Source organism: Jiella mangrovi (assembly GCF_017815135.1).
GTDB classification, from domain to species: domain Bacteria; phylum Pseudomonadota; class Alphaproteobacteria; order Rhizobiales; family Rhizobiaceae; genus Jiella; species Jiella mangrovi.
Window position 1 is genome coordinate 113803 of sequence record NZ_JAGJCF010000001.1, and the last position, 461373, is coordinate 575175.

Below are 461373 nucleotides of genomic sequence, written 5' to 3' on the forward strand. Positions count from 1 at the left end.
CAGCACATGCACGTCGCCGCCGAGCTTCGACGCGGCAGCGAGCGCCTTGGCCGTCTGTTCGGAGAGGGTCTGGTTGTCGTGCTCGGCGATCAAGAGAGTGGTCATCTGGTTTTCCTCCGCGCCGACAGTCCCTCGTCGTCGGGACTCGATCAGGCGCTCAATCCGGTCAATTCGCTAGGGTTCTTTCCGTCAAACACGGGTTCGGGCGGCCAACTTGCGGCCGGCAACCCGGTTCTTCAAAGAACGCCGGCCTCGTTCTTCAGCTTGCCGAGAAGCTCATCGACGGAGGCGACCTTGACGCCGCCCTCGCGCTTCTTCGGCTCCTCGGTCTTGAGGATCTCGAGGCGCGGCGCGAAATCGACGCCAAAATCGTCCGGGCTCTTCTCCTCGATCGGCTTCTTCTTGGCCTTCATGATGTTCGGCAGCGAAGCGTAGCGCGGCTCGTTGAGGCGCAGGTCGGTGGTGACCACCGCCGGCATCTTGAGGTCCACCGTCTGGAGCCCGCCATCGACCTCGCGCGTGACCTTGGCTCGGCCGTCGGCGATGGTCACGTCATTGGCAAACGTGCCCTGGCTCCAGCCGAGCAGCGCCGCCAGCATCTGGCCGGTCTGGTTGGCGTCGTCGTCGATCGCCTGCTTCCCGACGATGACGAGATCCGGGCTCTCGGCCTCGACGACGCCTTTCAGGATCTTGGCGACGGCCAGCGGCTCGGTCGGCTGGTCGGTCTTCACCAGGATGCCGCGATCGGCGCCCATGGCGAGCGCGGTGCGGATCGTCTCCTGCGCCTGCTGCGGGCCGACGGAAACGGCGATCACCTCGCTCGCGGTCCCGGCTTCCTTCAGACGGATGGCCTCCTCGACGGCGATCTCGTCGAAGGGATTCATCGACATCTTCACATTGGCGAGCTCGACGCCCGAACCGTCGGACTTGACGCGGATCTTCACGTTGTAGTCGACCACGCGCTTGACTGCGACGAGAACTTTCATGGGCGGGGTCTCTCCTTCGAGGTCTTTGGTAAGCGGCGATATCGTTGGCGCACTTTTTGCGCATAGCGGGGCCGCTTGGCAAGCGTCGTCCGGCCATGGGGGCGATAGAGGCAGGCTGAGGCCGAATTCTACCGGCTGCCGCCCGGAACCCAGAGCACGTCCGCCCTGCCCTCGTCATTGGCGATGCGCGCGCCGACGAAAAGATGGTCGGACAGACGGTTCACGTAGCGGATCGCCGTATCGGCCACCGACTCCCCCTCCTTCGTGGCCAGAGCGATCATCAGCCGCTCGGCCCGCCGGGCGACGGTGCGGGCATGATGCAGATGGGACGCGGCCGGCGAACCGGCGGGCAGGACGAAGGATTTGAGCGGCGACAGCCGCTCGTTCATCTGATCGATCTCGGCTTCCAGACGCTCGACCTGGGAATCGACGACCTTCAAGGGCTCGAACTCCAAAGGCTTGCCGGTGTCGGGCGTTGCGAGTTCCGCGCCGAGATCGAAGAGTTCGTTCTGGATGCGCGCCAGCATCGCGTCGAGGGCTTCTTCCGCATGAAGACGGGCTAGCCCGATCACGGCGTTGAGTTCGTCGACGGTGCCATAGGTCTCGACCCGAAGATCGGCCTTGGAGCGACGCTCGCCGTTGCCGAGCGTGGTTTCGCCCTTGTCGCCGGTGCGCGTGTAGATCTTGTTCAGCCGGACCAAGCCCGCCTCCTGTCGATGCGTGTTTCCCGGATCTACCCTCGTCAGTGCTTGGCGAGCAGCAGGACCCCGACGATGAGAATGACCGCGAGCCCCTGCAGCATGACGCGGGCGCGCATCAACTTCTGCGAGGTATTGCCGGAGCCGCCGCGCATCATGTTGAAAAGGCCTGCGAGCAGAACCCCGGCCGTCACGATCATCACCAGAAGGGCAAGGTAGGTCAGAAAGCTGGACATGCCGTCCTTTCGGCTTGGAAACGAGAGGTCTTCCACAGATCATATAAGCCGGCCCGCCGTTCTAGCGAACCGTACCCGCCGCGACATTCGCGTCAGTGGCCAGACCTGCCGATCGCCCGGCTGGTTCCGACCCGCCCCATCGCCGCCGCGACGCCGACGCCCGTCAGAAGCAGCCCGCCAAGCTGGATCGGCGTCAGCGTCTCGCCGAACAGGAGATAGGCCATCACCGCGGTGACGCCCGGCGTCAGATACATCAGCGAAGCGACCTTGGAGACGGCTCCCTCGCGGATCAGGATCATCATCAGAAAGATTGCCCCGATCGAGAGGACGACCGTCAGCCAGGCCAGCGCGAAGACGACCTCGCCGTTCCACTTGACGGCCATGGTCTCGGTCAGGACGGCGAGTGCGAAGCTGGGGATCAGGGCGCCGAGATACTGAAAGACGGTACCGGTGCGAACATCGATACCCGTGGCAAATCGCTTCTGCCAGATCGTGCCGACCGAGATCGCGAGCGCCGAGAGGCAGGCCGGCGCGACATTGACGAAGTGATAGTCGCCGCCCGCTCCGAGCTTCGGCAAGATCACCAGCGTCACGCCCGCAAGGCCGAGGAAAAGCCCCAGCGCATGGCGCGGGCGGATCGTCTCGCCGAGCGCCGGCGCCGCGATGATCGCGGTGAGGATCGGCTGCAGCCCGACGATCAGCGCGACGACGCCGGCGTTCAAGCCATGGCGGACGGCGAAGAAGACGCCGCCGAGATAGACGCCGTGGATCAGGCTGCCGGCGACCATCGAATGGGCGGCGAGCCGCGGGCGCGGCCAGGCAGCCCCGGTCGCAAACGCCATCACGAAAAGCAGTGCCAGCGCGAGGGCAAAGCGTATCGAAAGAAAGGTGAACGGTTCGGCATAGGGCATCGCGTAGCGCGCGCCGATGAAGCCGGTCGACCAGAGCAGCACGAAGACGGCCGGAAAGAAGGGAAGGAAACGCTGCACGTAAGAACGGGAAGTTCGAAAAAACCGTAACCGCGGCCGCAGCCGCTTTTCCACGCTCCTATAAGCCACTTGGCGGCCCCTTCACAATCGCCGGTCAAGCGCCCGGTCGGCGATGGGCGGCGTCTGGCGGCCTGCCGGTCCGGGAGAATAAATCGGGCCTGCGGGCGGCGAACGGTGCGCGACGAATGACTTCATCGGCACAAATGCGCGCAAGCAGCGCATCGCGCAATCTCATATCCCCGGACGCAAGTACGCGTGAGCCGGGGCCGGATGGTTAAAATCGTCCCGTTCATGCAAGGCCCCCCGAAACATCTTTCCTGCACCCTCTGCCGGAAAGATCGACGCGGGAATCATTTTGGTAACGATGACCTACCAGTTCAACTCAGTCGGATCCCCGGCGGCTGACCATACGCAAGGCTCCGCCGCCTCCTCGCCGTCAACGCGAAGATCTTCGGCTGCGCCGGAAGAGCTTCGCGCCTCGCTCGCCGGAGCCAGCCGTTCGCCCGCGATCACGCCGAGCTACATCGAAGAGCTCAAGGCGAAAGCCGAGGAGCGGGTCGCCAATGCCAATGCGATACGCAGCCGCATGCAGCTCGAGGGTCTTGCGGCAAAGGCCTCTACGGACCTGATCGCCGCCGCGACGTCGAGCGATGGCAGCGAAGCGAGCGCCGCCGCCGGCCCGGCAAGTGTCGCCGCTGCGCAGAATGCCTATCGCAACGGCGGCGCCTTCTGACGCGCCGGACGGCGCTGGCCCATTCCAGCGCCAGGCTCTTTAAGCCGCCTGCTTCTGCCCCTCGTCGACGAAGCGGGCGAGATTGGTGGCGATGGTCGCCGCGCCGTTCAGGCGCTTCTCCGGCGTCGGCCAGTCGCGAATCAACACGATCGACTGGTCCGGCCGGATCTTCGCCGAGGCCCCCTGCTCGCCGATATAGCGCACCAGCGCCGCCGGATTGGCAAAGGTCTTGTCGCGGAACTGGATGACGACGCCCTTCGGCCCGGCATCCAGCTTCTCGATATTGGCCTTGCGGCAGAGCGCCTTGATGAACACCACCTTGAGCAGATGCTCCACCTCGCTCGGCAGCGGCCCGAAGCGGTCGATCAGCTCGGCGCCGAAGCCATCGATCTCGCGGGCGTCGCCGAGATCGGCAAGCCGGCGGTAGAGCGTCATGCGCAGCTGCAGGTCGGGGACATAGCTCTCCGGGATCATCACGGCGGTGCCGAGCGTGATCTGCGGCGACCATTGGCCGTTCGTCTCGGATTCCGTGCCCTTCATTTCGGCGACCGCCTCTTCCAGCATCTGCTGGTAGAGCTCGAAGCCGACCTCCTTGATGTGGCCGGACTGCTCGTCGCCGAGAAGATTACCCGCCCCGCGCTGGTCGAGATCGTGGGAGGCGAGCTGGAAGCCCGCTCCCAGCGTGTCCAGCGACTGCAGCACCTTGAGCCGCCGGTCGGCGCCCTTGGTCGGCGTCTTGTTGGCCGGCAGGGTCAACAGCGCATAGGCCCGCTGCTTCGACCGGCCGACGCGGCCGCGGATCTGGTAGAGCTGGGCGAGGCCGAACATGTCGGCGCGGTGGACGACGAGGGTATTCGCCGTCGGGATGTCGAGGCCGGATTCGACGATGGTCGTCGCCAGAAGCACGTCGTACTGGCCTTCGTAGAAGGCGTTCATGATGTCGTCGAGCTCGCCCGCCGCCATCTGGCCGTGGGCGACGGCGACCTTCAGCTCGGGCACATGGGTGTCGAGGAACTCCTTCACCGAGGCGAGGTCCGAGACGCGCGGGCAGACATAGAAGCTCTGACCACCGCGATAGCGCTCGCGCAAAAGCGTCTCGCGCACCACCATGGCGTCGAAGGGCGATACGAAGGTGCGCACCGCCATGCGGTCGACCGGCGGGGTGGTGATCAGCGACAGTTCGCGCACGCCGGTCAGGGCGAGTTGCAGCGTGCGCGGGATCGGCGTCGCCGACAGCGTCAGGACGTGGACGTCCGACTTCAGCTCCTTCAGCCGCTCCTTGTGCTTGACGCCGAAATGCTGCTCCTCGTCGATGATCAGAAGGCCGAGCGACTTGAAGTTCACCGCCTTGCCGAGAAGGGCATGGGTGCCGACGACGATGTCGAGCGTCCCTTCCGAAATGCCCTTTTTGACGTTCGACAGCTCCTTCGCCGTGACCAGCCGCGAGGCCTGGCCGACCTGGATCGGCAGGCCGCGAAACCGCTCGGAAAAGGTCTTGTAGTGCTGGCGCGCGAGCAGCGTCGTCGGCACGACGACGGCCACCTGCAGCCCGTTCATCGCCGCGACGAAGGCGGCGCGCAGCGCGACCTCCGTCTTGCCGAAGCCGACGTCGCCGCAAACGAGGCGGTCCATCGGCTTGCCGGCGGCGAGATCGTCGGTGACCGAATCGATCGCGCCCAGCTGATCCTCGGTCTCCTCATAGGGGAACCTGGCGGCGAACTCGTCCCAAAGCCCTTCCGGCGGCAACAGCCGCGGCGCGCCGCGCATCTCGCGTTCGGCGGCGATCTTGATCAGGCCGCCCGCCATGTCGAGCAGCTTCTTCTTCAGCTTGGCCTTGCGGGCCTGCCAGGCGCCGCCGCCGAGGCGGTCGAGCATGGCTTCGGAGCCCTCGCCGCCATAGCGCGACAGAAGCTCGATGTTTTCGACCGGCAGGAACAGACGGTCGTCGCCGTGATAGCGCAGTTCGAGGCAGTCATGCGGCGCGCCCGCCGCCTCGATCGTCTTCAGCCCGACGAAGCGGCCGATGCCGTGATCGACATGGACGACGATGTCGCCCTCGTCGAGGCCCGAGACCTCCGAGATGAAGTCGGAGTTCTTGCGCCGCTTGCGGCCGCGTCGCACCAGCCGGTCGCCGAGAATGTCCTGCTCGGCGACGACGACGAGATCGTCGCTCTCGAAGCCTGCCTCAAGGCCCAGAACGGCGGTGACGACGAAGTTCTTCGGCGCCTCGCGAACCTGTTTCAGATTCTCCACCGGCTTGATCGAGCCGAGCCCGTGCTCCTCCATCACCTGGGTCAGACGGTCGCGCGAGCCTTCCGTCCAGCCGGCGAGGAGCACCCGCTGCCCCGATGCGCGCAGCTTGGCGACATGATCGACCGCCTCGGCGAAGACGTTGACGCCCTCCGCGGTGCGCTCGGTGGAGAAGTTGCGGCCGCGCCGATAGTCGAGATTGAAGGCCTGGCGGCCGAGAACGTCCGAGACGCCATAGGCCGAAAATCGCACCGGCTCGGCGCTGGCAAGGCCGCCGGCGAGCTCGTCTTCGTCGAGATAGAGTGCATCCGGCTCCACCGGATTGTAGGGCACCCCGCCCTCGCCGCCGGTCTCGCCGCTCTGGCGCTTCCTCGCCTGATAGTGATCCGCAATCAGCGTCCGCCGCTCGGCGACGGCTTCCATCGTCAGATGGTCGAGAACGAAGGCAAAGCCCCGGCAATGGTCGAACAGCGTGTCGAGCCGCTCGTAGAAGAGCGGCAGCCAGTGTTCCATGCCGGCGAAGCGCTTGCCTTCCGAAATCGATTCATACAGCGCGTCGCCGCGCTGGGCGGCGCCGAAGCGCTTGATATAGTTCGAGCGGAAGCGGCTGATCGTCGTCTCGGTCAGCGACACCTCCGAGACCGGCGACAGTTCGAAGCGCTTCAGCTGCTTCGTCGTCCGCTGGCTCGCCGGATCGAAGGCGCGCACCGTCTCCAGCGTATCGCCGAAGAAGTCGAGCCGCACCGGCTCCTCGGCGCCCGGCGCATAGACGTCGAGAATGCCGCCGCGCACCGCATATTCGCCGCGCTCGCGCACCGTCGAGACCCGCTCGAAGCCGCCCCGCGTCAGTGCGGTCACGATCCGCTCCATCGGCATCTGTCCGCCGGCACCGACCGAGATTGCCTCTTCCGCCAGCAATTCGGCCGGCGGCATCTTCTGCAAAAGCGCATTCGCCGTCGTCAGGATCACCGCCCGATGCGGCGCCTCGCGCAGGGCAGCAAGCGACGCCAGCGCCGCCAGCCGGCGCGCCGCCGCCTCGGAAGACGGGCCGACGCGGTCGTAGGGCAGGCAATCCCAGGCCGGCAGAGTGAGGACCGGCAGCTCCGGCGCGACGAATTTCAGCGCCTCTTCCACCTCCGGCATCCGGCTGCCGTCGCGCATGACGAAGACCAGCGGCCGCTTCTTGGCGCGCTGGCGCGCGACGTCGGCGAGGACGAAGGCCTCAGAGCCTTCCACCACGCCGCCGATATCCACCGCGCGGTCATGTTCGAGCGTCTTCTTCAGCTTGTCCGGCAGGCTCACTTGGCCTTCTCCGCCCCGACCGACAGCCCACCGGGGGTCTCACCGACATGAAACTCCCGGATCTGCCGGAACACGGCCGTGTCGAAATTGCCGGGCGTCTCCGCCTCTCCGGTCAGCCATGAGAAGATGTCGCGATCGGGCGCTTCCATCAGCTGCTCGTAATCGTCGAGCTCTTCGTCGCTCAATTCGGCAATACGCGCATCGGCGAACTGGCCGAGCACGAGATCCATCTCCCGGATCCCGCGATGCCACGAGCGGAAAAGCGCCTTGCGGCGGCGAATGTCGAGATCGCTCGATGAGCGCTGCATGCCTGTCATGGGAAGATCGCCATTTTGCCGATGAAAACGCGCCAAAACGGCCACACCCGTCTGGATGGCGCCTGTTTTGTCACGTGTCAGAATTTGCCACGAGATGTAGGGGTTAGTGCTCCGCGCGTCTACCCGTCCTCGCCGCCCGGAAAACCTCCCTCGCGGACCCGGCCCTGAAACGAGCGGCTGACCGGCAGCTTCGCCCCGTCGATCGTCTCGACGACGAGATTGCGACCCTGCCGGCAAACGCGGCGGACCGCGTGGCGGGCGACCCAGTGGGAGCGGTGGAGCTGCAGCCCGTCGATCTCCGAGAGTTCGGCCAGCGCATCCGAGAAGCGGATCAGCACCAGCGCGTGGCCCGCCGCCGTATGGGCCTCGACATAGTGATCGGCCATGGAGAGATGGTGCAGATCGGTGCCGAGCCGTTTCGGCAGGCGCTTGAGAAACGGATTGTCGCGCGCGGTCGTCCGGTCCTGTGGGCCCGCCGGCGAAGGCTCGTCGCGGTTCGTTCCGGCGCCCGGCGTTTCGCCGGCGTCGCCCTCGCGCCCCGGCCGCAACCCGACGAGGGCCGCGATCGCCGTCACCGTCACCACGACGTCGAGGGCGATCTTGCCGAAAAGCGCCGCCGACATCGTGTCCTTGCGGACCACGACCTCGACCGCCACCACCACTGCGACGACCGCCGGCGAGGCAAAAAGCCCCGCAAGCGCGAAACGCAGCGGCCGGGAGCGGATCCAGCCTTCCAGCGCCCGCGAGAAGAAGACGATGAAGAGGCTCGCCGTCGCCGCGCTCGCGGCGCCCTTAAGAGCGTTCACGGCCAGAAGGCCGGGAAGGTGGGCGAGTGTCTCGCCGGGTTCGATCGCTCCGACGGAAACGATCACCGCCACAGCGCCGACGATGCCGAAGAACAGAGGCAAACGGATCACCTCGCGCCATTGGCGAAGCGTGGACGGGACATCCGGCCAATTCACGAAAGCTGTGCTCCCTCTCACGAAGACGCGCTGGAAGGCAGCGCCCGTTCCGGCGATCTCCGGGCAACCCGCGAGCCGCCGTCGCCGATGCGAGCCGGCCCCTGAACCCCGTTTCACAGGAGATCCGCAATGCCCCATAGCATCCTCGACATCGTCGCCGGAACCCCGTTCTGGGTGTGGCTGGTGCTCGTCCTCTGCGTCGCCCTCGGCCTGTCGTCCAGCCGGCCGCGAACCGTTTCCGTCCGCCGGCTGCTGGTCCGGCCCTTGGCGCTTTTCGCGGTCTCGGCCTATGTGCTGTTCGCCGGCGGCTCCGCCGGACACCTCGCCGTCGCCGTCTGGGTTCTCGCCGTCGCGGCAGGGGCGAGCCTCGCCTTCCTCCGTGCGCGGCAGCTGCCCGTCCACCCCGTCGAGGACGCTCCTGGCAAGGTCGCGATCGGCGGAGACCTTCTGCCCCTCGTCGCCGTTCTGGCGCTGTTCGTGATCGACTACGGCTTCGGTGTCCTGTCGAGCCTCGACCCCGCCCTGACGGCACGTCCCGAGGTTCCCACCATGCACGCGGCCCTCGGCGGCTTGTTTGGCGGCCTCTTCGTCGGCCGCGGCCTGACGCTCTTCTGGAGGGCGCAGCCGCTCGCGCAGGCCGCGTGAACCGGCGGGCTCGCGCCCATGCGGCGGGGGGCCCACGGCGGTCGACCAAAGGCAAGCGCCGCCAATGACGCTTCGATCTCCCCCCTTGTGGGGGAGATGGGTGGCAACCCAGAGGGGGGTATGGCGCCGGCGTCGGGACAGGATGGCGCGGCGTCGCCCCCCTCTGCCTGCCGGCATCCGGGGCGAGCCAGGGGTCTCGCCCGTCCTTCGGACCCCCCACAAGAGGGGAGATCGATGCTTCTCCGACGGCGCATGCCTTCGAGCGATCGCCCCGTGCGGCGTCCACCCGCTTGCAAAGACGGCGCGATCCGGTCAAATCCCGCCCCATGCGCCCGTCCCTCCTCGATCCGCTCTTTGCCGCCGTGACGACCCTCGACGGTGTCGGGCCGAAGCTCGCCGGCCTGTTGCAGACGCTGCTGGTCCGCCCCGGCGAGACGCTGCGCATCCGCGACCTGATCTTCCACCTGCCGACCGGCCTCGTCGACCGGCGCAAGCGCGCCGAGATCGCCACCGCGCCGGAAGGCGCGATCGTCACCCTGACCGTCCGCATCGACCGGCATCAGGCCCCCGGCCGGGCGCAGAAGTCGGTGCCTTACCGGGTGTTCGCGACGGACGAGACCGGCGAGATCGCGCTCACCTATTTCCGGGCGCAGCCGGCCTGGATGGAGAACCTCCTGCCCGTCGGCGAGACGATGATCGTCTCCGGCAAGGTCGAGTGGTTCAACGGCCGGCCGTCCATGGTGCATCCGGACTTCGTCGCCAGCCTCGAGCGGGCCGAGACGATGAGCCTCGTCGAGCCGGTCTATCCGATGACGGCGGGGCTGTCGGGCAAGGTCCTGCGCAAGGCGATCGGCCAGGCGCTGGAGCGCGTGCCCGCCTTTGCCGAATGGATCGAGCCCTCGGTCGTCAGGAGCCAGAGCTTCCCGGCCTTCAACGAAGCCCTGAAGCGCCTGCACGATCCGGAAGACGCCGCAGACATCTCGCCCGAAAGCCCCCCCTGGCGCCGCATCGCCTATGACGAATATCTGGCGAGCCAGCTGGCCCTCGCCCTGTCGCGCCAGAACCAGAAGGCCGTCCCCGGCCGTGCGCTGACCGATCCAGCCGGCCGGCTCGCCAAGGTGCGCGCCGCCCTACCCTTCGCGCTGACATCAGGCCAGGAACAGGCCTTTGCCGAGATCGCCGCCGACATGACCGCGCCCGATCGCATGCTGCGGCTCCTGCAGGGCGACGTCGGCGCCGGCAAGACGGTCGTCGCGCTGATGGCAATGGCGGTGGCGGCGGGCTCCGGCTGCCAGTCGGCGCTGCTCGCCCCGACGGAAATCCTCGCCCGCCAGCATTTCGCCGGGCTCTCGAAGCTCGCAGACGCCGCCGGCCTGTCGATGACCCTTCTCACCGGCCGGGACAATGGCAAGGCGCGGGCCGCCAAGCTGGAGGCCATCGCGAACGGGGCCACCGATATCGTCATCGGCACCCACGCCCTCTTTCAGGAAGACGTCACTTACAAGGACCTCGGCCTCGTCATCGTCGACGAGCAGCACCGCTTCGGCGTCCACCAGCGCCTGTCCCTGACGAAGAAGGGCCGCGGCGCCGATCTCCTCGTCATGACCGCGACGCCCATCCCGCGCACCCTCGTCCTCTCCGCCTTCGGCGACATGGAGGTCTCGCGCCTTTCCGAAAAGCCGAAAGGCCGCAAGCCCATCGCCACCGTGGCGCTGCCGACGGACCGCATCGCGGAGGTGGTCGAGCGCATCGGCAACGCCATTGCTGGCGGCCAACGCGTCTACTGGGTCTGCCCCCTCGTCGAGGAAAGCGACAAGAGCGACCTGATGGCCGCCGAGGAGCGCGGCCGCCAGCTCGCCGAGGTGTTCGGCGGGGAGACCGTCGGCGTCGTTCACGGCCGCATGAACGCCGAGGAGAAGGACACCGTCATGGGCGCCTTCAAGCGCGGCGAAAAGCGCCTCGTCGTCGCCACCACCGTCATCGAGGTCGGCATCGACGTGCCCGAGGCCACCATCATCGTCATCGAACACGCCGAGCGCTTCGGCCTCTCCCAGCTCCACCAGCTGCGCGGCCGCGTCGGCCGCGGCGACAAGCCCTCCGCCTGCGTCCTCCTCTATCGCGGCCCTTTGGGCGAGACGGCAGCCGCCCGCCTCAAGGTCATGCGCGAAACCGAAGACGGCTTCCGCATCGCCGAGGAAGATCTGAAACTCCGCGGCGAAGGCGACCTCCTCGGCACCCAGCAATCCGGCCTCCCCTTCTTCCGCATCGCGAGGACGGAGCACCATGCGGATCTGATGGAGGTGGCGCGCGACGACGCACGGCTGGTGCTGGCGACGGACCCGGAACTGAGGGGCGAGCGCGGGGAGGCACTGCGCGGGCTGCTGTATCTGTTCGGGAAGGATGAGGCGGTAAGGTTGCTGCGGTCGGGTTAGTGCAGCGAACTATGATCAGAAATTTGCCCGTCACCTGCCGTGAACCGTCAGCCGCCTCAGTGCGAGCGAGATGAGTCGCTCGTCGAAGAGATTGAGTTTCCGCTGGGCTGCCTGCTCGCCGCCATCCCAACTCCTAAGCGCTTCGCGGACAGCCGAGACCTCCGGTTTTGCGCCTTGCTTCAAGAGCCAGTCGACAGTCCCTAGAAGCTCCATGCCGAGCGGAGACTCAAAACCATCGATCATTCTGGCCGTCGCCTCCAAAGCGGCACGATAGGCCTTGCCTTCAATGGCAAGGTAAGTCGCAACTTTATCCTTCTTGGAGTCCTCGAACCAAATCACTTCGAAGGGGTCAGCATCCGCAATTCGCTTCGCACAGTGCAAATAGCTACCGTCGAGTCCATTGAGGAGGTGACCGAGCTTTAGGGCGTACGGCCCGTAGCGGTGCGCGCGAAAGTCTAAATTTAGGGGGTTTGCGGCGCCGGAAATTTCAATCTGGCGTTCGAGGAGATAGGCTAACTTCTGAATCTCCAGGAGGGTGCATTCGATGCCGAGGATCCAGTAGCGGCGAACGAGTTCGGCCACCAGTGCGCGGGCCGGGGTCAACCTCTCCACACCCGCGCGCTTCGCTACATTCTGATACGTTCCTGTGGGCTCGAAGACAATGACCTCGACGTCCGGAAGCGATCCGAGCGCCGTCTCGATCTTCGGACGAACGCGCGACCAATCGAGTCCACCGTTTCCACTTCCGAGGGGAGGCAGCGCAACCGAACGAACCTTATGCTCAACAAGGAAGCGCCGAAGGTCGTTCAATCCCTCTTCGATCCACTCCATCTTGGACGGGTGCCGCCAGTGCTTCTTGGTCGGAAAGTTCACGACCCAGCGCGGGCCATTCACAAAATCGGAGCGCTCAGTGACGAAGACCTTCCCGACCTCCACCTCGCCCTTTTTGCAGGCGGCGGAATACTCCCTGAAATTAGCAGGAAACGCCTCCTTGAACATCAAGGCAATACCCTTGCCCATCACACCGACCGTGTTGACCGTGTTAACGAGTGCCTCTGCCGGCGAATCAAGAAGGTTGCCTTGAGCGAAAGTGATCATCAGAAATACCAATTCGGGCTTTTGACCACACGCATTTTCAGTCCCCCTAGGTCGACCATCCTCTGGACGCCAGCCACCGTCTCGTCGTCGTAGCACATGATGCCGGCTAGAGCTTTACATGGCATGTTGCGGTGAACGAGCGCCTCCGCTTGGTACCGCTCAAATTTTCCTGGGTCGTCCGGGTCGCGCTTGAAGTCCCGGTTCCGCAGGATTGTCCAATCGATCTCGGTTAAGTCGCTCAGATCGGTGAAATACCGTGCCATTTGAAGATAGGCATGCCGGTCCGTGAAGACGAACGGCATGCCAAGTGCCTGCAAGTCCAGCAGCGAAGAAACGGCGATGACGATCTCGGAGTTGCTGCGCCGACGAATGCCTCCGTATCCCGTCTTAATGTTATACAACATCGGCGAAAAAGGCGTGAAATAGAACGGCACATAGTCGCTCAGCATGCCACCAGGTGGGCACGGCACCGGATGGTTCCGCCGCTTCCCGATCAGTTCCGCGTTCCCGATGGACACGTAATTTGGGTCCCGAATGTCCGAGTTGTCGCAATGCATGCCGTTGGCGAGGAGCCAACGCACGTTGTCCCGGTGAAGGATTCTGAAGATGAGGGCCTTTTCCTGGGATAGCTTTGCGGACATCAAACTACCGGGCTGACAAATCGGTAGCCGGCCGCGACAGATCTGGGTTACCCACGATGCACGAAACCAGCAGGTACGGCATCTCCGCCGCTGCTAGTGGTTAGCATGCTAGCCTCACTATTTCCAGCGCGCGAGTGGTTTGCACAGCTCTCTTGGACGCCACTTACCTTGATACAAACTCGAAGAAGAAACGAAGTAATACCGAGTTGTCCTTTCGCGGAGCATCCAGCTGGCCGACCATAGTGACTGGCGCCACGAGACAGACGCGGAAGCATCAAGCCACCCTTTTCCCCAGCAATCGCTCCGCCCTCCCCTCCGTATCGTCATAGACGAGATCGATCATCGTCAGCCCCAAGGCGTGCGGCTTCGTCCGGCGCTGCTGCCAGATGCGGAGCGTACTGGCCGGGACTTGAAGCGGCGCGGCAAAGTCGGCCTGGCTGACAGCAAGCCGGGCCCGCGCGGCCTTCAGCTTGGCTGCGTAGTCGAGCGGGGCGGCGGGAAACTCGCTCCAATCCGTGTTGTCGTCGCAGGTATCATCCATAGCGCTTCACCTCGCCTTCGTTCGCCTTCCAGACCGAGATCACCCGAAGACCGTCGTCGCGGAAAGTGTAGACGCATGGTGAGCCCTCCTCTCCGATCCGATTTGACGCCTCAGCCCGACAAACGGCCAAGGGGTAGCCCTGCCGGCGATGTCCCGGACGTTTCGCCTCGACTCTCCCGTGGAAGGACAGGCGCCGTCAACACCGCGTCGTCATTCTCGGGCTCCGTCCCGAGAATCTAGAGATCGTCGGGCGCGTTTCGTCTCAACCGCTAAAGTAGGAAGCCGCCGACCTTGCGGCATCCGCCCCTGGATTCTCGGGACGGGGCCCGAGAATGACGGCGCGGAATGAGTCGCGGCCGTCCTGCGTCGATGAAACGTTGTCTACCCGCTGCGTCTTGCGCAAGGCAGTGCGAGGCCCCCCTCTGCCTGCCGGCATCTCCCCCACGAGGGGGGAGATCAGGCGGTTTTGGCGACGGCGCTTTCCTGCGCATCGGCAATGTCGGAGCGTCTGCGCGTGGCCGCCGCGACGGCGCGTGGTCGATCTCCCCCCTTGTGGGGGAGATGCCCGGTAGGGCAGAGGGGGGTGAGCGACGCGTCGTCCTCGCCGGCGGAACAGGCCGAGGCGCGACGCCCGTCGCGCAACGATCCGAAGGGACACCGCCCATGCCCTCCCAAAGCCTCGAAACCGTCGTCGCCGAGATCGCCGCCGAGATGGCCGCGCGGCCCGATCGCGGGCAGGTGGCGACCTATATTCCGGAGCTCGGGCGGGTCGATCCGAACCAGTTCGCCATTGCCGTCGCGCTGCCCGACGGGTCGGTGGTCTGCGCAGGCGATTGCGCAACGTTCTTCTCGATCCAAAGCGTCTCGAAGGTGTTCACCCTCACCCTCGCCTTGGGTCTGGCAGGCGACCGGTTGTGGAACCGGGTCGGGCGCGAGCCTTCGGGGAGCCGGTTCAATTCGATCGTCCAGCTGGAGCATGAGCGCGGCATTCCGCGCAATCCCTTCATCAATGCCGGCGCCATCGCCATCACCGATTTGATCCTGTCCGGCCACAAGCCGCGCGAGGCGCTGGCGGAGATCCTGCGCTTCATGCAGTTCCTCGCCGATGACGACAGCGTCTATATCGACCAGGCGGTGGCGGCGTCGGAAGAGCGCACCGGCTTCAACAACCGGGCGCTGGCCAATTTCATGAAGGGGTTCGGCGTCATTGAGAACCCGGTCGAATACGTGCTCGGCGTCTATTTCCACCATTGCGCCATCGCCATGACCTGCCGCCAGCTCGCCAAGGCCGGAACCTTCCTCGCCCATCTCGGCAAGAACCCGGCAACGGGAAATTCCGTGGTCACGGCCGAGCGCGCCAAGCGCATCAACGCCGTCATGCTCACCTGCGGCCATTATGACGGTTCGGGCGAATTCGCCTACCGGGTCGGCCTGCCGGGCAAGAGCGGCGTCGGCGGCGGCATTCTGGCGGTGGTGCCGGGCAAGGCGTCGGTGGCCGTCTGGTCGCCGGGGCTCGACGCCTCGGGCAACTCCCATCTCGGTCGCATCGCGCTGGAACGGCTCACGGCCCGCATGGGCTGGTCGATCTTCGGGGCGCCGGCTGACATGGGCGTCGGGTAAAGTCCACTCCCGCCCGCACTACAGCATCTGGCCGGCCGGCTTATCGAAAACCGGATTCCACTTTTTCGCCCGGCGCTCTAATCGAAACTCTGGCCATTCCAGCGCACGGTCCCGCCGCCGCCGCCATGGGCATTGAGGAAGATCGCAGGGATGCGCCCAGACCGGACTTCGACATTGGCTCCGAGCATTTCGTGAACCTTCACCAGAAGGTCTCCACGTCGGATGAAAAAGAGCACCGAGCAGACCTGCATGCCGCAGGCGTTGCTTCGAGCCCGGCCGCAGTCGATCGCGTCGTGCGAGATGATCAGATCCGCGCGACCGTCACCGTTCAGGTCCCGTTCGATGACGCCCGCAGGATCGATGGAGCCGCGGCCGTTCTCACAGGCGCCGGCGATCTCCTCCTTCACCAGCCATTGCGCCGCCTTCGACCGCGCCAGAGCGTCCGGCATGGCGAAAGCGACGAGGGAAGCGACGAGGGCCGTGGCGAAATTGCGGAACATCGAGAGAGCCCGAACTGGCGGAGGTCAAGTTGGCCAATCTTAACCCAGGATTGCATGAACGCAAACCCACAAGTTCGGCGCGGCGCACCGGCACCGTCAGGCTGCCGGCTCGATCTCGCGTTCGCGGCGGTGGCGGGCCTCGACGAGCCGCGCCGCCTCGTCCAGCGAGACCTTGCCGCTCGGCTCGTCCGGCATGACGAGACCGGAGGAGACGACGAGCTTCAGGGCGTTCTCGATGCTCATGTCGAGGATCCTGAGGTCCTTGCGCGGCACGAAGAGCAGAAAGCCCGACGTCGGGTTGGGCGCCGGCGGCAGGAAGACGGCGATCATCTCGTCGGAATGGTCCGAGAGCTTCCTCGCCACTTCGCCCTTCGCATCCGTCGCGACGAGAACGATGCACCAGACGCCCTTGCGCGGATATTCCATCAGCGCGGCGGTCTTGAAGGAGGTGGAGCGGTCGGCGAGCACCGTCTCGAAGATCTGCTTCAGCGCCATGTAGACCGTGCGAACCAGCGGCGTGCGCGACAACAGACGCTCGCCCCAGCCGATGATGGTGCGGCCGATGATGTTGGCGGTGAGGAAGCCGATCAGCGTGATCAGGATCAGCGCGACGATGAGGCCGAAACCGGGAATGGCGAAGGGCAGGTATGAGTCCGGCCAGTAGCGCGCCGGGATGTAGGGTTTTACCCAGGAGTCCACCCAGCCCATGAAGGACCAGGTGATCCAGGCGGTGATCGCCAGGGGCGCGCAGACGATGAAGCCCGTCAGGAAGTAGTTTCGGAGCCGCATCATGCTTCAGGAAACCTTTCGACCCCAAGGCCGCAGAAAGCGGCGATCATCTCCGACTGGAATCTTTCAGGCCGAGCATCGTTCCGCCGGAAGGCGAAAGCAAGTCGTCATTCGCAGACGCAGCATAACCGATCGTCGATGACGATCATTCGACGGTGACGGATTTTGCCAGATTGCGCGGCTGATCGACGTCGGTGCCCATCTGGATCGCCGTGTGATAGGCGAGAAGCTGCAGCGGGATGGCATAGACGATCGGCGTCAGGATCTCGGCCATCTTCGGCAGGACGATGCAGCGCGAGCCTTCCACCGGGCCGTTCGCCGCGCCGCTCGCGTCGGTCAAAAGCACGATCTCGCCACCGCGCGCGGCGACCTCCTGGACGTTGGAGATGGTCTTTTCGAAGCTGCGGTCGTGGGGCGCGATGACCACCACCGGCATGGTGTCGTCGATCAGCGCGATCGGCCCATGCTTGAGCTCGCCGGCGGCATAGCCCTCGGCATGGATGTAGCTGATTTCCTTCAGCTTCAAGGCGCCTTCCATGGCCAGCGGGAACGAAAAGCCGCGGCCGAGGAACAAAGCGTGGCGCTTGGTCGCCATCTCGCGCGACAAAGCCTCGATCCGCTCTTCGGTGTGGATCGCTTCCCGGGCGAGCCTCGGCGCCTCGGCAAGCACCCGCGTCAGCTCCAGCTCTTCGTCGGCGTCGACGACGCCGCGATCGACGCCGGCGCGCACGGCAAGGCTTGCCAGCGCCATCAGCTGGCAGGTGAAGGCCTTGGTCGAGGCTACGCCGATCTCGGGACCGGCCAGCGTCGGCAGGACGACGTCGGCCTCCCGCGCCATGGTCGAGCCCTCGACATTGACGACGACGGCGGTCTTCAGGCCCTGAGACTTGGCGTAGCGCAGCGAGGCCAAGGTGTCGGCGGTCTCGCCGGACTGGGAGACGAAGATCGCCAGATCGACATCGCCGAGCGGGCTTTCGCGGTAGCGGAACTCGGAGGCGACGTCGAGATCGCAGGGAATGCGGGCATAGCGCTCGAAATAATAGCGGCCGACAAGGGCGGCGTAATAGCCGGTCCCGCAGGCCGACAAAGCGATGCGGCGGATCTTGGAGAAGTCGAGGTCCTGGCCCTTGGGCATCTTCGTGCGGCCGGTGGTCATGTCGACGAAGGCGCCGAGCGTGTGGGAGAGAACCTCCGGCTGCTCGTAGATCTCCTTCTGCATGAAGTGGCGGTAGTTGCCCTTGTCGACGTAGTGAGCCTTGCCGGTGGCGCGGATGATCGGGCGGTCGACCGGTTGTCCCTCGCCGTCCATGATCTCCGCGTCGCTGCCGGTCAGAACCACCCAGTCGCCGTCTTCCAGATAGCGAACCTCGTCGGTGAAGGGCGACAGGGCGATGGCGTCGGAGCCGAGGAACATCTCGCCTTCGCCGGCGCCGATGGCCAGAGGCGGGCCGTTGCGCGCGCCCATGATCGTTGCCGGCAGATCCTCGAAGATCACCGCCAGCGCATAGGCGCCGGTCACCCGCTCCAGCATCGCCTGCATGGCATGGCGGTGGGACAGGCCCTCCTTGCGCAGCTTAGCCAAAAGCTGGACGACGACCTCGGTGTCGGTCTGGGTCTCGAAGCTCACGCCCTCGGCGGCGAGCTCGCGCTTGATCTCGGCGAAGTTCTCGATGATGCCGTTGTGAACGACGCCGACCCCGCCGGAAAAGTGGGGATGGGCATTGCCTTCCGTCGGCGCGCCGTGGGTCGCCCAGCGTGTGTGGCCGATGCCCGTCGTGCCCGAGCGCGGCTCGGCCTTCAGCTTGTTCTGGAGATTGACGAGCTTGCCCTCGGCGCGAAGGCGGGTGAGCCGGCCGTCCTCGATGGTGGCGACACCGGCGGAATCGTAACCGCGATATTCCAGCCGCTTCAGGGCATCGACCAGCCTCTCGGCGACAGGGTCCCGGCTGACGATGCCGATGATTCCGCACATGGACTGATCTCCGTTGGCTCGGGAAGACGATGGGCCGCGACGACACCAGGTCGGTCGTGGCTTCGGCCCTAATATGTCGCTCTTAGCCCAGGTCGCTGGCGGGGCAGAATAACGATTGATGACTTGACGTTACGATTGCTTTTTCGCCGCCGGCGACGGTTTGGCGGCGGTTCTGGCCGGCCGCGACGGTTTTGCGGCAGATGCCGGCTTTGCAGCGCCCGCCGGCCTGTCGGCTTTGGCCGCCGCGGTGGCGGCCGTCGGCTTTGCCGCAGCTTTCGGCGCGGCCTTCACCGCCGGCTTCGCGTCCGCCTTTGCGGCTGGCTTCGGACCGTTCTTCCCGGCCTTGGCGGCGCGGTTGCGCTCGTTGATCTGGCGGCCGCGATCCTCCTTGTTCACCTGCCGCTCGCGAGCGATGGCGAGAGCCCCGGCCGGCACGTCGTCGGTGATCACGCTGCCAGTGCCGACATAGGCACCGTCGCCGATCGTGACGGGGGCGACGAGAGAGCTGTCGGACCCGATGAAGGCATCGGCGCCGATCGTGGTGCGATGCTTCAGCGCACCGTCGTAATTGCAGGTGATGGTGCCGGCGCCGACATTGGTGCGGGCGCCGATCTCGGCATCGCCGATATAGCTGAGATGATTGACCTTGGCGCCCTTGCCGAGCGTGGCGTTCTTGACCTCGCAGAAATTGCCGACCTTGGAGCCGGCCTGTAGGTCGGTGCCCTCGCGCAGCCGGGCGAAGGGGCCGACCGAGACGCCGGGAGCGATCGTTGCGCCGGTGAGGTGCGAGAAGGCGTGGATCACCGCCCCTTCCCCCACGCTGACGCCCGGCCCGAAGACGACGTTCGGCTCGATGGTCACGTCCCGGCCGAGGGTGGTATCGTGGGCGAAGACCACCGAGGCCGGGTCGATCAGCGTCACGCCCTCCTCGATCATCGCGTGGCGGCGGCGCAGTTCCTGCCAGGTCGCCTCGACGGCGGCGAGTTCGGCGCGGTTGTTGACACCTGCCACCTCGAAGGGCTCGGCCTCGATGGCGCGCACCTTCAGGCCCTCGCGGCGGGCGATCTCGACGGCGTCGGTGAGGTAGTATTCGCCCTTGGCGTTGTCGTTGCCGATGGCATCGAGGATCGCCAGCGCCTTGTCGCCGGCCAGCGCCATGACGCCGGCATTGCAGAAGTCGATCGCGCGCTCGGCGTCGCTGGCGTCCTTGTCCTCGCGAATGGCCAATAGCTCGCCGTCACGCTCCAGAAGACGCCCGTAGCCGGCGGGATTTGCAGGGCGGAAACCGATGACGCAGATGTCGGTGCCGGCGATCAGCGAGGCGCGGGCTCTTGCCAGGGTTTGCGGCCGGATCAGCGGGGTATCGGCGAAGAGCACGAGAATGTCGTCGGCGCCCGCCTCGATCGCGGCGCGAGCGGCGAGAACCGCATGGCCGGTGCCGAGGCGCTCTTCCTGCACGAAATGGTCGGCATCGTCGCGATCCTTCCGCACGGCGGCAATCACCGCCTCGCTGTCACGGCCGGAGACGACCGCGATCCTGTCCGATCCCGCCTTGCCGGCAGCGGCGACGACATGACGGACCATGGCAAGCCCCGCCACCTCGTGCAGCACCTTGACGCGGGCGGATTTCATCCGCGTGCCCTCGCCCGCGGCGAGGATGATCGACAGGCAGCGTCTTGCCATGAAAGCCTCTGAACACTTCAACGGTGAATGTCGCCGCCGCTTAGCATGAAGCGCAGCGAAAACGCGAGCAGGGCCGCCCGCTATGGTTCATCCGATGGTCTGGAGCGCCGGGAAGGTCTCGAGCAGCCAGAAGGACATCGACTGCATCCCGCCGGTGAGAAACAGGACGCCGGTGACGACGAGAAGCCCGCCCATGGCTTTTTCGACCATGCCGAGATGGCGGCGAAAGCCGCTCAGCCAGCGCAGGAAGGCGCCGGAAAAGGCGGCGGCGAGGATGAAGGGGATGCCGAGTCCGGCCGAATAGAAGGCCAGCATCGTCGCGCCCTCGCCGACCGTGCCTTTTGCCCCGGCAAGACCGAGGATGGCGCCGAGCACCGGCCCGATGCAGGGCGTCCAGCCGAAGGCGAAGGCAAGGCCCATCAGATAGGCGCCGACGAGGCTTCGCGGCTTGTCCGGCGCCTGCAGCCGGGCTTCGCGGGAGAGGAAGGACAGGCGGAAGACACCGAGGAAATTCAGGCCCATGACGATGATGGCAATGCCGGCGACGATGCCGAGCCAGTCGAGATTCTGGCGCAGGAAGAGGCCGATGGAGCTGGCGCCGGCGCCAAGCGCGACAAAGACGGTGGAAAACCCCAGGACGAAGATCACCGCCGAGCCGATCAGCCGCGCAAAGCCGGTCGAGGCGACGGCCGGGCCGGACTTCAGGTCGTCGGCCGAAACGCCGGCCATGTAGCAGAGATAGGGTGGGACGAGCGGCAGGACGCAGGGCGACAGGAACGAGAGGGCTCCGGCCAAGACTGCCGTCGGGTATGTGAGATCTGCGACCAAGACTCATGCCCTTCGTTCGGTGGCTCGGCTGGAAGGCGGCAAGATTTTCGCCCTTTCGACCTGCATTGGGCGTGGACGAAGCGAAGACGATAGCGCCGAGGCACCCCCCTCTGCCCTGCCGGGCATCTCCCCCACAAGGGGGGAGATCAGGCCGTCATCGACCGCCCCGCCCGACTTGCAGCTTCATCAGGCTTGCTGCGCCATCGACGAAACAGCCGCCCGACGTCGACGCTAGCGCCAAGTGATCTCCCCCTTGTGGGGGAGATGCCCGAAGGGCAGAGGGGGGTGCCCCGCCAGCTCTGGTCACGGCGTTGAAAAGCCTGACTATAACTCACCCCAAGCTCTTCAATGCCGCGTCCAGCTTCTCCGCCTCGACCCGGTAGCCCTCGCGTTTCTCGCGTTCCTGCTCGACGATCTCGTCGGGCGCGTTGGCGACGAAGCGCTCGTTGGAGAGCTTCTTGTCGATGCGGCCGATCTCGTCTTCGGCCTTCCTCTTCGCCTTGGTCAGACGCGCGCGCTCGGCCTCGACATCGATCATGCCGGCGAGCGGCAATGCGAAGGTCGCACCGGCGACGATCACCTGCGCCGACTGGGCCGGCGCCGAAGCGGCCGTCGAAACGTCGCCGAGCCGTGCCAGGCGGCGCAGCTGCAGGTCGTGGCGCTTCAGCCGGGCTTCTGTCTCGGGATCGGGCGCGACCGCGACGAGGGAGGCTTCCGCCCCCGGCGGAACGTTCATCTCGGCGCGGATCGAGCGGATCTCCGAGACCAGCGTGACCAGCCAGTTGATGTCGCTCGCAGCTTCCGGATCGGCGAAGTCGAGCGACGGCCACGCCGTGTGGCAGAGCAGCGTTTCGCGGCCCTTGTCGCCGGCAGTCACCTGCCAGAGCTCTTCCGTCATGAAGGGCATGAAGGGGTGAAGCAGCGCGAAGACCTGATCGAGCACGAAGCCGGTGACGTGACGAACCTCGTCCGCCGCGTCTTTGTCCTCGCCATTGAGGGTCGGCTTGGAAAGCTCGACATACCAGTCGCAGAAGAGGTTCCAGACGAAGCGGTAGATGGCGCTCGCCGCATCGTTGAAGCGATAGCCGGCCAGCGCCTCGTCGGTCTCGGCGATGGTGCGCGACAGTTCGGTGACGATCCAGCGGTTGATCGGCTGGGTCAAGCTCGACGGGCTGAGCGCTGCGCCATGCACCGCGCCGTTCATCTCGGCAAAGCGCGTGGCGTTCCACAGCTTGGTGCCGAAGTTGCGATAGCCGGCGATGCGCTGCGGGTCGAGCTTCACGTCGCGGCCCTGGGCCGCCATGATGGCGAGGGTGAAGCGCAGGGCGTCGGCGCCATACTCGCCGATGAGGTCGAGCGGGTCGATGACGTTGCCCTTCGACTTCGACATCTTGGCGCCGGACTTGTCGCGCACCAGCGCATGGACATAGACCGTCTCGAACGGCTCGCGCTCCATGAATTCGAGGCCCATCATCATCATCCGGGCGACCCAGAAGAAGATGATGTCGAAGCCGGTGACGAGAGCGGACGTCGGATAGTAGGTCGATAGTTCCTTCGTCTCGTCGGGCCAGCCGAGTGTCGAAAAGGGCCACAGCGCCGAGGAAAACCAGGTGTCGAGGACGTCCTCGTCCCTTGTCAGGAAGCCGTCGCGCTTTTGCGGATCGGCCGCCATTTCGCGGGCTTCCTCGTCGGTGATCGTTTCGTTGACGACGTAGTGCGACAGGGCGGCGGCGACGGCCTCCTCCTCGCTCTTTTCGACGAAGATCGAGCCGTCCGGGCCGTACCAGGCCGGAATGCGATGGCCCCACCAGAGCTGGCGCGAGATGCACCAGGGCTCGATGTTCTCCATCCACTGGTAGTAGGTCTTCGACCAGTTCTCCGGCACGAACTTCGTCCGCCCCTCGCGCACCGAGGCAATCGCCGGTTCGGCCAGCGTCTTGGCGTCGGCGAACCACTGGTCCGTCAGCATCGGCTCGACGACGACACCTGAACGATCCCCGAAGGGCTGCATGATCTTCTTGTCCTCGACCATGATCATCAGGCCGTCCGCGTCGATCTCCGCGACGACCTTCTCGCGTGCCGCGAAGCGGTCGAGGCCGCGATAGTCGTCCGGCACGAGATTGATGTCGTCGACGACGGAGGAATCCGGCGTCTCGCCGGAGGTCACGATCTCCGCCGCGCGGGCCGCCGCCTCGGCGTAAGCCTCGCCATCGGCGCGCATCGCGCCCTTCTCGTCCATCAGACGGTAGCAGGGAATGTCGTTGCGCCGCGCGACCTGATAATCGTTGAAGTCATGGGCACCGGTGATCTTCACCGCGCCCGAGCCGAAAGTCATGTCGGGATATTCGTCGGTGATGATCGGGATCAGCCGGCGGTGCTCCTTCGGCCCGACCGGGATCTCGCAGAGCTTGCCGACGATCGGCGCATAGCGCGCGTCGTCCGGGTGGACGGCGACGGCACCGTCGCCGAGCATCGTCTCGGGGCGCGTCGTGGCAATGGAAATGTAATCCCGCGTCTCGCGCAGGGTCTCGTTGCCGTCGGCGTCCTTCTCGACATACTCATACGTCTCGCCGCCGGCCAGCGGATATTTGAAGTGCCACATATGGCCGTCGATCTCGCGGTTCTCGACCTCGAGATCGGAGATCGCGGTCTCGAACTTCGGGTCCCAGTTGACGAGACGCTTGTCCTTGTAGATCAGGCCTTTGCGGTAGAGCTCGACGAAGACGTGGAGGACCGCCTTCGACAGGCCCCCGTCCATGGTGAAGCGCTCGCGCGACCAGTCGCAGGAGGCGCCGAGGCGCCTGAGCTGGCCGAGGATCGTGCCGCCGCTTTCGCCCTTCCACTCCCAGACCTTGTCGATGAAGGCCTCGCGGCCGAGCTCGCGGCGGGTGACGTTCGCCCCCGACGCCGCCATCTGTCGTTCGACGACCATCTGCGTGGCGATGCCGGCATGGTCGAGGCCCGGCTGCCAGAGGACGTTCTTTCCGCGCATGCGCTGGGTGCGCACGAGAATGTCCTGCAGCGTGTTGTTCAGCGCGTGCCCCATGTGGAGCGAGCCGGTGACGTTGGGCGGCGGGATGACGATCGAATAGGGCTCGGCGCCCTCTTTTGCCCCGGCGCCGGCCTTGAAGGCCCCGGCCTCCTCCCAGCGGGAGGCGATCCGCGGCTCGATGGCGGCGGCGTCATATGTCTTTTCGATCATCGAATGTCCAGAAAGCGATTACGCGTTGCTCTCCGGTTAGCCACCCGAGATGGAGGCTGTCAACGCGAAGCGGGGCGAGCACCACCCGGCGCCCGCCCCGCTTCGATGAATTCGGCGTGTGAATTTGTCTCTGCTCAGCGTTTGCTGCCGCGGGCGATCCGCTCGATTTCCTCGCGCACGAGGCTCTCGACCAGACGCGGGAGATTTTCGTCGAGCCATTCCTGCAGCATCGGGCGCATCACCTCGCGCACGATCGCGTCGACGTCCGAGAGATGTTCGTCGCGGATGGCCGAGGCGAGATCTGAAAAGGACGCAGCCACCCTTTCGCCCGCCTCTTGCGAAATCAGCGCATGGGCGACCCGCATCCCCTCGTCGAGCGGACCGGCAACGGGCTTGTCGTCAGGCTCCTGATCGAAAGCCGCCGAGAGAACGTCGAAGCGGGCCTGCGGGGTGACTTCGCGATCCTCGCTTGCCGTCTCGACTTCCGGGTCCGCCGGCTCGGCTTCCGGTGCGGCTTCAACGTCCCCTGCGATCGCGCCCAGCAGGAGTTCGTCGGCAAAGCCCTCCTCGTCGAACTCGTCGACGAACATGTCGGCTGCCACCTCGACATAGCGGTCGTTTGCGGCGACCGCCTGCGGCCATTCCGGAAGCGCTTCGGCAGATTCTGGAGCCGGACGGCGGATGCTGCGCGGTGCGTTGGCCGAAACCCGGGCGGCTTCCGAGACCTGCGAAGCGGGCTCGGGCGTCTCGTCTGCCTCGAAATCCGTGACGGTCGCCAATTTTTCCGCTCTCAGGCGCGCATTGGCGACTTCGTCCGCCTGGCTCGCCATCTGGGGCAACGTCCGGCTCGAGCCTTCATCCAACGGCTGCAGATCCCCCGTCCCCTTGGCAAGGGCGTCCAAAGTCGAGGCCTGGCGCGCAAGGCGCTCGTCTCCCGTCTCGATGATGCGGCGGATCGAGGCGAGGATTTCGTCCATCGACTGGTCTCGGGCCGGCAGCGCGTTGCTCATGAATGGCTCCCGCAATGTTAGCGACGATCGGTTTGTATCGCCCGAATCATGCGTGAAGCCTATGTCGTTAACCTCCGCAGGTGAATCCCATGCGGCCAAACGCGCCAGGGTTTCACCAGATTTCCGTCCCGGTCCTTGCGTCAAATCGTCCAGCGGGACCATACCAAGGATAAGGTATCGCCCGGATGGCGTGTTCGCGGAGCGTGAGAATGCACACTTCGCCTTTGCGTACGGGCGACTATGTCCCTGCCGACTTCCATGGCCCGCACCTCATTTGGCCGGGTTATGGACCAGACCCAACAAGGACCTCGCCTTGACACAACTGAACAGCCAAGATGCGGCCGCACCCGATTCGCGCCGCTGGCTCACCTTGTCGATTCTGCTCCTCGCCGGCTTCATGAATCTCATCGACGTGACGATCGTCAACGTGGCCATTCCAAGCCTCAAGGCCGATCTCGGCGCGAGCGATTCGCAGATCGAATGGGTCGTCGCCGGCTATATCGTCGCCTTTGCGCTCGGGCTCCTGCCGCTCGGCCGGCTCGGCGACGTCGTCGGCCGCAAGCGCATGTTCCTGATCGGCATTTCCGGCTTCACCCTCTGCTCGGCTTTTTGCGGCATCAGCCCGTCGGTCGATCTCCTGATTGCAGCGCGGCTGCTGCAGGGGCTGACTGCAGCGATGATGATGCCGCAGGTGCTGGCGCTCGTTCAGGTCACTTTTCCGCCCGAGGAGCGCGGTTTTGCCTTTTCGTTCTTCGGCGTCACGGCCGGGATCGCCTCGGTCGCCGGTCCGCTTGCCGGCGGGGCGCTGATCTCGGCCAATCTCTACGACCTCGCCTGGCGGCCGATCTTCCTGGTCAACCTGCCGATCGGCATTTTCGCCGTGATCGCGGGCTGGCTCCTGATCCCCAACGTCGCGCCCGGAAAGCGCGAAAGGATCGACGTGATCGGCGTCCTACTTGCGGCCGCAACCGTCTTTTCCATCATCATTCCGCTGGTCGAAGGCCGCGAAGTCGGCTGGCCGACGTGGTGCTTCGCGATGATGGCCGCATCGATCGTGACGGCGACGGCTTTCGTCTTCTGGGAGCGACACCGCGAGCGCCGGAAGGCGACCCAGCTTCTGCCGATGAGCCTCATTCGGAACCGGCACTTTCTGCTCGGCCTGTCGATGACATCGAGCCTTTTTGCCGGGATACCGGGCTTCTTCTTCATCGTCGCCGTGTTTCTGCAGGTGGGCTTCGGCTATACGCCGCTGCAGTCGGGCCTTGCGACGGTGCCATTTCCGGTCGGCGTCTTCCTCGCCTCGCTGATCGCCGGGCAGTTCGGATCGCGAAAGGTCAAAGCGCGGCTGATCGCGGGCGCCCTGACCCTCGCCGCCGGCATGGCCGCGCTCTACGCGGTGGTCGGCACCGTGACCGACAGCGTCAGCCACTGGAGCCTGCTCGGCCCGCTCTTCCTGTGCGGTCTCGGCATGGGAACGACGGTCGCGCCGCTTTTCGCGACGATCCTGACAGTCGTCGAGGCGCGTGATGCCGGCTCGGGCTCGGGGGCTCTGCAGTCCTTCCAGCAGATCGGCGCGGCCCTCGGCGTCGCCGTCAACGGCCAGATCTTCTTCAGCGCCCTGGCCAGCGCTGGCGAGGGTCCGGCGTCCTACCGCGATGCCTTCCAGACCTCGATCATCTTCGAGCTGGCGATCTTCCTGCTGCTTGCGTTTCTGTCGAGCCGTCTGCCCATCGGTGCCGATCCCAAGCGATCGTCCGATCCCCATTCGGCGTCCGGACGGGGCGATCATGCGATGATCGAGAGCTGACGCGCCGATGCGCAAGGCAGCGGCGATGTCAGATGCCCGATGACACAAAAATGCCGGCGCCTCGAACAGGCAGCCGGCATCAACGCTCATGGATCGACGAATGATCGTCGGCTGCCTGAAAGGAGCCTCGGTCAGCGGCCGTCCGGTGTCCGCAGTCCGAACCACTTGTCCTCGACCGCGATATAGTGGTCGTTCGGATTGTAGGTGGTCGCCGCAAGCTTCAGCCTGCTCTGGGTGAGAAGTCCTACGGAGGACAGAAGCGTATAGGCGGCGACGACTTCGTCGCGCTGGGAGCCGACGAGCAGGATCTGCGCCGAAATCAGGTCGGCCTGCGAATCCAGGACGTCCAGCGTGGTACGCTGACCAACGTTCCGCTCCTCGATCACGCCCTGAAGCGCCAGCCTGGCCGAGCGCACCTGTGCCTGATAGCCGGTGATGTTGGCCTTGGCCGCCTGCAGCTCCGCCCAGCTGGTGGCGACGGCCGCGCGGACCTCGTCGCGGTAGCCATCGACCTCGATCCTGCGCTGGCCGAGGGTTTCCTTGTACTGGCGAACCAGGGAACTCGCCGAGCCGCCCTGATAGATCGGAATGGTGATCTGCGCCCCGACCGTCGCGGCCACTTCGTTCTGCGTCGTGACATTGACGCCCGGCAGCGAGTTCGGATCGGTCCTGTCCGCCGCATAGGTGTCGGAAACCTCGCCCGTCAGACTGACCTGCGGCAGCAGCGCGCCCTCAGCCGACTTCACCTGATAGGCCGCCGCATCGACCGTGGCGAGCCCCGCTATGATGGCCGGATGCTGGCGCTGGGCCATGGCATAGGCCTCCGCGACCGAACGCGGCAACAGGCGCATCGGCGCGCTGGCCGGAGCCAGCTTGCCGGGCGCGTCACCCACGGTCTCAAAATAGCTCGCCTCGCTCGATGCGACCGAGGACAAAGCGCTGTTCAGGAGGGCCGTCGCGAGAGCCTGCTGCGATTCGGCCTGGGCGACGTCGGTGCGCGTGCCCTCGCCGACCTCGAAGCGGGCGCGGGCCGCGCGAACCTGTTCGTTGAGGAAGCCGAGATTCTGACGCCTGAGATCGGCAATCTGGCGGTCGCGAATGACGTTCATGTACGCGGTCGCTGCGTCGAGCAGAGTATTCTGCTCGGTGTTCGTCAGATTGAACTGGGCGGCGCGCACCTGGGCCTTTGCCGAACGGATATTGTTCGGGGTCTGGAAGCCGTCGAAGATCGTCTGGTTTATCTGGATGCCGGCGCTCGAGGAATAAGTGTGCTCGTTCGTCGTCCCCAGATTGTCGCCTGTGGTGGTGCGGCTCTTGGAGGCGCTGAGAGTACCAAAACCGGAGATCGTCGGCCTCAGGCCCGCCTTCGCCTGGGGCACGCTTTCATCCGTGGCGCGCAGCTGCGCCCGGGCCGCGTTGAGGTCCTGATTGTTCGAATAGGCTTTCGCCAGTGCGCCCGAGAGAGTCTCTGCACTGAGCGGCAGCGTGGCGCCGAGCGTCACCGACGCGGAAAGGAGGGCGAGGAAAGTGAACTTCTTCAGCACCACTGATACTCCGGGCTGCTTCGCAATACGGCCAGCGCGGGATCGCCGAAACGAACCACCCTCGCCTGACCGCCTTTGCAGAAGTTAATAACCTATGCCGTAAATGAATATGTCGCATATCGGCACAGGCCGGCCGGTTTTCGCCCGACCGGGGCAAATCTGCAACGCAAACTCTCAAAGCTTAGAAAACGAATTCGGCCTTGCGCCGGAAGCTCGGCAGCGGCTTGATCGAGCAGTTGAACGCGAAGCGCTCCGAGACGACGCCCTCGTGATCCTTCACGTAGAGCATGGCGTCGGCAGCATTCCCGACACCGCGAACGACGACCATCCGGCCGCCAGCCTTCATCTGGTCGTAGAAGGTCGACGGCAGCGTCTCGACCGAGCCCTGGAAGAAGATCACGTCATAGGGCGCTTCGGCCCGGCAGCCTTCGACCAGCGTGTTCTCGACGACGGCACAGGTCACATAGTCGAGCCGGGCGAGGTTGTCGGTCGCGGCCGAAGCCAGCGCCGAATCCTCCTCCAGCGCGACGACGGAACCGGCGAGATGAGAGATGATCGCGGTCGAATAGCCGGTGTTGCATCCGACATCGAGGACCACGTCGTCCTTTTCGATGGCCGCAAGCTGCAGGAGCTTGGCCAGCGGCGAAGGCTCCATCACGTATCGCCCGTCGCCGAGCGGGACGTCGTCATCGACATAGGCGAGCGGACGGCGCGATGCCGGCAGGAATTCCTCGCGCGGAACCTGCAGAAAGGCCTTCAGGATCTCATGGCCGGTGACGTCGGTCGTCCTGATCTGGTTGTCGACCATCTTGATGCGGGCCGCCTCGAAATCCATCGCCGACTTCCTGTTTTTGCCAAACCACTGCGTTCCGAGCACTGCATCCCGAACGCGCCCGTTCAATAGTCGCGAGACCTGAAAGGCGCAAGCGCGGACAGCCAAGACCGTGACGGGAAACTCACGCGATCGCCTCGCGGCGCCCGATCGCCAGGCGCGCCTAGAGGGTCTGAACGCCGTCTCGCGCCCGGCCTGACGGGCGCGAGATGGCGATCTTCAGGCCAGCCTCACTCGGCCGGCTGCGGGCGAGAATGCCGGTTCGCCTCGCCGGCAAGGCGCTCCTCTGCGGCGTGATCGATCTCGAGGTCGTCCTCGCTTTCGATGCCGGCATTCGGATTGTCGAAGACCGCCTGGTCGAATTCGCCCTCCATCCTGGCCACGATCGTCGAGACGACCGCGTCGCCGGTGATGTTCACGGCCGTGCGGATCATGTCCATCAGCCGGTCGACACCGAGGATGAGCGCTATACCCTCGATCGGCAGACCGACCTGATTGAGAACCATGGTCAGCATGACCAGTCCGACGCCGGGAACACCCGCCGTCCCGATCGAGGCAAGAACGGCCATGGCGATGACAGTCAGATAGCCGACGAGCCCGAGCTCGATTCCGTAGACATTGGCGAGAAAGACGGTGGCGACGCCCTGCATGATCGCCGTTCCGTCCATGTTGATCGTCGCGCCGAAGGGAACGGTGAAGGAGGCAACGGAATTCTTCACGCCGATGCGCTCGGACACGCATTGCAGGGTGACGGGGATCGTCGCGTTGGAGCTCGCCGTCGAGAAGGCGAAGATCTGGGCCGAGCGCATCTTCTTCATGAAGGTGAAGGGATTGAGCCCCGAGAGCACCTTCAACAGGATCATGAGCGTCATGAAGAGATGCAGGAACAGCGCGCCGACCAGCGTCACCACATAGGCCATCACCGGCACGAAGAGTTCGATGCCCTGTTCGGCGAAGGTCTTGGCGATCAGGCAGAAGACGCCGTAGGGCGCGAACGCCATGACGATGGAGACGATCTTCATCATCACCTCGTTCATGTATTCGCAGGCCTGGACGAAAGAGACCGACCGCTCGCCCAGCATGACGACGGCGACACCCAGAACGATCGTGTAGAAGATGATCTGCAGCATCTCGCCCGAGGCGAAGGCCTGGACCGGATTGGTCGGCACGATGCCCGCAAACACGTCCCAGACCGAAGGAGCCTCCTTGGCGGTGATTCCGCTGGCGTCGATCCCCTGCATGTCGAAGCCCTGCCCCGGCGCGATGATCAGCGCCAGGAGGATCGCCGTGCCGATCGCGATCGCGGTCGTCATGATGTAGAGGCCGAAGGACTTCGTTCCCACGCGGCCGAGCACCCGGATGTCGCCGATGCCGGCAACGCCGCAGATCAGCGAGAAGAAGACCAGCGGCACGACCAGCATCTTCAACGCATTGACGAACATCTTGCCGATCATGGCGAAGAAGCCGCCGACCACGTAGTCGTTCAAGAACGCCACGTCGACAGTGTTGAGAGCAGCACCGACGACGATGCCCGCGAGCATGCCGATCAGGATTTTCATGGTGAGAGACATGCGGGGGCCCTTTCCGCGACGATCCGGCCGGATGCACTCCGGCGCTCGACTAATCGCAGCGTGACAACCGTGTCTTAAAGAAAAAAACCAAGCACGCGACAGATTCGCGCGGACCGTTGCCCCGCTGCGCTAAACTGTAGTCCCGATGCGCAAACATAAGGCACTGCGCATCAGTTGAGCTATCGTGCTAGGCTTTCGGTGTACCGTCAACTCTATTTTGCGGAATCGCACAAGTACTGATGCCACCCACGAAAGGCCCGCTCCACCCGCAAGGCGCATCGGTCGAACAAGCGGGGCCGGCATCAAGAGCAGCGCCACGACGATCAGGCGGCCCTGACGTCGGCCTTCTTCTTGGCGCGGGCATCGCGGATGAGCGTCTCCTGGCGACGCATCCGCGCGATCTCGGCCGACGTGCCGCGGGTTTCCGAATAAAGCGCGAGGCTCAACTCGTCGGCATCCGGCGGCGTGATCGACAGATCGCGATATTCGGCCGCCGCGGGATCGGCCCAGATCCGGTCGGCCATCTTCTTGGCGCGGCGATAGACCAGCACCATCGTCAAGAGCGCCTTGGCTTCGGAAAAGAGATAGCGTGGATAGAAGACGAGCGGGTTTTCAAGCTTCATGCCGTGCCGGCGGTCGCCCCTCGACTTCACGCGGATGGTGCCGCCCTCGAGAGGGTGGCAGCCATAGACCTTGAAGAAGCGGCTATAGGCGATGATCCGGAACAAGAGCATCATCTTGCGTGTCGAGCCCGTCGCCCGCATCCGCTTCATGATCCGCTCGACCTGATCCCACGTATAGAAGCGGTCCCAAGCCTCGCGATAGACCTGGTCCCATTCGGCGTCCGACATCGTCCGGTGATGGGTGACCCGGTGGTTGAGATCGTATTTGTTGAGGTCGGGGTCCATCCACTCGCCCTTCCTGAAGAGCGTCTGATGGTCTTCGCTGCCCGGCAGCGGCGTCAGATTGGTGAAATAGATCAGATCGATCGGCAGTTCGTTCTTGATGACGTCGATATCATGGAGGATCGATTCGCGCGTGTCGTTCGGAAACCCGATAATGTAGCCTGCGGTGATCATCACCGAGCGCTTTTTCCACTCCAGGAACATCTCGCGATATTCGACGATCTTGTTCTGGTTCTTCTTGGCGGCGATCAGATTGTCGGGATTGATGTTTTCCATCCCGACGAAGACCTGATCGACGCCGGCCCTCACCGCCTTCTCGATGAAGCCCGGGATCTTGTGGCAGCGCGTATCGACCTGAATCTGCATGCGGATTCTGATACCCTCGGTTTCCGCGAGATGGATCAGGCGGTCGAAACAGGCCTCCCAATTGCGGTTGCGGGCCAGATTGTCGTCGGTCACGAAGAACAGATCGACGCCGATCGCCCAGTTGGCCCGGACGATTGCCTCGAGGTCGTCGGCGGAGCGAAACCTGCTGACGCGCCCCTGCACGTTGATGATCGTGCAGAAGGAGCACTGGAACGGACAGCCACGGCCGATGTCGAAGGAGGAGTAGAGCCCGGAGGTCTTCTCGACATGGCTGCGCTCGAGAAACGGGATCTCGGATCCTTCGAGACCCGGCAGGTCCGCGCCGTAGTGATAATAGGGCTGCAGCCTGCCGGCATAGGCGTCGCGCAGCACCTGGTCGAAGCGGCCACCCTCCGCCTCGCCGACGAAGAAGCTGATGCCCATGCGGCTGGCCTCCTCGATCTCGGGAGGCGTGGATTCCAGCATCGAGAGCGAACCGGCCACGTGGAAGCCGCCGAGGCAGACCGGCACCCCCTTTGCCAGAAACGGCCGCGCGAGGTCGACGGCCCGCGGAAACTGGTTCGACTGCACGCCGACGAGCGCGAGCAGGCCCCGGCCGCCGTCGGCTGTAATCATCTTCATGATCCTGGCAGGTTTGATGACGGTGTTGGTCTCGTCGATCGTGTGGATCACGACCTCGACGTCACCCAGAACCTTGCGGGCAATGCAATCCTGCGCGATGCCGTTGAGACAGGCGAGCGAATTCGACGGGATCATCGAGCGCCGCCACTGCAGCGGATAGCCGTCACTGTCGTAATGGGTCGGCTTGACGAAGACGATATGAAACTTGCCCGCTGCGGTCATTCGGGAAGATCCTCGCGCTTGAAGACCAAGCCCCACAGGCCTGATCTTCAGTTTCGTGAAGATCATGTTGAAATTTTACGATTTCCGCAAGGACAGATAGAAATTTATCGCAGGAACTGAATGACGCTTTTCATTTCATTCATAGATCATAAGTACACAATATAAAAATCACGCCGCGCTATTCACGTAAACCCGAACCCCGTTTTCCGAACGCACCGTCAGCCGCGACACGGGCTGAGGCTCGTGGCCGGGAACCGGACGAAGCTCGAAGCGGCGCATGATCTCGGCGAGAACGAGCGTCGCCTCCTGAAGCGCGAAGGAGGCTCCCACGCACACGCGCGCTCCCATCGAAAACGGCATATAGGCGCAGCGCTGCGCCTCTTTCGTTTCGGGAAGGGTAAAGCGCTCCGGCTGGAAATCGTTGGGGTTCTGCCAGTATTTCGTGTGCCTGTGCATCAACCAGATCGGCACCACGACGGGCGATCCGCAGGGAACTTCCTGATCGCCCAGGGTCTCTTTCGTCATGGTATCACGCGACAGATAGGCGATCGGCGGGTAAAGGCGCAGCACCTCGCGGAAAACGTCCCGCGTCTTTTCAAGGCGTTTCATGTCGGAAAATTCCGGCACGCGCTCGCCGAGCACCGCCCGCGCCTCGGCCCGCATGTCGGCCTGAACGTCCGGCCGGTTGGCAAGGCAGTAGAGCGCCCAGGCGATGCCTGCCGCCGAGGTCTCGTGGCCGGCGAGGAACAGCATGGCGATCTGGTCTAAGAGTTCATCGCCCTCGAATTTCGTCCGGGTGACGGGGTCCTCGGCCGTCATCAGCACCGAAAGGATGTCGTCGGACGGCACCTCGCGCCCCTGCCGGACGGCTTTCAGCCGCCGCTGCAGCGGGCCGTTGAGAACGGCACGGATTTCCTTCGCCATCTTGCGCGCCCGCCGGTTCGACCACAGCCAGTGTATCGGCACTCCGACGAGGCCGATCATGCCCTGGGCGAAGGCGATCGCCTGGAATTCCTCGAAGGCCGCGAAGATGCGCTTGGAATCCTCCGACGACATCGGCTCCGAGAAGATCGTGCGGAAGATCACGTCGCCGGCGAAATGCGTCATCTCCGCGTCGATGGCGACGGGCTCGCCGGTGTCCGCCTGGGCCAGAAGGCGGGCAATGCTGGCGTCCGATGCGCCGCGCATCAGGGTGAAGACGTTCCTCACCCCGGCATTGTCGAAGGCCTGATCGACGATCCGGCGGTGCCGCTCCCAGGCTTCGCCATTGGAAACGAAGATGGAGTAGCCGGAGAGCTTGCGCATCATCCGCTCCATCAGGGCGCCCTTCGGAAACTCCCGGTAGCGTTTCACCAGGATTTCGCGGATGAGGTCCGGATCGCGGACATTGTAGAGGTCGCGCTTGGCCATGAAGGGCAGCGAGGGGATGCGATGACGGCTGACGCCGACGAAATCGTAGCTGCCTTTCAGGAACAGGCCGAGGCTCGAGCGCAAATGGCCCCTGATCCGTTCAAGCGGGGTTTCCGGATGGTCGTCCTGCGCCTGCGGCAGGGCGGGGCGAAACTCTTCGCTCATCGTGATGCGACACTCGTCTCGATCGGGCGCGGGCGGGTGACCAGCTCGAAATAGTCGAAGCCGTGGCCGCGCTCGGATGGTTTCAGATACTGGAAGTGGAACTCGAGCGGCCGCAGGCGGATGCGACGGAAGGTTTGCGCTTCGAGAATGTCGTGGAAGTCCGGCTCGCGGGAAATGACCCGCGGCGACCGCCGGCCGAGATCGACGCCTTCGAGAAGCGGGATGCGGCAGCTGGAACCGGGATCGGACCCCGAGGTCACGTCGAGGAGAAGCAGCCTTTCGCTGGTTGCGATGTCGGCGAGGTCCCGCCGAAAGCCCCCGTCGCCCCCGAGCAGCGTATAGAGCGGAACGGTGTGGCCGAGCGTCAGGAGTACGATCTTCGGTCCCTTTACACCCGTTGGCAGTTTCGAAAGCAACCTTGCCCCGGCGCGAACGAGATAGATAGCACCGAGGCTGTGGCCAACGATCAGAATCTCGTCGACCTCCCCTTGCTTCCAGACCTCGAAGATGCGCCGGGCAAACTGCTCGGCCCTGTCCTCGGAGCGCTCGAACCGTCCGTCCGAGGCGCCGAGCAGATAGCCGAGAAAGCGCGTCACCCACCAGACGTTCAGCCAGATGCGGAGGCGACGCCAGGCTTCCAGAAGCGCGAGGACGACGAGGATGGCGACAGCGACTGATGCCGCCATCGAAAGCCAGGCCGGGGCGTCGAAGGCGGACGCGGCCATCGCGGCGATGGCGACACCGAGACCGATCGCGGCGAGACCGACGAAGACCGACAGGACGAGCAGTGCCGGCGTCATCAGGATCGCCACGAAGAGCGCCCAGGCCGGCCGGTAGAACCGCTTCAGGATGCCGCGCCGCCAGGTGGCGAAGGCGAAGCGGAACGCTTCGAACGCAAGCCGGATCTGCTGGCGGGGAAACCAGTAGCGCCGGACGATGTCCGTCCAGAGCAGCATCTCGTAGCGTGTCTCGACGCGCGGCCCGGCCGGCTCCTGGCTCGAACGAACGGTCCAGCGCCCCGAGGCGAGAGCTTCGTCTTCCGGCTCGGCGATCGTGATGCTGCGCGCCCATCGCGCCGATGCCTCGCCGAGGCCCTCGCGAAAATGCCCGTGATAGACCGGCGTTCCGCGCGGATCGAAGCCGTGAATATAAAAGACGTGGCGGCGAAAATCGACGGATTGCGCGTCTTGGCCAAGCGTCGGATCGCTCATTTGCGTCGGGGCGCCCTGATCTCGCCGACGGCCGCGTCATCTGATCTGCCGCAAGGAGAACCTGACGAAGCCATCGCTGAAAATGATTCGGAATTCACTAGTACCCCAGTGACCGCGCAAATTCATGTGACGCCCTGTGGACAAGCCCGCGCCACGCTCGCCGCCCCCGGGAGGGGCGCCCCACCGGAACCGGCAAGCTTTGCGGTCCAGCTCGTTCTTATCGCGCTTCTTGTGGCGCCTTTTCGTGGCATCGGCACGTCGGACCTTATTGCCGGGCGATCCGACGGGCCGCGCCAAGGCTGGCCTATTGCGCCGGCGTCCCGCTTTCCGATGAGCGCGCGGCCGCAGATCCCGGCTCATGGTCCGCGCTGCGCGCCTTTTCCGCTTTCCGCACGGCCTGTCGCCGGCGATAGGCGCGGCGTAGCGCCCGCGCCCTCACCTTCAGCCAGAACCCCATGTCCTCGACGGTCTCGACCTGCCCCTCGTAGATCTCGGCCAGCGCCTGGCGAAACTGCTCGTAGCCGAACCGCGCTTCGCCCTCGACGGTTCGCGTCAGCGCCATCCAGGCCGGTGAGATCAAAAGCGTGATCGCGGTCACCGCCAAAGCGAGCCGGTAGACGTCGTCCCCGATCGCCCGCGAAGCGTAGGCCGCGGCGGCCAGGACGAAGGAGAACTCGCCGATCTGCGCCATCGAGAGCCCCGCCTCGATCGCCGTCTTGTGAGACAGGCCCGCAAGGCGGATCAGGACGACGTTGAAGAAGGTCTTGGCGAGGATGACGAAGATCGCCGCGACGAGGACGAGTTCCCAATTGGCGACGATGTAGTCGAGATCGATCAGAAGGCCGATCGACAGAAAGAACACGACGAGCAGGATGGACTGGATCGGCTCGACGACGTGAATGACGGGCGAGCGCAGGGTCGAGGCGCCGACCACGAGACCGGCGATGAAGGCGCCATAGGCCGGCGACAGGCCGACGAGACCCGAGACGGAGGCGAAGGCGAAGCAGAAGGCGAGCGAGCCGAGGGCGAGGATCTCGACATTGTCCTCGATCGCCGCTGCAAAGGGCAGCTTCAGTTTCGGCCGCCTTCCCAGATACCAGAGCAGCCCGGCGAGAACCACGACGGCGACGGCGATCTTCAGGCAGAGGCTGAACCAGGCGATCTCGCCCTCGCCGCCGAGCGAGGTCGCGACGAGCAGCATCGGCACGACCGCCAGATCCTGGGCAATCAGGACGCCGACGGCGATCCGGCCCGGCTCCGAGCGCAATTCGCCGATGTCTTCCAGCATCTTCATGGCGACGACGGTGGAGGACAGGGCGATGATGAAGCCCAGAATGAGCGCCTCGGCGAAGGTGGCGTTGGAGATCAGCTTGAGCCCGAAGGTGATCGCCATGGCCGCCGCAAGCTGCCCGCCGGCGATCAGAAGCGCCGGTCTGAGCGTCGCCACGAAGGCCTTGAGCGACAGCTCCATGCCGATGAAGAACAACAGCATCAGAACGCCCATCTCGGCGAGCATCGTCACATTTTCGTCGGAGGTCGAGACGAGTCCGACCCCGGAGGGCCCGAGCAGCACGCCGGCGAGGATGAAACCGACCAGCGGCGGCTGCCGCAATCGCATCAGGCCAAGCCCCGCCAGGACGGCGACGAGGATGACGAAGGCAATGACGGTCAGATCACCGGCGTGGCCGGCTGCGGTCTCTTCCACTCAGTCTCTCCAATCGGCGGGACACATGCGATTCGACAGCATGAATCGATTTGCCAACAGAGGCGAGAACCTTGTCGCCGGTTTGTCGATCATCACCATCAGACCCTTATCTTCTTCGCTGTAATGTTCCGCGCAGCTTTTCCGCGACCATCCATGCCGAAGCTTTGCGCATTGCCGGTTGTTCCGATGGATCTTTTTCGCGCCCGATCGCTTCCCCATATGAAGTGTCGAAGCGCCATGTCGCGCCGATCGTGACCGGGGAGAATATTCAGCCATGAGCGCAACATACGCCCATGCCGACGCCTTGAATGACGTTGACCACGTTCGCCGTCTGCGGCGCGTGGCAAAGGTTGCGCGGCTAATGGATACGGCGATCCGTATTCCCGGCACGGGCATCAGCTTCGGCGGCGATTCGATCGTCGGCCTTATTCCCGGCGTCGGCGACGCCGCGACGGCCGCGGTGTCGCTGTGGATCGTCAACGAGGCGAGGCGCCTTGGCATGCCGGCCCACAAGCTGGCGAAAATGCTGGCCAATGTCGGCCTCGACTTCGGCCTTGGCGCGGTGCCGCTGGTCGGCGACGTCTTCGACGTCTTCTTCAAGGCCAACCGCAAGAATCTGGCGCTCATCCTCGATCATTTCGGCGAGGACGGCCTGATCGACGAGCGCGGCGATGTGCGCCCGATGAAGGACATCACACCGAAAGCCGGCACGCGCCGGTAAGGCGTCAGTCCGCCATGGTCTCGAGGCTGGCATAGCCCTCGGCGGCGTCGCCCTCGTCGAAGGGCGTCGTCACCTCGACGAATGTATCGGGGTAAAAGCCGTTGAAGCGCGTGCGCAGGGAGAGCGAATAGGCGCCGATATGGCCAATCTCGATCCAGTCGCCGGTATCGACGGTTTCGGGCAGCCAGAACGGCCGGGACAGGATGTCCACCGAATCGCAGGTCGCGCCGCAGACCTTGAAAGCGGCGATCTGTTTGGGATCACCGTTCCGCGCCTGTCTTGCGGGGTCGGGGATGAAGCGCGCCGGCAAGGTGATCTTGCCGGTCCATGAATCCGACAGCGACGCCCAGATCCCGTCATTGATGTAGAGCCGCTTGCCCTTTCGCAGGAGCACGCGGACGATGAGTGAGAAGGCCCGCGCGACGATGACACGGCCCGGCTCGGCGACCAGCGGCATGTCGCCGAAGCCCCATTCGTCGATATCGGCGTTCAACCGGGTCATGATCTCCGAAAATCCCGGCATCTCCTTCTTCTTGCGGCGCGGATCGTGGCCGTATTCGGCCGGAAATCCGCCGCCGACGTCGAGGCCTGCCAAGGGCACGTCGGCGCGGTTGCGGACCCAATCGGCTGAAGCGAGCGCCCGCTCATAGGTATCGGGATCCTCGATCTGCGAGCCGACGTGGAAGCAGATCCCGACCTTGAAGCCGATCCTGTGGCACCTTTGCAGTAGCTCGACCGCGTGAGCGGGCGCTGCGCCGAACTTCTTCGACAATTCGTAGGCAGCGTGCCCCTTGGTCTGGAGGCGGACGAAAAGCGTGATCGTTCCCGGATCGATGTCGAGGGCCCTGACGATCCTCAGGATCTTCGCCACTTCGTCCTCGTGATCGAGGGACAGCACCCTGATCCCGTAGGTCTCGAGCGCCAGGCGAATGTCCGACTGCGCCTTGACCGGATGCATGTAGAGCATCTCGGCGTCGCTGCGTGCCGCCCGCACCGCGGCGAATTCGCCCGGCGAGGCGACGTCGAAGGTCGAGATGCCGGCCTTCGCCAGGGTCTCCAGGACCATCGGCTCGCCATTGGTCTTCACGGCATAGGCGGTCCCGCCCGGAAAGGCGGCAACGAAGGCCTTCGCGTCCGCAGCGAGGACATCGGGACGAAAGCAGTAGACCGGCACGTCGGGGCGCAGAGCCAGGGCCGCGTCCTTGGCCGTCGAAAAGCTTTGCAATCTGATGTCTCCTGAATGGTGGCGGGCGGGAAGATGGTGCGTGCGGCGCGAAGGTCGAACCGGAATGCCGACGCGACACGGCATATTTTCATCTTGCGGGCCGTTCGTCCCGAACGCTACCGATGCGCAGCGGCACGTTCGAGCCGACAGATGAAGCGAAAGGTTTCAACGAATGCTCAACCGCCATCCGACAGCCACGGCTTCGCTCACACGGATCGTCGGCGCCGTCTCCGCCGGTCGCTCGACCGCCGGGCAGGAGATCGCCGCCGCAAAGGACAGGATCGCCGAGGCGGACGGCGAGATCGCCGCCTTCCTGCGCAAGGCTCCTGCCGAAAGCCTCGAACTTGCCGCAGCCGCGACGGGCCCGCTCGCGGGCGTCGCCATCGGCGTGAAGGACATCTACGACACCCGCGACATGGCAAGCGAGAACGGCTCCTCGATCTATGCCGGGCACCGCCCCGTCACCGATGCCGCCCTCGTTTCGATGGCGCGCGTTGCGGGCGCTGCGATCATCGGCAAGACGACGACGACGGAATTTGCCAGCCTCGACCCGACGCCGACGCGCAATCCGCGCAATCTGGACCACACGCCTGGCGGATCGTCCTCGGGCTCGGCAGCGGCGGTCGCCGCCGGCATGATCCCCCTCGCCTTCGGATCCCAAACCGGCGGCTCGGTGATCCGGCCTGCCTCCTTCTGCGGCGTCGCAGCGCTCAAGCCGAGCTTTCGCCTGTTGCCGACCGTCGGCATGAAGACCTTCTCCTACACGCTCGACACCGCCGGCTTCTTTGCGGCGACGGCCGAGGATCTCGCCTTGGCGACGCGTCTCCTCACCGGACGAGACCTTGTCGAGGGACCCTTCGGCGAGGGCGGCGGGCTGAGGGTCGGCATTTATCGCAGCAGCGTCGACGATAACGTCGATGCCGAAATGCATGCGGCCGTCGAGGCAGCCGCTCAGCTCCTGGAGAGATCCGGCGCCCGCATCGTCGAAGTGGAGGAGCCTGCGGCCCTCGCCGAGGCCCGCGCATCCCATGAGACGGTCCAGGGTTTCGAGGCGGTGATGGCGCTGTCGGACGAGTTCCGCAATCACCGCAACAGCCTTGGGCCGAAGCTCGGCGCCGTTCTCGACCAGGGCGCTGCGATCACGCCCGGCGACTACGACGTGGCGCGCCGCGCGGCGCGCATCGGACGAAAGGCAGCCTCCTCGCTCTTCGAAACCGTGGACGTCCTCATCGCGCCGTCCGCGCTCGGTCCGGCGCCGAAGGGACTCGAGAGCACCGGCGACGCGCTGATGAACAAGCTGTGGACGCTGACCGGCAATCCGGTCGTCAACGTTCCGGGCTTTGCCTCGTCCGCCGGCCTGCCGCTCGGGGTCTCGGTCGTCGCCCGCTTCGGCCGAGACGCACGGGCCCTTGCCGCGGCCGCTCTACTTCAAGATCTGATCGCCGGACAATAAGGTCGAAATCATGAGATAATCAGGACGGGAAAAACCTCCCGCTTCTGTGCCGAATCGGGACAGTGATTATCGGAATTCTCACCCCGACTTCGCGCTTGCATCCGCAGCTTCACAGGGATCTTGGAGGTATTCGCCCTTTCCATGCCGCGGTGCAGCGACGATTTTGCCTTTACGTGGCGATTCTATCCGTTAACCTGCCGCGGTGAATGCAACGGGGAGCCACACATCATGCAACTCACGCGTTCTCTCAACTTCATCATGGTCTGCGCGGCATTCGCTTTTGTCGCAGCGATGGTGGCGGGCTACCTGCCCTGAGGACCAGCCCGGATGCCGGTTGACCATCGCGGCGTCCCGATCCCCCAATGGGCGCGGGACGAGAGGTCTTCGGACGGACAGGGTCCCTGCTCACCGAGCAGGAAGAGATACGAAAGGCCGGGGAAACCCGGCCTTTTGCTTTTCCATCGGCAGACCCGAACCGGCGGCCGGCTCAGGCCGCGGCCGCCTTGGCCTGAAGGCTGGCCGGCGCCGTCGCGCGAAGGCCCAGGATGTGGCAGATCGAATAGACGAGATCGGCCCGGTTCATCGTGTAGAAATGGAAGTCGGAAATGCCGCGCCTCGTCAGATCGAGCACCTGCTCGGCGCAAAACGCCGCCGAGACGTGCGAACGGGTCTGCGGGTCTTCCTCCAGGCCTTCGAAGCGTGCAGCCAGCCAGGCCGGAATGCTGGCCCCGGTCGCGCTGGCAAAGCGGGCGATCTTGGTGAAATCGTGAATCGGCGCGATGCCCGGCACGATCGGAATGTAGATGCCGGCCTTGCGAACGCGCTCGACATAGCGCTCGAACACGTCGTTATCGAAGAAAAACTGGGTGATGGCGCGGGTGGCGCCATTGTCGACCTTGCGCTTGAGAAGATCGATGTCCGTGGCGAAATCCGGGCTCTCAGGGTGCTTTTCCGGATAGGCCGAGACCGAGATCTCGAAATCGTCGATCGCCCTCAGCCCAGCGACGAGCTCGACCGCGTTGCGGTAGCCGTCCTCGCGCGCGACATAGGCCCCGCCGACGCCCGCCTGGCTGTCACCGCGCAAGGCGACGAAGTGCTTCACGCCGGTGTCGCGGTACTGGCGAACCACCTCGTCCACTTCACTCCGGGAGGCGTCCACACAGGTCAGATGCGCCGCGGGAACGAGGCTGGTCTCCGTCAGGATCCTCTCGATCGTATGGTGGGTGCGCTCTCGCGTCGAGCCGCCGGCACCATAGGTCACGGAGACGAATTTCGGCTGCATCGGCGCCAGCCGCTCGATCGAGCGCCAGAGCGTTTCTTCCATCTTTTCCGATTTCGGCGGAAAGAACTCGAACGAGACCCTTATGCCCGAATTCGACAGAGCATTGATCTGGCTCATGGCGGTGTTTCCTCAGCTTGTCATTGACGTGTTTTCGGGCGTCTTTCCGGCGACCAGACGACGCTGGTCCTCGGCGAGAAGGATCGTGACGGTCAGTTCGGCCGGAGCCGCCGCCAATTGCGATTTCAGATTGACGAGGGACCGGACCCTCAGTCCGGCCGCCTCGACATAGGCTGTCAGCGTCTGGTCGGAGAAGCCGAGCCGCAGATGAGCATAGTCGCTGCGCATGAATTCCAGTTCGTGCGGCGCAAAGTCGATGATCGCGATCCGCCCGCCCGGTGACAGCGCCGTCGCCGCCTCACGCACGGCGCGCGCCGGATCGTCGAGATAATGCAGCACCTGATGAATGACGACGAGATCGAAACCGCCCCGCTCGATCGGCAGATGATAGACGCTGCCGAGGCGGACCTGGGCGTTGGCGATGTTGGCTTCGTCGAGTTTGGCACGTGCGACCGTCAGCATTTCGCGGGACGAGTCGATGCCGATGGCCCGTTCGCATCGGGGCGCGAGAACCTCGAGCATTCGCCCCGTCCCCGTTCCGACGTCGAGCAGCGTGTCGAACCTCTTGCGACCGAGCGCATTGACGAGGGCCGCCTCGACTTCTTCATCCGAGACATGCAGCGAGCGAATCCGGTCCCACGCCTCCGCATTGCGAGAGAAATAATCGGCTGCGCGCTCCGCCCGCTTCGCGCGGACGTCCTCCAGCCGCTCGGCATCGCGGGCGAGCGCCGGGTCCTGCGCATCGACCCAGCCGACCAGCGCACGCATCACCGGCAGCGCCAGGGGATCGTCCGACGCACGAAAGAACGCCCAGGACCCTTCCTGATAGCGCGAAATCAGCCTTGCCTCGGCGAGCAGCTTCAAATGGCGGGAAATGCGCGGCTGCGACTGGCCGAGAATCGTCGTAAGCTCGCTGACGGTCAGATCGGCGCGGGAGAGAAGAACAAGCAACCGCAACCGCGTTGGTTCCGCCGCTGCCCGCAGCAGTTCGACATAAGGCTCGAAGGGAAAATTCGGCACGTCCAGCATCGGCTACTCAATCTTCATATAAAGATATGTTTATATGATATCCACTCGCCTTGCAAGCTGTTTTGCAAGTCGGCGCCCCACATCCGCCAGCCTTCTCCCCCTGCATTTCTGTTATCGCTTCCATCGCGGCTCCACCCGGGCCTTACGCCAGCATCATTGATCCGAAGGAGGCACGCGATGACCCCGCCTTCCCGCCGCCCCGGCGAACTGTCGTTTTCCAGCCCCCTCCCCGCTGCCGAGGACGCCGGCCTCGTCTTCATCGGTCGACTGCGCTCGGCCATCCACTCGCCCGACCAGTGCCCGAAAAACCGCCGGGCCGCTCTCGAGGCCGGAATTGCCGGGCGTGTGGAGGTCGGTACACCGTTCCGCGAGGCGCTCTTCGGGCTGAACGTCGGCGATCACGTCTTCTGCCTGAGCTGGCTGCATGGCGCCTCGCGCGACCTCGCTTTGCAAAAACCCCGCCATCTCGATGCAGCGCGCGGCACCTTCTCTCTTCGCTCGCCCGTCCGTCCCAACCCGATCGGCCTTCACTTGGCAAGGATCGAGGCGATCGACATCGAAGCGGGCGTGATCGCCATCGACGCGATCGATGTCGTCGACGGAACGCCCCTCCTCGACATCAAGCCGTATTACGCATCGATCGACCAACCGAGCGCGACCTGAGGGAGCGAGATGGCGACGGAGCGGCAGAAGCGCATCGCAAGAGCGGTCACCGAGACGATCCCGCGGGCGCCCTTTCTCGACGCCGAGGCAATCCGCGAGGCGGCGCGCTCGCGCCACATGCGCAACCTCTCCCCGCAGACCGCCGTCTGGCTGACGGCCGTCGCCCGCATCCGCCACGAATACACCGACTATGACGAGCTGATGGACGACGGATACGACCGCGATGCGGCCCGGTACTTCGTCGCGGACGCGATCAACGCGGTGCTCGACCGCTGGGGGGCCCGGCGACGGGTGGATCCGGACGATCCAACTGACGTCGAAGCGCAAATCCTTGCCGAGACGAGCGACGAACCATTCACCGAGTGAACATCGCGTAGTCCCGGTCGAGCGTCCCGGCTGCGCTCCAAAGTCTGGTGATCGCTCGGTCTCAAACGCGGCCTGCCAAGGCCGGTCGCCCGACGAGCTTCGGAACGCTGCGAATCCGGGTTGCCGAGTATCGCGGCCTGCGGTCGGCATAGCCCGTCTGTTCGACAAACCTCACAAAGGCCTCGATGTCGATCGGGCGGGAGATGTGAAACCCTTGAGCATAGTCGACGACGGGACTCTTGCGGCGGAGATAATCGAGCTTTTCTTCGCTCTCGATTCCTTCGACGACGATCACCCTGCCAGCGGCATGGATCATCTCGACGGCAAGATCCAGCATGCGCGCCGCCATCGTGCCTTCTTGCGCCATGGCGAAAGCCCGGTCGATCTTGACGCCGTCCACCGACAGATCGACGAGGTTCTTGATGTTGGAATAGCCGGTACCGAAATCGTCGATCACGACACGAATTCCCGACGAGCGCAGCTTGTCGATCTGCGACTGCATCGTCCTCACGTCGATTTCCTCGCTCTCGACGAGCTCTGCCACCACCACGAAGCGCTCTTTATCGGCGATGAAAGGCCGGAAGACGTCGAGAAGGTGCGGATTGAGAAGATCGTTCGGGAAAACGTTGAACGTGACCATGAGCGGGGTATTGCCGGGCACGGTGTTCGAAAGCTCCCGCCAGGCGCGATCGACGACCATGCGGGTGAATTCCAGCGTCAGCCCGTTCTTTTCGACCAGCGGAATGAAGCAGTCCGGAAAGACGGTGCTTCCATCGACGTCACGCCAGCGGGCCAGCACTTCGCAGGCTGCGACCTTGCCAGTCTCCACGCTTATGATCGGCTGGTACAAGCACTGGACGGTGTCTGGACGCAGATTGCGCAGGAAACGCGATTCCAGCGACCACCAGCGCGCGAGCGCCTCGCGAACATGGCTTGAGACCCCCATGGCGGCAAGCATGGCCAGGAGGATTGCCACCACCACGTAAGGCCAGCCGGCCAGCAGCGGAACGAGCAGCGAAGCCTCGACGACCGCACAGATTCTCCCCCCCGCTCCGCAATATACCCGGCGCAGGATCGGCCAGCCGGATGTGAGATCAAACTCGTCCGCAAGCTTGCTTTTGGGAAACGGAACGCTGCTGCCGCGACGATGCCAATTCCCGTCGGAGCCGAGGAAAAGCACCTCCGAACTCAACCAGTCGACGTCCGGAGCTTGGGAGGGCACCTCCCAGAATACGACGGCGAAGGATCCGCGGCGCGCGATCGATGCGACCACGCCCGGAAATCCGAACTGGTCCAGCTTGCGTTCCGGCCAGACGTCGATATTGGACATCCCGGTCGGCGTGCTGAGAGCTGGCGGGCCGAGGAAAATCGGCTCGTCCAACAGCCCTTTGCTCACAGAGCAACGAACCTCGTCGCCGTTCATATACAAGAATTCACTGAGGCCGTCCGGCATCAGGGCAATACGGCGCATTCCATCGACAAACCCCCGGCCGCACGGCACGCCGCCGGTCTCCGTGTCCAGGCGCTCGAAGACGACGTCCAGATTCTGCTTCATCGACAGAATGGGTGCGAGACTCTCCTGCCCGTCTTCCTCCATCTCGGATTCCAGAACTTGCAGAAACATCCCGGCAGCGCCGAGAAGCAGTGCGGCGAAAACGACAATACTCGTCAGAAGGGCCGCCATTTTCTGGCGCCTTGAAGAAGCGAGATTGACGATAAGTCTTGCCATAGCGACGCCCGTTGTCCGCAAGCATCCAGACCATCAAACCATCAATGAGCGATTAATTTGATAATGCAATTGTCGCAGTTGTCGAACATTTTGCGGCGGATCAAAGCAGTTTCGCCGACAATAATGGGCCCCGCCGTCAAATCATTTGGAAGAGTTGTAAGTTTCCGCCCAAGTTACAATTTTCAATTGAAACTATCCGGAATCCGCAACCTCCGCGCAACCGTCAGGGTCGATTATAGGCAAACGCCACCCGGCGTTTCAAAGACACACAGCGTCCTTGTGCGTTGGAGCGAACCAACGGCGCACGAGGGCGGCGCTCAACTCAGCGACATCAAACGCATCCGTCACGCCGGGCAGATGCCATTGGAGCGCCGTGCGTCCGAATGGACGCACAAAGGACGCTTCTAACCTTTCGAATCACCGCATCATGCTTCACAAAAAATCGATTCCGATTTTTGGGCCGATGCTGTCGAGCTTCGACGACAGAGAACAAGAAAAGCCCGTCCGGGGGAGGATCCGGACGGGCTCTCAAAAGTCAGCAAACGTTTGGGAGGAGTTGTTTGCCTGAAAAGCTTGTCGCATGCTGCACGCCCTGCAACCAGCGCAATGATTTCATGGCTGCCATGCCGTTTTTGCACAGCGCGGCATGGATCGGCAGGTGCGCCGTCAGAACGTGCGGCGACAGCATCGTCCCGAAAATCCGGATCGACTGTCGGACAGCACGATGGGTCGATCGAGACACTGGAGGGTTCAGTCCGCATCCAGACGGACGAAGGACGCTGTGACCGGGATGCTGCCGCAAGCTTCTGGCCAAATGCTTGCGCGCTCTTGGTAAACTCTGGCTCGAGTTCGCTCGCGGGCTGCCACGATGCATGGCTGCAGCGCTGACCGAACCGTCGGGTCGCTCCAGTTTGCCTCGGCAGCAGCCCCTCCCCCGGGACCACTCCGGCAGCGTCTCGCGGTGCAGCCGGTCACACAGGGTCGGACCGCTGACGATGGTTGCTCCCTATCACTGGGCGCATCGCTCGAATGCTCGCGATCCGTTTCAAATCATGACCCGACGGAACATCGTGCTCACTGATCGGCGAAATGGTTAGCATGCCCTGCCTTATCGTTGCCAAAAAGCCTCCCATTCTGCGGCGAGATGGCACAGGCGCATCGGGGCGCCTGGAGCAACATGCCGGGGACAAATTTGATGCCGAACGACACTGCAGTGCCGGGTAACGGGGCGAGTTCTTCCGCGACGAGCGGCCTCAGCCGGCGCTCCTTCCTCGCCGCCGCGGCGGCTCTCGGGCTTTTGCCGGCGACGGGCCGCGCCCATGCCGAAGATGATCTCCTGACATTCAGGCAGCCACAGCCCTTCTCGTTCCAGCTTCTTGCCGACCGTGCACGGCGCATGGCGATGCAGCCCTATATCGCGCCGCAGCCGCGCGATCCGAAGGTGTTGGACCAGATCGACTTCGACGCCCACTGGAAGATCAAGTTCCGCCCCGAGGCGACGCTCGAGGTCGCCGGCGGCAAGGCGCCCGTCCGGCTCTTCCATCTCGGCCGCTACTTCCAGCTTCCCGTTGGCATCCATGTCGTCGAGAACGGCAAGTCGCGCGAGCTGCGCTACGATCCGAAGGTCTTCGAGATGCCGGCCGACAGCCCGGCCCGCAAGCTGCCGACGGACATCGGCTATGCCGGCCTCCGCGTGATGGCAGCAGACCAGACGAGCGACTGGCTGGCCTTTCTGGGCGCCGCCTATTTCCGCTCGGCGGGCGAGCTCAACCAGTACGGCCTCTCCGCCCGGGCGCTTGCCATCGACGTCGCCATGCCGACGCCGGAGGAATTTCCCCGCTTCACCGACTATTACCTCGAACCCTCGACGACACCCGGCCGCGAGCTCGTCATCACCTGCCTCCTCGATTCACCGCGCATGACCGGCGTCTTCCGAATGGATGTCGGCAAGGACGGCCCCGTCGTCATGGACATCGACAGCCGCTTCTTTGCGCGAGACGACATCGCGCGGGTCGGCCTTGCGCCGCTCACCTCGATGTTCTGGTTTTCCGAAACCGACCGGCCGGAGCGGATCGACTGGCGGCCCGAGATCCACGACAGCGATGGCCTGGCGATCTGGACCGGGGACAACGAGCGGATCTGGCGGCCTTTGAACAATCCCGCCTCGGTGCGCACATCGAGCTTCGCCGACAGGAACCCGAAGGGCTTCGGCCTTCTGCAGCGCGACCGCTCCTTTGCCAATTACGAGGACGACGGCGTCTTTTACGAAAAGCGGCCCAGCGTCTGGATCGAGCCGAAGGACGGCTGGGGCCGGGGCGAGGTGCAGCTCGTCGAAATCCCGACGGACGACGAGATCCACGACAACATCGTCATCTACTGGCTTTCCGATCAGCCGGTGAAGAAGGGCGCCGAGATCCCCCTCTCCTACCGCCTGACCTGGGCCAAAGACGAGCCGCATCCGGCCGAAGTGAGCGCCGTGACCGCGACGCGGATCGGCCGCGGCGGCATTGCCGGCCAGCCCCGCCCCAAGGGCGTCGTCAAGTTCGCCGTGGACTTCGATGGCGGCCACGTCGCCAAGCTCGCCCGCGACACCGAGGGCGTGACCGCCGTGGTCTCCACCTCGCGTGGCGAGCTCTCCAATATCGACTGCTACTCGGTCAAGGTCGGCACCGCCTGGCGCATGACCTTCGATCTCAAGGCGGACACTCTCGATCCCGTGGATCTGCGGGCTTATCTCAAGCGCGGCGACCAGACCCTCACCGAGACCTGGCTCTACCAGTTCCTGCCCAAGCCCGACTCGGCCGCCTGATTTTTTCGCACCGTCGCAAGCGTCCCCCGCAAGCCATTTTGCGGGGCAAGCTCGTTCCAGGCGACCTGCTTTGCCCCTGCGAAGGTGGACTTCGATGAAGCAGGATCCCTTGCTCACGCCAAGTTCATGGGGAGCGAAACCGTTTCTTCACGATCTCCTCGATCAGCACTCGAAACCGCCTGCCATCGCCGAAAACGCAACGGCACTTTAAACAAGTTGGCCTTACCGTTCGGCTGACCGCGCGAGTTTCTGCGATGTTCCGTCGAACGGATCGGACATCGTCTGTCGCCGGTGCTGCGATCGACCGTTCAGGAAGGTCGGGATCACGACGTGATCTTGAGGACTTTCCATCGCTCGTCGCAAATGCCCAATCGGTTAGGCCGGCGCCACAGCAGTGTCCGGACGGGAGCAGGAGCACACGGAATGCATCCGATCGCCATTCTGGGAGCCGGCATTGCCGGACTGACGGCCGCCGACGAGCTGCAACGACGCGGCCTGCCGGTCACGGTCTACGAGGCCGGGAAATCCGTCGGCGGCATGATGGCATCCTTCAAGGATGCGGACGGCTTCACCTATGATTTCGGCGCGCATTTCGTGAACAACCGGCTGGCGGCAGAGCTCGGCGCCGCCGACATCTGCCGGCCGGTGCGGCACTACGGCGAAGCGGTGCGCCTCGGCGGCTCGTCCTATGGCTACCCTTTCGGCCTGATGCGCTCGCCACGTTTCGTCAAAGGCGCGATGGCAAGCCGTCTCAGGTCGCATCGCGTTAAATCCGCCGAAGACTGGTTTCGCCGGCATTACGGGGATGCGCTGGCCGAAGCCGTGGCGATCCCGATTGCGGAGGCCTGGTCCGGCCTGCCTGCCAACGAGCTTGCGCCGGCGGTCGGTGAAAAGATGTCGAACGGGGCGCTCAAGACCCTTTATCTCAAGGCCGCTTCGCGCCTCACCAATCGGGCTGTCTGCATCGGCTATTCCCATGAGCGGCCGGAAAGTGCGGCGATCCATCACGTCTATCCCGAAGGCGGGATTTCGCGGCTCCTGGAGCCCACGCTCGAACGGGTCCGCCATCTCGTCAGGCTGGAATCGCCGGTGGAAAAGATCCTCGTCGAGGACGGTGCCGTGCGCGGCCTTCGCGTCAAAGGCGAGACGATCGAGGCCTCGGCGGTCATCTCGACGGCGCCGGTCCACGTCCTGCCCAAGCTGATCGAAGGCACGAGTGCGCTCGACCACCTCGCGCGCTTCCGCTATCGGCCGATGATCTTCGTCAATCTGCATTTCGACGGCCGCGGCCATCTGCCTGACACCATGCTGTGGGTGCCGGATCGCAAGATGCCGTTTTTCCGGCTGACCGAGACGCCGATCTCGATGCCCTGGCTCGCGCCCGAGGGCAAGACGCTGATCACCTTCGACATCGGCTGCGCGGTCGGCGACGAGCTCTGGGCGATGTCCGACGACGACCTTGCAAAGCTCTGCCTGTCGGGGATCTGCGAGCTTTTTCCGCACCTGCGCGGCAAGTATCTGGGGCCCGGCGGCATCATGAAGACCCCGGTTTCCTATCCAGTCTACAGCCTTGAATACGAGGAAGACCGCCAGCGCTTCGCCCGCTCTTCTGGCATCGACGGACTTTGGAGCATCGGACGCAATGGCGAATTCGCCCACATCCTGATGGAAGACGTCTACTGCCGGACAAAGAGGCGGATGGAGGAAGTCGCATCCTATGTCAGCCCGCCTCGGGCGACGGACAGGGCCGTGCGGCAGCTGCAGATCATGGGAAAACGGATGGCAGAGAGCGTCGGCGGCAAGACCGAAGCGGCCTGAGCCGGCTGACGGAACGGCCAGCCGAGGAGATTTGCCAATTCAACGCCAGGGCGTCATGAGACTGTCACGGCGGGCCAGTTACTCACCGAACCGAAGCGGCCTTCGCGAGCGTCGAAGGCCAATCTGGAAACGATCTCGGAGAGTTGTCCCCCATGATCCGTAAAGCCGGCCTCGTCGCCATCACCCTTGCCACCCTTCTCGCCTCAGCGCCTGCCTTCGCCGCCTCCGGCAAGCTGGTCCTCTACACAAGCCAGCCCAATGCCGACGCCCAGGCGACGGTCGATGCCTTCAAGGCGAAGAACCCCGACGTCACCGTCGAATGGGTGCGCGACGGCACCACCAAAATCATGGCCAAGCTGCAGGCGGAGTTCGCCGCCGGCAATCCGCAGCCGGACGTGCTGCTCATCGCCGACAGCGTCACCATGGCGGGGCTGAAGCGCGACGACCGGCTGATGGCCGATACGGACGTCGATACGACCGGCTATGAGACCGGCCTCTACGACAAGGACAAGACCTGGTTTTCCACCAAGCTGATCACCACCGGCATCGTCAACAACACCCGCGCCGCCATGACCCCGACGTCCTGGAAGGACCTGACCAAGCCGGAAGCCAAGGGTCAGGTGACGATGCCGAGCCCGCTCACCTCCGGCGCCGCCCTGGTCCATCTCGCCACGATCACCCAGAACCCCGCCCTCGGCTGGGACTATGTCGAGGCGCTGGCGAAGAACGGCGCGACGGCATCGGGCGGCAATGGCGGCGTCTTCAAGGCCGTCGCCGGCGGTCAGAAGGCCTATGGCGTCGTCGTCGATTATCTGCCGATCCGCGAGGCCGCCAAGGGCTCGCCGGTCAATTTCGTCTTCCCGACGGAGGGCGTCTCGGCGGTCACCGAGCCGGTGGCGATCCTGAAGACCGCACAGAACCCGGAAGCGGCCAAGGCCTTCGTCGCCTTCCTCCTGTCGGATGACGGCCAGAAGCTCGCCGCCGACATGGGCTATCTCCCGGCCAAGGAAGGCATCGCGCCGCCGAAGGGTTTTCCTTCCCGCGACAAGATCAAGCTGATGCCCTTCGATGCCGACAAGGCCCTTGCCGACGCGGAGGCCAACAAGAAGCGCTTCGCCGAGATCTTCGGCGGCTGACAAGTTGATCGCATTGTCGAACCGCAGGCCGGACGGCGAGAGCCTCGCTTTCGCCGTCCTCGTCGTCTTCGTGCTGGTCGTTTCGATCCTGCCGATGGGGCGGCTGCTCTTCGAAGCGATCGCGCCCGGCGGCAGGCTCGACGCAGCGCCGCTGCTGGAAGTGCTGACGGCTCCCTCGACCCTCACCGCGACGGTCCATTCCCTCGTCACCGCGCTCGGCGGGACGGCGATCTCCCTCGCCCTCGGCACGCTTCTCGCCCTTGCCGTGGCGCTGACCGACATGCGCGGAAAAGCCGCCCTCGTCTTCGCCTTCCTGCTGCCGCTGATGATCCCGCCGCAGGTCACGGCGCTGTCCTGGGCGCAGCTTGCCGGGCCGTCGAGCCCGCTCCTGATCACCCTCGGCCTCGCCCCGCCGCTCGGCGCGCCGAACCCGCTCTACAGCGCCGAGGGCATCATCCTCCTCCTCGGCATCCAGCACGCGCCGCTGGTCTTTCTCGCCGTCAGGGCGGGCCTGCGCGGTCTGCCGCGTGAGATGATCGAGGCCGCGCGGGCCTGCGGCGCCGGCCGGGTCTTCGTGCTGCGGACCATCATCCTGCCGATGATGACGCCTTCGCTGGTCGCCGGCGGAGCGCTGGCCTTCGTCTCGGCCATCGGCAATTTCGGCATTCCCGCCCTTCTCGGCATCCCCGCCGGCTATACCGTCCTGCCGACCCTCATCTACCAGCGGCTGGCAAGCTTCGGTCCGTCGATCATCTCCGACGTCGCGGTCCTCTCCATTCTGGTGGGCGCTCTCGCCTTCGCCGGCTTTGCCGCGCAGTCGCTCCTGATCGGCAGGCGTGACTTCCGCAGCGTCGGCGCGCCGTCTGAGGCGCTGCGCTACCGCCTCGGCAAGGCGCGGCTGCCGGTGGAGATCTTCGCCTGGGCGATCATCGTCCTCATCCTCGTCATTCCGCTGATCGCGCTGATCGCGACATCCCTCGTCAGCGCCTACGGCGTGCCGCTTTCGGCAACGACGATGACCCTCGGCAACTATGCCGAGGTGCTGTTGCGGCAGGACGCGACGGTGCGGGCCTTCCGCAACTCCTTCCTCCTCGCCGGCGGCGCCTCGCTCCTCCTGATGCTCCTCGCCGTGCCCTTCGCCGCGCTGATCGTCTGGCGCGGCGGACGGTTTCTCAAAAGCCTCGCCATGCTGGCGGAGGTGCCCTACGCCCTGCCTGGCATCGTTCTCGGCATTGCCGCGATCCTGATCTTCATCCGGCCGCTGCCGATCCTCGGCTTCAGCCTCTACAACACCATCTGGATCATCTTCTTCGCCTATCTCGCCCGCTTCCTGACCCTGTCGCTGAGGCCGGTCGTCGGTGCCGTGCAGCAGCTCGACCGGGGGCTCGACGAGGCGGCGCGTATGACCGGCGCCTCCTATCTCTTTCGCCTGCGCACCGTGCTCTTCCCGCTGCTCGCCCCGGCGGCGGCGGCGGGCGCGGTCCTGACCTTCATGACCAGCTTCAACGAGCTGACGGTCTCGGCGCTGCTCTGGTCGGCTGGCAACGAGACGCTGGGCGTCATCGTCTTCAATCTCGACGACGGCGGTTTCACGGTGCTCGCATCGGCGGTCGCGGTGGTAACGGTGGTGGTGATCGTCGCCATCATGGGCGCAACGGCGCTGTTCGCCCGCAAGCTCCCGCGCGGCGTCCTGCCCTGGGCAAATTGAGACGGCTGGATCGATAAGGACCGACGAGACGCAGGAACGCGCCGCCCATAACGAGGGCGCGCGGCGAAGCGGTGGTCAGGCCGCCGCCGGATAGCGCGCTTCCATCGCCGAGGCCGGCAGCAGCCAGCCGTCCCCGACGGCCACGCGGACGCTCTCGCCGATCGAAAGGCGCCGGTCCGAGGGCAGCGGCAGGAGCACGCCCGGCGCCGCCTCCGGCTCGATTTCGTAGAGCGTATGCGCGCCCTTGAAGACAGCCTTGCGGATCGTCGCGGCAAAGCCGGCCTCGCCGACCGCCAGATGCTCCGGCTTCAGCGCCAGCCGGGCCGGCCCCGAAGCCGGCGAAGCCTCACCAGCCCGCACAAGCGCCTCGCCGCCGAACAGGCGGATGCTGCTCCGCCCCTCGCCCGCCGGCCCGACCACGGCGCAATCCACCACCCGTCCATTGCCAACGAAGCGGGCGACGCCCTCATTCGCCGGCTCGGCATAGAGCGTCGCGGGAGCCGCCACCTGCAGGATTCGGCCTTTTTCCATGACGGCGATGCGATCGGCCATGGCCATCGCCTCGGCCTGATCGTGGGTGACATAGACCATGGTCGCCCCGGTCCGGGCGTGGAAGGCGCGAAACGTCTCCTCCATCGACGCCCTCAGATGAACGTCGAGATTGGCCAGCGGCTCGTCGAGGAGGATGACGTCCGGGTCCATGGCGAGGCAGCGGGCGAGCGCCACGCGCTGGCGCTGGCCGCCGGACAGCTCCGCCGGCCGCCGTCTCTCGAAACCGGAAAGCTCGACCGCCGCCAGCGCCTCGACGACCTTGCGGGCCCGCTCCGCCTTGCCGAGCCCGCGCACCCTGAGCGCATAGCCGACATTCTCGGCGACCGTCATATGCGGCCACAGCGCATAGGACTGGAAGACGATGGCGACGTTGCGCTTCTCGGGCGGCACATGCGTGCCCTCGCCGGCGACGAGCCGGTCGCCGAAGCGAATGGCGCCGCCGCTCAACGTCTCGAAACCGGCAATCAGCCGCAGAAGCGTGGTCTTGCCACAGCCCGACGGCCCGAGCAGCGCCACGAACTCGCCCTCGGCGATCTCGAGCGAGACGTCGTCGACGGCGGCGGCGGCGGCGGCGCCGAAGCGCTTCACCGCACCGCGAATGGAAATGGCAGTCATCCACGCTCTCGCTTCGGAGGGATCAGAACAGGCCTTCGATCTCGCCCTTGTCGTTCAGATAGATCGATTCGGCCGCCGGCTGCGAGGGCAGGCCCGGCATGGTCATGATCTGTCCGCAGATGGCGACGACGAAGCCGGCGCCGGCCGACAGCCGCACTTCACGGACATGGACGGAGAAGTCCGTCGGCGCGCCGCGCAGCGTCGGGTCTGTGGAGAAGGAATATTGCGTCTTCGCCATGCAGACCGGCAGATGGCCGTAGCCGGCCTCCTCCCAGGCGGCGAGCTGGTCGCGCACCGACTGGTCGGCCGTCACCTCCGAGCCGCGATAGATCTTCCTTACGACGGTCTCGATCTTCTCGAACAGGCCCATCTCGTCGGGATAGATCGGCTTGAAGGCGGCGGTGCCGCCATCGGCGAGCTCCACCACCTTCTCGGCAAGGCCGGTGATGCCGGCCGAGCCGTCGGCCCAATGGCGGCAGACGATCGCCTCGGTGCCGAGCCCGGCGACATAGTCCTTCACCGCCTGAATCTCGGCCTCGGTGTCGGCGGAGAAGTGGTTGATCGCGACGACCACGGGAACGCCGAAGCCTTTGACGTTCTCGACATGCCGGCCAAGATTGGCGCAGCCGGCCTTCACCGCTTCGACGTTCTCGGCGCCCAGATCGGCCTTGGCAACGCCGCCATTCATCTTCATCGCCCGGACCGTCGCCACGACGACGGCCGCGGCGGGCTTCAGCCCGGCCTTGCGGCACTTGATGTCGAAGAACTTCTCGGCTCCCAGATCGGCGCCGAAGCCGGCCTCGGTGACGACATAGTCGGCAAGCTTCAGCGCCGCCTTGGTGGCGACCACCGAGTTGCAGCCATGGGCGATATTGGCGAAGGGGCCGCCATGCACGAAGGCGGGATTGTTTTCCAGCGTCTGCACGAGGTTCGGCTGGATCGCGTCCTTCAGGAGCACCGCCATGGCGCCGTCGGCCTTGAGGTCGCGGGCGGTGATCGGCGTCTTGTCGCGGCGATAGGCGACGATGATGTCGCCGAGGCGCTTTTCGAGATCCTTGAGATCATTCGACAGGCACAGGATCGCCATCACTTCCGAGGCGACGGTGATGTCGAAGCCGGTCTCACGCGGAAAGCCGTTGGCGACGCCGCCGAGCGAGGCGGTGATCTGGCGCAGCGCCCGGTCGTTCATGTCGAGGACGCGCCGCCAGGTCACCCGGCGGGAATCGATCTCCAGTTCGTTGCCCCAGTAGATGTGGTTGTCGATCATCGCCGACAGGAGATTGTGCGCCGTGGTGATGGCATGGAAATCGCCGGTGAAATGAAGGTTCATTTCCTCCATCGGCACGACCTGGGCATGGCCGCCGCCGGCCGCCCCGCCCTTCACCCCGAAGCACGGGCCGAGCGAGGCCTCGCGAATGCAGATCAGCGCGTTCTTGCCGATGCGGTTGAGCCCGTCGCCGAGACCGACGGTGGTCGTCGTCTTGCCCTCGCCGGCCGGGGTCGGATTGACGGCGGTGACGAGGATCAGCTTGCCGTCCGGGCGGCTCTCAAGGGACTTGAGGAAAGGAGCCGAAACCTTGGCCTTGTCGTGGCCGTAGGGAACGATATCCTCCTCCGACATTCCAAGGCGGGCAGCGATCTCCTTGATCGGCTTCTTCTTCGCGGCCCGCGCGATGGCGATGTCGGAGTTGTTTTCGCTCACGGCTCTCTCCCTAGGATCGGTGGTTTTTGATCACCATACGCAAGGCGCTGGCCCATTGCCACTGGCGATAGAACAGGAAATCCCGCAACCGCGAACCGGTTCATGACGCAGCGTCATTTTTTGAGTTGAGGACAAAGAAAAGCCCGGCGTGGGAGGAGATCGCCGGGCCTTTCTCTACTCTGATCTGCAGACTGCGGCGTTCAAGTCAACGCGGAACGCCACCGCCTGCCATGAGAGCGGATCGCGCAGCCAACCCCGTGGGAGGAACGGAACGGCCGCTGCTTGGTATCTGCTCTAACACGGACAAGTTAGCACAGGTTCCGCCCTTTGCCTGTGTCCGCGATGCTACGATTCCATTGCAATCAGGCTGGCATTGCCGCCGGCTGCGGCAGTATTTACCGAGATCACCTGCTCGCGGGCGAAGCGAACCAGGTAGTTCGGCCCTCCCGCCTTCGGGCCCGTTCCCGAAAGCCCCGATCCGCCAAAGGGTTGCGAGCCGACGATCGCGCCGATGATATTGCGGTTCACATATTGATTGCCGATCGGTAGCCGGGCAATGACTTTTTCCGCCGTCTGGTTGATCCGGCTGTGGACCCCCAATGTCAGGCCGTAGCCCGTCGCCTCGATGGCATCGAGGATCCTGTCGAAATCCTTCGCCTTCCAGCGAACGACGTGCAGGATCGGGCCGAACACCTCGCGATCCAGCGCCTCGGGGCGATCGATCTCGATGACATGCGGCGCGAAGTAATGCCCCTTTTCGGAAAGGTCGGCCGGAACCTCGCCGCGGTAGCGGATTTTCTGCTCGCGCCCCATGCGCTCGACATGCTCGCGAAGCATGGCAAGCTGATCGGCATCGATCACCGGGCCAAGGTCTGTCGCCAGCTCGCGCGGGTCGCCGACGGTGAGTTCCCTTGCGGCTCCGACGATCATCTCCAGAATGCGATCGGCGACATCGTCCTGCAGATAGAGAAGCCTGAGCGCCGAGCAGCGCTGACCGGCCGAACGGAAGGCCGACAAGACGACATCGTCGGCTACCTGCTCGGGCAGCGCCGTCGCATCGGCGATCATCGCGTTGATGCCGCCGGTCTCGGCGATCAGCGGCGCGATGGGGGCGTTGCGGGCAGCGAGCGCCCGGTTGATCGCAAAGGCCGTCTCGGTGGAACCGGTGAAGGCGACGAGCGCCGTCAGATCGTGGGAGGTCAGCGCCGCCCCGGTCTCGCCGCCGCCCGGCGCGAGGTACAGGTGCTCCCTGGCAAAGCCCGCCTCGTGCAGGAGTGCCACGGCCCGGGCCGCGATTAGCGGCGTCTGCTCGGCCGGCTTGGCGATGACGACGTTGCCGGCGGCGAGCGCCGCCGCCACCTGGCCTGTGAAGATGGCCAGCGGGAAGTTCCAGGGCGAAATCGCCACGGCAACGCCGCGCGAGCGGTAGGTCAGGCGGTTTTCCTCGCCCGTCGGGCCGGGCAGGTTCACCGGCTCGGCAAAGAGCCGCATCGCCTCGTCGGCATAAAAGCGCAGGAAATCGACGGCCTCGCGCACTTCCGCGATACCGTCGTCCAGCGTCTTGCCGCCCTCGGCTCCGAGGATCGCCAGAAGCTCGGCCTCCTTCGCCTCCATCAGGGCCGCGGCCTTTCGCAAGGCGTCGGCGCGCTTTTGCGCCGGCACGGCTTCGGCGGCGCGCGCGTAGCGCGCGGCTTCTGCCACGAGGGCGGAGGCGGCTTCGGCCGAGAGGTGGTGGCTCTTGCCGAGGATCGCTCCGTCGACGGGCGAGACGATGTCGGTGGCCTGCGAGCCCTTCTTCGCGGCTGCCGCTTCGCAGGCAGCCTCCAGACCATCGACCCGGAACTTGCCGCGCTGTTCGATCAGACCATCCAGTGCCCGGCGGTCGCCCACCTCGATGCCGGCGGAGTTCTTGCGTGGAGAGAATAGATCCTTCGGCAGGCCGATATTCGGATGCCGCGCCGGCCCGCCCTCGAGCATCGCCCGCGGCCGGGTCAGAAGATCGTCGACCGGAATGTCCTCGTCGCCCACCATGGCGACGAAGGAGGAGTTGGCGCCGTTTTCCAGGAGCCGGCGAACGAGATAGGCGAGCAGATCACGGTAGCCGCCGACGGGCGCGTAGATGCGGCAGGCGACGGGCTTTGGGCCGGAACGGCGCATCGTCTCGTAGAGCGCCTCGCCCATGCCGTGCAGGCGCTGGAATTCGAAGCCGGTCTGGTCGTTGCCGGCCATTTCGAGAATGGTGGCGACGGTCAGCGCGTTGTGGGTGGCAAATTGCGGATAGATCCGCGCCCGGCGCTCCAAGAGCGCCTTGGAGCAGACGAGATAGGACAGGTCCGTCGCCGGCTTGCGGGTGAAGACCGGATAGCCGTCGAGGCCCTTTTCCTGGGCGTATTTGATCTCCGTGTCCCAATAGGCGCCCTTGACGAGGCGCACCATCATGCGGATTCCGGCGGCTTCGCAAAGCCCGTCGATATGCTCGATCACGCCGAGCGCCCGCTTCTGATAGGCCTGGATCGCGAGGCCGAAGCCCTCCCAGCCCCTGAAGTCGAAGCGCCTGACCAAGGCGTCGATGACGTCGAGCGAGAGTTCGAGGCGCTCGGCCTCCTCGGCATCGATCGTCAGGTTGAGGTCGTAGCCGCGCGCCTGTTCGGCGAGCGCGATGACCTTCGGCAAAAGCTCGTCGAGGATGCGCTCGCGATGCAGCGGGTGATAGCGCGGATGCAGCGCCGAGAGCTTGACCGAGATGCCCGGCCGGTCCGGCAGCTTCTTGTTGCCGGCCTTGCGGCCGATCTTTTCGATGGCATTGGCATAGGAGCGATAATAGCGCTCGGCGTCTTCCATCGTGCGGGCGCCCTCGCCCAGCATGTCGTAGGAATGGCGGTAGCCCTTGGATTCAAAGCCCCGGGCCCGCTCCAGCGCGTCGTCGATGGTCTCGCCGAGGACGAAGTGCCGGCCGAGGAAGCGCATGGCCTGCCGCGTCGCCTGGCGCACCGCCGGGCCGCCGAGCCGCTTGACCATGCCGGCCATCACACCCTGCGGCGTCTCGCCGGGGCGGATGATCCGCGCCGAGATGCCGAGCGCCCATGCGGACGCCGCCGTCATCAGCCGGTCCTCGCCGCCCTCGTGATTGGCCCAGTCGCCGGCACCGATCTTCTCCTCGATCAGCCGGTCCTGCGTCGCCGCGTCCGGCACGCGCAGCAGCGCCTCGGCAAGGATCATCAGGGCAAGCCCCTCGCGGCTCGACAGCCCGAACTCGCGCAAAAAATCCTCGACCCCGCCGATGCCGCCGGCCGCCTTGCGGATGCCGGTGATCAGCCCCCGAGCCCGCTCATCGACCTTGTCCTCGTCATGGGACCAGCGGCCCGACGCCTTCAGAAGCGCCGAAACGGCGGCCTGGTCGTCGGTCGAAAACGGCGCGGAAAAAGGCGGCGGAAAATCTCCGCCCGTCCGTTTGGAAGCTGCAGTCGCCGACATGGGCCGCTCCGATTTCGAAGTCACGGGAATTGACGCGAATTGCGAGAGCTTAAGGGCGGGGGCGAGCACACGCAATCGGGGCAATGGTCAAGGGGCTGGGATGGTTCAGACGGGTAGGATAGGAAGGAAGGCGGACGGTCCGTTATCAGGATCAAAATGAATGAAGCTGCCATGGCCTCGGAGGTTCAAGCCTATGGAGAAAGTCGAGACCGAGGAATTCTCCGTCATAAGGGGGCAATACTTCGAGGCGGTCACGGTCGTCGCCGGGGCGATTTCCTTCAAGCGCGAACCTGAAGAGTTGTTCTCGCCACAGATGAGCGTGTGGACCAGCGATCCGGACGAGGCAATGTCACCAAGCGAGCGGTTGTCGACGACACTGCAGCACTACGATCCATCGCAGATCGAGCGTCGGGCCGTCACGTTCGGCGGTATGAGTGGAGAGTTCAGCCGCATCGATGATCAGTTGAAGGACTACGAGACCGACGAGAGTCGCCCGTGGTATCGACTGCGTGTCCTGCTGGTCTCGAGCGATGGATCGACTTGGTATCATGCGACGGCAATGGCCGGCGACCAAGATCTCCCGCTGGTTCAGGCGGAGTTGGACCGGGCTTTGCATTCCATCACGGTCAAGGTCACAGGTGAACGGGCAGTCGAGGTTCGGGCGAAAGCACGCGACGAAATGAACGCCGTTTACGCTCGAATGGCCGAACAGGCCCGAGCTGACCGCGAACGGATCGACGCCGGCGGCTCGGTGACGGCAAAGGTTGCCCCTCCGGCAAAGGACGTTGAAGCCACCTTTGATACAGCCGTTGCCTTTGCAGGCGTGACTGACAAGCGCGAGGCGCTGCGGCGCATCGCCATGCCGACCCTGACATTGATCGAAGCCGGCAGAAGTGATCCCGACCTGGTGGGCCGGAGTCGTGTGGGCGGAGGCCCCGACCTTCCCGAAGGCGCCGAGTGGCCGCGCGACGCAAGCGGGTTCCATCTGAACTTCCTGGCCCAGATCGACCTCACCGACCTGCCAGATCTTTGCGAAGACCTTCCGTCCAGTGGTCTTCTGTCATTTTTCAGCGGAACGGACTTGACCGACGGAACCGTATTCTTCACGCCGAGCGTCAAGCCACTCGTCGCTCATGAACTCCGCGAGGACGTGGAAGAGATCTCCATCGCCGCAATGCGAATGGTCTGTTGGGATGGCGACGCGGGACGGCTTGTCCCTGAGACAACAGAGGACGGCGACCTTTCCATCGTCTCGGATCCGTTCGGACGCATGACCTTCCTGCGAAAGGGAGAACCGGTGATCGTGCTGGCATCGGAGTACGAAATCAGCCGGTCACGGCAATCCTTGCGGTTTGGCCGATCACTCACCGTACCCTTTGGTATCCCTGACACCGTTCCCGAAGCATATCTCGAAGCGGGGTTGGAAGACCCGGCCGACTTCTGTATCGCGCTCGCGGATGCCTTCAAGCTCGGCGATGGACCTCAGCAACAAATGTTCGGCGTGACTGGAGTTCGTGAGCTTTCGGCGCATCAGCAGAACGCGGTCGATCATGCCCGCAGATCCGGCCGACAGGATCTCACGTCACCCTCGGACTGGTTCATCCTCTTCAAGATCGCGTCGGGTGGTGAGGCCGGTTTCAGCTTCAGCGATCATGGCGATTTCATCTTCATGGCCAACCGGCAGGCCACGAGGAAGGGTGACTTCTCGCATGTCTACGCCTTCGTTGAATCGGGGTGACGTATTCGTCGATAACCCAATCCGCGGAGGCCACGGATGTCGACTTCAAGGATTCCGACATCAGACTTCGAAGCTGCTCAACGGGTCGGAAGCGACCACCCACGGCCCTTAAGTCGCCGCTCCCACGGCGCCCTGAACCCTTCTGCCGTCTCCCCTGCCTTCGTCTCCCGCCCGTCCATCAAAACCTCGATCTCCGGATAGAACCACCGTTCCCCCGGACAGCCCTCGAGCCGGCCGATCTCGCGGCCGTCGTCGCGTATGACGACGAAGGTCGGTGTGAAGATCGCCGGCATCAGGCCAAGGGTGCCGCCGGTGCGGGTCTCGGAGATGAGGAGGACTGCTAAGCGCCGAAGGCGCCGTCGATCGTGTGCATGGCTCCGGTCACGAAGCCTGCCTCGGGACCTGCGAGCCAGGCGGCCATGGCGGCGACCTCTTCGGGGCGGCCATGGCGCTTCAGGGCCATGAATCCGTGCATGAGGTCGCGCATCGGTCCGTCCGCGGGATTGGCGTCGGTGTCGATCGGCCCGGGCTGGACGATGTTGATGGTAATGCCGCGCGGCCCGAAATCGCGCGCCAGACCCCGCGCCAGCCCCTGCAGGGCGGACTTGCTCAGCGCATAGGACGCCATGCCGGGCACGGGCATGCGGTCGCCGTTCACCGAACCGATGACGATGATCCGTCCGCCCTCCGGCATCCGCCGGGCGGCCTCGACCGAGGCATGGTAGGGCGCATGAACATTGACCTTGAACAGGCGGTCGATCGCGTCCGGATCCTGCTCCAGCGCGTCTCCGAAGATCGCAAAGCCGGAATTGACGATGAGAACGTCGAGCGGGCCGCTGTCGCGCACCGTCGCGATCACGGCGTCGCGGTCGGCGCTGTCAGTGCGGATTGCCTTGCTGCCGGTCTGCGCCGCCAGCGCTTCGGCCGCATCCTTCGAGCCGGCATAGGTGAAGGCGACGGTCGCCCCGTCCGCCGCGAAGCGTCGCACCATGGCAGCGCCGATTCCCCTGCTTCCGCCAAGAACCAGAACCGTCTTGCCCTTGAAAGTCGTCATGTGTCGCATCCTTGCGATTTAATTTAGGAATCGCTACATAATTGGCCGCCAGGAGGTCGTCAATGAATTTTGTATCAGGCAGTACAAAAAAGCCGCGCGCTCGCGGTCGCCCCCGCCGGTTCGATCCGGAACAGGCGGTCGCCGTCGCGCGTGATCTCTTCCATTCCCGCGGCTACGACGCGGTCAGCGTGTCGGACGTGACCGAAGCACTCGGGATCAACCCGCCGAGTTTCTACGCGGCTTTCGGCAGCAAGCAGGGTCTCTACGCTCGCGTTCTCGAGCGATACGCGCTCGATGGAGCGATTCCCTATGCGGAGATCCTGCGGGACGATCGCTCCGTGGCCGAGAGCCTTTTGGCGTTGCTCGAGGAGGCGGCCCGGCATTACGGCGCGAACCCTGCGGCCGCCGGCTGTCTCGTCGTCGAGGGAACACGCTGCAATGACGTGGGCGCGCGCAACGCGGCTCTCGCCTACAACATCGCGGCGGAGGAGCAGATCCGCGACTATGTCGCGGCGCGCCATCTGGACGCTGCGGACAGCGTGACGGACTTCGTGGCGACGACCATGTTCGGCCTGTCTGCCAAGGCGCGCAATGGGCACAGCCTCGACCAACTTCTGGCGAGTGCCAGGCTGGCCGGATCGGCCATCGAATTTGCCCTGCGCGAATAGGGCATGATTGAACGACCGCCCTTGATCGCAGCGCGCGACGCCTTCGGAAGCCGCGAAGGGTCAACAGCGGCTCGACTGCTCGCGGGCGTCGGCTCTTGTCTGACCGATCGGCTTGAACAGGTGGAAAGCTTAAAGTCCGCTTCCGATAGGGTTTAGGTTCAAACTGGACGTGGCGCCTACCGTTCCTCCGGCGCCTTATGCTCGTTCCGCAGCGCCGACAGGAGAGCGTCCCGCAGCGATGGGAAGGATGCGAAGCCGGTTTCGTCATTCAGGTGCCCGCCCCCGGCGACCACCTTCAATGGGACACCCAGATGATCGGCTACCTCTTGAGACCGTGCCAAAGGAACATAAGGGTCGTCGTCTCCGGCCCAGCAGCAGCAAGAGGTGCCTCGGAGCTGCCGGATGGTCTTCCACTCGAACGGTTCGGCAAAGAACGATGCGTTGATGGGATCGTAATCCGGCAGACCAAGCGCGCCCGCGAACGGAGCGGCTAGGAACAAGCCTGCAAAGGGTTCGGTAGCCCTTTCAATAACGCGCAACGCCATGGCCGCGCCCAGACTATGACCCACGAGGATGGTTCCCTTCACCGAGTGTGGAACGGCTTCGGCGTAAGCCGCCATCCACGCATCGATGGACTGCCCCTCCGGCGTGGGGAAGCGAGGTCGCACCACATCCGTCCCGTTGCGTTCGAGTTCGGCATGAAGCCAGGGGAACCAGTTTGTGTCTGGCCCTCCATGTGCCCCATGCAACACAACGACGCGGCCCTTTGCCATACCAATGTCCTGTCACCCAAGCTGATATGCGACCTGCCATACTCGCGACCTTCATGATAGCCAAGAGCGCCATCCGTGCGTCCTGCCTTCCTCGGCCCTCTTAGAGCTCGGTGAGTATCCGCTTCCGGGCGAGCGCCCATCGCTCTGGAAGGACGATCTTGGATCGAAATCTGCCACCTTGAGGACGACGCGTTCACCGCACCGACGGCGCGATGGTGCGGCCAGCCGTAGCCTTGGCTTTCGCCTCCCGCCCGTCCAGCAAGGCCTCGATCTCCGGGTAGAACCACCGCTCGCCCGGATAGCCCTCGAGCCGGCCGATCTCGCTTCCGTCGTCGCCGACGAGGACGAAGGTCGGCGTGAACACCGCCGGCGTCAGGCCGAGGATGCCGCCGGTCCGGGTCTCGTAGATGTCGACGCGGCGCAGAGGCGCGATCTGGCCGATGCGGCTCGAAGGGTAGCCGGGCGCGATCTCGGCGTCGAACTTGCGGCAGAAGGGGCAGCCAGGCTGCTCGAACATCAGAAGTTCGGCGGCGCGGACGGGGGTGGAGAGCATCAGCGCGCCGCACAGGATCGCCGTCAGGGCGAGGACGATCGTTAGGGATCGCGACGGGGCGGATGCGAGGAGCCGGCTCATGGGAGCCAATCTAAGCAGAAGGGCCGCGTCGCCCAGCGATCGCGGCCCTCGATGACGTCGCAGGATGAGCCCTGCTCAGCGATAGATGTCCATCACCTCGTTCAAAAGCGCGATCGCCTCTTCCTTCGCGCGCTGGAAGGAGTTGCGGCCGATGATCGAGCCGTTGCCGCCACCCTCGCGGATGGCGCGGACCTCCTCCAGGAGCTCCGGCGTGTTCTTGGCGGCGCCGCCGGAGAACACCACGACGCGCTTGCCGTTGAAGGCGGCCTGCATCACGTGCTTGACGCGGCCGGCCATGCTCGCGCTGTCGACCGGATATTTCTCGTAGGTCGATTTCGCCGCGTCGAGATCAATGTGGGACGTCGGCAGCTTGACCTTGATGATGGTGGCGCCCATCAGCGCCGCCATGTGGGCGGCATAGGCGATGATGTCCGTGCCGGTCTCGCCGTCCTTGGTCACCTTGCCGCCGCGCGGATAGGACCAGACGACCGAAATCAGGCCCCGCGACTTGGCGTAGTGGCTAATCTCGCGCAGCTCCTCGATCATGTCGTAGGAGCACTCCGACCCGGGATAGATGGTGAAGCCGACGCCGATGCAGCCGAGGCGCATGGCATCGTCCACCGTGCCGGTCAGCGCCTGGTCGTTGTTGGAGACCAGCGAATTGCCGCTATTGACCTTGAGGATCAGCGGCACCTCGCCGGCGAAGGTGTCGGCGCCCTGCTCGAGCAGGCCGAGCGGCGCGGCATAGCCGGAAACGCCGGATTCGATGGCGAGCTCGTAGAGATAGTGCGGATCGTAGGCCGCCGGGTTCGGCGCGAAGGAGCGGGCCGGCCCGTGCTCGAAGCCCTGATCGACCGGCAGGATGACCATCCGGCCGGTGCCACCGAGCTTGCCATGCATCAAGAGCCGGGAAAGGTTGCTCTTCAGCCCTGGAGTCTCGCCTTCGTACCAGGAGAGGATGTTGCGTACGACTTCAGTTCTGAGCATGATATCGATGTCCTTGGGCAAACGACGGGAATTGAAAAAGCACGGCGGGCCAATGCTTGTCGTTTCTTTTGTAGGCAGAACTCTCCGACGTCCAGACGACACGGCCAATGCCAATCGATTAAAATTCCTCCCGCCGGGGAAAGCTTCGAAAATTTCTTCTCCACGAAGCAATTTCGCCGATGCCCTCGCCGCTTGATTGCGGCAGAGCGACCAGAATCAGGCGGTCGCGTGGAAAGCTCCGGCAGCGCGAGCGAACGTCCCAATCCGGTTACCGGGCAAGCCGTTCCGCTTTTGCGGGTTGAAGCCGACATTTCGCTTTTATTTGACGACGAAACCGTCTAGCGCGGCGCCAACCCGCCCCAAAGCCAATCGGGGCCCACGCCCGGTGCCCTTGCGCCCCGCGCGCCACAGGAGTTGCAAGCGAATATGGCCGATACCCAGCATAAGGTTCACGCGAAGATCTCCGGCCCCGTCGTGATGATCGGCTTCGGCTCGATCGGCAAGGGCACGCTGCCGCTGATCGAGCGGCACTTCGACTACGACCACAACCGCCTCGTCGTCGTCGACCCGGACGAGAGCGTGCGCGGCCTGCTTGACGAAAAGGGCATCCGCTTCGTCAACGAGGCCGTGACGCGCAAGAACTACGAGGAGCTTTTGACTCCGCTTCTGACCGAAGGCGAAGGTCAGGGTTTCTGCGTCAACCTGTCGGTCGACACCGGCTCGCTCGACCTGATCAAGCTGTGCCGCAAACTAGGCGTTCTCTACATCGACACCGTCGTCGAGCCCTGGCTCGGCTTCTACTTCGACAAGAACATGTCGAATGCCGAGCGCACGAACTATGCCCTGCGCGAGACCGTTCGCAAGGAAAAGAAGAAGCATCCCGGCGGCACGACGGCCGTCTCCTGCTGCGGCGCCAATCCCGGCATGGTCTCGTGGTTCGTCAAAAAGGCGCTGGTCGACATCGCCAGGGACACCGGCATGGAGTTCACCGAGCCGACGTGGGACGACCGCGAGGGCTGGGCCAAGCTGATGAAGAAGGCGGGCGTCAAGGGCGTCCACATCGCCGAACGCGACACCCAGCGGGCGAAATCGCCCAAGCCGATGAACGTCTTCTGGAACACCTGGTCGGTGGAGGGCTTCCTGTCGGAGGGCATGCAGCCGTCCGAACTCGGCTGGGGCACCCATGAGAAGTGGATGCCGAAGAATGCCAGCCGCCACAAGAAGGGTTGCCAGGCGGCGATCTTCCTCGAGCAGCCGGGCGCGAACACCCGCGTCCGCTCCTGGTGCCCGACGCCCGGCGCGCAATACGGCTTCCTGGTGACCCACAACGAGTCGATCTCGATCGCCGACTACTTCACCCATCACAACAAGGACGGCGACGTCACCTTCCGGCCGACTTCGCACTACGCCTATCATCCGGCGAACGACGCGGTGCTTTCGCTGCACGAACTGTTCGGCGCCGCCGGCAAGATCCAGCCCGAGCTGCACGTCCTCAACGAGGACGAGATCGTCGACGGCATCGACGAGCTGGGCGTCCTCCTCTACGGCCACGAGAAGAACGCCTACTGGTATGGCTCGCAGCTCTCGATCGAAGAGACCCGCCAGCTCGCGCCCTATCAGAACGCCACCGGCCTGCAGGTGACCTCGGCCGTCCTCGCCGGCATGGTCTGGGCGCTGGAGAACCCGGAAGCGGGTATCGTCGAGGCCGACGAGATGGATTACAAGCGCTGCCTCGAAGTGCAGCTGCCCTATCTCGGCCCGGTGAAGGGCTACTATACCAACTGGAACCCGCTGGTGGACCGGCCCGGCCTCTTCCCCGAGGACATCGACGAGAAAGATCCCTGGCAGTTCAAGAATATTCTGGTGCGCTGAGCCGGTCCGTGGCGCGGCTGCCGCGCCACGATTCTTGTGGTAACGGGGGAAAACCTGCGCTTTGCGGCGATTTTCCCTTGACCCTTTCTCCGTGCCGTTCTGAAACACTTTCGAAGGGCCTGAAAGAGGCGAGGCGAAGGCGGGCGTTTCGACGCGACCCGCTCATCGTTGCAAACGAGGTTTTGTCGATGCGGACACCCAAGACGGCTATTCTGGTCACCATGGTCGCGCTGGCGCTCGGCGCCTGTCAGAGCAGCGAGCGCGCAGTCGTCGCGCCGCAGCCGCAGGGCGTCGAGGGCCGCTGGAACGCCCTTGGCGGCCCCATCGCCTACACGGCGACCTTCAACAATGGTCGCTTCGCTTCGGTGGAGCAGGGAACCGGCGGCGTTCTTGCGACGGGCACCTATTCCAATCTCGGCCCCGGCCAGATCAACATTCTCTACACCTCGCGGACGAAAAACGTGCAGCAGTCGGCGAATTGCAATCTCGTCCAGCAAAACCGCCTCGCCTGCGCCGCATCCAACGGCACAAGGTTCGAATTCGCCCGCGCCTGAAGGACCGCCGGTTCCGCTCAACACAGCGATGCAGGCTTGATGGTGGCGCGATGACAGACCGTTCGGCCTCCAGCCGGACGGTCTTTTCGTCTGGCGCATTCAAATCCGGCTCAAAATCCTTATATCGAAATGGCGTGTGGCTGGTGCCGCGGGCAGGTTTTCAGTAGGTCCGTTTCCGGCCTTCGACGCGTCGTCGAGCGGTCCGGCGCTGCAAGTCCAATGCAATTCGTTCGGGATGACAGGATGAACGCCCTCACCAAGACGGTCGCCGAACGCGCGACCGGCCCCCTGCCAGCCGGCCACCCGCCGGTCAAGACGACGAAGATCGGCGTGCTGCTCGTCAATCTCGGCACGCCCGACGGCACCGACTTCAAGCCGATGCGGCGCTATCTGAAGGAATTCCTGTCCGACAAGCGGGTCATCGAGTGGCCGCGCATCGCCTGGTATCCGATCCTCTACGGGATCGTTCTCAATACGCGGCCGAAGAAATCGGGCGCGGCCTATGCCGAAATCTGGAACACCGAGAAGAACGAGTCGCCGCTTCGCACCTTCACGCGGGCACAGGGTGAAAAGCTCGCCATCCGCATGGCCGGCCATGGCGAGGTCGTCGTCGACTGGGCGATGCGCTACGGCAAACCGTCGATCGCCGAGCGCGCCGATTATCTGATGGATCAGGGCTGCGACCGCATCCTCGTCTATCCCCTCTATCCGCAATATTCCGCGTCGACGACGGCGACGGTGAACGACAAGTTCTTCGAGCACATGATGGCACAGCGCTGGATGCCGGCGGTGCGCACCGTGCCCGCCTATCATGACGAGCCGGTCTATATCGACGCCCTCGCCCGCTCGATCGAGACCCATCTCGCCACGCTCGATTTCGAGCCCGAGCACGTGATCTGCTCCTATCACGGCATCCCGCAGAGCTATTTCCGCAAGGGCGACCCGTATCACTGCCATTGCCAGAAGACCTCGCGCCTCCTCGACGAGAGGCTCGGCTGGCCGAAGGGCCGGCTGATGACCACCTTCCAGTCCCGCTTCGGGCCGGAGGAATGGCTGCAGCCCTATACCGACAAGACGGTCGAGAAGCTCGCGAAAGAGGGCGTTAAGTCGATCGCCGTCCTCAATCCCGGCTTCGTCTCTGATTGCCTGGAAACGCTGGAGGAGATCGCCGGGGAAGCCGGCGAGATCTTCCACGAGGCCGGCGGCGAGAACTTCGCCCACATCCCCTGCCTCAACGATTCCGAGCCCGGCATGGACGTGATCGAGGCGATGGTGCGCAGGGAACTGCGCGGCTGGCTCGACTGAGCGGCGCTCTTTGCTTCTGGGCTGCGAGGCCTTCCGACGTCTCTCCGGCATCTGTCCAATTTATTTGACAGTGCGACTTGGAACTGCCCGCGAAGTATGAAAGCCTTGCGGCATCGCCGGTTTTCGACCCCGCGCGCCGTCATCCGGCCAGCCGGGCCATCCGGCAAGGCAACGGGCGATCGATGGCATGGGCGGCAACGGCGGGATCGAAACGGATCAGGGCGCCGGCAAGCCCTTCACCGTGCCGCTCGAAGAAGCCGTACCGCGCTCCCTCTGCACCGATTGCGGCATCTCCCGCACGGCAGAGCCCGGCCGCTGCGGCAGGGCCTGCCAGTTCATCAAACCCGACTACCCCGCGCTCGAAGCCCGCATCCATGGCCGCGCCCGCGATCCCGACCGCCCGGACGAGCTCCATTTCGGACCGTTCCGGCGGATGGTCCGGGCGCAGCTTTCCCCGTCCCGCGAGGACGCCCAATGGACCGGCATCACCACCCGCATCGCCGAGCGTCTGCTCGAGACCGGCGCCGTCGACGCCGTCCTGACCATGGCGCCGGACCCCGAGGATCGCTGGCGGCCGGTGCCGGTGATCGTCACCAAAGCCGAAGGCCTGGCGGCGTGCCGGGGCATGCGCATGGGCTACGCGCCGCTTCTCGCGCTGATCGAGCCGGCCCGCGACAAGGGCTACAAGCGGCTGGCGGTCATCGGCATCCCCTGTCAGGTCTATGCGCTGCGGGCACTGGAGGCCGAACTCGGCCTCGACGCGCTCTTCGTCATCGGCACGCCCTGTTCCGACAATACCACCACCGAGCGCTTCCACGAGTTCCTGGCGCTCCTCGCCGATGATCCGGGCACGATCACCTATCTGGAATTTCGCGCCGACTATCACGTCGAGCTGCGCTTTGCCGACGGGCGGACGAAGGAAATCCCCTTCCTGAAGCTGCCGATCTCGCAGCTGCCGCCGGATTTCTTCCCCCTCACCTGCCGGACCTGCGTCGATTACACCAACGTCCTTGCCGACGTCACCGTCGGCTACATGGCCGGCGAAGGCGACCAGTGGCTGATCGTTCGCAACGAGCGCGGCGAGGAGCTTGTTTCGCTCCTTGGCGACGAACTCGCGACAAAGGAGCTGCGCAGTAAGGGCAAGCGTCAGGGCCCGGTGAAGGGCTTTCTTCAAAACACCCGCCTTGCCGCCGGCGGCCTGCCGCTGCGCCGAATGCCGGACTGGCTGCGCCCGATCGTCGGCTGGCTGATGCCGAGGATCGGCCCGCGTGGCCTGGAGTTCGCCCGCGCCCGCGTCGAGATGAAGGCCGTCGAGACCGTGCTGCATCTGCGCCGCCAGGTGCCGAAGCGCATGCGCACGATGATACCCGATCACGTCTGGCGCCTCGTCGCGCCCTACGAGCTGGCGCCGCTTCCCGGCGAACACTCGCCAAGGGATGAGATACCGGACGAGCCGCGACGGCTGGAGCCCTCGACGCTAGGGGCGGCAGCGGCAGAGATGGAAACGCCAGAGAACGACACGCCTCGATGAACCGTCTCAAGGCGCGCTTATTCCTCCCGCTCGCACTGGCCTTCCTCGCTTTTGCGGCCATCGGCCTGTCGCTCTTGAAGCTGCATTCTGCCGAGACCGGCGTCTCCGTCGAAACGACGACCATCGGCGATACACCGGCGACGATCTTCCGGCCTGAGCGCAAACCGCTCGGTCCGGTGGTCGTCATCGCCCACGGCTTTGCCGGCTCGCAGCAGCTGATGCAGAGCTTTGCGCTGACCTTCGCCCGCAACGGTTATGTCGCGGTCACCTTCGACTTCCTCGGCCATGGCCGCAATCCCAGGCCGCTTGGCGGTAGCATCACCGAGGAAGACGGCGCCACCAGAGCGCTGGTCGACGAGACGGCTGAAGTCGCGGCCTTCGCCAGAACCCTCGGCGACGGCCGGCTCGCGGTCCTCGGCCATTCCATGGCGTCGGACGTCGTGGTCCGCTTCGCCGAAGCTGAACCCGACGTCGCCGCCACCATCGCCGTCTCGATGTTCTCCCCCGTCGTGACCGCCACCGAACCGCAAAACCTCCTCGTCATCGTCGGCGACTGGGAGGGCATGCTGAAGCGCGAGGCGCTGCGGGTGGTCGGCCTCGCCTCGGCGCCGCAGGAGGCCCAGCCCGGCGTTACCTATGGAGACTTCGCCGCCGGTACCGCCCGTCGCGCCGCCTTCAGCCCGAATGTCGAACATGCGAGCGTCCTGTTCAGCCAGGCAAGCCTCGGCGAAGCCCTCTCATGGCTCGATCAGACGTTCCGGATCGGCCGCACCGCCCCGGCCGACATCGCCGCGCGCGGCCCCTGGATCATGCTGCTGATCGCCGGCTGCGTTCTTCTCGCGCGCCAGCTGGCACCGCTGCTTCCCCGGCTTGCGGCTCCCCCGGCGGGCGCGGGCCTCAAATGGCGGCGCCTGTGGTTGCCGGTGCTCCTGCCGATGGTCGTCGCCCCGCTGCTGCTGCGGGTTTTGCCGACGCATTTCCTGCCCGTCCTCGTCGGCGACTATCTCGCCGTCCATTTCTTCGTCTACGGTGCTCTCACCGGACTGTGCCTTCTCTGGCTGAGGCGCGGCGATGGCCCTTTCCCGGCTCGACCGACACTTTCCCCGATGCTGCTGATCGCGGCGCTTGCCGTCGTCGCCTTCTATCTTGTCGCCCTCGTCTGGCCGATCGACAGCTTCGTCACCTCCTTCGTGCCGACGCCTGCCCGCGCGGCGCTGATCCTCGCCATGGCCGTCGGGACCCTCGCCTATTTCCTCGCCGACGAATGGACGACACGCGGAGACGGCGCGGCGCGGCTTGGCTATCCAGCCTCGAAGCTCGCCTTCCTGGTGTCGCTGGCGCTTGCCGTCGCGCTCGATCTGGAACGGCTGTTCTTCCTGATCATCATCGTCCCGGTCATCGCGCTGTTCTTTCTGGTCTTCGGCGGCTTCAGCGCCTGGACCTACCGGGCGAGCGGCCATCCCTTCGTCGGGGCGCTCGCCAATGCGCTGGCCTTCGCCTGGGCGATCGGCGTCACCTTCCCGCTGCTCGCGGGCTGACGCCCCAAAGCGTCGGCCCGGCCGGCAAAGCCTCGACCACCGCGCCCTCCGCCCCCGTCATCGCGTTGTAATGCAACCATAATACCTCTTCTCCCTGCTCCGAAGAGACGCGTCCTGCGCTCCACCTTCGGACGCGTGACACCAACGGTTCAGCTGACAGGACAAGTCATGGCGATAGATGCGGATGCCGGTCGAGGTGGCGAGGCCGGTGGCGGATGGGATCTATCCCGCCTCGGGATCGTCTTCATTATTTTGATGGTCGCCGTGACGGCCTATTTCCTCTGGTGGGCCGCGGGCTACACCGAAGGCAACTTCCCGATCGTCCTCGTCCTCGCGACGATCTTCGGCGTCTTCATGGCCTTCAACATCGGCGGCAACGACGTCGCCAACTCCTTCGGCACCAGCGTCGGCGCCGGCACTCTGACGATCCAGCAGGCGCTGGCGATTGCCGCGATCTTCGAGGTTTCGGGCGCGATCATCGCCGGCGGCAGCGTGACCGACACCATCCGCGACGGCATCGTCGATCTGTCACGCATGGCGGTCGAGCCGGCCGATTTCATCTATATCATGATGTCGGCGCTGATCGCCGCGGCGCTCTGGCTGCTCTTCGCCTCGAACCGCGGATGGCCGGTCTCCACCACCCATTCGATCGTCGGTGCCATCGTCGGATCCTCGATCACACTCGGCATCCTGTCGAGCGGGTCTGATACCGCCTTCTCCCTCGTTCAGTGGGGCAAGGTCGGGCAGATCGTGATTTCCTGGGTTCTCTCGCCGGCGCTCGGCGGCATCATCGCCTATCTCCTCTTCCGGGAGATCAAGAAGCATGTCCTCGCCTACAACCAGGCGGCCGAGGAGAAGCTCGATCAGATCCGGCAGGAAAAGCGCGAGCATGCGAGGCAGCACAAGGAGGCCTTCGAGCGACTGTCGGAAATCCAGCAGATCTCCTACACCCACACCATGGCCCGCGACGCCCATATCCTCGCCGACCGCGACTTCGATCCGGAGGATCTGGAATCCGACTACTTCCGCCGCATCCAGCAGCTCGAGCGGCAGCGCCGGGAGCTCAATCCGCACCGCGCCATCGAGACGCTGGTACCGCCGATCGCCGCCGTCGGCGCCATGGTGATCGCCGGCATGCTGCTCTCCAAGGGTCTCGGCAATCTGAAACTCGATCTCAGCCTTCTGCAGGACGGCCTGATCATGGTCATGGTGGGCGCTGTCGTCTGGCTCGGCGTCTATGTCCTTGCCCGATCGCTCAACGACCGGCCGCTCGGCCGCTCGACCTTCATCCTGTTTTCCTGGATGCAGGTATTCACAGCCGCGGGCTTTGCCTTCAGCCACGGTTCCAACGACATCGCCAACGCCATCGGCCCCTTCGCCGCGATCCTCGACGTCTTGCGCACCGGTGAGGTCGGCCAGAGCGCGCCGGTGCCGACGATCGCCATGATCACCTTCGGCGTCGCGCTGATCGCCGGGCTCTGGTTCATCGGCAAGAACGTCATCCAGACCGTCGGGCATAATCTGACGACCATCCACCCGGCCTCTGGCTTTTCGGCCGAGCTGTCGGCCTCGGCCGTGGTGATGCTCGCCTCGATCCTCGGCCTGCCGGTGTCCTCGACGCACATCCTGATCGGCTCGGTGCTCGGCATCGGCCTCGTCAACCGCCAGACCAACTGGGACCTGATGAAGCCCATCGCCTTTGCCTGGGTCGTCACCCTGCCGATCGCGGCAGTCCTCAGCGGCCTCGCCTTCATGGTGCTGCGCACCGTGCTTTGAGGGCCAGGCGGGCGATCGGTCGAAGTCGGGACGCAAACTCGCGATTGGCCTGATCTCTCCGCCCGCAAGGGGAAGATCGAAGCGGGTGTGGCGACGCTCGCTTTCGAGCGAGCAACCTTGCCTTGCGATCGCAACGCGCGATAGTCACCGGGGGCCTCGTCGCATCGACCAGCCGGCACTCTCGCCGGCGCTCCCAGGAGATCGCCATGCTCACCTCCGGCAGCATCCTCGTGCTCGTCGTCCTCGTCGTCGGGATCGTCGTCCTGTTCTCGACGATCAAGATCGTGCCACAGGGCTACAACTACACGGTCGAGAGTTTCGGCCGCTACACCCGCACCCTCAATCCCGGCCTGAGCATCCTGATCCCCTTCGTCGAGCGGGTCGGGCGCAAGATGAACATGATGGAGCAGGTACTCGACGTGCCGACGCAGGAGGTGATCACGCGAGACAACGCGTCGGTCGCGGCGGACGGTGTGGCATTCTACCAGATCCTCGACGCCAAGGCGGCGGCCTACGAGGTGTCCGGGCTCGACAACGCCATCCTCAACCTCGTCATGACGAACCTTCGCTCGGTCATGGGGTCGATGGATCTCGACGATCTCCTGTCCAACCGTGACACCATCTCCGAAAAGATCCTGCGCGTCGTCGATCAGGCGTCCCATTCCTGGGGCATCAAGATTACCCGCATCGAGATCAAGGACATCAACCCGCCGAAGAACCTCGTCGACGCCATGGCGCGCCAGATGATGGCCGAGCGCGAGAAGCGCGCCGACATCCTCGAAGCCGAGGGCTCACGCAATGCGGCGATCCTGCGGGCGGAGGGCGAAAAGCAGAGCCAGATTCTGCAGGCGGAAGGCAAGCGCGAGGCCGCATATCTCGAGGCCCAGGCCCGCGAGCGTTTGGCAGAAGCCGAGGCGACGGCAACAAGGCTCGTCTCGGAGGCGATCAGCGCCGGCGATGTCCAGGCACTCAACTACTTCGTCGCTCAGAAATACACCGAGGCCCTGTCGAAGCTCGCCTCCGCGCCGAACCAGCGGGTCGTCCTGATGCCGCTCGAGGCCTCGTCGCTGATCGGCTCCGTCGCCGGCATTGCAGAGCTCGCGCGCGGCGCCTTCGGCGACGATGTCGGCCCGACCGTCCAGCCGACGCAGCCGCGCGCCCGGCCACAGCGCCCGGGATTCACCGTGCCGCCGAGCGGCTCGGGCGGCCCGCCGGCGGCCGAGTGACGCCCATGGACGCCTTGATCGAAACCTTCCTTACCTATGGCTGGTGGATCGCCGGCCTCGTGCTTCTGATGCTCGAAGTCGTCGCGCCCGGCGTCTATCTCGTATTTTTCGGCGTCGCCGCCCTTGTCGTCGGCACCAACGCCTTCTTCGTCGGCGGCTCCGGCTGGTTCGACTGGCCGCAGCAGGTGATCGCCTTCATCGTCGTCTCAACGGTCTGCATCTATCTCGGCCGCCGCTGGTACGGCACGGCGTCCGACACCGACGACGCCTCGCCGCTCAATCGCCGGACGAGCCGGCTGATCGGCCGCGAAGCGCGGCTGTCAGAGGCGATCGTCGCCGGCCGCGGCCGGGTGGCGATCGAGGATTCCTGGTGGAGCGTCTCGGGGCCGGAGCTGCCGGCGGGCGCGCGGGTCAGGGTGACGGGCGCGGACGGGGCGGTGCTCGAGGTCGAGCCGGCGGAGTGAGGGAGGCCACCGCGCTGCCGTTCCGGCTGCGGATGCGCGCCCAGCCCAACCGCTTCGTCATCCCGGGCCCGGACCCGGAATCCGCTCATCTGCCGCCAAGGCTGCCGGTTCGGTGCAGAGGCATCGACATGGAGAAGGTCAATCCTCATTCGCAGTGTCGGCGGTTTGGAGTGGGTCCCGGGTCGAGCCCGGGATGACGAGGTGGCGGTGCAGGCGCCCCATCGACGACCCTCATCGGCCACGGTCGCCACCGACGCCTCGATCTCCCCCGCTTGTGGGGAAGATCGCGGAAGGCTCATCATCGAGCGAAAGGCCCGTTTCAGTCAGATGCCACCCCCTCGCCCGATTGATCCGCCGCCCGTCTGCAGCTACCCCTTGAAGGAGATGACCTTCGCCAGGGCGACCCCTTCATGACAGAACGCTATCCCCGTGATCTTCTCGGCTACGGCCGGACGCCGCCCGACCCGAAATGGCCGAACCCCAACGGCACGGGGCCTGCCAAGATCTGCGTCCAGTTCGTCGTCAATTACGAGGAGGGTGGCGAGAGCTCGATCCTCGACGGCGATCCGGCTTCGGAATCGCTTCTGTCCGAGATCGTCGGGGCGCAGCCCTGGCCGGGGCAGCGCAACCTGAACATGGAGTCGCTCTACGAATATGGCTCGCGGGCCGGCTTCTGGCGGCTGTGGCGGATGTTCACGAGCCGCGACATGCCGGTCACCGTCTATGGCGTCGCCGTCGCGCTGGAGCGCAATCCGGAAGCCGTCGCGGCGATGCGGGACGCGGACTGGGAGATCGCCAGCCATGGGCTGAGATGGCTGGAATACAAGGATTTTCCAGAAGACGAGGAACGCCGTCACATCGAAGACGCCGTCCGCATCCACACGGCCGTCACCGGCTCGCGCCCCCTCGGCATCTATCAGGGCAAGCCCTCGGCCAACACGCTCAAGCTGGTGATGGAGGAAGGCGGCTTCGCCTATTCCTCCGACAGCTATGCCGACGACCTGCCCTACTGGGTGGAGGGGCCCAACGGCCCGCATCTGATCATCCCCTACACCCTCGACACCAACGACATGCGCTTTGCGACTCCGCAGGGCTTCAACTCGGGCGATCAGTTCTTCACCTATCTGAAGGATGCATTCGACGTGCTCTATGAAGAGGGCGAGGCGGGCCAGGCGAAGATGCTGAATATCGGCCTGCACTGCCGGCTCGTCGGCCGCCCCGCCCGGGCCGCGGCCCTCGCCCGCTTTCTCGATTACGTGCAGTCGAAGCCCGACGTGTGGGTCGCCAAGCGGATAGAAATCGCCGACCACTGGCGCGCGCATTTTCCTCCCGCGCCGCGCTTCAGGCCAAGCCGCATGGTGAGGGAAGATTTCGTCGGGATCTTCGGCGGTGTCTTCGAACATTCGCCCTTCATCGCAGAGCGCACCTTCGCCGCCGGCCTGGGCAATGCCAACGACACGCCGCCAACCCTTGCGGCGGCCATGAGCCGGGTTTTCCGGCTCGCGAGCCAAGACGAGCGGCTCGGCGTCCTCAAGGCGCATCCCGATCTGGCTGGCCGGCTGGCGCTTGCCGGCGACCTCACCGATCAATCGAAGGCCGAGCAGAAGGGGGCCGGGCTCGACCAGTTGAGCGAGGACGAGCTTGCCCGCTTCACCGAGCTCAACGATCGTTATGTCGAACGCTTCGGCTTTCCCTTCATCATCGCCGTGAAGGGCCGAGACAAGACCGAGATCCTGTCTGCCTTCGAGGCGAGGATCGCCAATGATGCCGGCGAGGAGTTCGCCACCGCCTGCCACGAGGTCGAGACGATCGCGCGGCTGAGAATTTCCCAGATTTTCGACGAGAAAGCCCAGTGAGTTCAGAGCGTTTCATCACAGCCGAACCCCTTGCCGAAGCGGCGGACCTGACGCGCAGATATGTCGATCTCGCTCAGCCGCGTCTCGGCACCGCCGTGACCTTTGCGAGCGACGACTTCTTCGCCGACAAGTCCCGCATGATCGATCCGGCGCCGCCGGTCTTCTATCCCGATCGCTTCGACGATCATGGCAAGTGGATGGATGGCTGGGAATCGCGGCGCAAGCGCACACCCGGTCACGACCACGCCGTCATTCGCCTCGGCCAGCGCGGCACCATCGCCGCGATCGACATCGATACCTCGTTCTTCACCGGCAATTTCCCGCCCGAAGCCAGGGTCGAGGCGGCCGATACGCTCGATGAGCCGGGCGAAGCGGACTGGACCGAGATCGTACCGCGCTCGGCGCTTCGCGGCGACAGCCACAATCTCTTCATCGTCGAGGCCTTCGCCCCCATGCGCTGGTTGCGGCTGAACATCTATCCCGATGGCGGCGTTGCGCGCTTGCGGGTCTACGGCACGATCGCCAAGGACTGGAGCCTCATCGGCCCGGACGAAACGGTCGATCTCGTGGCAATGGAGAATGGCGGCACCGCCGTCGCCTGGAACGACGCCCATTACGGCCATCCGGCCAATCTCCTCGCCCCCGGCCGCGCCCCGGTCATGGCCGATGGCTGGGAGACGGCGCGCCGCCGCGTTGCCGGAAACGACTGGTGCGTGCTCAAGCTCGGCACGGCCGGGAAGATCGAACGGATCGCCATCGACACCAACCACTTCAAGGGCAACTTTCCCGACCGCTTCACGCTGCGCGCAGGACATCTCGGCGACGTGACGGCGCAGGACGCGATCGATGCCGCCAGCCGGGATTGGCCGCTGATCGTCGAAGAATCGAAACTCAAGGCGCATCACGTCGAAAAGTTCGCCGCCGCCCCGCTCGACCAGCCCGTCACCCATGTGAGGCTCGACATCTTTCCCGATGGCGGCGTCTCGCGGCTGCGGATCTGGGGAAAGAAGGCCTGATGGCCGGCCGGATCCTGCGCCCCTGCCCTCTGACGAAAGCGGCCTTCGCGCCCTTCGGCGACGTCATCGAGATGGCGGATGCCGAAGAGCGGCTGATCAACGGGGGCACGACCACCCGCTATCACGACCTCGCGACGGTCGACGTCGGAGCTGAGGGGGGCAGGCCGCTGATCTCGATCTTCCGGGGTCAGCCATTCGCCTTCCCGATCGCGATCACGATGTTCGAACGCCATCCGCTCGGCAGCCAGGCGTTCTATCCGCTTTCCGGCCGGCCTTGGCTGGCGGTCGTCGCCGCAGAAGACGGCGGCAGGCCGGGCGAGCCCCTCGTTTTCATCGCGAGCGGAACGCAGGGCGTGAACTACGCCCCCGGCGTCTGGCATCATCCGCTCCTCGCCCTCGACGAGACTTCACAGTTTCTCGTGGTTGATCGCGGCGGAACGGGCGACAATCTCGAAGAAGCGATCCTCGCCGAACCTTTCCACATCGAACGATAATCGTTGCGCCGGCAATGTATTCAGCCGCCCGGCTGACGAAACCATGGCTGAACTCACTCGTTGGACCTTTAAGACGGTTTTGCCACACCGGCAAATCGCCCGCCGGGCAACGCCCCGGCGGCAAGAAACGAACGAGCCGCAAGGGAGGCCAACATGGCGAACGCAGCCGCAAATTTCGCGCATTTCGATCATCCGCAGCACGGGACCTATCGGAACCCCGAAGATGTCCTGAAAGACAGCCGCCTGTCTGACGGTGAAAAGCGGACAATCATCGACGAATGGCGCTCGTCGCTGAAGCATATTCTGGTCAACGAACCCGACGCCCCCGAGGTCGAAGCCGTCAACAAGGCGCTCGACGAGGCGGCTGCGAAGCTTTGATCTGACCGATCTCGGCTTACTCTTCGAGCCTGACCTCGCCGCCACGTAGTTCCGCACGCTCCGGCACCGGAATCATCACCGGTGTTCGGCAGTGCCGGAAATGCGTGCGGGCTGATCGCATACCGCTTGATCGCAAACGTCTCGCGAAAAACATCGTCGGCATTCTATCAATCTCAATTATATTTGGGACTAACGAAATAGTCGGTAATGCAGACTTCGTATTTCCATTTTCCCATTGACAATCGCCCCTTCAATGCGGCGATTTAGCGCAGTACATACTGAGAAACTTCAAGGCATAATACTTGCAGAAATAAACGATAAGTTGTGCGATCGGCGGGGGGCGCGGGTCGTTGAGGAGATCTGGGAGGATCGAATGGGATCGCACGTCCCGAAAGCGGCACATTTCAATCATCCAGTCCACGGGACTTACACCTGTCCGAACGAGCTTGTGACGGACAAGCGGCTGTCGGAGACCGAAAAGCAGATGGTCATCGAGGCCTGGAGCAACTCCCTGAAACACGGAACCTTCGAAGAGCGCGATATTCGCAGCATCAAGGCCACCGCCAGAACATTGAGCTTTGCTGCGACGCGACTCGCAGCGGGCAACACGCAATCGCGAGGTGGCTGACGCGGCGCTTCGACAAGAAAGGTGACTGCCGGTGTCCGCAGCCGCCTTTTTCGTTTGACCAAGCACACTAGCTTGCCGGGTGAGCGGCACGAAACGCCGCGAGAAACCGGGACGGGACACCCAAACATGCCCAAAAGCATCAACCCCGCGAATGGGGACGTCATCGAGGACTATGCGGAACACAGCGACGCCGATGTGGAGCGGGCGCTGGAGAACGCCGAACTCGCCTATCGCGACTGGCGCCGCACGCCTTTCAGCCGCCGCGCCGCTTTGTTGAACCGCACGGCCGACATCCTCGAGAAGCGCAAGGACGAACTCGCCCGCATCGCAACCCTCGAAATGGGCAAGCGGCTCAAGGAAGCCGTTGCGGAAGTCGAAAAATGCGCGCTTGGCTGTCGCTACTATGCCGAGCATGGCGAGGCGATGATCGCCAATGACGAGCGGCCCGGACCGGCCTCGCAGAACTATGTCGCCTATCTGCCGATCGGGCCCGTGCTGGCGGTGATGCCCTGGAACTTCCCCTACTGGCAGTGCTTCCGCTTCATCGCCCCCTCGCTGATGGCCGGCAATGTCGGCCTGTTGAAGCATGCCTCCAATGTCAGCCAGTGCGCGCTCGAAATCGAAAAGGTGATGCTCGAGGCGGACGCCCCGCAAGGCGTTTTCCAGACGCTCCTGATCTCTTCGAAGAAGGTCGAGCCGATCCTGCGCGATCGCCGCATCCGGGCGGCGACGCTGACGGGCAGCGAGGGCGCGGGCTCGGCGGTCGCCTCGACCGCAGGCTCCGAAATCAAGACGACGGTGCTCGAACTCGGCGGCTCCGATCCCTTCATCGTCATGCCCTCGGCCGATCTCGACAAGGCCGTCGATGTCGGTGTCACCGCCCGCATGCAGAACAACGGCCAGAGCTGCATCGCCGCCAAGCGTTTCATCGTCCATGCCGATGTCTATGACGATTACACCGCCCGTTACCGCGAGAAGCTCGAGGCGATGACCGTCGGCGATCCGATGGACGAGGCGACGGATATCGGCCCGCTTGCGATGCGATCGGGCGTCGAGGATCTCACCGACCAGATCGATCGGTCGGTGAAGACCGGCGCAACCTTGACGACCGGCGGCGCGATCGAGGGCAAGGGCTGCTACTTCAAGCCGTCGATGCTCGAAAATGTCGGCGAGGAGGCTCCGGCCTATCGCGACGAGCTGTTCGGTCCCTGCGCGATCTTCTTCAAGGTGACCTCGATCGACGCTGCGATCGATCTTGCCAACGATTCCGATTTCGGGCTTGGCGGCTCGGTCTGGACCAACGAGGCGGGCGAGATCGAACGTTTCGTCCGTGACCTCGACCAGGGCAGCACCAACGTCAATCGCATGACCGCCTCAGACCCGCGACTGCCCTTCGGCGGCGTGAAGCGGTCCGGTTACGGCCGTGAGCTTTCCAAAGAAGGGATCCACGCTTTCATGAACGCAAAGACCGTGACGATCGCCTGAGCGGGCATCCGCGCCCTTGGTGCCGATCCTCGCTGCGCAGTCACCCGGCACGTTGCCGGGCGGCATGCCAGGACGACGAGTGGCGGCGCGACTTGGAAGGACGGATCGAATGACGGCCGGCGAGCAGCCGTGAGGCAGGCTTGCCGGTTGCCTATGTAAAAGGCATAAAATCGACGCGAAGACTGCCGTCAGTCCCTCGTCATTCGTCTGGCGGGCGGCCCGCGGCTGCCCCGCCAGACAAGCGAACGGACACGGCGCATGAGCACGACCCAACCGCAACATTTCATGGCAGATCCATTGCTAGAAACGCTGACATCAAAAGCCGCATCGGCTCGGCAGACCGGAATTCGAAACCTCTTCGCCGAAGATCCGAGCCGCTTTAAAACCTTCTCGGCCTCGACCTCCAGGCTTCTCCTCGACTATTCCAAGACGTCGATCGACACAGAAAGCCTTTCGGCGCTGTTCGATTTCGCCAGAGCGCGCCAGATCGAGCAGAAGCGCGACGCGATGTTCGCCGGCGAGCGCATCAACGCCACCGAAAACCGTTCCGTTCTTCACGTCGCTCTGCGCGCCGAGCCCGCCGACGGCTACCGCGCCGACGGCGAACCCGTCAGCGCCGAGGTGATGGACGTCCTCACCGCGATGGCGAATTTTTCGACGAAGGTCCGCAACGGCGAGATCGCCGGCTCGAACGGCGACCTAATCACCGACGTCGTCAATATCGGCATCGGCGGCTCCGACCTCGGGCCGGTGATGGCGACTTTGGCTCTTGCCCCCTATCACGACGGCCCGCGCACCCATTTCGTCTCGAATGTCGACGGCGCCCACATGGCCGACACGCTGAAGGGCCTCGAGCCCCGATCGACATTGTTCATCATTGCGTCGAAGACCTTCACGACGATCGAAACGATGACCAACGCCGCGACGGCGCGTCGGTGGATCGTCGCAACGCTCGGCGAAGCGGCGGTCGGCGATCATTTCGCCGCCGTCTCGACCGCCCTCGACAAGGTCAACGATTTCGGCATCGGCCAAGAGCGGACCTTCGGCTTCTGGGAATGGGTCGGCGGGCGCTATTCGATCTGGTCGGCGATCGGCCTGCCATTGATGCTGGCCATCGGGCCCGAGAATTTCCGCGCCTTTCTCGCCGGCGCACGCGAGATCGACCAGCATTTCAAATCCGCACCGCTGGAAAAGAACCTGCCGGTGCTTCTCGGCCTCGTCGGCTACTGGCACCGGGCGCTGATGCACTATCCCACGCGCGCGATCATTCCCTACGACCAGCGGCTGTCGCGCTTTCCCGCCTATCTCCAGCAGCTCGACATGGAATCGAACGGCAAGGGCGTCGGTCTCGACGGCAAGCCGGTCGTCATTTCGGGCCCGGTCGTCTGGGGCGAACCCGGCACCAACGGCCAGCATGCCTTCTTCCAGCTGATCCATCAGGGCACCGATGTCATTCCTGTGGAATTCCTGGTCGGCGCCACCGCCCATGAAAGCTCGGAGATGTCGGTCCATCAGGACCTTCTCCTGGCAAATTGCCTCGCCCAGAGCGAGGCGCTGATGAAGGGGCGGACGCTGGAAGAGGCCACGCGCCAGCTTCTCGATGCCGGCCGGTCCGAGGAGGATGCGGCGCAGATCGCTCCGCACCGCGTGTTTTCCGGCGATCGCCCGTCGCTGACCATTCTCTACTCGACCCTCGACCCGGCGACCCTCGGCTCGCTGATCGCGCTTTACGAACATCGGGTCTTCGTCGAGGCCCAGCTCTTCGGGATCAACGCATTCGATCAGTGGGGCGTCGAACTCGGCAAGGAACTTGCCACCAATCTTCTTCCGATCGTCACCGGAGAGACCGCCGCGACAAGCCGCGACGGCTCTACCCAGGGGCTCGTCGCCGCCATTCAGACCATGAGGAAAGCCTGATGTCCGCCACACCCAAGATCGAGCCGATGGGCGCGAAGGTTCCCGAGCCGCGCCAGAACGACCCCGATACCCTGGCCCGTCAGATCGTCGAGAAGCTGACCTACTCGATTGGAAAGCATCCCGAGCAGGCGCGCAAATACGATTGGCTGAGGGCGACGACCCTCGTCGTGCGCGATCGGATCATCGATCACTGGTTCGCCTCGACCGATCGGGTCCGCGAGAGCAAGGACAAGCGCGTCTATTACCTGTCGATGGAGTTCCTGATCGGGCGGCTCCTGCGCGATGCCATCAACAACCTGCAGCTGACGGAGCCGGTCCGCGAAGCGCTGAAACGCTACAATGTCGAGCTCGACATGGTGGAACTGCTGGAGCCCGACGCGGCGCTCGGCAATGGCGGCCTCGGCCGCCTCGCTGCCTGCTTCATGGAGTCCATGGCGTCGACGGGCGTGCCGGGCGTCGGCTACGGCATCCGCTACGTCCACGGTTTCTTCCGCCAGGAGATCGCCGACGGGGCGCAGGTGGAGCTGCCTGAGACCTGGCTCATGCACGGCAATCCGTGGGAGTTCGAGCGGCGAGATTCGTCCTATGAGATCGGCTTCGGCGGCAAGGTCATCACCCAGAGCGAACCCGGCAAGCCGCAGCGCCACGTCTGGCGCCCGTCCGAGCGCGTGCTTGCCGTCGCCTTCGACACGCCGATCGTCGGCTGGCGAGGAAGTCAGGTGAATACCCTGCGCCTGTGGAGCGCTCAGGCGGTCGATCCGATTCTGCTCGATGCCTTCAACGACGGCGATCACATCGGCGCCCTGGTCGAATCCAACAAGGCCGAGGCGATCACGCGGGTGCTCTATCCGGCCGATTCCCATCAGGCTGGCCAGGAGCTTCGCCTGAGGCAGGAATACTTCTTCTCCGCCGCTTCGCTTCAGGACATCATCCGCCGCCATCTCAGCGAGAACGAGAGCCTCGACAATCTCGCCGACAAGGTCGCAATCCAGCTCAACGACACGCATCCGGCAGTTTCCGTCGCCGAGCTGATGCGGCTTCTCGTCGATGTTCACGGCTATGTCTGGTCCAAGGCCTGGACCATCACCCGCGCCACCTTCGGCTACACCAACCACACGCTCCTGCCGGAAGCGCTCGAACACTGGCCGATCAGCCTGTTCGAGCGGCTGTTGCCGCGCCAGATGCAGATCATCTACCAGATCAATGCCGACGTCATCCGGGAAGCGGCCCAGGACAAGGGCTTCAACGACCAGCAGATCGCGGCCATCTCGCTGATCGACGAGGGGCATGGCCGGCGTGTGCGGATGGGCCAGCTCGCCTTCGTCGGCAGCCATGCCGTCAACGGCGTCTCGGCGCTGCACACCGAGCTCATGAAGGAGACGGTGTTCAACAACCTTCACGAACTCTATCCCGACCGCATCCAGAACAAGACCAATGGCGTCACCCCGCGGCGCTGGCTGATGGAGTGCAACCCCGGCCTCACCGGGCTTTTGAAGGAGGCGATCGGCCCCGCTTTCCTCGATGACACCGAAAAGCTCGCCGACGCCGACAAGCTCGCCGACGACAGCGCCTTCCGCGACAGGTTCACCGCCGTCAAGCGCGAGAACAAGGCGCGGCTCGCCGATATCATCTCGGACCGGCTCGCCATCACGCTCAACCCGGACGCGATCTTCGACATCCAGGTCAAGCGCATCCACGAATACAAGCGCCAGTTCCTCAACATCATCGAGGCGATCGCGCTCTACAACCAGATCCGCGCCCATCCGGAGAAGAACTGGACGCCGCGCGTCAAGATCTTCGCCGGCAAGGCCGCGCCGAGCTACGTCCAGGCCAAGGAGATCATTCACCTCGCCAACGACGTCGCGCGGGTGGTCAATTCCGACCCCGCCGTGCGCGATCTCCTGAAGATCGTGTTCATTCCCAACTACAACGTCAGTCTCGCCGAAATCATCATGCCGGCCGCCGATCTGTCCGAACAGATCTCGACGGCGGGGCTGGAAGCCTCGGGCACGGGCAACATGAAGTTCGCCCTCAACGGCGCGCTGACGATCGGCACGCTGGACGGCGCCAATGTCGAGATGCTCGAACATGTCGGCGAGGACAACATTTTCATCTTCGGCCTCAAGGCCGACGAGGTCGCCCAGCGGCGGCGCGAGGCGCATAGCGGCCGCTCGATCATCGACCGCACGCCGCTCTTGCGCGAAGCCCTGGACGCGATCTCGAGCGGCGTCTTCGCGCCCGACAATCCCGCGCGCTATCACACCCTCGTCTCCAACCTCTACAACAACGACTGGTGGATGATCTGCGCCGACTTCGAGGCCTACTGGAACGCCCAGCGGAGCCTCGACGCACTCTTCCTGAACCAAAGCGAGTGGCAGTCCAAGGCGATCCACAACACCGCGCGGATGGGCTGGTTCTCCTCCGACCGGTCGATCCGCGAATATTCCAAGGACATCTGGCAGGCCGGCCCCGGTCAGCGCCCATGACCCAGGCGGGCTTCCCGCCTGTCTGCGAAGGACGGGCTTCGGCCTGAACAGCAGGAACCAGGAGAGGCGCCTGCCCGGCCCTCTCCAGTGGCAGCCAACCACCGCGGCTTGACCTGTCATGCCGCGGTGGTGGATCGCTGCATATCCTCCTTGACTTGAACCGCCCTATCCTCACTGTCTGTGAACCAATGACGCGCATAACCGCGGCTCACGAAAAGCCGATCCGCCAAACGCACAAGGCGGCCTCGGATAGAAGAGCCACCGCAAGGGAGGGAAAATGCCGGACTCAAGACCGATCGCACCGCTGGCGCGCGACGCCATGGCATATGTTCTGGCGGGCGGGCGCGGCAGCAGGCTCCTGGAACTGACCGATGCCCGCGCGAAGCCCGCCGTCTATTTCGGCGGCAAGACGCGCATCATCGACTTCGCCCTTTCCAACGCGATCAATTCGGGCATCCGGCGCATCGGCGTCGCCACCCAGTACAAGGCCCACAGCTTGATCCGGCATCTCCAGAACGGCTGGAACTTCCTGCGGCCGGGCCGCAACGAAAGCTTCGACATCCTGCCGGCCAGCCAGCGCGTCTCGGAAGACCAGTGGTATGCCGGCACGGCGGACGCCGTCTATCAGAACATCGACATCATCGAATCCTACGCGCCCAAGCACATCGTCGTCCTTGCCGGCGATCACATCTACAAGATGGACTACGAGATCATGCTCCAGCAGCATGTGGATTCCGGCGCGGACGTGACGGTCGGCTGCCTGGAAGTCCCGCGGATGGATGCGGTCGGTTTTGGCGTCATGCATGTCGACGAGGACTTCCAGATCACCGACTTCATCGAGAAGCCGAAGGATCCGCCGTCGATCCCCGGCCGGCCGGACGTCGCGCTCGCCTCCATGGGCATTTACGTCTTCGAGACCAATTTCCTGATGGACCAGCTGCGCCGCGACGCGTCCGATCCCCACTCCCAGCGCGATTTCGGCAAGGACATCATTCCCCATATCGTGCGCCACGGCAAAGCCGTCGCCCATCGCTTCAACCGCTCGGTCGTGCGCTCGGCGATGGAGCCGGACAACGAGGCCTACTGGCGCGACGTCGGCACCGTCGATGCCTACTGGCAGGCCAATATCGACCTCACCGACATCGTCCCGCCGCTCGACATCTACGATCGCGACTGGCCGATCTGGACCTATGCCGAGATCGTGCCGCCGGCAAAATTCGTCCATGACGAGGACGGGCGACGCGGCACGGCGATCTCGTCGCTGGTTTCCGGCGACTGCATCATCTCCGGCGGCTCGCTCAATCGCTCGCTGGTCTTCACCGGCGTGCGGGTCCACTCCTATTCCCATCTCGACCATGCCGTCGTCCTGCCGCAAAGCCACATCGGCCGCAGCGCGCGGGTCAGCAACGCCGTCATCGATCGCGGCGTCGTCATTCCCGACGGCCTCGTCATCGGCGAGGATCCCGAACTCGACGCCAAGCGCTTCCGCCGCACCGAAAGCGGCATCTGCCTCGTCACCAAGCCGATGATCGAGCGTTTGAGTTACTGACCACCCGATGAAAATCCTCTCGATTGCCGCGGAAGTCTTTCCGCTGATCAAGACCGGCGGGCTCGCGGACGTCGCCGGCGCCCTGCCCTCAGCGCTTTCCGGGCACGGCTGCGACGTCACCACCATGCTGCCGGGCTATCCGGTCGTCCTCAAGGCGATCGAGGCCGCCGGGGCCAAGGTCGAGGTCCTGCCGCTGGACGACGTCCTGGGCGGCACGGCGCGGCTCCTTGCCGTCAAGCTGTCCGGCATGAAGCTCCTCGTCCTCGACATGCCGGAGCTCTACGATCGTCTGGGCGGGCCCTACACCGACACGGCAGGGCACGACTACGGCGACAACTGGCGGCGCTTCGCGGCCCTGTCGAAGGCAGGCGCGATGGTCGCGCAGGGCGCCATCGACGGCTATCTGCCCGACATCGTCCATGTCCACGACTGGCAGGCCGCGCTGACGCCCGTCTATCTTGCGGCATCCAACCGCCCGCGGCCGAAGACGGTGCTGACGATCCACAATCTGGCCTTTCAGGGAAACTACCCCTCAGGTATCTTCCCACAGCTGGGGCTGCCGGCGGCGAGCTGGTCGATCGAGGGCGTCGAATATTACGGCAATGTCGGCTTTCTGAAAGGCGGTCTCCACGCCTGTGACGTGGTGACGACGGTCAGTCCGACATATGCCAAGGAAATCGTTACCCCCGGCGGCGGCATGGGGCTCGACGGGCTGCTGCTCGGCCGTGGCTCGCGCCTCGTCGGCATCGTCAACGGCATCGACACCACCGTCTGGGACCCCGAAGCCGATCCGGCCATCGCCGCGCCCTATTCACCCGCCGACATGAAGTCCCGGCTTCACAACAAGCGTGCCCTCGAGGGCGAGTTCGGGCTTCGCCGCGAGAACGGGCCGATCTTCTCCGTCGTCAGCCGGCTGACCTGGCAGAAAGGCCTCGATCTCGTCGCCGAGATCTGCGACGAGCTCGTCGAGCGGGGCGTGCGCCTCGTCGTCGTCGGCTCCGGCGAGGCGATCATCGAGGGCACTTTTCAGGCTGCCCACTCGCGCCATCCCGACCGCGTCGGCGTGCGGATCGGCTATGACGAGACCCTGTCGCACCGGGTGCAGGCCGGCGCCGACGCGATCCTCATCCCCTCGCGCTTCGAGCCCTGCGGCCTGACCCAGCTCTACGGGCTTCGCTATGGCTGCATACCGGTCGTCGCGAAGGTCGGCGGCCTTGCCGACACCGTGGTCGACGCAAACTATGCCGCCGTCAGCGCCAAGGCGGCGACGGGCGTCATCTTCACGTCACCCGAGCGCGACTCCCTCCTCGCAGCCGTCGACCGCACGCTCGAGCTCTACGAAGACGCCCAAGTCTGGCGAACGATGCAAGCGGCCGCTATGAAGGCGGATGTTTCCTGGGAAAAGAGCGCGGCGCTCTATGCGGGTATCTACCGCGATCTGACGAAAGAGTAGACGAGACGATGATCGAGACGATCGCCACCACCCCCTACGACGATCAGAAGCCCGGCACCTCCGGGCTGCGCAAGAAGGTCCCGCATTTTCAGCAGCCGAACTATGCGGCAAACTTCATCCAGTCGATCTTCGATGCGCTGCCGCTCGACGGCGGCGAAACCCTCGTCATTGGCGGCGACGGCCGTTACTACAACCGCGAAGTCATCCTGATGGCGATCCGCATGGCGGCCGGCAACGGCTATGGCCGCGTCGTCGTCGGCAAGGATGGCATCCTCTCGACACCGGCCGCATCCAACCTCATCCGCAAACGCGGCGCATCGGGCGGCATCATCCTTTCGGCAAGCCACAATCCCGGCGGCGCGAAGGGTGATTTCGGCATCAAATACAACGGCTCGAACGGCGGGCCCGCCCCCGAGAGCGTGACGGCCAGGATCTTCGAGAAGTCGAAATCGATCCAGCGCTACCGTGTGTGGACCTCGACCGCGCCGGATATCTCCAAACTCGGCGAGACGACGCTCGGCGACATGGTGGTCGAGGTGATCGATCCCGTCGCCGACTATGCCGAACTGATGGAGAGCCTGTTCGACTTTGCCAAGATCCGCGATCTGATCGCCTCCGGCTTCCGCCTGCGCTTCGACGCGATGCACGCCGTGACGGGGCCCTATGCGACCGAGATCCTGGAGCGACGCCTCGGCGCGCCTCAGGGCAGCGTCGTCAACAATGTGCCGAAGGAGGACTTCGGCGGTGGCCACCCGGACCCGAACGCCGTCCACGCAGCCGAGCTGATCTCCCACCTGATGGCCAACGACGGACCCGATTTCGGCGCCGCATCGGATGGCGACGGCGACCGCAATCTGATCGTCGGCAAGGGCGTCGTCGTTTCTCCGTCGGATTCGCTGGCGGTTCTTGCCGCCAATGCCCCCCTGGCTCCGGCCTATGCCGGGGGTCTTGCCGGCATCGCCCGCTCCATGCCGACCAGCCAGGCCGCCGACCGCGTCGCGCAAAAACGCAAGATCGGCATCTACGAGACACCGACCGGCTGGAAGTTCTTCGGCAATCTCCTCGACGCCGGCAAGGTGACGATCTGCGGCGAGGAATCCGCCGGCACCGGCTCCGACCACGTGCGCGAGAAGGACGGCGTGTGGGCGGTCCTCCTGTGGCTGAACATTTTGGCAGAGCGGCGCGAGAGCGTTCAGGACATCCTGGACAAGCACTGGGCCGAATTCGGCCGCAACTTCTATCAGCGCCACGACTACGAGGAGATCGACGCCAAGGCTGCCAACGGGCTGATGGAATCGCTTCGCGATCGCCTCGCCTCGATGGCCGGCCAGCGCTTCGGCACGCTCGTCGTCTCCGAAGCCGACGACTTTTCCTACAAGGACCCGATCGACGGCTCGGTCTCGACCAGCCAGGGCGTGCGCATCATCTTCTCCGGCGGCTCGCGGATCGTCTATCGCCTGTCAGGCACAGGCACCGCCGGCGCGACGCTGCGCGTCTATATCGAGCGCTTCGAGTCCGACCCGTCGAAACACGCCCTCCCGCCCGAAGAAGCGCTGAAGGAGCTCATCGCGACGGCGGACGTGATCGGCGAGATCAAGAAGCGTACGGGGCGCAGCGAGCCGGACGTGGTGACGTAAGCAGGGCGAAGCCGGGCCGTCAGGCTGCGACGGACAAAGTTCACGCCGCCGCACCATCCCGTTCATTCTTGCCGTTGCAAGACTTCAAGAGCGTCCCGCATCGCGGTTCTTGCTGCGGCACGTGCGATCTTTGGCCGGGCCTCTGACGCTTGTTCCGAATGAGGCGTCATGGCCTGCGAGCGAGTTGGCGGGCCCCGGATTCCATCCCTTGCCTACCCTTCTGCTCGGCAGATTCTGGCGCCCGAAACGGCGCCGGGCGGGACAGACCCCGAAGGATCTGTCCCGCCCGGCTTTGTCTGAAACGGGATGCCCCCCGCTCTTATCCGCCGCTGGCCAGACGCGGCGGGCCTTTCAGCGCGTGCTCGTCGCGGTAGGGGTCCGGCGTGTTGACGTCGGTTTCCTTTTCCGTCTCGTACCACTGGTCCGCCCGGTAGAGCACCAGCTTGTCACGCCCGAGGCCTCTCAACAGCGAGTACATCATGATCAGGAGCACGATGGCGAACGGAAAGCCGGCGACGACCGCTGCCGCCTGAAGCGCCTTGAGACCGCCCGCGACCAGCAGCATCGCCGCGATCGCACCTTCCGTGACGGCCCAGAACAGGCGCTGGATGCGAGGCGGATCAGCGTGACCGCCGGCGGTGAGCATGTCGATTACGAAGCTCGCGCTATCGGACGAGGTGACGAACCACACGACGATCATCACGATGATGATCGCGCCGATCAGCGGCGTTCCGGGGAAGAACTCGATCAGCTTGAAGATCGCGTCGCCATAGCTTTCCTTGGTGGCCTCGATCAGGCCGGGATTGCCGTCGAGCTCCATCTTCACGGCCGTTCCGCCGAAGGCGGTGAACCAGAAGAACAGGATCGTGGTCGGGATCAGCAGGACGCCGAGCAGAAACTCACGGATCGTGCGGCCGCGCGAGATGCGGGCGATGAAGATGCCGACGAAGGGCGACCAGGAAATCCACCAGGCCCAGTAGAACAGCGTCCAGTCCACCTGCCAGTTGGTGCCCGAATAGCTCTCGACCCAGAAGCTCCAGTGGACGAGACCGTTCAGATAGTTGCCGACATTCTCGATGAAGCTGTCGAAGATGAAGAGCGTCGGCCCGACGATCACGACGAAGGCGAGGAGCGCGAAGCTCAGATAGATGTTGAAGCTCGAAATGCGCTTGATGCCGCCGTCGAGACCGAGCATCACCGAGATCGTCGCAAATGCCGTGATGATGGCGATCAGCGCGAGTTGCACGAAGATGTTGTTCGGCAGGCCGAGAAAGGTTTCGAGGCCGGAATTGATCTGCATCACGCCAAGACCGAGCGACGTGACGACGCCGAACATCGTGCCGAAGACGGCGAGGATGTCGACCGCATGCCCCCACGGCCCATAGATGCGCTCGCCGATCAGCGGATAGAGCACCGAGCGGATCGAAAGCGGCAGGCCCTTGCGATAATGGAAATAGGCCAGCGACAGGGCGACGATGCAGTATATGCCCCAGCCATGCAGGCCCCAGTCGAAAAAGGCCAGAACCATGGCCTGTTTGGCCGCCTCGACGCTTTCCGCCTCGCCGACGGGCGGTGCGAAGAAGTGGTAGAGCGGCTCGGCGACGGCCCAGTAGAGCAGGCCGATGCCGATGCCGGCCGAAAACAGCATGGCGATCCATGAGAGCAGGCCGTATTGCGGCGTTTCGGTCTGGGCTCCGAGGCGGATGTCGCCATAGCGCGAGAATGCGATGTAGACGGTGAGGACGAGGGAGAGATTCGTGACGAGGATCAGGAACCAGCCGAAATAGTCGGCGATCCCGGATTGTGCGCCCTGAAACACGGTGTTCGCCGTTTCCGGGAAACCGGCCCCGAAGATCAGGAAACCAAGGATCAACGCTGCCGATATAAGAAATACAGGCCGGCAGACATGGGGAAACGGGCCAAGGCTGCCCGTCTTCACTCCCGTGCCGCCGCCCGACGGCCTGTTCTGCTTTTCATCTATCGTGGTATTGCTCAATGTCCCACCATACTCTCGTTTCCAACAATCACTGCTTGTTAACTGACGCGCTCGTTCGAGGCGTCAAGGCAGCGTTTGTTCGAGAGCATGTCGAAGACGGATGCGGAGCTCTGCAACCGAAACGCTCTGATCGGCGTTAGCGCGTCAGGTGACAGGTGGATGGAGACGACCGTGATCAGAAGTATCTTGAAGGCAATCATCGTCGGGTGGATTGCCAAGAAGTTCCTGGAAAGAGACGAGCAGCCGCGGCGCGGGCCGGGCACGCCCCCGCGTCGGGCCTGAGTGCCTGACAACAGGCGCATCAGAACCGAGCGATAGAGTAACGAGGCGGTCGGCCGGAAGGTCGGCCGCCTTTTCAGCGTTTCAGGCTGATTTTATGCCTGCGCCGATGAAAAAGGGGCCGGTTCTGTGCGATAGTATCTCGACGACGTGCTGGTTTTCGTCCGGACATGTCGATTCCGCCTCGACATACCAGCCACGGGCCGTCCAGTTTCGCCCGGCCGCGATGTCTCCGGCCGCCACCACCGGCTCTGACGAAAGATCTACGGCGTAGAAGTCGAAGCAGTTCTCGCCGCGCCTTGCAACGAGAAAACATCCGCCGCTGATCGCCTCGTCGCGATAGAAGGTGCAGAACCGGTCGTTCCGCACGCTCCAGTCGCCGGCCCAAAGGCCGAGCCGATCCCGATAGGAGAGCGTTCCGCCCTTGGCGTAGGCTTCGGACCATGGCGTGGCATCGGCATAGACACCTTCGAGATTGCGCCCGGAGAGTGCCGAAATCAGTCCGGCATCATCGAGGCTGCCGGCCGGTCCCGCCGCGGCGATCTCTTCGGCCCCCAGGACCGAAGTGAAAAGCAGAAAGGCGAGAAGGCCGACCGCCACGAGGCGGGCATAGTGGAAGATCGCGGATGGCGAAGTCTGTGCCGAGACGCCTTGGGTGCTCATTCTTTTCCTCCCGCTTCTTGTCCGGCACATTGGCAATCTTCGTCTCGCTATTCCAGTGGAAAGCATGTCTGAGGAAGCATTCCGGGCGGCCGCGCCTCGCCGCTTGCGCAAACGAAGCTGCCATGGCGCGCCGTGCAAAGCGAGTTCATGCATCAAGCCAGAAAGGCGATGAACCGGCCGGCGACGATCGCGGCGGTCCATATCCCGAGCGACAGCCCCGCGGATGCGACCAGCCCCGCGGTCGCGATTCCCGTCTCCCGCATTCGCCGGAACGACGGGGTCAGCCGAAGCACGGCGACGTGGCACAGCCCCGCTGCCACAAGAACGAGCTTCAGCCGAAAAGCCGGATTTGCGGCATAGTCGAAAGGCTGGACGGAAAACAGGACGAAGCCGGACAGCAACGCCGCGCAAAGGCCCGCTCCCGCGATCGGCGGAACGAACCGCGTCAGCGGCAGGACGAAGGCCCGCCTCGCCCGCGCCAGAATGGCGAGGTCGAGGACCGCGATGGCGCCGAACAGCGTCGCGAAGCTCAGGATATGAACCGCGTTGACCAGCGGATAGACGATGCGCGACGTCTTCAGCGCCTCGGCAGGCCAGGAACCGGCGATCAGGCCGAGCGCGTCTTCCAGCATCGGGCGGAGCGCCTCAGGCTTGCGGCTTCATGCTCTTCTCGCGGCGCGGATAAACGTCGTAGGTCTTGCCGTTCACGGTGATTGTCTCGGCCTTGAAGCGCTTCTCGTTTGCGTCTTTCGAGCGATGCCCGGTGAAGCTCGCGCGATCGCCGGGCTTTGCGACACCTTCGACGAAGCCGGCGCGTTCGGTGGCATAAGGCGGCGCGAGATCGACGTCCCAGAGGCCGTCGGCGTTCTCGACCTCGAGATGGGCATGCGGGTTTCCGAGCGAGATGGACCTGATTTCCCCAGCCAACCGGCTTTCGGCCGTTTCGGTCCATCCCCACCCGTGATGGGCGGCGGCGCTCAGCGGCACCGCGAGCGACAGGACGAGACCGGCGAACAATGCGGGTGTGGGGTTGAGCTTGAACAAACGAGGCATCGTCGGGCTCCCTCTCCTGGCGCCGGTGATGAGTTGGCGGCAATGCTTGCGCAAAGGTCGCCTCTGTTATTAAGCACGGAGCGCGCGACGCGATCCGTAAAGCTGCCGTGATCGTGGTTTTGACCCGTCTCGGACTTGATTTACCGGCCGAGCCGTTGTATCCGCCGCATCGTCATAGCCCGGTTTTTCAGCTGGGGGCTGAACGGAAGGCTGCCGGTTCGCCGGCTTGACGGCGCGAAAATGTCGCCTGCTTCCCGTGTCTCCGCTCTCGACCGCTCTCGATACCGCCTTTCCGATCCGGCCTCACGGCCACTTTGGGAAGTCGCAGAGGCTTAGCCGCTGGATCGGGCTCAACGATGGAAGATTTGGAAAGGCGTTAGCGAATGGCTCTCTACGAGCACGTATTCCTCTCGCGCCAGGACATCTCGAACCAGCAGGTGGACCAGCTGGTGGAGACGTTCAGGGGCATTCTGGAAAACAATGGCGGCAAGGTTCTCAAGGTCGAGAACTGGGGTCTGAAGACCCTCGCCTATCGTATCCGGAAAAACCGCAAGGCGTATTACACGCTTCTCAACATCGACGCCCCCTCGACGGCCGTCGACGAGATGGAGCGCCTCATGCGCTTCAACGAGGACATCCTGCGCTACATGACGATCCGCGTCGAGGAGCACGAGGAAGGCGCTTCGGCGATGATGCAGAAGCGCGACGATCGTCCGCGCCGTGGCGGCGACCGTGATCGCGGCGACCGCGGTGATCGTGGCCCGCGCCGCGACCGTGACGAAGATCGTCCTCGCCGTCCCCGCGATAACGATTCGGAGTAAGGTCACATGGTCGATATCGCACAGCTTCCCACCCGCCGTCCGTTCCACCGTCGGCGCAAGTCCGATCCGTTCTCCGGCTCCGAGTCGCCGAAGATCGACTACAAGGACGTCCGTCTCCTGCAGCGCTACATCTCCGAGCGCGGCAAGATCGTGCCCTCGCGCATCACGGCCGTCTCGCAGAAGAACCAGCGCGAGCTGGCCCGCGCCATCAAGCGCGCGCGCTTCCTCGGCCTTCTGCCTTACGTCATCAAGTAAGCGGCGCGCCGGCCACAGGCCGGCGTCCTTTGCGCCCGACGGCCGCCAAGGCGGCCGGATCGGAAAACAGAACTGGAGTCGCGCGCGAACCATCGGGCGCGGCATCCGACCATCACACGATCATTGCGGCGCAGGTCGTCGGCGGTGATCGAGTTGGGGCCGCTTGCGGCCTCTAACTGCCGCCAGCGCAGGACAGCGACCCGGACGATGACCTTTTCGAAACTCCTGATAGCCGCGGCAGCGGGCGCAGCAAGCGCATTGCTCTTCGTCGGCCTGGTGTTCCAGTCCGGCTCGGCCGTCACCCTCGCGCTCGCGGCCCCCATTCCGATCTTCATCGCCAGCCTTGGCTGGGGGAGCGTGGCCGGACTCATAGCCGCCATCGTCGCGGCCGGTGTTGTCGTCGCCATCTCCGGCCTCTTTTCCGGCGGCGTCCTTCTGTTCGTTTCCATGTCCCTGCCGGCCGCAATTGCTGGCCATCTCGCCGGCCTCGCCAAGCCCGCTGCAGAACCGGAAACCACCCTGCCTGCGCCTGCCGGTGCACAGCCCGGCCTCGAATGGTATCCGCCGGAGCGTATCCTGTTCGCGATCGCGCTGATGTCCGCCGCCGCCTGCATCGGGCTCGGCTGGTATCTCGGCTACGACGTTGCGACACTCAAGCCCGAAATCATGGATGCCCTGCGCCAGAGCAACAGCACCGGCCAGATCAACGACGTCGAGATCGATGCCGTGGCGAGCCTCCTCCTTTCGCTCGTCCCCCTCGTGCAGCCGGCGATCCTGACGCTGATCCTGGCAGTCGGGCTGTATCTCGGCGCATGGGTCACCCGAGTTTCCGATCGGCTTCCCCGTCCCCGCGACGACCTGCCGACATCGCTGCACCTGCCGCCGATCGCGCTTGCCGTATTTGCCGTGGGCCTTGCCGGCAGCTTTCTCTCGGGGCCGGCCGAGCAAGTTGCGTTGGTTCTGTGCGGGGCTTTTGGCATGGCGTTCACCTTTGTCGGCCTCGCCAGGCTTCATGCTCGCACGCGTGGCCGATCCAACCGGGGGCTGCTGCTCTTCGTTTCCTATGCGGCGATCACGATCCTCTCGTTTCCGCTCTTCGTCTTCACCTGCCTCGGCGTCTACGACACGGTCAGGCGGATGCGCGCGGGTCCACCTCAAACTCCTTGAAACACACGAAAGACAAAGGAACTCCACCATGCAAGTCATCCTCCTCGAGCGTATCGCCCGCCTCGGCCAGATGGGCGAGACCGTCAAGGTCCGCGACGGCTACGCACGCAACTACCTCCTGCCGACCGGCCGGGCGCTTCGCGCCAACGAAGCCAACCGTGCCCGCTTCGAGGCGCAGAAGGCCCAGCTCATCCAGCGCAACGAAGAGCGCAAGGCCGAGGCCAAGGGTGTCGCCGACACGCTGGACGGCCGCTCCTTCATCGTCGTGCGCACCGCCGGCGAAACCGGCCAGCTCTACGGTTCGGTCTCGACCCGCGACATCTCGGAAATTCTTGTTGCCGAAGGCTTCAAGGTCGGCCGCAATCAGGTCGAACTCAACCAGCCGATCAAGAGCATCGGCCTGCACAAGGTCGAGGTGAGCCTGCATCCCGAGGTCGCGGTCATGGTTCAGCTGAACGTCGCGCGTTCGCCGGATGAAGCCGAACGTCAGGCCCGCGGCGAAGACCTCACCTCCGCCGACGCGATCTACGGCGCCGACGAGCCGGACTACGCCCAGGAAGACGAGGAAGACCTCGACGGCGAGGAAGCCGGCGAAGAGGCGGCCGAGCTCGAAGCCGACGATACGACCGCCTGAAAAGATGGCCGGATGACAAATTGATGTCGAAAAATTGAGCCCCGCGACAGCGGGGCTCTTTTCTTATGCATTTTCGCCCTTAGGATTTCCGTTGCACAGTTGAACGAGCAACCAGTACCCGACGGCCGAGTCCAGCCGCCGCGGTCTCTGGAGCACCGGGCGATCACTTGAATGCACTCAGCGGGGACGCGGGTCACGATATGGCTGTGGAGACGACCGACGGACCCCAGGCGGTCCGGCGGCATTTCGACAGGCGCGTGAACCGGGAAGTTGCGGAGTTTTAGGCACTTCGTCTTAGCGACGGTTGTTTTGCATTTCAGGAATATCCCGAGGCTCCGACGGCTCTTGCCAGGAGATCGGCGTTATGAACCGCATTTTGAAATACTATCTCGATCACCTCATCGTCACAGGTGATTTCAGCATCATCGATGCAGACGGAAACCGCCACAACTGGGGTGATGGAACCGGCAAACCGGTGGCCGTCCACTTCCATTCAAGGGCCGTGGAGCGCGCGGTCGCCCTCAATCCCAGCCTGAAATTCGGCGAAGCCTACATGAACGGCGGGTTCGACGTCGTCGAAGGCAGCCTTTACGACGTGCTCGCCTTGATCTTCGAGAACGCCGGCAACCACGCAACCGACCGGGCCTGGATGCGTGTCATCGAGCGCCTGCGGCTGGCCGCCCGCCGGATCATCCAGAACAACACGCCCAAGCGGGCCCGCTCCAACGTCAAGCATCACTACGACCTGTCGGGTGAGCTCTACGATCTGTTCCTCGACGAGGACAGGCAGTATTCCTGCGCCTATTTCGAGCGACCGGACGCGACGCTGGAGGAGGCGCAGCTCGCCAAGAAGCGGCACATCGCAGCCAAGCTCAGCATCGACCGCAAGGACATGCGGGTTCTCGATATCGGCTGCGGCTGGGGCGGCATGGGGCTTTATCTGGCCCGCAATCTCTCGGCCAATGTCGTCGGGGTCACGCTATCCGACGAGCAGCTGGCCGTCGCCTCGCGCCGGGCGAAGGACGAAGGTCTCAGCGATCGCGCGGAATTTCGCCTGCAGGACTACCGCCAGACCGAGGGCCCGTTCGACCGCATCGTTTCGGTCGGGATGTTCGAGCATGTCGGCGTCGGATTTTACGACGAGTACTTTGCCCGCTGCGCCAATATCCTCAAGGGCGACGGCGTCATGCTCCTGCACACGATCGGGCGCTACGACCCGCCAGGCAATACCAATGCCTTCGTCGCCAAATACATCTTTCCGGGCGGTTATATTCCCGCCCTTTCGGAGATCATGGCGGCGAGCGAGCGCCAGGGAATGATCATCACCGATATCGAGGTTCTCAGGATCCACTATGCCGAAACCCTGAGGCACTGGCGCGAGCGGTTCATGTCACGCCGCGAGGAGGCCAAGGCCCTTTACGACGAAGCCTTCTGCAGGATGTGGGAGTTCTATCTGGCCGCATCGGAAACGGCGTTTCGCTGGCAGGATCTCGTGGTGTTCCAGCTCCAGTTCACCAAAAGCCTCGATACGCTGCCGATAACCCGCGGCTACATGAGCGACGAGGAAGAACGACTGCGTCGTCTCGAAGCGCGCACACCGACGGCCGTCCGCGAGGATGCGACCGACGTCAGGGAGTGCGAAGCAGCGGAGTGATCGGGAGCCGCCTGTCGTCCGATCACGCCCTTCCCGGGCATCATAAGCGTGACGATTCTCCAGCCCTTCGGCGCGTGGCAGCGGTCATTCCCGGAGACTGACCATCATAAGAAAAGCCAGCGGCGCATCGCGCCACTGGCTTTCGCATTTGGGGGTCTTTCGAGCCATGCGCCCCTCGGCAAGGCGCATTGCAGCGGGCCGGTTCGGGCGACCCTCGGAAAGCCGCCCCTCGCCCCGTTCATCCAAACAGTTCGAGATCCCCGTCGTCGTCGTTGGCGGCGGTGTCTGCGCCCTCGATCTTGTGCAACCGATGCTTCAGTTCGGCGAGCCGGATCGTGTTCAGCGCAGGACCGATCGTGATCGACCAGCCCTCGACCGTTTCATCGCCGACGGCCGCGACAAAGTTCGACAGATTGTCGAGCACCTGCGTGGTGTGATCGATCCGCTGCACCGCCCGGATGTAGGCGGGATCGTGTGACAGATGTTCGTGGCAGACGAGATTGTGCATCTCCTCGGCGGTGACGGCGAGAGTCCGCAGTTCCTCTGCCAGGGTCTGCAACAGGCTGGAGAGGGGAAGTGTGGTCATGGAAACTCTCGTTGGTCAGGTCTTGCGCGTTGTTGTTTCGCAGTGATGCGAGAAACTTGGGAGGTCGATCAGAACAGGTCGACATCACCAATCGTCTGCGGCGCCCTGACAGGTGCTGCGACCGGGATTTTCGGCATCGCGGTCTCCTCGAAGAAGATCTGGCGGGCCCGGCCGGAATGCGGCCAATACTCGATCCTTCGCCCCCGCATGCCACCAAGCGAACCGCCGAGATAGGTGATGCCCTCGTTCTGCAGGAACCGCTCGGCAAAGGCCGCGTTCTTGGCACCGACGTCGGACAGGCCGTCGACGGTGCGTGCTCCGCCGAACAGCTTGGCCTCCAGATGGCCGCGACGAGCCCCGCGCTGCATCAGACCATTGATCAGCACTTCCATCAGATAAAGCCCGAAGCTTTCCGCACGGCCCGCTTCCGGTCCGCCGCTGCCAGGCAGGAGGAAATGATTCATTCCGCCGACGCCGGCACCGGGATCACGGATACAGGCCGCAACACAGGAGCCGAGCAGCGTGGTGAGGACCGTGTCCTCCCCGCGCTCGATCTTCGCTTCGCCCTGCATGATGTGAATACGATTGGGACGGCCACCAGAAATCATTGCAAGCGCCCCACCACGGCTTCGATGGTCTTCTTCAGGACCGGCACGGTGATCGGCTTGGCGAGGAAGTTGTTCACGCCGAGCTGCGCCGCCTTCATGACGAGCTCACGATCGCCCTTGCTGGTCAGAATGATGAACGGCGTCTTCTGGGTCTTCTTGTAAGACCGAATTGCCTGCAGAAGCTGGATACCGTCCAGTTTCGGCATGTTGAAGTCCGATATGATGATGTGACACGGCGTCGCCATCATCGCCTTCAGGGCCTCTTCACCGTCACAGGCGAAGACGATCTGCTTGATGCCGAGCTGTTCCAACGCGTCGCGGATCAGCATGCGGCTCGTGCGATGATCGTCGACGATCAAGACTTTGAGGTGATCTTTGATGCTCATTGTGTCATTCCTTCCGAGGCCCAGTAGACACTAATTTCATGAACGAAGTCTGTTCTTCGGGCGCGAATTGGTTGATTTATATGACATTTAGCCGCCACTGAAAATTTGCCTTGCAATTCGACCGAGAGGCAATTGACGCTCGACCGCGCCGATTTCGTGGGCGACCCGGGGCATGCCATAAACGAGTGAGCTATCCTCGTCCTGACCCAAAGTCTGGGCGCCAGCCTGGCGCATTTCCAAAAGTCCCTGCGCACCGTCGCGGCCCATCCCGGTCAATATGACGCCGCAGTGCGAGCCGCTGAAGTTCTTGGCGACCGAGCCGAACAGGACATCGACAGACGGCCGGTGCCCGGAGACGGTTTCGCCTTCGATGAGCGAGAGACTCGGGCGCGTACCGGCCTTGACCACCATGTGGCGCCCGCCCCCCGGTGCGAGATAGACATGCCCCGGCAGGAGCTCCTCGCCGCCTTTCGCCTCGAAGACACGGGCCCGCGAGACGCGGTCCAGCCGGGCGGCGAAGGAGCCTGTGAAAGCTGCCGGCAAATGCTGCACGATGACAGTCGGCGGACAATTCGCCGGAAACTCCGCCAGAACCTGCATCAGGGCTTCGACCCCACCCGTCGACGAGCCGATCGCGATCAGGTCTGGCAGTTTCGCCCCGCGGGCCGTCTTAGCGACGGCGCTTCTGCCGCGAGACGGCGCGTTGCGACGTTTTGCCATCCCGCTCTTCGCGCGGGCCGCTTCCTTGATGAGCCCGGGCAGCTCAATGAACATGTTGCCCCGGGCGCTCGGCTTGGCGACGCAATCGAAAGCGCCGATTTCCAGGGCCGCGAGTGTCGCGGCGGCACCCGGTGCGGTCAAATTGGAGACCATGATCACCGGCGTCGGCCGCAGCGTCATGATCTTCTCGAGGAATTCGATGCCGTTCATGTTCGGCATCTCGACGTCGAGCGTCACCACGTCCGGATCGAGCGCCTTCATCTTGTCGCGGGCCTCGAACGGGTTCGCGGCCTCGCCGACGACGACGATCTCCGGATCACGGCTCAGGGCATGTTTGATCAATGCCCGCATGGTGGCGGAGTCATCGACGACGAGAACGCTTGCCGCGCACATTTCACTGTCCTCCCTGCGACACGGAACCAGAGCCGCGCCGCACATACTGCACGTGCGACAAAGATCGCGTGCGTGAACTGTTTCGCCGCGGGTGCAGCTGGTTAAGCCTTGGAGCGATGGCCGGATGACGACGCATCACGGTTTCACCGGATCTTCCGGTAGGACGTGTTGCCCTGAAACTCGACAACCTCGAGCGCAGGCCCGGTGACGCGCTCCGAGTGTCCGATGAACAGGACGCCATGCGGCAAAAGCCGCTCGACGAACCGTTTCCAGACGCGCTCGCGCGTCGGCTGGTCGAAGTAGATCGTCACATTCCGGCAGAAGATCGCGTCGAACTGACCGCGCATCGGCCATTCGCCGTTGAGGTTCAGTTCGCGGAAGGCGACGAGATCGCGCAAGGGATCGGCCACCTCGTAAAGCATCTCCGTCGCCCCGTTGCCGGCGGAACCATCCGAGGCACTCGGCCGAAACCACTTGCGGCGCAGATCCATGGGGATGCTCTCGAGAGCGCTGGCCCCGTAGACGCCCGTGCGGCCGGTGGTGACGACGGTCGGATCGATGTCGCTCGCAAGGATGCGCACGTCATATTCCGCCGCGTTCGGCATCAACGACAGGATGGTCATCGCGATCGAATAGGGCTCGTGGCCGATCGAGCAGCCCGCCGACCAGATGCGCACCCGCCCGCCCCGCTTCGCATCGTCGAGCAGCGGCGGCAGGAGGACGTTGCGCAGATAGTCGAAGTGATGCTGCTCGCGGAAGAAGTGCGTGACGTTGGTGGTCAGCGACGCCAGCATCGTCATCCGCTCGCTGGCATTCGCGCTGTTTTGAACGAGAGCGCAGTAATCCTTGAAGCTCTGCAGACCGAGCGCGCGCAGGCGCTTGGAAAGGCGCGAATAGACAAAGGTCGCCTTGGTGTCGGCGAGATAGATCCCGGCGTCCTCGTAGAGCAACTTCGCGATGGTCGCGAAGTCGCCGTCGGTCATCGGAAACTCGCCGTTGCCATAACGTGCGGTCTGCGAAGCCGCCCTCTGGGACCCGTCTCGTGTCGTAGTTTCACGCCTAGCCGTCACCGACCTTTACTCCTCGATGGCCGGCAGCCAAGCTGCCGCCTCAGACTGTCTGGGAACGGCGCCGCGAATCCGGCGCAATCCCTTCGTTTGGCTTCAGGCGACGTTCTGGTACTGCGGCAGCACGTTGTCCGTCGCGATCAGCGAGATCATACGGCACTCGATCGCCATGACGCCCCTGACGAAGGTCTTGGCGAGGTCGGATGCGAGATCGGGCGTGGGCTGCAGCGATTCATCGGTGATCGTCAGTATATCGGACACCGCATCGACCAGAAGGCCGAAGAGCTGCAGCTCCACCCGCACGACGATGATCACGCTTCTGGCCGTGGGAACCGTGCGGGGAAAGCCGAGCCTTGCGGCGAGATCGACGATCGGAAGCACGGCACCGCGCAGGTTGATGACGCCGTTGACATAGGACGGAGCGTGCGGAAGGGGCGTTGCCTGCGTCCATCCGCGGATTTCGCGCACCGACATGATGTCGACGCAGAATTCCTGCTCGCCAATGCAGAAGGCGATGAGTTCGCGCGCCGACCGCGGGTCAGTGCGATTGTCATTCTGGGGTGGCGCAACTGCCGTCATTTTGCTCACTCCGCTGCGTGCTGCATGCTACCGTTGAAGAAATTGCCCTCCGGCCGCGACGTCGCGACGACTGCGTCGACGTCGAGAATGAGGGCGACGCGGCCATCGCCGAGGATCGTCGCTGCCGCAATCCCCGGAACGCGGCCATAGTTGGCCTCGAGGCTCTTGATCACGACCTGTCGCTGGCCCTGGATCGCATCGACGAGAAGCGCCGAGCGGGCGCCGTTCTCGGCTTCCACCAGGATCGCGACGCCGCCGGTGGCGCTCGCCTGTTCGTAGGAATAGCCGAGCTCGCGAGCCACATCGACGAGCGGCAGGAAGTTGTCCCGGACCTGGACGAGCCGCGCATCGCCGCCGAAGCTCTTCACCTCGCTGGCCTTGGGCTGCAGCGTCTCGATGATCGCCGTCAGCGGGACGACGACGGTCTGGTCGCCGACCGAGACGATCATGCCGTCAAGGACGGCCAGCGTCAGCGGCAGGCTCATGGTGAAGGTCGAGCCCTTGCCGGGCCGCGAGGTGATCGAGACGCGACCGCCCAGCGCCTGGATCGAGCGCTTGACGACGTCCATGCCGACGCCGCGGCCGGAAAGCGAGGAAAGCTTTTCGGCGGTCGAGAAGCCCGGCAGGAAGATCAGATTGTCGATCTCCTCGTCGGACAGGTTCGCTTCGGCCGGAATCAGCCCCTTCTTGATCGCGATGTCCTTGACGCGCGGGCGGTTGATGCCGGCGCCGTCGTCGGAAATCTCGATGACGATCCGGCCGGAGCGATGCATTGCCGCGACGCGCACGACGCCTTCCTCGGTCTTGCCGGCCTCGAGCCGGTCCTCGGGCTTTTCCAGACCGTGGTCGATGGCGTTGCGAATCATGTGGGTCAGCGGATCGGCGAGCCGTTCGATGACGGTCTTGTCGACTTCGGTCCACTCACCCTCGGTGATCAGGCGGACCTGCTTGCCGGAGATGTCGGCCACCTCGCGCACCAGACGCGGCAGGCGCTGAAAGACGGATTTCACCGGCTGCGCGCGAATCGCCATGACCGAGTCCTGGATCTCGCGGGTCAGCTGCTCGAGCTCGTCGAAGCCGACAGCGACATCCGAGGCCCTCGCAAGGCCGGCTTGATAGGCACGCTGCGACAGCATGACCTGGTGGATCACCAGCTCGCCGACGAGGTCGATCAGGCGATCGACGCGCTCGAGATCGACGCGGATCGTCTGCGCGGCGCCGCCGCCGGCGCCATTCTTGCTGTCGCCGCCTGCCTCGGCCTTTGCCGCCGGCGGAGCACTCGGCGCCGCAGCCTTGGCCGGGCTCGCCTTGGGCTGCTCGGGCTCGGGAGCCTTGGCAGGCGCGGCAGGAGCTGCGGCAACGGGCTCCGCCGGAGCCTCGGCCTTTTCCTCCGGCCCTTCCTCGTCGTCGGGCGTCGCCTTGATGCGGGCGAGGATGTCGGCAATGTCCGGATCGTCGCTGTCGTCGCCATCTTCATCAGCGATGGCTTCGATCGTCAGGTCGCTGTCGAACTCGACGAACTCGAAGACTTCCCGGACCTTGTCCTCCGTTTCGGAGGTCGAGAGCTCGATGGTGAAGGTGAGATAGGCGCCTTCGGGATCGATCGCCGTCAGAAGCGGCACTTCGGAGGTGTTGCAGTGAACCTTCGCCTCACCGAGGGCGTAGACGTCGCGCAAAACGCGGTTCGCCTCGTTCGCCTTGGCATACATGCGCGGCGACGGCTTGAAAACGATCTTGTAGGCATTGTCGCCGCCAAGCCCCATCAGATCGCCGAGATCCACCGCCACCGGGGTGAAGTCGAGGTCGCCCATGCCATCGTCATAGACCGGCGAACCCGAGGCGGCGGCGGCACCGGAGCTCGCTTCGGCGGGCGCTGGCGGCTCTTCGCCCTTGGCCAATGCCACGAGCCCCTTGAGCTCGTTGATCAGCGACGCGTTGCGTTCGGCATCGGCCGTACCGCCATCGCGGGCGATGGTGACGAGATCAGCCAGCGCATCCGCCGAACGCAGCATGATCTTGACGACGTGATCGGTCGAATCGAGGCGGCCGGAGCGCATCTCGTCGAGCGTCGTCTCGAAGACGTGCGCGAAATGGACGAGATCGTCCAGGCAGAAAGCGCCCGCGCCGCCCTTGATCGAGTGTACGGCGCGAAAGACAGCGTTGACGGTGTCGGAATCCGCTTCGCCATTCTCGATCGCCAGAAGCCCCGCTTCGAGTTCCGCCAGCTGCTCGGCGCATTCTTCGAAGAAGGTTTGCCGGATTTCGGCCATTGCGTCCATGATCTGTCTCTTTCACCCTCGACCCGGTCTTGTCGTACCGGCTGGTTGCATCGAGTTTATGCGCCGTACGCGGCTGGTTATCAGGCCGCGACGCGGTTGATTGCGTCGACGAGCTTCGTCGGATCGAAGGGCTTGACGATCCAGCCGGTCGCACCGGCGAGGCGAGCGCGCTGCTTCTTCTCAGCGTCGCTTTCCGTCGTCAGAACGAGGATCGGGATCGAGCGGCGGCTGTGGTCGGCGCGGACTTCCTCGATGAACTGGAAACCGTCCTTGCGGGGCATGTTGATGTCGGTGATGATCACGTCGGGCTCGACGTTCATTCCCTGCAGGACCTCGATGCCGTGCTGGCCATCTTCGGCCTGAACGACCGTAAAGCCCGACGAGGCCAGCGTGACCTTCAACATCTCACGCATGGTGCGGGAGTCGTCGATGGTGAGAATCGTGCGTGTCATTGTGCAACTTCCTTTTCGAGAATGGCCTGAGGCGTGAGGCCAAGGACCTGAAGGCCGGAGGTGAAGGAATCAGAGGGTTCGGCGATGCTGAAGGAGGCCATTTCGTCCTTCCAGGTCGCGGCGGCCGCGATCAGGATCTGGACGCACTGGGTGCCAAGGCGCTCGACCTTCGAGGCGTCGATGACGAGGTTCTGCCCGCGCAGCGCCATCAGCTTCTCTGCGAGCGGCGTTGCAGCCTTGAGATCGAGCACTTCGGGAAGGGCGAAGACGGTGCCTTCGGCGGAAGTTGCCTTGGTGGATTTGCGTGGCATCAAAATTCCTTCCAGCTGACGGCGGAGACGTCTTTGGCATAATCGGGCGCTGCTCCGCCGGATCCGGTTCGTTTCATCTGAGGCAGGGCCCGCGCCGGTTTTGCGGGGGCCATTCTCGCAGCAGACCTCGTTGTTGTTCGTGGGGCCGCACAACGTGCGAAAGGTTCGTTGAAGCGGACGATCGATACGGCGCGTTCGTCGGTCCTTGTGGACTGCGCTGCCAGCCGGTCGCGCCCGATCGCCGGGATCTCGACGGCCTTGTCGCCCGGGGCCAGCCTGCGCATCGCCGCAGTCATGAGGCCAACGCGACGCGCAAAGCCGCGCGACAGGGCAACCGCGAAACCGATGGCGGCCAGAACGCAAGAGACGACGCCGACGAGGATCGTGCCACGCGCCAGCGCAAAGCGCGCCGAGACGTCGTCCTGCGTGACCGCAATGTGCTCGTCCTTGGCACCCGCGAAAGCATCGGCCTTGTCGAGGCTCCACCAGATGGAAGCTCTCGCCACAAGCGCAAAGAACGCCAGTGCGCAAAACGATAACGTCAGCTTTACAGATATCCTTGCATTCTTCATGTGACGTCGTGCTCTAATGTTTTTCATGCCTGTCGGCGATGAATGAGCCGCAAACTAGCGGGAAGCTCCTAAGCAATGGTTTAACCGGGGGCGATACCCGCAAAAACCATACGCGCCGCGCCAGCTACTTTCGGGCAATCAGATATACTTATTTGTTAACCTGACGTTTTTACCCATCACCCATCGCAACCTTAAGCTTCAATTCGCATCCCGATCCGTATCCCGTTTGCGTCAATTCCCTGGCAAGACAGAAAACCGATGCTCGTGTGCGAGGCTTGCGGCCTTGGCTCTTGAGGAGCGCACGCGAATGCGGGACAAGCATCCCATGACTGGCTGGAACAGGGATGTCGCAAGGCGATGGCTCGAACGACGGATCAAGAACCCATCGTATTCGTCTTCGGATCGGTGAACATCGACCTCGTTTGCCGGGTTGCGGCGATCGCCCGTCCAGGGGAAACCGTACTCTCGACGCGATACGAGCAGCTCTTCGGCGGCAAAGGCGCCAACCAGGCGGTCGCCGCGGCGCGCGCATCGTCCGTACCCGTCGTCTTCGCCGGCGCTGTCGGTAAGGACGAGCTCGGCCGGGCGGCGCGCGAGCAGCTGATGGCCGAAGGCATCGAGACCGACAATCTCGCCGATGGCAGCGAGCGGACCGGTTGCGCCTTCATTTCGATCGATGCGCATGGCGAGAACGCCATCACGGTGGCCAGCGGGGCCAATCTCGAGGCCCGGGCCGAAGCGATCGACGCCGCCCTCTTTCGCCCCGCTGCCGTGCTCGTCCTGCAGATGGAGATCCCGCTCGCCGAGATCGTCGCGGCGGCGGAGCGGATGCGAGCGGCCGGTGGACGGGTCGTCGTCAATCTCGCTCCAGTTCCCGAAGATCTCTCGCAACGAGATCTGGCGCGAATTCTTGCCGCGAGCGATATCCTCGTCGTCAATGAAGGTGAACTGGCCGCAGCGGCGAAACTGGCGGGGATCGGCGCGCAGACGATCCCCGAGACGGCCGTAGCACTGGCACAGCATTACAATGTCGTGGTCATCGCGACACTTGGCGCAGACGGCGTCCTGATCGCCGAAGGCATGGGCGAACCGCAACGGCTGTCGGCCCTGCCCGTCGAGGTCGTCGACACCACCGGCGCCGGCGACACCTTCGTCGGCGTTTTCGCCAGCGCCCTTGCAGGCGGCATGGCGACAGCGCAGGCCGCGCGCCGCGGCGCCGCGGCAGCGTCCCTTGCCTGCCGCAAGATGGGCGCCCAAACGGCCATGCCGACTGCCGCGGAGATCGACGCGGCGCTGGCCGGGGCATGACGCCTGCCTCTCCCGGCGCCGTCGCCCATCTCAGGCTCAGCCTCAGCGACGAACTGAGCATCGGGCCGGGCAAGGCTCGGCTCCTGGAAGCGATCGAGGAAACCGGCTCGATCGCCGCGGCCGGCCGCCAACTTGCCATGAGCTACAAGCGCGCCTGGACCCTGGTCGAGGAGCTGAACCGGGCCTTTCGCGAGCCGCTGGTGACATCCGCGCGCGGCGGCAGCACCGGCGGAGGCGCCAGCCTGACACCGACCGGGCGGATGGTGCTCGCCACCTATCGAAGGATCGAAGCGCGCGCCGAAGCGGCCGTCGCCGGCGACATCGCCGCGCTGCGATCGCTGCTCGCGCAGGCATCCTGCGAGACAGGCGAGGATGGCGTAGAAAAATGAGACGCTCCGGACTTGCTGTCGCAAAACAAGCGATATGTTCATAGAAACATATCGGAGATCCTCATGAGCCGCGCCGCCGTCCTCCCTCTCGCAGCACTCCTTGTCGCCATCTGCCTTTCAGGCCCGGCCAGGGCCGGCACGACGGTCGTCGCGGTCGCGGCCAATTTCACCGAACCGGCCAAGGAAATCGCCGAGGCCTTCACGAAAGAGACCGGCGACGACGTCGAGCTGAGCTTCGGCTCGACTGGCGCTCTCTATGCGCAGATCGGCCAGGGAGCCCCCTACGAGGTGTTGCTGGCGGCAGACGACGAGCGCCCGCGCCGTGCCGTGGCCGAAGGTCTCGCAGTCAAGGGAAGCCAGTTTACTTACGCAATCGGCACGCTCGCCCTGTTCAGTCCCGATCCGAACCGCGTGACCGGGCCCAAGACCCTTGAGGCGGGAGCCTTCCAGCGCCTTGCCATCGCCAATCCGAAGACCGCGCCATACGGCGTCGCCGCGGTCGAGACGATGAAGGCGCTCGGTCTTTATGACAGGCTGAGCGACAAGATCGTCCAGGGCAACAGCATCGCCCAGACCTATCAGTTCGTCTCCACCGGCAACGCCGAACTCGGCTTCGTCGCCCTCTCGCAGATCGCCGGCAACACCAAAGGCTCGCGCTGGGTCGTTCCGGAGGAGGATCACGCGCCGATCCGCCAGGATGCGGTGCTGCTTTCGCCAGGAGACGGCAACAAGGCCGCCAGACTGTTTCTCGACTTCCTGAAAGGCCCGCAGGCGAAAAAGATCATCGAAAAGTTCGGATACCGAACGGGTGAGTAGGGTAACGCGCGGATGACGATTGACTTCGGCGACATTGTCTCGGCCCTCGTCCTCACTTTGGAACTTGCCAGCGTGACGACCCTCGTCCTTCTCGCCATCGGCACACCGCTCGCCTGGTGGCTTGCCCGCTCCAATACGCTCGCCTCCGACATCGTCGCCACCCTCGTCGCGCTGCCGCTGGTCCTGCCGCCGACGGTTCTGGGCTTTTATCTTCTGATCGCGCTCGGGCCGGCCGGTCTTGGCAGTCTCGTCGGCGTCAGATCTCTCGCCTTCTCCTTCGAAGGGCTCGTCGCCGGCTCCGTCGTCTATTCCCTCCCCTTCGTCGTCCAGCCGATCCGCAATGCCTTTCAGGCGATCGGCGAGCGTCCGCTTGAGGTCGCGGCGACCTTGCGCGCCTCGCCGCTCGACCGCTTCTTCACCGTCGCCGTCCCCCTTGCCCGCAACGGCTTTCTCACCGGCGCAGTGCTCGGCTTTGCCCACACCGTCGGAGAATTCGGCGTCGTCCTGATGATCGGCGGCAACATTCCCGGAGAGACACGCGTCCTGTCGATCGCCATCTTCGACTATGTCGAACAGCTGCGCTTCGCCGAGGCTCACCTCGTTGCCGGCGGTATGCTCATATTCTCATTCCTCGTCATTCTCGCCATGTCGCGGATCGGTCGACGCTTCGGAGAAACGCTCCCGTGAGCGGTGGCGTGGGCAATCCGGCAGACGGCGACCGCGACCGCCGCCCTGGGCGCGAGGGGCTCGACATCGCGCTTTGCGGGATGCGCGGAAGCTTTTGGATCGAGGCCGCCTTCTCGGCGCCGGCGCGCGGCGTCACCGCTCTTTTCGGCCCGTCAGGCTCCGGCAAGACGTCGATCCTTCGGGCAATCGCCGGCCTCGAGCGCCTCGAAGGCCACGTGCGGGCCGGCGAAACAATCTGGCAGGACGAAGGTCGCTTCGTTGCGACGCACCGCCGGGCGGTCGGCTACGTCTTCCAGGAGGCGAGCCTCTTTGCCCATCTCGGCGTCGAGGAAAACCTTCTTTACGGCGCGCGGCGCAGCCCCGGCGGCGTCGATGCCGCAATGCGGCGCGAAGTGGCCGATCTCCTCGGTCTCGATCACCTGAAGTCCCGCTCCGTCGCCGATCTGTCGGGAGGCGAACGCCAACGGGTCGCGATCGGCCGGGCGATCCTGTCGCGGCCTCGGGTGATGTTGATGGACGAGCCGCTTTCCGGGCTGGATAACAGGGCAAAAGGCGAAATACTGCCTTTCATCGAGCGGCTGGCCGGCGCGCTCGACCTGCCGATCCTCTATGTCAGCCACGACATCGCGGAGATCGAGCGGCTGGCCGACCGGATCGTCCTCGTCGAAGCGGGCCGGGTCCGTGCGAGCGGTCCGCTCAATCAGGCCCTCACCGACATCGGGCTCGGCTTCGTGCGCCATCCCCATGCGGCCTCGGTCCTGACGGCCAGGGTCACCGCCTTTTCGCCCGAAGACGGACTGGCCGAACTTGATCTTTGCGGCCAGAGCGTTTTCGTCGACGGCAGCGGACCGCAGGAGATTGGCCTCGAGCGGCGCCTGAGGATCGAGGCGAGCGACGTCAGCCTCTCGCGCGGCCCCCTCGCCCAATCGACCATCCTGAATACGCTTCGTGTCGAAATCGTCGCGATCGAGCCCGCCGGGCGCGCCAACCTCGCCATTCTCCTCGCCCTCGAGGGCACGGGCGACTTCACATTCATGGCGAAAGTCACCCGTCGATCGGCCGAACGCCTCGCTCTTTGCCCTGGCGATCGACTGTTCGCCCAGATCAAATCGGTCTCCCTTGCGACCTCTCCCGTGCCGTAAGGGAAATGAATGTCTTCTACCGGAACGAAATACCGGTTATGGCCGAACGATGAACAGCGCAGCGGGAAAGCTCATCGCCATGACCATGGAACACCAGGCCCTCGTCTCGGACGTGGAAACCTACCACCCCCTTGCAAGGGTCGCGCATTGGGTCGTTGCGCTCCTCGTTCTCGTCGTGTGGCCGGTCGGCTTCGTCATCGAGTTCATCAAGGACGACGCGAAGACGCCCTTCTACTTCATCCACGAATCGCTGGGGTTCCTGATCCTGTGGCTGATGCTCGCCCGGCTGGCCGTCCGGCTGATTCATACCCCGCCTCCCGAGCCGGAGATGCCGGTCCTGCAGAAGCGCCTCGCGGCGACCGTTCACTTTCTGCTCTATGCCGCCTTGATCGCACAGCCCATCGTCGGCTTTCTGGCGACCAACGCCTTCGGCTTCCCGCTCGACTGGTTCGGTCTCGTCACCGTGTGGAGCCCGATCGGCAAATCGGACCTCGCCCCCACCCTAATGGGCATCCACGCCTTCCTCGGCTGGTCGATCCTCGTCCTGTTCTGTCTACATTTCGCCGGCGTCCTACAACACCACGTTCTGCGCCGGGACAAGACGCTCCATCGCATGCTGTAGGCCGCCCAAGGCACTTCGGCAGGGCCGCGGCCTTCTCTTTAGTCACCTCTGAGAGAGGGCCGGCTTTTGGTCTGAGCCGCCCTCTTCTGGCTCAGCCCGGAATTGCCAGAAGGTCGAGATGGCCGACGGTCGCGCGGCCATCGGCGCAGTTGGCAATGCGCATCTTTCGCCAGTCATCCAGTTCGGCCGCATCGAGAACGCCCAGTTCCGCGACGGCTGCGGCGACACCTTCGATATGCGCAATCGCAAGCTCGCGATCGCGTCCTTCGAGCTGCCATGGGCTGTCGGCCAGCATGACGTCATAGCCCCGCGCTTGCAGCGCTTCGGCCAGCGCGCGAGCGGCCGCCGGGCCGAGCGAGGCGCCGCTGCCGAGGCCCTTCGGCCGCAACTGATGGCGATTGAACCCGGCGACGACGATCCCGTCCAGCGAATGGGCCGGCGAGAACGTCGTCGAACCGTCGTAATTCAGCACGGCATAAAGCGCCGTTCCCTCTTTCGCGAGCCGATCGACGAGTGCGGCGACAAAGTCGCGCGAGGCGAGATCGAACAGCGCTGAGGCCGTGACGAGACGGGCGCCGTCGAGCGGAATGTCCGCGACATCCGACAGGTCGACGCGGCAGGGTTCGGCCTTCGCTCCGAGCCCGGACGCTCGCTCCATCGCTGCGCCAAGAAGCGCTGGATCGTCGTCGATCAGGCGCCAGTGGCAGACCTGCGCGTTTGCGGGCGACGCCTCGTCGAAGGCTGCGAGGGTGGCGCCGGCTCCGCAGCCGAGATCCACGAGCGTGGCGGTGCCTTGCGCATCCCTTACCCATTCGAGCGCCCGGCGCATCAGCCCGGGGTCGCGGGCACGCTGATCGGCCGGCTCCCGCAGGGCGAGCCAGGTCTCTGCAAATCCGCTCAAACCATCTCTCCAACCTCAAGAAGCGCCCCGGCGACGATCGTCGCGGCATCACGCCAGGAAGGCAGTTTTCGCCCGGCATCAAGGGCCGCCCGCGCCGCCGTCTGCCTCGCCTCACCATCGGTCAGCAGCTCTCGCAAAGCCTCTCCCAGCCCCGTCGCATCGCCCGGCTCGAAGCGACGCCCGGCGCTCGCCGGGACGAGGTCGCGCGGGGCGCCCTCGGCGCAGAAAACGATCGGCAGGCCATATGCCATCGCTTCGGCGAAGACCATGCCATAGCCCTCATAGCGGCTGGCGAGAACGAACAGATCGGCCGTCGCATATTCCGCGGAGACATCGGGAAGAGCGCCCACGAGTTCGATCCGATCGGTAAGGTCCAGCTCCCTGACCTGCTGCGCCAAAGCATTGACGGTTCGCTCGTCCGCGGTTTTCGATCCGACAAGCCGGCACCGCCAGTCGAGATCGGCGACAGCCTTCAGGCCTTCGACGAGCGTCGCATGGTCCTTGCGCGGGATCAAAGTCCCGATCGACAGGATCGTCGGCGGCTCTGCAACCGGATCTGGCCGGTCGTGACCGCCAATACGACCGCGTTGGCCTGTCGGCTGGTCGGTGCCGGGCGGCGCCACTGTCAGGCGCTCCATCGGCACGGCGAAGGTGGCAGCCACGGTCCCGGCCGTCGCCGGACTGGTGACGACGACCGAGCGGGCGGCACTAAGCGCCTCTCGCTCGCTCGCCTCCAGTTCCCGTCGCAGCGCCGCGTCGAGCCCGGTTTCAAGACAAAGCGGATGGTGCAGGAGAGCGACGAGCCGCAACCGATCCGCTTCCCGCGCCGCGATCTGCGGCATCGCCCCGAAGGCGAGGCCATCGACGAGAACCAGGGCCCCGTTCGCAAGCCCCGCAAAGGCAGCCGCGGTGCGATCGAGCTCCGCCGCCGTCGGCTGCGGAAACCCGCCCGGCAGGGACAGAATCTCGACCTGCCACCCACTCGACCGCAATTCGGCGATCAGCCGCCGATCGTAACCGTAGCCGCCACTCGGAGTGTCGATGTCGCCCGGGATCGCGAAGACGACCCGGCGTCCACTCACAACGCCCCCTCGAACCAGGCCCGGGCGACATGGGATTCGCCGAGGCAGACCTTGAGACGACCGATCTGGCCGCCGCCTTCGCCCAACGCCCCGTCCGCGATCTTCTCGGCCAGGCGATCGAACAGATATTTGGCCAGAAACTCCGTCGTCGTGACCTTGCCGCGAAAATCCTCGATCTCATCGAGGTTCTTGTAGTTCAGCGGCTCGAGCACGGATTTGAGCAGCGCGCTTGCCAGGCCGATATCCACGGCCAGCCCGTCGTCATCGAGCTCCTCGGCGAAGAAGGCGACATCGACCACATAGGTCGCGCCATGCATGGCTTGCGCCGGCCCGAAGACCGGGCGGGGCAGGCTGTGGGCAATCATCATGTGGTCCCGGACCTCGACGGCAAACATCGGCGGCTTCCTTTGCTCAGTTGGTCTCGTCAGTCATACCGGATGCGATGGCAGAGGGTGGCCGGATCTGCAAGGATGTCGATGTAGCGGGAATCAAGCTCGCCGAAACCGGTCTCGCCGGTCACCAGCCTGTCGAGCCGCTCGTCGGCAAGAAGGCGCATGGCCGCCTCGAGCCGCCGGCGATGGCTCCAGCGGACGGCCCGGCCGGCCGGCAGGCTGCCGACCTGCGAGCCGACGATCGACAGCCGCCGGCTATGGAAAGCCCCGCCCAGGGGCACGTTCGGCGCCCGCTGCCCATACCAGCTGGCCTCGACGATCCGCGCCTCGAGACCAGCGGCCTCGATCGCGCTCGCAAGCCCCGCTTCGCTCGCCGAGGCATGAACCACCACGTCGCAGTCGTGCGGCAACTCCGCCGGGGTCGTAAAATCGAGACCGAGCGCGTGCGCCACTTCCGCGCGATCGCGATTGACGTCGACGACGGTGGTCCGTGTCGCCGGGATCCGCGCCGCGATGAACGCCACGAGAAGACCGACGACGCCCCCGCCGATGATCGCCACGTCGTCTCCCGGCAGAATGCCGGCGTCCCAGACGACGTTGAGCGCCGTTTCCATGTTCGCGGCCAGAACCGTGCGCTCGGGCGGGACGTCCGAAGAAAGTCGGACCGCCGCCTCGCCGGGTAAGACGAAGCGATCCTGATGCGGATAGAGACAGAACACCCATTCGCCGAACCGCGCGTCGTCCCCTCCGACGATTTGGCCGACCGTGGCGTAGCCATATTTCACCGGGAACGGGAACTCGCCCGCCTGAAACGGCGCCCGCATCCGCGACCACTCGCTTTCAGGAACGGCGCCCGCCGCAACCAGGGCTTCCGTCCCGCGACTGATCGCCCCGAACTTTGCCGCGACCAGAACCTCGCCCGGGCCCGGCTCACCCAGCGTCTCGGATCTGAATTTGGCCAAGTTCTCGGCGACGAGCCACAACGCCCTGGCTCGCGATGACGCTTGCCGCACCGTCAAAAACCCCTGTCCAAAAGTTCTTGCAACTTCGGCATCCCTTCGTTTCGTCAGGCCTCGAACGATCGACCGACCACGGCTCCCCTCTCGCAGACAATCAGCCAGGAAGACAACGCTGCCAGATAGAGACTTCGCACGCAACCGCTTTTTGTTCGATGAAAGTTCTTGTTTTATCCTCGCAAGCATGCTGAGGTGCATAAGTGCGTAAGACAACCCTTAAGAGCGCCTGCCGGCGCCTTGTTCAGGAGGGCGGCCGATGGTGTCGCGCGTCAAGACAGTCGCATTCCAGGGCATCGACGCCGTCCCGGTCGACGTCCAGGTCATGGTCGCTCCGGGCAAGGTCGGCATCCAGATCGTCGGATTGCCGGACAAGGCCGTTGCGGAAAGCCGCGAGCGGGTCCAGGCCGCCCTGCACGCCTCGGGCCTTTCGATGCCGCCCAAGAAAGTGACGGTCAATCTCGCGCCCGCCGACCTGCCCAAGGAGGGCAGCCACTACGATCTTCCGATCGCGCTCGGCCTGATGGTCGCGCTCGGCGCCGTCCCATCCGATGTTCTGGCCGACTATTGCGTCCTCGGCGAACTTTCGCTCGACGGCATGATCACACCGGTTGCCGGTGTCCTGCCCGCCGCAATGCGCGCCAATGCGCTGGAAATGGGCCTTGTCTGCCCGGCTGAATGCGGACCGGAGGCGGCCTGGGCGAGCGCCGACATGAACATCGTCGCCGCGCGCAGCCTCATCCAGATCGCCAACCATTTCCGCGGCACTCAGGTGATCGCGCGTCCAGAACCCGCGATCCGTGCGGCCCCGACCAACCTGCCGGACCTTGCCGACATCAAGGGTCAGTTCGTCGCCAAGCGGGCGTTGGAAGTCGCTGCCGCCGGTGGACACAATCTCCTGATGGTCGGCCCGCCGGGTTCCGGCAAGTCGATGCTCGCCCAGCGCCTTCCCTCGATCCTGCCGCCGCTGGCGCCGCGCGAGCTTCTGGAAGTCTCGATGATCGCATCGATCGCCGGAGAACTGACCGGCGGCAAGCTCTCCGACCGCCGCCCGTTTCGCAGCCCGCATCACTCGGCGTCCATGGCCGCAATGGTCGGAGGCGGCCTGAGGGCGCGCCCCGGCGAGGTGTCGCTCGCCCATCGCGGCGTTCTCTTCGTCGACGAACTTCCCGAATTCTCACCCGTCGTCCTCGACTCGTTGCGCCAGCCGCTCGAAGGCGGCGAAAGTGTCATTGCCCGGGCCAATCACCGCGTCACCTATCCCGCCAAGTTCCAGCTCGTCGGCGCGATGAATCCGTGCCGATGCGGCATGGCCGGAGAGCCGGGGCACCGATGCGCCAGAGGCCCGCGCTGTGTCAGCGAGTATCAGTCGCGAATTTCCGGCCCATTGCTCGACCGCGTCGATCTGAGGGTCGAGGTGCCGTCGGTAACGGCCTCCGATCTGATCCGGCCGGCCCCGGCCGAAGCCTCCGCGGCCGTCCTTGCGCGGGTGATCGCCGCGCGCGAACGCCAGACGGACCGCTTCACCGGCCTTGGCCTGCCGGCCGAAACGCTGAATGCCCATTGCCCGGCCAATATGGTCGAGGACATCGCGTCAATGGATCGGCCGGCAACGCAACTCCTGCACGACGCGGCCGAGCAGATGAAGTTCTCGGCGAGAGCCTATCACCGCATTCTGAAGGTCGCGCGAACGCTTGCCGACCTCGACGGGGCCGAAAGCGTGCAGCGCGTGCATCTCGCCGAGGCGATTTCCTATCGGTTGCCAGGCGAGAGGCTCGCGGCGGCCGCCTGACCGTGCCGGCCGGGTCAAAGCGTGGTCGGGCAAATTCGCACGGACGACGTCATATGGGTAAGGGCAACAATGAAGTCTGATCGAAGGTGACGATGTCTGCCGCAAAGCCATGGCGTGCTGCACTCGTGGCGGACCGGCCTGACGGCCCGCGCAGGCACCATGCGGCCCGGCATAGAAGCTCGGGGCTGGGTCGATCCGGCATCGGGCGCTCCGGCTCGGGGCGCTCCGGCAACGCCCAATCCCGCAAACGCCTCAGACGAAGTCGAGCCGCATGGTCGCCATGCCGTTCGTGCGGCCGAGCTCCTCGTATCCCGCAGCGTGATAGACCGCGAGGGCCGGTTCGTTGTCGAGTTCGACCTTGAGGGTGATGGAAATGGCACCGAGGCTTCGCGCCATGGCTTCGGCATGGGCGGCAAGTTCCTTGCCCGCACCACCGCGCGATGCTTCCTCGACAAAGACATAGACGAGATGGCGAACCTCAGGTCCGATCCCGATCCTCAGGGCGAAGAAACCAACTTCGCGGCCGCGATCATCGACCAGATAAAAGGACGCGTCGTCGGGCTCGTTCAGCCACTTTTCCTGCCATTCGAGCGGATCGAACGGGTGTTTGGCGCTCGGATTGACACGCAGGAGATCGGCTTCGTCGGCAAGCAGCCGCTGAAGCGGGTTGAGATCGAAGGGCGCGTTGGGGCGCACTGCGAATTCGGGCATGGCTGTGTTCCCATGAGGTCGGAAGAAATCGTGCTCTCATGGTCGCCCTGTCTGGCATATCGTCGTCGCGCGAGGCAACCGGATGGGACGCCGGATCCTTACTGAAAAAGAGAGTTGTCGATCGTCTCGGTCTGCTTCATCCATCGTCCGCCCGGGTCGCTGACGGGCTTCGAAGCGCATGCGCAGAGAAGGCCGACGAGCGCGATGGCGGCAAGTTTCGAGAGCGAATGGAACGGCATGTTCGTCTTTCGTGGGAGGAGATGGTTCCGCTGAACCGCGTCGCACGTGCTCCCCAAATGTGCCGGTTTGTTGGCCCTGCAGCTTCACCGAAAGCGAAGATGGCAGACCGCCAAAGCTTCAGGAGCATCCGAGCCGTCGCACCGATCCGCCGGAATGCGGCAGCCGAAGTGATGGGCCCGTATGATGCTTCTTGCGCCGGAGGTTACGACAAAGCCCGGTTCGGCAGGTTGGCATCCAGAGAGGACGGGCCATCCATTCTACGGAACGCCTTTGCGATATCGGCCACTGTCCCGGGATCGGCAGGACACATCGGCCCTGGAGTGAGCGCGTCGTCCATGCGCGCAAACTCCAGGCGCTCGCGGTCAGCGCGGGTTCTGGCCCGGCACGATCCCGCCCGAGGGCGTCGATCGCATAATGGAGGGGGTCGCGCCGTTCACGAGCGGCAAAGCCGAGGCTTTGCCATAGACGCCGCCAATCCCGAAGAGCCAGGCAATTCCGTCACTGCCCGCCCGCTGGACGACCCTGCCATCGGGCAGACGAACCGGATAGGCGACCTCGCGTTCGCGGTTGGAAAGGATGACGCCCGGGCCACGCTCGCCGGTTCGATAGTCTTGAGCCTGCGCCATCGCGGGAAATGCGAGGACGGCGGACAAGGCGGCAACGGCCGTCAATCTGCCAGTCTTGGTGGTCATGTCTTCAACCTTTCAACCTGAGCTGTCAGCCCCGTGATCGCGGATGGCGCCGCCTCAGCGCGCCACCTGACCGGGAACGAGCCCGCCGGACGGGGTATCGAGCCCGTAAATCTGCCTTGCGCTCGGACGATCACGACCTTCGCCCGGCGCGCGATCGACGCATCCGCCGAGACATAGGGTCGCGATCAGAGCGGCGCAAAGGCGATGCATAACGGACCTTTCGATTGTCATGGGCGTAAAACGCCGAGGCAAAGGGCGGGTTGCAACAGGGTTTCGTGATGACAGGAGCGAAGACACGGCCGCAGGATCACGCTGCGAGGGATCGACCCACTCATTCATTGATCCGCTGGAGCGATGCCTTTACGGACGGTCGCGCTTCCCCCTCGCCCCCTTTGTCAGTTCGCGGCCGGCGTGTCGTCGCGGGCACGCAGATAAGCGAGAAGGTCTTTGACGGCCGGCAAGACCATGCGAACCCTGTCGCCGCCGGACGGCCTCAGGCAGAACGCGATCCGCAGGCGCCCCTTTTTGCTCCACAGATAGGCGTCGAGGTCGAAGGTTCGCCCGGTCGAGGCCATTCGGTAGTTGCGCAGGACATATTCCCTGCCTCCGAGATCCTCGGCATGGGGCGCGTTGCGCGCCTCGAAGCGATCGCTCCTGACGAGCGGATCATCGGCAAGCTCCTGGCGCATCGACTTCGCCTTTTCGACGAACCAGACCTCGACGTCCTCCCATGGCATCAGCGTCTGATCGAGCATGAAGTCCGTGTCGATCGGCCAGGATCCCGGCGGACGCGGCGGGCCGAGCGCGTAGAGGCAGGACAGATCGGCCGGACAACCCGGCCCAGAACAGTCGAAACGCTGGCCGATTTCGATCACAGCATCCTCGTCCGGCCCCGCGAGCCAGCCGGCGGGCAAGGCCGGGGCCGTCACTGCCGGGAGCGCGCTTGACAGGACGATCCCCAAAACCGCGACGAGACGCGCACCGAACGTGAAAAACCCTGCGACCACCTTGCCTCCTCCGCAACTGAAATCCGTCTGCTCGGCCGACGTCTCCCCGCCAGACCTCCGGCAACCGGAAACGGCCGGACCGTGGCTTGCAAGGCAGACGGAAGGGAAACCGTGTCGCAGTGCGGTCCGGTCTCGTCCGCGCCGCCGCCCTTCCCGCGCAATCTCGCAGGGAAGGCTGGAGACGGGCTGACCAGACCGATTTTTTAAGTATCAGGCGACGACGGGGGTTTCTTGCGGCATGGCGCGGGACGCGCCGAAGGCGTGCTCCAGAAAGATCTCCGCACAGGCCTCCCAGTCGTAGGCGAAGGAGCGCTCGAACGCGACGTTACGATCGATGGCGAGTGCGGCGAGGCAGGCCTCGCGCAGGTCGTGCGAGATCGCGCCGGCCCCGGAGTCGGCGATCACGTCGTTGGGACCGGGCTCGGGAAAGGCCGCCACCGGAACACCGCAGGCGAGCGCTTCGATGATGACGTTGCCGAAGGTGTCGGTCTTGGAGGGAAAGACGAAGACGTCTGCCGAGGAATAATATCGCGCCAGAGCCTCTCCCGTCTGCATGCCGGCGAAATGCACGTCCGGATAGCGGGCGACGAGGCCGGCCATGGAAGGCCCATCGCCGACGACGAGCTTGGAGCCGGGCAGATCGAGATCGAGGAAGCCCTCGATGTTCTTCTCCGGCGCCAGCCGCGAGACGTTGAGGAAGATCGGACGGGGAAGGTTCAGCGCGATCGGCTCGCTCGGCCGGAAGATGTGCCGGTCGATGCCCCTCGTCCATGTGACGAGATTGCGAAAACCCTTCGGCTCCAGCTGCCGGCGCATGGATTCGGTCGGCACGAGGCAGGCGCTGGCGGCGTTGTGGAACCAGCGCAGCACCGCGTAGGTGAGGCGTTCCGGGATGGGGGCACGCTTGCGCAGATATTCGGGAAAGCGCGTGTGGAGGCTGGTGGTGAAGGCGATGCCACGCCTCAGACAGACCCGCCGCGCGGCAAAACCGATCGGCCCTTCCGTCGCCACGTGCACCGCGTCCGGCTGGAAGTCGTCCATGATCCGGGCCATGCCGTAGGTGCCGGTCATAGCCAGGCGGATTTCCGGATAGGTCGGACAGGGCACGGTGCGGAAATCCTGAGGCGAGACGACCCTGACCGTGAAATTCCGGCTCGAAAGCTCACGGACCAGGCTGTCGAGCGTGCGCACGACGCCGTTGATCTGGGGGTGCCAGGCGTCGGTGACGATCAGGATACGCTGCATTCAGGCTGCCTCGGTGGGACGCACGATCGGCTGCTCCGAAACGATCCGCGGCGGCATAGCCTTGGACCGGGCGCGCGCCGCGACGACCTCGCCCCACCGGATAAGCTCGAGGGACCCGTCGTGACGCTCGGCGATGGCGGTGCAGCTCTCGACCCAGTCGCCGGTATTTACATAGGCGACATTGGCGTATTCGGCGAGCTGGGCGTGGTGGATATGTCCGCAGATCACACCGTCGCACCCCATCTTGTGGGCTTCCTCCGCGAGCGCGGCCTCGAAGGCGCCGATGAAGTTGACGGCATTCTTGACCTTCAGCTTGGCCCAGGAGGAGAACGACCAGTAGGGGAAGCCGAGCCTGCGGCGGATCGTATTGAAGACGACGTTGATCGCGATCGCCGCGTCATAGGCCCAGTCGCCGAGATAGGCGATGATCCGGGCATTGCGCACGACGACGTCGAACTCGTCGCCATGCATCACCAGGAAGCGGCGCCCGTCGGCGGTCGTGTGGATGTCGTTCAGCTTCACCTCGACGCCGCCGAAATGCTTGCCGGTGAAATCGCGCAGGAATTCGTCGTGATTGCCGGGAACGTAGATGACGCTCGCGCCCTTGCGGGCCTTTCGCAGGAGCTTCTGTACCACGTCATTGTGGCTCTGCGGCCAGTTCCAGGAGCGCTTCAGGCGCCACCCGTCGACGATGTCGCCGACCAGATAGATCTTTTCCGCGTCGTTGAAGCGCAGAAAATCGATCAGCATCTCGGCCTGCGAGGCCTTCGCCCCGAGATGGATGTCGGAGATGAACAGCGTCCGGAAATGACGCGTTGCCGCTTCGTCCGTCATGAGTGCAGCCTCGCGCTCTATCTTTGCCCGTCTATCGGCTTTACTCGCAAATGGCTGATTCTCATTGCAGCCATATGACGCGTCTGGGGAAAACTCCGATGCGAACGAGCCTTCGTTCACGCGAAATCCGGTTTGCCTCGCAGCCGGCGGCGTTTAGAAGGACGGCGGACCGCAGGACCAAGCGCCGCAGAAGGAACAGGCATCGATGAGCACCAACCAATCCCCGGAAGGCGGCGAGACGATGAGCGATCTCGACAAGCAGGCGCTGTTCTTTCACCGCCATCCGAAGCCTGGCAAGCTCGCCATCCAGGCGACCAAGCCGCTCGGCAACCAGCGCGATCTGGCGCTCGCCTATTCGCCCGGCGTCGCCGCCCCCTGCCTCGAAATCGCCCGCGATCCCGGCCTTGCGGCGGACTATACCAGCCGCGCCAATCTCGTCGCCGTCATCTCCAACGGCACCGCCGTCCTCGGCCTCGGCAATATCGGGCCGCTCGCCTCCAAGCCGGTGATGGAGGGCAAGGCGGTCCTGTTCAAGAAATTCGCCGACATCGACGTCTTCGACATCGAGGTCGACGCGCTGGAGATCGACCATTTCTGCAAGGTCGTCGCGGCGCTGGAGCCGACCTTCGGCGGCATCAACCTGGAAGACATCAAGTCGCCCGAGTGCTTCGAGATCGAGGCGCGGCTGCGCGAGGAGATGGCGATCCCGGTCTTTCACGACGACCAGCACGGCACCGCCATCATCGCCGCCGCCGCGGTTCGCAACGCGCTTCGCCTCGGCGGCAAGTCGCTGGAAGAGGTGAAGATCGTTGCGTCGGGAGCGGGAGCCGCGGCGCTCGCCTGCCTCAACCTTCTCGTCTCGCTCGGGGCGAAGCTCGAAAACATCTTCGTCACCGACAAGGACGGCATGGTCTACAAGGGCCGCGAGGTCGCCATGGACCGGTGGAAGGACGTCTATGCCCGCGACACCGAGTTGCGGACGCTGGAAGAGGCGCTGGACGGCGCCGACGTCTTTCTCGGCCTGTCGGCCGCCGGCGTGCTCAAGCCCGAATACCTCAAGAAACTGGCCGACAAGCCGCTGATCCTGGCGCTGGCCAATCCGGTGCCGGAGATCATGCCGGATCTCGCCCGCGAGGTGCGCCCCGACGCGATGATCTGCACCGGGCGCTCGGATTTCCCCAATCAGGTCAACAACGTCCTCTGCTTCCCCTTCATCTTCCGCGGCGCGCTCGACTGCGGCGCGACCGGCATCACGGAGGGAATGAAACAGGCGGCGACCGACGCCATCGCCGAGCTCGCGCGCGAGGAAGTCTCGGAGGTTGCGGCGAAAGCCTATGGCTCGGAAACGCCGGTCTTCGGGCCGGACTATCTGATCCCCTCCCCCTTCGATCCGCGGCTGATCCTGAAGATCGCCCCCGCCGTCGCCCGGGCCGCCGAGAAGGACGGCGTCGCCTCGCGGCCGATCGCCGACATGGACGCCTATGTCGAGCGCCTGAGCCGCTTCGTCTTCCGATCCGGCATGATCATGAAGCCGATCTTCCAGATCGCCGCGAATGCCGGCAAGCGCGTCATCTTCTCCGACGGCGAGGATGAAAGAGTGTTGAGAGCCGCCCAGGTGCTGATGGAGGACAAGGTCTGCGTGCCGATCCTCATCGGCCGCCCCTCCGTTCTCGAAAGCCGGCTTGAACGCTACGGCCTGAAGATCCGGCCCGGCACCGACTTCGAGGTGATCAACCCCGAGGACGACCCGCGCTACCGCGACTATGTCGATCACTATTTCCAGAAGGTCGGGCGCAAGGGCGTCAGCCCCGACACGGCCCGCACCGTGGTGCGCACCAATACGACGGTCATCGGCGCCGTCGCCGTGTCGCGCGGCGAGGCTGACACGCTGATCTGCGGGCTGGAGGGACGCTTCCCCCATCACGTCCGCGACATCAGCCAGATCATCGGCATGCGGCGCGGGGTGAAGAAGCTCGCCGCCATGAGCCTCCTGATCACGCAGGGGACGACGAAATTCTTCCTCGACACCTATGTCCAGCGCGATCCCAATGCCGACGAACTCGCCGAGATGACCCGGCTCGCGGCCGCGGAACTGCGCCGCTTCGGCATCGATCCGAAGGCCGCCTTCGTCTCCCACTCCAATTTCGGCACCGACGATACCGAGGACACGGTGAAGCTGCGCAAGGCCCTGAAGCTGGTGCGCGCCGAATTGCCGGACCTCGAGATCGACGGCGAGATGCATGGTGACTCCGCGCTTTCGGAGACGATGCGCAACCGCGTGATGCCCGATTCCACCCTTTCCGGCGAAGCCAACCTCCTGATCTTCCCGACCCTCGACGCGGCCAACATCACCCTCAACGTCGTCAAGCAGATGACCGACGCGCTGCATGTCGGCCCGATCCTCCTCGGCGCCGCCTCGCCGGCCCACGTGCTGACGCCCTCGGTGACCTCACGCGGGGTGGTCAACATGGCGGCCATCGCGACGGCTCAGGCGATCGGGCTGGAGGGGTGAGCTCCCCAACTCTAGCGTATAGAAGATAGCGCGGCCTGTTCTGAGCGAGGAAAATACAGCATTATTCGGAATGCCTAATCAACAATCCATAAAACATGGGCATAACACCTTTTAAAGCTAAATGCACGTCAATCAACATTTTACCAACTGCCGAAATAGTCCTCACTTTTGAAATCAGGATTTGACATCACAAAATCTTTTTTCGCTTTATTAATGATTTCTGACATGTCTACTACAGGCGGCAAAAACGCTTCCTTCAACAAGCTATCCGCCAACTCGGTTGTAGGAATCGGGACACCGGAGGCGGCAGTGGCAGCTTTTTGTGTATAACTCAGAAAACCTTTTGCAGAGGCAGAATTTAATAGTTTTCGCGTTCTAAAATTTATCTGGGAGACAACATGCTGTATATTTGTTAATCCTCCTAACATAAGCGTATCCGCGGAGAGCGCTTTAAATTCGCTAGAAAGTATAATTTCCAACAATCGATCAGATTGGGCTTTAGATGCCTCTGCAATTAATGTTGCAGCAGCTAAATCAAACGGCCTATAGGTTGACAAAATACCTTGAATTCCTGCGATTCTAATACGCCCTTCGGGATCTTTAATCTGTCTCCTTACGTTCTCCAGGTCTTGCTGAAGACCAAACATATCGAAATGAAAATGGCACTTGAGAAAGAGCGCTTCCAAAAAATTTGGCAGCTGCGAATGAGCGACCATGGCAGAATTTCGCGCCACCTCCTCTTCCCGCGAGATGGCCTCTCGCTTCATTCTGTATGCCGAGCGCTCAAATTCTATTCCTAAATCATCAAATATTGATTCGAATATATCGTTAGATATCAAAGCTGTCCTTCTGCTTATATCAACTATCTTTACATAATTTTTTGCAGATTTTGGTAATTTCGATATTTCGTCATAATATTCATTTGAATACCGCCACGAGTCTGTGATTATTACTTCCGTAGCGCCCGAGTAGATCAAATTTTCAATTATATAAGGCAGCATGGCGCCAGTTATCCTAGCCCCTCTTTTTGAGCCATCTCCGAATGACTTCAAGAGATGGACGTGAGGCATTATAAGCTTAGTATGATCTATCATTTTACTGCAACCTCGCCCTCGATTTTCGAGCTTGAACGAGACTACGAAAATCTTATTGTAACGTCTTGCCTGACTTTAACATATTTTCTGGGGGCCGCCACACTCGCCGACATTCAAGCGACCAGCAGTGCCCAGCACATCGAAACTACGCTAACAACGACCATTCAATATATAAGATTCTCTTGCATTTTGAAATCAATTGGTCAGCTCAGCGATCTTAGCCTACCGTGCAATTTGTCCAACTTTAGGAATGCCTTGACCGGCCGCTTGACGCCACCCTCCCCTCTGCTACCCTTCTGATCGTCCACGGGGAGTTCTGCCAAGGAACTGAGAGGCCGCTAGCGCGCGGCGACCCGTCGAACCTGATCCAGTTCATACTGGCGTAGGGATGGAAGAAGGCCGTGAAGGCCGCCGACGGGTTTTTCTCTCTCCAAGGCGGCGCGCATTCGAAGACGGGATGCCGGGAGACCGGCAGACGATCGGGCCGAAAGGCCGGCGTTTTCGAAGCATTCGATCAGCGGCGCCTTTTCGATCACCGATCGACAGAAACTGGATCTCCAACGCTCGTCGAAGGAGTTCCAAGATGAATGTCATTTCCAAGATCACCGCCCCGACCGTGACCACCGGCCCGCTGCCGGCGTCGCGCAAGGTCTATCTCGCCGGCACGGCGCACCCGGCGATCCGCGTGCCGCTCAGGGAAATCGCCGTCCACCCGACGGCGGGCGAGCCGCCGGTCACCGTCTATGACGCCTCCGGCCCCTATACCGATCCGGATGCGGCCATCGACATCGCCACGGGCCTTGCCCGCCATCGCACGGAATGGGCGCGCGCAAGCGGCGACGTCGAGGAGTACGACGGCCGCCTCGTGAAGCCCGAGGACAACGGCAACCTGCCGGCCGACAAGCTCACCCCCGCCTTCCCCGTCGCCCACCGGCCGCTGCGCGCCAAGGTCGGAAAGGCCGTCACCCAGCTCGCCTATGCGCGGGCCGGCATCGTCACGCCGGAAATGGAATTCGTCGCGGTTCGCGAGAATTTGGGCCGCGAGAACCTCGGCCGCGCGGCCGAAAAGGACCAGCGCGCACGGGACGGCGATCCCTTCGAGGCGGAGATCCCAAATTTCATCACCGGCGAATGGGTGCGAGAGGAGGTAGCCTCGGGCCGAGCGATCATCCCCGCCAACATCAACCATCCCGAGCTCGAGCCGATGGCGATCGGACGCAACTTCCTCACCAAGATCAACGCCAATATCGGCAACTCGGCCGTCACCTCCTCCATGGCCGAGGAGGTCGAGAAGATGGTCTGGGCGATCCGCTGGGGCGCCGACACGGTGATGGATCTCTCCACCGGCCGCAACATCCACAACATCCGCGACTGGATCATCCGCAACGCCCCCGTCCCCATCGGCACCGTGCCGATCTATCAGGCGCTGGAGAAGGTCGACGGCATCGCCGAAAACCTCACCTGGGAGGTCTATCGCGATACGCTGATCGAACAGGCCGAACAGGGCGTCGACTATTTCACCATCCATGCCGGCGTGCGGCTCCAGCACATCCCGCTGACCGTCGACCGGGTGACGGGCATCGTTTCGCGCGGCGGCTCGATCATGGCCAAGTGGTGCCTGCATCATCACCGGGAATCGTTTCTCTACGAGCATTTCGACGAGATCTGCGACATCTGCCGCGCCTATGACGTCTCGTTTTCCCTCGGTGATGGCCTGCGCCCCGGCTCGATCGCCGACGCCAACGACGCCGCCCAGTTCGCCGAGCTGGAAACCCTCGGCGAATTGACGAAGATCGCGCGGGCGAAGGACTGCCAGGTGATGATCGAGGGCCCCGGCCACGTGCCGATGCACAAGATCCGGGTGAACGTCACCAAGCAGCAGCAGCTCTGCGGCGACGCGCCCTTCTATACGCTGGGGCCGCTCGTCACCGACATCGCGCCCGGATACGACCACATCACCTCAGGCATCGGCGCGGCGATGATCGGCTGGTTCGGCACGGCGATGCTCTGTTACGTGACGCCGAAGGAGCATCTCGGCCTGCCGGACCGCGACGACGTCAAGGTCGGCGTCATCACCTACAAGATCGCGGCCCATGCCGCCGACCTCGCCAAGGGTCATCCGGCGGCGCAGCTGCGCGACGACGCCCTCTCCAGAGCCCGCTTCGAGTTCCGCTGGGAGGATCAGTTCAACCTCTCCCTCGATCCGGAGACGGCGCGGCTCTATCACGACGAGACGCTGCCGAAGGAGGCGCACAAGGTGGCGCATTTCTGCTCCATGTGCGGGCCGAAATTCTGCTCGATGAAGATCAGCCACGACATCAGAGCCGAGGCCCAGAAGGAGGGCATGGCGGCGATGGCCGAGAAGTATCGCGCCGGCGGCGACCTCTACATGACGCCGGAGGAGATCGCGGCGCGGGCAGAGCCGGCGGAGTAGGCCTGATGCAGATCACCGTCATCGGGGCCGGCGTCGCCGGCCTCGTCACCGCCGTGACCCTCGCCGAACGGGGCGCGGCGGTGACGCTTCACGAGTGCTCGGAAAGCCTAGGGGCAAACGCTGCCTCCTGGCTCGCCGGTGGCATGCTTGCCCCCTTCTGCGAGGCCGAGAGCGCCGATCCGGCCATCGTCGCGCCCGGGCTCGCCGCCATCGACTGGTGGGCGGAGCGGGTGCCGGGCGTCACCCGGCAGGGAACGCTGGTGGTCGCCCCGCCCCGCGATGCCGGCGAGGTCCAGCGCTTTGGCCGGCGGACGCGGCAGGGCCTGCCGCTGGATGCAGACGGCATCGCGGCGCTGGAACCGGATCTCGCCGCACGGTTTGCCGGCGGCCTGCACTTTGCGGCCGAGGCCCATCTCGATCCGCGCCGGGCGCTCCTTGCGCTGTCGGAGCGCCTGCAGGCGCTGGGCGGCTGTCTCCGCCTGTCCTCGCCGCTCGAGCCGGAGACCGCCGCCGGCGACGTCGTCGTCGACTGCCGCGGCATCGCCGGCGCCGCCGATGACCTGCGCAGCGTGCGCGGCGAGATGCTGATCCTGCGGACACCGGACGTGCGTCTGTCGCGCCCGGTGCGTCTCCTCCATCCGCGCATCCCGGTCTATGTGGTGCCCCGCGCCGATAAGCTTTTCATGGTCGGGGCGACGATGATCGAGAGCGAGGCTGAAGGCCCGGTCCGGCTGCGCTCGGCGGTGGAGCTGATGAACGCCGCCTATGCGCTGCATCCGGCCTTCGCCGAGGCCGAGGTGGTCGAGATGAGGGCCGGGCGGAGGCCCGCCTTCCCGGACAATCTGCCGAGGGTCACGCGGAAGGGCCGGATCGTCTCGGTGAACGGGCTTTACCGCCACGGCTTCCTGCTGTCGCCCGACTGCGCCGCAAGAGCCGCCGATCTCGCCTTCGGCCCGGCGCAGACACGGGAGATCGCGGCATGAAAATCATACTCAACGGGGAACCCGCCGAGGTCGCAAGCTCCACCCTCGCGGCGGCGCTGGTCGAACTCGGCTATGGCGAAGGCCCCTTCGCCACCGCCCTCAACCACGACTTCGTGCCGGCCCCCGAGCGATGCGAGACGCCGCTTTCGGAGGGCGACGCGATCGAGGTCATCGCGCCGATGCAGGGAGGCTGAAACGATGCGGATCTATGACGAGACGTTCACCAGCCGGCTGATGCTCGGCACGGCGCGCTACCCCTCCCCGCAGATCCTGAAGGACGCGATTGTCGCCTCCGGTGCGGAAATCGTCACCGTCTCGCTGCGCCGCGAGGCCGCCGGCGAGCGCGCCGGCCAGAGGTTCTGGGATCTCATCCGCGACACCGGCGTGAAGGTCCTGCCCAACACCGCCGGCTGCCATTCGGTGCGCGAGGCCGTGACGACGGCCGAGATGGCGCGCGAGGTCTTCGGCACGCGGTGGATCAAGCTGGAGGTGATCGGCGACGCCGACACGCTGCAGCCCGACCTCTTCGGCCTCGTCGAGGCGACGCGCATCCTCTCGAACGACGGCTTTCAGGTCCTCGCCTACACGACCGAGGATCTCGTCGCCGCCGACCGGCTGGTCGAGGCCGGCTGCCGGGTGCTGATGCCCTGGGGCTCGCCCATCGGCTCGGCGCGCGGGCTGAACAACGTCTATGGCCTGAGAGCAATGCGGGCGCGCTTTCCCGAGCTGACGCTGATCGTCGATGCCGGCATGGGCGTGCCGTCCCATGCCAGCACGGCGATGGAGCTCGGCTATGACGGGGTGCTCCTGTCTTCGGCGGTCGCTCTCGCCGGCGATCCGGTCAGGATGGCGCGGGCGTTCCGGCTCTCGGTCGAAGCCGGGCGGCTTGGCTTCACGGCCGATCCCTTGCAGCCGCGCGACTTCGCCGAGCCCTCGACCCCGGTGCTCGGCCAGGCCCTGCTCGGCGACACGGTGTTCGCATGACGGTGCTCGACCCGTTCTACCTGATCGTCGACAGCGCCGACTGGATCGAGCGGCTGGTGCCGCTCGGGGTGAAGCTCGTGCAACTGCGGGTGAAGGATACCCCCGAACCTGCCCTTCGCGCCGAAATCCGCCGCGCCCGCAACATCTGCCGTCGCCATGGCTGCCAGCTGATCGTCAACGATTTCTGGCAACTGGCCATCGCGGAGGGATGCGACTTCGTCCATCTCGGCCAGGAGGATCTCGTCGAGGCCGATCTCGGCGCCATCCGCCGCGCCGGCCTGTCGCTGGGCATCTCGACCCATGACGAGGCAGAACTCGAAATCGCGCTGGCCGCCAAGCCCGACTATGTCGCGCTCGGCCCGGTCTGGCCGACGATCCTGAAAAAGATGCCCTTCGCACCGCAGACGCCGGCCCGTCTGGCCGCCTGGAAACGGGCGATCGGCGACCTGCCGCTGGTCGCCATCGGCGGGGTGACGGTGGAGCGCCTGCCGCAGGTCTTCGCCAACGGGGCAGACAGCGCCGCCGTCGTCACCGACGTCACGCGGAACGCCGATCCGGAAGGCCGCACGCGGGAATGGATCGCGGCGACGCGGGGATATGTCCAGGCCGATTCGCCTCGGCCAAGAGTGTCGTCGCCCAGCGCCGATACCCCCCTCTGCCTGCCGGCATCTCCCCCTCAAGGGGGGAGATCGGCGGTGTTGGCCGCACCGCCTTCCCCGTCGGTAAAAGTGCAGGACTGAGACGTGGAAAATCGGCGAAAAACGGTTGGGCAGGATCGATCTCCCCCCTTGTGGGGGAGATGCCCGGCAGGGCAGAGGGGGGTGCCTGGCGCCCGGGCTGACGATTGCGTTCGTCGTGTTGCCTCGACTGCGCCGCAATGACCCGCCCCGCCATCCTTCTCGTCGGCGGCACCGATTCCTCCGGCGGCGCGGGGCTTGCGGCCGACATCCGCGCCGCTGCCGCTCATGGCGTCGAGGCCCGGCTGGCGGTGACGGCGGTGACGGCGCAGACGAACGGCATGGTCGGCACGGTGGCGCCGATGCCCCCTGCCCTCGTCGCAGAACAGATCGCCTTCGCCCTTGCGGACGGCCGCGTGTTCGCCGTCAAGATCGGCATGCTCGCAGAGGCGGCGATCGTCGCGGCGGTGGCGGAGGCATTGGCGGGTTTTGCGGGGCCGATCGTCCTCGATCCGGTGATCGCGGCCTCCTCCGGCGGGATGTTGTTGAGCGAGGAAGGGATCACCGGCCTGATCGAGCGCCTGCTGCCGATGACGACGCTGGTCACGCCCAACCTCCCGGAGCTTTCGATTCTGGCAAGCCGGGCGGACGGCCGCTTGGCCGCCGGCGACCCGGCGCCGGTCAGCCAGACCGGCTTGCGGGGAAAGACAGAGGCAGGGCCGCACTCACACGCGACGCCCCGAGACGCCGCTCTCGTCCGCAACCTCTTCGCGGCCGGCGCCGGGGCGGTGCTGGTCAAGGGCGGTCACGAGACCGGCACCGAGGCCTTGGACGTGCTCCATCGCCGCGATGGCGGCCCGCCCCGGCGTTTCGCCACGCCGCGTCTCGACGCAATGCTGCGCGGCACCGGCTGCATGCTGGCAACGGCGATCGCCTGCCGCCTCGCAGCCGGCAATGGGCTGGAGACGGCCTGTGGCGCAGCCAAGGAATACGTGCGCGGGCTGCTCGCCGGGGCGTCGGCGGAACCGGGGTGATCGGGCTATCGCCGACGCCGTGGTTTGCGGCGCTTGTCCAGACGACCGGGCCATCCCCGTTTCGTCATCCCGGGCTTGACCCGGGATGACGAGGCTGGGATGGCGGCGTCGAGATGACGCCGGCGGCAGGGCAGAACGACTTCCGGTCCACGGGACTGAAGCCCGCGAGGCGATTGAGCGGGTGCGCACTTGGCGCCGATCACAAAGCGGAGCCGCCAACACGAGACGGCACCGCCAAAAGGCCCCGCAATCGAACACACGGCCGAGAGGCGCGTTGGATCAGAGGCGGCCCGTCAGCGGCACCCCGACACAAAGAAAAGAGCATGCACTGACCGGCCGGACACCTGCCGCCCCTTACCCCGCCATCGCCGCCTTCACCGCCGGGTAGAGCGCCTTGTAGCGCTGGTGCCCCTCGCGATAGGCGTCGATCTTGTCCGCCACCGGCTCGAAGGTCCGGGCGATCGGCGGGGCGGTGATGACGCTTTTCGGGTCGGCGCCGGTCGCCGCCGTGATGCCGAGGCGGGCGGCACCAAAGGCGGCACCGAAATCGCCGGCTTGCGGCAGCGCGATTTCGGTTTCGAGCACGGTGGCCATCAGCTGCAGCCAATAGGTCGAGCGCGATCCGGCACCGACGGCGATCAGTCGCTGCGGCTTGGGCTGATCACCGGCCGCGTCGAGGCAGTCGCGCATGGAATAGGCGACGCCCTCGAGCACGGCGCGGGTGGTCGCCTCGCGGGAGGTGTCGCTCTCGATACCGGCCAGTACGCCACGGATGTCGGCATCGTTGTGCGGCGTGCGTTCGCCGGAGAGATAGGGGAGGAACATCAGCCGGCCGGGCTCTGAGATCGCCTCGCCCAGCGCCCCGGTCAGATCGCCCGGCTCTTCCTTCAGAAGCTTCGACAGCCATTCCATGCAGCCGGCGGCCGACAGGGTCACGCCCATCTGGTGCCAGAGCCCCGGAATGGCATGGCAGAAGGTGTGGAGCGCGGTGTCGGGGACCGGATCATAACCTGCCACCGCAGTGAAAAGGACACCCGAGGTGCCCAGCGACAAGAAGCCGGTGCCCGGCTGCGAAACGCCGACGCCGCAGGCGGACGCGGCATTGTCGCCGCCGCCGCCGGCCACGACGATGCCGCGTTTCAGGCCGAATTTGTTCGCCAGGATATCGCGCAGCTCGCCGGACGCCTCCGTGCCCTCGACGAGGCGCGGCATGTGCCCGATGGTGAGGCCGGTGCGCTCCAGCATGCGGGTCGACCAGTCGCGCTTGCCGGTGTCGAGCCAGGCCGTGCCCGCTGCGTCCGACATTTCGGAGACGGCCTCGCCGGTCAGCCAAAGGCGCAGATAGTCTTTCGGCAAGAGCACGAGCCGGGTCTTGGCGAACAGCTCCGGCTCATTCTCGCGCATCCAGGCAAGCTTCGGCGCGGTGAAGCCGGGAAAGACGATGTTGCCGGTGATCGCACGGGATTCGGCATCGTCGAGGGCTTTCGCCTCGGCGTGGCTGCGGGTGTCGTTCCACAGGATGCAGGGGCGCAGAACCGTGCCGTCCTCGCTGAGAACCGTCGCGCCATGCATATGGCCGGACAGGCCGATGCCGTCGATGGCGGCGAACGCGCGCGGGTGCTTGTTGTGCAGCTCCTGCAGCGCCGCCTCACAGGCGACGATCCAGTTGGCCGGGCACTGCTCCGACCAGCCGAAATGCGGCCGCTCGACGGTGAGCGGCACGGAGACCGAGCCGATCACCGCCTGATCTTCATTGATCAGGAGCGCCTTGAGCGAGGAGGTGCCGAGGTCGAGGCCGAGATAGGTGGTCATGGGAATTCGGTCCCTTTCGAAGCAATGCGGTGGCCAGAGAGGCGCTGAATTTATGGGGCTGCCGGGACGCTATCATTGCAAGCAAGTCGTCATCCCGGCCGCCGAGCCGGGATCCATTCCAAATCCTGACCGGGACTGCAAGGCCACATTGAGCAGCCCAGACCCGAGGCAAAAAGCACAAGGCACAAAGCACAAAGCACAACTGCGACGGGTCTTGGCATCGATCCCGGGTCAAGCCCGGGGTGACGACGGGCAGGCTCAAACGTAGCGGTTGACGATACCTTCGAGCAATTCCTGACGGCCCGACTTCGGCTGCGGGTCGAGGGACAGGGCCCGTTCGGCGATCTGTTCGAGGCTCATCTCGCCGGCCAGCATCGCCTTGTTGCCCGGCTCGTTCCAGCCGGCATAGCGCGCCTCGAGCGGCCCGGTCAGCGCCTCGTCCTTCAGCATCGCCTCGGCGGCGAGAAGGCCGCGGGCGCAGGCGTCCATCGAGGCGACATGGGCGATCAGGAGATCGTCGGGATCGATCGACTGGCGGCGGATCTTGGCGTCGAAGTTCAGCCCGCCGGTCGAGAAGCCGCCATGCTTCAGCATCTCGTGGAAGACCAGCGCCATCTCCTTCACGTCCATCGCAAACTGGTCGGTATCCCAGCCGAGGAGATCGTCGCCGCGATTGATGTCGAGCGAACCGAAAATGCCGTTGGCAAAGGCGAGCTTGACCTCGTGATCGAAGGAATGGCCGGCGAGGATGGCGTGGTTCTGCTCGATGTTGAGCTTCACGTCGGCGGTGAGATCGTATTTCTGCAGGAAGGCGTAGACCGTCGCGACATCGTAGTCGTACTGGTGCTTGGTCGGCTCCTTCGGCTTCGGCTCGATCAGGATCGGGCCGGCAAAGCCGATCTTGTGCTTGTAATCGACGAGCATCGACATGAACCGGCCGAGCTGGTCGTATTCGCGCTTCATGTCGGTGTTGAGCAGCGTCTCGTAGCCCTCGCGGCCGCCCCAGCAGACATAGTTCGCGCCGCCGAGCCGATGGGTGGCGTCGATCGCCGCCTTCACCTGCCCGACAGCATAGGTGAAGACGTCCGGGTCGGGATTGGTCGCGGCACCCGCCATGTAGCGGCGGTTGGAGAAGAGGTTCGCGGTGCCCCAGAGAAGGCGGACCTTCTCGCTTTGCATCTTCTCTTCGAAGATGTCGGTGATCACCTTCAGATTGTCGTTGGATTCCTGCAGGCTGTCGCCTTCCGGAGCGACGTCGACGTCGTGGAAAGCGAAGAACGGCACGTCGAGGAGACGGAACATCTCGAAGGCGACGTCGGCTTTCTTCTTGGCCAGCTCCAGCGCACCGCCGCCATGCATCCATGGCCGGTTGAAGGTCTCGCCGCCGAAGGGATCGCCGCCCGGCCAGGTGAAGGAATGCCAGTAGGCGACGGAGAAGCGCAGATGGTCCTCCATGCGCTTGCCCATCACCATCCGGTCCTTGTCGTAGAAGCGAAAAGCCAGCGGATCGCGGCTTTCCGCACCTTCGAAGACGACGGGTGCGCTACGGTCGAAAAAGCTTGCTGACGCCATCAATGGGCCTCCCTGCTCAGCGGAATGAAGGTATACGCTGTCGCAAACTGGCCTAGGCGAGCGCTTCTTCAAAGGCAAGTCGGGAGTTCATTCGACGGGCACTGTCTTAAGGGCTTGCAAGAAGGCTGCCCGACAGTGCCCCGCCATCATTGCGTGGCCGGCATCGGCGAACCGAGCTTTTCGGCAAGCGGCGCGAGATGGGCCTCGAAGCGGCGCCACTCCTGCGAACTGCCGCGATACATCGCCCGTTGAACCTGCGCGCGGCTCGCCGTTTCCACGCGGCGTTTGGTACGATGAAAGTCGAGACAGGCCGGTTCGAAGTCGAGGCCGCACCAATCGAGCAGCGCGCGGGTTTCGGCTTCCTGATTTTCGGTGAGGGTCTCGTAACCAAGTTCGTAGATCGCTCCGGGCATCGCCCGGCTCCAGAAGGCCATCTGCTCGTCATGCAGGCAGTGGTAGCGGGCGAGGTCCTCCAGATCGTAGACGTAGCCGTTGGAATCCTCGGCGAAGAACTGGCGGAAGTTCGACCAGCAGGTCGCCATTTTGTCCCGGTTGAGATGAACGATCTTCGCTTCGGGAAAGATCAGCGGAATATAGCCGGCGAAGATGAAGTTGGCGGGCATCTTGTCGGTGACGACCGGCTTGTCGCCGCCGATCTCCTCGAGCACGCGGCCGTAGCTTTGGCGGATCTTGTCGGCCGCCTCGCGCGCCTCGGCTTCGCTTCCCGTGGTCAGCGGCTTGAAGTGCCGGTGGATCGCATCACGAAGCGCGGTAAGTTCGCCGGCGCCATGAACCGTCGAATGGCTGGCGAGGATCTGCTCGCACAGCGTCGTTCCCGATCGCGGCATGCCGAGGATGAAGATCGGCCGCCGCGCCATCGCCGCGCTCGGCGTCGTGCCGGCGAGTTTCGATGCGAGACCGTTCTCGAACCCCTGGCGGACACTGGCGAAACTCACGGCCTGCGCTTCGATATCGTAGGGAAGCGTCTCGCGCTTGGCGCGATTGGCCGCGATAAAATGCGCGAAGGCCTCGTCGGTCTCGCCGGCCTCGTCCTGGGCCTTGCCGAGCGCGAAATGGAGATGCGCCAGGTCCGCATTCGACAGTGCAGGGGTTTTGAGCAGCGCCTGCATCTCCGCAATATGCGGGTCGCCGGCTGCGTAACGCCGCATGCGGCTCAAGGTGAAATGGCTCTCGGCATGCGCCGGCCGACGCTTCAGGATCGCGGCAAGGCTCTCGCTGGCCGCAGCCGGATCGCCGAAGGCCATCTCGGCGAGTGCCCGGTCATGGCGAAGGGCAAGATCGTCCGGCGCAAGGGCGATGGCGGCTTCGAAACCTGCCATCGCGGCCTCCCGCTCTGACAGGGCGACGAGCGAGATGGCGCGCGAGCCGATGGTCTTGTAGTCGCGCGGGTCGAGCCGGATCGCCTCGTCGAAGGCGGCGACCGCTTCGCGATGGCGGGACAGCTTGGCGAGAACCGCGCCGAGATTGCGCTCCACCGAGGCGTCGCCCGGCGTCATCAGCGCCGCGAGGCGGAAAGCTCCCGCCGCCCGGTCGAACTGTTCCGTTGCCTGACAGGCGCCGCCGAGAAGCTTTGGCAGAACCGGAAACCGCGCAAAATGGGGCGCCAGCCTCGTCGCGCCGGCGATCACCTCGTCATGCAGCCCATCGGTATAAAGCGCCTTTAGTCGCTCCACCTGCGCCTCGGCGGGCAAGCGATCGGACGGAACATTGCGCCCGATCGCCTCGAATTCCGCCATGAGCCGCCGCTCGCCGGGAAAACGCTTCAATTCCGCGCTGATCAGCGACAAGGCCTCGCCGTGCCGTCCCTTCTTGGCGAGCGTTCGGGCCTTTCTGACACTGCGGTCGAGGGGCATCGAGGATTGCGGCATCACGGGCTCCGGTTCAGATCGTTCCCGAATGCCTAGCGCCCGTTCAGATCGCGAAGCTTGCGTCAATGCGAATGACGAACGATTTCTTCACCTTAACATCACATCGCCATGGCCGACGGCGAAAACGTCGCGCCGCCGGTAGCCGCACCGTCCGTCTAGCGCCCCAGCCGCGTCCAGGCTCCGTCCTCGTCCGAGGATTTCACGCAGGCCTCGATGAAGGCCAGTCCGTCGACCCCGTCCTCGATGCCCGGCAAGGCCAGACCATCCGGCGGCGCGCGCCCGGCCTCGGCTGCCCGGATCAGTTCGGCCGCTTCGCCGTAGATCGTCGCAAATCCCTCCAGATAACCCTCGGGATGGCCCGCCGGGATGCGGCTCACGGCCGCCGCCGCCGGGCCCGCACCGGCCCCGCCGCGGGTCAGGAGCCGTCTGGGCTCGCCGAGAGGCGTATACCAGAGCTTGTTCGGCTCCTCCTGGGACCATTCGAGCCCGCCCTTCTCGCCATAGACGCGCAGCGTCAGGCCATTCTCGTTGCCGACCGCCACCTGGCTCGCCCACAACATGCCCTTGGCGCCATTTTCGAAGCGCAAGAGCATCGAGGCGTTGTCGTCGAGCTGGCGCCCGGAAACGAAGGTCGAAAGGTCGGCGGAGAGCGTCTCCACCCTGAGGCCGGTGACATAGGTCGCAAGATTGTGGGCATGGGTGCCGATGTCGCCGATCGCGCCGCCCGCCCCGGCCTTTGCCGGATCGACGCGCCAGCCGGCCTGTTTGGAGCCGGCGTCTTCGGCGCGCTCCGCCAGCCAGTCCTGGGCGTATTCGGCGACGACGACGCGGATCCTGCCGAGATCGCCGCCAGCCACCATCGCCCGCGCCTGCCGGATCATCGGATAGCCGGTGTAATTGTGGGTGAGGACGAAGACCTTGCCGGCCTTTCTGGCGATCGCTGCGAGCTCCTTCGCCTCGGCCAGCGTCGTCGTCATCGGCTTGTCGCAGATGACGTGGAAGCCGGCTTCGAGGAACCGCTTCGCCACGGGAAAGTGCATGTGGTTGGGCGTGACGATCGCCACCGCCTGGATGCCGTCGTCGCGAGCGAGCTCCGCCGTCGCCATTTCCTCATAGGTGCCGTAGCTGCGCTTGGAATCGAGCCCGATCTCGGCGGCCGAGGCCTTGGCCTTTTCCGGCGTCGAGGAAAGCGCCCCGGCGACCAGCTCGAACTTGTCGTCGATACGGCTGGCGATCCGGTGAACCGCGCCGATGAAGGCGCCCTGCCCGCCGCCGACCATGCCGAGGCGGATGCGGCCGGCGTGAATCTCGTCGCGTCCTTCGATGGCCATTACAAACTCCTCTGGTATGGCAGAACTGAATAAGCCTTAGAAACATACCTTTCTTGCAGTCCACCTTTCAGCCCTGCGCTCTGCGTGACTGTTCTGAGAAGGGTAATCAACTTTGCTCCATTTGGTGGAGGTGCGGATGTAAATTCATCAAATGCGTTCATCACCTCAGGTTCATCTGAGAAAACATAGGGTACTCGAGACAGCGCTTTATTGAAGGCATGAGCATCCAGCTCGGACACAGGAAAATTATCCTGCAACACAAACCGGTAAGCAATTAAATCGTCGACGAGAGAGACCTTTGCTCGCCGACGCTCTATTTTCTCAATCGATATGTACCCATGGAAGTAAGCCCACATCGCCCCGGCAGAAGCCAAGAGGCCTGACACCAGCCCTCCAACAACTCCGCCCCAAAATCCGTCCATCAGAAATTTCCGATTCCCAGCATCCGCTTGTTCGCCGCCTCGTCCGTTCCGCCGGACGCGAAATCGTCGAAGGCCTTTTCGGTGACGGTGATGATGTGACCTGCGATGAAGGGGGCGCCCTCGGCGGCGCCCTGTTCGGCGTCCTTGATCGCGCATTCCCATTCGAGAACGGCCCAGGACGAATAGTCGTATTCGGCCATCTTGGAAAAGATCGCGGCGAAATCGACCTGCCCGTCGCCGAGCGAGCGGAACCGCCCGGCCCGCTTCAGCCAGGGCTGGAAGCCGGAATAGACGCCCTGCCGGCCGGTCGGATTGAACTCGGCGTCCTTCACGTGAAAGGCGCAGATGCGCTCGTGATAGATGTCGATGAACTCGACATAGTCGAGCATCTGCAGGGCGAAATGCGACGGATCGTAATTGATCTGGCAGCGCGGATGGTCGTTGCAGGCTGCAAGGAACATCTCGAAGGTCGCGCCGTCGAAGACGTCCTCGCCCGGATGGATCTCGTAGCCGACGTCGCAGCCGACTTCGTCGAACGCGTCGAGGATCGGCACCCAGCGCTTGGCCAGTTCCTCAAACGCGGTGTCGATCAGCCCCGCCGGGCGCTGCGGCCAGGGATAGAGGAACGGCCAGGCGAGCGCGCCGGGAAAGGTGACGTGGCTCGAAAAGCCGAAATGGCCGGACGCCTTCGCCGCCATCTTGAGCTGCTCGACCGCCCATTCCTGCCGGGCCTTCGGGTTGCCGCGCACTTCGGGCGCCGCAAAGCCGTCGAAGGCCTCGTCGAAGGCCGGATGGACGGCGACGAGCTGGCCCTGGAGATGGGTCGACAGATCGGTGATCTCGACGCCCGCCTCGCGGCAGATGCCGGCGACCTCGTCGCAATAGGTCTTCGATTCGGCCGCTTTCTTCAGATCGAACAGTCGCCCGTCCCAGCTGGGGATCTGCACGCCCTTGTAGCCGTGGCCGGCCGCCCACGCGGCGATGGACTTCAGGTCGTTGAACGGCGCGTCGTCGCCGGCAAACTGGGCGAGGAAAATCCCCGGTCCCTTCATCGTCTTCATGCTTTCCTCCCATCCCCGCATCCCGAGGATGCGCCGTTATGCGCCTCGCTTCTTTCGGCAAGGTCACAGCTGGCAAGGAACTTGGCACGGCCCGGCTGCAATTTGAAGGGGTGGCCGCGATCACCTGCAGATAGACCTCCTCGCAAGTCTTTGACGCGAGCGTGATCGCCTTTCAGCCCTCGGATCCCGGCTTTGGCGCAACCAGTTGGACGTGGCGGGATTGCTCAATTTCAAGCGCATCGCCAATCGTGAAGGACGACCATGGCAAACGACACCCCATTCCCCCGTCGCACGCTTTTGAAGGGTTCGGCCGCGATTGCCCTGTCCTCGCTCGGCCTTCCGGCTTTCGCGCAGGCGCCGGTGTCGTCGGTGCTGAAGAAGACGGTGCCTTCTTCGGGCGTCGAGCTGCCGGTCGTCGGCATGGGGACGTGGATCACCTTCAATGTCGGCAACAACCGGGAAGCCCTGGCCGAATGCACCGCCGTGATGAAGGCGTTCTTCGCATCGGGCGGCCAGATGATCGATTCCTCGCCAATGTATGGCTCTTCCCAGGCAACGGTCGGATACGGGCTGGAACAGCTTGGCAAGCCGGAGGGGCTGTTTCCGGCCGACAAGGTCTGGACGTCCGACGTTTCGGAAGGCGCCGGCCAGATCGAAGCGACCCGCGATCACTGGGGGGTGGATCGCTTCGGCGTCATGCAGGTGCACAATCTCCTCGGCTGGGAAGGCCATCTCGACACGCTCCAGGCGATGAAGGAGGAAGGCCGCATCGGCCATATCGGCATCACGACGTCCCATGGCCGGCGGCATGGGGAAGTTGCCGCGATCATGGAAAGCCGGCCGATCGATTTCGTGCAGCTGACCTACAACATCGCCGACCGCGAGCCCGAAGAGCGGCTGCTTCCGCTGGCGAAAGAGCGCGGCATCGCCGTCATCGCCAACCGGCCGTTTAGGCGCGGCGGGCTGATCAGTGCGACGCAAGGTCAGCCGCTGCCGGGCTTTGCCACCGAGATCGGCGCCGAGACCTGGCCGAAATTTCTCCTGAAGTTCATCGTCTCGCATCCCTCGCTGACGGTCGCGATCCCCGCGACACGGAGCGTCGCCCATGTCGAGGAAAACATGGCGGCGGCGCGCGGGCCGATGCCGGATGAAGCCATGCGCCGGAAGATGGCCGCGCATTTCGACAGTCTGTGACGAGGCATTGATGCTGGCAGACCTTTCGACCTATTCGCTGCGGGACTTCCTGCTCTTCGACGAGACGATCTATCGCGGGCTTTTCGGACAGCTGAACGCCGCCTTCTGGCCGATGGCAGCCGTCGCCATCCTTCTCGCCGTCGCCCTCCTCGTCTTCCGAAGACGTCGGCCGGGCGTTGCCGATCGCGGCGTCGCCGCGCTTCTCGCCACGGCCTTCGCGATCTCGGCGGCGCTGTTCTTCTTCGGCGTCTACGAGACGGTCAACTTTGCCGCGGTCTATCCCGGCTGGGGGTTCGTCCTGGAGGCTGGGCTCCTCCTCGTCGCGGTGTTTCTCTTACCCAACACCGGTGGATCGTCGAGCGCCCCCGCCAGCGCAAGCCCTGGTCGGACCGGCGTCTGGCTGGCCGTCGCCCTCGTCGTCTACGCCCTCTTCGGCCATCCGCTCGCGGGCTTTGCCGCGGGGCGAGCGTCCGCCGACCTTGAATGGTTCGCCCTCGCGCCCGCGCCGACGGCGCTGGCGGCGCTCGGATTTCTTGGCGGCTGGCGATCGCGCTGGCGTTTCGCGCTGATCGTCGTGCCGGTCGTCTGGCTTCTTCTCGATGCCCTGACGCTCTACGGCCTCGAACTGATGCCTGAAGCCGTCGCCCTGCTCGTGGCGACCGGGTTCGGCGTCATCGCGGCCTTGGTGCCGAGGCGGTCCAGCTTCGTGGAAACCGCCGCTGATCTGGGGCGCAGCGGGATGGGAGACCCGGCAGAACCTGTCCGTCCCTTGCGCCAGGCGCGGCGACAGGGCCATGGGACAAGGCCCCGATCCGGCACCACCGGCCTTTTGCCGACGACCAGCGCTCAGTAGCGAAACCACAGGGCGGAGATGATGCCCCGTTCCTTGAGGGCGTTGCTGCCGGCCACGGTGGCGAACCCACCCGCCTGGACCGACCAGCGGGAGCTCAGATCATAGACCACCGAGCCCTGGAGCTTGTGGGTGGAATAGGACCCACCGGAAACGGCGATCGTCGAGAAGGACTGGGCGAGTAACAGCCAGTCGCTCCAGGGGCGAAGGCCCGCCGTCAGGTCGATCCGCGCCTCGTCCGCGCCGCCCGCCCGAAAGCGATAGGCCGCCTGGCCGTCGACAAAGGCCGGCATTTCCCAAAGCGCAAACCCATAGCCGGCGAGAAGGCGCGGCTCGACGGCTGGGCGGCCGAAACCCTCGGTGTCAAATTTCTCCAGTCTGCCGGTCAGCTGCGCCGAGGTGACGAAACCGCTCGCCTCGTACAGTTTCAGTCGCGCTCCGGCGGCGAAATGCGAGAAGCCGGAGCGTGCATAGGCGGTGGCCCCGTCGTTTTCCCGTGCGAACTCGATGTCGCCGATGACGGTCAGCCGGTCGGTCCAGCCATGTTCGAAGAGCAGGCTCGCGGAGGATTTGGAAAATTTCGGCGCATCGTTCGGGTGCGGCGAAAACGCCCCGCTGGCGCTCGACGACACTCCGCTGGCGATCACCTGTCTCTTGCCTTTTTCGAGCGTCCAGGCGCCGCCGATCGCAGCCGTCGGTCCCGCGAGAAGCCCGGCGCAAACGGCCGTGATCGCGAAGGCGCGCCTCCCAGCTTCAAATCTCCCGCTTGCTATCGCTTTCGACATGCCATGCGGGCCTTTTCGCGCCTGGTCCGTAAGCAGATATTATCTTAAGGTTGCATAATCCCGTAAAGCAATCATCAAGCCATGCCGATGGCCGCTTTATGCGGTTTTCCGGTCGCGACCATATGAAACGAGCGCGACGCCCGCTCGCCGGTGGAAAACCCGTTCCTGCAATGCCGCTTACGTCCTCCCGTGTTTGCCGGCACCGGCGGCCTCCACTAGAAGGACACGGGTGACCATCGTCCGATCGCCTGTCGGGAACGGAGCAACGCCTTGCCCATCGTCCAGCTCGACGAGCATCTGATCGACCAGATCGCCGCCGGCGAAGTGGTCGAACGGCCGGCGAGCGTCGTCAAGGAACTCGTCGAAAACGCCATCGATGCCGGCGCGACCCGCATCGAGATCGCCACGGCCGGCGGCGGCAAGACGCTTTTGCGCGTGACCGACGACGGCTGCGGCATCGACGAAAGCGAACTGGCGCTCGCCGTCCGGCGCCACTGCACGTCGAAGCTTTCCGGCGGGCTCGAGGAGATCGCGACGCTCGGCTTCCGGGGCGAGGCCCTGCCCTCGATCGGCTCGATCGCACGGCTCTCCATCCGATCGCGGGCAGCGGGCGCCGGCGCGGCCTACGAGATCGCCGTCGATCACGGACATTGCGACGGTCCTCGGCCGACGGCGCTCTCGCGGGGCACGGTCGTCGAGGTGCGCGATCTCTTCCAGAAGGTGCCGGCCCGGCTGAAATTTCTGAAAAGCGACCGGGCGGAATCGACGGCGATCACCGACGTCGTGAAACGTCTGGCACTCGCGGAACCGGAAATCCGCTTCGAAATTTCCGGACAGGACCGCACCACCACGGTCTTTCCGGCCGCCCGCGACATGGGGGAGAGGATCGCCCAGATCCTCGGCGAGGAGTTCTCGCAGAATGCGGCCGAGATCACCGCCGAGCGCGAGGATGTCCGCCTGTCCGGTCTTGCCGGCCTGCCGACCTTTTCCCGCGGCAACTCGCTGCAGCAGTTTCTCTTCGTCAATGGCCGGCCGGTGCGCGACAAGATGCTCGTCTCGGCGCTGAGGGGCGGCTATGCCGACGTCATGGCCAAGGACCGGCATCCGGTCGCGGTCCTGTTTCTGACCCTCGACCCGGCTTTCGTCGACGTGAACGTCCATCCCGCCAAGGCCGACGTCCGGTTTCGCGATCCCGGCCTCGTGCGTGGCCTGATCGTCGGCGCGCTGCGCCAGACATTCGCCGAAGCCGGCCTTCGCTCGTCCTCCGAGGGAGCTGCCGGGATCCTCGCAAGAATGCGGGCGAAAGCCGACCTCGTCACCCCGGCGCCACGCCGCTTCGACGGCTTTGCGCCCGGCGGCTATGCCGCAAACGCCCATGCCGCGCCGCGTGAAACGGGGAACGGGCATGGCGCCTATGAGCCTGCGGCGTCGCCCTTCCGGCCCCTGGCATCGGCGGCAGAGGCCGCGGAGATGGAGCGCCGGCCGGCTCCGGTTTCCACCGGTTCGAGCCATGCCGAGACACGGTTCGCGGGGTTCGACGAGCCCGGCACGGCCTATTCAGCGGAAACCATCGAAGGCGCAGCCCCGGCCGGTGTGACGTCAGCCCCCGCGGATGACTTTCCCCTCGGCGCGGCGCGGGCGCAGCTTCACGGCAACTACATCGTGGCGGAGACCGAAAGCGGCCTCGTCATCGTCGACCAGCACGCCGCCCATGAGCGGCTCGTCTACGAGGCGTTGAAGGAAGCCATTCACGGCCGGGCGCTCGCTTCGCAGATGCTGCTGATCCCCGAGATCGTCGATCTGACGGCGGAGGATGCCGAACGCCTCGCCGAACACGCCGAAGGTCTTGCCGCCCTCGGGCTGCACATCGAACGCTTCGGCCCGGCGGCAATCGCCGTGCGCGAGACGCCGGCCATTCTGGGCCAGGGCGATATCGCCAAACTCGTCAGGGATCTTTCCGACGAGCTCGCCGAGTTCGGAACCAGCGATACGGTGAAAAGCCGGATCGACCACATCGCCGCGACCATCGCCTGCCATGGCTCGGTCCGCTCCGGCCGCGTCCTCAAGCTCGACGAGATGAACGCGCTTTTGCGCCAGATGGAAAAAACGCCGTCTGCCAGCCAGTGCAATCACGGCCGGCCGACCTTCATCGAACTGGGGCTCGCGGACATCGAGAAGATGTTCGGGCGCCGATGATCGCTTGCGAGCAATCGTTTGATTTTGGCTGGTGAAGGGCGTAGTGCCGCTTCCAATTCCAGAAACGCCCTGCCCGAGGGCCATTGATTCCGTGCATTCTACCCCGAGGATTTCCATGAACCGTTTTGAAAATTCCGGCGAAGCGAAGCTGCGCTACGGAACCCCGGATTTTCAGGTAATCCGGGCAGGCTCCTACGTGCGCTGCGCGGTGACTGGCGAGTCGATCCCGCTCGATCTCCTTCGCTACTGGAGTGTCGAGCGTCAGGAAGCCTATGTCGACGCCGCCGCCTCTTTCAAGCGCGACCGCGAGACCCGCGGATAATCCTCAGGAGGCCGAGGCGAAAGACCCTCAGGACTTCGGCGAGATCTGCCAGCGCCGCCGCTCATAGGCGGCGAGCGTTTGCTTGATGATGCGTTCGGAAACCGACGGATCGGAAAACTGAAGCGCCACGTCGACCACTGCGCAGTCCTTGCGAAAGGCGCGCGCGGCTTCGCTCCCCGTTTCGAGCCGCACCGCATCCTTGGCCGTCGTGGCGAGGATCAGCCCTTCCTGCGCCGCCTTCGCGGCGAGGTCGTCACAGTCGCTGTCGCTAAAGGCGTGGTGGTCGGGAAAATCGCGGGTGGCGACGATCTCGGCCCCGAGTTCTTCCAGCGAGGCGTAGAACTTGCCGGGATCGGCAATGCCGGCAAAGGCGAGCAGCCGCTCGCCGATCAGGATCTGGCGGGATTTGGGAACGAGGCGGGCCTCGAAGATCGGCTTGCCGGCCCGGGCCATCGCCCGCAGCGGCTCGAGGCGGTTTTCGCCTTCGCCAATGACGAGAAGCGCGTCGGCGCGGCGGATCTGGTCGATCAGCGGGGCGCGAAGCGGACCGGCCGGAATGACCCGGCCATTGCCGATGCCCCGGCGCGCATCGAGAGCGATCAGCGTATGGTCGATCTTGAGCCGCTGGCTCTGAAATCCGTCGTCCATGATGATGAAATCGACCTCGCGCTCGGCCATCAGCAGCCGCAACGCCGATGCCCGATCGGCCGAGACGGCCGTCGGAGCGAGGGCGGCGAGGAGAAGCGGCTCGTCACCGACGTCACGCAGGGTGTGCCTTGAAGGATCGACGATCACCGCAGCCCGGCCGCGGCGCCCATGGCCGCGCGAGACGAAAGCCGGGCGCCGCCCAAGCGCCAGCGCGGCATCGGCGAGCGCCAGCGAGGTCGGGGTCTTGCCGCCGCCGCCGGCGACGAAATTGCCGACGCAAAGGACCGGGACGTCGAAGCGCGCGCGCCGGCCGGTCTCCAGATTGTGCCGGGCGATGGCGCCATAGATCGCCGCGGCGGGCCGAAGCAGGATCGACGCCGTCGATGCCGGCTTCCACCAGAAATGCGGCGCGCGCCCACCTCTCACGGATCGCCGGCGACGCGGCCGCGTCGCTCCAGTCTCACCGAAAGCCGCAACGGATGCAGAAACGGATCGAGGGCAATGAGCGTGCGACCGAGGGCGCCGCGCATCTCGTCGATGGAGCGAAGGGCCGCGCCGGCCATGGCCATGCGCTGCATCGGATCGACGAGCAGGCCGTCGACCTGTGCGGCGAGCGTGTCCGCGTCGCGAACGAGACGGGCCCCGCCGTTCTTCAACAGGCGCTGATAGGTGTCGCGGAAGTTCTGGACGTAGCGGCCGCTGAGAATTCCGGTCGCCAGCATCGCCGCCTCCATCGGGTTCTGCCCGCCCTGACCGGTGATCGACTTGCCGATGAAGGCGATCTCGGTCAGCCGCAGATAGACGCCGAGTTCGCCCATCGTATCGGCGAGGAAGATGTCGGTCTGCGCATCCGGCATCTCGCCGAGGCTGCGCCGCCGAACAGTCAGCCCCTTGTCGGCCAGCATCTTCACGATGGCGGATGCGCGATCCACGTGACGCGGCACGATGATCGTCAAGAGCCCTTCATGCCGTGATTTGAGCATGCCATGGACCTGCGCCACGATCTCCTCCTCGCCCGGATGGGTCGAGATCGCGGCGAAGCGGGGACGCGAGCCCAGCGCGGCGTCGAACTGGTCGAGGAAAGCGGCTTCGGCAGGAAGCGGGCCGGCATCGGCCTTGAGATTGCCCGCCATCGTCACGGCCGGGGCGCCGAGGAGGCGAAAGCGCTCCGCATCGACGTCGGACTGGGCGACGACCTGGGCAAAGTTCTCGAACAAGGCCTCGGCCAGACGCGGCTTGGCTTTCCAGCGCTGGAACGAGCGATCGGACAGCCGCGCATTGACGAGGATCTGCGGGATCCGGCGGATCGCGAGCTCGTGGATCGTCAGCGGCCAGATCTCGCTTTCGGCGACCATGGCGAGATCGGGCTGCCAATGGTTCAGGAAGCGCCGGACCGCCGGTCTGACGTCGAGCGGGACATATTGGTGGATGACACAATCGGCCAGGCGCTCCTCGACGAGCTGTGCCGAGGTCGTGGTGCCGGTGGTCATCACCACGGACAGGCCGTCGGCCGCGATCGCGCGGATCAGCGGCGCGACCGCAACCGTTTCACCGACGCTCGCTGCGTGGACCCAGACGAGGGGCCCCACCTGTGGCCGCGCCTGGCCGGCGACACCGTAGCGTTCCTTCCGGCGAAGCTTGTCCTCCTTGCCGCGCGATGCGCGCCAGCCGACATAAGGTCTTAACAGCGGATAGGCGACGAGGCCCGCCAACCGATAGGCGGCGAAGGCGGCTCGGGTCATCGGATCGCTCACGCCCTGCGTCCGAGCAGTCGCTCGGCGGCGCTATTGGCCGCTTCGATGGCGATTGTGAGTTCCCGGCGCTTTTCTTCGAGCAGCGTCTCGCTGGCATCCGCCGGCACCGTGATCGGCTCGCCCATGACGACGGCGATCCGACCGAAGGGAAGCGGAATGCGGGCCTTGTCCCAGGCACTCTCGACGATGCAATGGCGGCTGCTCAGGGCCGCCGACGGAATGATCGGCCGGCCGGAGATCTTCGCCAGCGTGACGATGCCGAGCCCGGCTTCGCGGGCGGTCCCCTTGGGAACGTCGGCGATCATGCAGATGCCGGTTCCATTTGCCAGAAGCCGGCGCATGGCGACCACGGCCCGGGCGCCGCCCTTGCGTCTCACGCGCGAGCGTTTCACGTCCGTGCGACCACCCGAGCCGCGAACGGTGGAGATCCCGAAGGCTTCGACGACGCGGGCATTGATCTCGGCGTCGGCGCTCCGCGACAGGAGCGCGGCATAGGGCAGATCGCGCGGCCGGAAGAACGGCGCGAGGAGATGCTGCCCGTGCCACAGGCCGACGATCGCCGGATGTTCGTCGTGCAGGATGCGGTCATAGTCGGCGGAGCCGGCAACCGGCCGCTGTGTCGCATGGACGAACTTCAGAACGCCGTAGACCGTGGTGCCGATACCTGCGACGGCAAATGGCGATCGCATCAGCCTCTTGAAGAGGCTGCTCCGGTTGCGCCGCAAGGGCTTTCCCCTCTCGCGCTCTGCCATGTCGGCCCGCGGGGCGCGATCCGCCGCGGCAAACTCTTCATCCGACATGGTATGCGACACGGAGACCCTCTGACATTGCGCCGATCATTTCTGCGGATCGAGCAGCCTGTGCATGTGAACGATGAAATAACGCATCGTGGCGTTGTCGACCGTCTGCTGCGCCTTGCTGCGCCATGCGGCGAGCGCTGAGGCGTAATCGGGGAAAATTCCGACGATATCAAGGCCCTCCAGATCCTTGAACTGGACGGACGAGATGTCGGAAAGCTCGCCTCCGAAGACGAGATGGAGAAGCTGCTTGGGTTTTTCTTCCTGCATGGGCCAGATCCTGTTGCTGGAGTTGAGAAGGGCCTGTGAAAAATCAGGCGGCGAGATTTCTTGCGATATCGCGCAGGCGGGGCGACAAGCCAAGGGCCCCGGCCACCATCACACCGTGGACGGAGGGGTCCTCGCCATAGCGCCAGCGCCGCCCGTCGACATCCTCGAACAATCCGCCCGCGCGCTCGAGAATGAGATCTGCCGCGGCGACGTCCCAATCGTTCGCCCGCGGGCGAATGAGCGTGCCGTCGAGGCGGCCGCTTGCCACAAGCGCAAGCCGATAGGCAAGGGAGGGGATTACCGGAAGGGCGTCGACCACACTGCGGTCGGCCGCCGCGATCCGGCGCAGGATCGAATCGGGTAAGGACAGGCGGATCGGCGTATTCCCCGGCGCGCCGCTGACGGAACAGGGCTTGCCATTGAGAAGCGCCGGCCCCGTCGCCGTCGCCTCGAAGGTCTCCCCGCGCGACGGGACGTATACGACGCCGGCAACCGGCACGCCGCGCTCCAGAACCGCCACCGAAACGCACCAGAATTCCTCGCCGCGCAGAAAGGCGCGGGTGCCGTCGATCGGATCGACCACGAACACCCGGTGCCGCAGCTCGGCTTCGCGCTCCTCCGCCGGCATCTCTTCCGAAACCCAGCCATAGCCGGGCCTTGCGCCGCCCAGGATCTCCTTCAGGCAGCGATCAGCGGCATAGTCCGCCTCGCTGACCGGCGAGTTGCCGTGCTTGTACCAGACCTGCGGATCCTTGCGGAAATAGCCCAGGGCGATTTCGCCGGCGCGTCTTGCCGCGTCGCGCAGCAGGACGAGATCGTCATCGAGGCTGGCCGCGAACTCCTTCATCGGCTCAATGCCCTGCCACGGTCATGCGGTCGACACGCATGGTCGGCGCGACGAGCGAAAAGCGCGTATCGAGATCGTCGGCAAGGGTCAGGCCAAGCAGCATGTCCCTCAGATTGCCGGCGATGGTGAACTCCGACACCGGCCGCGTCAGTTCGCCATTCTCGATGAGAAAGCCGGTGGCGCCGCGGCTGTAGTCGCCCGTGACGAGATTGGTGCCCTGGCCGATCAGCTCGTGCACGTAGATCCCGTTTTTCGTTTCGGCGATCAGCTCTTGCGGCGTCATCTCGCCGGGGCTGACGGAAACGTTGGAGGAGGACGGCGAGACCCCGCCGGACGAGCGCGCGCCGCGCCCATTGGTCGAAAGGCCAAGTTCCTTCGCCGTCGCCGTATCGAGGATCCAGGTCTTCAGGATTCCGTCCTCGACCAGCGCCATCGTCTCGCCGCGCACGCCCTCCCCGTCGAAGGGGCGAGAGCCCGGGCGACGCGTCAGAAGCGGCTCGTCGAGAATGGTGACGGAGGAAGGGAGCACCCTTTCGCCCATCCGGTCCTTCAGGAAACTCGTCTTGCGGGCGATCGCCGCCCCGTTGATCGCGCCGACCAGGCTACCGATCAGGCCGCGGGAGACCCTTGGATCGAAGACGATCGGGTAGCTGCCGGTCGCGACCTTCTGTGCGCCGATCCGTCGCACCGTGCGCTCGCCGGCCCGCCGGCCGATCGCCTCGCATGGCTCGAGGTCGCCGTAATGCATGCGGGAATCGAAGTCGTAGTCGCGCTCCATCCCCGTCCCCTCCCCGGCGATCACCGAGACGGAGCGGGAAAAGCCCGAGCGCATTCGCTCGCCGACGAAGCCGTCGGAGGTGACGAGAACGAGACCGCTGGCGCCGGCCGAGACCGACGCTCCGCCGGAATTCGTGACGCCCGAAACGGCTCTCGCCGCGTCCTCCAGGGCAAGCGCCTGCTCGACCATGGCTTCGCTGGCAAGGCTCGTCGGATCATAAAGATCGAGATCGAGGCCATCGCTGGGAGCGAGCCGGTCCTTTGGCGCGAGCGAGGCGTAACGATCCTCGGGTGAGACTTTCGCCATCGCCACCGCGCGCTCGGCCAGCCTGTCGATATCGGCATGAACGTCGGCCGAGACCGTCGCGACCTTCTGGCCGACGAAGACGCGCAGCGCCAGATCCTCGCTCTCGGAGCTCTCGGTGTCCTCGACCTTGCCGAGCCTCACCTGCACCCCGCGGCCGAAGGAGCGCACAACCGCCGCATCGGCGGCGTCGGCGCCGGCTTTCCTGGCCGCCGCAATCAGCCGTTCGGCGGTGTTCGTCAGCCGCCTCGTATCCTCATCCATCGCTTCGCCTACTGATCTTTTCCGTGGGACTATCTATTGTGCGGCGCATACAACGCAAGCTGCCCGCCCCGTCGCCACCTGCTATAATGGCGAACAGTCCAAACCAGCCCCTCACATAGGAACGAGTGCCCGCCTGTGGAACACGGATCAAGCGCCATTTTCCTCGAAGTGATCCTGCTGCTTGGTGGCGGCATCGTCGCCGGCACGCTGTTCAAGCGCATCGGTCTTGGCACCGTTCTGGGCTATCTCGCCGCCGGTATCGTCATGGGCCCGGTGCTCCGCCTGATCGGCGAGGGCGAGGAAATTTTGTCCGTCGGCGAACTCGGCGTCGTCTTCCTGTTGTTCATCATCGGCCTGGAACTGCGGATCGACAGGCTGTGGGCGCTGCGCAAGCAGATCTTCGGGATCGGCCTTGCCCAGGTCATGGTCAGCGGCTTCGTTCTTGCCGCCATCGGCTGGCTTGCGGTCGGCCTCGATATTCCCTCGGCGATCGTCGTCGGCTTCGGGCTGGCGCTCTCCTCAACCGCCTTCGGCATCCAGCTCCTCGACGAGGCCGGCGAGACGAATACCCGCCACGGTCAGGCTGCATTCTCGGTCCTGCTGTTTCAGGATCTCGCCGTCGTGCCGCTTCTCGCCATGCTGCCGTTTCTTGGCCCCGGCGGCGAGGACGCGCAAATCTCGCCGACGCAGATCCTTATCTCGCTTTCGGCGTTGGTCGCGCTGATCCTGGCCGGCCGGTTCCTGCTCAATCCGCTGTTCAGGCTGATGGCGTCTGCCGGCGCGCGCGAAGTGATGCTCGGAGCGGCTCTGTTCGTCGTTCTGGGATCGGCGATGCTGATGCAGGAGGCCGGCTTCTCGATGGCGATGGGCGCCTTCATCGCCGGCATCTTTCTGGCCGATTCCTCCTATCGCCACGAGCTAGAGGCCAATATCGAGCCGTTCCGCGGGCTTTTGCTCGGCCTGTTCTTCATCGGCGTCGGCCTGTCGCTGGACCTCGAAGTCCTGAAGACGTCCTGGCCGATCATCCTTGCCGTCGCGCCGCTGATGATGATCGCCAAGGCGGCGATGCTCTACGGCGTGTGCCGGCTCTTCGGTGAATCCCACGGCCTGTCGCTGCGGGTCGCAACGCTCCTGTCGCAGGCCGGCGAGTTCGGCTTCGTGCTGTTCTCGGCTGCCGCCGCCAATCGGATTTTCCCGGCCGAGACGTCGTCGATCCTCATCGCCATCGTCTCCCTATCGATGGTTCTGACGCCGCTCTCCACATGGCTCGGCCGCAGGCTCGACCGGCCCGACGACGAAGAGGAAATGGAGGAGACTTTCGACGGCGCCGGGTCCGAAGTCCTGCTCGTCGGTTTCTCCCGCTTCGGCCAGATCGTCGCCCAGGTGCTGTTGTCGAGCGGCATCGACGTGACCATCCTGGACTCCTCCGTCGATCGCATCCGCACGGCCGAGCGATTCGGCTTTCGCATCTATTTCGGTTCCGGCGTCAGAAAGGACGTGCTGGAGGCGGCCGGCATCCGCAAGGCCGGCCTGGTCGCGGTCTGCACCAACAAGCGGGAGACGACCGACCGCGTGGTCGACATGATCCGCTCGGAATTTCCCAATGTCAGGCTCTTCGTGCGCTCCTACGACCGCAGCCACGCCTTGTCGCTGAGGGCGCGCGGCGTCGATTACGAGATCCGCGAAACGGTGGAATCGGCCTTGTCCTTCGGCGGCGCGACCATCGGCGCACTCGGCGTCGAGGAAGAGCTCGCCAGCCGCATCGTCGAGGATGTCCGGGGCCGCGACAACGCCCGGCTGAAGCTGCAGGAGGCCGAGGGCATCTATGCTGGCAGCGACATGGTGACGACGAAGGTCGTCACGCCCGAGCCCCTGGTCAAACCGCGACCGGGCCTCCACGCCGTGGAGAAGATGCCGGACGGCGACGATGACGGCTCGATCTTCGAGGATGATGCTCCGAAGCGCCGTCGTCGCGGGCGGCTGTTCGCCGGTCGCCGCAGACGGCCGGACCGCGTGACATCACGCTGACGGATGGTGACGTCGAGGCCGATGCGCCGGGTGGCGATCACGGCAATTGCCCGCCCGGAGCGATCTCCGGACGGGCAATCAGCTCTGTTCACGGGCAGGGAGAGAAGACCTTGCGTCCCCTCGCCCGCTGCCGGGTCACTTACTTGTAGACCGGGGCAGGTTCGGCATAGATCGGAGCCGGCTCGGCATAGACCGAATCCTCTGCCGCGTAGACCGGCTCGGGCCCCTTGCCCTTGCCGAAGCCCAAGCCGGCGCCGCCGCCGAACTCGTAGCGAAGGCCGGCACGGACCGTGTGGACGTTGAAGCCGTTGTCGTGGCTCTGGACACCGCTTGCGCCGTTCGACCGGTCATCTTCGTCGTAGCCGAACGCCTTGCCGCCGGAAATGCGGGTGTATTTGTAGCCGGCGTCGAACTTCAGCTGCTGCGTGATGTCGATGGTTGCACCGGCCATGAGCGAGGAGGCAAACCGCCAGGACGATTCGCCCGGATGGACGCCGCGGTAGACGTCGTCTTCCGTGCCACACGGGCTGCCGCCACAGGAAATCGTATTGTTCAAGTCGTCATATTTGACGTGGGCGAAACCGAGGCCCGCGCCGATATAGGGGGTGATCCGGCCATAGGTGCCGATATCCACGTAAGCATTGGCCATCGCAGTCCAGACGGAGGCATGCGATGAATCGTCGTAGCGGCAGTTGTTGTCGGTCGGGTCGAGAGGACCGTAGGCCGGGTTGATCTCGACGAGATAGGCGCATTTGCTGGAGCCGCTGACGCCGGTACGGAAGTAGTCGAGCGTCAGATCGGTGCGGAAATAGTCGTTGACGCGATAGCCGACGCCGACGCCAAAATTGGCACTGCCCTTCCAGGTTATGTCGTCGTAGTGCTCGGTGTTATCGATGCCCCGGGTCCAGCCGTCGTCATAAGTCTCTTCAGGACTGTCGCCCGGATTCCAGAAATTGTAGTAGCCGCTACCCTTCGACTTGAAATTATAGCCGACATCGCCGCGCAGATACCAGCCGGAGGTCTGAACCACGGGAGCTGGCGGCGGCGGCGGAGCATAGACCGGCTCGAGAATGTCGGCTGCATACGCTCCAGGGGCAATCATCGACCAGGCACCAACCGCGGCGACGGTCGTCAAAAGCAGTTTCTTCATTAGTGTCGTCTCCGTTGAGGTCGGCGCAATGGGCGTCACCGGATCGGGTGACCTCAAGGAACACGGTAAATCGGATTGGTTAACAGATGGTTTCGGGCCATAATCTGTTTACCATATCTTGCCCGGCTAAAGGATTACGACTGCGCTGAACTTCAGTTTCACAAACAACCATTCGGCATCCAGTCCTGTCACGGAGCGCGTCCCGATCGCGACGTCGGAGCCATATCGCTTCAGCGCGGCCGACCGGTCTTGCGCGGACATCGGAGCACACCCCGCCGCAAAGCCGAAACGCCGCGACTTCGGCGATCACCCGAAGCGGCCGACCACGTAGTCCCGGGTGCGCTGCTGCTTCGGATTCTCGAAGATCTGCTTGGTCTCGCCATATTCGGCGAGTTCGCCGAGATACATGAAGGCCGTGCGGTCGCTGATGCGCTGCGCCTGCTGCATGTTGTGGGTCACGATGACGATCGTGAAGTCCTTCTTCAGCTCCGTGATCGTCTCCTCCACCTGACCCGTCGAGATCGGATCGAGGGCGGAGGCCGGTTCGTCGAAGAGGATCACCTCCGGCCGCGTGGCGATGGTGCGGGCGATGCAAAGCCGCTGCTGCTGGCCGCCGGATAGGGCGAGGCCGGAGGTGTGGAGCTTGTCCTTGACCTCGTTCCAGATCGCCGCCTTCTTCAGCGAGGACTTGACCGTCTCGTCGATCTCGGCCCGGCTCATCCTCGTGTTCATTCTGAGCGCGAAGGCGACGTTGTCGTAGATCGACATGGGAAACGGCGTCGGCTTCTGGAACACCATGCCGACCCTGGCGCGAAGCCGGTTGAGATCGATGTTGCGGTCGAGGATGTTGTCGCCGTCGAGCATCACCTGGCCACTCGCCCGGTGGCCCGGATAAAGGTCGTAGATCCGGTTGAGCACCCGCAGAAGCGTCGACTTCCCGCAGCCGGAAGGGCCGATGATCGCCGTCACCTTTTTCTCGGGAAAGGCGATCGACACCTTCTTCAGGGCGTGGAACTGGCCGTAGTGGAAGTCGAGGTCGCGGACATCGATCCGGGCCCTCACCGCCTCCATGCTCGCCTTCTCGTGCGCGGCCTTCTCGGCCTCATAGGCCTGGTGTTTGGCCAGTTCCGTGGTCAGGAGATCGCTCATGCCCGTTCTTTCTTCGTCGTCAGGAGCCGCGCGAGGATCGAAAGCGACAGCACGGCTATGGTGATGAGGAGCGCCCCGGCCCAGGCGAGAGCCTGCCAGTTGTCGTAAGGCGAAAGCGCGAACTGGAAGATGGTGATCGGCAGCGAGGCTAGAGGCGCGTTGAGATTCCAGCTGAAGAAATTGTTCGACAGCGACGTGAACAAAAGCGGCGCCGTTTCGCCCGAAATGCGGGCGAGGGACAGGAGGATGCCGGTGATGATGCCGGCCCGGGCGGAGGAATAGATCACCTTGCGGATCACCATCCAGCGCGAGACCCCGACCGCAAGGCCGGCCTCGCGCAGCTGGTCCGGTACCAGCCGCAGCACGTCCTCGGTGGTCCTGACGATGATCGGCACGACGAGGATGGAAAGGGCGACCGTGCCGGCATAGCCGGAGAAATGGCCCAGCGTCACGACGAGAAGCTGGTAGACGAACAGGCCGACGATGATCGACGGCGCCGACAACAGGACGTCGTTGATGAAGCGGATGATCGAGGAGAGCTTCGAGAACCGCCCGTATTCGGCGAGATAGGTTCCGGCGAGAACGCCGACCGGCAGGCCGATGGCCATGGCGAGGGCGGTCATCATCAGCGAGCCGACGATGGCGTTGCGCAGTCCGCCGGGTTCCTGTGGTCCGGGCGTATCCTGGGTGAACAGCGACAGGTCGAAGGAGGAGATGCCGCGGATGAAGAGGTAGCCGAGGATGATCGCAAGGACGAGGAGGCCGAGCGCGGCCGCCATCGTCGTCAGCGACATCATCACCGTGTTGACGAGCTTGCGTCTGGCGAGTTTCGATTCCATGGCGGCTACTCCCCGGCCTTCTTCTTCATTTGCCTCAGCATCAGCTGGGCGGCGGACAGGACGGCGAAGGTGATGACGAACAGGACGAAGCCCAGCGCGATCAGCGATGAGGTGTAGATGCCCGCGGTAGCCTCGGTGAACTCGTTGGCGATCGCCGCCGAGATCGTCGTTCCGGGCGACAAGATCGACGAGGGAATGCGGTGGGCGTTGCCGATCACGAAGGTGACCGCCATGGTCTCGCCAAGGGCCCGGCCGAGCGCCAGCATGGTGCCGCCGACGAGGGCGCTGCGCACATAGGGAATGATGATCGAACGATTGACCTCCCAGCGGGTCATGCCCATCCCGAAGGCCGCCTCGCGCAGGACGCTCGGAACGGTCAGGAACACCTCGCGGGCGGTCGAGGCGATGAACGGGACGATCATCATCGCGAGGATCAGCCCCGATGTCAGAAGGCCGATGCCGTAGGGCGGGCCGAAGAACAGGAAGCCGATGCCCGGGATGGCGCCGAGGGTTGAGATGATGGCCGGCTGGACCACCGTCTGCATGAAGGGCGCAAAGACGAACAGACCCCAGATGCCGTAGATGATCGAAGGAATGCCGGCGAGGAGCTCGATGGCGATGCCGATCGGCCGGCGGAGCGGGCGCGGACAGGTCTCTGTCAGGAAGATCGCAATGCCGAGGCCGACCGGAACGGCGATCAGCATGGCGATGAGCGAGGTGACCAGCGTGCCGTAGAGCGGCGCCAGCGCGCCGAATTTTTCGGTGACGGGGTTCCAGGATTCGGTGACGAAGAAGCCGAGGCCGAACGTCCTGAGCGCCGGCCAGGCGCCGACCAAGAGCGAGATGAAGACGCCGATGAGGACGGCGAGGACGATGGCGGCCGCGCCGAAGGTGACACCGTGGAAGATCCTGTCAGCGTCGATCCCGCCCGAACCGGATGCTCGCCCGTGCCGATTGCCTTCGATCGCCAGACTCATGGCTGCTCCTCGATCGTAAAAATACAGATATGGCGGGGCCCCCGAGAGGTCCCCGCCGATATTCGAAGGAAGGCGATTACATCTTGGCTTCGTAGACCGGCTTGCCGTCAGCCTTGATCTCGCGCCACTCCTGCTCGATCTCCTTGACGACCTTGTCGGGCATCGGGATGTAGTCGAGCTTCAGGGCCATCTTGTCGCCCTTGGCATAGGCCCAGTCGAAGAACTTCAGCGCTTCGGCGGAATTCGCCGCGCTCTCGGCATCCGAATGCATGAGGATGAAGGTGGCCGCGGTCATCGGCCAGGTTTTGGCGCCGGGCTGGTTGGCCAGGATGACGCCGAAGCCGGGCTGGCTCGACCAGTCGGCATTTTCGGCGGCGGCTGCGAAGGCGGATGACTTCGGCGCGACGCGCTTGCCGGCCTTGTTGATCATGTCGGTGTAGGTCATCTTGTTCTGCAGCGCATAGGCGTACTCGACGTAGCCGATCGAGTTCTGCGTCTGCTCGACATTGGCCGCGACGCCCTGGTTGCCCTTGGCACCGACGCCGACCGGCCATTCGACCGAGGTGTTGACGCCGACCTCGTCCTTCCACTCCGGGTCGACGTCGGCGAGATAGGTGGTGTAGTTGAAGGTCGTGCCCGAACCGTCGGAGCGGTAGACGACGGCGATCGCCGCATCCGGGAGCTTGGCCTTCTTGTTGAGCTTGGCGATCGCCGGATCGTTCCACTTGGTGATCTTGCCCATGTAGATCTCGGCGAGGGTCTTGCCGTCGAGAACGAGTTCACCCGGCTTGATGCCCTTGATGTTGACGACCGGTACGATGCCGCCCATCACGGTCGGGAACTGCACGAGGCCGTTCTTCGACAGCTCGTCGCCGCCGAGCGGCTTGTCGGACGCGCCGAAGGTCACCGTCTTGGCTTCGATCTGCTTGATGCCGCCGCCCGAACCGATGGCCTGGTAGTTCAGGCCCGTGCCGGTCTTCTTCTTGTAGGCCTTCGCCCAGTCGGAATAGATCGGATAGGGGAAGGTGGCGCCGGCGCCGGAAATGTCGGCGGCCTGCGCAACCGAGGCAAAGCCGATGGCGGCGAGAACGGCGGCGGACAGCGCCGTCGTCATGAGGCGGTTCAACATGGAAGTCTCCTTGGAGAGGGGATGATCGAGGATCCAAAGCCGGATGCTCGGAAATGGCCGCCGCGGTCCCTTGGACGGACGCGGCTCGTCGGCCCGGGGGGACGGCCCCTCCAGCCCGGACGATGCGAAATCGCGCCGGCGCGGCGTGCCGCCGCACGATGCCGAACCGAGATTCCGGAAAGACCGACCAAGACGAGACCCTGGACCAACCAACACACGCCGCATCGTGCCGGGATCAGACCTTCCGGCAGCGGACCATGAGCCTGCCGCCGTCGCCGGCCCGGTCGCCGATGCGCCCGGGTCCCATGGGCCTGCTTTGTAAAGCTTATGTGACAACGATCATTAACGCGCTGCCAGGCGGGCGACACTTTCGCGGTAAAAGTATAGAAACGTAAGGTGTTACCGCCTTGCGGCAGCGAATATTACATCTTGGTAAGAAAATGCGGCACAGGTACTTTCGCGCGCCAGAAGGGCATGGTGCAACCTGAAGATGCCAGCCGGCCAAGACCTGCCGGCGATCCTGAAGATTCCGGCAGGAGAGCGCCCCGAACCATGAGGTCTTCGCTAAGCCGCGCGCCTGGAGAACGGCGGATCGTCACCGGGCTCGATCTATGACCTTATGGACGAACCGGCCCGCGAATTCGACCGCCTATCGGGCACCCGTGACGGGTGTCCCTGTCGCGGGCTTCAGGCAGCCGCCGTGCTCAGGGCGCCGACGATATCGTCCACCACGGCGTTGACGAGGACTGCGTCGTCGCCCTCAGCCATGACCCGGATCAGCGGTTCGGTCCCCGACGGGCGGATCACCAACCGGCCGCCATTGCCGAGCCGGTCCCGGCCTGCCGCGATGGCGTTCTGCACGGCGTCCCTTTGAAGCGGCTCGCCCTCGCGATAGCGCACGTTCTTGAGGATCTGCGGGACCGGTTCGAAGCGCCGGCAGACCTCCGAGACGGGGCGACCCTTGCGGCGCACGACGGCGAGGATCTGGAGCGCCGAGACGAGCCCGTCGCCGGTCGTTGCAAAATCCGACAGGATGATGTGGCCGGATTGTTCGCCGCCGACATTGTAGCCGTGCTGGCGCATGTGCTCGACCACGTAGCGATCGCCGACCTTGGTGCGGGCAAGCTGCAGCTTCCTGGCCTCGAGAAAGCGCTCGAGCCCGAGATTGGACATGATCGTCGCGACGATGCCGCCGGCCGAGAGGCGGCCGTCATCGGCCCAGCTTTCGGCGATCACCGCCATCAGCTGGTCGCCATCGACGATGTCGCCCTTCTCGTCCACGATCAGAACCCGGTCCGCATCGCCGTCGAGCGCGATCCCGATATCGGCCCGCACCTCCCTCACCTTCGAGATCAGTGTGGCGGGAGCCGTCGAGCCGCAATCGCGGTTGATATTGACCCCGTCCGGCTCGACGCCGATCTTCACGATCTCGGCGCCGAGCTCCCACAGGACCTCCGGCGCGACGCGGTATCCGGCACCGTTGGCGCAGTCGATCGCAACCCGCATGCCCTCGAGCGACAGGTCGCGCGGCAGCGTGCGCTTGGCAAATTCGATGTAGCGATAGATGTCGCCATCGACGCGCTTGGCCCGGCCGATATCCGCCCCCATCGGCATTCGCGTCGAAAGATCCTCGTCGATCAGCCCGGCGATCTCGGCCTCGATCTCGTCGGAAAGCTTGTAGCCGTCCGGCCCGAACAGCTTCATGCCATTGTCTTCGAACGGGTTGTGCGATGCCGAGATCATCACCCCGATGTCGGCCCGAAGCGAGCGGGTCAGCATGGCGACGGCCGGCGTCGGCATCGGACCGAGCAGAAAGACGTCGACGCCGGCGGCGGTGAAGCCGGCCACCATGGCGTTCTCGATCATGTAGCTGGAACGGCGGGTGTCCTTGCCGATGACGACGCGGTGGCGATGGTTGCCGCGCCTGAAGACGATCCCGGCGGCCATGCCGACCTTCATCGCGACCTCGGCCGTCATCGGATGGCGGTTGGCTGTGCCGCGGATGCCATCGGTTCCAAAATAACTCTTGGCCATGGGGTCCTTACTCTTCACGTGCGTTCCGAGCGCTCGGCAGCGGCAAAGCCCCTGCCCGTCACGCCCTAGAGCGCCCCTGCGTCCTTGCGGACGCACAACGGGGCCGCAGGTCTTTCAAATCGGCGCACCGTGCGTCTGAAAAATCGCTACCGATCTTCCCGGCCAATGCTCCGGCGCCTCCAACTGCCGAGACCGAAATCCCGGGACTGACCGATATGACTGACAGTTCTTGAAGGAAACGCAAATTTCACGATCACCGGATGGTTGCCGGAGCCCGTCATGCAAAGAAAAGGCGACCGCATGGGTCGCCGTTTCTTCGTCGCAAGCTCGCATCGCGATCAGGTCGGCTGCGGCTCGAGGCCGTCGCCACGCGCCGGGCGCTGCGGGCCGGCTTTGGGAACCGCGGAGCCGCGCGAGGGGGGCGTGTCGTCGCCCATGTCGCGGGTGAGCGGGCGCCCGGCCAGAAGGTCGTGCACCTCGTCGCCTGACAGCGTCTCGTATTCGAGCAGGGCCTTGGCGATGAGATGCAGCTCGTCGATATGATCCGTCAGGATCTTGCGCGCCTTGTTCTCGGCGGTCTCGATGATCTCGCGCACTTCCGAATCGATCAGACGCGCCGTCTCCTCGGACATGTTCTGCTGCTGAGCCACCGAATGGCCGAGAAACACCTCGTCCTGGTTCTGCTTGTAGCGCAGCCGGCCGAGCTTGTCGCTCATGCCGTATTCCATGACCATCGCCCGCGACATGTTGGTCGCCTGCTGGATGTCGTTGGAGGCGCCGGTGGTGACGTTCTCCGGCCCGTAGATGATCTCCTCGGCGGCCCGGCCACCGAAGATCATCGCAAGCCGCGCTTCCATCTCGTTCTTGCGCATGCCGTAGCGGTCACGCTCCGGCAGGTTCATGGTCACGCCGAGGGCGCGGCCGCGCGGAATGATCGTCACCTTGTGGAGCGGGTCGTTGAACGGCTCGTGGATGCCGACTAGAGCGTGGCCGGCCTCGTGATATGCGGTCAGCTTCTTCTCTTCCTCGGTCATGGCCATAGAACGGCGCTCGGCGCCCATCATGACCTTGTCCTTGGCGTCCTCGAATTCCAGCATGGTGACGAGGCGCTTGGAACGCCGCGCGGCCATCAGAGCCGCCTCGTTGACGAGATTGGCGAGATCGGCGCCGGAAAATCCGGGCGTGCCCCTTGCGATGGTCTTCAGATCGACATTCGGCGCGAGCGGCACGTTGCGGACATGGACCTTGAGGATCTTCTCACGGCCGGTGAAGTCCGGATTCGGGACGACGACCTGCCGGTCGAAACGGCCGGGGCGCAGGAGCGCTGGATCGAGCACGTCGGGACGGTTGGTCGCGGCGATGAGGATGATACCTTCGTTCGCCTCGAAGCCGTCCATCTCGACGAGGAGCTGGTTCAGCGTCTGCTCGCGCTCGTCATTGCCGCCGCCAAGGCCCGCGCCGCGGTGCCGGCCGACGGCGTCGATCTCGTCGATGAAGATGATGCAGGGGGAATTCTTCTTGGCCTGCTCGAACATGTCGCGGACGCGGCTGGCGCCGACGCCGACGAACATCTCGACGAAGTCCGAACCCGAGATCGTGAAGAACGGGACGTTCGCTTCACCCGCAACCGAGCGCGCGAGCAGCGTCTTGCCGGTGCCGGGAGGGCCGACGAGCAGAACGCCACGCGGGATCTTGCCACCGAGACGCTGGAACTTCTGCGGCTCGCGCAGAAATTCGACGATCTCTTCCAGGTCTTCCTTCGCCTCGTCGACGCCGGCGACGTCGGAGAAGGTCACGCGGCCATGGGCCTCGGTGAGAAGCTTGGCCTTCGACTTGCCGAAGCCCATCGCCTTGCCGCCTGCGCCGCCCTGCATCTGGCGCATGAGGAAGATCCACACGCCCAGGATGAGGAGGATCGGCCCGAAGGACAGAAGCATCGACCAAATCGGATTGGAGTTGTCGCCCGGCGGGCTGGCGTTGATCTGGACGTTCTTGCCCTCGAGCCGCGACACCAGCTGCGGATCTTCCGGAGCGTAAGTCTGGAAGGTCGTCGAGGAATCGCTGAACTTGCCGCTGATCCGCTGACCCTGGATATTGACCGACTGGATGCGTCCGCTATCGACGTCCGTCAGGAATTGCGAGTAGGGAATCTCGCGCGAATTCGCGCTCTGCGTGCCGTTCGAAAACAGCTGGAAGAGAGCGATCAACAGCAGGGCAATGATCGCCCAAAGCGCGAAGTTTCGAAAGTTCTGGTTCATTACTCTTCCTGAGTCGGCGGAAAGGGCCGCGTCGCGAACCCCTCGAAGATAAGTGCTGCAGCGCCCGTTGCCAACATCCTGCCCGGAATTTGCGGCGAAAAGCCGAGCGAGCCGTCGATCATGGTGAGGAAGCCGTTAGGCTCCGTGGTAAAGGCAGATCCCGGCTGAAACTATGGAGCGCCAGCGGCCAGAGATCGAGGGCCGCGACAGATGGGCCCAGCCGTCCCGCCACGCTTGCCGGAGCAGCAATGGGCGCCCCGGCAGCGTCGACCAGGACGGGGAGGCAAAGCTGGCGCCGGCCGCCAAGCCCGAGCGCGCCGAGCGCAACCAGCCTTGCGCCCGGCACTTCCCGCCAGCGGGCGACATCGACGACGAAACGCCCGTCGAAGACCGTCGGCCATTGCATCCGCGGCGAAAAGCCCTCCCGCAGCCGCCGCGCTTCTAACAGCGCAAGCCCGGCGATCCCGTTGCGCCCGGCCTCGCGGAAGAAGACGACCTCGCCGTCGCGATGTTCGACGAGCGCCCCGCCGATCGAGCGGACGGCTCTCTCCCCGTCGTTCTTCCGGGCGCGAAAGGAAGAGCGAAGCCAGACTACAACTTTTCGTGCAGCCGAAACGGAGGGTGGCGCGCTGTTCCCGGAGGCAGCGGTAACGGCGCGAGAGACGAGATGGGCGGCACAGCGATCGGAAAGACCGGCCAAAACCGAGGTTTCGAACGCGATTGACCCGTCAGGCGCGAAGCGTAAACGGCCTGATCGCTCGATATCCGAAAGGAAGTCGGCAAAGCCGCGTTCAGCCGCTTGGCGAGCGCGCTTGCAGCGACGAAGGCGGATGCCCGATCGGCTGCAGCTCCCGCCGGCCCGTGCCAGCGAAAGCCGGATCCGGGCACGGTCGTATCGTGGATCGCGGTTCGACGGGTCGTCGACGGCCGTCACCCCCTCGGCGGCGACCGCCATGGCCAGATCCTCGCGGGGGAAGTCGAGAAAGGGCCGGCCCAGCAGCACGTCCGGCCCGAGCCAGCGCAGCTTGCGCATCCCGGCCGATGCCAGGATGTCAGCGCCACGTTCACGCCGCATCACATGGGTTTCGATGTCGTCGTCGCGGTGATGGGCGACGAGGACGAGGCCGAGATCATGGGCTCTTGCATGGCCGAGCAGGAACTCGTAGCGGGCATCACGCGCATGCGCCGAGAGATTTCCCTGGCCGTCCCAGCCGTTCCACACGAGCGTTTCGTGCGAAAGACCATGACGTGCGGCGATGGCGGCGACGAATTCGGCCTCGCGCGCCGATTGCGGCCGCAAGCGGTGGTCGACGGTGGCGACGCGGATTTCGATCCCGCCCATGCCGGGCGATTGGCGCGAGGCGGATGCGGCGAGGAGAAGAGCGAGGGAATCCGGTCCGCCGGAAACGGCAAGGAGAACGCCGCGACAAGGTCCGATCCGGCGCATGGCAGCTTCGACGCAGTTGGCGAAGGCGTTGCTGAGGGAGAGATCACCCGGTGGCATGGCATTGGCGCGAGAAGCGCCGGACGGCTCGTCTGGCCCGGAGGCTTTCGCCGAACGGTCCGCCGTGCCGCTCAGCAGCTGGCGGCCTTTTCTTCGTCCTTCAGCTTGCGCCGGACGTTGTCGCTCATCTGCGGGTAGCGGCGCGAGACTTCCTTGAAGGTCACGCAGGCGGTGTCGCGATTGTTCAGCTTGGCAAGCGACATGCCGAGCTTCAGCATCATGTCGGGCGCCTTGGCGCTCTTGGGATGCGATTTCTGCGCATCGAGGAAGACCTCGGCGGCATCGGCATATTTGCTCTGCTGGTAGAGACTTTCGCCCAGCCAGTATTCGGCATCCGGCGCGTCCTTGGCGTTCGGATAGGTCTGGGCGTATTGGCGGAAGGAGGCCTCGGCGCGGCCGTAGTCTCCGGCCAGAAGATAGTTGTAGGCGAGATCATACATGTCGCGGGGCCCGTCGGCCTGAATGCTCGCGACGGTCGATGAATCCGAGGATCCATTCTGACCGCTGCCGCCCGAAGCGCCGGAGGCCTGATCCCGAGCGCCGCCGGTGGCGGTCGTGTCGAGGCCATCCGACAAAAGCTTGCCGATATCGTCTTCGCCGCCGGGCGTCGCCGAGGCTGTCGCCGACGATGGCGAGGTGGCCGGCGTACCCGCGTCGCCGCGACGCTCGTCCGGCTTCGCGGCGGGCGGTGCCGAGCCGCCCCCCTCGAGCTGCTGGAAGCGGAACTCGGAGTCCTCGCGATATTTGCGCATGTCTTCCTGGGCCTGGAGCAGCTGGAAGCTCAGCTCCTCGACCCGGCCGTTGAGCCGGCGCATCTCGTCTTCGAGCTGATTGATCCTCACCACGAGGTCGCCGGACTGGGCGACGCGCACGGGTCGCTCGTCAGCCCTCGTGCCAGAGGCCGAGTTCGGCACGGTCCCCAACTCGGCGGTCGGAACCGAATATCCCGGCGACGCCGATGGCGCAGTCGGCGTCTCGAACACGCCCGGCAGGTCGAAGGCCGAAGCGGCCGTCGGCGCGAGCATGGCAAGCAGTCCCGCGGCAGCCATGCTGCGGCGAAGCATCTTCACTGTCATCTCCATTCGTTCCCCTCAGCCGGGCCCCGCGGCACACGCCAGCGAAAGGCAAGCTCATCCGCCGTCCGGCCGCAATCCTCGACGGACAGCCAGACTCTGGCGCGGCAGCAATCCTAAGGCAAGCATGGAACGAGGGAGTTCGGCCAAAGTTTGACGCGCGGCATCATTCCAGAGCTGCGGGGATGCCGGCTCCGACCGCCGGTCCGATCCGCCCCCGCACTGATGGCCGGAGTGTTCCGGCGGCGGGCGGCCCGCCACCGGCTGGAACTCGTCCGCCTGATCGGCGGGGCGCGAACGCCCTCGCCGCCGGCGTTTCAGGTCAGCTCGAGGGGCCGCCGAGAACGGTGACGGCGCGGCGATTCTGCGACCAGCAGGAGATGTCGTCGCAAACGGCGACCGGCCGCTCCTTGCCGTAGGAGATGGTGCGCATCCGGTTGGCGGCGACGCCGAGCGACGCGAGATAGTCGCGGGTCGCCGAAGCGCGGCGAGCGCCGAGAGCAAGGTTGTATTCGCGAGTGCCGCGCTCGTCGGCATGGCCTTCGATGGTGATCGGGTACTGCGGATGCTGGTTCAGCCACTGCGCCTGACGCTGCAGCGTCTGCTGCGCCTGGGCGTTGATGTCGGAGGAATCGGTTGTGAAGAAAATCCGGTCGCCGACATTGACCGTGAAGTCCTGGGGCGAGCCGGGGGTGACGTTGCCTGCCCCGCCGATGCCGTTCGCTCCGCCGAGGCCGAGGCCCGAGGCGCTGTCGGGCAGCCCATCCTTCTTGCTCGCACAACCGGCGATGAGGAGGCCTGCCATAAGAGCGACGACGATGCGTCCTTTGCCGTAAGAGACCATGCTCAGCATGGCGAACTCCTTCAATTTCAAGGTATTTTCGTTATCGAAGGCTTACCACGTCCAAGCTTAACAAGCGGTAAAATCGATTGATCGCAAACCTCTTGAGCCCGTCCCGCGGCAGCCTTTTGGCAAAGCGCGATGAAAGACGCCGCTCGGCAACGTTTGCCGCCCGGCTGATGCGTTTTTGCAACGATCCCGGTCTTTATGCGCCGAGGCTTGCGCCGGGCTGGGACGACCGATGACCCGCCGGCCCGCGCAGGTGACGATCGCTTCGAGGACAGAGCACTCGCTGCGGCCGGCGCGCGGACTTTTTCGCCGCGCGCCTCGTTTCACGGATCAGTCGAGCAGCGGCGACCAGGCCGGATCGGACGCATAGCCCGGTGTCGGCACGACCTGATCGTTATAGCCGGTCAGGTCGATGGAATGCAGCTTCGGACCGCCGGCGCCCTTCTGGTCGCCGAAATACATCAGGACGCGGCCGTTCGGGGCCCAGGTCGGACCTTCGTTGTGAAAGCCCGAGGTCAGGATCCGCTCGCCGGAGCCGTCGGGGCGCATGACGCCGATCTGGAACTGGCCACCGGTCTGCTTGGTGAAGGCGATGAGGTCACCGCGCGGCGACCAGACCGGCGTCGAATAGGTGCCGTCGCCGAACGAGATGCGCTGCTGATTCGAGCCGTCAGCGCCCATCGTGTAAAGCTGCTGGCGGCCGCCGCGATCGGATTCGAAGACGATGCGCGTTCCGTCCGGCGAATAGGACGGCGAGGTGTCGATCGCGTTGGTCGAGGTCAGGCGCGTCGTCGCCCGCGAGCGCAGATCCATGGCGTAGATGTTGGCGTTGCCGTTCTGCTGCAGGCTCATGATCACCCTTTGACCATCGGGCGAAAAGCGCGGCGAGAAGGTCATGCCCGGGAAGTTGCCGACGATTTCCCGCTGGCCGGTCTCAAGCTGCAACAGATAGACCCGCGGCTCGCCATTGCCGAAGGACATGTAGGTGATCTCCTGACGGTTCGGCGAGAAGCGCGGGGTCAGGACGAGGTCGCGGCCGTCGGTCAGATAGCGCACATTGGCGCCATCCTGATCCATGATGGCGAGCCGCTTGACCCGGTTCGCCTTGTCGCCGCTCTCGGCGACGAAGACGACGCGGCTGTCGAAATAGCCCTTCTCGCCGGTGATGCGCTCATAGATCGCGTCAGCGATGATGTGGCCGACCCGGCGCCAGTTGTCGGGGTTGGTATAGAACTGCTGGCCGTCCAGCTGCTGGCCGGCGAAGGTATCCCACAGACGGAACTCGACGCGCAGCCGGCCGTCGGCCTCGGGCGACACCCGGCCGACGACGAGCGCCTGGGCGTTGATCACCGTCCAGTCCTGAAAGCTCGGGCTGGCATCAGGCCCGAGCCCCTTCTGGATGAAGGCCGCCGGATCGATCGGCGCGAACAGGCCGGAGCGCTTCAGATCGGCGGAGACGACGTCCGAGATCTTCTTGCCGAAGCCGTCACCCGACTGGAAATCGGCGATGGCGATCGGCAGCGGCTGGACGTTGCCCTGGGTGATGTCGAGTTCGACGACCGCCGAGGCGGGCGTCACCGTGGCAAAGACGCCGGCGAGCATCAGAACGGCGGCGCACAGGCGCGTGATGATGGTATGCATCGGCGGATATTCCCCTCTTGTGCGGCCGCGGCGCACCATCGGTGCGGCGGCAACGCTTGTAAGTCTTGAACCGGTGATCCGCACGGCTGTTGCCGCCTCCCCCGAAACCCGGCATGTCCAGTCTCGTCCTGCAGGCCTGCTCGCCTTTGCCCGACGCCCTTGCTCAAGCGCTCTTAGTAAGTGGCTTTCGGGATATTTCATGGCGAGCCCGACCGGTCCAGGCGATCAGAGCATCTGGCTCGGGTCGAAGTTCAGGATCACCTCCGACCAGGTGTCGTATTTCTCCGGCGGAAGCCGGTATGGCGCACAACGGATGACCGCGCGCAGGGCCGCCTCGCCCGCCGCCCGCTCGATGGTCGAGCCATTGCCGCCATCGACGAGGACGGGCCGGCCCTCCAGCCCGCCCGAGGGATCGAGGCGCATCTGGATCGTCACCCGAAGCGATCCGGCTTCCGAAACGCCGGCAGGCGGCGACCAGCACTGGCTGACCTGGCCACGCAATGCGTCCATCTCGCTTTGCGACAGCTTGGCGCCGGTATTGCGCTGGCCACCGAGCGAGGCTTGCTGTTGCGAACGCTTGGCGCCGCCGCCGGCCGATTTCTCCTTGTTGAGAAGCGCCGCGATCTGGTCCGGATCGAACTGGCTTTCCTCTTCCGCCGGCTGGCGCGGCTTCTCGACCGGCTTGTCGGGCTTTTTCGTCTCGCTTCGCTGGAGCTGCGGCGGGCTCGTCCGCGTCTGCGGAACCGGCCCGCTGTCGGGCAGGGACGCGACCTCCTGCTGTTCCGGTTTGGGCGCGGGCTGTTCCTCGGGCTTGGGCTCGGGCGTCGACTGGGATTGCGCCGAGGCGATCGCCTCTTCGATGGGATCGCTCTCCTCCGGCTCGGGCTCGCTTGGCGCGGGCTCGGCGGGCGCCGCCGCCTCGGCAGGCTGCGGTGCGGGTTCAGGCCGCGGCGTCGGGACGACTTCGGGATCAGGGACGGGCTCGGGCGGAGCCTCCGGCGATGGAGGCGGCTCGGCAGCGGCCGGCGCCGCAGTCTGCTCGACCGGCTTCTCGCGCTCGTTCGGGGTCGGCGGCGTTTCGAGATCGACGGAATTGTCGCCGACATTCTGTGCCGGCTCGGGCGTTTCGGGCCTTGCCGTCGGTTCCGGCGCCGGCGTGTCGGTGACCGGCGCTTCCTTCTGGCCGACCAGCGACTGGGAGTACTCCTCCACCGGTACGAGTTCGACGGGAAGCGAATCGACGGCCGCCACCTGCAGCGGTTCGGGCGCGCTCAAAGACCACAGCCCCCAAGTGAGGACCGCGGCATGCAGAACAGCGGAAACGACGAGGCCGGCTCTCATTTGGGGCTCGTGTCACTCACGCCTTGGTGTCCTGGTCGGTCACGAGGCCGATATTCTTGAAACCGGCGGCATTGATCCGCCCCATGATCTGCATCACCGTGCCGTAATCGGCCGACCTGTCGCCCTTGACGAAGATGCGCTCCTGATAGCCGGTCTTGGCGATCTGCTCGAGCTTCGGCACCACCTCGTCGACGGCGATCTCGGTGTCGTTGATGTAGACCTCGCCCTTGGCGTTGACGGAAATGGTGATCGGCTGGCTCTCCGAGTTCAGCGCCTTGGCCTGGGTCTTGGGCAGCTCGATCGGCACGCCGACGGTCAGCATCGGCGCCGCCACCATGAAGATGATCAGGAGGACGAGCATCACGTCGACCATCGGGGTGACGTTGATCTCGCTCATCGGGGCACGGCGCGAATGCCCGCGACGCGAACGTCTGGCGCCGCCACTGCCCATCGACATTCCCATGATCTATCCCCTTTTCGCGTCTGTCCTGGCCGGGCCGAAAATGCCGGGCGGCTCAGCGCTGCTGCGTGAGCTTCTCGTCGATCTGCCGCGACAGGATCGCGGAGAACTCGTCGGCGAAGGCTTCAAGCCGCATACCGAGCTTGCCGGCGTCGGACGACAGCTTGTTGTAGGCGACGACCGCCGGGATCGCCGCGACGAGGCCGATCGCCGTGGCCAGCAGCGCTTCGGCGATGCCGGGCGCGACGACCGCAAGGCTCGTCTGCTGCGAGCCGGCGATCGCCTGGAACGACGTCATGATGCCGATCACCGTGCCGAACAGGCCGACGAAGGGTGCCGCCGAGCCGACCGTGGCAAGAAAGCCGAGCCGCGATTCGAGCGAGTCCATCTCGCGGGCGAGCGTCACGTCCATCGCCTTCTCGATGCGCTGCTGCAGGCCGATCGGCGAGCGGGCGCCCTTCTCGAAGGATTTCTTCCACTCGCGCATGGCGGCGACGAAGAGCGCGCCCATGCCCGAAGTCCGGCGCTCGGACAGCGTGTGATAAAGCTCTTCCAGCGACTGCCCGGACCAGAAATGGCTCTCGAACTTGTTCAGCTGGCGCCGAAACGCGCCGTAGCGCATGATCTTGTCGATGATGATCGCCCACGACCAGATCGAGGCCACGAGCAGGCCGATCATCACCAGCTTGACGATGAAGCCCGCCTGCCAGAACAGATCCCAAAGGGAAACCGATCCCGCAGCATGCAGCGCTTCCTGAGCGATTTGCCCGTCCATTGTCGATCGTGCCCCTCAAACAAACCGATCACCGGCCGCAGAACCGTCTCGTCCTGCCCGGTGGTAAAACTTTCTTGCATCCGCTCTCGTGCGGCAGGCGGTCCCGGCCGCCGGCCGGGATTGCGCAACAGGCAGTGCCACCGACACGCCTCGGATGTCCCGACCCTTCATACGGCACCCCTGGCAACAGCGATCGAGCGGCTTGATCCGACATCCCCGCTCCGTCGCACGAGCGCCGAAGCCACTGCCGGAGCTCGTTTCACAAGTTTTGCGCGAACCGTATCCCCTCACCCGCTTTCACAAGTGATTCCGGTGAAAGCATGGCGAAATCGACTCAAATCCGCCGTTATCCGTTGTGGACCCGCTATGGTTAACAAGCGGTTACGCCAGACGCTATGGCAACGTGACGATCTGAGCCCTTTTGGGGCCCGGCCTCACTCTGCGCCAGCGGGCGCCAGCACCTCGAGAACGCGGGGCGGCATCCGCATCGGCTTGCCTTCCGGCGAGATCACCGCGACCTTCACCTTCGCCTCGATCAAAAGCTCCTCGCCGCGCGAAATGCGCTGGTCGAGCAAAATGCGCGCCCCGCCAAGCTGGCGCGTCGTCGTCGTCACGGTGAGAACGTCGTCGATCCGCGCCGGGCGCAGGAAATCGAGCTCCATGCGCCGAACGGCAAAGGCCATTGGCGCGCCGAACGCGCCGCTCATCAATTCGCGATGGCCGATGCCCTTGAGGCGCAGGAAGTCCGAGCGCCCGCGCTCCAGAAAATGCAGGTAGCGAGCGTGATAGACGACGCCGGAGAAATCGGTGTCCTCGAAATAGACGCGAACCTCGAGGCGATGGCCCTCCTCGGTCAGACGGCCGGCAAGCGCGGACGTCATTTTCGACCTTTCCGAATTTTCATCTTCTGCATCATGGGCTTGGCATTTCGGGAGAAATATCGGTGAAATCGTGTCATCGGCCTGTCACCTATGGTCGTGCAGAACGGCGCATCTTCAACGCCCAGACACGGGAGGCACCATGCCGCGCCACGTCACTGCCGCGCTTCTTGCCACGACCATCCTTGCCACCGCCGGCGCCGCCAGCGCCGAACCGGTGTTCAATCGCATCGCATCCTTTCCGGTGGCGAGCAACCTGCCGGCCGACGCGAAACCGGACACCGAAACCTCGGCCGAGATCATCACCGTCAGCCAGGATGGCATGACGCTGATCTATTCCGACAGCCCGGCCGGCGGCATCGGCATGGTCGACATCACCGATCCGAAAGCGCCGAAGCCCGGCGGGTTCATCGCGATGCAGGGCGAACCGACCTCGGTCGCGGTGGCCGGCCCGGACGTTCTCGTCGGCGTCAACACCTCCGAAAGCTTCACCAACCCGTCGGGCCGCCTCGCGGTCGTCAGCGTTTCCGACAGAAAGGAAATCGCCTCCTGCGACCTCGGCGGCCAGCCCGATTCCGTAGCAGTGTCGAGGGACGGGAAATTCGCCGCCGTCGCCATCGAGAACGAGCGCGACGAGGACCTCAACGACGGCGAGCTGCCGCAGATGCCCGCCGGCTACGTGACGATCTTCGATCTGAAGGACGGCGCGCCGGACTGCGGCTCGATGAAGAAGGTCGAGATGACCGGCCTGTCCGACATCGGCGGCGACGATCCGGAGCCGGAATTCGTCGATTTCAATTCCAGGAACGAGATTGCCGTCACGCTGCAGGAAAACAACGCCATCGCCATCGTCGATGCGGCGACCGGCACGGTGACGAACCACTTTTCCGCCGGCACGGTGGATCTGAAGAACATCGACACCGAAGACAATGGCGAGATCGCGCTGACCGGCTCCCAGGACGGCCGCCGCCGCGAGCCCGACGCCGTCCAGTGGATCGACGACGACCGGCTGATCACCGCCAATGAAGGCGACTACAAGGGCGGCTCGCGCTCCTTCACCGTCTGGAACAAGGACGGCACGGTCGAATACGAGAGCGGCCCGGCCTACGAATACGAGCTGATCCGCGCCGGCCACTATCCCGACAAGCGCTCCGACGCCAAGGGCATCGAGCCGGAAGGCCTCGAGGTCGCGACATTCGGCGGCAAGACCCTCGCCTTCGTTCTTTCCGAACGCGGCTCGACCGTCGGCGTCTATGACGTCTCCGAAGGCGACCCGAAGTTCCTCCAGCTGCTGCCCTCGGGCATCGCGCCCGAAGGCGCCGTCGCCATTCCGTCGCGCAATCTGCTGGTCACGGCCAACGAAGCCGACCTCGTCGAGGATGGCGGCGCCCGCAGCCATGTGATGCTCTACGAGCGGGCCGAGGGAACGCCCGCCTATCCGATGATCGTCTCGAAGGATCAGGACGGCCTGCCGGTCGGCTGGGGCGCCCTTTCCGGCCTCGCCGGCGACCCGGAAGACGCTTCGAAGCTCTTTGCGGTGTCGGATTCCTTCTACAAGAACCAGCCGCGTATCTTCACCATCGACACCTCCGCAAAGCCGGCGACGATCACCGGCGCGATGACCGTCACCAAAGACGGCGAGCCGGCGAAGAAGCTCGACCTCGAAGGCATCACTGCCGATGGCAAGGGCGGTTTCTGGCTGGCGAGCGAGGGCAATCCCGAGAAGGACATCCCCCATCAGATCCTGCATGTCGACGGCAAGGGCGCGATCATCGAGGCCGTGGCGATGCCGAAGGAACTGACCGACCAGTCGACCCGCTTCGGCGCGGAAGGCATCACAATGGATGGCGACCGCCTCTGGATCGCCATCCAGCGCGAGTGGAAGGACGACGAGAAGGGAACGGTGAAGCTTCTTTCCTACGAGCCGGGCTCGAAAAAATGGAGCGCCGTCCGCTATCCGCTGGACACCGCCGAAAAAGGCTGGGTCGGCCTGTCGGAGATCACCGCCCATGACGGCGCGCTCTATGTCATCGAGCGCGACAACCAGATCGGCGATGCGGCGAAGGAAAAGAAGCTCTTCAAGGTCTCGCTCGATGGTGTGACCCCGGGCGCGATCGGCTCCGACCTTCCGATGGTGACCAAGACCGAGGTCCACGACTTCATCCCGGATCTCTCGGCCACCGGCGGCTATGTCGTCGACAAGATCGAGGGCTTCACCTTCGCCAAGGACGGCACCGCCTATGCCGTCACCGACAATGACGGTGTCGACGATTCTTCCGGCGAGACGCTGTTCTTCAAGGTCGATCTCTCAGGCTCCTCCATGTAATCGGCGAAAGCTGTGACGATTTTCGGCCGCCGGTGTCTGCAAGGCATCGGCGGCCGAAGCCGTTTTTGGAGCGCTGTGGCGATCGTCGCCAGCCTCGCCGCCATCGCGGCTTGGCCCTTCGCCGCCACCCGGTGACCAGAGACTGCGGTTTTCCAGGACCTTTCGGCCCCTGCAATGCAGCGGCGAAACGAGAAGTTCAGCTTGGCCGACACATGGCACTTCTCTATACTGCATAGCGAAAAGGCGGGGACGAGGGGCGCCAGCTTCTTGAGCATTTGCGCCTCATCCCTTCGTCGCAGTTGCGAGCAGTCAGCCATGAACGTCCACGATCCGAAGCTTTCCCTCTCGCCGGCCGACGAACTCGCGGCCAATGTTTCCGTGCCGTTCGAGGCAGCGCGGGCGATGCCGAAATCCGTCTACACGACGCAAGATTTTCTCGACCAGGAACTCGAGCACATCTTCGCCAAGGAGTGGCTCTGCGCCGGCCGGGCGGACGCGCTCTCGGAGCCGGGCTCCTATCTGACCATGGAGATCGCCGGCGAGCCCGTGATCGTTCTGCGCGACCGGGACGGCGAGCTGAGAGCCATGTCGAATGTCTGCCGCCACCGCATGTCGACCATGCTCCAGGGGCGCGGGACCGTGCGCGCGATCGTCTGCCCCTATCACGCCTGGACCTACAATCTCGACGGCTCGCTGCGCGGCGCGCCGGCAATGGGGGCCAATTCGAGCTTCTGCAGGAGCGAGATCGCGCTGCCTCAGATCCGCTGCGAGGAATGGCTCGGCTGGATCATGGTGACGCTCGATCCCGACGCTCCGAGCCCCGCCGAACGGCTGAAGGACGTCGAGAGCCTGGTCGGCTATCTCGGCATGGAGAACTACGTCGAGACCTTCCGCGAGGAACATGTCTGGGACACCAACTGGAAGGTGCTCGCCGAGAACTTCATGGAGAGCTACCACCTGCCGGTCTGTCATTCCGGCACCATCGGCGGTTCGGCCGACGACCTGATGGAGATGACGCTGCCGGAAGGCACCGAGGCCTTCAACTATCACTTCATCCTGCGCAACGACTCCGTGCCGCTCGCCCTCGCCCATCCTAACAACACGACGCTTGTGGGTGATCAGCGCCGCACGACCTGGCTCCTGTCGATCTACCCCGCTCTCTTCATTTCGCTGACCAACGGCTATTTCTGGTATCTCAGCCTGCATCCGGACGGGCCGGGAAAGGTCAAGATCCTCTACGGCGGCGGCATGTCGCCCGATTATGCGGGCGATCCCGAAGCCCGCAAGCACTTCGACGCCGTCAAGGCGCTGCTCGACGACGTCAACGAGGAAGATCGCGGCTGTACCGAGAAGGTCTACAAGGGGCTCTCCGGCCGGCTCGGCGATCCGGGCCCGCTGTCTCATCTGGAGCGGCCGAACTTCGAGTTCGCGCAGTATGTTTCACGGCAGATCGAGGCCGGCCGCAAGCAGGACGCCTGATCCGGCACGGCCGCAGGCACGACCACCCTGCGGCCAACCACCTTCACCGAAAGACCAGACCCTGAGTAGTGATTCCTCCCGTTTCCAGCCGGCGGATGCCGGCGCCGTCCCGCGCTTTGCCGGACCGGCCACCTTCATGCGGCTGCCGATAGCGACCCCGGCCGAGATCGACATCGCACTGGTCGGCGTGCCGTTCGACGGCGGAACGACAAACCGCACCGGCGCCCGCCACGGGCCGCGCGAAATCCGCAATCAGTCGAGCCTGACGCGGCGGGTGCACCATGTCGGCCTGACGTCACCCTTCGATCTCGTCCGCGTTGCCGATTGCGGCGATGCGCCGGTCAATCCCGTCGACAAGGAAGAAAGCCTCGCCTCGATCGCCGGCTTCTTCGAGGCGATCCGCGACGGCGGGGCGATCCCGCTGACGGCGGGCGGCGACCATCTGATCACGCTTCCGGTCCTGCGCGGCCTTCATCGCGGCGCGCCGCGATCGCTGATCCATTTCGACGCCCATACCGATACCTATGACGAGATCTTCGGGACGAAATACAATCACGGCACGCCCTTCCGCCGCGCCGTCGAAGAGGGTCTGCTCGATCCGAAGCGGATGGTGCAGATTGGCCTTCGAGGCGCGATCTCGGACGCTGCGAACTACGACTTTGCCAGGGCCGCGGGCATCCGGATGATCTTCATCGAGGAGCTGATGGCGCGCGGCGTTGCCGAGGTGATGGCCGAAGCGCGGGAAATCGCCGGGACGGGCGAAACCTACGTCTCCTTCGACATCGACGTCATCGACCCCGCTTTCGCGCCCGGCACGGGGACGCCTGAGATCGGCGGTATCACGACGTTTCAGGCGCAGGCGCTGGTGCGCGAACTCGCCGGCGTCGACATCGTCGGGGCCGACCTCGTCGAGGTCTCGCCGCCGCTCGATCCGAGCGGCCTCACGGCGCTGACCGGCGCGACGATGATGTTCGAACTTCTCTGCGTCATGGCGGAGGCCGCCGAGCGCCGCCGCTCATAGCCCGGCTTCGAGCCTGTCGATGATGGCGTCCAGCATGGCGTCGCAGCGGGTGAGCTGTTGCCCGCTGACGAATTCGTCCGGCCGGTGGCCCTGATCCATCGAGCCGGGACCGCAGACCACCGTCGGGATGCCCGCCGCCTCCGAGAACAGCCCGCCTTCGGTTCCGAAGGCGACCTTGATCGTGGCGTTGCCCCCGGTCAACGATTTGACGAAGGCGACGATTTCGGCATCGACGCCGGTGTCGAGCCCCGGATAGCCGCGGGTCGTCTCGATGGCGATTGCAGCGTCCCCGTCGCCGGTCTCGGCGACGATCCGCGCCGCGTCGTCCTTCAAACGCCCGATCAGACCGTCCGGGTCGTCCGCCGCCAGATACCGGATCTCGAAATCCACCTCTGCGTGGTTCGGCACGATATTGGGGCTGGTGCCGCCGGCGATGCGGCCGACATGCAGCGTCGTATAGGGAATGTCGTAGTCGTCGTCGCGCGCTCCGCTCCGCGCGACCTCGGCCTGAAGATCGCGGACGGCCTTCGAGAAGTCGGCGGCAAGATGCAGGGCGTTCATCGCCTTGGGTGCCAGCGCCGTGTGGCCTTCCCGCCCCCGGCAGGTGGCGCGGTAGAAGCCCTTGCCCTTGTGACCGGTCGCAACCTTCAGTTCGGTCGGCTCGCCGACGATGCACATCAGCGGCTTTACCGGGGCCTTGGCGAGAATGCCGACGAGATCGCGCACACCGATGCAGCCGATCTCCTCGTCATAGGAAAGCGCCAGATGCAGCGGCGTCTTCAAGTCGCGCTTCGAGGCGCGCAGGGCGGCGGCGATCGCCGAGGCGACGAAGCCTTTCATGTCGGCGGTCCCGCGCCCGTAGAAGCGCCCGTCCCGTTCCGTCAGCGCGAACGGGTCGACGGTCCAGTCCTGCCCCTCGACCGGCACGACGTCCGTATGACCGGACAGCATCACGCCCGGCACGCCCTCGGGGCCGATGGTCGCAAAGAGATTGGCCCGCTCGCCGCTTTCGTGCCGCACCCAGTCGAGCCGCGCGCCGGCGTCTTCGAGCAGCGTCGCGACATATTCGAGGAGCGGCATGTTCGGGGTTCGCGACAGGGTCGGAAAGGCGATCAGGCGCTCGAGGATGGCAAGGGTCTGCATGAGATTTCGGCCTCTGGATTGACGATGGCGACGCTCGCGTGTCGCGCAAAGCGATACAAGCCATGCCGGTAGCGTTTCAACGAGGGTCAGAGAAGGCGGCGCTCTATCTCGACCAATGGCCTCCGGGTTATATGTAAGCCGGACAACCATCTCATACCCGACCGATGAATCCCCGCCATGTCAAAGCCAGACGCGTCTTTTCCCCATGAGGAAGACGCCGTGCAGAGGAATTCGCGCCAGAACTTCCTCGCCATCTTTCCCTCGATCGTGTTGCCGATGTTCCTAGCGGTCGTCGACCAGACGATCGTTGCGACAGCGCTTCCCGCCATTGCGACCTCGCTTGGCGAGGTCGATCGTCTGTCCTGGGTGGTGGTGTCCTATCTCGTGTCGACGACCATCGCAGCGCCAGTCTACGGCCGTCTCGGAGATGTTTTCGGGCGCCGCCGGCTGATGTTCGTCGCCCTGGCGATCTTCATGGTCGCGTCGATCCTCTGTGCGCTCTCCACCGACATCATCATGCTGACGGCGGCGCGCATCCTGCAGGGCGCCGGTGGCGGCGGTCTGATGACGCTGTCCCAGGCGCTGGTCGGCGAAGCCATCCCTCCGCGTGACCGGGCGCGCTATCAGGGCTATCTCGCCACCGTCGCCGTCACCTCCAGCGCCCTCGGTCCGGTTGCCGGTGGGTTCCTGACCGAGCATTTCGGCTGGCAGTCGGTCTTTCTCGTCAACATCCCGATCGGGATCGGCGCCGTCTTCATGACCATGCGGCTGCCCGACCGGACGGGCACCGGCGAGCCTTTCCGCTTCGACACCCTCGGGCTGATCTTCTTCGCCGCCTTCATCGCCTCCACCCTGATCATGCTGGAAGAGGCGCAGCAGCTGGCCTCCGGCAAGTTCCTCGCGCCGGTCGCGCTCGCCGTTCTCGCCCTGACGGCGGTCGTTCTGCTCGTTCGGCGCGAAAAGCGCGCCCCCTCGCCGCTCCTGTCGATCCCGCTGATGAAACATCCGGCGATCTGGCGCTGCGACGGCCTGGCGGCCTGCCACGGCGCCGCTTTGGTGGCGCTGATCACCTTCCTGCCGCTCTATTATCGCATGGTCCATGGCGCGACGGCGGCCGAGACCGGCCTTTTGCTGTTGCCGATGACCATCGGGATCGGCGTCGGATCTCTGACCACCGGCCGTATCGTCGGGCGGACCGGGCAAACGGCGATCTACCCGTCCGTCGGGCTGGCGCTGGTCTCGCTCGGCATTTTGGGCGCGGCCATCCTTTCGCCGGAGCTTGGTGCTGTGACGCTCTCCTGGAGCTTCGGGCTGATCGCTGTCTGCATGGGCACGGTGATGGGCGTCGTGCAGCTCACCGTTCAGCTCGCCTCCGGCAGGGAACAGCTCGGCGCAGGCGCTGCGACGGTGCAGTTCTCCCGTTCGCTCGGCGCCGCCGTCGGCACGGCGCTTGTCGGAACCGTCCTGTTTGCAACGATGACCCATGCCAACCCCGAAGCGGGTCAGGCGTTCGGCCGCGTTCTGCAAGGCGGGCCGCAGGCGCTCGACAGTCTTGCGGCCGCTCAACGCGCGGCCATCACCGAGGGCCTCGACGCGGCTTTTCGAAACGCGTTTCTCTGCATTGCCGGCTTCGCGTGCCTTGCCACCGGCCTTGCCTGGACGCTGCCGATCCGGCGGATCTGACGGCTCTCCCATCCAAGGATTCCGGGCGGGTTCAGCCGCTTCCCCCGCAGTTTTCGCTGACCGGCTCGCCTTGCTTCATGCTTAGACATAATACCCCGCCTCGCAAGCCGTAGCCGCAGCCTGGAGGCCAGACTGCCGACGATCCATGCGGAATGCGCTTTCGCCGGGACGGCTGGCGAGAGAATGTCTGGCTCGGCATCGAAGCTGCGCGCATCGCATCCGCCGCGCAGGATCAGAGCGACGGTTCCTGGATGACCGGTGCCTCACCGTCGGCGGTGGACTACGCTCGAGTGCAGCGGCCCCGGCGTTTCGCGGACAGTTGGGATCATGCAAGGAGACGATCTCTGCAAGGTTTCAGGCTGCGGTAGTAGGGCTGGCATCGCTGGCATGACGGCGCGACCGCGCCTCCGGCCTGATCAAAATTTTCGCTCTTTCGTTTCTGCCGAAATATTGACATGCTGGGCGGAACAGGCTTGCTTATGTCTAGACTTGAACAGCGCGGCCAACCGGCGCGCGATCCTTTACCTCGACGGAGACACGGGATGAACAAACGCTTCCTGATGAAGGCGGCCCTCGGGCTCACGCTGGCCCTCGGCCTGCCGCTTGCCGCGCCTCTGGCCGCCCATGCCGAGGACACGCTCGCCAAGGTCAAGTCCACCGGCGTTCTGAAGGTCGGCACCGAGACCGCCTTCGCGCCATTCGATTTCATCGACACGTCCGGCGAGCATGTCGGCCTCAATGTCGATATGTTCGACGAGATCGGCAAGGAGCTCGGCGTCAAGATCGAATGGGTCACCCTGCCCTGGGACGGTGTCTTCCCGGCTCTCGAGGCCGGCAAGTTCGACATCGTCGCGGGCCCCGCGACCATCACCAAGGCGCGGGTCGAGCGCTATCGCTTCACGGTGCCGATCGCCGAGGCGACCGTTGCCCTTCTGAAGCAGGCCGGCGACGATTCCATTGAGAAGCCGGAAGACATTGCCGGCAAGCTCGTCGGGTCCGGCAAGGCGACCGCCCAGCTCGCGCAGCTGCAGGAATTCGGCAAGACGCTCAAAGGCGGCGTCGAGACCCGCGAATATGTCAGCTTCAACGAAGCCTATGCCGATCTCGCCGCCGGCCGCATCGTCGCCGTCGCGAACTCCCTGCCCAACATCGCCTATGTCGCCCAGCAGCAGCCCGATACCTTCGCGGTCGTGAAGCCCGCCTTCGGCGAGCCGAGCTATTTCGGCTTCATCGGCACCAAGAAGCCCGAAGACGCCTCGCTGATCGACGCGGTGGATGCCGCCATCCTCAAGATGAAGAAGGACGGCCGCATGGAAAAGCTTCAGGAAAAGTGGTTCGGCACGACCTTCGACACGCCCGACACGGTCCCCGAGCCGAAGGTCTGATCCGCACGGCCGGCAAGTAACCCATACGGCCGCGCCCAACCGCGCGGCCGTTTCCTTAAGCAAGGCATGGAAGGCCGCCTATGTCCTTCAAATTGTTCGAGCTGATGCTCTGGGCGGCGGGTTACACCGTCGTTCTCAGCGCCATCTCGATCGTGATCGGCCTTACCATCGGCCTTTGCGTCTGTGCGGCCAAGCTCGCCAGAAGCCGGGCCCTGTCGATACCCGCGACGGTCTTCATCAGCTTCTTTCGCGGCGTCCCGCTGCTCGTCCAGCTGCTCCTGATCTACAATCTTCTGCCGGCGATCGGCATCTCCGTCCCGAGCGTCGTCGCCGCCGTCATCGGCCTGTCGCTCTGCACGGCCGCCTATCAGGCCGAGAATCTGCGCGGGGGCTTCAACAGCGTGCCGAAGGGCCTTCTTGAAGCGGCCGACATGGTCGGGCTATCGCCCTGGCAGCAGCTGAAACGCATTCGCGCGCCGATCGCTCTTCGGCTGACCCTTCCCGCGCTCGTCAACGAGGCGATCCTGATCCTGAAAGCCTCCTCGCTGATCTCGGTCGTCGGCGTCATCGAGCTGACCAGGATGGCGCAGAATCTTTCGGCCAGCACATACAGGCCGCTCCTGTTCTATTCCGTCGCGGGCGGGCTCTATCTCGTCATCTGCTGGACCGTTGCCGGCGGCGGAGCCCTTGCCGAAAGGCTGACCCGGACGAGCCGCGCATGAGCCTCGACTTCGGACTGATCATCGAACAGATGCCGGACATTCTCTCCGGCCTTTGGGTGACGCTGTGGATCTGGGTCGTCGCGTCGATCCTCGGCGCGGCTCTCGGCTTTCTCGTCGCGGCAGCCCGGCGCTACGGCCCTGCCCCGCTCGACTGGCTTTTGAAGCTCTATGTCGAGATCCTGCGCGGCAACCCGTTCCTCATCCAGCTCTTCCTTCTTTATTTCGGCGGCCCCTTCATCGGCCTGAGGCTTGAGCCGATCCCGGCCGGCCTGATCGGGCTGACGATCTACGCGTCGGCCTATTTCTCCGAGATCTTCCGCGCCGGCTTTCAGGCCGTCCCCCGCGGCCATGTCGAAGCGGCGCAATGCGTCGGCCTGTCGCGAAGCCAGATTCTGCGCCGCATTCTCCTTCCCGAGATGACGATGCTGGTCCTGCCGCAATGCGTGAACATGGCGATCATCCTGATCAAGGAGACCGCCATCCTGTCGATCATCACCGTCCCGGAAATGACCATGGTGATCGGCGCGATCGGCTCGCAGCAATATGCCTTCGTCGATGCCATGTTCCTTCTGGCGATCTTTTACTGGGTGCTGGTCGAGATCTGCGACTGGCTCGGCCGCCGCGCCGAGGCCAAGCTCTCCAAATTCAGGTTTGCCGTGACATGAGTTCCACCGCGCCCACCCGGACACCCCATGCCAATTCCCCCGAGCCGCATGCGGCGACGGCCCCCGCAGTCGCGGTGAAGGGCGTCGGCAAGACGTTCGGCGCGACCGAGGTGTTGAAGGGCATCGACCTCACCGTCCCGGCCGGAGCGACGACCTGCCTGATCGGGCCCTCCGGCTCGGGCAAGTCGACGCTGTTGCGCTGCATCGCCTTTCTCGAAGAGGCGACGAAGGGCACCATCACGATCAAGGGCGATCCGCTCGGCTTTGCCGAGGCGGCGAACGGCCAGCGCACGCGGCTTTCGCCCCAGAACATCCGCTCGGTGCGCTCGCGCATCGGCATGGTGTTCCAGCAGTTCAATCTCTGGCCCCACATGACGGCGCTCGGCAATGTCTGCGAGGCGCTCGTCACCGTTCGCAAGATGAAGCGCAAGGAGGCCGAGGAGCGCGGCATGGCGCAGCTTTCCCGCGTCGGCCTCGAACATCGCGCGACGCACTATCCGTCCGAGCTTTCCGGCGGTCAGCAGCAGCGCGTCGCCATCGCCAGAGCCCTTGCCCTCGACCCGGAAATCCTCCTCTTCGACGAGCCGACCGCCTCGCTCGACCCCGAACTCACCGGTGAGGTGCTCAACGTCATGCGCGATCTCGCAGGCTCCGGCATGACGCTGCTCGTCGTCACCCACGAGATCGGCTTTGCCGCGACGGTCGGCGAGAGCATCGCCTTTCTCGACCACGGTCGCCTGCTTCTCAACGGCACGCCGCGCGAGGTGTTCGGCGAGCCCCGCCATCCGCGCCTCGCGCAGTTTCTCGAGACCTATCTCGATCGCGGCGCAGCGACGCTGCTCTGACGCATGGGATTTTGCGCATCGTGCTGTTCGAAAAGCCGGATCTCATCCTCGGGTCGATGCCTCGGACCGGCCCCGAACCGATGGTGACACGGAAAGAAGACAGCACGTGACACGGCAGCGAGCACCGGCAGGAGCGGGCGGGGCCAAGCCTTCGCTGCACCAGATGATCCGCGCCGATCTGGAGGCCAAGATCTTCTCGGGCGAGTGGCCGCCTGGAACCCAGATCCCGTTCGAGGAGGATCTCGCGGCGGGCTACGGCTGCTCGCGCATGACCGTCAACAAGGTCCTGACGCAGCTCGTCGCGGCAGGCGTCATCGAGCGCCGGCGCAAGGCCGGCAGCTTCGTGCGCCGGCCGCACTCCCATTCGGCGGTGCTTGAAATCGTCGATATCCGCCGCGAGGTCGAGGCGCTTGGCCTTGCCTATCATTTCGAAGTGGTTCGCAGCGCCGTCCGGCCCCTGGCGGCCGCCGACGAGGCGCGGCTCGCGCTTCCGGCAGGCGCTCCGATTCTCGAGATCACCTGCCGGCATTTCGCCGCGCGCCAGCCCTTTTGCCTCGAAGACCGGATCATCAGCCTCGATGCGGTGCCCGAAGCCGCGGAGATGGACTTTTCCGATCTCTCGCCCGGCGCCTGGCTCGTCTCGCGCATTCCCTGGTCGAGCGCCGAACACAGGATTCGCGCGGCCGGCGCCGACGTCCGCGAGGCCGCGGCCCTTCTCATCGATGCCGGCACGCCCTGTCTCGTGATCGAAAGGCGAACCTACGATCAGGACCGCCCGATCACCCATGTCCGCCTCACCTATCCCGGCGACGGCCACGAAATGATCGCCCGCTTCGCCCCGAACGGCGCCTGACCGGGTCAGTCAGTTCGGCCACACAGCAACTGTGTGGAGAGCGGCCTGGAACGGGCGCTTTCAGGCCGTGTGCGGAGATCAAACATTTTGGAAACTGGCGCGCCCTGACGGACCAACTTCGAACCGTTTTTCCCAGCTTTTCAATGAATTGCAAAGCTGGGACCGTGTGCTGGCGGAGACTTCGCTAGCAGGGCCGAAACCGCCGTCACCCTGACGACGCGGGCTGACATTATGCCCTCATACCTTCCCGTTGTTTCAAACCGGTTGACGAATTGCAGTCGCGTAGAGCGGTCTTTCGTCGTCCCTTTGCCTCGACGGATTATCATGAAAACGAAGACCAGAACGAAGCGTGGCAGCGTTGCCGCACCTATATCGCTGCGCCTGACGCCGGAAGAGCGTGCTCAGCTCAAGATCGCCGCAAAGGGACAATCGCAGAGCTCTTATATCCGGCAACGGCTATTCTCCGGTTCGGATGACGCTAATAGTCCCGACCTTGCCTTCTCCGCCGAGCAGCGCCTACGCCCGGCGGACAGGCAAAGGCTTCTTGTCCAAATTCTCGCCAATCTCGGCAAGGCCCAAATCGGCGCCTCGCTTGTGGAGCTCTCAGAGGCGGCACGCCTCGGCGTACTACCGTTAACGCCGGACATATTGACCGAACTTCGCGCCGCTTGCGCGCATGTGACCGAAATCCGTTCGATGTTGCTGCGAGCGCTTGGCATGGGAACCGGAAGCACGTCATGATTCTGAAGGGCAGCCAGCGCGGCCATCCGCGCCAACTCGCCAGGCACCTCCTGAACTGGCGCGACAACGACCATGTTGAGGTGCATGCGATCGAGGGATTCATCTCGCGCGACCCAGCAGGTGTATTTCAGGAAATGGCGGCGCTGGCAAAGCCCACCAAGTGCGTCCAGCACATGTTTTCGCTGTCGCTCTCGCCACCTGCAGATAAGCAGGTGATGATCCAAGACTACGAAGACGCAATCCAAATGGCTGCCGAACGGCTCGGCCTTGATGGCCAGCCAAAGATCGTGATCTTTCATGAGAAAAGTGCCCGCCGCCACTGCCACGTGGTGTTTTCGCGCATCCAAGCGAGTGAAGAGAAGGTAAAGTCCATTAATCTACCATTCTACAAGGAACGCCTGCGCGACGTTTCACGAGAGCTTTATCTCACGCATTCCTGGCAGCTTCCCAAGGGATTGCGTGATCCCGCTCTCACCGACCCGCGAAACTACGGTCTTGAGGAATACCATGTCGCCCTGCGAACCAAACGTGATGCGCGCGAGATCAAAGCGACGCTGAAATCATGCTGGGAACGTTCCAACAGCCGAGCGTCGTTCATCACTGCGCTCGAAGAAAAGGGATTCCATTTGTGTCGGGGCGATCGGAGGGGTTTTGTTGCAATCCACTGGGGTGACCCCGATGCTATATTCTCTCTCAGCCGCTGGGTTGATCAGAAGACAAAATCACTGCGCGCGAAGCTAGGAAACGCAGATGAGTTGCCGTCAATCGCCGAGATCAGGAGCATGGTGCGCGGCATCACATTTGAGAAACATCGCCAATTAGTCGCCGAATTAAACAAGGATATGGCGCTACAGGCGTACATGCTCAACACAGAGAGAAAGGACCTTGTCGCTCGTCAACGCAGGGCTCGACAAATTCTGGAGCATCGGCAAGCAGACCGCCGCTTGTTAGAAGCCGAAAGTCGTCAAAAACGCCTCCGAGCTGGCCTGCTGGGTTTATGGGACTGGGTTATCGGAAAACGCTCAGCGATGAAGAAAGCGAATGCTGTCCTGTCTAAGCAATGCGCAGCTCGCGATGACACGGAACGCTCTGCTCTTAAACAGGCTCAATACCATGAAATTAGAAAAATCAATAACCGCATTGCTGGATTGAAAAATTGGTATGAATATAAAATAACTACGCTCTCAAGCATATTGAATTACACCGATTTTCCAAAAGTTTCTATCGAAACGCTCTATATATATCATAATCTAGAAGAACACGACAGACCTGTTATTATAGAAGAGATGAATATCTCCTAAATAAGCGAACCTTATCCGCCTATTTGGCCATCCGGCAATTCCGTTTCATTTAATTTTCTAAATCACCCTCAACTCCTCTGACAATGTATTCGACAACGTTCGAATGTCCATTTCGGGATGCCAACATCAGCACATTATGCCCACCAGCTACTTCAACATCAGGGCTGAGACCTAGTTCAATCGCCTTTTTATACATGTTCAAATGACCATTATCGGCCGCGAGAGCTAGCAAATTATAATTCGAATTATCGCACTCCTCATAACTGGCTCCCATTCTTATAAAAAAATCAACTAGCTCTAAATGGCCATTTGCGCCAGCGGCTAGCACTGGCGAAAGGCCCGTATCCGTACGACTTCTTATTTCGCCCGGATTTCTCTCAAGAATTGCCCTACAGACATCGATATTTCCTTTACTAGCCGCAATATTTATGCTGGACCAGCCATCACGAGCTCGGATTGAAACGTCGGCACCTAAATCAATTAAATACAACGCAATTTCCAAGTGCCCATTCGCGATCGCATGTATTAAAGCCGTACAATTCTCATTGTCTCTCGCGTTGATATCAATCCGGTGGTTTAAGTTTTCGCCATGACGTTCATTCTCTCCCACCCCCTCGCTTGCGTCTCGTGAGCGTTTTCCTTTCGCTTCTGAAGGTTGATTCATTCTCCAATCCCCATTGGCACCCGAAATGAGAGTCCTTACAAACGTTTCACGTCCAAGCTCGCACGCAAACATCAACAACGTGATATTGCGGGACAAAGCCCTGACCTCCGGATTCGCACCTGCGCGCAGGAGTAGACAGAGCGTCTGCACGTTGTTTCCCAGACATGATGCGAAAAGCGCAGTGGTGCGATCTGTCGTCTTGCGCGCCTCAACGTCCGCCTGTGCTTCAATCAAATATTCTACGATATTATCGTAGCCACCAAAGCTTGCGGTCATCAATGGCGTCAACCCGTCATCGACGCAGCCAGCGTTTACCGAGGCACCTTTCCCGTGTAGGAATTGAACAATCTCAAGATGTCCTTTTTCTGCCGCCACAAAGAGGGCTGTAATACCGCTCTCGCCACAATGCCGGTTCACATCGGCGCCCAGTTCAACGAGCCACTGAACGACATCGAGGTGGCCATCCCTGCAAGCAACCAAAAGCGGCGGCCAACCATACTGCCAGCCCTGCTCAACATCAAAATTAAATACGTCTTGTATTGCTTTTAGCAATTCCAGCCTACCAAGCATAACAAACGGAATCAATTTTGACGTACCCACACAGCACGTTTCGAAAAAAGAACTCAATAATTCTTCAATTGGGTCCAAATCTGCGTCATTTATGACACCGGATCTAAGTCGAATATCCAAATAGATAAGATATGTTGCGACCGCATATAAGGAAAAAGGACCTTTCAGAGCCGCTCTAATCGTGTCTATGTCCACTTCGTCCAGGAACATGTCTTCGATCGCGGGTTTGCGCAAATGCTGAACCATATCCGCGATGCGGATACGTGCCATCAGTGCGATTTGACTAGCAGTTGGGTTCGCTCTAATCGACTCCGAAGCAAGAAATCTAGAAAAATTGCGCCAGGCGTAGGAAACTTCTTCCAGTCTTTGGTTCTCGTTTATGAGATTTTGAGTTAATCGCTGCGTAGTTGCCATGAAATTGTAAAAGTATTCGTTATCCATATGATGATAATCGACGCAAAAAATCATATCGTAAAATTTTCTCTCGACGTCTCCGCAATACGATAACTCTTGTAGAAAATACAGGAAAAAACTCTCCCCGAGTATGTCGGGCTCAAAAGGATTCAGAACATCATCTCGCTTTGACGAAACAATCCGTTTGGCGTGCGCCTTGATACGAGCGGACGGAGAAAGTTTGTGCTGATGTCGCTTAATTTCGGGAGGTAGATTTTCCTCTAAGTGGAAAAATTCTACACCACGGAGCAGCGTCGCAGCGGATACGTACGCACCGACCCAGTGACCTAGATTTGGTCTAGAGTCGTCTGGTGCCGCCTGCGCCCAAGGCCTCCTAGTTGAACTTTCAAAGTAGTATTTTATTAAATCGCGACGGGTCCAGTTCGAAATTTCGCGCTTCTCCTTTAATGCCTGGCCCATTAAAGCTGCAAATAGGGGATGACGAACCGCATCAGGGTTTTCTGCATGGTCACCCATCGCTATTAGATGTTTTGTCGCATCAACAATCTCGTTGCTTTCAGGAGATATAGGGTTTTCTGGTGTACTAGCGGTCGAAGATATCACATTGGCGAGCAGGCCGTCTGCAGTCCGGTCCGCTTTTATATATAGAGGACTTCCCCGATAGATTAGGGTTTTCCTTGCGTGATCTACAGTTTTTTGATCGTGAAATATTTTTGACCAGATTGGGTCGGAGCGCAGAACGTCAGGATATATGTGATCAATAAGAAGCAGGCGAATTTTCTTATTGCAACGATAGTTGGAAAATCGATCCGATATGACGTGAATAACGTCATCAAAAAAGGTAGTATAATCAATTACAATTATTGTATTTCGCGCAGGATTCCACTCGGTCCAGACGTTTATGTCGCGTTTGTGAACAAAGCCGGCATCCCAAACTTCGTTTGCTTCATTTGGGATGTAATCTTTCATCCACTGAGATACTAGACGTGTCTTGCCAGCGCCCGAAGGGGCAATGATCGCCCATATAAGAAATGGCCGATCATCGTGAACAAATTGGTGGAGCTGGTCAATCTCGTCGAAACGATGTGTTAGCGGAATAGTAAAGTGATTATGGGGGTTAAGCCAGACACCCTCGTCAGCATTTGTATCCTCTGCCTCTTCTTTTGTCACATATTGCGGCCATGCGAATGGCGCCGTGGGGTGAATCGGTTTCTGTTTTGATTCGACGTGTGTCTCTATGAGGTGCGAGGGAAGCGCCAAGAACCGCTCGCCCATTGATTTTCTCAGTTCTATGTTGGCATTAATCTCACGCGAATATCCAACGTACTCAGGTTGAAGGATAATATAATAATGAAAGGCGGATGCTTTCATTGCATGACCGTTGCCTCTCTGAAGTTCGTCTCTAAGATTTAGATCTTCAGATGACCAGTCGAGTGGTCGCCCGCACGCTTGGGCACTTTCAATGGCGGTTTGACGTACAAGCTTTAGTAGTGCGTGAAAATTCTTGCCGCCAGGGGCGATTTTGCTAATCCGCTTATACAAATATATTTTATTAGGGTTGTTACGCCCCATATATTTAGCTTCAACGGAATTTAGAAATTCCGGGAAGTGCACTGGCTCCATAGTGAGCCACCTCTTTCACGTGAGCTAAGCTGCCTTGCGAGCCGGTCTGCTATCGCGGTCGGAGACTTAGTAGATATAGCAGCGGCGACAATGCTTTAGTTTTTTCGGGAAGCCATGCCGGATCGAAGCCGTCAAATGGTATAATCCGTCCGTCTTCATCGTATGCTGTCCCGTCAGGGTCGAAAGAGAAATAGGCATGTCGATCACCGCTTCGATAGTGTTTTCCGTTTCGGCAAAATTGTAATTCTGACAATGTGCCGGTCCGTTCGTCAAATGCTATTGTCGATGGGCGGTCGCCAAAACGGCTTGGTACCCCGTGTCGAGCCCAGCAGTACATTGTTGCCTCATTTGTGGTTTGGCTGAAATAGATTGCGCTCGGCAAATCGTCTTCTCGATGAGCCCCACCGGCCTTTTTCCAGAAGGCCGAAATTAGATTGCCTTCCTCATCTAGAACCACCCGCGCGGGAAGGTCACCGGGTCCTTCGGTCTCATTTCGAGAATTGGTCCAATTGATCCAGGTCAGCTTGTTTGTCGCTTCGCTGAATGCCGTCTCAAGTCGGTGCTCCTGCTTGTAGGTTTCTCCCATACATACAGATTACCGAAACGCACAGCCGTCTCGCAAAAACGTCACAGAAAATGCAACCGGGACGGGGACTTAGCAAAGTCCGGACTTGTCCCCCAAAATCCGTACTTTTGTCCGGTATGCAATTTTGACGGCCCCGCTAGGCTGCCTTCATTTCCATGCGAATGAAGGAAACGACATGACCACGAGTTCGAACCGCATCCACAAACACTGTCCGCTCGTTGAGGCCGTCCTGGACCGGCTTGTCGCCCAAGAACGGCGCATTCAGGAACTTGAGCGCGAGAGGATTGAAACCGCCCGCCTTGTTGGCCAAGTGATTATGAACCAGCAGGAGGGCTCATCCAATGACTTTTGAGCCCGCGAATGAAAACGGAGCCGCTTCTGGCGCGGCTCCGGTTCGGTTCGCACTGGAAGGCGCGACGACGATTTTCGTCAATCGCCATTCCGGCTTGATGTTGAGCTGCATTGAGCCGTTTGCAAACGCCGAAAGCCTCGATGAAACGAGCAATGCCAAGCGGCTATTTGACCGGACGCGTTGCGATAAACGCGGTCATGCGTTCCTGCGCGACTACCGTCCCGCCGACCTGCTCGATAGGCAAGCGGTGCTTGTCGTCGCGAAGGACGGCGGCCGCACGGCTGGAACGGCTTTTGGTTGTCCGCTGGGCGAGCGCGACTTCAAGATCGGCGGGCTTGTCGTCGATCCGGCCTATGCCGGCCAAAAGCTGGCGACGGGCTTGATCGCGGCCCTCGTCCTGCACGGTCAGACTGTTCATGGGCAGTTTCGGGAAATCATCGCCGGCATCCGGCGTCTACCGGACGACCGGTTGAACGAGGCGTCGCGGCGCAGTTTTGACCGGCTCGGCTTCCTTTTGGAAGTCGATATCCAGAAGGTCGAGCTGTGCGGCACGTATGAGGACCGTCATCTCATGTCCTCGGCGGAGTTCGCGGACGGCAGGGCACCCTATGTCCGCCGCCAGTGGATGGTCGCGGAGGGGTCAATCGCAGAAGCCCATAGCCGGGCGTTCCTGCGCCAGTGGACGCAAGCGGTCTTGCCGCTGCCGCTCACGTGACCGGCTTCACCCGGCCGGCGGCAGCCGTTGGCTGGGTTCCTTTTCCGGCCTCGCGTCGACATCCGCCGGCGGACCTCAATTCAGGCTTTTCCGCCTGATCTCGGCGATCAGATCATCCAGCCGATCGGCTTGTTCGCCGAATATCGCGGCGACGGTCGCGCAATAATCCCGTAGCACGAACACATCGTTTTGCCGGGCCAGGCGGCCCAGCAGGGCTTGGGCGGCGGCGTAGGCCAGTTCCGCCGTGTCCAGCCCGTACCGACCTTCAATCTCGGCAAAGCCCGATTGAAGCGAACCCTCGATCCGGGGATCCGAATGGGACGGCTCGTCCCGCAGCTCTCCATCCATCGCAATTTCCTTTCTCAAATCAAAGAGGTGGCAGTCATGCCCAATGATGATCTCAAACCTTGGCGCTCGCGCGCAAATTCCGACTTCTCGCGCAAGGTCGATGGGCCGGACCGGCAACGCGAAGCGCCCGACATGCTGGGACAATTTCCGGACCGCGACGAACTCGATCAGCGCATCCGCCAGCTCGATCCCGACAACCGGGCGAAAGTCGATGCCATCGTCCAGCACGGTCAGGACCGGCTCGGCCGGGAGATGACCGCGCAGAAGCGCTCCCGGCAGTTTCGGGAGATGCGGGAAGAGAACCAGCGGCTTCGCGATCTCGTCCAGAATCATGTCCGGGAAATCGACGGCATTCCGTTCGATGCCAAGGAAGAAATCGCCCATATCAAACAGCAGGCGCAACGCGCGGTCGAGGATCGCGAAGAGCATTATCTGGAGAACGTCCGCACCGACGTGCGCTACTCGATCGAGCAGGCACTGCACGAGGCGGAACACCCCCAGCAGGACCACGGCAACCGGGACCATGACCGGGAGGACCCGGATCGGTGAGCCCGTTCTGGTCCGGGTCCGCGCTCGCTGTCGCCGCTCGGGCGACGGCGGCCGGGCTGACACTCTGGGCACTGGGCGCCTTCGCCCAAGGGCTCGGCTTTTCGTTCGTCGCCTGGTGCGCCTATGGGCTGCTAGCATACTTCGGCCTCGCGGCGGTCTGGTATCTCGTCCGGCGCTGGCGGGACGCCCGTGCCCTGGCGGCCGTGCTGGAGCCGACCGGCCTCTACGGTCATGGCCATATCGCGGATGAAGCCCACGTCGCCGAATACGGACTTGCCGACCCGTCCTATGACGGATCGGGCCTTTTCCTCGGCGCGGTCGGCCAGACCATCCTGAGCTACAAGGGATATTCTCACGTATCGGTCCGCGCGCCGAACGGCGGCGGCAAATCGGAATCTCTTGTCATGACCAATTGCCTTGGCCTTGGCGCCGACCGCAATCTCGTCGTGACGGCCAAAGGCGGCGAGGTCGCCAGCATCACGTTGCGTCACCGGCGCGACCGTCTCAAGCAGAATGTCGCGATCATCAATCCGTGGAGGATCGACGATCTGCCGAACTTCGATTTCAATCCGCTTCAAGTGCTGGTGCGCATGGCCGCGACCGGCGATCCCGAGATCGTCGATTTCGCGCGGGCAATCTTCTCCGTCCTGGTCCCGGAGCCCGAACAGTCGGGCGACAACAAGTTTTTCCGGGAAGCCGCCAAGGACTTGCTGGTGTGGCTCGCCATCGCCCTCGCTTATTGGGAGGCGGAGACTGGTGAACTGGTCTGCAACCTCCCATATCTCTACCGCGTCATCGGCGGCGGTGATGAGAGTCTCGGGCCCTGGCTCGTCCGCATGCAGTCCACGGACGCCGGCAGCGGTCTTCTGAAGGTCGCGGCCGGCCGGATCACGGCGAAGGCCAAACGCTCCGAAAAGACCTTCGAGAATGTCCTGAGCGAAGCGCAGAATGCGCTGGCGATTTTCGACCCGCATGGGCCTTTGGGCCGGGCGATGGAATATTCCGACTTCGATCCGCAAGACCTCAAGAACAAGAAGATGTCGATCTACATCGTCGCGCCGCCGGAGAAGCTGATCGGCGAGTACGGCAAATGGATGGGACTGGTCGTCGATGTCCTGATCCGCACCTGCCTGCAGGCACGCAAGGCGGAGCCCCGCGTGACGTTCCTATTGGACGAGTTCGCCAACTTATCCACGACAGCGCTGCCCGCTATTCTGCCCGCCCTTTATATCGGCAGGGCCTATGGGACTCAGATCGTAACCTTCGTCCAGGACCGGCGCTCCTACGAACGATACGGCAAGGAATCTTCCGCCTTCGATACGCAATGTGACGTGATCTGCAGCTGGGGTGTGCGCGACCTGAACGATGCCGAGTGGATCGAGAAGCGCAGCGGACAGGCAAGCGTCATCACCGAATCCGGCACTATCCCGGCTGACGCATCCTCCGGCGATCTCGACACAGGCCGGGCCTCGATGGGCCTCTCCGAAAAAGCCATCCCGGTCATCCGCAAGGACCAAGCGATCCAGCTTCCGGACCACACGCACCTGATTTTCTACAAGAACAAGGCCCCGATCCTGGCCGATCTGATCAGCTACAAGATGGTCGATCCGTGGGTACGGCAGGCCGATATTCCGCAGGGCGATCCGGAGCGCTTCCCGATCCGCTTCAAACTCAAAGGGCGCTGACAAGCGGCTGGTGAGCGCCGTATCGGCGCTTCGCCTCCGCGCATCCTGCCTCTTTTCCTGACGATGCGCCGCTGACGGCAGGGCGTCACCGCGATCCCGTCTCCCCTTCCGCCATGCGTCCCGCGTGGCCCGACCCGTCGCGCCGCTATCCAGGCGTGACCCTGCCGCCGCTTGGCCCAAAGCGCGGCTTTTCCTCCCCAACCACCAAAAAAGGAGATTTCAATGCGCAAGCGTAAAATCCCGCGCGGCGGCGTGCTCGATGCCGTCGATAGCGTGCCCATCACGCGAAGCCGCGCCGCCCCCGGCTTTCTGCCGTCCGCCTTCGCGCTGGTCACCATGCCGCTGGTTCTGGCCGCCGTCGTTCACCAGACCGGCCTCCCGGCCCTTCGCTTCCAATACACCTACACCGGTACGCGAGAAGCGCGGCACGATCTCAGCTGCGATTACCTGACCGTCACCGGCATCCGCCGCGTCAGCCCGCCCCCCTACGGCATCAACCAGTGCGGTGTCATCGCCTGGTTTCCGGTCGAGTGGGACCGGCTCCCCATCCCCTTCATGTCGTCCGGAGACTGATCCCATGCGAAAAGCAACTATTCTCGCCGGCCTCATGGTGCTGGCGCTCATCTCGGCACTGGCGAACTATGTCGGCCTCGACATGATGATCGGCTCCGACAGTCTGTGGTGGAAGGGGTTCAGCGCCGTCATCGCCTTCGGCGTTTTCGTGACGATCGCGCTCTTCTGGCACATGGCGTTCGCGATCGTGCCGGACTTGCCCCGGCTGCGGGATCGCATCGCGGGGTGGGTCACCACCTATGCCGGTGCGGCCTTCCTAGTCGGCCTCTCGACGCTGTGGAACGTGGCGGCCCTCGGCGGCAATGAGGCGCGCGACGCCAGCCTGTCCGGCACGGTCGCGTCGGTCGAACGCTTTTTGGCCGACACTCTCTCGACTTCCGCGGATTTCCAGCCGCTGATCCTCTCCCTCGGCCGTCTCGACAGCGAACTTACGATGAAGTCCGATTGCGAGCGCACGGCGGGCTGTATCACCGGCAGCGCCGGCGCAGGCGGGATTTCCGCGCTTATCGGCCAACTCGCCTCCAAGGCCAAAACCATCAAGGGCTCGGCGGAGGAAGCGCAAACCGTCTACGCGAAGCTCGGCGAGCGGGGCGCGGCCTGCATCGCGACAATGCGGGTCATGGCCAATTCCGGCGCCACGATCGAGGACCGCGCCGAAGGCGTCGCCCAGGGCGCCGATTGCGTCAATCAGGTAGCCGCCGAACTCCAGAATATCGAGGCCGGGCCGTCCATCCGTCATGCCCTCCTCACCTTCACCGATGGCGCCATTCTGCCGATCACGATCAAGACGGACAAGCAACGCGCGGCGGCGGATGCCGCGCTGGCCGGAATTTCTCAGACGGCGGCAAGCCTCGCGGGCTCGATCCCCGAGGTGAGCGCGGCGCAACCGGAACCGCCGGTCATCGCCCGGCCCAATCCGATCCAAGCCGTCCTGACGCATTACGATGCGATCCTGCCCGCCTGGGTCACCGGTATCAGCCTCGATCTCGTGCCGCTGGTGCTCCTCTCCTTCCTCTCGATCCGCGCAGCCGCCGATCGGGTGAATCCGGAGGCCAGGCTCCTGCGCACGCCGCTTGGCGACGTGCTGGATTCGGCGAAGCTGGTCGAGCGCATCGGAGCGCATCGTCCGGGAACGGTGGAGTACCTGCCGCCGGAACGCACGCCGCCCGGCTTCTTCTTTCCGCCGCGGAGAAAGCGGTCATGAGGGGGGCCCTCTTACTCCTGCGCGATTACGCCGCCGTCTATCTGACGGCGGCCCTCGTCGGCTCCCTCGTTGCCGCCGACATGATGAGCGCGTCCGGCCTGACCGTATCCGATCTCTGCGCCAGGCTGGCGCGCTGGCCGGACACGGCCAGCGCCGGAAAGCCCGGCGAAGTCCGGAACTACGTGCTTTTCACCGAAGTGCCGTTTGAGGGGCGCACGGTCGTCACCGGCACCCGCTACGCTTCGAACGGCGATCAGACGATTACCGAGCAGTGGTGCTACCTGAGCGGAGACGACAGGCCGGGTGCCATTGCCTCGCGGTTGCCGCTCGCGACCAAAGTGAACGGCAGCGTCACTCTCTCCCCCTTCAAGCGCGATGCCCTCGCGGTCTTCGGCCTCGACCGGGACGCCGTGAGGGCCCTCGTCGCGTCTCACTGCCGGTTCCAATGAAAGAGGTTCATCGTGTTCGAACGCCTTACCCACCTGTTTCCGCCCGCGCTCCTCGCCGGCCTCGCCATCTATGGCGGGGTCTGCTTTCTGTGGCTCCAGCCGATGGTCGAACGGCGGCTTGCTGCGCGAAACTATATCCCCGCCTGCGAGCGCGGATTGCTTGTCGCCGCGAAGGCCAGAGATAACCGGCAGCGCCAGGCCGAAGACGATGTCGGCTTGCTTCTCGACATGCTGCGCCAGACGCCTTTCGGCCAGATTCCCGGCGCGATGGAGCCCGTCGAACGGATGGGCGAATATGCCCGCCGCAAAGCCCGGTTGCCCGAGCGAACGATCGATCACAGCTCCCTTTGTGCCTGCGCGGTCGGAACGGCCTTCGCGGGCCAGAGCTTGCCGATGCTGCTCCACGTCATGAGCGGGCGAACATACAGGCCAGCGTCTCTCGATAATCTTCCAGGCGATACCGCTCGCGCGCTGCGATCCGGTACGTGCACCTATGCCGGCACATAGAGGAACAAGCTATGGACCCCATCCTCCTCGCGGTACCCCGCTATGGTGTCACCGTGACAGCGCGGTTTCTGCGCACAAGGCTCAAGGACCAAGCGCTGGCACCGATCACCGCCGTCCGTATCGGCCGCGACCCGCTATGGCTGGCGCTCGCCAGCGGCCTTGGTCTGGCGATGTTCGGGTTTCAGTTCGGCGATCTGCTCTATCCGGGTGAACGGGCGGCGCTGATGATGATCGGCGTTCTGCTGCTCGCCGGCGGCTATGCGGTCGCCTCGCTCCATCTCGGCACGCCGCATGTCGAACGCACCATGCTGTGGGCAGACATCTGGACGATTCGCAAAGTCCGGGACGCTCTCGCCGAAGCACGCGCCACGGGCGAGCGGCCGGCAGGGGGAGTCATGGAAATGGAAGATGAGGCGAAAGAAGGATGACCCGCCGAAAGCGCGCCTCATGGAGGCGAGCGCAGAACCGGAAATCTAAAGGTTCAGCGTCTCGAAGCGGTTTGCCGGAATAGGCGTTTCCGCTGCCGGAGCGATGGACTTGGTGAAGCTGCCTGACAGGTTCGGAATCTGCGGCTCCTCGTAACCGGGCATGTGGCGTTTCACTGCGTCCGGCATCTCGAAATCCAGATCGTCTTTCATCTGATCGAGGTCGGCCTTGCTGATTCCGTCCTCACCGAGTCTCTCACGCGCGACGTCGAGCTTTTCCTGATATTCGAGCAGTTCGCTGCGCTCGGCTTCAAGGCTCTCCCAATTATCGAGCTGGGCTTTGTACGGCTCCCATTTCGTGTGGAAGTCGGCGATTTCGTCGGGACTGAGGACGCTGGGATCAAGCTCGGCACCGAACTCATCGAAAACTCGGGTGCCGTCTTCGGTCTTGAAGACCCGGCGTCCGTCTTCGCTCACGTAGGCCTTTGCCAGCATGTCATCGAGCCGCTCTTTCGCCGCATCGAGCTCGACGCGATTTTCTTCAATCGCTTCAACGACAGCCGTGTCATAGGTATCGAGCTGAACTTCGAACTCGGCGATCTCCACGTCCGTTGCCAGTACGACCGCGCTGATGGCATCCAGCGTATCGTCCAAACGGTCGGACGCTTCATCCTTCCGGCGTTGTTTCTCCTGCTGCTGACGAAACTGCACCTGCCGGCGGTGCCATTCGGCGCTCTCCGAAAGGGCCTTGTTCCAGCTCGCAGCAACGTTCAGGTTCATTCCGCCCCGCATTCCCGCTTGATCAGAGCGTAGATGATGGCAGCCGGGTATTTGTCGCGGTAATTCGAGTAGGCCGACATCACCTGACGAACGGCCTTCTCATTGTCTGCATAGTACCAGTCGTACATGCATTGGACGCGCGGGCTTTCGCCGCCCGCCTGCAAGGCTGTGTGGTACATCAAGCCTTCGAGGATTCCGGAGGTATAGGCGCCCACTTCACGCGATTGCATGTTGTCGAGAACGACGCCCGCCGTCATCGCGGTGTCGGCCTGAGCCGCGCCGCCCATGAAAAGCATAGCGCCAGCAACGGCGCTGATATTCTGTGTGGCTGATGCGGTATTACGACCCCACATAAAGGACCGTTTTCGTTTATTATTTGCAAGTAGCGCACGAATTTATGTATAATCTTGATAGTAATAGGATTTCCGCGAATTTCGCGGGGTTGCCCGGTCTGACGGGCGCAGAGCACGGAAAGGGTCGATTATGTGGCGCAAATAGCGTCAATCAGCATATCAAATCACTGATTTAGATGAAAAAGATTGCCTACATACGTGTGTCGACCACCGAGCAGCGTCCCGATCGTCAGATTGATGGGCTGCAGGACATCTGCGACGAGCTTCATATCGAAACCTTGTCGGCTGTCAGTAAGCAGCGGCCTGTCTTCGACACGGCCCTCCAGCGCCTTGAACCTGGCGACATATTCGTCGTCTGGGACCTTGATCGGGCGTTTCGCTCGGTCATCGATGCACTCACGGAAGCCGAAAAGCTGCGCGAGCGCGGCGTCGGGTTCCAGATCGCCAATCTCAGTATCGACACGACTTCACCGGCTGGGATGTTTGTCTACACAATTGTTTCAGCCTTGGCGGAATTCGAGCGGCGGACATTGTCACAGCGGACCAAAGAGGGACTGGAAGCCGCCCGCCGACGCGGCAAGCGCCTTGGAAGGCCCCCGAAGATCAGCCCCGAGCAACTTGAGAAAGCCAAGGAACACCTAAAGAATGGAGTTACGCCCAGCAGCGTCGCAAGCGAATTCGGTGTGGCCCCGTGGAGCCTTCGGCGCGCATTGAGGCGAGGCCCCTTCGCAAATGTCCAATTGCCCTCCGAAGAAGTGGACAATGTTGACCTCACTCGCTCCGCAAAATCTGAAATAATCCGAAAAGCTGCCAATCTTTTGAAAGAGTCCGCGAAATCATAAGCTGATTGCAATGGTGGTCGTAAGAGCATTTCGGCCGGGCGGGAAGCAGTGACTAGTGCGAGTAAAACGCCCGCCAAGGCAGGTGGTTATGTCCCCGCCGGTGTGCAGCAATCGATAATCATCCATCCGCGCGTCGCAAGCGTGGTTAGCTCTTCTTCGTCGAAGGAGTCCTTACGCATGGCGAGACACAGCAGGTGTGTTGGGCGAGTCATCGCGACGTAGTGGAGCTTAAGTCGCTCGCGCATGCGGGAGCCTTCGTCGACTCGTTTGCCTCGACGATTTATCCACGAACCACCAGATTTTGTACCCAGCAGCCACGGCTTCAGTTCGCTCAGATGATGCCTATGGTAAAAGCTTTCGAGCACGAGTGTCGCCGTGTGTGTTTCGCCTTTTACTGAATGGATGGAGCCTAACCGAATGCGCACTTGCGGCGCGTTCGGGGGGTAGACGAACAGATTATCTGCACGCGCAACGTTCGTAGGTTCTCCTTCGACGGTGGTCTGCGGCTGAAGGGCCGTCAAGAACGCTATGACATCGCCGTTCAATTGGGCAGCACCGCTTAGTTGCCTCACCACTGCCTGGATGTGTATCAATGCCTCCGTCTCCCAAATTGGAGTAGAGATATCTCCTTGGTGGGTCAGGACAACCTCTAATAGCGCTTTGTAGCTTGTCCCGGCATCGTTATCGTCGAGCATTTCCAAGACGCGCCTGTGGGGAGACTTGCGAGAGATACGGCCGTGCGTGCTGCCAGCGAGCTCGCTTGCGGCAAGCAGCGCCGCCGCAGTTGCGTTGACCAGCATGTCGGTGTTGCCACTGCCCGCTGTCTCAAACCGTGCTCGCGCAAGATATTGCGCGAAGCTACCCGGAGTGGATTCTTTTCTCACGCATGTCGGATCGTAGCTTGGCACGTAGTGTCCCATAGCTCGCGGAACATTATCGTCATCACCGAGCTCGTGTACCCCGGCAACTGCGGTAAACACGCCGGTCGCGAGTGCGTCTGCCTCAAAGTTGTCTAGAAGGTGCTGGCTATACCGCGCTAGAACCGCTTGCACTGACTCATCATCAAACAGGAAAATCGTTGGCGTCTTCGGGTCGGCATCAAGTTGGTTCGGTGGTCCATCACCGACTAAAGGCTGCGGTACGACACCTAAGCCCTTCACATGGTCCGCGAGCTCCTGACCGAAGCGATAGCTGCGTGGCATTGGGTGTACGTTTTCGCTAGGGAAGATATCTGTTGTGGCTCCGCTTTGCTTTGAACTCGCATAGATGGCTTGATTGGAGTCACCGAACCGCTGCCGGCATGAAGGTGCCTCTCCCTCGCAGAATATGCGATGCAGCAGTGCGGACTGCGCTTCGCTATTGTCCTGAGCCTCATCAATGAAAACGAGAGGAAAGCGCCTACGAAGCGTGGAGATCGCCTCGGGATGCTGGTCGAGCAACTGGTTCGCCCATATGAACATCTCGTCGAAGCAGAAGTAGCCTTGTTCGCTGCACTCCTGACGTGCTTTCACAATTGCCTGGTAGGTATGCGTATGCGGCCCGAACTTACCAATCTTTTCGCTGCCGTAGTTTGGCTGTGTGTAGATCAGGCAGGTTTCCGCCAGATTGGCCCGCGCCAATGCCCAACGCGTTTTGCGCGGCAGTAAGGCCCAACGCTTTGAAAGTGCAATCGGCGTATCGACGCAACGCACCTCGAAACCCTTCGATCGGAGCCAGGGCAGCGCCAGAAACTCATTTATGAACGAGTGGATCGTGCCGACAAAGTGAGGGTATCGTGTAAGCGCGATGCCCGCTGCCGTATTGCTGAGCTTCGAGTTGATCTCGTTGCGAGCGGCATTGGTGTGCGACAACACGCAAATTCCCTGCTGTCGGTCCGACCAGCGCATAGCTAGCACCGCCAACTTCGCAACCAATAAGGTCGTTTTACCGCTGCCCGGGCATGCCTCGAAGTCGACGGTGTCGAGCCGCAGCATCGCCTCAAGGCGGCTGCTATCGCTATTAACTGGTGCGAATCCATCCTCACCCAGCCCCATGAGCGCCGCCGCCCAAGGCACATCCTCTTCGCGAATTAGATTGGCGAACATCGCTCAGACCGCCGCATCGGAAGTTGCCGGCGGACTTGACTCGCCTGCAACGCCTTCCTCAGGTGCTAGAAAAATGGGCTCAGTGACATGCTCGATGGCGGCGACAATATATGGCGGAAGCGCCGCGCGTAGCCGTCCAGCATCGAGCACGCCGTTTGCAATGTCCCTTTCGAGCAATCCGGCGAGATACTGCGCGCCGATTGCCTTAGAAGCACCGTCAGCTTCAAAAAGCGCATAGACGTGCGAGGCAAGCGTTGATTGATCATAAGCATCATCAATCAACGCCTGATAGGCATTGTCGGCGGCGGTGAGAATGTCGTCTTGATTGGTGATGCCGGCGTTGAGCTTGTCATCGGAGAGAGCAAGGGAGGCTGCGCGGTAGACATTCTTGCCGAGTCCGTGAAAGGCGAGGTCATATTCGAGCGTCCATTCGTCGGCGACGAAAGTTTCGACCTTCTGACCCGATGCCTTGGCCCTAAGCGCGGCCCGTCGCTTCTCGAGCTCATCGCCTGCAAAATCTGAATTAACCCGCCACCGTCGCCTAGAAGGCGGACGTGCCGGTATGGGCTGGTCGGCTTCGAGTTTTCCGACGATCCAAGGCGCGTTGTTCGGCATTACGTCCATGTCCGTGATACAGGCCACAGGAATGTTGATGACGCCGTCTCTTGCTTCGTCCTTACGCATGAAGACTCGCGCGAAGCGTCCGAGCCCGACGCCGCCGACATTGACGATTGATACCCCGTGGTAGTGGAAATCGCGGCCGAGCAGTCTAGCAATCACGGGCAGCAGAATATTTTCCGCGTCGCCTTCAACAATAAGTACCGCTCGGGCGAAAAATAGGTTCGCTTTGGTTACGTCGAGAAAGCGTTCGAGAAATCGATAGTCTGAGGCGCTAAGCTGCGTCTTGCCTTCTGACAGGGGGAACGCACGCCCGCCCTCGATCAACGCAAGATTTTTGAGATGTAAGTCGGAAGCAAGGTTGGGGCTATGCGTTGTGACAATGATCTGAATGCGTTGTCCGTCCGCACGCTCCTTCTCCGCCTGTTCCTGTAAGAACGACATCAGACGAAGCTGACGCTGTGGGTGAAGATGCGCCTCCGGCTCTTCGATAAGCAGAAGTGGGAAACCGTCGCTTTCGGCCGCAAGTAGCAGCAACTCGCACGCCATAAATAGCAGGTTATTGGAGCCGAGCCCACGAGTATGCGTACTCTCGGCATCCGTAGATGTAGTCAATGCAAGCTCAAGCTTTTCTAGCAGTTGGCGCAATCTGTAACTGTCTTCGTGACCACCGGCTACACCAATACGCGCCTGCAAAAGATCATTAGCAAATGATAGTGGTTGCAAATATTCTTCATTCAGACGCTTCCGAGCCTGCCTAATACCTTCACTCTCCCCAAACAAATGGTTAGCGTAGTCTCCCAAACCTAGCACACTGAGCCCCTTTGGGTCGTCTGGCGGATCAGCGAGCTTGTTGAACGGGGCGCCAGTGTCGCGAATTTCCGTGGTGTGCTGAAGGATCTGTGACAGCCGTGATCCTCGCCCAGCGCCCATCGCCCGCTCAGCGTCGCGCAAAGGCCGCAAATAAGTCGCCGTCAACAGGGATCGTGCACCTAGGTCGAGCAGAGGACCGTCGCCTTTGGGGCCGGTGCGCCATTCGGGCGGGAGCACGCGGCGCGAACTGCCTTGCTTAGCATTTCGCTTCGCCAGCCACGTTACAATCAATGCGGTATTAGCGCCGCCATTGCTTGCCTCATAGGTAAGAAACTCAGCGAAAGCGCCACGATCGGAAGCCGTCAATCCGCGAAAGGTGAGCCGAATTGTAATTTGGTCAGCTCGCTCTCCGCCGGGCGTCGCCTGATGAAAGTCCATCGGATCAGCGCGTAGTACATCCTGGTCGCGAGTCCCAAGGACTAAACGAAGCGCGTCAATTACCGCAGTCTTGCCGGCATCATTCTCGCCGACCAGCGCCGTAAGCCCAGGCCGGATTGGAAGAACAAAGGCCTGATCGCCCGCACCAAACGAGCGGAAATTTTCAATTCGAATTTCTGCGATGTACACGGCATCCCCCTCTACCGTTATTCTACCAGCGAGAGCAAAGATGATAAACCCACTTCTGCAGGTCGCAGCGAAGTCCTAGTGGGCAAAAGATTCGTCAAGGAAAAAGCAGTAAACAGTCTGACTGAAATGAATCAGCGCCGTCGGCGGGGGTAGTCGCTCACGTTGGCAAAAAATCTCGCGATTTCTGGATATTTCGGATATCATTTATGGATGTCTCGATACAGCAAAACATCCCGTCAAATTAATAGCCCGACAGATCGCCGCCTTACAGCCTCCCATCTACACGCACTCGAATCTAATCCGTTGACAGCGGAAGAAACCGTCATGTTCGAGATGTTTGAACGTAAAGGTTGGGCCGATGCGCGTCGCCGCGCATACATTCGAAATCTAGTCTGTCCCTGTAGCATCGCCGGCTAGGCGCGAGATCGAGTTGTCAGTCTGGAGCCCGGTGAACCACGAAACCCTAAACTCTTCCGCCTGAAACGCATTGGACAGTCTCACACCTCAGCAACGCAGCAAACGCATGAGTCGGGTCAGGGGCAAGGACACGCGCCCTGAGATGTCGATTCGAAAACTTGTGCACGGCATGGGCTATCGTTATCGCCTGCATCGAAAGGACCTTCCAGGCTCGCCGGATTTGGTGTTTCCATCGCGTTCGAAAGTCATTTTCGTGCATGGATGCTTCTGGCACCGTCATCCAGACCCCGATTGCAAGCTTGCCCGCATGCCCAAGTCAAAGCTCGAGTTCTGGGAGCCGAAACTCAGTAAAAACCGAGTGCGAGACGTCGGTAACGAAGAGAAATTACGTAATATGGGGTGGGAATGCTTGGTGATTTGGGAGTGTGAAATTCGAAACACCGCTTCTCTTCGTGAAAAGATCGTGGCATTCTTGCAGACATGAGATCGATAGAATTATTCGCCGGCGCCGGTGGACTTGGGATAGGCCTTCACGAGGCTGGATTCCATCCCGTTAGTGTAATCGAGTGGGATCGGTATTGCTGTGATACGATTCGGGAAAACAGCGAGCGGGGGATCGGGGCCGTCGCTGGGTGGGACCTGACCGAAGGCGACGTTCGTTCAGTCGATTTTCGCCCTTTCGAGGACAGTCTGGACTTGGTCTCCGGCGGCCCGCCCTGCCAGCCGTTCTCCGTCGGGGGAAGACATCGGTCTTATAATGACGCGCGGGACATGTTTCCCGAGGCGATCCGTGCCGTCCGCCAAACGCGACCAAAAGTCTTCGTCTTCGAGAATGTTAAAGGCCTCACGCGCACGACGTTCCGAAACTATTTCGAGTATATAAGACTTCAACTTGAACACCCCGACATACATTCCCACGTCGACGAGACGTGGGCCGATCATTTGTCTCGGCTTGAACGCCACCATACGAGCGGCGTCCGTAAGGACCTGCATTACCGTGTTGTTACCCGCGTATTGAACGCGGCGGATTACGGCGTTCCGCAGCGCCGCGAAAGGGTCCTGTTCGTTGGGTTTCGTGATGATCTCGACATCGAATGGGCTTTTCCCCAGGGCACTCATTCGGTCGACGCACTTTTGTGGGATCAAACGCGAGGTGATTATTGGGATCGCCACCGTGTCTCCGCAAAGGATCGCGTGCTCGGCCCCCGCATGCGCGAGCGTGCAAATCGGTTAGTAGAGAAGCCTCAAGGATTAGCTTGGCGTACCGTTCGAGATTCAATTCACGACCTTCCGGACGCCGAACATGACCCCGATGCCGCCGCTCGCGTACCAAATCATCGCTTCCAACCAGGAGCGCGATCTTATCCAGGACATACAGGGAGTCCGCTCGACGAGACCGCGAAGACCTTGAAGGCGGGGGTACACGGCGTCCCCGGTGGCGAGAACATGCTGTTACGCCCCGATGGCGCGGTGCGCTATTTCACGGTTCGCGAAAGTGCGCGGTTGCAGACTTTCCCTGACGAATTCCGCTTCCATGGCTCATGGAGCGAAACCATGAGACAGCTCGGAAATGCCGTGCCTGTTCAGCTTGCTCGGACAGTCGGAGAGAGCGTGGCACGCCATCTGGAGTCGGCAGCATGACAAAGGGGAAATCTTACAATCCCCTCGACAAGATCAACATCGCCAAGAGCATCGAGACTGAGCTTCTGAAGCGTGATCCGCTCGCCCTCTCCGCCGTGGACAAGATTGCCGGAGCCGGCATGTACGTCATCTACTATACAGGTGATTTTCCTGCCTATGCGCCACTGGCCCAAGCTAACAAGGATGGCGGGCTGCAACGGCCAATTTATGTTGGCAAGGCAATTCCAAAGGGCGGACGCAAAGGGGGCCTCTCGAAGGACGTCGCCGCTGGCGGAAGGGCTCTTGCCGACCGGCTTCGTCAGCACGCCTCGTCCGTCTCGGAAGCCGATAATCTTGAGTTGGCGGATTTTTATGTACGCCATTTGGTGGTGGATGATATTTGGATTCCGCTTGGCGAGAATATGTTGATCGAAACGTTCAAGCCGGTCTGGAACCGTGCGATTGACGGATTTGGTAACAAGGACCCTGGCCGTCGACGGTCTACGCAGTACAAATCGCCATGGGATGTGCTGCATCCCGGCCGCGCATTCGCCGAAAAACTTGCCGAAAGCCCCTTAACGCAAGAATTCTTGTTGCAACGGGTTGAAGATTATTTCGCGGATCGGCCTCTCGAAAAGTTACCGAAGGCCGTTGCACGTCAGCAGGCCGAAGAAGAAAAAGAAGACGAGGAGGCCGCCGACGAGGCTTGATCGAGATACGCCGCGTCGCGGCCGCGATTCAGCCGGAGATGGACCACGAGCGTGACGACGCGGACCATGAGCCGGACCGGTCGGTCCGGCGCGATTTTTCCTCGGATCGCCCGCTCTACGCCTTCCGGTAATCCGGCAGGATAGCCACCGGTTTCCCCTTCAATTCCTTCTCGACATACGCGGCGATGACCTTCTCCGCGAACGTGTCCGGCGTCAGGCCGGGGGCGGGCTCGGCATGAATCCCCAAGAAAGTGCGATAGCCGGTCTGCGAAATGAAGGGCCTGTTCCAGTCCACGGCATGGGCGGCGAAGCCGGGCCATGTGGAGAATCCAGCTCCAATCCCGAACAGCCCGCTCATTTCAATGCGGGCGCGGATGCCGTGGGTCTCGATAATAAAGCTGCCCGTCTGGCCCCAGAGCGGCACGGTGCCGTCCTGCGACGCAGTCAGCCGTTCGAGCCTGCAGCCGGGCGCATCCGGCCCAGCGAGAATGCCGGGCCCGCCGTCGTTGAGCTTTTCCGCGAGACGGTGCGCGTCGCCACGAAGGCGCAGGGCTTCGTCGATATCGGCGGCCAGCATCGCCGCGTGGTGCGCAGCGATGAGATCGAAGAGATAGGGAACGGCGGCCTCCATGGAGCCGGGCAAATGCCCGGTCTCCCGTTCGAATGCGGCCTTGCGGTTGGTTTCGGCGGCCTCGGCGAGAAGTTCGTCGAAACCGAGTTGCGGGGCAGTGTGGATTGTCATGGCCGTCCCCTTACGCCGCTGCCTGCCGCGGCACGGCACCGGCCTCGGTGTCCTCGTCGCCTTCTTCGCCCGCCGCGCTGAACGCAACCAGATAATCAGCGGCTTTCTGCGCATGGGCGGCAGCGGTGAAGATCGCCCGGCTGTCCTGTTTCAGGACCTTGAGCCAGTGGCCGATATAGGCGGCATGGTCTTCCCGCACTTCCGGGGTCAGTTTGAGATCGGCACAGAGAAACGCCGCGCCAAGCTCGGCAACGAGTTCCTCGGCGGCATAGCCCGCATCGCCCCAGCGCTTGCGGCCCAGATCACGGTCCAGCCGGTCCTTGTGCTTGGTCCAGTGGGTGGCCTCATGGGCGAGCGTGGCATAGTAGCTTTCGGCATCCCGAAACGCCTCGAAAGGCGGCATCTGGATGTGATCGGTCCCGCCGCAATAATGCGCGGAATTCCCGCCATGCCGAATGTCGGCGCCGGTCGCGGCGAAGAAGGCGTCCGCTTCGGCGTTGCGCTCGACCGGATCAAGCTGCGGGCTCGCCAGCTGATAGAAGCGCTCCGGCAGGCCTTCGATCTGCTCGGTATTAAACACGGTATAGCCCTTCATGAAGGGAATATCCCGCTCGGTCTCCTCGCCGCTCTTTTCGTCCGTCTCGGTCTTGGAAAAGGTGCTGGCATAGACCACCGGGCTGCCCCGCTCGCCTTTCTTCACATGCCCGCCCAGCTCCTGCGCCTGTTTGAAGGTCATCCAGATGGGAGCCGCGAAGCCTTTGGTCACGGCCTCCGACCACAGCATGATGATGTTGATGCCGCGATAGGCCTGCCCGTTTGCCCGCAAGGGCCTCGTAATCCGCCCGGCGGCATGCTCGCCGCTCCATGGCTTCATCCATGGCCGGACGCCCTGTTCCAGCTCGGCAATGATGTGATTGGTGATCTTCGAATAGATGTCCTGTTTCATGGGATGCCCGCATTTCGGTGCAAGGGTTGTCGCTACCGGCGAAGCCCACCCCGTCCGAAGGACGGAACAGTCTCGCGCCTGAACCCCTGCCCAGCGGCGAGCGACCCGAAAAACCCAAAAGCAAAGAGACGCGCGCTTGCGCGCGGCCACATTCGGGGCGTTCGATGGAATTCCGGGGATGGGTCAACGGTCTTCTCGGGAGACCGTTAGGCGGGCTTGGCGAGGGACGAGCCCTAGTCCCGCCTTACGGCGGAAGGCCGTTGACCCACAGCGAAGCGTCCCCGGATTTCATGTAAGCTGGAATGAGGGGTTCCCGGCGTGTGTAAACGCGCCAAAGACAAAAGCCGGGCACCGCCAAGGGCGGAGACCGTCTATCTTCTCTCCCTGCCATGTGATCGTCACCGACAGGCCGAAACCGCCTCTTTCGGCGGGTTCGGTGGAGGCGGCCCGCCGCCGGAATAGAGCGCGGTGCGCCAAAGGCGCAGGCAGCCCAACGACAAATCTTCATCCGCCATTCACGCGTATGCGAATTGCGCCCGGATTGCCCTTTTGGGTTGTTGGTGCGATTCTCGCACCTGCTTCGGAGAACATCGGGAGGAGATCATGCCGAGACGTTTGACAGCCTTGTTCGCAGCGGCGGCTTTTCTCTGCCCCGGTTCCGCCATGGCCTGGTGGGATGGCGGCCATATGCAGATCGCGGCGGTCGCCTACGACCGCCTGTCCACCGATATCCGGGTCAAGGTTGATGCTCTGATACGCCTCAATCCGGATTATGAACGCTGGGTGGCAGGCGTAAGGGGCGATCTGGCCGCACAACACGCCTTCGTCCGCGCTTCGGTCTGGGCTGACGATATCAAATCGGATTCCGCCTATACGCGAAGCGGAGACCGGCCGGATGGTCGGCATGCCGACCGCAATGCGGGCTATTACGATCATCTCGTTCACGACTACTGGCACTACAGGGACGTGGGTTTTTCGCCCGACGGAACAGCGGTCGACGACCCCGATCCGGTCAACGCCCTAACCCAGATCAAGCTCCTGACCGAGGGCCTGTCGGAGGCCTCCGGCCTACCTGACGGTGTGCGGTCCTATGATCTGGTCTGGCTGCTCCATCTGGTTGGTGACGCGCACCAGCCGCTTCACGCGACGGCCCGCTTCACGGCCGTCGATTCCAACGGCGACCGGGGCGGCAACGATGTCGATGTGATCGATGCAACCGGCGTGACCATGAGCCTGCATGCCTACTGGGACAGCCGGTTCGGTGGCTATGTCACACCGCAGGGTGCCATCCGCGATGGCCTGAGCGATCAACGCACGAAACTGCCGGAACCCGATGCCGCCCGCGCGACCATCGCCGATCCGGAACAATGGTTCGCGGAAAGCCGCGATTTCGCAATGCAGTTCGCATATGCCGCGCCGGTCGGTCCCGCCAAGGGGCCTTACAAGCTCGACCGGGAATACGAGACGAAGGCGCGCGATGTCAGCCGAGAGCAGGCCGCCGTCGCCGGAGCGCGGCTCGCCAATCTGATCACCGCCGCTCTGAAATAACCCGCGCCGCCTCAGTCCGGTGTCATCGCCATGATCGCCTGCGTGCCGTCGAAGACTTCGACGAGCTTCGCGAACCGATTGCCTTCGAAGGTCCACCAAGGGCTGACCCAGGTATGAGCGACCTTGCCGGTGGCCTTCGCGCGAACCCTCGCGACCGAAACACGGCGACTTCATTGTCTTGTTCGATGAAGGTCTGCGGCTCATAGGAGAGCGGTTCCCAATCCCGCTCCATGGCGTCGAAATAGGCGCCAATCTCCTCGCGTCCGCGATAGACGACCGCGATTGAAACGGGAGGTTCGGACCTCTCGGTCTGCAGGGAATGGAGAACCGGGTTATCGGCGGCGAATTCCAGCTAGACATTGCGGTCCGTGCCGCAACAATCCACCCAGCATTGAAAGGCATGCCGCAAGATCGCAATGCGCTCGCTCTCGGCAATCATTTCCTCCCAGGCTCGCCCGACCAAAGCGTACAACCACAGGGGAACATGCGCCACGCAATTCTCGAACCGCGCCTCACGGCTTCAGGTAGCGTGTCGCGGTGTCGGGCTGGTGCCGATAGCCGGTATCGTCTTCGATCCGGCGCATCACGGCATTCCAGTGCTGCGCGCGCTCGGCATCGCCGCGATCACGGCAGGCTTGCCGCCGCTCCCGCGCCTTGATCCAGGCGGCCTGTGGCAGCTCGCCACTCAGGAGCACGGCGGCATCGCGAACAACGTTCGCGCCGGGCGTGCGTTTGAAGAAACGAACAAGGACGTGCAGGAGCGATCCAAACAAGGTTTCGGCGATCCGCTTTGAAGAACGATGCCGCCACTATAGACCAACAGTTAGGCCGGGGTATCGAGGGAGTCGGCACGCCCCTTCGATCGATGGGGTGCCGGGGAGAGCCGACATCTCACCCGGCTCGATGGGGTCCAGGGGAAACGCGAAATCTCCCCTCGGTCATGGGGTGTCGGGGAGCTGGAACGCGCCCCGACTGGCGATGCAACGGCCAGACGTTGCGATGGTGCAGGAGACGGTTCAATGCCGGTTCATGCACCAAAAGCCGGGGGGATGGAACGGGGGCGCGCAGCGGGCCCCCTTCCCAAGATGGTGCGGCGTATTACGCCCGCACACATCTTGCATCACGGGTCTTCCGACCACAGTTCGCATCGCGAGGTCTTCAGACTACGACTCCCTTGGCGGACCTCCGAAACCTAACCGGATACCCTTACATCGGTCTAACGCAAGCGCTGAACTCGAATCCTCGTAGAGTTTCAGCGAGTGACCACTTGCAAGTCCAAACCACGTTATAATTGTAACATTACCTTATTGCCGTCAGCTCGAATAGCCAGAACATCGACTCTCATACTCAAAAACGGTTACCGGCGCTCCGGAAATCTCCGCCACTTACTTGAACACGCAGAAAATGTGTGTTTCCATATCTCTCACAGCCGTTGAAAAACGGTGCGCGGGAGGTTGTTAGATGCTTTTCTTTATGCACCACGGACGAGGCTCACGTTCCGAACGCTCGGAAAGAGAGACTTGGGATTCAGGCGCTCATCGGTGCAGAAGGAAAGATGCCACCGCAGACTGCGACCCGGATGGAAATCCCTTTGGCTATTTGTTTGATGCTGAAGATACACCAACACACACTGCAAGTCAGATTAAGCAGCTTGCAAACGAAATCACGGCCAACGCGGTTGAGCCAGCGGAACGTGACAGCAACCTCCCTCCCGTCTTTACATATCTGTCGCAATTCATTGATCACGATTTAACTGCTAACACGGATCGAGATACGAGTTTATCTGAGATTGGTCCGGAAGATGCGGATCTGACGCCGCTACCGCGAGATAAGGTTTTGTGTTTTCTTGGAAACTTACGCAAAGGATCGCTTGGGCTTGATAGCGTATATGGGGACGGTCCCGAACTGTCCCTCACGCCGGAGCAGCAAGAAGTTGTCCAAAAACTACAAAGCGCGATGCGATGGATGAGTGGACCTTTTGTAGGGAAGCTCCGATTGGCTCGACCCGGCTCGAAAAGCCATCAAGGCGCGGTAGACATTCCACTCCCAGCAGACGACGGCATACAAGCGGCCGATCTGCTGCGGCTCGGCAACATTATTGGTGAATTGATTAGCGCAGATGACCTTCGCAAACTGCCAAACGAAATGGCCAAGATTTTCTTCGTAGATGAGACCCTGAATGAGCCTCAAAAGGCGAGAGCAATCATTGGTGACATGCGCAATGACGAGAACTTGATCGTTGCGCAACTTCAAACTGCTTTTATACGACTCCACAATGTTATTGTGGACTGGTTACGCTCCCAGGGCATGGCGGAAGACGACCTGTTTAGTGAGGCGCGGGAACTTGTTCGCTATCACTATCAATGGTTAGTTCTTAATGTTTTTCTACCCACCATTTGCAATAAACATATAGTTCAGCGAGCAATAAACAACGCGGCCCCGCTATACACGCAATTCCTTAAGCAATTTGATGGTGTGAGCCATGCCTCAATGCCTATGCCATTGGAGTTCTCCGTAGCCGCCTATCGCTATGGACACTCAATGATACGTGAGAGCTACGATTACAATCGAAATTTTGGACTGGAAGCGAACGCTGCACCCGAACTTACATTCAGGGAAGCATTCCAGTTTACAGGCGGTGGCGGCCTCAATGGTGTAAACGACGGTAATCTCCCCGCCGATCTGCTCATTGAATGGGTTCGATACGTAATGCCAATAGCAAGTCAGCCCCAGCCTTCCGGAAAAACACCAAGACGTGCAGCCCGCAAAATCGACAGCCACCTCAATTTTGAACTTAATAATATGGTCAACGAAGAAAATGTTGGGGTTTTTCAGAGATTAGCTGAGCGAAATCTACGCCGTGCACAACGACTTAATGTAGGGACCGGGCAGCAGTTATTCAAAGCGCTGGGTTCGAGTGCATATTCGGACTTAATTGAAGCAGTTGATACGTCCGAAATTATGCCACCTTTCGACAATCAAACTCCGCTTTGGCTATACGTCCTAAAAGAGGCGGAGAAAAAGGGTGGTGATCGACTAGGATCAGTCGGTAGCGCTATCGTGGCCGACACGTTGGTTGGACTTGTGATTAACGATCCGAAGTCATATTGGCAAGTGAAAGGCTCTCAATGGCACCCCCGTGATGGAGCGAAGCCTAACGGATTCGAGCTTTCTTCTCTGGAAAATCTATTTTGCGCCACCGGACAAATTTAATCCCGAAATGAGCGTTCATTTCAGTTTGTGTAGAAAAGCGTTGGGCGCGTACAATGACATGGGATTTTCTTTAATTTTTAGAAGTGTGCTTTCGAGATGGCGGAATACCCGACGGTGACGCCCCTCGTCAAAGCGCATCATATTTCGTGCGTTGCATTTTGTGAAGAAATCCCTTGACGCTAAGCGAATATTTTGGGATAATAATCCTGCATACGCCAATAGTGCGTTTTTTCACTCGATCGCATTCGCGATTGGTGGTAATTATCCTTAAATAAATTCAGCTGCGGGTAACGTGCGCTTTCTGCGCCGGCTGAACGGCGCATTGCAGCTGTATTTTCGCTGCACGATTCACCACCGATTCGGCGAACATCTCGAAATTGCAACTATAGTACGGGACGTGGACGCTATTGCTGCGTTCGCGAATTGGTTTTCGTCATGCCTCCAGATTTCAACAAGTACCGAAAATATGTCGATCGCTTCGACCTGCCCGCCGACGCCCAGCAGGAACTTGTCCTAACCGTCTGGCGGATCATGGAGAACTTTGTCGATCGAGCCTTCTGCTTCGATCCGACCCAACAAGTCCGCGCTGGCTGGGTCGACAAAGATGCAAATAGGGCCCAGCCCATGTTAGAATTCCGGCAGGAACATCAGCCAAAAGGGAAAACCGTTTCCGGCACGTTTAGGCGAGCCTCCGCCGTACATTGTCGGACCAAGGAGGAATAGTGCCATGAACGATGCGAAGGCTCAGAAAGCCGTAATCTATGTCCGTGTTTCAAGCATGAAGCAGGCGACACAGGGCGACGGCCTCGCATCGCAGGAGACCCGGTGCCGGGAATATGCCCGCTACAAGGGGCATAAGGTGATATCGGTATTCAAGGACGATTTCAGCGGTGGCATGGTCGACCGTCCCGGCATGAAGGCCATGCTGGCCTTTCTGCGGCAACACAAGAAGATCGGGCGCCATGTCGTCATCATCGACGACATTAGCCGTCTGGCTCGTGGCCTCGACGCGCACCTACAACTCCGCACGATGTTAACGGAGGCCGGCGGCAAACTGGAGAGCCCCTCCATCGAATTCGGGGAGGATTCCGACAGCATTCTCGTCGAAAATCTTCTGGCCAGTGTTTCGCAGCACCAGCGTCAGAAGAACGGTGAGCAGACCCGGAACCGCATGCGGGCGCGGGCCTCGAATGGATATTGGGTGTTTCAGGCGCCGGTCGGCTATCGCTATGACCGATCTTCCGGGCACGGCAAGGTGCTCGTCCGTGACGAGCCTCTGGCCTCAATTGTCCAGGAAGGTCTGGAAGGTTTCGCCTCGGGCCGCTTCGCAAGTCAAGCCGAAGTGAAGCGGTTCTTCGAGCGCTATCCCGCGTTTCCGAAAGATCGGCGCGGCGTCGTCCTGAATCAGCGCATCGCGGACGTCCTAAACCGCGTCATATATGCCGGTTATGTCGATTTGCCGGACTGGGGCCTGCGGATGATCCCTGCCAAGCACGAGCCGCTGATCAGCCTTGAAACTTTCAACGCTATCCAGACGCGGCTAAAAGGGCCGGTCAAGATCATGGCGCGGGCCGATGTCCGCGAGGATTTCCCGCTGCGCGGTTTCGTCACCTGCGGCTGCTGCGGCAACCAGATGACCTCCTGCTGGTCGAAAGGCCGGCACCGGCGCTATCCATACTACATGTGCTTCAACAAGGACTGCGCGGAAAACCGTAAATCCATCGCCCGCGACAAGCTCGAAGGCGAATTCGAAGCGCTCCTGAAAGAGCTGACGCCATCGGAGAACCTGTTCACGATGGCTTTTGTAATGTTCCGCGACCTCTGGGCAGCGCGGATTGAGTCGTCGAAGGCACATGCCGCCTCGATGAAGAAGGAGCTGACGCAAATCGAACGGAAGGTCGAGCAAATGCTCGACCGGATCGTCGATGCGTCGAGCGACACGATTGTCTCGGCCTATGAGAAGCGCGTCCATGAGATGCAAATTCGCAAGGCCGAACTGGCCGATCGCATCAAGGATTGCGGTCGGCCAATACAGGGGTTCGACGAAACTTTTCGAACCGCTTTTGCCTTTCTCGCAAACCCTTGGAATCTCTGGACTTCCGACCGTCTTGAAGACCGGCGGGCTGTCCTGAAACTGGTGTTTGCGGAAAAGCTCCCCTACCACCGGGAAGAAGGTTTTCGAACCGCGAAAACCACCTTACCATTCAATATGTTAGGGGATATTCGCCTGGGAAAGTATGAGATGGCGCACCCGACAGGATTCGAACCTGTGACCTCTGCCTTCGGAGGGCAGCGCTCTATCCAGCTGAGCTACGGGTGCAGGCCGGCGCGGGGCGCCGGTAAGTCAGCCGTGGTTCCCTACCCTATCTGCCGGCGCGCGGCAAGGGAGGCAGCGGCTTCGAAATCGAGAGCCGCTTTTGAGGAAGGTCCGGCGCCTTGTCGTTGCAGCGGTCTGGGACGGACGGGGCAGGTACGGGAGATATCGGGGAACCGGGATGATCGGGCGTCGTTCAGCAGATGACCGATGAAAGCCCCTCCCAATGCCCTTATTCTCCAAAGACAAGACCACCGCCAGAACTGCCGCGGCTCTTGCGGCCGGGGTTGGTGTCGCCCTGATCGCCGGCTTTGCGATCGCCGGCCCGAAGCGGATCTGGAGCTGGACCGCCGGGCCGGCGGATCAGGGATCGGTCGACTTTGCGACACTGAAGCGGCGATCCGCGCCCAATGATTCTCTTGCCTGCTCGCCCGGCGTCTGCCGCGAGCCGGTCGATTTCGACCTTCCGACTTATGGCGTTTCCGCGGAGGCGCTGATGGGACGGCTCGATCGCGTCGTCGAGGCGATGGGCGATGTCAGACGGGTCGATGACGGACGGGACGCCCGTTACCGGCGCTATGTCTTTCGATCCCGCATCCTGAAATTTCCCGATACGCTCGACGCGAGGGCCTTCGGTGTCGGGGGCGGGACGACCGCGCTCGCGCTCTATTCGCGTTCGCTCCTTGGACGCGGTGATTTCGGCGTCAACGAAAAGCGCCTGCGCGCCATCGCATCGGCTCTCGCGGCTCCGTCCGCCGTCGAGGGATCGAGCGATCGCCAGACCGGCCGGGCTGTTTCCGGCTGACGGTTCGCATGCGCCGCGCGGCGCGGGTGGCCTCGCCACTTGCGGTCCGACGGGCATGCGGCCGGTTGGGATTTTGCGGACGGCTTGCCTATCGCCGCGGGCGAAAACTTTCTATGGAAGGCGCTCCTTCCACCAGACGATCCGCAGAACCCCGCCCGTGACCCGCTTTCGCGCCAATCTTCTCCTTCTGTCGGCCGGGGCGTTGTGGGGCATGGGCTTCATTGCCCAGTCGACGGCGATGGACGAACTTGGACCCTGGGCTTTCACGGCCGCAAAATTCGGCCTTGCGTCCCTCGCCCTCCTGCCGCTCGCCGCTGTCGAGGCACGCCGCGCCACGACGTCCCTTCCCATGCGGACGTTTGCCGGTTTCTGCCTCGTCGGCGGGGCGATCTTTCTGGCGGCGATCGCGCAGCAGATCGGTATCGTCACCACGACCGTCACCAATTCGGGCTTTCTCACGGGCCTTTACGTCGTTCTGACGCCGCTGCTGTGCCTTGCCCTTCTGCGCGAGCGCCCGCACTGGATCGTCTGGCCGGCGGCCTGCGCATCCTTTGCCGGGATCGCGCTTCTGGGCGGCGGCAGCCTTTCGGCGTTAAACACGGGCGATCTGTGGACGATCGTCAGCGCCATGTTCTGGGCGCTGCAGATCATGCTTCTGGGACAGTTCGCGGCCTCGTCCGGCCGGCCGTTCACCCTCTCCCTCGTCCAGTTCGCCGTCACCGCCGTCGCCGCGACGATCGGCACCCTCGCCGTGGAGGAGCCGACGGTCGCGTCCCTCGCCGGGGCCTTGCCGGAGATCGTCTATGGCGGAGTCGTGGCGACGGCACTCGCCTTCACGCTCCAGGTCTTCGGGCAGAGCCATACGACGCCGGCACAGGCCTCGATCCTCCTGTCCTCCGAAGCGGTCTTCGCGGCGCTCTTCGGCGCGATCTTTCTCGCCGAGCGAATCGGCCCAATCGGCTATTTCGGCTGCGGGCTGATCCTGTGCGCGATGCTTGCCGTCGAACTGGTGCCGAAGCGGGAAGACACCGAAGCATCGCTCGAAACGTGACGGCGCAGCGCGCCGCTCCGGTTCAGGCCATGCAAGTCACGCGGCCGCGTCGATCTTCGCCAGCCCGCCGGTCGCCACGAGGAAATCGACGATCTCGGCGACGCCCTTTCCCCGCGAAAGATCGGTGAAGATGGTCGGGCGCGCTTCCCTGCCCTTCGCCGCATCCTGTCTCATGCGCTCGAGATCGGCGCCGACATGAGGGGCGAGATCGGTCTTGTTGACCACCAGGAGGTCGGATCGTGTGATCGCCGGTCCGCCCTTTCGCGGAATGTCCTCGCCCTGACAGACGGAGATGACGTAGATCGACAGATCGACGAGATCCGGCGAGAAGGTGGCGGCGAGATTGTCGCCGCCCGATTCGACCAGCACGAGGTCGAGGTCCTTATGCCGCTGGTTGAGATCGCGAATGGCGGCGAGGTTGATCGAGGCGTCCTCGCGAATGGCGGTGTGCGGGCAGCCGCCGGTCTCGACGCCGATGATCCTGTCGGCGGACAGTGCCTGCAGACGCACCAGCGCCTCGGCATCCTCCTTCGTATAGATGTCGTTGGTGACGACGCCGATCGACCAGGCCGCGCGCGCGGCCTTGCAGAGCTTTTCCGTCAGGGTCGTCTTGCCGGAGCCCACCGGCCCGCCAATGCCGACCCGCAGCGGGCCGTGTTTTGAAGTCATGACCGAAAAAGCCTCGTGGCGAGTGTTTCATGTCGCATTGCAGCGATGTCCGAGACTATTGCGGCAGACCCCAGATCGTCCAGCGTCGAAACGCTCGCCCGCTCGGCGGTCTCGACGATGGTCGGCATCAGATCGCGGATGATGACCACCCACTCGCTTTGACCAAGCGGGACGAGGCGCACGGTTGCGGAGACGAGAGAGCTTGCAAAACTCTGGGCGTAGCCGACCAGCGAGGGCGATAGAGGCAAGCCCGCAAGCGCCGCTACGGCGCCGGATGCGACCGGCAGCGGTGCCGTATCGGCGTCGCCGATACCGGCCTTCGGCATCGACGCGGAGCCGGTCCAGGGCGAGGCGGCGGCCAGGAACGCCGCCCCGAGACTCATCATCTCGTGGCGCCGCTCGGCGCTGCCGCAAAGCGCCGTCGCGAGCGTTGCGAGCTCTTCGAGCGCCACCGCATCCTCGTTCTTCACCGCTCGATGCGCGAGCGACATCAAGACGAGATCGTTCCAGCCGCTGCCGCGCGAAAGCAGGACGGCGAGCCAGTCGCGCACGTCCCCTGCCGTTTGCACCCGCCCTTCGGCGACGGCCGCCTCGAGCCCGTGGGAAAAGGCGAAGCTTCCGATCGGAAAGGCCGCGGAGAAGAGCGTCATCAGGGTTGCGAGATCGGCATTGGCCGTGACGGGCGGTGCGAAAGCGGCGGGTCGGGCCGCGTCGGTTTCACGCATCGCGACGGCTCAGTGCTCGTGATGGTGGGAATGGTAGGCGCCACCCTCGGGATCGAAGGCCGCCTCGATTTCCCGGACATCACCGCCGAGCCCCTCCACCATGCTCCTGATCACGGGGTCCTGGCGGATGACCAGCCGATCCTCGAAGATCTGGGCAGCCAGGTGCCGGTTGCCGAGCTGCCAGGCGAGTGCCACCAGATGGGCCGTGTCGCGCCCCCTGATCTCGTAGAGCGGCTCGGGCTTTGCCTTGACCAGGATGCGCTGCCCGTTGTCCAGGAGGATCGCGTCGCCATCGCGAAGCAGGGTCGCCTCGGACAGATCCAGCAGAAAGGCGATGCCGCCGTCCGATACCATCGCCATCCGGCGGCGATGGCGGGATGTCTCGTCAAGTGTGATCGTGTCGGCCTCATCCGACCACGCGCCGCGCCGCAGAACACTCGTTCCAACGATCATGACAATGCCTTTCGATGCCGATTGACGGCGCAAACCTCAGGAATATCCGAAATCGCAAGATAGGACCGATGGCGGGAGAACGAAAGCAAGGGCTCGCCGATCGTTTGGTTTGCAACACAAAATCTGCCCTATCGTTAGATGCGAAACGAAATCTTATGCCAACGGCTGGATACTGACTGCTGACGAAGCTGCGTGAGGGGAGCGCAAGACAATGACCTGCATCGACCGCCGGACTGCGCTTGTTGGACTATGTGCCGTTTCGTTGTACCCGCGCATGACCATCGCAGGCAGTCTTGGCGGTATCGACGATCCCGCCACCAAGGTCGTCGAGATAACCGACAACAGCGGCAGGAGCATGTCTTACAGCCGCAACGATCTGCTTCAGATGAGGCAAACGCGTTTCAGGACGGCAGCTCCGTTCATGCAGCCGGCCAGCCTGATGGAAGGTCCGTCCGTCGCAGAACTCCTCGATGTCTTCGCGCCCGGCGAGAGCTTCAGGCGCATCGAGATCGCGGCCCTCGATTCCTATGTCGCCACCGCGGACGTCACGAAGCTCGTCGCGGATGGGGCCATCATAGCCGTCAAGCGTGACGGAGCGCTGCTTCCCATCGCGGACAAAGGCCCGGCTTGTCTGATCTTTCCCTTCGACGACAGACCGGCCTTGAAGGACAAGCGCCATTACGGCCTGTGCATCTGGCAGATCGTGGAGATCCGACTGTCATGAGCAGGCGCTGGTGGAACGCCATTCGCGGTCTCGACCGCGCAACCACGTCGCTGTTGCTTGCCACCGCCGCGCTTGCGCTCTTTGCCGTCGTGACGAGCCTGCAGATCCAGCGAAGTCAGCGGCAGATCGTCGAGGTCTCGCACTACGATCTCGCCTATGTCTACACGCGCACGCAGATCGAGGTGCTTCGGCTGCAGAGCGCGATCAGCGACGCACTTCTCAGGGGAACGAGCGCAAGAGCGCCGAAGCTCAGATGGGCCATCGTCAAGAGCCGGGTCTCGACGATCCCGATCTCCTTCGGCCCGATCGACGTTCCCGAGGCCGTGGTTGCCCGCCGCAATCTCGATCGGACGCTGGACACGATCGAGCCGCTCATCGCGACCATGACATCAAAAGACGCACTCGAGGCCATGCAGCGCCTCGATCGCTGCGTTCAGGAGTTCACACGGCTGACCGCGATCGCCAATATCCGGCAGACGCAGATCTTCGCGCGCGAGCAGGAGGTGCTGTCGCGGGCCATGTTCTGGCTCAGCGCCAATCTTCTCTTGCTTTGCCTGATCGGGTTCGCGCTCCTGACCCTGATCTTTCAGCGAAAAAACCATCTCAGGCAGGCCGCTCTGACGGATGTTTTGACCGGCTTGCCGAACCGGGCGGCCATCCAGATCTTTAGACCGTCGAAAGGGTGGCCTGCTGCGATGGCCTTGGCGCTGGTCGATGTCGACCGCTTCAAACAGGTCAACGACCGGCTCGGCCATGCTGCCGGAGACAAGCTGTTGCGCCAGCTGGCGGACACGATGAGAGCGCAGATGGGCGATACCGCCTTTGCAGCGCGTCTCGGCGGGGACGAGTTCGTGCTGATCTTCACCGGAAGCGACGCAAGGCAGACGGCGCAGGGCCGGTGCGCCGCGATCGAGCGGGCTTTTCGTCGAAGGGTGGCGGCGACACAGTTCGCGGACGTGACGCTCAGCATCGGCATCGCCGAAGGTGCCGTGGCTTGCGCGGCCGACATCACGGCGCTCATGAACCGGGCCGACGATGCAATGTACGTCTCGAAGCGCGATGGCGGCGACGGGCAATCACTCTTCGCCCATGGCAAGCGGAGGGATGGGGCGCGCGAAGAGTGCGCCCCGGCCGATGACGGTTCGCTTGTCGTCGGAGGCCACCTTGCCTGTTGATCGGAAAAGACGCAGACCGGCTTTGCGCTCCAAACCCGCTGGAACAGCCAGGCGACGACAATGATCACTCGGCCGATCGGACGCCATTCACCGCCCGATCTGAGCACGCTTCCGCGATAACAGCCGGTTGCCGGCTCTCCGCCTCAGCGCTCGTCGTTGTCCGTCGCTTCGTCGAGGCCGGGGCCCGGAATGACGTAGCTCCCGGAAAGCCAGCGGTTGAGGTCCACGGCCTTGCAGCGCGGCGAGCAGAAGGGAAAGGTCTCGCGGTTCGAAGGGCGAGAGCATTCGGGACATTTGCGGGTGGGCCGCATCGGCGTCGGGCGAGAACTGTCGTCGCTCATCGTTCATCCGTCTCCAGCTTGTCGAGCCGAGGGCCCGCCTCACCGTTCCCGGTTGTTGTGTCGGTCCCTGCCGGCACGCTGCGAGCGTCGCGGCGTGGCTCCTCGTCGGTGCCCGCGTCCGGCTCTGGCAGAGGTTCGACGTCGTCGGCTCCGGGCTCGCCCTCGCCTTCGTCGCCCTTGCCTTCGTCACCGTCATCCAGCGCGCTGTCATCGAAGCGCGAGTCTTCTTCTACGGGATCTTGCGAGGCCGCAGCGGCCGCGTCGTCGTCGTCGATTGCCATGCGCGGCTCGCGCCACGTCGCATAAATATCGTAGCCCTCGCCGGCAAGCAGAGCGAGGGTCTCGGCAAGCGGCAGGCCGACGACATTTGTATAAGACCCCACCAGCCGCACGACGAAGCTGCCGGCCAGACCCTGGATGGCATAGCCCCCTGCCTTGCCGCGCCATTCATCGGAGGCGACGTAGCTCTGGATGTCGAGCCGCGACAGACGCTTGAAACGCACCCGCGTCTCGATCAGCCTCTGGCGCAGGGCGCCCGTTGGGCCGATGACGCAGACCCCGGTATAGACCCGGTGGGTGCGGCCGGAGAGCGATCTCAGATTGGCCAGTGCATCGTCGGCGAGTTCGGCCTTCGGCATGACCTGGCGGCCGACCGACACGACCGTGTCGGCGCCAAGGATCGTGGCCGGACCGTAGTCAAGCTCACGGAGCCTGCGCGCCGCGACCTCGGCCTTTCCCTTGGACAGGCGCTTGGCGAGCGAGCGGGGATGTTCGCCCTTGTGCGGCGTCTCGTCGATGTCGGCGGGCATCAGCCGGTCCGGCTCGACACCGGCCTGCTGCAGAAGCGCCAGACGCCGCGGCGAGCCGGAGGCGAGGACCAGACGTTGGGAAGTGGCCATCCGGAACGCTTGGGGCTTACTTGAATCGGTAGGTGATGCGACCCTTGGTCAGGTCGTAGGGGGTCATCTCGACCAGCACCTTGTCGCCCGTCAGGACGCGGATGCGGTTCTTGCGCATGCGCCCTGCGGTGTGTGCGATGATCTCGTGGTCGTTCTCGAGCTTGATCCGAAATGTCGCATTCGGCAGGAGCTCGGTCACGACGCCCGGAAATTCGAGAACTTCTTCTTTTGCCATACGCTCTTTGATCCTAGACTTCGTTCTGCTGCGGCTCGCGTCAGCGGCCGCGCGTCGGTGCGATGGTCGGCTCGGCAGCCGCGACAACGCGTTGATATTGCATTTCGTCGAGACGGCGGGCGAACCGGCGAAGGAAACTCCTCCGGACTCATCCCCGCAGGTCGCCAGAAAGCCGTGTTCGCGCCACGCCGGGCACGGTCAACCGGAAAACGCCCCTTAAATCGGCGCAAACGCTGCAAATTGCAAGCCGGTGCGAGATTGTCAGGGCAAGAACATGTCGCCGCATTCGGGCAGCTCGGTGCCGGCACGCGAAGGCTCCGGCAAGAGGCGGGCTGGCAGCGCTCGTCGCGAACGACCGGAAGCGCCACCTGTCATCGGTTGGCGTCAGCCCGAGATCCGCTCGACCTCCGCGCCGCAATTGCCGAGCTTTTCCTCCAGCCGCTCGAAGCCGCGATCGAGATGATAGACGCGGTTGACGAGCGTATCACCTTCGGCGGCAAGCCCTGCGATGACCAGCGAGACCGAGGCCCGCAGATCCGTCGCCATCACCGGCGCGCCCTTCAGCTTCTGGACGCCCTCGACATGGGCGACCTGCCCCGACAGCGAGATCTTCGCGCCGAGACGGGCCAGCTCCTGAACGTGCATGAAGCGGTTTTCGAAGATCGTCTCGGTGATCGAAGCGGTGCCGTTGGCCATGGTCATCAAGGCCATGAACTGCGCCTGGAGGTCGGTCGGAAAGCCCGGGAAAGGATCGGTGGAAACATCGACAGGGGCAATGCCGCCGCCATTGCGATAGACGCGAATGCCGCCCTCGACGGGTGTCAGCACCGCCCCGGCCCGCCCCAGCGTCTCGGCCGCCGTCGGCAGGAGATCGGCGCTCGTGCCGGTCAGCGTCACGTCGCCACCGGTCATCGCGACGGCCATGGCATAGGTTCCGGTCTCGATCCGGTCCGGAAGGACGCGGTGGCGGGCGCCCGACAGGGCCGGCACGCCGTCGATGCGGATGGTCGAGGTTCCGGCGCCCTCGATCTTGGCGCCCATCGCCTTCAGGCAGGTGGCGAGATCGACGACCTCGGGCTCGCGGGCGGCATTTTCGAGAATGGTCTCGCCCTTGGCGAGCGTCGCCGCCATCATCAAAACATGGGTCGCGCCGACCGAGACCTTGGGCATGCGGAACCTGTTGCCGACGAGGCCGCCCCTGGCCGAGGCGACCGCATAGCCGGCCTCGATCTCGATATCGGCGCCGAGCGCGCGCAGGCCGTCGATGAAGATGTCGACCGGCCGCGTTCCGATGGCGCAGCCGCCCGGCAGCGAGACCCGCGCCTGGTGCATGCGGGCAAGCAGCGGCCCGATCACCCAGAAGCTCGCCCGCATCTTCGAGACGAGTTCGTAGGGCGCCGTCGTATCGACGATGTTGCGGGCGTTGAAATGGATCGTGCGGCCGCGTCCCGCATCCTGTCCGAGCCGCTTACCGGCCACCGAGAAATCGACGCCGTGATTGCCGAGGATCCGGGTCAGATTCTCGACGTCGGCGAGATGTGGCACGTTCTCCAGCGTCAGCGTGTCGTCGGTCAGAAGGGAGGCGATCATCAGCGGCAGCGTGGCGTTCTTCGCCCCGGAAATCGGAATGATACCGTTGAGTTCGTTGCCGCCGCGAATGCGAATGCGATCCATAGAGCGCTCCTGATGGCCGTTTCTGCGGCCGGATTATCGAGTTCGGGTGGGATCACTGTGGGGGAACCGCACCACAGTTCCTTGCCATTGTGGCGGCAAAAAGGGAGGCGCCCCTTCCCGCCTGGCGATCCACAAGGCCGTCAGTCGTTCGCGGCTGTCTCTACACCAGTGAATGCAACCTTACAAATCAGTGATCAAAAGAGGCTTAAGGCGACTGGAAAGTTCGAGATGCAGTGCTTGTGCCGACGGCTGGCTAAAGGTGAAGCGGAGGCCTACCCCCCTCTGCCCTGCCGGGCATCTCCCCCACAAGGGGGGAGATCCAACCTGCATCTACGCTCTGCCCGTCTTTCGATCAGCGCGTCTCTCTGCACTCCGCTACTCTCGCAAATCGCCCACCGAATAGGCGCGGCGGCAAAACAGCCAATCCCCCCCTCGTGGGGGAGATGTCCGGCAGGACAGAGGGGGGCGCCTCGCTCGGCGACATCCGAACCAGCACCGGCATCCTCAGCGCTTGACCTCCCACGTCGTCACCCGCTCGCCGGTCTCTTGATCCTTGCCGTCCTTGAGCTGGATGCCCTTTGCCGCGAGTTCGTCACGGATGCGGTCGGCTTCCGCCCAGTTTTTAGCACGAATGAAAGCGAGACGCTCATCTATGACAGCATCAATGACGTCAGCGGAGATCTGTCTATGCTCATCAATAATCGACGCAATGAGACTCTCGAAGCCGAGCGCCACCAAAGCCGCAAGAAGCGGAGATGTATCAGGCTTGTAATGTGTCCAGTCGGGTCCCTGCCTGAAGTGCCATTTTAGGTTCCCGCTCAACATTTGGACAGCCGACGGAGTGTCAAGATCGTTAGATAGAGCCTCAACAAACTCCGGTGCCAAAGCCATGGCATTAACGTCGGGAATCAATTCGATCATCTTCGTTTGAACGTAGGAACTGACTGCGATCCGCCAGTTCCGGATTATATTCTCCGCCTCCTCCAGCCGCTTCACCGAAAAGTCGATCGGCTCGCGGTAGTGGGTCATCAGCATGGCGAGGCGCAGCACTTCGCCGGGCCATTTACGGCCGCCGAACTTTTCCGTCTCCAACAGCTCGCGGATGGTGACGAAATTTCCGTCAGACTTCGACATCTTCTTCCCCTCCACCTGGAGGAAGCCGTTATGCATCCACACCTGCGCCATCGCCGCCGTGCCATGGGCGCAGCGCGACTGGGCGATCTCGTTCTCGTGGTGCGGGAAGATCAGATCGAGCCCGCCGCCATGGATGTCGAAAGTCTGCCCCAGAAGCGCCTCGGACATCACCGAGCATTCCAGATGCCAGCCCGGACGGCCCCGGCCCCAGGGGCTGTCCCAGCCCGGCTCTTCGGGCGAGGACAGCTTCCACAGGACGAAATCGCCGGGGTTCTTCTTGTGGGTATCGACGGCAACGCGGGCGCCGGCCCTCTGGTCCTCGAGCTTGCGGTTCGACAGCTTGCCGTAGTCGACCATGGAGGTGACGTCGAACAGGACTTCGCCGCCGGCCTCGTAGGCATGCCCCTTGTCGATCAGAGCCTCGATCATCGCAATCATGTCGTGGCCGTCGTCGCGGGTGACATAGGCGGTGGCGCGCGGCTCGAAGGTGGGCGCAAGGCAGCCGAGCGCGGCGGCGTCGGCGTGAAACTGCTCGGCGGTTCCGCGGGTGAGTTCGCCGATCGCCTCGTTCAGCGGCAAGCCGGGATAGTCCCTTGCCGCGCGCGCGTTGATCTTGTCGTCGACGTCGGTGATGTTGCGGGCATAGATGACCGCTTCCTCGCCGTAGAGATGGCGCAGCAGCCTGAACAGGACGTCGAAGACGATGACCGGCCGCGCATTGCCGATATGGGCGAAGTCGTAGACGGTCGGGCCGCAGACATACATGCGCACCCGCCGATCGGAGGTCGGAACGCTCCCGTCCCGCCAGTCGAGCGGGTGAAACGGCTCTTTCGTCCGCGTCATGGTGTTGAAGAGCGTCAGCCCGCGAAAGCCGCCGTCATCCGTCATGTCCATGCTCCCTTGCCGGCGGCACCATCACCGCAGCCGGCCTGTGATTTGGAATGGAACGTCGCCTTACAGGATGTCGCGGTTCATGGCGATTCCCTCAAACGACCGGAGGCTCGAAGCCCTCATGGCAGGCGCCTCGCGCCGGATCGCCTGTGACCTCAACGAGGCGGTCGCCGCCCCCTGTCATCGAATCGTCATCTCGCATGCTGACAGCGAACCACCCGCGAATTGGCGGTAGCGGAATCAGCGGGCTGATCGCCTGCGGAACGTTATGCCGCGCAAGGCGCCATCAGACGAAATTCTTGCTCTTTGTCAAAGCGATCGCTGTCACTCCCAAGACACGATCGCCGGGCCTAGATAAAATTTTCACGACGAGGGAAGGCAAGCGTCAGACACGGTCTTCAAAGTGGCACAATCGACCGCCTGAAGTCGGTTCGCCCAACCCATCCAAGAGCATGAAAAAATGACCAAGGACACGCTGCAATTCCGCTCCAGACGCGAACGCGAGAACGAGATCGATCTCGTCCGCAACTATCGCGACATCGGCCATCCGGCGATCGCCGCGGCCAGCCAGGCCGCCCGCAAGGCCGTGCCGGCTCCCGCCATGGCGCGGCGGGCGGAGGATCAGACGCTCATCGCTGCCGAATAAGCGCTCACCAAGCATTTTCGGGAGCAACGCCGCAGGGAATCGTCTCGAGCGCCCCTTGATCCGCGTGGCAAGTCCGGGATCTGCGGTCGCACCCTATCGCGACCCCCACACGAATCGTCGCGCCTGCCTTCACGGGGCGCGGCATCAAAGGCTGGCGTCGATTGCCAGCGACGAAAGGTCCGGCGCGACGAGAAGATCGGCGATGTCGCCCGGCCCGTGAGATCGGCAGTCGAGCCAGCGGGAAACCCCGTCTTTCGAAATGATGACAGGCAACCGGTCTATGACGTCCAGATCCGGCAATCGGGCGGGTGCGGTGAGGATCGCCGCGGTGTCGATCTCGCTGCCGTCGGGAGCCATGTAGCTTTCCATCAGCGCTGCCATCGCAAACACCGGCTCACCCGGCAGAAAGAAGCGATCGAGCTGTCCACCCCTCGCTTTTGCGTCCCGTCCTCCTCTGCCTGTCTTGCGGAAGAAAGAACTGGCGGGAACGAGGCAGCGACGATGGCGAAGGGCGCCGCGAAAGGCCGCGTTTTCCGCCGCCGTCTCGGCGCGGGCATTGAACAGGGCCGGCAGGGCGTCCTCGCCGCGAAACCATCCCGGAATCAGCCCCCAGCGCACCAGCATCGCCGCGCGTCCCGTGTGGGAGGCATCAAACCGCCCCTCGCTGCCTGCAATGACCACCAGGATCGGCTGGGTCGGCAAAATCGCCGGGCGCGGCGGAAAGCCGTCGATCGCGGCGAGGCCGAAAAGCCCCGCCACCTCCTCGGGAAGCGCCTCAAGCGCAAATCGTCCGACCACGTCCGGCCATCCCCTCTGGTTTCAGCCTTGCGACCGTCGTAGCACGAGACCGGTATCGGACAAGGAGGCGGCGAGGCAAAATGGAAGACCGCAAAAGGCCGTTGCTCGGCGTTTCCGTCTGTCTGTCGAACGAAACGGGCGTCCTCCTCGTTCGGCGCGGCAAGGCGCCCTACCGGAACTTGTGGAGCCTGCCGGGCGGACGTGTCGAATTCGGCGAAGCCCTCGCCGACGCTGCCCGGCGCGAACTCGCCGAAGAGACGGGACTGGATATCCGTTCCCTTTCCTTCGCGACGCTGCACGAGGCGATCGGGGACGATGCCCATGCCGTCATCGCCGTTTTCACAGGCTCCCTGCCGCAGGGCGCGCTGCCACAAGCCGGCGACGATGCCGCGGCCATCGCGTTACTGACGCTGGCCGAGATCACGGAGCGCGAGACACGAGGCGAGACGACGCCCGGCCTGACCGGGGTCATCGCTCGCTGCGGCTTAACCATGCCTGACGAGAATCAATGACATGCCACACGGGTCGCGTGCATAACATCGGAGCTGCCGTGACTGGTTTGTTGCCGCAGGGACGCAGGGCGGCAAATAAAGCACGTGCCACGACTGTCACGCTTGCGGCAAAGTTACTGAATGATGAATTCTCACGCCATGCAAGCGAACAGACTCACAGCCGCCGCAGTCGCGGTGGCCCTCGGCCTGGTCTTTTCTGTGCCGAGCGGGAGCTTGGCGCAGGAAGAGCCGCCGCAGGACCCTCTTCCCGAGCGAATCGGGGCCGAGTCGGCGTATATGCAGCCTTTGACCAGGCTGGCGATGATTCTGGGTTCGATGCATTTTCTCCGCAAGCTCTGCGGTGATGATGAGGCCGAGGTCTGGCGCGACAAGATGCAGGAACTGATCGAGGCCCAGGAGCCGGCCGAAGCCGAAAAGAAGCAGCTGATTGCCAGCTTTAACAACGGCTACCGGACTTTCGCGGCGACCTATCGCAGCTGCACCAGCGCGGCGCGGATCGCCGTCAACCGCTACCAGAAAGAAGGAGCGGCTCTGGCGCGAGAGATAGGCTCAAGGTACGGCAGTTAAGGTTCGATTAACGATTGCCGGGAAATCGCCCGGTCATCAGCCCCGGATCATGCTAGGTCTTAACGACTGGTGAAATCGGGGACGAAAGTTTTAAGGGGGTCATATGATCGATGTACAAGGCGCCGAACTGGAAGAGATGATCCAGGCGGAAAAGAAGCAGGTGGCCCTCGAATATCACAACGAAGCCTGGGCCGACGGCATGTCGGACGGCATCGAGGCGGAGATTCTCGCCGAAACCGCGATCTCGACGGCTCTCACCGAGCTCGTGCGTCTGCACGGGGAAGACGACGTGCTGACGCTCATGGAGACATTGAGGAAGCGCCTCGAATATGGTGAGTTTCGCCCCGACCGCACGATACAGTAGCGTTCCGCGCGCCTTTCGATCCCATTTTCGGCGAGGCAGGATCGTTGAGGCCCCTCTTTCCCGGGCCGCCCTTTCGCAAGCAGAGGCAGCCGCACCGATGCGCCCCTTCCCGTGTCTGCTCCTTTGTTCAGCCCTGATCGCCGGCTCGTCGAGCGTCGCCGGCAACGCTCTGGCTTTCTCCCAATTCGAGGACAGTAACGGCAGCTATGGCGGCAGCAAGGACGGCATCATCGCCGTTCCGCTGCCACCGCTTCCCGGCAGCAAGCGGGAGCGCGCCGGCCCCAACCTCCCGCCCGACACGAAGACCAACCAGCCGCCGCAAAACGAGGAGCGTCATCGCACCGGTCAGCCGAAAGGATCCGGCAGGACGGGCGAGGCCATCGAGGGCACCGACCAGGGCGAAGTCCCGATCTCGCCGGAAGACGAAGACGCCATCGCCCCTGCCCCGGCCCCGGCAAGAAATGCTCCCCCGGAGCGGCGGCGCGAGGACCCGTCGGCTTCGACACCGGCGGGCTATCAGGCGGACACGGGCACCAGAGAGCAACCGGGAACCGGGCCGAGAGTCGGCAGGCCGTCCGCGGCCGGGACCGCCGCACCCCGGAGCGAAGCGGACGCGCCGGCGATACCGCTGGCCTCCGACATCGGCTACGGCGAGGACAAACTCCCCGCTCCGGTTCGCGAAACCCGGCGCAAACTGATGGAGGCGGCGCGGACCGGAGAAATCGAACGCCTGAGGCCGCTGATCGAGACCGGCGACGACGGCACGCTCCTGAGCTTTGCCGACACACCGGCAGATCCCATCGAATTTCTTCGGCAGGGCTCGGGTGACGGCGCCGGCATCGAGACGCTGGCGATCATGCTCGATCTTCTCAGATCAGGCTATTCCCGCCTCGAACCGGGCACCGACGACGAAATTTTCGTCTGGCCGTATTTCACCCAGGTCGACATCGCCAAATTGACGAAGCCGCAAATGGTGGAGCTGTTTCAGATCGTGACCGCCGGCGACTATCAGGCCATGCTGGATTTCGGCGCCTACAACTTCTATCGGATCGGCATCACGCCCGACGGCAAGCTGCAGTTCTTCGTCGCCGGCGACTGACGCGATCGCAGCGACGCCTGTTCGACGGGGGCGGTTTTCGAAGCAATGTCGAATGACGCCTACGAGACCCGGCGTGTTGCGTGTTCGCAAACGGCCGGATCGAGGTCAGTGCAGACCTTCCGCTCGACGCGGCCGCGGCCGGCGCGCTTTGCCGCATAAAGCGCAGCATCGGCGTCGGCGACGACCGTTTCCAGATCAGGCCTTGCGCCCGTCCTGACATAAGTCACTCCCGCGCTGATCGTCGTCAGCCCCGCTCCGTCGGGACGGGCGGCGTGGGGAATTGCAAGAGCTGCCACGGCATCGAGCAGCTGATTGGCGCGCAGGAGCGCGACCTGCTCGCTGACGCCACGGATCAGAACCGCGAATTCCTCGCCGCCATACCGCAGGACAAGATCGTCCTCCTTGCGCGTCACGCTCGCCAGCGCCTCGCCGATCCTGCGCAGGCAGACGTCGCCAGCAAGATGGCCGTAAAGATCGTTGTAGGTCTTGAAGTAATCGACGTCGACCAGGACGAAGGCGAAGCATCCTCGGCCGGCCCGCGCCTGCTCGAGCCATTGCGGCAGGACCTCGTCGAGGCATCGGCGGTTGCCGAGCCCCGTCAGGGCGTCCGTCATCGAAAGCTCGGCGAAGCTCTGGCGCGAAATTTCGAGTGCCCGGGATTTTTCGATCTCGCGCAAAGTGGCAAGATAGGCCATGCGATCGCCGCGTTGCACCAGCCAGCTGCTGAGAAGCAGGAAGTAGCTCGCCATCGCAAGCTCGGCGGAAAGAGCGATGCGCACTTCGTAGGCCAGCTCCGGCCGAAGCACGACTGCTGACACGCCTCCGATCAAGCATAGCCCTGTCAGAACGACGGCCGCGGGAAACCGGAGTCTCAGAATCACGATCCCGTACACGATGGTCAAAAGGAAATCGATGAAGCTGAAGGCGCCGTTCGCGGAGCGCGTCGCGTAAAACAGGTAGAGGGGCACGACACATGCCGCCAACATGGCCGCGAGCAGTGCCGCTTCGCGGGTGAGAGACGACAGTTTCGGCAACACTGCGTAGATCGCGATGGCCAGAACCGAGACAACGAGGCGCAGCACGACCCCGAGAACCAGAACGTCAGGGGCGATCAGAAAGCCCAGCAGGCCGTAGCAATTATAGCTGACGACCCCTGCCACGATCGCCAGGCGCAGATGCTGGATACGCGCATCGCGGGAATCACTCTCGTAACGCCGCTGCACGTTGGGAGAAAAGTTGAGGAAGGCGCCCAGCGGCTCGATCCCCACCGAGCTCGTCGCCACTTCCGTATTCCAGCTCGTTTCGCTCTTTGGAAACACCGATAACTCTGCCCGCTCCGCTTCGGGCTACGAGGTTACGTAACAACCCTTACAAACATGCAAATACGGAGCGGGAAGTTTTTCGCGTTCATCACAACATCTTCAACGACAACCGCACTCTACCCTGAGGAATCAATGCATAATATACAAACCTTATCTTTCGGCCCTGTGTTGCAATCCTTGATGACCCAAGGGAACCAAACCGGCGCATCTCGCCGAGACCAACCACAAGCCATTGCAGTTTCAGCGAAAACGGACCGCCGCCCTGCCGTGCGCCTCGCGCAATGCGTGTAGGTCGATACCGATCGGATAGCCGTCGACAACCCGCCAGCGCCCACCGACCATGACGCGATCGGCGCCTTGCGCGCCGCACAGGACGAGCGCCGCGATCGGATCATGGGCGCCGGAAAACCGCAGATCGTCGAGGGTGAACAGCGCCAGATCGGCCTGCGCGCCGACCGCGATGCGGCCAAGCTCCGGCCGGCCGAGGCAGGCGGCCGACCCGGTCGTCGCCAGCGAAATCGCATCGCGGGCGGAAAACGCCGCGGCGGAACGCAGCTTCAGCCTCTGCACCATCAAGGCGCTGCGAAGCTCCGCGATCATGTTCGAGCCGTCATTGGACGCGGATCCATCGACCCCCAGCCCGACCGGGGACCCGGCATCCTGCAACTCGCCGACGGCGCAAAAGCCCGAGGCGAGAACGGCGTTGGAGGATGGACAATGGCAGATGCCGACCTTGTGCCGACCGAGCTTGCGACATTCCTCCGTGGTGAAATGGATGCCATGGGCGAGCCAGGTCCGCGGCCCGAGCCAGCCCGCTTCCTCGAGATAGTCGAGCGGCCGGCAGCCGAATGTCTCCTCGCAGAAACGGTTCTCGTCTTCGGTCTCGCCGAGATGGGTGTGCAGCCGGCAGTCGTGCGTTTCCGCAAGCGCCGCCGTCTCGCGCATCAGCGCCTTGGTGACGGAGAAGGGCGAACAGGGCGCCAGGGCGATCTGTACCATCGCTCCCTCGGAGCGGTCGTGATAGCGGCCGATCAGGCGCTCGGAATCGGCAAGGATCGTATCGGCATCCTGAACGACGTGATCGGGCGGCAGGCCGCCGTCCTTCTGCGACAGGTCCATCGAGCCGCGCGTCAGCGTCACCCTTATGCCGAGCGCTTCGGCCTCCTCGACCTCGATGTCGATGGCCTCGTCGAGACCATCAGGAAAGAGATAGTGATGATCGACGGCGGTCGTGCAGCCCGACATCAACAGCTCGGTCAGCGCCAGGCGCGCGGCAAGGCGCATGCTGTCGGGATCGAGCCTGCCCCACAGCGGATAAAGACTCTGGAGCCAGGGAAAGAGTTCCTTGTCGATCGCCGCCGGATGGGCTCTTGTCAGCGTCTGGTAGAAGTGATGATGGGTGTTGATGAGACCCGGCAGCACGACGTGGCGGCCGGCATCCATCACCTCGTCGACCGGCTCGCTCGGTGCGGCGCCCGCCGGCACGATCTCCACGATGCGCTGGCCCGCAACGACGATGCCGCCGCCGGCACCTTCCGCAAGGATCGCAAGCGGGTTCTTCAGCCAGAGCCGGCGAGGCTGCGCCCCGGCATCGCCATCTGTTTCGACGCCGTCCGTCATCAGCCCTCTCCGCTCAGGCGAGATCCCCAAGGTCAAATCCGAGAATATCGCGCAGGAATGCAACGAAGCCGCCGGCCTGATGGTCGGCGATCGCCCGGCCGATCTCGGCGGTGGCCAGCGTCGCGTCGCCGACGACGCCCCTTACGTTGAGATCGCCAGCCATCCAGCCAAAGCCGAGCCGGCCATGGGCGCGCAGATGGGTGTGGCTCTCGGCGAGCCTCGACTGGAGGCTCGCAAAGCGCGCAATCTCGCCCTTTCGCACGAGTTCGGGCCGAAAATGCAGCATCAAGGCCGTCTCGACGGCACCGCCGTGAATGCCGAGATCGATCTCCTCGCCCGGCAAGAGGCCCTGCGGATAGCCGAAGCGCAGCCAGGAGCATGTCCCGACGAGAAGCTTGTGCGTCTTGCGCAGCTCCAGCGCGGCCGTGTCCATCACGGGCGTATTGCCGCCATGGGCATTGACGATGACGAGCCGCCGGAACCCGGCATCGGCCAGACCCTCGCCGATCTCGATCAGCGCCGAGGTGACTGTTCGCCAGTCGAGGCTGAGCGTGCCGGGAAAGTCGGTGTGCTCGGTCGATTTGCCGAGCCGGAAGACCGGCAGGAAGGTCGCCCCGACCTCCGCCGGCAGTCGCGCGATCACGCGTTCCACCATGGCATCGGCGAGAATGGCGTCGGTGCCGAGCGGCAGATGCGGGCCGTGCTGCTCGATCGCCGCGATGGGCAAAACGGCGACCGCATCCTGCAGATCTTTCCGGACGCCGCCAAGGTCCTCGGACGTCAGTTCCTCAAAGCGCCGGCAAATTGCCATGTCAGTCCGATTCCGCCCAATCCCACCAGGATCCGCAGGTTGCCCCGCAGTCGGTCTTCACGGGATGTGGATAGCCGAACCCGCCGTATTTTACCACGAATCCTTTGAAAAGACGTTTGCAACTTTACACAAGCCAGCGGCTCGATCATGCTCCCGGCAATTCCGTCAACCGAGAGTCGCAATGGCCCGCAAGAAAAAGAAGGGATATGTCACGGGTCAGCTCGTCCTGGCGGCCAGAATTGCACGAACTGCACTTTTGCATAACCTCGACACGGTCGAACTTTATCCTGGGCAGGACGCTGTTCTCTTGGCCATTGGCACCAGCGACGGAATTTCCCTGCGGGATCTCGCGGAAAAGCTTTCCGTTCGTCCTCCAACCGTTACGAAAACCATCACGCGGCTCGTGGCACAGGGGCTCGTCGAAAAGCGCCTCTCCAAGACCGACCTTCGCCAGAGCATGGCGTATCTGACGCCGGAAGGCGCAGCTCTCGTTGAAAAGGTGCGGTCGGCGCAAAAGGCGCTGGAGCGCCGCGCGCTGGCAAATTTCACCGACCGCGAACGAAAGGTCTTCCGCCGCTATCTGATGCGTGTTCAGGAAAATCTCGCCGATGCGGACGGTGGCAACGAGGGCGCAAGCAAGATGTGACCGGCCGCAGCGGCGCCCCGGCCGGATCGCAGGGCAAAGAGCCCGGGCGAGGCGGAACCGAGCCCCGCCTCGCCGACGCCGGGTTCAGCCGAGCTGCGTCTTGACGAAATCCTTGACGATCGAGACGATCCCTCGTCCGAGCAGGGCATCGAGCGCATCGCAGAACTGGTCGACATGCTCCTCGCCGCAGATCAGCGGCGGCTGGATGCGGATGACGTTGCGATTGTACTCGGTGAAGGCGACGAGGACGTCGTAATCCCGCAAAAGCAGCGCGCCGACGAAGCCCGAGAGCGAGCCCTTCAGCTTGTCGTCGAGGATCGCCACCATCGGCCGAAGCGCCAGCGGCAGGGTCTGCGAGAAGTCGTGGAACTCCAGCCCGATCATCAGGCCCTGGCCACGCACATCCTTGACGATCTTGGGATATTTCGCCTGGATCGCCTTGAGGCGCGAGAGGAGATAGGCGCCGGTCTCTGTGGCGTTGCCCATCAGGTCTTCGTCATAAAGGACGTTGAGGCCCTCAATGGCGGTGATCGAGGCTTCGCCGATGCCGCCGAAGGTCGCCTGGGCATGGATCATCGCCGTCTTCGGCGTGCCATAGGCCTTCATATAGACGTCGCGCCTGGCGATCATCGCGCCGACGGCTGCCTTGCCGGCGCCCAGCGATTTTGCCAGCGCCGTCACGTCGGGAACGACGCCGTGATGTTCGAAGGCGTAGAACTTGCCGGTCCGGCCGTAGCCGCACTGCACCTCGTCGGCGACCCAGATGACATTGTGCCGGTCACAGAGCGCGCGAACGCCCTGCCAGTATTCGGTCGGCGCGCTGATGATGCCGCCGCCGCCTTGCACAGTCTCCAGCACCACGACACCGATGTCCGAGTCGTTCTCGATCGCGCGTTTGAGGGCGTCGAGATCGCCGAATGGCACCTTGACCCGGTTGTCGACCAGCTTGAAATCGCCCTGATAGAGCGGCGAGTCCGTTACCGAGAGAACGCCCTTCGACTTGCCGTGGAAGGAGTTCTCTGCGTGGACAATCTTGCAGTTCCTGCGGCCCGAAGCGCGCTCGGCGACCTTGATCGCCGCTTCCATCGCTTCCGACCCTGTCGAGCCGAGGAACACCATGTCGAGCTCGCCGGGCGAACAGGCGGCGAGGTTCTTGGCCAGCGCCGAGGCGTATTGCGACAGGAAGGCGATGGCGATCTCGTGGCGCTTCTCCTCCTGGAAGCGCTCGCGTGCGGCAAGAACGCGCGGATGGTTGTGACCATGCGCCAGCGAGCCGAAGCCACCGAAGAAATCGAGGATTTTCCGACCGTTCTGGTCGGTCATATACATGCCTTCGGCGCGCTCGATCTTCACCTTGTGGAAGCCGAGCAGCTTCATGAAGTGGAACTGGCCTGGATTGATGTGATCCTTGAAGAGATCGGCCATCGTCTCGACCGACATCGCCTTGGCATCCTCGACGGAGAGGAGCTTCGGCTTTCTCGGGCCGCGGCGAAGCGAAGGATCGGAGGTGACGGCATCCACGGGACGGTCGAGCATGATCGTTCTTCCTCTCACTCTGCCGGCTGCGCGTGGCTGGCGACCTTGCCGGTCTTGCCCGCGAGCTTGGCGCGATATTCGCTATAGGCGGCGATCAGCATGTCCTCGTCGCGATATTGCGGCACCCAGCCGAGCTGGCGCTCGCCCTTGGTGACGTCGAGGACGCATTCCTCGTCGGCGATCAGATACTGCTCCGGGTCCATCAGCGGCATGTTGACGGCGTCGAGAAGGTCGAGCGTCTTTTTCACCGCCCAGCCGGGCGTCGGGATGAGGATCGATTTGGAGCCGGCATGCTTGATCAGGTCGCCAAGCAGCTTCTTCACCGGCGGCGGGTTGATCGAGCCGAGATTGTAGGCCTCGTTCGGAACGCCGGCCTTCCAGGCGAGACGCGCCGCCTCGGCGCAGTCGAAGACCGAGATGAACTGATAGGGGTTCTTGCCCGAGCCGATCATCGGAACCGGCAAGTTGTGGTCGATCAGCTTGAACAGCTTTTCCAGAATGCCGAGACGGCCGGGGCCGATGATCAGACGCGGGCGGAACAAGGAGATGTTCATCCCCTTCTCGCGCCATTTCTCGGCGAGGATCTCGGTGTCGAGCTTCGACTGGCCGTATTCGCCGAGCGGCGAGACCGGATGCTCCTCGGTCATCGGATAGGTGACCGTGTGGCCGTAGATCATGTCCGTGGTGAAGTGGACGAGCTTTCGGGCGCCCGCCTTGTCCATGGCATGGATGATGTTCTCGGTGCCGAAATAGTTCACCGGATAGAAGAAGTCGTGGCGCTTGGCCCGCACCTGGATCGGCGAGAGCATCTTGGCCGACAGGTTGTAGACCATGTCGTCCGGCGCGATCGCGACAGCCTCGACAGCCCCCAGATCGGTGACGTCGCAGTCGATGAAACGGGCGGTCGCGTAATGTGGCAGATCGCTCTTGACGATGTCGGCGACGACGACCTCTTCGCCGTCTGCGACGAGGGTCTTGGCGAGATGGCGACCGACGAAGCCGTCACCGCCGAAAATCACATGTTTCATTGCGAGAGCCTCTTGAGACCTTTGGTATTCAGGAATTTTCGGGTGCCGTGTCCGGCGCAACGGCCTTGACCGCGTCGATGGCCGGGTCGGCATGGGCGCTGCCGCCGCTCTGAGCGATGAAGATCGTGCCGCCGCAGATGAGCGCGATGCCGATGATGCGCATGGCGTTCACTTCCTCCTTGAAGAGGAAATAAGCGAAGATCGCCACGACGACATAGGCCAGCGACAGGAAGGGATAGGCGAAGGACAGATCCACCTTCGAAAGCACGAAGAGATGCGAGGCCATCGAGATCACGAAGGTGCAAAGCCCCAGGAAGACCCACGGGCTGAACACGATCTGCAGGATCTTCAGGATCGGGTTGACGCCGGCAAAACTGAGCGCGCCGAGCTGCATCATGCCGTATTTCAGCATCACCTGCGCCGCCGCATTGGTCAGCACGGTGAAGAGAATGAACGGGATATATTTCGTCATCGGCCTGATCTTTCAGTCGAGGCGTCGTAATTGACGGAAGGTCATAGCGCCTGAAGTTCAGTGTTGAGTTAAGACGACACCCGATCAGGTGCCTGCCGCAACGATTCCATCCGCCATGGTAAAGGGATCGACGCTTTGACCATTCAATTTGTCGGCATCGCCCTCACCGGCCCCGGCGACGGCTGTCAGGCGCATCGCCGTGCGACGCCAGAAATTCGACATCATCGCCGGGTCCCGCAAGGCTTCGAGCCGGTGCCAGTCCGCAAAGGAGGCCGCGAAGGTCTGCGCGGACATGCGCGCATCCTTGTAGGGATTGACCGCACCGCCGGCTTCGACGGTGATTCGGTCGAGCTCGGCCAAGAGTGCGAGCGTCCTCGGACCCTTGTGCGGAAAGTCGAGCGTCAGGGTGTAGCCTGGCCTCGGGAAGCTGGTCAGCCCGGGGCTTTGCAACGCCCCGAAGCGCTTCAAGACGGTCAGGAACGAGCCATGGCCATGGCTCCGTGCGCATTCGAACAGGGCGCGAACGACCGCCTCGGCGTCGGCATAGGGGACGACACTCTGATGCTGGAAGAGCCCTCTCGGCCCGTAGAGTCGGTTCCAAGCTCCGATCCGGTCGAGGGGGTAGAAGAAGCCGGCAAAGGGTACGGTCTCGACGTGAGTGCCCGCGCGGGCCTTTCGGTAATAGGCCTCGTTGAAGGCCTTGAGGAAAGGCCCTGCGAGCGGGCTGATCGGCGGGGTGAAGGGTATGCCCGCAAGCTGCCCGGATGCTTCGCCGGACATGTCGCCCGTCTCGGCGTGATCGCCGCAGATGAGATGGCCCCGCCCGAGATTCTTGCCGCTGGCCAGCGAATCGATCCAGGCGACGGCGTATTCGTGGCGTTCGTCCGCCGCTTCGGCGACGTCGAAATAGTCCGACAGGGTGTCGAACCGCGTCGTCGTCTGGACGATCGACAGCGACGGCACCTTCATCAGCCGGATCGTCGCGCGGCGGATGAGCCCGGTCAGCCCCATGCCGGAAATGGTGGCGGCGAAGAGGTCGGCGTTCTGATCGGATGTCAGGGTCAAAAGGCCCCGGTCGGAGCGCTGGAGTTCGATGGCCTCGACCCAGCGCCCGAACGTCCCCCTGCGATGATGGTTCTTGCCGTGGATGTCGTTGGCGATCGCTCCGCCAAGGGTGACGAACTGCGTGCCGGGCGTGACCGGCAGGAACCAGCCGTGTCTTGCGACATGGCGGGTGATCTCACTGAAGAGCACGCCGGCGTCGGCCGTCAAAAGACCGGTCACGGGATCGAAGTCGACGATCTGCGGCTTCATGCCCTGGCGCGCGTCGAGAAGCACGCCTTCGTCGTTGTGGCAGCTGTCACCGTATGACCGGCCGTTGCCGAAGGGCAGAAAGCCGCCCCTGGCGCGCTCGTGCCCGTCAGGGGCTGCCTGCGCAGGCGCCTTGCGCCACGGCCCGGCATCTGCCGGCACGGCCGAGCGCTCGCCGCGCTTCAGCCGGCCCCAGCTGTCATGCCCGTGGCCGGCGACGTCACGCATAGGCGGCAAGCAGGAACATGATGGCGCCGATGGCGATCATCATCTGGCTGCGCCAATCCTGCAGGATGAACACGACGGGGTCGTCATGCATCTGGCCGCGGCGGGCGAGCACCCAGATGCGCACGATGATGTAGAGCAGGATCGGACAGAGCGGCCAGACCATCGCGGGCATGTTGTAATGGACGAGCACCTCCGGGCTGTTGATGTAGAGCGCGAGCACCATGACCGAGGCAAAGCCCGACGCCATGCCCGCCTGGGCGAGGGTCTCGAGGTCGGCGTCGACATAGCCGCGACCGGTCTTCGACCGTTCGGCGCCGCTGCCGAAGTCCATCAGCTCGGTGTAGCGCTTCACCAGCGCCAGCGACAGGAAGAAGAACAGCGAGAAGGCGAGAAGCCAGAACGAGACCGAGACGTCGGTCGCGGCGACGCCCGCCATGATCCGTGTCGTGTAGAGCCCCGCAAGCGTCAGGACATCGATGAGCAGCATCCGCTTGATGAACATCGAATAGGCCGTCGTCGCGCAGAGATAGGCGACCAGCACGCCGAGGAACGTCCAGGGTAGAAGAAGGCTGAGCACAAGCGAGCCCGCGAACAGCCCCGTAGCAAGCTTCAGCCCGTGCGGGATCTGCAGCGAGCCGCTGGCGAAAGGCCGGTTGCGCTTGGTCTTGTGCTTGCGGTCGGCGGTCAGATCGACGAGGTCGTTGAGGATGTAGACGGCGGAGGCCGCGAAGGAAAAGGCGAAGAACGCAACCAGCGCACTCAGCAGCATGGAGACGTTGAAGAATTCATGGGTCAGGACGACCGGCACGAAGACGAGGACGTTCTTGGCCCATTGGTGCGGCCGCATCGCCTTCAGCGCGGCCCGGGCGGGGTTTCCGCCGGCCTCGATCAACTCGGCCCCGGTGCGCCGCTGCCATCGTCGCGCGGCGCGGTCGGGGGCGACGACGGTCGCGTCCGCGGCCGCGTCGAGCAGACAGATATCCTCGTGGGAATTGCCGAAATAATCGAAACCGTCCTCGCCGCAGTCGGCGGTGATCCGCTCCAGCTTGCGGCTCGAGGTGAGGTTGACGTCGTCGCAGGAGGCCATCACCGCGTCGAACAGGCCGAGATGATCGGCGACGGCGTGGGCGAGGCGCTCGTTGGAGCCGGTTGCAAGCACGATCCGCCGGCCGTCGGCCTTCGCCTCGCGCAGCGCCTGCAAAACCTCCTCGCGATAGGGCAAGAGCGCCGGATCGAAATCGACGTCGCGCGCCAGCTCCGCCTTCAACCGCGCCTTGCCGGAGGAAAGCCAACCGGGAAGTCGCAACAAACGGACCGGCGCCTGGCGTGCCGTCAGAAAGAGCGTTTCCCACAACAGGTCACTCTTGATCAGCGTCCCGTCGAGATCGACGAAGATCGGCCGATCTTTCTGGCCAATTCTGGCGTCCAAGGATCCGTCTCCCGTTCGGAACCGAAGAACCGGCCCCATTTCCTCGCTCACGCCATTCTGGACGCTTACGGTTTCGAGGGAGTTGAAGCCCTCTCCCTTGCGGTAGTTCATGCTGCCATATTATCGCGCGTGGCAAACGAAGGATGAAGAATGCCACCAACATGGCATGCGATTAAGCAGTTGTCTTGATTTCCGGGCGCCCGGGGCCTTCACCGCGCCGGTCCCTTTCCTTCGATCGTCAGCCTGTCACTTTGCTCCCGATCGTCGCGAACGGCGCCAGCGAGCAAAGCGCGTCTCGACACGGCGCCGCCAACGACGCACGAGCGGCGAATCGACGGACAAAACGAGGAGTCCCAAAGGAACCATCCAGAAGCCGAGGATCGGAAGGAAGCCGAGAATACCGCCGGCGAGGAGTGCGACACCGAGGACGATGCGCCCGCGCCGCGATCCCGGCAACGGGAACTCCCGCCCGAAAAGTTTCAAGGTCCGGCGCTGCGTCGGCGCTGCCCCCTCTTCCGCCGCAAAGACCGCGCCCGCCGCTTCGCGCCGCTCCGCCGGATCGTCGATGCGCATCTCTGCCTCGCCGCGACCTGCGCCTGAAAACCGCAGGTCGCCTCCCGGTGAATTCGCCGGGCGACGCATGGGGGCGGCCCTGTCGTCCACGGAACCCGGCCCTGCCGGGCGATCGTCGCGACCGGTCTTGAGAGCCATGCATCGTCTCCATCTGGCTGGGGCCCCACGGAACAGAAGATGGGCCGGCGGCCCGCGACCTGCAATCTCCGCCTTCGAGCCACCCATATTGCGTCCGCTTCGGGTCCTTTCGAAGGCCAGAGCGGTTTTTTCCACGCAAGCGCTTGGCAAAAGGGGAAGGGCTTTGCTATAGGCCTCGCCAACGCGCTCAAGCGTATTCCCCGGTAGCTCAGTGGTAGAGCACTCGACTGTTAATCGATCGGTCGCTGGTTCGAATCCGGCCCGGGGAGCCAGTTTTTAGAGATAAAGGCCTGAAATCGCTGCGGTTTCAGGCCTTTTCTTTTCTCCGAACACACTTTTGTTCATAACGGAGACGACCGGTAGGATGAGGCATCCCGCCGGTGTTCTCAAGCCTTGCGCTAGAGCCTCTTCCCCGCAATGGTCGTCTCTCGACATCCAAGAGGTGAACGATGACAAACGACAACCTTGTTGAAGTGCCTTCTTTCCCGGGTCGGTTTCTCGATGAAGTCCGGTACACGGCTCTTGTGAAAACCTTAGGCCAGATTTCAATCTCGCTTGCCACTATGTTGGAATTGGCTGAGAAGTTAGACCCGGCCACGTTTAAGGAATCCCTTGAGATTATCGATCGCGATACCGTTGAGGCTGTTGCATTTTCTGACATCAAAGAAGATGAATTGCAGCGCCTTAATAAGGCTTTACTTTCCGCACTGAAGGTCGAAATACGATGATACATACATTTTTTGACGTCTTTTCTTTGCCCATTCCCTCGATGCCCTACGATGCTCAGCCCGAACGCACTCGGCGCACCGGAGCGAGTCCCGACGCCTGACGCCCAATATGGGGCCGCCGCAGTCGATGCAGCGAATCGCGCTGATTGGGCCTTTCGTCCGCAGAGTGCGCGCCGCCGTCCGGCATGGGATGCAGCAATATTTGGCGTCCGACTTCTTCGCGTTCCGAATTGGCTTCTGGCAGTGACGGCAGATGAGCGCAGCCCGCTTTGCCCCTCGAATCTGCTTGTCAAAGGCCGCTGCCGAGGCATGGCGGCACTCCGTCGAGCAGTACTTTTGCGCGATCGATTTCGGATCGAAGGGTTGCTCGCACCAAGCGCACCGCTCGTCTTCGAGATCGTCAAGGTTCATCCCGCCTGTCTCCGATCCACTTGCGAGCAGTGATAGCTACAGAAAGTCTGCCCCTTCCGGTTTGGCTTAAACGGATCGTTGCAGGTCGGGCATCGCTGCTCCGGTTGCCGCGCCTTCCAAGCGGCTTTTCCGGCCTTCCAAGCGGCATAGGATTCTTCGTCCCATCGTTGCCGCTGGCGATCCATCTTGGCGGCATGGGCGCATACGTCGCCACACCACAGGCGATGACCATCAGGGAGCGGCTTGTTGCACCGGGCGCACCGCTCGCGAGGAACCGGCAGGGCGCCGGGCTGGGTCCACTCCGGCTGCCCTTCGTACCAGTTCGGACGTTTGGCCCGAACGATGTTCAGAGCGCCGAGCGTGACTTCTAAGGCGACCGCATCGGCAGCTCGCCAAGACCAGCCCTGCAGGCATAGGGATGCTCGAATGCCGGCGCGGCATGGACCCTCGAATGAGAACGCCGTTGGTTCGGCTTCACGCATCAGATCGGCAATCCGCTCCATTAGAACGCGCTGTCGATCGCGATTGAGACGACGCGGCTTCGTCACGCGGAGCGGCGCGACCCATGGGACGCGAGCAAGCATGATCAGGCCGCCTTGTCGTTTTCGCCCCAATTCACCATCGTCAGCGCCGCGTTGAGATCGCCGGGCGCAAGGCCAGCCTCCTTCGCTTGAGCGAGCGCCTGGACGATCGTCGCGAGCGCGCGAGCCCTGCCCCCGACATCGAACGCCTGGACCGGCCGCAACAGGTCGATCATCACCTCACTGCCGAGCTTTTTCGTCGCTTCCTCGGCGAGAAGCATGGCGATCGGCTGGAGGGTCCAACTCGCAAGATGCCGCTGCGCTTCCCTGACGAGCGGTCCTTGCGCATTGCTGGCAAAGAGAGCCGGAAGCACGCCGAAGGCACCACAGATCGAATTGCGGGCCGCTGAGAGGCTTTCCGCGATCTGAGAGCGCGAGAGATCGGGAGATACGTCCTGCGGCCTCCAGTCCTGCACAGGAGCCGGGCCGCCGGCTGCGGTGACGTTGACGCTCTCGCGCAACAGGACGCGGCCACGGCGCCCGCGGAAGCCCCTGCCGAGCGTTTCAAGATCGGTGTCGGTGCTTTCCGGGAACGGGACGATCTGAGAGCCCAGCGGGGCATTTTCATAGACCTCGGCAAGCGCGGTCTCGATGGCCTGGAGCGTGCCGGCGGTGATTGATGCTCGTTTGAGCGGGGCGGTGCCATAGTAGGGCGCGACCGGATCACAGCCGATGCGGAGGTGAAGCACCTCGCCGGCAAGGGCCGTCATCGATTGCCCGCCCCCGGCTTCGGAGACACTGACGCGATAGGCGGTCGGCTTGCCATTGCGAGTTCGCAGATCCCAATCGGCGCAGGGAACAAGGCCGGCGTCGTCGATCAGGAAGACGGCCTCGCCGCGAAGTGCGACAGAGCGGCCAATGAGCGCCAAGGACGCGCGATCAAGCAAATCGGTGCCGGAGACATCAGCGAGCGCGAAAGCGCCTTCCCAGAGGCTTATACAGCCCTGCGCGGTGGCAGTCAGTTCGGCGATCCCGCTCCGACCGGAGATATACGCCTCGCGCGCCGCCATGATCTCAGCGGTGAACCCAGAGGCCGCCGACCGCTTCTCGATACCGTTCCCGCCGAAAACGGTTTTCAGCCATCCGAGCATCACGCCCTCCGATATGGCCGGAGCAAATCACCGGCGCCGCTGTTCTGGACTGCACTCGCCAGCCACGACGGCGAGCGGCGGTGTGTGAGGGTAATCGAGCCGGCGGTGACGCTCTCGCTTGCAGCGCCAGCCTTGCCGGGCTTCGCGGCCATGTATTCGGCGAGCCGGCGGAAGGCTTCGGATACGACGGCCGGAACGGCGTCGGTTCCGACGGTGCCGGTGAAGCGGTAGGGACCGCAGCCGGGAAGGACGTAGCCGCCGAAGGGGGAAGGGCTTACTAAGGCGTCAATCCACTCGCCATCGTCCCACACCTCGATTGTCGAGATGGTCGCCGGGGTGAGCGGCGGGGACCATTCGCCGGAGCCCTCGACGATCCATTCAATGTCGCGAACGCCGAAGCGATGGGCGACGTAGGCTTCCATCCGTTGCCAGATCATCGTTGCGTCGAGCGCCGCAGCGGCTGCCGAGAGGCCAGCGGGAGCGTCGGGATAGCTGTCGGGTGTGCCTTCCGACCTGCGGACGGTGACTGCCATCAGAGCCTCCAGCGATTGAGGGGGACGATGCGCCGCGTCCCCAAAATCGGGGACACGTTCCAGCTCCGCTGTTCCTCGACGTTCGCCTCGTCGTAGGCGGGGCGGGTGACGATCGAGAGTTCGAAGAGGATCGCCTGAAGGATGGTCCTGATCAGCGCGCGGCCGAGGCGCGGATTCTCCTCCTCGACGATCTCGGCATGGTCAGGCGGCACGGCAGCCGGAGGCGGAATGCGGAAGCCCGGCGAGAGACCGATCGCGAGACCGGAGCCGATGAGCGCGAAGGCGTCCCGCGCATAGGACGTATCGGCCACCTCGGGGACGATCTCCGCGTCCAGCGTCAGGGCCTCGGGGGTGTCGGTAAACGTCAGGGTGCCGTTGTTCTTCGATGCGAGCGGCTTGTCGAAGGAATGCCCGACAAGCAGGTGAATATCGGCCGGCGACTCCAGCGAGTAGGTGAAGGCGCCGGGCGCGAATTGCTCTTTCTTCGGACGGCCCGTCTTCCCGCCATCCGAGAGCACGGCCTTCCGATTGTAGGGAAACCGCCCGCGAATGCGGCGCCCTCCCTTTCGAGAGGACGCGCGCACCTCGAGCGTCGAGTTATCGAAGCCGCCGAACAGCATCACTGAATGCCCGTCAGAACTTCGGCCTGGACCGGACGCGCGACCGTGACATCCATGGTCGCGAGCGCGGTGATCCGAAGCCCGCCGGAGGCAGCATCGCTGTAAGGGTCGCGGATCAGATCGACGGCGCCCCACGTCGCGACGAAAAACGGCGGAACGCCGCCCGCGGTGACAGTCAGGAGCGCCTTGCTCGCGGCCGGAGTGCCGGTAGGAGCGGCGAGCGCGTTCGTCGCCATAGTGACGTTCGGAATGTTCTTCGTCAGGCGGTCCCATTCGGTGACTGCCGAGCCGGCATCGACATAGGTTCCGTCCATCGCGTCCCAGACTTCCGGCCGCAGCAGGAGCCGCACAGCCGAGGGCGAAGCCGCCGCGTTCGCCAGCATGAACCGCGTCACCGCGGCCCGGAACGCCGACCACGACGCGGCCGCGTTGACTGCCGTCACCGTGATGCCGTAGCCCGCCGCATCGGCAATGATGCCGTCCGGCTGCCCCGAAGCGCCGGAGCCGAGGAAGATTGCCCGATCCATCTCCTGTTCGATCGCGCCGTTCATGTCGCGGCGCACGGCCTGTTCCAGCGCATCCCCCGACTGCTTGAGCGTCTTGCGGGTGATCTTCATCTGAATGCCCAGGGTGTGATCCGGGGCGAGCGGCTTGTCGGTCGTAGTGTAAGCTTGCGGCGCACCAACGGAGCCGGTTTCCGAGGACTGCCATCCGGCCGTCACCTGCGAGGTCGTGACCGGATATTCGATCTCGCCGGAACCGATGTTGATCATCGATCCGCCCATGCGCGCCGCGACACTAGCCGGAAACAGTCGGTCGATGATCGGTCGCGTCTGGATCGGGTCGGGCGTGCCGCTGGAAACAGTCTCGCCAGCGCGCTTTTCGAGCGCCGCCCAAGGCACGGGAACGCCACGATAGCCGCCCTGCGAACGAAGCTCCTGGACGATCTCGGCAGTGACGCCGCTAAGTTGCCGGCCTTCGTCGAGAGCAAGCGCGACCTGACGAAGTTCGAACTTGCCGACCATCTCCGAAAACTCGCGTTCGGAGCGGGTCTCCAGATCGTCTTTCGCCTCCCGGCGTTCGGCGTCCTCGGTGATCAGCGCCGCGCGATAGCGGGTCTCGTTGGTCCGATATTCCGCATCGAGGGTTTCCATCGAGCGGGTTTCGTCCTCGGATGGGGATTCCTTTCCGACGAGCCCGGCGAGGGCCTGGCGGATCTCGGACTGACGCCGAGAGATTTTCACACTGTCGAGCATTGGGTGCCTCCTTTGGGGGTCAGCTCGTTCACAAGGTCGCGCCATGCCTGGCGCCGTGGGTCGATCTCGGCGAGACCGATTTCAACGCGGGTTTTCCGCGAATGGCAGGGGACGCAGAGCGTCTGGAGATTGGAGAGATCGAAGGCGAGTTCGCGGTGCGTCCGCACCGGCTTGATGTGATCGACTTCGAGATCGCCGGCCGCGCCGCATTGGACGCAGCGATAGCCGTCCCGACGCTTCGCCAGCGCTCGGAGAGCCTTCCAACGGGGCGTGCGGTAAATGTCCGCCCCGGCGCGCTTGTATGTCTTCACGCCCATACCGCGCCCCTCGATTGTCGCGCCGGCCTTGCGACCTGTCGCGCCCCCTCAGCAACAGCGAGGACAGAGGCCGCCGCAGCGTCGATCCTGCCGAGCGAGCGGGCCTTGGCGAGCTTGTGATTGCCAGCGGGGTCAATCAGTGTGATCGCATCGGAGAAGGCAGACCGGAGAAGCAGCGAGGGACGGGTTTTCACGCATCCATCAAACAGCGCACGGCGGAAGCGCTCGATATCCTCGCTGCCGTCTTTCCAGCCGAAGCCTCGCCAGATGAACGGCACGCGAAGATTGGCTTTCGCCATGGCTTCGGAGAACTCGGCGTAGCGGAAGCGGTCGCCGACAATGCAGGTGATTGCCGAGCCGCCAGCGAGCTTGACGACTTCGGCAAGCCATGGACCGGGCGGGACCGTATTCGATCCCATCACCGTCAATTCGCCGCGATCGTTCATCTCGGAATAACGCCGCCCGACGCCATCAGCCGCGCCACGATCGGCGAGGGACGGGACCGCGGGGAACGTGCCGACCGCCTCCAGACGGCCCGTCTGCGGCCAGTAGAACGCCGCCGCCGACATGGAGCGAGAGCCGCCGAGATCGACGCCGAGAATGCACGGCCCGTCCCGGTCCGGGAGATCGTCGGGCGCCACCTCGGCAGTCAGCCACTCGTCAACGGTGATCAGAACCGACCGATCTTCCGTCGATACTCGTTCGTTGCGATTGAGATTGCGGAAGGAAGAGAGCGCTGAGCCGCCGCGGGCGATGGCGCGCCGAGCTTGAGTCTGGAGCCATTCGAGCGAGGCGCCGATGCCTTCGGTTGCACCGGGGTTCGCGATCAAGAGCGAATCGGCGTCATCGGCCGGAAGGCCGAAGGCCGGGCGATGCTCCTGGACGTATGTTCCGGCCGGAGGCTCGTCGAGCCATCGGCTGAAGGTGTTGGCGTCATCGGGCGCGCTCGTCGAGATGATCAGAGCCTTGCCGTTGCGCTTGCCCAGGCCAGAGAGGATTGCATTCTCCAGCGTGTCGCCCTTGTCGCGTTCCCAGGCAGCCCGTTCGTCGAGAATGGCGAGGGTCGGCGCGCCGCCGAGGATCGATCGGCCATCGGCCGCAATACTGCGAGCGAGCCCGCCGCCCTTGTCGAGATATTCGACCTCAAGCCGGGAGCCACGCCGAATGATGAACCGCTCGCGCTTGGCTTTCGGCAGGCTTTCGACGAAGCCCACAATGAAGTTGAAGGCGGTCTTTGCTTGATCGCGATTTCGAGCCGCCAAGAGAACGTCGCGCTTTGGCTGCGCATCCCATTCGCCCATGATCGAGCCGAGCGCGAGGCCGGCCGAAAGCGCCGTTTTGGCATTGCCGCGACCGATCGAGAGCACGGCCACCATGTTCGCGGGATCGAGAGCGCCTTCAACGAACTTTCGTTGGAAGCCGGCGAGCTTCAGCCGCTTACCCGCCTTCGGTCCTTCCGGGATTTTCAGAGCCTCAAGGAACCGGATCGCCTTTTCGGCGGTCGATTTTCCCCGGGCAATCTTGGGAGAGAGAGAAGAACAGCCCGCCCCCTCGAAGCCTCCCCCACCCAGACGGCCCGGCATTGGCACCACTTCGGCACTCATTGCCGCGCCTGCACGATGAACAGCGCACCGGATGCGTCACGCCCTGCGGTGATGACTTCGTAGGTCTCTCCGCCGACCGTGATGGTGTCTTGCTGCGATGGGATGATGGCAATGGTGGTAACGAGGATGACGATCTTGATGTCGGTATCGCCGATCACCTGCCCATCGCGGTCGCGGTCCTCATAGAGTTCGATCCATCCGCGCCCCTGATACTCGACCGAGCCGCCCACGTCGTCAGGATCATACGGATCGCCTGGCACAGTGCGCGTTACCGTCACGTCGCGCGGGACGTTGGCATCCGTGAGCGCCTGTGTGACTTCCGCGGCGAGTTCGCTTTCAAGGATCGAGACCATGCCGAGTGTATGCGGGAACCGGCATGGCCCATGCCATCGGGCGCTTTAGGCTGCTTTGGGGTTCTTTGGGGTTGCCCGGTTTTCGGCCCTGCGCATCCAGTCCGAAAGCTCGTCTTCGAAGGCATAGAGCCGGCCGCCGGCTTTGTAGATCGGCGCATCGCTGTCGCGTGCCAGCGCATAGACGCCATCGGCTCCCATGCGCAGGAAACGCCCGATCGCGCCCGCTGTCCAGATGATCGGCAAGGGTGTCGTCATCGCGCCCTCACTGCATCATGATCTGATCGAGGATGGATTGATCGAGCCGACCTTCCATCAGCATCGGCAATGCTCTCTCGACCTGACGCGGCTGAAGATCATGGCGACGAAGGAAGGCCCGCCCCTCACTGTCAGTCTCAGGGATCGAGAAGCATCCGGGCCGGCTCTCTCGCGTGCGCGCGTACGTGCGTGTAGGTGCTAACCTTTCTTCGTAGCGTACTTCATCTGGCGCTGGTGCTGGTGGCCATTGGTTATCCATTGGTTCTGTCATTGAGCCTGCCATGCGTTTGCCAATGGCATTCGCATTGGTTCTGCCAATGGTCCTGCTATCCTTCGACCATCGCTTGTCAGCGCCCTTTCGTCCCGCCGCGACTTTGCGTTCGCGCTTCTCGGCGGCATCGGCCCTCATCTCGTCCAGCTTGGGGAGATGCCAGCCGTCATCGAACAGATCGCAGATCCCGGAGCGGACTTCCGTCCATCGATCGGGAGCAACGCCAGTCACTCGCATCAGTCGAGCGTCGTCGTTCGGCAGACCGCCATGCTGCCAGTAATGTCGGCGAAGGCGCTCGTAAGCGCCGAACTCCTCGGCAGTGAGGTGGCCCGTTAAGGCCGCCTCGTCACCGATATATGTTTTCATCCAAGCGAGGTCCGTCATAGCGCCCCCGCATTGAGGCCGATCAAGCCTTCATCGGAGAGCCGGCGCCGTTCGCGGTTCAGCGCCCCCTCGGTTTCGACGCGGATCGTTTCAACAGGCTGGCCACGCCGATGGATTATGAGGACGTAGCCGCGGCCTGATGGCTCGAACGTGAAGTGAGACTTTGCGCCGATGGCTTCTGTCGGGTTGGCGCGCTCGAAAGGCTTCCTGCCTTGGGACAGGTCGCGAGGGCCGCTCATTCGCCGTCCTCCGGCTCGCCTTCGTCCTCGACGTTCAGCTCGCCATCGACGATCCAACAGGAGGCATAGCTTGCCGCGCCCTGGTGGATCGTTTCCAGCCTGCCGAGCGATGGTTCCTTGTCGGACGGGTCTTCTTCCAAATCGTGTTGGAAGCCAGCCTCGGTCCAATAGCCGCTACCGCCGAGGTCCGGCTCGTTGTCGCCGCCGTCCTCGGCATCGGGCTCAAATTCGAGGTCGGGATCGCCGTCCATCTCGTCGAGAACGTTGATCAGGGCTTCTATCTTGGCCTCAGTCTTTCGGCGCTGCTCAGTCTCGATAACCGCCCCCATCACGCCACCTCGCGATTGCGGTCGGCGATGCGGTCACGAATCCAGTCCTCGACCTCGGCACGGACGAACGCCACGCGCTTGTCGCCGAGGGGGACGGCTTTGGGAAACTTGCCTACGCCACGCCAGCGATTGATGGCGGTGCGGCTGAGCGAAGTCAGCCGGCAGGCATCATTGAGACTGATCAGATTTGGGGTGTCGGGCATCTGCCGCTCCATCAAATGAGCGGCGGGTTTGACTATGCCGCTCGGGTTGAACGGCCCCTCTAGTAACCAGATCTATCAGCCGGTCACGCCTGTGAAATCTCCAGAAACCCCACTCTCAGTTTATGCAGATGGTTTCTGCCGAAATTCTTCTTCCCAAGCGTAGATGGATTTTGGCGAAGGGGGTTTCCCTCCTACCGCTGCTTCCATCTCCCTTTGGAGTTCCTTGATGCTACGTCCCTTTCGATCGCAGCCCTGTTGGAAGTACCAATGCTTGGCGGGATGCTGCGGACGCCCGCCCTTGTCATTTGGCGGCAAGAGTTCGTCCAACGCCTTGCGGATCACTTCCTCGGCATGCCTGTCATCAATCAGAACTCGCGCACCATGCCATTCGGAAAGATGGGCGATGTGGTGGTCCATAGGGTCAAAAACGCTGCACTGCAGTCGCGATGCAGGAACATAATGAAGCTCGTCAGGAGACAGTCGCGCTTCTCGCCGGTCAGGATGCTGTAAGATCGCCCCGTCTCCATGCTCGCGGAGCACATCGCAACAAACGCCTTTGATCGTGTTCTCGATATGAAAAATCCAGTAGAGGCGACCGGATGAATAAAGATCCATCTTGTCCCACTTCGGAATGTTTTTCGCCCGAAGCTTTTCGTTAACTTGCTCAAATATCCATCCAATGTACTTCATGAGCCTGCCGCCATGAGAACAATGTTGTCAGCAAATCTGGCCATGCAATAGCCCGCCCATGCATCCATCAGCTTCCGCCGCTTCTCCAATGCATCGCCGCGTCGATAGGCGCGCTCCACTGCATCGCCGACCGAATGCGCGAGCGCGGCCTCGGCGACCTCGCGCTGGAAATTGGTTTCCTCGGCGACCCAATCGCGGAAGCTGGAGCGGAAGCCGTGAACGGTGAACTCGCCAGAGCCGGCCGACTTGAGCGCCTTGGCAAGCGACATATCGGAAAGTGGACGGCCTGTGCGCTGCCCCGGGAAAACCAGATCATTGACGGCGGTAGCCTTCATCGTCCGAAGGATTTCGACGGCGCGCGCAGAAAGCGGAACGCGGTGCGCCTTGCCGGTCTTCATTCGCTCGGCGGGGATGGTCCAGAGCGCAGCCTCTAGATCGATCTCTTGCCATGTCGCGCCCCGCGCCTCGCCGCTGCGAACGGCAGTCAAAACCGTGAACTCCAATGCCCTTGCTCCGACGCCCTGCACTTCATGGAGTCGCTGGAGGAATGCAGCGACTTCGGCGAAGGGCATGGCGGCGTGATGCCCTCGCGATAGCTTTGCGGGCGCCGGAAGGATCTGATCAAGATGGCCCTTCCATTGCGCAGGATTCTCGCCAGAGCGCAGCCCTCGCGCCTTGGCGTGATCGAGCACAAGTTTGGTCCGCTCCCGGACCTTCGTCGCCGTCTCCGGCTTGTCATGCCAAAGCGGGCGAAGGACACGGAGAACGTCTTCCGTCGTCAGCTTATCGATCGGCACTTTGCGAATGGAGGTGACGTAGCTTCCTGCGAACCGCTCCCACGCGGCAACTGTCTTGGCACCACGCCACTTCGGCCGCATCGTCGTGATGTACTCGTCTGCGACTTGGCCGAATGTGATCACGCGAGCCGCGGCCTTGCGCTCTGCCATGTCGGTTTTCGGATCACCGCCGGAGCCGACGATCTCTCGGGCTTCATCTGCCTTCGATCGAGCCGTAGCGAGTGAGACGTGAGCCGTTCCAGAGCCGTAGGGTCCAAGGCCGATCTCTCGCCGAGTGCCGAAGCGCCTCCAGATGAAAACCCATGATCGCCGGCCTGTCGCCTGGACACGCAGGTAAAGCCCATCACCGTCGCCGTAGATGCCCGGCGTGGTTAGACTCCTGATTTTGCTGTCCGTCAGCTTGTGACGTGGCATCCATAACGCCTTTCATAACCGGCTTGGCTGTCACTCGGGATAACCTGTGCGACCACTTTGCCATGGCGGTTATGAAAATCAATATGATGAGTGCAATAAAGTCATTAGTTTCAGCGGCTTGGATAAGGCCCGGGGAGCCAATTCGGTTGCATCGATAACCCGTTCATCCCTAGAAACCCCACGGTTTCTGGGGTTTTTTCGTTTCCGGCCTTCGCTCGACCCGGTCAATTTGGGTTACAAATCAGGTTACAAAACGGGCTACCCGAAAATCTGCACCATGGCAGATCTCATTTCTCTCTCTGCGCAAAATGGCGGAAACCTGTCGAATGCAGCCTCGAACGATCGGTCCCTCCGAGGCGCAAGATCGACGAGACCATTCTCAACCTCGCCAGTGTTTTGAGATTGATAAGCCGCCGGTGTTTCTCGATTCACAGGGCCTTTTGCCCTATATTGAGGGCGTCGACAGGGCAATGAAGCCCGCCAGTCTTGGAGATCGACATGAGCGAAGCTGAATTGCAAAAGACCCTTTCGGAGATCGACAAGCTTCAAGCGGAGACACGCAAGCTAGTCGCCGAGGCGGGAAAGCTGAAGGTCGAGACCTTCCTTTATCCATTTATCGCCAGCGCCACCTTGATCGGCGCGACTGCCGCGGCCATGCGTCTACTCCTCGGATGACACCGACAGAATTCAGGCAGGCCCGGCGCCAGCTGGGCCTTTCCGCGTCTCAGCTCGGCGAGATCCTCAACACCGACCCGCGCACCATTCGCCGGTGGGAGCAGGATGACGAGACACGCCCGCCGAACCCGGTAGCGGTGCGCGTCATGCGCTGGATGCTGGAAGGCTTTCGCCCGCCGGAATGGCCTGTCTGATCGGGTTGCTTTTATCGGGATAAAGTGGGTTGGATTTTCAAGACCCGGGGCACCTGCCACCTCTCAAGCCATCGACTTTTCTATAGTTTTAGGGTCTCCGCTAAAACGCCAGCCCCGGCGCCGGGGAGCCACTCCTCACCTTTTCGATGTCCCGATGATTGGGCCGGTCCCTCAGATCTCGGCCTCCGTGCTTTGGTCCGATAGCGAAACCCGGCCGGTGCGGTCTCCCCGCGCTGCCGGCCGAGATTTGCCGAAACGGCTCGGTGCGCCAACTGTCTCTTCCCGTGACGAAGCGTTCCAGCGGAGATAGCATGAGTGAAAAGCCCGCCATTCTCTTCGTATGTCTCGGCAATATCTGCCGGTCGCCGCTGGCGGAGGCCGCCTTTCGCGCCGCAGCCGAGCGCGAGGGCCTCGATGTCCATGCCGAATCGGCCGGGCTCGGCAAGTGGCATCTCGGCTATCCGCCGGACCCGCGCGCCCAGGCCGTCGCCCGGCGCAGCGGCATCGAAATGGGCGACAAGCGCGCCCGGCTCGTGACGACGGACGACTTTCGCCGCTTCGATCACGTCATCGGTCTCGACGCCGACAATCTGGCCGGTCTCCGCCGCCTCGCTCCGGCAGACGCTCATGCCACGGTCAGTCTGCTGCTCGATCATGTGCCGGGCCGCGAAGGTCAGTCGGTCACCGATCCCTATTACGAAGACGATTCGGCCTTCGACGACGCCTGGAACGACGCCTGCGAAGGGGCGGAGGCTCTCGTGGCGCGATTGAGGGGCGAAGCGGCGCAGCGATGAGCGCCATGGCCGAACGGGCCGCGCGACTACTCGGCGGCAAGATCGCGGAATGGTCGCGCTTTGCCGGCGGCTCGCTTTCGAGCCTCGACCTCGTCCGCCTCACGGATGGCCGCGAGATGCTGGTCAAGTCCGGCCCCTCCCCGAAAGTCGAGGCGCGGATGCTTCGCGCCATCCGGGCAGCCGGCGTGCCGGCGCCGGAGGTCTTCGCGGCCGACGACACCGTCCTTGCCATCGAACGGCTGCCGGACGATGGCGGCCTGTCCGGCGCCTGGGGCGATCTTGGTATGGTTTTGCGCCGTCTGCACGAGGAGACCGGCGATCGCTATGGCTTCGAAGACGACTACGCCTTCGGGCGCCTTGCCATCCGCAACACTTCCGACGACGACTGGCCACGGTTTTTCGCGCAGAACCGTCTGATCGCCGCAGCCACGGGCACCGGTTCCGACATCGAACGCCGCGTCGAGGCGCTTTGCGGCCGGCTCTGCGACATCCTGCCGCGACGGCCGAAAGCCTCGCTGCTTCACGGCGACCTGTGGAGCGGCAACGTGCTTACCTTTGCCGGCAAGGTCTCCGGCCTGATCGATCCGGCCTGCTATTTCGGCGACGGCGAGGTCGACATCGCGATGCTCGGCCTGTTCGCCAGCCCGTCCTGCGCCTTCTTCGACGCCTATGGCCCCTTGCCGCCGGGACATCGCGAGCGCGCGCCCGTCTATGCGCTGTGGCCGGCGCTGGTGCATCTCAATCTCTTCGGTTCCAGCTATCGCGGCATGGTCGATGGCTATTTGCGCCAGACCGGTCATTGAAGCCGGGGGCTTTCTTTCGAGCGAAGTCTCATCCCTTCGAACCGCGAAAGCCTTTCCGTTCGCACCTTGCCGGCCAGATATGACGGGATGACCGAGCCCTGCATCATCACCGTCGCCATCACCGGGTCGCTGCCGAAAAAGGCCAACAATCCGGCCGTGCCGATCACCGTCACCGAGCAGGTCGAATCGACCCACGCAGCTTTCGAGGCCGGGGCCAGCCTCGTTCACTGCCACGTGCGCAACGACGACGAGACCCCCTCCTCCGATCCGGAGAAATTCGCCCGGCTGATGGAGGGCGTGCTCAAGCACTGCCCGGGCATGATCGTGCAGTTTTCGACCGGCGGGCGGTCTGGCGCCGGCCGCGAGCGCGGCGCCATGCTGTCGCTGAAACCGGACATGGCTTCGCTGTCGACCGGCTCCGTCAATTTTCCCACCAGGGTCTACAAGAACTCGCCCGATCTCGTCGACTGGCTGGCGGAGGAGATGCGGCGCTACGGCGTCAAGCCGGAGATCGAGGCCTTCGATCTCTCCATGATCTTCAAGGCCGCCGAAATGGCCAGGGCCGGGACGATTGCCGGGCCCCTCCACGTCCAGTTCGTCATGGGCGTGAAGAACGCCATGCCGGTCGATCGCGAGAGCTTTGCCTTCTTTGTCAGAACGCTGAAGCGCCTCGCCCCGGACGCGACCTTCACCGGCGCCGGCATCGGCCGGCACCAGACGACCCTTGCGGAATGGAGCCTCGAGGAAGGCGGCCACTGCCGCACCGGGCTGGAGGACAATATCCGCCTCAGCCGGGAGGAACTGGCCCCCTCCAACGCCGCGCTCGTCGCCCTCGTCGCCGAAGCATGCGCCCGGCGGGGCCGCCGCCCCGCCACGCCGGACGAAGCACGGCGCCTCCTTTCGCTTCCCGCCGCCTGAGCACCAAGCGCCATCCATTCCGCCCTCCAGACCGACGGCCGCCAGACACATGAACCCGAAGAAACTGACACCAAGCCGCCTGCGCCGCCTCTCCCTGTGGCTCTGGCAAAGGGTGGAAATCTGGACGCTTCTCGGCGCGCTCTTGATCGCGGGGGCGATCTGGGCCTTCGTCTCCATCGCCGGCGAGGTGGTGGAGGGCGATACCAAGGGGCTGGATCGGGAGATCCTGCTGTCTCTGCGCTCCGCCAGCGACGTTTCGGATCCGATCGGCCCGCGCTGGCTGGAGGAATTCGGTCGTGACGTCACGGCGCTCGGCGGCACCGGCATCCTGATCATGATCACGACCTTCGTCGCGATCTATCTGTGGATCTCGGGCAAGCGCCGCTCCATGGTCATGGTCGTGGCGGCGATCGCCAGCGGCTTTGCCATGAGCCAGATCCTGAAGCGCAGCTTCGACCGGCCACGGCCCGATCTCGTGCCGCATGGCGACTACGTCTATACGGCGAGCTTCCCGAGCGGCCACGCGATGATGTCGGCGATCACCTATCTGACGCTCGGCATCCTGCTCGCACGCGTCGAGCCGAAGCGGCGGGTGCGCGCCTTTCTCCTCGGCCTCGCCGTGTTCCTCACCGTGATCATCGGGATCAGCCGGGTCTATCTCGGCGTCCACTGGCCCTCGGACGTCCTCGCCGGCTGGACGGCGGGCGCTGCCTGGGCGCTGATGTGGTGGCTCGTCGCCACCTGGCTCGAACATCGCGGCGCCGTCGAGCCGAGCCCGCAGAATGTCGCGGGGCCAGAGACGATCGGTCTGCCCGATCGAACCGAACGCGACGCGATCGAACGGGACCTCGCCGAAAAGGGCACCCCGGCCCGGAACACGGCGGCACGACACGACTGACCGCTGGCCGCGCCGCTTCGGGCCATACGACTTTCGTCGTAGGCCCTATGGGCCGGCCTGGCGCGGCGACGCGGGTCCTCCCGGCGACAAGGCGCCGGCCGCGCACCGAAAAAGGGTCGGCAGCTCACCCAAGGCGATCTGCGTTCCAGCTCCGGCAGAGGCCCGGCCTGCGCTTTGCCGACCAATTTTTTCACGGCCTAGGCTTGCCACGCCCGTCCCTGCTATGGAATTCATCATGCTCATGGACGCGGCGTTCCTGACACCAGACCGCGCCATGCTTCGCAATGACGAATAAGAACCGACACAAGGCGGTCGATGGAATATTTTCTGCAGCAGCTGATCAACGGAGTGACCCTCGGTTCGATCTATGGATTGATCGCCATCGGCTACACGATGGTCTACGGCATCATCGGGATGATCAATTTCGCCCATGGCGAAATCTTCATGATCGGCTCCTTCATCGCCCTTGCCGTCTTCCTGGCGCTGGCCGCCCTCGGCATTACCTTCCTGCCGATCGTGCTTCTCCTGATGGTCATCGTCGCGATGATCTGCACCGCGGCCTGGGGCTGGACCATCGAGCGGGTCGCCTACCGGCCCTTGCGCGGCTCCTTCCGCCTCGCCCCGCTGATCACCGCGATCGGCATGTCGATCTTCCTGCAGAACTTCGTCCAGGTCACCCAGGGCGCGCGGGTCAAGCCACTGCCGCCGCAGATCCAGGGCGGCATCACCTTGATGGACTCGCCGAACGGCATCGTCGTCCAGCTGTCCTATATCCAGATCATCATCATCGCGATGACCATCGTCCTGATGACGGCCTTCTCGCTGATCATCTCCAAGACATCGCTCGGCCGCCAGCAGCGCGCCTGCGAGCAGGACCGCAAGATGGCTTCGCTGCTGGGCGTCAACGTCGACCGGACGATCTCGCTGACCTTCGTGATGGGCGCCGCGCTCGCCGCCGTCGCGGGCATGATGTTCCTGCTCTATTACGGCGTCATCGACTTCTACATCGGCTTCATCGCCGGCGTGAAAGCCTTCACCGCGGCCGTCCTCGGCGGCATCGGCTCCTTGCCCGGCGCGATGCTCGGCGGTCTGGCGATCGGCCTGATCGAGACCTTCTGGCAGGGCTATTTCTCGGTCGAGTACAAGGACGTGGCCGCCTTCTCGATCCTTGCCATCGTCCTGATCTTCCTGCCCTCCGGCCTGCTCGGCCGGCCCGAGGTCGAGAAGGTCTGAGAACATGACCGATACGACAAGCTCCGCCAGCGCCAACCGTCCGGAAGGCGCCGAGAGACTTTCCGAAGAACGCCGGGATGCCATGCGCGGCGAGCCGCCATTCGCCGAGGCACCCTCGGACGACTCTCGCCTCGTCCGAGCCCTCAAGGAAGCCGCGATCACCGCCGGGCTCGTCGCCCTCCTGACCGTCTTCTTCTTCCTGTTCCGCACCGACATTGCCGTCGGCGGCCTTGCCCTGACGCTCGATCCGGCGCTCTGGATCATCGCCGTCGCCATTGCCTTCGTCGGTCGCTTCCTGCTGACCTATTTCGTCTTTGCCGGCGAGAAGCCGACGATCGGCGGATGGAAGAAGGTGGCGTCGACGGCTGCCAGGTGGCCCATCGGCAAGGCGCTCGGCATCGTCCTCCTCGCGATCGCCTTCACCCTGCCCTTCCTTCTGGCGATCTTCCTGCCGAGCCAGAACCGCTATCTTCTCGATCTGGCGATCCTGATCCTCACCTATGTGATGCTCGGCTGGGGTCTCAACATCGTGGTCGGCCTCGCAGGTCTCCTCGATCTCGGCTATGTCGCCTTCTATGCGGTGGGTGCCTATTCCTTCGCGCTGCTGGCCACCAATTTCGACCTCGGCTTCTGGGTCTGCCTGCCGATGGCGGGCCTGTTCGCCGCGCTCTGGGGCATCGTGCTCGGCTTTCCGGTGCTGCGTCTTCGGGGCGACTATCTCGCCATCGTGACGCTCGCCTTCGGTGAGATCATCCGCGTCGTTCTCTTGAACTGGTCGGACTTCACCGGCGGTCCCAACGGCTTGCTCGGCATCCCCAAGCCCACCTTGTTCGGCCTCGAGTTCAGCCGCGGCGAAGGCTCGTTCTCCGACTTTTTCGGCCTCGACTATTCGTCGACCCAGCGCTTCGTGTTCCTCTACTACATCATCCTGGCGCTGGCGCTTTTGACCAACTTCGTGACGATGCGCATGCGCAAGCTGCCCGTCGGCCGCGCCTGGGAGGCGCTCCGCGAGGACGAGATCGCCTGCCGCTCGCTCGGCATCAACACCGTCAACGTCAAGCTGACGGCCTTTGCCACCGGCGCGATGTTCGGCGGCTTCGCCGGCTCGTTCTTCGCCACCCGCCAGGGCTTCATTTCGCCCGAAAGCTTCACCTTCATCGAATCGGCGATCATCCTGGCCATCGTCGTTCTCGGCGGCCTCGGCTCGCAGCTTGGCGTCGCCATCGCGGCGGTGGTGATGATCGGCGGCATCGAGCTCTTGCGCAATCTCACCTTCCTGCAGGCGATCTTCGGCGCCGGCTTCGATCCGACCCAGTACCGCATGCTGATCTTCGGCCTCGCCATGGTTCTGATCATGGTGTGGAAGCCTCGTGGCCTCGTCTCAACGCGATCGCCCTCGGCGGTCTACAAGGAGAAGAAGGCGATCGGCGGCGATCTCGTCGCACAGGGCGAGGGTCACTGATGCCGTACGAAAACCACAACTGGGCTGCCGATCCCGTCCTTTCGGTCGAACATCTGACGATGCGTTTCGGCGGCCTCGTCGCCGTCGACGACCTGTCCTTCGATGTCGGCCGCGGCGACATCACCGCCCTCATCGGCCCGAACGGCGCCGGCAAGACCACCGTCTTCAACTGCGTCACCGGCTTCTACAAGCCGACCGAGGGGCGGATCGCGCTTCGCCGGAACGGTAAGGTTCCAGGCGACGTCATCGCCGACCTGACGAAGAGCGGCCGGCAATATGACGAAACCAAGGAACACGCCGTCTTCCTGCTCGAGCGCATGGCCGACTTCAAGATCACCGAGATCGCCGGCGTTGCGCGCACCTTCCAGAACATCCGCCTGTTCGGTGGCATGACCGCGCTCGAAAACCTTCTGGTCGCCCAGCACAACAAGCTGATGCGGGCGTCCAACTACACGATCGGCGGGCTCTTGGGTCTGCCCGGCTATCGCCGGGCGGCCGCGGCTGCCAAGGAGATGGCGGTCGAATGGCTGCGCCGGGTCGATCTACTCGACCGGGCCGACGATCCGGCAGCTGATCTGCCCTATGGCGATCAACGGCGGCTGGAAATTGCCCGCGCGCTCTGCACCAATCCGGTGCTCCTGTGTCTCGACGAGCCGGCGGCGGGTCTCAACCCGCGCGAATCGGCCGAACTCAACGGGCTCTTGCGGTCGATCCGCGACGATCATGGCGTCTCCGTGCTGCTGATCGAGCACGACATGGGCGTCGTCATGGGAATTTCCGACCACATCGTCGTTCTCGACTACGGCAAGAAGATTTCCGACGGGACAGCATCCGAGGTTCGCAGCGATCCGAAGGTCATCGCGGCCTATCTCGGCGTCGACGACGAGGAGGTCGAGGAGGTCGAGCGGGATCTCGAAGTGACGAGCGGCGCGACGGGCGCCGAAGGAGGCGCCCGGTGAGCGCGGTGGAAACGAGCAAAACCCAGCCTGGCGGTGAGCCACTGCTCGCGGTTCACGGCGTCGAGACCTTCTACGGCAAGATCCAGGCCCTGCGCGGCGTCGACATCGAGGTCCATCGCGGCGAGATCGTCACGCTGATCGGCGCCAACGGCGCCGGCAAGTCGACCCTGATGATGACGATCTGCGGAAATCCGCAGGCCCGGTCCGGCCAGATCGTCTACAATGGGACGGACATCACCAATCTGCCGACCCATGACATCATGTCGATGTCGATCGCCCAGTCGCCGGAGGGCCGCCGCGTCTTTCCGCGCATGACGGTGATGGAAAACCTGCAGATGGGCGCGATCCTCGAGGATGAAGGCTATTTCGAGGACGATCTGCGCAAGGTGTTCGAGCTGTTCCCGCGGCTGAAGGAACGTCAGGGCCAGCGCGGCGGTACGCTTTCCGGCGGTGAGCAGCAAATGCTGGCGATCGGCCGCGCGCTGATGAGCCGGCCGAAGCTCCTGCTCCTCGACGAGCCCTCGCTCGGTCTCGCGCCACTCGTCGTCAAGCAGATCTTCGAGGTGATCCGCGAGCTCAATGCCAACGAAGGCCTCACCGTCTTCCTCGTCGAGCAGAACGCCTTCCACGCCCTTCGCCTCGCCCATCGCGGCTATGTGATGGTCAACGGGTCGATCACCATGGCCGGCACCGGGCGGGAGCTTCTCGCCAGGGAAGAGGTGCGCAGCGCCTATCTCGAAGGGGGAGCGCACTGACATGACGCCGGAAATGGGCATCATCTGGGAAGTCTCGTTCTGGGAATTCCTGTTCGTAACCGTGATCCTCGGCGGCGGCGGCGCCTGGATGATCGGCCGATCGACCGCGCTGACCTGGAGCGGGTGGGGTCTTCTCGCGTTTTACGTGGCGCTTCTGGCGATCGCCGTGCGTTTCATTCATTTCAGCCTGTTCAACGGGACGTTCCTCTTGCCGGTCTCGACCTTCGGCACCGGCCTATACTACGGTATCGTGGATTTCATCGTCCTGTTTGCCATCGCCGCGGCCGGCCGGATCTTTGTCAGGAACCGGCAGATGGCACTGCAATACGGCTTTCTCGGCCGGGCGGATGTTTAAGCCGCGAGAAAAGCTTGCGAAATTGGCCGGTTCCGCTTCCATGACGGAAGATTCCGGGCTTTAATCCCCGTCAGGTAGGGGGAGGTCGCTACCTGGTGCGGCGGGTTCGCCGCAATTTTGTTCAACACAGGGAAGGTTCGTATGAAGAAGGCACTTCTTACAGGCGCAGCGCTCAATCTCGTTTTCGCGAGCGCGGCCTTTGCCGACATCACGATCGGCGTCGCCGGTCCGATGACCGGTCAGTATGCAAGCTTCGGCGAACAGCTGAAGATCGGCGCCGAGCAGGCCGTCGCGGACATCAACGCCAAGGGCGGCGTGAACGGCGAAATGCTCAAGCTCTCCGTCGGCGACGACGCTTGCGATCCCAAGCAGGCCGTTGCCGTCGCCAACCAGTTCGCTTCCGAGGGTGTTCCCTTTGTGGCGGGTCACTTCTGCTCGGGCTCCTCGATCCCGGCCAGCCAGGTCTATGCCGACGAGCAGATCGTCGAGATTTCGCCGGCTTCGACCAACCCGGACTTCACCGACAAGCGCCCGGGCGACGGCATCTTCCGCGTCTGCGGTCGTGACGACCAGCAGGGCGAGGTTGCGGCGAAGTACATCGCCGACAACTTCAAAGACAAGAAGATCGCGATCATCAACGACAAGACCGCCTATGGCGCCGGCCTTGCCAATGAGACCGAGAAGAACCTGAAGGCCGACGGCATGGAGCCGGCGCTGGTCGAATCCTACACGGCCGGCGAGAAGGACTACACCGCCCTCGTCACCAAGATGAAGCAGGCGGGCATCGACCTCGTCTATATCGGCGGCTACCACACCGAAGCCGGCCTGATGGCGCGCCAGATGCGCGAGCAGGGCATGAAAACCGTCATCATGTCCGGCGACGCGCTGGTCACCGACGAGTACTGGGCGATCACCGGCGACGCCGGCGAAGGCACGCTGATGACCTTCTCGCCCGATCCGCGCAAGAACGAGGCCGCCAAGCCCGTCGTCGAGGAACTGGAGAAGAAGGGCGAGACGGCCGAAGGCTACGTCCTCTACACCTACGCCGCGATCCAGGCCTGGGCGGACGCGGCCGAAGAAGCCAAGTCGACCGATTACGACAAGGTCGTCGAAGCGCTCAACTCCGGCACCTTCAACACCGTCATCGGCGACCTGAAGTTCGATTCCAAGGGTGACGTCACCCTGCCGGGCTACGTCGTCTACGAGTGGAAGGGCGGCAAGTACGACTACGTCGACAGCGCCGACGCCGGCTCGAAGTAACGGATCGGGCCGAAAGGGCCGACGATCCTGGCGAAGCCGGCTCTTCCGGCTTCGCATCGACCCGAACCTCATGAAAACGGGCCGCCGTCGCGCAGACGCGGCCCTTTTTTTGCAGCATCGATCCGAAAATCGGAATCGATTTGCGGAAAGCACGATGCGAAGACTCAAAAAGTTTGAGCGCCCTTTGTGCGTCCGTTCAGTGGACTCAACGCGATCCTCGAAGCCCGGCCACGACTTGGTCGAGAAGGCGCACCATTCAACGCTTCGTCATTCTCGGGCCCCGTTCCGAGATTCCAAAAACGTTTGATACAATAGAAGCTTAATCGGCGCACTGGATGCTCGGGACGGGGGCCGAGCATGACGAGCGCGATGCAAGCGGACGCCTAATCTCGAAGTGTCAGGCACTCGATATGCGCCGTTCAACGAGACTGGCGTGCAAACTGGCGTCCATTCGAACGCACGGGCTCTCAGTGCGACGCGCTGGCGTTTCCGCCCTTTAAGCGTGTCCCACCGCCCGCGAACATCGCCTCAGTGACTGATTGCCCTGTCGAGCCCGGTCAGGCCGGCTTCGAGGCCGCTCCGCTCGGCTTCGGACAGACTGCCCAGCACGGCTGATTCCGCCTCGACGATCTTCGGCAGAAGATTCGCGAGCGCCGTCCGGCCCGCCCCGGTCAGCGTCAGATACTCAAAGCGCCGGTCCGACGTTGCGCGCTCGCGCTCGACCCAGCCACGCTGGTCGAGGGACGCGACGGCCCTGCTGACCTTGGTCTTGTCCATGGCGGTCAACTCGACGATGTGGGTCGAGGTCAATCTCGACCGATCACCCCCCAGCGCCAGCAGCACCGCGAATTCGGGGGATGTCAGGCCCTGCTCGCGCTTGTGGACGCGGGACGTCACACGTCCGAGTGCGGTCGCGGCTCGAATCAGCCGGTTGGAAACAAGAACTGGGTGATCTTCATCATTCAGGCCCTTCATGATCTGGCCCCTTGGTTGAGACTAATCATTGGTTCATCGAAACATTCTGTTTGCCGGATACATTCACGACTGCCCGGTACTCTCGCTTTTACGTGTTGCCTTGTTTGACAGTGGCGCGCACAAGCGAGAATGGTAGAGTCGTAACTAAACGCAACTTCAGCTTGGCTCGGTTTCCGGTAACTTGCAAGTCGTGACGGTTGAAATCTTACGTTTATATCAGGATTATCCGGCACGGAAGAAACGGAGGCCGCGCTCGAAGCCCGTGGCGCAATCGCCGCTGCCCGGCGCAAATGTCGAACACGCTTTGCTTTTCGCGCGCCTTTTCCCTATAGCATCGCGCCAATCCCATCAGACCAGCGCATAAGGATAGGTCATTGTCCTCAACATTCGACCGGGTCGCGGACATCATTGCCGAGACGAGCGAGATCAACCGCGACGAAATCACCCCCGAGAGCCACACCATCGAGGACCTCGGCATCGATTCCCTCGATTTCCTCGACATCGTCTTTGCGATCGACAAGGAATTCGGCATCAAGATCCCCCTGGAGAAATGGACCCAGGAGGTCAATGAGGGGCAGGTCCCGACCGAGGAATACTTCGTCCTCAAGAATTTGTGCGCCAAGATCGACGAATTGCGGGCGGCGAAAGCGGCCGGCTGAGCCGGTTCTTGCCAAACCGAGGATAAGGTGGTGTCCGTCCCAGGATCGCAGGTCGACAGGCCCATCTCGTCTGTGCAAGGCCCCTTGCCTTTGACGGCTCACGCCGCATGGGCAGGTCGCCTCCGTGTCAGGGCATGTGTTGCCGATTGCGTCGTGGTCGGCTCCGCAATAGACAGGCCCCTCGCCCGCCAGCTAGCAGGCATCGAGACCCATGGATTCAAGGCATGACTGACGAGCCAAGGCACGTCCTGATCACCGGCATCGGCCTGGTCTCCTCGCTCGGCGAGGGCATCGGCGCGCATCTCGATTTCTTCGGGCGCGGCCCGGGGCTGCAGCCGAATATCAATTCGCAAGACTACGCGCCCTATTACGTTCACGGCCTGCCGCCGATCGACTGGTCGAAGCAGATCCCCAAGCGGGGCGATCAAAGGCAGATGGAAACCTGGCAGAAGCTCGGCACCTATTCGGCCGGCCTTGCTCTCGAAGACGCCGGCATCCCGATGGACGAGACCGTGCGCGGCGAGATCGACATGATCGTCGCGGCCGGCGGCGGCGAACGCGACGCGGCGGTCGACGCGATGGTGATGGAGCGGGCCCGCGGCTCCAACGACGCCGGCGGCGTGATCAACGACACGCTCTCCACCGAGCTTCGCCCGACCCTCTTCCTCGCCCAGCTTTCCAATCTGCTCGCCGGCAACATCTCGATCGTCCATAAGGTCACCGGTTCCTCGCGCACCTTCATGGGCGAAGAGGCGGCCGGGATTTCGGCGCTTTATTCGGCAAGAGCGCGGATCGCCTCCGGCCAGAGCGAGATCTGCCTTGTCGGCGGCGCGTTTTCCGCCGAGCGCAAGGATCTGATCCTCAATTTCGACCTTGCCGAGCTGATGCTCAGGGACGAGTGGCGGCCGGTCTTTGCCCGTTCGGGCGCCCATCAGGGCATCGCGGTCGGCAGCGTCGGCGCCTTCCTGGTGCTGGAATCGCCGGAGCACGCGGCCAAACGCTCGGCCAAAGCCTATGCCCGGCTGACCTCGGCGACCGGCGATCGCGGTCGGCGCGAGAGGGAAAGGACGTCTCAGCGCTTCGCCGATCTCCTGCCGAAGCTGTCGTCGTCGATGGACGAGGTCATGGTCCTGTCCGGCGCGACCGGGCTTTCCGATCTAGCCTCGATCGAGCGCGAGGTTCTGGCGCAGCGCCTTTCCGGCGCTCCGCTGCGCGCCTATGGTACGATGCTCGGCCATTCCTTCGAGGCGCAGATGCCGGCCGGCGTCGCGCTGGCTGCCGGCGCCCTGTCGCGCGGTATGGCGATCCCGCCTTTCGATACGGGCGAGGAAAAGCCGGCTTCGGCGGCGCCGCGCCAGGCTGTGGTCACCAGCATCGGCCATCTTCACGGCGAAGGCGTTTGCCTCGTCGAGGCGATCGAGGCGAGCCGGCCATGAGGATCGTGACGCGCAGGCCAGACAGGCGCCGATCCTTGCGGCCCGACAACAGGAGCGTTTCCTCATGAGCGCCAGCGACACCGACTTTCTCGGCCGTCCGGTCATCGCCGTCACCGGCCTCGGCATCGTCTCCTCCCTCGGCAAGGGCGTCGAGGCGAACTGGGAAGCTCTGACGGCCGGCCGTTCGGGCATCCACCGGATCGACCGGTTCCCGACCGATGGCCTTCGCACGACGATCTCCGGCAGCGTCGACTTCATGGGCGAGATGGGCAGGACCTCGACGGGCCTGTCCTATGCCATGGCCGAAGCCGCAGGTTCCGAAGCCATCATCATGGCCGGGCTGAAGGACGATGATTTCGCCGGCCCGCTGTTTCTGGCCGCGCCGCCGGTCGAGATGGAATGGCAGCACCGGCTGCGGCTCGACAAGATGGACGGCGCCGAAATCGAGGAAGCCGGCTACGACCGGCTCCTGCAGATCGCCCGCAAGCATCCCGATCCGTCGATCTATCACCTCACCCAGTGCAGCCGGATCTCCGAGCTCCTCGCCGACCGGCTGGGCACGCGCGGCCTGCCGATCACCCTGTCGACGGCCTGTGCTTCGGGCGCCAGCGCCATTCAGCTCGGCGTCGAGGCGATCCGCCGGGGCGAGACGGAGCGGGCGATCACCATCGGCACAGACGGTTCGATCACCCAGGAATCCCTGATCCGCTTTTCGCTGCTTTCGGCGCTGTCGACCCAGAACGAGGTTCCGGAAAAGGCCTCAAAGCCCTTTTCGAAGGATCGCGACGGCTTCGTCATGGCCGAGGGCGCCGGCGCATTGGTGCTGGAATCCTACGCTGCCGCCAAGGCTCGCGGCGCGACGATCTACGGCCTCATCCTCGGCTGCGGCGAGCGCGCCGACGACTTTCACCGCACCCGCTCCAAGCCCGACGGCTCGCCGATCATCGCCGCGATCAAGGCCGGGCTCGCCGATGCGGGGCTCGAGCCGGACGGCATCGACTACATCAATGCCCATGGCACCTCGACGCCGGAAAACGACCGCATGGAAGCGATGGGCCTTGCCGCCGTCTTCGGCGACAGGCTGAAGGAGACGCCGATTTCCTCCAACAAGTCGATGATCGGCCACACGCTGACGGCGGCGGGCGCCATCGAGGCGGCGTTCTCAATCCTGTCGCTGAAGGACGGGCTCCTGCCGCCGACCATCAACCACACCAATCCGGACCCTGCCATCGAACTCGACGTCGTGCCGAACGAGGCGCGCCGCCAGGAGATCGGCGCGGTTCTTTCCAGTTCCTTCGGCTTTGGCGGGCAGAACGCCTGCCTCGTTCTCGGCCGCGCCCCAGGCGCCTGAGCGCAAAACTTCAAACCGTCAGGTTCAAACTCATGCGCGCACTTCAGCTCTTCGGCGATCGCGATCTCCGCTCGGTCGACGTTGCCCCTCCCCCTGCACCGGAAGCCGGCGAGGTCACCGTCAGGATTTCCGCCGTCGCGCTGAACCACATCGACGTCTGGGGCTGGCGCGGCATGGCCTTCGCCAAGCGCAAGCTGCCGCTGACCGTCGGCGCCGAGGCTTCCGGCGTCGTCGAGGCGATCGGGCCTGGTGTCGCCAATGTCCTGCCTGGCCAGCTCGTCTCGATCTACGGCGCGCGCACCTGCGGCCTGTGTCACCAATGCCGGGCCGGCCGCGACAATCTGTGCGAAAATGTCGGCGGCGTGCACGGCTTTCACCTCGACGGCTTCGCACAGGAAAAGATCAACCTGCCGGCCCGCCTGCTCGTCCCCGCGCCCCACGGCTGCGACGCGGTCGGCGCGGCGCTCGCCCCGGTGACCTTCGGCACGGTCGAGCACATGCTGTTCGACAACGCCAAACTCGAACCGGGCGAGACGATCCTCATCCATGCCGGCGGCTCCGGCATCGGCTCGGCGGCGATCCAGCTTGCCAAGCGCATGGGCTGCACCGTCATCACGACTGTCGGCTCAGACGACAAGGCCGAGCGGGCGAAGGCACTCGGCGCCGATCACGTCATCAACTACCGGGTCGACCGCTTCGAGGGCGTCACCCGCAAGCTGACGAAGAAGAAGGGCGTCGACGTCGTCTTCGAACATGTCGGCGCCGACACATGGGCCGGCTCGATGCTGTGCCTGAAACGCGGCGGGCGGCTGGTCACCTGCGGTTCGACCTCGGGCGTCTCGACCCAGATGAACCTGATGCAGCTCTTCCAGCAGCAGCTGAAGCTCTTCGGTTCCTTCGGCTGCCGCATGGAAAACATGGCGAACGCCATGGAGAAGATGGCGCGGGGCCTCGTTCATCCGGTGATCGACACCGAGATCGGCTTCGACGGGATCGATCTCGCCTTGAAGCGCATGGAAGCGCGCGAGGTCTTCGGCAAGATCATCCTGCGCGTCGATGGCGATGGCGCCGGCAGCGGGGCGCCCGGCGCCGCCGCATGAATCCGCGCCTACTGAAACTTGCGCTTCGGGCGAAGCGCGCCGGCGACTTCGTCACGGCGAAAGCGCTCTTCGGCCTCTTGCGAGTGCTGCGGCTGCTGCCCGCCGATACGGGGCTGGCGATCGCCGATCGGGCGGCGCGGCTGCTGGGACCGCTCTCCTTTCGCCACGGACTGGCCAAGGAGAATCTCAGAAGGGCTTTCCCCGAGAAGGACGAAGCCTGGGTCGAGGCGACGGCGCGGGCAAATTGGGGCCAGATGGGCCGCATCGCCGCCGAATTCGTCTATCTCGACGATCTCTTCGATTTCGATCCCGAAAAGCCCGGCGAGGGCCGCATCGAGGTCGTCGGTATCGAGACCTTCGTCGAACTGCGCGAGCGAAAAGGCCCGTTCATCTTCTTCACCGGGCATCTGGGCTGTTTCGAGCTTCTGCCGATCGGCGCGGCCGCCTTCGGCCTCGAATTCACCGCCCTCTTCCGCCAGCCCAACAACCAGTATGTCGCCAAGCGTGTCCAGGCCGCTCGCCGCACTGCCGGCGGCCATCTGATCCCGTCAAAGGCCGGCGCCGTCTGGTCGCTCGCGGGCATCCTGAAAGGCGGAAGCTCGGTCGGCGTTCTGGTCGACCAGAAGTTCCGTCGCGGCGTTCGCTCGACCTTCTTCGGCCTTTCGGTGAAGACAAACCCGCTTCTGCCGAAACTTGCCCGGCAGTATGACGCGGAGGTCTATCCTGCCCGCTGCATCCGCCTGCCCGGCGGGCGGTACCGGCTCGAACTGCAGCCCCGGTTGGAGCTTCCGCGCGACGAAGCCGGCGAGGTTGCAATCGAGGCGAGTTGCCAGATGCTCAACGACGTCGTCGAGGGCTGGGTGCGCGAGCACCCCGACCAGTGGATGTGGTTTCACGATCGCTGGCAGATCATGGGCAGGCGGAAGAAGAAGAAAAAGGCCACGATCGCTCGAAACTGACCGTGGCCTGTGTGCGATATGGCGACGGGCCGGATGCCCGGCGCCCAACCTTGTCAGCGCTGTACGACGATGCGCGTGTTCTTCATGCCATGGCGTTTGACCAGCGAATAGAAGGTCCGCGCATTTGCCGGATGCAGGCGGACGCAGCCATGCGAGGCGGGCCGACCGAGGCGGCTGATCGCGCCCGTGCCATGAATGGCATAGCCGCCGGAATAAAACACCGAGTAAGGCATCGGCGACATGTCGTATTTGCGGGAATACCACATGCGGTGCAGCCGCTTGGGGCTCCAGCTGCCGGTCGGCGTGCGGTATCCGCGGCGAGCCGTCGAGACGGGCCAGCGATACATCACCTTACCGTTCTTGATGACCGTCAGGGTCTGCGACGAGAGATCGACCTTCGCCACCAGCCGCGCTTGCGCACTCGACACGACGGCAAAACACGCGGCGATCACCAATCCCATCGCCAAGACAAATTTTCTCACGTCGCCACTCCTGCCCAATCGTTGTCGTTCTTTTGCCCCTAAAAAACCCTAATTTCTCCAAATCGATGAATCAATTGCCAATATCGTGATGGCCTGGCGAACCGAACTTATGGTTATTCCATGCGCTGGGCTCAGACTGACGTTGCGGAACTCGGCGGTTTATCTCGTCGCCGGCAGGGCAGCGATGTCCCGCGCATTGGCGAAATCAAGAAGGTGATGACGGCTGCGTCGTTGAAACACGTTGGCAGGAGAGCTTGGAAACGGTCGATGCCTGCGCGCGACGCCGCAATGGCGATGTAACGCCTCTCCAGGCCGCAGCGTCGCGGCCGGGCGACATCGCGGTGCCGCCTCCGCAGTCGGCTCAGCCGCTCTGGGCTTGCCCGCGATCGATCGCCAGCATGCCGAAGTCGAAGCTGGCATCACTCTCCGTGCTTCGGCGACGCTGTGTCGCCCGCGATGCCACGAAGCGCGTCGCGCATGCCTCAACGAGAGCGCCATCAAGGCCCAGCGCCTCGTCGAAGAGGCGAACGAGCAAGGGGTTGGGGTCCGGCGCCTGGCGACAGAATGGTGAAAGGGCGGCGGTCGCCTCGGACGGATCGACGACAGCCGCCAGGATGCCGAGCCCGACGGCCGGGGCCCTTCGCCCACCCTGGAGACCATGCAGACAGAGCTTTGCCGTCTCGGGGAGAGCGGACGCCCAGGAGAGAATTTCCAGGGCCTGGCCGAGCGTCGGAGCGCCAGGCAGGCCGGCATCCTCGACGTCGTCGAACTCCACTTTCAAATGACAGTCCGGTGCGACGTCCCTCGGGCCGAGATAGGACCGCCCCGGCGTGATGATTGACAGGACGTGGGTGGGAGCGAGATCGGCATGGAACCGACGCGCTTCCGACTGGCCGCAGATCGACATTCTGCAGGGCCAGCCCCGAGGATGGCGCCCAGGCTTGGGAAGAGCGTGAAACGTCGTGAGCAAGAAAACCTCCCGTGCCCTTCGCCAATCAAGGAGCTCGCGAGCCAGTATGCACCGCCTAAGGCGACAGCGCCAAGGCGAAAAAGCCCTGGCGCTCGGAGCGCTGCAAGTGGGACGCCGCTTGGGTATAGGCTTCTGCCATTCTCGGTGGACTTCGAACGAGCCTTTCGAGGCCAGCGAAATGTCGGCATGAAAAAATCGAAAAAAAATTTCGGCCCGTCGGAACCCCGTCGCGGCCGGCGCATTATTCAGGCACCCCCAAGCGATCATCCCCCTCGATCGCGATATGCAAGACGAAAAAGGGCAGCTCCCCCCTCGCTGCCCTTTTTCGTGTTTGGAAGTTTAGTAACCGCCCGTCGATGCGTGACGGGTCAGGCTTCCTCCCCGCAGCATCAACAAAGCATCAGCGCGCAGCCAGCTCGCTGAAGAACGATCCGACCCGATCGACGATGACGTCCTTGTCGTTGTCCAGCGTCGCGACGTGGTAGGATTCGTTCAGCCAGAGCAGGCGGATGTCGTCCGACGCGATCGCATTGACGATCTTGAGGGCGTTGGATGCCGGAACGATGTGGTCCTCGCGCCCGTGGATCACCAGGCACGGACAGGTGATCCGCCCCATCAGGTCGCTCGTCGCGGCAAACAACGCCACGGCATCCGCCATGCATTTCACCGGAACCTCCTGATAGGCGAGTTCCTCGACACCCGGCGCCTTGATGTCGGAGCCGATGCCGGGCAGCCGCTTGGGCCTCGGGTTCAGCATCATGACCTCGGCAAAAGCCTCGGTCAGCTGGCCGGCGGCGGCGGCGATGGGTGCGATGCCCGCGACGCGGTCACCGAAGCGCGCTCCCAGATTGAGCGTCAGCGTACCGCCCATCGACAGTCCGGTGACGAAAACCTTGCGCTTTCGCGCCGCGAGCGCCGTCAACGCGGCCTCGGCCTCCCCCAGCCAGTCGAGATAGCCGGTCGTCTCCATGTCGTCCGGCGACGTGCCATGGCCGGGCAGGCGCGGGCCGACGAGATTTCCGCCATTGTGTCCTGCCACCGCTTGCCAGGCAACTCGCCGGGGCGCTACAGCCGGGTAAAGACGCCTCCCTTCCGAAAGCTTCCCCATGCAAGCCGGCATTCTTCTCGCCTTCGCGGCGTATTTTTCGTTTGCCTGCGGGGATGCGACACTGAAGGCGATCGGCCATCGTCTGCCGGTCTTCGAGGTCGGCTTCTTCATTTCGCTGGTGGCGCTCTTGCCTGCGCTGTTCACCAAGCGGCCCGAGGACAGCTGGACCAACGTCTTCGTTCCCAAGCGGCCCGGCCTTCTCGCCGTGCGCATGGCGAGCGGCACCATGGGCGGCATTCTCGGCGTCGTCGCCTTCACCACCCTGCCTCTCGCCGAAGCCTATGCGCTGATCTTCCTCCTGCCGATCTTCGTGACGGTGTTCTCCTTCGTGGTGCTGAAAGAGGAGATCGGCTGGCGCCGCTGGCTCGCCGTCATCGGTGGCCTCGTCGGCGTGGTTCTTGTCGTCAGGCCGGGTTTTCGCGAGATCCTGCCGGGCCATTTCGCGGCTGTCGGCGTCGCCATTTGCGGCGCGATCACCGTCATCGTCCTGCGCGTTCTCGGGCCGAGCGAAAGGCGGGTGACGCTGATCGGCGCGGTTCTGGTGGCGGCGGTCGTCGTCAATGGCGTCCTGATGATTCCGGACTTCCAGGCACCGTCCGGCGATCTGTGGCCGCTGATCGTCTTCGGCGGCCTCGTCGTCGGCCTCGCCCATCTTCTTCTGGTCTTCGCCACCCGCTTCGCCTCGGCCGCCCGCGTCGCGCCGACCCAGTACAGCCAGATCATCTGGGCGACGGTGATGGGCGCGATGTTCTTCGAGGAGTTTCCCGATCTCATCGCCATGATCGGCATGGCTCTGGTCGGTGTGTCAGGTCTCTTCACCTTCGTGCGGGAGAAGGAAAAGACGGTCTGGCCGCAGAAGACGCCGCTGTTGCGCAATCGGTAAAGCGATCAGCTCATCTGTCTGCCACGTTGAGGGGCCTCACTCAGTCTCCGAGCGAAATCGCGGCCTTTCGCAGCCATGCGCTGGGTTTCGCGGATTGCAAGCTCCCGCCCCTTGCGCAGAGAAGTGGTCGGGCCTCCCGCTCCGCAGGCCATTCGACCCTGGCTGCATCGTGAACTGCGAAATCGCAGAACACCGGGCTCGTCTCGACGAACTCGTCTGGAAATTCTTTGACAACGCTCGTCACGCAGGCCGTTCTCTGCTCGCCTCGGCCGGGGCACAGCAGCCAGACGAAGCTCGCCAGCACGATGTCGTTGCGGTAACGGAAAGAGCCGTCGGGGTCGATCACCCGGTCCGCAAGTTCCGGCTCCATCGCCCGCGCAACATAGAATCGCGCAAGGGCCAAGCGCTGCGCCTCGGCAATCTCGACGGTTTTACTGCTCACGATATTCAAAATGGCCCGGACGGTAGAGCTGGGGCAATTGACGTCCGGCGCGGGCGAGCGCCCGTTCCGCAGGCCGCTGAAATAATCCAGCCACGGACCGACCTCATCCATGCTTTTCAGGGTAAAGGTCTGCCTTTCACAAAATGCCCTGGCCGCATCAAAAGGCCTGGGATCGTCGGCGCGAGCCCCGGGCGCGGCAAGTGCCCCCAAAAACAAGGCGCTCGCGGCCAAGAGAACCCGCCTTATCAATCGAGGCATATATCACCCTTCCGGTTGGATCGCCGTGCCGTTCCAAGACATCTCGGCACCGGCGCACAAAATCATGCTCACCGCTCCAGCCTGACTTATCATCGCGGCGCAGCAGGCCGTCACAAGATTACCTAGGGCATTCGTTTCTCGCTGCGCATGGGAGAAAATTTTCTTCCCGTCTTGTCCGATCTTCCCGGCTGCATCGATCGGACCCGCTCCCTTCTTGCGTGTCAGACGAATGCGCATGGGGAGTTCAGCCCTTCGACTTCGCACTTGCGAAATCGCGCAACGCGCCGCAAACTTGTGCATTGCGGCCGTCCGTCTATAAGTCGCCGGCCCATTGGAACGTTCGGGAGGTGTTCACCATGGCCATTCGCAAGATTCTCGTCGCCAACCGTTCGGAAATCGCCATCCGGGTCTTCCGCGCCGCCAACGAGCTCGGTCTTCGCACCGTGGCGATCTGGGCCGAGGAAGACAAGCTGGCGCTCCACCGGTTCAAGGCAGACGAGAGCTATCAGGTCGGTCGCGGCGCCCATCTCGACAAGGATCTCGGCCCGATCGAGAGCTATCTCTCGATCGATGAGATCATCCGCGTCGCCAAACTTTCGGGCGCCGACGCGATCCATCCCGGCTACGGGCTGCTTTCGGAAAGCCCCGAATTCGTCGATGCCTGCCGCGAGGCCGGGATCACCTTCATCGGCCCCTCGGGCGATACCATGCGACGGCTAGGCAACAAGGTCGCGGCGCGCAATCTCGCGGTCGAGGTCGGGGTGCCGGTGGTGCCGGCGACCGAGCCTTTGCCGGAGGACATGGCGAAGGTCCGCGAGATGGCCGCCAAGGTCGGCTTCCCGGTCATGCTGAAGGCCTCCTGGGGCGGCGGCGGCCGCGGCATGCGTGTCATCCGCGCCGAGAAGGATCTCGAACGCGAGGTGACCGAAGCCAAACGCGAGGCCAAGGCCGCTTTCGGCAAGGACGAGGTGTATCTGGAAAAGCTCGTCGAGCGAGCCCGCCATGTCGAGGTGCAGATCCTCGGCGATACCCATGGCAACGTCGTCGATCTCTTCGAACGCGACTGTTCGATCCAGCGGCGCAATCAGAAGGTCGTGGAGCGCGCGCCGGCGCCCTATCTCGACCATGAACAGCGGCGCGAACTCGCCGGCTATGCGAGGAAGCTTGCCGACGCCACCGGCTATGTCGGGGCCGGCACGGTCGAGTTCCTGATGGATGCCGACAGCGGCGCCTTCTACTTCATCGAGGTCAATCCGCGCATTCAGGTCGAGCACACCGTCACCGAGGAGGTGACCGGTATCGACATCGTCAAGGCGCAGATCCACATCCTCGACGGCGCGGCGATCGGAACGCCCGAATCGGGCGTGCCCAGGCAGGAAGACATCAAGCTCAACGGCCATGCCCTGCAGTGCCGGATCACCACCGAGGATCCCGAGCACAACTTCATCCCGGACTATGGCCGCATCACCGCCTATCGCGGCGCCACCGGCTTCGGCATCCGGCTCGACGGCGGCACCGCCTATTCCGGCGCGGTGATCACGCGCTTTTACGATCCGCTTCTGGAAAAGGTCACCGCCTGGGCGCCGACGCCGGAAGAGGCGATCGCCCGCATGGACCGGGCGCTGCGCGAATTCCGCATCCGCGGCGTCGCGACGAACCTGACCTTCCTCGAAGCCATCATCGGCCACGACAAATTCCGCGACAACAGCTACACGACGAAGTTCATCGACGAGACGCCGGAGCTCTTCCAGCAGGTCAAGCGGAGAGACCGCGCGACAAAGCTCCTCACCTATCTCGCCGACGTCACGGTGAACGGCCATCCGGAAACCAAGAACCGGCCGCTGCCGCCGGAGGATCATGCTCCGCCCGTCGCGCCGCTGTTCGATGCGCCGATCGCCGACGGCACCCGCCAGAAGCTCGACGAGCTCGGCCCCAAGGGCTTTGCCGAGTGGCTGCGCGACAAGCCGGAGGTGATGATCACCGATACGACGATGCGCGACGGCCACCAGTCGCTGCTCGCGACGAGGGCCCGCACCCACGACCTCGTCGCCGTCGCGGAGGCCTATGCACGCGGCCTGCCGCAGCTTCTGTCGCTGGAATGCTGGGGCGGCGCGACCTTCGACGTGTCGATGCGCTTCCTCACCGAAGATCCGTGGGAGCGCCTCGCGCTGATCCGCGAGAAAGCGCCGAACATCCTTCTCCAGATGCTTTTGCGCGGCTCGAACGGCGTCGGCTACACCAACTATCCCGACAATGTCGTCAAATATTTCGTCGCCGAGGCCGCCAAGGGCGGGGTCGATCTCTTCCGGGTGTTCGACTGCCTGAACTGGGTCGAGAACATGCGCGTCTCGATGGACGCGGTCTGCGAGGCCGGCAAGATCTGCGAGGGGGCGATCTGCTACACCGGCGATCTGTTCGACCCCGACCGCTCGAAATACGACCTCAAATACTACGTGGCGCTGGCCAAGGAGATGGAAGCCGCCGGCGCCCACATCCTCGGCGTCAAGGACATGGCCGGGCTCTTGAAGCCCGCCTCCGCCCGCGTCCTCTTCAAGGCGCTGAAGGAAGAGGTCGGCCTGCCGATCCACTTCCACACCCACGACACCTCGGGCATCTCGGCGGCGACGGTGCTGGCTGCCATCGACAGCGGCGTCGATGCGGTCGATGCGGCGATGGACGCCTTTTCCGGCGCCACCTCGCAGCCCTGCCTCGGTTCGATCGTCGAGGCGCTGAAGGGCTCGGAGCGCCATCCGGGGCTGTCCTCGGAGGCGATCCGGCGGATCTCCTTCTACTGGGAGGCGGTGCGCAACCAGTATGCCGCCTTCGAGAGCGATCTCAAGGGGCCCGCCTCGGAGGTCTATCTCCACGAAATGCCGGGCGGCCAGTTCACCAATCTGAAGGAACAGGCCCGCTCGCTCGGCCTCGAGACGCGCTGGCATCAGGTCGCCCAGACCTATGCCGACGTCAACCAGATGTTCGGCGATATCGTGAAGGTCACGCCCTCCTCCAAGGTCGTCGGCGACATGGCGCTGATGATGGTCTCCCAGGATCTGACCGTCGCCGACGTGATGGACCCGAAGAAGGACCTCGCCTTCCCCGACAGCGTCGTCTCCATGCTGCATGGCGATCTCGGCCAGCCGCCGTCGGGCTGGCCCGCCGACATCCAGAAGAAGGTGCTGAAGGGCAAGGAGCCGATCACCGTTCGCCCCGGCTCCCTGATCGCCGACGCCGATCTCGGCAAGGAGCGCCAGACGATCGAGGAACGGATCGAGCGCGAGGTCACCGACGCCGAATTCGCCTCCTATCTGATGTATCCGAAGGTCTTCACCGACTTTGCTCTGGCCGCCGACCTCTACGGCCCGGTCTCGATGCTGCCGACGCCGAACTACTTCTACGGCATCGCCCAGGACGACGAGGTGCTGGTCGACATCGAGCGCGGCAAGACGCTCGTCATTCGCTGCCTCGGCTTCGGCGAGACCGACGAAAAGGGCATGCGCACCGTCTTCTTCGAGCTGAACGGCCAGCCGCGCCGGGTGAAGGTGCCGGACCGGGCGCATGGGGCGGCGGGCGGCGGCGTGAAGCCCAAGGCCGACCCGGCCAATCCCAATCATCTCGGCGCGCCGATGCCCGGCGTCGTATCGACGCTGGCGGTTTCGGCCGGCCAGGAGGTCAAGGCCGGCGATGTGCTCCTGTCGATCGAGGCGATGAAGATGGAAACCGCCATCCACGCCGAGCGGGACGGCAAGATCGAGGCCGTGCACGTGACGGCGGGCGCACAGATCGACGCGAAGGATCTGCTGGTCGTCTATGCGGGGTGAGGTGTCGGTCGCCGATCCGGCGGCTGCCTGCCTCGTGCCAAACAGTGTCGAGGAGGTCGATGTGACGAGAAGTCCCGTTCTCAAACTGGCCGCCCTCAAACTGACCCCGCAGACCCACGGCGAGACCTTCGCCGCCCATTTCGCCCCCGTCGCCGCGCCGCTGGGGGCGAAGCGTCTCGGCTCGCGCTATGTCGAGATCCCGGCCGGCAAGAGGGGCTGGCCGATCCACTGTCACCACGCCAATGACGAACTCTTCGTCATTCTCGCCGGCCGCGGCACGCTGCGCTTCGGCGAGGAGGCCTTTGCCGTCGAGGCCGGCGACGTCGTCGTCTGCCCGGCCGGCGGACCAGAGACGGCGCATCAGCTCATAGCCTCACCGGACGAGCCCCTCGCCTATCTCGCGGTTTCGACGATGAACGAGCCGGACGTGATGGAATATCCCGACAGCGGCAAGCTCACCGTCTTTGCCGGCGCGGCGCCGGGCGGCGACAAGACGGCCCGCCGGGTGGCGATGACCGTGAAGGCAGACAGCGGCGTCGACTATTGGGACGGCGAAGAGTGAGGCGAGCTTGAGAATTGGCGACTGGATGAGCCAGCAGGCGCCGGCTTGCCACGCGTTTCAATTGTCATTCACGTTTTTGCGCGGTGACCGCGCTTTTATTTACCTAGCGTCATGTCTGCTGTATCCACGTTCTGATTGAACTTCTCCAATCAGGGATGTTAGCTCATGCGCACGTTACACGGGATGACGCGTTTCGATCGCTTCATGAAGGAGTGCGTCGAAGGAAAAGCCGTCAATAACGCCGAGGTTCTGCCGCAGATCTTCGGATATCTGTTCGAAGCCAACCCCATTACCGGCAATCTGAGCAAGGATACCATCGTCGACGGGTTCGATGCTCTGGTCGAGACGATGAACAAGGACACGAATCTCGCTGGTCCGGCCGACGCCGGCATGACGTTTTTCGGCCAGTTCATTGATCATGACGTCACCCTCGATGCAACGAGCGTGACGGGCACGCGGATCGACCCGCAGAAGATCCGCAACGTCCGCACCCCCAATCTCGACCTCGACTGCGTCTATGGCGACGGGCCGGAAGCGACACCGCATTTCTACTCGCAAAAGCATGGCGGCTACATGCTGTTCGGGCGCAATGACAATCCTTACGATCTACCGCGAAACTCGGAGGGTCGCGCTCTGATCGGCGACCCACGCAATGACGAGAACATCATCGTCAGCCAGGTTCACGGCGCCTTCATCTGCCTCCACAACATCCTGATGTCGAAAGCGCTGAAAGATAAGTCGATCGGCCGGACCATCGCCAACTGCGCCTCCATGGGCATCAGAAAAACCGCCCTCGACGAGATCCCCACGGAGAAGATGCTGTTCGAGCAGGTGCGCCGGTTCATCCGCCTGCACTATCAGTGGCTCGTTCTGCACGAGTTCCTGCCGAGTTTCGTCGATCCGCACGTCATCAAGCACACTCTGGCGAAGGATCCGTTCCATGACCGCGGGCCGGTCATGCCGGTGGAGTTCTCCGTCGCGGCCTTTCGTTTCGGCCATGTCACGGTTCAGCCGACCTACAAGCTCACGGCGGGCGGCGACGATGTCGAACTGTTCACCATGCTCGGCTTCCAGAACCGCAAGCCCGAGACGACGGTGGAAATGTCGCAGTTCTTCAGCACCGACACCACCAAGGCCCAGAAGGCTCGTCCCGTCGGCACGACGATGGCCAAGTCGCTGTTCAAGCTGCCCGACAACGTCGCCAGCGGCCCCATTCGCTGGGGCGACTACACGATCGACGAGAAGCGCGCCAAGAAACTCGCGCTGCGCAACATCCTGCGCGACAGGACGTCCATTCAGGTGTTTTCGGGGCAGGACGCCGCCCTCCATCTGGGCCTGACGCCACTCGATGCCCCGAAAGCGCTGAAGGATCATCACATCGACAAGACGCCGCTCTGGTTCTACTGCATGCAGGAGGCCGAGACGCTGGGACACGGCCGTCTGACCGGCGTCGGCGGTTCAATCGTCGCCTCCGTGCTGATCCGGTTGCTCAAGCTCGATTCGGAGAGCGTGATCAACACCCACGGCTTCGAGCCATGGGCCGGCTTCGGCGGGAATTTCTCCATGGGCACCCTGATGTCCTACGTCGAGAAACATCGCGACGAACTGGACGTCCGCGAAGACCTCTACTGCTGACGGGGCTCGGCCGGGACCGGCCTTCCGGCCCCGGCTGCCGCCGGCTTTCGGCCGCTTGTCGAGAGCCATCGCAGGATCAGCCTGCAAGGCGAACGGTACTGCGACACACGGTGCCGTATTCGTGGGGCAAGAAGGCGAGCCGGGCCAGCTGATGTGGCCCGCCCCGTCGCCCTGCGACGCCGCGCCGGGCCACCGGCCACTGGCCCTTGCCAAACCTTCTCATAGATGCGCCTGTCCGGCCTGAAACCCGAGACGAGGCGAAATGCGCGCACTCTTGCTGCAATATTACGAGCGGATCAGCGCGAGCTACTGGTTCATTCCCTCGCTCATGGCGATCGGCGCGGCGATCCTCGCCTTCGTTCTGATCGAGTTCGATGCGCTGGTTCCGAACGATGCCCTCGGCAACAGCCCCTTCCTCTATGCCACCCAGCCCGACGGCGCCCGGGCGATCCTGTCGGCCATCGGCGGCTCGATGATCGGCGTGGCCGGCACGGTGTTTTCGGTGACGATGGCGGCCGTCGTCTTCGCCTCGGGCAGCTTCGGCCCGCGGCTTCTCACCAATTTCATGAACGACCGGGGCAACCAGATCACGCTGGGCGTCTTCGTCGCCACCTTCGTCTATTCGATGCTGGTGCTGCGGGCCGTGCGCGACGGCGGCGCGGACAGCGGCTTCGGCCAGATGTTCGTGCCCAATCTGGCGATCTTCGGCGCCATTCTCCTCGCCATCGGCTCGATCGGCGTTCTGATCTACTTCATCCACCACGTTCCCTCGAACATCCACATTTCGAACGTCATCGCCGGCATCGGGATGAGCCTCCTGAAACGGATCGAAACCGACTTTCCGGCCGAACCCGTGCGCAGCGTCGAGGACGACGCCGCCATTCGCTGGCAGGTGCCCGAATGCTTCCGGGTCGATGGCGAGAACACCCAAGAAAGCGACCCACCGCCTTGGGCCGATGTCGCCTCGGACCGCGTCGGCTATCTGCAGATCGTCGATCGGGAATCGCTCATCGAAGCCGCGCGCAAGGACGAGGTCGTCGTTCGGCTGACCTGCCGGCCGGGCGTCTTCGTCCATAGGGGCCGGACGCTGTTTCAGGCCTGGCCGGCCGAGCGCGTCGACGACGAAACGCGTGGCCGCCTGCTCTCCTCGCTCGCCGCCGGCAACTCGCGCAGCCCGCGCCAGGACATCAACTTCCTCTTCGACGAGCTGGTCGAGATCGCCGGCCGGGCGCTGTCGCCCGGCGTCAACGATCCCTATACGGCGATCACCGCGATGGACTGGCTGAAAGCGGCGATGGCGGCGATTGCCGGCCGCTTTCCCGGCGACCCTTATATCGTCGACGACAATGGCAGGCTGCGGGCGATCATCGAGGCCGGGCAGTTCGCCGACTTCCTGGAAATCGGCTTTGGCCACCTCCGCCAATATGCCGCCTCCGACATGATCGCTGGCGAGCATTTCATCAATTGCCTCGGCGAGATCCTGCCCTCGTGCCGCACGGATCATCAACGCCAGGCGGTGATGCAGCAGGTCACGGCCTACCTCGCGCTTGCCCGGGAGGCCCTTTCCGGTGCGTCGCTGGAAACGATCGAAAAGGCAGCAGCCAAGGTCGCCGCGAAGCAGTGACGGCGACCTGTCATACAAGCTCGTGATCACCACCAAGCCGGGCGCGACGATCATGTTAACGCGCTTGGCGGGGGGCGCCCGCGGCTTCACGCATGCCTCGTGAAATCTTGGCTGGCAGTTCAGCCGACTCGCTCGGCCACTGCGCCGGTTCCTCCGCGAGGCGACAGTCCGAGGAGACCGATCGCCGCCAGCCCGCCCACGACCAGCAAGGCAATGACCGCCGCGTAGATGTCGGCCGTCGCGGTAATGCCCAGACGTCCCGCGAGATAGCCCGCGATGAGGGCAGGAACACTGAACGCCAGATAGCTCTCGACATAGAACGCTGCGAGGAGTTCAGCCCGCTGATGGGGCGCGGCGGATGGCATGATCGTTCCCAGCGATCCCAGAAAGCTGGCTCCAAATCCGAGTCCGGCGACGAGCGTCCCAAGGACCAGCCAGGCGAGCGCTCCAAGATGGATACCGACGAGCAGGATCGCGACTCCGGCAAGCAGCGTCGAAGACCCGAAGATCAAGGCGAGCCCGGCAGGTCTGGTCCGCAGAAAGAGATTGGACAGAGCCCCGCTGACCATCAGACCCGCGACGACGATTCCACCAAGCAGCGGCGAGGAGCTCTGGATGACCCGGGCGAGCAGCGAGGGCATCAGTGACAGGAAGAAACCGGCAAGAATCCAGACCGAAGCGTTGATGGGCGTGACGAGCGCCAGGGTCCGCCTCGCCTTTGCCGGTACGACGACCTTTGGCCGCAGCGAAGCGAGGACGCCGGGTCTCGGCGTCACCGTTTCCGGCACCCGCGTAAGGAGGAGCAACTGGACAAGGCCGGCAACGAGGAGAAGTGCGTAGACAAGGCGCATCGGCTCCGGACCATAGGCTGCCAGCGCGCTTGCTGCCAAAGCCCCGAGCGCCATGCCGAACATTGGCGACAGGCTTGTGGCCAGAGGCCCACGTTTGCCGTCGGCATCGACCAGCGCCGCACCAAGGGTGCTCGCCGCGGCCCCTGTGGCAAAGCCCTGGACGAAACGCGCGCCGATCAGCATGCCGGGTCCATCGGCGAGGAGAAACATCACCAGCGCCATGCTCTGGATGACAAGAGCCAGGGCGACCGCCGACCTGCGGCCGATATAATCCGAGATCGAGCCGACGATCAGGAGGGCAGCGAGCAGGCTGAAGGCATAGACCGCAAAGATCAGCGTGATCGTGAAGGGGGAGAGCGCGAAGGTCTGCTGATAGAGGCGGTAAAGTGGCGTCGGCGCGGCAGAAGCCGCAAAGAAGGTCATCAGCGTCAGAGCATAGAGCCGGAATGCCGCAGGCTGTGACACGGGCGAGGAATCGACGGTGGGGCTGGACATCGTGACGATTGAACCCTTAAAGCAAAATCATTGCGTTTGGCCGATATAGAACAGCCATGACGCTAATGCAAATATTTTGCGTTAAGGCGATCTCGTGACAAAAGTCGCCAGGCTGCCAGCGATGAGGAGGCTTCATGTCGCCACAGGTCGCGTCCCGTCCGGGAGGGCGCAGCGCCAGAGTCCAGGCCGCGGTTCATGCCGCCGTAAAGGAATTGCTCGCCGAAACCGATCGCGCCGATCTGACGGTGCCGGCGATTGCGGAACGCGCGCAGGTCACGCCGTCGACGATCTACCGGCGCTGGGGCGATCTCGCCGCGCTGCTCGCCGACGTGGCGGTGGAACGGATCCGTCCGGATGCGCCGCCGGCCGATACCGGCTCGGCGAAGGGTGATATCACGGCATGGGCCGAACAATATAGCGAGGAGACATCCTCGCCGATCGGGCAGGAGATGCTGCGCGACATCCTCGCCGCGCGTTCGGCAACCGCAAATCCCGTCCGGTGCTGCGAACTCGTCCGAAGGCAGCTCGACATTATCGCCGAGCGGGCCAGTCAGCGTGGTGAATTCATGCCGGCTCCGGAAACCATCCTCGACAGGGTCGTCGCCCCGATCGTCTATCGCACTCTCTTCGACGTTCCGCCAAGTGCCGATCAGGTGCGCTCGCTGGTCGGAGAGTTGTGGGCAGAGCATGCACGGCCGTTCGAACGATGAAAATCGGTTCCAGGACAAAACACCGCTTCTCGCTCGAAGCGAGCGACGCCCTAGAACTGACGATGACTGAACGATGCCTCCTGCCGCCTGCCCTCAGCCCGATCATGGTATTTCAATGAAATCTCTCCTCATCCTTTCAGCGCTTGCGGCCCTGTCCGGCTGCACATCCACAGCCGCCAGGACCGACGCGACGGCCGTCCAGAAGCCGTCGACGGCCGAAGCCGAGTGCGCGCGCTTCGGATATACGCCGGGCACCCAGCCCTTTCAGGAATGCACCAACGATATGCGCCAGCAGGCCAGAACCCTCGCTACGGCGCAGCCCTGACATCGCTGGCGACAAGACAGGATCGAGGATGATTGCGGCGTTTCGCTGCGTCGAACGCGCGTCCTCCAAGCGATCAACTCTTGCGGACGAATTCCGACTTGAGCTTCATCGCGCCGATCCCGTCGATCCGGCAGTCGATGTCATGGTCGCCCTCGGTCAGGCGAATGTTCTTCACCTTCGTGCCGACCTTGACCACCTGGGATGTGCCCTTGATCTTCAGATCCTTGATGACGGTCACCGTGTCGCCATCAGACAGCGTCGCGCCATTGGCATCCCTGAACTGCGGACCGGCCGGCGAAGCCTCGGCCGAGAGCGACCATTCGTGGCCGCATTCGGGACACACGAGAAGAGAGGCGTCCTCATAGACGTTTGACGACTGGCACTGCGGGCAATCGGGAAGATCATTCATCGCTGTGGTCTCGGATGATCGGACAATGAAAAGGCCTGCGACTTCGCAGGCCGGCTGGAGCGGGACGCGCTACTCGAGGGCCTGACGCGGGGTCTCGCAGGGCTGACGGCTCAGCCCTCGCCGCCGCCCTCCTCGAACAGGTTCGCCTGCACGCCCTGATAGGCCGGCGGCACAGCGAGCCCCAGATGCTTGAAGGCGTGCTGGGTGAGCAGCCGGCCGCGCGGCGTGCGCTGGAGAAAGCCCTGTTGCAGGAGATAGGGCTCGACGATGTCCTCGATCGCATCGCGCGGTTCCGACAGCGCCGCCGCGATCGTCTCGATGCCGACCGGACCACCGCCGAAATTGAGCGCAATGAGGTCGAGATAACGCCGGTCGAGCTGGTCGAGGCCGAGGCTGTCGACCTCGAGCCGCGTGAGCGCCGCATCCGCCGAGCGCCGGTCGACGATCTCGGCGCCTTCGGCATGGGCGAAGTCCCGCACCCGGCGCAGGAGCCGGCCCGCGATGCGTGGCGTGCCGCGCGCCCTTCGCGCGATCTCCTTGGCCCCATCCTCGCTCATCGGCAGGCCCATCAGCCGGGCGCCGCGCGTGACGATATGTTCGAGCTCGGCGACGGTGTAGAAATTCAACCGCACCGGGATGCCGAAACGGTCGCGCAGCGGCGTCGTCAAAAGCCCGAGCCGGGTGGTCGCCGCAACGAGCGTGAATTTCGACAGGTCGATCTTCACCGAACGTGCCGCCGGGCCCTCGCCGATGATCAGGTCGAGCTGAAAATCCTCCATTGCCGGATAGAGGATCTCCTCGACGGCCGGCGACAGGCGGTGAATCTCGTCGATGAACAGGACGTCGCGCTCTTCGAGATTGGTGAGCAGCGCGGCGAGATCGCCGGCCTTGGCGATGACCGGGCCGGAGGTCGAGCGGAAATTGACGCCGAGTTCCTTGGCCATGATCTGGGCGAGCGTCGTCTTGCCGAGCCCGGGCGGGCCGACAAAGAGCACGTGATCCAGCGCCTCGCCGCGCGCCTTCGCCGCCTCGATGAAGACCTTCAGGTTCGCCCGCGCCGCCGCCTGGCCAACGAAATCGTCCAGCCTTTGCGGGCGCAGCGCCTGATCGACGTCCTCGCCGCGTTTGTCCGGCGTGATGAGGCGCGAGGTTTCGCTCATGCAAGGAGTTCCATTTCGGGCAGCCGCGAGGCCGACTTCCTGTCGAATGTGACGGTCACGTCGCAGCCGGCCCGCCGCGCAAGCCCGGCAATCACGGCATCGGCGAAATCGGCATTCGAGGCGATCGAGCGATGCAAGGCTTCAACGAGCACATCGAGTTCACCGAATTCCATTGTCGAGGCAGAAAACAGGCGTGTGAAGATCGAGCCGATCACCTTTCTTGGGATGCGATAGCGGGTCGCGAGCACCCAGTGCAATTCGAGCATCACAGCCACGGATACGTAGCCAGGATCGGCATGCGACAGAGACAGAACGAAGGCGCGGGCTTGACGCGACTGCACTGGATCGTCTTGCAGGATCGATCGCAAGAGAACGTTGGTATCGATTCCCCGCTTCATTCAGGCCGAATGCTTCTTCATGCGCGCCGGCCCATCGACATGGTCCGCTATACCTTGAGCGATTGCGCCATCATAGTCGTCGAGCGTCGTGCCTTCGACGGCATAGGCTGACAAGGCACCAAACAGATCCTCCACTGAACCGTTGCGAGGCTGTATCACCACGGCCCCATCGATTAAGACGAACGCAATCCGGTCTCCCTGCTTGAGCTTCAATGCGTCACGGACGGGCTTGGGAAGCGTCACCTGTCCCTTGGAGCTTATCGTCGTCTCAAACATCGCCGCCTCCTTACATTTCAGCAAAAAGTAAGCACGAATTCGGCCAGCGCGCCACTCAATTGCGGCTCAGCGCCTTCAGCCCCAACCGGATGAGCCTGGCCCCGTCCGCCCCCTCGCCTGCCTCCTTGACGGCTGTCGCGACGGCACTCGCCGCCTGATCGCGCGAATAGCCGAGATTGACGAGGGCCGAGACCGCGTCGGCGATCGGCGCGGGTGCCGTGCCGCCGCCGATGTCGCGCTTGAGGCCGAAGCTTTCCTCCGCGCCGGGGCCGGAAAAGGCCGGTGCGCGATCCTTCAGCTCGGCGACGATGCGGGCTGCGACCTTCGGCCCGACGCCCGGCGCGCGCGCCACCATCGCCTTGTCCTGCAGCGCGACGGCATTGGCGAGGTCGCCGGCAGACAAGGTGCCGACGACGGCGAGCGCGACCTTCGAGCCGACCCCTTGCACGGTCTGGAGCAGCCGGAACCAGTCCCGCTCGGCGACGGTGGCAAAGCCGTAGAGCCGGATCATGTCCTCGCGCACGACGGTCTCGATGAAGAGGACGACCGCCTCGCCCGGGCCGGCGAGCGAGGCAAGCGTCCGCGCGCCGCAATAGGCGACGTAGCCAACCCCGTGCACGTCGACGACAACGTGATCCTCACCGATCTCGTCGACGGTTCCCTTCAGCTTGCCGATCATCTTCGCCCAAAGCCCCGCGGCCGGAACAGACGGTCCCGGCATCATCCAAGAGGCGCATGGCGGCGCCCAGTCCCATCGCGCTAAGCAAGTTGATAGAACATGTCAAGAACATGCTGTCCGGGCGCCGTCCGGGCATGTGCCGATCGGCGATCACCCAAGCAAGCCTTCGGTGACATGGGCACGGCTCGCGTCACGACGCCCGGGCCGGTGCCGGACGGGCCTGCAAGCGGCACGCCGGAAAGGGCATGATCCGAGCCGATTGGCAGCCTTCACGAAAAACGCCCGCCGGTCAGGCACGACGGCGGGTCGTCTGTTGCTGGTGAAGTCTCTTCTACCGTCCGCTGCAGACCGTCACATTGCCGATCCGCGTGCAGTTTCGCCGAGGGCGCCGGTAGACACCGCACAGGCGGGGATTGCGGCGTCGAAAGCGGCGGTAGCGGCATTGCCGCGGGACACGTCGGACGGGCCGGCTCCGGCGCCGGTAGCGGCGCCGACCATGCGAATGCCGGTAACCGGTATAATGGGCGGTCTCGTACTCGCCCTCGTCCGGGCTCACCTCATCGATGAGATCGAGAAGATCGCCGTCGAGCGTCTGTGCCGCCTCCGCGTGATCGGCGAATGGCAGGGCAGTTGCGACGATCGCACAGCCGGCTGCGCCAAGTCCGAACAGCACCCGTCTACGCGCCAGATCCGGCTCGGCTTCCTTTGTTTGTTCGGCCTTTCGACCGAACGGCCATGACATTTTGAAAAATGGCATGATTTGTCTCCGTGTGGGCCGCCCCTTGCAGCATTTCCTCCGGCGCTGAGGTCTTCGCCTCGGGCGTCATGTCGCCTTTGCGCCGTCATGCGCGACCGTCCATCGACACCATGCCATGGGATCAGCGGAGCGGACGCAGGCTGGCACGCTATGCCTTTAAGGAAGCAAAATCGACCATGCCGCTATCAAAACAATGTTTTGGACCTGACAAGACCATTCCACGGTGCGAGATCGGACGCTGCGAAGGGGTGCGGGAGAAGCTTCTCGCGCGGCAGATCTGTGGCACCGTCCGAGAGAGCTGATCTTTGCAGGCGCCCGGCAAGTTCGCCCGTCTGGCGCTGTCGAACCCGTGATCGCGATCTATCTCATACCCTGTCGAAGCTTGGGAGGGCGGACATGGGTAGCGGCTTGAGCCTGCACGTTCCCGAACCGGAGGTCAGGCCGGGAGGCGCGCCGGACTTTTCCGGCGTGAAGATCGCACGGGCCGGAACGGTGCGACGCCCGCCCGTCGATGTCGATCCGTCGGAGATCCGCGATCTGGCGTTTTCGATCATCCGCGTTCTCAACCGCAACGGCGAAGCCGTCGGCGAATGGGCCGGCACGCTCACCGACGAGGAGACCCTCGCCGGACTGAAGACCATGATGCGTGTGCGCGCCTTCGACCGGCGCATGCTGATGGCCCAGCGCCAGGGCAAGACGAGCTTCTACATGCAGTGCCTCGGCGAGGAGGCGATCGCCTGCGCCTTCCGAAAGGCGCTCGAGCCCGGCGACATGAACTTCCCCACCTATCGCCAGCAGGGCCTGTTGATCGCCGACGATTACCCCCTCGTCGACATGATGTGCCAGATCTATTCCAACCGCCGCGATCCTCTGAAGGGCCGACAACTGCCGATCATGTATTCGTCGAAGAGCCACGGCTTCTTCTCGATCTCCGGCAATCTCGCCACCCAGTTCGTGCAAGGCGTCGGCTGGGCCATGGCTTCGGCGATCAAGGGCGGCAAGGACATCGCCGCCGCCTGGATCGGCGACGGCTCGACGGCGGAGAGCGACTTTCACGCCGGCATGGTCTTCGCCTCGACCTACAAGGCGCCCGTCGTTCTCAACATCGTCAACAACCAATGGGCGATCTCGACCTTCCAGGGCATCGCCAAGGGCGGTTCGGGCACCTTTGCCGCAAGAGGCCTCGGCTTCGGGATTCCGTCTCTGAGGGTCGACGGCAACGACTATCTCGCCGTCCACGCGGCGGCGAAATGGGCTGTCGAGCGGGCGCGCCGGAACCTCGGGCCGACCCTGATCGAATGGGTGACTTACCGCGCCGCCGCCCATTCCACCTCCGACGATCCCTCCGCCTATCGCCCGAAGGAAGAGACCGACGCCTGGCCGCTCGGCGATCCGGTCAAGCGGCTGAAGAACCATCTGATCCTTCGCGGCGCCTGGAGCGAGGAGCGCCACGTCCAGGCCGAAGCCGAGATCGACGCCGAAATCCTCGCCGCGCAGAAGGAAGCCGAAAGCCACGGCACGCTCCACACCGGGCCCAAGCCCTCGGTGCGCGACATGTTCGAGGGCGTTTACGAGGAGATGCCGCCACATCTGAGGCGCCAGCGCCAGGAGGCGGGGGTTTGAAGATGGGTTGGAGCTTTGGGCTGCGACGATCGCGAGCGAGCCTTGACGACTTGCGTCGGCGCAAAAGCACCCCCCTCTGCCCTGCCGGGCATCTCCCCCACAAGGGGGGAGATCAGGCAACCGGACGGCACGGCACCCATTCCTCTCCGGATCCGCAAGTAGCAACCTTGAAGGTAAGGCGTGGCAGAAGCCCAGGATCGATTTCCCCCCTTGTGGGGGAGATGTCCGGCAGGACAGAGGGGGGTGCAGCGCGGCGGTCCTTCCATAAAATCGCCACTGCGGACGCGGGAGCTTCGCCATGCCCCGCATGACGATGATCGAGGCGATCCGCGACGCCCATGGGGTGAAGATGGCGGAGGACGACAATGTCGTCGTCTTCGGCGAGGACGTCGGCTATTTCGGCGGTGTCTTCCGCTGCACCGCGGGCTTGCAGGAGCGCTTCGGCAAGAGCCGCTGTTTCGATGCGCCGATCAACGAGAGCGGCATCGTCGGCACGGCGATCGGTATGGCCGCCTTCGGACTGCGGCCGGTCGTCGAGATGCAGTTCGCCGACTATGTCTATCCGGCCTACGACCAGATCGTCTCGGAGGCCGCGCGTCTCAGATACCGCTCGGCCGGCGACTTCACCTGCCCGCTCGTCGTCAGGATGCCGACCGGCGGCGGCATCTTCGGCGGCCAGACCCATTCGCAATCGCCCGAAGCGCTGTTCACCCACGTCTCGGGCCTGAAGACGGTCGTCCCCTCCAATCCTTACGACGCCAAGGGCCTCCTGATCGCGGCGATCGAGGACAATGATCCGGTGATCTTCCTCGAGCCGAAGCGCCTCTATAACGGCCCCTTCGACGGCGACCACGACAAGCCGGTCACGCCCTGGTCGAAGCATCCACTCGGCGAGGTGCCGGACGGCCGCTATATCGTGCCGCTCGGCAAGGGCGCCATCCGCCGCGAGGGCGCGGCGCTCACCGTGCTCGCCTATGGCACGATGGTGCATGTGGCGGAGGCCGCGGCCGAGATGGTCGGCATCGACGCCGAGATCGTCGACCTGCGCACCCTGATGCCGCTCGATCTCGATCTGATCGAGGCCTCGGTGAAGAAGACCGGCCGCTGTCTCGTCGTCCACGAGGCGACGCTGACCTCGGGCTTCGGCGCCGAACTCGTCGCGGTGGTCGCCGACGCCTGCTTCTATCATCTCGAAGCCCCGATCGTCAGGGTCGCCGGCTGGGACACGCCCTATCCGCACGCGCAGGAGTGGGACTACTTTCCCGGCCAGGCCCGCATCGGCGGCGCGATGAAGCGCGTGATGGAGGGCTGATCATGGGCAGCTACACCATCAAGCTCCCCGATGTCGGCGAGGGCGTCGCCGAGGCCGAACTCGTCGAATGGCACGTCAAGATCGGCGATCCCGTCAAGGAGGACATGACGCTCGCCGCCGTGATGACCGACAAGGCGACGGTGGACATCCCCTCGCCGGTGAACGGCACGGTGACATGGCTCGGCGGCAAGGTCGGCGAGACGCTGGCCGTCGGCTCGCCGCTGGTCAGGCTCGACGTCGATGGGCCGGGCGGGACGAATGAGCTTGAGGCCAAGACGGGAGGCACGGCGTCGACGCCGCCGATCTCCCCCCTTGTGGGGGAGATGCCCGGCAGGGCAGAGGGGGGCGCCGAAGGGCGCGGCGCGTCAGAACCCGAAATCGAGAAGCGTGGCGCCGAGACGCCCCCCTCTGGGCTGCCGCCCGCCGGGGCGAGCCACGGGTCTCGCCCGTCCTCCGGACCCCCCACAAGGGGGGAGATCAGGCCAGTCGCCAAGGCCCCATCAAACTCACACCCCGACCGTAAACCCGGCGACAAACCCCTCGCTTCGCCGGCCGTCCGCCGCCGCGCAATGGAGGCCGGCATCGACCTGCGGCGGGTCGCTGGTTCCGGCCCCGCCGGCCGCATTTCGTCCGATGACCTTGCCGCCTATCTGGAAAGTGGCGCCGAAGCGCCCGCCGGCCGCGGCAGAATTGCCGACACTGCCGTCACCGAGGTGAGGATCACCGGCCTGCGCCGGCGCATTGCCGAGAAGATGGAAACGGCAAGCCGCCAGATTGCCCACATCACCTATGTCGACGAGATCGACATGGAGGCGGTGGAGGCCCTGCGCGCGGCGATGAACGCCGATCGGCGCGAGGATCGGCCGAAACTGACGATCCTCCCCTTCCTGATGAAGGCGATCGTCATCGCCGTGCGGGACCAGCCGGTGATGAACGCGCTCTATGACGACGAGGCGGGCGTCCTTCACCAGCATGGCGGCGTCCATATCGGCATCGCGGCGCAGACCGGCTCCGGCCTGATGGTGCCGGTCGCGCGCCACTGCGAGGCCCGCGACGTCTGGAACTGCGCGGCAGAGGTCGCGCGGCTCGGCGAGGCGGCGAAGGCCGGCTCGGCCAGGCGCGAGGAACTCTCCGGCTCGACCATCACCATCACCTCGCTCGGCGCGCTGGGCGGCATCGCCACGACGCCGATCATCAACCATCCGGAGGTCGCCATCGTCGGCGTCAACAAGATGGAGGTACGGCCGGTCTGGGACGGCACGCAATTCGTTCCGAGGAAGCGCATGAACCTCTCCTCCAGCTTCGATCACCGGGTGATCGACGGCCACGACGCGGCCGTCTTCGTCCAGCGGATCAAGCGTCTCCTGGAAAATCCGGCCATGATCTTCGTCGAGGATGCGGCATGAACGAGATCTCCTGCCAGTTCCTCGTCATCGGCGCCGGCCCCGGCGGCTATGTCGCGGCGATCCGCGCCGGCCAGCTCGGCCTCGACACGGTCGTGGTCGACGACAGGAAGCCCGGTGGCACCTGCCTCAACATCGGCTGCATCCCCTCCAAGGCGCTGATCCATGCGGCAGACGAGTATTTTCTCATGAAGGAGGCGTCCGAGGCGAAGGCGATTCCCGGCATTACCGCAGGAGCGCCGAGCCTCGACTGGCCCGCCGTCGTCGGCTGGAAGGACGGCATCGTCAACCGCCTCAACAACGGCGTCACCGGCCTGTTCAAGAAGGCCCGCGTGAAACTCGTCGAAGGTCGGGCGCGGTTCATCGACGGCAAGACCGTCATCGTCACCGGCGAAACCGGCGAACAGCGGATCAGCGCGCAGACGGTGGTGATCGCGACGGGCTCGGAGCCGGTCGAACTCGCCGCCCTGCCCTTTGGCGGCAAGGTGATCTCGTCGGCCGAGGCGCTGTCGCTTGCCGCCCCGCCGCAGCGCCTCGCCGTCGTCGGAGGCGGCTATATCGGCGTCGAACTCGGCACGGCCTTCGCGAAGCTCGGCTCGAACGTCACCGTCGTCGAGGCGTCGGACGAGATCCTGCCGCTCTACGACGCCGATCTCGTCAAGCCGGTGCGGCAACGCCTTGCCCATCTCGGCGTCGCGGTGATGACCGGGGCGAAGGCGCAGGGCCTTGCCGGCGAAACCTCGGACCTCCTGGTCGAGACATCCGACGGCGAAGAGCGCCGCATTCCCTGCGATACCGTCCTCGTCACCGTCGGCCGCCGGCCGGTCACCGAGGGCTGGGGCCGCGAGGAGCTGGTGCTCGACATGGACGGGCCGTTCATCCGCACCGACGAGACCCGGCGAACGGCGATGCGCGGCGTCTATGCCATCGGCGACGTCGCCGGCGAACCGATGCTCGCCCACAAGGCGATGGCGGAAGGCGAAATGGTCGCCGAGATCGCGGCCGGTCACCGCCGTGCCTTCGACCACCGGGCGATCCCCGCCATCTGCTTCACCGATCCGGAGATCGTCTCGGTCGGGCTGTCGCCGGCCGATGCCAAGGCGCAAGGCATCGAGACCACGCTCGGCCGGTTTCCGTTCCAGGCGAGCGGCCGGGCGATGACGCTTTCCCGCGAGGACGGCTTCGTGCGTGTCGTCGCGCGCGCCGACAACCACCTCGTCCTCGGCATCCAGGCCGTCGGTTCCGGCGTCAGCGAATTGTCCGCCGCCTTTTCGCTGGCACTGGAGATGGGCGCCTGCCTCGAAGACGTCGCCGGCACGATCCACGCCCATCCGACGCTGAGTGAAAGCTTTCAGGAGGCGGCACTCGGGGCGCTGGGCAAGGCGCTACACGTTTGATGATCGCGCCTGCCGCCCCTCGCCCTTCGAGGCCGCCTGCGGCGGCACCTCAGGATGAGGGGCTGCTGATAAGCGCGTAACTGACGATCAGCTCAGAGCGCCGCATTGAACCGAGCCCCTCATCCTGAGGCGCTCGCGAAGCGAGCCTCGAAGGGCGAGGGGCGCTCGGCACAGCCCGATCGCCTACAACCAGTTTTCGACCCTGAGGCCCGGCATCCGATCGAACTCGCGTCGATTGTTCGTGACGAGGATGAGGCCCTCGCTTCGGGCATGGGCGCCGATCTGCATGTCGTAGGGGCCACAGGGCGTGCCAGCCCTTTCGAGTTCCGCCCGAAGCTGCCCATAATGCGCGGCGGCCTTTTCGCCGAACGGCAAGACCTCCAGCCTCGCGACGAAATGCTCGATCGCCGCCTGGTTGTCGAATGGTCGGGCCGATTTCTCCGCGCCATAGGCGAGCTCGGCGAGAGTGATGCTTGAAATGCAGAGCTGCTCGGCCAAGGCGTTGAACCGCTCACGCACCTGTGGGGGATAGGTCTTCATCACATGGATGCAGATGTTGGTGTCCAGCATATAGCCGAGCATCAGAACGGCTCGCGCTCCTCCGCTGGCGGCTGCTCACGGACATCCAGAAAATCGTCGCTCACCCTTGGGCCATTCTCAAAGAGGTCGTCCCAGCGTTGGCCTTTCGGCACGATGACGCGGCTGCGGCCGATTTTCAGAATATCGACCTGATGAACATCGGCTGGAAAGGCGACGGCCTTGGGCAGCCGGACAGCCTGACTGCGATTGCTGGTGAAAATCGTTGAACTCGCCATGGCCTGACCTTACCGTATATCCCCTGGGGATATACATACTTGCAGGCAAAGCGATGTTCAACATCTTCTCCCTGTAATCGACGGCCCTCAGAACATCCGCCCGCCCTTCGGCACCGCCTGCCCCGGGCCGAGCAGCACCACCTCGCCGTTTTCGTCCGGAACGCCCAGCGTCAGCACCTCCGAGCGCATCGGGCCGATCTGGCGGGGCGGGAAGTTGACGACGGCGATCACCTGCCGGCCGACCAGCTCTTCGGGTTGGTAGTGGACGGTGATCTGGGCGGAGGATTTCTTCACGCCGATCTCCTCGCCGAAATCGATCATCAGCTTGATCGCCGGCTTGCGCGCTTCGGGAAAGGGCGCGGCCTCGACGATGGTGCCGACGCGGATATCGACCTTCATGAAGTCGTCGAAGGTGATTTCCGGCGCGCGCTCGGTTGCGGTCATTGTCACGATTCCTGTTTACGCTGTCACGATCGGCTCTCGGGGCCGGGCGGGTCTCAGCCCTTTGCCAGTTCCCCTGCCCTGTCGCGCGCCGCGCCCATGGCTTCCTGCATCAGCTTTGCCAGCCGCTCCTCGCCCATCAGGACGTCGAGCGCGGCCTGGGTCGTGCCGTTCGGGGAGGTGACGTTCTTTCGAAGCGTCGCCGGCGGGTCGTCGGATCGGATCATCAGTTCCCCCGCCCCGGCAACCGTATGGCGGGCCAGACGCATGGCGAGATCGGCTGGCAGGCCGAGCTCTGCACCGGCTTTCGCCATGCACTCGGCGAGATGGAACACATAGGCCGGGCCGCTGCCGGAAACCGCCGTCACAGCGTCGATCAGAGGCTCTTCATCGACCCATTCCACCGGCCCGCTGGCTTCAAGCAGCGCGGTCGCCGCAGCGCGGTTCGCCTCGCTGGTGCGCTCGTTTCCATAGGCGCCGGTGACGCCGCGACCGATCAAGGCCGGGGTATTCGGCATGGCGCGCACGACCGGATGCTCGCCCAGTAGTTCTTCGATCGCGGCAATGGTCGTTCCCGCCGCAATCGAGACGACCAGCGTTTCGGGCTGCATCGCGGCCTTGAGCGGCGGGACGGCAGCACTCATCATCTGCGGTTTGACCGCGAGGACGACGATGTCGAAAGCGCCGTCCGGCACTGTCGTGCTGTGGCCGACGCCCTTGTCGATCAAAGGCTGCAGCGCCGGACCGACGGCCGGATCGACGACGGTCACCTTCGCGGCGTCCAGGCCCTTGTCCAGCCAGCCGCCGAGCAGCGCCGAGCCCATATTGCCGCCGCCGAGAAGAAGAATACGGGCATCGATCATCGGCACTCACTCCGGGAACACATCGCAAATCCTCAGGGCTTCTACCCTATCCGCCGTGCGACCGCCCGAAAACCGCAAATCCGGCTTTCGGCCCATGCCGATCTCGCATGGACCCGATCTCAGAGTGGATCGTGCCGCAAGGCCGTGGCCCGGGGCGCGGGGCGAGGCGTCAGGCCTCGCCGACCGTCTCGAACATCGTGGCGCTCAGCGCATCCTCGGCCGACTTGTCGGCCCAGATGACGAACTGGAACGCCTGGTAGAAGCGCTCGCAGCTTTCCAGAGCCATGGTGAGCATGCGCTCGGCCTGGCCGCTGGTCGCATCGAGCCCGTTCGACAGGAGCAGGGAATGGCGGAACATCACCGCTCCTTCCTTGCGCCACAGGTCGAAGTGTCCGACCACCAGCTTCTCGTTGATGCGGGCGAGCAGCGTCTGGATCTCCGCATGCCGGTGGGGCGGCACCTTGAGATCGAAGGCGCAGGCGAGATGCAGCGCCTCCATGTCGTCGATCCAGGAAAAGGACACCGAATAATCGGTCCACACCCCGGCGACCGCAACCGCCAGCTCGTCTTCGCAGGAGCGCTCGAACGCCCATTCGCGCGACGTCGCCACCCACTCGATCACATCGACAGGGTTCGACTGTCGCAGGACCGCCATGTCGTCGAATTGCATGCTGATTCCTCGTAAAGACTGAATGGGCGGGCAGCCGCCCGCCGCGGCAGCCACCCGCAGGGTCATTCATTCGCCGCCGCCGACGAATCACCCTTGAGAATCAGCATACAGACGGCGAGTCTTCACGCTAAGAGCGTTAACCGTTTTTTCGTATTCTTCTGCTCGCCGTCCTCAAGAATCGCTGGACGTCGATCCTTAAGCGACTCTGCGGACAGGCATTTTTGAACGAAGAATCGACGCTGCCGGTCGCATCGCCCTGTCGATAGCCTGTGGATAAGACTCAGGAGCCGAGGTGATGCGACGATCCGGCGAAGAGGCGGACGGACCTTGCGCGGTTCCGCCTGCCTAAAATGCCCGGCCGTCACGGGACGGCGGGGGAGGATGTCAACGAACGCGATCGCGGATCGAACGGGCGATCAGGCCCCTTCGCCGGAGCCGCCCATCTTCGCCTCGATGTCGGCGAGCCGCTTCTTCAGCGCCTCGTTTTCCATGCGCGCCTTCATCGCCATCTCGCGCACCGCCTCGAATTCCTCGCGCTGGACGAGATCCATCTGGTTGAGCAGGCGCTCGCCCTGGGTGCGGAACAGCGTCTCGACCTCGCGCCGCACGCCCTGGGCGGTACCTGCCGCGTCGGTCATCACACGGGCGAATTCGTCGAGCATGCGATTGGGGGCTCGGTTGGGCATCGTGGTCTCCGGGTTCAAGATGTTTCATCGCAGGTAGAGGCGCTTCGGGCTTTAGACAATAGCCGCCGCCTCGCGCCGGCCGCGTTCCGATGCGGTTTCGGCCTGTCATTCGTGCCGCCGATCCCGCGTCCGGTCTTCAAAGCGTCGCCGCTTGGGCTTATGAGGGCCTCGCGTGACGTGGCTCGAACGATGGGAGCGGCCGCGCCGATGAACACGGACGACGAGGCCCGCTTCGACCATGCTTCCCCTTCAAACCTTCGGCGTCCTCGCCTATCCGAACATCGATCCGGTGTTCTTGCAGATCGGGCCGATCGCGTTGCACTGGTATGGCCTTGCCTATGTCGCGGGCATTCTGTGCGGCTGGCTCTACGGACGATATCTGGTCGCCAATCCGCGCCTGTGGCCGAACGGCGTTTCGCCGATCACCAAGCTGCAGATCGACGACATGATCCTCTACCTCGTCCTTGGCATCGTCCTCGGCGGGCGGATCGGCTACGTTCTTTTCTACAATCCGATGGAATATCTCGCCGACCCCCTCAGCGTCTTTTCGGTCTGGGACGGCGGCATGGCCTTCCATGGGGGGCTCGTCGGCGTGACGGTGGCGCTCATCCTGTTCTGCCGCCAGAACAAGGTGCCGTTCTTCAGCCTGATCGACGTCGTCGCGGCCTCGGTGCCCTTCGGGCTGTTCTTCGGCCGCATCGCCAACTTCATCAACAGCGAACTCTGGGGTTCGCCCTCCAACGTCCCCTGGGCGATGGTCTTTCCCACCGGCGGGCCTGAGCCCCGTCATCCGAGCCAGCTCTACGAAGCGGCGCTGGAAGGCGTCCTGCTGTGGATCATCCTTCGGATCGCCACCCACTCTTTCAAGTCGCTCGGCCGGCCGCGCCTCACGGCCGGACTGTTCATCTTCTTCTACGGCGTCGCCCGCACCCTCGTCGAAGCCTTCTGGCGCATTCCCGACGCCCAGCTCGGCTATCTGTATGGCGGCTGGCTGACCATGGGCATGCTCCTGTCCGCCCCGATGCTGCTCGTCGGCGCGTGGGCCATCCTCACCGCAAGACCGGTCGCCTACGAGCCGCGCGAAAGCGCGGACGACGTCGCCGAGAAAGCAGGTTCGGCGAAACTGTGAACGCGCTGGCGCAAAAGATCGCCGAGATCATTCGACGCGAGGGACCGATCCGCATCGACCGGTTCTGGAATCTCGCGCTGTTCGACGCCTCCGCCGGCTATTACGCGACGAAGAACCCGTTCGGCCGGGCCGGCGACTTCGTCACCGCGCCGGAGGTCAGCCAGATGTTCGGCGAGCTCATCGGCGCCTGGGTCGCCGCCGCATGGGCCGCGATCGGCCGGCCCCGCCCGTTCCGTCTCGTGGAGATCGGCCCCGGCCGTGGCACGCTGATGGCCGACATGCTTCGCACGCTGAGACACGCCGCGCCCGCCTGCCTTGGCGCTGCCAGCATTCACCTCGTCGAAACCAGCGAGACGCTCGCGGCCGTGCAGGCGGAGACGCTGGCGCCCTTCGACATGCCGATCCGCCGCCATCGCAAACTCGCCGAAATCGGCGACGGCCCCGCCATCATCGTCGCCAACGAGCTCTTCGACGCCATCGCGATCCGTCAGTTCGTCTATGACGGCGATGGGTTCCGCGAGCGCTGCGTCGGCCTTTCGGAAGCGGGCAAGCTCGAATTCGTGCTCTGCGAGCACCAGCAGCCCAACCTTGCCGCCCTGCCCCATCCCCCCGCCGCGGGCGCCGTGCTCGAGATCTCCCCCGAACGCGACGCGCTCGGCGTTCTCATCGCCGAGCGCCTGGCGAGAGACGGTGGCGCCGGCCTCTTCATCGACTACGGCCATGCCGAGACCGCCTATGGCGATACGCTTCAGGCCGTGCACGAACACGCCTATGCCGATCCGCTCGACCGGCCGGGCAGTTGCGACATCACCAGCCACGTCGATTTCTCCCGCCTCGGACGGATCTTCGCCTCGCGCGGGCTCGCAGCCTCGCCGGTCTGCGAACAGGGGGAATTCCTGCTCGCGCTCGGCCTCCTGGAACGGGCCGGCGTCCTGGGCGGCCCCATGGACGCCGCCGGGCGCCGGGAGATCGAACGGGCCGTCGCCCGTCTCGCCGGCTCCGGCAGCGGCGAAATGGGCGCCCTTTTCAAGGTGATCGCCGTTGCACAGACCGCGATCCCCTTGCCGCCATTCACCCGTATCCAGCCGGATTGACTTCCCATGTCGCCTCAACCACCATCCCCGGCCATGGCCGATCACACCACACGCGCCGGGGCGCTTAGGGACGAGGACGTGATCCGAGCGCCCGAGCTTAGTGCCGCCGACGTCCAGCATGGCTTCTTCACGAGGCGGGGCGGCGTTTCGCGAGGCATCTATGAGGGCCTGAATGCCGGCGCCGGGTCGAATGACGATCCGGCCCATGTCGCCGAAAACCGGTCGCGGGCGATGGCGACCCTCGGTCTTTCCCGCGACCGTCTGGTGACCCCCTGGCAGGTGCATTCGGCAAAGGCGGTGGTCGTCGATGCGCCTCTCAGTGATGATCGGCCGAAAGTCGATGGCATCGTCACCGCGACGCCGGGCCTGGCGGTCGGCATCGTCACCGCAGATTGCGGGCCGGTTCTGTTCTGCGACCCGGCGAACCATGTGATCGGCGCGGCCCATGCCGGCTGGCGCGGGGCGCTCGGCGGCGTCCTCGAGGCGACGATCGCGGCCATGGAGACGGCCGGGGCCGATCGCTCCGCGATCACCGCGATCCTCGGGCCGACGATCACGCAGGAGAACTACGAGGTCGGCCTCGAGATGATGGCCGAATTCGTCAGGGACGCCCCCGACCGGGAGCGCTTCTTCAAGCCTGGAAAGAGCCCGCACAAGCGGCAGTTCGATCTTCCCGGCTTCATCGTCCAGCGCCTCGAGCAATCGGGCGTGACGGCCGGCTTCGTCGGTCGATGCACCTATGGCGAACCGGAAAATTTCTTCTCCTTCCGCCGCACCACCCATCGCGGCGAGCCCGACTACGGCCGGCAGCTCGCGGCGATCGCCCTGCGGGATTGACGAACACCATGCTCCACTTCGCACACGATGAATTTCAGGCGCGCCGCGAGCGCGTCATCGCCGAGATGGCGAACCGCAAGCTCGACGCCATGCTGATCTTCTCGCAGGAGTCGATGTACTGGCTGACCGGCTATGACAGTTTCGGCTTCTGCTTCTTCCAGTGCCTGGCGCTGAAGGCCGACGGCCAGATGCAGCTCCTCACCCGCTCGGCCGATCTGAGGCAGGCGCGGCACACATCGATCCTCGAGGCGATCGTCATCTGGCGCGACCGCGGCAATGCCGATCCCGTCATCGAACTGCGCAACATGCTCGACGACATGGGGCTTCTCGGCAACCGGATCGGCGTCGAGTGGCTGACCCACGGCCTGACCGGCAACGCCGGGCTAGCAGTGAACGAGCGGCTCGGCTCCTTCGCCTCGCTGAAGGACGCTTCCGACCTCGTGCCGATGCTGCGCGCGGTGAAGAGCGAGGCGGAGATCGCGCATGTGCGCGAAGCCGCGCTGATCGCCGACGAGGCGTTCGAGGAAGCTCTGCCGCTGATCGTGCCGGGCGCAGACGAAGCCGACATCCTCGCTGCGATGCAGGGACACGTCCTGCGGCGCGGCGGCGACTATCCGGCCAATCCGTTCGTCATCGGCTCTGGCCGCGACGCGCTGCTCTGCCGCTACAAATCCGGCCGCCGCAAGCTCGATGCCAGCGATCAGCTCACCCTCGAATGGGCCGGGGTCAAGGCACAGTATCACGCGGCCCTGATGCGCACGGTCATTCTCGGCGAGCCGAGCGAGCGGCATCTGGAACTTTACGCCGCCGCGCGCGAGGCATTGGCTGCGGTCGAGGCGGTGATGCGGCCGGAGCACAGCTTCGGCGACGTCTTCGACGCCCATGCCGCCGTGATGGAGGAGCACGAGCTGGTGCGCCACCGCTTGAGCGCCTGCGGCTATTCGCTCGGCGCCCGCTACGCGCCCTCCTGGATGGACACGCCGATGTTCCACGTCGGCAATCCGGCCATCATCCAGCCGAACATGACGCTGTTCGCCCACATGATCATCATGGATTCCGACACCGGCACGGCGATGACCCTCGGCCGCACCTACCTCACCACGGAGACCGAGCCCGAGCCCTTGTCGCGGCTTTCGCTGGAGCTGCCGGTCGTCCGCTGAGGCTGTTTGTCGTCCGAATGCGACATCCGCGATGTCGCAATGCGGAAAATCGGGAGGATTTTAACGAATTCTTCCGACCGTAAGGGCAGGATCAGCTCGCTTCGACGCCGAATGATACGGCTGGAAGGAGAGCGACCGTGGCAAGGAACAAGCTGGCGAGCAGGATCATCCAATGCGGCCCGATCATGGCGGCTGGCCTCGGGGCTGTCCTGTCAGGCTGCACCGGCTCCGACATGTCGATCGCCATGGGTCCGAACGGTCCGGTCCCGCCCGAAAACGTCGGCTCGATCTCGACGCTCGGCGCGCCGCCGGCCTCTGCGTCTGCGCTCGGGGCGAGCGTTCCACTGCCGCCGAGCCCGGCCGGAACGATCAGTGCCGCGCCGCTGCCGCCCTCGTCACCGATCGCAGAAAGCCCCCTGGCGCCCCCCTCTTCGCAATCGGCGAGCGCCGGATCCTCCGGGCGGCTGCAGTGGTCCGTCGGCCCGCAGCCCGTCGGCCATGAGCGCCCGGCGCCGCGACTTCCCCAACAGACAGAGGTCGCGGCACTTCCCCAGGCCGAGGCCGAGCCCGCGACCTACGAACCGGCGCCGCCATCGGCCCCGCGACAGGAAGAGGCCTCCCTCCAGCCGGCCGTGGCTCAGCCGCCCCTGCAGCCTGCATCGTCGGGTGCCCCCGAGCAGCCTGCCTCGGTGGCGGGCCGGACCGAGGTCCAGTTTCTGCCCGTCGTCGGCGCGCCGCAGCGCGAGGCGGAACTTCTCGCACGCGCCCTTTCCGAGGAATCGGCAAGCGCCGGGGTGGCGATCCGCCCGGCCAGCGGCCCGGTCGCGCCTTTGCGGCTCAAGGGCTATTTCTCGGCGTTCGAGGACGGCAACGAAACGGTCCTCGTCTATGTCTGGGACGTCCTCGACAAGAACGACCAGCGCATTCGGCGCATTCAGGGACAGGAAAAAGTCGCCGGCACCGCTTCCGATCCCTGGTCGAAGATCGATATCGAAACGATGCGCAAGGTCGCGAGCACCACGATGCGAGAGGCAGCCGGCCTCGGCGCGACCGTCGGCTGACGTCGGAAAGCCCCGCGTCCCGACTGGACAAGGAAGAGACGCTCTACGCGTCATGATCGACGCATCGTGATATCGCGTAAGTCGGATCCGATCATCGGGCCGATGCCGTTCTTGCCGGTTGCGGCGACGGTCTGGCGGAAATTTCGCTTTACCGTGATGTGGCAGCGCACAAGACTCGGGTTGAACTTTTGGTGAAGGCTGATAGAGCGTCCTTCCGCAGATCAGGCGATGATGGAACCGGCGGACGGCGCCGCCATTTCGACCTGACTGCCGCGCCTTTCGCCGGATACGGCGCACCGCGTGAAATCGAGTTCGGCGGCGCCCGCGTCCGCAGGCGGGAGCGGCGTTCGAAGCGTTCTCGACCTGCCTGCCTGCGACCTGGCCCGGAAGGAATTGCAGCTTGCGCAACAACGATATCTCCGCCCGATCGCATGGCAAGAGAGCGATGAAGCTCTTCAGCGGCAACTCCAATCGAGCGCTGGCAGAATCGATCGGCCGCTATCTCGAACTGCCGCTCGGCCAGGCCATGGTTCGCCGCTTCGCCGATCAGGAAATCTTCGTCGAGATCCAGGAAAACGTCCGCGGCGAGGATATTTTCATCATCCAGTCGACGTCGTTTCCCGCCAACGACCACCTGATGGAACTGTTGATCATCACCGATGCGATGCGCCGGGCCTCGGCGCGCCGGATCACGGCCGTTCTGCCCTATTTCGGCTATGCCCGGCAGGATCGAAAGGCCGGCGGCCGCACGCCGATCTCCGCCAAGCTCGTGTCGAACCTCATCACCGAAGCCGGCGCCGACCGGGTGATGACCCTCGATCTCCACGCCGGACAGATCCAGGGCTTCTTCGACATCCCGACCGACAATCTCTTCGCCGTGCCGCTGCTCGCCCGCGACATCAAGGAGCATCAGGACCTCGAGAATCTGATGGTGGTCTCTCCCGACGTCGGCGGCGTCGTGCGTGCAAGGGCGCTCGCCAAGCGGCTCGACGCACCGCTCGCCATCGTCGACAAGCGCCGCGACCGGCCGGGCGAGTCCGAGGTGATGAACATCATCGGCGACGTCACCGGCCGCAACTGCATCCTGATCGACGACATCATCGATTCCGGCGGCACGCTCTGCAATGCCGCCGATGCGCTGATGAAAGCCGGCGCAACCAGCGCCTCGGCCTATATCACCCATGGTGTCCTGTCGGGCGGCGCCGTCTCGCGCATCGCCGCCTCCAGCCTCAAGGAACTGGTGATCACGGATTCGATCCAGCCGACCCGGGCGATCGAGGGCGCCGAGAACATCCGCGTCGTCACCACCGCCAATCTTCTCGGCGAGGCGATCGCCCGCACGGCCTCGGAGGAATCGGTCTCGAGCCTGTTCGACTGAGTTCGGACGGCTCGATCCGGAAGCGGTCGAGCCCGTTCCGCCATGGTGGAGATCGTGGCATCCTTGCACCGCCACGAAGCGGAATTCTCCGGTATCTCCGTTTCACGGACCTTCGATCCGCAGCTCGGCCGGTCCGGCCGGGAGGCCTGTGAGACAGTGCATTGCAGCCGTCCGAACCGCCCCGGATTGCCCATGAAGCTGCGACGGGCCCGTCCCGCAGCGAAGCGCGCGAGGTCCGGCCATTAACTCCTCGTTAACCGTCCTCGGTTTCCTTCCAGGCGAGCTCATCTCGCAATTGCGAAGGCAAGGGGACCATGCCGGCAGCCACCGTCCTGCAGAACTGTCGCCCATGCGACCGGGCTACGAGACCGGCCCGCGGGATGGGCCGTGTGCGCGTCCGGCATGTGCTCGGCGTGGTGGGCATTGCAGTCCTGCTGCCGGCGGTCTGCCCGGCGCTCGCCGGTGGCATCGATGACGACGCCCGATCCTTCGCCACCACCTCGATCGCCCGCCAGAACGCTCTGGCCCTTCGGCTTGCGAGCGGGCAGACCGGCAATCTCAAGACCCATCTGGAAGACCTTCGCGGCGACGCCTGCGGCCCCATGGCCCTTCGTCTTTCGCTCGGCCAGACCAGCGCCACCGAGGCCTGGGAAGCGCTGATCGACGACAGCGACGACGTCGCACGCTCGAAGACGCTGAAGACGTCGAGGACGACCGATCACTGCGCCAACGCCGCGAGGGCCTGGACGGGCGGATCAGTGACGCTCGCGACCGACAGCCCGGATCTCTCGGGCCGGGACTTCGAACGGGTCGAAAGCAACCTGACCGCCGGGCTCGACGCAAGGATCGCCGCCGATCTCGCCCTTGGCCTGGCCATCGGCGGCTCCAATGGCGACACGATCGAAACGGAAGGCAGGACCCGCGGCCGGGCGGCTCTCGGATCGATCTCAATCTACGCCTCCTACCATCCCAACAAGACGACCTTCGCCGAGGCCGCCCTCGGCGTTGCTCACCTCACACTTTCGGATCGCGTCGTGGGTCTCGACGGAGCACTCTCGGGCACGGCCAAGCACGACGGCTATGGCGGCTTTGCCACCGTGTCCGTCGGCGAGGTCGATCAGTTCGGCGGATTGAAGCTCTCGCCCTATCTCAAGGCGTCAGGCCAGATCACCCGGCTTGCCGCCACGCGCCGGCAGATCGGTTCGGGCGAATACCGGACCGGCGGGCAACTGGCCGCCAATCTCGCCGGCACCGTCGGTCTCGACGCCTCGATGCCGCTCCGCCGGCTTCCCGACTGGATCGCCGTCGAGCCGAAAGCCGGTGTCGAGATCGGCTATTCGCTCAACAGGCGGGCCGAAACAGCGATCGCGGCTCTCGGCAACGGGGCCGAGGACATCGTCCCGGGAGCGACGAGCACCGGCCGGACGCTGAGCCTCGAGGTCGGCACGAGCGTTCGCCTGTTCGACGAGGTGTCCCTCGACCTCCAGGTGGAAACGCGGCCGATCGAGGCCGGCGATCCGAAGACGGTGCGGCTGTCATCGGCGTGGACTTTCTAAACCTAGGCCGGTCGGACCGGGTCATCGATGAACGGCGGATGACCGGCGCCGGGCCGCGCCCAGCATGATTGCACTCTGCATGAGCCTGTGCAATTCTCGGGCAGATTTGTTGCCCACGGGGCGGCCATGTCGCGCTTTCTTCGTCATATCCGGTTTACCCACGTCGTCGGCGGGTTCTTGTCGCTTGCGCTGGTGCTGTTCGGCATCGGGCTCCTGAGCCGCGAGAACATGGCGGACAAGCCCTATCTCAGGATCGCCGGCTCGGGCTTCATCTTCAACTATCGGGTCGCCGACGCCTATTACGGCTTTACCGCCCTCGTGCAGCGGCCGGTCAGGAATTATTCGCGGATCGAGGCGAGCTTCGAGGATCCCGCAGGCGGCCCGCCGCATCTCGTCAGCGCCAAGCTGACGGCGCGCACGAACCGTTATGGCCTTCGATCGCCGCCGCTTCGCAGCATCGAGGCCGACCACCCCTACCATGTCTCGGTCCGCCTCGTTCAGAACGGCGACGGCGCCGTTCTCTTCACGGATGAATTCACCGTAACCTCGCAGATTTCCGATCGCGTCGTGCCGCCGGAACCCTTGACGATCGGGCCCGGCTACACCCGCAATCCAAGGCTTCCGAATGGTTGGGTGGCGCCCGCGGCGCACCAAGCGTTAGATCATCCCGAATGAATTATTTGCGGCAAATTCGGCTTCGGCGGTTGCGTGGGACCATGTCGCGGGTAGATATTGCGCCATCGCTGCCGCCAGCCGGGCGGCATGCTCGATCGTTTCCCAAGTATTCGAGGAGAACCGTATGACACGGAATCTGAAGGCTATCAGCCTTGCTGCCGGAGCATCGCTGATGATGCTGCCCGCTCTTGCAAACAATGCGTCGGCGGCCGACGCGGAAAGCTGCAAGACGGTTCGTCTCTCCGACGTTGGCTGGACCGACATCACCTCGACCACGGCAGTCGCATCGGCGATCCTCAGTGGCATGGGCTACGAGCCGGACGTGAAGATCCTGTCCGTTCCGGTGACCTTCGCCTCGCTCGCCGACGACAATCTCGACGTCTTCCTCGGCAACTGGATGCCGGCCCAGGCCGAGCCGATCAAGAAATACGTCGACGCCGGCACGATCGAGCGGGTCCAGACCAATCTCGAAGGCGCCAAATACACGCTCGCCGTGCCGAAATATCTCTACGACGAAGGGCTCCATGACTTCGCCGACATCCACAAGTTCGGCAAACAGCTCGATTACAAGATCTACGGGATCGAGCCCGGCAATGACGGCAACAGCCTCGTCATCGGCATGATCGACAAGAACGAGTTCGATCTCGGCAAGTTCAACCTCGTCGCCTCCTCCGAGCAGGGCATGCTCAGCCAGGTCGCCCGCGCCACCCGCTCGAAAAAGCCGATCGTCTTCCTCGGCTGGGCTCCGCACCCGATGAACACCAATTACAATATCGAATATCTGACCGGCGGCGACGACACTTTCGGCCCGAACTATGGCGGTGCGACGGTCTACACGGTCACCCGCAAGGGCTACAGCGAGGACTGCCCGAATGTCGGCAAGCTCCTGAAGAACCTGACCTTCGATCTCGACATGGAAAACAAGATCATGGGCAAGATCCTCGACGATGGCGAGGAGCCGCAGAAGGCCGCTACCGAGTGGCTGAAGGCCAATCCCGGCCGTCTCGACAAGTGGCTCGACGGCGTCGAGACGATGGACGGCAAGCCGGCCGAGCCGGCGGTCAAGGAATCCCTCGGCATCACCTCCTGATCCTTCACGGACTTTCAAGGACCGAACGATCCAGCAAAAGGGATCGGCCAGATGGCCGGTCCCGCTGACTTTCCGGCAACGCTCCGCCGCATCCTTCTCCATTCAAAAACAAGAGGACACCGAAGCCCGTGGAATGGCTCGAAGCCCACCCCTTGCCGATCGGCGACTATGCCGAGGCCTTCGTCGACTGGCTGACGGCGAACTTCACGCCCGTCTTCGATGGCCTGACCGCCTTCCTGCAGACGATCATCGATGCAATTCTCTTCGTTCTGACGTGGCCGCATCCCTTTGTCGTCGTCGCCGCCTTCTGCCTGATCGCATGGCTTGCCCGCCGCTCGATCCTGCCGGTGATCTTCACGCTCTTCGGCCTGCTTCTGATCATCAATCTCGGCTTCTGGCGGGAAACCACCCAGACGCTCGCCCTCGTCATCGCGGCGACCGTGACCTGCATGGTCATCGGCGTTCCGCTCGGGATCGCCGCCGCCCGGCGCGAATGGGTCTATACAATCCTGCGGCCGATCCTCGATCTCATGCAGACCATCCCGACCTTCGTCTATCTCATCCCGGCGCTGATCCTGTTCGGGCTCGGCATGGTTCCCGGCCTCGTCGCGACGGTCATCTTCTCGCTCCCCGCCTCGATCCGGCTGACGCGGCTCGGCATCGCCTCGACGCCCACGCAGCTGATCGAGGCCGGCGACGCCTTCGGCGCGACACCCATGCAGCGGCTCTTCAAGGTCGAGATCCCCTACGCCCTGCCGCAGATCATGGCAGGCCTGACCCAGACGATCATGCTGTCGCTTTCCATGGTGGTCATCGCGGCCCTCGTCGGTGCGCCGGGCCTCGGCGTGCCCGTCCTTCGCGCGCTGAACGCGATCAATGTCGGCAACGGTTTCGAGTCCGGTCTCGCCATCGTGCTTCTTGCGATCATTCTCGATCGCTTCTTCCGGATCGAGGAGAAGGGTCGATGAGCAAGAACGTCGTCTCGTTCGAAAACGTCTCGATCATCTTCGGGAAGCACCGCGACAAGGCGCTGGAACTCGCCGATGCCGGCAAGAACCGCGCCGAGATCCGCGAGGAGACCGGCGCGACGCTGGGCGTCACCAACGCCACGCTCGACGTCAAGGAGGGCGAGATCGCCGTCCTGATGGGGCTTTCGGGCTCCGGCAAGTCGACCCTCATCCGCGCCGTCAACGGGCTCGCCCCGGTCGCCCGCGGCCGGGTGGTGATCGATACCGGGCGCAATCCCGTCGATCCCAAGGACTGCGGCTCGGCGCGGCTGCGGGAGCTGCGCCGCCACGAGGTGGCGATGGTCTTCCAGCAATTCGCCCTCCTGCCCTGGCGCACGGTGGTCGACAACGTGGCGCTCGGCCTCGAATTTGCCGGCGTATCGAAAGCGGAGCGGCGCGAGCGCGCACTCCAGCAGCTCGAACTCGTCGGGCTTTCCGACTGGGCGCATTCACGCGTGTCGGAGCTGTCGGGCGGCATGCAGCAGCGCGTCGGCCTCGCCCGCGCCTTTGCCACCGACGCGCCGATCCTTCTGATGGACGAGCCCTTCTCGGCGCTCGATCCGCTGATCCGCACCAGGCTTCAGGACGAGCTGATCGATCTTCAGCAGAAACTGAAGAAGACCATCATCTTCGTCAGCCACGACCTCGACGAGGCCTTCAAGATCGGCAACCGCATCGCGATCATGGAAGGTGGCCGCGTCGTCCAGATCGGCACGGCGCAGGACATCGTTCTGAGGCCAGCCGACGACTACGTCTCCGACTTCGTCGCCCACATGAACCCGCTCAATGTCCTCACCGCTGGTGATGTGATGAAGCCGGTGACCCGCGAGGACACCGCTCCGGCCAATGTCGCCGCCATGGCCGAGCCGACGACGCCGCTGAAGCGGGTGATGGAATCGGTGAGCGGAGGCAAGGGCTCGGTCATCGTCAGCCACAACGGCAAGATCCTCGGCCAGATCGGCCCGCAGGAAATCGTCGAGGCGCTGCACCGCCATCAGAGCGAGAGTTGACGCCGGAAGGGCGGATCTGAGAGGCCCGGGCCGGGCGACGTCAGCCCCGGCCCGCCGCCGGCAGGAGCAGCGAGGCCCGGACCCCGCCGAGCGGCGATCGCCCGATGGAAAGATCGCCGCCATAGAGTTCGGCGAGCTCCCGGCTGATCGACAGGCCGAAGCCGTGGCCGGGCATCGCCTCGTCGAGCCGCGATCCGGGCTTGAGGACGGCCGCCGCCTTTTCCGGCGCGATCCCTTCGCCGTCGTCGTCGATCGACAGGCGCCAATGGCCTTCGCCATCGGCGAGGGCCGCGACGCGCACGACGCCCTTCGCCCACTTGCAGGCATTGTCGAGGAGGTTTCCCAGCATCTCATCGAGATCCTGCGGTTCGCAGGCGACCCTTGCCGCCGGGTCGATCTCGACGGTGAAGGCGAGGTCCCGGTCGGCATGAATGCGTGACAAACCGACGATGAGATCGTCGATATGGTCTTTCAGCTCCGTCGCCGTTCGGGCCGGACCGCCGATCGCCGCCGCGCGGGCTCGGCCGAGATGATGGCGGATCCGCCGGTCCATCGACAAAGCGAGCGCACTCGCCTCGCCATCCGGGTCGCGCCCCGGCTCCGAAAGCGTCAGGAGCAGCGTTGCGAGCGGGGTCTTCAGCCCGTGCGCGAGATTGGCGACGTGGCGGCGGGCGCGCTCCAGATTGGCCGAGGTCTCGTCGATCAGGGCGTTGAGTTCGCCCGCAAGCGGAGCGATCTCGATCGGCTGACGCTCCGGCACATGCGACTGCCGGCCGGCGCGCACGGCGGCAAGCGCATCCCGCAACCGACGCAGCGGCGCAAGCCCGATCCGCACCTGCCAGCGGATGGCGAGGACGACTCCGGCAACGAGCGCCGCCATGACCGCCACGACGGGAAGCAGCGCATCGCGGAGCGGGTCGAGGATCGCCCGCTCGGGAGCCGCAGCGGCAATGGTGACCTGAAGACCATCCAGATCCATCGTCAGACCGCGCGCGTGAAGCTGCGCGGCTCCCTTGCCTGCCGCGACGAGCGGGCGCGAAACGGGGCCGAGCGGCGCATGCGGCGGGCGCGGCGGCGCAGCGCCCGGCGCCGGCCGAAACTCGATGGCGCCGGCAGCGGCTCGTGACGGCTCGGCGGCGACGATCCGACCACCAGCCTCGCGCACCTGCCAGAGCCAGCCGGATTTTTCGTCGCTGAAAGGCGGCGCCGCAAAGGACGCCGCCAGGCTCACCCTACCGTCGTCGTCGCGGCGAAGCGCCGAGGCGAGCGCCATCACCTGCGCGTCGAGCCGCTGGTCGATCTGCCCACTGACGAAGCGTTGGAGGAAAAAGCCGATCGCCGCCGTCGCGATCAGGACCGCGGCGACGAGAAGTGCCGTCGCCGAAACGAGCAGACGGGCGCGAAGGGACATGTTCCGGCGCATCTCACGCCCCGTCCGGGGCGACGAGGCGATAGCCGAGGCCGCGCTCGGTCTCGATCAGGTGAGCCCCGATCTTGCGCCGCAGACGGCCGACGATCACCTCGAGAGAATTGGAATCGGTCTCCGCGTCGCCCTCATAGACCCGTTCGAAGAGATCCTGGCGCATCACCACACGCCCCATGCGCAAGGCGAGGCAGGACAGGACCCGCCATTCCAGCGCCGTCAGGCGGAGCGGCAGGCCGTCGATCTCGAACGAACCTGTCTGCGCGTCGAAGCTCAGCGGTCCGCAGACGATCCGGTTGTCGGCATGGCCGTTGGCGCGGCGCACCAATGCGCGGAGCCGCATGATCAGCTCTTCCTGTCGGAACGGCTTCATCAGATAGTCGTCGGCCCCGGCCTTGAAGCCCTCGACCTTTTCCGACCAGCCGTCGCGCGCCGTGAGGATCAGGACCGGCAGCACCCTGCCCGCCTTGCGCCAGCACTTCAGAACCTCGATCCCCGGCACCATGGGCAGCCCGAGATCGAGCACCGCGACATCATAGGCCTCGGTCTCGCCGAGATGCTGGCCGTCCTCGCCATTTGACGCGACATCGACGGCGAAATGTTCCGCGCGCAATGCCTTTTGAAGCTTGTCGACCAGAGCCTGGTCGTCTTCGACGAGAAGAACCTTCATGGCGACACTCCGCAGAACTGACGTCGGCAACCGGTCCAACGGACCGCAAACAGGCCTCCGCGCTAAGGCCGGCGCCTGAACTCATCCTGAACGGTCTCATTCAGTACGGGTTTCGGCCACCATGCCAAAAGTCTCCCATCACCGATCAACGGGATGAGAACAAAATGTCGATCGATCCATCCGAACCACCCGGCGGGCGAGGCCCCCGCTCAAAGGACTGGCGCAGCCGCCTTCGCCACGCTTTCCGCCATCGACCCCGCGCCGGGCGCCGGACGCGGCTCGGCCTTGCCGGCGCCGGCCTCCTCGCCCTCGGCATCGTCGTCGGCGGGATCGGTACCGGGCTTTCCGGCCTCGGCAGCGAGACCGTTCTGCCGCTGAAGCCGCAGGCGATCGCCTCGCTCACCGAGACATGGTCGCCCGTCGCGATCAGCGGGAAGGTCGCCGACGTCTTCGGCAACAAGCTGCTGATCACCGATGCCAGCGGCCGCGCGCTGGTCGATGCCGGACCCGCCCGCTGGTCCGGCGCGGCGGCGAAACCCGGCGAGACCGTCACCGTCCAGGGGCGCTTCGACGACGGCGTGCTGCATGGCGAGATGCTCGTCCATCAGGACGGCAGCGTCACCCGCCTCGGTCCGCCCCCGCCGCCGCTCGGCCGGCTGCGCGGCGAAGTCGCACGCATCGCCGGCTTCTGAAGCCCCGGCCCGAAGCGACACACACCATTGCTCGCGCCGCCACTTGCCGGCGCGGGCGCCAGCGCCCGGACGAAGGCCGAGAGGCCATTGGCAGAGCGCCGACAAGCCCGGCGACGACGCCGAACGCCGCGTCGCCGCCCTCTCCACCAACCCAAGGAAAGGTCCTGATCCGATGAAACGCCTTGCCCTGCTGCTTGCAGGCAGCTGCCTGCTCGTGACCGCCCCGAGCCTCGCCCAGCCGAGCTTTGCCCAGGCTGCGCCGCCCGCTCCTGCGGCGGCCGATCCCGGCCCCGATGCTGCGAACCCGCCACCGCCTCCCGGCGCCCCGGTTCCCCCGCCCCCGGGGCCCCGCGGACCCGACGGCGCCGCAACGCCGCCTCCGCCGCCGCCTCCAGGCGGCCCGCGCGGCCATCGCCCGCCGCCCCCGCCGCCGCCATCCAAGGGCGCCCATTTCATCATGGACGGCGCCGGGATCCATCTCGACGTCAAATGCGCCGACGACGAGCCGATGATGCCCTGCGCCGACATCGCCGGCCGCTTCCTGAAGGAGCTGCAGGCGGCACCGCGCGGGCCTTCAGCTGGACCCGACGGCGGTCCGGCGGCTGCCCCGCGGCCGGCGCCGACCGGCGGGCCAGCCGAAGCCCCCGCGGCTCCGCCCCCGCCGCCGGCTCCGGCGGCCCAGTAATTTCGCGAAAGACCAGCGGCCGACCCTACGCGGCCATCGGGGAGCGGGCAGCCATGTCCGCTCCCTTTGGCGTTCGGCAAAGCATCCGGGGGCAAAGAGGCGCCGCCTGCGACAATGCCGGATCGACGGGTCCCGGCATCGCGGCGGAAATGATTTTCGATTCCGGGACAAATGCTGTAAATGCCGGCCAAACCACCTTCGACGATGGCCGATGCCGCGACGTGACGTTCCGCGATCGACGATCGGCGCGACAATCTCGGAAAGCATGCCCATGAGCACTCTCGCCAGCGACGCCGCGCCGGCCCGACCGGTCGGGCGGCGCCCCTACGAGACCCGCCGCACCTTCGCGATCATTTCCCACCCCGACGCCGGCAAGACGACGCTGACCGAAAAGCTCCTGCTCTCTGGCGGCGCCATCGAGATGGCCGGCGCGGTGCGCTCCAAGGGCAATGGCCGGCGGGCGAAATCCGACTGGATGGACATCGAGAAGAACCGCGGCATCTCGGTGACCTCCTCGGTGATGACCTTCGAGAAGGAGGGCATCAACTTCAACCTCCTCGATACCCCCGGCCACTCGGACTTTTCCGAGGATACCTACCGGACGCTGACCGCCGTCGACAGTGCCATCATGGTCATCGACGCGGCCAAGGGCATCGAGGCGCAGACCAAGAAGCTGTTCGAGATCTGCCGCCTGCGGGACATCCCGATCATCACCTTCGTCAACAAGGTCGACCGCGAGGGGCGCGACCCGTTTGAACTCCTGGACGAGATCGAGGCCGAGCTGGCGCTCTCCGTCGCCCCCATGGTCTGGCCGGTCGGCCAGGGCGGCCTGTTCAAGGGCTGCTACGACCTGACGAAGAACGACTTCCTCTTCGCCGGCAGCGACAGGACCCAGCATTATGCCGGCGGGCTCGACGATCCGGCGCTGAAAGCCGCACTTGGCGAGAGCGCCTATGCGGGCTTTCGCGACGCCGCCGAGCTCGCGGCCGAAGGCTATGCCGATTTCGACCCCGAAGCCTATCGCCAGGGCCATCTGACGCCGGTCGTCTTCGGCTCGGCGCTGCAGAATTTCGCCGTCGACCGGCTGATGGATTTCATCGCCGAACATGCCCCCGAGCCGCGGCCGCAGCCGTCCGACAAGGGGCCGGTCGATCCGTCCGAGGACAAGGTGTCGGGCTTCGTCTTCAAGGTCCAGGCCAATATGGACCCCAAACACCGCGACCGCGTCGCCTTCGTGCGCTTCTGCTCGGGCCATTTCAAACGCGGCATGAAGCTCGACCACGTGCGCTCGGGCAAGGCTCTCGCCGTCTCCAACCCGATCTATTTCGTCGCGCAGGAGCGGGCGCTGACCGAGGAAGCCTATGCCGGCGACGTCATCGGCATTCCGAACCACGGCACGCTGCAGGTGGGCGACACGCTGACCGAGGGCGAAAACTTCCGCTTCACCGGCCTGCCGGCCTTTGCGCCTGAGGTGCTGCGCCGGGTGCGGCTCGAAGATTCCATGAAGCTGAAGCAGATGCGCCGGGGGCTAGAAGACCTCGCCCAGGAAGGCCTCGTCCAAGTGTTCCGGCCGACCATCGGCTCGGACTGGATCGTCGGCGTCGTCGGCCCGCTGCAGCTCGACGTCCTCGCCTCGCGCATCGCCGGCGAATACAAGGCCGACGTCACCTTCGAGCCGGTGCAATACAATGTCGCCCGCTGGATCCGCTCCGACAGCGAACAGAAGCTCAAGGACTTCATCCGCGAGAACACCATGAACGTGGTGCGCGACCGCGACGGCTGGCCGGTCTATCTTTGCAAGGACGACTGGGACCTGCGCTACATCACGGGCAAGCACAAGGACATCGCCTTCGACGCAACGCGCGAGATCGTCCAGGGGGGCGACGGGGGGAAGTAGGCGGGGCAGTTTCGGCCTTTCGGCGCGAAGCACCGGACTGCTCCTGACCGGGCGAGGCATGGATCCCCGACCCTGCGGGCCGAGGATGACGAAGCGGATGGGGGAGCGCCCCATCCTGCGCCGTCAGGGCATAGTGAAGGCAGAATGCTGGCAGCGTTCCGCTCGCATGCATTGCCACAGAAGACCCTTGGCGGCATCTTCGACGCATGACCGGATATGTCTACGTCATGGCAAGCCAGAGAAACGGAACTCTTTACATCGGCGTGACGTCCGACCTCTCCCGCCGCGTGCACGAGCACAAGACGGAGGCCACGAAAGGCTTTACGAGCCGCTACGGCTGCAAGCGCCTCGTCTGGTACGAGGAGCATTTCGACATCCGCGACGCCATTGCCCGCGAGAAGGCGCTGAAGAAGTGGTCTCGGGCGCGGAAGATGGTCTTGATCGAAGCGATGAACCCGGGATGGGAGGAGCTTTATCGGGGGATGGGATGGTGAGCGGTGCGGCTTCGGTTTTCTGCGATGCGGTCGTTGATCGGCATCGAACACCCGCGCCGACGCGTGAAAGCGAGGGCGCCCGCCTCCCCGCTTCGTCATCCTCGTGCGCCAGCACGGGGATCCATGCCTCAAGCGCTTCCGTTGCCGCTCCGTTTGCGGGACCGGGTGTCATTCCGGCACCGGACTGCTCCTGACCGGGCGAGGCATGGATCCCCGACCCTTTCGGGCCGAGGATGACGAAGCGCAGGGAGCAGCGTCTCATCCTGAACCGTCTGAGGACGGTAAACGGAGAATACTGGCGAAGTCCCAGGGAAATCGGCTGGTGAGTAGTGCCTCTGCTCCACCGACACAACAACGGACGCCACCAGTCGGAGCGCCGCCCTTCTCGCTTCGTCATCCTCGTGCGCGAGCACGGGGATCCATGCCTCAAACGCTACCGGTGCCGCTCCGTTTGCGGGACCGGACGTCATTCCGGCACCGGACTACTCTTGACCGGGCGAGGCATGGATCCCCGACCCTGCGGGCCGAGGATGACGAAGCGGAGGAGGGAGTGTTTCGTTCTGTACCGCCACGGCACAGTGATGGCCGAAGGCTCGCGACGTGACGGGAGAGTGGGCGTCCGCTTCACCGAAACGACAACAGACGCCACCAGACGTAGCGCCCACCTCGCCGCTTCGTCATCCTCGTGCTTAAGCACGGGGATCCATGCCTCTGCGTTTCCGTTGCCGTTCCGCTTGCGGGGGTCAGCGTCACCCCGGCTCCGGACTGCTCCTGATCGGGCGAGGCATGGATCCCCGACCCTACGGGCCGAGGATGACGAAGCGGAGGGGGGAGCGTTTCGTACTGTACCGTGTGGCGCCAATTTGAGCGAAATGGCGCTTTGCGCCCATCGCGGTCGTTCCAAACCTTTTGCGACCGAACCCGATTGCGGACATTCGCGTCCTTGCCCTATCTATTCAATACGCGGCATAAAGGGCATTATGCGTTCTTATTGGTGTCTTTCGTGACTGAAAAAATACGCTTTCGGCTTCCAAAAGCAAAAATTTCATGGGCAGAGGCGCAGCTGGAATTTGTAAGTCGGGAGGTTGATGCGTTTATCGAGGAAAATGTAAATCGCGTCACCACGGAGGTAGATCCGAACCATCCTGGGATGTTATCGGTTGTATCGTACGAGTCTACGATTCCAAATAATTTAACCGTTCATATTGGCCGCATAGTTGGATGCATGAAAAGTGCGCTCGACAATGTCGCAGTTGAGGCGGCCTTAGAAGTCGACCCCCAAGCCAATACACGCCGGATCGTATTTCCCTTTAGCGGTAACCAAGAGACGAATGGATGCGATAAGTGGTTCGCAGGCAAGGTCGGCCCTATGAAAGATGTCCATAGGCGCATCATTGTAGAAGCAAGACCTTACACTGGCGGGAACCAAGCTCTCGTGGCCCTCCAAGAATTGAGGAATGCTGATGAGCATCTAGGCATCCGACTGTCCATTACCAAGCGGCAGTTTATGGTGTCCTTTCCCAGCGTGAGCATCAGATACTCTGCCCCCAAGCCTGATGGCAGTATCGATATAATTCCTACCTATTCAGATGAAAAGCCTGATTTTAAAACAGACATGAGGATTGAATTTTCCGAACCTCTTTTCCGAGGCAAGGAGATAACTTCTTGGTTGCGCGACATGCTAGCCACTACCAGTGAAATTGTTAGCAAGTTCGACCGAAGCTAATATCCCCAGCTTAATTATATAATTGCCGACCCAAGCGATTTATTTGAAAAGCTCGTCTTGCCCTACGTTCGTTGTATCTTGTTTCTAATAGAGCGACCTCTTTGCGGCGCTGACAGCGGCGCCGTAAGCGATCTACGATGCCCGAAACTCGAATGGCGCCGGCTCTCACGCAGCCCTGATCTGTAAATGATATGGAACGGCGGGTTTCTCTTTCGGCGACTTTCGTACGCCTCACGGCGCCCAAAAATTTTCAGGGAACCAGAACGGCGGCTATTTGCGAAGGAAGCCCGAGAGCCGACCGTCCTCTTCCGGCCCACTACTACTTCTCACACCCCATCAACCCTCCCCTCCTCAACCGCAAAGCACGCCACCCGTGTCGCCCCATGCGTCGTCAGTTCCGGGCGCTCGCTCCGGCACCGCTCGTTCGCATACGGACAGCGCGGGTTGAACGAACACCCCGGCGGGGGGCTGATTGGCGAGGGGAGTTCGCCGGTGAGGCGAATGCGCTGGCCCTTGGAGGCGGGGTCGGTGGCGGGCGTCGCGGAGAGGAGTGCGCGGGTATAGGGGTGGAGGGGCGTGGCGTAGAGGGCATCGACCGGGGCGATCTCGACGGGGCGGCCGAGATACATGACCATGACGCGGTCGGCGACGTGTTTGACCACCGAGAGATCGTGGCTGATGAAGATGTAGGTGAGGCCGAGGCGATCCTGTAGGTCGGCGAGGAGGTTGAGGATCTGCGCCTGGATGGAGACGTCGAGCGCCGAGACCGGCTCGTCGAGGACGAGGATCTTCGGCTCGAGGATGATCGCCCTTGCGATCGCGATGCGCTGGCGCTGGCCGCCGGAGAACATATGGGGATAGCGGCCGTAATGCTCCGGACGCAGGCCGACCTCGGCGAGCGCGGCCTCGGCCTTGCGGCGGCGTTCGGCGGCGGAGAGTTTCGTGTTGATCTTCAGCGGCTCCTCGAGGATCGCGCCGACCTTCTGGCGCGGATTGAGGGCGCCATAGGGGTTCTGGAAGACGATCTGCACGATCGAACGGAGCCTTGCGACATCGCCCTGATCGTCGCCGGTGATGGTGACGCCGTCGATGACGAGGGCGCCTTCCGACGGGGCCTCGATCATCGTCAGCATGCGGGCGAGGGTCGACTTGCCGCAGCCGCTCTCGCCGACGATCGCCAGCGTCTCGCCCTCCTCGACGGTGAAGCTCGTGTCCTTGACGGCTTTCAGGTCGAGCGGCTTGGCGAACAGGCCGCGCCGGACCTCGTAGACCTGACTGACATTGGTGGCGGTGACGATCGCCCTTCCGGCGGCATCGGGGGCGGGGGTGACCGGCGCCGTGGCGGTGGCGGGAGCGTTGGTCGAAGCGTCCATCAGGCGGCACTCTGGCTGGCGGGGTGGTTGAGCGGATAGTGGCAGAGCGCCTCGCCGAGGCTTTCCGGCTGGCGCGGCGGCACGACGGTGCGGCACTTGTCGTCGGCCTTGTCGCAGCGCGGATTGAACAGGCAGCCGTCCGGCCGGTCGCCCTGCCCCGGCACGACGCCGGCGATGGTCGGCAGGCGCTCGCCCGTCGAACGCTCGGGGATCGCGGCGAGAAGGGCGGAAGTATAGGGGTGGTGAGGGTCGTCGAAGAGGGTCGAAACCTTCTGGCGCTCCACCTGCTGGCCGGCATATTGCACGACGACGCGCTCGGCGGTCTCGGCGATGACGCCCATGTCGTGGGTGATCAGGATCATCGCCATGCCGCGCTCTTTCTGCAGATCGAGCAGGAGGTCGAGGATCTGCGCCTGGATGGTGACGTCCAGCGCCGTCGTCGGCTCGTCGGCGATGAGGAGCTTCGGCTGGCAGGCGGTGGCCATGGCGATCATCACGCGCTGGCTCATGCCGCCGGACATCTGATGCGGAAAGGCCGACAGCCGGCGCTCGGGCTCGGGAATGCCGACGGCGGTCATCAGCTCGATCGCCCGCGTCTGGCGGCCCTTGCGGTCGAGGCCGGTATGGGCCTTCAGCGCTTCCTTGATCTGGTAGCCGACGGTGAAGCAGGGATTGAGCGAGGTCATCGGCTCCTGGAAGATCATGGCGATCTCGTTGCCGATGATCTTGCGGCGCTCCTTGCCCGACATGCCGCGCATGTCGCGGCCCTCGAAGGCGATCTCGTCGGCGGTGACGGTGGCCGACGGCGGGAGGAGGCCCATCAGGCCGAGCATGGCGACGGACTTGCCGGAGCCGCTCTCGCCGACGATGCCGAGCACTTCGCCGGGATCGACGGTGATGTCGATGCCGTCGACGGCCCTGAACGGGCCGGAAGCGGTGTCGAAGGTGACGGAGAGATTGCGCAGGGAGAGAAGGGGTGCGGCTGCCTTGTTGATCATCGCACTACGATATCCTATCTTTAAAACAGACCTTCAACGCTCGGGTGAATGCGATGTCGATCATGTCTCGTTCGGGCCAGAAGCCGGCGGAGCAGCAGCCGCTGAAGCCGGGGACTTACGGTCCGCTTCCATTTTACTGAGCAGGACTTTCTTGCGCTCCTGCAGTCGCTCCTGCGGCTTCGTCTCCAAAGAACGCTCGATGGCTTCCATGGCGTCTTCCGCCATCGCAGTGACGGTCGCGACCATCCGGGAGTAGTGTTGCAGCATCCGCTTTCGTCGGGCGTGACCGAGTGAGCGATATGCGGCCGATCGCAGATCGCCTGAAAAGCGGTTGATCAGCATCATCTGTCGGTAGAAGGCGACCACCGGGCCGATGGCTTGTTCGTCGAGGACGGCGATCTTGGGAATGAACGCTTCAAACACGGCCGGCTGGACGACTGGGGTCACGAAGGGGACGAAGTCGGGATTGTCCGCAAATGCCGTCTCGACGGCCTCCAGCGACTCATCGAGCGAGCCGAGCACGACCCATTGGCGCCAGACCGCGTCGATCTCGACCATGATGGCGGTCTGTACATCACGCTGCTCCTGCTTACGGCGCCGGTCCTCCTCTCGTCGATGGGCGACTCGCGATCCTACCCATGTGCCGATGGCGATCAGCCCGGCCAGCAGCGCCCCGGCAAATCCCAGAAATCCCGTAATAACGGCCTGCTGGAGGGGTACGTCGACGATCCCCAGCCAGATGAAGAAGTCCTTCACCCTCAGCTCCGCTTCATCTTCGGATCCAGCGCGTCCCTCAGGCCGTCGCCGACAAGGTTGATGGCGAGCACCGTGACGAGAATGGCAAGGCCCGGGAAGGTGACCACCCACCAGGCCCGCAGGATGAACTCGCGCGCTTCCGCCAGCATGGTGCCCCATTCGGGCGTCGGCGGCTGGGCGCCCATGCCGAGAAAGCCGAGGGCCGCGGCGTCGAGAATGGCGTTGGAGAAGGACAAAGTCGCCTGCACGATGAGAGGCCCGAGGCAGTTCGGCAGGATCGTCACCACCATCAGCCGCAGCGGGCTCGCGCCGACGACCTTGGCGGCGGTGACGTATTCGCGCCGTTTCTCGGCCATGACCGAGGCCCGCGTCAGCCGGACGAAGTGGGGCTGGAGAACGAGGGCGATGGCGATCATCGCATTGGTGAGGCCGGGGCCGAGAACGGCGACGAGAACGAGGGCGAGGAGCAGCGAGGGAAAGGCGAGGATGACGTCCATCACCCGCATGATGACGGTATCAAGCCAGCCGCCGAAATAGCCGGCGATGAGGCCGATGGCGATACCGACGGTGACGGCGACCACCACGACGACGAGGCCGATGAACAGCGAATATTGCGCGCCGTAGAGCAGCCGCGAGAGCATGTCGCGGCCGATCGCGTCGGTGCCGAGCAGATAGTTCCAGCTGCCGCCGTCCTGCCAGACCGGGGGAAGAAGCTGCGCTTCGTTGTTGGTGACGAAGGGCGAATGGGGCGCAATCAAAGGCGCGGCGATTGCGGTGAGAATGATCAGGATAAAGACGACGAGGCCGAGGACCGCGCCCTTGTTTTCGGAGAAGTAGAACCAGAACTCCTCCAGCATCTGCCGGCGGACGCTCTTCTTTGGGCGATGATCGGGCAGGTCGGCGCCGACGCCTTCCTCGGCTTCCTGGGCTGAAATATGGCTCATGATGGTTCCCCTACCCTGCCCGCACGCGCGGGTTGATCACGCCGTAGAGGAGGTCGACGGCCAGATTGACGACCATGATGATCATCGCGATGAGGATCAGGCCGCCCTGCACGACCGGATAGTCCCGTCGAAAGACGCTATCGATCATCCACTTGCCGATGCCTGGCCAGGAGAAGATCGACTCCGTCAGGATCGCGCCGGCCATCATGACACCGACCTGCAGGCCGATCGTCGTGACCACAGGGATCAGGGCGTTGCGCAGGGCGTGAATGCCGATGACGCGGCCGCGCGACAGGCCCTTGGCCTTGGCGGTGCGCACATAGTCCTCGCCGAGAACCTCCAGCATGGCGGAGCGGGTCTGCCGGGCGATGACGGCAAGCGGAATGGTCGCCAGAACGATCGACGGCAGGATCAGATGAGAGACAGCCGAGCCGAAGGCGCCCTTCTGCCCGGACAGAAGCGAGTCAATGAGCATGAAGCCGGTGACCTGCGGGAAGTAGTAGAGAAGCGAGATGCGGCCCGACACCGGCGTCCATTGGAGGACCCCGGAAAACAGGATGATCAGGAGGAGACCCCACCAGAAGATCGGCATGGAATAGCCGACGAGAGCCGCGCCCATGACGCTCTGGTCGAACCAGGAGCCGCGCTTGACCGCCGCGAAGACGCCGGCCGGCACGCCCAGAAGCACGGCGATGATGATGGCGCAGAGGGAGAGTTCGAGGGTCGCGGGAAACAGCGTGAAGAACTCGTCGGCGACGCCGCGTTTGGTGACCAACGAGGTGCCGAAATCGCCCTGGATGAGGCCCCAGAGATAGGACAGATACTGGACCACCAGCGGCCGGTCGAAGCCGAGCTGTTGCATGATCGCGGCATGGCGGGCCGGATCGACGACCCGCTCACCCGCCAGCATCTGGACGGGATCGCCGGGCAGAAGCCGGATGAAGGCGAAGGCGACGATCGAGACGCCGATGAAGGTCGGAATCAGGACGGCGATGCGCGAGAGCAGGAAGCGCTGCATTTTGCCCCTATTGTCAGGTCGACATGGTCTTGTTTGAGGCCGGCCTTGCTGGCCGGTCCTTGGATTTCAGGCGTCCTGCCCGAGCCTGCGAAGCGCGATGCGCGAGGCATGCGAGCGGACGGCATGGGCGAGGATCTCGAACAGCGGCTCGCCATCCTCGTAGCTGGGCGGCGCCAGCGCGTCGGGGCGCTGGGCGCGCAGCATCTCGTCTTCGGCCGAAAACTCGCCATCGCGTGACACGGCAATGGCAAAGCCGCCCATCTCGCGGACAAAACCGAAGGCCTGGAGATCCGACGCTCCGTCACCGACATAGATCAGCTGATCGAGGGGAATGCGCAGGTCTTCCTCGGGCTTGTCGGCCTCGGTGCGCGACGGCGCATTCGACCCGCCGAGATCGATGCCCTTTGCGAGGGCCTGCAGATAGCGAACCTTCTCGGGGTGGGGAATCATCTTTCGGACCCCGTGGACGCGCCCGTCCTTTGCCACGTTCAGCTCGGAGCCATGACGACGATCGAAGGCGGCCGCGGCCGGATGGGCCGAGAAGACCTGGAGATAGCCGGCGGAGACGACGGCGAACTCGAGTTTCACGGCCGGATCAGCCTCTCTGGCAACGGCGCGCAGGCGCTCCGGCATGGTCTCGGCACCGGGAAAGCCCTTCGTCGTGCGCCCCGCTTCCTCGACCTGGTCGATGGTGATGACCTTGCCGTCCCGCTCGCACAAACGGCGAAGACCCTCGAATTTGGCGAGGACCTCGTCCCAGCCGGCATCGGCAAGCGGCTTGAAAAACTGCGATTTCCATTCGTCGACCTCGAAGCCCATGACGGCGACGAGGCGCTCGAAGGAATCTTCCGCAAGGGTCCAGTCGAAGTCGAAGGCAAGCAGGATGTGCGCGGTGAACGGATGGGTCGCCGTCATCGGTGTTGGTGCCTTTCAAAATCGGGAAGGGGCGGCCGACGCCGCCCCTTCTCTGCATGACAATGGACCGGACAGCTTACTGCTCGATATCGACGTCGTCGAAGCGGTGATAGCCGAGCGGATCCTGGACGAAGCCCTTGACCGACTTCTGCATCGGCATGAACACCTTGGAATGGTCGATGGTCAGCCACGGCGCCTTTTCCTTGAACACGACCTGCGCCTGTTCGTAGAGCTTGGTGCGCTCGGCCTGATCGTCGGTCGCCTTGGCCTTCTTGACCAGATCGTCGAACTCCTTGTCGCACCACTGGGCGCGGTTGTTGCCACCAACGGCATCACAGCCGAGCAGCGTATCGAGGAAGTTGTCCGGATCGCCGTTATCGCCAGTCCAGCCGAGCATCGCGGCACCGTCGCGATCCTTGGCCTTGGACTTTTCGAGATACTCGCCCCACTCGTAAGAGACGATCTCTGCCTTGACGCCGACCTTGGCGAGATCCGCCTGCATCAGCTCCGCCGCGCGGCGGGCGTTGAGCATGTAGGGGCGCGACACCGGCATCGCCCAGATCTTCATCGACAGATCGGTGACGCCGGCGTCCTTCAGCATCTGTTTGGACTTTTCCGGATCGTAGGGATCGTCCTTGATCTCATTGTTGTAGGACCACATCGTCGGCGGGATCGGGTTCTTGGCCGGCACGGCCGCGCCCTGGAACACCGCGTCGATGATCGCCTGCTTGTTGATCGCCATGTTGAGGGCCTTGCGGACCTCGACCTTGTCGAACGGCGCCTGGGTCGTGTTGTAGGCCATGTAAGCGACGTTCAGGCCTTCCTGCTCCATCACCTCGAGGTTCGAATCACTCTTCAGCGATTCGACGTCAGCGGCGTTTGGATAGGGGAAGATCTGGCACTCGTTCGCCTTCAGCTTCTGCACGCGAACCGAGGCGTCGGTGGTGATGGCGAAGATCAGGTCGTCGATGGGCTGTTTGCCCTTGTAGTAATCCGGATTGGCCTTGTAGCGAATGACGGCGTCCGGCTGATAGGCGACGAACTGGAACGGGCCGGTGCCGAGCGGCTGCTGGTTGAGCATCGCCTCCTGGCCGTCCGCCTTCAGCTTGTCGGCATATTCCTTCGACATGATCGAGGCGAAATCCATCGCCAGATCGGCAAGGAACGGGGCCTCGGGCCGCGCGAGGACGAACTTCACCGTCATGTCGTCGACCTTCTCGATCGACGTGATCAGATCAGGGAATCCCATGCCGCTGGCATATTCCCAGGACGTGCCGGGGACATACTGGTTCCAGGGATTGTCGCTCTTGAGCTGCCGCTCGAAGGAATAGATCACGTCGTCGGCATTGAGCGTGCGGGTCGGCGTGAAGAAATCGGTGGTCTGGAATTTCACGTCCGGCCGCAGCTTGAAGGTATATTCCTTGCCGTCGTCCGAAATTTCCCAGGACTCGGCAAGGCCCGGCTCGGTTTCCGTCGATCCGTGCTTGAACTCGACAAGCCGGTTATAGACCGTGCGCGAGGCCGCATCGAAGGTGGTGCCGGCTGTATAGAGCGCCGGATCGAAACCCTCCGGCGAAGCCTCGGAGCAATAGACGAGCGTCTTGGCCGACGCCGCCGAACCGAGGGCCAGGGTCAGGGCCGTCGCGGCGAAAAGCCGGGTCAGGGAATTCATACAGCATGCCTCCTGTCAGGATCGGGTGGATCTTTTGTCCACTCACTATCGTTCACTCGACAGCTTTTGATTGTCGAAGGCAAGCACGTTTTTTGACCATTCATTCAAAAACAATGGTTGGTGCACGAGACTTTGGTCTCGATTCCTCGAGTTGCGCGAGGACCTTCGCCGCGATGTCGCGATAAGCGGCAGCATGCGGCCCGTCGGGATCCGTCGCGACCACCGGTCGTCCCGCATCGGAACTCTCGCGGATCGCCATCTCGATCGGCACTTCGCCCAGAAACGGAACGCCGAGCCGTTCCGCCTCGTCCCTCGCGCCGCCATGACCGAAGATGTCGTAGCGATTTCCCGTGTCAGGCGCTATGAAATAGCTCATGTTCTCGACAATACCGAGCAAAGGCACCTCGACCTTCTGGAACATCGCCAGGCCCTTGCGCGCATCGATGAGCGCCAGATCCTGCGGCGTCGAGACGATGACCGCGCCGGCGAGCGGCACCTGCTGGGCCATGGTCAGCTGGGCGTCGCCGGTGCCGGGCGGCATGTCGACGATCAGAACGTCGAGTTCCCCCCACTCGACCTCACGCATCATCTGCGTCAGCGCCGACATCACCATCGGCCCGCGCCAGATCATCGGGGTTTCCTCGTCGACCATCAGCCCCATGGACATCGCCTTCAGGCCGAATGCCTCAAGCGGGATGATGGTCCGCCCGCCCGCACTTTTCGGTTTTTCCTTCAGCCCGAGCAGCCTGGGGATGGAGGGGCCATAGACGTCGGCATCGAGGATGCCGACGGCCAGCCCCAACGCTGACAGACCAAGAGCGAGATTGACGGCTGTCGTCGATTTGCCGACGCCGCCCTTACCCGACGCGACCGCGACGATCTTGTCGATGCCCGGAATGCCGGGCTTGGCGCCAGCCGGCCGGCGTGCGGGCGCGGCCGACGGCGATGCCGGCCCCCTGGCAGGCTGCGGCCGAGACGGCGCAGCCTGCGGAGCGCCCGAACTGCCGGCCGCCTTTTCCGCCGTCAAAGCGACCATCGCTTTGCCAATTCCTTCGAGTTTTGCCACCTCCGTCTCGATCTGGCGGCAGAACGGCTCGAAACGTTCGGCCTCGGCCGCCGGGACGGAGAGCGAGAAAAAGGCCTTGCCGTCGGCAATGAAGATGTCTGACACGATCGATCGCGAGACGACGTCAGCCCCGTTGTCGGGCGGCGTCATCTGGCGAAGGATGTCGAGAATGCGTGTCTTCAGGTCGTCGGCCAAGATGTCGAACTCCACAAATGCATTGCCCGTTTTGCGCGCAGATATCGCGCCGGTGCCATGACGTCCAAGAAAAACGCTCCGGCGCCTCGCCGGGCAAGCCCGTTTTCTCACTCGCCACGGCGCCATCGCTCAAGCTGGTCAGCGACGCGCTGACGCTCGGCTGCCTGTCGCCAGCCATACCATCGACGATGACTGGACGGCCCCATCAAGCGGCCGTTCGCCCCGGCGGCTGTCTGCCGGGATTTGGCCTTTTAAACGGTCTGCGCCAGGGCCCGGTTTGTTTTCCGGACTGTTTACGCCATTTTGTTCGGTCAATGGTTTCCGGTGATCTGCAGAAAAGCGCTTGAACAGACCTCGTTGGGGCAGAATCAACAGCCGGTTCGGCCGGCGCAGGGCCACCCATGATCAACGACGACACGGCATCGCATGACAGACCGGCGCCACCCCTCTCCGATCCGGCGAAGCCCCGCGACGCCGGCATGTCGCCGCGCGTCACGTTGGAGGTCGGTGACGCGGCACGTCGTCTGGCACGGATCCTCCTACGATCAGCAAGGGATGGTGCGCTCGGCGTTGTCCGGCCGAAGGACGGCATACCGGCAGTGAGCCGCGTTCTCGTGGCAACGGATTTCGCCGGCCGCCCGGTTCTCCTCGTCTCCGATCTTTCCCTGCACAGCCGCGCGATCGCCACTGATCCGCGCTGTTCGCTGCTCGTCGGACAGCGCGGAAAAGGCGATCCCCTCGCCCATCCGCGCATGACCGTCTTTTCGACGGCGATTCCGATTTCGCGAGAGAGCGATGAAGGACAGGCAATCCGCGAGCGTTTCCTGTCCCGTCATCCGACAGCGGCTCTTTACGTCGACTTCCCGGATTTCCGGTTCCTGCGCCTCGAGCCTCAAGACGCGGCGCTGAATGGTGGTTTCGCCCGTGCCTACGATCTGAGCGTCGACGATTTCATCGACGAATTCGATGATGCATTGCCGGCTCTCGGCATCCGGGCCCGCGACCACATGAACGAGGATCATGCCGATTCCATCGACACGCTTGCCGGGATGCATGGCGAGAGCGGCAGCGGCTGGCGCATCGCCACCGTCGATCGCAGAGGCTTCGAAATCCGGCGTGGTGACCGGCTGTCACGGATCGAATTCAACATCGACCCGAAGAGTGAGGGTGGCTACCGCGCGGCCTTCGTCGATGCCATCCGAAATCCGCCGGCTGATAACGCGGAGACCTCGCGTCAGTGAAAACCGACGCTCGAGCCAGACGCCACCTGGCGGCGATCAGACGTCGTAGCCGTCCGGACAGTTGGCGATGAAACGCGTGCGCCCGCCCCCGCGCAGATAGACGCACTGGCCGGGCGAATTGGCGGCAAGGCCGAGAACACGATCCTGCGGCCCGACGACGGGTTCGTCGATCTTGCCGGAGCGAAACGGCACGGCTTCGGCATTCTCAAGTCCGAATACGGCTCCGAACACCTGGGGCGGCCGATCGCCCGTACACCCGCCGAAAACGGGAAGAAGCGCGGTCGCCAGAGCAAGCGACAGACAGGGGCCACGTCGAGCCCAGGAACCGCCCCTCGTCCGGCCGCCGCTAAGCCCCTGTTCCCCACGGGGCGAGCACTGCAAACTGTCTCGGCTCATCGCTTCTGCCTCACGAATACCGGTTCATACAACCAAAACAAAAACCCCGCCAAACGGCGGGGTTTCGTCAACTCAAGTCCGCAGGCCATGGGCTTTTCACAAATACCAATGACACAGAGCGGCGCGTGGGTCAGTAGCCTTGCGGGCACCGATAGACGTTTCCGTCTGAATAGCGGCAGTAACCCGGATTTTCCTTCGACCGGCCGATGACGTTGCCCGCCACTGCGCCGACGCCCGCACCGATTGCCGCGCCAGCGAGAGTGGACGTCGTGTCGCGGCCGATCGCCTGACCGGCGAGCGCACCGACGGCACCACCCGCCACGGCACCACCAGCTGTGTATCTGTCTTCAGTCGTGCAACCTGCTGCCAGCATCGTGACCGCCGCAACCACTGCAATCGTAAGCTTACGTTTCATATTATTCTTCTCACTCTCAACCAGGACGTCCCCGTCGATCAAGGTTATAGGCCAAACCCGCTCGGCGTCATCATCTGGCTTCAGATACTGGCGAATTTTTATTTCGGGGATGTTCCACGACGCCCAGCGGCAACACAGCTGTATCGACCTGGTGCACGCGAGGGCCGAAATGCATGTTTCTGACCTGCAAATGTGAACAGTTGATCGGATGCGACGCGAACCCCAACTTCTGTCGCGCGCCTTGCAAGCTTTCGTTCGTCCACATCGCCGAAATCAGCGCGACGCGACGAGGCTCGGCTCGGCATCGAAGGTGATCGACAGCTGCCCGTTGCGGGAAACGGCCCAGTCCACCGTTGCCGACTGCTCGAAAACGTCTTCCGACACTTCCTTGCATGCACCGAATACGCGCTTGTCGGCAGTCCCGCTCAGGCGGATCTGCAGAGGCAGCTCTTTGCGACATTCGGAAACATTTTCATAAGCAGCGACTGGCACGGGGATTTCTTTGCAAACCGAAATATCGCCCGAGCAGCCGACCAGCAGCATGAATGCAGCGACGTGTTCCATCTCCAGCTCTCCTTTGGGAAGGAAACACGGGAGAGTGATTTCAGTTCCGCAGGCAAGCGAACAGCCGTTTCACGATCGCGTGAAAACCTTGCCTTTGCGAACGAATTCTTTCCGGTTTGGATGGCTGGCGGAGGTCTTACGTCGCCGAGCCGGTCGCAGGCCGCGAAGAGACGCGCCCCTCGCCTCGGCATCGGATGCCGGGGCGGCGCAGATGCCCGCTCACGGCGACGGTCGGAAGCAACGGGTCATATGTTCGTGAAAATCGCCGCGATGCGCCTGGAGCCGGCGGTCCGTTATTCGCCGCCGCGCGCGTGCATGACCTCGAACTGGGCTTCCGGCACCACCAGCGTGTAACGGATACCCTCTGCGAGATATTCGAGGCGTGCTTCCCCTCCCACGGCATTCGGAACGATACGCTCGAGCGTCGAGGTCCCGAAGCGGGGGTCACGCTCAGCCCTGACGCGGGGGCCGCCACGCTCCTGCCAGACGATGATCAGAACGCGCTCTGCACCCTCGTCCTCGAGCCGCGCATCGATGAGGACTTTCCCACCCGGCACCGACAGCGAACCGTAGGACGCAGCATTGACCGCAAGTTCGTGCAGCGCGAGGCCGACATGCAGCGAAGCCGTCGGCGAGAGATAGACATCCGTCGGCCGAAACTCGATCTGGTCCATGCCGTCGGGTGCATAGCGCTCGACCTGGGTCGTCACCAGACTCTCGAGATCGGCTCCGCGCCAGTCCGCGTCGGTGACGATGTCCTGGGAGTACGATAGGGACTGGATGCGGCCGCGGAAGCGCACCAGAAATTCGGGAACCGTCAGGGAGTGCCGCGCTGTCTGGCTCGCCAGGCTCTGGATGATCGCAAGCAGGTTCTTCGAACGATGCGACAACTCGCGCAGCAACGTCTTCAGCGTCTCTTCGCGGCGCTTCTGGTCGGTGATGTCGAACGACGTGCCGATGATCCCGCAAGGCTCGCCATTCTCGTCGCGATCGACATCCACGCAGATGTCGTACCACCGGGTCTGGTTACCCTGACTGATGGCCATCTCGTATCGCATGGCGCGACCCGCAGAGAGAACCTCGTTCTTCATCTCGGTCGATCGCTTGGCCGAGGCCTCCGCGAGAATGTCAGCGTCGCTCGCGCCCTCGCTCGCGTCTGCGAGCCAGGAATGGCCGGCGTTCGAAACCCATGAGTAGCGCAGATTCAAATCTTGGGCGAAAACGGCCATCTCCGTATTCTCGATCGCCCGTAAGATTTTCTTTGCCAACATCAACCGACACTCACGACCATCCGGCTTCACGCGACCCGCCTCCAGACCGGACGATCACACGGAATCGATATGTTTCTCAATGTCTTCCGTCACTCGACGAACGGTCAACACGGTCCCGCCGGTCGCGGAGCCACGGTAGATCCGTAGCCGCGACCAGACAATGCCCGTAGGCCCCTTGTTAAACCCTCACTCGCGATTGAGTTCCGTAGCTGCGGCAGCTTTTTACGGTCAGCAGGGTACCGCTCCCTGCCAAACCGATCCCGGCAGACGTCGCCGGTCGACAAAAATTGGCCTCAGGCGGCCGCGCGGTTGTCGTTTTCGAAGAAAAGCGCCTGACTGATCAACGCCTTCACCATATCCGGATTGAACGGCTTGGTGACGAGGAAGGTCGGCTCGGGGCGCTCGCCCGTCAAAAGCCGCTCGGGAAAGGCCGTGATGAAGATGACCGGAACCGACACCTTCGCCAGGATGTCGTTCACGGCATCGATGCCGGAACTGCCATCGGCGAGCTGAATGTCGGCCAGAACCATTCCGGGGTTCTGCTTCTCGAACAGCGACATCGCCTCCTTGTGCGTGCGGGCGATCCCCGTCACCCGATGCCCGAGGCTCTCGACCATCTGCTCGATGTCCATCGCGATCAGCGGCTCGTCCTCGATGATCATGATCTCGGTCGAAACCTGGCGTCCGATATCGGACCCCGCCTGATCGATCATCTCCGAGAACCGGGTCTGGTCGACGCCGAGGATCAGCCCCGCCTCTTCGCTCGTGAACCCCTCGACGGCGACCAGCAGAAAGGCCTGCCGCGGCAGCGGCGCGATCGCCTTGAGGTTTTTCGCCGCACGCTCTTCCCAGGCCGACGTCGGCGCGTCCTCCCGGACATTCACGTCGAGCGACTGCCAAAGGGAGGAGAACAGGCGATAGAGCGAAATTCTCGGCGACTGGTCTTCGGGAAACAGCGACGGGTCTGCGATCAGTGCCTCTAGCACGGCCGCGACATAAGCGTCTCCGCTCGCTTGCGAACCGGTGAGCGCCCGGGAATAGCGTCGCAGGTATGGAATGTGCGGCGCTATGCGGGATGACATCGACATTTAGGCTTTCCTCGTATCCAACAGGCGAGACGTTCGAACTATTTTTAATTAAGGCAACGTTACCGAACCCATGGCGGGAACAAGGCTGCGTGCCGCGAGTTCACGGTAAATGGGACACCGGCCCTCCGGTGTGAAGAGCCCGTTTGAAATTGGTTCTGTTTCTGGTTCATGGCTTGCGGGATGGCGCTGTCGTTTTATCTGTCTTGCAATGTTCGAGATGAATGCAGGGAATCCATGACGTCTTTCAGCCCCAATTTTAGCCGCAACGGCGAAACACGCAGATATCGAGATTGTTGATGAGCGATCACGAGAGCGAGGACGAGAAAGTGCAGACGGGACAGGATCAGAGGTCGCAGCCGTCCGAACTTGGCATCAACGCCGCCATCGGAAAGCAGCTGAAAGCCTATTATGAGGACGTCGCGAGCGAGCCGGTTCCGGATCGGTTCTTGAGTTTGCTCGACGCGCTGGACAAGGCTGAATCGGCTTCGAAGACGACAAATCGGGAGTGATGCCGTCCATGAGTGTGCAGTTCGATTTCCGCAAAGAACTCATTACGATCATTCCCAACCTCCGGGCGTTCGCGACGTCGCTGGCCGGATCGTTCGACCGCGCCGACGACCTCGTCCAGGAGACCCTCGTGAAGGCGTGGGACAAGCAGCACACCTTTCAGCCCGGAACCAACATGAAGGCCTGGCTATTCACGATCCTGCGCAACGAGTTCTACACCCAGATGCGCAAGAAGGGCCGCGAGGTCCAGGACGTGGACGGAATCCATGCCATGCAGCTGGCGGGCCATCCCGAGCAGCAGGGCCATCTTGATCTGCAGGATTTCCGCAAGGCCCTCGAACTTCTGCCCGACGACCAGCGCGAGGCCCTGATCCTGATCGGCGCTTCGGGCTTCTCCTATGAGGAAGCCGCCGAGATCTGCAAATGCGCCGTTGGCACGATCAAGAGCCGCGTTTCGCGCGCTCGTACGCGCATCGCGGAGATTCTCGGGGTGGAAGGCGACGGTGATTACGGGCCGGATTCGATCTCCAGCCAGATCATCGGGGTCGCGCCCGCCGCTTGAAACAGGCCCTCGCCCAAGGAACCGCTAAGCGTCGACGGGGTTATTACCCCAAGGCGCACAGGATCAGCGTCGCCCGTCGCAATTCCTGGCATCGCTCGCCCCCGATCAATCGCAACGACGACGAATGGACAGACCCATGAACGATACAATCGCCGGCAAACCCAATATCCCCACTGGCGCCCCCCGCACTCCGGGGCAGGATCCCAAGACCCAGGCCGAGCAGGCGAATGTCGAGGAGCAGCTGGGCCGGCTGCGCGAGGACGTTTCGGCCCTGTCGGAGGCCGTGCGATCGCTTGCCACCCATGGGGCGGAAGACGTCAAGCGGCAGGCCTCCGCCCTGCGCGATGACGTTCGCCAGCGCGGCGAGGCCTATCTGCAGCAGGCGCAGGACGCAGCCTCCGATCTCGAAGAGGAAATGAGCGAGCGTATCCGGTCCGAGCCGATCAAGAGCGTCTTGATCGCGGCCGGTATCGGCTATCTCTACGCCCGCATCTTCCGGTAGTATCAGATGGTCTGGCAACTCGTCGCCAAGCTGGTGACCGGCGAAGCGGGCGTCTACATCGCCCGCCTGCGCAAGCTCGTCATCCTCTACATCGTCATGGCCGTCTTCGCCTTGTTGATGGTCACGTACCTGATCAGTGCGCTCTACATCTGGGTCGCCTCGATCTATGGTCCCTTGGCGACGTCGTTGTTCTTCGCCGGCGGCTTTCTGGTGCTCATCATTCTGACCTGGATCGCCACGATCATCGTCAGGCGGCCGGCGCGAAAGCGTGCCGACGATCGGCTGCAGCGCGATATCGCGTCGATCGCAGGCGTTGCGGCGCTGTCGAATGCGCCGCTCCTGTTCCAGTCGGCGCGGCGAAACAAGAAGCTGCTCTTCGTGCCAGTTGCAGGAGCCGTCGGCTGGGCCGTCTGGCGGGCCGTCAGCGCGTTCCAGACACGCGATGGCCGCGACATCTAGCCTCGATTGCAGCAAGCAAAGCATTACGAACGTAAAAGGGCGCACCGCTCGTCTCTGAACGGTGCGCCCTTTTGCATGTCGCGGAGACCGGCGCAGAGAGCGCCGGCCCGGAACGCATGGCTTTATTTCATCGTCGGGATCGAGAACTCGGCACCGTCCTTGATGCCCGACGGCCAGCGGCTCGTGACGGTCTTCGTGCGCGTATAGAAGCGGAAGCCGTCGGCGCCGTGCTGGTTGAGATCGCCGAAGCCCGACGCCTTCCAGCCGCCGAAGGTGTAGTAGGACAGCGGCACCGGGATCGGCACGTTGATCCCGACCATGCCGATGTTGATGCGGCTGGCAAAGTCCCGCGCCGCGTCGCCGTCCCGCGTGAAGATCGCGACGCCATTGCCGTATTCGTGGCTCATCGGCAGATCGAGGGCGTCCTCGTAATCCTTGGCGCGGGCAACGGAGAGGACAGGACCGAAGATTTCGGTCTTGTAGATGTCCATGTCCTTCTTGACGTTGTCGAAGAGACAGGCGCCGACGAAGAAGCCGTCCTCATAGCCCTGCATCTTGAAGTTCCGCCCATCGACGACGAGCTTGGCGCCCTCTTCCACGCCGCGATCGACGAGGCCGAGCACACGCTTCTGCGCCTCGCGGGTCACCAGCGGGCCGAAGTCGACGTCGTCGCTGGCGGTGTAGGGTCCGATCTTCAGCGACTCGACCTTGGGGATCAGCTTCTCGACCAGCCGGTCGGCGGTCTCCTCGCCGACGGGAACCGCCACCGACACCGCCATGCAGCGCTCGCCGGCCGCGCCATAGCCGGCGCCGATCAACGCATCGACGGCCTTGTCCATGTCGGCGTCGGGCATGATGATCATGTGATTCTTGGCGCCGCCGAAACACTGGACGCGCTTGCCGTTCGACGAGCCGCGGCCGTAGATATATTTGGCGATCGCCGTCGAGCCGACGAAGCCGATGGCGGCAATGTCCGGATCGTCGAGGATCGCGTCCACCGCGCCCTTGTCGCCATTGACGACGTTGAGGATGCCGGCCGGCAGGCCCGCTTCCATCATCAGCTCGGCCAGCATCATCGGCACCGCCGGGTCGCGCTCGGAGGGCTTGAGGATGAAGGCGTTGCCGGCGGCGATCGCCGGACAGAACTTCCACATCGGGATCATCGCCGGAAAGTTGAACGGCGTGATGCCGGCGACGACGCCCAAAGGCTGCCGGATCGAATAGATGTCGATGCCCGGCCCGGCGCCTTCGGAGAACTCGCCCTTCATCATCTGCGGCGCGGCCATGCAGAACTCGGCGACCTCGAGGCCGCGCTGCACGTCGCCCTTGGCGTCCGGGAAGGTCTTGCCGTGCTCCTTCGACAGGGCCTCGGCCAGCTTGTCCATGTCGCGATTGAGAAGCTCGACGAACTTCATCATCACCCGCGCCCGGCGCTGCGGATTGGTCGCCGCCCAGGCCGGCTGCGCCGCCTTGGCGTTCTCGACGGCGGCGCGCAGCTCTTCGTTCGAAGCGAGCGCCACCTGCCCCTGAACCTCGCCGGTCGCCGGGTTGAAGATCTCGGCCGTGCGGCCGCTCTGGCCGGCGACCCGTTCACCGCCGATGAAATGACCGATCTCGTACATGAATGGGACCTCCCCTGATTGGCTTGTCGTGTGTGTATCTGTTCTGGCGCACAATGATGCGGGTATAAAGTCCATGCAGCGCCAATTCATTGTGCGAATTTTATAGCGCTGAACGAAGCGATCGAGGTTCATCGGATGAATTGGGACGACGTCCGCATCTTTCTATCCGTCGCCAGGGCCGGCCAGATTCTCGGCGCAGCGCGGCGGCTCGCCCTCAACCACGCGACGGTCGGCCGGCGGCTCTCGGCACTGGAAGAAGCGATCGGCACGAAACTTTTCGAGCGTTCGCCCGGCGGCTGCGAGATGACCGAGGCGGGGCGCGTGTTTCGCAGCCACGCCGAGGCGATGGAGGCGGCGATGGTGTCGGGCCGCGCGGAGGTCGGCGGCAGCGACGTGCAGCTTTCCGGCACGGTCCGCGTCGGCGCGCCGGACGGCTTCGGCACGGCGTTTCTGGCGCCGCGCCTGTGGCGGCTCACCCAGCAGCATCAGGATCTGACGGTGCAGCTCGTGCCTGTCCCTCGCACCTTTTCGCTGTCGCGGCACGAAGTCGACATGGCCATTACCGTCGAGCGGCCGACGGCCGGTCGCCTGATCGCTGCCAGGCTCTGCGACTATCGTCTCGGCTTTTACGCCAGTCCGGCCTATCTCGAAAACGCCGATGTGCCGGAAACGCTTGCCGCGCTAACCGCGCACCGGCTGGTCGGCGCGGTGGAGGACCTGCTCTATTCGCCGCAGCTTGCCTATCACACCGATCTCGTCGCGGCATGGCCGTCGCGTTTCGAGGTGTCGAGCGCACTCGGCCAGACGGAAGCCGTGGCGGCCGGCGCCGGCATCGGCATTCTGCACCGCTTCATCGCCAAGGGCCGGGGCGACCTCGTCGAGCTCCTGCCGGACGACACGATCGAGCGAAGCTACTGGCTGGTCTACCCGGAAAGCGCCCGCGATATTCGACGGGTCTCGGCCGTGGTGGATTTCATCCGCTCGGCCGTCGAAGCCGAGCGGGGGCTGTTTGCCTGAACGCGCCAACCGGAGAGGCGCCTGCCGCCGCAAAAATCTTGGGACAATCCCAAATTCAAATTGCGAGACGCTGACGGCCCTTCGCCGTTTATTGGCAGGCGATCAACCGCCGAAAGCAGGCAGTTTCTCGATCTGCTCCTTGGTCAGCTTGGTCTGGATCCGGCCCATATCGAGGGAAACGTCCGAGAGCATCAAGACGACGGTCTTCTCACCGATCCCGAGAAATCCGCCGACTTCGACGGTGATCGCCATGGCGTTGCCATTGGCATCGCCGAGGACGCTGTCGACTTCGCCGACTTCCTGGCCATCCGCGCCGATCAGCTTCATCTCGTCGACCTGCCCGACCATCAGGTTGAGCTGTGGCACCGGCGCGTCTTCCTTCGAGATCGGCGCGAGGACGCCGCTCGCATCCGCCGGCGAAACTGCCGCCGCATCCGGCGTGGAGCCAGAGTCTGCCTGCCCGGCCGCGCCGGCATCCGTCGCCCCGCTCTCTTCGCCCGTCGCCTGGGCGAAAGAGCCATCCGCGGCGCCGAGGGCGAGGCAAAGGGTGAGGGCTGCGGTCGTCACGATCTTCAAGGCATTCTCCATCTCGGCTTTTGCCCGCCCTTGCGGCCTGCGATTCACGTGATGGTCAGCCATTCACGTCGTGCAGTAAAACCGCGAGAGACGATCGCGGTTCCCACGATGACGGAGCATTTCGCCGATCTCGCACGCCACAAGTCCGCCCCCGCTCGACCGGCACGCGAGCATCATCCGGAGAAGTGGCAACCGGCTCTCCGAAGCGACCATGCGCAAACGACAAAACTGGCACGATAGCCATCGCATTTGATGGCATCCCGCCTGCTGCGATCGGTCATACGAGGCGGAGCGGCGTCGCCTCGATGGCTCCGACGAGCGCCAGGATGGCGCGGTTGAGGGGCGTCGGCACGCCGTGGCGCTCGCCGGCGCGCACCACGGCGCCGGTGAGGTATTCATGCTCCAGCGGCCGGCCAGCGAGACGGTCGTAGAGCATCGAAGAGCCGCTGCTCGAATTCACCCGGTCATAGAGCTTCAGCGTCGCCTCGACTTCGTCGTCTTCGAATTTCGCGCCGGCAGCCCGGCCCGCGGCCACCGCCTCGCGAAGCAGGCCGATGCCGAGTTGCTGGACCGCTTCGTCCTGAAAGACGTCCATCCGGCGCATCGTCAGCGCCGTCACCGGATTTGCGACGACGTTGGAGAGAAGCTTGCGCCAGGAGGCGGTGAGAAAATCCGGCTGGAGCTCGAGGTTGAGCTTCGTGCCGGAGAAGAACCGGGCGATCTCATCACCCGCATCGCCGGCCGGAACGATCAGACGACTGTTCGAATGATGGACGATGCGTCCCGGAGAGACCCGTTCCGCCGCGACATAGACGATCGACGGCACGATCCTGCCCTCGACGCCGAAGCCGTCCAGGCGCTCGGCGTGGTCGACGCCGTTCTGGGCGATGAGGACCAGCGTGGCGGGCCCGACGAGGGCTTCGAGCCAGGGCCTTGCGCTTTCCGTATCCTGCGCCTTGGTCGCCACGACGACGAGATCGGCCGGCACGTGCGGTTTCGGCAGATCGCTCGGAGCGGCGGCGATCGTGGCCTCCACCACCCGCGTCTCTCCCGCTTCCTCCAGCCTCAGTTCGTCGAAGGGCGTACGAACGCAAAGCACGACCTCGTGCCCGGCCTCCGCCAGGATCGCCGCCAGATATCCGCCGATCGCGCCGGCACCGATCACCGCTGCCTTCATGGTCTCACCTCATCGCTTCGCCCGGCCGACTCACGGCCTTTGCACTGCAACATAATCGCCCGACGAGCGGCGGCGAGCCACCCGGAATCTCGCGACGCGCCGAAACGGGCCTCAGTCGCGGTTGGCCACGGCCGCCTCGGCGAAGGTCGCCATGTCGCGGTGGCAGCGGGCGGCGGCCTTGACGATGCCGGCGGCGAGCGCCGCCCCGGTGCCCTCGCCGAGCCGCATGCCGAGGGCCAGAAGCGGCACCTTGCCCATGGCTTCGAGCGCCTTCATGTGGCCGCGCTCGGCCGAGACGTGACCGAACAGGCAGTGATCCAGCGCGCGGGGATCCAGCTTGTAGAGGACGGCGGCCGCAGAGGTCGCGACGAAACCGTCGACGATCACAGGCACGTTCTGATGCCGCGCGCCGAGGATCGCCCCGGCCATTGCGGCGATCTCGCGGCCGCCGAGCCGGCGCAGGACCTCCAGCGGGTCGGACAAATGGCCCTTGTGGAAGGCGAGCCCCTGATCGATCACCGCCGCCTTGCGGGCCAGCGCCTCCCCGGCCAGCCCCGTGCCGGCCCCAGCCCAGTCGGAGCCACTGCCACCGAAGAGCCCGGCATAGATCGCCGCGGCGACGGCGGTGTTGCCGATGCCCATCTCGCCGATGCAGAGAAGATCGGGCTTGTCCATCAGGACTTCCATGCCGAAGGCCATGGTTGCCGCGCAGGTCTTTTCGTCCATCGCGGCGGCTTCGGTGAAATCGTCCGTCGGGATTTCCAGGGCGAGATCATAGACCTTGAGAGAAAGATCGTAACTCGCGCAGATCTGGTTGATCGCCGCGCCGCCGGCCGCGAAGTTCGACACCATCTGCGCCGTCACCTCGGGCGGAAAAGCTGAGACGCCCTTGGCCGTCACGCCGTGATTTCCGGCAAACACGGCGACCAGCGGCCGGTCGACATGGGGCACGCCGCCCTGCCAGGAGGCGAGCCACTCGGAAATTTCCTCCAGCCGGCCGAGGGAGCCCGCAGGTTTCGTCAGCTCCTGCTCGCGATGGCGAGCGGCATGAGCCGACGGAATGTCCGCCCCGGGCATGGATCTCACGAGGTCGCGAATGTCGTCGAAGGGAAGTCCGGTGGTGGACATCGCATGCTCCTTGGTGTTTTCCCCTCTGCGATCAGGCCGCGCCTTCATCGCAACGGGGCGGGCCGGCTTCGCCTGGCCAGGAATCGGGGACGTCCTTGCAGACGATCATGACGCTTTATGGCGCGACACTTCGGGCCGCCGCCTTTCTCACCCGCCTTAGCATTTCCGCCAGGCACTTTGAGAGCCAGGGCCAGGCGGCCGCGCCGAAATCCCCCGAAAACCGCTCGCGCGATGCCTCGCGGCAGAACGATCCGGCCGTCGAGGCTCCCGCCGGGCGCGATGCCGAAGGCGCTGCAGCGGGAAATCCCGCTGGCGCCGATCGCGCACCCTACCGGCTCGGCGACGACGCCCATGCCTTTCCGATCGTCGGTCTGATCGCCGCGGCGCCGGCAGCGATCCTCCTCCTGGTTCTGCCGGAGCTCGGCCTGTCGCCGCTCGTTGCCGGCATCGTAGCCCTCGCCGCCCTCGCCGCGATGACCGGGGCGCTGCACGAGGACGGGCTCGCCGACGTCGCCGACGGGTTGTTCGGCCATCAGCCGCGCGAGCGGGCGCTCGAAATCATGCATGACAGCCGTGTCGGCAGCTATGGGGCGATCGCGCTCGCCCTCTCGCTCGGGCTGCGAGCCGCGCTCCTCGCCGAGCTTTGCGCGTCACGCCCGCTCACCGCCGCCTTCGCCGTTCTTGCCGCTTCGGCCTTCAGTCGCGGCGCGATGGCAGCCTTTTGGGCGCTCACGCCCTCGGCCCTCGATACCGGCCTTGCCGCCCGCGTCGGCCAGCCGAGCAACGGCAAGGGCCTTGCCGCGATCGGCCTCGGCGCTGCGATCGGGATCGTCCTCACCGTGCCTCTGGTCGGGCCCATCTCGGTGCTGGCGGCGGCCATCGCGGCCGTCGCTCTCACCTTATTTCGCCGCTTCATTCTACGCCGCATCGGCGGTCAGACCGGCGACTGCCTCGGCGCGGCCCAGCAGCTTTGCGAGATCGCGGTGCTGATGGGCCTTGCCATGGGCTGACGCTGGCTCGGCGCTTTCCGCCGAGCCAGAGAAGGCCTCAGCCCCTCAGGATCGAGCGCCCGGCAAAGACCGCCTGATCGCCGAGTTCTTCCTCGATGCGAAGCAGCTGGTTGTACTTGGCGAGCCGATCGGAGCGCGCGAGCGAGCCGGTCTTGATCTGCCCGCAATTGGTCGCGACCGCGAGGTCGGCGATGGTGGAATCCTCCGTCTCGCCGGAACGGTGTGACATCACCGCCGTATAGCCGGCCCGGTGCGCGACCGAGACCGCGTCGAGGGTTTCGGACAGGGTGCCGATCTGATTGACCTTGACGAGGATCGAATTGGCGACGCCCTTCTTAATGCCTTCGCGCAGGCGCTCGGAATTGGTGACGAAGAGATCGTCGCCGACCAGCTGGACCTTCGAACCGATCTGGTCGGTCAGCGCCTTCCAGCCCTCCCAGTCGTCCTCGGCCATGCCGTCCTCGATCGAGACGATCGGATAGGCGGATGCGAGCTCGCCGTAATAGGCCGCCATGTCGGCGGGCGAGAGCTTGCGGCCTTCGCCGGCCAGATCATAGACGCCGTCCTTGAAGAACTCCGTCGAAGCCGGATCGAGCGCGATGCCGATGTCCTCGCCCGGCTTGTAGCCGGCCTTCTCGATCGCTTTCACCACAAAATCGAGCGCTTCCTTGGCCGAACCGATATTCGGGGCGAAGCCGCCCTCGTCGCCGACATTGGTGTTGTGGCCGGCATCCTTCAGCATCTTCTTCAGCGTGTGGAAGACCTCCGCCCCCATCCGCAGCGCCTCGGAAAACCGATCGGCGCCGAAGGGCATGATCATGAATTCCTGAAAGTCGATCGGATTGTCCGCATGGGCGCCGCCATTGATGATGTTCATCATCGGCACCGGCAGCACATGCGCCGAGGCGCCGCCGACATAGCGGTAGAGCGGCAGGCCGGACGCCTCCGCCGACGCCTTGGCGATGGCGAGCGACACGCCGAGAATGGCGTTGGCGCCGAGGCGGGACTTGTTCTTGGTCCCGTCGATCTCGCGCAAGGCATTGTCGATGCGGATCTGATCCTCGGCCTCGAAGCCGGCGATCTCTTCCAGGATCTCGCCATTGACGAAGTCGACCGCCTTGCGAACGCCCTTGCCCATGTAGCGCGACCCGCCGTCGCGCAGCTCGACGGCCTCGTGCGCGCCGGTGGACGCGCCCGACGGCACGGCGGCGCGGCCCATCGAGCCGTCTTCGAGAATGACGTCGACCTCGACGGTCGGATTGCCCCGGCTGTCGAGAATCTCGCGGCCGATGATGTCGATGATGGCGGTCATGGGGTGCCCCTGTCGTGGTGACGAATGGTTCGGCAGGCGTTCTAGACCATGCGGCGGGGGTTGGGTAGCGCGAAGGAGAATGGAGGGCGTCCGGCGGTTCGGGTTGCGGGCACGAACGCTTGGCGTTGACGCCGTTCTTGAAGACCGTCGGCCACCGGTTTCAGCCATGACCGGCAGAAGCCCAAAGCCGCGATAGTCACTCGCAAACCGTCATCCTCGCCCTTGTGGCGAGGATCTACCGCCGTGGGAGCGATGGAACGATGCAGTCAGCGCCTTGCCGCCCACGGATCGACCATGACACGCGACAGGAGATCCTCGCCACGAGGGCGAGGATGACGGCAAACCGGGGAAGGCAGAGAGCGGGGTTTCCGCCTATCCCTCGACGACGATGGCGTCGCGATGTCTTGAAGTGAGCCAAAGCGCAGGAGCATGGTCGATCTCCCCCCTTGTGGGGGAGATGCCGGCAGGCAGAGGGGGGCGCGACGGGCTCTGCGGCCGAGACAACACACCCCAGCGCAGCCTTGGCATCGACGACCGTCGGCCACCAGTTTCAGCCATGACCGGCAGAAGCCCAAAGCCGCCCATGGCCACCCGCAAACCGTCATCCTCGCCCTCGTGGCGAGGATCTACCGCCGTGGAAGCGATGGAACGGTGCAGTCATCGCCTTTCCGCCGACGGATCGTCGATGACGCGCGACAGGAGATCCTCGCCACAAGGGCGAGGATGACGGTCAATCGGAGACGGCAGGGAGCGGGGTTTCCGCCTATCCCTCGACGACGATGGCGTCGCGATGTCTTAAAGTGAGCCAAAGCGCGGGAGCAAGTTCGATCTCCCCCTTGTGGGGGAGATGCCGGCAGGCAGAGGGGGGTGTGCCGCGCCTGACGGCGCAGACAACACACCCCAGCGCAGCCTTGGCATCGACGGCCGTCGGCTACCTGTTTCGCCATGATCGGCAGAAGCCCGAAGCCGCCCTTGGCCGCCCGCAAACCGTCATCCTCGCCCTTGTGGCGAGGATCTACCGCCGTGGGAGCGATAAAACGGCGCAGTCAACGCCTTTCCGCCGACGGATCGACCATGACAGGCGACAGGAGATCCTCGCCACAAGGGCGAGGATGACGGCAGTTCTGATGACTCCAGCAACAACCGAGCCCGCAATGCCAGCCTGCCCTTACCCGTCTAGCCCTTCGCCAGCTGATCCAGCGCCTTCAACCGCTTCAGCATCTCCGCCATCTGGTCGAGCGGCACCATGTTCGGCCCGTCGGACGGGGCGTTGTCCGGGTCCTCGTGGGTCTCGACGAAGAGCCCCGCGACTCCGACGGCCACCGCTGCCCGCGCCAGGGTCTCGACGAAGCGGCGCTCGCCTCCGCTAGAGCCGCCCTGGCCGCCTGGCTGCTGGACGGAATGGGTGGCGTCGAAGACCACCGGCAGGCCGGTCTCGGCCATGATCGGCAAGGCGCGGAAATCCGAGACCAAAGTGTTGTAGCCGAAGGAGACGCCGCGCTCGGTGAGGAGGACGTTGGGATTGCCGCTTTCGGTGACCTTGGCCGCGACGTTCTTCATGTCCCAGGGTGCGAGGAACTGGCCCTTCTTGATGTTGATCACCCGTCCGGTCTTCGCGGCGGCGATCAGGAGGTCGGTCTGGCGGCAGAGGAAGGCCGGGATCTGCAGGATGTCGCAGACGGCGCCGACTTCGCGGCACTGCTCCTCGGTGTGGACGTCCGTCAGCACCGGCAGGTCGAAGGTCTCGGCGACCTCCTGAAAGACCGGGAGCGCGTCGGCGAGGCCGATGCCGCGCTTGCCGTTGAGGCTGGTGCGGTTGGCCTTGTCGAAGCTCGCCTTGAAGACATAGGGGATGCCGAGGTCGTCGGTGATCCGCTTCATCTTTTCGGCGATCATCATCGCATGGTCGCGGCTCTCCATCTGGCAGGGGCCGGCAATCAGCGCGAAGGGCGCGGTGTTGGAGAAGCTGGCCGACTTGGCGGAAACGGTGGTGGCGGTCATGATCTCTCCTCGATGAAGCGGATGGCGCCCAGGCCATTGGGGCAGGCGATGGCGACGCCGTCGGCGCTCTCAGAATAGGCCACGCCCTGCCCTTCCCAGAACTTCTTCGCGAAAGCGAGGTCGGCAACCGTGACGGTCAGGCTGGCGATCGCCAGCGGGGTCGAGCCACCGGCAACGACGTCCAGACGCCCGCCGTCGAGCGGGATCGTCCAGTCATCATCGCCGTTCTCCTGGACCCGACTGTCCGCGACGCTCGCGAGATAATCGCGGAACATCTCGGGGTCCTCCACCTTGATCGTGACGCCGGCCATGCCGGTCGCGCCGTTCGGATGGGTGGTCAAGGAAGAGCGGTCCGGCTTCGCCGTTTGCCGCGCCTCGCAGTAAAAGAAGCTCGGCGCGTCGGCGGCATGGATCGCGGCAAAGGCCAGGCGGAAGGAAAGCTCGGCCGAGCCGCCGTCCGGCAGGCGCATCGTGCGGCCGAACTCGACGAGACCCTCCTCGCCGGCCTCTTCGTCCAGAAGTTGCTCGCGGTCGGCCAGGGCATCGTCCGAGCGGAAGGCAATGCCGGAGATCGCCGGCCTGTCCGGCAAATTGCGCAGGGCCGCGTCGCGCTCGATAAAGAGATGCCCTTCGTCCTTCGCCGCGTCATAGGCGGCCGGATCGACGATCGAAAGAGGCTCGATATAGCGCCCGTCCGCCAGGAACACGCAGGCATTGCCCGTCCCGAAGGGATGGGCGGCCTCGGGCGCGACGACAAAGCCGAGGCCGAGGAACCATTGCCGTGCGGCGCCGAGCGCATCGAACGGCATCACCAGATGATCGATCGAACGCATCGGCGTCTCCTTACTGCCCGCCAAGGGTCATCCCGTTTGCGGCGACCGGTCACACAAGCCTACTCTGCTCCAGCGCGGCCGCGACGAAGCTTGCGAACAGCGGATGCGGCTCGAACGGCCGCGACTTCAGCTCGGGGTGATACTGGACACCGATGAACCACGGGTGGTCGGCAAGCTCCACCGTTTCCGGCAAGAGCCCGTCCGGCGACATGCCGGCGAAGATCATGCCGGCTTCTTCGAGCACCGGCCGGTAGTCGCGGTTGACCTCGTAGCGGTGGCGATGGCGCTCCTCGATCTCGGTCGAGCCGTAGATCTCGGCGATCTTCGAGCCGGCCTTCAGTGCCGCCTTGTAGGCACCCAGGCGCATGGTGCCGCCGAGATCGCCTTCGGACGCCCGCTTTTCGAGCTCGTTGCCCTTCAGCCATTCGGTCATCAGGCCGACCAGCGGTTCCGATGTCTCGCCGAATTCCGTCGAGCCGGCCTTTTCGATGCCGGCCAGCGAGCGGGCGGCCTCGATCACCGCCATCTGCATGCCGAAGCAGATGCCGAAATAGGGAACGTTGTGCTCTCTTGCGAAGCGGGCGGCGTGGATCTTGCCCTCCGAGCCGCGCTCGCCGAAGCCGCCGGGAACGAGAATGCCGTTCACCCCTTCGAGATAGGGCGAGGGATCCTCCTTTTCGAAGACCTCCGATTCGATCCAGTCCAGCCGCACCCGCACCTTGTTGGCGATGCCGCCGTGATAGAGCGCCTCCATCAGCGACTTATAGGCGTCCTTCAGCCCGGTATATTTGCCGACGATGGCGATGGTCACCTCGCCTTCCGGATTGCGGATGCCATCCACCACCTGGTGCCAGCGCTGCAATTGCGGCTTCGGCGCCGGGTCGATGCCGAAGGCGGCCAGCACCTCGGTGTCGAGGCCCTCGTGGTGATAGGCGATCGGCACGTCGTAGATCGTGGCGACGTCCAGCGCCTGGATCACCGCCGTCTCTCGGACGTTGCAGAACAGCGAGAGCTTGCGGCGCTCCTCGGCCGGGATCGGCCGGTCGGCGCGCACGAGCAGGATGTCGGGCTGAATGCCGATGGCGCGCAACTCGCGGACGGAATGCTGGGTCGGCTTGGTCTTCAGCTCGCCGGCAGTCGGGATGAAGGGCATCAGCGTCAGATGGACGTAGATCGCCCCGCCGCGCGGCAGATCGTTGCCGAGCTGGCGGATCGCCTCGAAGAAGGGCAGCCCCTCGATATCGCCGACGGTGCCGCCGATTTCGCACAGGACGAAATCGTAGTCCTCGTTGCCGTCGAGGACGAATTCCTTGATCGCGTCGGTGACATGGGGAATCACCTGCACGGTGGCGCCGAGATAGTCGCCGCGCCGCTCCCTGGCGATGATCTGCTGGTAGATCCGCCCGGTGGTGATATTGTCCATCTTGTTGGCCGAGCGGCCGGTGAAGCGCTCGTAATGACCAAGGTCGAGATCAGCCTCGGCGCCGTCGTCGGTGACGAATACTTCGCCGTGCTGCGTCGGGCTCATCGTGCCCGGATCGACGTTGAGATAGGGGTCGAGCTTCCTCAGCCGGACCCTATAGCCGCGGGCCTGCAGAAGAGCACCCAGAGCCGACGAAGCGACGCCTTTCCCCAGAGAGGAAACCACGCCGCCGGTGATGAAGATGTATCGCGCCATGGGCCTTCCCGATAACCGCGCCGCGGCGATTCTGCCAGTCACAAAACGCGCCGCGTTCCGATTGGTCGCATCCGAAGAGATGCGGCGAATGACGAAAGTCCCGGCGAACCGGCCCATTCAAGCCTGCCTGCAGGCGAACGGCCGTAGCCAGACTTTCAAAAAAACGATGGACTAAAAAATATGGCGGGGCGCCGATCGGCACCCCGCCCCTTCGATGCCATCCGGTGACGGCGCTTACTGCGTGGTCGACGAACCGGCTTCGGGTTGAACCTCAGGCGAGGTGTTTGTCGTCTCGTCACCCTGGGACGGCTCCGGCGTCACCGGCGTCACCGGCTCACCTGTCGGCGAGGAGGCGGACGGCGCTGCAGATGATTCGGATGTGCTGTCGCTCGCGGGAGCCGAGGTCTCGCCCGTCGGAGAAGCGTCATCCTGCTGCCGCGTCGTGCCGGCTGGCGGGGCCTCGACCGGCGGTACGGTCGTCTCGTCCGCCCCCTGCGGCGTATCGCCGGCCGGGTTGGCGGGAATCGTCTCGACAGCCGGCGCCTGCGGCGACGTCGCAGCGTCGCCCGAAGGCGCCGCAGTGCCTGAACTTGCGGGCGCTGCCGTGTTTCCGCCGGCCGGCGCGGCGGGCTGAGCCGGCTCGGCCGGCGCGGTCTCGCTGGACGGCTGTGACGACTGGTCGATCAGCGAGGGGCTCGATGCCGGCTCGCCAGAGGCGGACGGAGCAGCCGCACCGTTCTGGCCGGCCGCGCCCTCACCCGAAGCGCCGCTCTGCGAATCTGGCATGCCGCCAAGCTGGTCGAGCAGGCTGCGGTCTTCGCCGCTGGTCTGTCCGGACTGCGCCGGCAGCGTGTCGAGGATGTCCGTCGGGCTGGAGCCATAGCGCGCCAGAAGACCGAGCGACAGCGAGGTGATGAAGAACCCCGCTGCGAGGATCGCCGTCGTGCGAGTAAGCGCGTTGGCCGCGCCGCGGGCCGACATCAGGCCGCCACCGCCGCCGATACCGAGTGCTCCACCTTCAGATCGCTGCAGAAGCACCACGATGACGAGCGCGACGACGATAATCAAATGGATGATGATGAGAATGGTTTCCATCGAACTTTCGTTGAGGGTCATTTCACGGGAATTTCGCGCCTTCTACAGAAGGAAGCGCGGTATTCCAACCAGATTCCGCGTCAGGCCTCCAACGTCGGGCACGCTCGGCATATCGCGATGAAGTCTTCCGCCTTCAAGCTCGCGCCTCCAATCAGCGCCCCGTCGACGTTGTCGACGGCCAGAAGCTCGGTTGCATTGGATGGTTTCACCGACCCGCCGTAAAGCAGCCGAATGCCGCCGGCAACGTCGGCGCCGAAGCGATCGGAGAGTTGCGCCCTCAGAAAATCATGCACTTCCTTCACATCGTCGAGCGTCGGAGTTCGGCCGGTGCCGATCGCCCAGACCGGTTCATAGGCGACGACGGTGTTCTTCTCCGTCACGTCGTCCGGCAGAGAACCCGCCAGCTGGCCGCCGAGAATATCGAGGGTCTTTCCGGCCTGGCGCTCTGCCTCCGTTTCACCGATGCAGACGATCGCGGTCAGGCCGGCGCGCCAGGCCGCCGTCGCCTTCGCGCTCACATCCGCGTCGCTCTCGTCGTGATCGGCCCGGCGCTCGGAGTGCCCGACGATCACATATGTCGCACCGACATCGGCCAGCATTTCGGCGGCGATGTCGCCGGTATGGGCACCGGAGGCCTCGGCGTGACAGTCCTGGCCGCCGATCGCGACCTTGCCGAACAGGGCGCCGCCGCTGGCCGACAGCATCGTCGCCGGCGGGCAGATCAGGAGATCCTTCCCCTCGCCCGCCTCGAGCGCCTCCGCAGCGATCTTTTCGAGTTCGGACAATTGGCGCAACAGGCCGTTCATCTTCCAGTTGCCGGCGATGAGGGGTCTTGGCTTCATCGTGTCTTCATGTCCTCCCTGGGCGTCCTGCAGCGATTTTCGCCCGGCCCGCCGGTCTTGTCGGCGCGACATTCGGCGATCGATCTTCGAAAATCAATCGCAAGCCATCGCTTGCGCCCCTTGCCGCCTGTTCACTAATAAGGCGTTGCGCGGCGTGGCCCGCATACACGGGACCCGGATAAACGGGACACGGCAGACCAGGCGAATCGGCAAGGACCGGCTTTACCGCCAAAGGAGGAAGACGACGATGCTCGAGACGATGCGCAACAGCGTTTCCGGCTGGACGGCGAAGATCCTCCTCGGACTGCTGATTCTGAGTTTCGCCGTCTGGGGCATCGGAACATCGCTCACCGGGGGGCTGACGCGGACGGTGATTTCCGCCGGCGAGACGGAAGTGACCCCGTCGGAATACGCCTTCGCCTATTCCCAGGCGGTGAACCGGATCTCGCGCCAGATCGGCCGCCAGCTCAGCGCGCAGGAGGCGGCGACCTTCGGGGTCGAGCAGGGCGTCACCAGCCAGCTGATCGCCGGCGCCGTCCTCGACGAGCAGAGCCGCAAGCTCGGTCTCGGCGTCTCGGACGAGAGGCTGGCGCAGGTGATCGCCGACGATCCGACCTTTCAGGATGCCAACGGCCAGTTCTCACGCGCGACGTTCCAGTCGATCCTCGCCAATGCCGGCATCCGGGAAAGCGACTACATCGCCCGCCAGATGAACGTCGCCCGGCGCTCGCAGCTCGTCGACGCGGTGGTCGAGGATGTTGAAACGCCGAAGGTCTTCCTGACCGCTCTCGGCCTTTACAACGGCGAGCGCAGAACCGTCGATTACGTCAGCTTGTCAGCCCCCGAGGCTTCGACGATCGCCGATCCGACGACCGAACAGCTTTCCACCTATTTCGACCAGAACAAGGCCCGCTACGCCGCGCCGGAATATCGCTCGATCTCCTATGCCGAGGTAACGCCCCAGTCGCTCGCCGATCCCAAGGCAATCACCGACGCCGAAGTGAAGGCCGACTACGAGGCGCGCAAGGCGAGCTACACGACGCCCGAGCGCCGCCGCATCCAGCAGATCGTCTTTGCCGACAAGGCCGCCGCCGAAGCCGCCAAGGCCAAGCTCGATGGCGGGGCAAGCTTCGAGGAGGTGGCGAAGGAAGCCGGGCGGTCGCCCGCCGATATCGACCTTGGCACCGTCACCAAAGCCTCGATCCCGGCCCAGAAGATCGCCGACGCCGCTTTCGCTCTTCGGCAGGGCGAGGTCTCGAACGTCGTCGAAGGCGTGTTCGGCCCGGTGCTGTTGCGCGTGACCAAAATCGAACCCGAGGGCGTCGAACCGCTGGCGAAGGTCCAGGATCAGATCCGCAAGGATCTCGCCCTGTCCAAGGCCGCCGATGCCGTCGATGCCGCCTACACGGCCTATGAGGATGCCAGGGGCGGCGGCGCGACCTTCGAGGAAGCCGCCAACCAGGCCGCCCTCACGGTCAAGACCGTCAAGGCCATCGATCGCAACGGCAACGGCCCGGACGGCAAGCCCATCGACCTGCCGCAAAAGTCCGACCTCCTCGCCGCCGCCTTCGACAGCGAGCCGGGCGTCGATGCGCTGCCGGTCAATGTCGATCCGAGCGGCTACGTCTTCTATGACGTCGTCAACATCGATCCGGCACATGATCGGAAACTAGAGGACGTGCGTGACAAGGTCGTTGCCGACTGGAAGCGCGAGCGGGCAGGCGAACAGCTCGAAGAGCGCGCGAAAAGCCTCGCCAAAGAGGTCGAGGGCGGCAAGAGCATTGCCGACGTCGCCAAGGAAGCCGGCGTCCAGCCCATGGCGGCAAACGCCGTCACCCGCCAGTCCGGGGCCTCCGAACTCGGCCAGGCCGGTGTCGAGGCTGCCTTTTCCGGCCCCGACGGCTCTGTGCAGACGGCGCCGGGCAAGAGCCCCGATACACGGCTCGTCATGAAGGTCACCGAGGTCGCGCCGCCGGCGGACCCGATGGCGAACGTCAGCGCCGGCGAACGCCAGCAGATGGCGGGGATGCTCGAGAGCGATCTCTATCAGAGCTACGTGACGCTCCTGCAGAACGAATATCCGGTCCGGATCAATCCCGGCGCCCTCGAACAGGCAAAGGCGCTGGTGCGATGAGCCGTACGCTGAAACCGTTTCTGGCCAAGGCCGCCGACGGTCTCGCGCTGACCCGCGAGGAGGCGACCGAGGCCTTCCAGGTGATGATGAGCGGCGAGGCGACGCCCTCCCAGATCGGCGGCCTGTTGATGGCGCTGAGGGTGCGCGGCGAGAGCGTCGACGAGATCACCGGCGCGGTCGCTGTGATGCGGGCCAACATGGCGCGGGTTGCGGCGCCGGAGGGCGCCGTCGACATCGTCGGCACCGGCGGCGACCACGCCGGCACCTACAACATCTCGACGGCCTCGGCCTTCGTCATCGCCGGCTGCGGCCTCGTCGTCGCCAAGCACGGCAACCGGGCGCTGTCCTCGAAATCGGGGGCGGCGGACGTCCTGACGTCGCTCGGCATCGACGTCGATCTGAAACCCGAGCAGATCGGCCGGGCGATCGCCGAGACCGGCCTCGGCTTCATGTTCGCGCCGACCCACCATGCGGCGATGCGCTTCGTCGGCCCGAGCCGCGTCGAGCTCGGCACGCGCACCATCTTCAACATGCTCGGCCCCCTCGCCAACCCGGCCGGGGTGAAGAAGCTGCTCGTCGGCGTCTTCTCGCCGCAATGGCTTCGCCCGATCGCCGAGACGCTTCTGGCGCTCGGCACCGAGGCAGCCTGGGTCGTCCATGGCGACGGCCTCGACGAGATGACGCCGACCGGCACGACAGAGATCGTCCAGCTGAAGGACGGCGTCATCAGCGAATTCACCGTCGATCCGGAGGAAGTCGGCCTGAAGCGCCGGCCGCTCCATGAACTGAAGGGCGGCGACGGCGCCTACAATGCCGCGGCCTTGAAGGCGGTGCTCGACGGCGAGCCCGGCGCCTATCGCGACGCCGTTCTCCTCAACACCGCCGGCGCGCTGGTCATGGCGGGCGCCGCGCCCGACCTTGCGGCCGGCATCGCCAAGGCAGCCGAGGCGATCGAATCGGGCCGGGCCAGGGACGCGGTCCGCCGCCTCGCCGAAGCGACGCAGGCCCTCGGCAAGGAAAACCGATGACCGACATCCTCGCCAAGATCCGCGACTACAAGCTGGACGAGATCGCCGCCGCCAAGGATGCGGTGCCGCTCGGCGAACTCGAAGCGAAGATCGCCGATGCCGCCCCGCCCCGCGGCTTTCATGCGGCGATCGAAACGACACTCGCGGCCGGCGATCTGGCGCTGATCGCCGAGGTGAAGAAGGCGAGCCCCTCGAAAGGGCTCATTCGCGAGGACTTCGATCCGCCGAGCCTTGCTGCGGCCTATGAAGCTGGCGGCGCGACCTGCCTCTCCGTCCTCACCGACGCCCCCTCCTTTCAGGGCAGCCCCGAGTTTCTGACCGCGGCACGGGCGGCGACGCGGCTGCCGGCGCTTCGCAAGGATTTTCTCTACGATCCCTATCAGGTGGCGGAAGCCAGAGCCTGGGGCGCCGACGCGATTTTGATCATCATGGCGGCGGTGAGCGACGACGTCGCCGCCTCGCTCGAAGAGGCCGCGGACCGCTACGGCCTCGACGTTCTCGTCGAGGTCCATGACGAGGACGAAACCGAGCGGGCGCTCAAGCTCGCCTCGCCGCTGATCGGCATCAACAACCGCAACCTAAAGACCTTCGAGACCAGCCTCGACACGGCGGAAAGGCTGGCGAGCCTCATTCCCGGCGACAGGATCGTCGTCGGCGAGAGCGGCATCTTCACCCATGCCGACTGCCTGGAACTGTCCGACCACGGCATCCGCACCTTCCTCGTCGGTGAAAGCCTGATGCGCCAGGCGGACGTCGCCGCGGCGACCCGCGTGCTTCTGGGCAGTCCGCGCGACCCGAATGCCGCGGGAGCGACCTCTTGAGCCGGAGCGAGGAGAGCGAGGCAGGCGGCCCCCGCCTCACCCATCTCGACGCCAGCGGCAAGGCGGCGATGGTCGATGTCGGCGACAAGGCCGAGACGGTCCGCATCGCCGAGGCCGAGGGTCTCGTGATCATGAGAGCCGAAACGCTGGCGTTGATCGAGGGCGGCGAGACGAAAAAGGGCGACGTCGTCGGCGTCGCGCGGCTCGCCGGCATCATGGCCGCCAAGCGCACCCATGAGCTGATCCCGCTCTGCCACCCGCTGATGCTGTCGAAGATCGGCGTCGAGATCGCCACCGAGCCGTCCTTGCCGGGCCTCAGGGTCACGGCGTCGGTGAAGCTCACCGGCCGCACTGGCGTCGAGATGGAAGCGCTGACGGCCGTCTCGGTCGCCTGCCTGACGATCTACGACATGGCGAAGGCCGTCGATCGGTCTATGGAGATCACCGGCATCCGGCTCCTTGCGAAATCCGGCGGCAAGAGCGGCGACTTCTCGGCGGAGGCACGAAAGCCGTGACGATGATCTCGGTCGAGGATGCCCGCGAACGGCTCGTCGTGGCGGCAGAGCCGATCCGCCGCACGGTTGCGGTTTCGCTGTGCGAGGCGGCCGGGCGTGTGCTTGCCGAAGATGTGGTCGCGAAGCGGACCCAGCCGGGCTTCGATGCCTCGGCGATGGATGGCTATGCCCTGCGGGCCGCCGATACGGCGGCGCCGTTCCACCCTCTTGCCGTGATCGGCGAATCGGCCGCCGGACGGGCCTTCTCGGGAAAAGTCGGGCCCGGCGAGGCCGTGCGAATCTTCACCGGCGCCCCGGTGCCCGAAGGCGCCGACGCGATCCTCATCCAGGAAGACGCCGAGCGCACGGCGGACGGCGCCCTCCTGCCGAAGGAAGCCGTCTCGCCCAGCCAGCATATCCGTCCGGCCGGCGTCGACTTTTCCGCCGGCGGGATCTTGGTGAAGGCGGGTACGCTGCTTTCCCCCGGCGCCGTCGCCTTGGCTGCGAGCGGCGGCCATCCGCGTCTCACCGTGCTCGATCGGCCGAAGGTCGCGGTGCTCGCCACCGGCGACGAACTCGTCTCGCCCGGCGAGGCCGTCGGCCCCTCGCAGATCGTCGCCTCCAACAGCTACGGCGTCGCGGCGCTCGTCGAGGCCTCGGGCGGCGTGGTCGTCGACTGCGGCATTGCGAAAGACGACGAGGACGAGATTGCCGGCCATCTCGACCGGGCCCTTTCCGAGGGCTGCGACTGCTTCGTCACCATCGGCGGCGCCTCGGTCGGCGACCATGATCTCATCGGCAAGGTGTTTTCGGCCAGAAAGGTCGAGATGGCGTTTCTGAAAGTCGCCATGCGTCCCGGCAAGCCGCTGATGGCCGGCCGCATCGGCGCCATGCGCCTCGTCGGACTGCCCGGCAATCCCGCCTCCTCGATGGTCGCCGCGACGCTCTTTCTCGCCCCCCTCGTGGCGCGGCTCGCCGGCCGGCCGGACCGCCCGATGGCGCGGCGCGCGATCCTCGGAGCGGATATTCCCGAAAACGGCCCGCGCACCGATTTCATGCGTTCGCAAACGGCGCTCGGAGAGGACGGCAGCCTCGTCGTCACCCCCCTGTCACGCCAGGACTCTTCGCTGCTTTCGATCTATGCCGCCGCGCAGGTTCTCCTGATGCGGCCGCCGCATGCGCCGGCGGCCCGGGCAGGAGAGCCCTGCCAGGTCGTCGATCTCGGCTGACCTTGCCCAACGGCCGACGAAACGAAGCGGGCGGACACCTCAGTGCCCGCCCGCTAGAACTTGAAAGCTGGAGGCAGGATCTCTCCTGCCCTCATTTCGCCTGTCAGGCAGCGCTGGCGTAGCGGGCCCTTTCCTCGGGGTTCAGCGCCGGATAGTCGGTATAGCCGGTCTCGTCACCGCCATAGAACGTCTTCTCGTCCCATTCGGCCAGCGGCGCGCCGAGCTTGATGCGCGTCACCAGATCGGGGTTGGAGATGAACGGCCGGCCGAAGCAGGCGAGATCGATCTCGCCCTTGGCGAGCCGCTCTTCGGCGAGATCCGGGGTGTAGTTGTTGTTGCCCATATAGGCGCCGGCGAAATGCTGGCGCAGCGACCAGGCCTTGAACTCGTGCGGATCCCGGTCGCCGCGAGTCGCGCCCTCGATGACATGGAGATAGGCCAGCTTGCGGGCCGACAGTTCCTTCACATAGGCGGTGAAGACGGCCTCGGGATCGCTGTCGGCAAGGTCGTTGGCCGGCGAGACCGGCGAGATGCGGATGCCGGTGCGCTCCGGCCCGAACACCTTCGTCACCGCATCGACCACCATCAGCGGAAAGCGCATCCGGTTCTCGATCGAGCCGCCGAATTCGTCGTCGCGCTGGTTGGCGCCGTCGCGCAGAAACTGGTCGAGCAGATAGCCGTTGGCCGAATGGATCTCGACGCCGTCGAAGCCGGCCGCTTTGCAGTTCTCCGTCGCCTTCACGTAGTCGTCGACGACACGCTGCAATTCGCTGGCCGCAAGAGCGCGAGGCGCGACGGCGTCCTTCATCCCGTCTTCCGTGAAGGCCTGCATCTTCGGCGCGATCGCCGAGGGTGCGACGGGCAGCGCCCCGCCCGGCTGGAGATCGGGATGCGACACCCGGCCGACATGCCACAGCTGCAGGACGATCTTGCCGTCCTCCGCGTGAACGGCGTCGGTCACCTTCTTCCAGGCCGCGACCTGCTCGTCGTTGAAGATGCCCGGCGTCCAGGCATAGCCACGTCCCTCGGGCGAGATGTTCGTCGCCTCGGTGATGATGAGGCCCGCTCCGGCGCGCTGGCGGTAGTATTCGACATGCATGTCCTTCGGCACGCCGTCGCTGGTCGCACGGCTGCGGGTCAGCGGCGCCATGACGACGCGGTTCGCAAGGCTTACCGGGCCGAGATCATAGGGCTGTAGGAGATGGTCGTGGTTCATGATAGCCGATGTCCTTTGATGGGCGCCGCCGCCATTCAACGCGGTATCGGCGCCTGTTCACGCCCTGATGTGGTGCGCCGCAGCAAAGCGGAAAGCGCAATGAACGTTGTGTTCTCGCCTGGAAGACGGTTCGAGAACACACAGGACGACGAATCGAGGAGGATGCCTTCCGTGTTGAACCGCCCGAAAGACAGGGCTCTCGATACGATCGCCGAATGGGCCGATCGGGAACTCGCCTTCTGGCTCCACTGCATGGCGGGCCCGCGCGACTTTTCGGCCGAGCATGCCCGGCTGAACGAAACGCGGCGCTCGATCTTCCTGTTCGACATCGCGGCGGGCCACGCCGCCATGCGACCGAAGCCAGACTTCTTCACGGCCGAAGAGATCGAAGCGCGCGGCTGCATCGACACCCGCCGCGCCGGCCTCTACCGCGATTTCCTGGCGGACTGCGTGAAGGGCGCCGCCATGCCGGCGAAGCCGGCGACGATCGCCATCGACGTCTCCGACTTTCCGCTCATGTCCCGGCAGGCGCCGATCTTCTGCTTCCACAAGCCGCGCGGCGCCGCCAATCCGCTCGTTCCCGACGTCCACTTCTTCACCCACGACTGGTATGCGGGCGACCGCGATACGACAAGATTTGCGCAGAAGCGCTCGGCCGCGGTGTTCGCCGGCGCCTCGACCGGCGGCTCGGTCACCGCCGACGTCCTCAGGAACGCCGCCCTTCCCCGCCTACGCCTCGCACAGGAGCTGCACGGCCATCCCGACATCGATTTCAGGATCACCGCCGCCGTCCAGTGCGAAAGTCCGGCCGTCCGCGAAGCTCTGGAGGCGCAACCCTATTTCGGCTCGCATCTCTCCTGGGCCGAGCAATATGGCCATCGCTTCATCATTTCCGTGGACGGCAATGCGGCAGCCTGGTCCCGCGTCGTCCGGGTTCTGATGAGCGGCAGCGTCCTGATGAAATTTCCCTCAGACAGCGTCCTTTATTATTATCACGGGCTCGCGCCCAACCGCCATTTCCTCCCCGCCCAAAGCCGCGAGGACATCGAGGCCTTCATCGCGCTCGATCGCGCGGGCGCGCTCGATCTTCCGGCGATCGCCAAGCGCGCCAACGGCTTTGCGCGCGACTATCTCGCCAGGGACCGCGTCGTCGCCTATGCGCAGGCGATCTTCGGGGCCTATGCCCGATGGCAGACCGGCGAACCGGCTCCGACCCGGAGCCGCTGGCGCTCGTTCCTGCCCGGGACGAAGGCATGAGCAAGCCGATTAGCCAAGCCACACCATGAACTATCGCCACGCCTTTCACGCCGGAAACTTCGCCGACGTCGTCAAGCACGCGCTTTTCTGCCGGCTGGTGCGCTATCTGCAGCGCAAGGACGGCGCGATCCGGATCTACGACACCCATGCCGGGCCGGGCCTCTACGACCTTTTCGGCGAGGCGGCGACGCGCACGCTGGAGCACGAAGAAGGCATCGCGGCGCTTGCCGCAGCCGATCCGTCGGTCCGGACCCATCCCCTCCTGGCCGACTACTGGGCGATCGTCGAACCCGACATGGCGCAGGGCCGCTATCCCGGCTCGCCGCTGATCGCCCGCCGGCTGCTCCGTCCGCAGGACCGGCTGTCGGCCTATGAACTCCATCTGGAGGACGGCGCGGCGCTCAAGGGGCTGTTTGCCGGCGATCCGGCGGTGAAGGCGATCGCCCTCGACGGCTGGCTGGCGCTCGGTGCCCATGTGCCGCCGAAGGAAAAGCGCGGCCTGGTTCTCATCGATCCGCCCTTCGAGAAGCTCTCCGAGGTCGACGACATCGCCTCGGCCCTGAAGAAAGCCCTCGCCCGCTGGCGCGGCGGCACCTATGCCGTGTGGTATCCGATCAAGCGACCGGCCATGGTGGAAAGGCTTGAGGACGCCCTCGTCGCCGTCGCACCGAACGAGATCGTCTTCGCCGAGTTCCTGCGCGAGCCCCACACGTCCGACGAGCGCCTCGTCGGCACCGGCCTTGCGGTGATCAACCCGCCCTTCGTCTTCACCGAGGAGGCCGAGACGCTTCTCGCCATGCTCCTGCCGGTGCTTCAACGCGGCAGCAAGGCAACATTCGCGATCAAAGATGCGCGTGGGGCCGGTTCGTCGCGGGCGGCGCCGGCCAATCGGTGATAGGCTTTGCCGCAAATCGATGTTCGCTCACATGTCGTGCGGGAGTTTGCCACGATGACCAGGCTTGGTGCCATTCTTCTGACGCTCGGCGTTCTTCCGGCCACGCTGGCTGCGCCGGCGATGCCCGCGGCCGCCGCCGACATGCAGGTCTACCGGGCCGAACCCCTGCCCTCCAACGTTCCGGCCTGCGACGATGCCGCCGTGCTCGGCGAGGTCGAGGACCAGTTCGAATACGGCGCGCCGCGCATGCTGGAGACGAAGCTCGAGATCGTCGAATTCAAGGGCATGTTCGAAAAGGCCTATCAGCCGCAGATCAAGGACGATCCCTACCCGGCGCCGAACCCGATCGAGCGGCGCTATTGCCAGGCCAAGGCGCTGATCTCCGATCACCAGTGGCGAACTGTCTATTACGTCATCGAATACCCCATGGGATATGCGGCGGCGGGAGACTATCTCGGATTGTTCTCGCCGGTTCGCGGATGGCGGGCCGAGGGCTGCGTTCTCGGTCTCGACGTCTGGCACGTCTATGGCGCCAACTGCCAGTCGCTGCGCCGGGTGCCTGCCGGGACCGCCACATACGCCAATCCAGGCTACGTCTCGAAATACTGAGGCCTATGAGGCTCGCGACGCAGGCCCGTCCCTGCGCGCCGGACGCTTCATGCCCTGATTTGCCGCCCCATCCCCTTGCCGGAGGCCGGCTCGTCGCCGATGATCGGGCAACGGCCGCTGCCGTCATGCTTCAGGAACCAGCCAATGCGCGTTTTCTATTCCTCCGCCTCCCCATTCGCCGCCAAGGTGAGAATGGCGGCAAGCCATTGCGACCTGCCATTTGAAAGCGTTGCGACGGATACGATGGCCGAGCCGGCGGAGCTGCTTTTTGCCAATCCGCTCGGCAAGATTCCGGTCGTCGTCCTCGATGACGGCATGGCGCTCTATGACAGCCGGGTGATCTGCGACTATTTCGACAAGCTCACCGGTGGCCAGCTCCTGCCCCAGGGCCTTGAAGCCTTCACCAGGGTCAAGGTGATCGAGGCGTGTGCCGACGGCATCTGCGACGCTCTGATCCTCGCTCTCTACGAGGAGCGCTACCGTCCCGAGGACAAGCGCCATCAGCCCTGGGTCGACAAGCAGATGGCCAGGGCCGATCGCGGCCTTGCGGCGCTCGAAAAGATGCTTCCCGACCTGCCGGAGAAACTTTCGACTGCGCATTTCGCCATGGCCAGCGTGCTCGGCTGGATGAGCTTCCGGTTCAAGGGCAAGCTGGAGGCCGAACGGCCCGCCCTCGCCGCATGGATCAAGGCTTTTCCGGAAAAATTCCCGGCCTTTTCGCAAGTCGGGCCACGCCCGGCCTGACGCTCGAACGACTGTAGCTGGGGCAAGGGCGGGCGACAGACAAGCCGTATCACGGTGCTCGCCCCGGCCGCCGTAACCGCCCGACGCTCTCGCTGACAAAGCGTGCAGCGCCAACTCGGGCCCGGTCGGGCATATCTGGAGAGTCGTCAGCATCCGGCCCTGCGCTGGCATCAGCCCGCCTGGCTTTGAAAAATTGGCGGACGCGAAAGTTTTGCCGCAGCAAAGAGCATAGCCAGACGCATTGCATGGATCGCCTCGAGCCGGTAAGAGACCGGCCCTGACCCATCGCGTCATTGGGGCGTCGCCAAGTGGTAAGGCAGCGGCTTTTGGTGCCGCCATTCGCAGGTTCGAATCCTGCCGCCCCAGCCAGACCCAGCTATGAGCTGTCAGGGCGCTGCTTTGCGCCACTTTCTGGCCGAGCGCGAGGCCTTCCTGAATACGCCAAGGCAAACTCTGGCGCCAGGAGGCTCGAACGGGGCTCGTGATTCAGCTCCCTCGGACATCGGACAGTCGAAAGCATATTCGATCGCAGTGATGTCTGCCGGCGCCCCAACCGAGAATCGCAACGCCAAGCCGAAGCCCCTGCTATGAGAGGCCGCCCTCCGTAACCATCCGGCGGGTGCCGCGAGCCTGCCTGTCGCGCGCCTTCGCGGCGCGCGTCAACGACCGGATATGAAATGGGTCGCGGGTCCATTCCCAGACAGTGCCGACCATGTCGCAGAGGCCGACCTCATCTAGGGGAACGGCACCGACGGGGCATGCGCCGAGAAATCCGTCGGCACAGGTATTGGTCGAACGCTGCTCGCCGAAACAGCCGATCGGCTACATCGAGGGCGTGGCGAGATAGTCAGAGGGCAACAACCGTGCGACGTCGGCGTCGCCGCCGAGGGTAGAGCGCGCGGCCCGCATCGCTGTTGGCGGCGATCTTCTCTACGCGGCCGGCCTTGCCCGCCGTGGTGTCTCTGTCGAGCGGCCGCGCTGGGGGCCCATCATGTCGACGCGGACCTTGTCGACCTCCTCGGCGTAGCGGCGCAGCAAATGGCTCTCGCTGAGCATTCCAAGGAGGTTCGGCTTGGCGGCGTCGGAGACGACGGCGAGCGTATCGCAGACGTTTCGTTCGAAGGCGCGCGAGGCCTGCCGCGCCGACATCTGCGGCTGCAGCCAGACGTCGCGCTGGGCGAGAACCGCATCGAGCCTTGCGTCGGGATCGGCCGCGAAGGCTGCGAAGGCATCCGAAACCGACACCATGCCTGCGTAGTTACCGAAATCGTCGACGGCGATGACGCTCTTGGACGAACCGAGCGGGAACGACCGGCAGAATTCCTTGAGGCCGGCATCGTCACGCACGGTCTTGACGTCGCGGCGCATCAAGCGCCCGACCGTGAGATTACGCACCAGCCCGACATCGTGGGCGCTGCGGATCGTTTCGCCGCGCAGGTGAAAGCGCCAGGTCGTGAAGGAGTAGCCGAAGGTCGCCCGGACGACGAGCGAGGCAAGCCCGGCGGCCGCCAGAACGACCGTCGCCACCGGCAGGCTGCCATAGAGTTCGAAAGCGAGAAACCCCATCGTCAAAGGGCCGCCGACGATCGCCGCCGCCATGCCGGCCATCCCGACCGTCGCCGCGAGGGTCGGATCGCCGAGCGTGTGCGGAAAGAAGGCATCCCCCACGAGAAAGAACAGCTGGCCGATCAGCGTGCCGAGTAGCAGGGACGCGAAGAAGAGGCCGCCGCGGAAACCGGAGCCCAGCGACACGGCCGCTGCCAGCGCCTTGCCGCCGATCATCAGGGCGAGCACACCCATCTGGATCGGAGCCTGTTGGAGCACGAGCCCCATCGCGCCGTGGCCGGCCGAAAGCGCCTGCGGCACCTCCATGACGATCGGGATGAGCAGGAGGCCGCCGATGAGCGGCCGGTAGAGCTGGGCGACGCCGAGGCGCGAATAGGCCCGTTCGATGGCCGAGACCAGCACCATGACCAGGATTCCGCACCCGGCCGTGACGATCGCCAGCACCATGAGGGAGACGAACTCCGAGGACGTGACGGCGTGGTCGAGCGGAACGTGCACCATGACAGTGTGGCCGCCGATCAGCGACGTCACGCCGACCGCGGCGATCGCCGCCGCCATGACCGGGGCGAGCGAGGCGATGGTGTAGGTGCCGATGATCAGCTCGAAGGCGTAGAATGCTCCGGCGAGCGGCGTGCCGAAGGCCGCCGCAATGGCGCCGGCCGCGCCGCAGCCGACGAGCAGCCGCATGTCGCCGCGGCGCGCATGGACGTATTTGCCGAGCTTGGAGCCGAAGGCGCCGCCGAGCTGCGTATAGGCCGCCTCCAACCCGACCGACGCGCCGGCGCCGTTTGAGGCAATCGTCTGGGCGACGATCAGGAGACTGTCGCGCATCGACATCTTGCCGCCGTGCAGGGCGTTCGATTCGACCGGATCGAGAGGCGCTCGGCCCTGCCGCTTGGTCCAGACGGCGAGCCCGAGCAGTGCCAGTCCGCCGGCGAACGGCGCCAGCAGCGACAGGCCCCACGTCATCTCACCAATGGCGCTGAGCCGCTCCTGCGGACCGATGGCGAACAGGAGCATCTGGATCCCGTGGGCGGAGGTGCTGATGGCCACGACCCCGAGGCCCGAAACGCTCCCGACGCAGAACGCCGCGAGGACCAGCCAGACCTCGCTGCGGCGGATCAGGATCGACAGCCGCTGCTGCAGCGAGACCTTGTGCGCCAGCATCCGCATCGCGGATGGCAGCGAGCGGGTCGAATTGGTTCGGAAAGTCGAGACAGAGGACATGAGGGGACGCGGAACAGATATCTTGGGAGAACGGCCGGTCTCAGCCGGCGGGCACACACTTCAAGGTGCGTGAAGGGTCGAGCGGCAATCGCGTTCGCTGGGGTGCTCGTCGCATCACGCCGTCCCCACGAGGGCGTCGCTGAGGTCGAGCGGCGGCGGCGGGTAGTGCAGCTTGCGCTGGCCGCCCAGGCCACGCGTATCGCACATCGTCCTTGGCGGCGGCTCGAAACCGGCCACGCAGCTCTCAGCCAGCGCGTCGAGCGTCGGCGTCTCGATGACCGGATGGCCGGCGCAGTCGAGAAGACGACCCGGCGACTGATCCACCGTCACCAGAAGGACGTTAGAGCGCCGTGCGTCCCAATGGACGCACAAAGAACGCTCTAACCTATTGAATCTACGCATCGTGCTTTCCACGAATCCATTCCGATTTTTGGGCCGATGCTGTAGGCTGGCCCACCATCTGCAATGGCTCTCCATCGGATCATCTGCCCGCATCCGGCCCTCCCGGGCCGTTTGATCAAACGGCAATCCTCCTATACGAGGCGATAGTCAAATCAGATAATCTTATAGACTTCATATAGCGGCATGGATCGGAGACTTCTGCCGTCTTTCGCTGTGCTGTCGCAGGAGCTGAACTTCGGTCGCGCGGCCGGCGGCTCGGCATCAGTCAGCCGGCCCTGTCCCAGGAGATCCAGCGGCTGCGACAGCTCGACGATGCGGCTCAAACCATCGACCTACCGGATTGGCCGGCTCAGACGACACAAAGCGCTGCTCGCAGGCGCTCCGGCGTACAGGGCAAGTCGTAAATCCTGATGCCCGCCGCATCGTGCTCGGCGTTGGCAAGCGCGGCCACGGCGGGCCCCTGCGAGCATTTCCCTGTGCCAAGAAACGGCTCGCCCGGCCGGTCGCTCGACTTGCCGGCCGGCAGATTCGGCGCCTCGCGCAAGTTCCGCATTCCGGCGCCAATCGACGATTGCTGGCGCCAGACCTCGTGCCTGATCGCCGCCCCCAGCATCGACAGCAGCATCCCGGGTGGCCGCGCGGCCCGCGGTCACAGCGCATTCAGCACTTGCAGGATCGCCGGGTCTGCTGCCGGGACCGGAAGGATCAGAAGCCGAGGGCCATGCCGTCCTTGCGGCTCTCGGTGCCGCCTTCGAGGCAGGAGGCGTGGATTAAGATCGCCTGGCTGCCGCCGATCGGGCTCGTTGCGACCGACAGGGCGTGACCTTTCTCAGCGAGTGCCGTGCGGGTCGCTTGCGCGAAGCCGGGCTCGATCTGGAGCTCGCCGCCAAAGGCGAAGCTACGCGGCTCGTCCATGGCCTCCTGCAGCGACATCCCCCGGTCGAAGGCGTTGACGAGAAGATTGGCATGGCCGGCCGCCTGATAATGGCCGCCCATGACGCCGAAGGGCATGATCACGCGGCCCTCCTTCGCCACCATACCCGGGATGATCGTATGCATCGGCCGCTTGTTCGGGGCGATCGCGTTGGGATGGCCGGGAATCAGCCGGAAGGACGCGCCGCGGCTCTGGAACAGGACGCCGGTTCGCGGGTCGAGCCGCGTCGAGCCGAAGCCGTGGAACAGCGAGTTGATCAAGGACAGGGCATTGCCCGCCTCGTCGACGACGCAGAGATAGATCGTGTCCTCATGCGCCGGCTCGTCCCAGAGGGCGGGCCGTCCGGCCCGGGCCGGATCGATCCGCGCCCGCATCGCCGCGATCGCCGCCTCGCTCAAAAGCGTGTCGGCGAGGCCGGGGCATGAGTCGGGGTCGGCGATGAGAGCGTCGCGGTGGTGATAGGCGATCTTGGTCGCCTCGGCGTGGATATGGCAGCGCTCGGCCTCGTCCATCGCCGCCATATCGAAGCCTTCGAGGATCTTCAGGATGATCAGGGCGGCGAGGCCTTGGCCGTTGGGTGGACATTCGTAGACGTCGATGCCCCGGTAATTGGCGGAGATCGGCGAAACCCAGTGCGCCGCGTCCTTCCCGGCGGCGAAGTCTTCCGGCGTGTGCAGGCCGCCGAGGCTCTTCAGATGGGCGGCCATGCTCTTTCCGGTCGCGCCCGCGTAAAAGCCCGCCGCGCCGCTTTCGGCGATCTCCGCCAGACGGTCGGCGAGGAGCGGCTGGGCGTGGCGGCTGCCGGGCTGCGGCGAGGAGCCATCCGCCATGAACACCGCGCGGGCATGCTCGTCGCCCGAAATCAGGGCGGCGTTGTTCGCCCAGTCCATGGCGACGCGTGGCGTCACCACATAGCCGTCCCGGCCATAGCCGATCGCCCGTTCGAAGACCCTCGAAAGCGGCATGGAGCCGTGATCGGCCGACAGCCGGCACCAGGCCGATATGGCTCCCGGGATCGTCACCGCATGGGGGCTCGTCTGGGGAATTTCGTCGGAATGGCCGGCGCCGCGCATCGCCTCGATCGAGGCGGCCGCCGGCGCGCGGCCCGAGCCGTTGAGCGCCTTCGGCAACTCACCCGCCGGGGCATAGAGCGCGAAACAGTCGCCGCCGATGCCGGTCATCAGGGGATCGACGACGCATTGGACGGCAAGGGCCGCCAATCCCGCATCGACGGCGTTGCCGCCGGCCTGGAGCACTTCGAGCCCCGCCGCCGTCGCCAGCGGATGGGATGTGGCGATCATCGCGCGGCCGGTATAGGTGGACGGGCGGCGGCCGGAAAAGAAGTCGAACATGGCGTCCCTGATCGTTCAGTTGCAGGAAGCCGGCGCGGTGCCGGGGAGATAGCGGTCATTCGGCGCGAAGTAAGATCGATGCCGTAGCCGCGACGGGCGGCATGGCATCAGCCCGCGCCGGTGGGGCAGCGCAACGGCCCTTCGTCGCGGCATGCGCTCACGCGGAGACCTCGGCGCCTTCGCCGGGCCGCGATCCGACTGCGTGGGTGACGGCCGGGGCCGGCATCTGCGGCGAGACGGGAGAATCTTCGGCGTTCAAGGGATGGCGGCAGGCGACGGTCCGGCCGCGCGCGACGGGAGCGAGGATCGGCTCGGCGCTGCGGCAGTCGTCCTCGACGAAGGGGCAGCGGGTGGCGAATCGACAGCCGGGCGGCAGATCGAGCGGGCTCGGAATCTCGCCCTCCAAGGGATCGGTGATCGGCGCGAAGAACTCCGGCGCGGCGCGTCTGAGCGCCAGGGAATAGGGATGGGCCGGCGCCGAGAGGACGGCGTCCGTCGGGCCGGTCTCGACGATGCGGCCGAGATACATGATGGCGATCTCCTCGCAGAGATAGCTCGCCACGCCGAGATCATGGGTGATGAACAGGAGCGTCAGCCCCATCTCGCGCTTCAGGCCGCGCAACAGGTTGAGAAGCTGCGCCTGGGTGGAGACGTCGAGGCCCGACACCGCCTCGTCGGCGATCAGCACCGTCGGCTCGGCGGCGAGCGCCCTGGCGATGGCGACGCGACGCACCTGACCACCCGACAGGGCGGCGGGATAGCGCCCGGCGATCTCCGCCGGCAGGCCGACGCGGGTGAGCAGCGCGGCGACGCGCTCGCCCACCGCCTCGCGGCCGCAAAGGCCGAAATGCAGAAGCGGCTCGGCGATCAGCGCCGACACCGTCATGCGCGGATCGAGCGAGGCGCGGGCGTCCTGATAGATCATCGCGACCGAGCGGGCGAAATCGCGGCTTTTCGCCCGCACCTCCTTCACCGGCTGGCCGAGATACAAGGCCTTGCCGTCGCTCGGCTCGGCGAGGCCCAGGAGGACGCGCAAAAGCGTCGACTTGCCCGAGCCGCTTTCGCCGACGAGTGCGATCGAGGCGCCCCGCCGGACCGTCAGACGCACGCCGTCGAGCGCGGCGAGCGAACGCTTCTCGCGCTTCAGGAAGCCCGCCGGGCGGCTGACGGTGAAGCGCTTTTCGACATCGAGGAGCTCGAAGACGGGACGATCGGACGCGCCCGTGCCGGGTGCGTTTGTCCCTTGCGCCGGGGAAGCGGCCGGAGCTGCCGTGCCAGGCTTCGTCATTGGCGCGGCTCCGGGTTGAAGCAGGCGATCAGCCTCTCCCCTTCGGCCGCAAGGACGGGGCGTTCGGCAAAGCAGCGCGGCAAAGCGTTCGGGCAGCGGGTGGCGAAACGGCAGCCGGCGGGCATGTCCCCATAGCTCGGGACACCGCCTTCGGGCGGGTCGAGCGTCTCGGTGCCGATTTCGAGGACGCAGGACTTGAGCAGCCGCGTATAGGGGTGGCGGGGATGTTCGAGAATGCCCCGCGAGGGGCCGGCCTCCATGACCTGGCCGGCATAAAGGACGACGATCTTGTCGCAGGACTGGCTGGCGAGAGCGAGATCGTGGAGGACGAAGACGCAGCTCGCTCCCCTCGCCCGGATCTCGGTCAGGATCAGCCGGATGATCTGGGCCTGGATGGTGACGTCGAGCGCCGAGGTCGGCTCGTCGGCAAGGAGAAGCTCGGGATTGCAGGCAAGGGCGATCGCCACCATCACGCGCTGCTGCATGCCGCCGGAGAGCTCGTGCGGATAGGCCGAAAGCCGAGCCTCGGCATCGTTGATGCCGACGCCTTCGAGCAGCTCCAGCGCCCTTTCGCGGGCTTTCGCCCGTGAAAGGCCCAGCTGGCGGCGCAAAACCGAGACGAGCTGGCCGCCGACGGTGTAGCACGGGTCGAGCGCCGCGCCGGCGTCCTGAAACACCATGGCGATGCGCCGACCGCGCAGCCGGCCCCAGCCGCGCTCGTTGAGGGAGACGAGATCCTCCACTTCGTCGAAGCGCATCCGCCCGGCGATCTTCGCCTCGCCCTTGCCGATCAGCCCCATCAGGGCGAAGGCGATGGTGGACTTGCCGGCGCCGCTCTCGCCGACCAGCGCCAGCGTCTCGCCGCGGCCGAGCGTCAGGGAGACGCCGTCGAGAATGCGGCTCGGCCCGCGTTCGAGGGTCAGCCCCTCGACGGCAAGGAGCGGGAGGGCATCGCCGGCAGCGGCCTGATGAGCATCGGGAGCGGTCATTGGGCACGCTTCATCTTGGGGTCGAACTCTTCCCTAACGGCGTCGCCGACGATGGCCAGCGCGACGAGGAGGATCGCGAGCGCCATGCCCGGCATCCCCGACATCCAGGGCGCGAAGCTGACGAAGCCGCGCCCCTCGGCGATCATCAGGCCCCAATCGGGGGTCGGCGGGCTGACGCCGATGCCGAGAAAGGACAGGGAGGAGGAAACGAGGATCGCCTCGGAGATCCTGACGGTGATCTGGACGAGCAGCGGGAAGAAGACGTTGGGCAGGATGTGCCGGCGGATGACCGTCAGCCGCGGAATGCTCATCAGATGGGCGGCCTCGATGAAGAGCTGCGCCTTCACCTGCAGGACGTCCGAGCGGACCGTGCGCGAGAACGGCCCGACGAGCGAGATGCCGACGGCGAGGATCACCTTGTCGACGCCCTGGCCGAGGATCGCGATGACGGCGATGGCGAGGATGAGGGACGGCAGCGCCAGGATGGAATCGATGAGGCGCATCAGCGCCCATTCGAGCCAGCCGGTGGAAAGCCCGGCCGCGACACCGAGCACCAGCCCGCCGCAAGCACCGATCAGGACGGCGAAGACGCCGATGGTCAGGGCATAGCGCGCGCCGAAGATGATGCGGCTCAAGATGTCCTTGCCGAAGCTGTCCGTGCCGAGGAGATGTGCGCCGCCGGGTGGCTGCATCATCGCCTCGATGGACTGAACGGTTGGATCGTAGGGCGCGATATAGGGCGCGAAGACGGCGCAGACGACGAAGCCGAGCGCCACGAGAAGGGCGAGACTGAAGAATGGACGGCGCAAGAAGACGCTGCGGCGCCGCGGTTTCTTCGTAGTGCCCGCGGCCTTTTCGGCCGGAACGACGGAGGGATCGAGGGAGGCTTCGCTCACGGCCATCAGCGCGGTCTCAGTCTCGGATCGAGCAGGGGATAGGAGAGATCGACGAGGAGATTGACGAGGATGAACATGACCGCCGTCAGCATCACGCCGGCCTGGACGAGCATGTATTCCCGCCCGAGCACGGCGTTGGTCAGCATCTGGCCGATGCCCGGCATCGAGAACACCGTCTCGGTCAGGACGGCGCCCTGCAGGATGCCGCCGAGCTGCAGGCCGATGACGGTCACGACCGGCATCATGATGTTGCGCACGCCATGCACCCAGACGACCCGCCAGCCGGGCTCGCCTCGGGCTCTCGCGGCGGTGATGTAGGGCTGGTCGAGGACCTCCACGAGGGCGGCGCGGGTCACCCGCACGATCATGCCGATGAAGAAGGTCGAGAGCGTGATCGAGGGCAGAACGAGATGGTAGAGCCCGGCCCAGAAATCCTCCCAGGGCGGCACGAAGCCCATCACCGGAAACGCGCCGAACTTCACCCCGAGGAACCAGATCAGGAGGATGCCGAGGAAGAAGGAGGGAAAGGCCGTCCCGGTCAGCGCGAAGACCGCGGCGCCGGCGTCCCAGGCCGTATCCTTCTTGACCGCCGACAGAACCCCGACCGGCACGCCGACGAGGATCGCGAGACCGAGCGAACAGGCGGTCAGCGTCAAGGTGACGGGCAGCGCCTCCCTGACGACGAGATTGAAGATGTCGGCGCGGGCGACATAGGAGACACCCCAGTCGCCGGTGACGAAATTGCCGAGCCATTGGGCATATTGGACGATCATCGGCTGATCGAGCCCGAGGGCATGGTTGAGCGAATCGTAGCTCGCCTGGTCGAACTCGGAGCCGAGCATCAGCAGGACGGGATCGCCCGGCGCGAGCTTCAGAAGAGAGAAGCTCGCGATCGAGACGATCAGGAGAACGACCAGGGTCTGGGCGATCTTGCCTGCGGCCTGGGAAAGCATCAGGCGATGCTCACCGTATGCAGGTTGACGAGGTCGCAGGGCACGTATTGGAAGCCTTCGACCTTCTTGGCGAAAGCCTTGTAGACCGGAATGTGCGCGAGCATGGCGACCGGCGCCTCGTCCATCAGATGATCTTCGGCCTTCCGGTAGAGTTCGGCTCGCTTCTCGGTATCGATGATCGCGCCGGCCTCGGCGCAGAGCCGGTCGAACTCCGCATTGTCCCAGCCCCAGTAGTTCCAGGATCCGCCGGACTTGAATTCCGGATAAAGCGTCTCCTCGGGGTCGAGATCGGCCCACCAGCGGAAGTCGAGCATCTCGAAGTCGCCGTCCTTCATTCGCTTTACCCAGGCGGCCGGTTCGAGCAGTTCGAGCTTCACCTTGATGCCGATCTCGGCCAGCATGGGCGCAAGCGTCTGGGCGACGCGGGTGCCGCCCGGGCCGTCCTCGGTCATGAGATAGGTGACCTCGATGTCGCCCTGCGTCTTCGCCTTGGCGCGGAACGCCTTGGCCTTTTCGAGGTCGAACCACTGGCCACGGCCGCTGTCGGCGATGTTGGGGTCGTAGAAGCCGGTCATCGGCGGCGAGATCGGCGTGTACGCCTCCTGGGCGAGGCCGAAATAGCCCTGCTTGACCACGGCGTCGCGGTCGATGGCGAAGGCGACGGCGCGGCGCAGATTGACGTCGTCGAAGGGCGCCTTGCGGGTGTTCATGCCGACATAGGTGTAGTTGCCTTCGACCCCGCCATAGAGATTGACCGTCGGCACCTGCTTGACCTGATTGACGAGCTGTAGGGGGCAGTCGTTCATGCCCTCGATCTGGCCGGAGACGAGGGCGGCGACGGCCGTGCTCGGCTCGTTGATCAGCATGAAGGAGGCCTTGGCGAGCTTCGGCATGCCAGCTTCGAAATAGTCCGGATTGGCTTCGAGCTCGATCGAGTCGTTGTCCTTCCAGCTGACGAATTTGAACGGGCCTGTGCCGACCGGATTGCGGCCGTAGTCCATGCCGTATTTCTCGACGGCCGCCGGGCTGACGATGGTGCCGGCTCTACCGGTGGAGCCCGTCAGCGCGACGGGCAGGAAAGCGTAGGGCTTGGAGAATTTCAGCCGCAGCGTCAAAGGATCGACGATCTCGATCTCGTCGAGCAGTTCGAGCTTCCAGGCATGGGGCGACTTCGGATCGCCCGACTTCACCCGCATCAGCGAATATTTCACCGCCTCCGCGTCGCAGGCGGTTCCGTCGTGGAATTTCACGCCCTCATGCAGCTTGAAGAGATGGGTCGTGTCGTCTTCCATGTCCCAGCTCGCGGCGAGGTCGGGCTCGAACTTCACCGCCTCGCCGTCGAAGGTCACTTTCAACAGGCCGTTATGGATGTTGTTGATGATCTGAACGGCCGACAGGAAGAAGGTGAAATGCGGGTCGAGCGTGTCGATGTGCGACAGCGAGGCGATCCGGATGTGGCCGGCCTGATCGGCGCGGGCGAGGTCCGGGGTCAAGCCGAGGCCGGCGGAGGCCAGTGCACCCGCACCGACGCCGACCCCCTTGAGGAAGCTCCGCCTCCCGATCCGGTTTGACAGTTGCGCCGCCAGGACGGCCTTGTGATCGATCTTTTCACCGGTGTCACGGGTCATGCAAAAACTCCAGAAATGAAGAGGTGCCGCGTGTCAAAAGGTCGGGAGACCGATGAATTCTCGTCGCCCGGATCGAGACGAGCGACGGATGGAGGTGCCGCTCGATCTTCTCTGTCGACTTTGCAGGTGTTATGTATACATATGCAAGCCTAAATTTATAGCATGAGTGAAGATTATGCAGGCAACCGGGCGTTGGGCCGACGACATCTACGCGGCGATCATCGAGCGAATGATCGCCGGAGAACTCAGCCCGGGAGACGCGCTGAACGAGTTGCCACTTGCCGAGGAGTTCGGTGTCTCGCGCACGCCCGTCCGTGAAGCGTTGCAGCGCCTCAGCGCCGTCGGGCTGGTCGAGCGTGGCCGCCGCCGCGCCTTCGTGGTGAAGCGGCTCGATCCCATCGCCATCCAAGACCTCTTCGAGGCGGTCGGTGAATTGGCGGCACTGGTGGCGGGAATGGCGGCGCTGCGCATGAACGAGGTGGAGCGCCAAGCGCTCGCAGCCGTCACCGCCGCAGGCGAAAAGGATGGCGTCGACTATGCCGAGGCCAATGCCCGGTTCCACGAGCTGATCCAGCAGGGAGCGCACAATTGCGTTCTCGCCTCGACGATCGGCGATCTCAGCCTGCGCACCCTGCCCTGGCGCGGCGCCCAACTCCGCGCCAAGGCCTCGCGGGTCGAAGCATCGCGGCGCGAGCACCGGGCGATCCTCGATGCCATCCTCGCCCGCGACAGCGCCGAGGCGGCAGCCTTGATGCGGGCGCATATCGGGGCGTCCTTCGTCGGCATCGTCGACATGGTCCGGCGACGCGCCGAAACCCTGCCGCTTCGCGGCCCGTCAACAGAGAGCCCGCAGGCAACTGGCCGACGCGCAGAACCGCAGGAAGCCCTTGAGGCGGGTGGCCCCTCGCCGCTGCGGCAGGAGCCGCAGCGCAACGTCTTCTGACGCAGATCGAGACCGGACGAGACGGCGGTCATCGTTGAAGCGGCCATGCGCGCGGCTCGCGCAGTTCGCGACGATCTCTGAGCCGTCTTCGTGAAAGAGCTTCGACCCGATCGCCCAATGTTTCGATGACCGCGGCCGACGCGGCCGCCTGAGACGCCTTGACGGCGCCTCGGCTCATGGTGAAAACCGTATCTTCTTGCCAATTCCCCAAGGGATGTTGGCGTTCTGCACATATTCTCCTCAGGACAAGGCGGTCGGCTATGGGAATTGTCGCGAAGGCGACTGAAATCGTCGGAGGCGCCGTCGCGCGCGTCAGGCGCTTCGGTTCTCCGGCCCAGCAAGCCGTCGGGCTGACACCGCAGATTCCGGAGGCGCGGAAACAGGGCATCATGACCCTGAAGCTTCCCTCCGCGGAGGGCTGGAAGGACGGTCGCCTGCCCATCTGCGCGCCGGGCCTCAAGGTCAATGCCTTTGCATCGAACCTCGATCATCCCCGCTGGATCGAGGTCCTACCGAATGGCGACGTCCTCGTGGCGGAATCGAAGGAGCAGCCGGAGACGCCGCGCAGCCTCATGGACCATGCGCAGCAGGCCACGATGCGCCGCGTCAAGGCGATCGGCGAGAGCGCCAATCGTGTCACCCTCTGGCGTGACGCGAATGGGGACGGCGTCGCCGAGCGCCGCGAGGTCTTCGTTCAAAACCAGAACCAACCCTTCGGCATGGCGCTGGTCGGCGACAGGTTCTACCTCGGCAACACCGATGGCATTCGGCGTTTCGACTACCGGCCGGGCGATACGAGCCTCACGGGCGACGGCGAACAGCTCGTCGACTTCAAACCGCACGGGCACTGGACCCGCAGCCTGATCGTCTCGCCGGATCGCACGAAGATCTTTGCCGGCGTCGGGTCGCTGTCCAACATCGGCGACAAGGGAATGGCGGCGGAAGAGGGCCGCGCGGCGATCTGGGAACTCGACCTCGCCACGGATAAGGCGCGGATCTTCGCCTCCGGGCTGCGAAACCCCGTCGGCATGGCCTTCGAGCCGGTGACGGGAAAGCTCTGGACCGTCGTCAACGAGCGCGACGGGCTCGGCGACGAAACGCCGCCTGACTACCTGACGTCCGTTCAGGAAGGTGGGTTTTACGGCTGGCCCTATTGCTACTGGAGCAGGACCGTCGACGATCGCGTCCCGCAGGATACGGACCTCGTCGCCCGTGCCATCCAGCCGGATTATGCGCTGGGCGGCCATACGGCATCGCTCGGCCTCTGCTGGATGCCGGACGGCACCTTGCCGGGGTTCGGCGAGGGCATGGTGATCGGCCAGCACGGATCGTGGAACCGCGCGACGCTGAGCGGCTACAAGCTGATCTTCGTTCCCTTCGAGAAGGGCGCGCCGAACGGACCGCCTCGCGACATCCTCTCCGGCTTCCTGTCGAAGGACGAGAAACTGGCCTATGGGCGCCCCGTCGGCGTGGCGATCGGCGCGGACGGCCGGTCGCTGCTGATGGCCGACGATGTGGGCGACGTCATCTGGCGCGTGACCGGCGCGTGATGCCGTCGGGCGCACGGTAGCGGCGATCGCGGAAGCCGGCATGAAGCCGTGGATGCGGAACGGGCGCACGACCCGATGGTCGAGCCATCCCCCGATTGCGTCGGCGAAAGAGCGTCAGCAAGGGTATCGGGAGGATCGGGCGATGCCGATGTCGCGTCCGATACTCGCGCTGAAGGGTTTCGAGGCCGATGGTCCCGGCGCCTTTATTCTCGTGGCAGCGCCCCGACAGGCGCGGCTCGTCGAGGGCGATCCGGTCTTCCTTCATTCATTGCGTCGGGTGAAGCGAGCGCGAAGGATCACCCCCTGGATGGCAAGTCTCCAAGCGGCCGATCACGGGCGATGCCTTGGAGGAAAATATCGACGCCCTCATTGACCAGTGCATCCAGCTCAGCCCCTCGGGGCGGCTCGGCGAGACCCAGAACCGCATCGCGGAGCCCATCGGCGACGATCATCGAGACGAGCATCATCGCAGCCCGTTCGGCCTGTTTGATGTCGATCCTGCCGTCCCTGCCGTAAGCCGCGAGCTGGTCGGCGAGCGGCCTGATCGCGAGGCGTTTGACGGTCTGGACATAAAGCTGCGAGACATGCGGAAAGCGCTGCGCCTCGCTCATGACGACGCGATAGGACGCGATCCCGTGTTCGGAGAAGGTGAGCGCGGCAAAGGCTTTCATGAAGGTCTTCAGCCACTCGGCCGGGCTAAGGCCGGGAGCGGCGGTGGTCACCGGGCCGACCGACCTCGTCACCATGGCGTGCATCACCGCTTCGAGAAGCGCCTCCTTCGACGGCACATGCCTGTAGATCGTCTTCTTCGACATTCCGGCCGCTGACGCGATACGCCCGACATTGGCGTCGGCAAAGCCGTGCTGCCGGAATTCCGCCAGCGCGCTCTCAAGCAGGGGTGGAGGCAGCTCGGTGATCGCTTTGTCGTCGCTCATGGGCCGACTCTTAGACCGCGCTGCCGAAGCGGTCGATTGGAAACCCATGGGTTTCCATCGGCGCACCCCGCTCCTATATCCCTCGCAACGAACCGGCGCCCGCGAGACGCCAGGTCGAAGCTTCGACCGTCAAGCAGAGCGAGAGACGCCATGAGCGATGTGATTCCGCGCCCGAAGGGCCTGCCACTGATCGGCAATCTGCCCGAGATCGATCCTGAGGCTCCCGTCCAGAGCATGATTCGATTGGCAAAGGCCAATGGCCCCCTGTTTCGCCTGGACATCCCCGGCAACAGCCTCGTCATCGTCGGCAGCCAGGCGCTCACCGACGAATTATGCGACGAAACCCGGTTTCAAAAGGCGCTGCACCGGCCCCTGGAGGAAGCGCGCACGGTGGCCGGCGACGGTCTCTTCACCGCCTATGACGAGGAGCCGAACTGGGGCAAGGCGCACAGATTGCTGATGCCGGCCTTCGGTCCCTTGGGCCTCAGATCGATGTTCGACCGGATGCTCGACATCGCCGAGCAGATGATGGCGCGCTGGGAGCGTTTCGGCGACGGGGCGGTGATCGACGTCGCCGACAACATGACGCGTCTCACACTCGACACGATCGCGCTCTCGGCCTTCGACTTCCGCTTCAACAGCTTCTATCAGAGCGAGCTGCATCCCTTCGTCAACGCCATGTCCCGGGCGCTGGAGGAGTCGGGCCGGCGGGCGCGCCTGCCCCATGGCGTCGGCCGTTTGAACCTGCTTCGCAACCGCCTGTTCGAATCCGACACGCGGGTCCTGCGCGAGGTCGCCGACCGCCTCATCGAAGAGCGCATCCGCGATCCGCGTCTCGGCGAACGCGGCGACCTCCTCGACCGCATGCTGACCGCCAGGGACCCCGAGACCGGCGAGACTCTCAGCCGGGAGAATATCGGCTATCAGATGATCACCTTTCTGGTGGCCGGGCATGAAACCACCAGCGGGCTTTTGAGCTTTGCGACCTGGCTGCTCTTGAAGCATCCCGAAACTCTGGCCAAAGCCAGGGCACATGTGGACGACGTGCTCGGGGGTTCGACGCCTCGTTTCGAGGATATCGGCCGCCTCTCCTATCTCAAGCAGATCCTCGAGGAGACGCTGCGCTTGTGGCCGACTGCCCCGGCCTTTGGCGTCCATGCGCGCGAGACGACGACGATCGGTGGCCGCTACAAGGTCACGCCGGAGGATGTCCTTCTCATTCTGACGCCCGTTCTGCACCGCGACCCCGCCGTCTGGGAGGCGCCCGAGCAGTTCCGGCCGGAACGCTTCGCCCCGGATCAGGCCGCCAAACTGCCGCCGAATGCCTGGAAGCCCTTCGGCAACGGGCAAAGGGCCTGCATCGGTCGCGGCTTTGCCATGCAGGAGGCGGTGCTGGTGCTCGCCTTGATGCTGCAACGCTTCGACATCGCGCTCGCCGATTGCGACTATGCGCTGGTGGTGAGCGAGACGCTGACACTCAAGCCGAAAGGGCTGCGCATTCATGCGCGCCGCCGCGATACGGGTGACAGGGCGGTGGCGCGAACGCAAAGCCCGCGCCCTGCCGAGACCCCGGCGTCGGTCGCCTCGGCAAAACCGGCCGTGCCGCAGGCCGATCTCGGCCCCCTCACCATCCTCTACGGCAGCAATTCGGGCACCAGCGAAGCCTTCGCCCAGCGCATCGCCGGGGAGGCCGTCGCCCAAGGCTATGAGGCAACCTCCGCTCCGATGGATCAATATGCCGAGGGGCTGCCGAAGGCCGGGCCGCTCATCCTCGTCACGGCCTCCTACGAAGGCCAGCCCCCCGCCAATGCCGGGCGCTTTCTCGCGGCGATCGAGGATCTGCCGGCGGACGCGCTCGCCACGCGCCGCTTCGCCGTCTTCGGTTGCGGCAATCGGCAATGGGCACGCACCTATCAGGCAATCCCCAAACGTGTCGAGAAAGCGCTGACGAAGGCGGGCGCAAAAGCCCTTCTGCCGCGCGGCGAAGGCGATGCCGCCGGCAATATCTTCGGCGATTTCGAAAGCTGGTCCGGCGCGCTGTGGCCAGCGCTTGCCGGCGCCGAGGGGCGCCAGGCGAGCGGCGGGGACCTTGCGTCTCTCAAGGTCGATATTCGCTCCGGCGTCCGCGAGCGCGCGCTGAAGCTCGACGAGATGCAGCGCGCCACCGTCGTTACGAACCGTGAGCTGGTCGACATGACCAAAGACGGCGCCCGGTCGAAACGGCACATCGAAATCGCCCTGCCTCAAGGGATAAGCTATCGCGCCGGCGACTATCTGGCGGTGCTGCCCAGCAATCCGCCCCAGACGGTGCGGCGTGTCCTGGCGCGCTTTTCCCTCGCGCCCGATGCCGAGATCGTCATCAAGGGCGCGCCGGGTGTGCCGTCCTCGCTGCCGGTGGACCGGCCCGTGGCGGCCGAAACCCTGTTTGCGGACTATCTCGAACTGCAGCAGCCGGCGACCGCCGGTCAGGTCGCGGCCCTCGTCGAGGCGATCGCCTGCCCGCCGGAACGGGAAGCCGCCAGGCACCTGTCGGATCCCGAAACCTATGCGGCGGAAATTCTGGGCAAGCGCGTCACCCTGCTCGACCTCCTGGAGCGGTTTTCCTCGGCCGACTTCGCCCTCGGCGCCTTCATCGCCGCCATGCCGCCGATGCGCTCCCGGCAATATTCGATCGCCTCCTCGCCGCTCGTCGACCCGGCCCGCTGCGCTCTGAGGGTCTCGGTCCTCTCCGCGCCCGCCTTGGGCGGCGCTCATCGCCATGAGGGGGTCGCTTCGACCTTTCTGGCGCGCCTTGCCGAGGGAGACAGTTTCGGGGCCGCCGTCCGGCCAAGTCAGGTCGGATTCCATTTGCCTGAGGATCCGACACTTCCGATCATCATGGTCTGTGCCGGCAGCGGCATCGCCCCGTTCCGGGGCTTCATCGAAGAGCGCGCCGCCTTGCAGCAGGCCGGGACGGCGATCGGTCGGGCGATCCTCTTCTTCGGGGTGCGCGATCCCGAGATGGATTTTCTCTACCGGGACGAGCTGGAGCGCTGGCAGGGCGCCGGCGCCGTCGCCCTGCGAATGGCGTTTTCTGAAACACCCGGGGACGGCGTCGTTTATGTGCAGGATGCGATCTGGCGCGACCGTGCCGAGATCGCCAAGCTGTTTCGCGCCGGCGGCCGCGTCTTCGTCTGCGGCGACGGCACGCGGATGGCCGCCGCGGTGCGAGACACGTTCCTGCGCATCTATCAGGAGGCCATGAATGCAAGTCGCGAAGCCGCTGAAGCCTGGGCCGAGAAGATCGAGCGCGAGGCGACCCGCTACGTCGCGGACGTGTTCGGCTAGATTCGGGGCTGCGACAGCTTGTCCGTCCCGGCGTGACCGGAGAGATTGGCTTGTCGTTAAAAAGCGGCCGTTCACCTGGGACAGCCAATGTCAGGAAGCCAAAGCACATTCGCGAATGCCGACCAGACACGTGCCGAGCTGTCTGATTTGATCGACCAGCAGATGAGTCGGCTCGGCTTGGTGGCTATGGACGCGCTGGGATCCATCGAAGGCAAGAGTGTTCTCGACGTCGGCTGCGGAACCGGTCAAACGCTGATCCAGCTTGCCGATCGAGTCGGGCCGGCGGGGCGGGTGATCGGTATTGAGATCGCGCCTCGTGTTCTGTCGCTTGCCTTGGGCCGAACGCAGGATCGAGCCCACATCTCGCTGGTGCAGGGCGACGCCTCGCAACCGCCGCTGCCCGATTGGAGCCTCGACGCGCTTTATTCCCGATTCGGCGTGATGTTCTTTGCCCATCCTGTCCGGGCATTTTCGAAGCTGCGCCGGCTGTTGCGCCCAAACGGCCGGGTCGCCTTTGTCTGCTGGCGCGCAACAGGCGAGAACGAAATCGACTTCGCCCCACTTGAAGCAGCAGGTCTGACGTTCGAAGAGCCGCCTCATGCGAGCCTCGCGAACGCGACGGTCATCGAAAAGGTTCTGGAAGAAGCGGGGTTCCACCAGATCACCGTCCGCCCGCTGGACGTAAATGTTTCCTGCGGCGGCGTGGAGGCGACGCTGAATGTCGTAACGAGGGTCGGAGCGCTCGGGAAGATGCTTCGCGAAGCGCCGGAACTCCGTCAAAAGGCAATACCCCGCGTTCGCGCGATGCTGGAGAGGCGGGCTGTTGCGGGGAAGGTCGACCTGACGGCTTCGACATGGATCGTCACCGCAACGAGCGAACGGGTCGAGGCATGTTAGAGACGCCAGCGACACCGTGGCATCAGCCGCCAGTTCGATATGGTGAGAGAGGCCGGAATGGAGCCGATGAAGCGCGAGGCGACTGCGAGGATCTGTCTTGTCGGCAACGCGCCGACACGCGAGGACCATTCTCGCGAGATCGATGCTGCAAAGGTCGTCATACGGATCAACAACACGTTCGGCCACGGTTCGGTGACCGGAAACCGGACCACTCATCTCTTCCTGATCAATTGCGGTGGTCAGATGCGCGCATGGCTGGACGATGCCGCTTTTAGGCAGATGCCGGCACTCCTTCAGGCCGAGGAAGTCTTGCTGCCGATCCATCCGGCCAAGGATGATCTGATCGAGCCGCCGCTCACACGTGACGAGCGGTCCGCGCCGGACGGCCGGAACTACGCGGATGAGGCTCTTGCAACGCTTACATCCATGGGCAAGCGCGCTGCTCTCGTCGATGTCGAGCATTTCCTCAAGGCCTCCGCGATCCTCGGCTACGCGCGGCCGGAACGGGAGATGAGTGCACCTTCGACTGGACTGATCGCCCTCCTATGGGCGCTCGATACCTTCGCGTCACCGATCGCAATCTATGGCTTCGGCTTCGACGGATGGTCCGGCCATCGCTGGGACCGGGAAAAAGCCTTCTTCGAAGCGATGCACGAGGCCGGCCGCATTCGGCTCGGCTCAGTCTGATCCGCCGCTCTGGAACACAGGCCACCGGGCCTGAGCGCTCCTGCGAGCCCTTCGACCGCTCGCAACTTATACTCGCTTAATTCGCGCAAGCCCCCAACGCGCTATCTATCCCGCCTGTAAGTGCTACGGCATCGGCCCGAAAACCGGACCCGACCTTCGGTACGCACGATACGTCGTTTCAAAGAGTCAGAGCCCCGTGCTTCCCTATGGACGCACGGGGCTCCGAGTCGCATCGGAGTTACTAGGACATGGCTGATCTTCACAAGCGGAGCGATGCCGGCACGCAACCGGTGACCGGCATTCCGGTCTGTCGATGAAGAAGCCCATCGCCTTTTTCGTCCACCATCAGGGACGCGGCCACGCCAATCGCACCATGGCGATGGTGGAGGCTTTCTCTCGGGACCGGCCGGTGTCGGTGCTGACGGCCGGCCCCCATCTCTTCGACGGCTTCTCCCGCGATATCGAACTGATCGCTCTGCCCAACATGATCGGCGCAGCCGTTCCGACGAAGCGGCTTTATGCCGAGCCGACGCCCTCGACCCTGCACTGCGTGCCGTTGGGGCTGAAGGAGATGCGCGCGACCATGCGCGGGATCCTCGACCATCTCGACGCAAGGGACGTCGGACTGTTCGTCGTCGATGTTTCCTCCGAGATTGCCCTCCTGTCGCGGATCGCATCGGTTCCGGCGGTGCAGATCCGCATGCATGGCGATCGCTCCGATGCCGGCCATGTCGGCAGCTACGAATCCAGCGTCGGCATGCTGGCGCCCTTCGACGAGAGCCTCGAGCAGGAGGACTATCCGGTCAATCTCAGGGCCAAGACCTTCTACAGTGGCGGGCTCTGCACGACGCGCGATCCCGTGCCGACGCGCGATGCAGCGCGCAAGGCCCTCGGTTACGGGGATAGCCGCGAGATCGTCGTCGTTCTCACCGGCGGCGGCGGCGCGGGAACGCCCTATGCACCGCTCACGGTGGGAGCGCGGGCCTTGCCGGATGCCGAGTGGCTGGTACTCGGGCCGACGCTGAAGGAAGGCCACGAAACGAACTTCGCCAATCTGAAAGAGCTCGGATGGGTGTCGAACGTCACCGACTATCTGGCGGCGGCCGATATCGTCATTGCCTCGGCGGGCGACAATACGGTCACCGAGATCGCAAGGGTCGGGCGGCCCTTCGTGGTCGTTCCGGAATGGCGCTATTTCGGCGAACAGGCCCGCAAGGCCGAAGCCCTCGCCCGCCTTGGAGCGGCCGTTCACGCCCCGCAATGGCCGGGCGACATCGCGGGATGGCAGCAGCTGATGGCGAAGGCGCGCAAGCTCGATCCGGACCACCTGACGCCGCTCTACGACCCGCAGGCGGCGCGGAAGGCTGCCAGCTGGCTGGAAGATCTGACCGACGAACTCTGGGACTCGGAAGGGAAGCACCTCGTGACGCCGATCGCGGCCCAATAGTGCGAGCGTCGCGTCATCGGGCACCCGGCTGAGGCGCTTGCGAGGAACCGAACACCGCATGCCTGTGCCCGGATCCTCAGCTGAACCGGACAGTCTCGGGCTGGCGTGCGGCTACGATCTCGGCTGACGTCGGTGAGCGCAGCGCGGTGAGCGTTTCGGCTTTCGACGACCACGCAATGAGGCCGCGCTCGGCAAACTGGCCGAGCCAGTAATCCATGCACCAGCGGCCATGCTTGGCGTGAAACCGCCGGGCATTGGCGATGATGGCGTCGAAATGCTGAAGCGGCGGCATGTGGACGACATGGTGCTGGTGATAGGCCCGGGCACCCGCCGTCCAGTAAAGCGGCACGCCGGCGGGATCGAGCCGTGCGGCAAGATCGGTCTCCTCGCCCCCATAGCCGACGAAACTTTCGTCCATGCCGCCCAGCCGATCCCACACCAGCTTTTTCAGCGCGAAGGACAAGCCCCAGAATTCGCCCGTCTCCGGCTCGCGTCTGAGACCGCGCAACGGCATCGGCGGTTTCGAGGGATGGGGAACGCCGAGGGCGTCGAGCGTATCGAAATCGAGCGGATCGGTGACGGCGCCGCCCGGCAGGTAAAGCACCTCGCCGAGAAAAAGCCCCTCGCGGCCCTGGCATGCCGCCTCGAACCGCTCGATCAGAGGCGGCGACGCGATGCAGTCTATGTCGAGGAAAACCAGCGTTTCGCCCTTCGCCTCCCGGGCCGCGACGTTGCGGGCCCGCGCGAGAGGCAGGGCCTCGCCGGGAACGAGCAGCTGGCGGATCGGCACGCCGATTTCGGGCAGGTCCGGCTCCTCGACCGCCTGCATGCAGGCGATGACCAGCTCGTCCGGCTTGCGGTTCTGGGCGGCAAGGCCCTTGAGCAGGTTGAGAAGCTGGAAACGCCGGTTGCGGATCAGCGTCAGGACGCTGACCGTCACTGGACGGTCAGCCGGCTGGCTCGCTGGCGAAAGTGGGCGACGCCTTCGATGATCCCGAGCGCATGGCTGCGCCGCGCGACGTAGGAATGGGCAAGATCCGAGCGGCTGGCCAACGCGTCGGAAAAATTCGCCACGATGATCGACTGAGGGAAGGTTCGCAGCATCTCGATGTCATTGCCGCTGTCGCCGGCAACGAAGACGGCATTTTCCGCAAGGGAGCGAATCTTGCGCAGATAAGTGATCGCCGCGCCCTTGGAGGCGCGCGCCGGCAGGATGTCCAGATAGCGACCGTGGCTGTAGATCACCGAGGCTCCGAGACCACGTGCTTCGAGATGCGCTCTGATCCTGGCGGCCACCTTGGTGTCGCCCTCGGCGAAATAGCTCAGCTTGTAATTGCGCTGCTCGAGCGGCGCCTGCGGGACGATCGTCTCGAAATCAGCCATCGCCTCGGCGACCGCTTTGCGGTTCCACCCCCTTGCGATGATGCGGCTCCAGTCGTCGTCTCGTCGATAGGTTACGCCATTGCCGTCCAGGAGATAGATCTCGGTGCCGACCGAGGAGATGATGATCTTCGGATTGGGCGCGTTCTGCTGCTCGAGGATCGACAGGGCGCTGTGGAGCGACCGGCCCGTGGCAACCGCAAAGTCGAGGGCGGCCTCCCGTTTGTGCCAGCGTGTGAAGGCCCTGATGCAGGTCTCCGACCCCGTCAGCGTATTGTCGATATCGCAGACGAGAAGCTGTGGCATGGAAAGGCCCGCGCGGCGAGAGGCGGGCGCCGCGAGCCGCGAGGCGAGCTTGGCGAAACGGGCCGCATGACTTGTCCAGTCGTAGCTCTCGACGGCTGCCGCGCCGTTTGCCGCGTATCGGGTATGAAGTTCGCGGTCCTGCAGGATTTCGCGACAGGCCGTCGCGATCATCTCCGGGCGTTGGGGATTGACCAGGCGACCATTGTCGCAGCGCTCGATGATGTCGTTCGGGCCACCGCTGTCCGTCGCGACGATCGGCAGGCCGCTTGCGGCGGCTTCGAGAAGCGTCAGGCCGAAGGGCTCGTTCAGTGCCGGGTTGGCGAAGACACCTCCTGTCTCCCGGGCCAGAGCATAGATGGCGGGAACGTCGGACGCCTTATGATCCTTCGGAATGGCGACTTTGCCGTAAAGATCGTGGCGATCGATCGCCTCGAGGATCGCGCGCATCTCGCTTTGGCCCTCGGTATCGAGATCGGCAATGACGCTCCTTGTGCCCGCGACGATTAAAAGATTGGCGTTTGCCGACAGCCACGGATCACGCCCGAAGGCTTCGACCAGCATGGGTAGGTTCTTCTTGGCAACGGGCCGGGCGATGGCAAGGACGATGAGCTTGCGCGGATCGCGGAGGAAGGGCGCAACCATCGCTCGCACGGCCCTGGTCGAGCGCGCTCCGCGATATGCCGCGAGATCGCTGCCGGGTTCGATGATGCGGATCTTGCCCGGATCGTAGTTGCGATAGGCGGCGTACTGAACCTCGGCTTCGTCGCGTGACGAGGCGACGACGAGATCGGCTTCGGCGAAAGCCCGCTCCTCGATCGCGATACGACGATCGAGATCGGAATGGCCTTGCGTCTCCCCGCGGCTTGACGGCATCGCGGCGCGCTTGACCCGACCGAGCGAATGGGCGGTGAAGACGAAAGGAATTCCCATTCGCCGGCGGATCGTCGCGGCGATGGTCGCCGCGTCGGCATAGTGGGCGTGCAGATAGGCGGGCGGCGTTTCCTGGCTGGCGAGAAAGGTGAGGAGCCCCTCGCTCAGGCAGGCGGCCTGCTTCCAGAGGTCTTCCTTGGCGAGATAACCGGGATGGTCGTCGGCCAGTCTCAGGATTTCCACCTTGTCGTCGATACGCTCCCAGCCTGGCCGGTATTGGGGACCGTAGCCACTCTCGAAGCCGCGGGTGACGATGACCACGCGCCTCACATCCGACCGATTGGCCTGCGCGCCGACGAGTTCGAGCAGATATTTGATATGCCCGCCGGTATCCGGCGTCAGCCCGTACGGGACATCGGTCGCCTGTAGGCATCCCTGTAAGGCGACGTGTACAATGAACAAACCGCGTCTTCCTTGAACCGACCGGCGTAATGACGAACTGCCGTCTCGATCCATATGGACGCGGATGAATACCCTTCGAGTCGCTCAGGTCGCACCTAACATCTTTCCAACTCCACCGGGTCTTTCGGGCGGAACCGAAAGAATTGTTCACGATCTGTCCAAGGCGCTGGAATCGCTGGACGTATCGGTCACGCTCTTCGCCCCGTCCGACTCCACCAGCGAGGTTTCACGCATCGGTGACCTGGAGAGCCTGAAGGGTCTGGAGGATCGATACGGGCAGGTCCCGCCCTCGATCCCGCAAGTCCTCGAAGCGGTGCAGATGGAAGCGCTGCGGCGGCGTCTCGATGAGTTCGACATCGTCCACTGTCATGGCGAGTTCTTTCACGCCGCGCTCCTCGGCGAACGGCGCAGGCACTCCCTGACAACGATCCACTGGCGCGTCGACGAACTCGACCGGGAGCTGTTCTTCAGAGCCTTTCCGGACCTGCCGGTCGCCGGCATATCGCGCAGCCAGCTCGCTCAGATCCCGGTGTCCAACCGCGCCGGCGTCGTCCATCATGGGATCGCCGAGGAGCGCTACCGGCTCGGGTCGGGAGACGGCGGCCACGCCGCCTTCATCGGCAGGATGACGGACCAGAAGCAGCCGGACGCGGCGATCCGCATCGCGGGCGCGGCAAACGTTGCGATCCGTCTTGCCGGTGCCGTCGATGTGGGCAATCCGACCTATTTCGACGAACGCGTGCGGCCGTTGCTCGGCGATGCGGCGCAGTTCGTCGGCCCTGTCGATGATACCGGCAAACAAGAACTTCTGGGCGGCGCCAAGGCACTTCTCTTTCCCATCGACTGGCCCGAGCCCTTCGGCCTGGTGATGATCGAGGCGATGGCCTGCGGAACCCCGGTGATTGCGTTCAATCGTGGCTCCGTTCCCGAGGTCGTCGAGGAGGGCGTGACCGGTTTCGTCGTCGAGACCGAGGATCAGGCGGCGGCAGCGCTCGCGAAGGTCGGTGACCTCGATCGCAGGACGATCAGGCAGCGCTTCGAGGAACGGTTCACCGCAAGGCGCATGGCGGAAGACTATCTGGCGCTTTATCGCAAGCTGCTTGCGGCATGACGCAGGTCAGAACGGCGCTCATCGCCTGGGACTATCCACCGAGCGCTTCCGGGCTCGCGGTCGCAGCCCGGGAGGTCGCGGAAAGCCTTGCCGAAGCCGGCGTCGATGTCAGTGTTTACACACTGGATCGGGCTGACCGTACCTCCATCAATGGCGTAGGCATCATCGGCTGCTTGCCGGACAGGGTCGGCCTGTCGAAATGGCTTCGGCGGCGGATGGCGCTGGGCCATCTCGTGGCACCGCGCTGGTTCGCCGCACGGATCGCGGCCGATCACCGGCGGAAGGCCTATGACGTTCTGGAGGCGACGAACTGGTATGCCCCGGCCGCACTTGCCACCCGGATCCCAGGCCTTGCCTTCGTCACCCGCCATTCGACACCGGCGATCTCCACCGGCGCGGTTTCCGGCAGCCTGCGGAACCGGCTCGATGGTCGCTTCGCCTGCCGGCTGGAAGCTGCAAGTGCCAGACGCTCGAACGGGCATATCTTCAACACCGAGAGCCACGGCGAGAAGGTGACGGCGCTTTACGGGCTCGATGCCGACACGCCGCGCTCGGTGATCGGCCTGTCGCTGCCGCCCGAACGTCTCGCTCGGGCATCGGGCGCGGCCTATCCTCCGGAAAGGGAGGCAAACGGACCGCTCGAGCTTCTCTTCGTCGGCCGGGCCGAGGCGCGAAAGGGCTTCGACTGTCTGATGGAGGCCGTCGTGATTCTGGCGGCGGAGTTTTCCGGCGAACAGCGCCCGACGTTCCATCTGTCGCTCGTCGGAGTCCCGGAAGCGGATCTGCCGGAACTGTCAGACAAGGCCCGTCGCCATGTGACCTTGCTGGGCCGTCTTGACGATGTGGCACTCGACAGGGCCTATCGGGCCGCCGACATCGTCGTTGCGCCCTCGCGCTATGAATCCTTCGGCCTCGTCTATCAGGAGGCGCTGGCTTTCGGCCGGCCGGTGGTGGCGCTTTCGGCCGATCCATCCGCACGGCAGGTGATCGGCGAAAGCGGCGCGGGCTTCCTGGCGACGGAGGCGAGCGGTGCGTCGCTGGCTGCGGCTTTGACGAAGGCGATTGGCGATGCCGCGCTGCGCCAGACGTTGCACGAGCGCGCCCTTGCGGCCGCCGGCCGGTTCACGCGGGCGAGCCTTGCGGCCGAGACGCTCGCACTTTACGACGCGGCGCGCGCCTTCAGCCGTCAGGGCCGATAGGGTGTGAGCAGCGCGTCCCGCTCGAAAACGCGGCCTTTGCCGGGCAACAGCGCGTCGTAACGGGCCGAACGCGTCTCCACGTGAGCGCGGGTCAGATGATGATCGATGGCAAGGTTCGGCGCGATGAAGCCGTCACGCCAGCCGCGCGGCAGCGCCGGCCGCTCATGCACCTTCCCCTCGAAGCGCACGCTGCGGTGATTGAGCCGATATTGCACGTCGGGATGAAGATCGGCGAGGACGCCGTCGACGAGATTGCGACGTAACAGGCCGATCGACAGCGCGCCTGCCGTCTCCGCCAGCGCGCATACCCTGCCCAAATCGTCCATGGTGCTCTCATCGAGGCTTTCGTCGGCGTCGAGCTGAAGCCCCCAACCGCACGTCATGGCGGCCTGTCCGCCATTGCGCTGTGCCGCGAAATCGCCTTCGAGCGGTCTCGCGATCAAGCGGACATTCCCGCCCAGCGGCGGGGTCTCCGGCGCGATGGTCGCATCGAGCATCAGGACGATGTCGTCGAAGGACCGCTCCAACGCCGGCAGCCGAGGCGCGAGGTCTTGCAGATCGACAGGCCGGCACAGGATCACCAGCGAGACCGGTAAGGGTTCGATGCGGGCGAGAGGGAAAAGCTCGGCGATGGCGGGCAGTGACCGATAGGGACGGCAGAGCGCGTCCCGTTGGGTTTCGCCAAGCGGCGAGTGAGCAAGGCTACGCGACAGGGCAAGGGTTCGCAGGGCGTAGCTTTCGACGATGATCGGATCGCCCTTTTGGCAAACGAACCTCCCCTCGACCAGTCGCTCCCTCAGGAATGTTTCGACGACCCCGCTGGCGAGAGCGCGGAGGTCGATCAGGATGCCGCAATGGCCGCATTCCCGGTAGGCTGAAGTGGCCTCGGTCGAGCAGCGTTCGCTCAGGCGGAAATCACGCGCCCCGCAGCATGGACAACGCATCGTGTGTGTCCTGACCCTGAATCGGTCGGCGGTCTCCAAATCTCCTGCCGCTCGCCGGTGTCGGCAGGTGGATCGGTAGGTGGGAAGCGCAAAAGACTCTGACAGGTCACGCCGTTCTTTATGCCAGCGCCCTATTATTGGGCGTGGCGAGATACTCCTCCCATCGCCATCCGCGCCCTTGAAGGGTCGCCCCGCACCCGAGAGCTCGATCTGATGAACCGCAGCATCCCCAATGGTTCCATGGGCGATTATCGAAGGTTCGAAAGCGCCTTCTCCGCCGCCCGCAACAATGGGCTTTTTCGACATGTCGGCGGTCTCTACGATGAGACCGGGCTGCTTGGCGACCGCTGGCCCCGAATGCTGGAGCAGCTCAGGGCGGCGGGCGCCACGAACCTCAATCTCGGACGCCTTCTGGAAGGCCATGCCAATGCCGTTCAGCTCGTGCGGCTTTATGGTGATACCGGCCAGCACGCTCTTCTGGAGGAGATGCTGGAAACCGATGCCATCCTCGGCGTCTGGGGAGCCGACGGCACGCCGCCGGCCAGCGTCGAAACCGGCGACGGGTCAGACAGGCTGCAAGGCGCCAAGCGCTATGCTTCGGGTCTCGGCATGGTCGCTCATGCGGTCGTTCCGATCGCAGGCGACGGCGGCGTGCTGCAGCTTTATCTCCTGCCCGTCGACGACCCTGCCCGTCAGGATCTGTCGGCCTGGACCGTGAGCGGCATGCACGCCTCTGCCTCCGGGCGCTATTCCTTCGAGGGCATCGCCATCGAAGAGCGCATGCGTCTCGGCGAGCCGGGGGTCTACAAGACCGAACCGTTCTTCGAGGGCGGGATCTGGCGCTGCGCGGCCGTTCATCTGGGCGGTCTCGAGACCATCCTGGCCTTGACCGCCCGCCAGCTCGAAGCGAGCGGCCGGCTCGACCATCCCCTGCAGACCGAACGGCTCGGACAGGCGATCCTCGCCGCGCGCACCGCGCGGCTCTGGGTCGAGGATGCCGCAAGGCGGATCGAGGCGCCGAAGAGCGGAGAGACGGTGCAGCATGCCGTTGCAGCCGCGTCCTATACAAGGCTGCAGGTCGAGGCCTCCGCGCTGAAGGTCATGGAAACCGCCCGGCGCGCTGTGGGCCTCTCATCGTTCGAGACCGATCACCCGTTGGAGGCTGCGATCGCAGACCTCTCAGTCTATCTCAGACAGGCAAACCCGGATGCGCTGCTGATCCACAAATGCCGGACGATGGCGGCGGAATATCTGCGATGAGCGAGACCTACGCGGGCTGGATCGCGCGCTCTGCCAACGCCCCCAAGGCCGAGATAAGCCGGCTGGTCGGAACCGGTGGTCTGGTCGTGCTCTCTCCACATCCGGACGACGAGACTTTCGGCGCATCGGCGCTCCTCGTCGATGCGGGCCGTGAGGGCCGCGCCGTGGGCATCGTCGCAGTCACCGACGGCGAGGCCTCGCATCCCGGCTCCCGATCCGTTTCGAGGCCGGCGCTGGCGACCATCAGGCAGGCCGAACAGGAGGCGGCGGTCAGAGCGCTCGGGGTCGGCGAGGCCCGGTTCCTGCGCTTGCGATTACCCGACGGCGGCTCGGGCCGGGATCCGCGCTTTGCGGATGCCGCCAAGCGCGTTGCTCACTTCTGCGACGCAATCGGCGCGACAACGCTTTCGGCGCCGCATCCCGACGATCCGCATCCCGACCATCACGCAACGGCGGCGCTCGCCGCGGCGGTGCGCGAGCTCCGCCCGCGCTTGCGGCTTCTCTACTACTTCGTATGGTCGATGCGACTTGCCGACGAAACGCCGTATCGCGGGGCCGATCTTCTGCCTTTCAGACTGACGGTCGACCGGGCGGCCAAGGCCCGTGCTACCGCCTGCCATGCCTCGCAGCTCGGCGCCGTGATCACCGATGATCCGGACGGTTTCACGCTGCCGCCATGGTTTTTGGAAGCGCAGACCGCGCCATACGAGATCCACGCCCTTGCGCCGATGCCGGGCATGGTTCCCCCACCCCGGCATTTCGCCGAACTCTATGCCGATGACGGCGATCCCTGGCACGCGCGATCCTCCCGCTACGAAGTGGCAAAGCGCGCCGACAACTGCTGTCAGCTGGAGGGCCGCCGCTACGAACGTGGCCTCGACATCGGCTGCGGCGAAGGGCATCTCGCCGCCGAGCTGGTGGATCGCGAAATCACCAGCGCCATGACCGGCCTTGATCGGGACGCCGGCATCGTGGCACGCGCCAGCAAGGCCTATGGTGCGAGGCCCGAACTGCAGTTCGTGACCGGCGCGCTTCCAGAAGAGCTTCCGGAAGGCCCCTTCGATCTGGTGGTGATTTCCGAGGTGCTGTATTTTCTCGATGAGCTTGCCCTGGCCTCGCTCGTGCGCGAGCTGACGAAGCAATTGAAGCGGGGAGCCGACATTCTCGTCGTCAGCTATCTCGGAGATACCGGCACGCCGCTTTCCGGCCGTGCCGCACACGATCTCTTCGTCGCGCTGTTCGGAACCGCGCTGACGACACTCAGCCTTCGAACTCAGGAACTTTATCAGACCGAGCTTCTGCGATTTTCGCCTCGAAACGAAGCAGCGCCGGCAGATGCCGGGCCATCTGACTGAATCGCATCCGCTCGCGCCTCAAGACTGCGAGTTCGGCCTCAGCATGGAACCAGGCCAGGGGCCGCGCCGGCATATCGGCGAGCTGGTGCGCCCGGTCTGACGTCATGCCACCCGAGGTGAGCGCAGAAGCAACCCCCGCCCGGTCCTCGCAGGTCGTGACGAGGTGGCGAAGCCGCATTCGTCTCACAAGTTTCGAAGGCGGCTCCAGCGCCTCGTCGACGAGCGGATCGGATTCGATGCGGTTGCGCGCGAGTTCCGCGGCAAGCCCGCCCTCGGTCCGGCTGTCCAGCCGGCAAGAGGTTTCGACCCGAGCTGCGTCCACATAGGCAATGCGCAGACCATGCGCCTCGCAGCTTCGGCGCAGCGCCCGGTCCTCGCCGAAGGCAACGAGCGGAACCGGCCCGGCAATGCGATAGGCCGCCGCCGTAATCGCAAAATTGGCCCCGCCGATATTGCCGTGGTGAGGCCAGGGATTGCCCGGATCGGGAAAGGCGAGCGCGAGGATATGGCGTGTCGCGTCGCGATAGGCGCGGATCGCCGCATCGCGCCTCGGATCGACCGCCGGAAGACTTGCCACCTCGCCGGCCAGAAACCCGATCCGGCCGCAAACGAGATCGAAGCCCTGAGCGAATGCGGCATCATAGGCCGCCATCAGACCCGGACAGACGATCGTGTCGGCATCCGTGGAAAAGAGAAGCGCTTCTGGGGCGACCTCGCGGGCGATCTCGAAGGCCAGCGATCTTGCCCTCGGCGCGGTTCCACGCGAATCCCGCCAGTTGATCGCAGCGGCCGTCAGCATGCCCCCTCGCCCGGGCATCCGGCCGCAGATGACGTCCATGCTGGCATCGTCGCAGTCATTGACCAGCATGACGGTATGCAGGGACGAACCGAACTCCCGGTCCAGCGCATCGAGACAGGCGCCGACCCGCTCCGCCTCGTCGCGAACCGGGACGCAGGCGACGTAACGCACGCCATTTCGTGGCGGCGAAGCTTCGAACCGAAGCAATTCGCCACCCGCTGCGGCAACGCGATCGGCAATCGACATCGAAGGTCTTTCCATGGTGAGCCGGCGATCGACGAAATCGATCCACAGTTCGGCAAGATATCGGGCAAAGCGATTGCGGCAATCGCTCCGGCGTTTCGCCTCGCCCGGCTTGCCGTCTGCGCACCGCCGATGCCGAACCGTCTGCGTCGTCGATCGGGACCGGCGAAAACCGATCATCTTCGATGATCTTCAGGTCCACCCAGCCAAATTCGCAACGCACAGATCGACTGAACGATTCCGCGCGTGGCTCGTTCGGGAAGGCCAGCTTTGGGAGATCGGGACATGCAGCATGTGAAGACGACGGCCGGTTCGACCGGCAAGACCAAGCCTGTCTTCCCGCTTCATCCCATCGGCGCCGTTGCCGCGATGATCGCAAGACGTGCGGGCAAGGGCCGCAAGCCGTTCGTCTACATCGCCGAGACCGGCCGGCGCCGGCAGGACATCTTTGATCTGGCCAGGCTTTTGTCGGAACAGGGCGCCGTCGCCGAGTTCGCCGCCCCGGACGGGCTGCCGGGTGACGGGCTGCCCGTCAGCGCGGCGACCGCCGGCAACCGCATGGCGACGCTTCGATGGCTGCTCGATGCTGAAAAGCGGCCATCCGTCGTCATTACTACCCCGGCTGCGCTTATCCGCAAAGTGCCGCCACGCTCGATCTGGACGGATCGCCATCTGGAGATCTGCGTCGGGGAGACGCTCGATGCCGATCTCGTCGCAGCGCGGCTGCGGCGTCTCGGATACTGGCAGGACGACCGCGTCGACGAAGCCGGCGAATTCGCCATTCGCGGCAAGGTGATCGAGATCTTTCCCGCCGCTGCCCCGCGCCCCTGCCGGATCGAGCACGGGGACGGCGTCGTCATCGCCATCAGGTCCTACGATCCGGCCAGCCAGCGCTCTGTCGCCGAAACCGGACGCCTGATCGTCGATCCGGCGAGCGAACTGACGATGTCGGACGAGGAGGCCTCAACCGAGGCCGGCGGGCGCGGCGAAGGCGAAAGCGACGGGCCACTGTCTCGGCCGCACCCGTTTCTCTGCCGCCACTACGAGACATGCGAAACGCTGTTCGACTACCTTCCCGAAGCGGAGGTGATCGTCGAACGCGGCGCGGACCTTCGCGCCGAAGAGATCTTCATGGCCCTCGAGGGACTGGACGGCGAGACCGCGTCGGGCCACGCGGTTCTCGCCGACCATCTGTCCCGTGACGACTGGGACGACATCCTCGCCGACCGCCTCGCGGCGCTCGTCGACGAGGTCAGGGTCGATCGCACCGTCCCGGTCTTCGCGCTGGAGCGCCAGCCCTACAAGGCCTTTGCGGATTTCGCGGCAGCGAGGCTCGACGACGGTCACCGGATCGTCCTCGCCGGCAGTGACGCGCGGGCGCTGACCGCGGCCCGACGCCGGATCGCTCGGCTTCTCGACCGGCAAATCCTCGACGCTGCCACATGGAGCGACGTGACCGGGGCAGAGCCTTCGTCGATGCTCGCCTTCGAAGCGCCGATCGTCGAAGGCTTCATCGTGCCCGAGAGCGACGTCACCGTCGTCAGCCTGCGCGATCTCGACGGCCAGACGGCGTCTCAATCCGCAAGAAGGCAGACCGGCGGTTTCGCCGCGCCCGCCGATACGTTCTTCACCGGCGACAAGGTCGTCCATATCGATCATGGCGTCGCGATCCTCGACGGGCTCGCGCCGATCGAAACGGACAAGGCCGGCGCGGGCGCCGGGGAAGCCCTGGTGCTGCGCTTCGGCAAGGACGAGACGCTTCTCGTCCCGCTCAACGACATCGGAGCTGTCTGGCGCTATGGCGGGCCTTCGAGCGAGGTTTCGCTCGACACGCTCAAGGGACAGAGCTGGGCCAAGCGTCGCAACGCGGTCTTCGAGGCGATCTCCGCGACCGCCGGGAAAATGGTGAAGCGGTTGCAGGAAAAGGCGGCGGCGAAGGCGGCGGTGATCAAGCCCGACCGCGTCGCGTTCGAGCGGTTCTGCGCGCGTTTCGCCTATGAGCTGACACCCGATCAGAGCCGGGCCACGGGCGAAGTCCTCGCCGATCTGTCCTCCGGCCATCCGATGGACCGCCTCGTTTGCGGCGATGTCGGCTATGGCAAGACGGAGGTCGCGCTTCGCGCCGCGGCCGCGGCGGTCTTCTCCGGCAAGCAGGTGGCGGTTGTCGCGCCGACGACGGTGCTTGCCCAGCAGCATTACCGCGAATTCGTCAAGCGCTTCGCGCCGCAGGACGTCGAGGTCGTCCGGCTTTCGCGTCTCGTCGAGAAGGACGAGGCGGAGGCAACGAAGGAAGCGCTTGCCAGCGGCCGGGCGAAGATCGTCGTCGGCACCCATGCGATCATCGGCAAGGACGTCGCCTTCAAGGATCTCGCGCTCGTCGTCATCGACGAGGAACAGCGCTTCGGCAGCAAGCACAAGGGCGCGATGCGCGCCCTCGCGGACGGCCTGCACGTTCTCGCCATGACGGCGACACCGATCCCGCGAACGCTCGAAGCCGGCTTCGTCGGATTGAGCGATCTCAGCATTATCGCGATGCCGCCTGTCCGCCGTAGCCCCGTCAGGACCAGGATCGGCCCATTCGATGACGAGAAAATCGCAAGCGCCCTGTCGGCCGAACACGCGCGCGGTGGCCAGAGCTTCGTCGTCTGTCCCCGCATCGAGGATCTCGAGCCGATGGCGGACAAGCTTGCCGAGCTCGCCCCCGATCAGTCGGTGGTGATGCTGCATGGCCGGATGAAGCCGGAAGAGGTCGAGGATGCGATGCTTGCCTTCGCCAACCACGCGCACGACATCCTTCTCGCCACGACGATCGTCGAGAGCGGGCTCGACGTCGCCAATGCGAACACGATGATCGTCTGCCGCGCCGACCGCTTCGGCCTTGCCGAGCTCCACCAGCTGCGCGGACGCGTCGGACGGGGCATCAGCCGGGGCCACGTTCTCCTGACGACCGAGGCGGGCGAGGCTGTCAGCGAAGAGGCGCAAAAGCGGCTTCACGCGCTCATGGAGTTCGACACGCTCGGCTCCGGCTTCGATATCGCCGCACGCGATCTCGACCTGCGAGGGACGGGCGATCTTCTGGGGGACGAGCAGGCCGGTCACCTTCAGACGATCGGCATCGCGCTCTACCGAAAGACGCTGGAGCGGGCGATCGCAGTCGCCAGGGGCAATCCGAATCCGGACGAGATCCGGCCGGTGGTCTCCATCGGGCTGAACCTCTCGATCCCCGCCGATTACGTGACCGAACCCGACATGCGCATCGAGATCGCCAATCTTCTGGAACGTGTCGAGGAGACGGCGACACTCGACGAGTTGCGTGCAGAGATCGCCGATCGCTTCGGGCCGATGCCAGAAGGGCTCGAAACGAGCTTTGCAATCGCCGCGCTCCGCCTGCGCTGCGCTGGCCTCGGGGTGACGAAGCTCGACCTCGGTCCGAAGGCGGTCGCCCTCAGCTTTACGCCCCCAACCTTCAGCTGCCTCGAAGCCTCGAAAGTGGAGCGCGGCGAAGACGGGCTGAAATGGTCGAAACAGCGGCTGGTCTTCGCGCATTTGGAAGGCGATCCGGCCGATCCGATCGCCGCGGCGGAGGGTGTTCTCGACCGGCTTGAGAGCCTGCTGCCGGCCACCGTGTGATCGAGCGTAAACCGGTCTGGTGGATTCCAGCTTTTGCCCTGCAGGCGCTTCCGTGCAGGCTTAACGACGCGTCAGGCCCGCTCGCTCATAGCCGTTAGTGTCAGCCGACAACGTCCGACGATCTTTCGTTCGCTGCATCTACGGATTTCAAAAGACCCTCCCACATCTCAGACTGGCTTTGCACCAAGCCGCCGCGAGCTGCCGATCGCCGCCTCGGCAGAAAAGTCAGCCAAGCTGCTGGCGAAGGGCGCCATCAAGATCTATCCCGGCTTTTCGCACGGCATGCTGACGGTGAACGCCGACGTTCTGAACGAAGACCTTCTGGCTTTCGTCGCCAGCTGAATTGTCCCGGGCTGGGGGCGGCATGTCCGGCCGCCCCAGCTTCCATCAAGGCGTCGGTTCTGCATGCGCGGCATTGCGCAAGGGCGGCCTCGATGGGAGAGTCGCCGCCATCCATCGGCTGTTCGCATGAGCCGGGCCTTCCGTGTGCCGCCCGGTTGCAGAGGCGGAATCCGGCCTCTCGAGAACGAATGGAGACCTCCCATGGCGCAAAGCGAGCGCGAACTTCGCGAGGCCATCGTCGACAAGGCACGCTGGATGAATACGAGCGGCCTCAATCAGGGAACGTCCGGCAATATCTCGGCCCGCTGCGGCGACAGGATGCTGATCACGCCGTCCGCCACGGCCTACGAGGCGATGACGCCCGATATGATCGCAGCCATGCCGATCGAGAGCGACGACGGCTCCTGGGAAGGCCCGCTGAAGCCGTCCACCGAATGGCGTTTCCACCTCGACATCACCCGCGGTCGCCCCGATGTCGGCGGCATCGTCCACACCCATTCGACCTTTGCAACGGTCCTCGCCATCGCCAACAAGCCGATCCCGGCCTGCCACTACATGATCGCCGCCTTCGGCGGGATGGATATCCGGGTCGCCGACTATGCGACCTACGGCACGAAGGAACTCTCCGAAGCCGCGCTGCGGGCTCTTGAAGACCGCACCGGCTGTCTCCTCGCCAATCACGGCATGATTGCCACCGGCGCGACCCTCGACAAGGCCATGTGGCTCGCCGTCGAGCTCGAGACGATCGCCAGGCAGTATTACCATTCGCTGCTGATTGGAGGCCCCAACATCCTGTCGGAAGCCCAAATTGCCGACACCGTCAAATCCTTCGGCACCTACGGCCTGCAGGATCCCGACAAGGTCGTCTGACAGGAATTCTTGAAGGGGGCACCGCTGCGAAGCCCGCCGGCGTTTCACCGATATGGAGAGAACCGAATGCGGCTCTCTCGGCGGCGCCCATCGGCCCGCCAATGAGCGATCCTGAACGGCTCCGCAGGCCAGCAAGTCCCTGCGAGGCGGGGTTCGCTATCGAACCGGGGCTGGAAGCTCGCCGGTGATCGACGCCTTCCAGTCGTTGAGGAATTTCGCCTTCTTGCGGCTGTCGAGCCAGGTGAGAAGGCTGGGGCGCAGGCGGATCGGCAAAAGCGAAGTGCTGCCCTCGAACCGGCTCTCGAAGAAGGATTGTGCCCCGGCGCTTTCGACCAGCGGGAACAGAGCGGAATCACGGCTGACCAACGCCTGGCCCGTATCCGACAGGAGAAACCGGACGAATGCGCCGGCCGCCGCCTTGTGGGCAGATTGCCTGGTGACGAAGACGGAGCGGGTGAATACCAGTGCGTAGTCACTGAGAAGCAGGATGCCGAGGCGGGGATCCTCTGTGACCTGCTCGAGGGCATAGGATCCGATAACGTTATAGGCGAGGACAAGCTTTCCCGATGCGACATCGTCCACCATCGCGCTGGTGCAGCAATAGGTTTTGGCCTTAGCCCGACCAAAGGATTCGATCAGGCGAGAGGCCTGGAAGCCGCGCTGGGCATCCTGGGTCGCGAACAGGTAGCCGACACCGGAGAGCGCGACGTCGTAGGTGCCGATGCGACCTTCGAAAAAGGCGGGATCATCGCGGATGAGGCCCGCCAGCTCGGAGCGGGTGGCGGGGAGTGAACGCTCCGCGAAGGCGGCTCGATTGTAGACGAGCGCCACCGGCTCCTGCGTGAACCCGAAGAGCTCGCCGCGCCAACGCGACCAGTCCGGCGTCTGCGGAACGTTGGCGACGGGGCTGGCCATGCCGCGATTGACCAGATCGACCTGCAGATCCATGGCCGAGGACATGATGAGATCGGGCAGGTGCCTGGCCGAAAGAACGGCCTCCTGAAGCTCGGCGGTATTGAATTCGGTATAGCGCAGGGTGATCCCGGGATGGGCGGCCTCGAATCCGGAGAGGATCGCCGACATGGCGGAGGTGTCCGTGGCGCTCCACACTTCGAGAGTGACAGCGGGCGCATCGGCCTGGCGCTGGACGAACGCGTAGAGAAAAACGAGCGCTATGCCGACGATGAGGAGACCGGCGAGGAGGACAAGCCGAAGACCTTTCACGTCTCTGCTCCGGCATTTTGCGGCGGCGTCTTGGGCAGGATGATTGTTGCCCTAAGGCCGGAGGGCGCCGCGTCCGAAAGCTGAAAGCGCCCCTTGTGGCTTTCGGCCACCGCCGCCACGATCGCAAGGCCGACGCCGGAACCGCCGCCGGGACCATTCGAAAAGAAGCGTTCGACGACGCGTGGCTTGTCCGCATCGGCAATCCCCGGGCCGCGATCGTCGACCGCGATCGCGCAACCCGGGCGACCGTCGAGCGATGCCGCCGTCACCCGCAGCGTGATCTGGTTGTCCGGCGGGCCATGGCGCACGGCATTGTCGACAAGGTTCCGCAAGGCCTCGCGGATCGCGATGGGATCGCCGGTGACCCTGGCGGATGCAGGATCTTCAGGAAGCTCGACGGCGAAATCGATGGTTCCCGCCTTGTCGTCGCGCACGATCTCCTCCATCAGGCGGCGCACCAGTTCGGGAAGTTCCACCGGCTGGAACATCTCCTTGTCGGCCCGGTGGATCACCATGGCGTGGCTCAAGAGCTGGTTGGTCAGACGCACGGTCCGCCGGGCTTGATCGCGGGCGCGAACCACCGCTGCGGCGCCGTTCTCGCCGCCCTCGCCGGCATTTTCCAGATGGCCGTAGAGAGCCGCGAGGGACGTGCGCATCTGATGGGCGACGTCGGCGATGAAGGATTCGGCCTGACCGCGCGAGAGGTCGAGCCGCCGCATGAAGCCGTTGATGGCGGTGATCAGACTTTCGACCTCCCGGGGCGGGACGGCGTCGAGCGGCTGAAGATCGTTGGAGTGGCGTGCGCGGATGTCGCGCTCGATGCCGGCCAGCGGACGCATGGCAAAGCCGATTCCGGCCCATGCCATGGCAATGCCCGCGATCGACAGGGCGGCGAGCGGCACCAGCCCCTTCACGATCAGATCGCGCTCCATGGCATCGCGGGCGACGCGCGTGTGGCCGATCTGCACGCCGATCCATTGCGGTCGGTCTGCACTGAGCAGCGTGCGACCGTTGACGACGAAGCGCAGGGTCTCGCCGCTATAGGTACTGTCGAAGAAGATCGGATCCTGCAGGGGCAGCGGCCGCTCGAAGAAACCGTCCGTCGGCAGGTCCGCCGTACCCGTCAGCGTCGTGCCCGCGGCATCGACGATCCGGTAGAACACCCGGTCCTCCTGATCGAGCGCCAGAATCTCCAGCGCCGAGGGCGGCAGATCGATATCGATCCCCTCCGGCGTCAGCGTGACGCGTTCGAGGATGGCGATCGCCGCGCCGCGCAGGAGCAGATCGTAGGTCTCGTTGGCGGCGCTGCGCGCATAGGTCCACAGGCCGACCGACAGGAACGCGATCAACACCGCGAAGGCGGCCATCGAGGCGACGATGAGCCGGCGGCGCAGGGAATAGGCGCGGCGCGGGGATACGGCTGCGAGAAGACCGGGGGACGCGGCGACGCCGCTTTCGGCCGTCCTCACCCTGGAACGCGTCCCGAACATGGCTCAGTGATCGCCGATGCTGGCGATATAGCCGAGCCCGCGAATGGTCCGGATCGTGATCGGCGAGCCTTCGAGCTTCTTGCGCAGCCGGGTCATGGTCTGCTCGACGGCATTGAGGCTCGGCGCCTCGTCGAAGCTATAGATGCGGTCGGCGACCTCGTCCTTCGTCATGACGCGGCCGAGATGACCGAGGAACAGCTCCAGCACCTGCACTTCCCGCTGCCGCAGCTCCAGATCGACACCGCCAAGCGAGGCGCGACGGGCGCCCCGGTCGAAGGTGAAACCGCGATGGACGAAGATGTTGCTGGCCTCGCCCGAACGCCGCCGCACCAGCGCCCGGCATCGCGCCGACATCTCGCGGAAATCGAAGGGCTTGACCATGTAGTCGTCGGCTCCGACGTCGAGGCCCTCGATGCGGTCATCGATCTCGGAGCGAGCGGTCAACACCAGCACAGGCGTCCGGTCGCCGCGCGCGCGCATCGCCCGCAGCACCTCGTAGCCGTTCATGGAGGGAAGGTTGATGTCGAGGATGACGAGGTCGAAGCTCGCGTGGCGCAAGAGGGCTTCCGCCTCGGCTCCATCGGATTCAAGGTCGATTGCATGGCCTTCGCCGCGAAATCGTTCCAGCAGAGTCTCGGAAAGATCGCGGCTGTCTTCGACGAGCAATATCCGCATTGTCGGCGAGCTTTAGCCGGACCCGGCCGGTTTGAGAAGTGGTGTTGCATGCCGCAGCGCACACCGCGATCGGTCCAAAGCCTGTCAGCTTCCTGTCAGCTTCGAGTCAAGCACCGGTCAGTCAGACGGTCTAGGTCGAGCCTGGGAGAGAGGAGCGGCGCGGTGCCTCTGGAAGGAGGGCGGCGTGCCGTGGCAGCCGGCAGGCGGAAACGCCGAAGAACCGGCAGCCCACATCACACGCACCTCTCTGACCGGTCACAAACCGTTGGGAGGACCCATCATGAAACTCATTCACATCGCTTCCGCCCTGGCCCTTTCGGCCGTTATCGGCGCTCCGGCCTTCGCCCAGGAGATCGACCGCCCGGAATGCGTCGCCCCGGCCAAGCCCGGCGGCGGATTTGATCTGACCTGCCGCATCGCCCAACAGGGCCTCGAGAAGCAGTTCGACGGCCCAATGGAAGTCACCTTCCTTCCCGGCGGCATCGGCGCAGTCGCGATCAACCTGTTCAACACGACCCGGACCGACGATCCCAATGCCATCGTCGCCTTCTCGTCCGGTTCGCTCCTCAACATGGCGATCGGCAAGTACGGCCAGTGGGGCGCCGACGACGTGCGCTTCCTGGCGACGGCCGGCACCGACTACGGCGCCGTCATCGTGCGTGCTGACAGCCCCTATCAGTCCCTCGACGATCTGATGGCCGATCTCGAAAAAGATCCCGGCTCGGTCGTCATGGGCGCCGGTGGCTCGGTCGGCTCGCAGGACTGGATGAAGGCCGCGATCCTCCTGAAGTCCAAGGAACTCGACCCGCGGAAGATGCGCTACGTCGCCTTCGACGGCGGCGGAGATGCCATTGCCGGCCTGCTCGGCGGGTCGATCCAGGTCTATTTCGGCGACGTCGGCGAGATGGTCTCGCATCTGGGCACCGGCGAGATGCGCATCCTCGCGGCGATGAGCCCGGAGCGGCTTCCGGCCCCCTTCAACGATATCGCCACCGCCAAGGAGCTCGGCTACGACGCCGAATGGCCGATCGTGCGCGGCTTCTACATGGGCAAGGACGTGCCGGACGCGGCCTACGACAAGTGGGTCGAAGCATTCAACGCGGCCTATGGCACCGAAGAATGGTCCAAGCTCGTCAAGGACAAGGGCCTTCTGCCGCTGAACCTGTCGGGCCAGGAAATGGACGCCGACATGAAAAAGCGCGTCGAGCGCATGACCGGCATCGCCAAGGAAGCCGGCCTGATCCAATAGTCCTCCCGGACTGACGTACGGGCCGCGTTGATCGTCTGAAAGGCGCATCGCGGCCCGTGCCTGACGTTTTGCGACAAGCTTCGCCCCGCCCGAATTCGAAGGGCCTCGCGGAGCGCGATCGCCTTCCCTTTTGATGTCGGAGCAGTTCATGGCAGACCGGATATTTGCCGGCGTGCTTCTCCTGGTGGCGATCGGCTACACGATCATTGCCTTCACGGTGATCCGCGCCCCGTTCCAATACGACCCGCTGGGCCCGGAGAGCTGGCCGCGCATTCTCGGCCTCGTCGCGATCCCGTGCATCCTCTTCGTCCTCGTGCGGCCCGACGTCGAAACGTTCGGCATGCCGCTGCGGACATGGGGGCGGCTTGCGGCACTGGTCGTGATGCTCTCGGGTTATGCCTATCTGTTCCAGCCGCTGGGCTTCATTCTGGCGACCATCGTATTCTGCATGGCGCTTGCACTGATGCTCGGCTCGCGCATCGTTCCGGCGCTGGCTTTCAGCGTGGGGATCGGCCTCGGCGGGTATTTTCTCTGCACCAAGCTGCTCGATCTCAACCTGCCTGCGGGCATCTTGACGTTTCTGAGGTGAGTTGAACCATGGACGCTGTCTTTTCTGGTCTCGCCTCGGGCTTTGCCGTCGCGCTCGATCCCTTCAACCTCTTCCTCGTCCTCGCCGGCTGCTTCGCCGGAACGCTGATCGGCGCCCTGCCCGGCATCGGCCCGATCAACGGCGTGGCCATCCTGCTGCCGATTGCCTACGGCCTCGGCTTCAAGCCGGAATCGGCCATCATCCTTCTCGCCGGGATCTATTACGGTGCCGAGTATGGCGGGCGAATTTCCTCGATCCTGCTCAACGTGCCAGGCGATGCCGGCGCGGTGATGACGACCCTCGACGGCAACCCGATGGCCCGCAACGGCGAGGCCGGGAAGGCGCTGTCGCTCTCGGCCGTGGCGTCCTTCATCGGCGGCACTTTCGCCGTCATCCTGATGAGCTTCTTCGGGCCCGCGCTCGCCTCCTACGCCATCCACTTCTCGCCATCCGACTACGTGGCGCTGATGGTCTTCGCCTTCGCCTCGCTCGCCTCGCTGGTCGGCTCCAACCCGGTGAAGACGCTGCTCGGCGCCGTCATCGGCCTGATGCTCGCCTCGATCGGCATCGACGCGAATACCGGCGTGCCCCGTTTCACCTTCGGCATTCCCGACATCCTCGCCGGCATCGACTTCCTGGTCGTGGTCATCGGCCTGTTCGGCATGGCCGAGCTGATCCACCTCGTCGAGCAGCAGGCCGCAGGTACGCTCAAGACCCTGAAGATCGACAAGAGCTTCGTGACGTTGAAGGATCTGGCCTTCGTGAAATGGACGATCCTGCGCGGATCTGTCATCGGCTTCTTCATCGGAATCCTTCCCGGCACCGGCGCCTCGGTGGCCTCGGCCGTCGCCTACGGCGCCGAAAAACGGGCGGCCACCGATTCCTCGAAGTTCGGCGAAGGCGACATGCGCGGCCTCGCCGCGCCGGAAGCGGCCAACAACGCTTCGGCCGGCGGCGCCATGGTGCCGATGCTGACGCTCGGCATCCCCGGATCAGGAACGACCGCGATCCTTCTCGGCGCGCTCTTGCTCTTCAACGTCACGCCCGGCCCGCTGATGTTCACCCAGCGCCCGGAAATCGCCTGGGGCCTGATCGCCTCGATGTATATCGGCAATATCGCGCTTCTGATCATCAACCTGCCGCTGGTCGGGCTGTTCGCGCGGCTTCTGACGATCCCGCAGCAGTTCCTGACGCCGCTGATCGCCGTTCTCGCCTTCGTCGGCGTATACTCGGTCGTATCGAACCCGCATGATCTTTACATGATCATCGCTCTCGGTGTGTTCGGCTGGTTCCTGCGCAAGCTGCAGTTCAGCCTTGCGCCGGTGATCCTCGGCTTCGTCCTTGGCGGCCTCTTCGAGGACAATCTGCGCCGCGCTCTGTCGATTTCGGCCGGAGACTGGACGATCCTCCTGTCCTCCTGGAACAGCATCGCCCTCTATGGCCTGGCACTGCTCGTCGTCGTCGTCCCGATTGTCCTTGGCCGCAGGAAGCGCAACCGGGCGGAGGACGAAGCGCCGAAGGCGCCTGCATGATCCAGAAATACCGGCCGGTATTGCTGGCCATGGGAGCCGCACTTGCGGGTGCGGCTGTCTTTCAGGAAATCGGCGTGCCGGCGGGCCCGCTGGTCGGATCGACCCTCGCCGTCACCAGCCTTGCCGCTTGCGGGCTTTCTCCGAAGGTGCCGACGAAGCTGCGCAATCTCGCCTTCACCACCATCGGCGTGACGTTGGGGGCCGGCGTCACGACGCACTTCCTCAGCGATATCCTGCGCTTTCCGATCAGCCTCCTGGCTCTCACTATGACGATGATTGCCGTCATGGTGATTTCGTCCGCGGTGCTGCGCCGCTACTTCGGAACGAACCGTGGCACGTCCGTCCTGGCGACGTCGCCGGGAGCGCTGTCCTACAGCTTGTCGCTGGCAGCCGACCGGCCGAAGGGGGAGATAGACACACCCTTCGTGATGGTGCTGCAAAGCCTTCGCCTGCTCATCATCACGGTCGCCCTGCCCCCGCTCGTCGCGCTCATCGAACACGATACCGGCGGCGGTGTGGTCGCCCTGGCGCCGCACACCCTGCCTCTCGCCTTGAGCCTCGTCCTCATCGCGATCGCGGTCGCGGCCGGCCTTCTCCTCGAAGCCGTCCGGATCCCGGCGGCATTCCTGATGGCGGGAATTCTGATCAGCGGGCTTGGGCATGGGGTCGGCTGGCTCGAGGGACGTCCCTCGCCGGTTCTGACCTTCATCGGCTTCGCCCTGGCCGGCGCGGTCATCGGCGCAAGGTTCGCCGGCGTTACCCGGGCGCAGATCCGCGATCTCTTCGTCGCGGGCGCCGTCGTCACCGCGGTGGCGGTCGTCCTGTCCGGCCTCGTCAGCTTTTTCGTCGCAAGACTTCTGGGGCTTCCCTTCGGCCAGGTCTGGGTCTCCTTTGCCCCAGGCGGTGTCGAGGGCATGAGCGCCATGGCCCTGTCGCTCGGCTACGACCCGGCCTATGTCGCCACCCATCATATTTTCAGGCTGCTGCTTCTTCTGGCGATCCTGCCGATGTTCATACGCAACGGTCCGAAAGACCGGGAAGGAACGACGTCATAGGGCATTGGCAGTGAAAGCCGGTTCGGCTTTCACGTGCGGACAATGCGGGTCGGCAAAACGATGAGGGTTTCAGGCGAAATCGTGTTCGCCGGACGCCCTTGATGCGGCGTCGCCCCATCTGTGTGTCCCGGCCTTCGCATCGGACTACCGTCATCTCTGGCCGACCGGCATCGTGAACGGCGACACGCTCATCTCGGTGATGATCGATGCCTCGAGATCTGTTGCCCGAAGGGTCGGCCAGTCTCCTGGCGTAACCGGAACGATCTGGCGCCGAAGGACATCGCTTGATTGCCTGATGAGGGTGGCGAAAGGCTGCGAGTCCGTCTGGACCAGGGTCTCTGGATTCCAGCTTCGGCCTGTCTGTGCGACATGCAGATCAAGGGTGTGTTCCCGAAGCGTTTCTCGGGGAGGATTTCGGCGAGTGCGATGCGGGCCTGACGCCGATCATGCCAGGCCGGCCGCCGATCTCTGCTTCGAGCGTTTCCGGCGAAGACGAGCTAGCTGAAACCCACGTCGCTTAGCCGAGCGTCGCGAGCCGTTACAGGACGAGGAAATCCTCGGCCGTCAGGTCGTAGATACCCGTCAGTTCGATCGCAAAGTCGCCGCCGCCATCGGCATCGACATCACCGTAGACCAGCGTGTTGCCGCCGACGTGGATGTAGCGCAGCGTCGCCCCGTCGCCGGTGTGCTGGGCCTCGCCGATGAAGGTGAAGTCCTGATTGCCGTCAACCGTGGTCAGCGCGTCGATGGCATCCAGATTGATCACGTCGACGCCCTGTTCGAAATCGGTGATGACGTCACGGCGTCCCGCTGCCATGCCGATTTCCGCGACGCTTTCGAAGTCGAAGATGTCCGAGCCCTCGCCGCCGGTCAGAGTGTCGACGCCGAGCCCGCCGGAAAGGAAGTCATCTCCGCCGAGCCCCTGAAGCGTGTCGTTGCCACCGAGGCCGAGAAGGGCCTCGACTCCGTCGCTGCCGGTCAGCACGTCGCCGGCACTGGTTCCCTGGACGGCGTCGATGGTCAGATCAGTGAAGTCCGCCGCCGTCAGATCGTAGAGACCGGTCAGCTGAATGGAGAAGTCGCCGCCGCCATCGCCATCCACATCGCCGTAGATGAGCGTGTTGCCGCCGGCATGGATGTAGCGAAGCGTCGCCCCGTCGCCGGTGTGCTGGCCTTCACCGACGAAGGTGAAGTGCTGAAGGCCATCCACGGTCGTCAGCGCGTCGATGCCCTCCAGATCGATCAGGTCGGAGCCCTGTTCGAAATCGGTGATGACGTCACGGCTTGCCGCTGCCATGCCCGTGTCCGCGACGCCGTCGAAGACGAAGACGTCCGCCCCCGCGCCGCCGGTCAGCGTATCAGCGCCGAGGTCGCCGATCAGCGTATCGGCGCCGAGGCCGCCGGTCAGCGTGTCGTTGCCAAGGCCGCCGTCGAGCGTGTCGTCCCCCCCGAGGCCGAGAAGGCTGTCGTCACCATCGGTGCCGAGCAGCGTCTCGCCGGTATCGGTCCCCTGAAGCAGAACGTTTGCGATGCTCAGTTCGGTGAAGTCGGCCGCTGTCAGGTCGTAGAGACCGGTCAGCTGGATGGCGAAGTCGCCGCCGCCATCTGCGTTGACATCACCGTAGACCAGCGTGTTGCCGCCGACATGGATGTAGCGAAGAGTCGCCCCGTCGCCGGTGTGCTGGCCAGTGCCGACGAAGGTGAAGTGCTGAAGACCATCCAGGGTCGTCAGCGCGTCGATGTGCGACAGATTGATCAGGTCGGAGCCCTGTTCGAAATCGGTGATGACGTCACGACTTCCCGCCGCCATGCCGATCTCCGCGACGCTGCCGAAGTAGAAGGCATCAAAGCCGGTGCCGCCCGTCAAAATGTCGGCACCGAGGCCGCCGACCAGAGTGTCGTTGCCGCTACCACCGTCGAGCGTGTCGTTGCCACCGAGGCCGAGAATGAAGTCGTCGCCATCAGTGCCGGCCAGCGTCTCGCCGGCATCGGTCCCCTGGATGGCGTAGATCGTCAGGTCGGTGAAGTCCGCCGCCGTCAGGTCGTAGCGACCGGTGAGCTGAATGGAGAAATCGCCGCCGCCGTCGCCATCCACATCGCCGTAGATGAGCGTGTTGCCGCCGACATGGATGTAGCGAAGCGTCGCCCCGTCGCCGGTGTGCTGGCCTGTGCCGACGAAGATGAAGTGCTGAAGGCCGTTCACTGTCGTCAGCGCGTCGATGCCCTCCAGATCGATCAGGTCGGAGCCCTGTTCGAAATCGGTGATGACGTCGCGGCTTGCCGCCGACATGCCGGTCTCCTCGACGCTGTCGAAGTCGAAGACGTCCGCGCCCTCGCCGCCGGTCAGAGTATCGGCGCCAAGACCGCCGATCAGCGTGTCGTCACCTCCCATGCCGCCGAGGGTGTCATCGCCATAGCTGCCAAGCAACCTCTCGCCGGCTTCGGTTCCCTCGAGCTGGACACTGTCGATGCTCAGGCTGGTGAAGTCCGCCTCCGTCAAGTCGTGGAGACCGGTCAGCTCCAGGGCGAAATCATCGACGCCATCGCCATCCACATCGCCGTAGACGAGCGTGTTGCCATCCTCCTGGACATAGCGCAGCGACGCCCCGTCGCCGGTATGCTCTCCCGTGCCGACGAAGGTGAAGTGCTGGATCCCGTCCATGGTCGTCAGCGCATCGACGTCTCCGAGATCGATCAGATCGATGCCCAGCTCGAAATCGGTGATGACGTCACGGCTTCCTGCCTCGAGGCCGATTTCCGCGACGCTGTCGAAGTTGAAGACATCCGGGCTCTCGCCGCCGGTCAGGGTGTCGGCGCCGAGCCCGCCGGTCAGAACGTCATATCCGCCAAGCCCCTGCAGCGTGTCGTCGCCGCCGAGGCCGATAAGGGTCTCGTCTCCATCGGTGCCGCTGAGCGTCTCGCCGGCACTGGTTCCCTGAATGGCGTCGATTGTCAGATCGGTGAAGTCCGCCGCCCTCAGATTGTAGAGGCCGGTCAGCTCGATGGCGAAATCGCCACCGCCATCGCCATCCACATCGCCATAGACCAGCGTGTTGCCACCGACATGGATGTAGCGTAGCGTCGCCCCGTCGCCGGTGTGCTGGGCCCCGCCGATGAAGGTGAAGTGCTGAAGACCATCCACGGTCGTCAGCGCGTCGATGCCCTCCAGATCGATCAGGTCGTAGCCCTGTTCGAAATCGGTGATGACGTCACGGCTTCCTGCCCCGAAGCCGATTTCCGCGACGCTGTCGAAGTTGAAGACATCCGCGCCATAGCCGCCGGTCAAGGTGTCGGCGCCAAGCCCACCGGTCAGAACGTCATTTCCGGCAAGCCCCTGAAGCGTGTCGTCGCCGCCGAGGCCGGCAAGGGTGTCATCGCCATTGCTGCCGCTGAGCGTCTCTCCGGCCTCGGTCCCCACAAGCTGGGCGCTATCGATGCTCAGGTCGGTGAAGTCCGCCGCCGTCAGGTCGTGGCGACCGGTCAGCTGAATGGAGAAATCGCCGCCGCCGTCGCCATCCACATCGCCATAGATGAGCGTGTTGTTGCCGACATGGATGTAGCGCAGCGTCGCCCCGTCGCCGGTGTGCTGGCCTTCACCGACGAAGGTGAAGTGCTGGGTCCCGTCCAGGGTCGTCAGCGCGTCGATGCCCTCCAGGTCGATCAGGTCGGAGCCCTGCTCGAAATCGGTGATGACGTCGCGGCTTGCCGCCGCCATGCCCGTCTCCGCGACGCTGTCGAAGTTGAAGACGTCCGCGCCCTCGCCGCCGGTCAATCTGTCGCCGCCGAGCCCGCCGGTCAGAACGTCATCTCCGCCGAGCCCCTGCAGCGTGTCGTTGCCCCCGAGGCCGAGAAGGGTCTCATCTCCATCGGTGCCGGCCATCGTCTCGGCGGCGTCGGCCCCACGGATGGTGTCGATCGTCAGATCGGTGAAGTCCGCCGCCGTCAGGTCGTGGCGACCGGTGAGCTGAATGGAGAAGTCGCCGCCGCCGTCGCCATCCACATCGCCGTAGATGAGCGTGTTGCCGCCGACATGGATATAGCGCAGCGTCGCCCCGTCGCCGGTGTGCTGGCCCGTGCCGACGAAGGTGAAGTGCTGGGTCCCGTCAAGGGTCGTCAGCGCGTCGATGCCCTCCAGATCGATCAGGTCCGAGCCCTGCTCGAAATCGGTGATGACGTCACGGCTTGCCGCCGACATGCCGGTATCCTCGACGCTGTCGAAGTCGAAAACGTCGGCCCCCTCGCCGCCGGTCAGCGTATCGGCGCCGAGACCGCCACTCAGCGTGTCGTCGCCGCTGCCACCGTCGAGCGTGTCATTGCCGGCCTCTCCGACATCGGCCCCTTCGAGCGAGACCTGCAACTGGAACGTCCCGCCAGCGGGAATGTTGCTCAGTTCGTAATATCGACCAACAGCGATATAGTAGACGCCGGGCTCTGCGATGGTCGTCCGCAGATAAGAATCAAGGCCGCTCGTGCTCCCCCCCGCTCCGTCGCCGATCGAACTGTCGTCATCATAGGCGATCCGATTCCCGGCCGCGTCGTAGAGCTCGATCCAGCTGTCGAAGGTTCCGCCATCTCCCGAGGCGAAGTCGACGTCGAGAGTGAGCTCGGCCCCGACTTGCGAGATGGTGACGGCGTAATACTTCACCGTTCCATCACCCGTCCCGTCGACGGTCACGTGCGGTACGGTCGTGGCCTGGTCGATATTGACGTTTTCTCCAAGGACGAACAGCCCATCGAGCGAAGTCGCGGCCTCGAGCGAATCGTTGCCGCTGTTCGCCGGATCGTACAGGATACCGGAAGCGTCACCCGTGATGACGTCGTTGCCGCTCCCCCCGGCGAGCGTGTCGTCGCCGCCGCGCCCGTTGATCGTATCGTCGCCGACGCCGCCGTCGATCGTGTCGTTTCCGTTCGTGCCGAGCAAGACGTCGCCGTCGCTGTCGATGCCGGTGACGGTCACGGTCACGGTCGCATCGTCGACGTAAGGCACCCAGTTCTGGCGTCCGAAGACGATATAGCTCTCGCCGGCGCTGCCCGCATCCGCAGCGCCGACCATCAGATCGTCGACGCCATCGCCGTTGACATCACCGGCAGCCGCGACCGTACTGGCCTTGTGACCACCGCTGCGCCCGTCGATGCGGAAGCCGTTGGTGCCGTCGAGGGAAGCGACGTCGAAACTCGCCCCGAAACCGTCCTCGTTGCCGAAGACGACATAGACCGAACCGGAATTGCCACCACTGTTGTCGGCGCCAAAGACGCCGATGAGAAAGTCGTCGATACCGTCCCCATTGACGTCGCCGGCTGAAGATACCCCATTGCCAGCACGGTCGCCGTCGCCGAGCCCGTCGATCCGGAAACCGTTCGTCCCGTCCAGCGAGGACACATCGAGCGTCGCATCGAAGCCCTCGGCGCCGCCGTAAATCACATAGCTCACGCCTGATGCCACACCCGCGGCGTTCGAGGCAAAGGGGTCGCCGATGATCACATCGTCATAGCCATCGCCATTGACGTCCCCGGCCGATGTGACCTTCGAGCCGCCGTCGATGCGGAAGCCGTTGGTGCCGTCGAGCGTCGAAAGGTCAGTCGTCGCGTCGAAACCGTCCTGCGAGCCGAACACCACATAGCTGGAGTCGGATCCGCCGATCAGGAAATCATCGATGCCGTCACCATTGACGTCGCCGGCTCCGCCCACCACGTCGCCAGCGCGGTCGTCGGCCGCGGCGCCATCGACACGAAAACCGTTCGTCCCGTCGACCGCGGTCAAGTCGAGGGTCGCATCGAAGCCCGATGTCGTGCCGTAAAGAACGTAGCTCGAGCCGGAATTGGATCCGTTATTGTCTCCACCACCGTCGCCGACGATGAGGTCGTCGATGCCGTCGCCATTGACGTCGCCGGCAGATGCGACGTCGCTGTCACCTCCGGTGAGTTGAAAGCCGTTCGTCCCATCGAGCGAAGACAGGTCGAGCGTCGCGTTAAATCCTTCGGCTGTACCGAACACCACATAGCTCGAATTACCGCGACCCGTGACGAAAATATCGTCGATGCCGTCGCCATTGACGTCACCGGCCGTGTGCGCCTGCCCCAGCTGACTGCCGGTAATTCTGAAGCCGTTGGTTCCGTCGAGGTCGGCAAGCTCCAGTGTCGCATCGAAACCTTCGGCCGTCCCGAAGACGACATAGCTCGCACCAACACCTCCGTCGGCATTGCTTGATCCGATGACGAAGTCGTCGATACCATCGCCATTGACGTCGCCGACGGTATCCAGCGAGCGACCGCTGCGACCGTCCACACCATTGAGTCTGAAGCCGTTGGTGCCGTCCAGGGAGTTGAGATTCAGCGTCGCGGCGAACGTGCCGGGTTCCGTCTCGCCGTTCCCATCGGCGATCGTGTAGGTAAAGCTGTCGGTCGCAGTCGTGTTGGCGGCGCCGGAAGCGATGCCGGGCAGATAATCGAAGGCGCCGTTCGGGTCGTAGCTGAACGTCCCGTCGGCGTTGACCGTCAGAAGCGCGCCGGACGGCAGCGTCACGACCGAGCCGACGGCGGTCTCGACGCCATTCACCGCAACGACGGTCAGCGGATCGCTTTCGGCATCATAATCCGCGCCATTGCCGTTGTCGGCCAGAACATCGCCGGTCAGAACGCTCGCCTCGTCGGTCGTCAGCGCATCGTTTGCGGCGACGGGGGGCGTGTTTGGATCCTCGGAAACGCCGACCGCTGCGGTGCCGACCAGTGTGAGATCTTGTGTGGTGGTGACCGGTTTCATGTCAGGTTCAGCCTTTTGAGAGAAGCGAGGGGCATGCTGCAAGAGCGGTCACCCGGCCAATCGTCACAACGACCATGAAACAGCCTCGTAGACGACAGGCCCGGCCCGTGCCGCCCGGTGTGTCCGCGCGATCCAGCAGCCTCGCCCATTCGAAGAGACATCGTGGAGAGCTTCCGCTGATGCCTCGATGGGTTCTGTACGGTGCGCGCATTTCCACAAAACTGCCGCGCGAATATCTGAATTTCGGCCTATAGTCGCAGCCTGGACGGAGGATAAGACAAAAATCCGAATTCGTATTCGGTATTTTACCGACCGTAAGCTGTCAAGATCAAAAACCAAATCATGATTCAGGTTAGCCGCTCCATTGGAAAAATCCGCAGTCGTCGAGAAACATTGGCAGCGCATCGCGCAGCAGCGGCGGAGCAAGAAAACCCACGAAACGCTGCTGGACGCTGCGGAAACGCTGATTCTCGATGGGGGAGCGGACGCTGCCACGATCGCCGCGATAGCCGCGCGCGCCGGGGTCTCCGTCGGCTCGGTCTACCATCACTTCCGCGACAAGCAGGCGATCTTCATCGCCCTCAGCCAGCGGACGCTGGAGTTCTTTCAGTCACTCTACAGCGGCTTTGAAGATCCCGCCTACTTTGAAGGCAGCACGGTCCGCGACATCATCCGCGTCTATCTCGAGGTCTCCGTCTCGACCCTGAGACACCAGCTGGTGGCGCGCTATGCAACCGGTGCCGTCGCGACCGATCAGCCGGAATTCGTTCGAAATTTCGCCAGGACCATGGTCTGGGGGCGAGAAATTGCCTTGAAGCATATCATCGCCCGCAAGGATGAGATCGGCCGGTCCGACCCCGAAAGATGCTGCCGTATCATGCTCGACCAGCTTTCCGCGATGTATGCCGGCCATATCGACCCGGGCCGCCGCGCCGTCGCACTCGCGCCGATGGAGGACGAGGCCTTCGTTGAAGAAGCCGTGACCATCGCGAGCGAATACCTCGCCCTCAGGGGGACCGACGTGCCGGCCGCCCAGGATTGATACCGTCGCCGCCATTTTGCCCGAGCTGACGGGTTTCAGCCCGGTACGGCGTTCCCGGCCACGTACCTGGTGAGATCGATAAACATACCCCTAAGACGCACTTACCGACCCCGCCCGTCGACATAAAAGCGTCGGGCGTCAAAGTGGGGCACGCCTTCGAGCCGTCTTTGCAGAAGCCGCGAGATCATCATACGGGCTTTTCGAACCGCAGATTTCCACATATTGAAGACGCAAGCCACGCCATCGGTGCACCGCCGCGACTCGCCATGGCGAGCGGCTGACGTGAGCGATGAGCAGGCGGCCAACCGGCTGGAGGGTCAACTGCCCGAAAACGTCATCACTCATGCCGCAGGCTACCGCATCGGCCCAAAAATCGGAATCGATTTTTGGAAAGCACGATGCGGTGATTCAAGATGTTAGAGCGTCCTTTGTGCGTCCGTTCGGACGCACGGCGCTCTAAAGCGGGCTTGAGCACCGCGTGACGGTTTGCATAGGTGACGTATTGATATTGCGACATACGCACGATCAGCGCATCCGCGATGACCGCTCGCCGTGACAGATAGTAAGGCAGGGTCGACCAAACCGCACAAATTTGCGCGACGGCAGCGCGCCACCCCTGAAAACGCTGGCTGGCAGCTGCGCCCTTGCTCGCCTTATCGCCGAAAGCTGTCGGCGACGAAACGCAGCGCATCGGGCACCGTCTTTCGCCAATACGGCCATTCGTGCCTGCCTTCGCGGATCTGAAACCGGTGCTCGATGCCGCGCTGGCGCATCTTGATGTGCAGCGCGGCGTTGCCAGCGAAGAACACGTCATCGGCGCCGCAATCGAAATAGAACTGCGTCGGTTTTTCGGCGGCGGGCACGAAGGATTTGAGGAGCTCGAAGACGGAATTGGCACGATAGTGCTCGTTCAGGCGCTCCTTGCCCTCGAGACCCATGCCCCACGCCTTGCCGAAGCGCCGGTCATAGCCGGCCTGATCGAGATAGGCGACCTGCCAGTCGGTTCGAATGGCCCCGCTGAGGACGGCGACGCTGGCGAAAAGCTCCGGATCCTTGAAGGCATAGGCGAGTGCCGCATAGCCTCCCATCGACAGGCCGATCGCATTGCGGGCGGATCTGCCCGCGATGACGCGGTAGGTCCGCTCGACATGCTGGATGAACTCCTGGTGGAACATGTCCTTCCAGCGATAGCCGCCATCGGCGTCGTTCATGTAATAGGTGTAGAATTCGTCCGCCTCGTCCCGGCGCCCCTCCGGCGTCACGGCGATCAGGGGCGGAAGCTCGCCACTGGCGATCATCCTGTCGAGGATATGATCGACGCCGCCGTGGCGGAACCAGTCCTCGTTGCCGCCGCCCCAGCCGCCATGCAGGAGATAGACGACGGGGTAGCGGCGGTTCGACTGCTCGTATTTGGGCGGGAGATAGACGGTGTAGGCGACATCCTTGCCGAGGATCCGGCTCGGCATGCGGCGTGCCTCGAAGACCGTGCCCCGCTCGACGGCGAGCGCCGGCAGCACCCAGACGACCGCAAGGAGAGCAGCGGTCAAAACGAGCGCAACCCGGTTCCACAAGCTGGCGCAAAGTGCCCTGAAATTGCTTGCGGCGCCGATGAGCGCCATTCTGGCGCAGTTGCGCGACGAAGGCATCTTCGCTTCCCCTGGCACGTCCGGATTACCCTTAAGATCGCAGGCATCACCCGCAGGGAAATCTGTTGGCGAAGAATGGTTGGGATTTTGTAAAGCAGCGCTCCGTCAAATATATTTCGTAACCATACGATAATAAAGATATTCGTCGCCTCGACGAAATGGAGCTCGCAATCGAATATATTGCTATAAAACGCAAAAGTTCGGCCAATTATTTATAAAATAAACTGGCTTTAAAATATCAGGATCTGATCTACATTCAAAAGTTACCCTAGTCTTTGACGTTTGTTTATAGGCTTTTGTTTATCACTGGCGCCAGTCCCAAGCGACGGTGGTATCAAATGAAATCGAAAAGAATTTTCCAGATCGGAGCTGCCGTAAGTGCCTGCGCGATTCTCGCTGCGGTGATGCTTCCCACGAGTGGCCCTGCCGCGATCGGCGGCCCTGTCGAGACAAAAACCTCTGCGACCAGCTCGATGGGGCGTCACGGCCCCCTGACCGAGCGCGAGATGGCGACGGCCCGCGCCGCCTGGCAGTATTTCGTCTATGCCTATCAGGAGGAGACCGGCCTCGCCAATTCGGTCGGCGCCTTCCCCTCGACGACGCTCTGGGACACGGCCTCCTACATCGGCGCTCTCGTCGCCGCCTATGAACTCGGCATCATCGACAAGCGCGCTTTCGACGACCGCGCCTTCAAGCTCATCGCGACCATCCGCAATCTCGAGCTGTTCCGGGGCGAACTGCCCAACAAGGTGTATCACGCCAAGACCGGCGAGAAGGTGAACTACGCCAACAAGAAGGGCGAGATCGGCTATTCGGCCCTCGATATCGGCCGCTTTCTCGTCTGGATGCGCATCCTCAAGGAACGCTACCCCTATCTTGCCAACGGCATCGACAACATCGTGCTCGGCTGGAACTTCTGCAACGTCATCGACGAGGAAGGCGGCCTCGTCGGCGCGATGGTCAACAAGAAGACCAAGAAGGTCAAGTACCTGCAGGAAGGCCGCCTCGGTTACGAGGAATATGCCGCCAAGGGCTTCGCGCTCTGGGGTTTCGACGTCGCCAAGGCCAAAAGCCCGGTGCCCTACGCCTTCACCAACATCTACGGCGTCGACGTCCCCTACGATCCGCGCGATCCGCGCGTCTTCCAGACCAAGAACTCGGTCCTGATGGAGTCCTATCTCCTCGACGGGCTCGAAATGGGCTGGGACGAGGCCAACGACAAGAACACGGGCGGCGACGTCGCCAGCCATGGCTGGCGTGCCGAGTTCGCCTCGCGGGTCTATCTCGCGCAGGAGCGGCGCTTCGAGGAGACCGGCATCATGACCGCCCGCTCCGAGCATCAGGTCAATGGCAGCCCGTACTTCGTCTACGACACGATCTTCGCCGATGGTTACGCCTGGAACACCGTCGAGCCGTCGGGCGCCTATCAGCCGACCCGCGCCGCCGTTTCCGGCAAGGCGGCGATCGGCATGTGGGCGCTGTGGAAGACCGACTACACCGATCGCCTGTTCGACCTGATCGCTGATCTCTACGACCCGGAAAAGGGCATGTATGAAGGGCTCTACGAGGATGGCAGCGGCAAGATCCCGCTGCAGACGGCCAACAACAACGGCATCATCCTCGCCGCCCTCCTGTTCAAGGCGCAGGGTCCGATCCTTCGATACGAGAACACCGACACGCAGGTCTGGGACACGGCCTTCGAAAACCGCAACGTGCGCAAGAAGCGCTGCCTGCCGGAGCCCACGAAGACGCCCGAGGAGCTCGCGCAGCCGGAAGTCACCGTCGAAAACTTCCAGATCTGCAGGCCGGTGAACAACGGCCAGGAAATCGGCGCGACTCAGTGTTCGGTCGCCAATCTTCGCCGCAGAAGCGTCCGCGCCGAGCCGCTCGACGCGACAGCGCAGGTTTCCAACCCGGGCAACTGAGGAAGCGGGCCATGAACATCCACGTCCAGTCGCCCGGGCCGAATGGCGGACGCATGACCTGGTTCGATGCCAACCGGGTGATCGCGGCCTTCGGCGTCGTGCTCATTCACACGACGACGGACTCTGTCGGCAAGGCTTTCGTCAAGGCCGACCCGGAACAACGGGTCGTGCCAGTGATGCTGCGGGCGATCGGCGAGCTTTCCGGCTCGGAGATGTTCTTCGTCTTTTCGCTGTTCCTGTTTGCCTTCAAGCTCGATCGCCGGCAGCCGACCTATCGCGCGGCGATCGGCGAGCAGATGAAACGGCTTTTGATCCCGTTCGCCTTCTGGGCGGTGTTCTATGCCCTGTTCAAGATCTTCAAGGCATCGGCTTTCGGCTATTCCCACGCCATCGTCGATCAGTGGCTCGATCCGTCGCGCTGGGCCTCGAACTTCATCATCGGCTCGTCGCAATATCACATGCACTTCCTGCCGACGCTTTTCGCGCTGATGCTGTTCTATCCGGTGATGCGATCGGCGATGCGCTATCCGATGCTGGGTCTCGCCATCATCCCGATGCTGGGAATGATGGGCTACATGCACGGCTATCTGTGGGGCCATGTCGACGATCCGATGCTGCGCAGCTATCTCGTGCGCGCCATCAAGATCTTCGCCTATGTCGGCTATGGCATCGCCGCCTTCGCGATCTTCGGCCTCTTCAAGCAGGGCATCCCGCGAGGCGAGTCCCGCCTGTTGTCGCGCACGGCACTGTTCTTCGTCTTCTTCCTGCTTCTCGCCACCCTGCCGCACAATCTGGCGGCGATGGAGACCGGCGCATGGAGCCACCGCACCGGCTGGGGCTTCTTCGCCCACTTCCTGATGCCGCTCGCCGTGTTCACCGTCTTCCTCGGCCTGCAGCATGAGGCCTGGTCGCCGGTCTGGAGCCGTCTCGCCAGATTCACCTTCGGCATCTATCTGGTGCATCCGATGGTGATCGACGTCTTCGACGTCTCGGTCGCGAGCCTCGGCCTGCAGCTCACCCCGGCCGCGACGGTGCTCCTCAAATTCAGCCTGGTTGCCGCCGGCTCCCACGGCGTCGCCTACGGCCTGTCGCGGATCCCGGCGCTTGCCTGGACCATCGGCCTCGGCCCGCTGCCCTGGAGCCGCAGGCTTGAGAGCCCGGCAATGCCGGCCGGAGCGCCGGCACGGACCGGACCGATTGCCTCATGATCGGCCGTCTCGAAGACATCACCGGCAAGCCTTTGCCGGTGATGGCCTCCCGAGCGCTTCGCCAGGCGCTGCTCCCCATCTGCGAAGCACCGCCCGCCGAGGCCATCGGCCCGGCCCCATCCACGCCCTCCCCAGCGTCGCCTTTGCGCCTGTCAGGCCGCTCGCCCAGAATAACGGAGACGAAGCTTGAACCTTCTCGACACGCTGAAACGCGGCCGCAGCCAGGCCATCCTTGTCGGGGGAGTTTTCGTCACCGTGTCGGGGGTTCTCGTCCGCGAGGATAGTATGGCCGGCAGTTTGAACAATCCGCCCGTTCCCAGACCCGCGCCGCGCATCGAGGCCAGGATCGCCGCGATCGAGCCGATGCGCCTCGCGCCCCATCGGGCCCTGACGGAAAGGGAAATGGAGTATGCCCGGATCGCCTGGCGCTATTTCGAGAACAACACCAATTCCAAGACCCTGCTCGTCAACGCCGCCAACAAATATCCCTCGACGACGATGTGGGACACCGCCTCCTATCTCGTCGGGCTGATCGCGGCCCACAAGCTGGCGATCATCGACGATGCCGAATTCCATCGGCGCCTTTCGGGCGCGTTTCAAAGTCTGAAGACGATGGAGCTGTTCGAGGGGCGTCTGCCGAACAAGGCATATAACGTTCGCACGCTGAAGATGAGCACCTATGCCAACAAGCCCGACAAGCGCGGGCTCGGCTGGTCGGCGCTCGACATCGGGCACCTGCTCGCGCCCCTCGCCTACCTCAAGCTCGCCCATCCCGAGCATGCGCCCGATATCGCAGCGATCATCGATCGCTGGGACCTTGAGGCCCTCGTGCAGAACGGGGAACTGATCGGCAGCGCCGTGCGCAAGGAAACCGGCAAGGGCAAATCCAAGAGCCGGGGAAAAACCATCTTCCTGCAGGAAGGCCGGGTCGGCTACGAACAATACGGAGCCAAGGCGATGATCCTGTTCGGCCTCGACGCAAGCAAGGCCGCCGATGCGTATCGGCACCTGACCTTGCAGACCGTCGGCGGCATCGACATCCCCGTCGACGACCGCCATCTGGGCAATGGCTCTGCGTCTTTCGCAACGAGCGAGCCCTATGTCCTGCGCGGGCTCGACTTCGGCTTCGACACCACCTCGCTGCGGCTCGCCTCCAATGTCTACCGGGCCCAGGAGCAGCGCTACAGGGACACCGGCCAGTTCACCGCCGTCAGCGAGGGCCACATCTCGGTCAAGCCGTATTTCACCTATTCGACGGTGTGGGGCGACGGCGATCCTTGGGCGGTGATGCGCCTCGACGGCAGCCGCATGGACGACCTGCGGACGATCAGCACCAAGGCGGCCTTCGGATGGCACGCTCTCTTCGAGACCGAATACACCACGAAACTGATCGCCTCGCTGGAAGATCTCGCCCAGCCCGAAAAGGGCTGGAAGGAGGGCCGCTACGAGTTCGACGGTTCGCCGAACTCGTCCACCACCTGCAACAACAACGCCATCATCCTGGCGAGCCTCGCCTACCGGCAGTTCGGCCCGCTGCTGCAGCATGACAAGGGGGCCTGAGATGCTCTGTTCCAAGCGCTGGATCGCGGCATTTTTCACTTTGTGCGCGCTGCTCCTCACAGGCGGAGCGGCGGCCGCTTCGGACGCCCGGGTCGAGCTCTACGACATCGCCAAGCCGTTCACCCCCGGGGCATCGGTCGCCAGCGATTTCTCGGCGCATGGCTTGCTGGGCGAATACCAGATCGGCGTCGTCGGTGGCCGCAACTACCGCATTCTTCCCGACGGCTCGGCCGCGTTCGGCATCAACCAGGCCATGGCAGAGGATCGCGTCGACGTGGTCTGCGACCGGGAGGCGAAGCTGTGCACCGTCACCCCCTTCGAGGGCGAGCCGATCACGGTGAAAACCGGTGAGAAGATCGCCGTCGATTTTAAACGGCTCGAACTGCCGTCGGTGGAGCTGGCCAAGGCCTATGCCAGCAAAGTGACGAGCCAGTGGACCGGAAAGAGCGCTCAAGGAGCGTCGCAGAAGAAGAAATCCGCCAGCGCCAAGAAAGGTTCGTCGAAGAAGAAAAAGGGCGGCACGGCGAAATCGACAGGCAAGAAGACATCCGCCAAGGCGAATGCCAAGGCCGGCGCGAAAAAGTCCGACAAGGCAACGACCGCCGCCAAGAAGAAGAATGGCAAGGCCAAGCCGAAGACCACGGACGAGAAAAAATCCGCCAAGGCGAAAGCCAAAGCCGGCGCGAAATCGTCGAGCAAAGCCAAGGACGCCGCCAAAAAGAAGACCGGCAAGGCCAAGCCGAAGACCACGGACAAGAAAAAATCCGCCGAGGCGAAAGCCAAGGCCGGAGCGAAATCGTCAGGCAAAGCCAAGGACGCCGCCAAAAAGAAGACCGACAAGGCCAAGCCGAAGACCACGGACAAGAAAAAATCCGCCAAGGCGAAAGCCAAGGCCGGAGCGAAAACGTCGGGCAAAGCTAAGGACGGAGCGAAATCGAAGGCGGAAGAGGCCAAGGCTGGGGCGAAGAAGAAGGCCACCAAAGGCAAGAAGGCTGCCGAGACTGAGAGTTGAGGCAAGGCAGACCGGTGCTGCCGGGTGCGCCGCAGCCTTTGAAAGGGCGCCCGGCACGGCGCGTCATCGATGGTTCGGCATTCCGCGCGGAGGCGTCCACGTACCGCCGGGCGGCGCGGAACCGGTATGCGACCTGCCTGCGGATCGACCTGACACCCTCGAAGGTGGCGCCTGCCATCTCCACGAACGTCTGAGCCCGTTGTTCCAGAGGCCATCCCCGGACCTTCGCCGGACTTGGCCGCGACTACAGCATCGGCCCAAAAATCGGAATCGATTTTTAGAAAGCACGATGCGGTGATTCAATAGGTTAGAGCGTCCTTTGTGCGTCCATTCGGACGCACGGCGCTCTAAGCGGTCTCGCCCGGCCGGGCGACGCCGCCATCCGGCTTTCACGCTCGCGGCCTGCGGCGTCGATCGGCACGGCGGTGACGAGCGCTGGGTCGGCCGCGATGCCGATCTGTGATCGAGCGGCCGACGCTCTTGCTTCGAGCGGCATCCACCCTTTCCCCACCCCGAAGCCGGCATTGGGTCGATCGGCGGCGCAAAGATGCTCGCCGCAGCACGTTGGTGCGAGGATCGGGGCCCCATATCTGACAAACGTTTTGATCAGCCTGCGAAGGGCGGGCCCCGGCGGTCTCGATCCGGGCGCTGCCCGCATCATCGCGAGTTCCGAAAGCCAGCGACCCCGGCGAGCCCTTCGCTGAAGCAGATCGGTGTAACGCCGCTTAGGATGGCGGAAGACAGGGGAGACGGCTAAGTCACCCACCCCGAAATGACGCTCCTCGCCGCAGCCACGGCCTCCCCCTAGCCACGGTTTTGCGTCACGAAGCTGCGCTTCGTCAGAATGGCCGGAATGGCCCGGGGACCTTGGCGCGCACTCTCACGCTTGCCGCGCCGGCGCTCGCTACAGCTTCGCCGCTCGATGCCCGTTCGCAAGCCCTGGAGAGAGCGGACGCGCCTCTCGCACCCTCCCCCGACACGAGAAAGGGCCACCCTCGCGGGCGGCCCCTTCATGCATCGGCTATGTTTGCTGGTGGCAGTGGGCGGTCCTTTTTCGTCAGGCGCTTTGCGTTGCCGTGCCGGCGGGGACGGCACCCAGCGGCCTTTGCCGGTCGACGCCCTTGGCCTTGCTGGTGTGCATGCCACCCAGGCCAACCGTCCAGGCCAGATACTTCTGACGGCTCAAGAACACCGTCAAAGCGATCGAGAAGGCCAGGGTGAACGCCATTTTGCAGACGACGTAGAGCGACGGATTGGTGACCTCCTTGCCGACCACGATGAGGCAGATATCGAGGGCCAGCGGATGAACGAGATAGATGCCGAAGCTGTAGGGCGCGAGGCGGGAGATCCAGGCCGGCCAGGGTATCGGGGCCAGCATGACGATGACGAACAGCATCGCCGGCATCGCCAGATTGGCAATCCAGGCATTCGGATAATTGTACTGCCAGTTGCCCGTCTCGATGATCGCCACGGCCTGCATGCCCTTGATCGAGGCGAGCCCGACGAAGCCCACGATCATCGTCCACATAATGGCCCGGCGGATCCACAAGGACGGCGCCCGTTTCAGGATGCCCCAGCAGGCGGCGGCGACGAAGCCATAGGCCGTGCAGGTCACGATGCGGCTGGCGCGGATCAGATACTGCACCGCCGTCTTGTCCTCGTAGAAGTTGCTGTAGACATACTGGTTCAGCTCGTGCCGGCCGAGGATCAGCGGAATCGCGAGGAGGCCGAGCCAGGGATAGCGGATGGCGATGCGATAGACCGGATACATCAAGACGAGCGCGAACAGCGTCGGCAGGAAGTGCATGTGAAGTTTCACGTCGCCGAGCAGGAAGTAGCCGAGCCATTCTTCGGTATATTGCCAGTCGCGCCACAGATACTGGGAATAACCGAGGTTCCATCCCTTGAACATGTTGCCGGCCGCATAGACGCAGACCCAGAACGCGAAGGGGACCAGCAGCCGGCGCGCATAGCTGGCAGTTGTCTCGCCATATGGGCGACACTTGCGATCCTGGGATCGCAACAGGACGAACAGCGAGATGCACATGAACAGCTCGGTTCGGGCGGTGTAGAAGATCGTGTTCAGGATGACCGTCAGGGCCCGCCCATCGGGCTCGATGCTGGGAAATGGCTGACCGTCAGGCCCGGAAGCTGCGTGCATCATCAGGATCGACACGCCGGCCATCACGCGCAGCGTATCCAGCCACGCGAGGCGTGATCCTGACTGTTCGACTTTTTCCATCAGATCGATTCCCTCGGCTAAAGCGAAGCAACCGTATTCTTTTTTCCTTAAATTGCCGTATATCTAATCTAATACTTCTTGATCTGATCAATAAGATCACAGTATATTATGATTCCGGATCATAACAATTCTGATGACGTAGTGCGGTCCAACTGGATTTCATGATCGCGGATCAGGGCGTCGAGCCTCTCGCCGCTCGATGGGGCGGAGCGATGGAGAACGGCCGGCCCAACGCTCGCGCGGATCCTGCCTATCCTGTTTAGGGCGCCCTGCGTCCTGTTGGACGCCGCAGTACACCACGGCCTCGTCGGACGGCACATAACGAAGGCAGCTCACCCCGAGATCAGGCGCTCGCTCAAAACGCGATCGTCATGCTCGGGCCCCGTCCCGAGCATCCAGTGCACCGATTAAGCTTCTGTTGTGTCGAACGTTTATGGACTCTCGGGACGGGGCCCGAGAATGATGAAGCGTCGGATGGTGCGCCTTCTCGATCAAGCCGTGGCCGGCGCTCGAGCATTGGACCGCGCACTACAGCATCGGGCGATAACTTAGCATCGGCTGATGCTGTAGTTTCTATCTGGCGCGCCGGCTTATCGAAAAACCGGATTCTACTGTTTCGCCCGGCGCAGCGAGAATGAACGCGGAAAGGACGCTCGAAGTGGCTGAATCTGCCCATCGTGCCATCCGAAAGTCGATTCCGATTTTCAGGCCGATGCCGTAGGCCGGATGGCCGCAGGCCGAGATGCCGGTTTCGGTGCGGCGCCGATTTCGCCCGGCTGATCGACAGGAAAAGCAAAGGGACCGGTCTGGTGACCGGCCCCCTCCTGAAACTGTCGATCGTCGTCTCGCAAGGCCTCGAGCGTTGGGGCCGCGCTTACGCTTGCCTATTCGAACAGGCTGAAGACCGAGCCGCCCTTCGGGCCGATGCGCTTGCCGTCGCGGTCATAGCCCTCGCGGCGATGCTGCTCCTGGGCATAGGCCTCGGCGGTGATCGGCTGGCCGGTGCGATAGGAAAAGGTCGTCGATGTCGCGAACTCGCTCGGGGCCATCCGCGCTGCGATCTCCTGCGCCTTGGCTTCGTCGGACTGATATTTCGCCGCCACCACCTGCGGCAGTTCGACAGCGGGGCACGGTCCGGCCGGCGAAAGGCCGGCGACGGTCTCGGCGGTCTGGTCGAAGATGTAGCCGCGTTCGCACACGCCGACATTCGGCGGCCGATGCGTGGTCTCGAAATAGTCCGAGCCCTTCTTCAGCATCTGCCAGAAGGCGTAATGCTCGGAGTTCTTGTGCCGGGCCATGTTCTTCGGCGTCATGCGGAAGGGATAGGCCTGGATCTGAAAGGCGCGTTGGCCGCCGTCGAAGGAGTAGCGGGCGAGTGAGTAGATCTCCTGCACCTGCTCGTCGTCCATGGCGTAGCAGCCCGACGAATTGCACGAACCGTGGATCATCAGATGCTTGCCGGTACGCCCGTTCACCCGGTCGTAGGCATTGGGATAGCCCATGTTGATCGCCAGGTGATAGCTCGATTTCGGATTGAGCTGCGCCGGCGTCACCGTGTAGAAGCCCTCGGGCGCCTGACGGTCGCCCTCCTTCTTCTTCGGGCCGAGCTTCCCGGACCAGGCGCAGATCGGATAGGTCTTCAACAGCGCGTAGGTGCCGTCGGTCTTCTGCTTCCAGATTTCCAGATTCGACTCTTCCTTGAAGAGCCGGACGAGAATCGGCGAATTGACGCCCATGTGGTTGGCATTGATCGCGCGCACGAGATCCGGCGGAAGCGGCGCGTTCTCGGGAGCCAGATCTTCGTATTTGCAAGCGGAAACGGTCATCAGCGCGGCCAAGGCCGCACCCGTCACGATACGTCGGACGAACATCCCAAAGTCCCCAATCGCCTTCGGCGAGCAGCAATTTGCCCACCGCCCCTCTCGAATGACAGCCCGTATGCGGCCATCGTTCATCGCGTCCTGGATTGCCCCGTCAACGAGCCGTCACGACGCCTGCTTGGCGAGAGTTTCTCACGATTTTCTTAAGCGGGCGTAAACCAGTTGCCCGCCCGCCGTGGTTCCCCTCTCGCGGGGCGCACCCCTTTGCGCCCCATCGTCGCACCATGCCGGAAGACGATGGCGACATTCTGTCAAATGACGATGGGGAATGGAAGCTGTGGCCTGTGGCGGGGCTGCCACTATGCTCAGAGATTACGACCAATCGCGAGGAACTTTTCACGCCGCTGGCGCTTAAGCGCGCTTCCCTCGAGACCGCCAAGTTCCGCAAAAGCCGCGCGAATATGCCTGCCGGCGGCGTCGATCGCCGCTTCGCTGCCGCGATGCGCCCCCCCGAGCGGCTCCTCGACGATGGCGTCTATGATGCCGAAGCCCATCAGGTCCTGCGCGGTCATCTTCATCGCCTGGGCGACGTCACGGGCCCGGGCCGCGTCGCGGTAAAGGATCGAGGCGCCGGCCTCGGGCGCGATCACGTTGTAGATCGCGTGCTCCATCATCAGGACGCGATTGGCCGCGGCGATGGCCATCGCGCCGCCAGAGCCGCCCTCGCCGATGACCAGCGAGACGATCGGCACTTCCAGATCGAGGCAGGCGGCGATCGACCGGGCGATCGCCTCGGCCTGGCCGCGTTCTTCCGCGCCGATGCCGGGATAGGCGCCGGCGGTGTCGACCAGCGTCAGCACCGGGATCTGGAACCGCTCGGCAAGTTCCATGATCCGTACGGCCTTGCGATAGCCTTCGGGCCGGGCCATGCCGAAATTGTGCTTCAGCCGGGTCTGGGTGTCCGAGCCCTTCTCCTGACCGATCACCGCGACGGACTGGCCGTCGAAGCGCCCGAAGCCGGCGATCACCGCATGGTCCTCGGCATAGTAGCGGTCGCCCGCCAGGGGCACGAAATCGGTGATCAGCCGGGCGACATAGTCGACGCAGTGGGGCCGGTCGGGATGCCTTGCCACCTGGGTCTTCTGCCAGGGGGTCAGCTTCTTGTAGAGATCCTCGAGCGCGTCGCGGGAGCGCTTTTCCAGTCGCTCGACCTCGTCGTGCACGTCGACCGCGTCCTCGCCGGTCTCGATCTTCTTCAATTCGATGATCTGACCTTCCAGATCGGCGACCGGTTTTTCGAATTCCAGATAGTTGTGCATGCGTCCTACGGCGGCGGCCGTCCAGAGAGGGCGAAAGGGGTTGAGCGCCAACGGCAGGGCGAGCGCTTGGCGGCCCTCGCGGCGCAGGCGTGCCGCCCTTGTGCGGCGGGACTTCTTCGCGGCGCAAACTGGCGATGGGCCGGTTGAATGTCAAGGAAGCGATGCGTGCATCGTCAATCCCGGCTCAACGGCGACAGCGGATGGTGGTCGGTGACGAGGCGGATCAGGCGCTCTTCCAGAACGTGGGTGTAGATCTGGGTGGTCGAAATGTCCGAGTGGCCGAGCAGCTCCTGCACCGCGCGAAGATCGGCCCCGTGCTTCAGAAGGTGGCTGGCGAAGGCATGGCGCAGGACATGCGGCGAAATCTTCGCGGCAGTGATCCCTGCCCTCGCCGCAAGCGCCTTCAGGTCGCGGGCGAAGGCCTGACGGGTGAGATGGCCGGTCTCGGAGGCAGCCGGAAACAGGAACCGCCCGTTTCCCTCGAGCTTTCGCCCCGGCTCTCCGGCGACGTCGGCATAACGACGCATCGCATCGCCCGCCGCCTCGCCGATCGGCACCATCCGTTCCTTGCCGCCCTTGCCCTTCACGACGATCGCCTGCCCCGTCGCCCGCAGGACGGAGCGCGGCAGGGCGACGAGCTCCGACACGCGAAGTCCCGTCGCATAAAGAAGCTCGACGAGCGCGTGAAGACGGGCCGCGCGCAGCCTCGCCGAAGACGACAGCCGGTCCGTTGCGGCCTCGGCGGCGGCAAGATCGAGCAGGCGATCGACCTCCTCCTCGCTCATCACCTTGGGCAGCGGCCGCTTCTTCTTCGCGCCCTCGATCGGGCCCGTCGGGTCGTCGCCGCGATGCCCTTCGACATAAAGAAAGCGGTAGAACTGGCGGAGCGCCGAGAGCCGCCGGGCGCGGCTCGATTCGGCCAGCCCCTCCGCCGCGAGCGCTGCGACATAGCCGCGGATCGCATCGGTGTCCGCGTCCCGCAGGGACGTGCCCCGGCCGAGAAAATGATGGCCCGCATCCTCGAGATCGCGGCGATAGGCGTCGAGCGTATTTTGCGCGGCGCCGCGCTCGACCGCCATCATCTCGAGAAAGGCTTCCGCCTCGAAACCCGCCGTCGGGCGCTGGCGCAGCGCGGCCGAGGCGCCCTTCGAAGCCGCGCCGGTCATGGCCTCAGCTCCGAAAGCCCATCCGGATCTTCAGCGGGAGGTGCGGCTTCGGGCTCCGGCAGCGTGACGGGAACCGTGACCTGCGTGCGCGTCGGCTCGACGAAGTAGACGAGCGCGGCCATGATGCCGTAGATGGTGCCGAAAATGACGGCGAGGATCGTCAGGAGGCGTACGAGTGTCGGCATCGGCTTCTGGCGGACTCTATCTCGAGCAAGGCCCGCTTCTAGTGGGAATGAGGAAAGACGCAAGTCGATAAGCGTGTGAATGCCTTCACGGGAGCGAACGTGCAAGGCTGGAGCCTGGCTTCGGCGAGCGGAGGAACGATCGGACGGATGGACGGCGATACTGCGGGACACAAGGACACGACGATCCGCGAGCGGCTCGCCGGCAGGCCGATCGTGCTCGTCGGCCTGATGGGTGCCGGCAAGACGACCGTCGGCCGCAGGGCGGCGACCGTATTGTCGCTGCCCTTCGTGGACAGCGACGCGGAGATCGAGAACGTCTCGACCATGAGCGTCGCCGAACTCTTCGAGGCCTATGGCGAACCCGAGTTCCGCTCGCTCGAGGCCCGGGTGATCGCACGGCTCGTGCAGGAAGGACCGCGGGTGATCGCCACCGGTGGAGGCGCCTATATGAACGCTGAGACGCGCCAGCTCCTTTCCGACAAGGCCGTGACGATCTGGCTGAAGGCCGATCTCGACACCTTGATGGAACGCGTGGCGCGCCGGGCCGGCCGCCCGCTGCTGAAGGCGTCGGATCCAAGAAAGGTGATGCACGAACTCATGGAAAAGCGCTATCCCATCTACGCCAAGGCCAATCTGACCGTGACGTCCCGCGCGGCGAAGCGGGAGGTGATTGCGGCAGAACTGGTCGCGGCGCTGGACAGATACCTCCACGAAGGTCGAACCCCATGAAATCGCAGGCAAAGGCCGACACGCCCGGCTCCGCGCCACGCCCGACCCCTGCCCTTCACGCGGCGGCCAGGGTCGACAAGGAGCGCCGGGTCGAGGTCTGCCTCGGCGCGCGCTCCTACGACATCCTCATCGGCGAAGGTCTGCTCGACCGGGCCGGCGAAGAGTTCGCCGCCCGGCTTGCCGGCGCACGGGCCGTCGTCGTGACCGACGAAACGGTGGCGAGCCTTTATCTGACGCGGCTGGAAATTGCCCTGACCAGCGCCGGCGTCGAATTTTCCGCGCTGACGCTGCCGGCTGGCGAGACGACCAAGTCGTTCGCCCATCTGGAGCAAACGGTCGATGCGATCCTTGCCGCAAGGCTGGAACGCGGCGATGGGGTGATCGCGCTCGGCGGCGGCGTGATCGGGGATCTCGCCGGCTTTGCCAGCGCCATCGTCAAGCGCGGCACCCGCTTCGTCCAGATCCCGACGACGCTGCTCGCCCAGGTGGATTCGTCGGTCGGCGGCAAGACCGGCATCAACACGGCACGCGGCAAGAACCTCGTCGGCGCCTTCCATCAGCCGGTCCTCGTTCTGGCCGATATCGCGCTCCTCGACACGCTTTCCCCGCGCGAATTTGCCGCCGGCTATGCCGAAGTGGTCAAATACGGGCTGATCGACCGGCCGGACTTCTTCGAGTTCCTCGAGAAGCATCGCGGCGCGATCTTCTCCGGCGGGCAGGAGCGGGCCGAGGCGATCGCCACGGCCTGCGAGGCGAAGGCCGCCGTTGTGGCGGCCGACGAGCGGGAGCACGGATCGCGCGCACTTCTCAATCTCGGCCATACTTTCGGTCATGCTCTGGAGCGCGCGGTCTCCTACGATCCGGCGCGCCTCGTCCATGGCGAGGGGGTCGCGATCGGCATGGCGCTCGCGCACCGCTTCTCGGTCAAGCTCGGCCTGTGTTCAGGCCAGGATGCCGGCCGTGTCGCGGCGCATCTGAAGACCGCCGGCCTGCCGACGAAAATTTCCGACATCCCCGGCCCGACTCTGGAGCGCGATGCGCTGATCGAAGCGATCGCCCAGGACAAGAAGGTCTCGCGCGGCCGCCTGACCTTCATCCTCACCCGCGGCATCGGCGAAGCCTTCGTCGCCAGGGACGTGGACCGCGCCGACGTTGAACACTTCCTCGATGAAGAACTCCCCCAATGACCACGACGCTTTGGATCTATCTCGGCATCGTCCTCGTCCTCATCTGCATCTCGGCCTTCTTCTCCGGCTCGGAGACCGCACTGACCGCGGTGTCGCGGGCGCGTCTGATGAGCTACGAGAAGAACGGCGACGCCAGAGCCGGCATCGTCGAGCGTCTTCTGGAGAAGAAGGACCGGCTGATCGGCACCCTTCTCATCGGCAACAACCTCGTCAACATCCTCGCCTCGTCGCTGGCGACGACCGCCTTCATCGCCCTGTTCGGCGAGACCGGCGTCGTCTATGCCACCGTCGCGATGACGGTTCTCGTCGTGATCTTTGCCGAGGTGCTGCCGAAATCCGCAGCGATCGCGAAGCCCGACGGCTTCGCTCTCAACGTCGCGCGGCCGGTCGCCTTCTTCGTCGCGGCGATCGGCCCGGCGACCGCCACGGTGAACTGGGTCGTGCGGCGGATCTTGTCGCTCTTCGGTTTCGGTCTCGATTCCGGCGCGTCGCTGCTTACCGCCCATGAGGAACTGCGCGGCGCCGTCGAGGTGCTCCACCGCGAGGGCTCTCTCGTCAATGCCGACCGCAACCGGCTCGGCGGCCTCCTCGATCTCCACGAGCTCGAGGTCTCCGACGTCATGGTCCACCGCACCTCGATGCGCCAGATCAACGCCGACGACGCGCCCGCCGACATCGTCCGACAGGTGCTGGAGAGCCCCTACACCCGCATGCCGGTATGGCGGGCCCACTACGACAACATCGTCGGCGTGATCCACGCCAAGGACATTCTGCGCGCGCTGCACGAGGTCGACAACGATCCGTCGAAGATCAACATCGCGAAGATCTGCGCCAAGCCCTGGTTCGTGCCCGAGACGACCACGCTGCAGGATCAGCTCAACGCCTTTCTCAGGCGCAAGACCCATTTTGCCGTGGTCGTCGACGAGTATGGCGAGGTCGAGGGGCTGATCACGCTGGAGGACATTCTGGAGGAGATCGTCGGCAACATCGCCGACGAGCACGACGTCGACATGCAGGGCGTCAAAACCGAGGCCGACGGCTCCATCATCGTCGACGGCCAGGTGCCGATCCGCGATCTTAACCGGGCGCTCGACTGGAACCTGCCGGACGACGAAGCTGTCACCATCGCCGGCCTCGTCATCCACGCCACCCAGACGATCCCCGAGGAGCGCCAGGCCTTCACCTTCTTCAACAAGCGCTTCACCGTCCTGAAACGCGAGAAGAACCGCATTGCCAGCCTGAGGATCCGCCCGGCGACGGTCCTCGTCCCGCCGAAGAAGCCGGCCCAGCCTCTCGCCCAGACGGAACTTGCCGAGCCGATGGCCGACGTGCAGGAAACCGACCCGGAAGTGCTCGACGCGGCGCTGGAGGAGATGGAAGAGGTCGAGAACGGCGACAATGGCGAAGTCGGCCTCTTAGACGAGGCAGGATTGCGGCGCGATGATCGGTCGGCGCGTGAAGGGGGATATGATGTGTCAGAGGGCGACGGCGCCAATGACGATGGCTGGCCCGAGGACGACATTGCCGCCACGAGCCGCCGCCATTCGCGCTGGGGGCGCCGCGACGAGGAGCTTCCAGGCTTGACCGATGAGGACGAAACGCAGGAAGCATCGCAGCGAAAGAGCCCTGCAGCCAAGGACGAACACGGCTGAAGCTCCGATCGGCGAGGCCCCGCCGTCGCCGGGCTACCTCACCGGCCTGCTGCGATCGCCTGCGCCAAGCCCGGCATGTGATGTTCGGTCAGCGGGGCGAGCGGCAGATCCGTGCTGGCACATGCCTGCTCGGTTCAATTTTCTCAAAAGTGTTCTTCAACGACCACAGCCGGCCCGCAAGCCATTCACACCGACCGCGTGATGCCGCCATCGACCCGGATATTCTGGCCGGTGATATAGGAGGCGCCGTCCGAGGCCAGAAAGGCGATCGTCTCGGCGATTTCCTCGACTTGGCCGTAGCGGCCGAGCGGGATCTTCTCGCGGAAGGCCTCCTTCTCCGGCAGCGAGTCGATGAAGCCGGGCAGGACGTTGTTCATCCGCACGTTCTTGGCTGCATACTGATCGGAAAACAGTTTGGTGAAGGAGGCCAATCCCGCCCGAAAAACCGCCGAGGTCGGAAACACCTCGCTCGGCTCGAAGGCGGCAAACGTGGAAATGTTGATGATCGCGCCACCGCCGTTTTCCGCCATGATCGGGGCGACGAGCCGCGCCGGCCTTACCGCGCTGAGGAAGTAGACCTCCAGCCCCTTGTGCCAGTCCTCGTCGGGGATCTCGAGAACCGGCGCGCGGGGTCCATGACCGGCGCTGTTGACCAGCACGTCGATCCGTCCCCATGCGCCATGGACGGTTTCGACCAGCCTTCGGACGTCGTCCTTCGACTGATTGGAGCCGGTAACGCCGATGCCGCCGAGTTCCTTGGCCAGCGCCTCGCCCTTGCCGGAAGAGGAGAGGATCGCGACGCGAAACCCCTTTTCCGCCAGCTTCCGCGCCGCGCCGGCGCCCATGCCGGAGCCGCCGGCGGTGACGATGGCAACCTTGTCGGTCATTGTGGGATTCTCCTTCACTCGTGGCCGTTGACATCCTGCGTGGCGCCGGCCCGCTCGATCAAGCCCGCCTCATATGTTTGCGCTCGGAACGAGCGGCGACACCGGGTCCGATCGGCACATGCTCGGGGCCAGCGCAGTACCCCCACCCCTAACCCCTCCCCACAAGGGGGGGATCTGCAGCGCGCGGCTGCCCGACATCTCAATCAGCGAGACGCCCTTGCGCTCCACCTGCCGCTGCGCCGGTCAGCATCGCCGCCGCGTTCGAGCGTTTCCAGCTTCGAAGCCAGGATGCTGTGCCTGCTCCATAAGCTGGTGAAGCCGCCCAGCGCTTTCGCCGTTTTCCAGGCGGTCGCGCGAGTGCATTCCCCTCCCCCTTGTGGGGAGGGGCAGGGGTGGGGGTAACGGCGTCGACTTTCGAGGGAGTACCGGTGCCCGCCCTCACCGCTTCAATCCCAGGATGCCCATGATCTCTTCGATGCATCCGTCGAAGGCGTCGTCGATGTCGCCCGTCGAGAAGCGCATAACCCGGTAGCCTTGTCGGTTCAGCCAGTCATCCCGGACCGCGTCTCGCGCCAGACGGTCCGGATGCTGATGAAACTCACCGTCGACCTCCACGATCAGACGCTCGGTATGGACGGCGAAGTCGGCGATTTAGGGTCCGATCGGCACCTGTTTGCGGAAGTGGACTCCGAAGTGCCGGCGGAAGGTCTTGAGTTCTTGCCAGAGGCGCTTTTCGCCATCCGTCATCGATTTGCGCAGCCGGCGGGCTTTTTCGATGGACGTGCGGTCGATGCGGCTTGGCATGACAGCCTTCTTTCAAGTCGTAGGGGACCCCCACCCCTAACCCCTCCCCTCAAGGGGAGGGGAATGGCTCTACGATTGGATGCCGGGCCAAAAAAGACGAGTTTTGATCAAAGCCGCTCCTCCGAATTTGGGCATGCCCGAATTGTGCGGTGACATCGTCCCATCAGCCGGCCCCCCCCGAACGCTTAAGCAGCTCACTCGGACATATAATTCGCTCATCCAGCGACGAGCTGCCATGTTCTGTTCGGTCCAAGTTCTAGAAAGCCGTCGTCCCGCAGCCGTTGTCCTGCCCAACGCATATCGTACTGCCACGTATAGAAGTAATCACCGCCGCCTCGCAGTTCCGCTTCATGGTGCTCCCAAAGGTACTTCGCAACTTCGAGAACCGTGGCAGCGCCTCCGTTCGCGCGGACCCCCTCCAAGATCCACTGCTCCAGCAATTCTTTCATCTGAGATCCTCATCAGCAAGCTTCACAACTCACGACGGTATCGAATCCCGGAAAGGTGGTCGATCAATAAATTACACCCCGCTCATCGGAATCCCCGTCCGCTCGACCTTGCGCGGGGCTGTCAGTTCCTTCCAGGTCGAGAGCGCCTTGTTGACCGGCGCATTGGCGGACCGCTCGACGAAGCGGCCGTCGCCCTTTTCGGCACGAACGTCGCCTTCCTTGTAGGCGAGCTTGCCGCGGGAGAAGGTCATCACCGGCATGCCCGTCACCTCGACGCCCTCGAAGACGTTGTAGTCGATCGCCGACTTCTGGGTTTTTGCCGAAATCGTCTTCGTCGCCTTCGGATCGAAGACGATCAGATCGGCATCGGCGCCGACGAGGATCGCGCCCTTCTTCGGATAGACGTTGAGGATCTTGGCGATATTCGTCGAGGTGACGGCGACGAACTCGTTCATCGTCAGCCGACCTGTCACGACGCCTTTTGTCCAGAGGACCGAGAGCCGGTCTTCCAGCCCGCCGGTGCCGTTCGGGATCTTGGTGAAGTCGCCGAGGCCCATGCGCTTCTGCTTGGTGGTGAAGGCGCAGTGATCGGTGGCGACGACCTGCAGCGAGCCGGCCGCGAGCCCCGCCCAGAGCGAATCCTGATGGCTCTTGTCCCGAAACGGCGGCGACATCACCCGGCGCGCCGCATGATCCCAGTCGGGGTGGCGATATTCGCCGTCGTCAAGGACCAGATGCTGGATCAGCGGCTCGCCGAAAACGCGCATGCCCTTCTGCCGCGCCCGGCGGATCGCCTCGTGGGCCTGTTCGCAGGAGGTGTGGACGACGTAGAGCGGCACGCCGGCCTGATCGGCGATCATGATCGCCCGGTTCACCGCCTCACCTTCGACCTCGGGCGGGCGCGAGAAGGCATGGGCCTCGGGACCGTTGTTGCCTTCGGCCATCAGCTTCTGCTGCAAAAACGCGACGACGTCGCCGTTCTCGGCATGGACCAGCGGCATGGCGCCGATCTCGGCGCAGCGCGTGAACGACGCGAACATCTCGTCGTCGTTCACCATCAAGGCGCCCTTATAGGCCATGAAGTGCTTGAAGGTGTTGATGCCTGCGTCGACCACCTTCGGCATCTCGTCGAAGAATTTCTGGCCCCACCAGGTAACGCCCATGTGGAAGGAATAGTCCGTGCGCGCCGGGCCGGCCTTCTGGAACCAGGTCTGCAGCGCATCGAGCGGCCCCTGGTCCGGGTCCGGCAGGCAGAAATCGACGGTCATGGTCGTGCCGCCGGCCAGTGCCGCCGCCGTGCCGGTGTCGAAATCGTCGGCCGAGAAGGTGCCCATGAAGGGCATTTCCATATGGGTGTGCGGATCGATGCCGCCCGGCATGATATATGCACCGGAGGCGTCGATCACCTCGTCGCCGGAAAGGTCCGGCCCGATCGCGGCGATCTTGTCGCCGTCGATCAGGATGTCGGCCTTGTAGGTGAGATCGGCGGTGACGATGGTGCCGCCTTTGATGACTGTGGTCATGGCAACTTACTCCTTCTCGGTCGGCTCGTCGAAAACCAGAAATCGGTCGAGCCCTGTCACCGTTATGAGTGCAAGCTCGATCGTCAAAAGTTCTTCGTGCGTCGCGGTCCCGATACGCTGGCGAATGCCATCTTTCCGGACAGGACTCAGCTTGTCGATCATTGCTTCGGATCGGTGTTCAAGTCCGTTCTCCGACGTTGGGAGAAAGACCGGACGGAACAGTCGAGATTCTGAAGGATAGGTGGTCAGCGGGCAGACGAGCAGCGTCCGGTGGCCCTCGATATACTCATTGGCCTGCAGGATCAGGCCCGGCCGGGGCTTTTTGAGGTCGCCAGGGAAAGTCGCTGTCACGAAGTCGCCGCGCCGGAAGCTCACAGGTCGTCCCACGCTTCGGCTGCGATTCCCTCGCACCATTCCATGACGCGGTCTTCCACATCGGCATATGCGGCGCTGCGAGCCTGGCGATCTGCCTCCTGCAGATAGTTCGGATCGGCTTTGGCTGCGCGCCAGGCCGCCACTGTCGAGATATTCCCGACATCGTCCGATCGCGAATTTTGATTGCGCGGATCATCCATGGCGGAACTCCTGTATCCTGATCGGCCGCGCCTATCCTACTCCACCACCCCCGCCGTCTCCACCACCGCATGCATCAGCACGTTCGCGCCATTGCGCGCCCACTCCTTCGTAATCTCCTCGGCCTCGTTGTGTGACAGGCCGTCCACACAAGGGCACATGACCATTGCCGTCGGGGCGACGCGGTTGATCCAGCAGGCGTCGTGGCCGGCGCCCGACACGATGTCGGTGTGGGAAAGGCCGAGCCGCTCGGCGGCGTCGCGCACGGCCTTGACGCAGTCCTTGTCGAAGGTCACCGGATCGAAATGGCCCACCTCGTCGACGGCGGCGTCGATGTCGAGAGCCTCGGCGATCAGGTCGATGCCGTCCTCGATCCGCTCGCGCATCTCGTTGAGGATCTTCAGCTGCGGCGAGCGGATGTCGATGGTGAAGACACACTTGCCGGGAATGATGTTGCGCGAGTTGGGATAGACATCGACATGGCCGATCGCGCCGACGGCACTCGGCTGGTAGTCCATCGCCACCTCGTGGACGAGCTCGGTCACCCGGGCCATGCCGAGGCCGGCATTGCGGCGCTTGGGCATCGGCGTCGAGCCCGTGTGGCTCTCCTTGCCGGTCAGCGTCACCTCGAGCCAGTAGAGCCCCTGCCCATGGGTGACGACGCCGATGTCGATTCCCTCGTCCTCGAGGATCGGCCCCTGCTCGATGTGGAGCTCGAAAAACGCCTTCATCTTGCGTGAGCCGACCGGCTCTTCGCCCTTCCAGCCGATACGCTCCAGCTCGTCGCCGAAATTCTTGCCCTTGGCGTCGACCCGTGCCTTCGCCCAGTCCTCCTCATGGACGCCGGCAAAGACGCCCGAGGCGAGCATGGCCGGGGCAAAGCGCGTGCCCTCCTCGTTGGTCCAGTTGGTGACGACGATCGGGTGCTTCGTCCTGATGTCGAGGTCGTTCAGCGTGCGGACCATTTCCAGCGCGCCGAGAACGCCGAGAACGCCGTCATACTTGCCGCCGGTCGGCTGGGTATCGAGATGGCTGCCGACATAGACCGGCAGAGCGTCGGGATCGGCGCCCTCGCGGCGGAAGAACATGTTGCCCATGGTATCGACGCCCATGGTCATGCCGGCCGCCTCCGCCCAGGACTGGAACAGCTTGCGCCCCTCCCCGTCCTCGTCGGTCAGCGTTTGGCGGTTGTTGCCGCCGGCAATGCCAGGGCCGATCTTCGCCATCTCCATGAGGGCATCCCAGAGGCGATCGCCGTTGATCTGGAGGTTGGAAAGCTGGCTCATGGGAGATGTCCTTTTCAGAAAAAGCTACACAGGACGGCGGTGCAACGGTCTTTCATGGCATTCAGATTAAGGGCGCTGCGAGAGAGCTCAGAGCGGGCGCCACCCCTCTCCGCTTCGTCATTCTCGGGCCCCGTCCCGAGAATCCAGAGATCGTAGAGTACCGTCCAAATCAACTGCAAAGGGCCGCAACCGCCGGCGTCGCGGCAACCGCCCCTGGATTCTCGGGACGGGGCCCGAGAATGACGGTGTTTCGGAGGCAGCGCCTTCCCCGTCGATCTTCGGCGGAACCTTTGCCGGCGTCCTGGCCCGCAGCATGACCGAAGACGCAGAGAGTTACTCCAGCCCTCCCAAAATCCCCTTCAGCGTATCCACGATCTCGCCGATCTGGTCCTCCGACACCATCAGCGGCGGCGACAGGGCGATGATGTCGCCCGTCGTGCGGATGAGCAGCCCCTCCTCGAAGGCCTTCACGAAGGCCGAGAAGGCCCGCTTGGTCGGTTCGCCCTTCATCGGCTCCAGCTCGATCGCGCCGATGAGGCCGATGGTGCGGATGTCGATGACGTGGCGGGTGCCCTTCAGCGAGTGGATCGCGTCTGCCCAGACCGGCTCCAAGGCCTTTGCCCGCTCGAACAGCCCTTCTTCCAGATAGGTCTCCAGCGTCGCGAGGCCGGCGGCCGCGGCGATCGGATTGCCGGAATAGGTGTAGCCATGGGCGAATTCGATCAGGTGCTCCGGCCCGCTCATGAAGGCGTCGTAGATCTTCGACGATGCGAAGACCGCGCCCATGGGGATGACACCGTTGGTCAGGCCCTTGGCGGTGATCATGATGTCCGGCGTCACACCGAAATAGTCCGCCGCAAAGGCCGTGCCCATCCGCCCGTAGCCGGTGATCACCTCGTCGAAGATCAGAAGGATGCCGTGCTGGTCGCAGATCTCGCGCAGGCGCTTCAGATAGCCCTTTGGCGGCGGCAGCACACCGGTGGAGCCGGCCACCGGCTCGACGATGACGGCGGCGATGGTCGAGGGATCGTGCAATGTCGCGATGCGCAGGAGATCCTCGGCAAGCTCGGCGCCGTGCTCGGTCGCGCCCCTGGAATAGGGATTGCGCTCGGGGTCGTGGGTGTGGCGCATGTGGTCGACGCCGGTCAAAAGCGTGCCGAACATCTTGCGGTTGCCGACGATGCCGCCGACCGAGATGCCGCCGAAATTGACGCCGTGATAGCCGCGCTCGCGGCCGATCAGGCGGAAGCGCGCCCCGTCGCCCTTCGCCCGGTGATAGGCAAGCGCGATCTTCAGCGCCGTCTCGACCGATTCCGAGCCGGAATTGGTGAAGAAGACGTGGTCGAGCCCGTCCGGAGCGATCGTCGCCAGCCGCGAGGCGAGTTCGAAGGCTTTCGGATGGCCCATCTGGAAGGCCGGCGCATAGTCGAGCTCGGCGGCCTGGCGCTGGATCGCCTCGGTGATCTTCGGTCGGCAGTGGCCGGCATTGACGCACCACAGCCCGGCAGTGCCGTCCAGAACCTGCCGACCGTCGCTCGTCGTATAGTGCATGTCCCTGGCGCCGACGAACATGCGCGGGGCCTGCTTGAACTGCCGGTTTGCCGAAAACGGCATCCAGAAGGCCTCGAGATTGTTGGGCACGACCCGCGCCTGCTCGTTCATGACCGCTGCCTTCTCTCGATCCCGGCGAGACCAGCCCAGGATGGTTGCGCTCTTGCGCGGATTCTTGACTATTTGGTCAAATCGGACGCTAGAAGCTCGACCGAAACCGGTCAAGCGCATTCGCATGATGCGGTTCGAAGGCCGCGGAGCGAGCGAAAAGGAAACTCGATTTGGACGCCAAGCGCGAACCTCTTGCCGGTTCGAGGACGGGCCCGGCGCAGCCGACGCGGATCCAGGCGATCAACCGCGAGGTGATTCTGGATGCGGCTCTGGAAGTATTCGCGGCGCATGGCTTTCGTGGCGCGACCGTCGATCAGATCGCCGCCAGGGCCGAGATGTCGAAGCCCAATCTCCTGTATTATTTTCGCCGCAAGCCGGACATCTACAGAGCCGTCCTGGAACACACGCTGAGCGACTGGCTGGCGCCGCTCGCCGCCATCGATCCGAATGGCGATCCGATCGAGGAGCTGCGGCGCTACATCACACTGAAACTTCGAATGTCTGCCGAAAAGCCGGCTGCGTCGCGACTGTTTGCCAACGAGGTCCTGGCCGGCGCGCCGGTGATCGGCGATTTTCTCAAGACCCGGCTGCGGGAGCTGGTGCACGAAAAAGCAGGCGTGATCGGCCGTTGGGTCGACGAAGGCCGCCTCGCCCCGGTCGATCCGATGCATCTGGTGTTCATGATCTGGGCCGTCACGCAGCACTATGCCGACTTCGATGTGCAGGTGCGCGCGGTGCTCGGCTCACAGGTCGCCAAGCCTGGCTTTCACGAACAGACCGCCCAGGCGGTGCTGACGATCGTGCTCAACGGCGTTCGCCCGCGAGGCTGATGGCGCCGCGCGAGCGTTTTTGAAGGCGTTGGCACCCAAGCCTCAGGCAGCCAGAGCTGCGTCCGCCGAAGCCCCCAGATCGCCGGTCCAGCGCTTGGTGATCTCGGCGATCATGCGGGGAAGCTCTTCCTTCGGCTGGGGCTTGGAGAAGAAGTAGCCCTGCATCTCCCGACAACCTTCGGCGAGCAGCCCGCGCATCTGCTGCTCTGTCTCGATGCCTTCCGCAATCACCTGCATCTTCAGGGATTTCGACAGGCCGATCACCGACCTTACGATGGCGATGTTCTCCTGCCGCCCGAGATCGCGCACGAAGGACTGGTCGATCTTGATCTTGTTGAAGGAGAAGCGGCTGAGATAGCCGAGCGAGGAGTAGCCGGTACCGAAATCGTCCATGGAAACGGTCAGGCCGCGGCTTCGCATCTCTTTCAGGATATCGAGGATGCGATCGCTCTGGTCGAGGAAAAGCGACTCGGTCACCTCGATCTGCAGCCGGTTGGCTGCAAGGCCCGAAGTCTTCAAGGCGTTGTCGATATCGGCGAGAAGCGTATCGCTCTTGAACTGCATGGGCGACAGATTGACCGAAATCGTCATCGTTTCCGGCCAGGTCGCCGCCTCGGCGCAGGCCGTGTTCAGGCACCAGATCCCCAGACGGTCGATCAGCCCGGACTCTTCGGCAAGCGGGATGAAGTCGGCTGGCGAGATCATGCCCTTTTCCGGATGACGCCAGCGCAAGAGGGCCTCGAAGCCGCTGACGCGCTTTTCCGCCATGTCGACGAAGGGCTGATAGTAGAGTTCGAACTCTTCGGCATCGAGCGCCGCCTTCAGATCGACCTCCATTTCGCAGCGCTCCTTCAGTCGCGCGCGCATGGCAGGCTCGAAGACTTCGCAGCTGCCGATGCCCGAGCGATCCTCCTTGGCCTTGTAGAGTGCGAGGTCGCAGTTCTGCAGCATGATGTCGGCATTGATGCCATCGCGTTCGACGGCACTCGGATCGTGGACGACGATGCCGACGCTGACGGTCGCGAACATCCGCCTGTCCTCGATTTCGAAGGGCTCATTGAAGCTGCTGACGATCGCCTTGCCGAGCGCCTCGACGTCGGGCGCCGTCTTCGTTTGCGGCGTGATGATGGCGAATTCGTCGCCGCCGAGGCGGGCGACGCGCGAGCGGCCATCGCCGAGACCGGCGAGGCGATCGCCGCAAGCCTTCAGCAGCAGATCGCCGATCGGATGGCCGTAATTGTCGTTGATCGACTTGAAATTGCGCAGATCGACGACGACGACCGCGAAAGGCTTGCGCGCGGTCTTCAAAAGCGCGTCGAGATCCTCGCCGAACTGGCGCCGGTTCGGCAGGTCGGTCAGCTGATCGTGACCGGCCAGATGCTTCAGGCGTTTGGAGATGAGCTCGCGCTGGGTGATGTCTTCGAAGGTGATCAGCAAGCCCTTGGCGACCATGCCGCGGCGCTTCACCTCGAGAACGATTCCGTCCGGCATCGTCATCTGGATCGAATCGGTCTCGTTCTCGCGCAGGGCGCTGGTGAGACTTGGATCGGAGAAGAACTTCTTGGCCGGCGTTAGGATGTCGAACTCGCCGAAACGCTCGTTGAAAACGCCGTTCGACAACAACAGCCGCCGCTGCCCGTCGAGCATGCAGAGCGCTTGGGTCATGTTGTCGAGAGCGGCCTGCAACTGGCCCTGCTGCGCCTCGATCTTGTCTGACAGCATGTTGGTCTTGGCGTCGAGATCGGTCTTGAGAAACTGGCAGCGATCCTGCAGCTCAGCGATAGCTGCGGTCGCTTCACGCACTTCCTTGGGACCGATCGGCTTGATTTCGATCTCCTCATTTGCCAGCAGCGCCCGTGCGGTCTCGCTCATTCGCCTGAACGGCGTCGAAACCGAGCGGATGAGATAGATGACGAGCCCGAGCATGGCGAAGAGGACCGTGCCGAGTGCGACGGCGCCCTGGGTCTTGGAACTTTCCATCGCCTCGTCGGCGGCCTCACCGCGCTCGTCGAGGTCGTTGCGCAGGATCCGGAGAGCCGACTGGAGTCCGAGGGTGATCTTTTCCAGCTCTCTGGCAACCGTCGGCTTGGACACGGAAGCGTATCCGGTCTCGATCAATCCCAGCGAGTAGACGAGACCGCGAAGCGAATCCTTGGCCGTTTCCGGAATGTTGGTCTCCAGAACCGCGGCGACGTTTTCACGCACATCAGCCACCGCCGACAGAACACTTTGAAGATCGCGTCCGCCAAGCGCCATGCGCCGGGCCGCGTCACCATCGATCTGAATCTCGCTTTCAAGGCGACTGCGGACTTCGCCGAGGTTCCCAAGGCTGGTCTGCAACCGCGTCAGCGGGTCGACGCCTGAATCGACGAATGCGCTCAGCCTGTCCACCGCATCGAGCTGCCCGCGAAAGGACAACAGACCGAATGCGATTGTCAGCCCCGCAAAGACCAGACACCCCAGGATGAGTCTCACCTTGATCGACATCACGCGTCTTTCTCGGCAGTATTACCGGATTACCCAAATGCAAGTGAGCCTTAAGGCTCTGTCACACAAGGAATATGACCGCGGCAGGTTACTTGGTGGTTACAATTCCAGGCGTCGCGTCGAATTTGGCTTTCGTCATGACGTTGAAACGGCCAGCAATCTGTCGCGGCCAAGATCCGGTGGTTTCACCGAGATGTGCCGGACAATGACGGGCTTGCCGGCGGAGCGAAACGATCAGCGACAGCCTTGGCCAGAACATTGGGATCGGTTTGCGGAAAGCACGATGCGTCGATACAGAGGCCGAGCGCGCAAAAAAAGACGCGGCCACCTCCCGCAAGGGCACGATCGCGAATGAGCGGCGCATTTCCCGCGCGGCCCTGATCAACACAGGATGCCTGGCCCTCGCCCGGCCAGCCGCGCGGCCATTCATCAGCCTTGCCACGGCCGGCAGAGATCGACGAGGACGCCCTACTCCGCTGCGTCAGGCAATGTCATGGGATTGGGCGCGAACTGCATCTTCTCCTTGGCCATCGGATTATTGGGATGGGCCGTCCAGTTGCCATATTCGGGCGGGATCGGCTTTTTCGTGCGGGGATCCTGCCCGGCGATCTGCTCCATGGTGATGCAGTCCGCGACAGGGCAGACATTGACGCAGAGATTGCAGCCGACACACTCCTCGTCGATCACCTCGAACTTGCGCATGCCATCGACCATGTTGGTGATCGCCTGATGCGAGGTATCCTCGCAGGCGATGTGGCAGCGCCCGCAGGAGATGCACTTGTCCTGGTCGATCCGCGCCTTGGTGACGTAGTTGAGGTTCAGATACTGCCAGTCGGTGACGTTCGGCGCGGCGCGGCCACGGAAATCCTCGATCGTCGCGTAGCCCTTCTCGTCCATCCAGTCCGACAGGCCCGAGGTCATTTCCTTGACGATCTTGAAGCCGTAGGTCATCGCGGCCGTGCAGACCTGCACCGTGCCGCAGCCGAGCGCGATGAACTCCGCCGCGTCGCGCCAGGTCGTGATGCCGCCGATGCCGGAGATCGGCATGCCGCGGGTTTCGACGTCGCGGGCGATCTCGGCGACCATGTTGAGCGCCAGCGGTCGCACCGCCGGGCCGCACATGCCGCCATGGGAGCCCTTGCCGTCGATCGTCGGCGTCGGCGCGAAATTGTCGAGGTCGATCGACATGATCGCATTGACGGTGTTGATCAGCGAAACGGCATCGGCGCCGCCCGCCTTCGCCGCCCGCGCGGGATAGCGGATATCGGTGATGTTCGGCGTCAGCTTGACGATCACCGGCAGCCTGGAATGCTGCTTGCACCAGCGCGCGACCATCTCGATATATTCCGGCACCTGGCCGACGGCCGAGCCCATGCCGCGTTCGCTCATCCCGTGGGGACAGCCGAAATTGAGTTCGACGCCGTCGGCGCCGGTCTGTTCGACGAGGGCGAGGATCTTCTGCCAGGGCGCCTCCTCGCAGGGCACCATGAGCGAGACGATCATCGCCCGGTCCGGCCAGTTGCGCTTGACCCGGGCGATTTCCTCCAGATTGGTATCGAGCGCCCGGTCGGTGATCAGCTCGATATTGTTGAGCGCCAGAAGCCGCCGGTCCGGCCCGTGGATCGCGCCGTAGCGCGGGCCGTTGACGTTGACGACGGGCGGATCCTCGCCGAGCGTCTTCCAGACCACCCCGCCCCAGCCCTGCTCGAAGGCCCGCTGGACGTTGTATTCCTTATCGGTCGGCGGCGCCGAGGCGAGCCAGAACGGGTTCGGCGACGAGATGCCGAGAAAGGAAGTGGAGAGATCAGCCACGGGTCTGGCTCCTTTTCTGGTAGACCGCACCGAAGGTTGCTATGGTGGAAACGGTCGGCACGAGACTTCGAGGTGCACAATGAGCGGAAGCGTCACCTACACGGTCCAGCTGCGGCCCGAGCCCGAGGGCGGCTACACCGTCCTGGTACCGGCGCTGCCGGAAGTCGTGAGCTTTGGTGCGAGCCGCGAGGAAGCACTCGAGCACGGCCGGGAAGCCATTCAGGCCATCCTCGAATATTACGATGCCGAGGGTATTCCTCGCCCGGAGGACGTCGTCCCCCTGCTCGAGCATGTGACCGTGGCAGCCTGAACTGTGACCAGGCTTCCGGCCGTCAGCGGGAAGCGGGTCTTGCGCGCGCTGACGGAAGCTGGCTTCGCTCTCCATCATGTCACCGGCAGCCACCATGTCATGGAACGTGTTTCGCCGGTGCGCAGGGCCGTCGTCGTGCCTGTCCACGGAAACCGCGATATTCCGATCGGCACATTGCGTGCGATCATCAAGCAAGCCGGCATGTCGGAAGAAGACTTCATAGCGTTGCTCTGATCCTCGAGTTGCCTTTGAACACGCGCCGCTCATCATCTCGCGCTTTATGAGGCGTGTGGGCTCACTCAGCCGCGACCTTCTCCGCCGCCACCAGCGCCGCATGAATGTCCATCGCCGCGACCTTGCCGTCCTCGACGGCGACGACCGTCAGATCCTCGCCGCCGAAGATGCAGTCGCCGCCGGCCCATACGCCCTCGAGCGAGGTGCGGCGTGAGGCATCGACCCTGATGCGGCCGCGCTCCAGAGCGATGCCCTCGCCTTCCCCCTCTGTCCCGTCCGCCGTGAAGCTCTGGCCGATCGCCTTGAAGACCTGATCGGCTTCGATCGTCACCGTCTCGCCGGTCGCCACCAGCTTGCCGTCTTCGATACGCGTGCGCTCCAGCTCGATGCCGGTGACATGGCCATCCTCGGCCAGAATGCGCTTTGGCTGCAGATTGAAGCGCAGATGGACGCCCCGCGTCGCGGCGACCTCCTGCTCGTAGACGCTGGCATTCATCTGCTCGCGGCCACGGCGATAGGCGATGGTCACCTCTTCGGCGCCGAGCGCCTTGGCCTGTACGGCGGCGTCGATCGCCGTCATGCCGCCGCCGATCACGACCACCCGGCGGCCGACCGGGAGCTGTGACAGGTCGGATGTCTGTCGAAGGTCGGCGATCCAGGCGACGGCGTCATGGGAGCCGCCCGACGTCTCCCCATCGGCGCCGAGCGCATTGACGCCGGCAAGGCCGAGGCCGAGGAACACCGCGCCGAAATCCCGGCGAAGATCGGCGAGATGGATGGTGTTGCCGAGCGCCTTGCCGGTCTGAACGGTGATGCCGCCGATCTTGAGGAGGAACTCCACCTCGCGCTGGGCGAAATCCTCCGTCGCCTTGTAGGCGGCGATGCCATATTCATTGAGGCCGCCCGGCTTTTCGCGGGCGTCGAAGATCGTCACGTCATGGCCGAGCATGGCGAGCCGATGCGCCGCGGAAAGGCCGGCCGGGCCAGCCCCGACGACGGCGATGCGCTTGCCTGTCGGCGCGGCGCGCTTGAAGGGGTGCTCGCCGGTCGCCATCAGCGCGTCCGTCGCGTGGCGCTGCAACAGCCCGATCTGCACCGGCTTGCCCTCGGCGATCTCGCGCACGCAGACCTCTTCGCAGAGCGTCTCGGTCGGACAGACACGGGCGCACATGCCGCCGAGAATGTTGGCGGACAGGATGGTCTTCGCCGCGCCGATCGCGTTGCCGGCCTGGATCTCGCGAATGAACAGCGGAATGTCGATCGCCGTCGGACAGGCGTTCATGCAAGGCGCGTCGTAGCAAAAGTAGCAGCGGTCCGCCTCGACCAGCGCCTCGTGGCTTTCGAGGGCCGGATGAAGATCCGAAAACCCCCTGGCGATCGCATCGCCGGGCAGCCGACTGGCGGCGATGTCGGGGCGGCGTGGCAGCGGATCGGACATGGCGATCATTTCCTTCTTCCTGGCCCATCCATCGTCTGTGGAGGAATGCCGATGGCCGAGAGATCTCAGAATGATTCCATTTTTCGCTCTCGTCAAATTTTTTATCGTTTGGTCAAAAATCTCCGGCCGAGCGGAACGATGGTTCGATTGTTCTGGCGGTCGGCAAGCCGATGCATTTCGCCCGCCGGTCGCATCGGCTTTCTCCTGCACACCATTGACCTTCCAGTTACCGGAAGCCCCATCTGCGAACATCAAGCATCGAACAGCCGGGCGCCGGACGCCCGCAAACATGACGGAACGAGATGATGAAGATGATGTCCCCCTCCCCGGACGCAGGGAAACGGGCCGTCCTCTACCGGATGGTCATGGAAAAGCACGTCTGCCCCTTCGGGCTGAAATCCAAGGATCTTCTGGAGCGCGAGGGTTACGCCGTCGAGGACCACTGGCTGACCACGCGCGAGGAGACCGACGCGTTCAAGGACGAGCATGACGTCGAAACGACGCCGCAGACCTTCATCGAGGGGGAGCGCGTCGGCGGCTATACGGAGCTGCGCGAGCATTTCGGCAAGCCCGTGGCGTCGAAGGACGACACCACCTACCAGCCGGTGATCGCCATCTTCTCCGTCGCCTTCCTGATGGGCCTTGCGATCTCCTATGCCGCCTATGACACGATCTTCACCCTGCGGGCGATCGAGTGGTTCTTCGCGATTGCGATGACGCTGCTCGGTATCCAGAAGCTTCAGGACGTCGAGAGTTTCTCGACCATGTTCCTGAACTACGATCTCCTGGCCAGGCGCTGGGTTCGCTACGGATATGTCTATCCGTTCGCCGAGACGCTTGCCGGCCTCCTGATGATCGCCGGCGCGCTCACCTGGCTTTCCGCACCGATCGCTCTGGTCATCGGCACGATCGGGGCGATCTCCGTCTACTATGCCGTCTATGTCCAGAAGCGCGAGCTGAAATGCGCCTGTGTCGGCGGTGGCTCGAACGTGCCGCTCGGCTTCGTGTCCCTGACGGAGAACCTCGTCATGATCGCGATGGGGCTGTGGATGCCGCTCCGGATGATGGTCTGGGGCTGACGAGAGGCGCCACCCACACGGCCTGCCCGCGCCGCGGCACGAAAAGGCTTCTGTGGCGCGCGCGGAGATACCCCAGCCAACGCCTATTCGTCCGGCCGCGGCTCCGGCTCGCGCTTTTCCAGCGGCCGGCCGGCTTCGGTCCAGCCCTCGGTGCCGTCGGGATACCAGTAGACGGAGGTGTAGCCCGCGGCGATGGCGCGCTTGGCGGCGTTATAGCTCATCCAGCAGTCGCGCTTGCAATAAAACAGCACCGGCGCCGCCTTGTCGCCCCCGGTCGCCCTGGCGATCCCGTCGAGAAGATAGCGCTCCATGACCGGCGCGAGTTCGCCATAGCCGGTGTCGACCAGCCAGATCGAGCCGGGAATGTCCTGTCGCGGTTCCGGCCGCCAGAGCGTGCCCTCAGGCAGGTTCTTCGGCTTCGGCACGCGTGGCAGGACGTCGATGAAGGGCACGCCCTTTTCGTGCAGGGCGATCGCCTCGGCCGTGTCGACGACCGCCCCCCCTGCAAGGGTCGCCGGAACGGGGGCGCGATAGTCGTCCATCCGGTAGCCGTCCGGTTCGGCGACGACGGCCTCACTCGCGGCGGACTGCTTCGCCGGCTCCCCCGCAGCCAAGCAGGAAGGCGGCGCGATGGCTTCAGTGATCAGAAGCATGGCACAGGCGGTGAGCGGCCAGAACCGGCGCGAGCAGGTCCTGACGACCGTTCCCTTCTCGCGCCTTCCCATCTCAGCCCTTCGGCCCGGCGGCGGGCGCAGCCGCCTCGCCGCTGTCAGGCGTCGCATCGGCCGGGCTCGCCCGACCGGATGGCGCGATCGGCTGATCCTGCTCGTCGAGCAGGGGAACGCCGTAGGACAGGAGGATATCGTTGATCTCGCTCTGGTTCTCGGCGATCAAACGGTTCAGCGTCCGCTTCCATTCCTGATCCGCCGGCCGCACGCCCATGGTGATGCGAAAGGCCATCGCCGGCCCCTTGCCCTCGTGGGTCAGCGGCACGACCGTCAGATCCTTGTCGGATTTTTTGGCGTAATAGCCGGCCATCGGGCCCCAGAGCACCGCCGCGTCGATCGTACCAGCCTCCAGATCGTCGATCATCGCCTTGGCGGAATTGTCGATGCGGGTGTCGATGACAAGCTGATAGGCCTTGGCTTTCGCCATCAGCCCGGCCCTCGCCATGTAGGTTCCCGGCGGCGTGCCGGCGACGACGCCGACCCGCTTGTCCTTCAGCTTCGGATCCTCGATCGTGGTGACGCCGTCGAGGCCGCCGCCCTTCGGATAGACCAGCGCATAGGCGGTCCGATAATAGGCATTGGTATTTTGAACGAGCTCATCGCCTTGCGGGTAGCTCATGATGATGTCGCAAAGGTTCGAGCCGAGCGTCATCCGCACGAAGCCCGTGGCCTGCGGGAAATAGGTGTATGTGACGTCGCTGCGGCCGAGCTTCTTGGCGAGAAGCCGGGCCACCGCCTGCTCGAAACCCTCCCCGGCCTGGTTGGAAAAGGGCATGTTGTTGGGATCGGCGCAGACCCTCAACACATCCGGATCGACGAGTTCGACCTCGCTGCCGAACTCGCGATCGGCTTGGGCGAAGGCCGCATTCGAAAATGCGCAAAGGGCCATGACGGCGACGGCCGATCGCTTGAAGAAAGACCCGACCCGTGCGGCAGTCGGGTTGTTGCGGCCGTCAGACTTGGCGGATGCCGTCATCGATCAAAACCCCAGACAGCTGTATTCTTCTTCCTGCGCCGGCTTGTTGTTGCCGATCCGCTTCGGCTCGCCGCGGCCGACGACACCGTCCGTGCGGGCGCGCAGATAGATGTAGATCGCATCCATCGAACACATCACGTTGGGATCCTCGCCCCAGGCCGGCATGACGGAGTTGCCGCTCGGGTTCCACTTGTTCTTCTGGCCGCTCACGATGATGCCGGCGAAGTCGTAGTAGGAAAGGTCCTGCAGCTGGCTCGTCAGGTTCGGCGCGAAGGACGAGCCGAGGCCATCGGGCCCATGGCACTGCATGCAGTTGGCCATGTATTTCTTGTAGCCGCGCCAAGTGTACCAATCGACCTTGCCGTCCTTGTCGACGAGATAGGTCGGATTGCCGGCCGGATCGGTGTATTTGCCAAGATCGCCCTCGGTGGGTTTGTTGCCTTCTGTCGCCGTATCCTTGGAGGGATGGGCCGAGGGCTTCATGTGGCCAGCGTCCGCCATCTCGGCATCGCTCGAGACCGGCGTCGCGGCGGCGTCCTTGGCGGGCTCCCCTTCGCTTGCCGTCTGCGAAGTCTGCGTCTGCGTCTGCGGGGCCGCTTCGCCGGCTCCTGCGCTTTCGGCCGAAGCGTCCTGGCCCGTGCCGGAGGCCGCGGCGGCCTCGCCGGAGCCAGCCTGCGACGTCGCGGTCGCGGCCGCCGCGCCCTGCTTTGCCTGGCCAGCGGCATTCTGGCCCTGCGGCACGATCGTCGTGCCGGAATTCTGGGCCAGAGCGAGACCGGAGACCGAGAGAACCAGTGCCCCGGCAAGGGCTATCAATTTCGTCGTCATGCGTGTCCTCAAAAACTGGCGCCGGGCGCGCATCGCGGTGGCGGGTTGCCTTCGTCGCGGCGCGCGGGTGCGATATTCCGGTGGTCGGGCCGGCCGACCGAACTGCTTCATCCAAGATCTCGAGAACGCGCCACGTCGCATCATCGAAGCAAAAGCCCCGCGACAACGGCGATCTCGATGACGGGACGGGCTTTGAAACCCGGGAGAAATTCCCAGTTCGCCTGCCCTTTCAGCGAACAAGGCCCCACGATCTTTTCGCGGGGCCTGTCCGGTTCACACGGCTTCGCGACTTACTTCGACGCAGTCTGGTCGGGGACGGTGAACACCGTCAGCTGACCGCCGAGGGCGGTGTATTTCGACAGGGACGCATAGCCGCCGACCGCGCCGAGACCGGCATTCGGATCGGTGAGGCCCGCGGCGAGGCCGATGCCCGCCCAGCCGCCGATGCCCGACAGGATGCCGACCATCTGCTTGCCGTCGTTTTCGTAGGTCATGACGTTGCCGATGATGCCCGACGGGGTCTTGTACCTGTAGAGCTCTTCGCCGGTCTTGGCGTCGACGGCCTTCAGATAGCCCTCGAGCGTGCCGTAGAAGACGATGCCGCCCTTGGTGGCGAGAGCGCCGGACCACACCGAGAACTGCTCGGGAAGCGACCAGACGATCTTGCCGGTGCCGGCATCCCAGGCAATGAAGTTGCCCATGCCGCCGTGGCTGTTGGGCGCCGGATACATCGACAGCGTCGCGCCGACATAAGGCTGGCCCGCGGTATAGGCGACGCGGAAAGGCTCGTAGTCCATGCAGACGTGGTTGGTCGGCACATAGAACAGCTTGGTGTCCGGCGAATAGGCCGCCGGCTGCTGGTCCTTGGTGCCGAGCGCCGCCGGGCAGATGCCCGTGGTGTTCACGTCCTCGCCGTTGTTTTCGGTCGAATACTGATCGACGACAAGCGGCCGGCCATAAGTCTTGGAGCTCTTGTCCATGTCGACCTTGGTCGCCCAGTTCACCGCCGGATCGTATTTCTCGGCGACGAGCAGTTCGCCCGTCTCGCGATCGAGCGTGTAGGCAAAGCCGTTGCGGTCGAAGTGGACGAGGGCCTTGTGGTCCTTGCCGTCGACGGAAACGTCGGCGAGGATCATCTCGTTGACGCCGTCATAGTCCCACTCGTCATGCGGGGTCATCTGATAGACCCACTTCGCCTCGCCGGTGTCGGCGTCGCGGGCGTTGATCGTCATCGACCACTTGTTGTCGCCCGGGCGCTGGGCCGGGTTCCAGGTCGAGGGGTTGCCGGTTCCGTAATAGACGAGGTTGAGCTCGGGATCGTAGGAGATCCAGCCCCAGGTGGCACCGCCGCCGATCTGCCACTGATCACCTTCCCAGGTCTTCAGCGAGGAATCGGCGCCGACCGGCTTGCCGAGTTCGGTCGTCTTCTCCGGATCGATCAGCATGTCCTTGTCGGGGCCGGTCGAATAGGCCTTCCAGGCTTCCTTGCCGTCGGCGAGATTGTAGGCGGTCATACGGCCGCGCACGCCGAACTCGCCGCCGGAGATGCCGACCAGAACCTTGTCGTTGATGACTGCCGGCGCCATCGTGCCGGTCTCGCCCTTGGAGGCGTCGCCGTTCTTGACCGACCAGATCACTTCACCCGTCTCGGCGTTGAGCGCGACGAGCGTCGTATCGGCCTGATCGAGAATGACCATGGCCGGCCGGTCGCCATCGGCCGGCGCATAGGCGACGCCGCGATTGACGGTGTCGCAGCACATCACCGGAATGACGTTCGGATCCTGCTTCGGCTCGTATTTCCACTTGATGACGCCGTCATTCTTGATGTCGAGGGCGTAGACGATGTTCGGGAACGGCGTGTGGACGTACATCGTGTCGCCGATGACGAGCGGGTTGCCTTCATGGCCGCGAAGAACGCCGGTCGAGAACGACCAGGCCGGGACCATCTTCGAGACGTTGTCCTTGTTGATCTTGTCGAGCTCGGAATAGCGCCAGTTGGCATAATTGCCGGTGGGCATCGCCCAGTTCGCCGAATCCTTCGCCAGCGCCTGCAGCTGTTCGGCCGCCGATGCGGCTCCACCCAGCGAAATCAACAGGCTCGACGCGAGCGCCGCCTTCGTAAACGTCTTCAACATATGGTCTCCTCCCAAGGAACTGAATTCATATGCCGGCTAGCAGAATCCAGCCGACATGATGCCAGTGATGAATGGGGAAGGCTTCCGGCAGCGTGTCACGACCTCCAATAGGGGTCTTGGTGGGCACCGTTGAAAATTACCCTACCAGTGGCCTTCGAGATTCGGGGCGCTCCCAACGCCCCGATCTTGAAGCCGGAAACCATGACTGCACCCTAGTGCGGGAATTTTTCCTGCGCAAGCACTGATATCAGGTTTTTCTAGCTGCACTGCACAATTGCGAAAAGAAGAATTTCCTCCCGTTCCAGTGATATCAAAATATTCTCGAATATTTCTGAGATTATACTTCTGATTGTTTCGAATTCGGATCCTAGTGTAACATCTTCCCGCGGATAGGTCTTGAATTTTGCTGATGACAAGGGATCTGGATCTGACGGGAGTGGCGTGCTGACACGCATGCAGCCTACGGGCGACGGCATCGAGCCGAAGGGTATGACCCGATTTGGCGCGCCCTTCTAAGTTTCCGATACAACCTTTCCCAGCGTCACCCCATCTTGCAACGCAGCAATTCAGGGTCAACTTGCCGCATTCCGACCCGGCTTGCGCCACCTATGCCGCCAATCCCGCGGCTCCGGGATCGCAATTGTGCCACAAAACCCGTGGTCCCATCCTGCCGCGAGGGCGCATAGTGGCGAATTCTGACGCTGGGAGGACAGGACGATGGCGGGTCGAGCACGCCGTTTCCGGGCAATTCTTGCAATCGCGGCATTCGGCTGGATGGCGCAGCCAGGCGCGGCCGCGCAGGAGGATTTCATCGAGATTGCGCCCGGCATCCATGTGCGCCATGGCGCCATTGCCGAAGAGACACCTGAAAACCTCGGGGCCATCGCCAATATCGGCTTCATCGTCGGCGACGACGCCGTTGCGATGATCGACAGCGGCGGCAGCGTGCCGGACGGCGAGGCGGCGCTCGCAGCCATTCGCAAGGTCACGACCAAGCCGGTCAAATGGCTCATCGTCACGCACATGCATCCCGATCACACCTTCGGCAACCAGGTGTTCGATGCGGCGGGCGCGACGATCATCGGCCATCGCCGGCTGCCGGCCGCTCTTGCCGCCCGCGCCGACTTCTACAAGCAGTCGATGCGCCCACAGATCGGCGACGCGCTCGCCGACGAGGTGACGATCACCCTCCCCGACGAGACCGTCGCCGACGAGCGACGCATCGATCTCGGCGGCCGGACGATCGTCATCAAGGCCTGGGACACGGCCCACACCGACAACGATCTGACGGTCTTCGATGAAAAGACGCGGACGCTGTTCGCCGGCGATCTCCTGTTCATCGAGCATGTGCCGGTGCTCGATGGCTCGCTCAAGGGCTGGCTAGCGCAGCTCCCTGCGCTGGCGGCCATCCCCGCAAAGCGCGTCGTGGCCGGGCACGGCCCTGTCAGTGCGCAATGGCCGCAAGCGCTGGAGCCGGAAAAGACCTATCTCGAAACGCTCGCGGCGGATATCCGCAAGGCGATCAGCGAGGGCGTGCCGCTGGCCGAGGCAGTCCCGGATGCGGCGGCGAGCGAACGGCCGAAATGGCGGCTGTTCGACGATTACAACCCACGCAACGCCACCGCGTCCTTTGCCGAACTCGAGTGGGAATGACACCATGACCCGTGGCGACCGGCAGGCTGTCTCACGCTGGAAACCGGCAGCGAGACGCGGCGGCCTCCCGGCGACGTGATGGCGCGCCCCCTTGCCGTAAGGGTGTTCGCAAGCAAGATGCGACAGGTGGTATCTGCCCATGCGGAACGGGAGTTCGCAAGGACCGGCGGAAACCCCATGGGAGGAAAATCATGTCTGCAACCGATCCGATCCGCCTTTGCACCGCGCGCGGAGCCATCGTCACATTCACCGCCGGCCTGCTGATGACATTCAGCGTTGTCACACAGGGACATGCCCAGACGGCGGCCTCCCCCGAAGAGAAGGCCGCCGAGGCCGATTCGGCCTGGACGGCCCTCAAGCCGGACCTTTTTGGCGACAAACAGCTCATCGAGGGCACGAACACCATCGCCATCGAGGCTCCCAAGCGGGCGACGGACCCGGCCGTCGTTCCGGTGAAGCTCAGTTTCGATCCGAAGATGGCGGTCAGAAAGGTCACGCTCGTCATCGACGAGAACCCCTCTCCGGTCGCGGCGACGTTCGAATTTGCCGAGGACGCGAAAATCGCCGCGCTTTCGACGCGCGTCCGCGTCAACGCCTATACCGACATCCACGCCGTCGCCGAGACGGCGGATGGCAGGCTCTATGTGACCAAGACTTTCGTGAAGGCGGCCGGTGGCTGCGCCGCGCCGGCGGCGAAGGACGCGGAACTTGCTGCGCGGCAGATGGGCAAGATGAAGATGCGGCAGTTCGAAAGCGCCGGTTCCGGGCTTAACGAGGCGCAGCTCATGATCCGTCACCCGAACAATTCCGGCCTGCAGAAGGATCAGGTGACGCTGCTCTATATCCCGGCGCACTTCATCACCGACCTTGAGGTCGACAAGGGCGGCAAGACCCTCTTCACCATGACCGGCGGCATCTCGATCTCGGAAGATCCAAGCTTCCGCTTCAGCTACGCAGCAGGCGATGCCGGCCCGTTCCATGCCCGGGCGACCGACACCGAAGGCCAGGTGTTCGAGAAGACCTTTACCGGCGAGCAGTCCTGAGCGGCAGGCTCGGGCGACGGCACATTCAGGATGACGCTCGATTTCCGGGATCGGACGCTGCGGACCGCCGGCCTAGTCCTCGTCGAGCCCGCCCTGCGCCGCCACGACGGAAAGGTGGTAGTCGGCATCGCCGAGCATCAGATCGATCATCGCCTGGCGTTTGAAGTGATGGGCGATCTCGTATTCCATGGTGACACCGACGCCGCCATGGAGCTGCACGGCATTCTGGCCGACGAAGCGGCCTGAGCGCCCGATCTGGACCTTTGCTGCCGAAATCGCGGCACGCCGCGCCGCGTCGTCGTCCTCGCCGGCGTTCATCGCGGCAAGGAACATCATCGAGCGGGCCTGCTCCAGCGCGATATACATTTCCGCGGCCTTGTGCTGCAGCGCCTGGAACGCGGCGATCGGCACGCCGAACTGCTTGCGCTCCTTGATGTAGGCGGTGGTCAGCTCGACCATCCGCTGCATCGAGCCGACAGCCTCGGCGCACAGCGCCGCGATCGTTTCGGCCTCGATCCTTGTGATCGTCTCCCACGCGCCTTCCGGATCGCCGAGCACCGCCTCGTTCGGCACGAAGACATCCTCGAAATTCAGCTCCGCCGCACGCATGCCATCCTGGGTGGGAAAGCCCCGGCGCGTCAGCCCTTGCGCATCGGCCGGGACGTGGAACAGGCCAAGCCCGGTTGTCTCGCCCAGCGAGCCCGCGACGCGCGCGGCGACGATGAAGCCCGTCGCAGAATCCCCGTTGAGCACCAGCGTCTTTTCGCCCGAAAGCCGGAAGCCCTCTCCATCCAAGGCCGCGCTCATGGCGATGCGCGACAAGTCGTAGCGCGTGCCGCGTTCGGCAAAGGCGAATGAAAGCCGACTCGTGCCTTCGACGATGCCCGGCACGAGCTTTGCCCGTTGCTCGGGCGAGCCGGCATGGCGCAGCGCCGCGCCAGCCATCACCACCGTGGACAGATAGGGCTCGACAACGAGCGCGCGGCCGAAGGCTTCGGCGACGATCATGGTCTCGACCGGCCCGGCGCCGAGGCCGCCATCGTCCTCGTCGAAGGGAATGGCGAGAAGGCCGAGCTCGGCGAAGGACTGCCAGATCGCCTCGCTGAAGCCGAGGGGCTCCGCGCGGTGCTTCTCGCGGCTTTCAAAGCCGTATTCGGAGCGCAGGAGCCGCGTGACCGAATCCTTGATCAGGCTCTGTTCCTCGGAGAGTTCGAAATCCATGTGGGTCTCCCAAAATCGGTTCGTCGATCACAATCGTTGGCGGGGCTCGTGGCCCGAGGCTTTCAAGTCGGCGCCGGGGCGCCCCTCCTCAAAGCCCGAGGATCGCCTTTGCGATGATGTTCTTCTGGATCTCGTTGGAGCCCCCGTAGATCGAGACCTTGCGATAGTTGAAATAGTTCGGCGCGATCGGGGCCGCGTAGTCCGGGCCGACGGGCGGCTCGTTGCGGCCGTCCTGATCCTCGGCCTCAAAGGGCAAGGCGAAGGGGCCGATGGCTTCCATCAGGAGTTCGGTCGCAGCCTGCTGCAGCTCGGTTCCCTTGATCTTCAGGATCGAGGAGGCCGGGTCCGGCTTGCCGTGACCGCTCCTCGCCTCCGTGGAGACGACGCGCAGCTGGGTCATTTCCAGCGCCTTCAATTCGATCTCGACGGCCGCCACCTTCTGCCGGAAGCGCGGATCGTCCCAGACGACGCCGTCGCCGGACGGCTCGGCCCTGGCGATCTCCTTCAGCCGGCGGATCCGCTCGCGCGTGGCGCCGACCGCGGCGATGCCGGTACGCTCGTTGCCAAGCAGGAACTTGGCATAGTCCCAGCCCTTGTTCTCCTCGCCGACGAGGTTTTCGACCGGCACCCTGACGTCGGTGAAGAACACCTCGTTGACCTCGTGCCCCCCCTCGATGGTGCGGATCGGGCGCACGGTGATGCCGGGCGTCGTCATGTCGATCAGGAGGAAGGAGATCCCCATCTGCTTCTTCGGGGCGGCCGGGTCGGTGCGCACGAGACAGAAAATCCAGTCGGCGTACTGGCCGAGCGTCGTCCAGGTCTTCTGGCCGTTGACGACGTAATCATCGCCGTCCCTGACCGCCCGGGTCGAGAGGCCGGCGAGATCCGAGCCCGCGCCCGGCTCGGAAAAGCCCTGGCACCACCAGTCGTCGAGATTGGCGATCCGCGGCAGGAAGCGCTGTTTCTGGGCATCTGAGCCGAAGGTGTAGATGACGGGTCCGACCATCGAATGGCCGAAGGGCAGCATCTGCGGCGCCGGAGCGCGCTGGATCTCGTCCTGAAAGATGTACTGGCGGATCGGATCCCAGCCGGTGCCGCCGAACTCCACCGGCCAGTGCGGAACCGACCAGCCCTTCTCGTTGAGAATGCGGGTCCAGCGCACGAGCTGGTCCTTGGAGACGTGGCGCCCGGCGCGCAGGGTCTCGGTCACGTCTTCCGGAACGTTGTCGGCGATGAACGCGCGAACCTCCTGTCGGAATGCCGCTTCTTCCGGGGTGAATGTCAGGTCCATGGATCGTCCTCCCGATCGGTTTTGACGGCGCGTCCCGTCGGCGCCCCGAAGCGCCATCCCGCGCCAGGGCAGCGCCTTCGATCGCAACATGTGCACCTTGTTGCCGGAGCGCTCAAGTCACAAGCCGCAGCGCCGTCGCCACCCGCGCCTTTCGAGGCGGCGCGTCGATTGTGATGGCCGCAGCATAATTGACGAATACGTAAGAGTAAATTCCTGCGCGGGCGTCGCGGGAGTGTCGAATGGCGCAAGGCCGGGCCTTTCCCTCGCCCCGCGTTGTGGCTAGGCTCGCCCCGGGCCGTGGTTCGGGTGGGCACCGAAACTGGAAGAGGAGACGGGCCTTTGTTCAAGAATTTGGCCGCATTCGTTGTCGCGCTCATGATCCTGCCCGGCATCGCCGCGGCACACGGACCGACGCGCCAGAAGGCGAGCGTGACGATCACCATCGACGCGGCGCCTGAAAAGGTCTGGGCCGTGATCGGGAATTTCGGCGATATGTCCTGGCATCCGAAAGTCGCCTTGACCGACGCTCCCAAGGGCAACGAGAAGGGCTCTGTGCGGACGCTGGGCTACACCTCCGGCGGGATGATGGAGGAGGAACTCTCCAAATATGACGCCGGCAAGATGAGCTATTCGACCTTCATCGGCCATGTGAACATCGACGTTCTGCCGGCGACGAACTACTCTTCGACGATCACGGTAAAACCCGCAGATGGCGGCGCCAAGTCCGACGTGACCTGGCGCGCGGCCTTTTACCGCGGCTATCCGAACAACGATCCGCCGGCCGAACTCAATGACGAGGCTTCGGTGAAGGGCGTGACGGACTTCATCACCGAGGGTCTCGAGAATTTGAAGAAGACGGTCGAATCGGGCTCGTGAGCCCGCCGGTGAGTGCGCCAGCGCGCCAGTCGGTCAGCGTCATTGCGCGCTGCGCCTCGGCCGTCCTGCTCTGCGCCATACTTGCGCTAGCCGCGCCGTCCGGCGCGGCGGCGGGCGACATCGGCTATGTGACCAGTCAGGAAGCGGGAACCCTCTCCTTCGTCGATCTGGACTCGATGAGCGTCGAAAAGACGATTGCGGTTCCCGGCAAGCCGGCGGGAATCGCGGTCAGCCGGGATGGCCGGCGGGCCTATGTCTCTCAGCCGGAATCAAAGCAGATCGCCATCGTCGATACGGTCAAGCGCGAAGTCGTCGGCGAGGTCCGGGTCGACGGCGGACCGCTCGGCATCGCGGTTCATCCGTCCGGATCGCCGGTCTATGTCGCCGACTGGTATTCCCATTCGCTGCTTCTGGTCGATCCGGAAAAGCGCGCGGTGACCGGCCATTTCGAAACCGGCCAGTCGCCCTCGGGCGTCGCGGTATCGGAGGACGGCGAGGTTGTGGTGACGGCGGACCGCGATTCCAATCAGCTGTCCTTCTTTGCCGCCAAGACGGGCGAGGTGATCGCCCGTGTCGTCGTCGGCGAGCGGCCCTTCGGCGTGTCGTTCTCGCCTGACGGAAGGCGGGTCTATGCGGCGAATGTCGGCTCGAACAGCGTCAGCGTCGTCGATGCCACAGGCCATTTCGTCTTCAGGACGGTGCCTGTCGGCTCGCATCCCTATGACGCGATCGAAACGCGGGACAGGGTCTTCGTCACCGACCAGTATGGCGGCACCGTCACCGTGTTCGATCCCGACGACGGCAAGCCGATAGCCGAGCTCGAATGCTGCGACTATCCGGAGGGAATTGCCGCCGGCAGCGACGGCCGCTTCGTCTATGTCGCCAACTGGTTTGCCAACACGCTCGTGAAGCTCGACGCCGAGACCCTGGACGAGGTCGGCAGCGTCGATGTGCCCGACGGGCCGCGGGCCTTCGGTGCCTTCGTGCGCGCGTCTCCGCCTGGCGTTGCGGCGAAATAGCAAAGGCCGGTCGAGATCGGGAAGGTTTCCCGGCCGGTTCTGCGTGAAAAGGAATGCTCTCCCGCCACTTGGCACGGCTGGAGCGGGCGGGCACGCGATCTCGTTCGGGAGGAGGCTTGATGAAGACGATCCAGACTGTGCAGATGGGTTTCGCAGCGGCGGTTCTGTCCGGAGCTCTCGTTGCAGGAATGGCGATCGAAGCAAGCGCCCAGACGGGCGGTCCGCCGCCACCACCTGCGTCCGATGCTCCGATCAGCAGCCCGGCTTCGGCCGCTGCGCCCTCGGCGACCGGGATCGACGCGCCCGGCCAGGAGAGCCTCGTCACCGGCGAGGCCGGCACCACCATCGCGCCAAAGGACCCCGGCGGCCTCGCCTCGACCACCCGGGCGGACTATCCGACGACGGCGATCTCGGACTACGTCTTCGCCTGCATGGCGACCAATGGCGAGACCCGCCAGGCGCTGCAGCAGTGTTCCTGTTCCTTCGACGTCGTCGCCTCGATCATTCCCTATGATCGCTATGTCGAGGCTTCGACCTTTCTGTCCATGGGGCAGGTCGTTGGCGAAAGGGGCAGCCTGTTCCGGGAATCGGCGGAATCGAAAGCCGCGATCGGCGATCTCAGACGCGCACAGGCCGAGGCGGAGATCCGCTGTTTCGAATAGGCCGGCCGGCCGCCCCCGTGCTGTTCTCGCGGCTCGAAAGGCGATCCAGGCACCAGGATGGTGACCAACCTCGGCCTCGTGAGGCAGAAAAGACTTAGCGCAAGGTCAAGCCTCTTCGCATCACGCTTTGCCAAAGCCGTTCCGGTCTTTCAGGCCGATGCGCCATAAAGCCCGCTCGAAGGTCTCGCGACGCGTATACCATTCGTAACATATCGATACCGCACAAGCATGGAAGCGCAGGGGCGCGAGGTTTATGTCTGGCGCTTGTTGGAATAGCTGAAGCTGGGTGCGGGCGCCGATGCAGATCCTCGGGAAAACCAGGCGATTTGTCCTTCTCTTCGCAGCGGGCGCTGTCATCGTCGTCGCTTGCCAGCTCGGATTCGGCGGCTCGAGCCAGAGCGGCGATGCCCCGCTGCGCGCGGCGCAGGCAAGTTCGGCTGCCGCCGAGAACACCACTCCGGCCAGCCTCACCGTCACCACCGACAAGGTCCGCCGTGAAACGATCGGTCAGGCCATCGTGGCGAACGGCGTCGTCGCGGCTCACCGCGAGGTGATCATCGGCTCGGAGGCGAGCGGACTTCGCCTGACCGACGTCCTCGTGACCCAGGGCGATCACGTCGAGGCCGGCGCCGTTCTGGCGCGGCTCGACAGCTCGCTTCTGAAGGCGCAGATCGCCGAACAGGATGCCGCGATCGACAGCGCCAAGGCAACGCTCGCCAATGCGATCTCGACCAGCGAACGCAGCCAGCGTCTGATGAAATCCGGCACCGTATCGAAAGAGACGGCGGAATCGAACGCAACGACGGTCGCCACCGCCCGCGCCAGCCTCGCCCAGGCCGAGGCGGCGAAGGAAACCCTCAAGGTCCAGCTCGAGCGCACCGAAATCCGCGCGCCCTTCGCCGGGATCGTCTCGGCACGTCCCGCCGTTCCCGGCATCATCGTCCAGTCCTCGACCGAAATCGCCCGCATCCAGGAAGACGGCGCGCTCGAGGCGCGGGTCGACGTGCCCGAGCAGGATGTCTCCGCCCTGACGCCCGGCGCAAACGCCACGGTGACCGGGCCCGACGGGCGGTCGATCGCGGCACGGCTGACCTCGCTCGACGAAGTCGTCGACACCGACACCCATCTCGCGCTGGCCGTCATCGCGCTGCCGAAGGATTCCGGTCTCAAGGCCGGCATGTTCGTCACCGCAAAGATCGAGGCCGGGGGCAGCGACAGCCTCACCGTCGCCGACAAGGCGTTGACCTGGCAGGACGGACAGACCTCCGTCTTCAAGGTCGCGGCCGACGATACCGTCGCTGCCGTACCCGTCGAGGTCGGTGCGCGCAGCGAGGGCCGCGTCGCCATTTCCGGCGATCTTGCCATCGGCGATCGAGTGGTGACGAGCGGCGCCGGCTTTCTCCAGGACGGCAACAAAGTCCGGCTCGTGACGGAGCAGGCCGACGCCGATGGAGACGGCAAGTGAGGAACATTTCCGCCTGGGCCATCCGCCATCCGCTGCCGACGATCGTCCTCTTTCTGGCGCTCGCTCTTTCGGGCGTCTGGGGATTCATGCAGCTGCGCATCAACAACATGCCCGACATCGACTTTCCGATGGTGAAGGTCACGGTCACGCAGACCGGCGCCTCGCCGACGGAGATCGAGACGCAGGTCACCGATCTCGTGGAGAACGCCGTCTCGACGATATCGGGGGTCGAAAGCGTCTCCTCGACGATCAGTGAAGGCTCATCCGTCACGGCGATCGAGTTCGAACTCGACACCAATCTGATCGAGGCGACCGACGACGTCCAGAACGCCATCGACGGGATCGCCAGCCAGCTTCCGGACGCGGCGGACACGCCGCTCGTCACGCGGGTGGACGCCGGCGACAATGCGATCCTGACCTATGTGGTCAACGCGCCCGACATGAAGCCGGACGACCTGTCCTGGTATGTCGACGAGGACGTCTCGAAGGCGCTTCTTGCCGTCGACGGCGTCTCCAAGATCGAGCGCTCCGGCGGCGTCGACCGCGCCATCCTCGTCAAGCTCGACCCGGCCCGGATCGACGCCTACGGAACGACCGTGAATGCCGTCACCACGGCGCTCGCCGCCCAGAATCTCAACCAGGCCGGCGGACGCACCGTCATCGGCGGCACCGAACAGTCGGTCCGCACCCTCGGCAGCGCCGGTTCGATCGCCGAACTCGAAAACACGCCGATCACGATCGGCGCCGGCAAGTCGGTTCGCCTGGCCGATCTCGGCGAGGTCGTCGACGGATGGGAGGAGCCGCGCAGCCGGGCCCGGCTGAACGGCGATGAAGTCGTCGCCTTTTCCATCTACAGCGCCAAGGGCTCCAGCCAGATCGGCGTGACCAAAGCCGCGCGCGCCGCCGTCGAGGCGCTCGACGCCAAGAATCCGAATGTCAGCTTCACCGAGGTGACGTCCTCCTCGGATTTCGTCGAGGAAAGCTATGACGCCGCGATCGAGGCGCTCTGGCTCGGGGCGCTGCTCGCCGTCGTCGTCGTCTTTCTCTTCCTGCGCGACATCCGCGCCACGATCGTTGCGGCGACGGCGCTGCCGCTGTCCCTGATCCCGACCTTCGCGGTGATGGCCTGGCTCGACCTGTCGCTCAACAACATCACCCTGCTCGCCCTGTCGCTGGTCGTCGGCATCCTCGTCGACGATGCGATCGTGGAGATCGAGAATATCGTCCGTCACATGCGCGAGAGCGGCAAGAGCGCCTTCGATTCCGCGATCGAGGCGGCCGACGAGATCGGCCTTGCCGTCGTCGCGACCACCGCAACGATCATTGCGGTCTTCGTTCCGGTCGCCTTCATGCCGGGCATACCGGGCAAGCTGTTTGTCAGCTTCGCCATCGCGGTCTGCGTTTCGGTCACCTTCTCGCTCGTCGTCGCCCGCCTTCTGACGCCGTTGATGGGCGCCTATCTCGTCAAGGCCGGCAGCGGCGCGGCGGAGGCCGACACGCCGTTCTGGGTGCCTGGCTACCTCGTCATCCTGCGCCAGGCGCTTCGGTTTCGCTGGCTGACGGCGTTTCTCGGCATCGCCTTCTTCGCCGGCTCGGTCTATGTCGCAATCGGTCTGCCGACGGAATTCATGCCCTCCTCCGATCGCGGACGCGCGCTCGCCTCGATCGAACTCGTTCCCGGCTCGACGCTGGCGGAAACCGACGACGTCGTCAAAAAGGTCAGCGCGATCCTGAAGAAGCAGCCGGAGGTGGAAAGCGTCTTCGCCTCGATCGGCACGGCGACCGAAGGCGGTGGCGGCCCGCAGCGAAACACCACGGCCAGCGTCAACTCCGCCACCGTGACGGCCAATCTCGTGCCCGTCAGCGAACGCAACGTAAGCCAGCAGGTGTTCGAAAAACGCCTTGCCGGCGCCTTCGACGACATCCCCGGCGCAAGGGTCCAGTTCGGCGCCGACAACCAGTCCGGCTCCAAGGTGAAGATCACCCTGGCAGGACCCGACAGCCAGAAGCTGTCGGAGACCGCCAACGAGCTGGCGGCCGAGATGCGCGACGTGCCGGGGCTGCTCAATCCGATCTCGGATGCGGCCGCCGCCAAGCCCGAGCTCGTGGTGAAACCCGACAAGCAGCGCATGGCGAGATTCGGCATCACCCCGACAGACGTCGCGAACCTCTTGTCCGTCGCGACGATCGGCGCCAGTGAATCGGCTCTCGCGAAATACAGCCTCGGCGACCGGCAGGTCTACATCGTGCCGACGCTCACCGACGACGCCCGGGGCGATCTAGACCGCATCAAGGCGCTGAAGATCGAAGGCACCTCGCAGACGGTGCCGCTCGGATCGATCGCCACCTTCTCCTTCGGCGCCGGGCCGACGACGATCACCCATTACGATGGCGACCGCACGGCCAGCGTCGAGGCAGAGCTGTCCGGGCTCACGCTCGGCGAAGCCCGCCAGGCGATCGCGGCGCTGCCCGTTATGCAGAAGCTGCCGGCAGGCATCGGCGAAAAGGCGCAAGGCGACGCCAAGCGGATGAACGAAATGTTTTCCGGCTTCACCATGGCGATGGCCACCGGCGTTTTGCTGATGTTCGCCACGCTGGCGCTGCTGTTCAACTCCTTCCTGCAGCCGATCACCATCCTCACCGCCCTGCCCCTGTCGATCGGCGGCGCCTTCGGCTTCCTGTGGCTGACGGATTCGGCCGTCGCAATCTCGGTCCTGATCGGCGTCCTGCTCCTGATGGGGATCGCGGCGAAGAACTCGATCCTGCTGGTCGAATACGCCATCGTCGCCCGGCGCAGCGGCCAGGACCGGCTCGGCGCGCTGATGGACGCGGCGAGAAAGCGTGCCAGACCCATCGTCATGACCTCCATCGCCATGGCGGCCGGCATGGCGCCGCTGGCGCTCGGCCTGGGTGCGGACGCCGAAACGCGGGCGCCGATGGCGATCGCGGTGATCGGCGGGCTCGTCTCCTCGACGCTGCTTTCACTGGTCTACGTGCCGGTGGTCTACACCATCATCGACGACCTCGAGCGCATCCTTGGCCGCCTGCTCGGCCGGCTCCTGCCAAAGCAGGATAATGCGGCGACCACAGCGGGTCCCGGCACGGCCGCAACGCCGGCAGAGTGAGGCCCCGCGGGCTGAACGCATCGCCGGAAGATGGGTGGAAACACCCGGTGCCCAGCGAGGGCCAAAGGTTCGACACGGCGGATTCTTGCCACCTGCGGCAGTCCGCCGCGGCTCTCTCCGGCAGTACATTCACAGTTGCGTGAACACCGCATGTCCAGCGACGAGAGCGTGCAGGGACCAACGGTCGCAAGACCGGCGAAGCCATTTTTTTCAACGGGCTAAATGGCGATGCGACCATATGGCGCAAACAATGCGAAAAGTGAATCTAGATCAGAATCTTAGATTCCATTGCCATATCGGTTGTGAGCCAAAAATTGCGCGAGACATCGATAGATCAGATTCGATCCTTCACCCTAATTCTAAGCTAAAATTAAAATAACAGCGCATTTCAGATACGTAGAACTGCATATTTTCACGCCTGAATTTAACATGCCATTTCCCTAGCGCTGTCCGCGCAAGCGAAATGGCGAATCGGTTCCAGAGTTGAAAATTCGTATCAAAACAGGAGTGACAGGATGCAGAAGCAAGACGTCGCCTACCCAGCGAGTTTCATACTTGCGGACGTGGCAAGGTTGATGCGTGTCGAGCTCGATCGATGTGTGACGGAGATGGGCCTCGACCTGAGCGCGGGGGACATTCGCGCCCTCATGAGCATTGCCCGGGCCGACGGCGTGAGGCAGTGCGAGATTGCCAAGGCGATGAATGTCGAACCGATGACCATCTCGGCCTATCTTGATCGGCTGGAGCGCAACAGTCTCGTCCACCGCAAGCAGGACCCCATGGACCGGCGTGCGCGCATCGTCTTCGTGTCGGAGCGCGCCAGGGAGGTGATCAACCGGGTACGCCCGATGCTGGACATGGTCTATGAAGAGGCCATGAACGGCGTCGATCCAAGCCAGCGCGAGTCGACGGAATCGGCCCTCGAAATGGCCCGGAGCAATCTCAGCTTGCGGCGCACTCGCGATGTGGGGGCGGCCAATAGCGCTTTCGGCTGAACCACCGCATCGGCCTGAAAATCAGAGTCGATTTTCGGCAGATACGATGCGGCGATTCAAAGAGTTGGAGCGCCCTTCGTCCGTGCTACCGGACGCATGGCGCTCTAACAACCATCGATCGGCTTGTCCGATTTGGTGGCTTCCCCGGCCATTCCCGTCACGATGGCCGCTATCTTCACGGCCAGGTCGTCGCCGTCCACCGGCTTTTCCAGGACGGCCTCCGAAAGGCTCATCAGATTCTTCATTTCGCCCCGCTCGATCCGGCCGCTCATGAAGATGACCGGCGTGTCGATCCCGCGGCTGCGCAGCTCGGACAGGAACTCATGACCGAGGCCGTCGCCGAGCTGGACGTCGAAGATCAGGATGCCTGGCTGCTGATCGAAGTGTGCGGAACGCGTTTCGCTAATGGAGAGGAACGTCTGAACCCGAGCGCCGTGGATTTCCAGAATGGTGGACAACGATTCACAGATCGCCTCGTCATCGTCGAGGAGATAGACGTTCACCGCATCGAGGAGCTTGGCCCGATCAGCCATCCATTCAGATCATCGCCTCGCATCGAGATTCGATTTCCATATTTTCAGTCATGGCGAAGCGGCATTCAATACGTATTAACGACTAGACAGAAAGCTATCGGCCGCGCGGCCGGGATTCGGCGAGATAGACAAGGCCGATCAGTTCGGCGAGGTTCTGCGCCTCGACCTTCCGCATAATGTTCGTGCGATGGATCTCGACCGTGCGGCGAGATATTCCAAGATCGTCGGCGATGACCTTGCTCGGTGCGCCGGCGGCGACGAGCGAAAGGATTTCCCGTTCACGCGGCGACAGTGACGAGAGCCGCAGGATTGCCCGATTGCGCGCCTCCATCTTTTCGCGGATCGGCCGCGAGCGCTGGATCGCGGTTGCCACGGCCTCGACGAGTGCGTCGTCTTCGAACGGTTTCTCGATGAAGTCCTCTGCGCCGAGCTTCACGGCCTCGACCGCGGAGCGAACCTCTCCGAATGCGGTGATGACGATGATGGGCAACGGCGGATCGGGGCTCTGCGAAAGACGCCGCTGCAACTCGATGCCGGTCATCCCGGGCATCCGCAGGTCTACGATCAGGCAATCGAACGATTTTTTCGAGGCTTCGTCCCCGATCAGATCGAGCAAGGCCTGCGCCGTTTCGAAGCCGTGAACGACGTATCCCCGGGTCTCGAAAAGCGCCGTCAGCGATTCCAGGACCGCGCTGTCGTCATCGATGATCCCGAGGACGCCTGTCATCTGATCTTTCTTTCCTCCCCGAGGAGCACCTGCTTTCGTTGGAGCGAAGCAGCTTTGAAACGTTACGTCGTTGGATTTTATGACACACCGGGGCGTTTATGCGAAGGACGCGTTTTGTCGCCGCCCTTCCCGGAAGCTCGCGCGGCGCGCTTCGAAGACGAAGCAGACCTACAGCTTCTCTGCGAAGACCGGCGCGTCCGCTACCGGCAGCAAAAACTCGAAGATGGCGCCCACGGACGAGCTGCGAACGCGCAGGGTCCCGCCCTGTGCTTCGACGAGGGAGCGGCAGATGTTGAGGCCGAATCCCATGCCCGCGGGTTTCGTCGTGGTGAAGGGCTCGAAGAGGTTTTCCAGAATGGCGTCGTCGACGCCTCCACCGCTGTCCGCAAAACTGACCACAACGGCGTCATCGGCCTGCCGCGTAGTCACGGTGAGCATCCGATTCTGCGACAGGGCCATGGCTTCGATGGCATTCTGCGCAAGGTTGGCGACGATCTGCTGGACGTGAACGGGATCCACGAGGACCTGAGGCAGGCCCACGCCATAGTCCCGTTCGAGGGCGATGCCATCGCCCTTGCGGCCGAGGAGAATGAGGGAAAGCCCTTCATCGATGACGTCGTTGATGTTGGCGCGCGTCACGTTCGTCTGGCGATTGCCAATGAAATTTCGGACCCGACGGACGATCTCGCTGGCCCGATTGGCTTGTTCGACCGCCTTTTGGGCATAGGTCGCCGAGCGGGCTTCCTTCAGCACGCCGCTGTCCTGCTGCAGCCGCTGGATCGAGCGAATATAGTTGATGATCGCGGTCAATGGCTGGTTCAGTTCGTGGGCGAGCGTCGCTGCCATTTGTCCGGCTGCGGTGACCCGTGCCGTATGGGCGGCTTCGGACTGAAGCTTCTGAAGATTGCGGGCATCGGCCAGCGCCCGGGTGATGTCGCGGGTAATCGCCGAAGCTCCGACGATCTCGCCGGCAGCATTGCGGACCGGCGAGATCGTCAGCGAGACGTCGAGTCGGTTGCCGGCCTTGTCCATGCGCACGGTCTGGAAATGGCCGATCCGATTTCCGCTGCGGAGCTGATCCATGATCCGGCTGAGTTCGAAGCGCCGATCCTCTGGTACGATCAGCTCGAGCTTCTGCCCGATGGCCTCTTCGGGCGTATAGCCATAGAGCTGCACGGCCGCCTCGTTCCAGGAGGTGATGACGCCCTCAAGATCCTTGGTCACGATGGCATCGAAGGAAGACCCGACGATTGCGCTGAGGAGAGCCTCACGCTCCATGTAGCGGGCGATTGCACGCGCAAGAGCGCCGACTTCACCGCTCGCATGGGTCGCCAGAGGAACTGCCCTTTCGCCGGAGCGGTTTTCGACGGCACGCGTCAGCGCCTGGATCGGGCGAACCAGCCCTCTCGCAATGACCACCGCGACCATCACCGCCACGAGGGCCGCCAGAAGTCCGGCGGTGAGGATCGCTTTCGAAAATGCCAACCTGGTATCGGCAAGAAGGGCACTGGTCGGTGCGGTCTGTATGACCGTCAGTCTCCGCGATCCGGCAAGGGTGACCGGCCAAACCGCCGCCGCCGTCTCGACCCCGGCCTCGTCGAAGACGAACACCGAACTGTCGGCCGTGGCAAGAACCGCCGAGAGCGCCGGCCGATCGGCAAGGATGTCGTAGTCCTCGCCGGTTTCGAAGCCGAAGACGCGCTCAGCATCCTTCGGGTTGACGAGGTAGTTGCCCTGCTCATCGAGCAGACTGATCGCGCCAATGAGGTTGTCGGGCCTTTGCAGCCGCGACAGAGCGGGACGCATGTCGATATTGACGATGACGAACATCTTTGGCGGCCCGCCCCCGACGAAAACGGGTTTGGCCATGCGAATGGTCGGGACCGGCGGATTTTCGATCTCGCCGTTCTCCCGATTGTAGTTGAGCGGCGAAACGTAGACGCCATTCGAATCAAGCGAAAGCGCCTTGTCGAAATAGGGCTGAGCGGCCTTGGACTGTAGGTTCGCTTCGCTGACGCGGGTCGGGCCATTTTCGGCACTGCGGCGATCGACCCGCACGAGTTCCAGGCCCCGATCCGCCTTGCCGATCAGGCGGATCTGGTCGTATCGCGGCTTTGCCTCGAGCAGGGCGGCGAACTGGCCGGCGATCGCCGTTTTGAGGGCCTCGGCCTCCTGCTGACGACCGCCGCCTTGCAGCGACGCCAGCTCCATGACCGAGGGTAGACGCGTCAGGGCTTCGACGTCCTCTTCCGACGTTGCGACATAGGTTTCGAGATACCCGGCCGTCAGTCCCGTGCTGGCCTCGAAGTTCTTCAAGGCCAGAGGCAGCGCGGCGTTTCCGGTCCGAAGATGGATCAGAAAGCCGGCCAGAAGAGTAGCGGTGACGACAACCGCAGTCATCGCGAGAGCGAGTTTGCGAGCGAGAGTCACTCTCGCCCTGCTGAATCGAGACAGGTCCTGGACACGGGTAAAGGCCTTTCTTCCGCCAGAGACCGCAGGTTGCCATACAACCTCCTGTAACTGCCGGTGTCAAATCTTGCTTCGCACAGATCGTTATATAACAGTACTAATTCTGCACGTTGCTTTGACGGCCATGCAATTTCATGATCATACGATAATTGACCTCAACCTTTCCACGAGACTGAACCCGCCGATCACCGAAGAGCGAGATTACCCGCCGGCGCAACACTAAACCAAGAGTGGCGACGATTGAACA

Annotated in this window: 408 protein-coding genes, 3 tRNA genes, 8 pseudogenes and 1 riboswitch (1 of these 420 only partly in view); of the genes and pseudogenes, 196 read left to right on the forward strand and 223 right to left on the reverse strand. The window is 64.2% G+C overall.

Annotated elements, in window-relative coordinates:
- The 5 genes from J6595_RS00530 to J6595_RS00550 form a co-directional block, all read right to left on the reverse strand.
- Nucleotides 1-105, reverse strand: partial view of an electron transfer flavoprotein subunit alpha/FixB family protein gene (locus J6595_RS00530; protein ID WP_209592477.1) — the start only. 825 nt of this gene lie to the left of the window's left edge; only the first 105 of its 930 coding nucleotides appear in the window; its start codon is at nt 103-105; its stop codon lies off the left edge, out of view.
- Between the two features lie 131 nt (nt 106-236).
- The gene (locus tag J6595_RS00535) at nt 237-986 is read right to left on the reverse strand and encodes an electron transfer flavoprotein subunit beta/FixA family protein (RefSeq protein ID WP_209592478.1); all 750 of its coding nucleotides are present in this window, start codon (nt 984-986) and stop codon (nt 237-239) included.
- Nucleotides 987-1114: 128 nt separating this feature from the next.
- Nucleotides 1115-1687 (reverse strand): cob(I)yrinic acid a,c-diamide adenosyltransferase, encoded by a 573-nt coding sequence (locus tag J6595_RS00540; RefSeq protein ID WP_209592479.1) that lies wholly within the window; start codon nt 1685-1687, stop codon nt 1115-1117.
- Nucleotides 1688-1728: 41 nt separating this feature from the next.
- Nucleotides 1729-1920 (reverse strand): twin transmembrane helix small protein, encoded by a 192-nt coding sequence (locus J6595_RS00545; protein ID WP_209592480.1) that lies wholly within the window; start codon nt 1918-1920, stop codon nt 1729-1731.
- 92 nt (nt 1921-2012) lie between these two features.
- Nucleotides 2013-2909 (reverse strand): DMT family transporter, encoded by an 897-nt coding sequence (locus tag J6595_RS00550; RefSeq protein ID WP_342453055.1) that lies wholly within the window; start codon nt 2907-2909, stop codon nt 2013-2015.
- Nucleotides 2910-3264: 355 nt separating this feature from the next.
- On the opposite strand from J6595_RS00550, the gene J6595_RS00555 reads away from it, so the two are divergent.
- Nucleotides 3265-3642 carry a hypothetical protein gene (locus tag J6595_RS00555; RefSeq protein ID WP_209592481.1) on the forward strand — a complete coding sequence of 126 codons (378 nt, stop codon included), beginning with the start codon at nt 3265-3267 and terminating at the stop codon, nt 3640-3642.
- Between the two features lie 39 nt (nt 3643-3681).
- Here J6595_RS00555 and mfd read toward each other — a convergent pair whose 3' ends face one another.
- The 3 genes from mfd to J6595_RS22800 form a co-directional block, all read right to left on the reverse strand.
- Entirely contained in the window at nt 3682-7194 is a 3513-nt protein-coding gene (gene mfd, locus J6595_RS00560) for a transcription-repair coupling factor (RefSeq protein ID WP_209592482.1), read from the reverse strand.
- Complete coding sequence (locus J6595_RS00565; protein ID WP_209592483.1) at nt 7191-7511, reverse strand: FAD assembly factor SdhE; 321 nt, start codon at nt 7509-7511, stop codon at nt 7191-7193. The genes mfd and J6595_RS00565 overlap by 4 nt, the downstream gene beginning before the upstream one ends.
- A gap of 119 nt (nt 7512-7630) precedes the next feature.
- Entirely contained in the window at nt 7631-8473 is an 843-nt protein-coding gene (locus tag J6595_RS22800) for a LytTR family DNA-binding domain-containing protein (protein WP_209592484.1), read from the reverse strand.
- Between the two features lie 129 nt (nt 8474-8602).
- Between J6595_RS22800 and J6595_RS00575 the strand changes: the two genes are divergently transcribed.
- Together J6595_RS00575 and recG are read left to right on the forward strand one after the other, a co-directional pair.
- On the forward strand, nt 8603-9118 hold the full coding sequence (locus tag J6595_RS00575) for a DUF6622 family protein (protein ID WP_209592485.1): 516 nt from the start codon (nt 8603-8605) through the stop codon (nt 9116-9118).
- Between the two features lie 326 nt (nt 9119-9444).
- Nucleotides 9445-11550, forward strand: a complete 2106-nt coding sequence (gene recG, locus J6595_RS00580; protein WP_209592486.1) for an ATP-dependent DNA helicase RecG — start codon at nt 9445-9447, stop codon at nt 11548-11550.
- Between the two features lie 30 nt (nt 11551-11580).
- Here recG and darG read toward each other — a convergent pair whose 3' ends face one another.
- The 3 genes from darG to J6595_RS00595 form a co-directional block, all read right to left on the reverse strand.
- The gene (darG, locus tag J6595_RS00585; protein ID WP_209592487.1) at nt 11581-12648 is read right to left on the reverse strand and encodes a type II toxin-antitoxin system antitoxin DNA ADP-ribosyl glycohydrolase DarG; all 1068 of its coding nucleotides are present in this window, start codon (nt 12646-12648) and stop codon (nt 11581-11583) included.
- Nucleotides 12648-13289, reverse strand: a complete 642-nt coding sequence (gene darT / locus J6595_RS00590; RefSeq protein ID WP_209592488.1) for a type II toxin-antitoxin system toxin DNA ADP-ribosyl transferase DarT — start codon at nt 13287-13289, stop codon at nt 12648-12650. The genes darG and darT overlap by 1 nt, the downstream gene beginning before the upstream one ends.
- Nucleotides 13290-13563: 274 nt before the next feature.
- Nucleotides 13564-13830 carry a helix-turn-helix domain-containing protein gene (locus tag J6595_RS00595; RefSeq protein ID WP_209592489.1) on the reverse strand — a complete coding sequence of 89 codons (267 nt, stop codon included), beginning with the start codon at nt 13828-13830 and terminating at the stop codon, nt 13564-13566.
- Between the two features lie 663 nt (nt 13831-14493).
- Between J6595_RS00595 and J6595_RS00600 the strand changes: the two genes are divergently transcribed.
- Nucleotides 14494-15450, forward strand: a complete 957-nt coding sequence (locus J6595_RS00600) for a glutaminase (protein WP_209592490.1) — start codon at nt 14494-14496, stop codon at nt 15448-15450.
- A 77-nt stretch (nt 15451-15527) separates the two neighbouring features.
- Here the strand turns inward: J6595_RS00600 and J6595_RS00605 are convergent, their stop codons facing one another.
- The 7 genes and pseudogenes from J6595_RS00605 to J6595_RS22905 all read right to left on the reverse strand — a co-directional run.
- Complete coding sequence (locus J6595_RS00605) at nt 15528-15950, reverse strand: hypothetical protein (RefSeq protein ID WP_209592491.1); 423 nt, start codon at nt 15948-15950, stop codon at nt 15528-15530.
- 96 nt (nt 15951-16046) lie between these two features.
- Nucleotides 16047-16742, reverse strand: a complete 696-nt coding sequence (locus tag J6595_RS00610) for a DUF502 domain-containing protein (RefSeq protein WP_209592492.1) — start codon at nt 16740-16742, stop codon at nt 16047-16049.
- Nucleotides 16743-16884: 142 nt separating this feature from the next.
- Nucleotides 16885-18711, reverse strand: a complete 1827-nt coding sequence (gene glmS / locus J6595_RS00615; RefSeq protein ID WP_209592493.1) for a glutamine--fructose-6-phosphate transaminase (isomerizing) — start codon at nt 18709-18711, stop codon at nt 16885-16887.
- A gap of 129 nt (nt 18712-18840) precedes the next feature.
- On the reverse strand, nt 18841-20394 hold the full coding sequence (gene glmU / locus J6595_RS00620) for a bifunctional UDP-N-acetylglucosamine diphosphorylase/glucosamine-1-phosphate N-acetyltransferase GlmU (protein WP_209592494.1): 1554 nt from the start codon (nt 20392-20394) through the stop codon (nt 18841-18843).
- A gap of 87 nt (nt 20395-20481) precedes the next feature.
- A complete protein-coding gene (locus tag J6595_RS00625) occupies nt 20482-21222 on the reverse strand; it encodes a cytochrome c biogenesis CcdA family protein (protein ID WP_209592495.1) in 741 nt (246 codons plus the stop codon).
- 331 nt (nt 21223-21553) lie between these two features.
- Nucleotides 21554-24424 (reverse strand): valine--tRNA ligase, encoded by a 2871-nt coding sequence (locus J6595_RS00630; RefSeq protein WP_209592496.1) that lies wholly within the window; start codon nt 24422-24424, stop codon nt 21554-21556.
- A 134-nt stretch (nt 24425-24558) separates the two neighbouring features.
- A pseudogene (locus tag J6595_RS22905) lies at nt 24559-24762 on the reverse strand (PopZ family protein); the annotation flags it as partial.
- 985 nt (nt 24763-25747) lie between these two features.
- On the opposite strand from J6595_RS22905, the gene J6595_RS00640 reads away from it, so the two are divergent.
- The gene (locus J6595_RS00640) at nt 25748-27241 is read left to right on the forward strand and encodes a DHA2 family efflux MFS transporter permease subunit (protein ID WP_245197514.1); all 1494 of its coding nucleotides are present in this window, start codon (nt 25748-25750) and stop codon (nt 27239-27241) included.
- A gap of 131 nt (nt 27242-27372) precedes the next feature.
- Here the strand turns inward: J6595_RS00640 and J6595_RS00645 are convergent, their stop codons facing one another.
- The 7 genes from J6595_RS00645 to J6595_RS00675 all read right to left on the reverse strand — a co-directional run bounded on the left by J6595_RS00645 (nt 27373) and on the right by J6595_RS00675 (nt 37793).
- Nucleotides 27373-28782 (reverse strand): TolC family outer membrane protein, encoded by a 1410-nt coding sequence (locus J6595_RS00645; protein WP_209592934.1) that lies wholly within the window; start codon nt 28780-28782, stop codon nt 27373-27375.
- 184 nt (nt 28783-28966) lie between these two features.
- Nucleotides 28967-29620: a protein-L-isoaspartate O-methyltransferase family protein gene (locus J6595_RS00650; RefSeq protein WP_209592499.1), complete on the reverse strand. Its 654-nt coding sequence runs from the start codon at nt 29618-29620 to the stop codon at nt 28967-28969.
- Between the two features lie 227 nt (nt 29621-29847).
- Nucleotides 29848-31188 (reverse strand): dicarboxylate/amino acid:cation symporter, encoded by a 1341-nt coding sequence (locus J6595_RS00655; RefSeq protein ID WP_209592500.1) that lies wholly within the window; start codon nt 31186-31188, stop codon nt 29848-29850.
- 323 nt (nt 31189-31511) lie between these two features.
- The gene (locus tag J6595_RS00660) at nt 31512-33302 is read right to left on the reverse strand and encodes a B12-binding domain-containing radical SAM protein (protein WP_209592501.1); all 1791 of its coding nucleotides are present in this window, start codon (nt 33300-33302) and stop codon (nt 31512-31514) included.
- 168 nt (nt 33303-33470) lie between these two features.
- On the reverse strand, nt 33471-34877 hold the full coding sequence (locus J6595_RS00665) for a cytochrome P450 (RefSeq protein WP_209592502.1): 1407 nt from the start codon (nt 34875-34877) through the stop codon (nt 33471-33473).
- Complete coding sequence (locus J6595_RS00670; RefSeq protein WP_209592503.1) at nt 34874-36088, reverse strand: lipase family protein; 1215 nt, start codon at nt 36086-36088, stop codon at nt 34874-34876. Before J6595_RS00670 ends, J6595_RS00665 begins: the two co-directional genes overlap by 4 nt.
- 304 nt (nt 36089-36392) lie before the next feature.
- Entirely contained in the window at nt 36393-37793 is a 1401-nt protein-coding gene (locus J6595_RS00675; RefSeq protein WP_342453057.1) for a cation:proton antiporter, read from the reverse strand.
- 274 nt (nt 37794-38067) lie between these two features.
- Here J6595_RS00675 and J6595_RS00680 point away from each other — a divergent pair, with 274 nt between their 5' ends.
- Nucleotides 38068-38514 carry a DUF4112 domain-containing protein gene (locus J6595_RS00680; RefSeq protein ID WP_209592504.1) on the forward strand — a complete coding sequence of 149 codons (447 nt, stop codon included), beginning with the start codon at nt 38068-38070 and terminating at the stop codon, nt 38512-38514.
- Between the two features lie 4 nt (nt 38515-38518).
- On the opposite strand, the gene J6595_RS00685 is transcribed toward J6595_RS00680, so the two are convergent.
- Nucleotides 38519-39739, reverse strand: coding sequence for an alanine racemase (locus J6595_RS00685; protein WP_209592505.1), 1221 nt, complete (start codon nt 39737-39739; stop codon nt 38519-38521).
- Between the two features lie 172 nt (nt 39740-39911).
- Between J6595_RS00685 and J6595_RS00690 the strand changes: the two genes are divergently transcribed.
- On the forward strand, nt 39912-41192 hold the full coding sequence (locus J6595_RS00690) for an amidase (protein WP_209592506.1): 1281 nt from the start codon (nt 39912-39914) through the stop codon (nt 41190-41192).
- Nucleotides 41193-41679: 487 nt separating this feature from the next.
- On the opposite strand, the gene metF is transcribed toward J6595_RS00690, so the two are convergent.
- Together metF and J6595_RS00700 are read right to left on the reverse strand one after the other, a co-directional pair.
- Nucleotides 41680-42591: a methylenetetrahydrofolate reductase [NAD(P)H] gene (metF, locus tag J6595_RS00695; RefSeq protein ID WP_209592507.1), complete on the reverse strand. Its 912-nt coding sequence runs from the start codon at nt 42589-42591 to the stop codon at nt 41680-41682.
- A gap of 12 nt (nt 42592-42603) precedes the next feature.
- Entirely contained in the window at nt 42604-43620 is a 1017-nt protein-coding gene (locus J6595_RS00700; RefSeq protein WP_209592508.1) for an ArsR/SmtB family transcription factor, read from the reverse strand.
- Nucleotides 43621-43797: 177 nt separating this feature from the next.
- Between J6595_RS00700 and J6595_RS00705 the strand changes: the two genes are divergently transcribed.
- Together J6595_RS00705 and J6595_RS00710 are read left to right on the forward strand one after the other, a co-directional pair.
- Complete coding sequence (locus J6595_RS00705; RefSeq protein WP_209592509.1) at nt 43798-44283, forward strand: SAM-dependent methyltransferase; 486 nt, start codon at nt 43798-43800, stop codon at nt 44281-44283.
- Between the two features lie 9 nt (nt 44284-44292).
- The gene (locus J6595_RS00710) at nt 44293-44649 is read left to right on the forward strand and encodes a DUF2293 domain-containing protein (protein WP_209592510.1); all 357 of its coding nucleotides are present in this window, start codon (nt 44293-44295) and stop codon (nt 44647-44649) included.
- 61 nt (nt 44650-44710) lie between these two features.
- On the opposite strand, the gene J6595_RS00715 is transcribed toward J6595_RS00710, so the two are convergent.
- The gene (locus J6595_RS00715; RefSeq protein ID WP_209592511.1) at nt 44711-46333 is read right to left on the reverse strand and encodes an EAL domain-containing protein; all 1623 of its coding nucleotides are present in this window, start codon (nt 46331-46333) and stop codon (nt 44711-44713) included.
- 580 nt (nt 46334-46913) lie between these two features.
- Nucleotides 46914-47066 (reverse strand): hypothetical protein, encoded by a 153-nt coding sequence (locus J6595_RS00720; protein WP_209592512.1) that lies wholly within the window; start codon nt 47064-47066, stop codon nt 46914-46916.
- Nucleotides 47067-47573: 507 nt separating this feature from the next.
- Here J6595_RS00720 and J6595_RS00725 point away from each other — a divergent pair.
- The 4 genes from J6595_RS00725 to J6595_RS00740 all read left to right on the forward strand — a co-directional run bounded on the left by J6595_RS00725 (nt 47574) and on the right by J6595_RS00740 (nt 53849).
- Complete coding sequence (locus J6595_RS00725) at nt 47574-49187, forward strand: OpgD/OpgG family glucan biosynthesis protein (RefSeq protein ID WP_209592513.1); 1614 nt, start codon at nt 47574-47576, stop codon at nt 49185-49187.
- 423 nt (nt 49188-49610) lie between these two features.
- Nucleotides 49611-51005, forward strand: a complete 1395-nt coding sequence (locus J6595_RS00730) for a protoporphyrinogen/coproporphyrinogen oxidase (RefSeq protein WP_209592514.1) — start codon at nt 49611-49613, stop codon at nt 51003-51005.
- Nucleotides 51006-51157: 152 nt separating this feature from the next.
- Nucleotides 51158-52141 carry an ABC transporter substrate-binding protein gene (locus tag J6595_RS00735; protein WP_209592515.1) on the forward strand — a complete coding sequence of 328 codons (984 nt, stop codon included), beginning with the start codon at nt 51158-51160 and terminating at the stop codon, nt 52139-52141.
- A gap of 94 nt (nt 52142-52235) precedes the next feature.
- Complete coding sequence (locus J6595_RS00740) at nt 52236-53849, forward strand: ABC transporter permease (protein ID WP_245197559.1); 1614 nt, start codon at nt 52236-52238, stop codon at nt 53847-53849.
- A 75-nt stretch (nt 53850-53924) separates the two neighbouring features.
- On the opposite strand, the gene J6595_RS00745 is transcribed toward J6595_RS00740, so the two are convergent.
- The 3 genes from J6595_RS00745 to putA all read right to left on the reverse strand — a co-directional run bounded on the left by J6595_RS00745 (nt 53925) and on the right by putA (nt 60192).
- Nucleotides 53925-55016, reverse strand: coding sequence for an ABC transporter ATP-binding protein (locus J6595_RS00745; protein ID WP_209592517.1), 1092 nt, complete (start codon nt 55014-55016; stop codon nt 53925-53927).
- A gap of 22 nt (nt 55017-55038) precedes the next feature.
- Nucleotides 55039-56718, reverse strand: coding sequence for a formate--tetrahydrofolate ligase (locus J6595_RS00750; protein WP_209592518.1), 1680 nt, complete (start codon nt 56716-56718; stop codon nt 55039-55041).
- A 345-nt stretch (nt 56719-57063) separates the two neighbouring features.
- Nucleotides 57064-60192: a bifunctional proline dehydrogenase/L-glutamate gamma-semialdehyde dehydrogenase PutA gene (gene putA, locus J6595_RS00755; protein WP_209592519.1), complete on the reverse strand. Its 3129-nt coding sequence runs from the start codon at nt 60190-60192 to the stop codon at nt 57064-57066.
- A 193-nt stretch (nt 60193-60385) separates the two neighbouring features.
- Here putA and J6595_RS00760 point away from each other — a divergent pair, with 193 nt between their 5' ends.
- Nucleotides 60386-61930, forward strand: coding sequence for a DUF1963 domain-containing protein (locus J6595_RS00760; RefSeq protein ID WP_209592520.1), 1545 nt, complete (start codon nt 60386-60388; stop codon nt 61928-61930).
- Between the two features lie 77 nt (nt 61931-62007).
- Here J6595_RS00760 and J6595_RS00765 read toward each other — a convergent pair whose 3' ends face one another.
- Nucleotides 62008-62223, reverse strand: a complete 216-nt coding sequence (locus J6595_RS00765) for a hypothetical protein (RefSeq protein ID WP_209592521.1) — start codon at nt 62221-62223, stop codon at nt 62008-62010.
- Nucleotides 62224-62270: 47 nt separating this feature from the next.
- Complete coding sequence (gene bdcA / locus J6595_RS00770; RefSeq protein WP_209592522.1) at nt 62271-62984, reverse strand: SDR family oxidoreductase; 714 nt, start codon at nt 62982-62984, stop codon at nt 62271-62273.
- A 62-nt stretch (nt 62985-63046) separates the two neighbouring features.
- Between bdcA and J6595_RS00775 the strand changes: the two genes are divergently transcribed.
- Nucleotides 63047-63652 carry a TetR/AcrR family transcriptional regulator gene (locus tag J6595_RS00775; RefSeq protein WP_209592523.1) on the forward strand — a complete coding sequence of 202 codons (606 nt, stop codon included), beginning with the start codon at nt 63047-63049 and terminating at the stop codon, nt 63650-63652.
- 176 nt (nt 63653-63828) lie between these two features.
- Here the strand turns inward: J6595_RS00775 and J6595_RS00780 are convergent, their stop codons facing one another.
- The 3 genes from J6595_RS00780 to J6595_RS00790 form a co-directional block, all read right to left on the reverse strand.
- Entirely contained in the window at nt 63829-64425 is a 597-nt protein-coding gene (locus J6595_RS00780; protein WP_209592524.1) for an RBBP9/YdeN family alpha/beta hydrolase, read from the reverse strand.
- A gap of 193 nt (nt 64426-64618) precedes the next feature.
- Nucleotides 64619-65059, reverse strand: coding sequence for a thioredoxin family protein (locus J6595_RS00785; RefSeq protein ID WP_209592525.1), 441 nt, complete (start codon nt 65057-65059; stop codon nt 64619-64621).
- A gap of 75 nt (nt 65060-65134) precedes the next feature.
- Nucleotides 65135-66046 (reverse strand): class I fructose-bisphosphate aldolase, encoded by a 912-nt coding sequence (locus J6595_RS00790; protein WP_209592526.1) that lies wholly within the window; start codon nt 66044-66046, stop codon nt 65135-65137.
- Nucleotides 66047-66472: 426 nt separating this feature from the next.
- On the opposite strand from J6595_RS00790, the gene J6595_RS00795 reads away from it, so the two are divergent.
- The 19 genes from J6595_RS00795 (at nt 66473) to J6595_RS00885 (ending at nt 91211) form a co-directional block, all read left to right on the forward strand.
- Nucleotides 66473-67918, forward strand: a complete 1446-nt coding sequence (locus tag J6595_RS00795) for a homospermidine synthase (RefSeq protein WP_209592527.1) — start codon at nt 66473-66475, stop codon at nt 67916-67918.
- Nucleotides 67919-68106: 188 nt separating this feature from the next.
- Nucleotides 68107-68472 (forward strand): Omp10 family outer membrane lipoprotein, encoded by a 366-nt coding sequence (locus J6595_RS00800; RefSeq protein WP_209592528.1) that lies wholly within the window; start codon nt 68107-68109, stop codon nt 68470-68472.
- Nucleotides 68473-68715: 243 nt separating this feature from the next.
- Nucleotides 68716-69777 (forward strand): ferrochelatase, encoded by a 1062-nt coding sequence (gene hemH, locus J6595_RS00805; protein WP_209592529.1) that lies wholly within the window; start codon nt 68716-68718, stop codon nt 69775-69777.
- Nucleotides 69778-69964: 187 nt separating this feature from the next.
- The gene (locus tag J6595_RS00810; RefSeq protein ID WP_209592530.1) at nt 69965-71308 is read left to right on the forward strand and encodes a Coenzyme F420 hydrogenase/dehydrogenase, beta subunit C-terminal domain; all 1344 of its coding nucleotides are present in this window, start codon (nt 69965-69967) and stop codon (nt 71306-71308) included.
- Nucleotides 71305-72846 (forward strand): alpha/beta hydrolase, encoded by a 1542-nt coding sequence (locus J6595_RS00815; RefSeq protein WP_209592531.1) that lies wholly within the window; start codon nt 71305-71307, stop codon nt 72844-72846. Before J6595_RS00810 ends, J6595_RS00815 begins: the two co-directional genes overlap by 4 nt.
- A 168-nt stretch (nt 72847-73014) precedes the next feature.
- A complete protein-coding gene (locus J6595_RS00820) occupies nt 73015-74622 on the forward strand; it encodes an inorganic phosphate transporter (protein WP_209592532.1) in 1608 nt (535 codons plus the stop codon).
- A gap of 206 nt (nt 74623-74828) precedes the next feature.
- On the forward strand, nt 74829-75848 hold the full coding sequence (locus J6595_RS00825; protein ID WP_209592533.1) for an SPFH domain-containing protein: 1020 nt from the start codon (nt 74829-74831) through the stop codon (nt 75846-75848).
- Between the two features lie 5 nt (nt 75849-75853).
- Nucleotides 75854-76312 carry an NfeD family protein gene (locus J6595_RS00830; protein ID WP_245197515.1) on the forward strand — a complete coding sequence of 153 codons (459 nt, stop codon included), beginning with the start codon at nt 75854-75856 and terminating at the stop codon, nt 76310-76312.
- A 410-nt stretch (nt 76313-76722) separates the two neighbouring features.
- The gene (puuE, locus tag J6595_RS00835) at nt 76723-78168 is read left to right on the forward strand and encodes an allantoinase PuuE (protein WP_209592534.1); all 1446 of its coding nucleotides are present in this window, start codon (nt 76723-76725) and stop codon (nt 78166-78168) included.
- On the forward strand, nt 78165-79184 hold the full coding sequence (alc, locus tag J6595_RS00840) for an allantoicase (RefSeq protein ID WP_209592535.1): 1020 nt from the start codon (nt 78165-78167) through the stop codon (nt 79182-79184). Before puuE ends, alc begins: the two co-directional genes overlap by 4 nt.
- A complete protein-coding gene (locus J6595_RS00845) occupies nt 79184-79678 on the forward strand; it encodes an ureidoglycolate lyase (protein WP_209592536.1) in 495 nt (164 codons plus the stop codon). The genes alc and J6595_RS00845 overlap by 1 nt, the downstream gene beginning before the upstream one ends.
- A gap of 153 nt (nt 79679-79831) precedes the next feature.
- Nucleotides 79832-80056 (forward strand): hypothetical protein, encoded by a 225-nt coding sequence (locus tag J6595_RS00850; protein WP_209592537.1) that lies wholly within the window; start codon nt 79832-79834, stop codon nt 80054-80056.
- A gap of 373 nt (nt 80057-80429) precedes the next feature.
- The gene (locus J6595_RS00855; RefSeq protein WP_209592538.1) at nt 80430-80684 is read left to right on the forward strand and encodes a hypothetical protein; all 255 of its coding nucleotides are present in this window, start codon (nt 80430-80432) and stop codon (nt 80682-80684) included.
- A 126-nt stretch (nt 80685-80810) separates the two neighbouring features.
- The gene (locus J6595_RS00860) at nt 80811-82169 is read left to right on the forward strand and encodes an NAD-dependent succinate-semialdehyde dehydrogenase (RefSeq protein WP_209592539.1); all 1359 of its coding nucleotides are present in this window, start codon (nt 80811-80813) and stop codon (nt 82167-82169) included.
- 285 nt (nt 82170-82454) lie between these two features.
- Nucleotides 82455-84086 (forward strand): glucose-6-phosphate isomerase, encoded by a 1632-nt coding sequence (gene pgi, locus J6595_RS00865; protein WP_209592937.1) that lies wholly within the window; start codon nt 82455-82457, stop codon nt 84084-84086.
- On the forward strand, nt 84086-86572 hold the full coding sequence (locus J6595_RS00870; protein WP_209592540.1) for a glycogen/starch/alpha-glucan phosphorylase: 2487 nt from the start codon (nt 84086-84088) through the stop codon (nt 86570-86572). Before pgi ends, J6595_RS00870 begins: the two co-directional genes overlap by 1 nt.
- Before the next feature lie 277 nt (nt 86573-86849).
- The gene (glgC, locus tag J6595_RS00875) at nt 86850-88121 is read left to right on the forward strand and encodes a glucose-1-phosphate adenylyltransferase (RefSeq protein WP_209592541.1); all 1272 of its coding nucleotides are present in this window, start codon (nt 86850-86852) and stop codon (nt 88119-88121) included.
- A gap of 7 nt (nt 88122-88128) precedes the next feature.
- A complete protein-coding gene (glgA, locus tag J6595_RS00880) occupies nt 88129-89574 on the forward strand; it encodes a glycogen synthase GlgA (RefSeq protein ID WP_209592542.1) in 1446 nt (481 codons plus the stop codon).
- An 8-nt stretch (nt 89575-89582) separates the two neighbouring features.
- Nucleotides 89583-91211, forward strand: a complete 1629-nt coding sequence (locus J6595_RS00885) for an alpha-D-glucose phosphate-specific phosphoglucomutase (RefSeq protein ID WP_209592543.1) — start codon at nt 89583-89585, stop codon at nt 91209-91211.
- 319 nt (nt 91212-91530) lie between these two features.
- Here J6595_RS00885 and J6595_RS00890 read toward each other — a convergent pair whose 3' ends face one another.
- From J6595_RS00890 to J6595_RS00905, 4 genes are all read right to left on the reverse strand, one after another.
- Nucleotides 91531-93150 (reverse strand): BCCT family transporter, encoded by a 1620-nt coding sequence (locus J6595_RS00890; protein WP_209592938.1) that lies wholly within the window; start codon nt 93148-93150, stop codon nt 91531-91533.
- A gap of 420 nt (nt 93151-93570) precedes the next feature.
- Nucleotides 93571-94149 carry a hypothetical protein gene (locus tag J6595_RS00895; RefSeq protein WP_209592544.1) on the reverse strand — a complete coding sequence of 193 codons (579 nt, stop codon included), beginning with the start codon at nt 94147-94149 and terminating at the stop codon, nt 93571-93573.
- 152 nt (nt 94150-94301) lie between these two features.
- Nucleotides 94302-94781 carry a DUF2214 domain-containing protein gene (locus tag J6595_RS00900; RefSeq protein ID WP_209592545.1) on the reverse strand — a complete coding sequence of 160 codons (480 nt, stop codon included), beginning with the start codon at nt 94779-94781 and terminating at the stop codon, nt 94302-94304.
- A 13-nt stretch (nt 94782-94794) separates the two neighbouring features.
- On the reverse strand, nt 94795-95202 hold the full coding sequence (locus tag J6595_RS00905) for a DUF6152 family protein (RefSeq protein ID WP_425342112.1): 408 nt from the start codon (nt 95200-95202) through the stop codon (nt 94795-94797).
- Between the two features lie 383 nt (nt 95203-95585).
- Between J6595_RS00905 and rpsF the strand changes: the two genes are divergently transcribed.
- From rpsF to J6595_RS00930, 5 genes are all read left to right on the forward strand, one after another.
- On the forward strand, nt 95586-96023 hold the full coding sequence (rpsF, locus tag J6595_RS00910) for a 30S ribosomal protein S6 (RefSeq protein ID WP_209592546.1): 438 nt from the start codon (nt 95586-95588) through the stop codon (nt 96021-96023).
- Between the two features lie 6 nt (nt 96024-96029).
- Nucleotides 96030-96278: a 30S ribosomal protein S18 gene (gene rpsR, locus J6595_RS00915; protein WP_209592547.1), complete on the forward strand. Its 249-nt coding sequence runs from the start codon at nt 96030-96032 to the stop codon at nt 96276-96278.
- A 207-nt stretch (nt 96279-96485) separates the two neighbouring features.
- Entirely contained in the window at nt 96486-97445 is a 960-nt protein-coding gene (locus J6595_RS00920) for a hypothetical protein (RefSeq protein ID WP_209592548.1), read from the forward strand.
- A 28-nt stretch (nt 97446-97473) separates the two neighbouring features.
- Nucleotides 97474-98079, forward strand: coding sequence for a 50S ribosomal protein L9 (gene rplI, locus J6595_RS00925; protein WP_209592549.1), 606 nt, complete (start codon nt 97474-97476; stop codon nt 98077-98079).
- Between the two features lie 364 nt (nt 98080-98443).
- Nucleotides 98444-99733 (forward strand): cyclopropane fatty acid synthase, encoded by a 1290-nt coding sequence (locus tag J6595_RS00930; protein WP_209592550.1) that lies wholly within the window; start codon nt 98444-98446, stop codon nt 99731-99733.
- 238 nt (nt 99734-99971) lie between these two features.
- Here J6595_RS00930 and J6595_RS00935 read toward each other — a convergent pair whose 3' ends face one another.
- The 10 genes from J6595_RS00935 to J6595_RS00980 all read right to left on the reverse strand — a co-directional run bounded on the left by J6595_RS00935 (nt 99972) and on the right by J6595_RS00980 (nt 107620).
- The gene (locus J6595_RS00935; RefSeq protein ID WP_209592551.1) at nt 99972-100319 is read right to left on the reverse strand and encodes a hypothetical protein; all 348 of its coding nucleotides are present in this window, start codon (nt 100317-100319) and stop codon (nt 99972-99974) included.
- 68 nt (nt 100320-100387) lie between these two features.
- Nucleotides 100388-100891, reverse strand: coding sequence for a chemotaxis protein CheD (locus J6595_RS00940; RefSeq protein ID WP_245197517.1), 504 nt, complete (start codon nt 100889-100891; stop codon nt 100388-100390).
- A 32-nt stretch (nt 100892-100923) separates the two neighbouring features.
- Nucleotides 100924-101313, reverse strand: a complete 390-nt coding sequence (locus J6595_RS00945; RefSeq protein ID WP_134762089.1) for a response regulator — start codon at nt 101311-101313, stop codon at nt 100924-100926.
- An 87-nt stretch (nt 101314-101400) separates the two neighbouring features.
- The gene (locus tag J6595_RS00950) at nt 101401-102426 is read right to left on the reverse strand and encodes a protein-glutamate methylesterase/protein-glutamine glutaminase (protein ID WP_209592553.1); all 1026 of its coding nucleotides are present in this window, start codon (nt 102424-102426) and stop codon (nt 101401-101403) included.
- A 143-nt stretch (nt 102427-102569) separates the two neighbouring features.
- Nucleotides 102570-103409, reverse strand: a complete 840-nt coding sequence (locus J6595_RS00955; protein WP_209592554.1) for a CheR family methyltransferase — start codon at nt 103407-103409, stop codon at nt 102570-102572.
- Nucleotides 103410-103589: 180 nt separating this feature from the next.
- Nucleotides 103590-104072 carry a chemotaxis protein CheW gene (locus tag J6595_RS00960; RefSeq protein ID WP_209592555.1) on the reverse strand — a complete coding sequence of 161 codons (483 nt, stop codon included), beginning with the start codon at nt 104070-104072 and terminating at the stop codon, nt 103590-103592.
- Between the two features lie 5 nt (nt 104073-104077).
- Nucleotides 104078-106351: a chemotaxis protein CheA gene (locus tag J6595_RS00965; protein WP_209592556.1), complete on the reverse strand. Its 2274-nt coding sequence runs from the start codon at nt 106349-106351 to the stop codon at nt 104078-104080.
- An 80-nt stretch (nt 106352-106431) separates the two neighbouring features.
- Nucleotides 106432-106803, reverse strand: coding sequence for a response regulator (locus J6595_RS00970; RefSeq protein WP_209592557.1), 372 nt, complete (start codon nt 106801-106803; stop codon nt 106432-106434).
- Complete coding sequence (locus J6595_RS00975) at nt 106800-107114, reverse strand: STAS domain-containing protein (protein WP_209592558.1); 315 nt, start codon at nt 107112-107114, stop codon at nt 106800-106802. Before J6595_RS00975 ends, J6595_RS00970 begins: the two co-directional genes overlap by 4 nt.
- Nucleotides 107114-107620, reverse strand: coding sequence for a hypothetical protein (locus tag J6595_RS00980; protein ID WP_209592559.1), 507 nt, complete (start codon nt 107618-107620; stop codon nt 107114-107116). The genes J6595_RS00975 and J6595_RS00980 overlap by 1 nt, the downstream gene beginning before the upstream one ends.
- 423 nt (nt 107621-108043) lie before the next feature.
- Between J6595_RS00980 and J6595_RS00985 the strand changes: the two genes are divergently transcribed.
- The 6 genes from J6595_RS00985 (at nt 108044) to J6595_RS01010 (ending at nt 112650) form a co-directional block, all read left to right on the forward strand.
- Nucleotides 108044-108994, forward strand: coding sequence for a PfkB family carbohydrate kinase (locus J6595_RS00985; RefSeq protein WP_245197518.1), 951 nt, complete (start codon nt 108044-108046; stop codon nt 108992-108994).
- A complete protein-coding gene (locus J6595_RS00990) occupies nt 108991-109383 on the forward strand; it encodes a winged helix-turn-helix domain-containing protein (protein WP_209592560.1) in 393 nt (130 codons plus the stop codon). The genes J6595_RS00985 and J6595_RS00990 overlap by 4 nt, the downstream gene beginning before the upstream one ends.
- A 63-nt stretch (nt 109384-109446) precedes the next feature.
- Nucleotides 109447-110199 (forward strand): molybdate ABC transporter substrate-binding protein, encoded by a 753-nt coding sequence (modA, locus tag J6595_RS00995; protein ID WP_209592564.1) that lies wholly within the window; start codon nt 109447-109449, stop codon nt 110197-110199.
- Between the two features lie 12 nt (nt 110200-110211).
- Complete coding sequence (gene modB / locus J6595_RS01000) at nt 110212-110886, forward strand: molybdate ABC transporter permease subunit (RefSeq protein WP_209592569.1); 675 nt, start codon at nt 110212-110214, stop codon at nt 110884-110886.
- Nucleotides 110883-112028, forward strand: coding sequence for a molybdenum ABC transporter ATP-binding protein (modC, locus tag J6595_RS01005; RefSeq protein ID WP_342453058.1), 1146 nt, complete (start codon nt 110883-110885; stop codon nt 112026-112028). Before modB ends, modC begins: the two co-directional genes overlap by 4 nt.
- Nucleotides 112029-112107: 79 nt before the next feature.
- On the forward strand, nt 112108-112650 hold the full coding sequence (locus J6595_RS01010) for a cytochrome b (RefSeq protein WP_209592571.1): 543 nt from the start codon (nt 112108-112110) through the stop codon (nt 112648-112650).
- Between the two features lie 91 nt (nt 112651-112741).
- Here J6595_RS01010 and J6595_RS01015 read toward each other — a convergent pair whose 3' ends face one another.
- The 4 genes from J6595_RS01015 to J6595_RS01030 are packed head-to-tail and all read right to left on the reverse strand — an operon-like array spanning nt 112742 to nt 115987.
- Nucleotides 112742-113551: a class I SAM-dependent methyltransferase gene (locus J6595_RS01015; RefSeq protein ID WP_209592573.1), complete on the reverse strand. Its 810-nt coding sequence runs from the start codon at nt 113549-113551 to the stop codon at nt 112742-112744.
- Nucleotides 113548-114633 carry a glycosyltransferase family 4 protein gene (locus J6595_RS22805; protein WP_209592574.1) on the reverse strand — a complete coding sequence of 362 codons (1086 nt, stop codon included), beginning with the start codon at nt 114631-114633 and terminating at the stop codon, nt 113548-113550. Before J6595_RS22805 ends, J6595_RS01015 begins: the two co-directional genes overlap by 4 nt.
- Entirely contained in the window at nt 114630-115028 is a 399-nt protein-coding gene (locus J6595_RS01025; RefSeq protein WP_209592576.1) for a 6-pyruvoyl trahydropterin synthase family protein, read from the reverse strand. The genes J6595_RS22805 and J6595_RS01025 overlap by 4 nt, the downstream gene beginning before the upstream one ends.
- 29 nt (nt 115029-115057) lie before the next feature.
- Nucleotides 115058-115987, reverse strand: a complete 930-nt coding sequence (locus J6595_RS01030) for a zinc-dependent alcohol dehydrogenase (RefSeq protein ID WP_245197519.1) — start codon at nt 115985-115987, stop codon at nt 115058-115060.
- A 310-nt stretch (nt 115988-116297) separates the two neighbouring features.
- On the opposite strand from J6595_RS01030, the gene J6595_RS01035 reads away from it, so the two are divergent.
- Nucleotides 116298-117830, forward strand: coding sequence for a YifB family Mg chelatase-like AAA ATPase (locus J6595_RS01035; protein WP_209592577.1), 1533 nt, complete (start codon nt 116298-116300; stop codon nt 117828-117830).
- Between the two features lie 252 nt (nt 117831-118082).
- Here J6595_RS01035 and J6595_RS01040 read toward each other — a convergent pair whose 3' ends face one another.
- From J6595_RS01040 to J6595_RS01060, 5 genes are all read right to left on the reverse strand, one after another.
- Nucleotides 118083-118541, reverse strand: coding sequence for a GNAT family N-acetyltransferase (locus tag J6595_RS01040; RefSeq protein ID WP_209592579.1), 459 nt, complete (start codon nt 118539-118541; stop codon nt 118083-118085).
- A gap of 602 nt (nt 118542-119143) precedes the next feature.
- Entirely contained in the window at nt 119144-119473 is a 330-nt protein-coding gene (locus tag J6595_RS01045; protein ID WP_209592581.1) for a hypothetical protein, read from the reverse strand.
- Between the two features lie 395 nt (nt 119474-119868).
- Entirely contained in the window at nt 119869-120480 is a 612-nt protein-coding gene (locus J6595_RS01050; RefSeq protein ID WP_209592582.1) for a hypothetical protein, read from the reverse strand.
- Nucleotides 120481-120690: 210 nt separating this feature from the next.
- Entirely contained in the window at nt 120691-121725 is a 1035-nt protein-coding gene (locus tag J6595_RS01055) for a glycosyltransferase family 4 protein (RefSeq protein ID WP_209592584.1), read from the reverse strand.
- The gene (locus J6595_RS01060; protein ID WP_209592586.1) at nt 121726-122559 is read right to left on the reverse strand and encodes a UDP-2,3-diacylglucosamine diphosphatase; all 834 of its coding nucleotides are present in this window, start codon (nt 122557-122559) and stop codon (nt 121726-121728) included.
- Between the two features lie 205 nt (nt 122560-122764).
- Here J6595_RS01060 and J6595_RS01065 point away from each other — a divergent pair, with 205 nt between their 5' ends.
- The gene (locus tag J6595_RS01065) at nt 122765-125071 is read left to right on the forward strand and encodes an NADP-dependent malic enzyme (RefSeq protein ID WP_209592588.1); all 2307 of its coding nucleotides are present in this window, start codon (nt 122765-122767) and stop codon (nt 125069-125071) included.
- Between the two features lie 140 nt (nt 125072-125211).
- Here J6595_RS01065 and J6595_RS01070 read toward each other — a convergent pair whose 3' ends face one another.
- Nucleotides 125212-126165 (reverse strand): hypothetical protein, encoded by a 954-nt coding sequence (locus tag J6595_RS01070; RefSeq protein ID WP_209592589.1) that lies wholly within the window; start codon nt 126163-126165, stop codon nt 125212-125214.
- A 297-nt stretch (nt 126166-126462) separates the two neighbouring features.
- Nucleotides 126463-126571: riboswitch (TPP riboswitch) on the forward strand.
- 177 nt (nt 126572-126748) lie between these two features.
- Between J6595_RS01070 and thiC the strand changes: the two genes are divergently transcribed.
- From thiC to thiD, 6 genes and pseudogenes are all read left to right on the forward strand, one after another.
- A complete protein-coding gene (gene thiC / locus J6595_RS01075; protein ID WP_209592590.1) occupies nt 126749-128599 on the forward strand; it encodes a phosphomethylpyrimidine synthase ThiC in 1851 nt (616 codons plus the stop codon).
- A 5-nt stretch (nt 128600-128604) separates the two neighbouring features.
- On the forward strand, nt 128605-129582 hold the full coding sequence (locus tag J6595_RS01080; RefSeq protein WP_209592592.1) for an FAD-dependent oxidoreductase: 978 nt from the start codon (nt 128605-128607) through the stop codon (nt 129580-129582).
- The gene (gene thiS / locus J6595_RS01085; RefSeq protein WP_209592593.1) at nt 129579-129776 is read left to right on the forward strand and encodes a sulfur carrier protein ThiS; all 198 of its coding nucleotides are present in this window, start codon (nt 129579-129581) and stop codon (nt 129774-129776) included. Before J6595_RS01080 ends, thiS begins: the two co-directional genes overlap by 4 nt.
- A 4-nt stretch (nt 129777-129780) precedes the next feature.
- Nucleotides 129781-130566 carry a thiazole synthase gene (locus tag J6595_RS01090; protein ID WP_209592595.1) on the forward strand — a complete coding sequence of 262 codons (786 nt, stop codon included), beginning with the start codon at nt 129781-129783 and terminating at the stop codon, nt 130564-130566.
- Nucleotides 130563-131156, forward strand: a pseudogene (locus J6595_RS01095) (thiamine phosphate synthase); the annotation flags it as partial. The gene J6595_RS01090 and the pseudogene J6595_RS01095, both read left to right, overlap by 4 nt.
- 287 nt (nt 131157-131443) lie before the next feature.
- Nucleotides 131444-132277, forward strand: a complete 834-nt coding sequence (gene thiD / locus J6595_RS01100) for a bifunctional hydroxymethylpyrimidine kinase/phosphomethylpyrimidine kinase (protein WP_209592599.1) — start codon at nt 131444-131446, stop codon at nt 132275-132277.
- A gap of 354 nt (nt 132278-132631) precedes the next feature.
- Here the strand turns inward: thiD and xylB are convergent, their stop codons facing one another.
- From xylB to J6595_RS01130, 6 genes are all read right to left on the reverse strand, one after another.
- Entirely contained in the window at nt 132632-134089 is a 1458-nt protein-coding gene (gene xylB, locus J6595_RS01105) for a xylulokinase (protein WP_209592600.1), read from the reverse strand.
- Nucleotides 134090-134347: 258 nt separating this feature from the next.
- A complete protein-coding gene (gene xylA, locus J6595_RS01110) occupies nt 134348-135661 on the reverse strand; it encodes a xylose isomerase (protein ID WP_209592602.1) in 1314 nt (437 codons plus the stop codon).
- Nucleotides 135662-135807: 146 nt separating this feature from the next.
- On the reverse strand, nt 135808-137550 hold the full coding sequence (locus J6595_RS01115; protein WP_209592604.1) for a tetratricopeptide repeat-containing sulfotransferase family protein: 1743 nt from the start codon (nt 137548-137550) through the stop codon (nt 135808-135810).
- A 155-nt stretch (nt 137551-137705) separates the two neighbouring features.
- On the reverse strand, nt 137706-138881 hold the full coding sequence (locus J6595_RS01120; protein ID WP_209592606.1) for a Gfo/Idh/MocA family protein: 1176 nt from the start codon (nt 138879-138881) through the stop codon (nt 137706-137708).
- On the reverse strand, nt 138881-139303 hold the full coding sequence (locus tag J6595_RS01125; RefSeq protein WP_209592607.1) for a hypothetical protein: 423 nt from the start codon (nt 139301-139303) through the stop codon (nt 138881-138883). The genes J6595_RS01120 and J6595_RS01125 overlap by 1 nt, the downstream gene beginning before the upstream one ends.
- Nucleotides 139303-140364, reverse strand: a complete 1062-nt coding sequence (locus J6595_RS01130) for a sugar phosphate isomerase/epimerase family protein (RefSeq protein ID WP_209592609.1) — start codon at nt 140362-140364, stop codon at nt 139303-139305. The genes J6595_RS01125 and J6595_RS01130 overlap by 1 nt, the downstream gene beginning before the upstream one ends.
- Before the next feature lie 261 nt (nt 140365-140625).
- Between J6595_RS01130 and J6595_RS01135 the strand changes: the two genes are divergently transcribed.
- Nucleotides 140626-141558 carry an aldo/keto reductase gene (locus J6595_RS01135; RefSeq protein ID WP_209592611.1) on the forward strand — a complete coding sequence of 311 codons (933 nt, stop codon included), beginning with the start codon at nt 140626-140628 and terminating at the stop codon, nt 141556-141558.
- 10 nt (nt 141559-141568) lie between these two features.
- Nucleotides 141569-142411 (forward strand): DUF6064 family protein, encoded by an 843-nt coding sequence (locus J6595_RS01140; protein ID WP_209592612.1) that lies wholly within the window; start codon nt 141569-141571, stop codon nt 142409-142411.
- Here J6595_RS01140 and J6595_RS01145 read toward each other — a convergent pair.
- Nucleotides 142405-143193, reverse strand: coding sequence for a hypothetical protein (locus J6595_RS01145; RefSeq protein WP_209592614.1), 789 nt, complete (start codon nt 143191-143193; stop codon nt 142405-142407). The two genes, J6595_RS01140 and J6595_RS01145, sit on opposite strands and share 7 nt — an antisense overlap.
- A gap of 270 nt (nt 143194-143463) precedes the next feature.
- Here J6595_RS01145 and mutL point away from each other — a divergent pair, with 270 nt between their 5' ends.
- Both mutL and J6595_RS01155 read left to right on the forward strand, forming a co-directional pair.
- The gene (gene mutL, locus J6595_RS01150) at nt 143464-145389 is read left to right on the forward strand and encodes a DNA mismatch repair endonuclease MutL (protein ID WP_209592616.1); all 1926 of its coding nucleotides are present in this window, start codon (nt 143464-143466) and stop codon (nt 145387-145389) included.
- Between the two features lie 115 nt (nt 145390-145504).
- Entirely contained in the window at nt 145505-145711 is a 207-nt protein-coding gene (locus J6595_RS01155; RefSeq protein WP_209592618.1) for a DUF2093 domain-containing protein, read from the forward strand.
- Between the two features lie 27 nt (nt 145712-145738).
- Here J6595_RS01155 and lpxK read toward each other — a convergent pair whose 3' ends face one another.
- The 6 genes from lpxK to J6595_RS01185 all read right to left on the reverse strand — a co-directional run bounded on the left by lpxK (nt 145739) and on the right by J6595_RS01185 (nt 151372).
- Entirely contained in the window at nt 145739-146785 is a 1047-nt protein-coding gene (gene lpxK, locus J6595_RS01160) for a tetraacyldisaccharide 4'-kinase (RefSeq protein WP_209592619.1), read from the reverse strand.
- Nucleotides 146782-148113, reverse strand: a complete 1332-nt coding sequence (waaA, locus tag J6595_RS01165; protein ID WP_425342113.1) for a lipid IV(A) 3-deoxy-D-manno-octulosonic acid transferase — start codon at nt 148111-148113, stop codon at nt 146782-146784. The genes lpxK and waaA overlap by 4 nt, the downstream gene beginning before the upstream one ends.
- Entirely contained in the window at nt 148110-148802 is a 693-nt protein-coding gene (locus J6595_RS01170) for a lysophospholipid acyltransferase family protein (RefSeq protein WP_245197520.1), read from the reverse strand. The genes waaA and J6595_RS01170 overlap by 4 nt, the downstream gene beginning before the upstream one ends.
- A 147-nt stretch (nt 148803-148949) precedes the next feature.
- Nucleotides 148950-149180, reverse strand: coding sequence for a DUF4170 domain-containing protein (locus J6595_RS01175; RefSeq protein ID WP_209592621.1), 231 nt, complete (start codon nt 149178-149180; stop codon nt 148950-148952).
- A 43-nt stretch (nt 149181-149223) separates the two neighbouring features.
- Entirely contained in the window at nt 149224-150027 is an 804-nt protein-coding gene (locus J6595_RS01180; protein WP_209592623.1) for an inositol monophosphatase family protein, read from the reverse strand.
- Between the two features lie 4 nt (nt 150028-150031).
- Nucleotides 150032-151372: a TldD/PmbA family protein gene (locus J6595_RS01185; protein ID WP_209592625.1), complete on the reverse strand. Its 1341-nt coding sequence runs from the start codon at nt 151370-151372 to the stop codon at nt 150032-150034.
- A 135-nt stretch (nt 151373-151507) separates the two neighbouring features.
- On the opposite strand from J6595_RS01185, the gene J6595_RS01190 reads away from it, so the two are divergent.
- Entirely contained in the window at nt 151508-153400 is a 1893-nt protein-coding gene (locus tag J6595_RS01190) for a monovalent cation:proton antiporter-2 (CPA2) family protein (RefSeq protein WP_209592626.1), read from the forward strand.
- A 139-nt stretch (nt 153401-153539) separates the two neighbouring features.
- Here the strand turns inward: J6595_RS01190 and J6595_RS01195 are convergent, their stop codons facing one another.
- From J6595_RS01195 to ybgC, 15 genes are all read right to left on the reverse strand, one after another.
- On the reverse strand, nt 153540-154550 hold the full coding sequence (locus tag J6595_RS01195; protein WP_209592628.1) for an outer membrane beta-barrel protein: 1011 nt from the start codon (nt 154548-154550) through the stop codon (nt 153540-153542).
- Nucleotides 154551-154856: 306 nt separating this feature from the next.
- A complete protein-coding gene (gene pstB / locus J6595_RS01200) occupies nt 154857-155699 on the reverse strand; it encodes a phosphate ABC transporter ATP-binding protein PstB (protein ID WP_209592629.1) in 843 nt (280 codons plus the stop codon).
- The gene (gene pstA / locus J6595_RS01205) at nt 155696-156538 is read right to left on the reverse strand and encodes a phosphate ABC transporter permease PstA (RefSeq protein WP_209592630.1); all 843 of its coding nucleotides are present in this window, start codon (nt 156536-156538) and stop codon (nt 155696-155698) included. The genes pstB and pstA overlap by 4 nt, the downstream gene beginning before the upstream one ends.
- 5 nt (nt 156539-156543) lie before the next feature.
- Nucleotides 156544-157515, reverse strand: a complete 972-nt coding sequence (pstC, locus tag J6595_RS01210; protein WP_209592631.1) for a phosphate ABC transporter permease subunit PstC — start codon at nt 157513-157515, stop codon at nt 156544-156546.
- 76 nt (nt 157516-157591) lie between these two features.
- A complete protein-coding gene (gene pstS, locus J6595_RS01215) occupies nt 157592-158629 on the reverse strand; it encodes a phosphate ABC transporter substrate-binding protein PstS (RefSeq protein WP_209592945.1) in 1038 nt (345 codons plus the stop codon).
- A 702-nt stretch (nt 158630-159331) separates the two neighbouring features.
- Nucleotides 159332-160678: a phosphoglucosamine mutase gene (glmM, locus tag J6595_RS01220; RefSeq protein ID WP_209592632.1), complete on the reverse strand. Its 1347-nt coding sequence runs from the start codon at nt 160676-160678 to the stop codon at nt 159332-159334.
- Nucleotides 160679-161016: 338 nt separating this feature from the next.
- On the reverse strand, nt 161017-162936 hold the full coding sequence (gene ftsH, locus J6595_RS01225; RefSeq protein ID WP_209592633.1) for an ATP-dependent zinc metalloprotease FtsH: 1920 nt from the start codon (nt 162934-162936) through the stop codon (nt 161017-161019).
- Nucleotides 162937-163054: 118 nt separating this feature from the next.
- Complete coding sequence (tilS, locus tag J6595_RS01230) at nt 163055-164440, reverse strand: tRNA lysidine(34) synthetase TilS (RefSeq protein WP_209592634.1); 1386 nt, start codon at nt 164438-164440, stop codon at nt 163055-163057.
- Between the two features lie 71 nt (nt 164441-164511).
- The gene (gene ybgF / locus J6595_RS01235; protein WP_209592635.1) at nt 164512-165516 is read right to left on the reverse strand and encodes a tol-pal system protein YbgF; all 1005 of its coding nucleotides are present in this window, start codon (nt 165514-165516) and stop codon (nt 164512-164514) included.
- Nucleotides 165517-165835: 319 nt separating this feature from the next.
- The gene (gene pal, locus J6595_RS01240) at nt 165836-166366 is read right to left on the reverse strand and encodes a peptidoglycan-associated lipoprotein Pal (RefSeq protein WP_209592636.1); all 531 of its coding nucleotides are present in this window, start codon (nt 166364-166366) and stop codon (nt 165836-165838) included.
- A 327-nt stretch (nt 166367-166693) separates the two neighbouring features.
- Entirely contained in the window at nt 166694-167965 is a 1272-nt protein-coding gene (tolB, locus tag J6595_RS01245; RefSeq protein WP_245197565.1) for a Tol-Pal system beta propeller repeat protein TolB, read from the reverse strand.
- 264 nt (nt 167966-168229) lie between these two features.
- Complete coding sequence (locus J6595_RS01250) at nt 168230-169345, reverse strand: cell envelope integrity TolA family protein (RefSeq protein ID WP_209592638.1); 1116 nt, start codon at nt 169343-169345, stop codon at nt 168230-168232.
- Nucleotides 169346-169361: 16 nt separating this feature from the next.
- A complete protein-coding gene (gene tolR / locus J6595_RS01255; protein WP_209592639.1) occupies nt 169362-169808 on the reverse strand; it encodes a protein TolR in 447 nt (148 codons plus the stop codon).
- 52 nt (nt 169809-169860) lie between these two features.
- Entirely contained in the window at nt 169861-170580 is a 720-nt protein-coding gene (gene tolQ, locus J6595_RS01260) for a protein TolQ (RefSeq protein ID WP_245197522.1), read from the reverse strand.
- Between the two features lie 434 nt (nt 170581-171014).
- On the reverse strand, nt 171015-171461 hold the full coding sequence (gene ybgC / locus J6595_RS01265; protein WP_209592640.1) for a tol-pal system-associated acyl-CoA thioesterase: 447 nt from the start codon (nt 171459-171461) through the stop codon (nt 171015-171017).
- A gap of 139 nt (nt 171462-171600) precedes the next feature.
- Here ybgC and J6595_RS01270 point away from each other — a divergent pair, with 139 nt between their 5' ends.
- The 3 genes from J6595_RS01270 (at nt 171601) to speB (ending at nt 176284) form a co-directional block, all read left to right on the forward strand.
- Nucleotides 171601-173784 (forward strand): esterase-like activity of phytase family protein, encoded by a 2184-nt coding sequence (locus J6595_RS01270; protein WP_209592641.1) that lies wholly within the window; start codon nt 171601-171603, stop codon nt 173782-173784.
- A 315-nt stretch (nt 173785-174099) separates the two neighbouring features.
- A complete protein-coding gene (locus J6595_RS01275; protein WP_209592642.1) occupies nt 174100-175263 on the forward strand; it encodes an aromatic ring-hydroxylating oxygenase subunit alpha in 1164 nt (387 codons plus the stop codon).
- 136 nt (nt 175264-175399) lie between these two features.
- Complete coding sequence (gene speB / locus J6595_RS01280) at nt 175400-176284, forward strand: agmatinase (RefSeq protein WP_209592643.1); 885 nt, start codon at nt 175400-175402, stop codon at nt 176282-176284.
- Here speB and argE read toward each other — a convergent pair.
- Nucleotides 176279-177427, reverse strand: a complete 1149-nt coding sequence (gene argE, locus J6595_RS01285) for an acetylornithine deacetylase (protein WP_209592644.1) — start codon at nt 177425-177427, stop codon at nt 176279-176281. The two genes, speB and argE, sit on opposite strands and share 6 nt — an antisense overlap.
- 219 nt (nt 177428-177646) lie before the next feature.
- Between argE and J6595_RS01290 the strand changes: the two genes are divergently transcribed.
- From J6595_RS01290 to J6595_RS01325, 8 genes are all read left to right on the forward strand, one after another.
- Entirely contained in the window at nt 177647-179110 is a 1464-nt protein-coding gene (locus tag J6595_RS01290; protein ID WP_342453059.1) for an MFS transporter, read from the forward strand.
- A gap of 542 nt (nt 179111-179652) precedes the next feature.
- A complete protein-coding gene (locus tag J6595_RS01295; protein WP_209592646.1) occupies nt 179653-180495 on the forward strand; it encodes a transporter substrate-binding domain-containing protein in 843 nt (280 codons plus the stop codon).
- An 80-nt stretch (nt 180496-180575) separates the two neighbouring features.
- Nucleotides 180576-181217 (forward strand): amino acid ABC transporter permease, encoded by a 642-nt coding sequence (locus J6595_RS01300; RefSeq protein WP_209592647.1) that lies wholly within the window; start codon nt 180576-180578, stop codon nt 181215-181217.
- Nucleotides 181214-181882 (forward strand): amino acid ABC transporter permease, encoded by a 669-nt coding sequence (locus J6595_RS01305; protein WP_209592648.1) that lies wholly within the window; start codon nt 181214-181216, stop codon nt 181880-181882. Before J6595_RS01300 ends, J6595_RS01305 begins: the two co-directional genes overlap by 4 nt.
- Nucleotides 181879-182727, forward strand: a complete 849-nt coding sequence (locus tag J6595_RS01310; protein ID WP_209592649.1) for an amino acid ABC transporter ATP-binding protein — start codon at nt 181879-181881, stop codon at nt 182725-182727. Before J6595_RS01305 ends, J6595_RS01310 begins: the two co-directional genes overlap by 4 nt.
- Nucleotides 182728-182890: 163 nt before the next feature.
- Nucleotides 182891-183580 carry a histidine utilization transcriptional repressor HutC gene (gene hutC / locus J6595_RS01315; RefSeq protein ID WP_209592947.1) on the forward strand — a complete coding sequence of 230 codons (690 nt, stop codon included), beginning with the start codon at nt 182891-182893 and terminating at the stop codon, nt 183578-183580.
- A gap of 324 nt (nt 183581-183904) precedes the next feature.
- The gene (locus J6595_RS01320) at nt 183905-184321 is read left to right on the forward strand and encodes a hypothetical protein (protein WP_209592650.1); all 417 of its coding nucleotides are present in this window, start codon (nt 183905-183907) and stop codon (nt 184319-184321) included.
- Complete coding sequence (locus tag J6595_RS01325; protein WP_209592651.1) at nt 184318-185622, forward strand: relaxase/mobilization nuclease domain-containing protein; 1305 nt, start codon at nt 184318-184320, stop codon at nt 185620-185622. Before J6595_RS01320 ends, J6595_RS01325 begins: the two co-directional genes overlap by 4 nt.
- A gap of 49 nt (nt 185623-185671) precedes the next feature.
- On the opposite strand, the gene J6595_RS01330 is transcribed toward J6595_RS01325, so the two are convergent.
- Entirely contained in the window at nt 185672-188893 is a 3222-nt protein-coding gene (locus tag J6595_RS01330) for an ankyrin repeat domain-containing protein (protein ID WP_209592652.1), read from the reverse strand.
- A 761-nt stretch (nt 188894-189654) separates the two neighbouring features.
- On the opposite strand from J6595_RS01330, the gene J6595_RS01335 reads away from it, so the two are divergent.
- Together J6595_RS01335 and J6595_RS01340 are read left to right on the forward strand one after the other, a co-directional pair.
- Complete coding sequence (locus tag J6595_RS01335) at nt 189655-189831, forward strand: hypothetical protein (RefSeq protein WP_209592653.1); 177 nt, start codon at nt 189655-189657, stop codon at nt 189829-189831.
- Nucleotides 189821-190546, forward strand: a complete 726-nt coding sequence (locus tag J6595_RS01340; RefSeq protein ID WP_209592654.1) for a GNAT family N-acetyltransferase — start codon at nt 189821-189823, stop codon at nt 190544-190546. The genes J6595_RS01335 and J6595_RS01340 overlap by 11 nt, the downstream gene beginning before the upstream one ends.
- A 75-nt stretch (nt 190547-190621) precedes the next feature.
- Here the strand turns inward: J6595_RS01340 and J6595_RS01345 are convergent, their stop codons facing one another.
- Nucleotides 190622-190894, reverse strand: coding sequence for a hypothetical protein (locus J6595_RS01345; protein ID WP_209592655.1), 273 nt, complete (start codon nt 190892-190894; stop codon nt 190622-190624).
- On the opposite strand from J6595_RS01345, the gene J6595_RS01350 reads away from it, so the two are divergent.
- The 7 genes from J6595_RS01350 (at nt 190862) to J6595_RS01380 (ending at nt 196289) form a co-directional block, all read left to right on the forward strand.
- Nucleotides 190862-191443 (forward strand): hypothetical protein, encoded by a 582-nt coding sequence (locus J6595_RS01350; RefSeq protein ID WP_209592656.1) that lies wholly within the window; start codon nt 190862-190864, stop codon nt 191441-191443. The two genes, J6595_RS01345 and J6595_RS01350, sit on opposite strands and share 33 nt — an antisense overlap.
- Nucleotides 191440-193128 (forward strand): type IV secretory system conjugative DNA transfer family protein, encoded by a 1689-nt coding sequence (locus J6595_RS01355; protein ID WP_209592657.1) that lies wholly within the window; start codon nt 191440-191442, stop codon nt 193126-193128. The genes J6595_RS01350 and J6595_RS01355 overlap by 4 nt, the downstream gene beginning before the upstream one ends.
- Before the next feature lie 222 nt (nt 193129-193350).
- The gene (locus J6595_RS01360; protein ID WP_209592658.1) at nt 193351-193701 is read left to right on the forward strand and encodes a hypothetical protein; all 351 of its coding nucleotides are present in this window, start codon (nt 193351-193353) and stop codon (nt 193699-193701) included.
- 4 nt (nt 193702-193705) lie between these two features.
- A complete protein-coding gene (locus J6595_RS01365) occupies nt 193706-194905 on the forward strand; it encodes a hypothetical protein (protein ID WP_209592659.1) in 1200 nt (399 codons plus the stop codon).
- Nucleotides 194902-195354 (forward strand): hypothetical protein, encoded by a 453-nt coding sequence (locus J6595_RS01370; RefSeq protein ID WP_209592660.1) that lies wholly within the window; start codon nt 194902-194904, stop codon nt 195352-195354. The genes J6595_RS01365 and J6595_RS01370 overlap by 4 nt, the downstream gene beginning before the upstream one ends.
- Before the next feature lie 12 nt (nt 195355-195366).
- Nucleotides 195367-195861: a hypothetical protein gene (locus J6595_RS01375; RefSeq protein WP_209592661.1), complete on the forward strand. Its 495-nt coding sequence runs from the start codon at nt 195367-195369 to the stop codon at nt 195859-195861.
- An 11-nt stretch (nt 195862-195872) separates the two neighbouring features.
- Nucleotides 195873-196289: a hypothetical protein gene (locus tag J6595_RS01380; RefSeq protein WP_209592662.1), complete on the forward strand. Its 417-nt coding sequence runs from the start codon at nt 195873-195875 to the stop codon at nt 196287-196289.
- Between the two features lie 45 nt (nt 196290-196334).
- Here J6595_RS01380 and J6595_RS01385 read toward each other — a convergent pair whose 3' ends face one another.
- Both J6595_RS01385 and J6595_RS01390 read right to left on the reverse strand, forming a co-directional pair.
- Entirely contained in the window at nt 196335-197066 is a 732-nt protein-coding gene (locus J6595_RS01385) for a hypothetical protein (protein ID WP_209592663.1), read from the reverse strand.
- Nucleotides 197063-197419 (reverse strand): hypothetical protein, encoded by a 357-nt coding sequence (locus tag J6595_RS01390; protein ID WP_209592664.1) that lies wholly within the window; start codon nt 197417-197419, stop codon nt 197063-197065. The genes J6595_RS01385 and J6595_RS01390 overlap by 4 nt, the downstream gene beginning before the upstream one ends.
- Before the next feature lie 176 nt (nt 197420-197595).
- Between J6595_RS01390 and J6595_RS01395 the strand changes: the two genes are divergently transcribed.
- The gene (locus J6595_RS01395) at nt 197596-198261 is read left to right on the forward strand and encodes a recombinase family protein (protein ID WP_209592665.1); all 666 of its coding nucleotides are present in this window, start codon (nt 197596-197598) and stop codon (nt 198259-198261) included.
- An 86-nt stretch (nt 198262-198347) separates the two neighbouring features.
- Here J6595_RS01395 and J6595_RS01400 read toward each other — a convergent pair whose 3' ends face one another.
- Entirely contained in the window at nt 198348-200345 is a 1998-nt protein-coding gene (locus J6595_RS01400; protein ID WP_209592666.1) for a UvrD-helicase domain-containing protein, read from the reverse strand.
- 3 nt (nt 200346-200348) lie between these two features.
- A complete protein-coding gene (locus J6595_RS22395; RefSeq protein WP_209592667.1) occupies nt 200349-202403 on the reverse strand; it encodes an ATP-dependent nuclease in 2055 nt (684 codons plus the stop codon).
- A gap of 487 nt (nt 202404-202890) precedes the next feature.
- On the opposite strand from J6595_RS22395, the gene J6595_RS01410 reads away from it, so the two are divergent.
- From J6595_RS01410 to J6595_RS01420, 3 genes are read left to right on the forward strand one after another with little or no spacing between them, the layout of a single operon-like run.
- Nucleotides 202891-203304: a very short patch repair endonuclease gene (locus J6595_RS01410; protein WP_209592668.1), complete on the forward strand. Its 414-nt coding sequence runs from the start codon at nt 202891-202893 to the stop codon at nt 203302-203304.
- The gene (locus J6595_RS01415) at nt 203301-204461 is read left to right on the forward strand and encodes a DNA cytosine methyltransferase (RefSeq protein ID WP_209592669.1); all 1161 of its coding nucleotides are present in this window, start codon (nt 203301-203303) and stop codon (nt 204459-204461) included. The genes J6595_RS01410 and J6595_RS01415 overlap by 4 nt, the downstream gene beginning before the upstream one ends.
- Nucleotides 204458-205150 (forward strand): Eco29kI family restriction endonuclease, encoded by a 693-nt coding sequence (locus J6595_RS01420; RefSeq protein ID WP_209592670.1) that lies wholly within the window; start codon nt 204458-204460, stop codon nt 205148-205150. Before J6595_RS01415 ends, J6595_RS01420 begins: the two co-directional genes overlap by 4 nt.
- 115 nt (nt 205151-205265) lie before the next feature.
- On the opposite strand, the gene J6595_RS01425 is transcribed toward J6595_RS01420, so the two are convergent.
- Both J6595_RS01425 and J6595_RS01430 read right to left on the reverse strand, forming a co-directional pair.
- Nucleotides 205266-205931 carry a hypothetical protein gene (locus J6595_RS01425; protein ID WP_209592671.1) on the reverse strand — a complete coding sequence of 222 codons (666 nt, stop codon included), beginning with the start codon at nt 205929-205931 and terminating at the stop codon, nt 205266-205268.
- Nucleotides 205903-206838, reverse strand: coding sequence for an ArdC family protein (locus tag J6595_RS01430; protein WP_209592672.1), 936 nt, complete (start codon nt 206836-206838; stop codon nt 205903-205905). The genes J6595_RS01425 and J6595_RS01430 overlap by 29 nt, the downstream gene beginning before the upstream one ends.
- Before the next feature lie 468 nt (nt 206839-207306).
- Here J6595_RS01430 and J6595_RS01435 point away from each other — a divergent pair, with 468 nt between their 5' ends.
- The 4 genes and pseudogenes from J6595_RS01435 to J6595_RS22910 all read left to right on the forward strand — a co-directional run.
- Nucleotides 207307-208386 carry a S1/P1 nuclease gene (locus tag J6595_RS01435; protein ID WP_342453060.1) on the forward strand — a complete coding sequence of 360 codons (1080 nt, stop codon included), beginning with the start codon at nt 207307-207309 and terminating at the stop codon, nt 208384-208386.
- Between the two features lie 416 nt (nt 208387-208802).
- On the forward strand, nt 208803-209180 hold the full coding sequence (locus tag J6595_RS01440) for a hypothetical protein (protein ID WP_209592673.1): 378 nt from the start codon (nt 208803-208805) through the stop codon (nt 209178-209180).
- A 667-nt stretch (nt 209181-209847) separates the two neighbouring features.
- Nucleotides 209848-211599, forward strand: a complete 1752-nt coding sequence (locus J6595_RS01445) for a peroxidase family protein (protein ID WP_209592674.1) — start codon at nt 209848-209850, stop codon at nt 211597-211599.
- A 727-nt stretch (nt 211600-212326) separates the two neighbouring features.
- Nucleotides 212327-213301 (forward strand): annotated as a pseudogene (locus J6595_RS22910) (recombinase family protein); the annotation flags it as partial.
- 541 nt (nt 213302-213842) lie between these two features.
- Here the strand turns inward: J6595_RS22910 and J6595_RS01460 are convergent.
- Nucleotides 213843-213919, reverse strand: a tRNA-Arg gene (locus J6595_RS01460).
- A 220-nt stretch (nt 213920-214139) separates the two neighbouring features.
- Here J6595_RS01460 and J6595_RS01465 point away from each other — a divergent pair.
- Both J6595_RS01465 and J6595_RS01470 read left to right on the forward strand, forming a co-directional pair.
- Nucleotides 214140-214718 carry a DUF1499 domain-containing protein gene (locus J6595_RS01465; protein WP_209592675.1) on the forward strand — a complete coding sequence of 193 codons (579 nt, stop codon included), beginning with the start codon at nt 214140-214142 and terminating at the stop codon, nt 214716-214718.
- A 157-nt stretch (nt 214719-214875) separates the two neighbouring features.
- Nucleotides 214876-215769, forward strand: a complete 894-nt coding sequence (locus J6595_RS01470) for a DMT family transporter (protein ID WP_209592676.1) — start codon at nt 214876-214878, stop codon at nt 215767-215769.
- Between the two features lie 36 nt (nt 215770-215805).
- Here J6595_RS01470 and ureG read toward each other — a convergent pair whose 3' ends face one another.
- Genes ureG through J6595_RS01485 form a run of 3 tightly spaced genes read right to left on the reverse strand, consistent with a single transcriptional unit; the run spans nt 215806 to nt 217616 of the window.
- Nucleotides 215806-216438, reverse strand: coding sequence for an urease accessory protein UreG (gene ureG, locus J6595_RS01475; protein ID WP_209592677.1), 633 nt, complete (start codon nt 216436-216438; stop codon nt 215806-215808).
- Nucleotides 216435-217163 (reverse strand): urease accessory protein UreF, encoded by a 729-nt coding sequence (locus tag J6595_RS01480; RefSeq protein ID WP_245197524.1) that lies wholly within the window; start codon nt 217161-217163, stop codon nt 216435-216437. Before J6595_RS01480 ends, ureG begins: the two co-directional genes overlap by 4 nt.
- Before the next feature lie 9 nt (nt 217164-217172).
- Nucleotides 217173-217616: an urease accessory protein UreE gene (locus J6595_RS01485; protein ID WP_209592678.1), complete on the reverse strand. Its 444-nt coding sequence runs from the start codon at nt 217614-217616 to the stop codon at nt 217173-217175.
- A 274-nt stretch (nt 217617-217890) separates the two neighbouring features.
- On the opposite strand from J6595_RS01485, the gene J6595_RS01490 reads away from it, so the two are divergent.
- Both J6595_RS01490 and J6595_RS01495 read left to right on the forward strand, forming a co-directional pair.
- Nucleotides 217891-218340 carry a putative pterin-binding protein gene (locus J6595_RS01490; RefSeq protein WP_209592679.1) on the forward strand — a complete coding sequence of 150 codons (450 nt, stop codon included), beginning with the start codon at nt 217891-217893 and terminating at the stop codon, nt 218338-218340.
- Nucleotides 218337-219515 (forward strand): GGDEF domain-containing protein, encoded by a 1179-nt coding sequence (locus J6595_RS01495; protein ID WP_209592680.1) that lies wholly within the window; start codon nt 218337-218339, stop codon nt 219513-219515. The genes J6595_RS01490 and J6595_RS01495 overlap by 4 nt, the downstream gene beginning before the upstream one ends.
- A gap of 143 nt (nt 219516-219658) precedes the next feature.
- Here J6595_RS01495 and yacG read toward each other — a convergent pair whose 3' ends face one another.
- From yacG to cysS, 5 genes and pseudogenes are all read right to left on the reverse strand, one after another.
- A complete protein-coding gene (gene yacG, locus J6595_RS01500; RefSeq protein WP_209592681.1) occupies nt 219659-219856 on the reverse strand; it encodes a DNA gyrase inhibitor YacG in 198 nt (65 codons plus the stop codon).
- A 281-nt stretch (nt 219857-220137) separates the two neighbouring features.
- Nucleotides 220138-220755: pseudogene (locus J6595_RS01505) on the reverse strand (Maf-like protein); the annotation flags it as partial.
- Nucleotides 220756-220771: 16 nt separating this feature from the next.
- The gene (gene infA / locus J6595_RS01510; protein WP_019994787.1) at nt 220772-220990 is read right to left on the reverse strand and encodes a translation initiation factor IF-1; all 219 of its coding nucleotides are present in this window, start codon (nt 220988-220990) and stop codon (nt 220772-220774) included.
- A 384-nt stretch (nt 220991-221374) separates the two neighbouring features.
- Entirely contained in the window at nt 221375-222664 is a 1290-nt protein-coding gene (gene murA / locus J6595_RS01515; protein ID WP_209592682.1) for a UDP-N-acetylglucosamine 1-carboxyvinyltransferase, read from the reverse strand.
- Between the two features lie 504 nt (nt 222665-223168).
- Nucleotides 223169-224686, reverse strand: coding sequence for a cysteine--tRNA ligase (gene cysS / locus J6595_RS01520; protein ID WP_209592683.1), 1518 nt, complete (start codon nt 224684-224686; stop codon nt 223169-223171).
- A gap of 463 nt (nt 224687-225149) precedes the next feature.
- On the opposite strand from cysS, the gene J6595_RS01525 reads away from it, so the two are divergent.
- Entirely contained in the window at nt 225150-225335 is a 186-nt protein-coding gene (locus tag J6595_RS01525; RefSeq protein ID WP_209592684.1) for a hypothetical protein, read from the forward strand.
- 144 nt (nt 225336-225479) lie between these two features.
- On the opposite strand, the gene J6595_RS01530 is transcribed toward J6595_RS01525, so the two are convergent.
- Nucleotides 225480-226133, reverse strand: a complete 654-nt coding sequence (locus J6595_RS01530) for an SOS response-associated peptidase (protein WP_209592685.1) — start codon at nt 226131-226133, stop codon at nt 225480-225482.
- A gap of 80 nt (nt 226134-226213) precedes the next feature.
- Between J6595_RS01530 and J6595_RS01535 the strand changes: the two genes are divergently transcribed.
- The 4 genes from J6595_RS01535 to J6595_RS01550 all read left to right on the forward strand — a co-directional run bounded on the left by J6595_RS01535 (nt 226214) and on the right by J6595_RS01550 (nt 228675).
- Nucleotides 226214-226645, forward strand: a complete 432-nt coding sequence (locus J6595_RS01535; protein WP_209592686.1) for an NUDIX hydrolase — start codon at nt 226214-226216, stop codon at nt 226643-226645.
- 120 nt (nt 226646-226765) lie between these two features.
- The gene (locus tag J6595_RS01540; protein ID WP_209592687.1) at nt 226766-227212 is read left to right on the forward strand and encodes a TIGR02301 family protein; all 447 of its coding nucleotides are present in this window, start codon (nt 226766-226768) and stop codon (nt 227210-227212) included.
- Nucleotides 227213-227315: 103 nt separating this feature from the next.
- Entirely contained in the window at nt 227316-227576 is a 261-nt protein-coding gene (locus J6595_RS01545; protein WP_209592688.1) for a hypothetical protein, read from the forward strand.
- A gap of 97 nt (nt 227577-227673) precedes the next feature.
- Complete coding sequence (locus J6595_RS01550) at nt 227674-228675, forward strand: hypothetical protein (RefSeq protein ID WP_209592689.1); 1002 nt, start codon at nt 227674-227676, stop codon at nt 228673-228675.
- A 59-nt stretch (nt 228676-228734) separates the two neighbouring features.
- Here J6595_RS01550 and J6595_RS22810 read toward each other — a convergent pair whose 3' ends face one another.
- The 3 genes from J6595_RS22810 to J6595_RS01565 form a co-directional block, all read right to left on the reverse strand.
- Nucleotides 228735-229958 carry a GGDEF domain-containing protein gene (locus tag J6595_RS22810; RefSeq protein ID WP_209592690.1) on the reverse strand — a complete coding sequence of 408 codons (1224 nt, stop codon included), beginning with the start codon at nt 229956-229958 and terminating at the stop codon, nt 228735-228737.
- Between the two features lie 279 nt (nt 229959-230237).
- Nucleotides 230238-231617, reverse strand: a complete 1380-nt coding sequence (locus J6595_RS01560) for an 8-oxoguanine deaminase (protein ID WP_209592691.1) — start codon at nt 231615-231617, stop codon at nt 230238-230240.
- A 13-nt stretch (nt 231618-231630) separates the two neighbouring features.
- Nucleotides 231631-232428, reverse strand: coding sequence for a creatininase family protein (locus J6595_RS01565; RefSeq protein ID WP_209592692.1), 798 nt, complete (start codon nt 232426-232428; stop codon nt 231631-231633).
- Nucleotides 232429-232609: 181 nt separating this feature from the next.
- Here J6595_RS01565 and J6595_RS01570 point away from each other — a divergent pair, with 181 nt between their 5' ends.
- Nucleotides 232610-233074 (forward strand): MarR family winged helix-turn-helix transcriptional regulator, encoded by a 465-nt coding sequence (locus J6595_RS01570; protein WP_245197525.1) that lies wholly within the window; start codon nt 232610-232612, stop codon nt 233072-233074.
- Between the two features lie 84 nt (nt 233075-233158).
- Here J6595_RS01570 and J6595_RS01575 read toward each other — a convergent pair whose 3' ends face one another.
- The 6 genes from J6595_RS01575 to J6595_RS22915 form a co-directional block, all read right to left on the reverse strand.
- Complete coding sequence (locus J6595_RS01575; protein ID WP_209592694.1) at nt 233159-234610, reverse strand: aspartate aminotransferase family protein; 1452 nt, start codon at nt 234608-234610, stop codon at nt 233159-233161.
- Nucleotides 234611-234624: 14 nt separating this feature from the next.
- Nucleotides 234625-235638 carry an NAD-dependent epimerase/dehydratase family protein gene (locus J6595_RS01580; protein ID WP_209592695.1) on the reverse strand — a complete coding sequence of 338 codons (1014 nt, stop codon included), beginning with the start codon at nt 235636-235638 and terminating at the stop codon, nt 234625-234627.
- A gap of 28 nt (nt 235639-235666) precedes the next feature.
- Complete coding sequence (locus J6595_RS01585; RefSeq protein WP_209592696.1) at nt 235667-236110, reverse strand: EamA family transporter; 444 nt, start codon at nt 236108-236110, stop codon at nt 235667-235669.
- Nucleotides 236111-236194: 84 nt separating this feature from the next.
- The gene (locus tag J6595_RS01590; protein ID WP_209592697.1) at nt 236195-237649 is read right to left on the reverse strand and encodes an FAD-binding oxidoreductase; all 1455 of its coding nucleotides are present in this window, start codon (nt 237647-237649) and stop codon (nt 236195-236197) included.
- Nucleotides 237642-239078 carry a UbiA family prenyltransferase gene (locus J6595_RS01595; protein WP_245197526.1) on the reverse strand — a complete coding sequence of 479 codons (1437 nt, stop codon included), beginning with the start codon at nt 239076-239078 and terminating at the stop codon, nt 237642-237644. Before J6595_RS01595 ends, J6595_RS01590 begins: the two co-directional genes overlap by 8 nt.
- A 246-nt stretch (nt 239079-239324) precedes the next feature.
- Entirely contained in the window at nt 239325-239789 is a 465-nt protein-coding gene (locus J6595_RS22915) for a hypothetical protein (protein WP_425342114.1), read from the reverse strand.
- A 197-nt stretch (nt 239790-239986) separates the two neighbouring features.
- Here J6595_RS22915 and J6595_RS01605 point away from each other — a divergent pair.
- Together J6595_RS01605 and J6595_RS01610 are read left to right on the forward strand one after the other, a co-directional pair.
- Nucleotides 239987-240061 (forward strand) — tRNA-Asn (locus tag J6595_RS01605).
- Nucleotides 240062-240238: 177 nt separating this feature from the next.
- Nucleotides 240239-240517: a hypothetical protein gene (locus J6595_RS01610; RefSeq protein ID WP_209592698.1), complete on the forward strand. Its 279-nt coding sequence runs from the start codon at nt 240239-240241 to the stop codon at nt 240515-240517.
- 997 nt (nt 240518-241514) lie between these two features.
- Here J6595_RS01610 and J6595_RS01615 read toward each other — a convergent pair.
- The 14 genes from J6595_RS01615 to J6595_RS01680 form a co-directional block, all read right to left on the reverse strand.
- Nucleotides 241515-242600, reverse strand: a complete 1086-nt coding sequence (locus J6595_RS01615) for a phage portal protein (RefSeq protein WP_209592699.1) — start codon at nt 242598-242600, stop codon at nt 241515-241517.
- Nucleotides 242600-243133 carry a hypothetical protein gene (locus tag J6595_RS01620; RefSeq protein WP_209592700.1) on the reverse strand — a complete coding sequence of 178 codons (534 nt, stop codon included), beginning with the start codon at nt 243131-243133 and terminating at the stop codon, nt 242600-242602. Before J6595_RS01620 ends, J6595_RS01615 begins: the two co-directional genes overlap by 1 nt.
- Nucleotides 243133-243753 carry an HK97 family phage prohead protease gene (locus J6595_RS01625; protein ID WP_209592701.1) on the reverse strand — a complete coding sequence of 207 codons (621 nt, stop codon included), beginning with the start codon at nt 243751-243753 and terminating at the stop codon, nt 243133-243135. Before J6595_RS01625 ends, J6595_RS01620 begins: the two co-directional genes overlap by 1 nt.
- Nucleotides 243753-245009, reverse strand: coding sequence for a phage major capsid protein (locus J6595_RS01630; protein ID WP_209592702.1), 1257 nt, complete (start codon nt 245007-245009; stop codon nt 243753-243755). Before J6595_RS01630 ends, J6595_RS01625 begins: the two co-directional genes overlap by 1 nt.
- A complete protein-coding gene (locus J6595_RS01635; protein WP_209592703.1) occupies nt 244994-245326 on the reverse strand; it encodes an HNH endonuclease in 333 nt (110 codons plus the stop codon). The genes J6595_RS01630 and J6595_RS01635 overlap by 16 nt, the downstream gene beginning before the upstream one ends.
- Nucleotides 245317-246930, reverse strand: a complete 1614-nt coding sequence (locus J6595_RS01640) for a terminase large subunit domain-containing protein (protein ID WP_245197527.1) — start codon at nt 246928-246930, stop codon at nt 245317-245319. The genes J6595_RS01635 and J6595_RS01640 overlap by 10 nt, the downstream gene beginning before the upstream one ends.
- A complete protein-coding gene (locus tag J6595_RS01645; protein ID WP_209592704.1) occupies nt 246927-247283 on the reverse strand; it encodes a hypothetical protein in 357 nt (118 codons plus the stop codon). Before J6595_RS01645 ends, J6595_RS01640 begins: the two co-directional genes overlap by 4 nt.
- Before the next feature lie 45 nt (nt 247284-247328).
- Nucleotides 247329-247538, reverse strand: a complete 210-nt coding sequence (locus J6595_RS01650) for a hypothetical protein (protein ID WP_209592705.1) — start codon at nt 247536-247538, stop codon at nt 247329-247331.
- 7 nt (nt 247539-247545) lie between these two features.
- Complete coding sequence (locus J6595_RS01655; protein ID WP_209592706.1) at nt 247546-248175, reverse strand: DUF1376 domain-containing protein; 630 nt, start codon at nt 248173-248175, stop codon at nt 247546-247548.
- Nucleotides 248176-248189: 14 nt separating this feature from the next.
- Entirely contained in the window at nt 248190-248432 is a 243-nt protein-coding gene (locus tag J6595_RS01660) for a hypothetical protein (RefSeq protein ID WP_209592707.1), read from the reverse strand.
- A complete protein-coding gene (locus tag J6595_RS01665) occupies nt 248429-248683 on the reverse strand; it encodes a hypothetical protein (protein ID WP_209592972.1) in 255 nt (84 codons plus the stop codon). The genes J6595_RS01660 and J6595_RS01665 overlap by 4 nt, the downstream gene beginning before the upstream one ends.
- A gap of 77 nt (nt 248684-248760) precedes the next feature.
- On the reverse strand, nt 248761-248964 hold the full coding sequence (locus tag J6595_RS01670) for a helix-turn-helix transcriptional regulator (protein WP_209592708.1): 204 nt from the start codon (nt 248962-248964) through the stop codon (nt 248761-248763).
- Between the two features lie 120 nt (nt 248965-249084).
- Nucleotides 249085-249654 (reverse strand): hypothetical protein, encoded by a 570-nt coding sequence (locus tag J6595_RS01675; protein ID WP_209592709.1) that lies wholly within the window; start codon nt 249652-249654, stop codon nt 249085-249087.
- Nucleotides 249651-250865: a tyrosine-type recombinase/integrase gene (locus tag J6595_RS01680; RefSeq protein WP_209592710.1), complete on the reverse strand. Its 1215-nt coding sequence runs from the start codon at nt 250863-250865 to the stop codon at nt 249651-249653. The genes J6595_RS01675 and J6595_RS01680 overlap by 4 nt, the downstream gene beginning before the upstream one ends.
- A gap of 486 nt (nt 250866-251351) precedes the next feature.
- Between J6595_RS01680 and J6595_RS01685 the strand changes: the two genes are divergently transcribed.
- The 12 genes from J6595_RS01685 (at nt 251352) to J6595_RS01740 (ending at nt 261171) form a co-directional block, all read left to right on the forward strand.
- A complete protein-coding gene (locus tag J6595_RS01685; protein ID WP_209592711.1) occupies nt 251352-251540 on the forward strand; it encodes a hypothetical protein in 189 nt (62 codons plus the stop codon).
- Nucleotides 251537-251734 carry a helix-turn-helix domain-containing protein gene (locus tag J6595_RS01690; protein WP_209592712.1) on the forward strand — a complete coding sequence of 66 codons (198 nt, stop codon included), beginning with the start codon at nt 251537-251539 and terminating at the stop codon, nt 251732-251734. Before J6595_RS01685 ends, J6595_RS01690 begins: the two co-directional genes overlap by 4 nt.
- 311 nt (nt 251735-252045) lie before the next feature.
- A complete protein-coding gene (locus tag J6595_RS01695) occupies nt 252046-252528 on the forward strand; it encodes a low molecular weight protein-tyrosine-phosphatase (protein WP_209592713.1) in 483 nt (160 codons plus the stop codon).
- Between the two features lie 5 nt (nt 252529-252533).
- A complete protein-coding gene (locus J6595_RS01700; protein ID WP_342453061.1) occupies nt 252534-253331 on the forward strand; it encodes a fructosamine kinase family protein in 798 nt (265 codons plus the stop codon).
- Nucleotides 253332-253418: 87 nt separating this feature from the next.
- A complete protein-coding gene (locus J6595_RS01705) occupies nt 253419-254249 on the forward strand; it encodes a 3-oxoadipate:acetyl-CoA acetyltransferase (protein WP_209592715.1) in 831 nt (276 codons plus the stop codon).
- A gap of 49 nt (nt 254250-254298) precedes the next feature.
- Nucleotides 254299-255147, forward strand: a complete 849-nt coding sequence (locus J6595_RS01710) for a phosphatase PAP2 family protein (protein ID WP_209592716.1) — start codon at nt 254299-254301, stop codon at nt 255145-255147.
- 315 nt (nt 255148-255462) lie between these two features.
- Nucleotides 255463-256380 carry an ABC transporter permease subunit gene (locus J6595_RS01715; protein ID WP_209592717.1) on the forward strand — a complete coding sequence of 306 codons (918 nt, stop codon included), beginning with the start codon at nt 255463-255465 and terminating at the stop codon, nt 256378-256380.
- A 4-nt stretch (nt 256381-256384) separates the two neighbouring features.
- Nucleotides 256385-257842 (forward strand): high-affinity branched-chain amino acid ABC transporter permease LivM, encoded by a 1458-nt coding sequence (livM, locus tag J6595_RS01720; RefSeq protein ID WP_209592718.1) that lies wholly within the window; start codon nt 256385-256387, stop codon nt 257840-257842.
- Nucleotides 257842-258801 carry an ABC transporter ATP-binding protein gene (locus tag J6595_RS01725; protein WP_209592719.1) on the forward strand — a complete coding sequence of 320 codons (960 nt, stop codon included), beginning with the start codon at nt 257842-257844 and terminating at the stop codon, nt 258799-258801. Before livM ends, J6595_RS01725 begins: the two co-directional genes overlap by 1 nt.
- Nucleotides 258802-258806: 5 nt before the next feature.
- Nucleotides 258807-259556 carry an ABC transporter ATP-binding protein gene (locus J6595_RS01730; RefSeq protein ID WP_425342117.1) on the forward strand — a complete coding sequence of 250 codons (750 nt, stop codon included), beginning with the start codon at nt 258807-258809 and terminating at the stop codon, nt 259554-259556.
- Nucleotide 259557: 1 nt separating this feature from the next.
- The gene (locus J6595_RS01735; protein WP_209592720.1) at nt 259558-259911 is read left to right on the forward strand and encodes a DUF6867 family protein; all 354 of its coding nucleotides are present in this window, start codon (nt 259558-259560) and stop codon (nt 259909-259911) included.
- Nucleotides 259912-260052: 141 nt separating this feature from the next.
- Nucleotides 260053-261171, forward strand: a complete 1119-nt coding sequence (locus J6595_RS01740; RefSeq protein WP_209592721.1) for a branched-chain amino acid ABC transporter substrate-binding protein — start codon at nt 260053-260055, stop codon at nt 261169-261171.
- Between the two features lie 528 nt (nt 261172-261699).
- On the opposite strand, the gene J6595_RS01745 is transcribed toward J6595_RS01740, so the two are convergent.
- Nucleotides 261700-262146, reverse strand: a complete 447-nt coding sequence (locus J6595_RS01745; protein ID WP_209592722.1) for a MarR family winged helix-turn-helix transcriptional regulator — start codon at nt 262144-262146, stop codon at nt 261700-261702.
- Between the two features lie 374 nt (nt 262147-262520).
- Here J6595_RS01745 and J6595_RS01750 point away from each other — a divergent pair, with 374 nt between their 5' ends.
- The 5 genes from J6595_RS01750 (at nt 262521) to J6595_RS01770 (ending at nt 267651) form a co-directional block, all read left to right on the forward strand.
- On the forward strand, nt 262521-262805 hold the full coding sequence (locus tag J6595_RS01750; RefSeq protein WP_209592723.1) for an acyl carrier protein: 285 nt from the start codon (nt 262521-262523) through the stop codon (nt 262803-262805).
- Between the two features lie 224 nt (nt 262806-263029).
- A complete protein-coding gene (locus J6595_RS01755) occupies nt 263030-264241 on the forward strand; it encodes a beta-ketoacyl-ACP synthase (RefSeq protein ID WP_209592724.1) in 1212 nt (403 codons plus the stop codon).
- A 64-nt stretch (nt 264242-264305) separates the two neighbouring features.
- Nucleotides 264306-265592 (forward strand): beta-ketoacyl-ACP synthase, encoded by a 1287-nt coding sequence (locus J6595_RS01760; protein WP_209592725.1) that lies wholly within the window; start codon nt 264306-264308, stop codon nt 265590-265592.
- A gap of 32 nt (nt 265593-265624) precedes the next feature.
- A complete protein-coding gene (locus J6595_RS01765) occupies nt 265625-266692 on the forward strand; it encodes a zinc-binding dehydrogenase (RefSeq protein ID WP_209592726.1) in 1068 nt (355 codons plus the stop codon).
- Nucleotides 266689-267651: a lipid A biosynthesis lauroyl acyltransferase gene (locus J6595_RS01770; RefSeq protein ID WP_209592727.1), complete on the forward strand. Its 963-nt coding sequence runs from the start codon at nt 266689-266691 to the stop codon at nt 267649-267651. Before J6595_RS01765 ends, J6595_RS01770 begins: the two co-directional genes overlap by 4 nt.
- Before the next feature lie 53 nt (nt 267652-267704).
- On the opposite strand, the gene J6595_RS01775 is transcribed toward J6595_RS01770, so the two are convergent.
- From J6595_RS01775 to J6595_RS01785, 3 genes are all read right to left on the reverse strand, one after another.
- A complete protein-coding gene (locus J6595_RS01775) occupies nt 267705-268112 on the reverse strand; it encodes a L,D-transpeptidase (protein ID WP_209592954.1) in 408 nt (135 codons plus the stop codon).
- A gap of 382 nt (nt 268113-268494) precedes the next feature.
- Nucleotides 268495-269040, reverse strand: a complete 546-nt coding sequence (locus J6595_RS01780) for a hypothetical protein (protein WP_209592728.1) — start codon at nt 269038-269040, stop codon at nt 268495-268497.
- Between the two features lie 463 nt (nt 269041-269503).
- Entirely contained in the window at nt 269504-270142 is a 639-nt protein-coding gene (locus tag J6595_RS01785; protein WP_209592729.1) for an alpha/beta hydrolase, read from the reverse strand.
- A gap of 67 nt (nt 270143-270209) precedes the next feature.
- Between J6595_RS01785 and J6595_RS01790 the strand changes: the two genes are divergently transcribed.
- Nucleotides 270210-271094: a DMT family transporter gene (locus J6595_RS01790; protein ID WP_209592730.1), complete on the forward strand. Its 885-nt coding sequence runs from the start codon at nt 270210-270212 to the stop codon at nt 271092-271094.
- Nucleotides 271095-271134: 40 nt separating this feature from the next.
- On the opposite strand, the gene J6595_RS01795 is transcribed toward J6595_RS01790, so the two are convergent.
- Both J6595_RS01795 and J6595_RS01800 read right to left on the reverse strand, forming a co-directional pair.
- A complete protein-coding gene (locus J6595_RS01795; RefSeq protein ID WP_209592731.1) occupies nt 271135-271767 on the reverse strand; it encodes a hypothetical protein in 633 nt (210 codons plus the stop codon).
- A gap of 30 nt (nt 271768-271797) precedes the next feature.
- Entirely contained in the window at nt 271798-272031 is a 234-nt protein-coding gene (locus tag J6595_RS01800; protein WP_209592732.1) for a hypothetical protein, read from the reverse strand.
- 119 nt (nt 272032-272150) lie between these two features.
- Between J6595_RS01800 and pyc the strand changes: the two genes are divergently transcribed.
- The 4 genes from pyc to J6595_RS01820 all read left to right on the forward strand — a co-directional run bounded on the left by pyc (nt 272151) and on the right by J6595_RS01820 (nt 279433).
- Nucleotides 272151-275612 carry a pyruvate carboxylase gene (gene pyc, locus J6595_RS01805; protein ID WP_209592733.1) on the forward strand — a complete coding sequence of 1154 codons (3462 nt, stop codon included), beginning with the start codon at nt 272151-272153 and terminating at the stop codon, nt 275610-275612.
- A gap of 61 nt (nt 275613-275673) precedes the next feature.
- Nucleotides 275674-276174, forward strand: a complete 501-nt coding sequence (locus J6595_RS01810) for a cupin domain-containing protein (RefSeq protein WP_342453063.1) — start codon at nt 275674-275676, stop codon at nt 276172-276174.
- A 165-nt stretch (nt 276175-276339) separates the two neighbouring features.
- Nucleotides 276340-277809: a peroxidase family protein gene (locus tag J6595_RS01815; protein WP_209592735.1), complete on the forward strand. Its 1470-nt coding sequence runs from the start codon at nt 276340-276342 to the stop codon at nt 277807-277809.
- Nucleotides 277810-278071: 262 nt separating this feature from the next.
- Nucleotides 278072-279433, forward strand: coding sequence for a DUF2254 domain-containing protein (locus J6595_RS01820; RefSeq protein ID WP_209592736.1), 1362 nt, complete (start codon nt 278072-278074; stop codon nt 279431-279433).
- A 119-nt stretch (nt 279434-279552) separates the two neighbouring features.
- Here J6595_RS01820 and J6595_RS01825 read toward each other — a convergent pair whose 3' ends face one another.
- Complete coding sequence (locus J6595_RS01825) at nt 279553-280779, reverse strand: MFS transporter (protein WP_209592737.1); 1227 nt, start codon at nt 280777-280779, stop codon at nt 279553-279555.
- Between the two features lie 134 nt (nt 280780-280913).
- Here J6595_RS01825 and J6595_RS01830 point away from each other — a divergent pair, with 134 nt between their 5' ends.
- The gene (locus J6595_RS01830) at nt 280914-281489 is read left to right on the forward strand and encodes a TetR/AcrR family transcriptional regulator (protein ID WP_209592738.1); all 576 of its coding nucleotides are present in this window, start codon (nt 280914-280916) and stop codon (nt 281487-281489) included.
- A 115-nt stretch (nt 281490-281604) separates the two neighbouring features.
- Nucleotides 281605-281814: a hypothetical protein gene (locus J6595_RS01835; RefSeq protein ID WP_209592739.1), complete on the forward strand. Its 210-nt coding sequence runs from the start codon at nt 281605-281607 to the stop codon at nt 281812-281814.
- 73 nt (nt 281815-281887) lie between these two features.
- On the opposite strand, the gene J6595_RS01840 is transcribed toward J6595_RS01835, so the two are convergent.
- The 6 genes from J6595_RS01840 to J6595_RS01865 form a co-directional block, all read right to left on the reverse strand.
- The gene (locus tag J6595_RS01840; protein ID WP_209592740.1) at nt 281888-282223 is read right to left on the reverse strand and encodes a zinc ribbon domain-containing protein YjdM; all 336 of its coding nucleotides are present in this window, start codon (nt 282221-282223) and stop codon (nt 281888-281890) included.
- A gap of 110 nt (nt 282224-282333) precedes the next feature.
- The gene (ruvB, locus tag J6595_RS01845) at nt 282334-283383 is read right to left on the reverse strand and encodes a Holliday junction branch migration DNA helicase RuvB (protein WP_209592741.1); all 1050 of its coding nucleotides are present in this window, start codon (nt 283381-283383) and stop codon (nt 282334-282336) included.
- On the reverse strand, nt 283380-283781 hold the full coding sequence (locus J6595_RS01850; protein ID WP_209592742.1) for a type II toxin-antitoxin system VapC family toxin: 402 nt from the start codon (nt 283779-283781) through the stop codon (nt 283380-283382). The genes ruvB and J6595_RS01850 overlap by 4 nt, the downstream gene beginning before the upstream one ends.
- Nucleotides 283782-284057: an AbrB/MazE/SpoVT family DNA-binding domain-containing protein gene (locus J6595_RS01855; RefSeq protein WP_209592743.1), complete on the reverse strand. Its 276-nt coding sequence runs from the start codon at nt 284055-284057 to the stop codon at nt 283782-283784. It abuts the gene before it with no gap.
- A gap of 55 nt (nt 284058-284112) precedes the next feature.
- Nucleotides 284113-284736, reverse strand: a complete 624-nt coding sequence (gene ruvA, locus J6595_RS01860) for a Holliday junction branch migration protein RuvA (RefSeq protein ID WP_209592744.1) — start codon at nt 284734-284736, stop codon at nt 284113-284115.
- 331 nt (nt 284737-285067) lie between these two features.
- Nucleotides 285068-285493 (reverse strand): hypothetical protein, encoded by a 426-nt coding sequence (locus J6595_RS01865; protein ID WP_209592745.1) that lies wholly within the window; start codon nt 285491-285493, stop codon nt 285068-285070.
- A gap of 396 nt (nt 285494-285889) precedes the next feature.
- Here J6595_RS01865 and J6595_RS01870 point away from each other — a divergent pair, with 396 nt between their 5' ends.
- The 4 genes from J6595_RS01870 (at nt 285890) to lpdA (ending at nt 291228) form a co-directional block, all read left to right on the forward strand.
- Entirely contained in the window at nt 285890-287116 is a 1227-nt protein-coding gene (locus tag J6595_RS01870) for a 3-methyl-2-oxobutanoate dehydrogenase (2-methylpropanoyl-transferring) subunit alpha (RefSeq protein ID WP_209592746.1), read from the forward strand.
- A gap of 298 nt (nt 287117-287414) precedes the next feature.
- Nucleotides 287415-288428 carry an alpha-ketoacid dehydrogenase subunit beta gene (locus tag J6595_RS01875; RefSeq protein WP_209592747.1) on the forward strand — a complete coding sequence of 338 codons (1014 nt, stop codon included), beginning with the start codon at nt 287415-287417 and terminating at the stop codon, nt 288426-288428.
- Nucleotides 288429-288430: 2 nt separating this feature from the next.
- Complete coding sequence (locus J6595_RS01880) at nt 288431-289834, forward strand: dihydrolipoamide acetyltransferase family protein (protein WP_209592748.1); 1404 nt, start codon at nt 288431-288433, stop codon at nt 289832-289834.
- The gene (lpdA, locus tag J6595_RS01885) at nt 289831-291228 is read left to right on the forward strand and encodes a dihydrolipoyl dehydrogenase (protein ID WP_209592749.1); all 1398 of its coding nucleotides are present in this window, start codon (nt 289831-289833) and stop codon (nt 291226-291228) included. The genes J6595_RS01880 and lpdA overlap by 4 nt, the downstream gene beginning before the upstream one ends.
- A gap of 183 nt (nt 291229-291411) precedes the next feature.
- On the opposite strand, the gene vapC is transcribed toward lpdA, so the two are convergent.
- The 6 genes from vapC to J6595_RS01915 all read right to left on the reverse strand — a co-directional run bounded on the left by vapC (nt 291412) and on the right by J6595_RS01915 (nt 294703).
- Nucleotides 291412-291810, reverse strand: coding sequence for a type II toxin-antitoxin system tRNA(fMet)-specific endonuclease VapC (gene vapC, locus J6595_RS01890; RefSeq protein WP_209592750.1), 399 nt, complete (start codon nt 291808-291810; stop codon nt 291412-291414).
- Nucleotides 291810-292043, reverse strand: a complete 234-nt coding sequence (gene vapB, locus J6595_RS01895) for a type II toxin-antitoxin system VapB family antitoxin (RefSeq protein ID WP_209592751.1) — start codon at nt 292041-292043, stop codon at nt 291810-291812. The genes vapC and vapB overlap by 1 nt, the downstream gene beginning before the upstream one ends.
- A gap of 87 nt (nt 292044-292130) precedes the next feature.
- Nucleotides 292131-292487, reverse strand: a complete 357-nt coding sequence (locus J6595_RS01900; RefSeq protein WP_209592752.1) for a tRNA-binding protein — start codon at nt 292485-292487, stop codon at nt 292131-292133.
- A gap of 53 nt (nt 292488-292540) precedes the next feature.
- On the reverse strand, nt 292541-293347 hold the full coding sequence (gene proC / locus J6595_RS01905) for a pyrroline-5-carboxylate reductase (protein ID WP_209592753.1): 807 nt from the start codon (nt 293345-293347) through the stop codon (nt 292541-292543).
- 169 nt (nt 293348-293516) lie between these two features.
- Entirely contained in the window at nt 293517-294017 is a 501-nt protein-coding gene (locus tag J6595_RS01910; RefSeq protein ID WP_209592754.1) for a type III secretion system chaperone family protein, read from the reverse strand.
- Nucleotides 294018-294433: 416 nt separating this feature from the next.
- Nucleotides 294434-294703, reverse strand: a complete 270-nt coding sequence (locus J6595_RS01915; RefSeq protein WP_209592755.1) for an accessory factor UbiK family protein — start codon at nt 294701-294703, stop codon at nt 294434-294436.
- Between the two features lie 238 nt (nt 294704-294941).
- On the opposite strand from J6595_RS01915, the gene lgt reads away from it, so the two are divergent.
- The 11 genes from lgt to choV all read left to right on the forward strand — a co-directional run bounded on the left by lgt (nt 294942) and on the right by choV (nt 306700).
- Nucleotides 294942-295832: a prolipoprotein diacylglyceryl transferase gene (lgt, locus tag J6595_RS01920; RefSeq protein ID WP_209592756.1), complete on the forward strand. Its 891-nt coding sequence runs from the start codon at nt 294942-294944 to the stop codon at nt 295830-295832.
- Nucleotides 295829-296926: a class I SAM-dependent methyltransferase gene (locus J6595_RS01925; RefSeq protein ID WP_209592757.1), complete on the forward strand. Its 1098-nt coding sequence runs from the start codon at nt 295829-295831 to the stop codon at nt 296924-296926. The genes lgt and J6595_RS01925 overlap by 4 nt, the downstream gene beginning before the upstream one ends.
- Before the next feature lie 33 nt (nt 296927-296959).
- Nucleotides 296960-297763 (forward strand): peptidoglycan editing factor PgeF, encoded by an 804-nt coding sequence (gene pgeF, locus J6595_RS01930; protein WP_209592955.1) that lies wholly within the window; start codon nt 296960-296962, stop codon nt 297761-297763.
- Nucleotides 297764-297771: 8 nt separating this feature from the next.
- Nucleotides 297772-298923, forward strand: a complete 1152-nt coding sequence (locus J6595_RS01935; protein ID WP_209592758.1) for a M24 family metallopeptidase — start codon at nt 297772-297774, stop codon at nt 298921-298923.
- 137 nt (nt 298924-299060) lie between these two features.
- Nucleotides 299061-299984: a hypothetical protein gene (locus J6595_RS01940; RefSeq protein WP_209592759.1), complete on the forward strand. Its 924-nt coding sequence runs from the start codon at nt 299061-299063 to the stop codon at nt 299982-299984.
- Between the two features lie 445 nt (nt 299985-300429).
- On the forward strand, nt 300430-301362 hold the full coding sequence (locus J6595_RS01945) for a ribose-phosphate pyrophosphokinase (RefSeq protein WP_209592760.1): 933 nt from the start codon (nt 300430-300432) through the stop codon (nt 301360-301362).
- Nucleotides 301363-301742: 380 nt separating this feature from the next.
- On the forward strand, nt 301743-302918 hold the full coding sequence (locus J6595_RS01950; RefSeq protein WP_209592761.1) for an autotransporter outer membrane beta-barrel domain-containing protein: 1176 nt from the start codon (nt 301743-301745) through the stop codon (nt 302916-302918).
- A 126-nt stretch (nt 302919-303044) separates the two neighbouring features.
- Nucleotides 303045-303593 (forward strand): hypothetical protein, encoded by a 549-nt coding sequence (locus J6595_RS01955; protein WP_209592762.1) that lies wholly within the window; start codon nt 303045-303047, stop codon nt 303591-303593.
- 124 nt (nt 303594-303717) lie between these two features.
- Entirely contained in the window at nt 303718-304683 is a 966-nt protein-coding gene (locus J6595_RS01960) for a choline ABC transporter substrate-binding protein (RefSeq protein WP_209592763.1), read from the forward strand.
- Nucleotides 304684-304811: 128 nt separating this feature from the next.
- Nucleotides 304812-305651: a choline ABC transporter permease subunit gene (gene choW, locus J6595_RS01965; RefSeq protein ID WP_209592764.1), complete on the forward strand. Its 840-nt coding sequence runs from the start codon at nt 304812-304814 to the stop codon at nt 305649-305651.
- Nucleotides 305648-306700, forward strand: coding sequence for a choline ABC transporter ATP-binding protein (gene choV / locus J6595_RS01970; protein WP_209592765.1), 1053 nt, complete (start codon nt 305648-305650; stop codon nt 306698-306700). Before choW ends, choV begins: the two co-directional genes overlap by 4 nt.
- A gap of 40 nt (nt 306701-306740) precedes the next feature.
- On the opposite strand, the gene J6595_RS01975 is transcribed toward choV, so the two are convergent.
- Both J6595_RS01975 and J6595_RS01980 read right to left on the reverse strand, forming a co-directional pair.
- Nucleotides 306741-308111 (reverse strand): sensor histidine kinase, encoded by a 1371-nt coding sequence (locus tag J6595_RS01975; protein ID WP_245197529.1) that lies wholly within the window; start codon nt 308109-308111, stop codon nt 306741-306743.
- A gap of 13 nt (nt 308112-308124) precedes the next feature.
- Nucleotides 308125-308793, reverse strand: a complete 669-nt coding sequence (locus J6595_RS01980; RefSeq protein WP_209592767.1) for a response regulator — start codon at nt 308791-308793, stop codon at nt 308125-308127.
- A 164-nt stretch (nt 308794-308957) separates the two neighbouring features.
- Here J6595_RS01980 and J6595_RS01985 point away from each other — a divergent pair, with 164 nt between their 5' ends.
- The 5 genes from J6595_RS01985 (at nt 308958) to J6595_RS02005 (ending at nt 314287) form a co-directional block, all read left to right on the forward strand.
- Nucleotides 308958-309485: a hypothetical protein gene (locus tag J6595_RS01985; RefSeq protein ID WP_209592768.1), complete on the forward strand. Its 528-nt coding sequence runs from the start codon at nt 308958-308960 to the stop codon at nt 309483-309485.
- Nucleotides 309486-309657: 172 nt separating this feature from the next.
- Entirely contained in the window at nt 309658-310170 is a 513-nt protein-coding gene (locus tag J6595_RS01990) for a hypothetical protein (RefSeq protein ID WP_209592769.1), read from the forward strand.
- A 271-nt stretch (nt 310171-310441) separates the two neighbouring features.
- Entirely contained in the window at nt 310442-312067 is a 1626-nt protein-coding gene (locus J6595_RS01995) for a peptide chain release factor 3 (protein WP_245197530.1), read from the forward strand.
- Nucleotides 312068-312273: 206 nt separating this feature from the next.
- The gene (locus J6595_RS02000; protein WP_209592771.1) at nt 312274-312561 is read left to right on the forward strand and encodes a GIY-YIG nuclease family protein; all 288 of its coding nucleotides are present in this window, start codon (nt 312274-312276) and stop codon (nt 312559-312561) included.
- Nucleotides 312562-313504: 943 nt separating this feature from the next.
- Nucleotides 313505-314287 (forward strand): hypothetical protein, encoded by a 783-nt coding sequence (locus tag J6595_RS02005; protein WP_209592772.1) that lies wholly within the window; start codon nt 313505-313507, stop codon nt 314285-314287.
- 326 nt (nt 314288-314613) lie between these two features.
- On the opposite strand, the gene J6595_RS02010 is transcribed toward J6595_RS02005, so the two are convergent.
- From J6595_RS02010 to J6595_RS02045, 8 genes are all read right to left on the reverse strand, one after another.
- Nucleotides 314614-315660, reverse strand: a complete 1047-nt coding sequence (locus tag J6595_RS02010; protein ID WP_209592773.1) for a dipeptide ABC transporter ATP-binding protein — start codon at nt 315658-315660, stop codon at nt 314614-314616.
- Nucleotides 315660-316658, reverse strand: a complete 999-nt coding sequence (locus J6595_RS02015; RefSeq protein ID WP_209592774.1) for an ABC transporter ATP-binding protein — start codon at nt 316656-316658, stop codon at nt 315660-315662. Before J6595_RS02015 ends, J6595_RS02010 begins: the two co-directional genes overlap by 1 nt.
- Before the next feature lie 60 nt (nt 316659-316718).
- Nucleotides 316719-317414, reverse strand: a complete 696-nt coding sequence (locus tag J6595_RS02020; protein WP_209592775.1) for a hypothetical protein — start codon at nt 317412-317414, stop codon at nt 316719-316721.
- Nucleotides 317415-317416: 2 nt separating this feature from the next.
- Complete coding sequence (locus J6595_RS02025; RefSeq protein WP_245197577.1) at nt 317417-318271, reverse strand: ABC transporter permease subunit; 855 nt, start codon at nt 318269-318271, stop codon at nt 317417-317419.
- Between the two features lie 97 nt (nt 318272-318368).
- Nucleotides 318369-319376 carry an ABC transporter permease subunit gene (locus J6595_RS02030; protein ID WP_209592777.1) on the reverse strand — a complete coding sequence of 336 codons (1008 nt, stop codon included), beginning with the start codon at nt 319374-319376 and terminating at the stop codon, nt 318369-318371.
- A gap of 66 nt (nt 319377-319442) precedes the next feature.
- Nucleotides 319443-320291 (reverse strand): HAD family hydrolase, encoded by an 849-nt coding sequence (locus tag J6595_RS02035; RefSeq protein ID WP_209592778.1) that lies wholly within the window; start codon nt 320289-320291, stop codon nt 319443-319445.
- A 76-nt stretch (nt 320292-320367) separates the two neighbouring features.
- The gene (locus J6595_RS02040; RefSeq protein WP_209592779.1) at nt 320368-321963 is read right to left on the reverse strand and encodes an ABC transporter substrate-binding protein; all 1596 of its coding nucleotides are present in this window, start codon (nt 321961-321963) and stop codon (nt 320368-320370) included.
- A gap of 100 nt (nt 321964-322063) precedes the next feature.
- Nucleotides 322064-323224: an Mrp/NBP35 family ATP-binding protein gene (locus J6595_RS02045; RefSeq protein WP_209592780.1), complete on the reverse strand. Its 1161-nt coding sequence runs from the start codon at nt 323222-323224 to the stop codon at nt 322064-322066.
- A 479-nt stretch (nt 323225-323703) separates the two neighbouring features.
- Between J6595_RS02045 and J6595_RS02050 the strand changes: the two genes are divergently transcribed.
- Nucleotides 323704-324465 (forward strand): HugZ family pyridoxamine 5'-phosphate oxidase, encoded by a 762-nt coding sequence (locus tag J6595_RS02050; protein WP_209592956.1) that lies wholly within the window; start codon nt 323704-323706, stop codon nt 324463-324465.
- A gap of 36 nt (nt 324466-324501) precedes the next feature.
- Here the strand turns inward: J6595_RS02050 and J6595_RS02055 are convergent, their stop codons facing one another.
- The 5 genes from J6595_RS02055 to J6595_RS02075 form a co-directional block, all read right to left on the reverse strand.
- Nucleotides 324502-324696, reverse strand: coding sequence for a hypothetical protein (locus tag J6595_RS02055; protein ID WP_209592781.1), 195 nt, complete (start codon nt 324694-324696; stop codon nt 324502-324504).
- 295 nt (nt 324697-324991) lie between these two features.
- A complete protein-coding gene (locus tag J6595_RS02060) occupies nt 324992-325276 on the reverse strand; it encodes a YMGG-like glycine zipper-containing protein (protein WP_209592782.1) in 285 nt (94 codons plus the stop codon).
- 273 nt (nt 325277-325549) lie between these two features.
- Complete coding sequence (locus tag J6595_RS02065) at nt 325550-325840, reverse strand: hypothetical protein (RefSeq protein WP_209592783.1); 291 nt, start codon at nt 325838-325840, stop codon at nt 325550-325552.
- A gap of 293 nt (nt 325841-326133) precedes the next feature.
- Nucleotides 326134-327069, reverse strand: coding sequence for a PAS domain-containing sensor histidine kinase (locus J6595_RS02070; protein WP_245197531.1), 936 nt, complete (start codon nt 327067-327069; stop codon nt 326134-326136).
- 335 nt (nt 327070-327404) lie between these two features.
- On the reverse strand, nt 327405-328199 hold the full coding sequence (locus tag J6595_RS02075) for a response regulator (RefSeq protein WP_209592785.1): 795 nt from the start codon (nt 328197-328199) through the stop codon (nt 327405-327407).
- 296 nt (nt 328200-328495) lie between these two features.
- On the opposite strand from J6595_RS02075, the gene J6595_RS02080 reads away from it, so the two are divergent.
- The 4 genes from J6595_RS02080 (at nt 328496) to J6595_RS02095 (ending at nt 330229) form a co-directional block, all read left to right on the forward strand.
- Entirely contained in the window at nt 328496-328708 is a 213-nt protein-coding gene (locus J6595_RS02080) for a NepR family anti-sigma factor (protein ID WP_209592786.1), read from the forward strand.
- A gap of 8 nt (nt 328709-328716) precedes the next feature.
- Nucleotides 328717-329268, forward strand: coding sequence for a sigma-70 family RNA polymerase sigma factor (locus J6595_RS02085; protein ID WP_209592787.1), 552 nt, complete (start codon nt 328717-328719; stop codon nt 329266-329268).
- Nucleotides 329269-329404: 136 nt separating this feature from the next.
- On the forward strand, nt 329405-329770 hold the full coding sequence (locus tag J6595_RS02090) for an ElaB/YgaM/YqjD family protein (RefSeq protein ID WP_245197532.1): 366 nt from the start codon (nt 329405-329407) through the stop codon (nt 329768-329770).
- Nucleotides 329771-329776: 6 nt separating this feature from the next.
- Nucleotides 329777-330229 carry a hypothetical protein gene (locus tag J6595_RS02095; RefSeq protein WP_209592788.1) on the forward strand — a complete coding sequence of 151 codons (453 nt, stop codon included), beginning with the start codon at nt 329777-329779 and terminating at the stop codon, nt 330227-330229.
- Nucleotides 330230-330351: 122 nt separating this feature from the next.
- Here the strand turns inward: J6595_RS02095 and J6595_RS02100 are convergent, their stop codons facing one another.
- A complete protein-coding gene (locus J6595_RS02100; protein WP_209592789.1) occupies nt 330352-331851 on the reverse strand; it encodes a CoA-acylating methylmalonate-semialdehyde dehydrogenase in 1500 nt (499 codons plus the stop codon).
- 135 nt (nt 331852-331986) lie between these two features.
- On the opposite strand from J6595_RS02100, the gene J6595_RS02105 reads away from it, so the two are divergent.
- Complete coding sequence (locus J6595_RS02105; protein ID WP_209592790.1) at nt 331987-332868, forward strand: LysR family transcriptional regulator; 882 nt, start codon at nt 331987-331989, stop codon at nt 332866-332868.
- A gap of 102 nt (nt 332869-332970) precedes the next feature.
- Here the strand turns inward: J6595_RS02105 and J6595_RS02110 are convergent, their stop codons facing one another.
- The 3 genes from J6595_RS02110 to cobT all read right to left on the reverse strand — a co-directional run bounded on the left by J6595_RS02110 (nt 332971) and on the right by cobT (nt 335749).
- Nucleotides 332971-333507, reverse strand: a complete 537-nt coding sequence (locus J6595_RS02110; RefSeq protein WP_209592791.1) for a PRC-barrel domain-containing protein — start codon at nt 333505-333507, stop codon at nt 332971-332973.
- Nucleotides 333508-333721: 214 nt separating this feature from the next.
- Entirely contained in the window at nt 333722-334621 is a 900-nt protein-coding gene (locus tag J6595_RS02115; protein ID WP_209592792.1) for a 2-dehydropantoate 2-reductase, read from the reverse strand.
- 111 nt (nt 334622-334732) lie between these two features.
- Entirely contained in the window at nt 334733-335749 is a 1017-nt protein-coding gene (cobT, locus tag J6595_RS02120) for a nicotinate-nucleotide--dimethylbenzimidazole phosphoribosyltransferase (RefSeq protein WP_209592793.1), read from the reverse strand.
- A 95-nt stretch (nt 335750-335844) separates the two neighbouring features.
- On the opposite strand from cobT, the gene J6595_RS02125 reads away from it, so the two are divergent.
- Complete coding sequence (locus tag J6595_RS02125) at nt 335845-336759, forward strand: adenosylcobinamide-GDP ribazoletransferase (protein ID WP_245197533.1); 915 nt, start codon at nt 335845-335847, stop codon at nt 336757-336759.
- 37 nt (nt 336760-336796) lie between these two features.
- On the opposite strand, the gene eno is transcribed toward J6595_RS02125, so the two are convergent.
- The 6 genes and pseudogenes from eno to tpiA all read right to left on the reverse strand — a co-directional run bounded on the left by eno (nt 336797) and on the right by tpiA (nt 344520).
- Complete coding sequence (gene eno / locus J6595_RS02130; RefSeq protein ID WP_209592794.1) at nt 336797-338071, reverse strand: phosphopyruvate hydratase; 1275 nt, start codon at nt 338069-338071, stop codon at nt 336797-336799.
- A 1176-nt stretch (nt 338072-339247) separates the two neighbouring features.
- Nucleotides 339248-340075: a 3-deoxy-8-phosphooctulonate synthase gene (gene kdsA / locus J6595_RS02135; protein WP_209592959.1), complete on the reverse strand. Its 828-nt coding sequence runs from the start codon at nt 340073-340075 to the stop codon at nt 339248-339250.
- Nucleotides 340069-340905: a VOC family protein gene (locus J6595_RS02140; protein ID WP_209592795.1), complete on the reverse strand. Its 837-nt coding sequence runs from the start codon at nt 340903-340905 to the stop codon at nt 340069-340071. Before J6595_RS02140 ends, kdsA begins: the two co-directional genes overlap by 7 nt.
- Before the next feature lie 49 nt (nt 340906-340954).
- Nucleotides 340955-342583, reverse strand: a complete 1629-nt coding sequence (locus J6595_RS02145; RefSeq protein WP_209592796.1) for a CTP synthase — start codon at nt 342581-342583, stop codon at nt 340955-340957.
- A 516-nt stretch (nt 342584-343099) separates the two neighbouring features.
- A pseudogene (gene secG, locus J6595_RS02150) lies at nt 343100-343678 on the reverse strand (preprotein translocase subunit SecG); the annotation flags it as partial.
- Between the two features lie 80 nt (nt 343679-343758).
- The gene (gene tpiA, locus J6595_RS02155) at nt 343759-344520 is read right to left on the reverse strand and encodes a triose-phosphate isomerase (protein WP_209592798.1); all 762 of its coding nucleotides are present in this window, start codon (nt 344518-344520) and stop codon (nt 343759-343761) included.
- Nucleotides 344521-344767: 247 nt separating this feature from the next.
- Between tpiA and J6595_RS02160 the strand changes: the two genes are divergently transcribed.
- From J6595_RS02160 to J6595_RS02180, 5 genes are read left to right on the forward strand one after another with little or no spacing between them, the layout of a single operon-like run.
- On the forward strand, nt 344768-346654 hold the full coding sequence (locus J6595_RS02160) for a peptidyl-prolyl cis-trans isomerase (RefSeq protein WP_209592799.1): 1887 nt from the start codon (nt 344768-344770) through the stop codon (nt 346652-346654).
- On the forward strand, nt 346651-347682 hold the full coding sequence (trpD, locus tag J6595_RS02165) for an anthranilate phosphoribosyltransferase (RefSeq protein WP_209592800.1): 1032 nt from the start codon (nt 346651-346653) through the stop codon (nt 347680-347682). The genes J6595_RS02160 and trpD overlap by 4 nt, the downstream gene beginning before the upstream one ends.
- Nucleotides 347679-348503 (forward strand): indole-3-glycerol phosphate synthase TrpC, encoded by an 825-nt coding sequence (gene trpC / locus J6595_RS02170; RefSeq protein WP_209592801.1) that lies wholly within the window; start codon nt 347679-347681, stop codon nt 348501-348503. Before trpD ends, trpC begins: the two co-directional genes overlap by 4 nt.
- Complete coding sequence (gene moaC, locus J6595_RS02175; protein ID WP_280890084.1) at nt 348500-349018, forward strand: cyclic pyranopterin monophosphate synthase MoaC; 519 nt, start codon at nt 348500-348502, stop codon at nt 349016-349018. Before trpC ends, moaC begins: the two co-directional genes overlap by 4 nt.
- Nucleotides 349015-350226, forward strand: coding sequence for a molybdopterin molybdotransferase MoeA (locus J6595_RS02180; protein WP_209592802.1), 1212 nt, complete (start codon nt 349015-349017; stop codon nt 350224-350226). Before moaC ends, J6595_RS02180 begins: the two co-directional genes overlap by 4 nt.
- A 103-nt stretch (nt 350227-350329) precedes the next feature.
- On the opposite strand, the gene J6595_RS02185 is transcribed toward J6595_RS02180, so the two are convergent.
- Nucleotides 350330-351442 carry an alkene reductase gene (locus J6595_RS02185; RefSeq protein WP_209592803.1) on the reverse strand — a complete coding sequence of 371 codons (1113 nt, stop codon included), beginning with the start codon at nt 351440-351442 and terminating at the stop codon, nt 350330-350332.
- A 174-nt stretch (nt 351443-351616) separates the two neighbouring features.
- On the opposite strand from J6595_RS02185, the gene J6595_RS02190 reads away from it, so the two are divergent.
- The 5 genes from J6595_RS02190 (at nt 351617) to J6595_RS02210 (ending at nt 355316) form a co-directional block, all read left to right on the forward strand.
- Nucleotides 351617-352699 carry a glycosyl transferase family 90 gene (locus tag J6595_RS02190; protein WP_209592804.1) on the forward strand — a complete coding sequence of 361 codons (1083 nt, stop codon included), beginning with the start codon at nt 351617-351619 and terminating at the stop codon, nt 352697-352699.
- Nucleotides 352700-352724: 25 nt separating this feature from the next.
- Entirely contained in the window at nt 352725-353594 is an 870-nt protein-coding gene (locus J6595_RS02195; protein ID WP_209592805.1) for a 23S rRNA (adenine(2030)-N(6))-methyltransferase RlmJ, read from the forward strand.
- A gap of 54 nt (nt 353595-353648) precedes the next feature.
- Entirely contained in the window at nt 353649-354203 is a 555-nt protein-coding gene (locus J6595_RS02200; RefSeq protein ID WP_209592806.1) for a hypothetical protein, read from the forward strand.
- 144 nt (nt 354204-354347) lie between these two features.
- Nucleotides 354348-354947, forward strand: a complete 600-nt coding sequence (locus J6595_RS02205) for a glutathione S-transferase family protein (protein WP_209592807.1) — start codon at nt 354348-354350, stop codon at nt 354945-354947.
- A 294-nt stretch (nt 354948-355241) separates the two neighbouring features.
- Nucleotides 355242-355316, forward strand: a tRNA-Gln gene (locus J6595_RS02210).
- A 216-nt stretch (nt 355317-355532) separates the two neighbouring features.
- Here the strand turns inward: J6595_RS02210 and J6595_RS22920 are convergent.
- From J6595_RS22920 to J6595_RS02260, 10 genes are all read right to left on the reverse strand, one after another.
- The gene (locus tag J6595_RS22920) at nt 355533-355766 is read right to left on the reverse strand and encodes an SUMF1/EgtB/PvdO family nonheme iron enzyme (RefSeq protein ID WP_209592961.1); all 234 of its coding nucleotides are present in this window, start codon (nt 355764-355766) and stop codon (nt 355533-355535) included.
- Between the two features lie 111 nt (nt 355767-355877).
- The gene (locus tag J6595_RS02220) at nt 355878-357680 is read right to left on the reverse strand and encodes a chloride channel protein (protein WP_209592808.1); all 1803 of its coding nucleotides are present in this window, start codon (nt 357678-357680) and stop codon (nt 355878-355880) included.
- A 174-nt stretch (nt 357681-357854) separates the two neighbouring features.
- Nucleotides 357855-358142, reverse strand: a complete 288-nt coding sequence (locus J6595_RS02225) for a hypothetical protein (RefSeq protein ID WP_209592809.1) — start codon at nt 358140-358142, stop codon at nt 357855-357857.
- 349 nt (nt 358143-358491) lie between these two features.
- Nucleotides 358492-358767 carry a hypothetical protein gene (locus J6595_RS22925; protein WP_209592810.1) on the reverse strand — a complete coding sequence of 92 codons (276 nt, stop codon included), beginning with the start codon at nt 358765-358767 and terminating at the stop codon, nt 358492-358494.
- 80 nt (nt 358768-358847) lie between these two features.
- Nucleotides 358848-360428 carry a gamma-glutamyltransferase family protein gene (locus J6595_RS02235; protein WP_245197535.1) on the reverse strand — a complete coding sequence of 527 codons (1581 nt, stop codon included), beginning with the start codon at nt 360426-360428 and terminating at the stop codon, nt 358848-358850.
- Between the two features lie 157 nt (nt 360429-360585).
- Nucleotides 360586-361716, reverse strand: a complete 1131-nt coding sequence (locus J6595_RS02240) for an oligopeptide/dipeptide ABC transporter ATP-binding protein (RefSeq protein WP_209592811.1) — start codon at nt 361714-361716, stop codon at nt 360586-360588.
- Nucleotides 361713-362705, reverse strand: a complete 993-nt coding sequence (locus J6595_RS02245) for an ABC transporter ATP-binding protein (RefSeq protein WP_209592812.1) — start codon at nt 362703-362705, stop codon at nt 361713-361715. Before J6595_RS02245 ends, J6595_RS02240 begins: the two co-directional genes overlap by 4 nt.
- Nucleotides 362702-363607 carry an ABC transporter permease gene (locus J6595_RS02250; protein WP_209592813.1) on the reverse strand — a complete coding sequence of 302 codons (906 nt, stop codon included), beginning with the start codon at nt 363605-363607 and terminating at the stop codon, nt 362702-362704. The genes J6595_RS02245 and J6595_RS02250 overlap by 4 nt, the downstream gene beginning before the upstream one ends.
- Nucleotides 363607-364554: an ABC transporter permease gene (locus tag J6595_RS02255; RefSeq protein ID WP_209592814.1), complete on the reverse strand. Its 948-nt coding sequence runs from the start codon at nt 364552-364554 to the stop codon at nt 363607-363609. Before J6595_RS02255 ends, J6595_RS02250 begins: the two co-directional genes overlap by 1 nt.
- The gene (locus J6595_RS02260; protein WP_209592815.1) at nt 364554-366182 is read right to left on the reverse strand and encodes an ABC transporter substrate-binding protein; all 1629 of its coding nucleotides are present in this window, start codon (nt 366180-366182) and stop codon (nt 364554-364556) included. The genes J6595_RS02255 and J6595_RS02260 overlap by 1 nt, the downstream gene beginning before the upstream one ends.
- A 175-nt stretch (nt 366183-366357) precedes the next feature.
- Here J6595_RS02260 and J6595_RS02265 point away from each other — a divergent pair, with 175 nt between their 5' ends.
- Both J6595_RS02265 and J6595_RS02270 read left to right on the forward strand, forming a co-directional pair.
- Nucleotides 366358-367125: a GntR family transcriptional regulator gene (locus J6595_RS02265; protein ID WP_209592816.1), complete on the forward strand. Its 768-nt coding sequence runs from the start codon at nt 366358-366360 to the stop codon at nt 367123-367125.
- A gap of 260 nt (nt 367126-367385) precedes the next feature.
- The gene (locus tag J6595_RS02270; RefSeq protein ID WP_209592817.1) at nt 367386-368675 is read left to right on the forward strand and encodes a PQQ-dependent sugar dehydrogenase; all 1290 of its coding nucleotides are present in this window, start codon (nt 367386-367388) and stop codon (nt 368673-368675) included.
- A 296-nt stretch (nt 368676-368971) separates the two neighbouring features.
- Here J6595_RS02270 and J6595_RS02275 read toward each other — a convergent pair whose 3' ends face one another.
- Complete coding sequence (locus J6595_RS02275) at nt 368972-369610, reverse strand: TetR/AcrR family transcriptional regulator (RefSeq protein WP_209592818.1); 639 nt, start codon at nt 369608-369610, stop codon at nt 368972-368974.
- 150 nt (nt 369611-369760) lie between these two features.
- Between J6595_RS02275 and J6595_RS02280 the strand changes: the two genes are divergently transcribed.
- From J6595_RS02280 to J6595_RS02295, 4 genes are all read left to right on the forward strand, one after another.
- Nucleotides 369761-372937 carry a bifunctional cytochrome P450/NADPH--P450 reductase gene (locus J6595_RS02280; protein WP_209592819.1) on the forward strand — a complete coding sequence of 1059 codons (3177 nt, stop codon included), beginning with the start codon at nt 369761-369763 and terminating at the stop codon, nt 372935-372937.
- 87 nt (nt 372938-373024) lie between these two features.
- Nucleotides 373025-373834 carry a class I SAM-dependent methyltransferase gene (locus tag J6595_RS02285; protein ID WP_209592820.1) on the forward strand — a complete coding sequence of 270 codons (810 nt, stop codon included), beginning with the start codon at nt 373025-373027 and terminating at the stop codon, nt 373832-373834.
- 57 nt (nt 373835-373891) lie between these two features.
- Entirely contained in the window at nt 373892-374521 is a 630-nt protein-coding gene (locus J6595_RS02290; RefSeq protein ID WP_209592821.1) for a glycosyltransferase family 29 protein, read from the forward strand.
- Between the two features lie 313 nt (nt 374522-374834).
- Entirely contained in the window at nt 374835-375968 is a 1134-nt protein-coding gene (locus J6595_RS02295) for a glycosyltransferase (protein ID WP_209592822.1), read from the forward strand.
- A 76-nt stretch (nt 375969-376044) separates the two neighbouring features.
- On the opposite strand, the gene J6595_RS02300 is transcribed toward J6595_RS02295, so the two are convergent.
- Together J6595_RS02300 and J6595_RS02305 are read right to left on the reverse strand one after the other, a co-directional pair.
- Entirely contained in the window at nt 376045-376908 is an 864-nt protein-coding gene (locus J6595_RS02300) for a glycosyltransferase family 2 protein (RefSeq protein WP_209592823.1), read from the reverse strand.
- On the reverse strand, nt 376905-378986 hold the full coding sequence (locus J6595_RS02305) for an HAD-IIB family hydrolase (protein WP_209592824.1): 2082 nt from the start codon (nt 378984-378986) through the stop codon (nt 376905-376907). The genes J6595_RS02300 and J6595_RS02305 overlap by 4 nt, the downstream gene beginning before the upstream one ends.
- Nucleotides 378987-379050: 64 nt before the next feature.
- Between J6595_RS02305 and J6595_RS02310 the strand changes: the two genes are divergently transcribed.
- Nucleotides 379051-380097: a glycosyltransferase family 4 protein gene (locus tag J6595_RS02310; RefSeq protein WP_209592825.1), complete on the forward strand. Its 1047-nt coding sequence runs from the start codon at nt 379051-379053 to the stop codon at nt 380095-380097.
- A complete protein-coding gene (locus J6595_RS02315) occupies nt 380094-381296 on the forward strand; it encodes a glycosyltransferase family 4 protein (protein WP_209592826.1) in 1203 nt (400 codons plus the stop codon). The genes J6595_RS02310 and J6595_RS02315 overlap by 4 nt, the downstream gene beginning before the upstream one ends.
- On the opposite strand, the gene J6595_RS22420 is transcribed toward J6595_RS02315, so the two are convergent.
- Nucleotides 381284-382546, reverse strand: a complete 1263-nt coding sequence (locus J6595_RS22420; protein WP_245197536.1) for a glycosyltransferase family protein — start codon at nt 382544-382546, stop codon at nt 381284-381286. The two genes, J6595_RS02315 and J6595_RS22420, sit on opposite strands and share 13 nt — an antisense overlap.
- Nucleotides 382547-382597: 51 nt before the next feature.
- Here J6595_RS22420 and J6595_RS02325 point away from each other — a divergent pair, with 51 nt between their 5' ends.
- Nucleotides 382598-383500: an acyl-CoA dehydrogenase family protein gene (locus J6595_RS02325; RefSeq protein ID WP_209592827.1), complete on the forward strand. Its 903-nt coding sequence runs from the start codon at nt 382598-382600 to the stop codon at nt 383498-383500.
- Nucleotides 383497-384855 carry a bifunctional PIG-L family deacetylase/class I SAM-dependent methyltransferase gene (locus tag J6595_RS02330; RefSeq protein ID WP_209592828.1) on the forward strand — a complete coding sequence of 453 codons (1359 nt, stop codon included), beginning with the start codon at nt 383497-383499 and terminating at the stop codon, nt 384853-384855. Before J6595_RS02325 ends, J6595_RS02330 begins: the two co-directional genes overlap by 4 nt.
- Here the strand turns inward: J6595_RS02330 and J6595_RS02335 are convergent.
- Nucleotides 384761-385900 (reverse strand): glycosyltransferase, encoded by a 1140-nt coding sequence (locus tag J6595_RS02335; protein ID WP_209592829.1) that lies wholly within the window; start codon nt 385898-385900, stop codon nt 384761-384763. The two genes, J6595_RS02330 and J6595_RS02335, sit on opposite strands and share 95 nt — an antisense overlap.
- A 282-nt stretch (nt 385901-386182) precedes the next feature.
- On the opposite strand from J6595_RS02335, the gene J6595_RS02340 reads away from it, so the two are divergent.
- From J6595_RS02340 to J6595_RS02350, 3 genes and pseudogenes are all read left to right on the forward strand, one after another.
- Nucleotides 386183-389527 (forward strand): DEAD/DEAH box helicase, encoded by a 3345-nt coding sequence (locus J6595_RS02340; protein WP_209592830.1) that lies wholly within the window; start codon nt 386183-386185, stop codon nt 389525-389527.
- A 198-nt stretch (nt 389528-389725) separates the two neighbouring features.
- A pseudogene (locus tag J6595_RS02345) lies at nt 389726-389869 on the forward strand (alpha/beta fold hydrolase); the annotation flags it as partial.
- A gap of 201 nt (nt 389870-390070) precedes the next feature.
- Nucleotides 390071-390739, forward strand: coding sequence for a class II aldolase/adducin family protein (locus tag J6595_RS02350; protein ID WP_209592831.1), 669 nt, complete (start codon nt 390071-390073; stop codon nt 390737-390739).
- A gap of 156 nt (nt 390740-390895) precedes the next feature.
- Here the strand turns inward: J6595_RS02350 and J6595_RS02355 are convergent, their stop codons facing one another.
- The 3 genes from J6595_RS02355 to J6595_RS02365 are packed head-to-tail and all read right to left on the reverse strand — an operon-like array spanning nt 390896 to nt 394128.
- Nucleotides 390896-391963 (reverse strand): ABC transporter substrate-binding protein, encoded by a 1068-nt coding sequence (locus J6595_RS02355; RefSeq protein WP_209592832.1) that lies wholly within the window; start codon nt 391961-391963, stop codon nt 390896-390898.
- Nucleotides 391960-393453 carry a sensor histidine kinase gene (locus tag J6595_RS02360; RefSeq protein WP_209592833.1) on the reverse strand — a complete coding sequence of 498 codons (1494 nt, stop codon included), beginning with the start codon at nt 393451-393453 and terminating at the stop codon, nt 391960-391962. The genes J6595_RS02355 and J6595_RS02360 overlap by 4 nt, the downstream gene beginning before the upstream one ends.
- A 3-nt stretch (nt 393454-393456) precedes the next feature.
- Nucleotides 393457-394128: a response regulator transcription factor gene (locus tag J6595_RS02365; RefSeq protein ID WP_209592834.1), complete on the reverse strand. Its 672-nt coding sequence runs from the start codon at nt 394126-394128 to the stop codon at nt 393457-393459.
- A gap of 280 nt (nt 394129-394408) precedes the next feature.
- Between J6595_RS02365 and J6595_RS02370 the strand changes: the two genes are divergently transcribed.
- From J6595_RS02370 to J6595_RS02385, 4 genes are all read left to right on the forward strand, one after another.
- Nucleotides 394409-395377, forward strand: coding sequence for a Bug family tripartite tricarboxylate transporter substrate binding protein (locus tag J6595_RS02370; RefSeq protein WP_209592835.1), 969 nt, complete (start codon nt 394409-394411; stop codon nt 395375-395377).
- 148 nt (nt 395378-395525) lie between these two features.
- A complete protein-coding gene (locus J6595_RS02375; protein ID WP_245197537.1) occupies nt 395526-395966 on the forward strand; it encodes a tripartite tricarboxylate transporter TctB family protein in 441 nt (146 codons plus the stop codon).
- Between the two features lie 8 nt (nt 395967-395974).
- Complete coding sequence (locus tag J6595_RS02380) at nt 395975-397498, forward strand: tripartite tricarboxylate transporter permease (protein ID WP_209592837.1); 1524 nt, start codon at nt 395975-395977, stop codon at nt 397496-397498.
- A complete protein-coding gene (locus J6595_RS02385; RefSeq protein WP_209592838.1) occupies nt 397495-398553 on the forward strand; it encodes an AbrB family transcriptional regulator in 1059 nt (352 codons plus the stop codon). The genes J6595_RS02380 and J6595_RS02385 overlap by 4 nt, the downstream gene beginning before the upstream one ends.
- A 538-nt stretch (nt 398554-399091) precedes the next feature.
- Here the strand turns inward: J6595_RS02385 and J6595_RS22425 are convergent.
- A complete protein-coding gene (locus J6595_RS22425; RefSeq protein WP_245197538.1) occupies nt 399092-405313 on the reverse strand; it encodes a M10 family metallopeptidase C-terminal domain-containing protein in 6222 nt (2073 codons plus the stop codon).
- 364 nt (nt 405314-405677) lie between these two features.
- On the opposite strand from J6595_RS22425, the gene J6595_RS02465 reads away from it, so the two are divergent.
- Complete coding sequence (locus J6595_RS02465; protein ID WP_209592839.1) at nt 405678-406355, forward strand: TetR/AcrR family transcriptional regulator; 678 nt, start codon at nt 405678-405680, stop codon at nt 406353-406355.
- A 337-nt stretch (nt 406356-406692) separates the two neighbouring features.
- Here J6595_RS02465 and J6595_RS02470 read toward each other — a convergent pair whose 3' ends face one another.
- On the reverse strand, nt 406693-407046 hold the full coding sequence (locus tag J6595_RS02470) for a hypothetical protein (protein WP_209592840.1): 354 nt from the start codon (nt 407044-407046) through the stop codon (nt 406693-406695).
- Entirely contained in the window at nt 407009-408001 is a 993-nt protein-coding gene (locus J6595_RS02475) for an alpha/beta hydrolase (RefSeq protein ID WP_209592841.1), read from the reverse strand. The genes J6595_RS02470 and J6595_RS02475 overlap by 38 nt, the downstream gene beginning before the upstream one ends.
- A gap of 473 nt (nt 408002-408474) precedes the next feature.
- Between J6595_RS02475 and J6595_RS02480 the strand changes: the two genes are divergently transcribed.
- From J6595_RS02480 to J6595_RS02495, 4 genes are all read left to right on the forward strand, one after another.
- Complete coding sequence (locus J6595_RS02480; RefSeq protein ID WP_209592842.1) at nt 408475-409926, forward strand: DUF3131 domain-containing protein; 1452 nt, start codon at nt 408475-408477, stop codon at nt 409924-409926.
- A gap of 11 nt (nt 409927-409937) precedes the next feature.
- Nucleotides 409938-411134, forward strand: a complete 1197-nt coding sequence (locus J6595_RS02485) for an acyltransferase (RefSeq protein WP_209592843.1) — start codon at nt 409938-409940, stop codon at nt 411132-411134.
- Nucleotides 411135-411320: 186 nt separating this feature from the next.
- Nucleotides 411321-412694, forward strand: coding sequence for a DUF3131 domain-containing protein (locus J6595_RS02490; RefSeq protein ID WP_209592844.1), 1374 nt, complete (start codon nt 411321-411323; stop codon nt 412692-412694).
- 1 nt (nt 412695) lies between these two features.
- Complete coding sequence (locus tag J6595_RS02495; RefSeq protein WP_209592845.1) at nt 412696-413706, forward strand: hypothetical protein; 1011 nt, start codon at nt 412696-412698, stop codon at nt 413704-413706.
- A gap of 1057 nt (nt 413707-414763) precedes the next feature.
- Here the strand turns inward: J6595_RS02495 and J6595_RS02500 are convergent.
- The 5 genes from J6595_RS02500 to J6595_RS02520 all read right to left on the reverse strand — a co-directional run bounded on the left by J6595_RS02500 (nt 414764) and on the right by J6595_RS02520 (nt 420438).
- A complete protein-coding gene (locus J6595_RS02500) occupies nt 414764-415948 on the reverse strand; it encodes an acyltransferase (RefSeq protein WP_209592846.1) in 1185 nt (394 codons plus the stop codon).
- Between the two features lie 884 nt (nt 415949-416832).
- Nucleotides 416833-417819 (reverse strand): L,D-transpeptidase family protein, encoded by a 987-nt coding sequence (locus J6595_RS02505; RefSeq protein WP_209592847.1) that lies wholly within the window; start codon nt 417817-417819, stop codon nt 416833-416835.
- A gap of 314 nt (nt 417820-418133) precedes the next feature.
- Nucleotides 418134-419087, reverse strand: a complete 954-nt coding sequence (locus tag J6595_RS02510) for an acetyl-CoA carboxylase carboxyltransferase subunit alpha (protein ID WP_209592848.1) — start codon at nt 419085-419087, stop codon at nt 418134-418136.
- 173 nt (nt 419088-419260) lie between these two features.
- Nucleotides 419261-420169 carry a site-specific tyrosine recombinase XerD gene (locus J6595_RS02515; protein ID WP_245197581.1) on the reverse strand — a complete coding sequence of 303 codons (909 nt, stop codon included), beginning with the start codon at nt 420167-420169 and terminating at the stop codon, nt 419261-419263.
- Nucleotides 420170-420249: 80 nt separating this feature from the next.
- A complete protein-coding gene (locus J6595_RS02520; RefSeq protein ID WP_209592850.1) occupies nt 420250-420438 on the reverse strand; it encodes a hypothetical protein in 189 nt (62 codons plus the stop codon).
- A gap of 147 nt (nt 420439-420585) precedes the next feature.
- Here J6595_RS02520 and J6595_RS02525 point away from each other — a divergent pair, with 147 nt between their 5' ends.
- The 3 genes and pseudogenes from J6595_RS02525 to J6595_RS02535 form a co-directional block, all read left to right on the forward strand.
- A complete protein-coding gene (locus J6595_RS02525; RefSeq protein ID WP_209592851.1) occupies nt 420586-421167 on the forward strand; it encodes a shikimate kinase in 582 nt (193 codons plus the stop codon).
- Nucleotides 421164-422354, forward strand: a complete 1191-nt coding sequence (gene aroB, locus J6595_RS02530; RefSeq protein WP_209592852.1) for a 3-dehydroquinate synthase — start codon at nt 421164-421166, stop codon at nt 422352-422354. Before J6595_RS02525 ends, aroB begins: the two co-directional genes overlap by 4 nt.
- Nucleotides 422351-423610: pseudogene (locus J6595_RS02535) on the forward strand (HlyC/CorC family transporter); the annotation flags it as partial. The gene aroB and the pseudogene J6595_RS02535, both read left to right, overlap by 4 nt.
- A gap of 581 nt (nt 423611-424191) precedes the next feature.
- Here the strand turns inward: J6595_RS02535 and J6595_RS02540 are convergent.
- From J6595_RS02540 to aptA, 8 genes and pseudogenes are all read right to left on the reverse strand, one after another.
- Nucleotides 424192-424893: an SDR family oxidoreductase gene (locus J6595_RS02540; RefSeq protein WP_209592853.1), complete on the reverse strand. Its 702-nt coding sequence runs from the start codon at nt 424891-424893 to the stop codon at nt 424192-424194.
- A 438-nt stretch (nt 424894-425331) separates the two neighbouring features.
- Nucleotides 425332-425697: pseudogene (locus J6595_RS02545) on the reverse strand (endonuclease domain-containing protein).
- A gap of 215 nt (nt 425698-425912) precedes the next feature.
- On the reverse strand, nt 425913-426146 hold the full coding sequence (locus J6595_RS02550) for a hypothetical protein (protein WP_209592854.1): 234 nt from the start codon (nt 426144-426146) through the stop codon (nt 425913-425915).
- Nucleotides 426147-426217: 71 nt separating this feature from the next.
- Nucleotides 426218-427669 (reverse strand): dihydropyrimidinase, encoded by a 1452-nt coding sequence (gene hydA, locus J6595_RS02555; protein WP_209592855.1) that lies wholly within the window; start codon nt 427667-427669, stop codon nt 426218-426220.
- Between the two features lie 6 nt (nt 427670-427675).
- Nucleotides 427676-428044 (reverse strand): type II toxin-antitoxin system PemK/MazF family toxin, encoded by a 369-nt coding sequence (locus J6595_RS02560; protein ID WP_209592856.1) that lies wholly within the window; start codon nt 428042-428044, stop codon nt 427676-427678.
- Nucleotides 428041-428244: a hypothetical protein gene (locus tag J6595_RS02565; protein ID WP_209592857.1), complete on the reverse strand. Its 204-nt coding sequence runs from the start codon at nt 428242-428244 to the stop codon at nt 428041-428043. Before J6595_RS02565 ends, J6595_RS02560 begins: the two co-directional genes overlap by 4 nt.
- Before the next feature lie 36 nt (nt 428245-428280).
- Nucleotides 428281-429528, reverse strand: coding sequence for a Zn-dependent hydrolase (locus J6595_RS02570; RefSeq protein WP_209592858.1), 1248 nt, complete (start codon nt 429526-429528; stop codon nt 428281-428283).
- A 333-nt stretch (nt 429529-429861) separates the two neighbouring features.
- The gene (gene aptA / locus J6595_RS02575) at nt 429862-431190 is read right to left on the reverse strand and encodes an omega-aminotransferase AptA (protein WP_209592859.1); all 1329 of its coding nucleotides are present in this window, start codon (nt 431188-431190) and stop codon (nt 429862-429864) included.
- Nucleotides 431191-431360: 170 nt separating this feature from the next.
- Here aptA and J6595_RS02580 point away from each other — a divergent pair, with 170 nt between their 5' ends.
- Nucleotides 431361-432020: a TetR family transcriptional regulator C-terminal domain-containing protein gene (locus J6595_RS02580; protein WP_209592860.1), complete on the forward strand. Its 660-nt coding sequence runs from the start codon at nt 431361-431363 to the stop codon at nt 432018-432020.
- A 42-nt stretch (nt 432021-432062) separates the two neighbouring features.
- On the opposite strand, the gene J6595_RS02585 is transcribed toward J6595_RS02580, so the two are convergent.
- Nucleotides 432063-434507: a putative bifunctional diguanylate cyclase/phosphodiesterase gene (locus J6595_RS02585; RefSeq protein ID WP_209592861.1), complete on the reverse strand. Its 2445-nt coding sequence runs from the start codon at nt 434505-434507 to the stop codon at nt 432063-432065.
- Between the two features lie 468 nt (nt 434508-434975).
- On the reverse strand, nt 434976-436319 hold the full coding sequence (preA, locus tag J6595_RS02590) for an NAD-dependent dihydropyrimidine dehydrogenase subunit PreA (RefSeq protein WP_209592862.1): 1344 nt from the start codon (nt 436317-436319) through the stop codon (nt 434976-434978).
- A 79-nt stretch (nt 436320-436398) separates the two neighbouring features.
- Between preA and J6595_RS02595 the strand changes: the two genes are divergently transcribed.
- Together J6595_RS02595 and J6595_RS02600 are read left to right on the forward strand one after the other, a co-directional pair.
- Entirely contained in the window at nt 436399-436629 is a 231-nt protein-coding gene (locus J6595_RS02595; protein ID WP_209592863.1) for a type II toxin-antitoxin system HicB family antitoxin, read from the forward strand.
- Nucleotides 436630-436668: 39 nt separating this feature from the next.
- Nucleotides 436669-436863, forward strand: a complete 195-nt coding sequence (locus J6595_RS02600; RefSeq protein ID WP_209592864.1) for a type II toxin-antitoxin system HicA family toxin — start codon at nt 436669-436671, stop codon at nt 436861-436863.
- Nucleotides 436864-436924: 61 nt separating this feature from the next.
- Here J6595_RS02600 and J6595_RS02605 read toward each other — a convergent pair whose 3' ends face one another.
- On the reverse strand, nt 436925-438301 hold the full coding sequence (locus J6595_RS02605) for an NAD(P)-dependent oxidoreductase (RefSeq protein WP_209592865.1): 1377 nt from the start codon (nt 438299-438301) through the stop codon (nt 436925-436927).
- Between the two features lie 305 nt (nt 438302-438606).
- Between J6595_RS02605 and J6595_RS02610 the strand changes: the two genes are divergently transcribed.
- Nucleotides 438607-439380 carry a glutaredoxin family protein gene (locus J6595_RS02610; RefSeq protein ID WP_245197540.1) on the forward strand — a complete coding sequence of 258 codons (774 nt, stop codon included), beginning with the start codon at nt 438607-438609 and terminating at the stop codon, nt 439378-439380.
- An 83-nt stretch (nt 439381-439463) separates the two neighbouring features.
- Here the strand turns inward: J6595_RS02610 and J6595_RS02615 are convergent, their stop codons facing one another.
- From J6595_RS02615 to J6595_RS02630, 4 genes are all read right to left on the reverse strand, one after another.
- The gene (locus tag J6595_RS02615; RefSeq protein ID WP_245197541.1) at nt 439464-440105 is read right to left on the reverse strand and encodes a PQQ-dependent catabolism-associated CXXCW motif protein; all 642 of its coding nucleotides are present in this window, start codon (nt 440103-440105) and stop codon (nt 439464-439466) included.
- A gap of 1 nt (nt 440106) precedes the next feature.
- Nucleotides 440107-440997: a substrate-binding domain-containing protein gene (locus J6595_RS02620; protein ID WP_245197582.1), complete on the reverse strand. Its 891-nt coding sequence runs from the start codon at nt 440995-440997 to the stop codon at nt 440107-440109.
- A 90-nt stretch (nt 440998-441087) separates the two neighbouring features.
- Nucleotides 441088-441912, reverse strand: a complete 825-nt coding sequence (locus tag J6595_RS22430; RefSeq protein WP_245197542.1) for a c-type cytochrome — start codon at nt 441910-441912, stop codon at nt 441088-441090.
- Between the two features lie 290 nt (nt 441913-442202).
- Nucleotides 442203-444047 carry a methanol/ethanol family PQQ-dependent dehydrogenase gene (locus tag J6595_RS02630; protein WP_209592867.1) on the reverse strand — a complete coding sequence of 615 codons (1845 nt, stop codon included), beginning with the start codon at nt 444045-444047 and terminating at the stop codon, nt 442203-442205.
- A 717-nt stretch (nt 444048-444764) separates the two neighbouring features.
- Between J6595_RS02630 and J6595_RS02635 the strand changes: the two genes are divergently transcribed.
- The gene (locus tag J6595_RS02635) at nt 444765-445700 is read left to right on the forward strand and encodes a quinoprotein relay system zinc metallohydrolase 2 (protein ID WP_209592868.1); all 936 of its coding nucleotides are present in this window, start codon (nt 444765-444767) and stop codon (nt 445698-445700) included.
- A gap of 191 nt (nt 445701-445891) precedes the next feature.
- Complete coding sequence (locus J6595_RS02640; RefSeq protein WP_209592869.1) at nt 445892-446743, forward strand: quinoprotein dehydrogenase-associated SoxYZ-like carrier; 852 nt, start codon at nt 445892-445894, stop codon at nt 446741-446743.
- A 72-nt stretch (nt 446744-446815) separates the two neighbouring features.
- Here J6595_RS02640 and J6595_RS02645 read toward each other — a convergent pair whose 3' ends face one another.
- Nucleotides 446816-447964, reverse strand: a complete 1149-nt coding sequence (locus J6595_RS02645; protein WP_209592870.1) for an acyl-CoA dehydrogenase family protein — start codon at nt 447962-447964, stop codon at nt 446816-446818.
- A gap of 88 nt (nt 447965-448052) precedes the next feature.
- Nucleotides 448053-449255, reverse strand: coding sequence for a pimeloyl-CoA dehydrogenase large subunit (pimC, locus tag J6595_RS02650; RefSeq protein ID WP_209592871.1), 1203 nt, complete (start codon nt 449253-449255; stop codon nt 448053-448055).
- Between the two features lie 375 nt (nt 449256-449630).
- Here pimC and J6595_RS02655 point away from each other — a divergent pair, with 375 nt between their 5' ends.
- The 6 genes from J6595_RS02655 to J6595_RS02680 all read left to right on the forward strand — a co-directional run bounded on the left by J6595_RS02655 (nt 449631) and on the right by J6595_RS02680 (nt 457397).
- Complete coding sequence (locus tag J6595_RS02655; RefSeq protein ID WP_209592968.1) at nt 449631-450131, forward strand: SRPBCC family protein; 501 nt, start codon at nt 449631-449633, stop codon at nt 450129-450131.
- Nucleotides 450132-450139: 8 nt separating this feature from the next.
- Nucleotides 450140-451150: a beta-propeller fold lactonase family protein gene (locus tag J6595_RS02660; RefSeq protein ID WP_342453068.1), complete on the forward strand. Its 1011-nt coding sequence runs from the start codon at nt 450140-450142 to the stop codon at nt 451148-451150.
- A 344-nt stretch (nt 451151-451494) separates the two neighbouring features.
- Complete coding sequence (locus J6595_RS02665) at nt 451495-451812, forward strand: hypothetical protein (RefSeq protein ID WP_209592970.1); 318 nt, start codon at nt 451495-451497, stop codon at nt 451810-451812.
- 298 nt (nt 451813-452110) lie between these two features.
- Nucleotides 452111-453277, forward strand: coding sequence for an efflux RND transporter periplasmic adaptor subunit (locus J6595_RS02670; protein WP_209592872.1), 1167 nt, complete (start codon nt 452111-452113; stop codon nt 453275-453277).
- Nucleotides 453274-456402 (forward strand): efflux RND transporter permease subunit, encoded by a 3129-nt coding sequence (locus J6595_RS02675; protein WP_209592873.1) that lies wholly within the window; start codon nt 453274-453276, stop codon nt 456400-456402. Before J6595_RS02670 ends, J6595_RS02675 begins: the two co-directional genes overlap by 4 nt.
- A 608-nt stretch (nt 456403-457010) precedes the next feature.
- Nucleotides 457011-457397, forward strand: coding sequence for a MarR family transcriptional regulator (locus J6595_RS02680; RefSeq protein ID WP_209592874.1), 387 nt, complete (start codon nt 457011-457013; stop codon nt 457395-457397).
- Between the two features lie 104 nt (nt 457398-457501).
- Here J6595_RS02680 and J6595_RS02685 read toward each other — a convergent pair whose 3' ends face one another.
- From J6595_RS02685 to J6595_RS02695, 3 genes are all read right to left on the reverse strand, one after another.
- Nucleotides 457502-457930 (reverse strand): response regulator, encoded by a 429-nt coding sequence (locus tag J6595_RS02685; protein WP_209592875.1) that lies wholly within the window; start codon nt 457928-457930, stop codon nt 457502-457504.
- Between the two features lie 94 nt (nt 457931-458024).
- Nucleotides 458025-458657, reverse strand: coding sequence for a response regulator transcription factor (locus tag J6595_RS02690; RefSeq protein WP_209592876.1), 633 nt, complete (start codon nt 458655-458657; stop codon nt 458025-458027).
- Nucleotides 458658-458825: 168 nt separating this feature from the next.
- The gene (locus tag J6595_RS02695; RefSeq protein WP_209592877.1) at nt 458826-461057 is read right to left on the reverse strand and encodes a two-component system sensor histidine kinase NtrB; all 2232 of its coding nucleotides are present in this window, start codon (nt 461055-461057) and stop codon (nt 458826-458828) included.
- Nucleotides 461058-461373: the final 316 nt, after the last annotated feature.

Coding starts and splice junctions, on each gene's coding strand:
- J6595_RS00860 (WP_209592539.1), top strand. CDS start 80,811: ATGCCCAAAAGCATCAACCCCGCGAATGGGGACGTCATCGAGGACTAT.
- J6595_RS01445 (WP_209592674.1), top strand. CDS start 209,848: ATGCTTTTCTTTATGCACCACGGACGAGGCTCACGTTCCGAACGCTCG.
- J6595_RS00765 (WP_209592521.1), bottom strand. CDS start 62,223: ATGCCGGCGATCTTCACACCGACCTTCGTCGTCATACGCGACGACGGC.
- J6595_RS01765 (WP_209592726.1), top strand. CDS start 265,625: ATGCGCGCACTTCAGCTCTTCGGCGATCGCGATCTCCGCTCGGTCGAC.
- J6595_RS00960 (WP_209592555.1), bottom strand. CDS start 104,072: ATGACGGCAGTTGCGCCACCCCAGAATGACAATCGCACTGACCCGCGG.
- J6595_RS01630 (WP_209592702.1), bottom strand. CDS start 245,009: ATGCTCGACAGTGTGAAAATCTCTCGGCGTCAGTCCGAGATCCGCCAG.
- J6595_RS02370 (WP_209592835.1), top strand. CDS start 394,409: ATGAAACTCATTCACATCGCTTCCGCCCTGGCCCTTTCGGCCGTTATC.
- J6595_RS02290 (WP_209592821.1), top strand. CDS start 373,892: ATGGAGCCGATGAAGCGCGAGGCGACTGCGAGGATCTGTCTTGTCGGC.
- hydA (WP_209592855.1), bottom strand. CDS start 427,669: ATGACCACAGTCATCAAAGGCGGCACCATCGTCACCGCCGATCTCACC.
- J6595_RS01670 (WP_209592708.1), bottom strand. CDS start 248,964: ATGCCCGACACCCCAAATCTGATCAGTCTCAATGATGCCTGCCGGCTG.
- J6595_RS02525 (WP_209592851.1), top strand. CDS start 420,586: ATGGACGGCGATACTGCGGGACACAAGGACACGACGATCCGCGAGCGG.
- J6595_RS01690 (WP_209592712.1), top strand. CDS start 251,537: ATGACACCGACAGAATTCAGGCAGGCCCGGCGCCAGCTGGGCCTTTCC.
- J6595_RS02505 (WP_209592847.1), bottom strand. CDS start 417,819: ATGTTCGTCCGACGTATCGTGACGGGTGCGGCCTTGGCCGCGCTGATG.
- J6595_RS01335 (WP_209592653.1), top strand. CDS start 189,655: ATGACCACGAGTTCGAACCGCATCCACAAACACTGTCCGCTCGTTGAG.
- J6595_RS02140 (WP_209592795.1), bottom strand. CDS start 340,905: ATGCGTTCGATCGATCATCTGGTGATGCCGTTCGATGCGCTCGGCGCC.
- J6595_RS02325 (WP_209592827.1), top strand. CDS start 382,598: ATGCTGGAGCAGCTCAGGGCGGCGGGCGCCACGAACCTCAATCTCGGA.
- J6595_RS01855 (WP_209592743.1), bottom strand. CDS start 284,057: ATGTTTGAGACGACGATAAGCTCCAAGGGACAGGTGACGCTTCCCAAG.
- J6595_RS01775 (WP_209592954.1), bottom strand. CDS start 268,112: ATGGGATTGGTGATCGCCGCGTGTTTTGCCGTCGTGTCGAGTGCGCAA.
- thiS (WP_209592593.1), top strand. CDS start 129,579: ATGAAAATCATACTCAACGGGGAACCCGCCGAGGTCGCAAGCTCCACC.
- J6595_RS01815 (WP_209592735.1), top strand. CDS start 276,340: ATGCGCACGTTACACGGGATGACGCGTTTCGATCGCTTCATGAAGGAG.
- J6595_RS00830 (WP_245197515.1), top strand. CDS start 75,854: ATGGACGCCTTGATCGAAACCTTCCTTACCTATGGCTGGTGGATCGCC.
- J6595_RS02335 (WP_209592829.1), bottom strand. CDS start 385,900: ATGTCGATTGCCGATCGCGTTGCCGCAGCGGGTGGCGAATTGCTTCGG.
- J6595_RS00810 (WP_209592530.1), top strand. CDS start 69,965: ATGGGCGGCAACGGCGGGATCGAAACGGATCAGGGCGCCGGCAAGCCC.
- J6595_RS02640 (WP_209592869.1), top strand. CDS start 445,892: ATGTCTGCAACCGATCCGATCCGCCTTTGCACCGCGCGCGGAGCCATC.
- J6595_RS01700 (WP_342453061.1), top strand. CDS start 252,534: ATGGCCGAACGGGCCGCGCGACTACTCGGCGGCAAGATCGCGGAATGG.
- J6595_RS02085 (WP_209592787.1), top strand. CDS start 328,717: ATGAGTGTGCAGTTCGATTTCCGCAAAGAACTCATTACGATCATTCCC.
- proC (WP_209592753.1), bottom strand. CDS start 293,347: ATGATCGATGCCCGTATTCTTCTTCTCGGCGGCGGCAATATGGGCTCG.
- J6595_RS01140 (WP_209592612.1), top strand. CDS start 141,569: ATGCTGGCAGACCTTTCGACCTATTCGCTGCGGGACTTCCTGCTCTTC.
- J6595_RS02240 (WP_209592811.1), bottom strand. CDS start 361,716: ATGACGAAGCCTGGCACGGCAGCTCCGGCCGCTTCCCCGGCGCAAGGG.
- pstA (WP_209592630.1), bottom strand. CDS start 156,538: ATGGAATCGAAACTCGCCAGACGCAAGCTCGTCAACACGGTGATGATG.
- ybgF (WP_209592635.1), bottom strand. CDS start 165,516: ATGACAGTGAAGATGCTTCGCCGCAGCATGGCTGCCGCGGGACTGCTT.
- J6595_RS02065 (WP_209592783.1), bottom strand. CDS start 325,840: ATGGAACACGTCGCTGCATTCATGCTGCTGGTCGGCTGCTCGGGCGAT.
- ureG (WP_209592677.1), bottom strand. CDS start 216,438: ATGACTTCAAAACACGGCCCGCTGCGGGTCGGCATTGGCGGGCCGGTG.
- J6595_RS02685 (WP_209592875.1), bottom strand. CDS start 457,930: ATGGCTGATCGGGCCAAGCTCCTCGATGCGGTGAACGTCTATCTCCTC.
- J6595_RS02000 (WP_209592771.1), top strand. CDS start 312,274: ATGACCGGATATGTCTACGTCATGGCAAGCCAGAGAAACGGAACTCTT.
- J6595_RS00730 (WP_209592514.1), top strand. CDS start 49,611: ATGCATCCGATCGCCATTCTGGGAGCCGGCATTGCCGGACTGACGGCC.
- J6595_RS01125 (WP_209592607.1), bottom strand. CDS start 139,303: ATGGACGGATTTTGGGGCGGAGTTGTTGGAGGGCTGGTGTCAGGCCTC.
- livM (WP_209592718.1), top strand. CDS start 256,385: ATGACCGATACGACAAGCTCCGCCAGCGCCAACCGTCCGGAAGGCGCC.
- J6595_RS01715 (WP_209592717.1), top strand. CDS start 255,463: ATGGAATATTTTCTGCAGCAGCTGATCAACGGAGTGACCCTCGGTTCG.
- pgi (WP_209592937.1), top strand. CDS start 82,455: ATGGCAGATCCATTGCTAGAAACGCTGACATCAAAAGCCGCATCGGCT.
- murA (WP_209592682.1), bottom strand. CDS start 222,664: ATGGATCGCATTCGCATTCGCGGCGGCAACGAACTCAACGGTATCATT.
- J6595_RS02540 (WP_209592853.1), bottom strand. CDS start 424,893: ATGACCGACAAGGTTGCCATCGTCACCGCCGGCGGCTCCGGCATGGGC.
- cysS (WP_209592683.1), bottom strand. CDS start 224,686: ATGACGGATGACGGCGGCTTTCGCGGGCTGACGCTCTTCAACACCATG.
- J6595_RS01650 (WP_209592705.1), bottom strand. CDS start 247,538: ATGACGACACCCTTGCCGATCATCTGGACAGCGGGCGCGATCGGGCGT.
- J6595_RS02050 (WP_209592956.1), top strand. CDS start 323,704: ATGTCGCCGCGCGTCACGTTGGAGGTCGGTGACGCGGCACGTCGTCTG.
- J6595_RS01040 (WP_209592579.1), bottom strand. CDS start 118,541: ATGCCCGAATTCGCAGTGCGCCCCAACGCGCCCTTCGATCTCAACCCG.
- J6595_RS01830 (WP_209592738.1), top strand. CDS start 280,914: ATGTCGCCACAGGTCGCGTCCCGTCCGGGAGGGCGCAGCGCCAGAGTC.
- J6595_RS02375 (WP_245197537.1), top strand. CDS start 395,526: ATGGCAGACCGGATATTTGCCGGCGTGCTTCTCCTGGTGGCGATCGGC.
- J6595_RS00990 (WP_209592560.1), top strand. CDS start 108,991: ATGACGCCTGCCTCTCCCGGCGCCGTCGCCCATCTCAGGCTCAGCCTC.
- J6595_RS00610 (WP_209592492.1), bottom strand. CDS start 16,742: ATGATGCGGCTCCGAAACTACTTCCTGACGGGCTTCATCGTCTGCGCG.
- J6595_RS01825 (WP_209592737.1), bottom strand. CDS start 280,779: ATGTCCAGCCCCACCGTCGATTCCTCGCCCGTGTCACAGCCTGCGGCA.
- J6595_RS00895 (WP_209592544.1), bottom strand. CDS start 94,149: ATGAGCACCCAAGGCGTCTCGGCACAGACTTCGCCATCCGCGATCTTC.
- J6595_RS01710 (WP_209592716.1), top strand. CDS start 254,299: ATGAACCCGAAGAAACTGACACCAAGCCGCCTGCGCCGCCTCTCCCTG.
- J6595_RS00920 (WP_209592548.1), top strand. CDS start 96,486: ATGACCTTTTCGAAACTCCTGATAGCCGCGGCAGCGGGCGCAGCAAGC.
- J6595_RS02245 (WP_209592812.1), bottom strand. CDS start 362,705: ATGACCGCTCCCGATGCTCATCAGGCCGCTGCCGGCGATGCCCTCCCG.
- trpC (WP_209592801.1), top strand. CDS start 347,679: ATGACCGACATCCTCGCCAAGATCCGCGACTACAAGCTGGACGAGATC.
- J6595_RS01300 (WP_209592647.1), top strand. CDS start 180,576: ATGTCCTTCAAATTGTTCGAGCTGATGCTCTGGGCGGCGGGTTACACC.
- J6595_RS01625 (WP_209592701.1), bottom strand. CDS start 243,753: ATGCTGTTCGGCGGCTTCGATAACTCGACGCTCGAGGTGCGCGCGTCC.
- J6595_RS01270 (WP_209592641.1), top strand. CDS start 171,601: ATGCCGCGCCACGTCACTGCCGCGCTTCTTGCCACGACCATCCTTGCC.
- J6595_RS01760 (WP_209592725.1), top strand. CDS start 264,306: ATGAGCGCCAGCGACACCGACTTTCTCGGCCGTCCGGTCATCGCCGTC.
- J6595_RS01945 (WP_209592760.1), top strand. CDS start 300,430: ATGAAGCTCTTCAGCGGCAACTCCAATCGAGCGCTGGCAGAATCGATC.
- modB (WP_209592569.1), top strand. CDS start 110,212: ATGACGATTGACTTCGGCGACATTGTCTCGGCCCTCGTCCTCACTTTG.
- J6595_RS01305 (WP_209592648.1), top strand. CDS start 181,214: ATGAGCCTCGACTTCGGACTGATCATCGAACAGATGCCGGACATTCTC.
- J6595_RS01910 (WP_209592754.1), bottom strand. CDS start 294,017: ATGCAATTCGACGACATGGCGGTCCTGCGACAGTCGAACCCTGTCGAT.
- ybgC (WP_209592640.1), bottom strand. CDS start 171,461: ATGACGTCCGCGCTTGCCGGCCGTCTGACCGAGGAGGGCCATCGCCTC.
- J6595_RS02645 (WP_209592870.1), bottom strand. CDS start 447,964: ATGGATTTCGAACTCTCCGAGGAACAGAGCCTGATCAAGGATTCGGTC.
- J6595_RS02570 (WP_209592858.1), bottom strand. CDS start 429,528: ATGAGCCAGCTTTCCAACCTCCAGATCAACGGCGATCGCCTCTGGGAT.
- J6595_RS01645 (WP_209592704.1), bottom strand. CDS start 247,283: ATGGTCTCGATCCTTGAAAGCGAACTCGCCGCGGAAGTCACACAGGCG.
- J6595_RS01495 (WP_209592680.1), top strand. CDS start 218,337: ATGAGCAGGCGCTGGTGGAACGCCATTCGCGGTCTCGACCGCGCAACC.
- J6595_RS00885 (WP_209592543.1), top strand. CDS start 89,583: ATGATCGAGACGATCGCCACCACCCCCTACGACGATCAGAAGCCCGGC.
- J6595_RS02070 (WP_245197531.1), bottom strand. CDS start 327,069: ATGGCCGTTTTCGCCCAAGATTTGAATCTGCGCTACTCATGGGTTTCG.
- J6595_RS01615 (WP_209592699.1), bottom strand. CDS start 242,600: ATGCTCGGATGGCTGAAAACCGTTTTCGGCGGGAACGGTATCGAGAAG.
- J6595_RS01835 (WP_209592739.1), top strand. CDS start 281,605: ATGAAATCTCTCCTCATCCTTTCAGCGCTTGCGGCCCTGTCCGGCTGC.
- J6595_RS01185 (WP_209592625.1), bottom strand. CDS start 151,372: ATGGATGAGGATACGAGGCGGCTGACGAACACCGCCGAACGGCTGATT.
- J6595_RS02095 (WP_209592788.1), top strand. CDS start 329,777: ATGGTCTGGCAACTCGTCGCCAAGCTGGTGACCGGCGAAGCGGGCGTC.
- pyc (WP_209592733.1), top strand. CDS start 272,151: ATGGCCATTCGCAAGATTCTCGTCGCCAACCGTTCGGAAATCGCCATC.
- J6595_RS01680 (WP_209592710.1), bottom strand. CDS start 250,865: ATGCCACGTCACAAGCTGACGGACAGCAAAATCAGGAGTCTAACCACG.
- tolQ (WP_245197522.1), bottom strand. CDS start 170,580: ATGGACGGGCAAATCGCTCAGGAAGCGCTGCATGCTGCGGGATCGGTT.
- J6595_RS00605 (WP_209592491.1), bottom strand. CDS start 15,950: ATGTTCCGCAATTTCGCCACGGCCCTCGTCGCTTCCCTCGTCGCTTTC.
- J6595_RS01665 (WP_209592972.1), bottom strand. CDS start 248,683: ATGGACGGCGATCCCGACCTCGAATTTGAGCCCGATGCCGAGGACGGC.
- J6595_RS00940 (WP_245197517.1), bottom strand. CDS start 100,891: ATGCAGGGCGAAGCGAAGATCGAGCGCGGGGAGGACACGGTCCTCACC.
- thiD (WP_209592599.1), top strand. CDS start 131,444: ATGACCCGCCCCGCCATCCTTCTCGTCGGCGGCACCGATTCCTCCGGC.
- J6595_RS02115 (WP_209592792.1), bottom strand. CDS start 334,621: ATGAAGGCAGCGGTGATCGGTGCCGGCGCGATCGGCGGATATCTGGCG.
- J6595_RS02220 (WP_209592808.1), bottom strand. CDS start 357,680: ATGCTGGCGCACAAGGTCTCGCTGCAGCAGCGGCTGTCGATCCTGATC.
- J6595_RS01575 (WP_209592694.1), bottom strand. CDS start 234,610: ATGCTCGACCGTCCCGTGGATGCCGTCACCTCCGATCCTTCGCTTCGC.
- vapC (WP_209592750.1), bottom strand. CDS start 291,810: ATGCTCGGCTATATGCTGGACACCAACATCTGCATCCATGTGATGAAG.
- J6595_RS01080 (WP_209592592.1), top strand. CDS start 128,605: ATGCAGATCACCGTCATCGGGGCCGGCGTCGCCGGCCTCGTCACCGCC.
- J6595_RS02185 (WP_209592803.1), bottom strand. CDS start 351,442: ATGAACCACGACCATCTCCTACAGCCCTATGATCTCGGCCCGGTAAGC.
- J6595_RS01580 (WP_209592695.1), bottom strand. CDS start 235,638: ATGAAACATGTGATTTTCGGCGGTGACGGCTTCGTCGGTCGCCATCTC.
- tolB (WP_245197565.1), bottom strand. CDS start 167,965: ATGCTCGCCGGCGTCTTTGCCACGGTGACGCCCGCCTCGGCGGTCGTC.
- J6595_RS02380 (WP_209592837.1), top strand. CDS start 395,975: ATGGACGCTGTCTTTTCTGGTCTCGCCTCGGGCTTTGCCGTCGCGCTC.
- J6595_RS01560 (WP_209592691.1), bottom strand. CDS start 231,617: ATGACGGACGGCGTCGAAACAGATGGCGATGCCGGGGCGCAGCCTCGC.
- J6595_RS02145 (WP_209592796.1), bottom strand. CDS start 342,583: ATGGCGCGATACATCTTCATCACCGGCGGCGTGGTTTCCTCTCTGGGG.
- J6595_RS02515 (WP_245197581.1), bottom strand. CDS start 420,169: ATGATGGCGGTCGAGCGCGGCGCCGCGCAAAATACGCTCGACGCCTAT.
- J6595_RS02485 (WP_209592843.1), top strand. CDS start 409,938: ATGAACATCCACGTCCAGTCGCCCGGGCCGAATGGCGGACGCATGACC.
- J6595_RS00845 (WP_209592536.1), top strand. CDS start 79,184: ATGGCCGGCCGGATCCTGCGCCCCTGCCCTCTGACGAAAGCGGCCTTC.
- J6595_RS00780 (WP_209592524.1), bottom strand. CDS start 64,425: ATGGCAAAGGGCCGCGTCGTTGTGTTGCATGGGGCACATGGAGGGCCA.
- J6595_RS01175 (WP_209592621.1), bottom strand. CDS start 149,180: ATGCAGGAAGAAAAACCCAAGCAGCTTCTCCATCTCGTCTTCGGAGGC.
- J6595_RS01900 (WP_209592752.1), bottom strand. CDS start 292,487: ATGACCGCAACCGAGCGCGCGCCGGAAATCACCTTCGACGACTTCATG.
- glmS (WP_209592493.1), bottom strand. CDS start 18,711: ATGTGCGGAATCATCGGCATCGTCAGCCGGGACCCTGTCGCCGAGAGG.
- pimC (WP_209592871.1), bottom strand. CDS start 449,255: ATGGACCTGACATTCACCCCGGAAGAAGCGGCATTCCGACAGGAGGTT.
- J6595_RS02195 (WP_209592805.1), top strand. CDS start 352,725: ATGAACTATCGCCACGCCTTTCACGCCGGAAACTTCGCCGACGTCGTC.
- J6595_RS01725 (WP_209592719.1), top strand. CDS start 257,842: ATGCCGTACGAAAACCACAACTGGGCTGCCGATCCCGTCCTTTCGGTC.
- J6595_RS01540 (WP_209592687.1), top strand. CDS start 226,766: ATGATGAATTCTCACGCCATGCAAGCGAACAGACTCACAGCCGCCGCA.
- J6595_RS02585 (WP_209592861.1), bottom strand. CDS start 434,507: ATGTCGATCAAGGTGAGACTCATCCTGGGGTGTCTGGTCTTTGCGGGG.
- J6595_RS02635 (WP_209592868.1), top strand. CDS start 444,765: ATGGCGGGTCGAGCACGCCGTTTCCGGGCAATTCTTGCAATCGCGGCA.
- J6595_RS01485 (WP_209592678.1), bottom strand. CDS start 217,616: ATGATCGTTGGAACGAGTGTTCTGCGGCGCGGCGCGTGGTCGGATGAG.
- ruvB (WP_209592741.1), bottom strand. CDS start 283,383: ATGAGCGAAACCTCGCGCCTCATCACGCCGGACAAACGCGGCGAGGAC.
- J6595_RS00790 (WP_209592526.1), bottom strand. CDS start 66,046: ATGCTCAGAACTGAAGTCGTACGCAACATCCTCTCCTGGTACGAAGGC.
- J6595_RS01275 (WP_209592642.1), top strand. CDS start 174,100: ATGAACGTCCACGATCCGAAGCTTTCCCTCTCGCCGGCCGACGAACTC.
- J6595_RS02280 (WP_209592819.1), top strand. CDS start 369,761: ATGAGCGATGTGATTCCGCGCCCGAAGGGCCTGCCACTGATCGGCAAT.
- J6595_RS02480 (WP_209592842.1), top strand. CDS start 408,475: ATGGGGCGTCACGGCCCCCTGACCGAGCGCGAGATGGCGACGGCCCGC.
- J6595_RS01790 (WP_209592730.1), top strand. CDS start 270,210: ATGCAAGCCGGCATTCTTCTCGCCTTCGCGGCGTATTTTTCGTTTGCC.
- xylB (WP_209592600.1), bottom strand. CDS start 134,089: ATGACCACCTATCTCGGCCTCGACCTCGGCACCTCCTCGCTCAAGGCG.
- J6595_RS02265 (WP_209592816.1), top strand. CDS start 366,358: ATGCAGGCAACCGGGCGTTGGGCCGACGACATCTACGCGGCGATCATC.
- glmU (WP_209592494.1), bottom strand. CDS start 20,394: ATGGCAAGACGCTGCCTGTCGATCATCCTCGCCGCGGGCGAGGGCACG.
- J6595_RS01340 (WP_209592654.1), top strand. CDS start 189,821: ATGACTTTTGAGCCCGCGAATGAAAACGGAGCCGCTTCTGGCGCGGCT.
- J6595_RS02690 (WP_209592876.1), bottom strand. CDS start 458,657: ATGACAGGCGTCCTCGGGATCATCGATGACGACAGCGCGGTCCTGGAA.
- J6595_RS02655 (WP_209592968.1), top strand. CDS start 449,631: ATGATCCTGCCCGGCATCGCCGCGGCACACGGACCGACGCGCCAGAAG.
- J6595_RS01370 (WP_209592660.1), top strand. CDS start 194,902: ATGAGGGGGGCCCTCTTACTCCTGCGCGATTACGCCGCCGTCTATCTG.
- J6595_RS02275 (WP_209592818.1), bottom strand. CDS start 369,610: ATGAGCGACGACAAAGCGATCACCGAGCTGCCTCCACCCCTGCTTGAG.
- J6595_RS00720 (WP_209592512.1), bottom strand. CDS start 47,066: ATGCTGTCGCCGCACGTTCTGACGGCGCACCTGCCGATCCATGCCGCG.
- J6595_RS00760 (WP_209592520.1), top strand. CDS start 60,386: ATGGAGAAAGTCGAGACCGAGGAATTCTCCGTCATAAGGGGGCAATAC.
- J6595_RS01070 (WP_209592589.1), bottom strand. CDS start 126,165: ATGATAGATCATACTAAGCTTATAATGCCTCACGTCCATCTCTTGAAG.
- J6595_RS01345 (WP_209592655.1), bottom strand. CDS start 190,894: ATGGATGGAGAGCTGCGGGACGAGCCGTCCCATTCGGATCCCCGGATC.
- pal (WP_209592636.1), bottom strand. CDS start 166,366: ATGCTGAGCATGGTCTCTTACGGCAAAGGACGCATCGTCGTCGCTCTT.
- J6595_RS01770 (WP_209592727.1), top strand. CDS start 266,689: ATGAATCCGCGCCTACTGAAACTTGCGCTTCGGGCGAAGCGCGCCGGC.
- J6595_RS02520 (WP_209592850.1), bottom strand. CDS start 420,438: ATGCCGACACTCGTACGCCTCCTGACGATCCTCGCCGTCATTTTCGGC.
- infA (WP_019994787.1), bottom strand. CDS start 220,990: ATGGCAAAAGAAGAAGTTCTCGAATTTCCGGGCGTCGTGACCGAGCTC.
- J6595_RS02620 (WP_245197582.1), bottom strand. CDS start 440,997: ATGGCCCTTTGCGCATTTTCGAATGCGGCCTTCGCCCAAGCCGATCGC.
- J6595_RS00545 (WP_209592480.1), bottom strand. CDS start 1,920: ATGTCCAGCTTTCTGACCTACCTTGCCCTTCTGGTGATGATCGTGACG.
- J6595_RS02110 (WP_209592791.1), bottom strand. CDS start 333,507: ATGGCTGACCATCACGTGAATCGCAGGCCGCAAGGGCGGGCAAAAGCC.
- J6595_RS00970 (WP_209592557.1), bottom strand. CDS start 106,803: ATGACACGCACGATTCTCACCATCGACGACTCCCGCACCATGCGTGAG.
- J6595_RS02270 (WP_209592817.1), top strand. CDS start 367,386: ATGGGAATTGTCGCGAAGGCGACTGAAATCGTCGGAGGCGCCGTCGCG.
- J6595_RS01585 (WP_209592696.1), bottom strand. CDS start 236,110: ATGACGAAATATATCCCGTTCATTCTCTTCACCGTGCTGACCAATGCG.
- J6595_RS01025 (WP_209592576.1), bottom strand. CDS start 115,028: ATGTTTGCCGTCGAGGTCCGGGACCACATGATGATTGCCCACAGCCTG.
- J6595_RS02025 (WP_245197577.1), bottom strand. CDS start 318,271: ATGCTGGAGGAGTTCTGGTTCTACTTCTCCGAAAACAAGGGCGCGGTC.
- J6595_RS01420 (WP_209592670.1), top strand. CDS start 204,458: ATGACAAAGGGGAAATCTTACAATCCCCTCGACAAGATCAACATCGCC.
- J6595_RS01365 (WP_209592659.1), top strand. CDS start 193,706: ATGCGAAAAGCAACTATTCTCGCCGGCCTCATGGTGCTGGCGCTCATC.
- vapB (WP_209592751.1), bottom strand. CDS start 292,043: ATGGCGAGTTCAACGATTTTCACCAGCAATCGCAGTCAGGCTGTCCGG.
- J6595_RS00985 (WP_245197518.1), top strand. CDS start 108,044: ATGGCTCGAACGACGGATCAAGAACCCATCGTATTCGTCTTCGGATCG.
- J6595_RS00705 (WP_209592509.1), top strand. CDS start 43,798: ATGACCCCGCCTTCCCGCCGCCCCGGCGAACTGTCGTTTTCCAGCCCC.
- aptA (WP_209592859.1), bottom strand. CDS start 431,190: ATGAACGAGCAGGCGCGGGTCGTGCCCAACAATCTCGAGGCCTTCTGG.
- J6595_RS01135 (WP_209592611.1), top strand. CDS start 140,626: ATGGCAAACGACACCCCATTCCCCCGTCGCACGCTTTTGAAGGGTTCG.
- J6595_RS02060 (WP_209592782.1), bottom strand. CDS start 325,276: ATGAAACGTAAGCTTACGATTGCAGTGGTTGCGGCGGTCACGATGCTG.
- J6595_RS01960 (WP_209592763.1), top strand. CDS start 303,718: ATGACACGGAATCTGAAGGCTATCAGCCTTGCTGCCGGAGCATCGCTG.
- J6595_RS01875 (WP_209592747.1), top strand. CDS start 287,415: ATGCCCCGCATGACGATGATCGAGGCGATCCGCGACGCCCATGGGGTG.
- J6595_RS01985 (WP_209592768.1), top strand. CDS start 308,958: ATGTCGATCGATCCATCCGAACCACCCGGCGGGCGAGGCCCCCGCTCA.
- tpiA (WP_209592798.1), bottom strand. CDS start 344,520: ATGAAGCCAAGACCCCTCATCGCCGGCAACTGGAAGATGAACGGCCTG.
- J6595_RS02475 (WP_209592841.1), bottom strand. CDS start 408,001: ATGCCTTCGTCGCGCAACTGCGCCAGAATGGCGCTCATCGGCGCCGCA.
- J6595_RS00595 (WP_209592489.1), bottom strand. CDS start 13,830: ATGGATGATACCTGCGACGACAACACGGATTGGAGCGAGTTTCCCGCC.
- J6595_RS01295 (WP_209592646.1), top strand. CDS start 179,653: ATGAACAAACGCTTCCTGATGAAGGCGGCCCTCGGGCTCACGCTGGCC.
- J6595_RS01250 (WP_209592638.1), bottom strand. CDS start 169,345: ATGAGAGCCGGCCTCGTCGTTTCCGCTGTTCTGCATGCCGCGGTCCTC.
- choV (WP_209592765.1), top strand. CDS start 305,648: ATGAGCAAGAACGTCGTCTCGTTCGAAAACGTCTCGATCATCTTCGGG.
- J6595_RS00795 (WP_209592527.1), top strand. CDS start 66,473: ATGGCCGATACCCAGCATAAGGTTCACGCGAAGATCTCCGGCCCCGTC.
- J6595_RS00700 (WP_209592508.1), bottom strand. CDS start 43,620: ATGCTGGACGTGCCGAATTTTCCCTTCGAGCCTTATGTCGAACTGCTG.
- aroB (WP_209592852.1), top strand. CDS start 421,164: ATGAAATCGCAGGCAAAGGCCGACACGCCCGGCTCCGCGCCACGCCCG.
- darG (WP_209592487.1), bottom strand. CDS start 12,648: ATGATCACTTTCGCTCAAGGCAACCTTCTTGATTCGCCGGCAGAGGCA.
- J6595_RS01545 (WP_209592688.1), top strand. CDS start 227,316: ATGATCGATGTACAAGGCGCCGAACTGGAAGAGATGATCCAGGCGGAA.
- J6595_RS00660 (WP_209592501.1), bottom strand. CDS start 33,302: ATGACCGCAGCGGGCAAGTTTCATATCGTCTTCGTCAAGCCGACCCAT.
- J6595_RS02310 (WP_209592825.1), top strand. CDS start 379,051: ATGAATACCCTTCGAGTCGCTCAGGTCGCACCTAACATCTTTCCAACT.
- J6595_RS01995 (WP_245197530.1), top strand. CDS start 310,442: ATGAGCACTCTCGCCAGCGACGCCGCGCCGGCCCGACCGGTCGGGCGG.
- J6595_RS00735 (WP_209592515.1), top strand. CDS start 51,158: ATGATCCGTAAAGCCGGCCTCGTCGCCATCACCCTTGCCACCCTTCTC.
- J6595_RS01635 (WP_209592703.1), bottom strand. CDS start 245,326: ATGGGCGTGAAGACATACAAGCGCGCCGGGGCGGACATTTACCGCACG.
- trpD (WP_209592800.1), top strand. CDS start 346,651: ATGAGCCGTACGCTGAAACCGTTTCTGGCCAAGGCCGCCGACGGTCTC.
- ftsH (WP_209592633.1), bottom strand. CDS start 162,936: ATGAACCAGAACTTTCGAAACTTCGCGCTTTGGGCGATCATTGCCCTG.
- J6595_RS01120 (WP_209592606.1), bottom strand. CDS start 138,881: ATGGCCATCGAAGGACGCGACGAGATTCACGCCGGCCGCATCCGCCTC.
- glmM (WP_209592632.1), bottom strand. CDS start 160,678: ATGGCCAAGAGTTATTTTGGAACCGATGGCATCCGCGGCACAGCCAAC.
- J6595_RS01170 (WP_245197520.1), bottom strand. CDS start 148,802: ATGCGATCGCCATTTGCCGTCGCAGGTATCGGCACCACGGTCTACGGC.
- J6595_RS01390 (WP_209592664.1), bottom strand. CDS start 197,419: ATGTGGGGTCGTAATACCGCATCAGCCACACAGAATATCAGCGCCGTT.
- J6595_RS22925 (WP_209592810.1), bottom strand. CDS start 358,767: ATGCTGCTGTCGATGCTGGGGGCGGCGATCAGGCACGAGGTCTGGCGC.
- J6595_RS01550 (WP_209592689.1), top strand. CDS start 227,674: ATGCGCCCCTTCCCGTGTCTGCTCCTTTGTTCAGCCCTGATCGCCGGC.
- J6595_RS02010 (WP_209592773.1), bottom strand. CDS start 315,660: ATGGACGCTTCGACCAACGCTCCCGCCACCGCCACGGCGCCGGTCACC.
- J6595_RS01385 (WP_209592663.1), bottom strand. CDS start 197,066: ATGAACCTGAACGTTGCTGCGAGCTGGAACAAGGCCCTTTCGGAGAGC.
- hemH (WP_209592529.1), top strand. CDS start 68,716: ATGAACGCCCTCACCAAGACGGTCGCCGAACGCGCGACCGGCCCCCTG.
- J6595_RS00930 (WP_209592550.1), top strand. CDS start 98,444: ATGAACCGCATTTTGAAATACTATCTCGATCACCTCATCGTCACAGGT.
- J6595_RS02205 (WP_209592807.1), top strand. CDS start 354,348: ATGCGCGTTTTCTATTCCTCCGCCTCCCCATTCGCCGCCAAGGTGAGA.
- J6595_RS01840 (WP_209592740.1), bottom strand. CDS start 282,223: ATGAATGATCTTCCCGATTGCCCGCAGTGCCAGTCGTCAAACGTCTAT.
- J6595_RS02610 (WP_245197540.1), top strand. CDS start 438,607: ATGAAGATGATGTCCCCCTCCCCGGACGCAGGGAAACGGGCCGTCCTC.
- J6595_RS01310 (WP_209592649.1), top strand. CDS start 181,879: ATGAGTTCCACCGCGCCCACCCGGACACCCCATGCCAATTCCCCCGAG.
- J6595_RS02500 (WP_209592846.1), bottom strand. CDS start 415,948: ATGGAAAAAGTCGAACAGTCAGGATCACGCCTCGCGTGGCTGGATACG.
- J6595_RS01850 (WP_209592742.1), bottom strand. CDS start 283,781: ATGAAGCGGGGAATCGATACCAACGTTCTCTTGCGATCGATCCTGCAA.
- J6595_RS01675 (WP_209592709.1), bottom strand. CDS start 249,654: ATGAAGTACATTGGATGGATATTTGAGCAAGTTAACGAAAAGCTTCGG.
- J6595_RS01660 (WP_209592707.1), bottom strand. CDS start 248,432: ATGAGCGGCCCTCGCGACCTGTCCCAAGGCAGGAAGCCTTTCGAGCGC.
- J6595_RS00900 (WP_209592545.1), bottom strand. CDS start 94,781: ATGCTGGAAGACGCGCTCGGCCTGATCGCCGGTTCCTGGCCTGCCGAG.
- J6595_RS02330 (WP_209592828.1), top strand. CDS start 383,497: ATGAGCGAGACCTACGCGGGCTGGATCGCGCGCTCTGCCAACGCCCCC.
- J6595_RS01010 (WP_209592571.1), top strand. CDS start 112,108: ATGACCATGGAACACCAGGCCCTCGTCTCGGACGTGGAAACCTACCAC.
- J6595_RS02160 (WP_209592799.1), top strand. CDS start 344,768: ATGCTCGAGACGATGCGCAACAGCGTTTCCGGCTGGACGGCGAAGATC.
- J6595_RS01325 (WP_209592651.1), top strand. CDS start 184,318: ATGATTCTGAAGGGCAGCCAGCGCGGCCATCCGCGCCAACTCGCCAGG.
- J6595_RS00825 (WP_209592533.1), top strand. CDS start 74,829: ATGCTCACCTCCGGCAGCATCCTCGTGCTCGTCGTCCTCGTCGTCGGG.
- J6595_RS02350 (WP_209592831.1), top strand. CDS start 390,071: ATGGCGCAAAGCGAGCGCGAACTTCGCGAGGCCATCGTCGACAAGGCA.
- J6595_RS00670 (WP_209592503.1), bottom strand. CDS start 36,088: ATGAGCGATCCGACGCTTGGCCAAGACGCGCAATCCGTCGATTTTCGC.
- pgeF (WP_209592955.1), top strand. CDS start 296,960: ATGGCCGATCACACCACACGCGCCGGGGCGCTTAGGGACGAGGACGTG.
- J6595_RS01535 (WP_209592686.1), top strand. CDS start 226,214: ATGGAAGACCGCAAAAGGCCGTTGCTCGGCGTTTCCGTCTGTCTGTCG.
- pstC (WP_209592631.1), bottom strand. CDS start 157,515: ATGAGTCTGGCGATCGAAGGCAATCGGCACGGGCGAGCATCCGGTTCG.
- J6595_RS02235 (WP_245197535.1), bottom strand. CDS start 360,428: ATGTTCGACTTCTTTTCCGGCCGCCGCCCGTCCACCTATACCGGCCGC.
- metF (WP_209592507.1), bottom strand. CDS start 42,591: ATGAGCCAGATCAATGCTCTGTCGAATTCGGGCATAAGGGTCTCGTTC.
- J6595_RS02035 (WP_209592778.1), bottom strand. CDS start 320,291: ATGACGGCGACCCATCCGTTCACCGCGCACATCCTGCTTGCCTTCGAC.
- J6595_RS00815 (WP_209592531.1), top strand. CDS start 71,305: ATGAACCGTCTCAAGGCGCGCTTATTCCTCCCGCTCGCACTGGCCTTC.
- J6595_RS00855 (WP_209592538.1), top strand. CDS start 80,430: ATGGGATCGCACGTCCCGAAAGCGGCACATTTCAATCATCCAGTCCAC.
- J6595_RS02315 (WP_209592826.1), top strand. CDS start 380,094: ATGACGCAGGTCAGAACGGCGCTCATCGCCTGGGACTATCCACCGAGC.
- J6595_RS02260 (WP_209592815.1), bottom strand. CDS start 366,182: ATGACCCGTGACACCGGTGAAAAGATCGATCACAAGGCCGTCCTGGCG.
- glgC (WP_209592541.1), top strand. CDS start 86,850: ATGCCGGACTCAAGACCGATCGCACCGCTGGCGCGCGACGCCATGGCA.
- J6595_RS01060 (WP_209592586.1), bottom strand. CDS start 122,559: ATGACGGACGAAGCGGCAACGCGTCATTTCCGGACGCTGTTCATCTCC.
- J6595_RS22430 (WP_245197542.1), bottom strand. CDS start 441,912: ATGACGACGAAATTGATAGCCCTTGCCGGGGCACTGGTTCTCTCGGTC.
- J6595_RS02340 (WP_209592830.1), top strand. CDS start 386,183: ATGCAGCATGTGAAGACGACGGCCGGTTCGACCGGCAAGACCAAGCCT.
- J6595_RS01525 (WP_209592684.1), top strand. CDS start 225,150: ATGACCAAGGACACGCTGCAATTCCGCTCCAGACGCGAACGCGAGAAC.
- J6595_RS01745 (WP_209592722.1), bottom strand. CDS start 262,146: ATGAAGGGCCTGAATGATGAAGATCACCCAGTTCTTGTTTCCAACCGG.
- J6595_RS02295 (WP_209592822.1), top strand. CDS start 374,835: ATGAAGAAGCCCATCGCCTTTTTCGTCCACCATCAGGGACGCGGCCAC.
- J6595_RS02075 (WP_209592785.1), bottom strand. CDS start 328,199: ATGTCGATGTCATCCCGCATAGCGCCGCACATTCCATACCTGCGACGC.
- hutC (WP_209592947.1), top strand. CDS start 182,891: ATGATCCGCGCCGATCTGGAGGCCAAGATCTTCTCGGGCGAGTGGCCG.
- J6595_RS01570 (WP_245197525.1), top strand. CDS start 232,610: ATGGCCCGCAAGAAAAAGAAGGGATATGTCACGGGTCAGCTCGTCCTG.
- speB (WP_209592643.1), top strand. CDS start 175,400: ATGCGGCTGCCGATAGCGACCCCGGCCGAGATCGACATCGCACTGGTC.
- J6595_RS02285 (WP_209592820.1), top strand. CDS start 373,025: ATGTCAGGAAGCCAAAGCACATTCGCGAATGCCGACCAGACACGTGCC.
- yacG (WP_209592681.1), bottom strand. CDS start 219,856: ATGAGCGACGACAGTTCTCGCCCGACGCCGATGCGGCCCACCCGCAAA.
- J6595_RS02680 (WP_209592874.1), top strand. CDS start 457,011: ATGGGCCTCGACCTGAGCGCGGGGGACATTCGCGCCCTCATGAGCATT.
- J6595_RS02565 (WP_209592857.1), bottom strand. CDS start 428,244: ATGGATGATCCGCGCAATCAAAATTCGCGATCGGACGATGTCGGGAAT.
- J6595_RS01045 (WP_209592581.1), bottom strand. CDS start 119,473: ATGACCACCAAGACTGGCAGATTGACGGCCGTTGCCGCCTTGTCCGCC.
- rpsF (WP_209592546.1), top strand. CDS start 95,586: ATGGCTCTCTACGAGCACGTATTCCTCTCGCGCCAGGACATCTCGAAC.
- J6595_RS01880 (WP_209592748.1), top strand. CDS start 288,431: ATGGGCAGCTACACCATCAAGCTCCCCGATGTCGGCGAGGGCGTCGCC.
- J6595_RS01155 (WP_209592618.1), top strand. CDS start 145,505: ATGAACCGTTTTGAAAATTCCGGCGAAGCGAAGCTGCGCTACGGAACC.
- J6595_RS00600 (WP_209592490.1), top strand. CDS start 14,494: ATGCCCTCCCAAAGCCTCGAAACCGTCGTCGCCGAGATCGCCGCCGAG.
- lpdA (WP_209592749.1), top strand. CDS start 289,831: ATGAACGAGATCTCCTGCCAGTTCCTCGTCATCGGCGCCGGCCCCGGC.
- J6595_RS02225 (WP_209592809.1), bottom strand. CDS start 358,142: ATGCGTAGATTCAATAGGTTAGAGCGTTCTTTGTGCGTCCATTGGGAC.
- J6595_RS01055 (WP_209592584.1), bottom strand. CDS start 121,725: ATGCAGCGTATCCTGATCGTCACCGACGCCTGGCACCCCCAGATCAAC.
- J6595_RS01695 (WP_209592713.1), top strand. CDS start 252,046: ATGAGTGAAAAGCCCGCCATTCTCTTCGTATGTCTCGGCAATATCTGC.
- J6595_RS00715 (WP_209592511.1), bottom strand. CDS start 46,333: ATGGCGGCCCTTCTGACGAGTATTGTCGTTTTCGCCGCACTGCTTCTC.
- J6595_RS00975 (WP_209592558.1), bottom strand. CDS start 107,114: ATGCCACGCAAATCCACCAAGGCAACTTCCGCCGAAGGCACCGTCTTC.
- J6595_RS01590 (WP_209592697.1), bottom strand. CDS start 237,649: ATGCGTGACGTCGCCGGCCACGGGCATGACAGCTGGGGCCGGCTGAAG.
- tolR (WP_209592639.1), bottom strand. CDS start 169,808: ATGGGAATGTCGATGGGCAGTGGCGGCGCCAGACGTTCGCGTCGCGGG.
- J6595_RS00665 (WP_209592502.1), bottom strand. CDS start 34,877: ATGAGCGAAGAGTTTCGCCCCGCCCTGCCGCAGGCGCAGGACGACCAT.
- J6595_RS02360 (WP_209592833.1), bottom strand. CDS start 393,453: ATGTTCGGGACGCGTTCCAGGGTGAGGACGGCCGAAAGCGGCGTCGCC.
- J6595_RS00955 (WP_209592554.1), bottom strand. CDS start 103,409: ATGACCGACGGCGACTTCGCGACCATCGCGAAGTTGCTCTACGAGGAC.
- J6595_RS02510 (WP_209592848.1), bottom strand. CDS start 419,087: ATGCACAACTATCTGGAATTCGAAAAACCGGTCGCCGATCTGGAAGGT.
- J6595_RS02040 (WP_209592779.1), bottom strand. CDS start 321,963: ATGAATTCCCTGACCCGGCTTTTCGCCGCGACGGCCCTGACCCTGGCC.
- J6595_RS00690 (WP_209592506.1), top strand. CDS start 39,912: ATGCTCAACCGCCATCCGACAGCCACGGCTTCGCTCACACGGATCGTC.
- J6595_RS02385 (WP_209592838.1), top strand. CDS start 397,495: ATGATCCAGAAATACCGGCCGGTATTGCTGGCCATGGGAGCCGCACTT.
- J6595_RS01395 (WP_209592665.1), top strand. CDS start 197,596: ATGAAAAAGATTGCCTACATACGTGTGTCGACCACCGAGCAGCGTCCC.
- rplI (WP_209592549.1), top strand. CDS start 97,474: ATGCAAGTCATCCTCCTCGAGCGTATCGCCCGCCTCGGCCAGATGGGC.
- J6595_RS02550 (WP_209592854.1), bottom strand. CDS start 426,146: ATGAAAGAATTGCTGGAGCAGTGGATCTTGGAGGGGGTCCGCGCGAAC.
- J6595_RS00820 (WP_209592532.1), top strand. CDS start 73,015: ATGGCGATAGATGCGGATGCCGGTCGAGGTGGCGAGGCCGGTGGCGGA.
- pstB (WP_209592629.1), bottom strand. CDS start 155,699: ATGAGCGATCTCCTGACCACGGAACTGGCCAAACACCAGGCCTATGAG.
- J6595_RS01950 (WP_209592761.1), top strand. CDS start 301,743: ATGGGCCGTGTGCGCGTCCGGCATGTGCTCGGCGTGGTGGGCATTGCA.
- J6595_RS22425 (WP_245197538.1), bottom strand. CDS start 405,313: ATGAAACCGGTCACCACCACACAAGATCTCACACTGGTCGGCACCGCA.
- darT (WP_209592488.1), bottom strand. CDS start 13,289: ATGTCCGCAAAGCTATCCCAGGAAAAGGCCCTCATCTTCAGAATCCTT.
- J6595_RS01350 (WP_209592656.1), top strand. CDS start 190,862: ATGGGACGGCTCGTCCCGCAGCTCTCCATCCATCGCAATTTCCTTTCT.
- J6595_RS01870 (WP_209592746.1), top strand. CDS start 285,890: ATGGGTAGCGGCTTGAGCCTGCACGTTCCCGAACCGGAGGTCAGGCCG.
- J6595_RS01565 (WP_209592692.1), bottom strand. CDS start 232,428: ATGGCAATTTGCCGGCGCTTTGAGGAACTGACGTCCGAGGACCTTGGC.
- J6595_RS00630 (WP_209592496.1), bottom strand. CDS start 24,424: ATGATCGAAAAGACATATGACGCCGCCGCCATCGAGCCGCGGATCGCC.
- J6595_RS00535 (WP_209592478.1), bottom strand. CDS start 986: ATGAAAGTTCTCGTCGCAGTCAAGCGCGTGGTCGACTACAACGTGAAG.
- J6595_RS01380 (WP_209592662.1), top strand. CDS start 195,873: ATGGACCCCATCCTCCTCGCGGTACCCCGCTATGGTGTCACCGTGACA.
- J6595_RS01740 (WP_209592721.1), top strand. CDS start 260,053: ATGAAGAAGGCACTTCTTACAGGCGCAGCGCTCAATCTCGTTTTCGCG.
- J6595_RS01655 (WP_209592706.1), bottom strand. CDS start 248,175: ATGAAAACATATATCGGTGACGAGGCGGCCTTAACGGGCCACCTCACT.
- J6595_RS02605 (WP_209592865.1), bottom strand. CDS start 438,301: ATGTCCGATCCGCTGCCACGCCGCCCCGACATCGCCGCCAGTCGGCTG.
- J6595_RS02080 (WP_209592786.1), top strand. CDS start 328,496: ATGAGCGATCACGAGAGCGAGGACGAGAAAGTGCAGACGGGACAGGAT.
- J6595_RS01430 (WP_209592672.1), bottom strand. CDS start 206,838: ATGAAACAGGACATCTATTCGAAGATCACCAATCACATCATTGCCGAG.
- J6595_RS02100 (WP_209592789.1), bottom strand. CDS start 331,851: ATGTACGAGATCGGTCATTTCATCGGCGGTGAACGGGTCGCCGGCCAG.
- J6595_RS00800 (WP_209592528.1), top strand. CDS start 68,107: ATGCGGACACCCAAGACGGCTATTCTGGTCACCATGGTCGCGCTGGCG.
- J6595_RS02695 (WP_209592877.1), bottom strand. CDS start 461,057: ATGACTGCGGTTGTCGTCACCGCTACTCTTCTGGCCGGCTTTCTGATC.
- J6595_RS01980 (WP_209592767.1), bottom strand. CDS start 308,793: ATGAAGGTTCTTCTCGTCGAAGACGACCAGGCTCTGGTCGACAAGCTT.
- J6595_RS01195 (WP_209592628.1), bottom strand. CDS start 154,550: ATGAAGAAACTGCTTTTGACGACCGTCGCCGCGGTTGGTGCCTGGTCG.
- J6595_RS01915 (WP_209592755.1), bottom strand. CDS start 294,703: ATGCCCAACCGAGCCCCCAATCGCATGCTCGACGAATTCGCCCGTGTG.
- J6595_RS00740 (WP_245197559.1), top strand. CDS start 52,236: ATGGGGCGGCTGCTCTTCGAAGCGATCGCGCCCGGCGGCAGGCTCGAC.
- J6595_RS01115 (WP_209592604.1), bottom strand. CDS start 137,550: ATGCCGCAATCCTCGATGCCCCTCGACCGCAGTGTCAGAAAGGCCCGA.
- J6595_RS22420 (WP_245197536.1), bottom strand. CDS start 382,546: ATGTCGAAAAAGCCCATTGTTGCGGGCGGCGGAGAAGGCGCTTTCGAA.
- pstS (WP_209592945.1), bottom strand. CDS start 158,629: ATGACGACGGCGCTGTCCGCCGCCGTTCTCGCCGCCATCGGCTTTGCC.
- J6595_RS01090 (WP_209592595.1), top strand. CDS start 129,781: ATGCGGATCTATGACGAGACGTTCACCAGCCGGCTGATGCTCGGCACG.
- J6595_RS01440 (WP_209592673.1), top strand. CDS start 208,803: ATGCGCTCGCTCTCGGCAATCATTTCCTCCCAGGCTCGCCCGACCAAA.
- J6595_RS01145 (WP_209592614.1), bottom strand. CDS start 143,193: ATGTCGAAAGCGATAGCAAGCGGGAGATTTGAAGCTGGGAGGCGCGCC.
- tilS (WP_209592634.1), bottom strand. CDS start 164,440: ATGCCACCGGGTGATCTCTCCCTCAGCAACGCCTTCGCCAACTGCGTC.
- J6595_RS01465 (WP_209592675.1), top strand. CDS start 214,140: ATGCCCTTATTCTCCAAAGACAAGACCACCGCCAGAACTGCCGCGGCT.
- J6595_RS01415 (WP_209592669.1), top strand. CDS start 203,301: ATGAGATCGATAGAATTATTCGCCGGCGCCGGTGGACTTGGGATAGGC.
- J6595_RS01865 (WP_209592745.1), bottom strand. CDS start 285,493: ATGCCATTTTTCAAAATGTCATGGCCGTTCGGTCGAAAGGCCGAACAA.
- J6595_RS00565 (WP_209592483.1), bottom strand. CDS start 7,511: ATGACAGGCATGCAGCGCTCATCGAGCGATCTCGACATTCGCCGCCGC.
- J6595_RS02250 (WP_209592813.1), bottom strand. CDS start 363,607: ATGGCCGTGAGCGAAGCCTCCCTCGATCCCTCCGTCGTTCCGGCCGAA.
- puuE (WP_209592534.1), top strand. CDS start 76,723: ATGACAGAACGCTATCCCCGTGATCTTCTCGGCTACGGCCGGACGCCG.
- J6595_RS02200 (WP_209592806.1), top strand. CDS start 353,649: ATGACCAGGCTTGGTGCCATTCTTCTGACGCTCGGCGTTCTTCCGGCC.
- J6595_RS02105 (WP_209592790.1), top strand. CDS start 331,987: ATGAATTGGGACGACGTCCGCATCTTTCTATCCGTCGCCAGGGCCGGC.
- J6595_RS00775 (WP_209592523.1), top strand. CDS start 63,047: ATGAATTTTGTATCAGGCAGTACAAAAAAGCCGCGCGCTCGCGGTCGC.
- J6595_RS01610 (WP_209592698.1), top strand. CDS start 240,239: ATGACAAACGACAACCTTGTTGAAGTGCCTTCTTTCCCGGGTCGGTTT.
- argE (WP_209592644.1), bottom strand. CDS start 177,427: ATGCAGACCCTTGCCATCCTCGAGCGCCTGATCGCCTTTCCGACCCTG.
- J6595_RS02470 (WP_209592840.1), bottom strand. CDS start 407,046: ATGCGCTGCGTTTCGTCGCCGACAGCTTTCGGCGATAAGGCGAGCAAG.
- rpsR (WP_209592547.1), top strand. CDS start 96,030: ATGGTCGATATCGCACAGCTTCCCACCCGCCGTCCGTTCCACCGTCGG.
- J6595_RS00655 (WP_209592500.1), bottom strand. CDS start 31,188: ATGTCTCTCACCATGAAAATCCTGATCGGCATGCTCGCGGGCATCGTC.
- J6595_RS00745 (WP_209592517.1), bottom strand. CDS start 55,016: ATGACTGCCATTTCCATTCGCGGTGCGGTGAAGCGCTTCGGCGCCGCC.
- J6595_RS01130 (WP_209592609.1), bottom strand. CDS start 140,364: ATGAAGACGATGAAGGGACCGGGGATTTTCCTCGCCCAGTTTGCCGGC.
- eno (WP_209592794.1), bottom strand. CDS start 338,071: ATGACCGCCATCATCGACATCATCGGCCGCGAGATTCTCGACAGCCGG.
- J6595_RS01735 (WP_209592720.1), top strand. CDS start 259,558: ATGACGCCGGAAATGGGCATCATCTGGGAAGTCTCGTTCTGGGAATTC.
- J6595_RS02495 (WP_209592845.1), top strand. CDS start 412,696: ATGCTCTGTTCCAAGCGCTGGATCGCGGCATTTTTCACTTTGTGCGCG.
- J6595_RS00950 (WP_209592553.1), bottom strand. CDS start 102,426: ATGTGCGCGGCAAGCGTTCTCGTCGTCGATGACTCCGCCACCATGCGG.
- bdcA (WP_209592522.1), bottom strand. CDS start 62,984: ATGACGACTTTCAAGGGCAAGACGGTTCTGGTTCTTGGCGGAAGCAGG.
- J6595_RS02670 (WP_209592872.1), top strand. CDS start 452,111: ATGCAGATCCTCGGGAAAACCAGGCGATTTGTCCTTCTCTTCGCAGCG.
- recG (WP_209592486.1), top strand. CDS start 9,445: ATGCGCCCGTCCCTCCTCGATCCGCTCTTTGCCGCCGTGACGACCCTC.
- J6595_RS02015 (WP_209592774.1), bottom strand. CDS start 316,658: ATGATCAACAAGGCAGCCGCACCCCTTCTCTCCCTGCGCAATCTCTCC.
- xylA (WP_209592602.1), bottom strand. CDS start 135,661: ATGGCGTCAGCAAGCTTTTTCGACCGTAGCGCACCCGTCGTCTTCGAA.
- J6595_RS01820 (WP_209592736.1), top strand. CDS start 278,072: ATGCGCGCACTCTTGCTGCAATATTACGAGCGGATCAGCGCGAGCTAC.
- J6595_RS01320 (WP_209592650.1), top strand. CDS start 183,905: ATGAAAACGAAGACCAGAACGAAGCGTGGCAGCGTTGCCGCACCTATA.
- J6595_RS00650 (WP_209592499.1), bottom strand. CDS start 29,620: ATGGATTTCGAGGCGGCCCGCATCAAGATGGTCGACAACCAGATCAGG.
- J6595_RS01480 (WP_245197524.1), bottom strand. CDS start 217,163: ATGCGTGAAACCGACGCGGCCCGACCCGCCGCTTTCGCACCGCCCGTC.
- J6595_RS00935 (WP_209592551.1), bottom strand. CDS start 100,319: ATGACCACACTTCCCCTCTCCAGCCTGTTGCAGACCCTGGCAGAGGAA.
- glgA (WP_209592542.1), top strand. CDS start 88,129: ATGAAAATCCTCTCGATTGCCGCGGAAGTCTTTCCGCTGATCAAGACC.
- J6595_RS01035 (WP_209592577.1), top strand. CDS start 116,298: ATGGTGTCGCGCGTCAAGACAGTCGCATTCCAGGGCATCGACGCCGTC.
- J6595_RS01705 (WP_209592715.1), top strand. CDS start 253,419: ATGACCGAGCCCTGCATCATCACCGTCGCCATCACCGGGTCGCTGCCG.
- thiC (WP_209592590.1), top strand. CDS start 126,749: ATGAATGTCATTTCCAAGATCACCGCCCCGACCGTGACCACCGGCCCG.
- J6595_RS01360 (WP_209592658.1), top strand. CDS start 193,351: ATGCGCAAGCGTAAAATCCCGCGCGGCGGCGTGCTCGATGCCGTCGAT.
- J6595_RS02090 (WP_245197532.1), top strand. CDS start 329,405: ATGAACGATACAATCGCCGGCAAACCCAATATCCCCACTGGCGCCCCC.
- J6595_RS00905 (WP_425342112.1), bottom strand. CDS start 95,202: ATGCCTCGTTTGTTCAAGCTCAACCCCACACCCGCATTGTTCGCCGGT.
- J6595_RS01780 (WP_209592728.1), bottom strand. CDS start 269,040: ATGTCGATCTGCGGCCAGTCGGAAGCGCGTCGGTTCCATGCCGATCTC.
- J6595_RS01955 (WP_209592762.1), top strand. CDS start 303,045: ATGTCGCGCTTTCTTCGTCATATCCGGTTTACCCACGTCGTCGGCGGG.
- putA (WP_209592519.1), bottom strand. CDS start 60,192: ATGTCGGCGACTGCAGCTTCCAAACGGACGGGCGGAGATTTTCCGCCG.
- lgt (WP_209592756.1), top strand. CDS start 294,942: ATGCTTCCCCTTCAAACCTTCGGCGTCCTCGCCTATCCGAACATCGAT.
- J6595_RS01620 (WP_209592700.1), bottom strand. CDS start 243,133: ATGGCAGTCACCGTCCGCAGGTCGGAAGGCACACCCGACAGCTATCCC.
- J6595_RS00850 (WP_209592537.1), top strand. CDS start 79,832: ATGGCGAACGCAGCCGCAAATTTCGCGCATTTCGATCATCCGCAGCAC.
- J6595_RS01640 (WP_245197527.1), bottom strand. CDS start 246,930: ATGAGTGCCGAAGTGGTGCCAATGCCGGGCCGTCTGGGTGGGGGAGGC.
- J6595_RS00725 (WP_209592513.1), top strand. CDS start 47,574: ATGCCGAACGACACTGCAGTGCCGGGTAACGGGGCGAGTTCTTCCGCG.
- J6595_RS00710 (WP_209592510.1), top strand. CDS start 44,293: ATGGCGACGGAGCGGCAGAAGCGCATCGCAAGAGCGGTCACCGAGACG.
- J6595_RS00945 (WP_134762089.1), bottom strand. CDS start 101,313: ATGAGCATCAAAGATCACCTCAAAGTCTTGATCGTCGACGATCATCGC.
- J6595_RS01180 (WP_209592623.1), bottom strand. CDS start 150,027: ATGAAGGAGTTCGCGGCCAGCCTCGATGACGATCTCGTCCTGCTGCGC.
- cobT (WP_209592793.1), bottom strand. CDS start 335,749: ATGTCCACCACCGGACTTCCCTTCGACGACATTCGCGACCTCGTGAGA.
- J6595_RS02595 (WP_209592863.1), top strand. CDS start 436,399: ATGAGCGGAAGCGTCACCTACACGGTCCAGCTGCGGCCCGAGCCCGAG.
- J6595_RS02255 (WP_209592814.1), bottom strand. CDS start 364,554: ATGCTTTCCCAGGCCGCAGGCAAGATCGCCCAGACCCTGGTCGTTCTC.
- J6595_RS01400 (WP_209592666.1), bottom strand. CDS start 200,345: ATGTTCGCCAATCTAATTCGCGAAGAGGATGTGCCTTGGGCGGCGGCG.
- J6595_RS00870 (WP_209592540.1), top strand. CDS start 84,086: ATGTCCGCCACACCCAAGATCGAGCCGATGGGCGCGAAGGTTCCCGAG.
- J6595_RS00965 (WP_209592556.1), bottom strand. CDS start 106,351: ATGGACGCAATGGCCGAAATCCGGCAAACCTTCTTCGAAGAATGCGCC.
- J6595_RS02030 (WP_209592777.1), bottom strand. CDS start 319,376: ATGCAGCGCTTCCTGCTCTCGCGCATCGCCGTCCTGATTCCGACCTTC.
- J6595_RS01065 (WP_209592588.1), top strand. CDS start 122,765: ATGAGCACCAACCAATCCCCGGAAGGCGGCGAGACGATGAGCGATCTC.
- J6595_RS00575 (WP_209592485.1), top strand. CDS start 8,603: ATGCCCCATAGCATCCTCGACATCGTCGCCGGAACCCCGTTCTGGGTG.
- J6595_RS22915 (WP_425342114.1), bottom strand. CDS start 239,789: ATGGCTCTCAAGACCGGTCGCGACGATCGCCCGGCAGGGCCGGGTTCC.
- J6595_RS02615 (WP_245197541.1), bottom strand. CDS start 440,105: ATGGGAAGGCGCGAGAAGGGAACGGTCGTCAGGACCTGCTCGCGCCGG.
- J6595_RS00680 (WP_209592504.1), top strand. CDS start 38,068: ATGAGCGCAACATACGCCCATGCCGACGCCTTGAATGACGTTGACCAC.
- ruvA (WP_209592744.1), bottom strand. CDS start 284,736: ATGATCGGCAAGCTGAAGGGAACCGTCGACGAGATCGGTGAGGATCAC.
- J6595_RS01975 (WP_245197529.1), bottom strand. CDS start 308,111: ATGTCCCTTCGCGCCCGTCTGCTCGTTTCGGCGACGGCACTTCTCGTC.
- modA (WP_209592564.1), top strand. CDS start 109,447: ATGAGCCGCGCCGCCGTCCTCCCTCTCGCAGCACTCCTTGTCGCCATC.
- J6595_RS01990 (WP_209592769.1), top strand. CDS start 309,658: ATGAAACGCCTTGCCCTGCTGCTTGCAGGCAGCTGCCTGCTCGTGACC.
- J6595_RS01330 (WP_209592652.1), bottom strand. CDS start 188,893: ATGGAGCCAGTGCACTTCCCGGAATTTCTAAATTCCGTTGAAGCTAAA.
- J6595_RS01800 (WP_209592732.1), bottom strand. CDS start 272,031: ATGCGCATTCGTCTGACACGCAAGAAGGGAGCGGGTCCGATCGATGCA.
- J6595_RS02630 (WP_209592867.1), bottom strand. CDS start 444,047: ATGTTGAAGACGTTTACGAAGGCGGCGCTCGCGTCGAGCCTGTTGATT.
- J6595_RS02365 (WP_209592834.1), bottom strand. CDS start 394,128: ATGCGGATATTGCTCGTCGAAGACAGCCGCGATCTTTCCGAGACTCTG.
- J6595_RS00785 (WP_209592525.1), bottom strand. CDS start 65,059: ATGAGCCGGCTCCTCGCATCCGCCCCGTCGCGATCCCTAACGATCGTC.
- J6595_RS01490 (WP_209592679.1), top strand. CDS start 217,891: ATGACCATCGCAGGCAGTCTTGGCGGTATCGACGATCCCGCCACCAAG.
- J6595_RS01935 (WP_209592758.1), top strand. CDS start 297,772: ATGCTCCACTTCGCACACGATGAATTTCAGGCGCGCCGCGAGCGCGTC.
- J6595_RS01755 (WP_209592724.1), top strand. CDS start 263,030: ATGACTGACGAGCCAAGGCACGTCCTGATCACCGGCATCGGCCTGGTC.